This window comes from Peribacillus sp. NJ4, from assembly GCF_030348345.1.
In the GTDB taxonomy this organism is placed as follows: domain Bacteria; phylum Bacillota; class Bacilli; order Bacillales; family DSM-1321; genus Peribacillus.
Window position 1 is genome coordinate 4,693,085 of record NZ_JAUCFQ010000001.1, and the last position, 325,081, is coordinate 5,018,165.

General features: G+C 40.0%; 323 protein-coding genes, 2 pseudogenes, 6 riboswitches and 1 other annotated feature (1 of these 332 only partly in view). Of the genes and pseudogenes, 94 read left to right on the top strand and 231 right to left on the bottom strand.

Annotated features, from left to right (window positions below; genetic code table 11):
* The 7 genes from QUF94_RS23440 to QUF94_RS23470 form a co-directional block, all read right to left on the bottom strand.
* A protein-coding gene (locus QUF94_RS23440) for a hypothetical protein (protein ID WP_289317946.1) crosses the window boundary here: on the bottom strand, window positions 1-1,721 show its beginning. The gene continues 2,950 nt to the left of window position 1, outside the view; the window shows 1,721 of its 4,671 coding nt (coding positions 1-1,721); its start codon is at window positions 1,719-1,721; its stop codon lies beyond the left edge, outside the window.
* 173 nt (window positions 1,722-1,894) lie between these two features.
* Entirely contained in the window at window positions 1,895-3,100 is a 1,206-nt protein-coding gene (locus QUF94_RS23445) for an MFS transporter (protein ID WP_289317947.1), read from the bottom strand.
* Between the two features lie 409 nt (window positions 3,101-3,509).
* A complete protein-coding gene (locus QUF94_RS23450; RefSeq protein WP_289317948.1) occupies window positions 3,510-4,472 on the bottom strand; it encodes a sensor domain-containing diguanylate cyclase in 963 nt (320 codons plus the stop codon).
* A 259-nt stretch (window positions 4,473-4,731) separates the two neighbouring features.
* The gene (locus QUF94_RS23455) at window positions 4,732-4,890 is read right to left on the bottom strand and encodes a hypothetical protein (protein WP_289317949.1); all 159 of its coding nucleotides are present in this window, start codon (window positions 4,888-4,890) and stop codon (window positions 4,732-4,734) included.
* 9 nt (window positions 4,891-4,899) lie between these two features.
* Window positions 4,900-5,694, bottom strand: a complete 795-nt coding sequence (locus QUF94_RS23460; protein ID WP_289317950.1) for a DUF4097 family beta strand repeat-containing protein — start codon at window positions 5,692-5,694, stop codon at window positions 4,900-4,902.
* Entirely contained in the window at window positions 5,687-6,241 is a 555-nt protein-coding gene (locus tag QUF94_RS23465) for a DUF1700 domain-containing protein (RefSeq protein ID WP_289317951.1), read from the bottom strand. Before QUF94_RS23465 ends, QUF94_RS23460 begins: the two co-directional genes overlap by 8 nt.
* The gene (locus QUF94_RS23470) at window positions 6,238-6,558 is read right to left on the bottom strand and encodes a PadR family transcriptional regulator (protein WP_289317952.1); all 321 of its coding nucleotides are present in this window, start codon (window positions 6,556-6,558) and stop codon (window positions 6,238-6,240) included. The genes QUF94_RS23465 and QUF94_RS23470 overlap by 4 nt, the downstream gene beginning before the upstream one ends.
* A 233-nt stretch (window positions 6,559-6,791) precedes the next feature.
* On the opposite strand from QUF94_RS23470, the gene QUF94_RS23475 reads away from it, so the two are divergent.
* Both QUF94_RS23475 and QUF94_RS23480 read left to right on the top strand, forming a co-directional pair.
* Window positions 6,792-7,850, top strand: a complete 1,059-nt coding sequence (locus QUF94_RS23475) for a DUF2157 domain-containing protein (protein ID WP_289317953.1) — start codon at window positions 6,792-6,794, stop codon at window positions 7,848-7,850.
* The gene (locus QUF94_RS23480) at window positions 7,843-8,379 is read left to right on the top strand and encodes a GDYXXLXY domain-containing protein (protein WP_289317954.1); all 537 of its coding nucleotides are present in this window, start codon (window positions 7,843-7,845) and stop codon (window positions 8,377-8,379) included. The genes QUF94_RS23475 and QUF94_RS23480 overlap by 8 nt, the downstream gene beginning before the upstream one ends.
* Before the next feature lie 86 nt (window positions 8,380-8,465).
* Here QUF94_RS23480 and QUF94_RS23485 read toward each other — a convergent pair whose 3' ends face one another.
* The 3 genes from QUF94_RS23485 to QUF94_RS23495 form a co-directional block, all read right to left on the bottom strand.
* Window positions 8,466-8,945, bottom strand: a complete 480-nt coding sequence (locus QUF94_RS23485) for a C40 family peptidase (RefSeq protein WP_289317955.1) — start codon at window positions 8,943-8,945, stop codon at window positions 8,466-8,468.
* A gap of 199 nt (window positions 8,946-9,144) precedes the next feature.
* Window positions 9,145-9,417, bottom strand: coding sequence for a phage holin (locus tag QUF94_RS23490; protein ID WP_289317956.1), 273 nt, complete (start codon window positions 9,415-9,417; stop codon window positions 9,145-9,147).
* Between the two features lie 205 nt (window positions 9,418-9,622).
* On the bottom strand, window positions 9,623-9,961 hold the full coding sequence (locus QUF94_RS23495; protein ID WP_289317957.1) for an ATP-binding cassette domain-containing protein: 339 nt from the start codon (window positions 9,959-9,961) through the stop codon (window positions 9,623-9,625).
* A gap of 7 nt (window positions 9,962-9,968) precedes the next feature.
* Between QUF94_RS23495 and QUF94_RS23500 the strand changes: the two genes are divergently transcribed.
* A complete protein-coding gene (locus QUF94_RS23500; RefSeq protein WP_289317958.1) occupies window positions 9,969-10,181 on the top strand; it encodes a hypothetical protein in 213 nt (70 codons plus the stop codon).
* Between the two features lie 151 nt (window positions 10,182-10,332).
* Here the strand turns inward: QUF94_RS23500 and QUF94_RS23505 are convergent, their stop codons facing one another.
* Complete coding sequence (locus QUF94_RS23505) at window positions 10,333-11,502, bottom strand: LL-diaminopimelate aminotransferase (protein WP_289317959.1); 1,170 nt, start codon at window positions 11,500-11,502, stop codon at window positions 10,333-10,335.
* A 69-nt stretch (window positions 11,503-11,571) separates the two neighbouring features.
* The gene (locus QUF94_RS23510; RefSeq protein WP_289317960.1) at window positions 11,572-12,465 is read right to left on the bottom strand and encodes a TIGR01777 family oxidoreductase; all 894 of its coding nucleotides are present in this window, start codon (window positions 12,463-12,465) and stop codon (window positions 11,572-11,574) included.
* 559 nt (window positions 12,466-13,024) lie between these two features.
* Here QUF94_RS23510 and QUF94_RS23515 point away from each other — a divergent pair.
* Together QUF94_RS23515 and QUF94_RS23520 are read left to right on the top strand one after the other, a co-directional pair.
* On the top strand, window positions 13,025-13,438 hold the full coding sequence (locus QUF94_RS23515; protein ID WP_289317961.1) for a GNAT family N-acetyltransferase: 414 nt from the start codon (window positions 13,025-13,027) through the stop codon (window positions 13,436-13,438).
* A 579-nt stretch (window positions 13,439-14,017) separates the two neighbouring features.
* Entirely contained in the window at window positions 14,018-14,488 is a 471-nt protein-coding gene (locus QUF94_RS23520) for a DinB family protein (protein ID WP_289317962.1), read from the top strand.
* Between the two features lie 137 nt (window positions 14,489-14,625).
* On the opposite strand, the gene QUF94_RS23525 is transcribed toward QUF94_RS23520, so the two are convergent.
* Genes QUF94_RS23525 through QUF94_RS23545 form a run of 5 tightly spaced genes read right to left on the bottom strand, consistent with a single transcriptional unit; the run spans window position 14,626 to window position 20,245 of the window.
* Window positions 14,626-15,591, bottom strand: coding sequence for an ABC transporter ATP-binding protein (locus QUF94_RS23525; protein ID WP_289317963.1), 966 nt, complete (start codon window positions 15,589-15,591; stop codon window positions 14,626-14,628).
* The gene (locus QUF94_RS23530) at window positions 15,588-16,568 is read right to left on the bottom strand and encodes an ABC transporter ATP-binding protein (RefSeq protein ID WP_289317964.1); all 981 of its coding nucleotides are present in this window, start codon (window positions 16,566-16,568) and stop codon (window positions 15,588-15,590) included. Before QUF94_RS23530 ends, QUF94_RS23525 begins: the two co-directional genes overlap by 4 nt.
* Before the next feature lie 9 nt (window positions 16,569-16,577).
* Entirely contained in the window at window positions 16,578-17,501 is a 924-nt protein-coding gene (opp4C, locus tag QUF94_RS23535; protein WP_289317965.1) for an oligopeptide ABC transporter permease, read from the bottom strand.
* Between the two features lie 11 nt (window positions 17,502-17,512).
* A complete protein-coding gene (locus QUF94_RS23540; protein WP_289317966.1) occupies window positions 17,513-18,469 on the bottom strand; it encodes an ABC transporter permease in 957 nt (318 codons plus the stop codon).
* A gap of 57 nt (window positions 18,470-18,526) precedes the next feature.
* Window positions 18,527-20,245 (bottom strand): ABC transporter substrate-binding protein, encoded by a 1,719-nt coding sequence (locus QUF94_RS23545; RefSeq protein ID WP_289317967.1) that lies wholly within the window; start codon window positions 20,243-20,245, stop codon window positions 18,527-18,529.
* A gap of 323 nt (window positions 20,246-20,568) precedes the next feature.
* Between QUF94_RS23545 and QUF94_RS23550 the strand changes: the two genes are divergently transcribed.
* The 5 genes from QUF94_RS23550 (at window position 20,569) to QUF94_RS23570 (ending at window position 25,558) form a co-directional block, all read left to right on the top strand.
* Window positions 20,569-21,153 (top strand): YjgB family protein, encoded by a 585-nt coding sequence (locus QUF94_RS23550; protein ID WP_289317968.1) that lies wholly within the window; start codon window positions 20,569-20,571, stop codon window positions 21,151-21,153.
* A 231-nt stretch (window positions 21,154-21,384) separates the two neighbouring features.
* Window positions 21,385-22,974: a PHP domain-containing protein gene (locus QUF94_RS23555; protein ID WP_289317969.1), complete on the top strand. Its 1,590-nt coding sequence runs from the start codon at window positions 21,385-21,387 to the stop codon at window positions 22,972-22,974.
* A gap of 304 nt (window positions 22,975-23,278) precedes the next feature.
* Complete coding sequence (locus QUF94_RS23560) at window positions 23,279-24,103, top strand: amino acid ABC transporter substrate-binding protein (protein WP_289317970.1); 825 nt, start codon at window positions 23,279-23,281, stop codon at window positions 24,101-24,103.
* Window positions 24,087-24,791, top strand: coding sequence for an amino acid ABC transporter permease (locus QUF94_RS23565; protein WP_289317971.1), 705 nt, complete (start codon window positions 24,087-24,089; stop codon window positions 24,789-24,791). The genes QUF94_RS23560 and QUF94_RS23565 overlap by 17 nt, the downstream gene beginning before the upstream one ends.
* Window positions 24,792-24,820: 29 nt before the next feature.
* On the top strand, window positions 24,821-25,558 hold the full coding sequence (locus QUF94_RS23570) for an amino acid ABC transporter ATP-binding protein (RefSeq protein ID WP_289317972.1): 738 nt from the start codon (window positions 24,821-24,823) through the stop codon (window positions 25,556-25,558).
* Window positions 25,559-25,631: 73 nt separating this feature from the next.
* Here the strand turns inward: QUF94_RS23570 and QUF94_RS23575 are convergent, their stop codons facing one another.
* On the bottom strand, window positions 25,632-26,807 hold the full coding sequence (locus QUF94_RS23575; protein ID WP_289317973.1) for an MFS transporter: 1,176 nt from the start codon (window positions 26,805-26,807) through the stop codon (window positions 25,632-25,634).
* Window positions 26,808-27,196: 389 nt separating this feature from the next.
* On the opposite strand from QUF94_RS23575, the gene QUF94_RS23580 reads away from it, so the two are divergent.
* Together QUF94_RS23580 and QUF94_RS23585 are read left to right on the top strand one after the other, a co-directional pair.
* On the top strand, window positions 27,197-27,898 hold the full coding sequence (locus tag QUF94_RS23580; RefSeq protein ID WP_289317974.1) for a response regulator transcription factor: 702 nt from the start codon (window positions 27,197-27,199) through the stop codon (window positions 27,896-27,898).
* Window positions 27,899-27,904: 6 nt separating this feature from the next.
* The gene (locus QUF94_RS23585; RefSeq protein WP_289317975.1) at window positions 27,905-29,305 is read left to right on the top strand and encodes a sensor histidine kinase; all 1,401 of its coding nucleotides are present in this window, start codon (window positions 27,905-27,907) and stop codon (window positions 29,303-29,305) included.
* Between the two features lie 69 nt (window positions 29,306-29,374).
* Here the strand turns inward: QUF94_RS23585 and QUF94_RS23590 are convergent, their stop codons facing one another.
* The 5 genes from QUF94_RS23590 to QUF94_RS23610 all read right to left on the bottom strand — a co-directional run bounded on the left by QUF94_RS23590 (window position 29,375) and on the right by QUF94_RS23610 (window position 34,184).
* Window positions 29,375-29,728 carry a YxeA family protein gene (locus QUF94_RS23590; RefSeq protein WP_289317976.1) on the bottom strand — a complete coding sequence of 118 codons (354 nt, stop codon included), beginning with the start codon at window positions 29,726-29,728 and terminating at the stop codon, window positions 29,375-29,377.
* A gap of 5 nt (window positions 29,729-29,733) precedes the next feature.
* Window positions 29,734-31,653, bottom strand: a complete 1,920-nt coding sequence (locus QUF94_RS23595; protein WP_289317977.1) for an ABC transporter permease — start codon at window positions 31,651-31,653, stop codon at window positions 29,734-29,736.
* Window positions 31,640-32,407 (bottom strand): ABC transporter ATP-binding protein, encoded by a 768-nt coding sequence (locus tag QUF94_RS23600; RefSeq protein WP_289317978.1) that lies wholly within the window; start codon window positions 32,405-32,407, stop codon window positions 31,640-31,642. The genes QUF94_RS23595 and QUF94_RS23600 overlap by 14 nt, the downstream gene beginning before the upstream one ends.
* 197 nt (window positions 32,408-32,604) lie before the next feature.
* Window positions 32,605-32,895 (bottom strand): DUF3817 domain-containing protein, encoded by a 291-nt coding sequence (locus tag QUF94_RS23605; RefSeq protein WP_289317979.1) that lies wholly within the window; start codon window positions 32,893-32,895, stop codon window positions 32,605-32,607.
* 224 nt (window positions 32,896-33,119) lie between these two features.
* On the bottom strand, window positions 33,120-34,184 hold the full coding sequence (locus tag QUF94_RS23610) for a C45 family autoproteolytic acyltransferase/hydrolase (protein ID WP_289317980.1): 1,065 nt from the start codon (window positions 34,182-34,184) through the stop codon (window positions 33,120-33,122).
* 157 nt (window positions 34,185-34,341) lie between these two features.
* Between QUF94_RS23610 and QUF94_RS23615 the strand changes: the two genes are divergently transcribed.
* The gene (locus QUF94_RS23615; RefSeq protein ID WP_289317981.1) at window positions 34,342-35,733 is read left to right on the top strand and encodes a hypothetical protein; all 1,392 of its coding nucleotides are present in this window, start codon (window positions 34,342-34,344) and stop codon (window positions 35,731-35,733) included.
* A 195-nt stretch (window positions 35,734-35,928) separates the two neighbouring features.
* Here the strand turns inward: QUF94_RS23615 and QUF94_RS23620 are convergent, their stop codons facing one another.
* The 3 genes from QUF94_RS23620 to QUF94_RS23630 are packed head-to-tail and all read right to left on the bottom strand — an operon-like array spanning window position 35,929 to window position 37,855.
* The gene (locus QUF94_RS23620) at window positions 35,929-36,717 is read right to left on the bottom strand and encodes an ABC transporter permease (RefSeq protein WP_289317982.1); all 789 of its coding nucleotides are present in this window, start codon (window positions 36,715-36,717) and stop codon (window positions 35,929-35,931) included.
* On the bottom strand, window positions 36,714-37,619 hold the full coding sequence (locus QUF94_RS23625; protein WP_289317983.1) for an ABC transporter ATP-binding protein: 906 nt from the start codon (window positions 37,617-37,619) through the stop codon (window positions 36,714-36,716). Before QUF94_RS23625 ends, QUF94_RS23620 begins: the two co-directional genes overlap by 4 nt.
* Entirely contained in the window at window positions 37,616-37,855 is a 240-nt protein-coding gene (locus QUF94_RS23630; RefSeq protein ID WP_289317984.1) for a PLD nuclease N-terminal domain-containing protein, read from the bottom strand. Before QUF94_RS23630 ends, QUF94_RS23625 begins: the two co-directional genes overlap by 4 nt.
* Before the next feature lie 331 nt (window positions 37,856-38,186).
* Between QUF94_RS23630 and QUF94_RS23635 the strand changes: the two genes are divergently transcribed.
* Window positions 38,187-38,732: a helix-turn-helix domain-containing protein gene (locus QUF94_RS23635; protein ID WP_289317985.1), complete on the top strand. Its 546-nt coding sequence runs from the start codon at window positions 38,187-38,189 to the stop codon at window positions 38,730-38,732.
* Window positions 38,733-38,904: 172 nt separating this feature from the next.
* On the opposite strand, the gene QUF94_RS23640 is transcribed toward QUF94_RS23635, so the two are convergent.
* On the bottom strand, window positions 38,905-39,465 hold the full coding sequence (locus tag QUF94_RS23640) for a thioredoxin family protein (protein WP_289317986.1): 561 nt from the start codon (window positions 39,463-39,465) through the stop codon (window positions 38,905-38,907).
* A gap of 214 nt (window positions 39,466-39,679) precedes the next feature.
* Between QUF94_RS23640 and QUF94_RS23645 the strand changes: the two genes are divergently transcribed.
* Window positions 39,680-40,540 (top strand): GRP family sugar transporter, encoded by an 861-nt coding sequence (locus tag QUF94_RS23645; RefSeq protein WP_289317987.1) that lies wholly within the window; start codon window positions 39,680-39,682, stop codon window positions 40,538-40,540.
* Window positions 40,541-40,558: 18 nt separating this feature from the next.
* Window positions 40,559-41,344, top strand: coding sequence for a glucose-1-dehydrogenase (locus tag QUF94_RS23650; RefSeq protein ID WP_072272388.1), 786 nt, complete (start codon window positions 40,559-40,561; stop codon window positions 41,342-41,344).
* Between the two features lie 143 nt (window positions 41,345-41,487).
* On the opposite strand, the gene QUF94_RS23655 is transcribed toward QUF94_RS23650, so the two are convergent.
* The 17 genes from QUF94_RS23655 to QUF94_RS23735 form a co-directional block, all read right to left on the bottom strand.
* Complete coding sequence (locus QUF94_RS23655; protein WP_289317988.1) at window positions 41,488-42,840, bottom strand: LLM class flavin-dependent oxidoreductase; 1,353 nt, start codon at window positions 42,838-42,840, stop codon at window positions 41,488-41,490.
* A 16-nt stretch (window positions 42,841-42,856) separates the two neighbouring features.
* Window positions 42,857-43,708 carry a MetQ/NlpA family ABC transporter substrate-binding protein gene (locus QUF94_RS23660; protein WP_289318485.1) on the bottom strand — a complete coding sequence of 284 codons (852 nt, stop codon included), beginning with the start codon at window positions 43,706-43,708 and terminating at the stop codon, window positions 42,857-42,859.
* A 35-nt stretch (window positions 43,709-43,743) separates the two neighbouring features.
* Entirely contained in the window at window positions 43,744-44,394 is a 651-nt protein-coding gene (locus QUF94_RS23665) for a methionine ABC transporter permease (protein ID WP_289317989.1), read from the bottom strand.
* The gene (locus QUF94_RS23670; RefSeq protein ID WP_289317990.1) at window positions 44,336-45,415 is read right to left on the bottom strand and encodes a methionine ABC transporter ATP-binding protein; all 1,080 of its coding nucleotides are present in this window, start codon (window positions 45,413-45,415) and stop codon (window positions 44,336-44,338) included. The genes QUF94_RS23665 and QUF94_RS23670 overlap by 59 nt, the downstream gene beginning before the upstream one ends.
* A 45-nt stretch (window positions 45,416-45,460) precedes the next feature.
* Window positions 45,461-46,294: a MetQ/NlpA family ABC transporter substrate-binding protein gene (locus QUF94_RS23675; RefSeq protein WP_289317991.1), complete on the bottom strand. Its 834-nt coding sequence runs from the start codon at window positions 46,292-46,294 to the stop codon at window positions 45,461-45,463.
* A gap of 88 nt (window positions 46,295-46,382) precedes the next feature.
* On the bottom strand, window positions 46,383-47,387 hold the full coding sequence (locus QUF94_RS23680; protein WP_289317992.1) for an LLM class flavin-dependent oxidoreductase: 1,005 nt from the start codon (window positions 47,385-47,387) through the stop codon (window positions 46,383-46,385).
* A gap of 448 nt (window positions 47,388-47,835) precedes the next feature.
* Complete coding sequence (locus tag QUF94_RS23685; RefSeq protein WP_289317993.1) at window positions 47,836-48,978, bottom strand: amidohydrolase; 1,143 nt, start codon at window positions 48,976-48,978, stop codon at window positions 47,836-47,838.
* 14 nt (window positions 48,979-48,992) lie between these two features.
* Entirely contained in the window at window positions 48,993-49,502 is a 510-nt protein-coding gene (locus tag QUF94_RS23690) for a GNAT family N-acetyltransferase (protein WP_289317994.1), read from the bottom strand.
* A 23-nt stretch (window positions 49,503-49,525) separates the two neighbouring features.
* A complete protein-coding gene (locus tag QUF94_RS23695) occupies window positions 49,526-50,296 on the bottom strand; it encodes an amino acid ABC transporter ATP-binding protein (protein ID WP_289317995.1) in 771 nt (256 codons plus the stop codon).
* On the bottom strand, window positions 50,293-51,003 hold the full coding sequence (locus tag QUF94_RS23700) for an amino acid ABC transporter permease (protein ID WP_289317996.1): 711 nt from the start codon (window positions 51,001-51,003) through the stop codon (window positions 50,293-50,295). The genes QUF94_RS23695 and QUF94_RS23700 overlap by 4 nt, the downstream gene beginning before the upstream one ends.
* A 20-nt stretch (window positions 51,004-51,023) precedes the next feature.
* On the bottom strand, window positions 51,024-51,731 hold the full coding sequence (locus QUF94_RS23705) for an amino acid ABC transporter permease (protein ID WP_053344404.1): 708 nt from the start codon (window positions 51,729-51,731) through the stop codon (window positions 51,024-51,026).
* A 32-nt stretch (window positions 51,732-51,763) separates the two neighbouring features.
* The gene (locus tag QUF94_RS23710; protein WP_289317997.1) at window positions 51,764-52,588 is read right to left on the bottom strand and encodes an amino acid ABC transporter substrate-binding protein; all 825 of its coding nucleotides are present in this window, start codon (window positions 52,586-52,588) and stop codon (window positions 51,764-51,766) included.
* 20 nt (window positions 52,589-52,608) lie between these two features.
* Window positions 52,609-53,142 (bottom strand): GNAT family N-acetyltransferase, encoded by a 534-nt coding sequence (locus QUF94_RS23715; RefSeq protein ID WP_289317998.1) that lies wholly within the window; start codon window positions 53,140-53,142, stop codon window positions 52,609-52,611.
* Between the two features lie 202 nt (window positions 53,143-53,344).
* Window positions 53,345-53,605: a glutaredoxin family protein gene (locus QUF94_RS23720; RefSeq protein WP_289317999.1), complete on the bottom strand. Its 261-nt coding sequence runs from the start codon at window positions 53,603-53,605 to the stop codon at window positions 53,345-53,347.
* A 36-nt stretch (window positions 53,606-53,641) separates the two neighbouring features.
* Window positions 53,642-54,976 carry an LLM class flavin-dependent oxidoreductase gene (locus tag QUF94_RS23725; protein ID WP_289318000.1) on the bottom strand — a complete coding sequence of 445 codons (1,335 nt, stop codon included), beginning with the start codon at window positions 54,974-54,976 and terminating at the stop codon, window positions 53,642-53,644.
* 64 nt (window positions 54,977-55,040) lie between these two features.
* Complete coding sequence (locus QUF94_RS23730) at window positions 55,041-56,063, bottom strand: LLM class flavin-dependent oxidoreductase (protein ID WP_289318001.1); 1,023 nt, start codon at window positions 56,061-56,063, stop codon at window positions 55,041-55,043.
* Between the two features lie 142 nt (window positions 56,064-56,205).
* Window positions 56,206-57,117, bottom strand: coding sequence for a LysR family transcriptional regulator (locus tag QUF94_RS23735; protein WP_289318002.1), 912 nt, complete (start codon window positions 57,115-57,117; stop codon window positions 56,206-56,208).
* Window positions 57,118-57,606: 489 nt separating this feature from the next.
* On the opposite strand from QUF94_RS23735, the gene QUF94_RS23740 reads away from it, so the two are divergent.
* Entirely contained in the window at window positions 57,607-57,819 is a 213-nt protein-coding gene (locus QUF94_RS23740) for a hypothetical protein (protein ID WP_289318003.1), read from the top strand.
* A 168-nt stretch (window positions 57,820-57,987) separates the two neighbouring features.
* Here QUF94_RS23740 and QUF94_RS23745 read toward each other — a convergent pair whose 3' ends face one another.
* From QUF94_RS23745 to QUF94_RS23755, 3 genes are all read right to left on the bottom strand, one after another.
* The gene (locus QUF94_RS23745) at window positions 57,988-58,083 is read right to left on the bottom strand and encodes a BBE domain-containing protein (protein ID WP_289318486.1); all 96 of its coding nucleotides are present in this window, start codon (window positions 58,081-58,083) and stop codon (window positions 57,988-57,990) included.
* 92 nt (window positions 58,084-58,175) lie between these two features.
* A complete protein-coding gene (locus tag QUF94_RS23750) occupies window positions 58,176-58,346 on the bottom strand; it encodes a hypothetical protein (protein WP_289318004.1) in 171 nt (56 codons plus the stop codon).
* Window positions 58,347-58,423: 77 nt separating this feature from the next.
* A complete protein-coding gene (locus tag QUF94_RS23755) occupies window positions 58,424-59,812 on the bottom strand; it encodes an amino acid permease (RefSeq protein ID WP_289318005.1) in 1,389 nt (462 codons plus the stop codon).
* A gap of 529 nt (window positions 59,813-60,341) precedes the next feature.
* Window positions 60,342-60,420: riboswitch (glycine riboswitch) on the top strand.
* Between the two features lie 209 nt (window positions 60,421-60,629).
* Here QUF94_RS23755 and QUF94_RS23760 point away from each other — a divergent pair.
* From QUF94_RS23760 to QUF94_RS23775, 4 genes are all read left to right on the top strand, one after another.
* A complete protein-coding gene (locus tag QUF94_RS23760; protein ID WP_289318006.1) occupies window positions 60,630-61,970 on the top strand; it encodes an amino acid permease in 1,341 nt (446 codons plus the stop codon).
* A 290-nt stretch (window positions 61,971-62,260) separates the two neighbouring features.
* On the top strand, window positions 62,261-62,461 hold the full coding sequence (locus tag QUF94_RS23765; RefSeq protein WP_125161884.1) for a DUF3311 domain-containing protein: 201 nt from the start codon (window positions 62,261-62,263) through the stop codon (window positions 62,459-62,461).
* The gene (locus QUF94_RS23770; RefSeq protein ID WP_289318007.1) at window positions 62,458-63,936 is read left to right on the top strand and encodes a sodium:solute symporter family protein; all 1,479 of its coding nucleotides are present in this window, start codon (window positions 62,458-62,460) and stop codon (window positions 63,934-63,936) included. Before QUF94_RS23765 ends, QUF94_RS23770 begins: the two co-directional genes overlap by 4 nt.
* Window positions 63,937-64,338: 402 nt before the next feature.
* The gene (locus QUF94_RS23775; RefSeq protein WP_289318008.1) at window positions 64,339-64,521 is read left to right on the top strand and encodes a hypothetical protein; all 183 of its coding nucleotides are present in this window, start codon (window positions 64,339-64,341) and stop codon (window positions 64,519-64,521) included.
* A gap of 5 nt (window positions 64,522-64,526) precedes the next feature.
* On the opposite strand, the gene argH is transcribed toward QUF94_RS23775, so the two are convergent.
* The 5 genes from argH to QUF94_RS23800 are packed head-to-tail and all read right to left on the bottom strand — an operon-like array spanning window position 64,527 to window position 71,156.
* Window positions 64,527-66,011: an argininosuccinate lyase gene (gene argH, locus QUF94_RS23780; protein WP_289318009.1), complete on the bottom strand. Its 1,485-nt coding sequence runs from the start codon at window positions 66,009-66,011 to the stop codon at window positions 64,527-64,529.
* 15 nt (window positions 66,012-66,026) lie between these two features.
* On the bottom strand, window positions 66,027-67,715 hold the full coding sequence (locus QUF94_RS23785; RefSeq protein WP_289318010.1) for an ABC transporter permease: 1,689 nt from the start codon (window positions 67,713-67,715) through the stop codon (window positions 66,027-66,029).
* On the bottom strand, window positions 67,712-68,824 hold the full coding sequence (locus tag QUF94_RS23790; protein WP_289318011.1) for an ABC transporter ATP-binding protein: 1,113 nt from the start codon (window positions 68,822-68,824) through the stop codon (window positions 67,712-67,714). The genes QUF94_RS23785 and QUF94_RS23790 overlap by 4 nt, the downstream gene beginning before the upstream one ends.
* A gap of 14 nt (window positions 68,825-68,838) precedes the next feature.
* A complete protein-coding gene (locus QUF94_RS23795; protein WP_289318012.1) occupies window positions 68,839-69,930 on the bottom strand; it encodes an extracellular solute-binding protein in 1,092 nt (363 codons plus the stop codon).
* Window positions 69,927-71,156, bottom strand: a complete 1,230-nt coding sequence (locus QUF94_RS23800; RefSeq protein WP_289318013.1) for an ROK family transcriptional regulator — start codon at window positions 71,154-71,156, stop codon at window positions 69,927-69,929. Before QUF94_RS23800 ends, QUF94_RS23795 begins: the two co-directional genes overlap by 4 nt.
* A 268-nt stretch (window positions 71,157-71,424) precedes the next feature.
* Here QUF94_RS23800 and QUF94_RS23805 point away from each other — a divergent pair, with 268 nt between their 5' ends.
* Entirely contained in the window at window positions 71,425-73,932 is a 2,508-nt protein-coding gene (locus QUF94_RS23805; RefSeq protein ID WP_289318014.1) for an NEW3 domain-containing protein, read from the top strand.
* A gap of 219 nt (window positions 73,933-74,151) precedes the next feature.
* On the opposite strand, the gene QUF94_RS23810 is transcribed toward QUF94_RS23805, so the two are convergent.
* From QUF94_RS23810 to QUF94_RS23830, 5 genes are all read right to left on the bottom strand, one after another.
* The gene (locus QUF94_RS23810) at window positions 74,152-74,886 is read right to left on the bottom strand and encodes an amino acid ABC transporter ATP-binding protein (RefSeq protein ID WP_289318015.1); all 735 of its coding nucleotides are present in this window, start codon (window positions 74,884-74,886) and stop codon (window positions 74,152-74,154) included.
* The gene (locus QUF94_RS23815) at window positions 74,883-75,527 is read right to left on the bottom strand and encodes an amino acid ABC transporter permease (RefSeq protein WP_251431611.1); all 645 of its coding nucleotides are present in this window, start codon (window positions 75,525-75,527) and stop codon (window positions 74,883-74,885) included. The genes QUF94_RS23810 and QUF94_RS23815 overlap by 4 nt, the downstream gene beginning before the upstream one ends.
* A 57-nt stretch (window positions 75,528-75,584) precedes the next feature.
* The gene (locus QUF94_RS23820; RefSeq protein ID WP_289318016.1) at window positions 75,585-76,361 is read right to left on the bottom strand and encodes a transporter substrate-binding domain-containing protein; all 777 of its coding nucleotides are present in this window, start codon (window positions 76,359-76,361) and stop codon (window positions 75,585-75,587) included.
* A 1,112-nt stretch (window positions 76,362-77,473) separates the two neighbouring features.
* Window positions 77,474-77,902, bottom strand: a complete 429-nt coding sequence (locus QUF94_RS23825; RefSeq protein WP_289318017.1) for a VOC family protein — start codon at window positions 77,900-77,902, stop codon at window positions 77,474-77,476.
* Between the two features lie 216 nt (window positions 77,903-78,118).
* A complete protein-coding gene (locus QUF94_RS23830) occupies window positions 78,119-78,508 on the bottom strand; it encodes a VOC family protein (protein WP_289318487.1) in 390 nt (129 codons plus the stop codon).
* Between the two features lie 265 nt (window positions 78,509-78,773).
* On the opposite strand from QUF94_RS23830, the gene QUF94_RS23835 reads away from it, so the two are divergent.
* A complete protein-coding gene (locus tag QUF94_RS23835; RefSeq protein WP_289318018.1) occupies window positions 78,774-78,932 on the top strand; it encodes a hypothetical protein in 159 nt (52 codons plus the stop codon).
* A gap of 101 nt (window positions 78,933-79,033) precedes the next feature.
* Here the strand turns inward: QUF94_RS23835 and QUF94_RS23840 are convergent, their stop codons facing one another.
* From QUF94_RS23840 to QUF94_RS23885, 10 genes are all read right to left on the bottom strand, one after another.
* Window positions 79,034-79,378: a hypothetical protein gene (locus QUF94_RS23840; protein WP_289318019.1), complete on the bottom strand. Its 345-nt coding sequence runs from the start codon at window positions 79,376-79,378 to the stop codon at window positions 79,034-79,036.
* Between the two features lie 1,172 nt (window positions 79,379-80,550).
* A complete protein-coding gene (locus QUF94_RS23845) occupies window positions 80,551-80,757 on the bottom strand; it encodes a hypothetical protein (protein WP_289318020.1) in 207 nt (68 codons plus the stop codon).
* 48 nt (window positions 80,758-80,805) lie between these two features.
* Entirely contained in the window at window positions 80,806-81,009 is a 204-nt protein-coding gene (locus tag QUF94_RS23850) for a helix-turn-helix transcriptional regulator (protein WP_034306678.1), read from the bottom strand.
* 12 nt (window positions 81,010-81,021) lie between these two features.
* On the bottom strand, window positions 81,022-81,471 hold the full coding sequence (locus QUF94_RS23855) for a hypothetical protein (RefSeq protein WP_289318021.1): 450 nt from the start codon (window positions 81,469-81,471) through the stop codon (window positions 81,022-81,024).
* 238 nt (window positions 81,472-81,709) lie between these two features.
* Window positions 81,710-82,105 carry an NUDIX hydrolase gene (locus QUF94_RS23860; RefSeq protein WP_289318022.1) on the bottom strand — a complete coding sequence of 132 codons (396 nt, stop codon included), beginning with the start codon at window positions 82,103-82,105 and terminating at the stop codon, window positions 81,710-81,712.
* A gap of 353 nt (window positions 82,106-82,458) precedes the next feature.
* Window positions 82,459-83,457 (bottom strand): sensor histidine kinase, encoded by a 999-nt coding sequence (locus QUF94_RS23865; RefSeq protein WP_289318023.1) that lies wholly within the window; start codon window positions 83,455-83,457, stop codon window positions 82,459-82,461.
* Window positions 83,454-84,125, bottom strand: a complete 672-nt coding sequence (locus QUF94_RS23870; RefSeq protein ID WP_289318024.1) for a response regulator transcription factor — start codon at window positions 84,123-84,125, stop codon at window positions 83,454-83,456. Before QUF94_RS23870 ends, QUF94_RS23865 begins: the two co-directional genes overlap by 4 nt.
* A gap of 88 nt (window positions 84,126-84,213) precedes the next feature.
* Window positions 84,214-84,936 (bottom strand): amino acid ABC transporter ATP-binding protein, encoded by a 723-nt coding sequence (locus tag QUF94_RS23875; RefSeq protein ID WP_289318025.1) that lies wholly within the window; start codon window positions 84,934-84,936, stop codon window positions 84,214-84,216.
* A complete protein-coding gene (locus tag QUF94_RS23880; protein ID WP_289318026.1) occupies window positions 84,933-85,589 on the bottom strand; it encodes an amino acid ABC transporter permease in 657 nt (218 codons plus the stop codon). The genes QUF94_RS23875 and QUF94_RS23880 overlap by 4 nt, the downstream gene beginning before the upstream one ends.
* A 43-nt stretch (window positions 85,590-85,632) precedes the next feature.
* Entirely contained in the window at window positions 85,633-86,433 is an 801-nt protein-coding gene (locus QUF94_RS23885; RefSeq protein ID WP_289318027.1) for a transporter substrate-binding domain-containing protein, read from the bottom strand.
* A gap of 159 nt (window positions 86,434-86,592) precedes the next feature.
* Between QUF94_RS23885 and QUF94_RS23890 the strand changes: the two genes are divergently transcribed.
* From QUF94_RS23890 to QUF94_RS23900, 3 genes are all read left to right on the top strand, one after another.
* On the top strand, window positions 86,593-88,041 hold the full coding sequence (locus QUF94_RS23890) for an alanine/glycine:cation symporter family protein (protein ID WP_289318028.1): 1,449 nt from the start codon (window positions 86,593-86,595) through the stop codon (window positions 88,039-88,041).
* Window positions 88,042-88,148: 107 nt separating this feature from the next.
* Complete coding sequence (locus tag QUF94_RS23895) at window positions 88,149-88,928, top strand: gamma-glutamyl-gamma-aminobutyrate hydrolase family protein (RefSeq protein WP_289318029.1); 780 nt, start codon at window positions 88,149-88,151, stop codon at window positions 88,926-88,928.
* Window positions 88,929-89,140: 212 nt separating this feature from the next.
* Entirely contained in the window at window positions 89,141-89,401 is a 261-nt protein-coding gene (locus tag QUF94_RS23900) for a hypothetical protein (RefSeq protein WP_289318030.1), read from the top strand.
* Between the two features lie 250 nt (window positions 89,402-89,651).
* Here QUF94_RS23900 and QUF94_RS23905 read toward each other — a convergent pair whose 3' ends face one another.
* From QUF94_RS23905 to QUF94_RS24025, 25 genes are all read right to left on the bottom strand, one after another.
* Window positions 89,652-90,113 (bottom strand): DUF4179 domain-containing protein, encoded by a 462-nt coding sequence (locus tag QUF94_RS23905; protein WP_289318031.1) that lies wholly within the window; start codon window positions 90,111-90,113, stop codon window positions 89,652-89,654.
* Between the two features lie 161 nt (window positions 90,114-90,274).
* Window positions 90,275-90,892, bottom strand: a complete 618-nt coding sequence (locus QUF94_RS23910) for a hypothetical protein (protein WP_289318032.1) — start codon at window positions 90,890-90,892, stop codon at window positions 90,275-90,277.
* A gap of 181 nt (window positions 90,893-91,073) precedes the next feature.
* Window positions 91,074-91,577, bottom strand: a complete 504-nt coding sequence (locus tag QUF94_RS23915; protein ID WP_289318033.1) for a DUF2716 domain-containing protein — start codon at window positions 91,575-91,577, stop codon at window positions 91,074-91,076.
* Between the two features lie 1,132 nt (window positions 91,578-92,709).
* A complete protein-coding gene (locus tag QUF94_RS23920) occupies window positions 92,710-92,919 on the bottom strand; it encodes a hypothetical protein (protein ID WP_289318034.1) in 210 nt (69 codons plus the stop codon).
* A 328-nt stretch (window positions 92,920-93,247) separates the two neighbouring features.
* Window positions 93,248-94,753, bottom strand: a complete 1,506-nt coding sequence (locus tag QUF94_RS23925) for a malate:quinone oxidoreductase (RefSeq protein ID WP_289318035.1) — start codon at window positions 94,751-94,753, stop codon at window positions 93,248-93,250.
* An 809-nt stretch (window positions 94,754-95,562) separates the two neighbouring features.
* Window positions 95,563-95,952 carry a DUF192 domain-containing protein gene (locus QUF94_RS23930; RefSeq protein WP_289318036.1) on the bottom strand — a complete coding sequence of 130 codons (390 nt, stop codon included), beginning with the start codon at window positions 95,950-95,952 and terminating at the stop codon, window positions 95,563-95,565.
* 358 nt (window positions 95,953-96,310) lie between these two features.
* Window positions 96,311-96,592, bottom strand: coding sequence for a hypothetical protein (locus tag QUF94_RS23935; protein WP_289318037.1), 282 nt, complete (start codon window positions 96,590-96,592; stop codon window positions 96,311-96,313).
* Between the two features lie 338 nt (window positions 96,593-96,930).
* Window positions 96,931-97,368 carry a VOC family protein gene (locus QUF94_RS23940; RefSeq protein ID WP_289318038.1) on the bottom strand — a complete coding sequence of 146 codons (438 nt, stop codon included), beginning with the start codon at window positions 97,366-97,368 and terminating at the stop codon, window positions 96,931-96,933.
* A 425-nt stretch (window positions 97,369-97,793) separates the two neighbouring features.
* Window positions 97,794-98,663: a hypothetical protein gene (locus tag QUF94_RS23945; RefSeq protein ID WP_289318039.1), complete on the bottom strand. Its 870-nt coding sequence runs from the start codon at window positions 98,661-98,663 to the stop codon at window positions 97,794-97,796.
* A 152-nt stretch (window positions 98,664-98,815) separates the two neighbouring features.
* Window positions 98,816-98,965, bottom strand: a complete 150-nt coding sequence (locus tag QUF94_RS23950) for a hypothetical protein (RefSeq protein WP_162604545.1) — start codon at window positions 98,963-98,965, stop codon at window positions 98,816-98,818.
* A 491-nt stretch (window positions 98,966-99,456) separates the two neighbouring features.
* Window positions 99,457-100,731, bottom strand: coding sequence for an IS110 family RNA-guided transposase (locus tag QUF94_RS23955; RefSeq protein WP_289318040.1), 1,275 nt, complete (start codon window positions 100,729-100,731; stop codon window positions 99,457-99,459).
* Between the two features lie 238 nt (window positions 100,732-100,969).
* Window positions 100,970-101,695 (bottom strand): SAM-dependent methyltransferase, encoded by a 726-nt coding sequence (locus tag QUF94_RS23960; RefSeq protein ID WP_289318041.1) that lies wholly within the window; start codon window positions 101,693-101,695, stop codon window positions 100,970-100,972.
* Window positions 101,696-102,104: 409 nt separating this feature from the next.
* Complete coding sequence (locus tag QUF94_RS23965) at window positions 102,105-102,509, bottom strand: hypothetical protein (RefSeq protein WP_289318042.1); 405 nt, start codon at window positions 102,507-102,509, stop codon at window positions 102,105-102,107.
* A gap of 150 nt (window positions 102,510-102,659) precedes the next feature.
* Window positions 102,660-103,121: a GNAT family N-acetyltransferase gene (locus QUF94_RS23970; RefSeq protein ID WP_289318043.1), complete on the bottom strand. Its 462-nt coding sequence runs from the start codon at window positions 103,119-103,121 to the stop codon at window positions 102,660-102,662.
* Between the two features lie 118 nt (window positions 103,122-103,239).
* Window positions 103,240-103,866 (bottom strand): GyrI-like domain-containing protein, encoded by a 627-nt coding sequence (locus QUF94_RS23975; RefSeq protein ID WP_289318044.1) that lies wholly within the window; start codon window positions 103,864-103,866, stop codon window positions 103,240-103,242.
* A 581-nt stretch (window positions 103,867-104,447) separates the two neighbouring features.
* Window positions 104,448-105,245 (bottom strand): fumarylacetoacetate hydrolase family protein, encoded by a 798-nt coding sequence (locus tag QUF94_RS23980; RefSeq protein ID WP_289318045.1) that lies wholly within the window; start codon window positions 105,243-105,245, stop codon window positions 104,448-104,450.
* 329 nt (window positions 105,246-105,574) lie between these two features.
* Window positions 105,575-106,495, bottom strand: coding sequence for a type I pantothenate kinase (gene coaA, locus QUF94_RS23985; protein ID WP_289318046.1), 921 nt, complete (start codon window positions 106,493-106,495; stop codon window positions 105,575-105,577).
* A gap of 164 nt (window positions 106,496-106,659) precedes the next feature.
* Window positions 106,660-106,953 (bottom strand): RNA polymerase alpha subunit C-terminal domain-containing protein, encoded by a 294-nt coding sequence (locus QUF94_RS23990; RefSeq protein ID WP_289318047.1) that lies wholly within the window; start codon window positions 106,951-106,953, stop codon window positions 106,660-106,662.
* 303 nt (window positions 106,954-107,256) lie between these two features.
* Entirely contained in the window at window positions 107,257-107,691 is a 435-nt protein-coding gene (locus QUF94_RS23995; protein ID WP_289318048.1) for an alanyl-tRNA editing protein, read from the bottom strand.
* Between the two features lie 85 nt (window positions 107,692-107,776).
* Window positions 107,777-107,977 carry an alanine--tRNA ligase-related protein gene (locus tag QUF94_RS24000; RefSeq protein ID WP_289318049.1) on the bottom strand — a complete coding sequence of 67 codons (201 nt, stop codon included), beginning with the start codon at window positions 107,975-107,977 and terminating at the stop codon, window positions 107,777-107,779.
* Window positions 107,946-109,022 (bottom strand): threonine aldolase family protein, encoded by a 1,077-nt coding sequence (locus QUF94_RS24005; RefSeq protein ID WP_289318050.1) that lies wholly within the window; start codon window positions 109,020-109,022, stop codon window positions 107,946-107,948. Before QUF94_RS24005 ends, QUF94_RS24000 begins: the two co-directional genes overlap by 32 nt.
* A gap of 1 nt (window position 109,023) precedes the next feature.
* Window positions 109,024-109,467, bottom strand: coding sequence for a MarR family winged helix-turn-helix transcriptional regulator (locus QUF94_RS24010; protein WP_289318051.1), 444 nt, complete (start codon window positions 109,465-109,467; stop codon window positions 109,024-109,026).
* A 310-nt stretch (window positions 109,468-109,777) separates the two neighbouring features.
* Window positions 109,778-110,401, bottom strand: a complete 624-nt coding sequence (locus tag QUF94_RS24015) for an FMN-binding negative transcriptional regulator (RefSeq protein WP_289318052.1) — start codon at window positions 110,399-110,401, stop codon at window positions 109,778-109,780.
* A gap of 23 nt (window positions 110,402-110,424) precedes the next feature.
* Window positions 110,425-110,943 (bottom strand): spermidine/spermine N(1)-acetyltransferase, encoded by a 519-nt coding sequence (gene paiA / locus QUF94_RS24020; RefSeq protein ID WP_289318053.1) that lies wholly within the window; start codon window positions 110,941-110,943, stop codon window positions 110,425-110,427.
* 25 nt (window positions 110,944-110,968) lie between these two features.
* Complete coding sequence (locus QUF94_RS24025; protein ID WP_289318054.1) at window positions 110,969-111,421, bottom strand: MarR family winged helix-turn-helix transcriptional regulator; 453 nt, start codon at window positions 111,419-111,421, stop codon at window positions 110,969-110,971.
* Window positions 111,422-111,537: 116 nt separating this feature from the next.
* Here QUF94_RS24025 and QUF94_RS24030 point away from each other — a divergent pair, with 116 nt between their 5' ends.
* Window positions 111,538-112,182 (top strand): YczE/YyaS/YitT family protein, encoded by a 645-nt coding sequence (locus QUF94_RS24030; RefSeq protein WP_289318055.1) that lies wholly within the window; start codon window positions 111,538-111,540, stop codon window positions 112,180-112,182.
* A 110-nt stretch (window positions 112,183-112,292) separates the two neighbouring features.
* Here the strand turns inward: QUF94_RS24030 and QUF94_RS24035 are convergent, their stop codons facing one another.
* The 6 genes from QUF94_RS24035 to QUF94_RS24060 all read right to left on the bottom strand — a co-directional run bounded on the left by QUF94_RS24035 (window position 112,293) and on the right by QUF94_RS24060 (window position 115,381).
* Window positions 112,293-112,700 (bottom strand): YbaN family protein, encoded by a 408-nt coding sequence (locus QUF94_RS24035; RefSeq protein WP_289318056.1) that lies wholly within the window; start codon window positions 112,698-112,700, stop codon window positions 112,293-112,295.
* A 169-nt stretch (window positions 112,701-112,869) separates the two neighbouring features.
* The gene (locus QUF94_RS24040; protein ID WP_289318057.1) at window positions 112,870-113,358 is read right to left on the bottom strand and encodes a GNAT family N-acetyltransferase; all 489 of its coding nucleotides are present in this window, start codon (window positions 113,356-113,358) and stop codon (window positions 112,870-112,872) included.
* A 146-nt stretch (window positions 113,359-113,504) separates the two neighbouring features.
* On the bottom strand, window positions 113,505-113,960 hold the full coding sequence (locus tag QUF94_RS24045) for a PaaI family thioesterase (protein WP_483313672.1): 456 nt from the start codon (window positions 113,958-113,960) through the stop codon (window positions 113,505-113,507).
* A 92-nt stretch (window positions 113,961-114,052) separates the two neighbouring features.
* A complete protein-coding gene (locus QUF94_RS24050) occupies window positions 114,053-114,385 on the bottom strand; it encodes a branched-chain amino acid transporter permease (protein WP_289318059.1) in 333 nt (110 codons plus the stop codon).
* The gene (azlC, locus tag QUF94_RS24055) at window positions 114,382-115,095 is read right to left on the bottom strand and encodes an azaleucine resistance protein AzlC (protein WP_289318060.1); all 714 of its coding nucleotides are present in this window, start codon (window positions 115,093-115,095) and stop codon (window positions 114,382-114,384) included. Before azlC ends, QUF94_RS24050 begins: the two co-directional genes overlap by 4 nt.
* 97 nt (window positions 115,096-115,192) lie before the next feature.
* Window positions 115,193-115,381, bottom strand: coding sequence for a hypothetical protein (locus tag QUF94_RS24060; RefSeq protein ID WP_289318494.1), 189 nt, complete (start codon window positions 115,379-115,381; stop codon window positions 115,193-115,195).
* Here QUF94_RS24060 and QUF94_RS24065 point away from each other — a divergent pair.
* Both QUF94_RS24065 and QUF94_RS24070 read left to right on the top strand, forming a co-directional pair.
* Window positions 115,359-116,747, top strand: a complete 1,389-nt coding sequence (locus QUF94_RS24065) for an aminotransferase-like domain-containing protein (RefSeq protein ID WP_289318061.1) — start codon at window positions 115,359-115,361, stop codon at window positions 116,745-116,747. The two genes, QUF94_RS24060 and QUF94_RS24065, sit on opposite strands and share 23 nt — an antisense overlap.
* Window positions 116,748-117,146: 399 nt before the next feature.
* Window positions 117,147-117,863: a vanadium-dependent haloperoxidase gene (locus QUF94_RS24070; protein WP_289318062.1), complete on the top strand. Its 717-nt coding sequence runs from the start codon at window positions 117,147-117,149 to the stop codon at window positions 117,861-117,863.
* 74 nt (window positions 117,864-117,937) lie between these two features.
* Here the strand turns inward: QUF94_RS24070 and QUF94_RS24075 are convergent, their stop codons facing one another.
* The 4 genes from QUF94_RS24075 to QUF94_RS24090 all read right to left on the bottom strand — a co-directional run bounded on the left by QUF94_RS24075 (window position 117,938) and on the right by QUF94_RS24090 (window position 123,184).
* A complete protein-coding gene (locus QUF94_RS24075; protein ID WP_289318063.1) occupies window positions 117,938-118,846 on the bottom strand; it encodes a PhzF family isomerase in 909 nt (302 codons plus the stop codon).
* Window positions 118,847-119,209: 363 nt separating this feature from the next.
* Window positions 119,210-120,613, bottom strand: coding sequence for an amino acid permease (locus QUF94_RS24080; protein ID WP_289318064.1), 1,404 nt, complete (start codon window positions 120,611-120,613; stop codon window positions 119,210-119,212).
* A 390-nt stretch (window positions 120,614-121,003) separates the two neighbouring features.
* Window positions 121,004-121,963 carry an L-threonine 3-dehydrogenase gene (locus QUF94_RS24085; RefSeq protein ID WP_289318065.1) on the bottom strand — a complete coding sequence of 320 codons (960 nt, stop codon included), beginning with the start codon at window positions 121,961-121,963 and terminating at the stop codon, window positions 121,004-121,006.
* Window positions 121,964-121,993: 30 nt separating this feature from the next.
* Window positions 121,994-123,184 (bottom strand): glycine C-acetyltransferase, encoded by a 1,191-nt coding sequence (locus tag QUF94_RS24090; RefSeq protein WP_289318066.1) that lies wholly within the window; start codon window positions 123,182-123,184, stop codon window positions 121,994-121,996.
* Between the two features lie 377 nt (window positions 123,185-123,561).
* On the opposite strand from QUF94_RS24090, the gene QUF94_RS24095 reads away from it, so the two are divergent.
* Window positions 123,562-123,693: a hypothetical protein gene (locus QUF94_RS24095; RefSeq protein ID WP_289318067.1), complete on the top strand. Its 132-nt coding sequence runs from the start codon at window positions 123,562-123,564 to the stop codon at window positions 123,691-123,693.
* 680 nt (window positions 123,694-124,373) lie between these two features.
* Here QUF94_RS24095 and QUF94_RS24100 read toward each other — a convergent pair.
* The 5 genes from QUF94_RS24100 to QUF94_RS24120 form a co-directional block, all read right to left on the bottom strand.
* Window positions 124,374-124,895 carry a YehS family protein gene (locus QUF94_RS24100; protein WP_289318068.1) on the bottom strand — a complete coding sequence of 174 codons (522 nt, stop codon included), beginning with the start codon at window positions 124,893-124,895 and terminating at the stop codon, window positions 124,374-124,376.
* A gap of 117 nt (window positions 124,896-125,012) precedes the next feature.
* A complete protein-coding gene (gene rlmD, locus QUF94_RS24105) occupies window positions 125,013-126,398 on the bottom strand; it encodes a 23S rRNA (uracil(1939)-C(5))-methyltransferase RlmD (protein WP_289318069.1) in 1,386 nt (461 codons plus the stop codon).
* On the bottom strand, window positions 126,395-127,279 hold the full coding sequence (locus QUF94_RS24110) for a DNA-3-methyladenine glycosylase family protein (protein WP_289318070.1): 885 nt from the start codon (window positions 127,277-127,279) through the stop codon (window positions 126,395-126,397). Before QUF94_RS24110 ends, rlmD (QUF94_RS24105) begins: the two co-directional genes overlap by 4 nt.
* Window positions 127,280-127,401: 122 nt before the next feature.
* A complete protein-coding gene (pdaA, locus tag QUF94_RS24115) occupies window positions 127,402-128,187 on the bottom strand; it encodes a delta-lactam-biosynthetic de-N-acetylase (protein WP_421154455.1) in 786 nt (261 codons plus the stop codon).
* A gap of 211 nt (window positions 128,188-128,398) precedes the next feature.
* Window positions 128,399-128,584 carry a hypothetical protein gene (locus QUF94_RS24120; RefSeq protein WP_289318071.1) on the bottom strand — a complete coding sequence of 62 codons (186 nt, stop codon included), beginning with the start codon at window positions 128,582-128,584 and terminating at the stop codon, window positions 128,399-128,401.
* 111 nt (window positions 128,585-128,695) lie between these two features.
* Between QUF94_RS24120 and QUF94_RS24125 the strand changes: the two genes are divergently transcribed.
* Window positions 128,696-128,833: a hypothetical protein gene (locus QUF94_RS24125; protein WP_289318072.1), complete on the top strand. Its 138-nt coding sequence runs from the start codon at window positions 128,696-128,698 to the stop codon at window positions 128,831-128,833.
* A gap of 48 nt (window positions 128,834-128,881) precedes the next feature.
* Here the strand turns inward: QUF94_RS24125 and QUF94_RS24130 are convergent, their stop codons facing one another.
* Together QUF94_RS24130 and QUF94_RS24135 are read right to left on the bottom strand one after the other, a co-directional pair.
* Entirely contained in the window at window positions 128,882-130,450 is a 1,569-nt protein-coding gene (locus tag QUF94_RS24130) for a fumarate hydratase (RefSeq protein ID WP_289318073.1), read from the bottom strand.
* A gap of 320 nt (window positions 130,451-130,770) precedes the next feature.
* Window positions 130,771-130,956 (bottom strand): SE1561 family protein, encoded by a 186-nt coding sequence (locus QUF94_RS24135; RefSeq protein WP_089362622.1) that lies wholly within the window; start codon window positions 130,954-130,956, stop codon window positions 130,771-130,773.
* A 156-nt stretch (window positions 130,957-131,112) separates the two neighbouring features.
* Here QUF94_RS24135 and yfkAB point away from each other — a divergent pair, with 156 nt between their 5' ends.
* Complete coding sequence (yfkAB, locus tag QUF94_RS24140; protein ID WP_483313698.1) at window positions 131,113-132,234, top strand: radical SAM/CxCxxxxC motif protein YfkAB; 1,122 nt, start codon at window positions 131,113-131,115, stop codon at window positions 132,232-132,234.
* Window positions 132,235-132,269: 35 nt separating this feature from the next.
* Here the strand turns inward: yfkAB and QUF94_RS24145 are convergent, their stop codons facing one another.
* Together QUF94_RS24145 and cax are read right to left on the bottom strand one after the other, a co-directional pair.
* Window positions 132,270-133,082 (bottom strand): YfkD famly protein, encoded by an 813-nt coding sequence (locus tag QUF94_RS24145; RefSeq protein WP_289318075.1) that lies wholly within the window; start codon window positions 133,080-133,082, stop codon window positions 132,270-132,272.
* Between the two features lie 464 nt (window positions 133,083-133,546).
* The gene (gene cax, locus QUF94_RS24150; RefSeq protein WP_289318489.1) at window positions 133,547-134,605 is read right to left on the bottom strand and encodes a calcium/proton exchanger; all 1,059 of its coding nucleotides are present in this window, start codon (window positions 134,603-134,605) and stop codon (window positions 133,547-133,549) included.
* A gap of 189 nt (window positions 134,606-134,794) precedes the next feature.
* On the opposite strand from cax, the gene QUF94_RS24155 reads away from it, so the two are divergent.
* Together QUF94_RS24155 and QUF94_RS24160 are read left to right on the top strand one after the other, a co-directional pair.
* The gene (locus tag QUF94_RS24155; protein WP_289318076.1) at window positions 134,795-135,961 is read left to right on the top strand and encodes an MFS transporter; all 1,167 of its coding nucleotides are present in this window, start codon (window positions 134,795-134,797) and stop codon (window positions 135,959-135,961) included.
* Window positions 135,962-136,281: 320 nt separating this feature from the next.
* Entirely contained in the window at window positions 136,282-138,204 is a 1,923-nt protein-coding gene (locus QUF94_RS24160; protein ID WP_289318077.1) for a heavy metal translocating P-type ATPase, read from the top strand.
* Between the two features lie 231 nt (window positions 138,205-138,435).
* Here the strand turns inward: QUF94_RS24160 and QUF94_RS24165 are convergent, their stop codons facing one another.
* Both QUF94_RS24165 and QUF94_RS24170 read right to left on the bottom strand, forming a co-directional pair.
* The gene (locus QUF94_RS24165) at window positions 138,436-139,275 is read right to left on the bottom strand and encodes a YihY/virulence factor BrkB family protein (RefSeq protein ID WP_289318078.1); all 840 of its coding nucleotides are present in this window, start codon (window positions 139,273-139,275) and stop codon (window positions 138,436-138,438) included.
* Window positions 139,276-139,291: 16 nt separating this feature from the next.
* Window positions 139,292-139,690, bottom strand: coding sequence for a YtxH domain-containing protein (locus QUF94_RS24170; protein ID WP_289318079.1), 399 nt, complete (start codon window positions 139,688-139,690; stop codon window positions 139,292-139,294).
* Between the two features lie 230 nt (window positions 139,691-139,920).
* Here QUF94_RS24170 and QUF94_RS24175 point away from each other — a divergent pair, with 230 nt between their 5' ends.
* From QUF94_RS24175 to QUF94_RS24190, 4 genes are all read left to right on the top strand, one after another.
* Window positions 139,921-140,145, top strand: a complete 225-nt coding sequence (locus tag QUF94_RS24175; protein ID WP_289318080.1) for a DUF1128 domain-containing protein — start codon at window positions 139,921-139,923, stop codon at window positions 140,143-140,145.
* A 102-nt stretch (window positions 140,146-140,247) separates the two neighbouring features.
* Window positions 140,248-141,513, top strand: coding sequence for a molybdopterin molybdotransferase MoeA (locus QUF94_RS24180; protein WP_289318081.1), 1,266 nt, complete (start codon window positions 140,248-140,250; stop codon window positions 141,511-141,513).
* A complete protein-coding gene (mobB, locus tag QUF94_RS24185) occupies window positions 141,501-142,016 on the top strand; it encodes a molybdopterin-guanine dinucleotide biosynthesis protein B (RefSeq protein WP_289318082.1) in 516 nt (171 codons plus the stop codon). The genes QUF94_RS24180 and mobB overlap by 13 nt, the downstream gene beginning before the upstream one ends.
* Window positions 142,017-142,027: 11 nt before the next feature.
* Window positions 142,028-142,270, top strand: coding sequence for a DUF2164 domain-containing protein (locus QUF94_RS24190; RefSeq protein WP_289318083.1), 243 nt, complete (start codon window positions 142,028-142,030; stop codon window positions 142,268-142,270).
* Window positions 142,271-142,309: 39 nt separating this feature from the next.
* On the opposite strand, the gene map is transcribed toward QUF94_RS24190, so the two are convergent.
* The 5 genes from map to motA form a co-directional block, all read right to left on the bottom strand.
* Window positions 142,310-143,056: a type I methionyl aminopeptidase gene (gene map, locus QUF94_RS24195; protein ID WP_289318084.1), complete on the bottom strand. Its 747-nt coding sequence runs from the start codon at window positions 143,054-143,056 to the stop codon at window positions 142,310-142,312.
* 114 nt (window positions 143,057-143,170) lie between these two features.
* Window positions 143,171-143,686 carry a type 1 glutamine amidotransferase domain-containing protein gene (locus tag QUF94_RS24200; RefSeq protein WP_289318085.1) on the bottom strand — a complete coding sequence of 172 codons (516 nt, stop codon included), beginning with the start codon at window positions 143,684-143,686 and terminating at the stop codon, window positions 143,171-143,173.
* A 280-nt stretch (window positions 143,687-143,966) separates the two neighbouring features.
* Window positions 143,967-144,158 (bottom strand): late competence development ComFB family protein, encoded by a 192-nt coding sequence (locus tag QUF94_RS24205; protein ID WP_289318086.1) that lies wholly within the window; start codon window positions 144,156-144,158, stop codon window positions 143,967-143,969.
* Window positions 144,159-144,202: 44 nt separating this feature from the next.
* Entirely contained in the window at window positions 144,203-144,958 is a 756-nt protein-coding gene (motB, locus tag QUF94_RS24210) for a flagellar motor protein MotB (protein WP_289318087.1), read from the bottom strand.
* The gene (gene motA, locus QUF94_RS24215) at window positions 144,951-145,742 is read right to left on the bottom strand and encodes a flagellar motor stator protein MotA (RefSeq protein WP_289318088.1); all 792 of its coding nucleotides are present in this window, start codon (window positions 145,740-145,742) and stop codon (window positions 144,951-144,953) included. Before motA ends, motB begins: the two co-directional genes overlap by 8 nt.
* A 199-nt stretch (window positions 145,743-145,941) precedes the next feature.
* Here motA and QUF94_RS24220 point away from each other — a divergent pair, with 199 nt between their 5' ends.
* Genes QUF94_RS24220 through QUF94_RS24230 form a run of 3 tightly spaced genes read left to right on the top strand, consistent with a single transcriptional unit; the run spans window position 145,942 to window position 146,836 of the window.
* Window positions 145,942-146,427, top strand: coding sequence for a hypothetical protein (locus tag QUF94_RS24220; RefSeq protein ID WP_289318089.1), 486 nt, complete (start codon window positions 145,942-145,944; stop codon window positions 146,425-146,427).
* Complete coding sequence (locus QUF94_RS24225; protein ID WP_289318090.1) at window positions 146,424-146,573, top strand: hypothetical protein; 150 nt, start codon at window positions 146,424-146,426, stop codon at window positions 146,571-146,573. The genes QUF94_RS24220 and QUF94_RS24225 overlap by 4 nt, the downstream gene beginning before the upstream one ends.
* Window positions 146,570-146,836: a hypothetical protein gene (locus QUF94_RS24230; protein WP_289318091.1), complete on the top strand. Its 267-nt coding sequence runs from the start codon at window positions 146,570-146,572 to the stop codon at window positions 146,834-146,836. Before QUF94_RS24225 ends, QUF94_RS24230 begins: the two co-directional genes overlap by 4 nt.
* Here QUF94_RS24230 and QUF94_RS24235 read toward each other — a convergent pair.
* Window positions 146,781-147,878 (bottom strand): AbrB family transcriptional regulator, encoded by a 1,098-nt coding sequence (locus QUF94_RS24235; RefSeq protein ID WP_289318092.1) that lies wholly within the window; start codon window positions 147,876-147,878, stop codon window positions 146,781-146,783. The genes QUF94_RS24230 and QUF94_RS24235 overlap by 56 nt on opposite strands.
* A gap of 553 nt (window positions 147,879-148,431) precedes the next feature.
* On the opposite strand from QUF94_RS24235, the gene mreBH reads away from it, so the two are divergent.
* The 6 genes from mreBH (at window position 148,432) to QUF94_RS24265 (ending at window position 153,606) form a co-directional block, all read left to right on the top strand.
* Window positions 148,432-149,439 (top strand): rod-share determining protein MreBH, encoded by a 1,008-nt coding sequence (gene mreBH / locus QUF94_RS24240; protein ID WP_289318093.1) that lies wholly within the window; start codon window positions 148,432-148,434, stop codon window positions 149,437-149,439.
* A 273-nt stretch (window positions 149,440-149,712) separates the two neighbouring features.
* A complete protein-coding gene (locus QUF94_RS24245) occupies window positions 149,713-150,276 on the top strand; it encodes a tyrosine-type recombinase/integrase (protein ID WP_289318094.1) in 564 nt (187 codons plus the stop codon).
* A gap of 52 nt (window positions 150,277-150,328) precedes the next feature.
* Complete coding sequence (locus QUF94_RS24250; RefSeq protein ID WP_101224892.1) at window positions 150,329-150,826, top strand: cation:proton antiporter regulatory subunit; 498 nt, start codon at window positions 150,329-150,331, stop codon at window positions 150,824-150,826.
* Between the two features lie 6 nt (window positions 150,827-150,832).
* Window positions 150,833-152,059: a cation:proton antiporter gene (locus QUF94_RS24255; RefSeq protein WP_289318095.1), complete on the top strand. Its 1,227-nt coding sequence runs from the start codon at window positions 150,833-150,835 to the stop codon at window positions 152,057-152,059.
* A gap of 118 nt (window positions 152,060-152,177) precedes the next feature.
* Window positions 152,178-152,618, top strand: coding sequence for a hypothetical protein (locus tag QUF94_RS24260; protein WP_289318096.1), 441 nt, complete (start codon window positions 152,178-152,180; stop codon window positions 152,616-152,618).
* 121 nt (window positions 152,619-152,739) lie between these two features.
* Entirely contained in the window at window positions 152,740-153,606 is an 867-nt protein-coding gene (locus tag QUF94_RS24265) for a YihY/virulence factor BrkB family protein (RefSeq protein WP_289318097.1), read from the top strand.
* A 72-nt stretch (window positions 153,607-153,678) separates the two neighbouring features.
* On the opposite strand, the gene QUF94_RS24270 is transcribed toward QUF94_RS24265, so the two are convergent.
* Window positions 153,679-154,845: a DHH family phosphoesterase gene (locus QUF94_RS24270; protein WP_289318098.1), complete on the bottom strand. Its 1,167-nt coding sequence runs from the start codon at window positions 154,843-154,845 to the stop codon at window positions 153,679-153,681.
* 189 nt (window positions 154,846-155,034) lie between these two features.
* On the opposite strand from QUF94_RS24270, the gene QUF94_RS24275 reads away from it, so the two are divergent.
* Window positions 155,035-155,262, top strand: a complete 228-nt coding sequence (locus QUF94_RS24275) for a hypothetical protein (protein WP_289318099.1) — start codon at window positions 155,035-155,037, stop codon at window positions 155,260-155,262.
* A 139-nt stretch (window positions 155,263-155,401) separates the two neighbouring features.
* Here QUF94_RS24275 and ribH read toward each other — a convergent pair whose 3' ends face one another.
* The 5 genes and pseudogenes from ribH to QUF94_RS24300 all read right to left on the bottom strand — a co-directional run bounded on the left by ribH (window position 155,402) and on the right by QUF94_RS24300 (window position 158,658).
* Window positions 155,402-155,872, bottom strand: coding sequence for a 6,7-dimethyl-8-ribityllumazine synthase (ribH, locus tag QUF94_RS24280; RefSeq protein ID WP_289318100.1), 471 nt, complete (start codon window positions 155,870-155,872; stop codon window positions 155,402-155,404).
* 72 nt (window positions 155,873-155,944) lie between these two features.
* Window positions 155,945-156,583: pseudogene (ribB, locus tag QUF94_RS24285) on the bottom strand (3,4-dihydroxy-2-butanone-4-phosphate synthase); the annotation flags it as partial.
* 18 nt (window positions 156,584-156,601) lie between these two features.
* Window positions 156,602-157,240 carry a riboflavin synthase gene (ribE, locus tag QUF94_RS24290; RefSeq protein WP_289318101.1) on the bottom strand — a complete coding sequence of 213 codons (639 nt, stop codon included), beginning with the start codon at window positions 157,238-157,240 and terminating at the stop codon, window positions 156,602-156,604.
* Window positions 157,241-157,386: 146 nt separating this feature from the next.
* Window positions 157,387-157,517, bottom strand: a riboswitch (FMN riboswitch).
* A 554-nt stretch (window positions 157,518-158,071) separates the two neighbouring features.
* Window positions 158,072-158,245, bottom strand: a complete 174-nt coding sequence (locus tag QUF94_RS24295) for a hypothetical protein (RefSeq protein ID WP_289318102.1) — start codon at window positions 158,243-158,245, stop codon at window positions 158,072-158,074.
* Window positions 158,246-158,376: 131 nt separating this feature from the next.
* On the bottom strand, window positions 158,377-158,658 hold the full coding sequence (locus QUF94_RS24300) for a hypothetical protein (RefSeq protein WP_289318103.1): 282 nt from the start codon (window positions 158,656-158,658) through the stop codon (window positions 158,377-158,379).
* Window positions 158,659-159,572: 914 nt separating this feature from the next.
* Here QUF94_RS24300 and QUF94_RS24305 point away from each other — a divergent pair.
* The gene (locus tag QUF94_RS24305; protein ID WP_289318104.1) at window positions 159,573-160,301 is read left to right on the top strand and encodes a TspO/MBR family protein; all 729 of its coding nucleotides are present in this window, start codon (window positions 159,573-159,575) and stop codon (window positions 160,299-160,301) included.
* A gap of 17 nt (window positions 160,302-160,318) precedes the next feature.
* Here QUF94_RS24305 and megL read toward each other — a convergent pair whose 3' ends face one another.
* The gene (megL, locus tag QUF94_RS24310) at window positions 160,319-161,494 is read right to left on the bottom strand and encodes a methionine gamma-lyase (protein ID WP_289318105.1); all 1,176 of its coding nucleotides are present in this window, start codon (window positions 161,492-161,494) and stop codon (window positions 160,319-160,321) included.
* A 163-nt stretch (window positions 161,495-161,657) separates the two neighbouring features.
* Here megL and QUF94_RS24315 point away from each other — a divergent pair, with 163 nt between their 5' ends.
* Window positions 161,658-161,954: a hypothetical protein gene (locus tag QUF94_RS24315; protein WP_289318106.1), complete on the top strand. Its 297-nt coding sequence runs from the start codon at window positions 161,658-161,660 to the stop codon at window positions 161,952-161,954.
* Between the two features lie 246 nt (window positions 161,955-162,200).
* On the opposite strand, the gene QUF94_RS24320 is transcribed toward QUF94_RS24315, so the two are convergent.
* The 3 genes from QUF94_RS24320 to putP form a co-directional block, all read right to left on the bottom strand.
* Window positions 162,201-163,337, bottom strand: a complete 1,137-nt coding sequence (locus tag QUF94_RS24320) for a DEAD/DEAH box helicase (RefSeq protein WP_289318107.1) — start codon at window positions 163,335-163,337, stop codon at window positions 162,201-162,203.
* Window positions 163,338-163,384: 47 nt separating this feature from the next.
* Window positions 163,385-164,572, bottom strand: a complete 1,188-nt coding sequence (locus QUF94_RS24325; protein WP_289318108.1) for an ATP-binding protein — start codon at window positions 164,570-164,572, stop codon at window positions 163,385-163,387.
* Window positions 164,573-164,811: 239 nt separating this feature from the next.
* Entirely contained in the window at window positions 164,812-166,281 is a 1,470-nt protein-coding gene (gene putP, locus QUF94_RS24330; RefSeq protein WP_289318109.1) for a sodium/proline symporter PutP, read from the bottom strand.
* 157 nt (window positions 166,282-166,438) lie between these two features.
* Here putP and QUF94_RS24335 point away from each other — a divergent pair, with 157 nt between their 5' ends.
* On the top strand, window positions 166,439-168,499 hold the full coding sequence (locus tag QUF94_RS24335; protein ID WP_289318110.1) for a molybdopterin oxidoreductase family protein: 2,061 nt from the start codon (window positions 166,439-166,441) through the stop codon (window positions 168,497-168,499).
* Window positions 168,500-168,740: 241 nt separating this feature from the next.
* Here QUF94_RS24335 and QUF94_RS24340 read toward each other — a convergent pair whose 3' ends face one another.
* From QUF94_RS24340 to QUF94_RS24350, 3 genes are all read right to left on the bottom strand, one after another.
* Window positions 168,741-170,261, bottom strand: a complete 1,521-nt coding sequence (locus QUF94_RS24340; RefSeq protein ID WP_289318111.1) for an aldehyde dehydrogenase family protein — start codon at window positions 170,259-170,261, stop codon at window positions 168,741-168,743.
* 250 nt (window positions 170,262-170,511) lie between these two features.
* On the bottom strand, window positions 170,512-171,945 hold the full coding sequence (locus QUF94_RS24345; RefSeq protein WP_483313699.1) for an aldehyde dehydrogenase family protein: 1,434 nt from the start codon (window positions 171,943-171,945) through the stop codon (window positions 170,512-170,514).
* Window positions 171,946-171,963: 18 nt separating this feature from the next.
* Complete coding sequence (locus tag QUF94_RS24350) at window positions 171,964-173,289, bottom strand: aminotransferase family protein (RefSeq protein WP_289318113.1); 1,326 nt, start codon at window positions 173,287-173,289, stop codon at window positions 171,964-171,966.
* Window positions 173,290-173,665: 376 nt separating this feature from the next.
* Here QUF94_RS24350 and rpoN point away from each other — a divergent pair, with 376 nt between their 5' ends.
* Window positions 173,666-175,036, top strand: coding sequence for an RNA polymerase factor sigma-54 (gene rpoN / locus QUF94_RS24355; protein WP_289318114.1), 1,371 nt, complete (start codon window positions 173,666-173,668; stop codon window positions 175,034-175,036).
* Between the two features lie 278 nt (window positions 175,037-175,314).
* Here rpoN and bluB read toward each other — a convergent pair whose 3' ends face one another.
* Window positions 175,315-175,956, bottom strand: coding sequence for a 5,6-dimethylbenzimidazole synthase (gene bluB, locus QUF94_RS24360; protein WP_289318115.1), 642 nt, complete (start codon window positions 175,954-175,956; stop codon window positions 175,315-175,317).
* A gap of 222 nt (window positions 175,957-176,178) precedes the next feature.
* Window positions 176,179-176,466, bottom strand: a complete 288-nt coding sequence (locus QUF94_RS24365) for a nucleoside/nucleotide kinase family protein (protein WP_289318116.1) — start codon at window positions 176,464-176,466, stop codon at window positions 176,179-176,181.
* A 256-nt stretch (window positions 176,467-176,722) separates the two neighbouring features.
* Here QUF94_RS24365 and QUF94_RS24370 point away from each other — a divergent pair, with 256 nt between their 5' ends.
* A complete protein-coding gene (locus QUF94_RS24370; protein WP_289318117.1) occupies window positions 176,723-177,436 on the top strand; it encodes an HAD hydrolase-like protein in 714 nt (237 codons plus the stop codon).
* Here QUF94_RS24370 and dacB read toward each other — a convergent pair.
* The gene (gene dacB / locus QUF94_RS24375; RefSeq protein WP_483313673.1) at window positions 177,416-178,927 is read right to left on the bottom strand and encodes a D-alanyl-D-alanine carboxypeptidase/D-alanyl-D-alanine endopeptidase; all 1,512 of its coding nucleotides are present in this window, start codon (window positions 178,925-178,927) and stop codon (window positions 177,416-177,418) included. The two genes, QUF94_RS24370 and dacB, sit on opposite strands and share 21 nt — an antisense overlap.
* 225 nt (window positions 178,928-179,152) lie before the next feature.
* Between dacB and QUF94_RS24380 the strand changes: the two genes are divergently transcribed.
* The 3 genes from QUF94_RS24380 to QUF94_RS24390 all read left to right on the top strand — a co-directional run bounded on the left by QUF94_RS24380 (window position 179,153) and on the right by QUF94_RS24390 (window position 183,306).
* Complete coding sequence (locus QUF94_RS24380; protein ID WP_289318119.1) at window positions 179,153-179,647, top strand: PH domain-containing protein; 495 nt, start codon at window positions 179,153-179,155, stop codon at window positions 179,645-179,647.
* Window positions 179,648-179,649: 2 nt separating this feature from the next.
* Window positions 179,650-181,119, top strand: coding sequence for a PH domain-containing protein (locus QUF94_RS24385; protein ID WP_289318120.1), 1,470 nt, complete (start codon window positions 179,650-179,652; stop codon window positions 181,117-181,119).
* Window positions 181,120-181,314: 195 nt separating this feature from the next.
* On the top strand, window positions 181,315-183,306 hold the full coding sequence (locus QUF94_RS24390) for a methyl-accepting chemotaxis protein (protein WP_289318121.1): 1,992 nt from the start codon (window positions 181,315-181,317) through the stop codon (window positions 183,304-183,306).
* Window positions 183,307-183,355: 49 nt separating this feature from the next.
* On the opposite strand, the gene QUF94_RS24395 is transcribed toward QUF94_RS24390, so the two are convergent.
* Window positions 183,356-183,862: a general stress protein gene (locus QUF94_RS24395; RefSeq protein ID WP_289318122.1), complete on the bottom strand. Its 507-nt coding sequence runs from the start codon at window positions 183,860-183,862 to the stop codon at window positions 183,356-183,358.
* Window positions 183,863-184,025: 163 nt separating this feature from the next.
* Here QUF94_RS24395 and QUF94_RS24400 point away from each other — a divergent pair, with 163 nt between their 5' ends.
* The 5 genes from QUF94_RS24400 (at window position 184,026) to QUF94_RS24420 (ending at window position 190,236) form a co-directional block, all read left to right on the top strand.
* A complete protein-coding gene (locus QUF94_RS24400) occupies window positions 184,026-185,090 on the top strand; it encodes a M20 family metallopeptidase (protein WP_289318123.1) in 1,065 nt (354 codons plus the stop codon).
* 397 nt (window positions 185,091-185,487) lie between these two features.
* Complete coding sequence (locus QUF94_RS24405; protein ID WP_289318124.1) at window positions 185,488-186,042, top strand: 3D domain-containing protein; 555 nt, start codon at window positions 185,488-185,490, stop codon at window positions 186,040-186,042.
* 160 nt (window positions 186,043-186,202) lie between these two features.
* Window positions 186,203-187,114: a ketopantoate reductase family protein gene (locus QUF94_RS24410; RefSeq protein WP_289318125.1), complete on the top strand. Its 912-nt coding sequence runs from the start codon at window positions 186,203-186,205 to the stop codon at window positions 187,112-187,114.
* A 231-nt stretch (window positions 187,115-187,345) separates the two neighbouring features.
* Window positions 187,346-188,614, top strand: coding sequence for a dicarboxylate/amino acid:cation symporter (locus QUF94_RS24415; RefSeq protein WP_289318126.1), 1,269 nt, complete (start codon window positions 187,346-187,348; stop codon window positions 188,612-188,614).
* Between the two features lie 203 nt (window positions 188,615-188,817).
* Window positions 188,818-190,236: an NAD-dependent succinate-semialdehyde dehydrogenase gene (locus QUF94_RS24420; RefSeq protein WP_289318127.1), complete on the top strand. Its 1,419-nt coding sequence runs from the start codon at window positions 188,818-188,820 to the stop codon at window positions 190,234-190,236.
* Between the two features lie 69 nt (window positions 190,237-190,305).
* Here QUF94_RS24420 and QUF94_RS24425 read toward each other — a convergent pair whose 3' ends face one another.
* The 7 genes from QUF94_RS24425 to QUF94_RS24455 form a co-directional block, all read right to left on the bottom strand.
* On the bottom strand, window positions 190,306-191,412 hold the full coding sequence (locus tag QUF94_RS24425; RefSeq protein ID WP_289318128.1) for an AI-2E family transporter: 1,107 nt from the start codon (window positions 191,410-191,412) through the stop codon (window positions 190,306-190,308).
* Window positions 191,413-191,821: 409 nt separating this feature from the next.
* Window positions 191,822-193,348, bottom strand: a complete 1,527-nt coding sequence (locus QUF94_RS24430) for a succinyl-CoA:acetate CoA-transferase ScpC (protein WP_289318129.1) — start codon at window positions 193,346-193,348, stop codon at window positions 191,822-191,824.
* A 130-nt stretch (window positions 193,349-193,478) separates the two neighbouring features.
* Window positions 193,479-194,129: a LytTR family DNA-binding domain-containing protein gene (locus tag QUF94_RS24435; protein WP_289318130.1), complete on the bottom strand. Its 651-nt coding sequence runs from the start codon at window positions 194,127-194,129 to the stop codon at window positions 193,479-193,481.
* Between the two features lie 605 nt (window positions 194,130-194,734).
* Entirely contained in the window at window positions 194,735-195,097 is a 363-nt protein-coding gene (locus QUF94_RS24440) for a P-II family nitrogen regulator (protein ID WP_289318131.1), read from the bottom strand.
* 15 nt (window positions 195,098-195,112) lie between these two features.
* The gene (locus QUF94_RS24445) at window positions 195,113-196,327 is read right to left on the bottom strand and encodes an ammonium transporter (protein WP_289318132.1); all 1,215 of its coding nucleotides are present in this window, start codon (window positions 196,325-196,327) and stop codon (window positions 195,113-195,115) included.
* A gap of 294 nt (window positions 196,328-196,621) precedes the next feature.
* Window positions 196,622-196,825, bottom strand: coding sequence for a YbdD/YjiX family protein (locus tag QUF94_RS24450; RefSeq protein ID WP_289318133.1), 204 nt, complete (start codon window positions 196,823-196,825; stop codon window positions 196,622-196,624).
* A 13-nt stretch (window positions 196,826-196,838) separates the two neighbouring features.
* Complete coding sequence (locus tag QUF94_RS24455) at window positions 196,839-198,896, bottom strand: carbon starvation CstA family protein (RefSeq protein ID WP_289318134.1); 2,058 nt, start codon at window positions 198,894-198,896, stop codon at window positions 196,839-196,841.
* A 196-nt stretch (window positions 198,897-199,092) separates the two neighbouring features.
* On the opposite strand from QUF94_RS24455, the gene QUF94_RS28925 reads away from it, so the two are divergent.
* Window positions 199,093-199,179, top strand: a complete 87-nt coding sequence (locus tag QUF94_RS28925) for a MerR family transcriptional regulator (protein WP_353957819.1) — start codon at window positions 199,093-199,095, stop codon at window positions 199,177-199,179.
* A gap of 15 nt (window positions 199,180-199,194) precedes the next feature.
* Window positions 199,195-199,389: a hypothetical protein gene (locus QUF94_RS24460; RefSeq protein WP_289318135.1), complete on the top strand. Its 195-nt coding sequence runs from the start codon at window positions 199,195-199,197 to the stop codon at window positions 199,387-199,389.
* Between the two features lie 405 nt (window positions 199,390-199,794).
* Here the strand turns inward: QUF94_RS24460 and QUF94_RS24465 are convergent, their stop codons facing one another.
* Together QUF94_RS24465 and QUF94_RS24470 are read right to left on the bottom strand one after the other, a co-directional pair.
* Window positions 199,795-201,585: an ABC transporter ATP-binding protein gene (locus QUF94_RS24465; RefSeq protein WP_289318136.1), complete on the bottom strand. Its 1,791-nt coding sequence runs from the start codon at window positions 201,583-201,585 to the stop codon at window positions 199,795-199,797.
* A complete protein-coding gene (locus QUF94_RS24470) occupies window positions 201,560-203,308 on the bottom strand; it encodes an ABC transporter ATP-binding protein (protein ID WP_289318137.1) in 1,749 nt (582 codons plus the stop codon). Before QUF94_RS24470 ends, QUF94_RS24465 begins: the two co-directional genes overlap by 26 nt.
* 455 nt (window positions 203,309-203,763) lie before the next feature.
* On the opposite strand from QUF94_RS24470, the gene QUF94_RS24475 reads away from it, so the two are divergent.
* The gene (locus QUF94_RS24475; RefSeq protein WP_289318138.1) at window positions 203,764-204,324 is read left to right on the top strand and encodes a nitroreductase family protein; all 561 of its coding nucleotides are present in this window, start codon (window positions 203,764-203,766) and stop codon (window positions 204,322-204,324) included.
* A 445-nt stretch (window positions 204,325-204,769) separates the two neighbouring features.
* Here QUF94_RS24475 and QUF94_RS24480 read toward each other — a convergent pair whose 3' ends face one another.
* Entirely contained in the window at window positions 204,770-206,116 is a 1,347-nt protein-coding gene (locus tag QUF94_RS24480; RefSeq protein WP_289318139.1) for an aspartate kinase, read from the bottom strand.
* 199 nt (window positions 206,117-206,315) lie between these two features.
* Window positions 206,316-206,813, bottom strand: coding sequence for a preQ(1) synthase (queF, locus tag QUF94_RS24485; RefSeq protein ID WP_289318140.1), 498 nt, complete (start codon window positions 206,811-206,813; stop codon window positions 206,316-206,318).
* Window positions 206,814-206,919: 106 nt separating this feature from the next.
* A riboswitch (PreQ1 riboswitch) is annotated at window positions 206,920-206,965 on the bottom strand.
* A 151-nt stretch (window positions 206,966-207,116) separates the two neighbouring features.
* Here queF and QUF94_RS24490 point away from each other — a divergent pair.
* Complete coding sequence (locus QUF94_RS24490; RefSeq protein WP_289318141.1) at window positions 207,117-207,953, top strand: DMT family transporter; 837 nt, start codon at window positions 207,117-207,119, stop codon at window positions 207,951-207,953.
* Between the two features lie 227 nt (window positions 207,954-208,180).
* A complete protein-coding gene (locus QUF94_RS24495; protein WP_289318142.1) occupies window positions 208,181-208,315 on the top strand; it encodes a BA3454 family stress response protein in 135 nt (44 codons plus the stop codon).
* 657 nt (window positions 208,316-208,972) lie between these two features.
* On the opposite strand, the gene QUF94_RS24500 is transcribed toward QUF94_RS24495, so the two are convergent.
* From QUF94_RS24500 to QUF94_RS24535, 8 genes are all read right to left on the bottom strand, one after another.
* Window positions 208,973-209,416, bottom strand: a complete 444-nt coding sequence (locus tag QUF94_RS24500; protein ID WP_289318143.1) for a YfmQ family protein — start codon at window positions 209,414-209,416, stop codon at window positions 208,973-208,975.
* A gap of 329 nt (window positions 209,417-209,745) precedes the next feature.
* On the bottom strand, window positions 209,746-210,030 hold the full coding sequence (gene qoxD, locus QUF94_RS24505) for a cytochrome aa3 quinol oxidase subunit IV (RefSeq protein ID WP_289318144.1): 285 nt from the start codon (window positions 210,028-210,030) through the stop codon (window positions 209,746-209,748).
* A 1-nt stretch (window position 210,031) separates the two neighbouring features.
* Window positions 210,032-210,628 (bottom strand): cytochrome aa3 quinol oxidase subunit III, encoded by a 597-nt coding sequence (qoxC, locus tag QUF94_RS24510; RefSeq protein WP_289318145.1) that lies wholly within the window; start codon window positions 210,626-210,628, stop codon window positions 210,032-210,034.
* Window positions 210,628-212,574 carry a cytochrome aa3 quinol oxidase subunit I gene (gene qoxB / locus QUF94_RS24515; RefSeq protein ID WP_101224932.1) on the bottom strand — a complete coding sequence of 649 codons (1,947 nt, stop codon included), beginning with the start codon at window positions 212,572-212,574 and terminating at the stop codon, window positions 210,628-210,630. Before qoxB ends, qoxC begins: the two co-directional genes overlap by 1 nt.
* 73 nt (window positions 212,575-212,647) lie before the next feature.
* Window positions 212,648-213,580, bottom strand: coding sequence for a cytochrome aa3 quinol oxidase subunit II (gene qoxA, locus QUF94_RS24520; protein ID WP_289318146.1), 933 nt, complete (start codon window positions 213,578-213,580; stop codon window positions 212,648-212,650).
* 1,085 nt (window positions 213,581-214,665) lie between these two features.
* A complete protein-coding gene (locus QUF94_RS24525) occupies window positions 214,666-214,980 on the bottom strand; it encodes a hypothetical protein (RefSeq protein ID WP_289318147.1) in 315 nt (104 codons plus the stop codon).
* A gap of 268 nt (window positions 214,981-215,248) precedes the next feature.
* Complete coding sequence (locus tag QUF94_RS24530) at window positions 215,249-216,484, bottom strand: S1C family serine protease (protein ID WP_289318148.1); 1,236 nt, start codon at window positions 216,482-216,484, stop codon at window positions 215,249-215,251.
* Window positions 216,485-216,673: 189 nt separating this feature from the next.
* A complete protein-coding gene (locus QUF94_RS24535; RefSeq protein WP_289318149.1) occupies window positions 216,674-217,384 on the bottom strand; it encodes a hypothetical protein in 711 nt (236 codons plus the stop codon).
* Window positions 217,385-217,579: 195 nt separating this feature from the next.
* On the opposite strand from QUF94_RS24535, the gene QUF94_RS24540 reads away from it, so the two are divergent.
* Window positions 217,580-217,936 (top strand): hydrolase, encoded by a 357-nt coding sequence (locus QUF94_RS24540; protein ID WP_289318150.1) that lies wholly within the window; start codon window positions 217,580-217,582, stop codon window positions 217,934-217,936.
* 450 nt (window positions 217,937-218,386) lie between these two features.
* Here the strand turns inward: QUF94_RS24540 and hmpA are convergent, their stop codons facing one another.
* The 3 genes from hmpA to QUF94_RS24555 all read right to left on the bottom strand — a co-directional run bounded on the left by hmpA (window position 218,387) and on the right by QUF94_RS24555 (window position 221,573).
* Window positions 218,387-219,607: an NO-inducible flavohemoprotein gene (gene hmpA / locus QUF94_RS24545; RefSeq protein ID WP_289318151.1), complete on the bottom strand. Its 1,221-nt coding sequence runs from the start codon at window positions 219,605-219,607 to the stop codon at window positions 218,387-218,389.
* Between the two features lie 288 nt (window positions 219,608-219,895).
* The gene (locus QUF94_RS24550; protein WP_289318152.1) at window positions 219,896-220,879 is read right to left on the bottom strand and encodes a ketoacyl-ACP synthase III; all 984 of its coding nucleotides are present in this window, start codon (window positions 220,877-220,879) and stop codon (window positions 219,896-219,898) included.
* A 343-nt stretch (window positions 220,880-221,222) separates the two neighbouring features.
* Window positions 221,223-221,573: a winged helix-turn-helix transcriptional regulator gene (locus QUF94_RS24555; protein ID WP_289318153.1), complete on the bottom strand. Its 351-nt coding sequence runs from the start codon at window positions 221,571-221,573 to the stop codon at window positions 221,223-221,225.
* Between the two features lie 124 nt (window positions 221,574-221,697).
* Between QUF94_RS24555 and QUF94_RS24560 the strand changes: the two genes are divergently transcribed.
* Entirely contained in the window at window positions 221,698-222,321 is a 624-nt protein-coding gene (locus QUF94_RS24560; protein WP_251431985.1) for a nitroreductase family protein, read from the top strand.
* 178 nt (window positions 222,322-222,499) lie between these two features.
* On the opposite strand, the gene QUF94_RS24565 is transcribed toward QUF94_RS24560, so the two are convergent.
* From QUF94_RS24565 to QUF94_RS24585, 5 genes are all read right to left on the bottom strand, one after another.
* Window positions 222,500-223,504, bottom strand: coding sequence for an ABC transporter permease (locus QUF94_RS24565; protein ID WP_289318154.1), 1,005 nt, complete (start codon window positions 223,502-223,504; stop codon window positions 222,500-222,502).
* 1 nt (window position 223,505) lies between these two features.
* The gene (locus QUF94_RS24570; protein ID WP_289318155.1) at window positions 223,506-225,008 is read right to left on the bottom strand and encodes a sugar ABC transporter ATP-binding protein; all 1,503 of its coding nucleotides are present in this window, start codon (window positions 225,006-225,008) and stop codon (window positions 223,506-223,508) included.
* A 56-nt stretch (window positions 225,009-225,064) separates the two neighbouring features.
* Entirely contained in the window at window positions 225,065-226,177 is a 1,113-nt protein-coding gene (locus QUF94_RS24575; RefSeq protein ID WP_289318156.1) for a sugar ABC transporter substrate-binding protein, read from the bottom strand.
* A gap of 118 nt (window positions 226,178-226,295) precedes the next feature.
* Window positions 226,296-226,401: riboswitch (SAM riboswitch) on the bottom strand.
* A 97-nt stretch (window positions 226,402-226,498) separates the two neighbouring features.
* Window positions 226,499-229,264, bottom strand: coding sequence for a GTPase domain-containing protein (locus QUF94_RS24580; RefSeq protein WP_289318157.1), 2,766 nt, complete (start codon window positions 229,262-229,264; stop codon window positions 226,499-226,501).
* Window positions 229,265-229,740: 476 nt separating this feature from the next.
* Window positions 229,741-229,914, bottom strand: coding sequence for a hypothetical protein (locus QUF94_RS24585; RefSeq protein WP_164468807.1), 174 nt, complete (start codon window positions 229,912-229,914; stop codon window positions 229,741-229,743).
* Window positions 229,915-230,124: 210 nt separating this feature from the next.
* Window positions 230,125-230,373: a binding site (T-box leader), on the top strand.
* Window positions 230,374-230,471: 98 nt separating this feature from the next.
* Between QUF94_RS24585 and brnQ the strand changes: the two genes are divergently transcribed.
* The 6 genes from brnQ to QUF94_RS24615 all read left to right on the top strand — a co-directional run bounded on the left by brnQ (window position 230,472) and on the right by QUF94_RS24615 (window position 235,585).
* Window positions 230,472-231,803 (top strand): branched-chain amino acid transport system II carrier protein, encoded by a 1,332-nt coding sequence (brnQ, locus tag QUF94_RS24590; protein WP_289318158.1) that lies wholly within the window; start codon window positions 230,472-230,474, stop codon window positions 231,801-231,803.
* A 122-nt stretch (window positions 231,804-231,925) separates the two neighbouring features.
* The gene (locus tag QUF94_RS24595) at window positions 231,926-232,858 is read left to right on the top strand and encodes an aldo/keto reductase (protein ID WP_289318159.1); all 933 of its coding nucleotides are present in this window, start codon (window positions 231,926-231,928) and stop codon (window positions 232,856-232,858) included.
* Window positions 232,859-233,029: 171 nt separating this feature from the next.
* Window positions 233,030-233,929, top strand: coding sequence for a DMT family transporter (locus QUF94_RS24600; protein WP_289318160.1), 900 nt, complete (start codon window positions 233,030-233,032; stop codon window positions 233,927-233,929).
* 115 nt (window positions 233,930-234,044) lie between these two features.
* Window positions 234,045-234,752 (top strand): 23S rRNA pseudouridine(2604) synthase RluF, encoded by a 708-nt coding sequence (rluF, locus tag QUF94_RS24605; RefSeq protein WP_289318161.1) that lies wholly within the window; start codon window positions 234,045-234,047, stop codon window positions 234,750-234,752.
* 99 nt (window positions 234,753-234,851) lie between these two features.
* Window positions 234,852-235,124, top strand: a complete 273-nt coding sequence (locus tag QUF94_RS24610) for a hypothetical protein (protein WP_289318162.1) — start codon at window positions 234,852-234,854, stop codon at window positions 235,122-235,124.
* Complete coding sequence (locus tag QUF94_RS24615) at window positions 235,121-235,585, top strand: hypothetical protein (RefSeq protein ID WP_289318163.1); 465 nt, start codon at window positions 235,121-235,123, stop codon at window positions 235,583-235,585. Before QUF94_RS24610 ends, QUF94_RS24615 begins: the two co-directional genes overlap by 4 nt.
* Before the next feature lie 51 nt (window positions 235,586-235,636).
* On the opposite strand, the gene QUF94_RS24620 is transcribed toward QUF94_RS24615, so the two are convergent.
* From QUF94_RS24620 to QUF94_RS24665, 10 genes are all read right to left on the bottom strand, one after another.
* Window positions 235,637-236,605: a sugar phosphate isomerase/epimerase family protein gene (locus QUF94_RS24620; RefSeq protein ID WP_289318164.1), complete on the bottom strand. Its 969-nt coding sequence runs from the start codon at window positions 236,603-236,605 to the stop codon at window positions 235,637-235,639.
* Between the two features lie 21 nt (window positions 236,606-236,626).
* Window positions 236,627-237,667: a Gfo/Idh/MocA family protein gene (locus QUF94_RS24625; protein ID WP_061461353.1), complete on the bottom strand. Its 1,041-nt coding sequence runs from the start codon at window positions 237,665-237,667 to the stop codon at window positions 236,627-236,629.
* Window positions 237,668-237,684: 17 nt separating this feature from the next.
* A complete protein-coding gene (locus QUF94_RS24630) occupies window positions 237,685-238,707 on the bottom strand; it encodes a Gfo/Idh/MocA family protein (RefSeq protein ID WP_289318165.1) in 1,023 nt (340 codons plus the stop codon).
* Between the two features lie 18 nt (window positions 238,708-238,725).
* Window positions 238,726-239,448 (bottom strand): ThuA domain-containing protein, encoded by a 723-nt coding sequence (locus QUF94_RS24635; RefSeq protein WP_289318166.1) that lies wholly within the window; start codon window positions 239,446-239,448, stop codon window positions 238,726-238,728.
* A 235-nt stretch (window positions 239,449-239,683) separates the two neighbouring features.
* The gene (locus QUF94_RS24640) at window positions 239,684-240,718 is read right to left on the bottom strand and encodes a LacI family DNA-binding transcriptional regulator (protein WP_289318167.1); all 1,035 of its coding nucleotides are present in this window, start codon (window positions 240,716-240,718) and stop codon (window positions 239,684-239,686) included.
* Window positions 240,719-240,775: 57 nt separating this feature from the next.
* Window positions 240,776-241,594 (bottom strand): carbohydrate ABC transporter permease, encoded by an 819-nt coding sequence (locus QUF94_RS24645; protein ID WP_289318168.1) that lies wholly within the window; start codon window positions 241,592-241,594, stop codon window positions 240,776-240,778.
* Entirely contained in the window at window positions 241,594-242,454 is an 861-nt protein-coding gene (locus QUF94_RS24650; RefSeq protein ID WP_289318169.1) for a carbohydrate ABC transporter permease, read from the bottom strand. The genes QUF94_RS24645 and QUF94_RS24650 overlap by 1 nt, the downstream gene beginning before the upstream one ends.
* A 187-nt stretch (window positions 242,455-242,641) precedes the next feature.
* Window positions 242,642-243,931, bottom strand: a complete 1,290-nt coding sequence (locus tag QUF94_RS24655) for an ABC transporter substrate-binding protein (RefSeq protein WP_289318170.1) — start codon at window positions 243,929-243,931, stop codon at window positions 242,642-242,644.
* Window positions 243,932-244,291: 360 nt separating this feature from the next.
* Complete coding sequence (locus QUF94_RS24660; protein ID WP_289318171.1) at window positions 244,292-244,477, bottom strand: hypothetical protein; 186 nt, start codon at window positions 244,475-244,477, stop codon at window positions 244,292-244,294.
* A 169-nt stretch (window positions 244,478-244,646) separates the two neighbouring features.
* Window positions 244,647-245,486, bottom strand: a complete 840-nt coding sequence (locus QUF94_RS24665) for a YitT family protein (RefSeq protein WP_289318172.1) — start codon at window positions 245,484-245,486, stop codon at window positions 244,647-244,649.
* Window positions 245,487-246,021: 535 nt separating this feature from the next.
* Here QUF94_RS24665 and bioF point away from each other — a divergent pair.
* From bioF to bioC, 3 genes are read left to right on the top strand one after another with little or no spacing between them, the layout of a single operon-like run.
* A complete protein-coding gene (bioF, locus tag QUF94_RS24670; RefSeq protein ID WP_289318173.1) occupies window positions 246,022-247,218 on the top strand; it encodes an 8-amino-7-oxononanoate synthase in 1,197 nt (398 codons plus the stop codon).
* Window positions 247,215-247,961: an alpha/beta fold hydrolase gene (locus tag QUF94_RS24675; protein WP_289318174.1), complete on the top strand. Its 747-nt coding sequence runs from the start codon at window positions 247,215-247,217 to the stop codon at window positions 247,959-247,961. The genes bioF and QUF94_RS24675 overlap by 4 nt, the downstream gene beginning before the upstream one ends.
* A complete protein-coding gene (bioC, locus tag QUF94_RS24680; protein ID WP_289318175.1) occupies window positions 247,954-248,775 on the top strand; it encodes a malonyl-ACP O-methyltransferase BioC in 822 nt (273 codons plus the stop codon). The genes QUF94_RS24675 and bioC overlap by 8 nt, the downstream gene beginning before the upstream one ends.
* Before the next feature lie 220 nt (window positions 248,776-248,995).
* On the opposite strand, the gene QUF94_RS24685 is transcribed toward bioC, so the two are convergent.
* The 4 genes from QUF94_RS24685 to QUF94_RS24700 all read right to left on the bottom strand — a co-directional run bounded on the left by QUF94_RS24685 (window position 248,996) and on the right by QUF94_RS24700 (window position 252,971).
* Window positions 248,996-249,673, bottom strand: a complete 678-nt coding sequence (locus QUF94_RS24685) for an ABC transporter ATP-binding protein (protein WP_289318176.1) — start codon at window positions 249,671-249,673, stop codon at window positions 248,996-248,998.
* Window positions 249,670-250,776 (bottom strand): ABC transporter permease, encoded by a 1,107-nt coding sequence (locus tag QUF94_RS24690; RefSeq protein WP_289318177.1) that lies wholly within the window; start codon window positions 250,774-250,776, stop codon window positions 249,670-249,672. The genes QUF94_RS24685 and QUF94_RS24690 overlap by 4 nt, the downstream gene beginning before the upstream one ends.
* A 99-nt stretch (window positions 250,777-250,875) precedes the next feature.
* A complete protein-coding gene (locus QUF94_RS24695) occupies window positions 250,876-252,255 on the bottom strand; it encodes a sensor histidine kinase (protein ID WP_289318178.1) in 1,380 nt (459 codons plus the stop codon).
* On the bottom strand, window positions 252,252-252,971 hold the full coding sequence (locus tag QUF94_RS24700) for a response regulator transcription factor (protein WP_289318179.1): 720 nt from the start codon (window positions 252,969-252,971) through the stop codon (window positions 252,252-252,254). Before QUF94_RS24700 ends, QUF94_RS24695 begins: the two co-directional genes overlap by 4 nt.
* Before the next feature lie 335 nt (window positions 252,972-253,306).
* On the opposite strand from QUF94_RS24700, the gene QUF94_RS24705 reads away from it, so the two are divergent.
* Entirely contained in the window at window positions 253,307-254,284 is a 978-nt protein-coding gene (locus QUF94_RS24705) for a bile acid:sodium symporter family protein (protein ID WP_289318180.1), read from the top strand.
* A 293-nt stretch (window positions 254,285-254,577) separates the two neighbouring features.
* On the top strand, window positions 254,578-255,834 hold the full coding sequence (locus QUF94_RS24710) for a DUF445 domain-containing protein (protein WP_289318181.1): 1,257 nt from the start codon (window positions 254,578-254,580) through the stop codon (window positions 255,832-255,834).
* A 134-nt stretch (window positions 255,835-255,968) separates the two neighbouring features.
* Here the strand turns inward: QUF94_RS24710 and QUF94_RS24715 are convergent, their stop codons facing one another.
* From QUF94_RS24715 to QUF94_RS24760, 10 genes are all read right to left on the bottom strand, one after another.
* On the bottom strand, window positions 255,969-256,352 hold the full coding sequence (locus QUF94_RS24715) for a hypothetical protein (RefSeq protein ID WP_289318182.1): 384 nt from the start codon (window positions 256,350-256,352) through the stop codon (window positions 255,969-255,971).
* A 147-nt stretch (window positions 256,353-256,499) separates the two neighbouring features.
* A complete protein-coding gene (locus QUF94_RS24720; protein WP_289318183.1) occupies window positions 256,500-257,522 on the bottom strand; it encodes an ADP-ribosylglycohydrolase family protein in 1,023 nt (340 codons plus the stop codon).
* Window positions 257,523-258,141: 619 nt separating this feature from the next.
* A complete protein-coding gene (locus QUF94_RS24725) occupies window positions 258,142-258,561 on the bottom strand; it encodes a hypothetical protein (RefSeq protein ID WP_289318184.1) in 420 nt (139 codons plus the stop codon).
* Window positions 258,561-259,109, bottom strand: coding sequence for a hypothetical protein (locus QUF94_RS24730; RefSeq protein ID WP_289318185.1), 549 nt, complete (start codon window positions 259,107-259,109; stop codon window positions 258,561-258,563). Before QUF94_RS24730 ends, QUF94_RS24725 begins: the two co-directional genes overlap by 1 nt.
* Before the next feature lie 135 nt (window positions 259,110-259,244).
* The gene (locus QUF94_RS24735) at window positions 259,245-259,571 is read right to left on the bottom strand and encodes a hypothetical protein (protein ID WP_289318186.1); all 327 of its coding nucleotides are present in this window, start codon (window positions 259,569-259,571) and stop codon (window positions 259,245-259,247) included.
* A gap of 164 nt (window positions 259,572-259,735) precedes the next feature.
* On the bottom strand, window positions 259,736-260,065 hold the full coding sequence (locus QUF94_RS24740) for a hypothetical protein (protein WP_289318187.1): 330 nt from the start codon (window positions 260,063-260,065) through the stop codon (window positions 259,736-259,738).
* 20 nt (window positions 260,066-260,085) lie between these two features.
* Window positions 260,086-261,816: a ribonuclease YeeF family protein gene (locus QUF94_RS24745; protein ID WP_289318188.1), complete on the bottom strand. Its 1,731-nt coding sequence runs from the start codon at window positions 261,814-261,816 to the stop codon at window positions 260,086-260,088.
* Window positions 261,813-262,103, bottom strand: a complete 291-nt coding sequence (locus tag QUF94_RS24750) for a YwqI/YxiC family protein (protein ID WP_289318189.1) — start codon at window positions 262,101-262,103, stop codon at window positions 261,813-261,815. Before QUF94_RS24750 ends, QUF94_RS24745 begins: the two co-directional genes overlap by 4 nt.
* Window positions 262,103-262,528 (bottom strand): YwqH-like family protein, encoded by a 426-nt coding sequence (locus QUF94_RS24755; RefSeq protein ID WP_289318190.1) that lies wholly within the window; start codon window positions 262,526-262,528, stop codon window positions 262,103-262,105. The genes QUF94_RS24750 and QUF94_RS24755 overlap by 1 nt, the downstream gene beginning before the upstream one ends.
* Window positions 262,529-262,764: 236 nt before the next feature.
* Complete coding sequence (locus QUF94_RS24760; protein WP_289318191.1) at window positions 262,765-264,168, bottom strand: M28 family peptidase; 1,404 nt, start codon at window positions 264,166-264,168, stop codon at window positions 262,765-262,767.
* 272 nt (window positions 264,169-264,440) lie between these two features.
* On the opposite strand from QUF94_RS24760, the gene QUF94_RS24765 reads away from it, so the two are divergent.
* Genes QUF94_RS24765 through QUF94_RS24775 form a run of 3 tightly spaced genes read left to right on the top strand, consistent with a single transcriptional unit; the run spans window position 264,441 to window position 268,653 of the window.
* A complete protein-coding gene (locus QUF94_RS24765) occupies window positions 264,441-265,589 on the top strand; it encodes an iron-containing alcohol dehydrogenase (RefSeq protein ID WP_289318192.1) in 1,149 nt (382 codons plus the stop codon).
* Window positions 265,590-265,601: 12 nt separating this feature from the next.
* Window positions 265,602-267,218: a sensor histidine kinase gene (locus tag QUF94_RS24770; protein ID WP_289318193.1), complete on the top strand. Its 1,617-nt coding sequence runs from the start codon at window positions 265,602-265,604 to the stop codon at window positions 267,216-267,218.
* Between the two features lie 4 nt (window positions 267,219-267,222).
* Window positions 267,223-268,653: a sigma-54-dependent transcriptional regulator gene (locus tag QUF94_RS24775; protein ID WP_289318194.1), complete on the top strand. Its 1,431-nt coding sequence runs from the start codon at window positions 267,223-267,225 to the stop codon at window positions 268,651-268,653.
* A gap of 41 nt (window positions 268,654-268,694) precedes the next feature.
* On the opposite strand, the gene adhP is transcribed toward QUF94_RS24775, so the two are convergent.
* A complete protein-coding gene (gene adhP / locus QUF94_RS24780; RefSeq protein WP_289318490.1) occupies window positions 268,695-269,708 on the bottom strand; it encodes an alcohol dehydrogenase AdhP in 1,014 nt (337 codons plus the stop codon).
* 276 nt (window positions 269,709-269,984) lie between these two features.
* Here adhP and QUF94_RS24785 point away from each other — a divergent pair, with 276 nt between their 5' ends.
* Window positions 269,985-270,281 (top strand): DUF3892 domain-containing protein, encoded by a 297-nt coding sequence (locus tag QUF94_RS24785; RefSeq protein WP_289318195.1) that lies wholly within the window; start codon window positions 269,985-269,987, stop codon window positions 270,279-270,281.
* 84 nt (window positions 270,282-270,365) lie between these two features.
* Here the strand turns inward: QUF94_RS24785 and QUF94_RS24790 are convergent, their stop codons facing one another.
* Both QUF94_RS24790 and QUF94_RS24795 read right to left on the bottom strand, forming a co-directional pair.
* On the bottom strand, window positions 270,366-271,178 hold the full coding sequence (locus tag QUF94_RS24790; RefSeq protein ID WP_289318196.1) for a hypothetical protein: 813 nt from the start codon (window positions 271,176-271,178) through the stop codon (window positions 270,366-270,368).
* 142 nt (window positions 271,179-271,320) lie between these two features.
* Window positions 271,321-271,842, bottom strand: a complete 522-nt coding sequence (locus QUF94_RS24795; RefSeq protein ID WP_289318197.1) for a YbaK/EbsC family protein — start codon at window positions 271,840-271,842, stop codon at window positions 271,321-271,323.
* A 150-nt stretch (window positions 271,843-271,992) separates the two neighbouring features.
* A riboswitch (PreQ1 riboswitch) is annotated at window positions 271,993-272,037 on the top strand.
* Window positions 272,038-272,043: 6 nt separating this feature from the next.
* Here QUF94_RS24795 and QUF94_RS24800 point away from each other — a divergent pair.
* From QUF94_RS24800 to QUF94_RS24810, 3 genes are all read left to right on the top strand, one after another.
* A complete protein-coding gene (locus QUF94_RS24800; RefSeq protein ID WP_289318198.1) occupies window positions 272,044-272,529 on the top strand; it encodes a QueT transporter family protein in 486 nt (161 codons plus the stop codon).
* A gap of 120 nt (window positions 272,530-272,649) precedes the next feature.
* Window positions 272,650-273,306: a TVP38/TMEM64 family protein gene (locus tag QUF94_RS24805; RefSeq protein WP_289318199.1), complete on the top strand. Its 657-nt coding sequence runs from the start codon at window positions 272,650-272,652 to the stop codon at window positions 273,304-273,306.
* A gap of 116 nt (window positions 273,307-273,422) precedes the next feature.
* Window positions 273,423-275,048 (top strand): PAS domain-containing sensor histidine kinase, encoded by a 1,626-nt coding sequence (locus QUF94_RS24810; RefSeq protein ID WP_289318200.1) that lies wholly within the window; start codon window positions 273,423-273,425, stop codon window positions 275,046-275,048.
* A gap of 68 nt (window positions 275,049-275,116) precedes the next feature.
* Here the strand turns inward: QUF94_RS24810 and QUF94_RS24815 are convergent, their stop codons facing one another.
* Entirely contained in the window at window positions 275,117-276,562 is a 1,446-nt protein-coding gene (locus tag QUF94_RS24815) for a cadherin-like beta sandwich domain-containing protein (RefSeq protein ID WP_289318201.1), read from the bottom strand.
* Window positions 276,563-276,934: 372 nt separating this feature from the next.
* Here QUF94_RS24815 and QUF94_RS24820 point away from each other — a divergent pair, with 372 nt between their 5' ends.
* Window positions 276,935-278,512, top strand: a complete 1,578-nt coding sequence (locus tag QUF94_RS24820) for a copper resistance CopC/CopD family protein (RefSeq protein ID WP_289318202.1) — start codon at window positions 276,935-276,937, stop codon at window positions 278,510-278,512.
* Between the two features lie 18 nt (window positions 278,513-278,530).
* Window positions 278,531-279,193 (top strand): YcnI family copper-binding membrane protein, encoded by a 663-nt coding sequence (locus tag QUF94_RS24825; RefSeq protein ID WP_289318203.1) that lies wholly within the window; start codon window positions 278,531-278,533, stop codon window positions 279,191-279,193.
* 54 nt (window positions 279,194-279,247) lie between these two features.
* Here QUF94_RS24825 and QUF94_RS24830 read toward each other — a convergent pair whose 3' ends face one another.
* The 5 genes and pseudogenes from QUF94_RS24830 to QUF94_RS24850 form a co-directional block, all read right to left on the bottom strand.
* Window positions 279,248-280,246 (bottom strand): S8 family peptidase, encoded by a 999-nt coding sequence (locus tag QUF94_RS24830; RefSeq protein ID WP_289318204.1) that lies wholly within the window; start codon window positions 280,244-280,246, stop codon window positions 279,248-279,250.
* 330 nt (window positions 280,247-280,576) lie between these two features.
* Window positions 280,577-280,654, bottom strand: a pseudogene (locus QUF94_RS29145) (SEC-C metal-binding domain-containing protein); the annotation flags it as partial.
* A gap of 610 nt (window positions 280,655-281,264) precedes the next feature.
* Window positions 281,265-281,834 (bottom strand): nitroreductase family protein, encoded by a 570-nt coding sequence (locus tag QUF94_RS24840; RefSeq protein ID WP_289318205.1) that lies wholly within the window; start codon window positions 281,832-281,834, stop codon window positions 281,265-281,267.
* A gap of 11 nt (window positions 281,835-281,845) precedes the next feature.
* Window positions 281,846-283,018 (bottom strand): toxic anion resistance protein, encoded by a 1,173-nt coding sequence (locus tag QUF94_RS24845; RefSeq protein ID WP_089362531.1) that lies wholly within the window; start codon window positions 283,016-283,018, stop codon window positions 281,846-281,848.
* Entirely contained in the window at window positions 283,015-283,671 is a 657-nt protein-coding gene (locus tag QUF94_RS24850; RefSeq protein WP_289318206.1) for a 5-bromo-4-chloroindolyl phosphate hydrolysis family protein, read from the bottom strand. Before QUF94_RS24850 ends, QUF94_RS24845 begins: the two co-directional genes overlap by 4 nt.
* A 249-nt stretch (window positions 283,672-283,920) precedes the next feature.
* Between QUF94_RS24850 and QUF94_RS24855 the strand changes: the two genes are divergently transcribed.
* The gene (locus QUF94_RS24855; RefSeq protein WP_289318207.1) at window positions 283,921-284,358 is read left to right on the top strand and encodes a coiled-coil domain-containing protein; all 438 of its coding nucleotides are present in this window, start codon (window positions 283,921-283,923) and stop codon (window positions 284,356-284,358) included.
* 431 nt (window positions 284,359-284,789) lie between these two features.
* On the opposite strand, the gene QUF94_RS24860 is transcribed toward QUF94_RS24855, so the two are convergent.
* Genes QUF94_RS24860 through QUF94_RS24870 form a run of 3 tightly spaced genes read right to left on the bottom strand, consistent with a single transcriptional unit; the run spans window position 284,790 to window position 286,732 of the window.
* The gene (locus tag QUF94_RS24860) at window positions 284,790-285,017 is read right to left on the bottom strand and encodes a hypothetical protein (protein WP_289318208.1); all 228 of its coding nucleotides are present in this window, start codon (window positions 285,015-285,017) and stop codon (window positions 284,790-284,792) included.
* Between the two features lie 45 nt (window positions 285,018-285,062).
* Window positions 285,063-286,340: an ammonium transporter gene (locus QUF94_RS24865; RefSeq protein WP_289318209.1), complete on the bottom strand. Its 1,278-nt coding sequence runs from the start codon at window positions 286,338-286,340 to the stop codon at window positions 285,063-285,065.
* Entirely contained in the window at window positions 286,337-286,732 is a 396-nt protein-coding gene (locus tag QUF94_RS24870) for a hypothetical protein (RefSeq protein WP_289318210.1), read from the bottom strand. Before QUF94_RS24870 ends, QUF94_RS24865 begins: the two co-directional genes overlap by 4 nt.
* Before the next feature lie 312 nt (window positions 286,733-287,044).
* Here QUF94_RS24870 and QUF94_RS24875 point away from each other — a divergent pair, with 312 nt between their 5' ends.
* From QUF94_RS24875 to QUF94_RS24890, 4 genes are all read left to right on the top strand, one after another.
* Window positions 287,045-287,248: a DUF1657 domain-containing protein gene (locus QUF94_RS24875; protein WP_289318211.1), complete on the top strand. Its 204-nt coding sequence runs from the start codon at window positions 287,045-287,047 to the stop codon at window positions 287,246-287,248.
* Between the two features lie 170 nt (window positions 287,249-287,418).
* A complete protein-coding gene (gene spoVAD / locus QUF94_RS24880) occupies window positions 287,419-288,423 on the top strand; it encodes a stage V sporulation protein AD (RefSeq protein WP_289318212.1) in 1,005 nt (334 codons plus the stop codon).
* 215 nt (window positions 288,424-288,638) lie between these two features.
* Window positions 288,639-288,845, top strand: coding sequence for a DUF1657 domain-containing protein (locus QUF94_RS24885; RefSeq protein ID WP_289318213.1), 207 nt, complete (start codon window positions 288,639-288,641; stop codon window positions 288,843-288,845).
* A 30-nt stretch (window positions 288,846-288,875) separates the two neighbouring features.
* Complete coding sequence (locus tag QUF94_RS24890; protein WP_289318214.1) at window positions 288,876-289,736, top strand: DUF421 domain-containing protein; 861 nt, start codon at window positions 288,876-288,878, stop codon at window positions 289,734-289,736.
* Window positions 289,737-289,744: 8 nt separating this feature from the next.
* Here the strand turns inward: QUF94_RS24890 and QUF94_RS24895 are convergent, their stop codons facing one another.
* The 19 genes from QUF94_RS24895 to QUF94_RS24985 form a co-directional block, all read right to left on the bottom strand.
* On the bottom strand, window positions 289,745-290,293 hold the full coding sequence (locus QUF94_RS24895; RefSeq protein ID WP_289318215.1) for a YitT family protein: 549 nt from the start codon (window positions 290,291-290,293) through the stop codon (window positions 289,745-289,747).
* 471 nt (window positions 290,294-290,764) lie between these two features.
* On the bottom strand, window positions 290,765-292,135 hold the full coding sequence (gene rlmD / locus QUF94_RS24900; protein WP_289318216.1) for a 23S rRNA (uracil(1939)-C(5))-methyltransferase RlmD: 1,371 nt from the start codon (window positions 292,133-292,135) through the stop codon (window positions 290,765-290,767).
* Between the two features lie 230 nt (window positions 292,136-292,365).
* A complete protein-coding gene (locus QUF94_RS24905; RefSeq protein ID WP_289318217.1) occupies window positions 292,366-292,548 on the bottom strand; it encodes a hypothetical protein in 183 nt (60 codons plus the stop codon).
* Window positions 292,549-292,586: 38 nt separating this feature from the next.
* Window positions 292,587-293,162 carry a GNAT family N-acetyltransferase gene (locus tag QUF94_RS24910; protein ID WP_289318218.1) on the bottom strand — a complete coding sequence of 192 codons (576 nt, stop codon included), beginning with the start codon at window positions 293,160-293,162 and terminating at the stop codon, window positions 292,587-292,589.
* A 63-nt stretch (window positions 293,163-293,225) separates the two neighbouring features.
* Entirely contained in the window at window positions 293,226-294,140 is a 915-nt protein-coding gene (locus QUF94_RS24915; RefSeq protein ID WP_289318219.1) for a diacylglycerol kinase, read from the bottom strand.
* 181 nt (window positions 294,141-294,321) lie between these two features.
* Window positions 294,322-295,248 (bottom strand): LiaF transmembrane domain-containing protein, encoded by a 927-nt coding sequence (locus tag QUF94_RS24920; protein ID WP_289318220.1) that lies wholly within the window; start codon window positions 295,246-295,248, stop codon window positions 294,322-294,324.
* Complete coding sequence (locus QUF94_RS24925; protein ID WP_289318221.1) at window positions 295,245-296,315, bottom strand: hypothetical protein; 1,071 nt, start codon at window positions 296,313-296,315, stop codon at window positions 295,245-295,247. Before QUF94_RS24925 ends, QUF94_RS24920 begins: the two co-directional genes overlap by 4 nt.
* The gene (locus QUF94_RS24930) at window positions 296,308-296,775 is read right to left on the bottom strand and encodes a hypothetical protein (RefSeq protein ID WP_289318222.1); all 468 of its coding nucleotides are present in this window, start codon (window positions 296,773-296,775) and stop codon (window positions 296,308-296,310) included. Before QUF94_RS24930 ends, QUF94_RS24925 begins: the two co-directional genes overlap by 8 nt.
* Window positions 296,772-297,314 (bottom strand): RNA polymerase sigma factor, encoded by a 543-nt coding sequence (locus tag QUF94_RS24935; protein ID WP_289318223.1) that lies wholly within the window; start codon window positions 297,312-297,314, stop codon window positions 296,772-296,774. Before QUF94_RS24935 ends, QUF94_RS24930 begins: the two co-directional genes overlap by 4 nt.
* Before the next feature lie 165 nt (window positions 297,315-297,479).
* Entirely contained in the window at window positions 297,480-298,907 is a 1,428-nt protein-coding gene (gene gatB / locus QUF94_RS24940) for an Asp-tRNA(Asn)/Glu-tRNA(Gln) amidotransferase subunit GatB (protein ID WP_289318224.1), read from the bottom strand.
* Window positions 298,908-298,919: 12 nt separating this feature from the next.
* The gene (gene gatA / locus QUF94_RS24945; protein ID WP_289318225.1) at window positions 298,920-300,380 is read right to left on the bottom strand and encodes an Asp-tRNA(Asn)/Glu-tRNA(Gln) amidotransferase subunit GatA; all 1,461 of its coding nucleotides are present in this window, start codon (window positions 300,378-300,380) and stop codon (window positions 298,920-298,922) included.
* Window positions 300,381-300,392: 12 nt separating this feature from the next.
* Window positions 300,393-300,683 carry an Asp-tRNA(Asn)/Glu-tRNA(Gln) amidotransferase subunit GatC gene (gene gatC, locus QUF94_RS24950; protein ID WP_289318226.1) on the bottom strand — a complete coding sequence of 97 codons (291 nt, stop codon included), beginning with the start codon at window positions 300,681-300,683 and terminating at the stop codon, window positions 300,393-300,395.
* Between the two features lie 400 nt (window positions 300,684-301,083).
* Complete coding sequence (locus QUF94_RS24955) at window positions 301,084-302,253, bottom strand: CamS family sex pheromone protein (RefSeq protein WP_289318227.1); 1,170 nt, start codon at window positions 302,251-302,253, stop codon at window positions 301,084-301,086.
* Between the two features lie 11 nt (window positions 302,254-302,264).
* Window positions 302,265-304,271, bottom strand: coding sequence for an NAD-dependent DNA ligase LigA (gene ligA / locus QUF94_RS24960; RefSeq protein ID WP_289318228.1), 2,007 nt, complete (start codon window positions 304,269-304,271; stop codon window positions 302,265-302,267).
* Window positions 304,272-304,374: 103 nt separating this feature from the next.
* Window positions 304,375-306,621 (bottom strand): DNA helicase PcrA, encoded by a 2,247-nt coding sequence (pcrA, locus tag QUF94_RS24965; RefSeq protein ID WP_289318229.1) that lies wholly within the window; start codon window positions 306,619-306,621, stop codon window positions 304,375-304,377.
* A gap of 61 nt (window positions 306,622-306,682) precedes the next feature.
* On the bottom strand, window positions 306,683-307,366 hold the full coding sequence (gene pcrB, locus QUF94_RS24970; RefSeq protein WP_289318230.1) for a heptaprenylglyceryl phosphate synthase: 684 nt from the start codon (window positions 307,364-307,366) through the stop codon (window positions 306,683-306,685).
* A gap of 231 nt (window positions 307,367-307,597) precedes the next feature.
* Window positions 307,598-307,912: a YerC/YecD family TrpR-related protein gene (locus QUF94_RS24975; RefSeq protein WP_034306094.1), complete on the bottom strand. Its 315-nt coding sequence runs from the start codon at window positions 307,910-307,912 to the stop codon at window positions 307,598-307,600.
* Between the two features lie 26 nt (window positions 307,913-307,938).
* Window positions 307,939-308,976 (bottom strand): DUF3048 domain-containing protein, encoded by a 1,038-nt coding sequence (locus QUF94_RS24980; protein WP_289318231.1) that lies wholly within the window; start codon window positions 308,974-308,976, stop codon window positions 307,939-307,941.
* 43 nt (window positions 308,977-309,019) lie between these two features.
* Window positions 309,020-310,765 (bottom strand): adenine deaminase C-terminal domain-containing protein, encoded by a 1,746-nt coding sequence (locus QUF94_RS24985; protein ID WP_289318232.1) that lies wholly within the window; start codon window positions 310,763-310,765, stop codon window positions 309,020-309,022.
* A 146-nt stretch (window positions 310,766-310,911) separates the two neighbouring features.
* On the opposite strand from QUF94_RS24985, the gene QUF94_RS24990 reads away from it, so the two are divergent.
* Window positions 310,912-311,178, top strand: a complete 267-nt coding sequence (locus QUF94_RS24990) for a YgaP-like transmembrane domain (protein WP_289318233.1) — start codon at window positions 310,912-310,914, stop codon at window positions 311,176-311,178.
* A 49-nt stretch (window positions 311,179-311,227) separates the two neighbouring features.
* Here QUF94_RS24990 and purD read toward each other — a convergent pair whose 3' ends face one another.
* From purD to QUF94_RS25055, 13 genes are all read right to left on the bottom strand, one after another.
* On the bottom strand, window positions 311,228-312,502 hold the full coding sequence (purD, locus tag QUF94_RS24995) for a phosphoribosylamine--glycine ligase (protein ID WP_289318234.1): 1,275 nt from the start codon (window positions 312,500-312,502) through the stop codon (window positions 311,228-311,230).
* Window positions 312,503-312,520: 18 nt separating this feature from the next.
* Window positions 312,521-314,056, bottom strand: coding sequence for a bifunctional phosphoribosylaminoimidazolecarboxamide formyltransferase/IMP cyclohydrolase (gene purH / locus QUF94_RS25000; protein ID WP_289318235.1), 1,536 nt, complete (start codon window positions 314,054-314,056; stop codon window positions 312,521-312,523).
* Window positions 314,057-314,074: 18 nt separating this feature from the next.
* On the bottom strand, window positions 314,075-314,650 hold the full coding sequence (purN, locus tag QUF94_RS25005; protein WP_289318236.1) for a phosphoribosylglycinamide formyltransferase: 576 nt from the start codon (window positions 314,648-314,650) through the stop codon (window positions 314,075-314,077).
* Window positions 314,650-315,675 (bottom strand): phosphoribosylformylglycinamidine cyclo-ligase, encoded by a 1,026-nt coding sequence (gene purM, locus QUF94_RS25010; RefSeq protein WP_289318237.1) that lies wholly within the window; start codon window positions 315,673-315,675, stop codon window positions 314,650-314,652. Before purM ends, purN begins: the two co-directional genes overlap by 1 nt.
* A 42-nt stretch (window positions 315,676-315,717) precedes the next feature.
* Window positions 315,718-317,133, bottom strand: a complete 1,416-nt coding sequence (purF, locus tag QUF94_RS25015) for an amidophosphoribosyltransferase (protein WP_289318238.1) — start codon at window positions 317,131-317,133, stop codon at window positions 315,718-315,720.
* The gene (purL, locus tag QUF94_RS25020) at window positions 317,118-319,340 is read right to left on the bottom strand and encodes a phosphoribosylformylglycinamidine synthase subunit PurL (protein ID WP_289318239.1); all 2,223 of its coding nucleotides are present in this window, start codon (window positions 319,338-319,340) and stop codon (window positions 317,118-317,120) included. The genes purF and purL overlap by 16 nt, the downstream gene beginning before the upstream one ends.
* On the bottom strand, window positions 319,324-320,010 hold the full coding sequence (gene purQ / locus QUF94_RS25025) for a phosphoribosylformylglycinamidine synthase subunit PurQ (protein ID WP_289318240.1): 687 nt from the start codon (window positions 320,008-320,010) through the stop codon (window positions 319,324-319,326). The genes purL and purQ overlap by 17 nt, the downstream gene beginning before the upstream one ends.
* Entirely contained in the window at window positions 320,007-320,261 is a 255-nt protein-coding gene (gene purS, locus QUF94_RS25030) for a phosphoribosylformylglycinamidine synthase subunit PurS (protein ID WP_289318241.1), read from the bottom strand. The genes purQ and purS overlap by 4 nt, the downstream gene beginning before the upstream one ends.
* The gene (gene purC, locus QUF94_RS25035) at window positions 320,254-320,973 is read right to left on the bottom strand and encodes a phosphoribosylaminoimidazolesuccinocarboxamide synthase (protein WP_289318242.1); all 720 of its coding nucleotides are present in this window, start codon (window positions 320,971-320,973) and stop codon (window positions 320,254-320,256) included. The genes purS and purC overlap by 8 nt, the downstream gene beginning before the upstream one ends.
* Before the next feature lie 103 nt (window positions 320,974-321,076).
* Window positions 321,077-322,369, bottom strand: a complete 1,293-nt coding sequence (gene purB, locus QUF94_RS25040) for an adenylosuccinate lyase (protein WP_289318243.1) — start codon at window positions 322,367-322,369, stop codon at window positions 321,077-321,079.
* Window positions 322,366-323,526, bottom strand: a complete 1,161-nt coding sequence (gene purK / locus QUF94_RS25045) for a 5-(carboxyamino)imidazole ribonucleotide synthase (RefSeq protein ID WP_289318244.1) — start codon at window positions 323,524-323,526, stop codon at window positions 322,366-322,368. Before purK ends, purB begins: the two co-directional genes overlap by 4 nt.
* A complete protein-coding gene (gene purE / locus QUF94_RS25050; protein ID WP_289318245.1) occupies window positions 323,510-323,998 on the bottom strand; it encodes a 5-(carboxyamino)imidazole ribonucleotide mutase in 489 nt (162 codons plus the stop codon). Before purE ends, purK begins: the two co-directional genes overlap by 17 nt.
* Before the next feature lie 179 nt (window positions 323,999-324,177).
* Window positions 324,178-324,279: riboswitch (purine riboswitch) on the bottom strand.
* Window positions 324,280-324,353: 74 nt separating this feature from the next.
* Window positions 324,354-324,590, bottom strand: coding sequence for an NETI motif-containing protein (locus tag QUF94_RS25055; RefSeq protein ID WP_421154376.1), 237 nt, complete (start codon window positions 324,588-324,590; stop codon window positions 324,354-324,356).
* Window positions 324,591-325,081 lie beyond the last annotated feature (491 nt).

Here is a 325,081-nt window from a genome sequence, read left to right on the forward strand (position 1 = left end):
CTAACTGCAAGCCAATCCATTTCGCTGAATTTACTGGTCAGTATCACTAACATGGTCATTGGGGAGATAAGTAAGATACTCCGCTTAAACAGGCTGTACTTCGGGTGACTGTTATATAAATATAATCCAAGATATTGGATGACCTGAAGAACAAAAATCAGATTTAAACCGGTAGAAAAAGAGACTGGTAAAGCAAAGAAAAGGTATACGAACGCTAAGTTGAAAACAACAACAGCCGGGTACGTAAAGCTTGATTTTCTCGATTGAACGGAAACATAGACAAGCTGTGCGGATACTATCATGAGCGCGATGAATATTTGCGCATAGACTTCCTGGTACGCCATCGCGTTTATATATAAGAAAACGATCCCGCTCTCAATCAAACTTGTAAACATGAAATTCTTCGAAAGCTTAGTCATATTGAATTTGGCCAGATATTTTGAAAGAGCGGTAAAAATGATTGGTACAAGTGCAAAAGCAATGACCATGTATTCATTTAATAATGAATTAAAAACAAAATGGATATATCCATACGTAAAAACGGCACTAAAAGCCATTTCATAATATTTTTTTTGAAATTTTACGGCAAAAATTAAAAACAAAACAGAAAAGAACATCAACGTAAGTGAATACACCAAGTTACTAGAGAATAACGTCAAGATTACAAAGGCTTCAACGATGATCTTAAACTGGATGAATTGAAAAATGAATGGTTTGAATAACGTTAATGCTTTTTGATTTTTCAATTGCTCAATATTCCATAATAGAATTAAATTAAGAATGCCAATGGCCAAAAACATCCACTCGATAGTCGGCGTCACAAAAGCTAAACCGAAATAACAGGTAATGCCGAACGTGAATATGGAAATGAAAATGAATATTTTCGACTTAAAGTAGTGAGCAATCTTAAAATAAATGGCTAAGCAGAGTAATCCTCCAAGAAACCCCAGAAGCCCCCGCCCCCCACCATTGAGTGAAAGGTACTCTCCAAAAATCCGATAATATGAAGCTGATAAAATCGTAATCGGAATGAATAAACCCGCTAGCGTCAAGAATGCAAAAGCTGTCTGTTTAATTTTCAGCTTCGAAGCGATGAAGGCCATCCCCGCAAAAATGACGGAAACCATTCCTATGAAGAAAACTTTAAGGACCGCATTCAAATTCCCCCATGAAGAGGTTGCTAAAATCAATCCGCCGAACAGAAGTAATATGACCCCAGTAAGCAGGATGACAGAGATATTCCGTTCCCTGATTTGCTCAGGTGTTTTCTTCAGCTTTGCCTGTTTTACTGGTTTCTCCAGCTTGAATGCCTGCTGGTCAATAACCGGTTTCCTATCAGTGATCTCCTTGACAGGTTCAAGCCTATCCTCCAAAACGGATTCAATAGGATCATACCCGGCCTTCTCATTCTTCATTATCGATTCTTTCAATTTCCCAGATTCCCGTAATTTCAATGAAGATTCTTCAATCAGGCTATCTTGAACCTTCATCTCGGCACTTTCACCGATAATCGTTTCATGTGCTTGGATGGACTTCTTTTTTTCATACTCTAAGCGCTTTTGTTTATGGAGGGCTAATTGGAAATGCCGATTGTATGCCCTGCTAATCCGGATATATTCTGATTTAGGGATGAGCCGCCTTTCCCATAAAACATCCAGCTCTTCTTGGAAAATACGCTTCCTTCTTTCTAATGTCATTTCTTCCTTTGAAGAATCATTCATCCCAAGATTCCCCTTCCTTCAAATAGACCTTCTATCATCTTATGTATATTCTCTTTTCGATAATAACAAAGTTTTTCCATTTTTTAAATATTCAGGATGATACGTATATGAAACAACGAAGCCAGTGGTGTTCCTCCTGACTCATAAAAAAGAATGACTTCCATTGAAGCCATTCAGCGTCTTTGCATTGATTTTACTTTATCCTCGCTCCTGATAATGCATAAATAAACGATCATTGAAATGAAAATCGAGGCGGCTGCCGTGATATAGATGCTCCTATAGCCGAAGAGGAAGCCTATCTGCCCGAACACGATGGCACCTATGCCCACTCCAAGATCGAAAAATGAAAAGTATGTTGCATTCGCCATCGCCTTCCGATTAGGTGCCGTCTTTTCAATCGACCATGCCTGCAGCGCCGGCTGGACAGAACCGAATCCAAATCCATAAAGCACTGCCGCAATGTAAAGGACCGCTTCACTCGGCATCCACGCAAGCAGCAGCATCCCAGCCATGATGAGTACTGTTGAAGGCACGAATATGGCTCGATGTCCCCTTCGGTCATATAATCGACCCGCGAATAATCTCGTGACCATGAGGGCCATTGCATATACTAAAAAGTACCACTGAATCCCATCTACACCTTTTTCCGTTGTATACAGGGGAAGGAAGGTTGCAATTCCACCGAATGTAACGGAGATGAAGAAAATGAGCAAAGATGGCTTAAGGGCACTTTTTTCATATATGTCAAACCTTTTGGCTCTGACAGCCGCCGAAGAATCACATTCCACTTTTTGATACCGAATAAGTGATGCTGTAATGATGGCAAACAATCCTAATAATGAGCAGATTAAAAACAACTCTTGAAAAGGAAGGACCGTAACTAGAAAAAGACCCAATGATGGCCCGAATGCCAGTGCTAAGTTACCCGATAATCCGTAATACCCCATCCCCTCACCACGCCGTTTCGCAGGGATTATATCGGAAGCAATCGTTCCTGAAGCCGTTGAAGAAAATCCCCAGCCGACGCCCTGTACAATCCGCATCATGAATAACAAGCCGATGCTCCCCATAAAACCGAAGGAACCCACTGACAATGCGAAAATGGCTAACCCGATAAGAAAAACGATGCGTCTTCCCTTCGTCTCCAATAATCTGCCGGCAATTGGCCGAACAAGCAAGGCCGAAAAAGTGAAGATTCCAAGGACAGCCCCCACCAGGCGGTCGTCACCACCAAGCTGCTCAACAAACAGCGGGAGGGTCGGCATCGTCATTTGAAACCCCATGAAGATGCACATATTTGCCAAACAGATCATGATGAAATCACGTGTCCAGATTTTATCAGTCCCTCTTACCCGTTCATCCACTAAGGTTTCCCTCATATCCCTTCACCTTCCAATTAAAATAGTCATTGCCAGTTTACTAAAATTGGTTAAAATAAGCGAATGATTTATTTCGTGCACCTAAATATATATATATAAATAAAAGCCCAGTATGACACTGGACTCCCCCCTTTAACATTCATAATGAAAAGCTGACATAACCATTTCCGTCCACTTTCCTTCCGTATGCAAACTAACAATTTAGGTTCGCCTTGCTGTAATACATAATACCATTGCTTCTATTCATCATTCATACAGCGAAACGACTCCGAATCCTTTTAATTGAAACGAATCCCGCCAATCTAATTGAATTTCCTTAAATTCAAAATTCCATTAAACAACCCAGGAATCAACCACTCTGCTAGTGAGGAATGGTAGTATCGCCCTATCTTAGTGTATCCCATATCTTTCATCTACCCGCCCGAACGAGTTTCTGTTCTTTTCTTCGCCGTTTATCTTGATACATTTTTTGATCCGCTTCTTTGAATAAGCTATCCATATTCCCTTTGGAATGCGAACGGTAAGCATGCCCGATTGACATACTGATGTGAGGGCCTTTTTTTAGGGAGTTTTGCAGAAGGATTTCTTCCTTTAATAATTCACAAAGAGATTCTACTTCTCGCTTGCTTCTATCAATCAGCAGTATGGCAAACTCATCCCCTCCCACTCTTGATACAACAGCGATGTCCGAGAAAATCCGTTTCAATAGATTGGCCGCTTCTTTAATCAATTCGTCCCCTTTCTTATGGCCATACGTATCATTCATAAATTTCAGCTCATCTAAATCACACAAAATCATGGCAACCGGAGTGTCAAAATCCAGATTGGATTTCGCAGAAATATTATCGAAAAACTGTCGATTATGGATATTCGTTAATGGGTCATGGGACATTTGATACTCAATATCCTGTATGAATCTCACTCTTTCATCGATATTCCGAATGATTCCTTGAACGGCTACCAATCGCTCTTTTTCATATATTGGTGTAGCATATTCCTCGAACCACAAATAATTCCCCTCGATATCTCGCCAGCGCTGAATGACCGGCTTAGTATAATCAATCCCAACGTATATCTTTTCATTTAGGATTTCAAAGTCATCAGGATGAATCCTTTCAAAAGGCGAGGAAGGGTCATTGTATGCTTCTTCCAAGACACCTTGACCTAAAAGTGTATTGATGGATGGACTTAGATACCTGAACTTGGAACTTGGATTTGATTCGTAGCAGTAGATGATATCCTTAGAACTTTCCACTATATTAAAAACCTTTTTTTGCTCTTCGAATCCTTTCTTCAGATAGTCCTTTTCCCTTTTCTTGCGAGTGAAGATCGTACATTTAAATATATCTAATGACAATTTATTGAATTTCATTCTACAGCCCCCATACTTTTGAAGTCATTTTCCAAATTTTTTTCCTTACACTTGATGGCGGACTTACACGGTTCATTCGTTACTTTTAACATAATTATCCTTTATATATTATAATTCCAAAACATCTAAAAGGAAAAACTTTAAAAGTTTTTCCTTATTTCCTGAGAAAGGGGACCGCTTCTAGCAAATTACCCACGCTATGATAAACTGAAAAACGGAAGAAACACTAGCATCTTTTCTATTATTATTGGAAGCTCGTTTAATTCTCTCCAGCGCTTTGGTACTTTGTTCCAATAAATATTGACTTCTGTTTATGGTTCATTTCTAAATCGGCATCACCATAAGCCATAGGCTGTTCATGAAGATGAAATGGCCGCATAATTGAAAAAGCCGATCCCAATTGGATCGGCTTTTTCATGCTTCACGACTATTTCGTTACCTCGATTTTCCCATTATTCGTTTCCAATTTAATTAAGTTTTCGCCTTTTCCAATGACAGTATTGCCCTCATGCTTACCAAGGATATCTACTTTCCCATTGTCGACATGAACATCGAAAGTTGTATTTGTCGGTTCTTTCTCCGTTTTAATCATGATTTTACCATTATTACTTTCGAGGTCGATCTCCCTATCCAAGTCTTTCGTGACCAATGTGATTTTACCGTTATTCGATGACCCAACCAGTTTTCCCTCTACATTATTAAGATCTACTTTTCCGTTAGCAGATTTCACTTCAACTTTTTCAGTTATTATATCATTCAGTTCTACCCGGCCATTTTGAGATTTCACATTTAGATTTTCACTTTTCAATCCTGATATTTGCAATTTACCATTATCGGACTCGACGACAAAGGATTTATAAGATTTATCAGGTACAAATACTTTTAAATGTAAGGATTGTATATGAAAACCAAAGCTAAAGGTACTTCGGTCTTCTAATTTTACCGAAAGCTTCTTTCCTTCCACATCTGCAGTGAAATCCAACTTGGAAACATTCACCCCTTTTGAAACCAACTCAATCCGGGTCTCCCTATCCTTCGTTGGAATAATCTCTACAGCTGCATTGTCAGTGTCGATTTGAATGTCCGTCACGATCTCTGAAATCGTTTTTTCCTCTGTAGTCGCTTTCTTATCCGTCACTTGGGAAAACGTAAACAGACTTCCTATTACTCCAATCAATAACAATACAAGTGCAATGATTGATAATTTCTTAACATTAATCATTTTTCAAACCGCCTTTCACAAGGGAAGCGTTAAATTTTAAATAGCGAATGAACCCTTTGGTTAAAGCACTCGTAGCAACAAACATTCCCATGGCAATGAAAATGCCAATCCCGCTTAGTCCCAATGCGAAGAACAGGTCGAATAATTGAAAGTTACCTATCGCAAGGTTGAAAAGAGCGCCAAACGGAGCAAGAATGAACGCTATCGCCGATGTCCATCCTGCAATGACAACTCCGAGCAATGCTATAAAAGGTCCCAAAACGATCACTAAATTAAAGAATCCCAAACCAATGACTGCCCAAACTGCCCGCATTACATTACCGGCAGAAGTCGTTTGTTCGACCTGGCCAAGATGATAGGTTGCCATCAGCTCCTTGGAAATCTGTTTAGGATTCCCAAGGGATGTGGAGATTTCCTGCTCTGACTTCCCTTTTTCCATTCCAATTGCGAAATACTCTTCGTAATCTTGGAGGATATCTTCCCGTTCCTCTAAGGAAAGTCTGGTTAAAGAGGCATTCAATTGTTTTAAAAACTGTTCTTTATTCATTGGTTCACACCTTCCTTGATTAATTGGTTGACCCCATTGGAAAATTCATTCCATTCCATCAGCAGCTCTTGAAGGTATCTCCGGCCTTTGTCGGTTAACTTATAATACTTGCGCGGAGGACCTTCTGTTGATTCTTGCAAATAAGTCGTAAAATACTCTTCCTTCGTCAATCGTCGCAAAAGTGGATATACCGACCCTTCCGATATTTCAATTTGATCCGAAATCTTCTGTACAAGTTCATAACCATAACGATCCTGCTTATCCAATAAGACCAGGACACACAGTTCCAGGACACCCTTTTTAAATTGTACATTCATAGCCCCATCACTCCTTCCAAGAGTCTTTTAGTATAGTTCAATAAACAGTACTGAACACCGAACAATACATCATATGTAAATAATTTACCACATGGTATTGTTTATTGCAAGGTACTGAAAATATTTTTTTGGTCTTACATGCATTCCAATTAGGGTAGAAGAAAATTAACATTATATTCAAAGCTGCAAGAGAATACGATGTATAATAGTAAAATGTGGAAGGGGGAGTTACTTTGGCCAACAAAGAAATAACGAAAAAGCAATTCGAGTTTCTTGAACATGAATTTAATTACCTTGAAAAGGAAGGAGTCATCTCCCAGCAAGAGAAAGTGAGGATGTTAGGTGCCTATGATGTAAAAGGTAATTTGAGCTTCATCACTATTCTATTATCCATTGGGGCACTTCTTTTAGGTTTAGGCGTATTGACCTTCGTAGCCAGTAACTGGATCTATTTAAGTAAAGCGGTTAAATTCCTGCTTATCATAGCATGCCTCATCGGAGTGAACTTTGCTGGGGTGAAGGTACAGGTACGCTTTCCCAAAACGTCACGAAGTCTGCATTATGCAGGTATTCTGATTTTTGGTGCAGGAATTTTTCTAATCGAGCAGATGTTTAATATTACCATAAATTTCAACAGTTCCTTTTTATTATGGGCGATCGGAACGGTATTCATTGGATACTATTTAAAGGATGTCTTCATCCTCCTTTTTACATCTTTCCTGCTTTTCATTTATATTAACGGAAGTATATTCGTTGATGAAACGTCTTATCCGCTTGCCATTCTTATATTTCTACCGGCTTTATACATTTTGTTAAAGAAATTCGATTACCCTAAATATCTGACCTTTTTCACTAACGCTTTAGCCATAAATACAATTGCCTTATTTCTTATGGAATTCGTGCCGAAGCTTGATGTTGAAAATTCGAATACGATTGTGCTTTCCATTCTGTTTGTACTGGGAATCGTGCTTGCCTATATTCCTGTAAGAGCCAAATTACAAAACATCACCCACATACAAGGGCATATCTTACACGGTATTACGGCACTCTTCCTTACCTTTGATTTTTCTATCTGGTTCCCTTTAGCTTATTTCGTTTTTCTGCTTTATCTCATTCTAAAAGGCAGTTTGACCAGCATCGTGATAATATGTGCACTGATTTTCAGATATTACATCTACTCCTTTGACTTCCTGCCAAAATCGCTTACATTCATCATTGGAGGAATCATGCTTATCGGATTTGGCTTCTTCTTTGAAAATCAACGAAAAAAAGGAGGGGAACTCAATGAATAATCCATCATTCCGTCCACTCTTCATATTTTCCATTCCAGTCTTGATTCTGTTAGTCTTGGCGATTCCTCCGGTCTGGACAACAATGACTGGAGATGTAATCAAGATCAAAACAGCCCCGGTTGATCCGACTGACTTGTTTAGGGGAAGCTATGTGGCTTTGAAATACGAAATTGAATCCGTTAAGCCATCCCAAGTCGATGACTCGATTAAAACCGAGTTCAACACAAGGAATATGGGTGATTATAAAAAGGTATATGTACGTTTAAAACAAAACTCTGATGGACTATACGATGTTGATTACGTAACGAAAGAAAAACCCACCAAAGGCGTTTACCTAAAAGGGGAATTGGAAATCCCATATGAGCTGCAAAATCCGGAAACCCTTCAGATCAGATACGGTCTGGACAATTATTTCGCATCCGAAGAAAAGGCAAAGGAAATAGAGAAGGACGCATTGGCCAATCCTTCAGTGGCCGTGGTAAAGGTCCGTAATGGCAATGTTGTTTTAACGGATATCATCATTGAATGAATGACCCCGGATATGACTAGCAAAAAGAGCATCGGATTTTCGATGCCCTTTTTTTGCTCGACTTTTTTCATATGGACATCAGCTTGTTACTTAATGACTCGTTTTGCCCCTATATATTTTTCTTTCCAATACTTATCACTCATTTTGACCACCTTGACCCCTTTGGTTGTGGTCCCGACAAATGTACCATTTCCATAATAGATTCCTACAAAAGAGACCTGCCCTTTCTTACCTGTGGCATAGAAGACCAAATCACCCGCTTTTAAGTCTTTTTGTTGCAAAGCCTTTCCGATTTTATACTGTTCGGCACTCGTTCTTGGAATCTTCATTTCTGTCGCGGCATTTTTATATACATACTGGGTAAGACCGCTAGCATCAAATCCTTTTGGTGTCGTCCCCCCATATTTATATTTGCTCCCCACCTGCTTCTTTGCCAAAGCGGCAACTTCATCACCATAATTGATAGAGGCAGAAGCATTAGCCGGACTGAATATGAATGCCGCCATCAATACTCCGATTAAAACTATGGCTGCAAGCCATTTTGAAACTGGTAAACTATAACTCATCCTTTTTCCTCCCCAAACTGAAAATGAACCACAATTTTAAATGTATGTTGCCTTTCGGTTTTCAGACCAAAAATCATTTTTAATTCGTTCATCATAATCTTTGCCAAAAAAAAAAACAAATAACCAGATAACGCCGTTGGGTAGCTAATACGGTGTTATCTGGTATATTCTACTCTTCTATATGAAAGAATAGTGTCCATTACTTAGGATCCTTGTATTGTCGTGCATTCTCACTGTCACTTAGACCTTTAGTGGTATGATCGACCACACCGCCGACCCCAAAGAATGTAAGCGCTATGAAGTTAATGATGCCCAAAGCCCCGTTCAATGCATCATCAGTAATGGTAAAGCCTATAGGGGTAATGAAATTGTTTATGAACGCGGCAACCATCTGCGTCAATATTAAAAGCCCAGGAAGGAGTACCGTGAATATAAACGTCGGATTCTTAAAACGCACTCTCCAGTTGATCATTGCCTTTCCCCCTCTCTATCATATTAAATCCGCTTCATTGAAGATAGTTACGGACTTGCTATATATTATGCGGCTTGTCCTTTTTACGTTCGGATATTCCATTAATAATCTATCTCGCTAGTTTCCCATAAACATAAAAAAGCCCATCCGAGGATGGACCTTCTCTTAAACATAAAAGTAGTTTTAGAAAAAGCTAGAGAGCGCCTTACTTTAACAAGTAAGTAACAACCTCCTCAAGGTCTAAATACTCCTCAGCGTACCAGTTGATTCCTTCCTTCAGAAAATAAGCTTCTGCCTCTATAGGCGAATTGGAAGTCACAGTCCGCAAACCTTTTCTCTCAATCTCCCCCGGAATGAATACTGGCGGCAAATCCTCTGCCATCCAAAACCGTTTATACTGCTGAGCCAATTTATCCTTTTCGAATTCACCTATCATTTGCCCCCGGTTTATAAATATGAGGTAATCGGCAAGCCTGCGGATATCCTCCATTTGATGAGTGGAAATGAATACCGTCTTTTCTCCCCTTTCCATCCACTTAATCAAAAAGTCCGTGTACTTCCGTTTTGAGACGATATCCATATGTGCGGTCGGTTCATTGATCGGCGGTACATTATCCCATGAAGTCATTTTTGTTCAACGTTCGCAAATGCCTTTAATGATACTTGCTGCTATCTCTGCTGCATCAGCTAATTTCATTTTAAATAAAGTCACGAAAAAATATTTAAGCGGGAGAAAGCAAAAAGAAAGAACGTTCGATCCGTGATCGAGCGTTCTTTTATCCTGAACATATTTAATGAATGTAAATAAAACGATAGGCATGATAGATGCTTTTCATATTTGAATGAGAATAATTCCTTAGAGTTATTTGATACTCGAACCTTCACTTTTCCTTTCAAATGCTAGAATTGCCACACTCAATTCCCCTTCAAAAACCATCGAATCCGTTCAGCAGCTTCCGTCAATCTCTCAACCGGTTGGACCAAAGCCATCCGGACATACCCTTCACCCTGCTTCCCGAAAGCATCTCCGGGGACGACTGTAACCCCTGCTTTTTCGATCAATGCATAGGAAAAATCGCGTGATTTCCAACCAGCTGGAATTTGGGCCCAAATAAACATCGTGGCTGAGGTTTTCGGAACATGCCATCCCCCATCGGCAAGGCCTGATATCAAGGCATCTCGACGGGACTCGTATTCCTTAACCTGATCGGATAGCAGAGAAAGGTTGGAAGTAAGCGCCATTTCGGCAGCTTTTTGGATGGGATAAAAAACCCCATAATCGATGTGTGATTTCAAAGTTCCCAGAATGTTCAGCGCATCGCGATTGCCGACCGCATACCCAATGCGGCATCCGGCCATATTAAATGTTTTGGAAAGTGAATTAAATTCAATTCCCACTTCCTTGGCACCCGGAATGGACATAAAACTAATTTGTGGATGATTATCAAAAATTAACTCAGAATAAGCAAAATCGTGAACCACCAGGATCTCATTCTTTTCCGCAAACGATATGACTTCTGAAAAGAAAACTTCATCAGCAAGGGAGGTGACAGGATTTCCTGGATAACTGATGATCATCATTTTCGTTTTTTGCACTATTTCATCCGGAATTCCGTTGAGCTGGGGGAGGAATCCGTTCTCGGCAGTAAGCGGCATCGGATGAATGATTCCGCCGGCAAGCTCTACACTCGCTTCATAAATTGGATATCCCGGATCTGGCACCAGCACATAATCTCCCGGGTTTATCATCGCCGTTGCCAAGTGTGCAAGTCCATCCTGGGATCCCATCAGTTGAAGGACTTCTTTTTCTGCATCCAGCTCCACTCCATACCGCTGCCGATAAAAATAACGGACTGCTTCATGGAACTCAGGCGTACCTTTTAACGTATACCCGTAGGAATTTGGATTCTTCGCATATTTCACAAGCGTTTCCACTACAAAATCAGGCGGTGGTAAATCCGGACTTCCTACACTCAAATCGATAACATCCATCCCTCTTTTCATTGCTTCCTGCTTGCGGGTCGCCAATTCTGAAAATATCCCTGTTGTGAATCTTCCGACTTTTTCAGATGGAGTCATATTCATTTATGATTCCCCTCCATTATTGATCTTTTATCTATCATTATAGCAATCAATCTCCGGTATTTTATACCCTTAATTAGTGCTCATCAGTATCTGTTCAAGTGCTTCATCAAGATGATGGAATTTAAATGCATACCCTTCCTTTTCCAACCTCTTAGGTATGACCCAGCGGCTTTTTAATATCAATTCCGTTTCGGTCCCCATAAAGAAAGCCCCCATTTCAAGCATGGGTGTTGGGCATGGCATTCCTATCTTTTTATTCATGATTTTTCTCAAATGGGCCATTAATTCGCGATTTGTAACTGGATGCGGTGAAGAACAATTGAATACCCCGCTCAATTCCTCATTCTTTCTCAAAAAAAGGACAATATTAAATAAATCTTCTATATGTATCCAACTGAATTTCTGATTTCCTGATCCTTGATGGCCTCCCAGGCCGAATTTAACCAAATTCCTATAAGGGGTCATCACTCCCCCATCTCCCAATACAATGGCGATCCGTAAAGCAATTTGTCTCGTCTTGGGTAATTGGAAATCGAAAAATGAGCGCTCCCATGCTTTAGCTACATCAACGGAAAAGCCTGAACCGATCACACCATCCTCTTCCGTCATTGGTTTATCTTCGGCATGCCTGTATATCGTTGCCGTACTTGAGTTTATCCATAATGAAGGTGGATTTTCACATTGTTCGATCGCCTGTCCGAGCACTTCAGTCGTATCAGTTCGTGAATCCAATATTTCTTGCTTATTCTTGACATTATAGCGGCAATTGACCGTTTTTCCTGCTAAGTTGATTAACATATCCGAATTATCGATCGTTTCCCTTATTCCTTCTTTATCTTCCCAGCCAATATGAGGGGTTTGCCTGGAGATGATCCTTACCTCATACCCTAAATTCCTGAAATGCCTTTCAAAGTATTGACCGACAAAACCAGTCCCGCCCGCTAAAACCACTTTCTTCAGCATATACCCAACCCACTTTCTCTTATGAGTTAATAGTACGAATAATAACCAGTGATATCTTTTTTTGTGAATTAATTCACAAAGATTATACCATATTATTACATTGAATGGTAGCACGAATACATAACATACCGCTAAGCAATAATTGATGAACTTGTCCAAGCAAAAGGGAAAATTACACATAAATTAGTAATGTGGAAAATTATAAAACAAAGGGATGATTTCAGTGTCAAACAAAAAACTAAGAAGAACTGGCAATTCCGGAACTGGCAATAGCAGCCGTAGGACTGCCTTGAGAAGAGTCTTAGAAAATTTTTTAAACAATAATAGAGGTACTTCAATCAAGGAACCCACTTCTATCAAGGAACCTACTTCTATCAAGGAATTTGAAAGGAATTAGAAGGATGCTTTTTTGAAATTAACAGGGAATCCCTTTGGACTATTCTAAAGGGATTCCCTGTTAAAATACTGTTTTCTGACTTTTGGTTATGTATTTACATGTACCAGCTATATATTTCTAGTGAATAACTGTTATATCTAATAGAGATAAGGAGAAGTTATGATGTATTTTTTTCGAGACTGGAAACCTAAAAAAGATATAAAGAAATTAACGGATATTACAGTAAAAAATTTTCGGGTTTCGTCCGATAAAGTGAATGAAATTTTGCAAAAGTCACACAAGGTACTTGTGATTTGTAATGATAAAGGTAAAGTAGTGGGGTTTCTTTGTTATAATCTTTATTTATATAAAGTTGCTCATATTAATTATGTAGTCCTTGACAAGAAATATAGAGGAAAGGGAATTCTGCAATCCCTTTTACCAGAATTAGTTGCATATGTGAGAAAAAAAGGAATTCTTGTTTTGTCCGGTTTTGTGAACAAAAATAACCCTGAAGCATTGCAAAAGTTTAAAGGCCTTGGATTTAAACCGATTTTAATTTATCATGATGACATTCTAATACAATCCCTGATTTAAAAAGGCCTCCTGCCCCTTATAGCGTAAATAAGAAGAAAGATCGATTAAAATACATTCTGTTTTACCATTCATTAACTGGAATTCTCTGTCTGGTACTAATAATGAATTGAGGATTACCCCGAATATATGAATCTTGTGTTACTCCCTGCAATGAAAAACTACAGAAAGAAATCGCCTGTAAATTCTACATGGATTCATAGGCATTTTCCTTGTAATCTCTTCGACCATTTAATACCCAATCATGATCTGACCCTCACTAGGATGCTTCATTGAACTGCCCTTTTCTACATATAGTCACGTACAATTCAATTGAACGAAACAATCCGCCCGTATGTCCTACCTTGTCTTGATATTTGAGTTCCCCATTAAAAAGGTCGACCAGAAAAAACTGGTCAACCATATATACGATTATCTTAATTGAATAAAACAGGAACGGTGCTGTCCATATTAGAAGGAATACGCAATGATTTAATACCTCAACCATAATGTTAAATTTTTTCTATATTTTCAAAATCGACCCATAACTTCAGCACCCATTCGTGTATAGTGATTGTATAACTGCTTAAAGGGGAGATAATTATGAAATCGATAGAACTAATCATCTTAAATATGGAAGAGGTTAGAAGAAGAAACATTAAACTATGGACTTCAATACCTAAAGACACACTCCATTGGAAACCAGACGACAAGGCAATGAGCTGTTTAGAAATGGTTAGACATGTCCTTGATAGTGAGCATTACTATCATTTATCTATTAAAAATCACGGTAGCTTACCAGTTTATGAATCACCATTTGAAAAACAGCCACTTATCTCTGTGGAAGCGGAATTAAACTTTGCCGAACCTTACAGGCGTGATTTTTTGGAAACAATAGTATCCTTTAGCGAAGACGACTTATCCAATATTAAAATTGATCGCTCTAATGTAGGCTATATCAGGGATTTAGGAGACATGTTGCTAAGAATCGCTTATCATGAGTCTGTACATACTGGTCAATTATTGGACTATTTAAGAACTGCTGGAGTTCCTAGAATTAGCGTTTGGGATTAACAGCATCATCTTCAAAGGGTGTTTCACATGGTGAAGCACCCTTTTCCTTTTGTGAAAAATCATGATGTATGCTATCCAAATCTATAATCATTGTTATTCTTATATACATGTATAATAGTCTCGCAGTTCAACAGATTTCAAACATAATGACAGGCTGTGAAATGACCATTTCCGATATCCCGGTACTCCGGTACCCTTTCGGCGCAAAGCACTGTTGCCATCGGACAGCGAGTCCGAAACTTACATCCCGATGGCGGGTTCACCGGACTCGGGATGTCTCCTTTTAAAATGATCCGTTCACGCTTTACACGCGGATCAGGGATGGGAACGGCAGACAGGAGCGCTTTCGTATAGGGATGCAGCGGGTTATCAAAAAGTTCCTCTTTGGTTGCCAACTCAACAATATTCCCTAGATACATGATGGCTATTTTTGTGCACAAATGCTCCACCACACTCAAATCATGGGAAATGAACAAATAGGAAAGCCCGTTTTTCTTACGCAGCTCACTAAAAAGATTAATGATTTGAGCCTGGATGGATACGTCGAGGGCCGCAACAGGTTCATCCATAACAAGAAATTCGGGATTGAGGGCCATCGCCCTGGCAATGACAATCCTCTGCCGTTGCCCACCCGAAAACTCATGCGGATAGCGGTCCACATGATACGGAGAAAGGCCGCAAGTTTCCATGACCTGAAGCACCTTTTCCCTGACGTCCTTATTTGTGGCTAGGCCGTGTTCGACCATGGCTTCCCCGATTGCGTCCCCAACTCGTATACGGGGATTCAAGGAACTGAAAGGGTCCTGAAAAACAAGCTGCGTTTGAACCCTGAGGCGGCGCAGGTCTTTTTTATTCAAGCTGAACACATCTTCCCCTTTAAAATGCACTTCACCTTCCGTTTTGTCATGAAGTCTTAAAATTGTCTTTCCAATGGTTGATTTCCCGCTACCGGATTCACCGACTAAACCAAACACATCTCCTTTTTCAATGGTAAATGTGACACCGTCGACGGCTTTTACCGATTCATTCTTTTTACCGAAAATTCCTTTTGAGCTTGAGTAATATTTTTTTAAGTTTTTCACTTCCAATAATGCTTGACTCATGTAACGGCCTCCCCCTCAAATAAATGGCAGCTTACACTATGATTGTCGGAGGTTTCTTTCAGTTCAGGGTGCTTTTTCAAGCAAATATCCTTACGATGCTCGCAGCGATCGGCAAAATAGCAGGATTCCGACAGTTCAGCCAGGTTCGGAACTTGCCCCGCAATCGTAAATAGTGATTCCTTCCTTTCCCCAATGAGTGGCTTTGCTTTCAATAGTCCCTTTGTATAGGGATGCTGAGGATTTGTATACATCTCCATGACTGGTCCCCGCTCCACGATTTTCCCAGCATACATTACAATGACATAGTCTGCCATTTCCGCTACAACTCCAAGATCATGAGTAATTAGCAATATGGATGTATTGAATTCCTTTTTTATATCCCGCAATATATCTAAAATTTGGGCCTGGATGGTTACATCAAGAGCAGTCGTCGGTTCATCAGCTATGATGAGCCTTGGATTGCAGCTGATGGCAATGCCGATCATTATCCGTTGAAGCATCCCCCCGCTCAGTTCGTGAGGGTACATGCCGATTATTTTCTCGGAGTTTGGTATTCCAAGCAATGTTATGAGTTCCCGTGCCTTCTTATAAGCATCTTTCCTGCTTAGGAGCAAATGTTCCTGCAGTGGTTCGATCATCTGCTGACCAATCGTATAAACTGGGTTTAACGATGTCATCGGCTCTTGAAAGATCATTCCGATATCATTTCCGCGAAGGCGGTTTATTTCTTTTTTGTTCATTTGCAGCAGATTACGTCCGGCAAAATTCACTTCGCCTTTTTCAATTTTGCCGGACTCAGGAACCAACTGCATGATTGAAAGCGAAGTTATGCTTTTTCCGCAGCCGGATTCCCCAACGATACAAACGGTTTCCTGCTCGCCAATTGAAAAGCTGACGTTGTTCACTGCCTTTACAACGCCTTCTTCTGTATAAAAATTCGTTTCAAGGTTTTTCACTTCCAATAGAGCTTCACTCAAAACCAACACCTACCTTTTCATTTTCGGATCCAGCGCATCCCTCAACCCATCTCCTAGCAGATTAATGGACACCACTGTTAAAAAGATCGTTAATCCTGGCGGAATCCATAACCATGGGCGCTTACGGAAGTCCATATAATTATTGGCGGCATCCATCATATTTCCCCAAGAAGGGGTAGGTGGAACAACTCCCAATCCAAGAAAGCTCAACGCCGATTCACTGAGAATCGAACCAGCAACATTTAAGGTTGCCACAACAAGCAACAATGGTAGGGTATTCGGAATCAGATGATGGAAAATCTTCCGTCTGTCGCTTAATCCGAGAACTTCCGTTGCTTGCATGAAGGGTTGTTCCCTTAAGGACAAAATCTGCCCTCGCACAAGTCTTGCAAGAGCTGGCCAGCCGACAACACTTAGCATGATCATGATGATGTAAAGCCTGTATTCGGATGGAACCTTCCACTCTGATAGGATGGCCCCCATTATTAATAGAAGCGGCAATCCCGGAATGGACATTAATATATCCGCGAGACGCATGATGACCAAATCCACGACTCCTCGATAAAAGCCAGATATCGCACCAAGAAACGCTCCGATAGCAATGGATAGGAACATGGAAGCAAGACCTATCGTTAATGATATCTGTCCTGCCATCATCAGCCTTGTCAGTACGTCCCTTCCGTAATTGTCAGTACCAAGCCAATGTGAGGCACTTGGTGGCTGATTGGAATATGCGATGTCTGTCCTATCAAGAATATACGGCGAAAAATGCGGCCCGACAAAACTGAGCAAAAACATGAATATGAGGAAAAATAAGCTGACCATCGCCAATTTGTTCTTATTTAGACGGCGATAGGTCTGTTTCCATAATGAAGGGGATTTAACCTTCGCTGGCTTCTTCCCCTTTTGGATTAACGGTTTAGCAGTCTCCATTTTCACCCCTCCTATTTCAGCCTGATTCTAGGATCGACAGCTGCGTAAGTCACGTCGGCAAGAAAGTTGCCGATGATGGTAAGGCAGGAAAGAAACAGTGTGAATGCCATCAGGACAGGGTAATCACGGAAACTGACCGATTCCAATTGGATTCTTCCCACTCCTGGCCAATTGAAGATCTGTTCCATGATGATCGCACCGGAAAAAAGACCCGGCAATTCAAAGGCAAGGAGCGTAATAACTGGAAGGATGGCATTTTTAAGAGCATGTTTAAATATGACCACTCTCTCCTTTAACCCCTTTGCCCTAGCCGTCCGGATATAATCCTGCCTGATCACCTCAAGCATTCCGGTCCGGAAATAACGGGTAAGTGACCCGATGCCAAGCAGCGTTAATATGGTTACCGGCAAAATCATGTGCTTACCTACCTCCAGAATATAGGCAAAGCCAGTGCTGTTGCTTCCCGTATCTATCATGCCGCCGACCGGCAGGACTTTCAAATCCACACCGAACCATTTTATGAATAGCAGACTGATGAAAAATGAAGGGAAGGACATGGCGGCAAACACGAAAAACGTAACAAGTCCATCCAACAATGAATATTGCTTAATGGCCGAGAGAACGCCGGTCAGGAGAGCGATGGTCCACGTCAGGAACAACGCGAGCAGCGCCACTATAAAAGAGTTCCAAACATATTTGTTTAGCAACGAAGTTACACTTTCCTGATGTTTTAATGAGAAACCGAGATTCCCTTGAAACACATTCCCGAGCCACGTGAAATATCGCTGCAGCATAGGCTGGTCCAGTCCGTACAAAGCCTTCAGTTCCTGTGCCCTTTCGGGTGTGAGGCTTAAGTTTGAATCAATATAATCACCAGGAAGCATGGCAAATAAAAAGAAAATGATAAAAGACGTTCCAAACAAAATAACGATCATTTGTATAAATCTCTGCAGAACATATTGTTTCACCTGGTAATCCCCCTTTTGCAGATAAAATGCCTAGCTATGCGCCAGGCATTTTACATCTTACTTTTTAATTGAAATATTCGGTAAGCTCGATCCTATGCCCGTATAGTTGTCAGGAACCAATCCTTCGATTTGCCCGCTGATTGCTCTTGCACTCTGGCGGTAATGAATAAGGATATATGGAGGGTCCTGTGTAAACTCTTTATATAGTTCATGATACAGTTCTTTACGTTTATCGATATCAAGAGTACCTAAACCTTCTTGAATCAGTTGATCGACCTTAGGATTTGAATAACCCACATAGTTATTAGGGTTATTGGTTGCAAGGTCTTCCACTGTATCGCTCGGGTCAAGGATTTGTGATGTGGAGACCGCTGCAAAATCATAATCTTTTGCCGTTAGCTTCGATACAAGAGCATTAAAGTCCGTTACTTCCGGCTCGAATTTAATACCGATATCTGAGTAATTTTCTTTCGCGATCGGAATCACGGCATCCTCTGCATCTGCAGTTAGATAGCGGATTTTCAATTGTACGCCGTCTTTTTCACGGATACCGCTTTTACCGACCTTCCAGCCTGCTTTATCCAGGAGTTCTTTTGCTTTCCCGGCATCAAATGCATACTGTGTGACACCTTCATTGTTATAAGCCCATGAAACAGGGGAAACCGGAACATCTGCTACCTGTCCAAAGCCTTTAAATCGTACATCTACAATTTTCTGGCGGTCCATTCCATAAAGCAGTGCTTGGCGTACTGCTTTATCCTTAAATTGCGGTCGAGTATTATTTACATAAATCAAGCCATAATCGTTCACCGGAGCCACTTGCACATTGGCAAATTTCAAGCTCTCCAATTGCCCTACCGTATCATCATCAGCCGGAAAACCTGCATAATCAAGCTCACCAGTTTCAAACTGCTGAAGAGAAGTGGCTTTATCGATGATTTTGTAAATCAAGTTTTCCGTTTTAGGTTTCCCTTTGTAATAATTATCGTTGGCCGTGTAGCGTATTTCCTGTCCAGGTACATATTTAGAGAATACATATGGTCCCGCACCAAGTGGTTTCGAATACAACTCTTTTAAGTAATCCAACTTACCGTATTCGTAGTCTTTTCCGTAATATGCCTTAGAAAGCACCTGCCCTCCAAGAATTAATAATGCCTTCGCATTTACTTTTTCAGTCGCAATTTCTATCCTTTGTTCATCCAATACTTTGATGCCCTCTATCGATTCGGCTTTACCTTCTTTATACTCTTTACCGCCTTTAATAGCAGCAAGGGAAATGTCTTGGTACCCATTGTAAGAAGGATCATGAAGAAGTGTAAGTGTAAACGCAACATCATCTGCCGTCACAGGAGAACCATCGCTGAATTTAGCATTTTTCCTCAACTTGAAAGTATAGGTCATTTGATCTTTAGAAGTATCCCAACTCTCTGCAAGAACCGGAACCGGTTTTCCATCTTTATCAAGATCCACAAGCGGTGAGAAGATTGGCGTCGTTGCGTTGCCATCCCAGCCGTTTTCATAAAAATAAGGAAGGAACACCCCTCCTGGAGCTGAGATGCCAGCAACGAATGTATCTTTTCTTGCTTTGGTTTTACCAGGCAAAGCAGATAAGTCGGTTGCTTTATAACTTTTTTCTTCTGCCCTTTTCACAGTGACATTGTTTGTTTTTGGCACGCTTTCTTTTGTTTCATCATCCCCTGAACTGTTTAATGCACATGCTGATAAAAACAATAACAACACAATCAAGAGAATTAGACTGCTGATCCCCTTTTTCATTCCCCAACCCCCATTATTTTATTTTTCACAATCCCTGCCACTATGTATATATAGCGAAATCGGCTAACGAATTTAAAGCATATTATTCTGACAGGTTTTATGAGATTTATTTTGTTAGCTTACTTAAACTAGATAAATTTGTCAATATATAATTTTTATTACAATTAAAGGATAAAAAGGAATTCGCGCAATGTAATCCTGTACACTCTTTGTACCAAAAAACAAACAATCAACTGTAACTATGTGAACGGAAAAATGATCACCAAGAGAATGTTTCATGATTAGGAAATTGTGGAAAATAAATGATATAGGAGGGATAAGAAATGTTATCTAAAAAACCAGCGGTCAGAATGGTTAGCGCTGTTATTCTAACCAGTACTCTTTTAGGGGCGGGTGCTTCATTTTCAACAGAATCGATTGAGGCTGCTTCCACTATGGATTCCACTTCTGGCATACCTAAGGAACACGCTCTTACAACCTTACATGAAATCTACAACAAAGCTTTTTCAGGAGAGATGCCTTATATTGTCAAGGGTTTGACAATTAGTGAAAACACAAAAAAAGAAGTATATGATACATTTGGTTCCCCCCCAGAACCAGGTAACACCGATGAAACATTTGACTATTACCATGCAGAGATGGGACACCCAGGATTTGCATTTGCCTATAACGATGACAAGACCATCTTACAAATCCGATATTTTGGGACAAATGTAGAACGGGACCATAATCTAGGAAGCATCACACCTAAAGTTTTAGGGAAACAACTCGGCAGCGCTGACGAAATACGCCATATTTCCAGTACGAATGAAATCAACTATATTTACAAGACAGGAAATTATGAACTACAATTCATTGTCGGTGAAGATCAAACTGTAGATCATATCAATTTACTCGAAGCTAAATAATATTTACGGCAAAATAGTCGTTGCAGGTTGTAGAGAAGGAATATTTTCTCTACAGCCTTTTTGTTTCCAGTCTCTAACCTTCTATCACTTTCAACCTCCCAAAATACAGAATGGAATCCGAACCGATCGTTCCATTTACAAAAACCATACTCCCCCCAAACGAGCTCTTAATATTTTTACAATAAAATTAGCTTGTTCAATATTATTTCAATATTAGGAGATGTCGGAAAGATGATTAATAAGTTCAGGGCATTCACAGTATCGGTTCTAAGCATAGCCATCCTTTTTCAAGGTCTTCCCGCGGTTGCTGCAAAAGATTCAGAAGACAATCAACCTGGAGGCAGATGGATAAAGGGCGAATATCATGCCCATACCACTCAGTCAGATGATGCCGAGGGATCACAGAGCCTTGAAAGCTTGCTAAATAACGCATTTGAAAAGTACGGCATGGATTGGATGGGAATTTCCGACCACTTGAGGATGTCTTCAAGGGATGATGAGGGAAATTTGATTCCGGGCGGGCCGATACCGCTATCTCAGGGAATCATTCAATATCAAGCCCCGAAAATGGAACAACTTCAAAAAGAGGGAAAATTTAAAAATAAAGTCATCTTTTCAGGCTTTGAATGGGACATGCCTACATACGAGCATGTCGGCATAGGCATTTTGGGAGATCAGCCGGGATCACCTAAAAGTCTGAAAGCTGGCAATCAATTTGAATATCTGTTCACCAACCAGGATGAAAAGATGTTTGATCCTGTGGATGTAGCCGTCTGGAAAGCACAGGATCAAAGAGCCAATAAGACACCCGGGGATGCTCGAACGGCATTGGCATGGCTTGAGAAAAATTATAAGAATACAAGTTATGCCATATTGAACCATCCATCAAGAAAAAGGGTGTACAACATATCTGATTTTCGCGACTTCAACAATATCGCCCCGAATGTCATGTTCGGATTTGAAGGGATGCCAGGTAACCAGATGGAGCCAGATAGAGGCGGTTTAAATCTGACAACACCCGAAAATCGGACCTATGGCGGTTCCGATTACATGCTTGCTAAGGTAGGAGGTGCATGGGATGCGCTTCTTGGGGAAGGTCGTAAGTTCTGGACCTTTTCAAATTCGGACTCCCATTTTGAAATCAGTGAAAACCGGCTATACTCCAGCGGTTACTGGCCAGGAGAATATTCGAAGAATTATACATGGGTAAATGGTTCATCAATGCAATCCGTCCTTAATGGAATGCGATCCGGAAAATCCTTCTCCGTTTTTGGTGACTTGATCGATGCTCTTGATTTCCAAGCTAAAAACGGAAACAACAAGGCAGATATGGGCGGGGAACTTAAAGTGAAGGAAGGACAGGTGGTCAAGATTACCATCCGATTTAAGAGCCCCAAAAAGAACAACAACGGGGACCCCGTTAAGGTGGATCACGTGGATTTAATTTCCGGGGAAGTAACCGGAAAAGCAGTGCCTGGAACACCTGCTTATAATAAAGCTACCAATGATACGACAAAAGTGGTTAAACGCTTTACAAGTAAAGACTGGAAAACCGATGGCGACGGTTTTCATGCCATCACTTACAAAGTCAAAGCGAATAAGGATCAATATTTCCGTTTGCGAGGGACGAATCTAGGGGTAAATGTCACTGGAGAAACGATTGACGGTGAACCGCTGATTGATACAAAGACTGAAATCGAGGATAACGAAACGCGTTTTTCAGAAATAAACAAACGTAACTATAATGACCTTTGGTTCTATTCGAACCCCATTTTCGTCAGCGTAGAGGATAAAAATCATGATAAACACAAAGTTAATTAATATTCCGCAATAGTTCTGGACGGTCCAAAAAAAGCCCCTCATCCACTAAGCCAATAATCGATGTGGATGAGGGGCTTTTTGTCCCCTTAGATTCTTAATGATCCCTTCCCTTTCTTTAAAATCCTTCCTCGGATAACGATTATCTTTCTTTTAGTATTATTTCACTTCAATGCGTGAAAATCCGTATAATTCACCAAGTTTCATTAACACTAATCATATAAGTTATTTTCATTGACTTTTTTCCTTTTCTTGTATAGTATCACAGAGTATCAATCCCTATCAGATTACTAGGAGGTTTACCCAAATGAAAAAAATGGTTGCACTTTTATCGCTATTGTTAGCTTTCACGGTTGTACTTACCGCTTGTGGTACCAATACAAAAAATGAGGCAAACGATACCGACAATAAATCTTCTTCACAAGAAAATCTATATGATAAAGTTAAAAACGATGGCGTATTAACAGTTGGAACAGAAGGTACATACCCTCCTTTCACATTCCACGATGATTCAGATAAACTAACGGGGTTTGATGTTGAAATTGCTAAAGAAGTGGCAAAACGCCTTGGAGTTAAAGCTGAATTCAAGGAAACACAATGGGACGGCATGTTTGCAGGATTGGATGCTAAACGTTTTGATATGATCGCAAACCAAGTGGGCATCGATGAAGACCGTCAAAAAAAATATGATTTCTCTGACCCATATATTCAATCCGGAGCCGTATTGCTTGTACACAAAGACAATTCGGATATTAAATCCTTTGATGATTTGAAAGGTAAGACCTCTGCACAATCTTTAACGAGTAACTACAATGATCTAGCCAAATCACATGGTGCTGAAGTTACCGGTATTGAAGGATTTTCTCAATCTGTACAGCTTATTGGTTCTAAACGTGTAGATGCGACGATCAATGACAAATTGTCGTACCTTGATTATAAAAAGCAACACCCTGATGCACCTATCAAAGTCGCTGATGAGGAAGAAAGCGGAGTCGCCAGTGGTTTAATGTTCAGAAAAGACAGCGGCAAATTAGTGGAAGAAGTAAACAAAGCATTAAAAGCAATGAAAGACGACGGCACGTACGCAAAAATCTCGGATAAATGGTTTGGTGAAGATGTTTCTCCTAAGTAATATTTTCACCGACCCCGAGCGTATGGACCAGCTTGTTTCCATCGCTCAAACCTCCCTCTATCCGATGATAGAGGGAGCTATTCAATATACAATTCCACTAACGCTAATTTCATTTGTTCTCGGCCTTATTCTCGCTGTACTCACAGCATTAGCTAGATTATCTTCCATTAGGATCTTTCAAATAATTGCGCGAGTATATGTGTCAATCATCCGCGGGACACCATTACTTGTGCAATTATTTATCATTTTTTATGGACTTCCAAATTTAGGAGTAACCATCAGTCCTTTTATATCGGCTATTATCGGATTCTCATTAAGTGTTGGAGCATACGCTTCTGAAATTATAAGAGCGGCCATTTTATCCATACCTAAAGGACAATGGGAAGCGGGCTATTCGATCGGGATGTCATATACCCAAGCTTTAAAGCGGATCGTCTTGCCGCAAGCAGCGCGTGTATCCGTTCCCCCATTATCCAACACGTTCATTAGCCTTTTAAAAGATACATCGCTTGCATCACTCATTCTTGTAACGGAATTATTCCGTAAAGCTCAGGAGATCGCTGCAAAAAACTATGAATTTCTACTACTTTACATGGAAGCGGCTGCTTTATATTGGATTTTGTGTACCATTTTATCCTTCATTCAAGGAAGTTTAGAAGACAGACTTAATCGTTATGTAGCAAAATAAGAACCGCAGTAGTTAAAGGGGATTTTAAAATGATCAACATTAAGAATCTTCATAAATCGTTTGGTGACCTTGAAGTTTTAAAGGGCATCGATTTGGAAGTGGAGCAAGGTAAAGTCATTGTATTGATCGGTCCTTCGGGTTCAGGTAAAACAACCTTTCTTCGGTGTTTGAATCTCCTTGAGGTGCCAACGGACGGGACGATTGAAATCGACCAAACCGTAATGGACTTCAAAAAACCCGTTAGAAAAAAATCGATTACATCTTTTCGCGGCTTGACAGGGATGGTTTTCCAAAGCTATAACCTCTTCCCCCACAAAACAGCTGTGGAAAATGTAATGGAAGGCCCCATCATCGTAAAAAATATAGCCAAACATGAAGCGAAAGAAACGGCTGCTGCCCTGCTTACAAAAGTGGGCTTAGGTGAAAAAATCGATTTTTATCCTTTTCAATTGTCCGGCGGACAGCAGCAACGAGTCGGCATTGCAAGGGCGCTGGCCATGGAACCTAAGGTCATGCTATTCGATGAACCCACTTCCGCTCTAGATCCTGAACTAGTTGGAGACGTGTTACAGGTAATGAAAGACCTGGCGAAAGAAGAAGGCATGACAATGATCGTAGTAACCCATGAAATGCGTTTCGCCCGTGAGGTCGCCGACGAAGTCATTTTCATGGATGATGGAAAAATAATGGAACGGGGAACACCCGAACAAATTTTCACAAACCCTAAAGAAGCACGTACACGCAAGTTCCTCAATATGATTCAATAAAAAAACGATGCTTTTGCAAGCACCGTCCGTGGCCCCCCGTTTTTTGGAAAATGGGGGGTTTTTCTTCATTAGATTAATGAGAGGCTTGGACCTGTTTAGTCCTTGTCCGTGCATGGTAAAGCTGAAAAAGAATCAAAGCAAAAACGGAAAGGATCGCTCCAGATATAAATGGCAAATCTATTGAAATCGAAAATAACCAACCGCCTATCGGAGGGCCTGCAATCCTGCCGAACGAGTCGAAGGAAGAAAGCAGTCCAGTGACACTTCCATGCCCCGACATGGAACTTTTGGTCAGCAAGGCCGAAATTGCAGGTCGGATGAACCCATTACCAACTCCGAAAATCGTTAGGAAGACCGCAGATGTCCAGAAACTGGTAGAAAACAGGATGAGAATGAAACCAACTGCCGATACGATGATTCCTACTCGGATAACCGCGCCTTCCCCGTATTTCTTTGTCATCCTACCCACTAATCCACCTTGAACAATCGCACTGCCAAATCCCATGATCATAAAGATATAGCCTAATTGAACAAGAGTGATATCAGCTTTTTTTGCTGCAAAATAGGCAAAAGTCGTTTCGAGTCCCGCCATTGAAAGCGTGACGATCAATTGTAGGATGAACATGGTGGTAAGTGGCCCTTTAAAGGCTATCCACATGGACTCTTTATTTTTAGACTGTTGGGCCCTCTTTTCAACCGTATGTGATTCCTTCAGTATCGCAATCACTAAGATTAGTGTGATCAAAGAGGAAATTCCAGCAATGTAAAAAGGTAAATTCAAACTTGATTTGGAGAATATCCCGCCAATCGCCGGACCAAAGATGAACCCTAGCCCTGTAGCAGCACCGATGATTCCCATCCCTTTTCCTCGATCTTCCGGAGTCGTGATATCAGCCACATACGCCATTGCGGTTGGCATGTTTGCCGATGACAAAATCCCGCCAACGATCCTGGCTACAAATAATACCCATAAAGAATCTGCCGAGGCCATGATGAAAAATGAAAGGGCCAATCCAGCAATCCCGATTATCATGACAGGCTTACGTCCTATCCGATCAGATATACGTCCCCACATCGGGGCAAAAAATAATTGCATTAACGAATAAACAGCCATTAAAAGACCAAGCTCAGTAGGACTGCCGCCAACCTTTTCAGCGAGGAACGGAATGACGGGAATGATGATTCCAAATCCGACCATGACTAAAAACATCACTAAAAAAAGAACGGGTAACACCTTTTTTGTTTCCATTATTTTTTTCTCCTTTTATTCTTCCACATTCGTTGAGTACATTTTTTAGAAAGATTTTGTTTTAAAGTACAGGAACGAAGTCCTGAATCATAATACTTAGCATGAACTGCCTAGCAATACTTTAAACAGTTTATCATACAACCTTTACCAAATCAGTAGGAAGCGCCATCTTCTTTCTCCCCAAATGAAAAGAAACCTCCTAAACTAAATAAAGATCAGGCATCGGGGTCCCTGATCCTTACAGTACATTTTCATTTACGTGTTTCGTGAAACTTGTGGAATGGATGCCAAAATTCATTACTTATAAGAAATATCTTTCACTTTCCCTTATTTTTTGCTGAAGGGTACTCTATACTGTAGGGTATGATTGATGTTTGGGAGGTAGAAGAATGTCAAATGATCAGTGGATTTTAATTATTGACGATGAAGAAGATTTAGCACGTCTCATGGAGACAGTTTTACATAAGGAAGGTATTCCAAATATTATTACGGCAGGGACGATTGCGGATGGATGGGCAAAGTTTCAGGAATTCAATCCTGCACTAGTCTTGCTAGATATTATGCTGCCAGATGGTGAAGGATATGATTTATGCAAGCAAATTCGTGAAGTGTCCAATGTTCCGATTTTATTTTTGTCCGCAAAGGATGAGGAAATTGATAAGCTTCTAGGATTGGCAATAGGCGGGGATGATTATATTACCAAACCATTTAGTCCGAAAGAAGTTGCCTATCGAGTAAAGGCACAGCTGAGACGTGCTGGCTTTTCAGAGGACAAAGCGGCTCCGAAAAAATTGCAAGTTGGTCCTTTTGAGCTTAGTGCCAATGAAAATGAAGTGAAAAAGGATGGCAACACAATCGAGCTCACAGCTAAAGAAATCGGGCTGATGAGCTGTTTTATGCATCACCCGAATCAGATCTTGAGCAAGGAGACTTTGTTTGAACATGTGTGGGGTGATGATTTCTTTGGCTCTGATAATACAGTGATGGTACATATTCGCCGTTTACGCGAAAAAATCGAGGTGGATCCTTCAAAGCCTTTGTTTTTAATAACCGTTAAAGGGCTTGGTTATAAATTACAAACCAAGGGGTGAAACAAGATGAAGTGGAAATTGACACGGCGCTTTTTAGGATCCGTTGTGACAATAGTTGTAATCGTAGGGATTGTAAATACAATTTTACTCTTAAGCTTACTCTTTTATCGAGCCATGCATGACTTCGGGACTGAAGAAGTATCTGCAGAAAACTTTAGCAGAACATTTTCACAATATGTGGAATTAAAAGATAACAAACCTATGGTAAATGAAAAAGGGCTGAAAAAATTGCAGGACAATAACGCCTGGATACAATTTTTGAATAATAAGGGTGAACAAGTGGCAGCCTTTTATACACCGAAAAAATTGCCAACCGTGTATTCTCCAGTTGAAATCGTCCAAATGTATAAGTATAAAGAAATTGATGCAGAGACAACTGTTTTTGTTGGCGAAACCCATAATTTCAGCTATTTTGTAGGCGTTAAGGAACAGAAAATTGGCCGCTATGTAATAACCTATAATTATGCTAAAGTTTTTAAAAACTTTAACATCTTACTATTACTTTTTTTAATCGTGGATATCATTATTGCATTAGGCATTGGATTCCTGTTTGGTAAAAGATTAACGAGACCGCTAAACATATTAATAGAAGGAATTCAGCAGCTCCGGGAGAGGAGCTTTAAAAAGATGAGCATACCAAAAGGCGTTTATGAAGATGTATTTCGCAATATGAATGAACTGTCAGTAAAGCTAGATCAGTATGAGAAAGAACGTGATCTTCTCGACCAAATGCGTGAGGAATGGATTAGCAATGTTTCACATGACATGAAGACACCACTTGCTTCCATCCATGGGTATACAGAATTGATGAAAGACAACGCCACAGATTTAACACCACAGGAATTGTATGAGTTTTCATCTATTATTAATAGACAGTCCACTTATATGAAAGATTTGTTAGATGACCTAAATTTAACGATGCGTTTGCGGAATCAAAGACTCCCCTTACAATTTGAAGATGTAGAAATCGTGGGGTTTATACGGGAAATGACGATCGAGCTTTTAAATGATTCACAACTTGGTGATCGACAGGTTGAATTTGAGGCAAATGTGGACATGGCAAAACATAAAGTGGATAAAAAATTACTGAAGCGGGCGATTTTTAACTTTATCTACAACGCACTCGTGCACAATGAGGAAAATGTCATTGTGAAAATACAAATTGATGATATTCGTCTAGAATCGGAACTTCATACCAAAATTACCATTTCCGATAATGGCCGCGGTATTCCCTCCGAAGATTTAGAACAGGTTTTTGAACGATATTATCGAGGTACGAATACTGCAAGTACACATGGGACTGGACTAGGTATGGCCATTGCAAGAGACATCATTCTGGCTCATAATGGAAAACTTGATTTGACTAGCGTTGAAAATAAGGGAACCACCATTACTATCCTTATATAATGCACATTTTACTTAACAGGAAAAGGGCTGTACTCCTCTTACTTATTGGAGACAGCCCTACTTCCCTATTTATTTTGTTTGTGCCTTTTTTGGAATTTCCTCAAATTTAACTTCATCATATGACGAAACTTCATCACCATTTTTCACGTACATCTTCAAGTAAGCATCTTTCCGAAGATTTTTTTGTGCCGTGAATTCAAGCGGTATTGTTTCACCATCTGCATTCTTTGCGTCCAGTTTATAAGAATAATAGGTCATCACTGAACCATCATCAAGTTTTGTTTCATGTTTTACCCCATCCTCTATAACTTGCAAATAATAATTGCTGGCATTCATGCGGTTAAAGTCTATTTTTGTAAGCGCGAAGACTCCTGCCGCTCCCAGTATAAATAAAATACCAATTACCATAAGAAATTTCTTCATCTCGATCATCCTTCTGTTTTATTATTTTGTGTGATAATACGATTGTAGGAAGCTACCGTTAAGAAATAATACAGACCGTAGATAACCGTATAAACAATCATCCAGATCAACACAGGTTTTTCCAGGTCCATCATCAATAAGCCCGAGAAGGCTTTTAAAGCAACTGCACTGTGTAATAACCCCACTGCCAGTGGTACGAAAAAGATTACGAATACTTGTGATGCAATGGATTTCCGCATTTCTTTTGCGTTAACGCCCATTTTATGAAGCATATTGTATTGTGATTTATCTTCCTCTGCTTCAGTTAGAACTTTAAAGTAAATGATACTGCCTGTTGCAGCTAAAAAAACCAGACCAAGAAAACTTCCGATAAAGAGCAATGAGCCCACACCCTCGATACTTGTTTGGAAATCTTGAGGGGCACTGGAAAATAGCGCTTCTTCAGGTAATTGTTTTGCAATTTTTTCTGATAAATCCGTGGAAGCTTGTTCAACACTGATAACACGATATTTTAGGGATTCCCCTTCTTTTTGCAATGATTTAAATTGATCATTCGATACTATCACTGCAATGCCTGCTGTTCCGGCATTTAAAACTGTTTGTGTCTTAAAACTTTGGAATGTGATTGCCGTGTTGTTTTCTGTCGTGATGGTCTTGTCCTTATATATAGGTGAGAACCTTTTGTCATATCCAATATCCAAAATGACTGCATTGTCATTATTCACAAGCAGTGCTTCCTTGCTTTGAACTTGTGCTAATTTGTTATATGTTTTTTCGTCGATAACCGTGTAAATCCTTTTATCAGAGCTATCGAATGCTGATGGCATGTTTAATTCTTTCGTATTAAATGTGACAGATAGTGCTTCAATATTTTCATCATACTTTGTATCTGACAATACAGCGCTCACTTGTTGATCGCTTTTTGCATCCGTTAGCTGATACATGAAGGTATTCGGATCAACGGTCATAACTTGGTCATTTGCATTGTAATAAAGACCATAAACCGCACCGCCGGCCGTTACCGTTGTAGCACTTAACACCGCAATTACGGTCAATGTACGTGCATTACCCCGAATGCGATACAGCAGTTGCGAGATCGTCATTAAATGAAGGCCTTTCCATAGCCATTTTTCATTTTTCTTAATCACGGCTAACACAAAGCCTGTCACGCTATGAAACAAGAGAAACGTACCGACAATAACTGTTGTCAATATAATGAGTGCTGTCATTAAAAACCCGACCTTTTCCCACACTTTAGAAGTAAAAAGATCTTGCATCGCCAACCAATAACCCATGACAATCAGGAAAATTCCCAGAATGGCTACAATCATTGATGGCTTCGGGGCTGCTTCTCCTTTTTTCGATGCATGGAAGAGATCAATTAGTTTAAATTGATAAATTAAACGATAGCCCTGGAATGATGTCACCAAGAAAATAATAAGAAATACGAAAGAGGTGTTCAATGCTGCAGATCCCGAAAAAGTAAATGGTGCTATGACACCATAGCCCATTAAATAAATCAAAATCGTCATGAATCCTTTTGAACAAAGGAATCCAAGGAAAATCCCGACAACTAATGAAACCAAACCAAGCAATAGGTTTTCAAAGAAGAGCATAAAACCAATTTGACGATTACGTACGCCAAGCAATGCATATAATGCCACTTCTTTTTTACGTTTTTTCATAAAGAATGAATTTGAATAGGCAATGAAAATGGCAACGAAGAAAATCAGGATGACTGCCGCACCACTCATTAATGAACCTAATTTTTGTGATGAAGCCGTTTGTTCTGCAACTGTGTCGCTATATTTTAATGTTACAAATGTGAAGTAGATGATAATGCTAAAAACCATCGATGCGATATATAAAAAATATTGGGAGAGGTTTCGTGCAATATTTTTTCTCGCTAGACTAAATAACGTCATCTACCTCACCTCCAATTGTTGCAAGGACATCTAAAATCTCTTGGAAGAAAGCTTTACGTGTTTTGCCACGACGGTAAATTTCTGTTGAAAGCGTACCATCCTTAATGAAAATAATGCGCCTGCAGAAGCTTGCGGCATAAGCATCATGCGTCACCATCATGATGGTGGAATTATTATTTTCATTCAGTTCACTTAAACTTTCGAGCAGACCTGTCGCCGATTTTGAGTCAAGTGCACCTGTTGGCTCATCTGCCAGGATCAGTGCCGGCTCTGTCACCAGCGCTCTGGCTGCAGCTGTTCTTTGCTTCTGGCCACCGGAGATTTGGTATGGATATTTAGCTAATAAATCCTCAATCCCAAATACTTTTGCAATACGATTCACTAAGATGGTAATTTCTTTCGCTGGAATTTTCGCAATCGCCAGTGGTAATAATATATTTTCCTTCACAGTCAAAGAGTCGAGCAAATTGTAATCCTGGAAGATGAAACCGAGATTATCACGTCTGAAATCTGTTAAGTCAGCTCCCTTCATATCGTGAATGCTCGTATCATTCATATAAATTTTCCCTTCAGTTGGCGAGTCAATAGTTGCTAACATATTAAGCAACGTCGATTTCCCCGCCCCAGAAGGTCCCATGATCCCTACAAACTCTCCTGCATGAATATCAAAAGATATATTTTCCAACGCTGTGTAGGCAGCACTTGATTTACCATAAGTTTTTTTTATATTATCCACTTTTAATAATGGTTCCATTTGTTTCACCTCTTAATTTTGTTGATACTTATACTTTACATGCCCATCCTTACAGCATGGTTATGCCAACCTTACAGCAAGCTTAAATCCATAAAAAAAACGCCTTCTTTTGAAAAGAAGACGTTTTTTCATTATGAATTTTTCAAACACCATCAAAGGACTTAATAATTACGATATTAGAGCATGCCCCTTATCATTTAACTTTGCTTCAATAGCCTGCGATCGATTACAAAATTCCCAAACGGGATGAATGAAACGATGAAGATCAACGCCATTTTTAAAAAGGACCATTTTGATATAATGCTCACATAGAGCAGTAAAAGCCCAAACACGACAAATAAGAAACCATGGATGCTGCCCAAAATGAGTGTTGCTTCCCCAATATCCAATATGTACTTAATGGGCATACCAATGGCAAGCAATAGAACATATGAAATTCCCTCAATTATTGTAATAAACCGAAACCAACCAATAGCTGTCGAAAACATTCGCTCATCCCCTTATTCATTGTACAAGAACGACACACAAACAGACTTCCAGCTTCTTGTCCCCAATCCAAAATATGTTACTCTATCATATTATATTACTGGAAGATCCACTAATAAATAGTACCAGGAACCGTTTCCTAAAATTAAACTTGCAAAAGCCCAATCCAAGGATTGGGCCTGTTAACAACCTAAGGTTCAAATTTACTTAAAAGAATCCTGAACGCTCAATTCCGAAACCAATTCGCGCCCTCATCCATATGCACAAATGGAATATCCGTATCAATTACACCTTTGATTCGTTCTAACTTAACATCTTCCCCATCGAGCCATTTCGCAAAATCTATTGAAGTCGGCTCCTGGTTCCCTCCCAAAGCGATCCAAGCCTTCATCTCCTTAGGTAAATAAGCGGATGTATGAATCGTTCCCGCCCAGCTGCTATATAAATCCGAGAAGACGCCTTGATTGGTATCATTAAACAATCTATAAGCATCGTAGGCAGATGAAAGTTTCCCTTCATGATCTTGTATAATTTCCAATCGGCGTTTCGAATCGATAAGATGGTTACGATTTTCATGTTTCATGATTTCAAAATGATTGGTACAGGCATTTGACGTGCGCACCTCTACATTTCTCGGAGAGGTTTCCACAATATAGGTACTTCCGCTTTTATCATAGACGACGTAAGTGAAAGAATGACGATGCGGGATTTCTTTCAACATCGCGACCGCTTCCTGAACGTTCGCACAAGATTCAACAATCAGCCTGCCAATCATGCAACAAATGAACCCATCACCAGGGTTCTTGCGATTCATGAAGTTATAGCCTATCACCAAACCTTTTTCGTTCATTCCATCCATCCGGCCAGTCCCTCGCTGACTCGGGCCAATGCTGGAATACCCTCGATCGCTTGGCTGGAATAAGACATAGCGCCCTTCATATGTCTTTGGATGGTAATCATAATTGCGAATGAGATAATCATCGCCTGTCATGATGGAGCACCCCGACCGAACATAATCCAAACGGTATCCCCCGAACTCCTGACACACGCGTTCAATTGGCCATTTAAGCGCATCTTGCAACCCCAGTAATTCCTCCCAAACTCCAGGGGCGAATTGTGTAATCGCCTTCTTGACCTCTTCCTCTTCAACCGTAAACCGAGGCTGCCTGATCTCCCACTGATCTTCACGATTTTTTACCGTTAGTGAATCTTTTAATTCCTCCCCTTGCATGTATCCAAACTCATAATGTGTACCCCGAAATTGTATGACATCACTATATATTTGCTTCACGGCTTATCCCTCATTTACAGTAGTTACTATTCAAATTAAGAATACTTGAAGTAATATTGAAAATAAAGAAGATAAGCCTTTAAATTTATGATACAACTCACCACCCCGTACCTCCTTCATAATCTGTAACTAGGCATATATATGAGGGGGACGGATCATGGAGATGGAATTAACGGCACTCCATTGGATTTATGTTGTATTCATTGCATTGATAATCGGGTTTATGGTAAAACGTCGTGATACTACCCTCATCTGCATAATTGGTATTTTCCTTTTGGCTTTAGTGGCTACAGGCAGTTTAGCATCCTCCATAAGCGGGATATTCAACAGCTTCATTTTCGCAATCACGGAATTAATGTCCACGATATTAATCATTTCAATCATCGTTGCCATGAGCACGGTATTAACGAAGTCGGGCATTAATGATGTTATGATTGCACCGTTTGCGAAATTCATTAAAAATCCTACTCTTGCCTTTTGGGTAATCGGGATCGTCATGATGATCATATCCTGGTTTTTCTGGCCATCACCTGCCGTTGCCTTACTCGGGGCTGTTTTGCTCCCAGTTGCCTTACGGGCTGGTTTACCTGCGTTAGGCGTGGCGATGGCGATGAACCTTTTTGGTCACGGAATAGCATTATCAGGTGACTTCATCATTCAAGCTGCACCTAAACTAACTGCGGATGCCGCTTCGATACCAGTCGGTGATGTCATCGCTGCGAGTATTCCCCTTGTCATTACAATGGGGGTCGTTACCACCCTTTCCGCCTTTCTCCTTTTAAAGCGGGATATGAAGCTTGGAAGAATCAAGGCGGCGGATAATGAGGGAATCGTCCAAGATCAAACAATCAGTGAAGATTTGCTCACACTGGGACAAAAGAAGTTTTTTGCCGTTTTCATTCCGATCGCCTTTCTGTTGGATGTTGTGGCATTGTCGATTTTGAAGCTCCAGGGCGGAGATGCAACGGCGTTGGTTGGCGGTACAGCCGTTTTCATTTTGCTGATTTTATCCCTTGTCGCACATAAACAACAAGGACTTGAAAAATCAACGGCCTATTTAATTCAGGGTTTTCAATTTGGCTTTAAAGTATTCGGACCTGTTATTCCAATCGCTGCATTCTTCTATTTAGGTGATTCTGGATTCAATCAGATCATCGGTGACTATTTACCAAAAACATCCCTCGGCATCGTCAATGACCTCGGTGCCGCATTAGCGGCCTCCGTTCCTTTAACAAAAGAAATAGCCGCCGTCACATTAACGGGAATCGGTGCCATCACTGGGTTGGATGGATCGGGCTTCTCAGGCATTTCTTTAGCGGGATCGGTCGCCAAACTATTTGGAACGGCAATCGGAAGCGGAACCGCCACATTGACCGCACTTGGGCAAATAACCGCGATTTGGGTCGGCGGAGGTACCCTGATTCCATGGGCACTGATACCAGCCGCTGCAATTTGTAACGTGAGTCCCTTTGAACTTGCTCGCCGGAATTTGCTGCCGGTAACCATTGGTTTAACAGTCACTACGATAGTCGCGATGTTTCTCATTTAATGATTCTGTCCGATATGTATGGACTCACGGAACGGGTCTGAAATTTCCACATTCCCATATTTAAAAAGGACTGAATTAAAAATCAGTCCTTTTTCATTTCAATCGTCGATATAACTGTAGATTTCGTCGATATATTCCTATTTTCGGAGATATAACTGTAGATTTCGTCGATATATTTTTCCTTCATACCCTAACTTATTCGTTATGGAATTTCTTTTTTGAAATCCATATGTTCGTTACCAATATCGTTAGTGCCGTCAATTCAAGTGCCGCTAATGCACCCCAAATCGCCTGTGTATTAACGGTACCTAAAATCAATACTTCCATCGCATATTTACTCATGCTTGCTGGATTCACATTATCTATAACCGGGCTTAAACCAACTATCATTCTGCAGCCGAGAAGAAATACTATCGAAATTAATGCAATGATGCCCTGACTATTAAAAATGGTACTGATCATCGTCGTGAATGAAACGATAAATAGAATCCACAGCAGATAGAACAACAAAGCCATTATTAAATTCACAAAATCAACACTCGTAAACAAAAAAACTGCATACAGATATGAAACCAAGTATCCTAATGCTACACTGCAGGCAACAAATAGATAATTGGAAATGATTTTCCCACTTATATAAGATACAACCGTCACGGGCCTTGTAAGAATGAAAGCCAGCATCCCATTTGCTTTATCAGATTGTACGACACCCATCATGGAAACGATGATGATCATGACTCCGAGCTGATCAAATTGAGACCCTAATGTACTAGCAAGAACTTCGCCGCCTGTTTGGGCAGCCATGCTTGGATCAATGGTGATCCCTTGACCCCCACCCAGAGCTTCTAATATTGAAGGTAAATAATAGCTTACAACCGGTTGAGTTATCCCTAAAAATATAAATGCAAGTGGAAGCCAAATCACTTTAAATTCACGTACCATCTGAACAAATTCCTTTTTCGCTAAAACGGTAAAATTATTCATTCTTCTACCACCAATTTTAAAAATATCTCTTCCAATGTATCGTTATCTATTTCGAACCTTACAAGATCAACATTATGCTCCAGCGCATTCGCCAGTAACATATTCTTGTTTGACTCAATATTTTCCACTTCTATCTTCAATTTATTTCCCATTACCTCTACACTTTTTACAAAGTTCAAGCTTTTAACGTTTTCAATCCATTTTTGACTTTTAGAGGTTATGTCGACATTAATTTTGTTTCCGCTATTCCTGTTTAGTAATTCTGACATTGTTGTATCTTCAATTTTTTCACCACTCTTTATAATGACAAATCTCTCACATATTTCTTCTGCATCGCTTAATATATGTGTCGATAATAAAATTGTCGTATCTTTCTTTATTTCTTTTATTATATTTAACACTTCTCTCCGGCCGATTGGATCTAATGCCGAAACAGGTTCATCCATGACAATCAATGCTGGTTTATGTAACAACGCTTGTGCAATTCCAAGCCTCTGTTTCATACCTCCTGAAAAAGTTCTCACCTTTGAATTCTCTTCCCCGCTCAACCCCACTTTCGACATTATCTCTGGAATGCCCCTTAATAATTCTTCTTTTTTGATACCCGAGAGCTGCCCCATGAAAGTAAGGGTTTCTTTGGCAGTCATCCATTGAAAGAAGTTTGGGTATTGTGGTAAGTAGCCTATTTCCTTTTTCATTTTAGAAATTTTCTTACCATCAAGCAAAACTTTTCCCATACTTGGATCTATAATGTCTGCAATCACTTTTATTAGTGTCGATTTGCCAGCTCCATTTGGCCCTATCAATCCAACACATTCCCCTGATTGCAGTTCCATTGAAAAATTATTGACCGCTGTTTTTTCTTTGAATTTTTTTGTAACATTTTTAATTTCTAATTTCATATTCTCTCATTGTCCTTTCTACCAATAACGAAGTACAGAATTGGACCGATAGTATTTGCAAAAATAATGATGAGTGTCCACAATAAAACATTTTTCCTCGTCTTTCGATGTCGGTATAAATCAATTAATGATATAAGGACTAGAATCATCCCAATAGCAATTACCGGTAAAATAATTGGCAGAATAGACATGAAATCAATATCTTTCAATTCGTTCCATCCATAATGCAATTCCATATATACCACTCCTTTAATAACGAAATATTATTATCATTATCAGTAATGATAACATTAAGATTGGAATTTTTCACCTATTTTTTTCTTTATAAAATATTGTTTTAGTTTTTATTGTTATTTATAATGATAATATTATCAATATAAATAACAATGAAAATATAGTGATATTTATTAAGCTTTATTGTAGGTATTTTCAATTGTGAAGTAGTTAATATCTTCAGAAAAAATAGTTCGGTAATATTCTTGAACATGATTCAAACATTACAATATATGGCGAAATGAACTTATTATTCATGACTTATCCCGTCAAATTCTATGTAAGGAGAATAAAATGATTAATAAAGCTGAAATTTTAATGCATCCAGTAAGAATAAAGATTTCCCAAGCTTTAATGAGAAACAGGGAAAATGGGTTAACACCATTAGAAATGTTAAAAATCATTAAAGATGTGCCCCAAGCAACATTATATAGACATATACAGGTTTTGTTGGATTCAGGGGTCATTCGCATTGTTAAAGAGAAAAAAGTGAGATCCGTTTCGGAAAAATACTATGTGTTAAATGAAGAAGAAGCGCGAATTAGCGGGGAAGAATGGAAAAAATCTTCTAATGAGAAAAAACTGAACTTTTTTTCTTATTATCAATTATCCCTTATGACTCAATATCAAAACTATCTTTCTAAATTAGAAGAAAAAGACTGCTCAGAAGATGGTTCAACCTTTTCAATTTTAGAGCTAAAGCTTGATGATGAAAGTTTTGTTAACTTCCAAAATGAATTGAACGATTTAATGGTAAAATACTACAAAGCTACGAATCAAAGTTCTAAACAGGACTCCCCTATTCGAACCATCGGCGTTACGATTATTCCAGAATCATAAACAAATGAAAAAGGCTGTTCCGAAACCATGGTACCATGACCATAAGTCTCCTTATTTGGAACAGCTCCTTCATTATGGAAGAAACCCCTACATTTTTATTATCTGCTTGACGGCAATTATCAGGTCAAAAATGAATCTATCCGTTGGCAGCAGCAAGAGTCATCCTTAAAATTCAAATTTCCCCCATAGCTTCCTTGATACTGCTGTATACTTCGTCCCATAGCTGCTTTTCTTCGGAAAAAGCAGCTGTTATCTTTTTAATAACTTCTTTTTGCTCTGCCTCGAAACGTTCATCATCCTTGGCAGGCAGGTCAGACCTCAACTCCATTACATACTCTTGTACCTTTGGTGCACGAGGTCCCCAAACGGCTTTTTCTTCACCATTCTTATCAATGAATATAAAAATGGGAATCGCACGCGCCGTTCCATTCGTTAAGTATTGATCGATCAGCTCAAGATTTTGATCTCGTAAAACCATGCGAGTTTCAATATTAGCCGCTTCAGCTATATTCAACAGAATAGGTATATTCATCATCGCGTCTCCACACCAGTCTTCAGTGATGACAATGGCTCGAAGTTCCTTCGTAGTTAATTCATTAAAAAAGCCTTGGTCTTTTGCAGAAATGGAAAAACGCTCCTGAATCGATTGTAAGTTTTCTTTATGTACTTTCATCGAGGATATAAATTCTTTTGCAGGAATCCCCTTTTCAAACCATTCATTCAGTGTCGTCATATTATTGCTCCTAACTATTTTTAAGTTAAAAATACCATAAACCACTTATTATTTCATTGTTTCCACGCTGAAAAATCAATTAGAGCTAAAATTACAAATTGGTAAATTAAAACCATGTTTTCTTTCCCGTGTAAAGGGAAAACTCTAAATACAATCAATAGCTTACTAACTAACTATTTTATATTCATTAAAACGTTGTTTTCTAGTTTAGGAGATGAAATTTGTGGAAGGTTTTCTCTTTGCGCTACTCCCTGCATTGACATGGGGCAGCTTAGTGCTTGTTGCCGAAAAACTCGGAGGCAACTCTTATAATCAAACACTTGGCATTACAGTCGGTTCATTACTGTTCGCCATCGTGATGTCTTTCATCAATCCGCCGGAATGGAGCAGTACAGTATGGATCGTCGGCATCTTTTCCGGGATAGGCTGGGCATTCGGGCAATTATTTCAGTTCAATAGCGTCAAGGAAATCGGAGTGTCGAAAACCGTTCCAATCTCAACAGGACTGCAAATTCTAGGAAATACATTCTTTGCCGTTATCATTTTCAAGGAATGGAATGACAAGATTACAATCATCATCGGCATTGTTGCAATAATCTGTTTGATTACAGGTGTCTTGCTGACAAGCTACGGCGATGGTACTAACAAAAAAGAAGGAAGCATGAAAAAAGGGATTTTTTATCTTGCCATTTCAACGGTTGGTTATGTTACATATGTCATTGTAGTCAGATGGAATGAAGTTGACGGATGGTCGGCGATCCTGCCTCAAGCAATTGGCATGTTCCTAGCTGCCCAGCTCCTTTCCATCAAACATAAACCGTTTAATAAGTATGCCGGACGAAATATTCTAACCGGAATCATGTGGGCAATCGGCAATATCGGCCTCCTGCTCGCTAATCCAAAAGTGGGCGTCGCCATCGCATTTTCATTTTCCCAAATGGGAATCGTCATTTCCACTTTAGGCGGCATCTTTCTTTTAGGAGAGAAAAAGTCCAAAAAGCAAATGGCCTTCGTCATTATCGGATGTGCACTCGTAATAACTGGCGGAATCATGATTGGCTTTACAAAAGAATAGTCAAAGGAGCGATAAATGATGTATGAAGATTTAGAGAAAAAAGTAGTCGTGATCACTGGGGCGGCAAAAGGGTTAGGAAAAGCCATGGCCGAAAGGTTCGGTAAAGAAAAAGCACATGTAGTATTGAATTATCACACTGAAAATGGCGACCATAAGGAAATCATCAAGACGATTGAAGCTGCCGGCGGGAAAGCCGCAGCCATTCAAGGAGACGTTTCAAAGGAAGCGGATGTAAAGAAATTGCTTTCATTCGCTGTGGACACATTTGGTACAATCGACATCATGATCAACAATGCCGGTATTGAAAATGAAGTGCCAAGTGAAAAATTGACGCTTGAAGATTGGCAGAAAGTCATCGATGTAAATCTAACGGGTATGTTCCTGGCTAGCAGGGAAGCCATCAGTTATATGCTTGATCATGGTATTAAGGGAAATATCATTAACATGTCTTCCGTTCATGACCGGATTCCTTGGCCTCATTTTGTCCACTATGCAGCAAGTAAGGGTGGAGTGAAGATGATGACAGAAACCCTTGCACTTGAATATGCCCCTAAGGGGATTCGCATTAATAATATTTCTCCTGGCGCAATCGACACACCAATCAATGCCGAAAAGTTCAATGACCCAAAAGCTAAACAAGAAGTCATCAACCTGATTCCGATGGGATATATCGGAAAACCGGAACAAATTGCCGCTTGTGCTGCTTGGTTAGCTTCCGCTGAATCAAGCTACGTAACGGGCATGACCTTATATGCTGACGGCGGAATGACCAAATATCCAGGATTCCAAGCAGGAAAAGGCTGAACTTAACTTAGCTTATTAGCAAGAAACTTTTATGTATATGGATAGGAGAAAAGAGTGACTAGGATTTCTCCTATGTCCCTCATTCCTTTGTCCTCACCATATATATGAATTTAATGGCTTCTAATGAAAATGCGAGATAACCCTTATTCCAAATAATTTGCTATTTCTTCATTAACAAAGCGATTTTTTGGTTTCTTTAATCCAAGGTGATCACGGAGAGTGTCTCCTTCATAGTCCAAACGGAACAAACCCCTCTCCTGTAAAATTGGAACAACCTTCTCGACGAAATCCTCTAAGTCGCCTGGTAACAGTGGAAATTGAAGCATAAAGCCATCTGCAGCTTTTTCAGTAAACCATACCTCCATTTCATCAGCTACTTGTGTTGGTGTACCGACAAATCTATCTCGTCTGGCAGGACTGAAAAATCTCGCATATAATTCACCCACTTTTATGTCCTCTTCACCAATAATTTTCTTCATTTCATTAAAGTTACTTTGTATGCTATTTACTGATGGAAATTCAACATCCTTCGCTGGTGTATCTAAAGAATATTTTGAAAAATCTACGTTGCCCATATAACCAGAAACGAATTTCAAACTCTCATAAGGGTCGACGAGACTTTGGAGTTTATTGTATTTTTGAATGGCAATTTCCTCGGTTTCTCCGATAATAGGGGAAATGCCGTGAAGGATGTGGAGCTCTTCCACGCTTCTTCCAAAATCCATTAAAGACGATTTTAATTCTTGATAATATCGTTTGGATTCTTCAATGTTATCCCAATGGGTGAAAACGACTTCGGCTGTTCGAGCGGCTAACCGCTGCCCTGGTATAGACGCACCCGCTTGAATGATAACCGGCTGCCCCTGCGCCGAACGTGCAATATTCAACGGACCTTTTACCGAAAAATAGTTGCCTTTATACCGAAGCTCATGCACTTTATCAGGATTAAAAAATTGTCCCGTTTCTTTGTTATGCACAAACGCATCATCTTCCCACGAATCCCATAATCCTTGGACAACGTCGATGAACTCCTCCGCTCGTTCATAACGATGATCGTGTGCCCAATGTTTATCACGACTGAAATTCAAGGCCGTCTCTCCGGTCGCGTCAGCTGTAGTAACAACATTCCATCCCACCCGTCCGCCGCTTATATGGTCAACAGAAGCAAATTGGCGAGCGAGTACATATGGTTCACTGTACGTTGTAGAAGCTGTCGCCCCAATGCCGATTTTTTCTGTTGCTGCAGCTAATGCTGTAATTAGTACAATCGGATCAAATCGATTAAGTATTTGAGGATGCGATTCATGATTAATGGCCAAGCTATCTGCCACAAAGGCAAGGTCAAATTTCCCTTTTTCCGCAATTTTTGAGAGTCTTTGCAAAGCTTTCACATCAATACTTGCATTCGGATTTGATGCCGGATGCTGCCACGACGCAACATGCATACCTGTTCCAATCAAATAAGCAGCTAACTTCATCTTTCTGTCTTGAGCCATTCTAATCTCTCCTTCCTTATTTATTAGAATATAACTCCTTATAACTGCTCAATTTTTTCAAGGTAATGAATGTTGGAATATAGTTTCCATTGTAAGTTTCTTCAATAAATTTAGCCGTTTTCTCTGATTGATAGAGATCAACTAACTTTCGGTAAATTTCATTGTCTTGATCTTCACTCCTAGCCGCTATGATATTAATATAAGGCTTTGCAGTACTACTTTCATAAATAAGAGCATCTTTTAAATTTAGTCCCGCTTCTACCGCAACTCCATTATTAATCACCGAACCAGCTGTATCTTCCATCACACGTGGGGCACTGGCACCATCGACAGGAACAATTTTGATTTTCTTCGGATTTTCCTTTATTTTGTCCTGTCCACCATTCCCGTCAAAGTCATCCACAACCTTTAAGAGTTTTGCTTCTTGTAATAGCAATAAAGCTCTTCCCCAGTTAGCTTGGTCATTGGGCACAGCAATTTGTGCACCATTTGGGATCTCTTCCACCGATTTATATTTGCTTGAATACAAACCGAGAGGAGCAATAATTGTAGTCCCAATTGGAACGATGTCTGTATTATTTTTCGCATTAAATGAATCTAAATAGGCAACATGTTGAAAGGCGTTGATATCAATATCCCCTTCTGCCAGCGCTTCGTTCGGATCATAAGCCGATGAGAAATTAACAATTTCAATTTCCACCCCTTCTTTTTCAGCCTGTTCCTTTAAAAATTCCCATGTTCGAAGTTCAGAATTTCTAATCCCTACCTTCACTTTCGTTTGTTTCCCTCCTGCATTCGTTGAATCACTTGAGCAACCTGCCAATAACACCCCCAAGATAAGCAGTATAGGTAAAATACATTTTTTCATCATTCATTCCGCTCCCCCTCTGTAAACTACCGCCACTACACTCTTCTAATTTTCCGTTCGAATATATTTCCTAAACTTTGTACTCCCTGAACAACAATTACTAGAATTACAACGGTGACGAATATCGTAATAGTGCTAAAGCGTTGATAGCCATATGTTATCGCTACATCTCCAAGTCCACCGCCACCTATAGCTCCTGCCATTGCTGTAGCGCCCACTAAACCAATTGTTGCAGTTGTTATACTTAGAATTAATGACGCAAAAGCTTCAGGCATTAAAAACCTGAAAATAATTTGTAACGGCGTTGCTCCCATGGCTTTCGCGGCTTCAATAATGCCTTCATCCACTTCCAATAGCGAATTCTCCACAAGTCTTGAGATATATGGGCCAATATGAAGCACTAGTGGCACAATTGCTGCTGTCGTACCAATCGACGTACCAACAATTAGTCTTGTAAATGGAATAATCGCCACAAGCAAGATAATAAACGGAATCGATCGGAAAATGTTTACAATCGGATTCACTATAGAAAAAATAAATCTATTTTCATAAATATGACCTTTTCTTGTTACAACCAATAAAATGCCTAAGAATATTCCAATGATGCTTCCAAAAAAAAGTGAAATACTAACCATGTACAGCGTTTCCCACAAGGCCTTTAAAATGAGCTCTTGGCTTACTTCCATCCTTCGTCACCTCCTTCACTTTGACATTTTGATTCTTTATAAACTGTAATGCCCGATCAATTTCATCTTCATTTCCTATTATTTCAACAATTAAATTACCAAATGGGATGCCTTGTAACTCAGTAATATTGCCGAACAGAACGTTTATTTCCACATTAAACCTCTTCGCTGTTTTTGAAACGATAGGCTGCCCAGAGCTTAATCCCAAAAAATCAATTTTAAAAATTCGGCTGAAATAGGCATCCTCATTGAGCAATCCATAAACACTTGATGGCACTTCATCGCGAACAACCGATCGAATGAAGTTACGTGTTGTTTCTGTTCGCGGACGGGCAAAAATATCGATCACATTTCCTGATTCAATCACGCTCCCATCCTCCATCACTGCAACCCGATTACAAATTTCTTTAATCACTTCCATTTCGTGCGTGATAATTAGAATGGTAATTTTATATTCTTCATTTATCCGTTTCAACAGATTCAGGATTGATTTTGTTGTTTGTGGATCCAATGCCGATGTTGCTTCATCACATAATAGAATCGAAGGGTTTGTAGCCAAAGCACGGGCAATCCCGACACGCTGCTTTTGTCCACCTGAAAGTTGATTTGGATAGTTCATTGCTTTGTCTTCTAGACCAACAAAGCGGAGAATCTCATTTACTTGTTCTTCAATCTCTTTTTTCTTTTTTTTACTTAACAATAATGGCATCGCCACATTATCAAAGACTGTTTTTGAATTAAGTAAATTAAAATGCTGAAAAATCATGCCAATATTTTTCTTAGCTTCACGCAAATCTTTTTCAGACATCTTGGCAAGATTTTTTCCTTCTACAATCACTTCACCTGAAGTAGGATATTCCAGTAGATTCACAGTTCGGATGAGTGTACTTTTTCCGGCTCCACTAAAACCGATAACCCCGAATATATCCCCTTTTTCAACGGTTATATTAATCTCCTTTAACGCTTCAATTTTCTTCTCCCCGTCATCAAAAACTTTTGAAACCCGACGAAATTCTATCAAAGTGGCCACCTCCTCTTTTTAATTAGCTTGGTATAGAAGCCACCCTTAAAACGCGGGCACGACGGCTCCTTCATATTGATCTAAAATAAATTCTTTGACCTTTTCCGTCGTTAATGCATTCGTAAGCTTTTGGATCGCTTTATCGTCCTTATTGTCTGGACGAGCAACTAAAATGTTAACATATGGTGAATCCTTCCCTTCAATTATCAGTGCATCATCGAGAGGTTTTAACCCTCCTTCCAGAGCATAGTTTGTGTTAATGGCCGACGCTTCCACATCATCTAGCGAGTGAACTAAAAGGGGGGAATCGACTGGAATGAATTCTATTTTTTTAGCATTTTTTGTAATGTCCTCAATCGTATAATCACCTGACTTAGAAGCATCCAACTCAATGATATTATTTGCCGCAAAAAGCTGTAACGATCGCGAAAAGTTTACTGGATCTTTCGGTACGGCTACTTTCGCTCCGTCTGACAATTCACCTATAGACTTAATTTTTTTGGAATAGACACCAAATGGTTCAATATGTACACCCTTCACATTAACCAAATTCAGACCACTATCTTTATTTACTTGCTCTAAGTAAGGGGTATGTTGAAAGAAGTTTGCATCCAATTCTTTGTCTGCTGTTTGTTGATTCGTTTGAATACCATCCGTAGAAATCACTACATCCAGTTTCACGCCTTGTTTTTCTAAATCCGGTGCGATAAACTCTAAAATTTCTGCATGTGGTATTGAGGCTGCACTAATTTTCAAAGTCACTTCATCATCCTTGTCTCCTTTACTCTCCGATGATGTTTGCTCATTACTTCCACAAGCACCCAATATCAGCAATACTACTGTTAAAACCGTTACGGACAGCCATTTAATTTTCTTCAATGTTTCTCGCTCCTTTTTTTATCCTTTTATATTGGAATAACAAATATTTATCAGCTGCTTCATGCCCTCTGGATCTTTTCTTTTCCTTCTATATGATAGTCTCTTCCCCTAAGAGAAGCGGACTCAACAACTGAAAGGATTGGATCCGTTCTGCTTCTCTTCGAAGCGGTGTATGCAAAATAAATTCATCCACTTGAAAAACTTTCTGAAGTTCCTTTAAAATCCCGTTAACATATCCTGGAGTCCCAGCAATAACACTTGCGGTCTGCTCTTCTATTTCGTAAGCTTCACCAGCCTGCTTCTCAAATGACTCAGCCTGCTCACGTGATTGAACTGTCAGCGTCCGGCCACTTTGTAGATGAACTTTAAATAGTTTGTGTTCGCTTGCCAGCTCCACTGCTTTTTGTTGGGTAGGAGCTGCCACAACCGCTAATGATACGATAAAGCGACCTTCTGGGTACTTGCTTCGGTAAGCAGAGGACGCTTCATACAGCATGGTATCATCACTATTAATAAATCTGGCGAATACAAAATCCATTCCGAGATTGGCGGCTAGTTGAGCGCTGTCTGAACTTGCACCAAGCATAAAGGTTTCTGGCTTTTCAGGCGGTATCGGTGTTGCTTGAATACCAGAGAGTAAGTGATCATCATTGATTGAATTTTCGATTATCTTTTGCAATAAGGATGCACGTTCCCCAAAATCTTTTCCATCATTCACAGTTCCAAATTGTAACGCCTTTGTTGATAAAGGAAATCCACCTGGTGCTTTACCAATGCCAAGATCTACCCTGCCCGGGGCAAGAGTGGATAAAACATGAAAATTTTCAGCGACTTTATAAGGACTGTAGTGCTGAAGCATGACACCTCCCGAACCTACACGAATGGATGTGGTTTTCGATAATAAATAAGAAATTAATACTTCCGGTGAAGATCCAGCAACTTGTTCCATATGATGATGTTCCGATACCCAAAAACGGGTATATCCCCATTCTTCAGCTTTTTGAGCTAGGTTTACGGTTTGCTTAAGTGCATCAACTGCCGAATTCCCAGGAAAAATGGGGCTTTGATCTAATATTCCAAGCTTAAAACTCATATGACTTTCTCTCCAATCATTAATACCGAGTTAACAAATAGAATTAGTTGTTTTAATGTAATTGAAATTCATCCTAACATTGTAAACAAGCCCTTGACAACACCTTATTTGATAGAAAAATTTATTTAATTGATAAAAAAATTCTATCAATTATGAATTTGGAATGCCTTTGCCTAATAATTAACCACGCTCTCGCCTATCATGGTTTGAGATCTATTCTTCTTACCGCTATCAGAATAGGATTCATCAATGATAGGAAGAGAAAAGGAGAGAGGAGTCTATGAAAAGCTGGAATGAAAGAATGAAGAGTGGCTATGTATGGTAGGTAAAATGGGGGGAATGTTCGCATCATGACTATGCTTGAAATCAAGTTGGAACGAAACCTTTGGAATTATAACAACAAAGGTGCTAGGCACGAATTCGTGTCTGGCACCTTTGTCATTTATGTTTACCACTTACCATGGTTATATAATAAATCCTTGGCACTTTCAAATAAAAAATGAGCGGCTTTAATAATGGAATTTTCATCAACAGTAAAAGCTGGATGATGCCAATCTTCGTTTCCGTTTGTACCAAAAAAGGCAAAGGTACCGGGGATATGTTGAAGGTAATAAGCGAAATCTTCACCACCCATTGAAGGTTCTGGATTGATTACATGTAATGATTGCCCCAAAGCAGACCTGCGTGCCATCTCTGTGACAGCTGGATGATTATGTAGCGCGGGGGGCCCAGGAAACCAACCAATCGTAGCTTCCTGTGAAAAAGCAGCGGCGATATGATTCACAATCGAATAAAACTTATCCTTTATTTCTTCGCGAATTGTAGATTCAAAGGTTCGTATCGTTCCTTCTAGTGTGACGTCACCGGGAATCACATTCCAAGTGCTTCCCCCTGTTATTCTCGTTACACTCACCACAGCACTTTCTAGTGGGGATACATTCCGGCTGACGATAGTTTGAAGAGCCGTAATAAGCTGGGCCGCCGCTGCTATTGGATCCTTTCCACTATGAGGGATGGCCGCGTGACTCCCCTTACCTTGAAGAACAATTTGAAAACGGTCCACCGCCGCCATTAACGGACCTTCTTTTATCCCTATAGTCCCAACAGGTAAATTCGGTTTATTGTGCAGCCCAATTATGGCCGCTACATCGCCAATTTGACCATCTTTTATCACATGCGCCGCACCCCCACCTGATTCTTCTGCAGGTTGAAAAATCAATCGCACGGTACCATTCAGCTCTGATTGACATTCTTTTAAAAGGTAAGCAGCGCCAATAACGGCTGCGGTATGGAAATCATGGCCGCACGCATGCATTACTCCTTTTACTTTCGAAGCAAATGGAAGCCCAGTTTGTTCCTCAATCGGAAGAGCATCGATATCCGCTCTTATGGCTACGGTAAGTCCGGGTTTACCACCCTTTATATCCGCAAAAACACCTGTTTTCAATCCTGTATTACGGATCTCAATACCCTCTTCCCCGAGCCACTTTTGAATCGATTTTGTCGTTTCGAATTCTTCATTTGATAACTCCGGATATTGATGTAAATGGCGCCGTATCGATATTAAGCGCTTTTCCAGCTCTCGACTCATACAGTCGCCTCCTTCTATAAATCTAAGCGATAGCATTTTACCAAAATATCATGATTTTGAAATTCTTTCGTTCGATCCCGCTTAAAGCCAAACCATTCATATAGTTTAATGGCTTTATGCATCTTATCAGTAGAATGTAGATACAAACTGGACGCACCTTGCGATTTTGCATAATTTACACTAGCTTTTAATAATTCCTGTGCGATACCGCGTCCCCTTGATTCGGGATGAACGGCCAACAACCGAATGATTGGTGAAAAAATCCCAAGTTCCGGCTTTTCATATGCTTTTTCAGATGACTGAAAAAGCTGTAATGTACCAAGGATATCCTGATTGCACTTTGCAACCAACACCTTATCAACATGTGGATTATCCACCGAGGATTCAATATTATTTAAATAGCCTTCCCAAGCTTCCGGGTTCGAATATTCATGTTCATATTGTTGATAACTTTCTACCAATAAGCGGCGCACCGTCTCTTTATCTTCTTCAATCAATTCATCGACTACGATTGCATTAATCATACGTTCTCCTTTTTCCCCTTCCTTTAATTGACCTTTTCTTCTAAAAACGATAAGGAAAAATCTCTTGATATCCGGTTTAAAAATTGTCGTGTTCGATCTTTCTTTGGAGCATTGAAAATCTCCAATGGTGACCCTTCTTCTACAATGACCCCGCCATCCATGAATAGAACACGATCCGATACCTCTTTAGCAAAACTCATTTCATGGGTTACAATTACCATCGTGATGCCTTCCTGTGCAATTGCTTTTATGACAGAAAGCACCTCCCCAACCAACTCAGGGTCGAGTGCCGACGTTGGCTCGTCAAAAAGAATGACTTCCGGATTTAAAGCAAGTGCCCTAGCAATTCCAACACGTTGCTGTTGCCCTCCTGACAATTGTGAAGGGAAATGGTTATGCTTATCTCCTAAACCTACTTTTTCCAATAACAGCTCACTTTCCCGTTTCGCTTGAGCTTTCTTATATTTTCTTGTAACAATTAAGCCTTCCATTACATTTTCCAAAACAGTTTTATGAGCAAATAAGTTATAATGCTGAAAAACCATCGCAGATTGTCTTCTAAGGGACAAGATTTCCCTTTTTGTCGCCTTCTTAGACTTCACCTGTATATCTCCTACTTGAACCATTCCCTCATCTGGTTTTTCCAGAAAATTCAAGCATCTAAGCAAGGTTGTTTTCCCAGAACCACTTGGCCCAAGAATGGTAACTACTTCGCCCTTGGCTATTTTCAAATTAATACCTTTTAAAACGGTCTGCTGGTTAAATGATTTTTTTATATCTTTTAAATAAATCATTGTACTCCTCCTCGATTATAGGCAGTGGCCTTTTTCTCAATTAAAAACGAAAGACCTTCTGCAATGATTGTGAGACCCCAATAAATTAAACCAGCAGCGATAAAAGACTCCAAAAATTTCAAATTGGTGGATGCAACAATATTAGCTGCTCCTGTCATTTCTTTTTGCGATACAATGAAAGCTATGGATGACGTATGCAGAAATCCAATGAAAATATTCGTGAAATTCGGGATGGACTGAGCAATGGCCTGTGGCAAAACAATTCGCGTCATGGCTTGAAACGAATTCATACCCACGGAATAGGCTGCCTCCATTTGGCCATTGGAGACACTGATAATTCCCGATCTGAATATTTCTGATAAATAAGCACCCGCACTCAACGATAAGGCGGTTAAGACAAATAAAATAATCGGAATGGAATTAGATTGTATACCCAAATCAAATTTCTTAGAAATTTGATCGATTAATAATGGAAAACCGAAATAAATAAGCATTATATGCATGATAATCGGTGTTCCTCTAAAGAAGGAAACATAACCATTTGCAACTCTACATAGAAATTTCACTTTATATATCCTAATCAAGGCAACAGCGAGACCGATAATAAAACCTGCAAGAAGAGGAAGCATCGTTAAGATAAGTGTGATCGGAAGTGCTTTAATAATCTCCTTAAAAGCAGTCCAAATAAATAGAATATCAATCGTCAAGTCCTTCCCTCCTCCCTTTGTTATCCAGTAACAGACACATCAACAGTTTGATGCCGATTAATGCGGTTTTCATAAAGTCTGAATATTTTCTCAAACAATAGCACGACTGCATAATAGATAACAGCTAATGAGAGATAGACTTCGAGAGCATGTGCAGTTGCAGCAATTAATGTCTCTCCCCTACCCATCATATCCATTACGCCGATGGTAAAGGCAAGTGAGGTATCCTTCAAGGATCCGATAATAGAGTTTGCGATATTTGGAAAAGCAATCCGTATTGCCTGAGGAAGCACAATCCGAAAAAAACTTTGACTATTATTCATACCAACAGAATAGGCTGCTTCCGTTTGCCCATAATCGACAGCCTTAATCGCTCCTCGGAATATTTCTGCGAAATGCGCCCCATTACTTAATGCATAAGTAATAATGACAAAATACAGAGCATCCATTCTTGAAATATCAATATTAATGAATAAAAGGATTGCAGGCAGTCCATAAAAAACTAGAAATAATTGTATTAAAATAGGCGTTCCCCGAATGAATGAAATATACAAAATGACAAATTGATTCAAAACAGGGATACGAAATAATCTCAGGATGGCTGCCGCTATCCCGATGACCATTCCTAATAAAACGGATGCTGCCAGAATTTGCAATGTTACTCCAAGATAATATATTAACGTAGGAATGAAATCGACGATTAATGAAGGATCAAATGCTTTCCCCATGCTTTAGCACCTCCGCGCTTACTACTATCTAATTAAAATCCTACTGAATAGTCTGCGCCCAGCCACTTTTTACTTAGTTCGCTAACTACCCCATCTTTTTTCAGCTCCACAAGTGCTTCATCAATTCTCTTCTGTAAAGGCGTTTCGTCTTTTCTTAGCAAAAAGTATACTTTTGAATTAAGAAGTGGCTCACCCACAACCTTTTGCTGTGCATCTGCTTGTTTATTTAAGAAGTCGACTGCAAATGGTGTAGTTATGGTAGCATCCGCCCGACCGGTTTTGATTTGATTCTTCGTGTCATCTACGCCCTGGCCAGAATAGACAATTTCGATCCCGGCATTGTTTTGTTTATTATACTTTTCAAGAAAAACAGCAGAATTGCTCGTTGCACTCACGATCGCTTTTTTTCCTTTTAGATCTTTAATGGAGTGAATATCATTGTTGTCCTGATGAACTGTAACTTGAAGGGGAAAGACATTATATGGTTCTTTATTAAATAGAAATTTTTCTTTTCGTTCATCATTCACCTCCATTTGGTGAGCAACAAAATCTATTTTGTTCGTTTCTAAACTTAATAATAGATTAGAAAATTCCATCGTTTTAAATTCAAATTCATATTCTGGCAGCTTTTCATCGATTTGACGAACCAACTCGACATCATAACCTGTCAGCTTACCATTCTTATCCAAAAAGCAAATATTCGGGAATTGCGTCCCTGTTCCGACAATGATTTTCTGAACTTTATTATTTTTTGAATCTCCAGAACTTGATTTAGCAGTACTCGTTGTTTCTTTCGAAGAGCAAGCTCCCAAAAAAGTAAGTAGCAGTGCCATAACAATAAATATTGTTTTTTTCATCTCAAATTCCCCCGACGTTTTTAATTACTAACAATTGGTTCTTTATTTTCAATAATGCGATACAGCATTTCATCTAGAATTTTACGAAGATACACAATTTTTTCTCCATCGTGATCTCGTTCAGCAAAAATCTCATAGCCTCTTCTTTCATAAATCGAAACAAGCCAAGGATGACGATCAGCTGTCGCCAAATAGACGGCCGGCGCTTTCACCTGTTTCCGAAGTACATTTTCTTCCACCCAGGTTAACAAAGTTGAGCCTATACCTTTTTGTTTGTATAGGGGGTCAACTGCAAACCACCAAATGAATGGGTACGGACTGAAATGATCAGGATCATTCCATGGATGACGAACTGTCACAGTGGAAACAATTTGACCCTCCTGTTCTAAAACATAAGTGAGATTCCGCCTAATATTATTCGTCACTAGCTGCAAATCGGCTGTCGCAGCCAGAAAGTTAATATTCAATTCTCTAATTGGTTCATAAGCCCGAAGTGTGACGTTTAGCACTTCTGGAGCATCCTTTACAGTAGCAAGACGGATTAGCTGTGTCATGATTAACTCCCCGTTTCTATAACATATTATTTACACAAGAATAGTCGGATTTAAATCAGCTATTTTTCATTTATTCCTACTTTACTAACATCCTCCAGTTCTCAGGATTGAAGTATAAGTCAAAAAAACTGTCATGGTTGAAAATTCAACTTTTTAAATCAGCTATTTCTACTTATATACTCGGATTAACACGCGTCTTTTTTTATTGTAATCGTTCGAGTACTTCTTCAAGATAAGGTATGCCAATTTCCGTAACACTCTCATATACGTTACCTCGCCCAATTTCAATAATAGGCACATACCGAACACCATATTTGATTTCTAAAATATCTCGCCGTTCATCATGATTGGTAACATCCACCGTTTGATAAGCAATCTCCTTTTCTTTTAAGTATTGTTTAACTTCTTCGCAATAGTGACATCCTTGTTTTGACCAAACGACGACAGATAACGCTTCTTCCATTTCGTATTCCTCCTTATTTTTTAAATGATTCTTCAATTATTGATTAATCTTTTCTTTCGCATAACGATTTTCCGGGAATGGAAGCCCCAAGTTGCCTCTTAATGTTTCTGCTTCATATTCAGTACGATATATTCCCCTTTTCTGAAGTATAGGAATCACATAAGATACAAAATCACTTAAAGCATCTGGAACAATTGAAGTAAAGATAAACCCGTCCGCCCCCTTCTCTTCGAACCATCGCTGAATCAAATCCGCTACTTTCTCTGGAGTTCCAATAAAAGAAGTCCGAGGTGTAGTCTCCTTAAGTGCTACTTGACGGAGCGTTAACTGTTTCTCCTTGGCTTCCTCTTTAATCCGATCAGTCGTACTTCGGAAACTGTTTTTTCCGATGTCTCCGAGGTCTGGGAAAGGCGCATCCAGTTCATATTGAGAAAAATCATGATGATCGAAGTATCGTCCCAAATAGTCAAGCGCCTTATCTATAGATACTAGGTTAGCGAGTTCTTGATATTTGTACTCTGCCTCTTCCTCAGTTGCACCAATGATTGGCGCTATACCTGGCAGAATAACAATTTCATCAGGATTTCTCCCGAATGCAATAGCCCTGTTTTTTACATCTTGATAAAAATTCTTGGCATCTTCCAATGTTGGTTGGCCTGTAAAGATTGCATCCGCTTCTTTAGCCGCCAGATTTTTGCCAGCTTCTGATGAACCTGCTTGAAAAATGACAGGCCGCCCCTGTTTAGATCTAGCAATGTTGAGTGGTCCTTGCACGGAGAAAAATTCTCCTTTATGATTTAATTGATGTATTTTAGAAGGATCAAAAAACTCACCGGACTCTTTATCCCGAGTAAACGCGTCATCCTCCCATGAATCCCAAAGCCCTTTGGTAACTTGTATATATTCTGATGCTATCCGATAGCGTTTGGCATGATCAGGGTGTTCTTCGATCGTTTTGTTATAGTTCAAGGCGGTACTCTCAAGAGGTGTAGTAACAAGGTTCCATCCGCCACGACCATGACTAATGTGATCAAGTGAAGCAAATTGCCGAGCTACGGTAAATGGTTCACTGTATGAGGTGGAAACAGTTCCGACAAGCCCTATTCGTGATGTGAAAGCAGCAAGTGCGGATAAAATGGTAAGTGGCTCAAATCGATTTAAAAAATGCGGAATGGATTTCTCATTGATGAATAAACCGTCAGCAATGAAAAGTAAATCGAACTTTCCCTCTTCTGCCTTCTGGGCCTGCTCCTTATAAAATTCAAGACTAACACTGGCATCGGTTTGAATGTCAGGATGCCTCCAACCAGATATACTCCCTCCAACTCCATGAATAAGCGCTCCAAATTTCAACTTTCTCTGCTCAGACATCAATACTCCTCCTTTAATTAATCGGTTTTTAGCTTGCTGACTTCTACTTTCCTTAGATGACTTCTTAATTTTGCCTCACAAAGTTCTTTTCTCCAGGTAAGGCTAATTGAAGCGGACTCAACAATTGAAAAGATCGGAATCTTTCTGCTTCTTTTACTACCGGTGTATGTAGGATAAACTCATCTACCCCATATTTTTTATGTAAATTTGTTAGGACTTCCTTTACGTAAGAGGGAGTTCCAGCAATAATATTGGAATCTTGTTCTTCTATTTCGTAAGACTCCCCAGACTGCTTCCCGAATAATTCTGCTTGCACTAAGGTTTGGACCGTAACAGAACGACCGCTTTGGAGATGAACTTTCACTATCTTTTGGTCACCTGCTAGCTGTTCTGCTTCTTGTTGTGAAGGAGCAGCAATCACTGAAACTGATACCTTAAAGCTCCCAGTTGGATAGATACTTCGGTAAATGCGTACAGCATCTTCGAATACAGTCTCATTACTGTTGATAAATCGAGCAAATACATAAGCTATACCCAGATTGGCTGCTAGCCTGGCACTGTCAGCACTTGCACCAAGCAGAAACATTTTTGGCTTTTTTGAAGGGAGTGGCGTCGCCTGAATACCTGAAAGCGGGTGATTTTCATTAATCGAATTTTCAATTAATTTTTGTAAAAAAGATAACCGCTCTTCGAAATCTTTTCCATCATTAACTGTACCAAATTGTAGCGCCTTCGTTGATAAGGGGAGACCACCCGGTGCCTTTCCAATGCCAAGGTCAACTCTGCCAGGCGAAAGATTTGATAACACGTGAAAATTTTCCGCCACTTTATATGGACTATAATGCTGAAGCATAACACCTCCGGACCCTACCCTAATAGATTTTGTTTGGGCTAATAAATATGATACCAATACTTCCGGGGAAGATCCCGCTAGCTTTTCGGCATGATGATGTTCTGATACCCAGAAACGGGTATATCCCCACTCTTCTGCATGTCTCGCCAGCTTAATGGTTTGCTGTAGTGCATCAAAGGCTGAAGTTCCTGGAAATATCGGGCTCTGGTCTAAAATGCCAAGCTTATAACTCATATTCTCTCCTCCGCTTTAATTCAAAGTATACTGATATGAATAATAATAATTTAATAATTTTGATTTATCCTAACACCTAAAGCATGTTAATGGCAATGGTTTAACTAATAGGAAAAAATATTGCATTGATAGAAAATATCTATCAATTAGATTGTGTCTGTAATTGATGATGGTCTTGTTCAAATTTCCGAATTGATAAAAGAATGTCATTCCATAGTAAGGGTGCTTCCATCCCGTGATTTAAATGAGTCAGATAGATGTGCTGCTTTATCTTGATTAAATGTGACACATCAACTTCAACCAAAGTTCCCTGTTCTAACTCTTTTTTAATACATAAATACGGTAAAAATCCGATACAGCTTCTGCTAAGAATTAGCGATTTCGCCACTTCCAAGTGATCAACCTGAAATTCAATACGCGGCTCTACATTAGACACTTCAAAAATTTTATGAACGTGGTTCCAGTCAAACGCACCACACTCAAAAAATACCAACGGCTCCATTGCTAATACTTGCACCGTTAGCTCTGTTTCAACTTGAAATGGATGTCCTGGATACACTACTAAACGTATCGAATTATCAAGGGTCTTGTGATTTTGCAGACCACTATGTGTAACATCCTTCATAAATGCTATATCAACCCGTTTCTGAAGCAATTTATCAATTAATGCATCATTTGTTGCTGAAATAAATTTAAAGCGTAAATTAGGGTTTTCCTTTTTCCATAGAGGAAGAGCAAATGGAATAAAGTATTGCGATGTAATGATATTAGCCCCTATCGTTATTTCCTCCAGATCGCTTCCTGTTTTCAACTGTTTTTTCCCCTGTTGAAAGGTACGAATAATTTGTTCCGCAAATGGAATGAACGCTTTCCCTTTTTCGGTTAAAATAATCCCTCTCCCTTGCCTCTCAAATAGTACTGAATCGAGTTCACTCTCAAGCGTCTTAATTCTTGCCGAAACCGTCGGCTGTGATAAAAACAGTGCCTCTGCTGCTTTATGAAAATTATTAAAATGAACAACATACATAAAAGCTTCAATATGATCAATATTCATCTCCCCAACTCCTTTTTCCAAAATGAACGCAAAAAGCTCCTGTTCGCTTATCGCGATCAGGAGCTTTTGGTTGTCCAATCAGCTCATCTTTTATAATAATTCTTTCTCCGATTTTAATCTTATAAAACCAATAAGTAAAGTGCAATTTAATTAACTGAATAACCAACAAGTCACGATATATTTATTGCGATTTCATACAATATGATATTCAAGGAACATAATACTATTTATACAGATGAAAATTTAAGGATTCTAAGTAAATAAAACTAATAATTCCATTCTCTTTCTTCCCGTTTTTCAATCCTAAGGGTGTATCTTTTTTCCGGATTGCCGATAAATTTTGCATAGTTTATTTTAATTGTTTATCCCAATGGACTTGGCAGTTTCAGTCCTTCCTGTCTACGTTATATATTTTTTCTCCTTATAAAAAAGAAAAGAAAGGTCATCCTAATGGAGTAATTCAAATTATGACATAAGGAGAGAAACTACATGCCTCAACAACAAATTGATATCAATCAATTAAATCAAGCAAAAGCAAACGTTACCCTTACGCAAACCTTACTTTCACAAGCAATTGAAAAATCTTCTTCTGATCCAACTTTGGCACAAGAAGCCATTAAACAAGCTGCTCAAGAAATCGCACAAGCCCAACTTTCCGTAAATCAGGTTTACAGTGCAGTACAAGCTCCGCAAGCGGAATGATTTTGGGTATTATCTCGATTAATTGATTCAAAACAAGATGAAAGAGGCCTATATCCAAATTTAGGAATAGGCCTTTTTTTAACGAATGTTTTTGGTCCATCCAAGCTTTTTCACCCCCCCTTATTTAATGGGGGTATGCTTTGAGGGAACTTAAACGTATTGTATGGATCATACATACCTCGTTTTCACTTCTCGAAGCCGTTTGAATTTTTCTCCATAGTACGCAGTTGGCCAATCTTTGATGAGAGTATCCGGCCAATTCACGTAGTCACCGGTAGTAAATGGTGACAAGGCGTGCTTCAGGTCCTTGATCCACCGAATGTTTAGCCTCTCTTCGTCTGGATTGGTCCATGTAGCTAAATACTCCTGGACGATAATGGCATCGCGATAATAAAAAGCCGTTCATTTGGGTCCGCACGACCAGCGGCCCCTATGGATTGGTGCCAAATTGCTGCATTTTCATTTGGAGTATTTTCCAGAAAATGCTTCATCGCAGGTTCACTCGTGAATTCCAACAATTGATCCACAAAGGCAAAAAAAAAGCCCCTCTCAATCAAGAGAAGGGCTTTTTAAAAAGTATTTTAACGCTTTATGCTTTCGTACCTTATCCAGAAATCTCATCATCGGATTTAACATCCAATGGAGTTCGTTTATCCATTTTCAGCAGGTAATAACTTGCTACGACCAAGACTAGGAAAACGATCCCAACAATCAAGGAAATCCTGGTACTCGGATTGACCCACATACCAACCAGCACCATCAGTAAAAAGGCAATTGTCGCATAGTTACTGTAAGGGGCCAACGGCATTTTGAACGGATGTTTTTCCATTTCAACAGCATTTACCTTTCTGAATTTAAGCTCACTGATAAGTAAGACAAACCATGGAATCATCCCGGGTAAAACACTCGCACTGTACACATAAAGGAATAATTGCGGCGGTGCAAGGTAATTCAGGATAACCCCGATGCCCAATCCTAATAATACAGCGATCGTACAATATGCCGGCACTCCATTTTTAGATACTTTTGCAAAGATTTTAGGAGCTTGGCCATTCAATGCTAGAGTGTAAAGCATACGCCCTGCACTGAAAATCCCACTGTTGCATCCAGACATTGCGGCAGTGATTACGACAAAGTTAATGATGCCTGCCGCTGCAGTGATACCGATTTTAGCAAAGGTTGAAACGAATGGACTTCCGATGTCATCCAGTTTATCCCAAGGATAAACCGTCACGATGACGAAGATAGCGCCAATATAGAAAATTAAAATGCGCCATATGATTGATTTGATCGCTTTTGTTACGGTCTTTGTTGGATTTTTCGCTTCTCCGGCTGTGATGCCGATAAGCTCAACGCCTTGATAGGAAGCCACGACAAGGGAAAGCGCAAAGAAGAATCCTGTCCAACCTCCCGTAAAGAAGCCGCCATTTGCCCAAAGATTCGATAATCCAATCGCATCCCCCCCATTCCCTATTCCAAAGAAAATAAGGCCAAGACCGGCAATGATCATCAATATAATCGTAATTATTTTTATAAGCGCAAACCAAAACTCAAATTCCCCGAAAGATTTTACGGAAATGAGGTTGGCCGCCCCCAAGATGATCATGGCGACCACACCTGGTATCCAAGCTGGTAACTCCGGGAACCAATACTGCATATACATTCCAACGGCGATGATTTCGGACATTCCGACGATTACCCATTGAAACCAATTGCTCCAAGCAGTCATATAACCTGCCAAAGGATGTATATAGCTGCTCGCAAAGGTTGCAAAAGAACCTGTAGTCGGTTCTAAATATAGCATCTCCCCCATAGAGCGCATAATGAAAAATATAAATATACCTGCGATGGCATAAGCGAGCATTACAGAGGGCCCGGTCCATTTGATCGTGCTCGCCGATCCCATGAATAACCCAACCCCGATGGTTCCGCCCAAGGCTATCATTTGAATATGACGTGCCTCCAGCCCTCTCTTTAATTCCTTATTTGACATGTTTAACTCCCCCAGATGCAATATTAGCGGCAATGATATTAATATCCTTTCCACCAATCGACTCTCTATTATTATTGCGGTTAAAAATGCTTTATCCTAATCATTTGCATAACACTTTAATTTTGTTTTCTTATCTTATAATAGTAAATATTCTGTAAAAATACAAATGTATTTTTCAAATAAACAGTTGCCAAAAATATCTTGTTGATATTCCCAATCAAAAATTATCATTTTAAAAAAGTGATGATCAGTATTTTATAATAGTGATAGTACAAAAAGAGCAGGAAACAATCACTTCTGATCGGAGCCCATTCAAACCTTCGCAAGTGAATGTTTATAAAAATTTAAACCATTTCAAGAAGTGTTGTAAATGCAAAAATTTGTTGACCTCCGAAAAAATAAATGATAGAATTCCAATATTATTTTATAAGTATAATGAACGATTCAGCAGTGGAAGATTATCACTGACTGACATTTTCACACAACCGCATACAAGCAAGCGATGAACGCTATGGATGACACTATAGCAGGAGCAGCTTCTGGAGAGACTGTACAAGATGCAGCGCCGAAGGATTCACAATCTCAGGCAAAAGGACAGAAGAGTAACGAATGATAAATTGTTATTCTGAACCCTTTAAGAGATTGGTATTATCCAATCTCTTTTTTTATTGTCCACTTTGTGATTGGACGGAAACAACACTCGTGAAAAAAACCATTGGGAAATGCAAGCTGGGCGAAAAATCACGTCCCTCTCTCCAAGACCAAGCAGGTTTGAAATCATTCACTATCAAGACCATAAAAGACGGGGGCGTACGAATTGGCTAAACAGGAATTAAAAAGAGATTTAAAAAATCGTCATGTACAACTGATTGCAATAGGAGGAACCATTGGTACCGGTTTATTTTTAGGATCCGGAAAAGCCATACAATTGGCAGGTCCATCCATCATCTTCTCCTATCTGATAATAGGGATTGCTTTGTTTTTTGTGATGAGGGCCCTAGGCGAATTGCTCTTATCCAATGCAGGGTATACGTCATTCACTGAATTCGCAACCGAATATGTCGGTCCATGGGCTGGCTTCGTGACCGGTTGGACCTATTGGTTCTGTTGGATCATGACCGCAATGGCCGATATCATAGCTGTTGGTGTCTATATACAATACTGGTTCGATATCCCTCAATGGATTCCGGCTCTAATATGCCTGGTCATCCTGTTAGGATTGAACCTATTGACCGTTAAGTTATTTGGCGAATTGGAATTCTGGTTTGCCATCATTAAAGTAATCACAATCATCGCCTTGATCATCGTAGGTATCATCTTATTGATCATCGGCTTCAATACCAATACCGGAACGGTTTCCCTAACGAACCTATGGAACCATGGAGGCATGTTCCCTAATGGAATCTCCGGATTCCTATTATCTTTACAGTTGGTCGTCTTCTCCTTTGTAGGTGTCGAATTGGTCGGGGTTTCCGCAGCAGAAACGGCGAACCCGAGAAAGAACATTCCGTCTGCCATCAATAAAATACCTGTCCGGATTTTACTTTTCTATGTGGGTGCCATATTCGTCATTCTCTGCGTCAACCCATGGACTCAACTGGATTCCACGAGCAGCCCATTTGTAGAGGTCTTTGCGTTAATCGGCATTCCTGTAGCTGCCGGGATCATCAACTTCGTCGTTTTGACATCTGCTGCTTCTGCATGCAACAGCGGTTTATTTTCAACAAGCCGAATACTCTATACGTTAAGCAGGAATGACGAAGCCCCTGCCAAACTGAAAAAATTAAATAAACAGGCTGTTCCAAGCAATGCCTTGTTTACATCAACAATCGTTGTATCACTTGGGGCATTATTAAGCAAACTGATACCGGAACAGGCATTTACCGTTGTGACGACCATCAGTGCCATCTGTTTCATTTGGGTATGGAGCATAATCTTGATCTCCCATATCAAATATTCGAAAACAAGGCCTGACCTAAGAGCCGAATCAACTTTCAAGGCTCCTTTTACACCCTTTATCAATTACGTCATTTTAGGATTATTCCTGTTCATCCTTATCGTTATGCTATTCGCTGAAGCTACACGGCTATCACTGCTCATGACGCCAATCTGGTTCATACTCTTGGTGATACTATATAACTACCAGAAAAAAAGATAGAAAACGGATAAAGCCTTGAACTCAATATGAATTCAAGGCTTTATCCATTTCAACAAACACTTCAACTTTCCATCAGTGGACTCGGTTGCTAAAAATATATCAAGCAACCACATTAAATTTTATATCGAAATAGTGTAAGCTAATATATATCATCGGAACTTGTAAAAGAAGGGAAATCAATCATGTATGAATTTCCCTTCCCCGTTTGGTTCACCCATCCATCAGTGGTATTAAAGAAAAACCCCCATTGGTGGACGTTTCACTTTATTTAATACGGAGGGGTTTGTTTAATGAAGATTATATATATCCTTACTCTAGTTCCTTTCATAGGCATACTAGGATTTCTACCTTTTGTTAATAGAATAGAACCTTATGTATTAGGGATGCCTTTCAATATGTTCTGGATGGCTATGTGGGTGGTCCTTACCTCTGCCATCTTGGGCATCATGTATAAGCTGGATCCCAGGAATCGGGAAGGTGACCAGGAATGAATATTGCTCTCTTAATCATTTTAGCATTTTTACTTCTGTCGATATTTTTAGGCATTCGCTCTTCAAAAGGAAAAGATATGGACTTGGAACAATGGACGGTGGGCGGACGTGGTTTTGGTGCAATATTCGTCTTTCTGCTGATGGCTGGGGAAATCTATACGACCTTCTCCTTCCTTGGCGGCAGCGGCTGGGCTTATGGAAAGGGCGCACCCGCTCTATATGTTCTTATTTACATTACTTTGTCTTACGTATTATCCTATTGGCTCCTTCCGGAAATATGGAAATATGCCAAAGAAAATAAACTGATGTCTCAATCCGATTTCTTTGTAAGCAAATATAAGAGTCCTAGTTTAGGAATTTTGGCTGCGCTTGTCGGTGTGGTGTCGATGATTCCAGTGATCGTCGTGCAGCTGAAAGGTTTGGGGATCATTGTATCAGAAGCTTCTTATGGTGCCATCTCAATGTCTGCGGCGGTTTGGATGGGGGCGATCAGCCTTACCATTTATGTGATGATATCCGGTATACACGGTTCAGTTTGGACAGCAGTCATTAAAGATATCATGATGATTGCCATTATAGGATTCTTAGGGATTTATCTGCCCATTCATTACTTTGGTGGATTTCAGCCGATGTTTGAAGCGATTGATTCGGCAAAACCCGGTTTTCTAAAGTTCCCTGAGCAGGGACTTAGCGTATCATGGTTTATCTCCACGGTAATATTGCTCGTATTCGGTTTCTATATGTGGCCCCAAGTTTTCAGCGCTGTTTATTCAGCGCGCAGTGGGAAGGTATTTCGAAAAAATGCCATCATCAGCCCTTTATATACGCTCATGCTGTTATTCGTCTTTTTTGTAGGGTTTACAGCTATATTGAAAGTGCCTGGACTCGTTGGGGCAGATGCAGACCTCTCATTGCTGCGCCTTTCGATCGAGACCTTTGATCCATGGTTCATAGGCATAATCGGCGGAGCTGGATTGCTGACCGCATTGGTGCCTGGATCCATGCTTTTGATGAGCGTCGCTACACTGCTCGCGAAAAACGTTTATAAGGAATTCGCACCTACAGTATCCGATCGGCACGTTGTAAGATTGGCAAAGTTCCTTGTTCCCATCATTGCCCTTATAGCCGTCTACTTCACCTTAAACGGCGGCGAAACGATGTCGGCATTAATTCTCATGGGATACAGTCTCATTACACAGCTATTCCCTTCCCTTCTCTTTAGTCTGAAGAAGAATAATCCAATCAATAAATATGGCGCAATCGCCGGCATCGTCACTGGATTGGCCATCGTAATCTGCATTACACTCAGTCATTCAACAATAGGGACCTTGTTTCCATCCTTGCCACAAGCAGCAAAAGATTTGAATGTCGGAATCATCGCCTTGGCAATCAATTTCCTTGTGATGATAACAGTAAGTCTTGCTTTCAGGAAGCACGTGGTTCAGTTGGAACCTAAATCCGTTAACGATATATGAAGCGCTCATTTTTGGATAAAAAGTAAAGATGTGAAAGAACAATGGAAGGCTCAGTCAAAAGACTGAGCCTTCCATTATAATCGACATCCAAAGCATAATGTCCTTTTTCTCAAGATTGATTATAGGAAGTCTCATTTTAGACTACTACTCTTTTTTGTTTATAATCAAATCCCCTATTTTAACTAATAAATACAACGAAAAAATAATCATCAAGGTTCTGGCTACTACCAGACCATCAGTAGCTAAATCATATCCTTTAGGTATTAATAATTTAGGGTTAAAGCTAAAAGTAATCGATATTACGAAAGCTATTAAAATCAGGATGCAACCGAACTGAAGTCTATTTGACATTAACATTCCGCCTTATATTAGGTTCGCAGTTAGCAGATAAAATGCTTCGTATTGCTTCCAAGACAACAAAAAAATACTCGTTTCAGTAGATTCGGGCTTTTACTCGTGAGTTTCACGCATTTACTCGTGAATTTGGAGCAAATACTCGTGAGTTTTACGCTTTTACTCGTGAATTTGGAGCAAATACTCGTGAGTTCCATGCCCGTTAATAAAACTCATTTTCTTTTTTCCTGATAACTTCAGTAATCCACTAAAGCCTTCCTTCCATCATTCAATGCTTTGACCATTTCCTTATATTCCTGTAACTCTTGTTCCAGTTTTTGTTTTCTAGATACAATCATCCTCGAAACCTCTTTCGGGCTGGGCCCGCCTTGAATGCTTCTAATCTCCACAAAGTATTCGGGAGAGATTATTTTTTTCCATTCATCTTCTGCTATATTCACTGAAACGAATCCATTTATCATCTTGTTTATGTCTTGTGTGTCCCAATCATATAGCTCTTTCCCTTCACTTATCGACCGTTTTGCAATATGGCTGGCTATGGAATGGGCTTTTCTAAATGATATCTCGTAATCTCTTGATAGGGTATCCGCTAATTCAGTAACCGTTATACTAGATTTTGCTGCCATTTTCTTTGTATGTTCTTCATTCACTTTCAAAGTTGATATGACGGCATACATCAGTTTCATGACACGGCCCGCATTCGAAAAGGCTCGATATAAATGCGGCTGTAAATCATCTTCCGTATCGACGATATCACCAAATGGTGTGTTGTGGATCATGTTCATGGCAGCAAGTGCGTCACCATACGCACTGCTTGCAATCGAACGGGAATGTTCAATTGATACTGGGTTTCTTTTTTGCGGCATGATGCTGCTTACTTGTACATAAGGATCTGCCACATGAAATGTACCAAACTCCCTTGTCACATGCTGCAGGAAATCTTGAATCCACCTTCCAGTGTTGACCATGCACGTCATGATGGCAGTTGCGGTTTCCAATAAATAATCGGCCCCGCCTATCGAGTCATAGGAATTTTCAATAACCGAATCGAACCCAAGCAGTTCAGCGGTACGGTTCCGGCTGATTGGAAAACCGGTAGTCGTTAACGCAGCCGCGCCCAGAGGGGATTGGTTCACCGTTTCAAAGGCTGCCCATAACCGGCCAATATCCCTTTGGAGAACATCATAAATGGCTAAAAAGTAATGACCTAATGTAGTCGGCTGAGCCGGTTGGGTATGTGTGTAACCAGTAATATAAGTTTCTGTATGTTTTTCTGCCTGCACCAAGAATGCCTCACTCAATTGGTTTGCATATCCGATCAATTGGAGAAGATGACCTCTCAAAACTAGCCGGTACATCGCAACTCCCATATCATTACGGCTACGCCCGATATGAATTTTCCCTGCAAGCTCATGACCAATTTCCTCACCGACCTTTGCCTCCATCATGAAAAATAAGTCTTCGAATTGAGGCTGATAGGTCAGCTTGGTGAGATCTGTTTGGGCCACTTTCCGAATCCCATCCAGCATGGTTTTCGCCTCTTCTTCTTTAATGATCTTTTGTTCCGAAAGCATGATGACATGTGCTCGATGAATATCGAACATCACATGAAATAAGTAATCTCTTTGATCATTAAAAACTGGCATTAGAAGCTCTTCTGCATATGTTTTTCCAGGAAAAACACTACCTTCATTTTTGATAAATTCTTCAAGCTTACTCATCTTTGAACCTCCGATTTATAAAGCTTTTTCCGCTTTGATTCCAAAAAACTTGTTCGAAATAAAGAGAACGATAACAATAAGCGTGATTTGAATCATCCCATAGGCAGCTGCCTGCCCCATATTGAACATCCGAAGCTGATTCATGATTTCAATGGATATGGGTCTGTTTGAAATCGTATACAACAAGACTGAGGTTGGAAATTCTCCTACAGACTCGATGAATGCCAATAATGTCCCGGATAAAACACCAGGCATGATAATCGGTAAAATGACCTTTCTGAAGGTATAAAACCACTTTGCCCCCAAGTTTCTAGCCGCTTCCTCAATCGAGTCATCGAGCTGCTCCAGAACGGCGTTAGTCGAGCGGACAACGAGTGGAATATGTCTGATGAAATAGGCAAGGGGCAAAATCCAAAATGTTCCTACCAATATTTGACCGAAAGAAAAAACGCTAGGTTCATTGAATGCGAATATCAAGTTCATCCCAATGACCGTTGCAGGCAACGCCCAAGGAATCATGACTAGAATATCAACAAAGCTTTTCCCTAAGAATTTCCGTTTGACAAGAACATAGGACGCGATGACCCCAAACACCAGATTTGCCAGTGTGGCAATTACGGCCATCAGTAAACTATTCCGTAACGGTTTGAAGATATTGGGATCTTCAAACAATAGCCGGTAATTTTCCACATTAAATACTGTTGGGTACGTTTGGAATGTCCAGGTTCCATCCGGCACAAGTGAAAGCAATAGAATCGTAAAGTGCGGTAAAAGCAGAATAATTACGCCGATGATACCCGTTACGACCATCACCCATTTCATAAACGGATTTTCCACTTCATTCCTGTGTGCCCCAATTCCTTTGGAAGCCATGCGGTAATCTTTCCTATTCTGATACCAACGCATGAATAATAGAAATGAAATCGAAACAATGGATAGAATGACGGATTGAGTGGCGGCAATTTCCATATCACCATTAATCTTCGAAAAATAAATTTGCAAGCTCAATACCCTGTACCCCCCAGCCAATAAAAACGGGGCGCTGAATGAAGCCATCGATATCATGAAAACAAGTAAAGAGGCGGCCACGATGGCGGGTGTCAATAATGGAAATGTCACCTTCCAAAATACCTTGAATTTATTTGCGCCTAAGTTATAAGCTGCTTCTTCAAGGGACGGATCAATTTTATTGATTGCAGCGGATACGGTCATATAAAAATATACATACATCGTATAGGCATGCACGATCAGTATTCCCGATACCCCGCCAATTTTAAATGGAACTTTATCGAGACCGAACAGATCCTTGATGGCATTTGGGATTAATCCCGATTCTCCATATAAAAACATAAAGGCCATAACCCCTACCAACGACGGAAGGACAATCGGCAAAATCGCTACAGATGAAAAGAAGCTTCTCCCTGGAAAATCATAACGGTTAAAAATGATTGCGAGAGGAATGCCAATCAAGGCACTGACCAATACACTCAATACGGATATATAAACGGAATTCCATAGAGCCTCTAAGTTCGTTTTCGATTCCTGTACGAAGAAGTCCTGATAATTTCCGAGGGATATCGATCCGTCTTTTTGCAAACTTTCTATAAAGGTTCTCAATGATGGGTAGAGTACATAAGCTACAAGCACCAATACAACTGGAATAAGGAGCCAAATCGTCAATCTGGTGTCACGATTTTTAATCATGGTGCATCACCGCTAATGACAGGGAGAAGGCGCAGCTGTTTCTCAGGAAGTTGGACAAACACTTCCTTCCCTTGATAAAAGTATCCAAATTCATGAGTATTAAATACGTCCACCCTTAATAACACGTTTTGAACATCCACCATGACATTTACAACAGATCCAAAGAATTGGACGGAATGGATTTTACCTTTAAAGATATTCATTCCCTCTTCGGCCACATCCAGAATTCTGATTGCTTCAGGACGAATCGAAACAGCAAGGTCATTATCGGTCTGCAGAATTGAATTTCCTTCCCTATCTGGATTTTGCACATTGAATTTAAACGGTTGTTCACTGTTTTTAAGGGTAACCGCTATATTCTCTTGTTGAACGTTTTCCACATTAACGGGCAATAGATTAATCTCACCTATGAAACTCGCCACAAAGTCATTGGCCGGCTGATTATAAATTTCTGCCGGCGTCCCGACCTGGTGACATACACCATAATTGAACACAGCGATCCGATCACTCATGGATAATGCCTCAGCCTGATCATGTGTGACATAAATGGTGGTAATCTTATAATCACGCTGCAGTCTTAAGATTTCTACCCTCATTTCATCACGAAGCTTGGCATCCAGATTACTTAATGGCTCATCCAACAGCAATATTTCCGGTTCAATGACCAGTGCTCTCGCAAGGGCAACACGCTGCTGCTGTCCTCCGCTCAACTGGCTCACTTGACGACTCGAGTAGCTCTCCAGCCTGACTTTTTGGAGGGCATCCAGCACTCTCCTCTTTAAGTCAGCTGAAGAAACTTTTCTCACACGCAAACCAAATGCAACATTATCAAAAACAGTCATGTGGGGAAAGAGGGCATAGTTTTGAAATACCATGCCTGTATTTCTTTTCTCCGGAGGTACACGCGTCATATCTTTTTCGCCAAATCGGACGACACCTTTTGTTGGATAATAAAAACCGGCAATCATCCGAAGCGTTGTCGTTTTACCGCAGCCACTTGGACCAAGAAAGGTAAAAAACTCTCCTTCTTTGATTTCCAGATTTAAATGGTCAACAGCTATCGTTTTACCGAAGGCTTTTTGGACATTCTCCATTTTTATTGACGCCATCCAACGACACTTCCTTATTCTTTAATTTCTTTATCTCCACTTTTTATATTTTCGTCCCAATATTTCATCCACTCGTCACCATTTTCTTCGAATGCATTCCAATCGATATCCATGGCTTTAATTTCGGTTTCCGTGATCCATTCAGGTAAATCCTTCACATCACTTCTGGTCGGAATCCTGTAAAATTCTTCTGCCAAAGTTTTTGCGGCTTCTGGTGAATTGACAAACTCATAAAAGGCTTCAGCCGCTTTTGGATGCTTGGCACCTTCAACGATGGCGATACCTTCTGTCAATACGGGCGTTCCGCTTTCTGGAATGACGAACTCAAACGGATAATTTTTATTTTCTTTCAGCATGACAACATCCGGCATTGCCCAGACGGAAAGGGAGCCCTCACCTTTAGCTACCTTGTTATACATCATTTCCGGGTTCGCTGAATATTCCTTCGTGTTTTGGTCGAGCTTCTTTAACCAGTCATATCCTTCTTCGGGATCATTCGTATCCTTATACGTACGATAGATCATCGCAGAAAAAATTGTCCTCATCGTTCCGGAGGCCAACGGATAGCGGATGATGATTTCATCTTTCCATTTCGGATCAAGCAGCTCATCCCAATCTTTCGGCACTTCGTCTTTTGACAGTTCTTTGCTGTTATACATGATGACTTCCGGTGTCTGGCTCGTTCCCGTCCAATACCATTCCGGATCGTGGAATCCTTCTTCGAGACTATCGGAATAGGTAGGCTTATAAGCAGAAAGCAGTCCATCATCCTTTGCTTGATTGAAGTTCGTGGAAGGTGCTCCCCACCAAACGTCTGCCTGCGGATTATTTTTCTCTGATCGAACACGGTCAAGGATTTCCTGGGACCCCATATCAAGCCACTCAACATCAATACCATATTTATCTTCGAACTGCTTTTCGAACTTCGATAAAATATCTTTGCCATGCGGAGAGTAAACGACGATTTTATCTTCCAACTCACCTTTTTCTCCCTTGGAACCGCCAGACTCCGAATTCGTTTTCGTATCTGAACCATTACATCCTGAAATCAATAGTGCTGCCGATAAGACCAGAACTGAAACAAGCGACTTTTTCCTATATTTCATAAATAATCCCCCTCATCACGAAAATTCAAAATGCCATCATGTTCCCTTAAGAATAGGGAAACCGCCCCTAATACTCCTGCGTTTTCTCCCAATTGAGAAGTTTTCATTTCTACTGAACTTGGAAGATATCGATCAACGATCTCCCGAATTCTAGGTAAAATGTATTCAGATGAATTTAATACACCACCTCCTAAAATAATCACCTCTGGATTTAGCAAACTAGCCGCATTGACAATTCCGCAGGCTAAATGTTCGATGGCTTCATTAATGACGGCCATCGCTGTCGTGTCTCCTTTTTTTGCGGACAAAAAAGCATCTTCCCCCGAAAGTTCGGAAGATTGGGCCCGTTCGAATAAAAAATGATAAGGATCCTTGAGAACAGCTCTGGTAAATTGACCGCCAATCGATTTTCCACCTGCGACACTTTCCAAATAGCCGTATCTATGGAAAACCGGCTTGAATTCACGCTTCATATCCTCTTTATCCGTTACCATATATCCCATTTCCCCAGCTGCACTGGAAGCCCCTCGGTATAACTGATTATTCAAGATAATGCCGCTTCCTATCCCCGTGCCAACCGCAATGAACAGTAAATTCCGCTTATTTTGTGCATTACCCAGCCACTGTTCTCCAAGCGCAGCCGCGTTTACATCATTGTCGAGAAAAATGGGGAAATCAAAATACCTTTTCGCTTCGGCTATAAACGGATACTGTACCCACCCTAAACTCGGTGCCTCTATGACTAATCCGCTTGCCGTTTGCGTTATACCAGGAACCCCGACTCCCATCCCTAATATCCTGTCCTTTCCAATCTGCTTCTTTGCAAATAACCGTTCCGTTTCAATCGCCATTTGTTTAAGAAGACCTGAATGTAAATAAGTGCTTGTTGAAAAACTAGCTTCGGCAAGGATGTTGCCAATTAAATCACATAAAACGATTTTCACTTTCGTCCCGCCTATATCAACCCCTATGATATAGGCAGCCTTCTCATTGAAAAAGAGCTGGATAGGCCTCCTTCCACCTTGAGAAGAGGATTCTCCTATCCCTTTCTCAAATACCCATTTCTCCTGTATAAGTTCATCCACGGCCAGGGAAACGGTCGGTTTACTTAGCTTAAGCTTAACGGCGATTTCAGCTCTCGATATGGGTGAACATTCTTGGATGCATTGAATGATTCTTTTTTTATTAACGTATTTTTGATGACTGGGTGTTCTTTTAAAACTCATCACATCACGGCCTTACATCATTTAGTTAGTAAATCTTCCTAATTAAGTAAAAATATAACTTAAATACATTCTGCGCACAAGTTATTATTCTGAACATTTTAAATAGTCACCTTTTTATAGTTACTTCGAATTATTTACATTTATAACCATTAGTGCTATTTATTAGATAAGTTTTTTCATCTGGTTAGTTAGAAAATATTACTAACCTACATTTTTTTCTTCACAAAAGCTTGGGTATTTTATTAAGGTTGAAGGGGGTTAAAAGAAAATGAAAAAAGCTTTTTTATCGTTGCTTTCCCTTTTGCTAGTTCTTGCATCATTGCCGTTTGGAGGTTCCGCTGCAAATCCGGAGGAAGCCAAAGTTGAGCTATGGAATGCGGTCAAGCCACTCGAGACGACCGTGACATTCTTAAACAGCGGTGCCCATCCTGATGATGAGCGCAGTGACTTTCTAGCTTATCTATCGAGAGGGTTAGGGGTGAAGACATCCAGCCTGATTGCAAACCGGGGTGAAGGAGGTCAAAATGAAATTGGGGATGAACTGGACAATGCTCTTGGAATCATCCGTTCAAGGGAAATGATAGAAGCTGCAAAAATCACCGGAGTTAAGGCCTATCATCTAAGTGAAACAACCTCCGATCCCATCTATGATTTCGGATTCTCTAAAACACCAGAGGAAACTTTGGGAAAATGGGGCGAGGAACTCACGTATGAACGGCTTATCCGCTTTATTCGGACGTATCAGCCTGATATATTGATGCCATCCTTCCAAAATGATGATACCCAGCATGGACATCATCGAACAATGACAATCTTAAGCGAACGTGCCTTTAAGGATGCTGCTGATCCTACTGTTTTTCCAAAACAATTGAAACAAGGTCTATCGGTATGGCAAGTGAAAAAGTTATATTTACCTGTTTCCTCCGCAGATCAAGCAACCACTTCGATTGAAATCGGTAAATATGATCCAATATACGGTATGACTTACCCACAGCTTGGAGAACAATCCCGGTATCTGCATAAAAGCCAGGGCATGGGCTCTGATATCCCTGTAGCACCGCGCCAGGTCCATCTGGATTTGAAGCAAAGCGCCGTTGATACAAAAAGCCAGTCGGACCTGTTTGCAGGCATACCTTATGATTTTACTGAATGGGCTGAAAAACTCCCTCGCTCAGCATCAAAATTAAAAGGTGAATTTAAATATCTACAACGGAATTTAGATGCTGTTATTGAAGCTTATCCAAATGATAAACGGGTTTTTTCAACTTCCCAAACGGCTCTCGCCAATGTTCGTTCAATTACTGCGCAAATCAAAAAGGCAAAGCTAAGCCCTGCCATGAAAAACGACTTACTTCATAAGCTCTCATTAAAAGAAGAGCAAATACAAAACGTCAGTTATGTCTCTTCAGGACTGGATGTTCAAGCTAAAGCAGCGTCAATGATCCTTACAAAAGGCCAAAATACGAACGTAACCGTAACGGTGAGGAATAACGGGAAACAAACATTGAAAAAAGTCGCTGCTGCATTGAATGTACCTAAAGGATGGAAGGCTAAAACAAAAGCTAAAGATGTCAATCTAGCACCAAATAAATCAACGACAATAACGTACCAGGTCGAATTCCCTGAAGATGCAGCCTATTACCATGCTTATGATGATCCAACAATTACAACCAGCATTTCTTATAAATACGGCAGCACCAAAACCGCCATTAAGGAAGAATTGGATGGAACGATCGCTGTCCTTCCTGACGTTGGTCTTAACCTATCCCCTGAAGATATCGTGGTAAATACATCAGATGTAAAAGAAAAAATACCAGTGACCGTAACCTTGAAAAATTATACAAAAGGAAAAACAGCAGCAAAGGTCGCTTTAAAAATCCCTGAAAATTGGGAAGTTCATCCCAAAAAAGCCACCGTATCATTTAATGAAAAATCAGAAGAAAAACAAGTGAAATTCACTCTAACACCACCGAAGGCAATTCAAAATGGTGAATATCAGGTTAAGGCAGTTGCCACTGTCAACGGAAACACCTTTGATTCAACCATTCAGGAGATTTCCTATGACCATATCGGAACATTCTATTACCAATATCCAGCTGCAATCAATACCGTTGCTTTTGAGCTTTTGATGCCAGCTTCATTAAAAGTGGGTTACATTGAGAGTGGATTTGATAAAGTGGCAGATTACTTAAGTAACGCTGGCCTTAACATCACAAAGTTAACTGCGGCTGATTTAGCTGAAGGTGATTTAAGCCAATACGACACGATCGTTACAGGCATACGTGCCTATCTATCCAGGGAAGATCTAAAGGCAAATAACGCGCGCTTACTGGAATATGTGGAAAACGGCGGTCATCTCGTCGTTCAGTACCATAAACCGGGTGATGGATGGGATGCCCAGAAGACTGCCCCATATCCACTTACCCTCGGGAACCCTTCCATTCGCTGGCGGGTAACCGATGAAAATGCCACGGTCAACGTGTCTAAACCAGAATCAGCGCTTTTTAACTATCCAAATAAAATAACAACGGACGACTGGAACAATTGGGTTCAAGAAAGAGGATTGTACTTCCCAATGAAATGGGACGAACGGTTTGAAACATTCATTTCCATGGCTGATCCGAATGAAGAACCATTTGATGGCGGAATCCTCATGGCTAAATACGGTAAAGGCACCTACCTCTACACTAACCTGGTCCTATACAGGCAAATTCAAGGTCAGGTTCCGGGCGGATATCGAATCATGACGAACCTGATTAGTTACGGTTCCAAGTAAATAAAAAAGAAACCTATGCAGGTGTTGACTGCATAGGTTTCTTTTCTCATTTCTACTCTAAAAAAAAAGTTATGCACAAAGATAAGGGAAAGGCTTATGCGTTTGGGTTTCCCCTCATTTTCCGCATTCCTTTGTCCACACTTTATGCACAACTTCTTTCATAATCCAATTCAATGCCGGCAAATAATTTCTTACAGGCATTTCCACACTCGCATTCCTTTAAAGCACTTTACTCAAGAATGCCTTGGTTCTCTCGTGCTGAGGGTTACCGAATAGTTGATTCGGTTCATTTTCTTCGACAATATACCCTCCATCCATGAATATGACCCGGTCCCCGACTTCGCGGGCAAAGCCCATTTCATGCGTAACCACGACCATTGTCATGCCTTCTTTAGCAAGTTGTTTCATTACCTCTAAAACATCCCCGACCATTTCAGGGTCAAGTGCCGAAGTCGGTTCGTCAAATAGCATGATCTTCGGATTCATCGCTAATGCCCTTGCGATGGCAACCCGTTGCTTTTGCCCACCGGAAAGTTCCCCTGGATAGCTATTTGCTTTTTCCTTGAGACCAACCTTATCCAATAACTCAAGCGCTAATCTTCCCGCTTCCGCTTTATCGGTGGCACGAATTTTAATAGGGCCCAACGTTATGTTTTCCATCACCGTTTTATGAGGAAAAAGATTGAAATGTTGGAAAACCATTCCAACTTCTTGCCGAACCTTGTTAATATTGATTTTCCGTTTAGGGTCGGTTATATCATGTCCGTTAATGACCACCTCACCGCCCGTAACTTCCTCAAGGAGATTCAGGCAACGCAGGAATGTACTCTTTCCAGATCCGGAAGGGCCTATTACGCAAATTACTTCCTTTTCTTGCACTTCTGCATTAATATCTTTTAAAACCTCGACAGTTCCAAATGATTTTCTCAGGTTTTTTACAGTAATGATGCTCATCGAACTTGTACCCTCCTTTCAATGAAATTAGCAATAAGGGTTAACAAATAGATGATGATAAAGTAAATCACACCTACAGCCAGCCAAATCTTGAATGCTTCAAAGGTTGCCGAAGCTTGAATCTGACCTTGCTGAGTTAAATCCGCTATACCAATGACGGATAATAGAGAAGTATCTTTCAAGCTGATGATCGATTGGTTCGTAATGGTAGGGAGCATCCTTCTAAAGGCTTGCGGCAGCACGACATATCTCATTGTTTGAGTACCCGTGAACCCGATGGATCTTGCCGCTTCCGTTTGTCCTTTATCGATGGATTGTATCCCTGCCCTTATTATTTCAGCAAAATATGCCCCTGCATTGATTGCAACGGTAATAATTCCTGCTGTTGTACTGTTCAATGAAATCAAATTTAGTGAATTCACACCAAAATAGATAAAAAACAGCTGCACAATGAACGGTGTCCCCCGTATAGCATCCACATAAACCTTTGCAATCCAGTTCAAGATCTTGATCGGGGCAAGTCGCAGCAAAGCCACCACTAAACCAATCAAAAAACCTAGGATAATGGCAATCACAAAGATATAAAGTGTCACCTGAAGTCCTTTTAATAAAATAGGCAATGCCGCAACAATTATATCCATTCCTTTCACCCCTTTGAAAAAGAAAGCGCGCTTTATGCGCGCCTATTGATCATGAATCTATTCACCAAGATACGTTTTTATAATCTCATCATACGTGCCGTCTTTTTTAAGATTGGCAAGACCATCATTTATTTTCTTCAATAAATCCTTGTTTTGCCCCTTCAATACAGCAATCCCATACTGATCACCATTCAAACGGTCACCTACGATCTTCAACCCAAGATCTTTTTGGGCGATTGCATAGGAGATAACCGGGTAATCTTCTATTAGAGCATCCGCATTACCGTTGGCCACTTCCTGGAACATTGCTGGACTATCATTAAATTGAACAACTTTAATTCCTAGTTTCGTAGCATTATCCTGTGCATATTTAGCACCTGTTGTCCCTTTTTTCACTGCTATGGTCTTTCCTTTAAGATCTTTAACCGTTTTAGTACTTGTATTATCTTTTTTAACAACTATAGTTAATCCTGCATCAAAATACGGTGTTGAGAAATCTACTACCTTTTTTCTTTCCTCCGTAATACTCATTCCCGCAATGGCCACATCAAGCTGATTGGCTTGCATCGCTGGAATGATTCCACCGAAATCCATAGGAGACAATTTGATTTTAAAATCCTGGTCTTTCGCTATTGCATTGATTAACTCAATATCAATACCTTTATAGTCGTTCCCCTCTTTAAATTCAAAAGGAGGATAAGTTGTATCAACACCAACTTTATATACCTTTTCAGGTTTCTTTTCCTCACCTGCATTTTTTTCATCACTGGTTCCACAAGCCGAGATAAAGATAGATAAAATCAAAAACATACTAAGTAAACCAAGTTTCTTCATTCAAATCACTCCACTTCTTAGATTATACGTGATAATAAATAATTCTCCCTATAATATAGCATAAGAATAAAGTATTATAATATGAATTTTTAGAATAAATAATATTTTCTTTGAATAATATTTATGGATGTTTTTCCTAATATTGTTTAAGTGATGGTAAATATAAAATAAGTATGAAACTGCGTATTTGATCCTTTTCTATAAAAATGCCGAGCTGCTATCAAAAGGGACATTCAGGTATCCCTAATAGGACACACCCCATATGGACCAAGGACCGATAGGATTATCGGAAGCTTACACAACTGATAATCGATGCAACAGGTAGAAAAGATGCAGATAGCCATTCATCACCCGCTCTCGTAATTTTCACAGTTGGATATGAAGAAGTGAAAAACATTGCTTTAAGATCGAAAGGGCTGTCCCAATTTCGGCTGAATTCGACTTTTCCAGACAGACCTTTTTTAATGATATTTGAACAAATAAAAGAGACCACTTTATTTTGGTCTCATTTTTACAGCTTGTATAATAACGCATTCGGAAAACCCCCAATTATCAGAAGCCATCTTCCGCCACTAACATTGATGATTTCGCCCAATATGTAATTCGAAACATTGGATGAAAGAAAAGGTATGCTTTCAGCTATTTCAACTGGTTTTGCTATTCGTTTAAGGGTTACTCCATGATAGTTAATACCTCAGCCACTTGGAGTTCCTCGTAATGATGTTTTTTTACTTGGAATCCATTCTAATGAGTCAATAATGTATTGAATCAAATCATCATGTTTCACAACACTGCCGATGACACTGTTGTTTCTTTCTCTATACATCCAAAAATCCTTTATATCAGGTGTCTTGGGAATAAGATAAAACCATGATTCTGGCTCTTGTTTTCCGCCTTAAAATAAGTCTTCGTTAGGGTGATTTTAGGTTTTTGCATTCTTAAGGAACTATCCTGCCCTAATAGTGGACTATGAAAAAGCTGCCTTATAGACAGTTCTGATTTTAAGTTAACGTACCTGTTAGTTGAACAGCGTAATAGATTATTTAAAGTTCACGTTAATTCCCCAATTGTTGCTTTGAATCGCCTCTACCAATTAAGACAAAAAATTTTCTTTAATTATTTGAATAGCTACAAAGTTCAATCAAAGTTCCATCAGTTGATACGGGATTAACATAAATGAGCCTTCTTCCCCGTGTGTTTGTACGTAGTGTGTCCTCTAGAAAACGAACTCCATTTGTACTTGCCTCGAGTATTGCTCTGTCCAAATCGTCAACTCGATATGCAATATGATGTACCCCTTTTCCTCGTTGCTTTATAAACCGAGCCATTGGAGAGTTCTTGTTGGTTGGTGCCAATAATTCAATTACTTTATCATTAGTTCTGACAACAGCAACGTGTACTTCAACACCAGGTGTATCACTTGTATAACGGTCCTCTAATACTCCATTTAATACATTAAGATAAAAGGGAAGAGCATCATCAATACTTCTAACAGCAATTCCAACGTGATCTAAAACATATTCAAATTCAGTTCCTCCCAATTTAGTTCCTCCTTTCAGGATTACTATCTTTAATATGGCTAAGTCTACTTTTTTAAAAATTTTAATCCTCTATCATTATAGATTTGATTTTCATGGGTTCTACATTATTGGTTCCCATTATCCTTCATCCTAAAAAAAAGGCATTTTGTTCCACTATCCTGCCCCGTTACTTCAATAAGAAAAGACCCAGTAATGGCAGCCTTTATCTTAGCTTACTCATAGATTGTTTTGATTAACATTTAGTTCAATCAAATTACCGTCTGGGTCAGCACAGAAAATTTGTGCGAATCCACTTTTTCCGTATGGTTTTTCAAGGATTTCAACTTCATTCAGCTTTAACCATTTAAGAGTGTCATAGTAGTTATCGACTCTAAGTGCAAAGTGACCTTCTCTGCTGGATAAACTTTTATCCTTACGGATCGTCTGTGAAGAGGGATCGACTATCAAGTGTAGTTGATGTCCCTCTATTTCATACCAGGCACCTGGAAAATCAAAATCAGGACGCTGTATTTCTTTTAAACATAGAGTTTTACCATAAAATTCTTTTGCTCTTTCCAAATCTGTCACAGTAAGACTTACATGATGGAGGCATTTATATTTAATCAAAACCTTCACTTCTTTCATTTTATCTAATTTCCCCTTTATTTTATCACTACTTCAACTAAACTGTCCCTTTAGTTCCATAAAGAAAAAGCTGTCTTAAAGAAAGCTCAAATATCCAATTCACCAGGTCGACCAAGTGGTATCGTTTTGCTGTAATCTGATCCAAGGCCCTCTACTGTCACTCCACGTTTGAAAGCTACTGCTTCATTATAAGCATTGTTGTTAAACCTGTTTGTTGATTACTCCCTGCGCAACACCCACTACCCGGATGTTAATTGGAATTTATGGATTAGAAAAACATATGATAATAATTTTGAAAGAGTTGATGGAATTTGTTGTCGGACTGCTATCATTTGTTGGTGAAGTAATTTCGGCATGGGCTATAGCAGCTTGGAGTTATTCCCAAGAAAATTTGACAACAATTTGAGGCAATTTCTTTATTGAAAAACCTGCCCCGTTTGTTGCAAGGAAAAAGAGCTGCTAATCAGCTCCTGATAATAAAGTAAGCACCCTTTAGTGGAATAAACATTAATGATTTTTATTTCCATACATTCTCGCCATAGTTGAAGGTGAAAATTTAATGCTATATTTCGCTTCAAGTTCATTCTTTATTTTTCTTGTTAAATTCACCCCCTGTTTATTGTGTTCTTCTTCAAGTTCAATCCCATTGGGAAGCAATTTATCTTTATCCCAATCAATCCATTCACCATACATATTCACCCATTCAATCAATTCTCGTTTTAACTCATTTGAAATCGGAATGTCCTCTATATCAAAGTTACAACCACATTTATTGCACCATATAGGGTCCGCTCCAACATCTCCTTCAACTTTTAACACATACGTTTCCTTTTGTTCACAAAAACATTCCATATTATTTTCTGACTCCTCTACTACACGTTTTTATACTTTTTATTAAAGTAATCCACCTTTAAAAAAGGGGGGGCTTCAGTAACCTTTCTCATTAAATTAAAGCACCTGTTAGTTGCATAACTAAACCTTTTATACTTCCCATAAACCAATAGAAAACAAAAGGACCATAAGAAGGCACACTATAATATATATCGCCTTTCTTACCTTAAATGGTAGTGAAGTTATCAAAAGATAAACAAAATTACCGAAGATTCCTGCTCCGCTTACTACTTCACTCTGTTCTTTATCTTGCTCTTTAGTATATCGAATGGACAATATTAATCCTGTTAGAGATAAGAGAACAAGGAAGAGAAACCCTATATCTATGTTCAATTTAATTTTCCTCTCCTATTTTAGGTGGATCTCGTTACTTTATATGTATTTTTCACAACCACTTTTACAAGCTTCTGAATCTAATATATTATAACGCCTTGTTGAACAAACCTACCCCGTTACTTGAAGAAGAACATGTATATAAAACTACCACAGTGCACTTCCCAACAAAATCATGCCAATAAATCCATATACAACAGTAACTCCCAAACCATACAAAAATAAGTTATCCTTTTTAAATAGTCTGATCAGTTCAAAGAAAGAAATTACAATCCGTATAACCAACAACAGTCCAAATATACTTAAACATGACATTCCAATAGTCATTGGAATCTCTGTCACTAACCTCATACCATCTGACTTATCATTTGAGATTACCCCAATCCCCATTCCAATATAAATCCACAAAAATGACCTCTATATCAATGTAAAGAATAAAATGTAATACCGATGAACAGTAGGTGCCAAAGAAGAATCCACAGACGTTATCCATTTTATAAAATACTTGATACATAACCTACACGAAATAATAGGATGTAACCACGGAAATATAAAATCTGTTTCATCGTCCTTAACATAAGAATTCTTTCCAAATGTCATTTTAATTATATTTGATTCGTTTTTCTTCTTTTTCTTCCTTTTCATCTTCAACAACCAGTCTAATAGTCATAGTATAATTCGATAGTTGCAAAAAGAAAAAGCTGCCTTAGAGACAGCTCCGATCTTCAGCTAAAGAACCCATTTGTTTAAGTGATTTTATTCACAATATTTCAGTGTAAAAATAAAATTCTTATTTATTACTACTTTACAAAAAATGCAATAACCCCTAGGATTATGCACAAAATCCCACCCGAAAATTGTCCTAATCCTGATGCTTCTCCCATTAGTAATAAATTAAATATATTCTTACTTTTTTGATTTTTTCCGAATAAACCATCGTCAGTTTTCATACGATAAATCCCCCAAACTATTAAAACTGCCCCAAAAATAAATAATATAATCTGCATTTAAAATCCTCCGTTGTTTGTTTAATATGTGCATCTTTTTAAAATGGATTATTTGTCATCCTCATCAAAAATAAAAGTTTCTTCAATTGATAAATTAAAAACTGAAGCTATTTTATATGCAAGTAGCACAGATGGATTATACTGTTGTTTTTCTAATGAGATGATTGTTCTAGAAGATACACTTACTTTATCAGCTAATTCTTGTTGTGTTATTTCATGTTCTATTCGTAATTCTTTTACTCTATTTTTCATAAATCCCCCTAATTAAAGGACATGATTATAATATTTTCTAGCCCAAAATTCACTAATTATTAATGATACTAAGACAACAAACAATACAGTATTTGTTGCGATTACCACAAAATTAGTTAAAAACATAAGAATAAAGATTTCGTATATCAGAATTTGCAAAGAAAAGCGAGCAACTTTTCCATCAATTAAAGCGTCTCTTTCATCATATTCCTTTGCTAATTCCTTTTCTAGAGATTTATTCTTTCGGGATTTAATATAAGAAATTGTTGAGGAAACCAAGATTATTCCCCCTAAGAATAATATGAAATACCCAAAATTAAATCCTACTGATTTATCGAGAGTTATTTGAATGATTCCCAATACAATTATCAAGATTGAAACAAAAAAGCGCTGTATGAATAGATTTTTCAAACATACCTCTCCTAACCAATTTAAATTCTCCTGAAGTGAAGTTTGTTTCACGTGAAGTTCTCTTCACATGAAGTTAACTTCATGTTAATCATTCTCAAAGCAAAAGTCAATAAGTAAATGTTGATTATTAAAATCATTTTAGTTTTCATTGTGTTGAACTAACCTTCCCCGTTAGTTGCATAAAGAAAAAGCTGCCTTAAAGACAGCTCCGAACTTAAGCTAACGCACCTGTTAGTTCATTAAGAAAAAGAGATGCCAATGCAACACCCTTATTGAAGTAAAGTACCTGTTAGTTGAAGATAGATTGTACTTTTAAAGCAACTTCTTTCGGTTTAACGTCAAGGAGTGATAGTTTTTCTATATCTACCCATACTGGCAAATATGTACCTTTATCTCTATTTTCATAGGTGTATTCTTCACCTTGTCCAGTCCCAAAAGTTCCTTCGATAATTTCAGCTAAGAAAAAGTATTGTGTACCGTTAAACTCAACCTTTGCAAAGCACTCATTAACGTTGACTTTTACACCTAATTCCTCAAAGGCTTCTCTTTTTGCCCCTGTTTCAGGATTTTCACCTTCTTCAATTCCACCACCAGGAAAAACATAGTAAACAGAACCGTTTCTAATTCTTTTAATCAGGCCAACCTTGTTATTTTCTATAAGCACAACCGAACCTCTATCTCTCACACATTATCCTCCCTTATTGCATGCACTTTATTGAATTAACCTGCCCCGTTAGTTCCATAAGAAAAAGCTGCCTTATAGACAGCTCCGATCTTCAGCTAACGCACCCGTTAGTTCTTTAAGGCCTGATGACAGGGTTCTTGTCATAGACCGCAAAGTAAATTCCATTAAAAAGGAAAAATAGAGGCTGCTAAGAACCAACATTATTGTAAAGAGATTTGGTAATCGTTTTGGAAATGTTTTTTGGTAAACTTCAAGGCTGATTGTATCAATAACCATTAAAGTTTTACGATATCATTAACGTTTTCTTCATTTTTTGGGAAATTCGCGGGTATGGGATTGTATTCCCGTTTAAATTATTTTTTGTAGTCATTTGGTAGAATAATGCTAAACAGGACTTCGGAATCGGAATTTTTCGCTTCGATTTTTCCCCCGTGAAATTTGATTATTTTCTTTGTAATAAATAGACCAAGTCCGAATTTACCATCAGTACCCTTGTGAAAGTGCTTAAATAATTGATCCAATACTTCATTTTCAATTGGGGGGCCATCATTTGCAAATGTGATTTCTACATACCCATTTTCCTCATATTTTTGGTTGTTTACCGTTATAACTATTGATGAATGGGCATATCTTAAATTGTTTTCGAGAATATTTTCGAAAGCGACTGTTAATTCCTCCTGATCCCCATAAATCAATATATCTATCAAGCGAGCATCGATAATTACATCTTTTCGACTTAATGAAAATCTATCAATCAAATTCATCAGAATTGTCTTTATGTTGATAAACTCAAACTCATTTTTCCTTTCTAAAATATAATCCAGTCCTTTGAGATACAATAGCTTTTCTACCTTTTTTTCCAAATTGAAAGATTCTTTTATAATAACGGCTACTGTTTCTTCAAATGAATCGTTTAGGTAGATTCGGTCAGATAATGCTTGGGCATAGCTTTTAATGACCATGATAGGTGTTTTAAGGTCGTGTGAAACGTTTTGTAAAAACAGTTCTTCCTCCGTTTCCATCTTTTTAAGAGATCCCCTCATCATATTGACGGAAGAGGCCAATTGACCGAACTCGTCTCCCCTGTCTAAGTGGATGGGCTCTCCCCATTGTTTGTTTGCAATTTTCCGCACTCTATATTCCAAATAGCGTAGTGGTTCTGTAATTTTAATAGAAATAATCTTAGCAATACAGATGTTAACGATAGACAGAACAGCGAAAATGCGTGCTAAGTCTTTAAGCAAGTCTACCGATAAATATTGAACAAGCACTAAAGTAAAAATACAAATAATAAAAACAAGGAATGCTGTGATGGTAACCCAAATTTGGAACGCAAACGGCTTACTTTTCATCTTTCTACCAAACGGTATCCGGCTCCATAAACGGTTTCTATTGGCATGCCTGGAGTTTTCTTTCGGATACGGCGAATCGTATCATCGACGACACGGTCAGTTCCGTAGTAATTTTTGCCCCAAAGTCGGTCAAGAATTTGCTCCCTCGAAAATACGTGATTCGCATTATCAATAAAAAACAGCATTAATTGAAATTCCTTGCTTGACATTGGCAATTCTGTATCGTTATGGTAAATCGTGTGGCTTTCGCGATTAATAATGTAATCGTTGATTTTAATATGTTTTCCATGTTTTTGTTTATGACCATAGGTGTAATCGAGTAATTTTTTAACCTTTATAACTAATTCCCTTGGAAGGAAGGGTTTAGAAATATAATCATCGCAACCCAGTTCCAAGCCTACAACCCTATCAATATCTTGATTTTTGGCCGAAATAAATATGATTGGAACTTCCGGATGGATACCTTTAATTTTATTAAACAATGTATAGCCATTCGTATCAGGAAGCATAATATCCAAAATCCATAAATCAGGAGGTATATGGATTTTGCTTTCAGTGGATTGCCCGTCCAGAAACCCTTCTACTTTGTATCCCTCATTTTCCAAATATTTTTTTAAAATGAAATTCAGATCCTTGTTATCCTCAACTAAATAAACTGTGTTAGACACATATTTCTCCTCCCCTTTACATCTCTGTTTGCTCCCTAATTATAAAATAAACCTCTAAATTCGTGTCGAATTTAGAGGTTTGTTAGTTCTAAAGTACTTTTCTTAGGAATTCCTTTGTTCTTTCTTGTTTCGAATTTGAGAACAATTCCATTGGTTTTCCTTCTTCTAAAATATATCCACCATCCATAAATAAAATTCGATTTGCAACTTCCCTAGCAAAGCCCATTTCATGGGTAACGATAACCATCGTCATCCCTTCATTCGCTAGGTCTTTCATTACCTGTAATACTTCGCCAACCATTTCTGGATCAAGGGCAGATGTTGGTTCATCAAACAACATAATTTCTGGTTCCATCGCTAGTGCTCTCGCAATGGCCACCCTTTGTTGCTGTCCCCCAGAGAGATTGCGTGGGTATACATTCGCTTTTTCGTATAAACCAACCTTAGTAAGAAGTTCCATCCCCTTTTGCGCTGCTTCCGTTTTCGAGTACTTCTTTATTTTTTGCAGGGATAACGTGATATTCTCAAGTGCCGTTTTATGTGGAAATAAGTTAAATTGCTGAAACACCATTCCTACTTCTTGGCGTACCTTATCGATATCCACTTTCTTGTCCACTATGTTTGTGCCTTTAATCCATATCTCACCTGAAGTCGGCTCCTCTAATAAATTTAAACAGCGTAAAAAGGTAGATTTCCCCGACCCGGAAGGTCCTATAACACAGACAACTTCTTTCCGATGAATGTCCGCATCAATACTTTTCAATACTTCTAAATTACCAAATGATTTAACTAACCCTTTGACTTGAATCAAATTTCCACCAACCTCCTCTCAATCCAGTTAGAGATCTGGGTAAGTACATTAATAAGAATCCAATATAATACACCAACAGCAGCCAAGAATTCGAACGCTCTAAAATTCACGGCATATATATTCTGGGCTGAATATGTAAGCTCCATAATTCCGATTGTTGCAAGAAGAGAGGTATCTTTTATGCTAATAATGAATTGATTCACGAAAGCGGGTATCATCCGCCTTACGGCTTGTGGTAAGATGATATGCCGCATTGTTTGTCCAAGATTGAAGCCAAGGGCCCTTCCCGCTTCCATTTGCCCCCTATCTATGGACTCAATCCCTGTACGGAATATCTCGACTAAATATGCACCTGCATGTAAGCTAAGTACAAAAATACCGGCTTGAATGGGGCTAGTGGCACGGCCGAATAATATTGGGAACAATCCAAAATAGAAGAAAATAATTTGCACGTACAGAGGGGTTCCACGAATAATACTAACGTAAGCTTTGGCAATAGATTGTAAGTATTTATTAGGTGAAACCCTTAACATACCGAATAGAAGTCCCAAAGCGGTTGCAATTAAGAGAGATAACAAAGCCAATTCTATAGTCATCACTGCTCCTCGCAACAGAAGTGGCATCGATTCTCCAATCAATTTTAATGTTTCCAATAGCTACTTCCTCCTTTAAAAGAAATAAAACATTGTGTTTTTTTTAGTTAGAACCAAAGTATTTTTTATACATTTTGTCGTATTCGCCGTTACTTTTCATTTCCGCCAAATGTTTATTAAATTTATTAAGTAAATCCTCGTTATCCTTTGAAATAGCAATTCCATATTCCTCACCGGTCAATTTATCGCCAATCATTTTTAACTTATTCCCTGTTCCGGAATTCATTTTGTCCAAAACAAATGGAAGATCATTAACAAGTGCGTCAGAACCGCCAGCTTCAACGTCCATATATAGGGTAGGTTCATCTTCTAAAACTTTCACATTGAAATCGTACTTCTTAGCAAGCTCCTGTGCTTTTTGAAGGCCTGATGATCCTTGTTTAGCAACAATTGTTTTTCCCTTTAAATCTTCAAATGATTTGATAGAACTATCCTTCTTTGTAACAAGAACAAGGCCGGATTCAAAATAGGAATCTGTAAAGTTTGTTACTTTTCTTCGATCATCCCGAATGGTGATAGCTGCTGCAGCTCCATCTATTTGCTTTGCTTGAAGTGCCGGAATGATACCGTTAAATTTCATTTCCTTCCATTCCACTTGTAAATTTTCTTTTTTTGCGAGTGTTTCCACGATTTCAATATCAAACCCCACTAGCTTTCCATCCTTATCTTTTGCGGAGAAGGCACCGCCGTCGGGGGTTGTAGCAAATATTACTACATCTTTCTTACTTTCATTTTTGTCGGAGTTGCTATCCCCTGGTCCAGATGCGGTGGTGTTACTATTTCCGCAACCTACCAAACTAAATACCAATAATGCCAATGCAACAATGAATGAAAGCCTTTTCATTATTTACCCTCCCTAGAGAAATGTTTTTTTATTTATGGAAATATTATAAAAATAATGTAGAATAAATATCAAAATATTATGTGAAAATTCACTAATTATATTAATTGTGCATCCAATCAAACTTTTAGATAGTTGTTAAAATGAAAGGGCGAATTTTACATGAGCGAAAGAATAATAGATTACTTAGTAAATATCTTGTGGGACACCCCTTTAACTTTCGCCATAATCCTTACAGGGATTTACTTTACTATTGAAAATAGGTTCTTCCAAATCAACTATTTAATATACGCCTTTCGTAATCTTTTTACCGTTAATTTTTACATAAAGGCAGCAAAATATTTGAGGGAAAACAAGTCCTCCATTGGCGCCACAAGTATATCAATCGGTAGTACAGTCGGTATAGGGAGTATCGGTGGAGTTGCTACCGCTATAGCAATTGGCGGCCCCGGGGCTATATTTTGGATGTGGATTGCTGCATTTTTTGGAATGATCATTAAAACGGCGGAAGTGACACTTGCGGTGTATTATCGCAGTAAAGATAAAGGAGGTAATATATATGGGGGACCTACAGCTTATATCGAAAAAGGAATCGGAATAGAAATGAACTTCAGGAGTTGGCTTGTCCCGGTTGCTATATTTAGTATTGGAATAACTTCAACAATCTTTATTTCAAGCCAAAATTATATTGCATCTAAAGCTATAAGTTCAACATTTGGAATTAATATATTTATTGTTTCTATACTCTATTCAGCTGTTGTGTTTTTATTTATAAGGCGTAAAGCAGAAACTATAGGGAGACTTTTTATTTTTATTATTCCCGTTATAACGGGTGCTTATATCATTATCGGTTTGATCATCATGGTAGCTGATTTCCGTAATATTCCTTCTGCCATTGGATTGATTATAAATGATGCGTTTCATGGCACATCCGCCTTAGGTGGGTTTACAGGGGCAACACTATCCCAAGTTATTACAATGGGGGTTACACAGGCCGTTTACAGCAGTGAATTCGGTTGGGGAACCTCTCCAATTGTTCATTCGGTTGCAAAGATTAACCACCCCGTTAAACAGGGACTATGGGGTGGTTTTGAAGTTTTCTTTACAACCATTATCTGCAGTATAACTGCTTTTGTAATTATTCTGTCTGGAGAATGGACATCAGGCCAGTCTGGTCTAGTGCTGTCACTGAATTCATTCGAGTCGTTTTTTGGGGTTTTTGGGAGATATATTATTACAATCATTCTCTTCTTTTTTGCATTAACAACATCCATTGGCTGGTTCACTTACAATGAAATTATCTTCAGACATCTGTTTAGAAATCGCTCCTTGCTAAAAGGTAGATTAATAAATTGTTTAAAATTTCTTTACCCATTCCCTGAATTCCTGTTTGTTGTATATATAGCTGTTTTTCATTTATCCGAAAAATATGTTTGGTCACTGACGAACATTACAGTTGCATTTCCAACGTTTATTAACATTATTTCCATACTCATCCTAAGTAATCAGTTTAGGAAACTCGTTTTGGATTATAAAGCGAGATATTTAAAAATTGGGAAGGTAGATGCAGATATGCATTTATTTTATGAAGATAAAGAAAAAAAGGCGTAACATCATGTATGAATTATGTAAAAATTCACACATTTATTTGATTTTTCTTCTATATTCTTTTCTACAATGAAATATATAAGAATAAAGCAAAAGGAGAATCAAAATACATGAAGCCTCTGATTGGATTTACTATGAACTATGTTAGCGCTTTTGAAGAAAGAGAAATTAGATTTAAACCTTCACAGGATCATGTTATTTCTGACTTGGATTACCCGAGTTGTATCGTCAATGCCGGCGGGATTCCAATACCTATTTCTGTTATAGATGATGAAGGATACATGGATTCCATTCTAGATCGAATAGATGGCCTTGTGCTTACAGGGGGAAGTGATTTAAGCCCACAATTTTATGGACAACCATATAAAAAGGGGCTAGGGAACATTAACCCAATTAGGGACAGCTTTGAAATGAAGTTAGTTGAAAAAGCCATCAAAAAGCAGATGCCAATAATAGGCGTATGCCGAGGCCTTCAATTATTAAATGTATTTTTTGGCGGTACTTTGATTCAGGATATCGATGAAAATTTTAAGACAGACCTAAAACATGACGGCTATATGGGCCCTAAGTGGGGCATTGCCCATAACGTGAAGCTAGATAAAAATAAAGTGTTATATAAATGTTTCGGGAAAGAAGAAATAGAAGTCAACAGCTTTCACCACCAAATTATAGATACTCTTGGGTCCGGTTTTGAAGTTGCGGCAATGTCGGAAGACGGAATTATTGAGGGGATTGTCCATACAGAATATCCTTTTATCGTTGCTGTCCAATGGCATCCGGAAATGATGGCCGATGTCTACCAAGAGCAGCTAAAGCTCTTTCAGTTACTGATAAATTTTGTTAACGATAATCCACCAATTAAAAACAAGGATGTAATGGCAATAAATTAAGCTGGGTAATGTCATCTTCGATTAATTAAAGCGCTTATGGCAAAGGGAGAGCTGGTTAAATAAACTGGTAACTTTGTTAAGGACACTATAAAAGGAGATTGAGCAACTAGAAGGTGATTCCTGTATTGAGTGAATCCATTAAAAAACCCCATTTTTAAAAGAGGCGTACCACCAACATTTCGCGGGAAACATACGTTAAGGGGTAGCATCATATGCCCATCAAGCTAAGGGTTTATATCTTCCCCAAAGAACGAAATTTTGAACTTACTTTACAACAAAATGAAGCTTATTTTATCGTTTTGGGGTTAATCTGTTTTCTTAACTTGATGGGGTACGACCGAGATACCTGTAAAATTCTATCACAAGCATTAGGGACATTGCATGAAGCCTTGATGATACTGGTTTTTTGCCGATTTACCCAGCAATGGAGCATATGTCCACTAATTGACATTAGCGGACGTGAAGTAGCTTAAAATTGCCTTCTAATGTCCACTAAGGCAAGGAATTATGTCCAAAAATCATGTCCGCTAAGGTCTATGATAAGTTATTGCATGTATCTCGGTTGAACCCCAAATACCTTTACCATAATCCTGTGTTTATTTATTGATTATGTTTACTTTGCGGTCTAGAACAAGAACCCTGTCATCAAGCCTTTAAGACATACGAATTATTGTACATACTATCACCATAAAAATAGCCAGCTTTATATGCTGACATTAAAATTCACAAAGAAAAATTTATTGACCATTGTCCAAGTTGGTTTAATACTGCATCAAGATTAAATTTTACATCATAATTATTTGGCAATTCTTCTTCTGGAATAATTTCTATTACACCTCTATACTCATTCTTTCCTACCTTTTTAATGTTTACTCTGGAAACAGCATTAATTCGTTTCCCATTAATTAAAATGTCTGGATCAACAATCCTGTCTTTCGTTTCATCAAACTTAAGATTTTTTTCAGATTTTATATGATATTCAAGACCAATTCGTTCGTGCCCATCCTTTACAACATCACCAATTGTAAATGTTATACCATTATCAGAAACTGATTTATTTATAGGCTTTAATGCTCTTTCAATCTCGCGAGCCAATGTTTTATCATTTAAATTTGTAAAACAAAACATAAATATTGTTATTAAAGCTAAAATCGCTATTCCTATTCTAAAAGTTCTTTTGGACAAACTTGAACACTCCTTTTAGCATAGCTTTTTCTATAGCATTCTTTTTATACTTTTATTTTCTTATGGAACTAAAATGCCCCGTTAGTTGCATAAAGAAAAAGCTGCCTTATAGACAGCTCCTATCATCAGCTAACGCACCCGTTAGTCCAAGAACAAATAATTTATTCATATTCACATTTTGTCGGTTTAACAAATGATGGTAAGGTTTCACAAATAGTTTCATAAGTAGAGAAATCCGTGTTGTTTGAAAGTACAACAATACTATGTCCGTCATACCCTAACCAGAATACACTCATCTCTTTGTCGATTTTCACTACCACTGCTTCGCCAATCTTTCCTTCCCAATTACCTTGCCATTGACGTTCTTCTACCCGAAAAAAACCTGTATTTGTTGACCAAATAACTAAGTCATTACCACTGCCAATAGAAATAAAAATTGGAAAAATCTCGCGAAATTGATTTACATTTTTAATTTCAGTTACGGATACAGACAAATTAGGATTATTAGTTAAATATTTATAATCAATAATCCATTTTTGACATAATTCCTCGTAATCTTCTTTCCAGTATGAAGGAATTTCAGCACAAAAATATATTGGAAATGCTTTAATACTTTCCATCCATAAAGGTACAAAATTCACATCACATTCTGGCAGATAAAAACCGTCCATTGAAAATACATATAAGGGTTTTCCCTCGATGGCAAATGGAAAATGACCACCAGCATCAGGTTGGGAACTATAATAATATTTAGGAAAATATCCAATTTCTACTTCCATCTTAGCTTACCTCCGTCTATTCATATTATTCCTAATCATATACACTGAAGGTTGTATTGAAATGGTTATTTAACAGTTTCCTTCCTCCACTAAACTGCCCCGTTAGTGCCATAATAAAAAGCTGCCTTAAAGACAGCTCCGATCTTCAGCTAACGCACCCGTTAGTTCAACAAGGTTTACATTATCCCTGACGTAATATCTTTTGAAACATTCTTGGTTTATGTTTTTCAAAACCTTTTATCAATTCTTTTCCAAAAATAGTGATGGTTTCTTCCCAAGGGTGTCCTAATAATCCCCATTCAAAATTCTTATGAATAAAAAAGTAATAATCACCGTTTGGAAAAATAGGTACTGTCCATTCATCAAATTCAGTTTTCGGAAACTCCATACGGGGGTTTATCCAATAACCTGGATGTTGCCAATCTAAGGCATACATATATTCATTTTTCTGTGTGAGTTCTTGAAAAACAAGCAATGACTTATCCTCTAGATTATTGTAAATCTCATCATAAGTATCTGAATCTCCGGACCAATTTAAATACGGGGATACATCATATGTGATAAATGGATTTGGCACTTCAAAAGATGGGAACTTTGATATGCTTGGTTCAAAAGTAAATTCTTCATATATCCTATCCCATACCTCTTTATATTCTATTGTAGATAATTCAATCCAATTTTCCATTTGAATAGCCACCTTTACGATGCTTTTAATGAGGGTTATTATATCACTTCTTCTTCAACTACCCTGCCCCGATAGTTCCATAAAGAAAGAGCTGCCTTAAAGACAGCTCTAATCTTCAGCTAACGTACCCTTTTAGTTCTATAAAAATTTTAAACCAGTCTTTATATCCCGCAATGGTACAGATAACATTCTCCTTTAGCTAAAGCTTCTGACATTAAAATTATTTTTTCAAATTGTGTAATCACTTCATCTCGGTTGAAGACTAGTTATTTATAGTCCCCCTCCTGATTGTCAGCTTCGCAATAAACGAATTCTCCAGTGAGTTCAAATTTATCAGGTGCATTTTTAATTAGACTCTTCCATGACGAAAAAACACTTATTAAAGTATCAGAAGAGTGATTATCAAAAAGGGTTACTCCATGATAGTTAATACCATGGCCACTTGGAGTTCCTCGCAATAATGGGTTTTTACTTGGGATCCATTCTAATGAGTAATAATGTATTGAATCAAATCATCCTGTATTGCAATACTGTCGATGACACTGTTGTTTCTTTCTCTGTACATCCAAAAATTCTTTATATCAGTTGTCTTAGAAATAAGATAAAACTCATGATCCAAGCTCATGTTTTTCCTCCTTAAAAAGGTCCTCGTTAGGTCTTATAATAGCACTCCATTTTTACATCATGAGCTCTGTAACGGCACGCAAAGTTAAACTATAACTTTCACTTTTCTTTAACATTACATGTATGTAGGGCGACTGGATACTATGTGTATCCGGTTTTTTGTTATCGTACAATCATAATTCTTAAAGGGAAGAAAGTAGTCCTAGAATTTTGATAAAAAAAGAAGGATAGATCAGATGAATGATTTACCCTTCTTTTTCCAATAAAATTGATGATTAAATTGAGTTTTCGATACGTGATAAACGAAGTGATCGGCCATCTGCAGAGGTATTTCGAACCTATGTAATAGAAATATTTTAGTTTTTTCAGGGTTAACCCTGCTTCGTACCCTTTGGGCATGTAACTTAGAAATATAGTTTGACCGTGCTTCATACTTCATTAATGAACTAATAAAAATAGTGCCAACTTCTCTTTAAGAGAAATGGGCACTTCGTTTATTCGCTATACGTTATCGTGACGCTTTAGGCGGTTGGCACACGTCACATTTACGTTGGTTTTTATTTTTAAATTTCGTAAATGTTTTTTCAAAGTTGCTACCACATGTACATTTAAATAGTAACTTTTGAGAAAAACCGTGATATTCAGTCGTTAGCAACTTACTTTCCGAATTGTTCTCAACAAATTCTTTAATTTTGCCAATTGTCCATTGTTTATTCATTCTCTTACACCTCCATATTTTATCGCTATGCGGAGGCTTTTCTTGGCATCCGTTCAATTATAAGTAAAAGTAGTATTTATCTTAGGTTATCCATTATAACATGAGCTGGCACTCAATTAAACAGATAGAATGCATCTTATTAAACCAAACTACTTCGTAGGCGATAGACACTTACATTGTTTTATATTAATTTCATACTGGATCCAAATAGCAACCTTCCTTATCGAAGTAATGCCATCGGTTAATTGAATTAGGAAATTACTCTTTATGACAAAAAAAGAACCTTCAATCCATAGATAGATCAAAGGTTCCTGTGTAAAAATCAAAATCAACTATAAACTAACTCTTTTTTTTTACTTAGACCAAGCGTCTCTGCTGTTGAAGAATGAATTTCGTTCAGAAGCTCTGGATTTTCCATTAATGACTCGCCATAGGAAGGAATCATTTCTTTAATTTTTGGTTCCCACTCTTTCATACGTTGCGGGAAGCATTTATTAATTACCTCAAGCATAACGTGAACAGCTGTAGAAGCACCTGGAGAAGCACCTAGTAATGCTGCAATCGAGCCATCAGAGGCACTTACAACTTCCGTTCCAAATTGAAGCGTACCTTTGCCGCCTTCAGCAGTATCTTTGATTACTTGTACACGTTGGCCAGCTACTACTAAATCCCATTCCTCGGTCTTAGCATTCGGGATAAACTCACGTAGCTCTTCCATGCGCTGTTCCTTCGATAACATGACTTGCTGGATCAGGTATTTTGTCAATGACATTTCTTTTGCGCCTGCCGCCAACATAGTCAAGACATTATTCGGTTTTACGGAAGTTATTAAATCGAACATTGAACCTGTTTTTAAGAACTTCGGTGAGAATCCGGCAAATGGTCCAAATAGCAACGATTTTTCATTATTGATATATCGTGTATCAAGATGCGGAACAGACATTGGTGGAGCACCAACTTTAGCTTTTCCGTATACTTTTGCATGATGTTGTGCAACAACGTCCGGATTATTACACACCATGAAAAACCCGCTTACTGGGAATCCGCCAATGTGTTTCCCTTCAGGAATACCGGATTTTTGCAGTAAGTGCAGGCTTCCGCCCCCGCCTCCAATAAAGACGAATTTAGCAGTATGGTGTTCTACGCTACCGTTATCGACATTACGCACTTTTAATTCCCATGAGCCATCACTAGTACGTTTAAGATTATCAACACTATGTTTGTATTTGATATCGACGTTTTTAGTCTTTAAGTGGTCAAACATCATGCGTGTTAAAGCACCAAAGTTAACGTCTGTACCAGAGTCTATTTTCGTGGCCGCAATAGGTTCATTCGATAGGCGGTCTTGCATGATAAGCGGTATCCATTCCATCAGTTTGGCTGGGTCATCGGAATACTCCATACCTTTGAATAGAGGATTGTTTGATAGCGCTTTAAAGCGTTTCTTTAAAAACTCTACATTTTTATCCCCTTGTACCATACTCATATGAGGCAATGGCATGATAAAGTCTTGCGGATTATTAATCAGCTTACTGTTTACAAGATAAGACCAAAACTGCATTGAAACTTGGAACTGTTCATTAATATTGATAGCTTTGCTAATATCTATAGATCCGTCAGATTTTTCGGATGTATAGTTAAGCTCACACAGTGCAGAATGTCCCGTACCCGCATTATTCCATTCGTTAGAGCTTTCTTCTCCTGCGTTTGCGAGCTTCTCGAACACTTTGATTTCCCATTCCGGTGCTATTTCTTTCAGTAATGATCCCAAAGTCGCGCTCATGACTCCGCCACCAATTAAGATAACGTCTGTTTTATTCTGTATGTTGCTCATTATAACCTTCCTTATCCGCTATATTTGCAAAAAAGATGTAGGCGCTCCTGCTTAGGTCTCACAAAAAGCCAGACGCGACCTAGGAACACACCTTTTCTGTCTCATTATAACTATATCATAGTCTATTATAATTATTTATAGATTAAAGTATTCTACTATTACTTTTTGTTAAAATATTCTTTCTGTGAAAAAATGAACGTAAACTAATTGCCCCAATCGTAGCATAACAAATAAGTTGCTCCAGCAACCATCCTTATTGAAGTAAGAAACTGTTAGTGAAAATATATTAATATATCCGGAATCAGTAATGAAATAAACATAGATCGACAAAATCAAAGGTAAAGTAACCATTTCCCTAAATATGTGGTTTCAACACCAAAACCTCCATTTCAGTTCTTAAGGCTTGTCTAAATCTATTTTAGCCTATTTTCCAATTCTCCTGTATGGGAATTACTGGGAGTCGACCCATTGTGCAATCATTAAACTATCTGCCCCGTTAATTCTATAAGAAAAAGGCTGAGACAGCAACCTTCCTTATTAAAGTAAAGCGTCCATTACTTTAAGTACAAATCATCACAAACTCACAATTCAGTGAACCGGACTGCACCAATTACAATAAAAAAAACTGCCAAGATGACAGCTTCGGGTTTCTATAAAGAGTCCTTTGCGAAAAGGATCCGATCCAGCATCCATTTCACGTTTAAAGTTCGTCATAGGCAAATCCGCAGGAGCAACGATTTATCCCAAATAACAGGTGATAAGATGCGGGAAATTCCTGATTGACTCGTTGAACTGCATGTGCAAATTCATTACCAATCAAACTTTACATAATCCCCTTCTTTGATTTGATTCTTTTCAAACCATCCAAGATTCACTTCAATTGCATAATGATAAGAAAGTTCCGGATCATAGGTAGGACATATATCCACTTTACAAGGCTCCATATCAAGTATTTTTAGAATTTCCCCATCTGAATCAAGAAAAGCAATAGATAAAGGAATGAATGTGTTTTTCATCCAAAAGCCACCATATATTTTTTCCGAATACACAAATAACATCCCCTCATTTTCGGGTAATTTTCTAACAAACATTAAGCCCTTTTCTCTTTTTCTATGAGTATCTGCAACTTGAACGGTTAATCTAGTTTCCCTGTTACCACTGAGTATTTTTATCATTTTTGTTTTTATTCTATTTTTCATGTTCACTCACCTTCGATTAATATTAATAAGCAGGAAAGAAAATTGATGTCTTTTTAAAAGAAGTTCATGAGATTGAAATTTCCTTTTTTCGAAAAAACGTCTTTTCCCCTAATAATAAAAAGGAAGAAAGTTGGAGATAAAAACGAAAACAAGAAGAAAAAAATAACTAGGCAAGCTCCTTTTCACTTCTAATACTTATTCTCTGGTTCTAAATTTAATACTTTGTTTTCAATAATCAAAGCAACAATATATAAAAAGATTTGTTCAACTATCCTGCCGCTTTAGTTCAGTAAGAAAAAGCTGCCTTAAAAACAGACCCGATCTTCAGCTAACTCACCCGTTAGTTCTATAAAAAATGTTACGAATCACCGTATAAATGCAATACCAAGAATACTGCGAACCATATAACCGCAATACCAAAATCTAATAACATCTGCTTCTTATTTTCTTTTTTTAAAAAACATTCAAATCCATCTATTATTGAACCAATTCCTGATAAAAGAATTATATATTTTATGAAATTAAAATTAAAATCGTTAATTAAACTTAATATTAAAATTAAGCCCGTTGCTATTATCATTAAATATCTAATCAGTATAAATGGTTTAGTACTTTCTCTTTTTTCAAAAAACAATCCCATTACAAAACACCGCCTAATATAGCCTGCCTTGTTAGACAAATAAGGAACAGGCTACCGAAATAACCTTAGCTTGTTGAACTCCTCTATTACATTTAATCACTATAGTTTTATTATATCTCTTATGGAACTAACCTGCCCCGTTAGTGCCATAAGAAAAAGGCTGCCGCAGCAACCCCTGTTAATGAACTAACGCACCGTGTTAGTTCATTAAAAAAGCGATTCTTATTAAAGAATAGCGCCCGTTTGCGGAACAACTTTATCGACGTGATTACATATTTCACTGGCGGTACGTCAAAATCCATCAATTATTGGCCCAACAACTATTAATTACCCTTAATTTATTTGATTTGCTCAGCCAACTCTAAAATAATTCCCTCTGGTCCACGACAGTAGCATAACTTATAACTTTCTTCATAGTGTTGTATCTCACTAAAGATTTCCGTACCTTTCTTTTTCAATTTGGCAACAACAGCTTCAATATCTTCAACAGCAAATGCAATATGCGGGATACCCAGGGTATTTGCAAAAGGTTGCTGAATATCTTTTTCATCTGACGGCGTATAAAATTTAATTAGCTCTATCCATGCCTGACCGTCTGGCGTTCCCAATCCTACACATGCTACTTTAACGTCATTAAGCCCACTCATCTGATCCATCAACTCTCCTTCCAATTCCCATTCCCCTTGCACTTCAAGTCCAAAATCGAGAAAAAACTCTTTAGCAGCAGAGAGATCATTTACGATTACACCTACATGATCTATTCTGAGGATCTTCATATCTCATACCTCCTATGTTCCTGTTATTTTGCAATATCCTGTTTTCTTCATAAGTTTTTTTGAAGTTCTAATTCGCTAAAAACAGAAAATATCCTTCTTCAACAAACTGGCCCAATTGTTGAAGAAAGGTCAAAGAGCACTCTTCAACTATCCTGCCCCGTTAGCCATCCATGAATCGCAAAGAATGAAAATGGTTAGGAAGTGTCAATACTGATACTGACCTTAATCCAGTCAACCCTAATCCATAGACTAATTAATTAACGCTCTCCTCTTTTTTTAAAACGATTGAGCAGGGTCTTCTTAAGTATTGTCATTTTTCATTTTTAAAGAAACTTATTTTCATGGTAGTTCCTTAAAGAAAAAGCTGCCTTAAAGACGACCCGACCTTCAGCTAAGGTAACCGTTAGTTCATTAAGAATCGCAATTTACATAGAAGGAAGATACACTCTCCATTCTTTCCAAGCTTTAAGATAGCCACCCAAGTCATGCGGGTGAACTCTAATACAAACACCTATACGTGTGTATAATTGAAAAAGAACTTCATCCAAAAGCCTTTCTGTATTAAAGGGGACATCTTGAGTCAATAATGAGAAAGATTGCAATAGTGTCCTTAAATTTAAATTGTCTGGAGAAGAGCAAAATGCATAAGTAAAATCATAAATCTTTGGACCGATTAAAGGCGAAGGGTCTATAACCCCATTTAATTTATTGCCCATATATACAAAATTATGAACACCAGCATCTCCATGTAGGTAATACTTTTCTTCTTGATGTTCGTATGTTTTCAATTTATTAACCAATAACTCCACTTTTTTATGATCCTCACTTGGTAATAAATCGCCTATATCCTCTTTGGCAAATTCCAAACTACTTAGATTGAAGTCCGCCCATGAATTTCTATGTATTCCATTTACTCTTCCCCAGTTATCTTTGTTTACTTTTTTGTATTTATTTAATAGTTCCTTAATTAAAATAGTCATCCATTCTAATTTAGATCCTCGATTAAAATGAGTTTCTCCAGAAATATAGGAGTATACAATAAATTCTTTTTTCTCGTCTGTATAAAGTACATTAGGCAACAAATTTACATCTTTATAAGTAAGGAGAAAATCCTCTGTTGTAGCTATAATTTTAGGTTGGTCTATTTTTATTACATATTTCGGTATTTCATTATTATGTAGAGTATATAAAATTCCATTTGTAGTACCACTTTTTAATTTTGTGAAGTCTGTGTCATCACTTTTTATTATGCCTTGGTTTACAAGACTATAAATAATTTCATTTATTTTCTCCATTTATTTAGTCCTCTCGATTAATCTTGGTAAGTCTTTATAAATATGTAAATTCGCTCTTCTTATTGAACTAACCAGCCCCTTTAGTTGCATAAAGAAAAAGCTGCCTTAAAGACAGCTCCGATCTTCAGCTAACGCACCTGTTTGTTCAATAACTAATTAAATAATTTGAATGAACTAAACCCCATAACATAACCTCCACCAATACCAATCACCATGCCAAAAAGTGTCCATTGTGAAATGTAAATACCGAACATAAATAACAATAACCCCAATAATCCTAATAGACCCATTTTTTTATTCACTAAATTGTCTCCCATTTCCTCGCATATTCTTTCATGCACTACCTATCTCCAAATTATAACAGTTTCTTCTTGAACTCCCTCAGTTTAATACGATTTTCTCACAAATACTCGCTTATTCGCAGGATTTCATCACCATTGAATTTATGTTCACGGTTAAATGGAGTGATTTCAGGACATGAAAATTTCGTGAAGGCATAGTGAAATAAAGGAGTTGTACAACACTCCACATTTTACCATATAATGTACATTCTCCACGCCGCCCCTGGAGGCTTTCCCTCCCATGTCTCAACGGGTCAATTGCCCTATCATTCCTTCGTCATGCCTATCCAAGGGGTGGAGGCCAGTTATGCTATCCTGATGGGTCGGTGCCCTTTTGTTCAAGAAATCTGGTACTCCGTACATATTTGAAATCCTACGAATAAGCCAACATTCGTAAAAAGAAAAAGTCTATGAAAATTAGTTTTTGAAGGTTCCCTTCGAGAACCCTAAAACTACGCAACCAGTTCAGTTATAGGTTGAACTTTATCTGCACAATAAGACTCGTTTCTGCGTGCTATTCCAACAAATATCCTGGCTAGTTTACCTACCAATTTCATAATCGATTTCATTTTCTTCATTTTTTTCACCTTAACATTATGGGTATGAATGGCTCGAAATTCCGTGTTATTCATCACAAGGCTCATGGTGGCTAAGTAAAGGAAACGCCTTAGCCTGGATCGCCCTCGCTTAGAAATGACCATTTGGCCTTTCCACTTTCCAGAGCTTGCTTCAGCCAGATGCAACCCAGCGTGCCGAAGTAAAGAATTACCGTGTGAAAAACCACTTAGATCTCCTGCTTCACCTAATATTCCGGCTAAAGAAATTTCACTAATTCCCTTAATGGCAAGAAGCTTCTTGGCAAAAGGTATTTGTTTTAATACATCCTTAACCTCTTGTTCCACTCTTTCGAGTTGTAAGACTGCGAGGTCATACTCCTCTAATAATTGTTCCAAATGAAATTTATACGCTTCAAGTGCTTGTCTTGTGCCGACAGATTTCCTAGCTAACTGAAGAAGTAATTGAGCTTTCTTTAATCCAGGCTGCCTCTTCATTATTGATTTCCATCCTGAAACAACATCATGAGATTTCAGGGAACGCAGTTCCATTGGAGATGGAAATAAACGAAGTGTGGCGATAGCCCCTTTACCAGTAATGTCTTTAAATACTTGCCTGAGTTCGGGAAAGACAATATCCACCCAACGGTTTAATTGATTAATAGTGCTAACGAGTCGTTTAACTACCACATCACGGTTAGACATAAGGACCCTAAGTATTTCAAATGATTCTGAAGTGTTCCTGACAAAGGCGTAGTAACCGTTCTTCACCATATCAGCGATGACCAGGGCATCTTTCTTATCACTTTTGGACTGAGTATTATCACGGTTTTCTTTATTCCTTTTTACTAAGTGAGGGTTTACTGTTACTACCTCAATTCCTTGTTTAAAAAGCCATTTTGAAAGATTAATCCAGTAATGGCCTGTAGGTTCCATTCCCACAATGGCTGCATCCAGTTTATTTAATCTTTGAAGCTTATCCATCCATTTTAATAAACTAGCAAATCCATCTTCATTATTTTCAAATGCAAGTGGATCTCCGACTACAATTCCACGGAAATTCACTGCTCTAGCCACATGTAATTGTTGGGCAATATCCACTCCAACAACAAGGTGATTATCGGAAATTCTTTCTATTAGTTGATTTTGTTTATCTTGCATTTTAAACTTCATATTAGGGTTCCTCCTAAGGTTTTGAGTTAGAGTGGTTTCTTACTCATATCTTACTGAGGAGCCCTATTTTTTTCAAAGCTGAAAAATAATGAACTACAGGAATGCTATCCTGCCCCTTTATTCAGTAAGCAAAAAAAGCAACCAAATCGGCAGCTCTGGATCTTGAACTCCATAGTTGAAGTACATACCTTCACAATCATACAAATACCAAAAAGCATTTCTTCAAATGGGGAACTTTTCACTTTGCACAAACAATGAAACTATTTAATGAATGCCCATTTCCATTTGAAGTGTTCATCAATTCATAATAACTAGTTATTAACGGTTGTATCATGGAAGGAACTTTAATAAATTCTGCACGGATACTATTTGCATAACTTTTTTCCCATTGACCGTCTTGTAATAAGGTTGCATCGACTGTAAGTTGTTTTATCACTTCAAAATTTGCTTGCTGGAGTAGCTGGTGAATTTGAGTTTTATGAAACAAGTTTTGGATATTTCCTTCATTCTTTACGAAGTTTGAATATAAGGCTAGAATGGAAACCGCACAAAAATGGGAACGTTGCGTAATGTAGGTAAAGTCGAGGTCCCATTCTGCAAAACATATATGTTTTACCAATCCACTAATTTTTTTAAAGTAATTCAATAAATCTTCTGGTTGCTTGAAATACCATGAACAATGGGATAATACCGCCACATCAAATGTTATAGTTGGTTCAAAAAAATCAAAATCCATTTCAAAATGGAAGTCAATACGTTCACCTAATAGAGATTTCTTAATACGTTCTGTTGCTTGACCTAATGTTAATGGTGCCCCGTAATTGGGACTAGCAATATCTATTGCGACAACACATCCGTTTTCTCCTACTGCGTCTGCTATTGCAACTGTTGTATCCCCTTGACCACAACCTATTTCTAATACACGGATTCCTTTTTGAATCCCAAATGCTTCTACTAATTCCATACGGTGCTGCAACTGAACTTGTTGTATCAAATCATCTTAAAATAATTGATATTTCGATAAAAAAGATCTTGTTTTTTCGTTTAGTTGAAATGACTTCAAGTATAATTCACCCCACATTTATTGTGTTGGTTCATCAACAATGAAAAAGGCTGCCTCAGCAACCTCCCTTATTGAAGTAAAGCACCTATTAGTTCATTTAGAGACATAACTTTATATAATTAATAAATCACTTTAAACTATACCAAATTAATCAATTTATGTTAAATTTTTCTTTTTATAGACCTTTTTTAAAACATTAATGTTGATTTTTGCACAAATAAAGAAGACCTCTTATTGTGGTCTTCTTTTTTTAATTTTCTTGAATTAATGCACCTGTTAGTTCAACAAGAAAAGGATTTCATAGATTAGTTTAACCTGTTACCACGTTTATTTTTGGTTCTTCACAAGAAATAACATCAATCGTGTGATTTAAGCAGAGAAACTGATAATGAATGTAATTTTCAGAGGGACATATATCTTCTCGTTCATTCGTGGCTATTTTTATATAATCCAAGTACCTTGACTTGGTATATAACCGAAATAGCTCTCCCTTTGATATTTCAGAATTATCTATAGAATATGAAAAACATTCATCGATAACAGAATATGAAATATATGATTCAAATTCTAATTGCACCAAAGGTAAATCGATGTTGAACGTGCTTCTATTAATAAGCAATTGTAATGAATTTTCTTTGGATTCTATTATTTTTTCCAAATAACTATATCCTTTCTCTTGCATCAATTCATTAAAATCCACTTCATCATCACTCATTCCTTAATTTTACTATTTAAATTACACTTCATTTCCCAGTCGTCTTCTTCAAATAACCTGACCCTTTAGTTCCATCCATAAAGAAAAAACTGCCTTTAAGACAGCACTGATTTTATGCCAACGCAACTGGTAGTTCCTTAAGAAACATAGTTATTTTATAGGAAGAAACCACACATCTTCTTCTCCATAGACATCTCCTGTGGGAAGAAAGCCAAAACGTTTATATAATTCACGAGCATTTTCGTTATCTTTAAATACGGTTAGACGAATTTCTTTACAAATGGTAAACCTATTTGCTATCCAATGAACCATCTCAGACAGTGCCGCCCTACCATATCCTTTACCCTGATAACTCTCATCAATTATGAATCCGTTAATCCAATACATATTCGTCGTATTTTCATCGTAAGCATGCATGATAAAGCCGACCATTATCTCTTTGTCATATATGGCAAAGGGCAAATAAACAATGTTATCCCCGTCTGGTTTAATATAAACTTTGGCAAGTGAAACGGCTACTGGTGGTACAAAGTTATTTTGCTGTTTCTTAACTTTTAGTGCTAATGCCGCTTCCCAATTTTCTCTCGTAACACATTTCAAATGTACTTTCATAAATTTCACCTCTAATCATAGCTCCTGATAATGAAGCAAAGCCCCCCCCTTTACTTTAAGTACACTCCTTCACAATCTTTGCTATATTAATATGCACGTTAGGAGTAAAGAGAGTATGCTATTCTATTGGCTTAACCTTATATCTCAAAACAGTTTTTAAGTTTGCAGGTTCAACTTTTCTAAAATCTGAAAGATATATTTCTCTATGTTGTAATGAAGTTCTTTCAAGATTATTATTTTTTATGAATTCATTCATTAATTTAAAACTTTGAGGTTCATCATCATATGGGCCTACATGAAGCATTTGGACAGATAAACCATCTTGAAATGTACCGAATTTTACATCATTTAGAAATGGATGTGGTTTCTTTTTTTCTACATTTTCAAATACTCTCTCTACTATTTCTTTTGTTACAAAATCTGGTTGTCTAATCATGATAGTATATAATAATTCATCTTTATTTAATGTATCTAATTTCTTTCCCTCTTCTGTTAAATCCCATATTCCTTCTAATGGATATACAGTATATTCAAAATATCCATCTGGAGTGTATCCTTGCTTCGGCATCATTCTGACAGCATAAGCCAATGAATAAAGAACACCTATCTTTTCAGCGAATTCGTGTTCATTTGGATTTCCTTTTCCCTTTATCATAAAAAATTTCTGTTCTGGAATTGTTACAAGTTCAGATTTTTGTTTTGGGATATATAAATTCTTCTCTTGTTTTCTCCATTCGTATTTCATTAGTTTTTGTTCCCTTCTATATATTTTTTTATTATGTTTGATTACTACTTCAACGTCCTTCTAAATAAACCTTCTTCTTCAACAAACCTGCCCTTGTTAGTTCAATAAAAAAGCGATTCCTAATTAAAGAATCGCATCCTAAAAATTATATAAGAGAGTTATTGATCTTTTTTTAATCCTTTAATTGTTATATGAATCAAATATAACAATTACAAACATCCGAATGGCCATATCCCATATTCTTCACTAGGAAGATATTTATCTAATAAATCATTCAAAATAAGATATCCTATTATGATGAAGATTAGACCTGTTGTGAAAAATATTTAAGATGTTTTGATTTTTAATTTTTATTGAAATTCCTTGTTCCACAAAACTGCCCCGAAAGTTGCATAAAGAAAAAGCTGCCTTAGAGACAGCTTTGATCTTCGCTAATGCACCTGATTGTTTAATAAGACTTTGCACATGAGAGTCATCTTAATAACAAACAAAGCGAGATGATGCCCCTGTATAATTTAAATAAGTCGGCTCATCTATTTATGACTATTTTCTTTTTTGGTTATTAAGAATGCAGGCACGCCCTACTGGACACCATTACACAACCGACCGATATTCTCGACTTCAACAACGACCTCATCCCCCGACTTGATCGGGCAGCTGCCAGATGGTGAACCCGTGGCCAAAATGTCACCTGGCTCCAGAGTCATTACCTGCGAAAGCCAGCTGATTAAATACGGAATGCTTAGAGACATTTCATTGGTATTCCCGTCTTGGACAACGCGGCCGTTTAAAGTGGTCACAATCCGCAAATTGGTAGGATCTACCCCGGTAACGATGCACGGCCCCAAAGGTCCGAACGTATCAAATCCTTTGCCCCGAGTAAACTGTGGATCTTTTTTTGTAAGATCTCTTGCTGTGACGTCATTAAATATCGTGCAACCAAACACATAATCAAGCGCATCTTCTTCTTTAATGTTCTTTCCGCGCTTTCCAATGACCAGGGCCACTTCCCCTTCAAGCTCCACTTGGTTGGTTAGCTCGTTTGGAGGAAGTATAATATTCTCCTTGTCTGGAATAAGCGAAGATAATGGCTTTAAAAATAGAAATGGTTCTACAAGGTTTGCCTCTCCGCCCGTTTCCTTCGCATGACCTGCATATGTCCAACCGAAATTAACCACTTTAGAAGGTTTTACAGGTTCCAAAATTTTCACGTCACTATATTTCAGCTCTACCCCGTCATACTTTATTTCCTTGTTGACAAGTTCAGCAAAACTGCTAGACAGTTGTAATATCATCTCATCCTCAACAATACCGTAATGTATTTTGCCCTGTTGATTCTGATAGCGAACTATTTTTTGTGTTTTTTGTAGTACATGCATGATGAATAAACTCCTTTGATGAATAAGATATACTTACCTCAGATAATATAAAATTCGGCTCTCCTCTACTATAGTAACATGTCTGTTCTTTTACGTGAAAAAAGAGCTGCGTCGCAACTCCGTCTTCAACTTAAGCACCATTTACTTTAAGTACATTTCTTCACAATCTATATCTATATTTAATTAACACTATAGAGTATGTCAAGAAGAAGCTTGTTCCAGTAACTCTTCACAGTTATTTCGTATTTGTTCTTTAATTTATAGTTACGGTACAAATACCTGTTTCCTTATTCATTGATATAGCATCGACTTATTATTAACTAAAATTATCATTTTCGCAAATGTATATTTTCAACCTTATGATCTGATCCTTTTTTTAAAACTAGATTGGCCCGTCCTTTTGTCGGAAGTATATTTTCATGTAAATTTTTCAAATTAATTTCTTCCCAAATTTGAGTCGCTAAATTAATGGTATCTTCTTTAGACAAATTAGTGTAACGATGAAAGTACGATTCGGGCCTTTGGAACGCTGTCTTTTGAAGTAGAAGAAACCTTTCAACATACCACCGTTCAATGTCGGGTACGTCTGCATCAACATAGAGTGAAAAATCAAAAAGGTCACTGACGAATACTTGATTTTCTTTGTCAACTTGAAGAACATTAACACCTTCCACTATTAAAATATCTGGATTACAGATAGTCTGGATTTCATTTGGCAAAATATCGTACGTCAAATGTGAGTAGATTGGAACTTCCACTTTATTTTTTCCTGCTTTTACATCTCCGATAACATTAATTAGTTTTTGAGTATCATAACTTTCAGGAAACCCTTTTCGTTTCATCAGTCCTTTTTCTTCTAAGAAATCATTTGAGTACAAAAAACCATCTGTAGTGACAAGACCTACGTTTCTATGATTATCCCATCTAGATAATAATGTCTGAAGTAACCTTGCTGTCGTACTCTTTCCTACAGCAACACTCCCTGCAATTCCAATGATATACGGTACTTTTTTTGCATTAGTTTTTAGAAAGGAAGATGTAGCCGTGTTAAGCTGCTGAGAAGCTTCGACATATAAATTAATTAAACGGGTCAAGGGCAAATAAACCTCTTCCACTTCCTGAATGGATATTTCTTCATTTATTCCTTTTAAGTTATCCAATTCTTCTTCAGTTAAAGGAAGAGGAGTATGGTTTCGTAAAGATGCCCACTTTTTTCGATTGAATTCAAAATAGGGAGTATAGGAACTCATGATTTTTCATTACCTCACTTTTTAGAGTTTTAACAAGGAGGGTGTCCATAAAATTCAGGAATGATCGATGTTCCTAATCCCTTATTGACGTAATGCCCCTGTGACTTGAGGAAGAACTTGAAATATGCTCAAATGCATTCCTGTAAGTTTACTCATTCTTGTGTTTAATTTTTGAATGATAACCCATTTGTCTCCAAAGCAGCCCTTAGTTTTGGTAAAGAAGCTGGTCCCATACCGTGAAATTTCAATATCTCTTTTTCACTATATTTTGTTAGCTGTTGTAAAGAGGTTACCCCATTGTGTTCCAATGCTCGTCTGGCTGGTGCCGAGAGTAGTGAAAGAAATCCGTCTTCAGGTTTGCGTTCTTGCTCACAAACCGGGCAGGTCGGACAGTCGCTGGATTTATAGTATTTGTGTCCTTCGTCGCAAGTCCTTAAAGTTTTTTTTGAAATTGTCATTATTAATGTCTCCTTTTCTCTCAAGAAATTTCCCAGCCATACTTTCGTCAATCTGCTCCAATTTCCTTTTACTCTCGTCGGTTTAAGACCAAATTCTATTAAGAATAATTCTATTGCACAATTCATTCGTCACGAATTATATACTCTTTTTCATTTAGCTTATATATTAACAAACCATTCATTTTTATTAAACAGCTAACCTCTGCCACGACTTTTGCATAACCTTCATTATTAGATTGAGCACCAGTTAATGAAAATACCCTGTCCGGTGCTTAAAGATGTAAAAAGAAGGGATAGTGGAACTTAATCCAATAGTTTAATTTTAATCCTTTTTTTCGTGGGACCTTTTTGTTGAATCTTCATAATGGAAAAGTCTTTAATTTCATTTGTGTTGTTAACGTGGGTTCCGCCACATGCTTGCTCATCAATATCATTTATTTGAACGATTCGAATTTGGTTAAGAGAGGCTGGAAGTAAATTAATGACCGTTTTAATAAACCCTTCTTTTTGCTCTGCTTCAGTCCTGCTAATTGTTTTCGTGTAAACATTATGGGGGTGTGCCAGTATCTTCTTTATCGATTGTTCTAATGAATCAAATGGTATTTCTTCCATTATTTCAGGAGAAAAAGTCAGCTCTAATCTCGCATGATCTTTTTCAATTTGACTGCTTGTAGCTAAAGCATTGTAATGTTGAAATAAATAACCTGAAATGACATGCAATAATGTGTGGTACTTCATATTCTGAAACCGCCAGGACCAGTCAATTTACATCTCTACTGTTTGATTAATGTCCTGTAATGGACGTTCTAGTTCATGAATTATTTCACCATCTATTTTTTTTTACTGTTACTATTTTATAGGTTTCATCACCTTGTTTAATAACCCCTCGGTCACAAGGCTGCCCACCGCCACCAGGATAAAAAATCGTTTGATTAAACACAACAAATCGATCTTGTATGGAAACAATATTTGCCGAACATTCTTTTAGATAACTATTCTCTAAATATAACTCTATCGAGGCCATTTTTTTCTCCTTTAGTTGCCTTAATATCCTCTACCAGCATTTCAACATGTTCTTTTTTCGTAGCCCAACTAGTACAAAATCTCACAGCACTGTGTGTAGCATCGACTTTTTCCCAGAAGGAGAATGAATACTTTTTGCCTAATTCCAAAATTACATCTTCCGGCAAAATGGGAAACTGCTGATTCGATGTAGAATCATATCGTAATGAAAATCCATTTTCAACAAACGCTTCTCGAATCATGATTGACATTTCCACTGCATGATTAGAAATTTCATAGTATAAGCCATCTTCAAATAAGGTTTCAAACTGAATTCCCAAAAGTCTTCCTTTAGCCAGTAATCCTCCCTTTTGCTTGATGAAATATCGGAAATCCTTTTTCAGGGCATCATTCATGATGACTACCGCTTCACCAAACATTGCACCAATTTTCGTTCCCCCTATATAGAACACATCACAAAGCCTTGCAATATCCGCCAAGGTTAAATCGCTGTCTATTGAAGCCAAACCATACCCTAATCTAGCGCCATCCAATACCAATGGCAAACCACATTCCCGGCAAACTTTACTTAATGCTTCCAATTCGGCTTTACTATAAGTCGTTCCATTTTCTGTAGGGTTGGAAATATATACCAAGCCTGGCTGTACCATATGCTCATGAGTAACATCATTCCAGTGAGCATCATATAATTCTTTCACCTGATCAGCTTCAATTTTCCCATCATCACTCGGTAAAGTAAGTATTTTATGACCAGTGGCTTCAATTGCTCCTGTTTCATGTACTGCGATATGACCAGTAATTGCAGCCACTGCACCTTGATGCGGCCGCAAAATTGAAGCGATGATAGTTGTATTCGTTTGTGTTCCTCCTACTAAAAAGTGTATATCGGCATTCGCAGCATCACACTCTTTTCGAATGTAAGCTCTCGCTTTTTCACAGTGTTCATCCACTCCATACCCGGGTGTTTGTTCTTCATTGGTTTCTATTAATCGTTTCAGAATTCGCTTATGAGCACCTTCTGTATAATCATTTTCAAAACGTATCATCCTATACCCTCCCCAAACTATCCAATTTCTTCTGAATGAACATCATAGAAGCATGGATTTCTTTTATTTCATTTTGTGATAATCCTTGGAATAACCTCACTATTTGTTCATCGGATTTTTCATTAAGCTGGTTAAAAAGTGTCATCCCTTCAGGAGTCAACCGAATCAGGCTAGTTCTGTTATCCAAGGTCGAGTTTTCCTTCATAACCAGTCCATCTTTACTTAACTTGTTAATTATTCTGCTCATATAGCTGCGATCAATTTCCAGTTTATCAACTAAATTATTTGCTATACACTGCTCCATCAAACCGATTTCTAAAATTACCCGTGCCTCAGTGAAAGAATATCCGGTATCCAAAATATGCTTATCCAATACACCAAGTATATTCGTATAAAATCTATTGAATTGCCGTATATCAGCAATGGTATTTTTATTTATATTCATTATAGACATCCTTTTTAGTGGACTTTATCCACTAATACTTTAGTGTGATTAGTGGACTTTGTCAACTTTTTTCAATAAACTTTGAAGGATCAATCGATACCACTAGTTTGACCAATTTAAAAAATTCACTTTAGAGCTTGCAACACCTGCTGCAATCAAAAAAGGAGCTGCCGATAAGCAGCCCCAAACTAGTTGAACTAACGCACTCTTATATTAAGTAAAATTTTTCACAAATGAAGAGAAGTTGCCAATATGACAGCTCTGTTCCGTTCTTTAATTCTTGCATCTGAGGGTTGAATAAAAATTGGGCTTATATGTGATTTTTTAATCTCTTTTCCATCAGTTCTGCCATTTGTTTCGAATCTGGATTTCCTTCATTTTGTAATTTATCAATGATGTTAATATAATCCGTTTCATTTCGGTTCTGACTTAATTTATAAGCAGCCTGAATGTCTCCCACCTTAATCTTAAATCCAACTATGCCTTTCAGTTCACTTTCTAAGAGATGAGGAGAAAGTTTATCCCATAAAACAGGATTTTCACGATTTTCTTCATATTTTTCCAGCATTATTGTTAATTCTTCTATTAATTCATCTTTCCCTAAAATGCTTGCTTTACCATATACATGGACGGCTTGATAATTCCATGTTGGAACTTCTTCATGCCCATACCAAGAAGAAGAAATGTAAGCGTTCGGTCCCTGAAACATAACAAGCACATCTTCACAGGTTTCAAATGTTCTCCACTGAGGATTTCCATAAGCCATATGCCCAGTAATATAGTAATCATCACCTTTTTTATTTAACCCCAAAGGCAAATGAGTGGCAATCGGTTTCCCTTGTTCTGTTGTGACAATCGTGCCAAAAGAGTTTTTTTGAACAAAACCCCAAATTTCATCAACATTTTTGACCTTATAATATTTTGGAATATACATAATAATCCACCTTTCAAAAAAAGTTATGTGAGTGTTTTGGTCATTATAAGGTCCATTTGTTCTTCATCACCCATATAAAAGGAGTGGGCTCCAGTTTGAACAAACCCCAGTTTCTTATAAAAAGTGATAGCATTTTCATTTTTTTCCCATACACCTAGCCAAATTTTATTTTTTTTACCTTCCATCGCAATTTCAATAGCTTTATTTAGCAGATATTTTCCAAGCCCATGTTTTTGAAATTTTTTCTTTATATAAACCCTCTCGATTTCAAGTGATTCATCACCCATTTCTTCAGACTGAGCATTATCGGTATTGACCTTTAAATATCCAGCCACTTCATTATTAAAATAAACAAAATAGAATTGCGAAGAAATATTGGATAATTCATTTTCTAATTGTTTTAAGTTAAATGCCCTTTCCAAATAGGCATTCATATTTTCGGGTGAATTCTGATGCTTAAATGTCTCATTAAATGTTTCATAACTAATTACTTGAAGTTTGCGTGAATCTTCAAGGGTACATTTTTTTATATTTAAAGTCATTTAAATATGTCACTCCTTTATAGAATCAATAAGTTCTCTTGTTTCCCTTTTTTACAAATTCCCAGTCTTTTTCTATATTTTTTCTTACTCTTTGAAGAAGATTGAAAATGGTTTCGACTTCTCTTTCGGAAAATCCCTCTAATGCAACGATATTGGAATAATCATTTTCTCTTTTTATAAAAGGATAAACATTTTTCCCTTTCTCTGTTGGAGAGAGTTTTTTAATTTTTTTGTTATGTTTATCTTCTTTCTTTTCAATAAAGCCATCAATTTCAAGTTTTTTTATTGCACGAGCTGCTGTTGTTCGATCTACTTTTATCATCTCAGCTAACTTTTCTTGAATGATTCCCGGGTTTTCACATATTCGCACAAGGTACAAATACTGCCCTTTTGTAAGGTCATGCTCTTTAAATTCTATATTACTTATAGAATCCAATGCCCTTGCAATCATTCCTATTTCACGAAGAATTTCCTTCATAATTAACTCCTTAGTACATATTTTTGTTGCAAATGCAATAAAATAGGCATATATTAAATTTAACTTAATTTTGTTGCGTTTGCAACAAAAAAATAATGATAAAGGGGTCGAGTAAAGTGAAGTATATTTTTTATGTATTAGGAATTTTAATATTAACGCTTGGTATTTCTTTCACTATACAATCAGACCTTGGAACTTCCCCTTTTGATGCACTTTTAGTAGGACTGTCCATAAATGTGGGGCTTACTGTGGGTAGTTGGGAAATAATAATAGCATTAATATTGATATGTTGTAATTCATTTTTAAAAAGACAAAGACCAGAAGTTTTGGGGTTGTTAACAGCATTTATAACAGGTATTGGTATTGATACGTGGCTTTTTTTATTGCACAATTTGATAACACCTGAACTATGGTACAGCAAAGTTGTTTGTTTTGGAATCGGCTTAGTTTTTATAGGATTAGGAACTGCAACATATTTACACACAAATTTTGCACCGATTCCAGTTGACCGGTTAACATTAATCATACAAGAATTAACTAGAACAAATATATTTTTTTCGAGAACATTCATTTACCTCGTATTCTTGATAATGGCAATGATTTTAAATGGACCAATTGGCATTGGAACTTTATTAACCGTCTGTTTAGGGGGGCTAATACTTAATTACTTTATGTCATTTACTGAAAAAGTATTAGACCGGATATTAACACACTCTAGTACATCACCAAATTATGATAAAAATAAAAAGCATTCAATATAGAATGCTTTTTATTTTTCTTGTTCAACTATCCTGCCCCATTTTAGCTCCATAGAAAAAGAGCTGCCGCAGCAACTCTCTTGATGTAAGGACCCGTTACTTAAAGAGGATTTTCAAAAAGCGCTTTGTTTCTTACTTTTTCGGTCAATTGTCTTAATTTTTTTAATGAAATAATAATGTTTGTAGAGGGCGAGCACTACCAATAAGATTTTCACTAATAGGATGTCCACATAAAATACAGAAATTACGATGAAGAAGTCGGCAATTAAATTGATTCGGATTTTCTCTTTTCGAGTCATACCTTTTTTTTGCAGGAATGCTTCAACGTACTTTTCATATAATGAGGTGCTTTTGAACCAGTTTTCAATCGACTTGGAACTTTTAGCAAAGCAAAAAGCAGCAAATAAGTAAAACGGACCGCCCGGCAGAACTGGTAACACAGTCCCTGCAATACCAATCACAAGAGATATGAATCCAAGAAGAAAAAATAGGATACTTTTTACCTTTTTAATTGTAATCACCTTTTTATTTATATTCTATTCCCTTATAACGTAAAGAGGAAGTATAATTGATTCAAGTAACTTCCCTTTTTCTTCTTGAACTAACCTGCCGTTTGTTGCATAAAGAAAGAACTGACTTTAAAACAGCTCCGATCTTCAGCTAACGCACCCGATAGTTTAATAATCTCATTTAAATTCGGAAGGATTGAACCAAACATTCTTCATCATCGACAATTTTCTTTTTTTCTTCAAACTCTATATTCAGCGCACTAAAAACCCTTCTCCAAAATATAACAGCAGGAATATTCTTAGCTAATTCAACAATATAGTAACTACCCTTTTTTTGTTTAAACAATTCCTTTAATAATGAAATGGCAATACCTTTTCTTCTATATTTTTTCAACATAAAAATATCATTAATACTGTAATCACAGTCCTTTTTTAAAAATGGCCTTTCTAAAAGTAATAAAAACCCTACAATTGTCTTATCTTTTTTTAAAAAATATGGTGTTACCCCTTCTTCCTTCCAAATTAATTCAAATGAATCAAATTCAAATGAACCATCTGTTGATATGTCTAAACCATCGGTATACTCTGAAAGGTCATGTAAATAAAGGGAATATAAATTCTGAAGAATATGCTTTTCATCATTGGAAATGGGGTTTAATGAAACAGTCATTGTTATACCTCTTTTACAATTAATTAAATTCTCACTTAATTTATTACTACATGGATTTCATTTGTCCTTCTTGAACTAACGCCCCGATAGTTGCATAAAGAAAAAGCTGCCTTAAAGACAGCTCTGATCAATAACTATTAGACTACTTAATCTTGTTCATCAAGTTCAATAAAATAATGATCCTTACGATATGACACTGCCTCCATGGTTGCTATCAGGTTTTGCTCATGCAAAACGTCTATTCGATAAAATCCTGTCCGATAGTTTCGTTTAACTTCCGTTGCACGGGCTACTATCTTATCTCCGGGTTTAGCTGATTCAATAAACTGGATTGTTGTCGAGAGTCCTAAGGATGTTTTTCCATATGCATTACAGGCTACCGAAAAAGCATGATCTGCTAAAGCATAAATAACTGCCCCGTGTACAGTTCCATATGCATTTACCATATGGCTTTGCACTTCTAACGTTGCTTCTGCAGTACCTGCCTCGAATTTTGTTAACTGAATACCTAAAGACTGAGCATACGGATCGTTTTTTACTTGCTCATGAATTTGTTCATAGTGTTTTTCATAAATGTGATACTCATCCATTTTCTTTTTCACCATTACCTACCCCTTTGATTGAATATTTTACCCACCACCATTGAAATAAAAATGGAAATGCGAGATGAAACAAGTCAGTACCAATATGATTTTTAAAAAACCAATTGAACCAACATCATGTAGACAATCGTTCCCCCTGCTATGGAAAGGAGCATCATTTTCTTCCAAAAGTGAAGCAGGGCAACTACAGCCACCGCAATAAATTCAGGGATGCCGTGACTTCCGGATTGTATGCTCACATCCTTTAAACAATAAATGACCAAAAGCCCAATTACCGCGGATGGCAGTATTTTACCGAGATACTGAACATACTTCGGTGTGGGTTTACCGGATGGGAAAACGATGAATGGAAGAAACCTTGTAAGCATTGTGCCTAAAACAACCATCGCAATCGTAATGATTTGCTGTGTTAAATCCATTGTCATATGGTCTTGACCTCAACTTTCTCTAATGGCTTTCTAAGTAAGGTGAGTACCCCTAAAATTGCAAACATAGCAGGGATGATGAAATTGTTTCCACCAAAAATAATAAGGCAGACAGCTGACAGCCCAAGCCCTGCGAGAGCACTATGATGGTTTTTCTCTTTCATCCACTGTTCAATGAAAATTACCACAAAGAGAGCAGTCATAACAAAATCGAGTCCTTCTGTGTTGAACTTGACAAGTGATCCAAAAATGCCACCTATCGCTGCTCCTATGACCCAATAGACATGATTAAGCAGTGTTACAAATGTCATAAACCAGCCCTTGTCTACATTCTGCGGAACATCAACCGTACAATTGATGGAAAAAGACTCATCGCAAAGCCCATAAATCAGATACAGCTTTTTCTTCCCGGTCCCTCTATACTTATCAAGCATGGAAATGCCATAAAACAAATGTCGTGCATTCACCATTAAAGTTAGAAAAAGGGCGTTAATCGGATTGAATGCGACAAGCAATAAATTGGCTGCAATAAACTCCATTGATCCTGCAAATATTGTTAGACTCATCAAGATCGGGTAAATCGCACTGAAACCTAATGAATTCATATAGATTCCATAAGCTATTCCCAAAAATAAAAACCCTGCAAAAATGGGGACTGTATATGGAAAAGCCGAACGAAATGCCATCCATATTTGTTTTCTTTTTTTCATATGATCCACATCCTGAACTACTAATTTGATACTAAATTTAACATACAAAATCCATACAAAAAATAAGATAATTGTATGGATTACAATTATCTTCAAATTAATAAAAGCCCCCATCTTGATGAAATGGGGGCTTTATTTGTTCTACTTCTTCTTTATGCAATATGGGCTCTTCTAGATTCACATTTTTCAAACCATACATTTTATCATTATAATTCCGTACAATAATGATATTATTGTATGGAATACGATAGTAGAGGTGCAGTATGCCAGTAAATTCATTTGACAATTATCCAATGTCTTGGAAACCTGATAAGAAAGCATTAAAGCGTCCTTTTTATAAATCTCTTGCATCATTACTTGAACAAGATATAACAAATGGTTTTTTAGCACCTGGAACAAAGTTACCTCCGCAACGAGAATTGGCAGATTTTCTTGACTTAAACTTCACCACGATTACCCGTGCCTACAAAATATGCGAGGTAAAGGGATTAATATATGCCGTTACGGGAAGCGGAACCTTTGTAGCTCCTAATGCCACTCGTTCTATAACCATTTCCGCGGATAAAACGGCAAACAGCATTGATCTTGGTTTTGTGGCATCTTTTGAGCAAACCAATGATATTGTTACAGAAACTATTCAAAAAACGGTGAACAAAAGTTATTTGGAGCAGCTACTGAATTACAACGATCCGACTGGTATTCCACATCAAAAAACAGCAGCTATAAACTGGATGGAATCTTTCGGCATTCACGCGGATCAAGATCATATAGCAATCGTTTCAGGTGCCCAAAATGCATTGGCCATTGCCTTGGCTGCTTTGTTTGAGCCTGGCAATAGAATTGCAACAGACTTATACACATATTCAAACTTTATCGAGTTGGCAAAGATGTTCCATATTAAGTTAGTGCCCATTCCCGGAGACCAGTTTGGAATGCTGCCGGACGAACTTGAAAAGCAGTGTTGTCAAATAAATATTGACGGCATTTTTCTAATGCCCTCTTGCAACAATCCAACCACAATCATGATGTCAGATATTCGAAAGCAAGAATTGGCTGCGGTCATCCGCAAGCATCGTTTAATTTTGATTGAGGATGATATTCACGCATTTTTGACGGCAGGCATTATCTCCGATTACCGGCAGCCGATGTTCCATTTACTTCCAGGACAGAGCGTTTATATTTGTGGAACCTCTAAGTCAATATGTTCTGGATTAAGAGTTGCCTATATGGTCTATGGGGATGCATTTCGCGAGAAAATTCCCCAGGCCATTTTTAACATAAATGTAAAGACCTCTTCTTTTGATGCAGAGATTATCACAGAGCTTATCCTATCAGGAAAGGCTCATGAAATTGTTTCTCGAAAGAAACAGCTTGCACAAACTGCAAATGATATTTATTCGGAATATTTTCCTTTAAGAAAGGATGTTGGACATCCTCTCAGTCTTTATCGTTGGCTTCCAATTAAAGGACATAACGATGCGTTACAGCTGGAATCGGATTTGAAAAGGCGCGGTATTCGAGTTTTTCATTCCAATCGTTTTCAAAGCGGGCAGACCACCCCTGATATGTATTTGCGTATTGCACTTTCTTCTACAAACTCATTTGATGAGTTAAAAATAGGATTAGGAATATTAAAACAGTATCTCGACTGATGCATCAGTTTATAGCCGACACCAATATCCTGAAGGTGTCGGCTCTTCAATTATAAAAAATTGTCCTGAACTTAATAATCCTTTTTAATATGATTTTATTTATGAACCATTCTGCCCCGTTAGCTCCATAAGAAAAAGGCTGCCTCAGCAACCTTCCTTTTTAAAGCTTAGTGAAGGAAGAAAATTAATTGTAATAACGTATTAATCATTCAACCTTTTTTATCTTAGTAACAATTAAAATCCCATAAGAATCTTCAAATAACGGATCTATAACTGGTTGTCTTAATAAATATATGTTTTTGAAATTTTTCCCTAATAGATATGAGGGCAATAAATGCTCATATTTAATTACTCTTAATCATAAGGAACAAGGAGAACTTTTATTAAGGGGTGGTCTTTATGCCAACAAATTACAGAAGATGGACAGAGTATCCTTATGCAGGGGAGAGTATCCCACCTAAAGGTTCTCCAGAGGCAGGATTTGGGCCGATGTTTTTTATTTCAAGGGGAAGAGATAATGATTTCCTAGACCCTTTTCATCAACGTATTAATTGGAGAATTAAAAATCCTGAAGGTATTGATTGGGAAACTGAGTTATTGATTGTAGAGCAGACATTAAATTCATTGACTCCTCAGCAAATACATATCGCACAATATTGGGGAACAGGTGAATTAACCGAGAAAATCACCACCATAATTTTCAGGTTAGCTAAAAAGTATAAGCTGGGATCACCGAGTGTTGCCAGGGTGCAGGGATATTTCCACGCTGCTATGAATGATGCATTTGTTATAACCTGGTTTTTTAAATATCATTGGGATGTTGCACGTCCAAATCAATATGGCAGAAATCTTTCTACTGTATTGTTTACCCCTCGTTTTCCAGCTTATCCTTCTGCACACGCTACTGTGGCGGGATGTGCAGAGGCAATATTAAGTTATATTTTCCCTCGAGAGTCATTCGAAATAAAAAAAGTAATGGAAGAAAGTGCTCAATCCCGTTTGTACGCTGGCGTACATTTTAATGTCGATAACATTGAAGGCTTAAGTTTAGGCAGACAAATTGGAGAGGTAGTTGTAAGTTTATTAAGGACACAAAATCTAAATACGCTTCAATAATATTTATATGGTTCAGGTTAAATTAACCTGAACCATATAACAACTTCGATTTTAAGCTACTGCAGCTTGAATGGCTAATCAAGTAATAACTCGGACTTAAACACGATTACAGCATTTCCCGCAATCCTTACTTCCTCTGGCTCCTGATTACAAATTTTCACTTGAACATCAATGATACCCGCCCGTTTTATAGCTTCGCCCTGCACTGCTTTAAAACTGAATAAAGAATTATCATGTTTGACAAGTCCATGCTGTATTAAGTATGCGCCTAAAGGACCGTTCGCATTACCCGTAACAGGGTCTTCATTAATACCAATTGCAGGAGCAAACATTCTTCCATGAATTAAAATTTCCGAGTCGGGAGCATTCATCGTAAAAACATAGAAACCATTGCAATTAATTAATCCACTGACTTTTGTAAGTAGATCCATATTAGGGTTTAATTGGTGAAGAAGTTCCGAACTCTTAATTCCAATCATCACCTTGGAATGCCCGGTAGAAACGATTTGTACTGGACAATCTTCTAATAAATCATTTTCACTAATATTGAGAGCCGTTAATATGTTTTCCAAAGCTACACCATCAATCACCGTTTCAAAACTAATACTACCCTGCGTCATTATAATTTTGTAATCATTATCTTCATTAATCACATCGACTGGTAAAATGCCGGCACCGGTTTTATGATAAACTTTAACTGTATTTAAACTATTTTCAACTGCACGAGCATAGTGGGCCGCAATCGTCGCATGTCCACAGATGGGAACCTCATGTGTAGGCGTAAAAAAACGAATATGTACATCAGATTCACTATTGTCTGATCTAAAGATAAATGCCGTTTCCGAATTGTTAAGCTCTCTTGCAATCCTCTGCATCTCACCCGAAGATAAGCCATCTGCATTTGTTATTACACCAGCCGGATTACCTGATAATTTTTCTTTCGTAAATGAATCAATTTGATATAATCGGTATTTTCTTGCCATGTCATTTCCCACCTTTAATATCTTCAAATTCTTGTCCTTTCACTATCTTTAATTCTTATTATATTAAAAGTTCCCCCGTTGCTTCCATAAAATGCTTGATGGAGTTCAAACATGCAGCAACAATTACATCGGGATGTACCCTTTTGTCATAAAACAAATATCAAAACAGGAAAAAAAATGAAGACCATAACAAAATAAAGCTACGAATCTGTTTGTTTGATAAATAACCTAAAAAATCAAATTGGGTTAAGGACTAATTAATTAATCCATTAGAAAAGGGCTGCCGCAGCAACCCTCATTTTTTACTTTGATTTTCTTATCAATGCAACAAAACAAACTTCGCTTAGAAAAATCAAAAGTGAATTATAGGTTAATCACTTTATCTTCAGTCTGAGCATCTGTCTGAGCATCAGCTTGTCCACGTTTACCTATTCCAAAAGCGTAAAAACTAATTACAACGATACCTAGAAAACCTATTCCTACCATAAGCGACATCCGTGTGTCATCATTGAACCACATGCCGATTAACACCATAATCAAGAAAGCGATGGTCAGGTAGTTTGTAACAGGTGCAAATGGCATTTTGAATGGATGATTGTCCATCTCGGCTTTTTTTACTTTTCTGAATTTAATTTGGCTGATCAGAATGACAAACCACGGAATCATACCAGGAAGTACACTCGCACTGTATACATGTACGAATAAATTTTCTGGTGCAATATAACTCAAGACAACGCCAATAGCTAACCCGACTATCACTCCGAACGTACCGAATAATGGGACACCGCTATTAGATACTTTCGCAAAGAATTTTGGCGCTTGTCCATTCATACCTAATGTATAAAGCATACGGCCTGCACTGTAAATACCACTATTGCAGCCAGACATAGCAGCCGTGATTACGACAAAATTAATGATTCCAGCTGCTGCTGTAATACCAACTTTCGCAAAAGTCGCAACAAATGGGCTGCCGATCGTGCTTAATTGATCCCAAGGGTAAACGGTTACAATAATGAAAATCGCACCGATATAGAAGATTAAGATACGCCAAATGGTACTTTGAATCGCTTTAGTTATCGTGTTTTGCGGATCTTTTGCTTCACCAGCTGTAATCCCAATTAGTTCTACACCTTGATAAGCTGCAACGACTAATGAAAGAGCAAAGAAGAACCCTTTCCAACCGCCCGTAAACCATCCACCATGTTCCCAAAGATTCGATAACCCTAATGCTTCTCCTCCGTTACCGATGCCAAAGAAAATAAGTCCAAATCCTGCAACGATCATTAATATAATCGTTATGATTTTAATCAGTGCAAACCAAAATTCAATTTCACCAAAGGATTTAACGGAAATTAAGTTCGCTGCTCCAAGAATCACCATTGCGATTAAACCTGGTATCCACGCAGGAAGATCAGGGAACCAATACTGCATGTATGTCCCAACTGCAATTATTTCAGCCATCCCGACAATAACCCACTGGAACCAGTTACTCCATGCAGTCATATACCCTGCCAATGGATGAATGTACTTATAGCCAAATGTTGCAAACGAGCCTGTACTTGGTTCTAAATACAACATTTCCCCCATTGCACGCATAATTAAAAATATAAATAACCCTGAGATTGCATAAGCTAACATTACAGAAGGACCTGTCCATTGAATCGTGCTGGCTGAACCCATGAATAAACCAACACCAATCGTACCGCCCAAAGCGATCATCTGAATATGACGGCCTTTTAACTCCCTATTCAAATCTTTGTTTGCCATTCCATTTCCCCCTACACTACTAATAGTCGATTCTGATGCAAGATGTTTATTGCTCTCCCTATTTAGTACAGAAATGATATAGCAGGCTCCACTTTTCACTATCATAAAGCTGCCCCATAAAATCATTCTTCACTTCTAATTTAAGCAATCCTGACAGTTAATAAGATTCTTAAAAATTATAACGTAATTCCAGATCGTGGATTTCAAGTTAATGCTGTATCAAGTATCATAAGAAATTTGAAACCAAGCATTTAACCTAATCAACCCACTCGCATGGAAAGCGCTTACTTTTTATTGGTTTTAAAAGTGAAACCCTTTAACGTTATCTGAATATAGTAACTCGAATAAAAGAGTATTACAACTCTTTTATTCGGCTACTAGCAGATATATTTATGCGGTTACTAAAAGTGACCTTAATTTCAGCTTCACCAACATATCATTCGTCATTTTTTCCAAATCATAATCCGCCTTAAATCCCCACTCTTCTTTTGCACAGGTTGAATCTATTGTATTTGGCCAACTATCGGCAATCGATTGTCTTACTGGATCTACGTCATAATTCATGACAAATTCCGGAATATGCCTTTTTATCTCGGCTGCAATTTGCTCCGGATCAAAGCTCATTGCAGACACATTGAAAGAATTCCGATGTTTTAATTTTGAGGCATCGGCCTCCATTAGGTTAATGATGGCAGCTAAAGCGTCAGGCATATACATCATATCCATATACGTTCCCTTATCAATGTAAGAAGTATATCGCTTGTTTTTAATCGCTTCATAGTAAATTTCAACTGCATAATCGGTTGTTCCCCCGCCAGGAGGTGTAACATATGAAATCAATCCCGGGAATCGAAGACCCCTCGTATCAACCCCAAATTTATGATGGTAATAATCACATAATAACTCCCCTGATACCTTATTAACTCCGTACATCGTATTCGGTCGTTGAATGATGTCTTGCGGTGTCCAATCCTTAGGTGTGCTTGGACCAAACGCACCAATTGAACTCGGTGTAAATAATTGGCAATCAAGTTCCCGTGCCGATTCCAAAGCGTTGACCAATCCGCCCATGTTTAAATGCCAAGCTAAAAGAGGCTTCTTTTCAGCTGTTGCTGACAATAAAGCAGCTAAATGTATGATCGTATCCACTTCATGTTTTTTTGCCATATTAAACATCGCTTTTTCATCTGTAACATCTAAAGTCTCGAATGGACCTGATTGGACAACATCGCTGTCCGTTTTCCGAATATCTGTTGCAATGATATTGTCAGATCCATAAATCTCTCTCATTTTCAGCGTAAGTTCTGAACCTATTTGACCTAAAGCCCCCGTTACCAAGACCTTTTTCATCAAAATCCCTCCCCTTTTTCTCTCTTTCCCTTAAATGATCGACATCTCTTTTCCTACTTTTTCATAAATGGCTAGTGCACGATCCAGCATCTCTTTTGTATGAGCAGCTGTAGGCATATTCCTCACTCTTCCTGTTCCCTTTGGAACGGTAGGAAATACGATGGATTTAGCATACACGCCTTCTTCATTCAGTCTCTTACTGAATTGCTGCGTTTTTGCTTCATCTCCTATAATGCAAGGCGTAATCGGTGTTTCGCTCTCCCCGATATCAAACCCTAATTCTTTTAGACCCTTTTTCAAGTACTCGCTATTTTCCCACAGCTTATTTTGAAGATCTGAGCTATTCATCAAAATATCAATGGCTTCTATACTAGCTGCAACTGCTCCCGGTGTGACAGCAGTTGAAAATAAAAATGGACGGCTTCTCACTTTTAACCAATCAATTAAATCTTTCTTTCCTGCTACATAGCCACCTACAACACCTATCGCTTTGGATAAAGTTCCAATTTGGAAATCCACTCTATCCGATAACCCGAAGTGTTTTACCGTTCCAGCACCATTACCCAATACCCCTGAGCCATGTGCATCATCAACATAAGTAATTAAATCAAACTCTTCTGCAATCTCAACAATTTCAGGGAGCTTGGCAATATCCCCATCCATCGAGAAAACGCCATCAGTAATGATCATGACCTTGTTATACAATCCGGACTCTTTTGCTTGACGTGCTTTCGCTCGTAAATCGTCCATGTCCGAATGAATGAAGGGAATAATCTTTGCTTTGGATAATCGACATCCATCAATGATAGAAGCATGATTCAATTCATCCGAAAGAATGGCATCATGTTTATCCATCACTCCTGAAATCGCTGCCATATTACAATTGAAGCCCGATTGATAAGCAATCGCCGCTTCTGTATGTTTAAATTCAGCAAGCTTTTCTTCTAATTTGACATGAATATCCAATGTTCCGTTGATCGTACGAACGGCACCGGCTCCGACACCATATGTTTTCGTTGCTTCTATGCAAGCCTCTATCAATCGTCGATCTGTCGCTAAACCTAAATAGTTATTTGATGATAAATTAATTAACTCTCTGCCTGCAATGGTGATTACCGGACCGTTTGGACCTTCTACAGGATCAATAACGTTGTAAAGTCCTTTTTCTTTTAAATCTTCCAAATTTTCTTTCAAAAATTTATTTAATATTTCACTAGACATTTAATATACCCCCTCATTGATGGTTGGAATAAGTGCAGGATTATTATATGTTTTACCCCAATTTCAAGAATACTGAAATTTACTCTTTTTTCTAAAAATACATGTGTCCTCTCCATAAACACATAGGGAAGTAACCTAAATCCCTTTATACTAATAGTTATATCAATCATAATAATAGAAAATTTTAATGTTGTCCATATTGTGTGGACAAAAAAATCGGAATTTTTGTAGTTTTGTAAAAAAGTTCGCTCAAAAATGTGTTTAAATCGGGGTAAATTCGAAGAGAATATCATCATCAATTTTCCAAGTTAACCTATGTTTTATCTTCTGGTTTTTGGAGACCTTAACAAATGACCACAAATAAGGAGGGGTATATAGTGAAAACAGAAGATGAAAAAACCTCAGAAGGTTTAAATGAGATTTTTGAAATTATCAATGCAAAAGGTGACATAGGAGAATTAAAAGAAATCGTTCAAAAATCCGATGACCAAATAAATGAAGACAAGTAATCTAAGAGGATTTAATTATCCTCTTTTTTTATCGTTTTCCATGGTTCAAATGGACTGTTTGAGTCAAATACACAACAAAGGGTCCATTCAAACTTCCATTTAGTTCCATAAAAAAAGAGCTGATGATCAGCCCCTGAAAGTTGAGGTAAATTTCACGTAAAAGAAAATTAAAAAAGTTATGCACATTATCAGGAATTAGGATTTTTCCCATCTCCCACTTCCTTTATCCACACCTTATGCACAACTAAAATTGAAGCCAGTTCCTTTCTTTTATGCCGACTTCGAATTTACATTACGGGTTCATCTTTTTCATCTTGTTAAGTAAAGGACCATCTGAATTTTTGTTTTCCCCTATTACAAAATTCGTCATCTAATAGGTCAAATTAACCATAATGATTATTGGTTTTTTTAACAATAACTCATTCACAAAGTAAACTCCGTTTGGGATTTGATCCAATAACAACACCGATAAAGAAACATATATACCGCATGTCACTTGAAAGTATGAATGAGCAGAAGGTGCCTTAGGGACACCTTCTGTTTTTTTGCCATTTCACACTTTCTAATGTCTTCAATAAAATCAAACGAAAAGAAATAGACCCTGAAATCGGAAAAGTATTTTCCCGAAACCAGTGCCTAATATGATGTACATGATTAATATAGTTGCTATTTACTGAACCTTAACCCCTATATTTCAAAGCTAATCCTTTTAAGAAATTCCTGGCGTATCGATCTCCGCACTCTTTATAATTCCTATGGCCAATCTTTCTTAAAATAGCGCTTAATTCTCCTTTGGTTATCATGACTCCTGCTTCCTCCAAGATATCAATCATATCCTCACTGGTTAATGTCAATGCTATTTTCAGTTTCTTCAGAAGGATATTATTCACACTTTCCTTATTCTTTACAGCCGGTTCCTGGCTTTGGGGCTGACCGGGTTTTGGCTCTTGTCTCCCTCTTTTAAAAATGATCAAGCCATTTAAAAAGGACTCTAACATCATGTTATTGCAGTTTATCCCTTCTTCATCTTCATCTATATCATCGTCGTATTCATCATAGTAATCATCTTTTGGTTTTGTGAGCATCTGCATGACTTCTTCTCTTGTCACTTTAATGTCCCCAAGTTTAAATATCTCTACCATATCGTTATTTTTTATATCCAGCGCGTATCTTAATCGAATTAATATATCATGATTATGCATCCAAAAACCTCCTATGTATTTCTCAATTTTCACAGTACCTTCATTATTTCACAAATGGATGGAAATAAACGCAGATGAAAATCCGAGAACCTTTTACAGATTCCCGGATCCTTCTGCTTATTCTTTAATCAGCTTCAACGAGGTAACTACTTCAACATGACTCGTCTGCGGGAACATGTCCACCGGCTGCATGGTTTCAACGCTATATGAACTGCTTAGTTCTTGTAAGTCCTTCGCCAATGTGGATGGGTTACATGATACGTACACAATGGTTTTCGGTTTAACTTTCAAAATTGTTTGCAGTAGGGATTGATCACAGCCTAATCTTGGTGGATCGACGACGAGTACATCCGGTTTCCAGCCTTCTTTGGTCCAGCGTGGCAGGATATTCTCGGCTTTGCCTGTTTCATAGTATACATTGTTGCGATTATGTTTTTTGGCATTTTTCTTGGCGTCCTCAATGGATTCTTTAATGACGTCCATTCCTCGGACTTCTTTGGCATTTTCAGACAGCCATAGTCCAATGGTCCCTACGCCGCAATAAGCGTCAACGACTTTTTCCGTGCCGGTTAAAGCTGCTGCTTTTTTCACTTCATCATATAAGCGAACAGTTTGGACCGGGTTAAGCTGGAAGAATGTACGCGCTGATAGTTCATAAGATATGTCGCCCAATGTTTCGTTGATGACTTTTTCGCCTGCCAAATGAATCGTTTTTTCTCCAAAGATAAGTGAGGTGTTTTGGTTGTTGATGTTTTGAACGACCGATTTCACTTCTGGCAGTTGGTCACGAATTTGTTTAAGCAGCTGATCCTTTTGTGGAATTTCTTCCGCTCCTGTAACAAGGACAACCTGCACTTCACCTGTTTCAAAGCCTACCCGAGTAATGACCGTACGGATTACACCTTTTCTTTTTCTTTCGTTATAAATCGAGATATTCAGGTTCTTTAGTATCTTTTTCACCGTACGTGTTACTTTATTGGTTGCCTTATGCTGTACAAGGCAATTCGGGATATCGATCAGTGTATGGGAATTCAAACCATATAGACCAGCAATCAATTTGCCATCTTTTTGGCCTACTTGGTACTGACTTTTATTGCGATAATTCCAAGGATCTTCCATGCCGATCGTTTCTTTTACATTTAATGAAGAAACTGGGAATTCCGAATAACGTTCCATCGCTTGAATGACGATATCGCGTTTTTCTACAAGCTGCTGGTCATAGCTTAAATGCTGTAACTGACATCCGCCGCACTCTGCGTAAACCGGACATGGTGCTGCAATCCGGTGTGGCGATTCTTTCCGGATGGTTTTAATTTTCGCCTCGGTAAAGTTTGGCTGTACTTTTGTGACCAAAGCTACAACTTCTTCACCAGGTAATGCTCCAGGGACGAAGACGACTTTCTTTTTGAAATAACCGACTCCCTCTCCGTTAATGCCAAGCCGTTTAATGGTAAGGGGAAGGGTTTGATTCACTTCCAGTTTTGTATCTTGAATGTTTGTCATTTCTTTTCACTCCGTTTTTCGATGCTTCTCCACAAATAGAGGGAAGCGTAGCTTAGATATGGAGCCCAGTTCACACTATAGGATTCCATTTCTTCTTGGGTTGGCTTTTGCGGTAAGCCATATAATATTTTCAAGGCATTTTGAATGCCAATATCGGCTTTGGGAAATAGGTTCGGCCGGCCGAGTCCAAAAAGCAGGAAGTTTTCAGCCGTCCATCTACCGATACCGCGTATTTTTATTAGTGTATCCATAACCTCTTGATCGGATAGCTTATCCATTATACCAAGATTGAGTTGGCCCTGAATGATTTGCTCGGAAAGTCCGATGACGTATTCCGCTTTCCGGCCACTGAATTGAATGGCCCTTAATTGCTCAATTTGAAGTTGGGCGGTTGTTTCCGGTGTCGGATAAAACCAGGCACCTTCTATCTGGTAGCCGAATGTTTTAACGAATCGTTCCGTGAGCGTATGAGCAAAAGATAGGTTTAATTGCTGATGTATGATGCATTTGACGAGGCAACTGTAGTAATCGAAGTCCAAGACTATAGCTGTACCGCGGTGCTCCTCGAAGATTTCCCGCAAATCGGATTCCCGAAAATGCCGGGAAACGCCTTCTAATGGCTGATGCCAATGAAAAACCTTTTTTAACCTTTCGAGTGCTTTAAACTTGTCCTCTTCTGAATGACCTTTAATGATAAAAGATGGATCTTCGATATTTCCTATTGCCTGAACCTGCAAAACGATTGGTTCTTTTTCTATATATAGCGGAACTTTTACCGTCCTGTTAGAAAAATCAACTACCTGAAGTGGGTCTAACGATAATCGTTCGAGAACTAGATCGAAATTATAGGGTCCTTGAACCTGTAATTTTTCTGTCCACACAAGCGATCCATCCTTTAGCAGTTTTCCACGTATTATAGCATGTTTCCAGAAATATTACTTGAAATAGAGGAGAATGGATAAAAGCGGGACCTGAATCATCACTACAGGACCCGCTTTTAATTTTAATAAAGCATTCGGTTTGGAAATTGTTTCTCAATCATTAAATCATCAAGGCTGCTGAATGTGTATCCCTGTTTTTCAAGATCCGTCAGTATCGAGTCGAGTGCTTCCGCATTATCCCTCGATACTGTATGCAGTAATAATATCGCGCCGGGATGTATCTGCTTAAGCACCTCATCGTGTGCGAACGCGGCACCCTTTTGTTGATCGACAATCCAGTCTCTATATGCCAGTGACCAAAAGATGTGGTAATACCCTTCTCTTTTTGCGATTTTCATTGTTCTTTCATTAAATACCCCACGAGGCGGCCTTAAGTAATTCATTCCCTGTTGCCCGGTTAATTTTTCCGTCGCTTTTTTTACCCGCTCGAGCTCGGTGCGAATGACATCGTCCGTCACGCTGGTCATATCCGGATGGTTCCATGAATGGTTCCCCACGATATGCCCTTCATTGGCCATACGGATAACAAGCTCAGGCGCCGTTTTTAAATAATGACCCGTGACAAAAAAAGCTCCAGGAGCCTTATGTTTCTTCAGAACATCTAAAATCTGTGCCGTATAACCATTTTCATAACCGTTATCAAATGTTAAATAAACGTCTTTTTTCTTTGTATCCCCTTTATAAATCGCTTCATATTTAGGCAGCATTTCATTGAATTTTTTACCGGCATCGGCAGGTGTCCCATTTCTTCCTTTATTGAAACCCCAGTTATAGGATTCCGCAAAAGCTGGGCTTGCCAAAGAGCATATCAAGCATATAAAAGCGGACAAAATCACCATTTTTTTCATTGGAATATCCCCCATGTTCTTTTTTCTTAGTGTTTGGAACATAGAGATTTATATGCATGATATTGTGAAGGTCGAATTATCGAATTCTGGGTCGAATTTTTCTCGCTTTAGAACGATTTATCGAATTGTGGGACGAATCCTCTCAACAAAATCTTAATCCCACGCAAAAAAAGGCCTTTCCTCCGAAAAGGATTGGCCCCTTCATATTGGTTTATCCTTTAAATAACGCTTGTGCCGCCTTCCAAATAATGGCGATAGCGAAAATGAGAACTGTTACAATTCCGACTACGTCCAGGAATGTTTCAAGACCGGAGAAAATCGTGTTTGCTACAGGAAGTTTGATGAAAGCAAAACCGGTTAACATGGCGATAAAGAATAAGATGTAGCTATTCTGCATGAAAATCCCCCCTTTCTCTTCTAATGTATGTGCGACCGTTCCAAAAGATTGTACTTTTCTAAGGTAATTATCGCCTTTTTTTTCATATACATTTAGCAAGGGGGGAATGAAATGCTGGAATGGGTTATCACGTTAGGCTTTGTTGGTTGTCTTGGTTTAGGTGGTGGAGTGTTTATTCATTTTGTGAAAAGTGGATTGAATTTAGAGGATTCTTCGAGGGTCGATCCACTGCCGGAAATAGAAGAGTAAGATAGCAAAAGACGCTCAACCGATTGGCGAGCGTCTTTTGCCATACATTTATTTAAAAACTGGTTCTTTGAATTGTGCCAATTTTTCCAATGAAGATTGCTGAACATCTTTATGCAAGCTGTTTCCATGTGAATCCATGGTAACAACGGCTGTAAATCCTTCAACATTCAGATGCCACATTGCTTCTGGAATACCAAATTCAGTGAAGTTAACGCCTTCTACGGATTTGATGCAGTCTGCATAATATTGAGCAGCTCCGCCGATTGCGTTTAGATAAACGCCGCCGTGTTCACTTAGTGCCTCAAGTGTTTTTGGTCCCATTCCGCCTTTACCGATAACTGCACGGATGCCAAATCGTTTCATGATATCACCTTGGTAGGGTTCTTCACGAATACTTGTTGTTGGTCCCGCAGCCTTCACATGCCATTTACCTTCTTCGTCCTTCAGCATTACTGGTCCACAGTGATAGATGATTTGTCCATCCAGGTCGATTGGTGCAGGATTTTCAGATAAATGTTTGTGGATAGCGTCACGGCCCGTATACATTCTGCCGTTAATATGAACTACGTCACCAACTTTCAATTCACGGATTTGCTCTTCCGTGATAGGTGCTTGCAGGGTGATTTCACGGGAAGCTTCAACGTCGGATTCTACAGCGGCTGCCACTTCTTCCTTCGCTTCTTTTTCTGCTTCTAGAGCGAAGTCGATTTTCTCTCCTTCTTGATATAACCACTCATTGATTTCGCCTGTTTCCGGATTCACTTTCACTCCTAAACGGCGGAAAGCCCAGCAGTTATAAGCCACGGATACGAAAAAGCTTGCAGGAATACGGTGCATGACACCGATTTTACATCCAAGCAGTGTAGTTTCGCCGCCAAAGCCCATCGTGCCGATTCCCAATTCATTAGCTGTCTTCATGATGTAATCTTCAAGTTTACGAAGATCTTCATTCGGATTCACATCTTCATTACTGCGGAAAAGTTGAGCCTTAGCCAGATCATATCCGGATGAACGGTCCCCGCCGATACCAACGCCGATGAAGCCGGCACTGCAGCCTTGTCCTTGTGCTTGGTAAACAGAGTGAAGGACACATTTACGGATTCCGTCCAAGTCACGGCCCGCTTTCCCCAACCCTTCAAGCTCCATAGGAAGACTGTATTGGATGTTTTTGTTTTCACAGCCGCCGCCTTTTAAGATGAGACGAACATCAATGTAGTCTTTTTCCCATTGATCGAATTTCATGACAGGAAGACCTTCCCCAAGGTTATCCCCGCTATTTTCACCCGATAAAGAGTCAACGGCGTTCGGACGAAGTTTTCCGCCCTTTGTTGCTAAAATGATTGCATTTCGGATTGCTTCTTTTATTTCAAGTTGGTTCACGCCAACTGGAGTTTTTATTTTGAAAGTCGGCAGACCAGTATCCTGACAAATCGGTGATACATTGTCGTCAGCCATTGTAATATTATTCGTGATGGTGGCCAAGCTCAATGCAGAACGAGTACCTGCATTTTCACGTTGTTTTGCACTTTTGACCGCACGACGAACATCCTTTGGAAGATTCGTTGAAGTTTCAACGATAAGACTGTACATACTTTCTTGGAATTTTTGAATATCCAAATTTCTCTTCCCCCTCTTATTTCCCCTAGATTTAATCATTTCCCTGCTTCTCTATAAATAGCGATTGATACAACACCCGTTTTATTATACATCTAACATAATCTTTCGAAAACAAGTAATTATTTTTCTTAATGAAAAGCAAATTGGTGAGGAATCTTCAAAGCGCCAAGAATAGCCCATGACTAAATTTTTCATCACCAAACATTTCCTATTTGTTATGAACGCCATTCATCATTATTTATAAAAAAGGGATGACGCAGGTTGCACGTCATCCCTTCATGAATATTAACATTGAAAAAATCATACTATCGAAACAGATATTATTCTTCCCTGGTTTTGAATTGTTCAACTTTGCCTTCCAAATCATCTATCATGCCGATTAAGCGGTCTATATCTTCCAGTTCAGTATTTTCAGGTTCGATATGATCAAGAACCTCCATGAACATCGTTAGGCGTTCTTTTAAGTATGTTAATTGTTCGTTTTTACCTGTAATGGATTTTCCCATGAGGCACTCTCCTTCCATTCTTCTTTCATCGTAACGAAATCTGCTTGAAAGTGCAATGGCAAGCTATAAATGCAGCTCTCCGCCATTTGACAATTTTTGTCCCCATTGTTCATAATGGGTTAGTGCATTATTACGTAAGGAGTTTTAAACATGTCAATAATCAAGCAAGACCTTTTAACACCAATTACACCCAAGTATGATCCTTGGGAAGCATATATGGACGTTGAACAATATGGAAAGCTTAGCCTGACCAACGTAGAGTTCACAACCACCACACTTTGCAATATGCGTTGTGAGCATTGTGCTGTCGGTTACACACTTCAGCCCAAGGATCCCGATGCTCTGCCACTGGAATTACTGATTCAGCGCCTTGATGAGATTCCTTTGCTTCGCTCGTTCAGCATCACTGGCGGAGAACCGATGCTATCAAGAAAACAAGTGAAGAATTATGTTTTGCCTCTATTGAAATATGCCCGTAACCGCGGGGTCCGGACACAAATCAATTCCAATTTGACCCTTGACTTGGAACGGTATGAGGAAATCATTCCCTATTTGGATGTCCTGCACATTTCTCATAACTGGGGAACGATAGATGAATTCATTGATATCGGCTTCGCCATGATGGACCGAAAACCATCGCGGGAACAGCGAAAGAAATTATTTGATAAAATGATCGAAAATTCCCAGGCCCTGACAAAGGCTGGTGTGCTGGTTTCAGCAGAAACGATGCTTAATAAACGCACATTGCCGCATCTTGAACATATTCACAGACAGATCGTCGATGAAATGGGATGTCAAAGGCATGAAATTCATCCGATGTATCCAAGCGACTTCGCTTCGGCACTTGAAACGTTATCATTGGAGAATATGCGTGAAGCGATTCATCATTTGCTTGATATCCGTGATGAAAATGTATGGATGCTTTTCGGTACCCTGCCATTCTATCCTTGCAATAACGGTAAAGAGGATATTGAGCTGCTTCAACGCCTTTATGGTTCACATAAAGTGACTGTTCGAAATGACCCTGATGGACGTTCCCGGTTGAACGTCAATATTTTCACCGGGGAAGTTATAGTGACCGACTTCGGTGATGCACCTACATTGGGAAATATCATTGATCGGCCATTGACCGAATCGTATGACACATGGATGAATTCAAAACTGGCCAATGAATTGAACTGCCACTGCCCGGCAGTAAAATGTCTCGGCCCGAATGTTCTTGTCAAAAATGCCTACTATCCAAAGGAAGACTTCAGGATCAGGAAGTCAACCATATGAAGAAAAAACTCGCCAATCCGGCGAGTTTTTTCATTTTACCTGGGTTGCTGCGAGACTGTAAAGCTGAAGGAAACATGGTCCTGAACCGGTATCCAAGCCCCGATGCCTTGCGAAGTGATGTTCTTGATCGTAATGGTTCTTTTATTTCCTTTTAGGTTCAAATATACTTCCCCATATGTGACCTTGCCTTTTTCATTGACGGCAGAAGCATAACTGGATAAGTAACCAATCCTATTTGAAGCAACATTGTATACTTGATCTTTTTTCGTACCAGCTCCGATGATCGTTTCGAAAGCCAATGGCAAATTGGTTTTTTCCGTGGCTTTTAACAGCATCATCTTTTGAACATCCTCAGCCTTAGGGATTTTAGCGGTCAGACCGCCACTTACTGCCTTCTGACTTTCCTGGACGTAACGGATCCTGTATGGAACTTCACCGCCGCGATTATCATAGTAATTCATATTGATCTTTTGGTATTCCCAGTTTGGGGCCGTTTCCGAAGACTCATAATTCAATGCCCAATGGCCAAGGTAAATGGTCGCCCTGTATCCAAAAGCAAGCGGAGCCTTTGCAATTGCTGATTCATTCAACATATGAATGAGTTCTGGATTTTCAATCTTTATATCCGACGAATCAATCAATTGTTCGGCAAACTTACTCGGCTGCAACATTGGAAGATCCTGAGTCGGGTTCGGATACGTATTCTCCTTTGCAATATTCAATACGGAAGGTGGGATTTTCACCTTATTCGGAGTTGTTATATCTCCTGGTATATCTGCTGCAAAACCTACATTAGCCTGAATGAAGGCAAATAGGGTAAACATCGTAATAAGAATAATTCTTCTCATGCTGTCGCACTCCTTTTGAGGGGTTCAATCATTTGTTTATAGATTTTGTTTTTAGCCGACATTCTATACATTTCAATCTGATGTCGATTTTGTAATATATTTGTAAAGTTCAGAATATTTACTTTTCTGTTCAAATCGGTTATACTTAATTTACATTATAAAAAGGAGGCGAAATCGTTCATACCTATAAATCTTTCAGGAGGTATGCTTATCGAACAATCCACGACACCCTTTTAAAGGATGACAGAAAACGAATTCGCCTATACTTAAATCTGATGTAAAAGGATGGTGTGACACTCTAGAATATTTTCTCAACTTTTACAAAAGCATGATGAAAAATTTTGGATTAACTTATGGATGGTAATTTACTAATATAGAAATGACTCTGCTAAATCTAACCTGAGCAGAGTCATTTTTATTTTTATTTATAAAAAAGAGACCTTCCGCATCGGAAGGCCAGCATTCTATAATAAGTAAAATCCAATCCCCATAATGAAGTAAGCAGCCAATAGGGTAAGGCCTTCAAACCAGTTCGTTTCCCCGTCATTCGAAATCATGATCATCAGAAAGACTGCTGTAACCATTGATATCAGTTCTGGCCATGTAAAAACAAGCGGCATATGTGTTGGATACATTAACGAAATCAGCACGAGTACAGGAGCTACGAACATCGCAACTTGAAGTGTGGAACCAACGGCAATCTCCACAGCGACATCCATTTTATTTTTATAGGCCATTATGACGGCTGAAGCATGTTCTGCCGCGTTACCCACGATCGCAACGATAATGACTCCGATGAATAACTCCGTCCATCCGAAGGTTTCCCCCACTTCGCTGAACGTATGGACAAGTTTCTCCGATACGAACGCAACAGCCAATGTAGCGGCAGCAAGTATTATAATTGCCTTTTTCTTGCTCCACTCCGGTTCTTCCTCTTCATGTTCCTCGGTTTTCTCCGTATGCTGATATACCCCTCGGTGAGTAACCAATTTAAAGAATAATGCAGCAAGGTATAATAAGATCAAAATGATGGAAATTCCGACACTTAACGACATCGTGCTTGATTCACTCATGTTTTGTGTGAATACTTCCGGTATGACGAAGGCTACAATAACAGCAAAAATTAACAGGCCGGCATTATGCCTCGCATCGAATACATTAAATTTCTGCCGTTTGTATTTGGTCCCTCCGATAAAGAATGATAGTCCTGCCACCAACAATAAGTTTCCTAAAACGGAACCAGTCAAAGACGCCAATACGACACCCACTAGTCCCGCCTTTAATGAAAAGATGGATATGATCAATTCTACTGCATTACCAAAGGTTGCATTCAAAAGACCGCCAATCCTTGGTCCCATAACGATCGCTAAGCTTTCAGTCGCCCGGCCCATGAAGCCTGCAAGCGCGACGATTGTTAAGCAATATACTATGAACATGATTACACTCGGCCAATGCAATAATGACCCAATGACAGATAAGGGGACGCCTAACAGGACAAGCCCCAAAAATATTTTATTCACGATACTTCTCCTCACAATCATATAGTTCTTTTATGTAACAAAAACTATCATACATAATCTTCGGGCGATGACAAAGGAAAATTTTTATCATCGCTTCGCTTCTTGTCAATATTTACCCAAATTTCTATTGCTTAATCCTCTTACTAAGATGTAACATCAAAAAGGTATACATTTCTTAGGAGACATGACCTTATGAATAATAAACTGCTTTTAAGTGTTCTAATCATTATTGTCGGCATATCAGGGTTTTCTCAAGGGATGCTTCTGCCGATCATCGCCATCATTTTTGAAAATGACGGAATCAGCTCATCCTTAAACGGGTTCCATTCAGCCTCCCTTTATATTGGGATTCTGTTGATTTCTCCTTTTATGGAAGCGCCACTCCGTAAATACGGGTATAAGCCATTGATATTATTTGGCGGGATAACCGTCATTCTATCGCTTGCCTTATTCCCGGTTTGGAAATCATTCTGGTTTTGGTTCGTACTCCGTTTCTTCATTGGAATCGGCGATCATACACTCCACTTTGCTACCCAGACATGGATCACTGCTATTTCACCAATAGCAAAACGAGGAAGGAATCTTGCCATTTATGGACTTTTCTTCAGTCTTGGCTTCATGGTCGGACCGCTAATGACGAAGCTTCTCGAGATTAATCAGGCTTTGCCTTTCATCATGACATCCATACTTAGCTTTCTTACTTGGTTAACTGTTTTCCTTATTAGAAATGAGCTTCCTGAACAGGATGACTCTGAAAACACATCATTCCTCGGAACACTCAAAAGGTTTTCAAAGGTGAGCCGCATAGCTTGGGTCGCTTTTTTACTTCCGTTCACCTTTGGCGTGCTCGAAGCATCATTGAATAGCAACTTTCCAGTATTCGCTTTGCGCTCCGGAATCGATTTAACCGCAGTATCCATCATCATTCCGGCATTTTCTGCCGGGACCCTGCTTACACAAATTCCCCTGGGGATGATCAGTGACCGCTTTGGCCGGCGAAAGACCTTGTTGACGATTCTTTTTTCAGGCTTTGCCACATTCACTCTAGCAGGGATTTATTCCTATTCAGTTCTTGGCCTACTCATCTGCTTTATGATTGGCGGAATGATGGTCGGTTCGACTTTCTCGCTGGGTATCAGTTATATGGCAGATCTTTTGCCTCGAAACCTTTTACCCGCAGGAAATTTATTATGCAGCATTTTCTTTAGTCTCGGCAGCATCGGCGGTCCATTCTTTGGCGGCCTGGTCATTGAACACGTTCAGGGTGGGAATTTTTTCTACATGATCAGTATCATGCTTTTGCTTGTCTTCATTTCATTGGCCTTGTTTAAGGAGAAAATGCCTGCTTCAGTTATGTAGTATAGTTTATTATCTGGACAACTCCATTTATTATTCAATTTGCATGTTTAACAATTGTGCCTGTAAATGCACTTTATATTTTTTACTAGATTAGAATCATTCTTCTTTATTTCTGAATAGGATATGTGGTAATATAATATTAACAAAAGGGACATCACGTTAATAAACCTTTGAAAACATTGCTGTCATCGCAATTACGATGGCAGCTTTCATATTTTATCCAGAGAAATGACGTTGATTATCTTTCTCAATTAAGCATTAAACAAATGATAATCTATATCATTTACACAAAAATAGAGAAGAATGTGGGAGGGAATCTTATGACTACAGATACTAAACATTTAACCCAACCGGCTACATGCAAAACCTCTTGGTTGGAAAAAGCAAAACCTCATTTAGAACTTATTGCTGCCTTATTCAGCGGATTATTAATAGTTATGGGCTGGGCATTTTCAAAGAACGGAATGGAGTCCACTTCCATAGTCATATACTTAGCCTCTTTCCTGATTGGAGGATATGCCAAGGCAAAAGAAGGCATAGAAGATACGATCGCCGACCGGGAATTGAATGTTGAGATGCTGATGATTTTTGCCGCCATCGGTTCAGCGATCATCGGATACTGGACTGAAGGCGCCATATTGATTTTCATCTTCGCTTTAAGCGGTGCGCTTGAGACATACACGATGAATAAAAGCCATAAAGAAATTTCGGCACTTATGGACTTACAGCCTGAAGAAGCGTTACGCATCACTAACGGATATGAAGAAACCGTATCCGTTTCCCAGCTGCGTATCGGGGATCTGATTTTAGTGAAACCAGGTGAGCGAGTTCCTTCAGATGGAAAAATCACGGACGGCCGTACCAATATCGATGAAGCGGCAATAACTGGCGAATCCATGCCAGTCAGTAAATCATTGGATGATGAAGTATTTGCGGGAACGGTTAATCTCCGTGGAACGATTACCGTGGAAATTACCAAACCAGCAAATGAAACATTATTTCAAAAGATAATCACTCTCGTTCAATCCGCACAAAGCGAAAAGTCGCCCTCCCAGCTGTTCATTGAACAGTTTGAGGGGACTTATGTAAAAGTGGTATTGTCAGTTGTCGGCTTAATGATGTTCGTGCCCCATTTCTTATTGGGCTGGAGCTGGACCGAAACGTTCTACAGAGCAATGATCCTGCTCGTTGTCGCTTCTCCTTGTGCCCTTGTAGCCTCCATTATGCCAGCTACACTTTCTGCCATATCAAATGGTGCACGTCATGGCATTTTATTTAAAGGTGGCATACATCTTGAGAATCTAGGAAACCTGCAGGCGATTGCCTTAGATAAAACCGGAACATTAACAAAAGGAAAACCAGAGGTAACGGATGTCATTATCCGCGAAGATTTAAACGAAGAAGATTTCTTATTTCATATTGCATCTGTTGAAAATTATTCAAACCACCCTTTGGCAACATCGATCGTACGTTATGCTAAAACGAAATTGCAAAAGAAGGACATCATTAAACCGGATAACATGGAAGATATTTCAGGTAATGGGGTTCAAGCTTATTTCAATGGCGTGCTTTGGCAAGTTGGAAAAGCTGATTTCGTCGGTCGCAGTGAAGCTGAACGATTCCAAAATGGCATTGCGCTGACATTGGCTGAACAAGGTAAGACAATTGTTTTTGCAAAAGATGATCAAGGGATTGCCGGTATACTCACTTTGAAAGATGTCGTACGCGAAGAAACGATTGCTGCCATAGAAGCTTTGAAAAATGAGGGCATCCATACTGTCATGCTGACAGGCGATGGTGAAAAAACCGCTAAAGCAATTGCGTCGGAGAGTCACATTGATGCATATATTGCCGAATGCCTCCCTGAAACCAAAGTGAATGAAGTGAAAAAGCTGAAAGAACATTTTGGCACTGTAGCAATGGTTGGGGATGGCATCAATGATGCACCTGCACTAGCAACAGCTTCTGTTGGGATCGCAATGGGTGAAGGCACGGATGTTGCCTTGGAGACAGCGGATGTTGTTCTGATGAAGAATGACCTGCCACGTATCGCGGAAGCCGTCAAATTATCAAAGAAAATGAATCGAATCATCAAACAAAACGTCATTTTCTCGATTTCGGTCATCATGATCCTGATAGCATCTAATTTCCTTCAATTTCTGGACCTTCCATATGGCGTCATTGGCCATGAAGGAAGCACAATTCTCGTTATACTGAATAGCTTAAGACTTTTGAGAAACTAAACATGAAAAAGGAGCCCCTAAAGGCTCCCTTTTTTTATGTTCGTTTCATTTAGTGATATCCATTCTTACCGTTTGCAGAACCTGATGTTTTATGGTTCGAACCTTTTTTTCCTTTTTGCTTTGTGCTGCCATCCTTTTTACTCATGAATGAACTCCTCCTCTACAAAAGTTATCATTTCTTAAATAGTATCTGCAGAAGTAAAGTCCGCTACTACGGTAACTCCAGGAAGCTCATTCACATTCTGGATTTTCCTTTACACTTATTAGGGCATTTATTTCCCCGCCCAGTATGATGATTAGCCCCGATAAATAAAACCAGACCATTAATACGATTATTCCTCCAAGGCTTCCATAAGTCGCGGAATAATTAGCGAAGTTCTCCACATAAAAAGAAAACAAAAAGGAAACGATACTCCATCCTGCCGTTGCAAAGATAGAACCGGGCAATACTGTTATGCATTTCAGTCTTTTGTTTGGCGCAATCCAATAAAGGATTGTGAACACAATCAAAAATACCAGCGTACTGATCACCCAGCGCAGTTGATTCCAAATCGTTAGAAACTCATCGGATTGCCCAATCTCGGCAAATAGGAATACTCCGATTTGTTTTCCGAATATCGGAAGCAATAAAACGACAATAAAAACAAATATCATCGCTAAAGTGAGAAGAATCGACATTCCCCGGGAAATAAAGAAAGTTCGACTTTCTTTTACACCATATGCATGGTTAAATGCTTTAATGATTGCATTCATCCCATTTGATGCCGACCATATCGTCCCGATGACACCAAACGACAATAAAGTACCATTCGCTTCCATCACTTCCGATAGGTTAGCCTCAATGATATTCATCGAATCTTCAGGTGCATATGTACGGAGGGTATTTAAAATATCTTCCTGGGAAAATGGCAGATAGGCCAATAAAGTGAACAAAAAAATAAGTAACGGAAACAGGGAAAGTAAGAAGAAATAAGACAGCTGTGCGGCAAGTCCCGACACATCATCCATCTGTAACCGTTTTATGAAAGTCTTGAAGAATGAGCCTTTCATCCATTCTTTTTTATTGGCCATACCTCCACCTCATTTTTTAATTTAAGGAGACCCGTTCTTGTGGATCCTGAATTGAAGATGACTCTTCCTGCTCTGCAGCAAAGACTTCCTTCGTTTCCATCACCACTTGGGCAACTTGCGAAGGAATATCTTTCATTTCCTCCACCTTTTGGGAAATAAAGGATACATCATCGGAGATTTTTTCAACAGTGGAACGTACCTTAGATGATGTTTCACTTACTTGTGTAAGCACCCCATTGGGATTCTTCACGAATTCTTTTATATTACTCATGCAACTTTTGCTGTTTTCCAATACAGAATAACGTGTATTCTTATCAAAAAGGCTTACTGCAGCCCCTGCTAACGCCCCAATAAAGACCGCTTGCATAAATTTACTTTTCTTGGCACACTTATATTCTTCTCGAATGTTGCTCATATATTCTCCTCCTTCTCATATATTGGTTCATGGATAATGGTAGCTATCTCCATTATACAATGTTTAAAAAAGTTTTTTCCTATCTTTTCCCAAACTCTCTCACTTTAAAACGTGGAGATGACAAAGTGAATTGGGGATCAAGCTTCGTTTTCCACCCGAATATCCATTGACTTCTAGGGGTAATCATGCAAAGATGAAAATAATTTAGGAACGTAGAAAGGATGAGGAATATGGATTTAACACGAAACACAGCCGAAAGTGTAGAGTTTATGGTCGAAGCAATTAAGGATAAATTAAAAGTGATGAACTTCGGTGCAATCAAATCAACCCATTTTGATATCGAAATGTACGAAGAACTGCACGATATCTATATAATGGTGATGAAAAAAACGAATTTCAGTGTCCGTGAAATGGAAGCAATCGCCGAAGAACTTGGAAGACTGCGTAATAAGTAACATTTAAATCCTCCCATACGGTGAGGATTTTTTTCATTTTTTTAAAAATCCTGCTACATTTGATATAGAGATTATAGTTAAAAAAAGACAGGGGTTGTAAGCATGGTAGAAAGAAGAACGCCCATCAGTATTGCAGAAGCAGTGGAAAAAGTGATGAAGCATAAATTAAACGGACATATGGAACTGATTCCCCTCGAGGAAAGCCAAGACCGTTTTTTGGCTCAAGATATTACAGCTACAAATGATGTTCCGCATTTTAACCGCTCGCCATATGATGGATTCGCCCTCAGGTCCAAGGATACCGTTGACGGTTCCATAAATAACCCTCTCGAGTTCGAAGTGGTTGAAGAGTTGGCTGCTGGTATGGTATCGACTATTCCCGTACAAAAAAACCAAGTGGCAAGAATCATGACTGGAGCTCAGATGCCTGCTGAGTGTGATGCCGTAATCATGCTCGAGCTCACGAAGGAATTCGAAAAGGACGGAAAGAAGTACATATCATTTAAACGCTCACTAAAGGAAGGGGAAAACGTTTCTTTTCAAGGTGAGGACGCAAAGAAAGGGGATGTTCTTGTAAAAAAAGGAACAGCAATCAACCCAGGGATCATCGGCTTATTGGCAACATTCGGTTATGCTGAAGTCCCTGTTGCCAAGAAACCTGTCGTCGGATTATTCGCTACAGGTTCGGAACTACTTGATGTTAATGAACCCTTGCAGCCCGGTAAGATTCGCAACAGCAATTCACATGCCATCTCCGCCCAAATTCGGAGGGCTGGAGGAGAAGTCCGTTTTTATGGAAAACTTAAAGATGAACTCGAATTAAGCTACGAGGCCATTTCAACGGCCTTGGAGGAAGTCGATCTGCTAATCACAACGGGAGGCGTTTCCGTCGGTGATTTTGATCTTCTCCCAGATATTTATCAACAAATTGGAGCTGATGTCTTATTCAACAAAGTGGCCATGCGCCCGGGCAGCGTGACGACGGTAGCCGTATTTAATAACAAATTTTTATTCGGTTTATCCGGCAATCCATCCGCCAGTTATGTCGGCTTTGAACTATTTGCAAGACCGATCATCCGCACCATGCTGTTTTCGGAATATCCGCATTTACGAAAAGAGACGGCTCAATTGGCAGAAGATTTCTTAAAGCCCAATCCATTCTCACGTCTGCTTCGAACCCGATTATTTTACGAATCCGGCCAGTTAAAAGTAATTCCCAGCGGAGTTGATAAATCCAATATTACGACAAGCTTGGCAGGTGCCAATTCACTGACCGTCTTACCTGGGGGGACCCGTGGTTTTCAAACAGGAGATTTTGTGGACATCCTGCTTCTCGATGATCAAGAAGGATGCAAATGGCCTTGGTGAAGCCTTTTATTTTTCAGGTTGTTGGCTACCAAAATAGAGGAAAAACGACTTTCATAACGAATATTATCGAAAAGCTTCGCGCAGCAAAATTAGAGACAGCCGTTTTAAAACACCATGGACATGGCGGAAAACCAGATGTCACAGGCATGAAGGATTCCAATAAACACTTTCAGGCTGGAGCAGCCGCTTCACTTGTTGAAGGAGACGGGACAATAGAATTGCTCGGCAATTTCAAGGGGGGAGCCCCTATCACTGAGCTGATTCAATTATTGGGTCTATTCCTCCCCGATGTGATTTTAATTGAAGGTTATAAGCAAGAGGACTATCCTAAGGTCATTTTAATCAAAGAAGAAAGCGACCTCCTGTTATTGGAACGGCTTACTAATGTCAAAGCAGCCGTGGCTTGGCCCGAATGTCTGGAACGCACCAGGAATCATGCTTCAGTACCCGTCTTCCCTTTGAATTCGGATGATTTCATTCCATGGTTCTTAAAACAAATATGAAGGAGGGCACAATGTTCATTCAATTTCCCTTAGAGAAACGCCGAAAGATGATCGAAAGTATCCAAGAATATGTGTATCAGGAACATGGCAAGGAAATCGGTGAAATCGCTGCTGAAAATCACTTGCAATTCATTTTCGAAAACATTGCTCCCTTTATTTATAATGAAGGCATTAAAGATGCTAAAAAAGTGATTGAGGACAGATTAGGAAATATCGAAGAAGATTTGTATTCATTGGAACGACCGATTGATTAAGATGAAAAAACAGCATCATAATTGATGCTGTTTTTTCGTTCATTGTTCGGTCAGAATTAGCGGACCGTTCTTCGTGATGGCAATCGTATGCTCATATTGAGCCGAGTATTTCCCATCTGCGGTAGAAGCCGTCCATCCATTCGCATCCCGGCTGGCCTTGTATGTACCTACGTTGACCATTGGCTCGATAGTGAATACCATGCCTTCCTTAAGACGCGGACCTTTATTCGGCAGCCCATAATGCGGAACCTGCGGCTCTTCATGAATGACATTTCCTATCCCGTGTCCGATGAAATCACGAACGACCGAGAAGCCTTCAGCCTCGACATATGTTTGAATGGCATGACCAATATCACCAATCCGGTTGCCTTCCACACACACTTCAATCGCCTTATATAAAGATTCCTTCGTCACATTCACTAAATGTTCCGTTTCCTTTGAAACCTTACCTACCGTATACGTCCAAGCAGAGTCGGCAAGGGCTCCGTTATAATTGACGACCATGTCAATCGTTACGATATCTCCATTTTTCAAAGGGGTCTTTCGAGGGAAACCGTGACAGATTTCTTCATTTATGCTGGCACATGTCGCATACTCATATCCCTTGTAACCTTTTTGTTCCGGCTTCGCTCCATGTTTTTTTAAGAATCCTTCGACAAATTCTTCTATTTCCCATGTTGTCACACCAGGAACAATCAACTTTGCAATCTCCCTATGACAAGCTGCCAAAATTTTACCCGATTCATGCATCGCTTGAATTTCACGTGCAGACTTTAATACGATCAATCGTGACACTTCCTTTTTTTATTCGTCTCCTTTTATTTTACTGCAAAGATGGAAGTATATGAATCCTTTAAATCTCATTAAATAAAAAATCCCGGCAGCTGCCGGGATTTTTTATTATTTCAATAGATTAAGCGATTCCCGGTTAAATGCCGGAAGATCTTCTGGCGTCCTGCTGGTTACAAGCTGGTCGCCGCAAACTACAACCTCTTTGTCCAAATATGTGGCACCTGCATACTCCATATCGACTTTAATGGATGTATATCCTGTTGCGTGGCGTCCTTCAAGTGTTTTGGCTGTAATCAGCAACTGCGGTCCATGACAGATTGCAAATACAGGTTTTTTATCATCCATGAACGATTTGGCGAACGATACGAAGCGTTCGTCAGCACGTAGTTGATCAGGTGAGAACCCTCCGGGGATGAACAAAGCATCGAAATCCTCCGGTTTCACCGAATCGATGCTTTCATCAATCTTGACTCCTACTTCCCCTTGTTTTCCTTTAACGGTTTTCCCTTTTTCCATTTCAATCGTCGTTACAGTATGACCAGCTTCTTCAAATGCTTTTGCCGGTTCACTGTACTCCGAGTCCTCAAACATATTCGTTACAACACATGCGATATTTCTACCCATAAAAATTCATCTCCTCAATTTTTGATTGAATGAACCTATCTTTGTACTTTATTTATGTTCCCTACTGCACTATAAATAAAACACAATGTTCCCAAAACTATCACCTTTTGTATATGAGCGAAATCCCTTTCGGAGGTTGCTGCCCAAGTTTTAATATCAAAAAAAAGGGGTCCCTGACCTTTTATCTTTTCAAAAGCTGATCAATGTTTAGGATACTGGCCAACAACGTGTATGGCATTGATGATTCTTTTGTTGATCCATTTCCTGTTTTCTTCTATATTCAAATTTTCAAACATCCTTTTCCGCCCTCAGTGGTTACATAGTAATTAGGCAGGTTATTCAGTGATAATGTGATGATGTCATTTTTACATTTGCTGCACGAGCAAAATGTTTGGTATTCCATACCGGACATTAAAACCTGCACCCATGTCACAACGATCTCTTCCATCACATTTGTATATTCTCTATCCATAAATTCTCCTTCAAAAAGAAAAACCCGTCATTCCGGACAGGTTTTCACTCATTTATTGCAGTCCGTGGGACAATCAAGATTTCAACTCTCCGGTTTTCAGCTCTTCCTTTTTTTGTTTCATTAGAAGCGACCGGCTTGAATTCACCATGTCCTTTAGCACTGAACATTTCGGGATCTAACTCTTTATTTTCGAGAAGAAGTTTCATGAAATTCACGGATCGCATCACGCTCAGATCCCAGTTGGATTCATACTGATAATTTTTAATTGGAATATTATCGGTATGTCCGCTTACGATAATGTTTCTGGGTAAGTCCATGACCAGTAAATTTGAGATTTCCTTTGCGATTTTTTGGTTTTCACTTCTCACCTCAGCAACTCCCGATTCAAACAACACGTTCTCCCTAATTGAAATCAACATACCTTCATCCGTAAGGTTCGTTTCCAATCTATCCGTTAAACCATTCTTTTGGATATAGGCATTTACACGCTCCTGAACTTCCGTAAGTTCTTCTTGCTCGTTTTTCCCTAACTTCTTAAGATCTTCTGCCCCTGATCTTTGTTCTGGTGATGTCGGCTCATTGCTGGGGGAATCACTTGGGAAATCCATAAAACCCGTTCCGCTCGTAAATACCTGGTTAAATACATTGGACAACTGCTGGAACCTTACTCCATCAACCGAACTTGAAGCGAATAAGACGATAAAAAGCGCAAGAAGCAATGTTAAGATATCGGCATAGGGAACCAACCATGATTCATCGATATGCTCTTCATGCCTTTGTTTCCTTTTACGCCTAGCCATCTTCTCTCACATCGCCTTCTAACCACTTTTTACGATCTCCAGCAGGCAAATATGATGTTAATTTCTGTTCAATCGTTCTTGGCGCTTCCCCTTCGATGATCGATAAAATCCCTTCTATCATCATTTCTTTGATCCGGACTTCCTGCTGCGATTTCCGTTTGAGCTTATTGGCAAATGGATGCCATAACACATACCCTGTGTAAATCCCCATCAAGGTTGCGACAAAGGCGGCAGATATGGCATGTCCCAATGCCTCTGTGTCAGCCATATTGCCCAATGCTGCTATCAGCCCGATTACCGCACCCAATACGCCAAGTGTCGGTGCGTATGTTCCGGCTTGACTGAAAATCGCTGCCGCGCTTAGGTGACGCTCTTCCATCGCGTCTATTTCCTCTGCTAAAATATCACGAATATAATCGGCACTCTGACCTTCTACTGCAAGATTCAAGCCATTTTTCAAAAAAGCATTATCCACTTGGTCCGAAATGCTTTCCAATGCCAGTAAGCCTTCTTTCCTGGCAATGACCGCCCATTCCGAAAATGTTTTTATTAATTCTTCAGGCTTTGTCAATTTTTGTTCCAAGAATAAAATCTTGAAAATTTTAGGTAGTCGTTTTAATTCCGACAAAGGGAAAGCCGTTACGACAGCAGCTATCGTCCCTACAATAATGATCAGAATAGCCGCCGGGTTAATCAATGCTGTTACACTAACGCCTTTCAACACCATCCCGACTAAGATGGCCACAATACCAAGGACTACGCCCAAAACTGATGTTATATCCATAATACTCACCCATTCATTTAAAGTCTCGTCTCCTCCTTATATCGGATGAAGTTTAAAAAAAGTGAGGATTATTTTTCTATTCCATTTTAATATTCATTAAATCATCACAAAATCCACTCACTTTACTCCTTGCCAAGGGAGGAATTAAAAGCATATATCAACAGGTCGGGTAAAATTTCCGCCGGGAATGTAATTTCACTTGGGGTTTGGTGCTTTACTCGTGAGTTCCACGCTTTTACTCGTGAGTTTTGATGCTTTACTCGTGAGTTCCGGTGCTTTCCTCGTGAGTTTCGGTGCTTTCCTCGTGAGTTCCACGCTTTTACTCGTGAGTTTCGATGCTTTACTCGTGAGTTTTGGTGCTTTACTCGTGAGTTTTGGTGCTTTTACTCGTGAGTTCCACGCTTTACTCGTGAGTTTCGGTGCTTTACTCGTCAGTTTCACGCTTTTATTCGTGAGTTTCGGTGCTTTACTCGTGAGTTTCGATGCTTTACTCGTGAGTTCCACGCTTTTACTCGTGAGTTCCATGCTTTTACTCGTGAGTTCCACGCTTTTACTCGTGAGTTCCACGCTTTTACTCGTGAGTTTCGATGCTTTACTCGTGAGTTTCGGTGTTTTACTCGTGAGTTCCGGTGCTTTACTCGTGAGTTCCACGCTTTTACTCGTGAGTTCCACGCTTTACTCGTGAGTTTCGGTGCTTTACTCGTGAATTTCACGCTTTTACTCGTGAGTTCCACGCCTTTACTCGTGAGTTTCGGTGCTTTACTCGTGAGTTCCACGCTTTTACTCGTGAGTTCCACGCTTTTACTCGTGAGTTCCACGCTTTACTCGTGAGTTTCGGTGCTTTACTCGTGAATTTCACGCTTTTACTCGTAAGTTCCACGCTTTTACTCGTGAGTTCCACGCTTTTACTCGTGAGTTTCGGTGCTTTACTCGTGAGTTTCGATGCTTTACTCGTGAATTTCACGATTTTACTCGTAAGTTTCGAAATTTGGACATTGACCAGAGGTTTTTCCCTTATCAAAAAAAGGACAAAGCCTGTCAGCTTTGTCCTTGTTCCTGTTTCCCTCGGCTTCTTCCACCGAGCCATTTTATGATGGGCGATAAAAAAAATAAGATGAATAAAATCCTGAATAAATGAAAGCTTGTGACAACGGATAAATCCACATGCACAGACATGGCTGTGACTGCCATTTCGGCGACGCCGCCTGGCGCCATGCTCAAAAATAATTCGTTTGCCTGCAAGGATAGGACAGGAGCAAACTGAATGGAAAGATAATAGCAAAATCCAATTAACAGGATGTTACTGACGAATACTGCCCCGAACATCTTTCTGAAGAGTCGGGGATTATCGACCTTCAGTGTGTACCCTAAATGGGCGCCAATCAACAATTGTGACAAGTTCAACCAAAAGTCAGGAATTTGCGGGGCACCTGGGCCTACTAGATTAAATAAGGCTGCGGCCATGAGAGGTCCTAGTAAAAAAGGAAGCGGAAAATTGGCTTTCTTTGTGATTATGATGAATATTAGCAAGGTTGCCAACATCATGATGGCTAATACCCCATCATATTCAAATAAGAAAAACGGCCGCTCCGCTATAGCCATCACAGCTCCTGGTTCAACTGACATTACATGGGTCACAAGCCAAGGAACAATGGATATCACCAGGATGACACGAAGTGTTTGCATGAAACCTACAACCGTTTCATCACTATCCTTCATTTCCTCACTTAAGACCACCATCTGGGAAAGACCTCCCGGAAAACTGCCAAGCATGGATGTGCTCAGAGATAGGTCCATTCGTTTTCCGACAAACCAGCCAGTCAAAACTGTAAATAAAATGATTGCGATTGTCGTAAAAAGCATAACCGGCAAATATTCAATCATCTCATTTAACGATTGTTTAGTGAATGAACTGCCCAGTTGTAAACCAAGAATGACCAATCCTGTGCTTCTAAAGGTTTTAGACCATAACATGTACTTCCCTAACTTCACTTTCGCAATCATCACCACGAATAATGGTCCCAGCATCCATGGTAAGTATATTCCAAGGCAATCAAACGCATATCCACCCAGGAATGCCAAAAAAGATGTAAAAATGACTCTAAAACTCTTACTCTCGATTAAATTTGCACTCACAGAATTACCTTCTTTACCTAAGCGAATTTTCATCTATATCTTAACATAAAATAAGCTGATTCAAAGTTGCCTTACCTACTTGTTTTCGTTGAAGCGAGGAGTATTCATCACACTCTTAACCATATCAGTAACAAAATGATCGTCCGCCTATATAGACGAAGTTTATTCATCGACTCCTCGATTACCTACTGTCTTCCCTTCATTTTATTTGGATCGTCACAATGGCCTAGCTTTTAAAGCAGGCATTCAGCAAGGATAGGGATCCAAGCTTATGCGGGGACAATATTTCGCAACATCAAGCTTAGCTGTTTACAATAGGCAGAATGTTGGTGCCAGTAGCCATTTTGATGTCAGGATGGATTGGTCACAATACATTTCACGTTCTTGGCGTGCTCGCCATCGTCAGTGCATTTTTATATTTCATCATATATTCGCTCCATTAAAAGAAACAGCAATGCACTTCCACTATTTACTAGATTTCCCACCCCCACAAACTCGCTACAAAAGGTAGAATGAGTATATAGGGGTCAAACTCTTATGGAGGGGTGACTAAATGTTATCAAATACAGAAATAGGCATTGACTTAGGAACTGCAAATACGCTAGTTTACAGTAAAAATAAAGGAATCGTATTTAATGAGCCATCAGTGGTGGCCATTGATATAGAGACTAATAAAGTATTGGCAGTTGGTGTGGATGCAAAAAACATGATCGGGAAAACACCTGGAAATATCGTGGCAATCCGTCCACTTAAGGACGGTGTCATTGCGGATTTTGATGTAACGGCGCAAATGCTTCGGGAAATCATGAAAAAAGCAAGTAAGGCCCTAGGCTTTTCGATTCGAAAACCTAGTGTGGTGGTCTGTACACCATCAGGTTCCACATCAGTTGAGAGAAGGGCCATTCAGGATGCAGTAAAAAGCTGCGGAGCCAAACAGGTCCACCTTATCGAGGAACCAGTAGCAGCAGCAATAGGTGCAGGCCTGCCTGTCGAAGAGCCGGTTGCAAATGTCATCGTTGATATCGGCGGGGGCACGACTGAGGTCGCGATCATATCTTACGGCGGCGTCGTTTCTTGCAATTCGATAAGAATTGGCGGAGATCAATTGGATGAAGATATCAGCCAATATGTTAGAAAAAAACATAATGTGCTGATTGGGGAAAGAACAGCCGAGGAAATAAAAAAAGAAATCGGCTACGCACTAGTTGAACATCCCGTGATCACCATGGAAGTCAGGGGCCGCGATCTTGTAACGGGTCTTCCAAAGCCGATTACAATATCATCCACTGATATCCAGGAAGCCATCCAGGAATCGCTTCTTCATATATTGGAAGCAATAAGGGCCACTTTGGAAGATTGTCCACCTGAATTGAGCGGGGATATCGTCGATCAAGGTGTCATCTTATCCGGCGGGGGTGCACTTCTCAACGGGATACAAGAATGGTTGACGAATGAAATTGTCGTCCCAGTCAAACTTGCAGATAATCCGCTTGAATCAGTCGCCATCGGGACCGGACTTTCACTTGAGGTCATTCACAAATTACAAAAAGCCGTATACTAAAAAGATGAAGGAATCCCAACTTGGGGTTTCTTTTTTTTATCTATCCAGCCTTATGTTCCCAGGGTGCAAGAGCAATCTCCATGTTTTAAAGTTAAATAACTTCACTGATATATTTTACCTCGTTTGAGTAGAGAATAAGAAAAAGGGTTTTTACGTTCGACAGTATGCGTTGCTTTTTTGAAGAAGGATCATTCCTGCAGGACTAAACGCATGCAATGTTACATAAGTTGTGATATAGTATAATTATGTTACATTGGTAAGAGGAGAAGATTTATGGAATATGTAGAAGCCTTTAAGGATATCAATCAAATCAGCAAAATTAAAACCTATTTACGAGCGCACTCCAGTCGGGATTATTTATTGTTTGTACTCGGCATCAATACAGGTATGAAGATAAATGAAATGCTCGAAATAACCGTCGCCAACGTTCTTGATGAAACTGGAAAAATCAAGGAATTTTATGAGCAACGGATGGAAAATGATGAGGTCAACCAAATTTATTTGAACCTGAAAGTCCGTACCGCCTTACAAGAATACCTTAAAGGCTCGAAGGTTATCGAAGGTCAATTTTTATTTCTTTCCCCTAAGACAAAAAAGCCGATTACACGTCAACAGGCACACCGAATCATCCATGATGCTGTGGAAGGTGCAGGTCTGACAGGCAAATTCGGAGCAAGTTCGATGCGTAAAACTTTTGGCTACCATGCCTATAAACAAGGAGTGTCACTGGCCTTGATACAAAAGCATTACCATCATTCCAGTCCATCGGAGACATTAAAATACATCGGCATATCAAAGGAGAAGAAATTCAAGACGATTATTGACGTTAACTTATAAACTTTCTGCTATCTTCTATTAACTCTAACCAACATTTTAAGGAGGAATTCCAGTGAGAATTAGAGAAAGTGAACTTCCTGGTATTGGCCAAAAGTTCGAAATCATAACGAGAAATGATGAAAAGTTAGTAATTGTCATTCACGATGACGGCCGTCGGGAATTGTACCATTTTGATAATGAACATGAAGACGTCATATCGAGCATCACCCTTAACGATCAGGAATCCCGGCAAATGGCTTCCATCATAGGCGGCATGGTTTATAAACCACAAGCACTTGAAACGATTGAAATGTCATTGGGTGACTTAGTGATTGAATGGTTCAAAGTGGAACCAGGTTCTAAGGCCATCAATCAAACGATCGGTGCGATTGATATAAGGAGCAATTATAATGTAACCGTCATCGCCCATTCGAAAAAAGGAAAAAAACAACTGAATAATCCTGGTCCTGACTCTATCATCGAAACAGGCGATACCCTTGTGATATCTGGTGAAAGAAAAGATATCCGTAACCTGACAAGAGAATTATTGACCGACGAAAGGAGTGACTAAGCTCATATGGACCATTTAGTCTTTGAAGTGGGAACTGCCCTACTTCTAGTAGCATTAGCTGCTCTCGTTGCAGGTAAATTCAAAATCTCAAATGTTCCACTATTAATTATCATCGGGATGCTCGTTGGTCCCCATGCCCCACAATTCGGATTAATTGACCTGCGTTTCATTGAAAGTGATGAAATCATAGCGTTCCTCGGACGTGTCGGTATCTTATTCCTCCTGTTTTACTTAGGTCTGGAATTTTCCGTAAAAAAACTTATGAAGTCTGGGAAAAATATCGTGACAGGCGGAACGTATTACATTGTGATCAACGCCGGAATGGCCTTTGTATATGGTTTCCTGCTCGGACTTCCATTAAAAGAGGTTCTGATATTAACCGGGATCATCAGTTTTTCTTCAAGTGCTATTGTAGCAAAGGTACTTGTTGACCTTAAAAGGACCGGGAACAATGAAACGGAGCTAATCCTCGGCATCATCATGTTTGAAGATATCTTCCTCGCTGTTTATCTTTCAGTCGTATCCGGATTGGTATTAAGCTCCTCTGGTTCCATTTGGGGAACGTTACTTTCTACTTTAATCGCAATTGGGTATATGCTTGTATTTTTTGTTATCGCCCGGAAAGCATCTGGGATCCTTAACAAATTATTCAATATTACATCAGATGAGATTTTTATCATCGTCGTGTTTGCATTACTATTCTTTATTGCAGGTTTTTCGGAAACGATTCATGTTGCGGAAGCCATTGGTGCATTACTGCTCGGCCTAGTCTTTTCTGAGACGGAACATAGCGACAGGATTGAGAAACTTGTCATTCCCTTTAGGGACTTCTTCGGGGCCATATTCTTCTTCAGCTTTGGCTTGAGCATCGATCCGACGACCCTTGGCGGAGCTGTCTGGATGGTTCTTGGAGCCGTCATCATCACTATAATCGGTAACTTTGTCGCTGGTATGATTGCCGGACGCAAATCCGGTTTATCTCACAGAGCTTCCGCAAACATCGGTTTAACGATTGTTTCACGTGGCGAATTCTCCATCATTTTAGCCAACCTAGGCATTGCTGGCGGTTTAATGCCTATACTAACCCCGTTTGCGGCACTTTATGTTTTGACCTTAGCGATTCTTGGGCCGATCCTTACAAAAGAATCCAAACACATCTATAATATCCTAAATAAAGTCTTCAAATGGACCCCTCCGAAGGTTCAAAAGGAACAAGGAAAAGAAGTACAATAGACAAAAAGGCCAGACATGCTATCTGGCCTTTTTTCTGTTAACCTTTAATAGCCCACTTGGAATAACTTACATAATTCCCCTAACATTACTATAATTGTTATAAAAGGGGCGTGAAATAATGAGTGTTTCTTTAAAAAGAGCCATTAGATATTTAATCTGCCTAGTGGTAGTATTGGGCGTATTATTCATAGGCTTGAAGTACCAACAGCACCTATTTACAGTTAGTCGCGAAACTTACGAGATTAAGGGATACTTGCTGTTCGGATCTTCATTCCCGATTTTCCTGGGCATGGTACTCGCCATTCCCCGAATTCTGCAAAGTTTTTCTAACAAGGTGCATTGGAAAGTGAATTGGTTAAGGCTGATCATTCTTGGTTTACCATTCCTTTACCTCTCCATCATTCCGATTTTGTACTTTACTGGATTATTTAAAGATTTGCCTCTCTCCAAATTTGTTTTTGGTTACTTCGGAGAAAATGAATCAACCACATTAAATGCGATCATTGGAGTAATTGCAGGTTATATCATTGTCACAAGCTTATACAAGCGCGAGGATTAACATGAAAGGGACTTCTTTTTTGGGAAGCCCCTTTCAATTTCTTTTCATTTGAGGATTAACTTGCATGAACAGAGGGAAAAGAAGCAGATAACCTAAGTAACTATTCAGGAGTGATGCCCGGATGAATAAGTCGATAAAATTTTCAAAGAAACTGATTAAAGAAATAAAGGAGGATCGCGTGACGGGGCTGGCAGCTGAACAAGCTTATTACTATTTACTCGCCCTATTCCCTTTGCTCATTTTACTGCTGTCCATATTACCTTATCTGAATATTGATATTCAGACAGCACTGGACACGATAAAAACCTTCATGCCTGCGGAGACGATGGAAGTCATTGAGAAAAATATCATCAACATATTATCTGAGCGGAACGGCGGCTTACTGACTTTTGGTTTCCTTGGCACCATATGGTCCGCTTCAAATGGAATGAATGCGTTCATTCATTCCATGAATATCGCTTATGATGTTGAAGAAACAAGGAATTTCATTAAAGCCCGCTTCATCTCCATTGTATTGACATTAGGCTTGGTTGTCGCATTCATCGTCATGTTAGGTCTCCCCGTCTTCGGAAAAGTCATCATCGATTTACTACAGCAATTCATCCCGATCCCTGAAGAAATGCAAATTTTATTTAGCTTGTTACGGTGGGTTATCGCGGTTGTGGTCATCTCACTCGTCCTGACCTTTCTATATCGTTTTGCACCGAACAAAAGCTTTCCCATTAAACACGTCATCCCTGGGGCAGTGACCGCAACTGTACTTTGGCTGGGAATATCACTTGGATTTTCATTCTATATCAGTAACTTTGCCAACTATTCTTCCACTTATGGCAGTTTAGGAGGCGTCATCATCTTGATGCTCTGGCTATATTTGAGTGGTCTGATCTTTGTGATCGGCGGAGAAATCAATGCAATTCTTCATCGCCAATATACCATTCCAAAAAAACAGTCACGCACTATCGTACATCCTGTCCCGCTTAAAAGGTAAAAATCATGAATTTCGGAACTAGATGGAATTAATTCAAAAGCGGCTGTCCCATTCGGACAGCCGCTTTCCTATTCATCCTTTATTGACAAACTCTTCATATCTTTCATCATGGGCCAGCCATGCCGCGTATTTTCGCTTCATGTATTTTTCAGCTTCCCCAAATGTATCGAATGTTTTTTTCTGTTGTTTTCCGTTGATTTCAACAATCCATTCTTCTTCTTCATCTTCATAGATGAATATGTCCTTTTTATCTCTCGTTGAATATAGGCAACCCTCTGGGGATTCCTTTACATTCAATTGATTTTTATGTGCATCGCGTTTAAGGGGCTCGGCAAAGAATGTCTTTTCGACATATTGACTATAAGCCTTTTCGGACATGGTACAACCGGCGGCTTTTTGATGGCCGCCACCATCGTACTTTCCAGCAACCTCAGAAACATCTATGTCATCGTGGATTGTCCGGAAGCTGATTCTTTTACTCCCTACCATCAGGATGGCGATATAATCCAGATGCGAGAACTCTTTCGACAGTTCATTTCCCAATTCTGAGTGGTATGACTCTGCATGGACCACCCCAGCTGTATGGGGACCGACCGTAGCCTGATAAACTTCTCTTTTTTTCCTGTTTATGTACCGATCAACCCGACTCTCCTCAACATTCAGAAGCGTTTGCTCCACTTCGTCAAAAGTAAAACTTTCAGCCGTCGATAACTTATTTGCGATTTTCATTTCGAATTCCTCTATCGGAATCATGAAAAACAGGTCATTCAGCCGTTTTGCCGTTGAATTTTTATTGACTTCCCATTCCCACGTATCGTATTGACGGACCAATTCAACGAATTCAGCGATAATGCTTGAAGGTTCCAGAAATTTATTTTCAACAGCATACTGATAGAATAATGAAGTTGCTGCCGTCTGTTTACCGTCTTCCTGTTCGACAGTTACAGATGCCCAATCATGTTCATTCAAATGCAACGCTGACTTATGATGATCGATTAGCAGCGCTTTACCTCCATCTTCCACAAACTGAGTAATCATTTTTTCGTTATCTTCATCAACCGATAAATCAGTAACAATCAATGTATCTTCAATCTTAGCCTGTTCAAGAAATGCTCCTACATTCTGATTAAGGCGACCGATTGAATTATAACTAACAACTACTTCTTCTCCGAATGCCAGCTTAGCTACAATGCCGCAACCGACTCCATCTAAATCATTATGTGTAAAGAGATGGTACACACAAACCCCTCCTAATAACTAATAAATTTACTTTTCCCTAAAGACAGGAATTTCAATTGCAATCTTTACAATTGTAGCATAATCATATCCGCATAATTTACCATGCTTCCATTACGCGATGCTTTTGTTCGTTTTTTTTGAAAAGCCCACTTATGATTCTTTATTTTCCAGAATTTACACCAATATATAATGAAAACACATTACTTTGAAATCGTGGATTCCATGTACTCCCTTAAAACAGACAGGGGAGCACAACAAACCATAATGCTTTTAGACATCATGATCATGTATTCAATGATCACTTTATGCCTCATTCTATCCATTTTTCTAGGCACCCCACCAACAAGTGGCCCTTATGGCCATTTCAGGATTGTCCAAATAACAGGGGAAAATCTGAGGAAATCACAATTGCCTTAATTAATACAAAAAAAAAAACTAAAATAGCCGTCATGCCACAAATCACATTCAACAGAGCCTGAGTAACATAACCTAAAATCCATTACATCAAAAAAAAAGCCGCAGGAAATGTTAATCCCTGCGGACTCCTTATGTGAAATCACTGTTCTATCAATTTTCCAAGGTTGGCCATTTCAATGGCACTAACGGCAGCTTCATAGCCTTTGTTACCTGATTTAGTTCCGGCACGTTCAATGGCTTGTTCAATATTCTCAGTTGTCAACAATCCGAAGATAACCGGTACACCTGTGTCCAAGGAAACGGATGCCATGCCTTTAGCTGCTTCATTGCACACATAATCATAATGTGAAGTGGCACCCCTGATTACCGTTCCAAGACCGATTACCGCATCATATTTACCTGTATTCACAAGTTTCTTCGCAATTAACGGAAGTTCAAAAGCACCCGGGACCCATGCGATGTCAACATCATTCTCATCAACACCATGACGCTTAAGGCCATCCAATGCCCCTCCTAAAAGCTTGCTTGTGATAAACTCATTAAATCTTCCTACAACGATTCCTACTTTCAATCCTGATCCGATTAATTGTGCTTCAATAATTTTCCCCATGTCCAATTCCTCCTAATTATTATACAGATATCATTTTTTGTTCATATAAATGCGCTAAACTCCTTAAGCATTCGGGATGTTCAGTTCAAATTCCTGTTTCCCGATTGTATCACTTTGTTGAAGAAACCGAATCAAATCGGCTATCGTGATGAATTTCAGGTTGAATTTCTCAGCGATGACTTCCAAATCGGATACGCGTGCCATCGATCCATCTTCATTCATGATCTCGCAAATGACACCAGCTGGAGCGGCACCGCATAACTTTGCCAAATCCACCGAAGCTTCCGTATGTCCTGCCCTCCTCAGTACGCCGCCTTCTTTAGCGACTATCGGAAAAGTGTGACCAGGCCTTTGAAAATCTTCAGCGACCGAATCCTCTTTAAGAAGCTCAAGTATCGTCAATGACCGTTCAAAAGCACTGATTCCTGTGGAAGTGCTTTTATGATCGACACTAACAGTAAAAGCAGTACCATGATGATCGGTATTTTCTCCTACCATAGGATGCAGGTTCAATTTTCCTGCCAATTCTTCAGTAATGGTTGTACAAATCAAACCTCGTCCATGAGTCGCCATGAAATTAATCGCTTCCGGCGTCGCCTTTTCGGCCAACAAGACAAAATCCCCTTCATTTTCACGGTCTTCATCATCGGATACGATTACTATCTTGCCAGCTTTCAAATCTTCGATCGCTTCTTCAATTGTATGGAACATCATTACACCGCCCTTTTATTAGAATCCGTGCTCTGCCAAAAACTCTAAATTCAGCCCTGGTTTTGAATCACCAGTTTTCATTTGATGTATAATATATTTCCCTATCATGTCATTTTCGATGTTAACTATATCGCCAGCCGCTTTTTGCCCCAATACGGTGTCCTGATGAGTCAATGGAATCAGTGATACAGTCAAAAGGTTTCGTTCGATTCCAAATATCGTCAAGCTCGTTCCATCAATGGCTACAGATCCTTTTGGAATGCAAAAGGTACTGAGCCCTTCTTCCAATTGGATTACATAATATACGGCATTTTCTTTTCGTTCTTTTTTTATGATTGTTCCGGTTCCGTCGATATGACCTGAAACAAAATGACCGCCAAACCTTCCCTGTGCACTCATGGCTCGTTCGAGATTCACAGGTGATCCCAACTTTAACGTCCGGATCGAGGAAGCTTTGACCGTTTCCGGCATCACATCGACCGTAAACAAACTTTTCGTGAAGGACGTTACCGTTAAGCAGACCCCGTTGACTGAAATACTATCCCCCAGATGAACATCTTCAAGGATTTTTTCAGAACGAATCGACAGCTCCATACTGCTTTTCCCTTTTTTCAAGGAATGGACGGTACCGATATCCTCAATGATTCCCGTAAACATGTTTTTCCCCCTTTTATAAAATATAAAAAACCCCTTAGGAAGACCTAAGGAGTTAGCAGGAGAAATGAGTGAAAAAAACTGTATACCTAAAAAGCCCAATATTTTCTTTTTTGAAAAATTAGGCGTACGTATACACTTGGGTTCCACACGTCCTTCTCCCATCCAGACTGTACTGTCGGCTTTGGAATCTCACCAAATCCTGCCTTTATCAGGCTCGCGGGCTTAGAATTTCTTCATCACCGCCGGTTGGGATTTTCACCCGACCCCGAAGGACACTATCAACACATTGCTGCGCTTTCTAGTATTATGTTGTTATTTAAAAGCCTATGTAATAGGATTTTTACGGTTATGATATTTATCGAAATGTTTTATAGTCCTGTTGAATATTGTTCATTCCTTCCAAGTATCCTACCAAAAAACTACCACTGAATTGACTTTTAATTAATGACATATTACCACGACAAAATAAAAAGAACAAGGAATCAATCTCCTTGCCCTTCTCCATCAGGCCATTTTAAAAAAGTAATTTTGGATACTTTGTATATCCTTCCGTTTTTAACCACGTGTAAGGGAAGGTCCCTATTCCCTTTTTTATCCTTAGCAGGTACGTTTACATCCACTTCGACGTTTTACTCTACCTTTTGTTCTTGTTTAGATTCGCATTTGCATTTACTATGTCCGCAATCTTTACATTTTTTGTTTAAACCCAAGTCTCGAATATGTTAATGACTAGTTTATGTAAATGAATGAAAAGAGTTTGGACCACACAATGGATACTATAAAGACTTGGCCCATAAGCTCGGCCATACTAAAAATCAAGTTAGCTGCAAGTTATATGTGATGGACCATGTCTACATGTGTGATCCGTTTCATCCACCATTCCTGGCATAAATGATTGTCTCCTGCCAATACAACAGCACGGCACTTCTTCAAACCAGATGAGTTATAGAACTTCTTAGCTTCTTTATCACGTTTGTATTTATTGTAATAAGCCTGCTTACCCATACTATTTCCTCACCTTCTTTCTCCAAAATAAAAAGCACCCACAGAATGAGTGCAATATTTAAACTATTTAAATTCAATTAGTGCTTTGCAACTTACCATTAACTAAACTACTATATTGTATCGGAATGTACTTACCACCTGATTTTGATTTTACTATTCCATTCAAAATAATGCTTTTTACTCTCTTTTTTCTTGCAACAATCTTTTACCTTCTTACAACTGTGTTTCTCTTTTTTACAACACTTTTTCTCTTTTTTCTTGCAACAATGTTTTACCTTCTTACAACTGTGTTTCTCTTTTTTACAACACTTTTTCTCTTTTTTCTTGCAACAATCTTTTACCTTCTTACAACTGTGTTTCTCTTTTTTGTAACACTTTTTATCCTTTTTTTTCTTACAACCATGTTTTCCCATATAATCATCTCCATATCATGTATTGTTATATAATATGGATTTACTAAATTTACGCTTGTGCTTGTCCCCATTAATAAAAATATTGACATCTTCTTTCTCCAAGATAAAAAGCACCCAATTGAATAGATGATAATATAACTATACAATCGAATTCAGAGGGTTTTCTTATATATTATCTATAAAGATTTTCTTTAGGAATTTTGCTCTAATGATGGACAAAAATTTAGAGTATTCGAATCCGATTTCAGAACGGATGTTTGTATATTAAAAAACACTTATATTTATGGATGCTTAATGATTTCAAATTATCTATCCACGTTCTTTAAAATGAATCTCCCATAAGCCTGGTTATATCTAACATCTGTGATTTATCCTCATAGACCAATCTTTTATTTTCGTCTTCTAATTCTGTATTCAAACCAAAAATAACAGCCTTTATCAGTTATTACTTTCAGACAATAAAAAGTTAACTTCCCTACTTCTTCAGGTTGAACTTCTTGACGATTTACAAAGTCTTCATTAAGGCTTCTAGTTTATCATTAAAGCTAGCATTTCATGTGGAGTATACGATTCAATGCACCCTTCAATTGTGCCAACCTTTCCTACCAAACACGAAAATGGAACAAATAAAAACCGCCTCAAACCCTTTAAAACAAAGGTTTAGGCGGTTTATTTTTTTCTGTGGTATCTTACGATCCGAAGGACTAAATTAATATGAATTTTTGAATATTTTATCGCCATAAAGTGAATGTGAAATTTCTAAACTTAAATGGTTAATTAACTACGGGAAATCCCTTTCTATATGGAAAAATGAAATTCATTTCCGAGTACCCCCGATGTGCTCCAAAAAGATTAAACATGCTTAAATGGTGGAATAAGTTATAGGAGTCACAATTCATACAAGGAGGAAGCTCATGCTTATTGCCATCACCAATTTGATTTTCTTTCTATTCGTCGTAACAGTGAATTTTCTAGCCAATTTCCTGCCATTGAACGGCCAAACATCAGGAGAGGTCTCTGATAAATTGGATGTCCTTTTCACTCCTGCCGGTTATGTATTTTCCATATGGGGCTTTATCTACTTTCTGCTGGCCATTTGGGTAATCAGGCAGTTTTTAGGTAACCACCTTAACAGCCCTGTTTATAAGGCATCCTCCCCTTGGTTCGCTTTAAGCTGTGTACTGAATGGTTCCTGGCTTTTGGCTTGGCATTACGAACACTTTTTGTTATCCGTATTCATTATCATCGCTCTTTTGGCTACATTAATGGTCATTTATATAAGCATAAAAAAAGTGGAGCATACTGCTTTCGATCTATTTCCGTTTTCCGTTTATACAGGCTGGGTGAGTGTTGCTGCCATTGCTGACATTTCTTATTACCTTACCTATATTAAATGGGAAGGTTATGGGATTTCCAGTGTAGCTTGGACAATCATTTTGCTGATTGCAGCAACAATCCTGGCCTTTGTCTTTGCAGGTAAAAACCGGGATTGGTGCTATCCTCTCGTATTCGTTTGGGCGTTCATAGGCATCGGGATCCGAAATTGTGCCGCCTACCCGGTAACCTCAGACATTTCTTTTATTCTGGCTGCTCTCATCTTTATCGTGTCCATCACAATCTTCATCAAAAATAGAAGGAGCTGAAAAGGAAATATGGCTGCCTAAAATGCTTGCCGAAGATCATGCCATACGTCCTGCCAAGCTTCAAGGCCAACTGAGAGACGGACCAGTTGGTCACTGATGCCCATTTGTTCCCGCGAATCTTCAGGAATGGCAGAGTGCGTCATGGTGGCGGGATGCTGGATCAATGTTTCGGCATCCCCTAGACTGACGGCAATTTTGATAAGTTCCAATTTATTGAGGAATTCCTGCGCATCCTTTTTTGTGCCATGCAATTCGAAAGAGATAAGGCCGCCGCCATGTTTCATCTGTTTTTGCATTATATAATGATTCGGTGAGGCTTCATCACCTGGATAATATACCTTTTTCACCTTTGGATGTTTCTTAAGTTCTCGAAAGATCTCCATTGCATTGGCCGAGTGACGGTCCATCCTAACAGGCAATGTCTTTAACCCCCGCAATAGTAACCAGGCATCGAATGGTGAAATGATTCCACCGATATCCTTCTGTGTAGTTCCAGCTACCTTATTCATAAACTCCTTCTTGCCGACAACAAGGCCCGCAACGACATCCCCATGCCCGCAAAGATATTTCGTCGCACTATGAAGGACGATATCACATCCATATTCAAGCGGTCTCTGTAAGTAGGGAGTCGAAAACGTATTATCGACTACGACCGTTACATTATATTCCTTCGCTACTCTCACTACCATCTCTAAATCAATCATTTTCATCGTCGGATTGATTGGGGTTTCTACATATATGCAGGTCGTTTCCGGCCGAATCATTTTCCTTACCTGATCTTCTGTATCCATTTCACAAAAATCATGAGTGATTCGGTATTTATTTTTCATTAACTGCAGAAGCCCGAATGTACATCCATATAACCCCTGTGAACACAGGATGTGGTCATCCGTTTTAGTTAACGCAAAAAGCACTGCTGAAACCGCTGCCATACCCGAGCCGAAAGCAAGGCCAGCTTCCCCCCCTTCCAAAGCAGCAATCTTTTCTTCAAGCACTTGTACCGTGGGATTTCCAAGGCGTGAATAAATATATCCATCTTCTATACCGGCAAAACGCCGTTCCCCTTGCTCGGCCGTTTCGAAAGTGAATGTTGAGGTTTGGAATAAGGGTGTTGCCAAGCTTCCTAAATGCTTCTTCGAGTCATATCCTTCATGTATGACTGCCGTTTCAAACTTTTTATACTTCCCTGTCATATCGTCTCCTCCTAACCTATATCTATTGCTATCATATGTCAAAAATCCATATAAAGGAAGCGTTTTCATGCATGAATATCCCCATCAATAAACTCCAGAATTTAGTAAATATAATTTAATTTCACAATCTGAATTTATAGATAAAGATTTTGGCAGACACAAGATGAACAAATTCATTTTTGGTTTTCTGGTTATATTAACGACTGCTTTAATGGGGTTCTTCATTCGCTATAGGACAAATTGGCTTAGCGTACTTCACCCTAAGTTACTGGCAGGGTTTCGGTTCATCCTAGCAGGTTTCAGCATGGTCATAGTCGTTAAGCCCATCAAACGCCCGAGTATCATCTTTTTTCCAGACAGCTGGTGTCAGGGGATGCTTCTTTATAGGATTAAGGACCATTTTAGCCGGGGAATTGTCGATCTTGACATTCATGAACCCGTTATTCCTCTTGCTGGATGACCCTGTTCACTGGTACGTTGCAGTTGGAGGTTCACTCATTTTCATCGGCATATTTTTGGTTAACTGGGAATTCCACCATTTTAAGACAGCGAAAAGGTCATGTAGAGTGAATTCAATTGAGCATCTACTTAATTTTAGAGAAAAGGAGGAGTTTTAAGAATTGGTCGGATGGTATATGTTCCCTGCTTAAATCCTAATCGTGTTTGAAAAAAAAGAGACAGCCGCCACGGCCATCCCTTTTCTAAATCATTCATCGACTACGATGTTTCCACCATAGAAGGTTACTCTCGTTAATGGAATCTCCAGTTCACGAGCCATTTTTTTCAACTCTCGCTCTTCTCTTTCCGTTACGATTGAAATAACAGTGCCGTCTGCACCTGCACGCCCAGTTCTCCCTGATCTATGGATATATTGATCGATATTATCAGCCATATCAATATGAACGACCGCAGTAAGACCTTTAATATCAAGCCCCCTAGCCGCTACATCCGTTGCTATCAACATCGGGGATTTTCCGGAACGAAGCTTGCGCAGCGCTTTCTCCCGGTCGACTTTATTGGATTCACCGTGAAGCACGCCCATTTCAACACCTTTATAGCTCAGCTTTTCATGTAAGACGCTCAGTTCTGCTATATCATTCAGGAAGGCAAGGGCCTTCACATCTTTAAGTCTTGTGATTTTCTCAAGAATCTTGGATTTTTCCCGTCTCTCTACAACAAAGTACAGATGATCCACTTTGGATTCCATTTTTTCATGCTTATCGACCTTTATCATTTCGGGTTCATTCATGAATCCTCGGGCCGCTTTTTCCGTTTCCTCTGGCAGAGTTGCTGAAAATACCATTATTTGCCTGTCTTTGAGGGTTGTTTTGATAATATTATTGATCGTACCCATATGCTCTGGAGTGATCAATTGGTCACCTTCATCTAGTACAATCGTCTTAACTTCATGCATCTTCAATTTCTTTTGGGCAATCAATTCATAAATTCTACCCGGTGTTCCGGCAATTACCTGTGGATGCTTCTTCAGTTTGTCCAACTGCCTTTTCACATTAGCACCGCCGATGAATGCTGCACCCGTTATGCCGCTTCCCTCTGACCAAATGCGAATTTCTTCATTGATTTGCATGACCAGTTCTCGGGATGATGCCAAAATCAAAGCTTGCGGCGATTTTTTTTCAGGATCTACCTTTTCTAACAATGGCAGTAAATAAGCTAAAGTTTTTCCGGTTCCAGTCGGTGATTCAGCCATGATGTCTTTTCCCTCAACAATCACGGGAATCGCTTTAGTTTGAATCGGGGTAAGTTGTCCGAATCCGGACTTTTTCCAGACCTCTTGTATATATGGTTTTCTATCGTTCACTAATGCAGGTAATTCGCTCATATCGTTCTCCTTTAATATAAAACTTTTCCTATCTTTCATAGTACCACTTATTCTTGTCCAGTAGCCAACGGAATACGAATTGTAACCGTCGTCCCTTTGTTTATCTCACTTTCAAAATGCATTTCCCCGTCAAGCCGATGAACGACCTTCCGGCAAATTGCAAGTCCGATCCCTGTGCCCTTTTCCTTCGTCGAATAAAAAGGCTCACCAATCCTTTCAAGGCGCTCGGGCATCATTCCTATGCCATTATCACTCACGCTGACTACAGCTTGATCATCGAGGATTTGCAGCGACAGATCAATTTTCCCATTATCCTCAATCGCTTCAATGCTATTCTTGACAACATTGATTATCAACTGTTTAAGTTCAATTGAATCAGCCATAATATAAATCGGTTCAGCGGTTTTAACCCTAAACCCCATTTCGATATTATTCAAATTCGTCTCTGCTTGCATCAACGTGAATACCTGTTGTAAACTGTCGGCAAGATCTATCCTTCGGAATGCGACATCCTGTTTCTTTCCGAGAACCAACAGTTCACTTGAGATAATATTAATTCGGTCAATTTCCTTCAACATGATATCAGAATGCAGCGGGTTGACCTCCTGTGTCATGTCCATTAATTGTACGAATCCTTTTAAAGATGTCAGCGGATTTCTTATCTCATGTGCGACGGCAGCAGCCAGATGTCCGATTACAGATAGCTTTTCCGACATGATCATCAATTCCTCTTCGCGCCGCAATTCAGTAATATCCCTTACGATTGCATATACTCCAAGCATTTCCGCTTGAACGATGATCGGTAGAAAGGTTACACGGATTATCCGCTTTTCATCACTCTTATTCTGGATGGTCGTTTCGAATTTTACGGCTTCACCTTGAAGGGATTGTATAAAGAAAACAGATACTTTTTCCTTTTCATTCCAGTTGATGAGATGATTCGCATTCTTGCCTTTCAAATTGTCACTGTGATGACCTAACAGCTTTTCAGCTTCCGGGTTAATTGAAACGACATTTCCTTCGAGATTCAGTTCAAGGACACAATCCGGGTTATGCTTGAACAGCGACTGATACTGTTCATCCTTCAGATTGAATTCCTGTTGGGACCTCAACATTTTCCCCGTCCAATACCTGATTATGAAGTATAAGACAAGCCCGGTTATGAAAATGAACATCCATCCTTTGGAATGTTGAAACATTGCATATATCTGAACATCCGCCTTTGCCTGTGTCATAGAGATGTAATCCGTAACGATAATCCATAAGACCCCAATGATTATATATATAATAGCCACTTTACATGCAATTTTATGAGATTGGTTCATGTTTTATCCTTTGTAATGTTTTTTGGTTTATTATTCCCAAATCACTCAAAAAAAGCCCTCATGTTTTCCACATAAGGACTCTTTGGATATTGTACCATATCTATGGCGTTCATTGTTTTATATCTAAAAAACCAACTGGGTTTAAATGATCAAGAGAGGTTTTTGATGGCTTGATTGAATTCCTCTTCTATAACTTTTGAAGGCTTGGCCGATAGTAAGCTGAAAACAACGACCGCTATTGTTCCAGCGATGAAACCAGGAATGATTTCGTATACTTCAGCTAACTCTTCGATCATTTCCCAAACGATTACTGTTGAGGTACCGACAATCATTCCCGCCAGGGCTCCCCATTTCGTCATTCGCTTCCAGTACAGGCTTAACAAAATGACCGGACCGAAGGCCGCTCCAAAACCGGCCCATGCATAACCCACCAATTTAAGGATCGTACCACTTGGATTAAAAGCTAAAATGAGAGCGATGGCAGAAATAGCTAAAACGCCAAACCGGCCCACTAGCACTAATTCCTTATCCGATGCATTCGGCCGAATGAACTGCTTATAGAAATCATCCGTCAGGGCACTTGCAGAAACTAACAGCTGAGACGCAATCGTACTCATGACCGCTGCCAAAATCGCCGCCAACAAGAAGCCTGTAATTAAAGAAGGAAACAGTTCTTTAGCTAAAATGATGAAGACAGACTCTGCACTTTTTTCCCCTAAAGGACTGCTTGTCAGATTAAAATAAGCAATCCCTACCAATCCGGTGAACATCGCTCCCACGATAGCAAAAATCATCCAGCCCATACCGATTCGCCGTGCACTTTTCAATTCTTTAACAGATGAAACCGCCATGAATCGAACGATTATATGAGGCTGACCGAAATAACCAAGTCCCCATGCCAGGAGAGATATGATGCCAATGGTTGATGTTCCTTCGAAAGCATGCAATAAATTCGGGTTAATCGATTTTATTTCATTGAAGGTAGGATCCCAGCCACCAATATTTACAATCGTGACAACTGGTACTAGAATTAAGGCAATGAACATAATCGTACCTTGTACGAAGTCCGTCCAGCTAACAGCCAGGAATCCGCCAAATAATGTGTAAAGAATAACAACGCTCGCCGTCAGCCAGATGCCCCACCGGTAATCCAAATTGAAAGCGGAGCGGAAAAGCTCACCGCCTGCTACCATACCTGAAGAGGTGTAAAAGGTGAAGAAGATTAAAATGACCGATGCTGATACAACTTTCAAAATCCGTGATCCATCTTTAAACCGATTTCCCAAAAAGTCGGGAATCGTAATCGAATTGCCGGCCACTTCCGTATATGTCCGAAGTCTTGGTGCCACGAATAACCAGTTTAAATAAGAACCTGCACACAGGCCGATGACAATCCAGCCTGCACTTAACCCGCTTATGTACATTGCACCGGGAAGACCCATCAACAGCCAGCCGCTCATATCGGAAGCACCTGCACTCAATGCAGTTACAGCTGGTCCCAAGTTCCGGCCGCCAAGCATGTAATCCGTTAAGTTGGCCGTTCTCCGATAGGCCAAATAACCAATTAACAGCATGCCTGCCATGTATATTCCAATTGATATTATAATTCCATATTCCAAAAATGAATCCTCCTATTTATAGGTTAATTTTCATCTTGTAAGCTTATCAGAAAAAAAAACATATGTTAAGAAGTTCTTGCACCTATCAACGATTTCACTTTCAATATAATTAAGAAAATTCATTTTATTAGATTAAATTATTAGGAGGAATACGCCCATGCAATCCTATATCAATCAGCCAGATGGAGTCTTTCCCTCTGTTTGCTCTCTTGACTGTCCTGATCAATGCGGTCTACTGCTGCACAAAAAGGACGGGAAAATCATTAAAGTTCAAGGGGACCCTGATCATCCAGTCACCAAAGGGAATATTTGCAACAAGGTCCGGAACATGACTGCCCGCCTATATGACCCCAATCGCTTAAAGCAGCCATTAAAGCGCATCGGCCCGAAAGGAGAAGGGAAATTCGCTCCAATCAGCTGGGAAGAGGCCATTGACACAATTACTTCCAAATGGAATGATCTGCTCGAAATGCATGGTCCTGAAAGCATACTTCCCTACAGCTTTTATGGAAACATGGGTAACCTAAGCGCAGAGGGTATGGATCGCCGTTTTTTTCACAAACTCGGTGCAAGCATGCTTGAGCGTTCCATTTGTAACGCGGCCGGCTCAGTCGGATACAACTATACAATGGGTGGTTCTTTCGGCATCGACCCTGAAGAAACGATTCATACAAAGCTTTTCATCATGTGGGGCATTAATGCGGTGAGCACAAATATGCACCAAGTTACGCTTGCACAGCAAGCCCGAAAAAACGGGGCCAAAGTAGTTGTCATTGACGTACATAAAAACCAAACCGGTAAGTGGGCAGATTGGTTCATACCGATCCTGCCTGGTACCGATAGTGCCCTTGCCCTCGGTTTAATGCATATTCTATTTGCCGAGAATCTAGTCGATCAGCCTTTTCTTGATGAATACACAGTGGGTGCTGCTGAATTGCGCGAACACGTCCGCCAATATGACCCTGCAACCGTCTCCGCGATCACCGGCGTTCCAATGGATGACTTATATGAATTAGCCAGGATGTATGGCACTACCACTCCATCATTCGTCCGAATAGGCAATGGGCTGCAGCACCATGATAATGGCGGCATGGCAGTACGCACCATTGCCTGCCTGCCTGCACTTACCGGGCAATGGATGACGGAAGGCGGCGGGGCCATCAAAGGGAATTCAGGATATCTGGCTTTTAATACAAATGCCTTAAGACGTCCTGATTTATTGCATAATAAAGCTACTCGGACCATTAATATGAACCAAATCGGTCAAGCTCTATTGGAAAAAGAAAACCCGATTCGCTCCATGTTTGTATACGGCTCCAACCCAGCACTTGTCGCTCCGAATGCAAATAAGGTGCAGGAAGGTCTAATGCGGGAAGATCTATTCACAGTGGTCCATGATCTATTCTTGACCGAAACGGCCATGTTTGCTGACCTCGTCCTCCCTGCCACATCATCTTATGAAACGGAGGATTTTTATAATTCATACTGGCATAATTACGTCCAAATACAGAAACCTGTAGTCGATAAATATGGCGTGTCGAAATCGAATGTTGAATTGTTCAAACTTTTAGCTGATGGAATGGGTTTTGAGGAACAAGCTTTTAAAGATTCAGAAGAAGATATGATACGGCAGGCGCTTGATTTTCCCGATAATCCGCATTTGGATGGCATCACCTATGACTCCCTTTCAAGGAATCAATTTGTCAAAGCCAAGATGCACCGGATGTTCCCAGGCAAGCTACCGACACCAAGCGGTAAAATCGAACTTTATTCAGAACGGATGAAGCGCGATGGATATCAGCCTCTACCAACATATACACCAATCATAAAAGACAGCGAACTGCCATTTTTATTCATACCGGCACCTAATCATAACTTCTTGAATTCAACCTTTTCAAATAATGCCAAACATATCTCCTTGGAAAAGGAACCTAAGCTGCACATCAATGCAGCTGATGCCAAAACGTTAGGGATAGCTTCCGGAGATATGGTTAAAATCTGGAACGGCCGCGGTGAATGCTTGCTTACCGCCGCTCCCGGTGAAAATGTGTTACCCGGCGTACTTGTCAGCCAAGGCTTGTGGCAGAATGCACCTGAAACGAAACAACTCATCAATGCCCTTACTCCAGATCGCCTCTCAGATATGGGCAATGGCGCCGTTTTCTTTTCTGGACGGGTGGATCTTGAAAAAGTCCAACATAAGTCCACGAATCTATAAGTAATATAGGCGATTCTGGAGTTATATCGGCGATTTCCGGATGATATCAGCGATTCTGGATTATATCGTCCCATTTCCGAATTATTTCTGCGATTCTGGATTATATCGTCCCATTTCCAGATTATATCGGCGATTTCCGGAATATATCAGCGATTCTCGGATTATATCGGCGATTTCCGTTTTTTTGCATATCAACATAAAAAAGGCTGTTCCACAAGGAACAGCCTTTTCGTCTAGCTATTTACTCTTCATCAAACCAACCAGTTGGCTGAATATCCAAGTTGTTATTGATTTGCTTCACTTCCGTATATGCCTCATAACCGAAAGTGCCCAGTTCGCGTCCATTTCCACTTTGCTTGAATCCTCCCCAAGGAGCTTCATTATAAGTCGGGTGATATGAGTTTATCCACGTGATGCCGGCACGTACTTTTTTAATGACACGGTACGCTTTTGCGATATCATTCGTGAACACCGCTCCCGCTAAACCATATTTCGTATCATTGGCAAGTCGAAGAGCTTCCGCTTCATCCTTGAACTTTTGAACGACAAGCACCGGTCCAAAAATTTCTTCCTGTACAATCCGCATGTCCGGTGTCGTATCAACAAAAATAGTAGGTTCGACAAAGTAACCTTTATCCAAGCCTTCTTCTTTAATTCGGTTTCCACCGACGATTAATTTGGCTCCTTCTTCTTTTCCAATTTGGATATACGATAATATCTTGTTCATATGGGCCTCTGAAACGATAGGACCCATTTGGCTTTTTTCATCGGAACCTGAGCCTACTTTGATCTTTTTCGCCTTAGCAGTAAGGCTTGCAATGAACTGATCGTAAATGGACTCCTCCAAAAGTAACCGGGAGCCCGCTGAACAAACTTGTCCTTGATTACAGAAAATCCCGTAGAGAGCATAATCAACTGCAGTCTCGAAGTCAGAGTCCGCAAATACGATATTAGGCGATTTCCCACCGAGCTCCAATGTCACTTTCTTTAGGTTACCTAGTGAAGCCTCCATGATCTTACGTCCAGTTGCCGTTCCTCCCGTAAAGGCTACTTTATCTATTTCTTCATGTTCGGCAATGGCCTGTCCGACAACTGGCCCCGCTCCTAACACTAGGTTTGCGACACCTTTAGGCAATCCGATCTCATCCATGATTTCAAATAGTTTGACAGCTGTCACTGGTGTAACCTCCGATGGTTTGAACACAACGGAATTTCCTGCAGCCAGTGCCGGGGCCAGTTTCCAGGCTGACATCATTAGAGGGAAATTCCAAGGGACAATCTGCCCGCATACACCGATCGGTTCCCTTACGACCATCGCTTGCTGGCCATCAGGAACCTCATAAGTCTGACCTGTCGGTTTTGTAGCCAATCCTGCATAATATCTAAAACAGGCTGCTGAATCATCTATGTCATAACGAGCCTCACGCAATGGTTTCCCATTATCCAATGTTTCCAACGCAGCAAGTTCTTCAGCTTTTTCTTCTATTTTATCGGCAATTTTGAATAAAATGCGAGCTCGCTCCACTGCCGGAGTTCCCCACCATCCACCTTCATAGAAAGCATATTTCGCTGCCTCGACAGCTGCATCAACATCTTCCTGTGTGCCTTCTGCAGCTGTAGCAATAACTTCTCCCGTGGCCGGATTCAATACATCCCGCTTCTCACCTGAAGTCGAATTCACCCATTCCCCATTGATGTACATCTTTAAGTCCAGTGCTCCCGTTCCTTCTTTTTTCGTGTTATTTTGTAAAGTTTCCTGCATATATATTCCTCCTCGGTTTTAAGTTATCTACCTATATAAGATATGAGCAAGATTCATGCCAGTTTGAAATATTAGGGAAATCACATTTTCTTGCCCTTTCCTGTACCATTTAAATTCAATCGTGAATTCCCTATTCAATTCTGCATAAAACATTTACAACTTTCGCCCCAGCTCTTTTATAAATTCATAGAAAAATAGTAAAATCAGCAGCTCAAAAAAAGAGATGAGCAGCTGCTCATCTCTTAATACATTAATTTCGGTTAAAAATGACCAATTTCATTTCCGTCATCTCTTCAATGGCATATTTTAACCCTTCGCGGCCCGTCCCGCTTTTTTTGATTCCGCCATATGGCATGTTGTCGACACGGTAAGTTGGGATATCATTAATGATAACACCGCCGACTTCCAATTTTTCTGCGGCAGAAAGTGCCAAATTGATATTTTCTGTGTAAATCCCGGCCTGCAATCCGAATTCGGAATCATTGACCATATCAATCGCTTCCTCAACGGACGAAACTTTATTGATCAAAACAATGGGAGCAAAGACTTCCTGACAAGATACCTTAAGCCTTGCATCCACTTCCAGCAACACGGTAGGATGCAGGATATTCCCTTCAGATTTACCTCCTGCTGCAACAACCGCACCGTGTTGTTTAGCTTCACCAATCCAGTCCAGGCTTCGCTGTACATCGCCAGGGCTGATTAATGCCGAGATATCCACTGCGGGATCCATGGAATCACCAAGCTTCAAGTCCTTCGTTGCTTCAGTGAATTTTTTGACGAACTCATCATATATCTCTTCATGAACATATGCGCGCTGTAAGGAAATACAGACCTGCCCTTGGAAAGCGAATGCCGCCGATACACAGCGCTTGATGATTTTATCGATATTTATTCCTTTATCCACTATGACAGCTGCATTTGAACCAAGTTCAAGACTCACTTTCTTTAAACCTGCCTTATTACGAATCCCGATTCCTACAGCAGGACTTCCAGTGAATGAAATGCTCTTCACCCTTGAATCAGTGACTAATTTATCACCAATTACCGAACCGCTTCCGGTAACTAAATTAAACGCACCTGCCGGCAAATCCGTTTCGGCTAACAGCTCAGCAAGAAATAGCGAAGATAGCGGTGTTTGGCTCGCAGGTTTCAAGACAAGCGTATTTCCTGCAGCAATGGCCGGCCCTACTTTATGAGCAACAAGGTTCATCGGAAAATTAAAAGGCGTAATCGCACCCACAACTCCAATCGGCTCACGGACGGTGTAGCCAATCCTTCCTTCCCCGTCAGCTGTAGCATCCATCGTCAATGTTTCGCCATGAATCCTTTTTGCTTCCTCTGCTGCAAATTTATAAGTGGCGATCGTCCGGGTTACTTCCCCCATAGCCGTTTTAATCGGTTTCGCTGCCTCTTTAGCAATGATTTCAGCTGCTTCATCTTTTCGGCTTTCCAAAAGACTCGCAAGTTTTTCAAGTATGGCAGCCCGTTTATGGCTAGGTAAAGCAGCCATTGTTTTTCTAGCTTGATAGGCTGATTCTATCGCCGATTCGACATCTTCAAGGCTTGCTGAAGGAATCTCCGCAAGTACTTCCCCACTATAGGGAGACTTTAGTATCGTGAATTTTTCTGCTTCTTGCCATTTACCATTAATGAATAATTTCTTCTTCAGCGTTTCCGTCATGACCATCCTTTTCACCTCTTATAAAATTTCTTTTTCTACAGCAGTAAATGTCTTATCAAGGATTTCAATTATTCTTTCGACTTCCGATTTAGTAATGATTAAAGGCGGTGCGAATACGAGTGTATCTTGGTCAAACGTAACAGACCGACAAATCAAACCATTCTTTGCCGCTTCAGCAACCAGTCTTGGAGCAAGCTGTGTCTCAAAGCCTTCCCCTGTTTGTTTGTCCTTTACGATGGAGATGCCCCCAATTAGTCCAAGTGCCCTAACATCACCAACAATCGGGTGTTTGCTTTGAAGCTTCTTAAAGCCAGCAAGCAACTCTTCACCACGCTGTTTCGAGTTTTCTATCAGGTTTTCACGTTCAATTATTTCAATATTTTTCAAAGCAACCGCACAAGCCATAGGGTGACCACTGTATGTGTAGCCATGTAAAAGCGTGCCTTTTGAAAGGGCTATGAAGTCTTGATGCATCTTATCATTCAGGACGACCCCGCCTAACTGTGCATATCCGCTCGTAACACCTTTTGCAAAGCACATCATATCCGGTACAACGCCAAAGTGCTCAATTCCAAAATAAGTCCCTGTTCTACCGAAACCTGTAATGACTTCATCCGTCACCATTAAAATGCCGTATTCATTACAAATCTCCCTTACTTCCTTAAAATAGCCTTCAGGAGGAAGGTTCACGCCACCTGCTCCTTGAATCGGTTCAGCCATAAATGCCGCAATCGTTTCAGGTCCTTCCTGTACAATGACCTTACGCAACTCCTCAATGGAGGAACCTTCCACATGGTAAAAATCCGGTGCGGTTGAATTCGTGAAGTCCCGGAACGGTTTCAGACCAGTTGCACTTGTAGCTCCCATTGCCACTCCATGATAGGATTTCGAGCGGGAAATGATTTTTTGTCGATTAGGCTGCCCTTTCAAAATCCAGTAATGACGAGCTAGTTTGATGGCCGTATCATTCGACTCCGATCCACCTGAAGTGAAGAAAACTGCATTCAAATCCCCAGGAGCGATGGAAGCGATTTTGGCCGCTAACCGGATTGCCGGCTCATTGCTGAAAGTGGCGAAACTTGAGGTGAAAGCTAACTTCGCCATTTGTTCCTTCGCCACATCAGCCAACTCTTCTTGTCCATGGCCAATATTCACATTCCAAAGTGAAGCCATGCCATCAATGACAGTCCTGCCCTTGACATCCGTAAGATATATTCCCTTACCTTCAGTAAAAATGAAACTTGGACCATCTGTCTGCTGTTGTTCGATTGCCGTAGTAGGATGAATAAAATGCTTTTTATCCAAATCCATTAATTCCTGAATACCCGTCTTCTCTTTAATCATGTAAAAAACACCCTTCTCATGTAATGTATTTTTTTGCTAAACTATTTTATTTATATATATTTATAGATATAGCAAGATGCATGCCAAATTATATGAGCCTTATATTAAAGGTATTCAAGTTAAAATGATTCATAATCAAATCATTACGAGTGAATATCGATTCATATACAAATCACTCGATTCATATTCAAATCATTAAACCCCCATTCATTAGAAAAAGTACTAATTTACAGGCATTATGTTGAATTCCACCGTTAGATGTTACATAACCTTACATGCAATATTGAATTTTCGGAAGATTTGTATTATTATCGTGTTATTACTTTACATTCCTTTTTTGCCGCTAGGTTAATCTAAACGAAAGAAGTTGATATATATGCAGGCAGGTTTTGAACTGCTCCAAAAACAAACCATGAAATTATCATTAACTCCTGAATTACAGCAATCGATCAATATCCTTCAATATTCCACCTATGAACTATTAGATTTCCTACATCGACAGGCAAACGAAAATCCCGTACTCGAAATAAGCGAAACATTTAAAGAACCCCCCGGATCCTCTGAATCTTCCATTCGTACACATAAAATTAATTCTCAGTTACGGGGATCTTCCTCTAAAAGTAAAAGTTTCAACGGAGAAAATGATTACAACCCGATCAATAATTATTCCAGCAACACAGAAACACTGGAAAACCACTTATTGGAACAAATGAGTATGTTAAGGTCCTTGAAGGCCATCGAAAGGAAGATTCTCCAATTTTTTATTGGGAATTTAAATGAATATGGATACCTTGAATTGGATGGAAATTGGGCAGCCTCGCATTTTTCCGTGTCCGTGGAAGAAATAGAAGATATGATTCAAGTATTGCAATCCCTTGACCCCATTGGAGTCGGGGCAAAAGATTTGACCGATTGTTTACTCATTCAGCTGCGAGAGCATGAGGATTACAATGAATTGGCGTATAAGATCGTTAAAATGCACATAACGGATTTAGCAGAAAAACGCTACAGAAAAATTGCGGGCCTTTACAACGTGACCGTTCAGGAAGTACAAGAGGCCTCTGATTTCATCCGGACGTTAAACCCTCGTCCCGTCAGTCACTTTTCCAAAGATATGACTCATTACATCGTTCCGGACGTTTATGTGGAAAAAGAAAAAGAAGGGTTTCTGATAACGGTCAATGACAGCTACACACCTAAACTTTCCATCAATCCTTACTATAAGAACCACCTCGCTATGAATCCTGGTAATGAGGTAAAAGATTATGTTAAAGGTCACATAGATGATGCCCAATTACTATTAAAAGGGCTTGAACAAAGACAAATGACACTTTACAAAGTGACATCTGCAATAGTGGAGGAGCAACAAGAATTTTTCATAAAGGGAATCGCTGGTTTAAAACCTATGACACTGAAAGACATTTCGGAAAAACTCCAACTTCATGAATCAACAATCAGCAGGGCGACAAGCAATAAATATATTCAGACACCGCATGGCCTATTTAAATTAAGGAACTTCTTTACTAGAGGCTTAAACCGAGTGAACAGCCAAGCGACCGAATCCACTGCGACCATCAAAGAAAAAATAAAGGTCTTGATTGCCGATGAGGATAAGATAAAGCCTTTTTCAGATCAGAAACTTTGTCAGATATTCGAAAATGAAGGGACAAAAATTTCTCGCCGCACCATTGCTAAATACCGCGAAGACTTGGGTATACCGGGATCTTCCAAACGTCGCAGATTTTAAAATCAAAAAAACTAGCTATGACTCTTTCAAAAGATGCATCTTTTGGAAGAGTCTTTTTAAATGGATAGATGGGGAATTTTAAAAGACTCTTCCATACTTTCCGTTGATTCTGTTAAAGGTCTAGTGAATGCCACATAAACAAAAAACCCCTGAACCAGGGGCTCCATACACTTATTAATTCAAACTTTCCAAATACCTGTGTAACGGTTGTCTTAAGTCCTCTCCAATTCACTGAAAGAGGATTTAGTATCCTAATGTCATTCATTATTATTCGAGTTTTATTTATTACCCCATTTATCCTCGAAAATAAGTTCGTCCATTGGTCTTCTTTTTTCCCAATTGGCAAGTTCAAGAATGGGTTTATCCGGATATTGATCGGTATAGCCAATCGACATGAGTGCAATGGGTTCCACATGCGGCGGAATCTCCAAAATATCCCGAATATCACTTTTCTTATAAAAGCTTACCCATCCCATTGCCAATCCTTCCGCACAGGCAGCCAGCCACATATTTTGAATCGCACAGGCTGTAGATAGGATATCCGTTTCAGGAATGGAGTTCCTCCCCAAAACATGGGAGCCTCCCCGTGTCGGGTCACATGTTACACAAATGGTGTATGGTGCTTCTTTTAAACCTTCCACTTTCAAACTAAGAAACTTATTTTCTTTACCGCCTTCATAATGAATAGCGAGTGCCCGTCTTTCTTTATCCGCTGCCCATGCCAATCTGTTCTTGGTTTCCTGAGATGAAATTACAATGAAACTCCAAGGTTGCATGAATCCTACAGACGGCGCATGATGTGCAGCATCCAAAATTCTGCGGAGTACATCCTTTGAAATGGGCTTAGGCAAAAAACTCCTGATATCCCTTCGGTTATAAATGGCTTTATATACGGCAGCTTGTTCTTCATTAGTAAACATAGTTTCCCCCCATGATTCCGGTTCCCCAGAATTTTATCTAAAAATTCAATATGAATTTTACAGGTAAACCCTTACAATTAACAGTGACTTTCCAGATATCCCTGGATTCAGCTTGTTCCGTCCACCACAAGATTCACTCTTTCCTGAGGCCTTTGTTCGTCAACATAGCGATCTTCATGAACCATCCAGTTATTATTATCCTCCCACATTTGACGCGCATCTTCACCATCCCTCTAAAGGCCACGTAACACGGGGACATTCCACCCAAATCGTGAAATCATGGGACCCTTCCATTTCTTTACGCATAGAATACGTTCCTTCAATAATGACCCCAGCAGGAACCATATGCCATTCGGCCGTATTGTCCGTTTCCCACTCATACCTTTGATACCTTGCTTCTTTCCCCTCAGTAAGCGGTTTCAGGATTTGGTTAAAAAGCGGTCTCGAATCACAATTCGCACCAATCTGTTTTTGGGCTGGGGGCAGTTGGATCCTTTTCGATGATGGCAAATGAAAATCGTCTATATGAATGACCGCACTACCTCGACATTATGCTTGGAAACGGGAGGCGAGTGTACTTTTCCAGACCCACCCCGACCATCTATGGCCATTATATATGGAGATCGTGTTTTTTGAAATTTCGAGAACATCAGTTATAAGACTTTTAATCGTATACTATCCATTAAGTGTTGGAAAGGTCATTAGCATTCCTCCTATACTACTTATTTCATCGTCCTCCCTTATATCCCTTCCTTGAGAGGATAAAATGAAAAAAACTAAGAAGAAGGTGCAAGTATTGAATAACATCCAATTTGCCGCCATTTTCGATATGGACGGTACCTTGTTTCAAACTAACAAGATATTAGGTTCTTCACTTGAAAGAACATTTGAGATCCTTCGATCAGAAGGGAGCTGGATAGGAAATACCCCGCTTGCCACGTACCAAAGGATTATGGGCGTCCCACTAACAGTCGTTTGGGAAACTCTGTTACCAAAGCAACCCGCGCATATTCGCCAGCAAGCTGATCAACTTTTTTTAGAGTGTTTGATACAAGAAATCAAAGAAGGAAAAGGTTCGCTTTTCCCTCTCGTTATGGAGACTTTGTCAACGATCAAACAGCTTGGAATTTCCATTTTCATTGCTAGCAATGGTCTAGAAAAGTACTTGGAAGAAATTTGTTCTTATTTTGGGTTACATGAATTTATTACCGACATATATAGCGTGGAAAGGTCTTCGAAAGGATCGAAGACCGACTTGGTGCAAATGTTATTGAAAGACTATCGAATTGAAAACGCCATTCTGATTGGGGATCGAAAGTCCGACATCGAGGCAGCAAAGGAAAATGGCTTAACGGCTGTGGGCTGCCAATTCGGATTTGCCGAAGAAAATGAATTGGCTGATGCAGATCTGTTCATCGCAGATTTTCCTGAACTTCAAATATACCTTTCCAAATGGATACTAAAGGCCACTCCCCAATAGGTTTTCCTGTTCTGCAAGCATTACGGCTATCCTATCCTGGATTGCCGTGATGCCTTTTTCTTCAACAAAATTATTCACAATGATCGAAAATATGATTTTTTCCCCTCTTTTGGTCGTCACATAACCTGATAAGGAGCTCGTTCCTGAAATGGTCCCTGTTTTCGCTCGGACATTTCCAGCTGCATTTGTCCCTTTCATTCTTTTTCTTAGCGTACCGCCCACCATCCGATTTTCATCTCCCGCAATTGGCAATGCATTCAAGTAAGCAGGAAACCACGTTTTTTCCTGTACGGCATATAGCAGCTTAGTTATTTCATTCGCTGGAATCATATTGACTTGGGAAATGCCGGATCCATCACGCATTATGATCGTTTGCATATCGAGACCCATACCATTCATCAGATTTCGAGCAACCTTCAAACCATCTTTCCAGCTCCCCTCCCCTTCTGCTTCTTTGCCCATTTCTTTCACCAAAACCTCGGCATGGCCGTTATTGCTCAATTTCATGAAAGGTATAAGCAGTTGTGAAAGCGGCATGGACTGATGAGTGGCGATCAAGTCCGCCCCTACTGGCGTTTTCCCTTTTTTCCTTTCTCCCGACACTTTAATTCCATGTTTCCTCATTGATTTTTTAAATAAGCTCAGGGCATATTCTGTAGGATCTTTCACCGAGATCCACTCTTTGGTCACCCCGGCATGCTCGGGAATGGTCCCCGTCACAGTAACGACATCTGTGCCATGGGACCGTTCAACTTCAATTTCCTTATTGCCGTCTACAGATTCCGTTTTTGTTTTGTTGATGACCTTCACGTAATCCGTTTCCGGCTTCAGCTTCACCGTTGCCGTTTTACCAGGCTTTTCCCCGGGTGTTACCTCCACGATGATGGTGCCGGTATCATAGTCCTCATTAGGGGAAGCGGTTAAAGCTGAAACAGCTGCTCCGTAATATTCTTGTTCATCGCTCCAAACTAAGTCTTGGGAATAACGAACATCATCATACCAAGAATCATCACCTATAAGATTTCCATGAATGAGCTTAACTCGCCTTTGCTTCAGTGAAGCTGCCAGCTCATCAAAATCCTTTTCCAATAATGTGGGATCACCTTTTCCCTTCAGGTACACATCTCCCTGCAGAACATGGCCAACCTGCACTCCATTTATGTATAGTTCCGTTTGAAAAACATGATCTTCCCCTAATGTTTCCAAGGCTGCTGCTGAGGTCAAAAGCTTAAGGTTCGAAGCAGGCCGCAATCTTGTTTGCGCCCCTCGTTCATAAATCATTTCACCTGTTTTAGCTGAACGGATGGAAATTCCCGTTAACGCCCCTGCCAATCCTGGTGAATCATCCAATATTTGTTGGATTTTCTGTCCTAGGTTTCCATCATCATTCGCTGCCTGCATCGATTCTCCATTAAAAAAACAAATCAAAAACAGGAAGAATATAAAACCCAACTTCCTTTTATATGTCAAACCTATCACTCCCACTCTCATAACTCACCACTTCTATCTTGTCCATTTTACGGTCATATAAAAAGAAAAAATCCACTTGAACCTCCCTAGTTTATACATACTCATGAAACTGCAGGATTATTCGGCCCCATTCAATGGGATCCATTAGGCAATCCCGACTTCATGATTCATTTACATGTACGATTACAGGGAACTTTTTTGAATGATAATCCGTATAAGTATGAAGACATAGTAAGGAGTGAATATATGTATTCAAAGATACAGCCACCAACGAAGAAAATTTCCAAAGAATCCGTGAAGGTCTGGCGGATGACTGAAGCCATTACCAATCTCATTATCCTCACCGTCCTTGGCATCCTATTATATGTTGATGATCATTTCGCTTGGACAGAATGGATTGGATGGATTTTATACGGACTTATCACATTATCTTTTTTCCATGCAATCTGGTCCATCTTCATTGAACCGATCTTGTTGCAAAAGTATTGGCGTTACGACGTGAACGAAGAATTCATTCAAACAAAACGTGGAGCCTGGAGTGAAACGCATGAACTCATTCCGATGACGAAGGTTCAGTCCGTCAAATTGAACCAAGGCCCTTTTTTAAGAAAATACAACCTTTATTCACTAAGTATCGGAACAATGGGAAACTCTCATGACATTCCCGCCATCCCGAAGAAAGAGGCGTATGAATTAAGAGATAAAATTGCCCATTTCGCAAAAATAAAGGAAGTGGATTAACGATGGAAGAACATGCAAAACGATTACACCCTTTCAAAATCCCCTTCGAATTATGGAAATTGCTGAAAGGGAATGTATTTTTCATAATCATGCTTTATGTCCTGAACTTCGGTTCTGAAAAGATGTATATGAAGGTACTCCAAATCGGTTTTCTAGTTTATCTGATTTGGAAAGTCATTTCTGTCATCCTTAAATGGTTTACGTATAAATATCAAATAAAAGAAGGAACCATCTATATTACTTCAGGGCTTGTCTCGAAATCGTATCGAACGGTCCCGCTTCATAAAGTACAGAATGTTCAACAACGTACGACATTATTCCATAAGATTTTCCGCTTAACCTCATTAACATTCGAAACGGGGATGACTGGTGATCCGGGTACCGTGCCATTCGAGGTGATTTCCCGAAAAGAGGCAGAACGGCTAGAGGGGGAATATTCTTCAAAACAAGAACTTTCGGTTATCGAAGTGGATATTCACGAAGAACGAATTGCGGAGAATATGGAACCATTCAATGAAAAAACGATTCATTTCACATCCACCAAACAAGACGTTCTAAAGGCTTCCTTTACATCACTCAGCTTTTTGGCTCTTATCCCGATTGTGGCTACGTTATATAATACACTCGATGATTTTTTCAATTTGGAGAATGCAGAAGGTTTTTTTGCCAAGTTATTGGATACATGGTGGATCATAACCATCGTTCTTGTCTGTCTCATATGTGTAGCCGTTGCCTTCGGAATCGTTTCCACATTCGTTAAATATGGAAAATATGAAATTTCATCCGATCACGAGCGTATATATATCAAGAAAGGTGTACTGGACGAATCTGCTTTTTCCATTCAGAAAGAAAAAGTACAAGCTGTCGAAATCACCCAATCAATCATTAAAAGATTGTTAGGATTGGCAGAAGTGAAACTGATTAGCGCAGGAAGTACAGGTGATGAAGAACTGGAAACGAATACTCTATATCCTTTTTTATCCGTTGAACGGGCATATGGGATGGTAGAAGAGATTTTACCCGCTTACAAAGTGGAACGGTCAATGGAGTCGTTATCGAAGCAGGCCTTCAAAATCCGAATGCTGCGGCCCAGCTTTTTCTGGATTCTCACAACGGTGGCAATCTATTATTTCAAACCCTCCCTATGGTATATATCACTTATCCTACTCGTTCTCATTTATACATTGAGAATAATGGATTACAATAATAGCCGTTACTTGTTAAATGATGAGTTCATTCAGTTTAAATCCGGAAGTTTGGAAACATCACTATTCATTACCAAAAGAAGCAAGATCATTCAAATTGAGGTGGAACGTTCGAAGATGCAAAAGTTTTTCGGGCTTGCCTCAATTGAAACGATCAACCGCTCCAAGCCTGTACACCATACAAAGCTCCAAGATGTATCCGTTGAATATGCTGACGAATTTTACACATGGTATAAGGGCAGGACAAAAAATATCCAAGTCGAATAAGATTCAATGTTTGGAGAGTTGACTATTGCAGTCAGCTTTTTTTTCATCTTTTTCCACTCCCTTCCCACCTTCGACTTCACGACAAAATTAATATTGGAATTTTCTAACTTGTCACTTCAAAAAAGCGAAAGAAGACCGAAATATCAAATAGAAGCCAAAATTAATTAGAGGTATATAAGAAGGGGGATTGTCCATATGAGAAGACTGACAGACTGGTATTTTAATTCGCTAAAAAAACAAATATTGATTCCCTTTTTAGCTTTGATCATGATAAGCGGAATGGCCATCTCCTACATGAGCTATAAAAACAGCATCGATTTGACGACCCAGGAACTTACCGGAACGACTGAAGAACAAGTCAAGTCAATGAATGATTCTTTCGAAATCTTCTTTCAAAAAACGGAAAATCAATTGGATAGGATCGGAAAATATCCTATCATGAGTACTTATGATAAGAACCTCGAATCCATAATGGATGAATTTTCTTATACGCAATCCAGCAACTCTGAAATAAATGGTATATATCTCGGCACAGAGAAGGATGGAAAAGCATTTATATTCCCAAAAACTGAATTGCCGGCTGACTACGATCCAAGACAAAGGGATTGGTATCAATCCGCATTGAAACAAAAAAACAAGACCATTTGGACGGAACCTTATACCGATCAGGCTACGAATGAACTTGTCATTACGGCAGCAAAAGCCTTATATGATGGTAATGAATTAATAGGCGTGCTCGGTGTCGACATCTCGATCGATACTTTGGTCAAGATGGTTAATCAAACGAAATTCGGCGAAACGGGCTATACGGTTTTGCTGGATAAGAACGGGTCATTCGTTACGCATCCAGACAAGAAAAAAATTCAACAGGATATATCAAAGGAAAATATGTTCAAAAAAATGAAAAGTGAATCCGGATCAATGATCGAGGAATATGACGGGCAAAGTCGAATCATCGGATACGCTACCAATCCAAACACAGGATGGAGAATAGCAGGGCTAATGGATGAACATGAAGTGCTCGTCCGTGCAAGCCCGATGATAATCGATAATATCATCACACTGTTGATTGTCTTTACTCTGACTGCACTATCTGCCATCTTCATCACCCGTTCTTTAACGAATCCCATTAAAAAGCTGCAGGAATCCATACGGAAAATGGCTGACGGCGATTTCACATCCAAGAATTTCATTTCCAGGAAAGATGAGATTGGGCAGCTTGCAGAAGACACTAACTTAATGACCAGAAATATGAGCCATATGCTAGGGCAAGTTAACAACCTTTCCGATAAAGTATCAGATTCCTCCATGACGTTAGTGGCTAGTGCAGATGAGAATTCAGCTGCAGCTAACGAGGTGGCCATGACGATGGAACAAATAGCGGCGGGTGCCATCGACCAAATCGAAGTCGGGCAGAATAACGAAATCGCTGTAAAGCTATTGGCTGACAAAATCAATGATTTTGAAGCGCAAACGAGCAAAATGGCCACGGAATCCGAAAATATGTTCAAGGCTTCCGAAAACGGAATCACTCAAGTGCAAGGCCTAAAACAGCAATTCAATGAAACGTCCCTGATATCCAGTAAGATGAGTACGGCAGTCAAATCTTTGGATGCACGGTCCAATGATATTAGTGCGATCGTAAAGACCATAAGCGGAATTGCCGGACAGACTAATTTACTCGCCCTGAATGCTGCCATCGAAGCGGCCAGGGCTGGCGAGCACGGAAAAGGGTTTGCAGTTGTTGCCGATGAAGTGAAGAAATTGGCCGCACAGACGGAATACTCCCTGAAAGAAATCTCTGAAATCATTCAAGCCATGCAAAGCGACACAACCAATACCGTTCATTTGATTGACCAAGTCAATCAAAAAATCCACCATCAGGATACTTCTGTAACGGATACAGAAAATGCCTTCAGTCACATTGCGTCGATTATTGCGAACACATTCAGCAATTTTGACGAAATAAAAAAGATGATGAACGATATGGTATCGGAGGTCACACGGATGGCGAGTAACGCAGAACAATTAAACTCGATCAGTCAGGAAACTGCGGCAGGAACAGAAGAAGTATCTGCATCCGTAGAACAAACGAATGCTTCCATGGAACAATTAAATGCCCTGGCTAGTGAATTGGATGCCTTATCCCAGGAAATGCACAAAGAAATACGGAAATTCACATTTTAATCAAAAAAAGGACGGATCCTAAGGGATCCATCCTTTTTAAACTTACGATTTATAGAGGTCGTCTACTGTTCGTTAGCGTTTCGTCTGTTTCAGTAATTCCTGAGTAAGAAGAATTGGCTTTACTCGCATCCGAATCGACTAACACTAGCAGCTTGCCACTCTTTACATCCGCTTCATAACGATTCGCCTCTTCTTCAGGTATACCCATACCGATTAAGGTACCGGCCAATCCGCCTGTACCAGCACCTACAGCCGCCCCGGCTAATGTTGCAGCAAGCGGTCCAGCTGCCAGTACTGGTCCGATTCCCGGAATCGCCAACGCACCCACACCTGCTAATAATCCGGCAGCACCTCCCAAAATACCTCCGGTCGCCGCACCAGCTGCAAGCCCCTCTTCAACTTTTGTACCCGTTTCTTCATTCACTGACTTTAATTCTTCTTTATCTTTAGCTACCACTGAAATATCTTCACGATTATATCCTTGAGCCTGTAATGACTCAACAGCCTTAATGGCTTCTTCTCCAGTTTCATATACACCAATTATACGTTTATCCATATCTATCATCCTCCTTAAAGAATGTAAATTGTCGCTCCCCCTTTACATACCCCTGGGAATGAAAGGGCTAAACGTTATTTAACAGGAAAATATTTTTGAGTTAACCCATACTAAGAAAGGGTATATATAATAGTAGTATGCATATTTTTAGGAGGTTTTCTTTTTGCTTATCGAGTTACTTAAAGATTTAGTATCTATCGAAAGTTCATCGAAAGAAGGAGCTAACCAAGCAGTTGAATACTGTGCGAACTGGCTAAAAAATCAGGGACTTACCGTGAATGTGATCGTTAATAACGGTTATAAAATGCTTGTTAGCGAAATTGGCAGCGGAGATAAGACCGTTATTTGGAATGGCCATGTCGATGTTGTCAGCGGGACGCCGGATCAATTTTTCCCTGAGGTTCATGAAGGAAATTTATATGGACGCGGGACAGCCGACATGAAAGCTGGGGTTGCAGGGATGATGTGTGCATTTAACGAACTGAAGGATAAGGGCTTAGGTTTGAAAATCCAGCTGCAGATTGTATCAGATGAAGAAACTGGTGGGTTGAACTGTTCTGGATATTTAGCGAAACATGGTTATAGAGGGGATTTTGTAATCTGTGCTGAACCGACGCAATTGGGAATCGGACTTCAGGCAAAGGGTGCCCTTCGCCTCGATATTGAAGTATCCGGCAAATCCGCACACGGAAGCCGACCATGGGAAGGGGTGAATGCAATCGAAAAGGCATATGATCTCTATCAAAAAATAAAGGAACTTCCCTTCACCCGGGAACATACTCCCCTTTACTCTTCCCCCTCACTTAACCTAGCAAAAATAAAAGGCGGGGATGTCTATAATAAGGTACCGGATGCCTGTTTGCTCAGTCTAGATATCCGCTATCTCCCTACACAAACAATGGAAGATATCATTGCACAGATTGAAAGTGTGACAGGAAAGAATATCCACCTTAATATGTACAGTAAACCTGTAAAAACAGAAGAGTCAGACCCATTCATAACATTGCTTCGTCCGATTATCGAAAAGAACACCAATCGGGATGCAGTCATTTTTGGACAACACGGCTCCGCAGATACCGTATTTTTTGCTGCATATGATATCCCAGCCATTGAATTCGGACCAACAGGCGAGAACTGGCATGGAGATAGAGAATGCGTTAATCTTGAATCTGTAGCAGTATATCAAAAAATGCTAGTCGATTTCGCTTCTGAATTTGTATTATCGTAATCCATTTCATGAAAAAAGCCGACATTTATGTAATGTCGGCTTTTTTCCTGTTCTAAATATCCTCTCCTACTAAAATATACACACTTAATTGTCTATTATTGCGTTTGTTTTTTTACAAAATATACAGGACTATGAAACTAAGTATTACATATCCATATTCTTTCTAAATAAACAGGATATGCCATTATATCAACACTTTTTAACAATAAAACGCTTATACTGACATAATAAATAATATATTTACATTTAACAGATAAGTACTTTTGTCCTAGTTTATATTACATTTATTTTTCAGAGGAAACCGTTTTGTAACACAATTACTATTCCACCGAAACATTATTGTCACATAGACCTGTTATTCTAAGTCTACGATTTAAAACAAAGGAGACTATTCATTTTGAAAAAAATACTACTTCCACTATTCACTGCTTTCTTCCTGGTATTTAGTTTTTCCGGAGTTTCATCGGCTGCTACTACTACATACAAAGTTAAAAGCGGCGACACACTATGGGGTATCGCCAATAAACATAATATAACAGTCAATCAACTCAAAAGTTGGAACAACCTGAAAAAAGATAACATCCATCCAAAACAAGTATTAAAGGTCAAGAAAACATCGACCTCCGCTAAACCTAAAGCTAAAACGACATCATCAAAAAAATATAAAACGATCACGGTGAAGGCAACAGCTTACACAGCGAACTGTAAAGGTTGCAGCGGTATTACAGCATCGGGTCTTAACTTAAAGAAAAACCCTAACGTAAAAGCCATCTCAGTCGACCCTAAGGTCATTCCACTAGGAACGAAAGTTCATGTAGAAGGATACGGGGATGCCATTGCGGCTGATAAAGGCGGCGCAATCAAAGGGAATAAAATTGACGTCTTTTACTCTTCACACTCAAAAGCTATCAATTGGGGCAGAAAGACCGTTAAAGTTAAAATCTATAAATAATGAATGATAAGCACCAGCCTGAAACCTTTCAGGCTGGTCTTTTGTTTTTCCCCTTCTTACACACTCCCAAACATCAAGTTTACTTAAAACGATAACCATTTACTGAAAATTCCGCCAATGTTATGATTAGTATATCTTAATCAAAAGAGAGGTGTGCACATTGAATATTGTCATTATAGGGGCCGGAGCACTCGGCTCCTACTTTGGAGGCAGATTGCAACAGGCCGGGCAGCATGTCCAATACCTTGTCCGAAAAAACCGTGCCAAACAATTGAAAGAAAACGGGATCAGCATAACCAGCCCACATGGAAACTACCAATTTAACGACCTGCATATCACAGAAAATGTAAATGATATAGAAAAGGTCGACCTGGTGATTCTCGCCGTAAAAGGCCAGCATCTACAGGGCACTCTCACAGATTTAAAGGTACTTGTCGAAAAGGGCGCAAAGGTCCTTCCGCTTTTGAATGGATTGGAACATATCTCCATTCTACAGGACGAACTGGGTGATGAAGCCGTCATGGGAGGAAGCGCCTTCATCATTGCCACCCTTGATGAAAAAGGTCATGTCATTCACTCCAATGATAACCATGATTTAATCTACGGCCCGCTTCACCCTTCACAGAAAAAGATTTGTGATGATTTCGAACAGGCGGTCGGATCAGCTATCATGGAGGTAAGCAGAACGGAAAAGATATTAATCAGGATGTGGATCAAATACATGTTCATCACCGCTTTCTCTGGTGTAACAACCGCCACCAACCTCCCTATCGGCATGATACGGAGATTCCAGGAAACCAATGGATTGCTAGAAAAGGTCCTTGTTGAAATGAAAGAACTTGCTAACGCTTATGACGTCAGGATTACTGTACAGAATATTGCTCAGGCGTTGGAAAACATGGCAGGTTTACCGGATGAATCAACCTCTTCCATGCATCAGGACCGCCGGAAGGGCCAAATCCTCGAAGTGGAACATTTACAGGGCGGTGCACTGCGCCTTGCTGACAAGGTCGGTTTGGAACTTCCTGTGATTGGAACCCTTTATGCACTCATAAAACCATTTGAAAATTGATCTTTCCCAATACCGGCCTCCACCGGTATTTTTTTGTTGTAGCTTAGGCATAAATTCATTTTGAATCCTAACATCGCTTTTATTTCCTCCTATACCCATCATTTATTAGAAGTCCCCAAGACCAAAAAGACCAAAAAGAACAATATCACCAAAAGAATATTCTGACTCTTCATTCTGTTACACTATCAATAAGTTAAGAAAGCGCTATCATATGACAAAGGAGAATGCACCTTGAAAATATTAAAAAATCTTACAGTTCAGGTCATCATCGGTATCATTCTGGGTATAACAGTCGGTTTCTTCTTCCCTGCTTTCGGTGAACAACTGAAGATATTAGCTGATTTATTTATTAAAATGATTAAAATGGTCATCGCACCAATTATCTTCTTAACCGTCGTAATCGGAATTGGCGGTATGGGCGATATGAAAAAGGTTGGCCGCATCGGCGGAAAGGCCCTGCTCTATTTTGAAATCGTTACCACATTCGCACTTGCCATCGGAATCATCGTAGTCAATCTGTTGGGACCTGGTAAAGGTTTTAACATCGATTCAGTCGAAGGCGGAGATGTATCACAATATACAACAGCCGCTTCCGAAACGGAACATGGCGCAGTTGCCTTCATTTCGAATATCATTCCTGATAATGCCGTTGCCGCACTGGCTGGCGGAGACTTACTCCCCATTTTATTCTTTGCCGTATTATTCGGATTATCAATGGCAGCAATAGGACCGAAAGTGCAGCCAGTCGTTTCTTTCTTTCAGCATATTGCCGATATTTTCTTCGGCATCGTCGGCATGATCATGAAAGTATCTCCATTGGCGGCATTTGGAGCAATGGCTTATACAATCGGTAAGTTCGGTCTTGGCTCTTTAAGTTCGTTAGGACAATTGATGGGTAGCGTATATATCACAATGGCTCTATTCATCTTTCTTGTCCTTGGTACAATCGCAAAAATCTACGGCTTTAATATTTTTAAATTCATCGCTTATATAAAAGAAGAAATCCTATTAGTATTAGGTACATCTTCATCGGAATCCGCTCTACCAAGCGTAATGAAAAAACTAGAAAAATACGGTTGCTCAAAATCGGTAGTCGGTTTGGTTGTCCCAACTGGTTATTCTTTCAACCTTGATGGCACATCCATCTACTTATCCATGGCAGCGATTTTCATTGCCCAAGCCTATGGTGTCGATCTAAGCATCTGGCAGGAATTGACCCTTCTGGGGATCTTGATGTTAACATCCAAAGGCGCTGCTGGTGTGACGGGGTCCGGTTTCATTACACTTGCTGCCACATTAGCTGCCTTCCCAATGATTCCAGTTGAAGGAATGGCACTACTGCTGGGAGTCGACCGCTTCATGTCTGAAGCACGTGCAATCACTAATCTAATTGGTAACAGTGTTGCTACAGTGGTCATTTCTAAATCCGAAGGTGAATTCAATCCAAATCAAGCCATCTCGGGTGATATGGGTGAAGTGGCCGTCTCATCGGAAAAATAATCGAACCTTGAATGAAGAGGTGTGCAACTTGCACCTCTTTTTTTATTTTTTCCCTCTCCATCCTTCAATGAATCTCCGGGTTTCAAAAAATAGCCAGTCAAATAAATTTCAGAATCACCGAAAAGTGTTTATACTTTTATGTAACAGGTAAAAGTATAAAGTTTAGTAGTTTGATGGATTTAACCAAATTAGGAGGTTTTATCATGAAGGATTACGGATTATTTATTAACGGTGAGTGGTCGGATTATGGATTGGATAAAATTGAAGTGAAAAACCCGGCAACGGATGAAATAGTTGCCACCGTTCCTAAAGGTGGTGCAACTGAAGCAGCAAAGGCGGCAGATGCTGCTTATGATGCCTTCACGGATTGGGCAGCACTCTCAGTTTACGAACGTGCTGAACTAATTTGGAAATGGCATCGATTGATTGATGATAATAAAGAAGAACTAGCCAAAATCATGACTGAAGAACAAGGCAAGCCCTTTAAAGAGGCTCTTGGTGAAATGACATATGCAAATGGCTTTTTATCTTGGTTTGCCGAAGAAGGAAAACGGGTGTACGGAGAAACGATTCCCGCTTCCGTGTCCAATAAGCGGCTTTTCGTGACTAAACAGCCTGTCGGAGTTGTAGCTGTCATTACGCCTTGGAACTTTCCAGCAGCCATGATTACAAGAAAAGTGGCACCAGCCCTTGCCGTCGGCTGTACAGTCGTCATTAAACCTGCAAACCTAACTCCCATAACAGCGTTAAAAATGGCTGAATTAGCGGAAGAAGCTGGCATTCCGAAAGGAGTCATTAATGTTGTGACAGGAAAATCATCAGAAATCGGTGAAACTTGGCTTCAGGATACAAGGATCCGTAAATTGACGTTCACCGGTTCTACAGAAGTCGGTAAAACCCTAATGAGGGGCTCAGCTGACACGGTTAAGAAAATTTCTCTTGAACTCGGAGGTCACGCACCCGCAATCGTTCTTGAAGATGCCGACCTTAATAAAGCGGTTGATGGCATCATCAGTTCAAAATTCCGTAACGCTGGACAAACATGCGTCTGTTCAAATCGCATATATGTCCACGAAGCCATTCAAGAAGCCTTTATCGAAAAGCTCGTAGCCAAGGTCAAAGAACTAAAAGTAGGAAACGGAATGGAAGATGGCGTCGATATCGGTCCGCTTATAGATCAAGATGCAGTGGATAAAGTTCAAAAACAAATTGATGAAGCAATTAGCAGCGGAGCTAAGCTCGAAGCTGGCGGAAAATCGCTCGGCGGCCTTTTTCTTGAACCAACCGTACTGTCCAACATTGACGACAGCATGCTCTGCATGAAGGAAGAAACATTTGGTCCACTAGCTCCAATTGCCTCATTTAAGACTGATGAAGAGGCAATCAAAAGGGCAAATGACTCCATCTTTGGTTTGGCAGCTTACGTCTTCACTGAAAATATCACCAAAGGCATCAAATTCACCGAGGCACTTGAATTCGGTATTTTAGGCTTGAACGACGGGCTTCCTTCCGTGCCACAAGCTCCATTTGGCGGATTCAAGCAAAGCGGACTTGGCCGTGAAGGCGGACACCAAGGCATCGAAGAATTCCTGGAAGTTAAATATATTTCCTTGGGTTTGTAATCTATTTATTTGCTTTCGTTCCATAACTTAAGAAAACGGGCCCGACTCAAATGAGTCGGGCCCGTTTTTTCATTCCAATATATCTTCTTCCAGCTTTTCCTCTTTCCGGATCCTGATGAATTTTACGATATTCAATACAATCGTTTTAACAACGGAATAAGTTGGAACGGCCAAAATCATACCGATGATACCGGCAATGTTTCCCGCGACGAGCAATAGGATGATGATGGTAAGCGGATGTGTGTTCAATTTTTTCCCGATGACTAACGGTGAAATGAAATTACCATCAAGTTGCTGGATGACCGTTACAACAAGAATGACCAATAGTGCTTCGGTCGGTGAATGAATCAATGCCACAATGACCGCAGGAGCCGCTCCGATAAACGGGCCTACATATGGAATGATATTGGTCACAGCACCAATCAGCGCAAATAAGAACGCGTAAGGCAAACCAATGATTAGATATCCGATGAACGTTCCAATCCCGACAAACATGCAAACAAGCATTTGTCCTTGTATGTATGTAGTAAGCGTCCCACCAGTTTCCTGAAGTACTGTCAAAGCTGGTTTTCTATAGCGAACCGGTACGAATTTCATGATGGCGCTCGGTAGCTTATCCCCATCCTTCAACATATAGAATAGGATGAAAGGAACCGTTACGACCACTAATGTAATATTCGTCACTACGCTGAAAACAGAAGATAAACTGTTCGTTATATTACTAGGTAAATCAGTCAAATATTTCTGAAGCGAGTCTCCCACTTCTTTCAAGGGAACATAATCTTGTTCCATGGTCCACAAAAACCATTTTGACTTAGCTGAATCTTCAATGAACTTCCATGCTTGATTGAAATAATCAGGGAGGTTATTGAGTAAATCCGTAACCTGTTTCGAAAGTGACGGGCCAACCAGACCGACCAACAAACTAATCAATCCCAGGAAAAACACATACAGCAGTAATATCGCCAATCCCCTTGGCACTCTTCTTTTAACCATGAAATCAACAGTGGGGTTGAACAAAAAGTAGAGAAAACCTGAAATCAAGATGGGAAAGAACAATGTAGATGTAAAAATAACTATTGGTTCAAAAAGAAAAGAAATCTTTGTACCAACATAAAAAAGTAAAGACAATAGTAATAACTCTAACGTCCAAAAATGCAGTTTTGTCTTGAACAAATTATCTCCTCCACTATAACCATTCTATTTAACTCCCCATTTCTAAGGAAACAACATCTTAAATACGAAAAATCCTATGTATAATAATCTTTCATTGTTAGCAGTTTACCATATTTCTATAACTTGAATGAATAATTATATACAAAAACAATAGAAAAAACCCTAATGATACAGTTCCCTATCTTTTTGATGGTTAAGCTTCATTTTACACTTTAAATCAGTTATGTGTTGAAGGAAAAAGAACAAATTGGAAACATCATACAAATTACTTAGAAGAATAATCTACTTCCCTTTCAATATTCCATTCGAGTGACGAAAGTATCATTAGTTTCCACCCAGACATCAAAAGGGGCTTAGTGCAAGGCGAACACAAATAAAAAAACCCCGCTGAAGGGCGGGGTTTTGACTCTTATTTTTGATCTTGAAGCACTGTTTCAAGCATCGTACCGTTTTTAGCCAGGTTTGTATGCCATGAGAATGCTTTTTCAAGAATATGTGGAGTTTGATGTCCTCCAGTTTGCGCGACAGCTTCAGTGAAATATGCACGAAGCTGTGGACGGTAGTCAGGATGTGCACAGTTTTCGATGATTAGCTCTACGCGCTCTTTTGGTGCCAAACCACGTAAATCAGCGATCCCTTGCTCTGTCACTAATACATCCACATCATGTTCAGTATGATCCACATGAGAAACGAAAGGAACGATACTGGAAATGTTGCCGCCTTTTGCATATGATTTCGTAACGAAAATGCCTAGGCGTGAATTACGGGCAAAATCTCCTGATCCACCGATTCCATTCATCATTCTTGTCCCAGAAACATGTGTCGAGTTTACGTTACCGTAGATATCGCACTCTAACGCTGTATTGATTGAAATCAAACCAAGACGACGGATGATTTCAGGATGGTTAGATATTTCTTGTGGACGAAGAACTAGTTTATCACGGTATTTATCAAGCTCACCGTATACTTGTTTTCCTTTTTCTTCAGCTAATGTAATCGAACACCCTGAAGCGAATTTAACTTTTCCAGCATCGATTAAATCGAATACAGCATCTTGCAGTACTTCTGAATACACTTCCAATTCTTTAAATTCAGAATCAAGAAAGCCAGCGAATACTGCATTTGCCACGGAACCTACACCTGACTGAAGCGGAGCAAGGCTTTCAGTTAAACGGCCAGCCTTGATTTCTCCACGAAGGAAGTTTATGAGGTGGTTAGCGATCGTTGCAGTTTCTGCATCCGGCGGCACGATTGTAGAAGGTGCATCAAGATCTGTAGAAACGACGATCCCCATTACTTTTTCAGGGTCAACAGGAATTCCGATTGATCCCAGGCGATCGCTTACGCTAGTCATAGGAATCGGTTCGCGTTCCCCTTGTTTAGCTGGTGTATATATATCATGCATCCCTTCCAATCCTTCTGGATGGGACACGTTCATTTCAATGATTACATGTTTAGCTTCTTGAACGAATATGGCTGAGTTACCTACAGAAGTTGTCGGGATGATTAATCCTTCTTCCGTAATCGCCAATGCTTCGATGATAGCAATATCTATAGGTCCGACAATGCCTTGACGAACTTGTTCAGCTGTATGAGATAAATGCTGATCCACATAAGTGACTTCATCAGCATTGATTTTATTGCGAATGCCTTTATCCGCTTGGAACGGCAAACGTTTGTTTATGATACCGGCTTCCGCCATATGTTGGTCGACTTCCGGTCCTAATGAAGCACCAGTATAAACGTCAACTTTGAATTTTTCAGTTTTAGCCCTTTCAACTAGAGCCATCGGAATGACCTTAGCATCACCAGCACGGGTAAATCCACTCATACCGAGTTTCATCCCATCTTTAATCCAGGAAGCTGCTTCTTCCGCTGTAACTACTTTCCCCTTAAATTGTTCGTTGCGAATTTTTTTGAAAACGCTTTCGTTCATACAAAAGACCCCCATTTTCGCTTTTCTTACACTTAATTTTACCAATCCTGTGTAATTGTCACATTCATTTTCGAATGAAAAGCCTTAAATAGAGCATAAACCAGCATTTTGTTCACACTAAGGAGAAACACTAAAATCCCAAAGCTCTTCTAAATTGACTTGCATATGTTTGACTGACTTGAATTTTGGAATTGTCCTTCATTATTAGTAAAAATGTAGAATGAAAATCAGGAAGGATCTCTTGTATATAGTTGATATTGACGATGTACGAACGATGTACACGAATGAATAAATCATTAGGTAAAATGAATTCCAATTCACTTAGGTTCATTTTATGAAATCCACTCACGCGTTCGGACTGAATTTTAGTTTTCCTATTTTGAGCTTCCAAATACATAATTTGATCATATGGAAGCGGTATCCAGTGATCATCTATTTTAATGGTCAAGAATGATGTCGGTAAAATTAATGGCTTTGATGGCAAAATGGCTGTTACCGCGCCTAAAGGATTGCCCTCGTCCATGATAGGAACACTCAACCCATAGTAAGGTACACCAAACACATTACTTTCCACTTGCACGCCAATTTTTTTACGAACACTCAACGCTTTATATGTCGCCGTATTTTCACTAATTCGATCACCCGGTTTTATTCTAAGGTCAACTTGTTTGCTCGGTTGATAATAGATGTATTTTTCGGAATCAGCAACAGAAATTGAAGCATCCTTCGGTACAAACTCCCTGATGATATTTAAAACGGATTCGACCGTAAATTGATCCATTTCCCTTCACCTCTTAAAAGAACATATTAATAATTTCCCAAACAGGGCAATAGCAAAATAATTCATAGATTTTTGGAGCACTTACATTTTTTTGAATTTATTTTTTCGCAAAATAAAGAAAAAATGAATTAACTAAGCGAAAAGTGTCAAAAAAAGCAATAAAATTGGATTTAAATTAAAATTTATATCCTTATTCATTATAGTTGGAAACACCCCCGATTTCCATGGGGGATTCAAGAAAAAAGTTTCCTTATATAGCAAAATTCATTTTGAAGCTATAATTTTAAAGACCAATACTGAGGGCTTGGCATCAAAAGCATAAAGAAAGCCGTTCTCCTGCAGATAGGATAACGGCTGAAAGGTTATTTTTTTAAACGGGAATTTTGAAACGCGGATTTCATTCGAAGGGATAAAATTTCTTCTAGATTTTTCAGTGGTAATTCCAATAAAAAGGGTCGGTCATCAGGTTGATATAAATCCTCTGAAATGAGCGTATTAACGATCTTCTGTTTTTTTGCATTAACAATTCGGACCAGTCTCCCCATTTCCAGCTCCCTTTCTTTAATCTATTGGCTCCGGCACATTCCGTCGGAGTTATCACTGCATTAGATTTCACTCTTTAACGCGTCATGACCTTCTTTTCCGGTACGGATATTCACAACATTCGCCAATTCATAAATGAAGATTTTACCGTCACCCGGTTTACCGGTGCTTAAGAATTTTCTTGCTACATCCACAACATCCTGAACTGGCACTTCACACACGACGATTTCGATTTTCATCCGGTCATGCAATGACATTTCCCGGTTTCTGCCTCTATATGTTTCCACATAACTTTTCTGAAGACCCGTTCCTTTTACTTCCGATACAGTCATTCCGCTTACCCCTATTTTTGCAAGTTCCGCTTTGAAGTGTTCAAACTTGATAGGACGTGTAATGATTTCTATTTTCGTTAAAACCTCGGACATATGATCAACCCCCTTTTAAATTGATTCATGATAGGCCTTTTCTCCATGAAGTGTAAGATCAAGCCCCATTGACTCATCTTCCTCACTGACACGTAACGGAACGAACAGGTTAATGACTTTAGCAATGACATAAGTGACCACGGCAACGAAAATATAAGTCGCAACGATTGCTACAAGCTGCTTCCACAATAAGTTGAAATCTCCATAGAATAAACCATTTGCCCCGTTTTCGTTGACGGAAGTGGTCGCGAATAAGCCTGTAGCGATGCCACCCCATGTACCACCGATCCCATGTAATCCGAAAGCATCCAGAGCATCATCGTAACCCAGTTTATTCTTCAGGAAGAATACACCCCAGAAACATACAGCACCGCCGACGACCCCGATGATGATGGAAGAAGCGGTCGTTACGAATCCACAAGCAGGTGTAATCGCAACCAACCCTGAAATAGCTCCTGATACTGCACCAAGCAACGTTGCCTTCTTATTAGCCATATACTCGACGATCAGCCAGCCTATGATACCAGCTGCTGCTGCAACGGCTGTATTAACGAATACATTCATGGCCACTTCATTGATTGTCAGTGCGCTACCGACGTTGAAGCCATACCAACCGAACCAAATTAGTGATCCGCCAAGGAATGTTAAAGGAAGATTATGTGGCGCACTGTCCCCTGACTCTTTCCTTTTACCTAACATGATCGCTAATACCAGACCGGCAACCCCGGAAGATATATGAACAACGTTGCCGCCTGCAAAGTCAAGTGTACCCATCTCCGCTAACCAGCCCCCACCCCATACCCAATGAGCAACAGGAGCGTATACGAATAAAGACCAAAGGATCGTAAAAATCAAGAATGCAGAAAACTTCATCCGCTCGGCAATGCCACCTGCAATGATCGAGACAGTTAAAACGGCAAAAGTCATTTGGAATAACATGAATAAACTATGAGGAATTGTTTCGCTGTATGGACCAGGTTCGAAGCCTACATCTTTTAAACCAACCCAGTCAAGGCCGCCCAGGAGTGTATTTCCAGGTGAAAACGATAATGAATACCCAATCAGTACCCAAAGAATCGAAATGACTGCCAGCGGCATGTAACTATGCATCGCCGTATTCAGGACATTTTTACTTTTTACCATCCCTCCATAAAACAGGGCAATCCCTGGTGTCATTAGCCAAACCATCATCGTCGCCAAAAACATGAATACCGAATCTGCCATTTGCATATTGTTTTTCCCCCTTGTTTTTTGTATATGTTATGTTTATTAACGCTATTATGTTATGTTTTTTATCATATACTTAATTTTCTAATAATTCAACTGATTTTTTATATTTCACTAAAAAATGTAAGGTTATATAACATCTACCGTGAATAAAGAACCATAAAATTTCATTTTTTGGTACTTTTCAAGATTTTTTCAGTCCATCACCGTTACATTTCCCCCTCTACTTATGTCCGTTTCATAAGATTCAACTAAAAAAGGGCCCTCTTATTTGAGGGCCCTTCAAAATATATTCAGTTAACAGCAACGAGACACCTTGCCACCCTTTGCGTTATACCGTTCATCCTGGGCTTCGCAGAAAAATTCTTTCCTGGTTTTTACAGGATCATCAGGATGGTGCACGCTCATATATGCGACATAGGTATCATAACTTGGAACGCCGACAAGCAAACTGACGAATTGCTTTCTGTAGCTGAGAATCTTAACTAATCTTTTCAACATGGCCATTCCTCCCTTATGATGTCCTTCTTGATACATAAGGCGATTCATGTAAATCTATTTTCTGGTTCTTCAAGACTTTTATCCATAACCTAATGGCAGAAATCAGGACAGTGATCACAACGATCATGAAGATAGCACAAAGGGCTGCATCCACATAATCATTGACGATAACCCGTTTCATCTCGGCTAGATTTGCTGCCGGAGCAAGAACTTCCCCACTATCATAGGCCGCTTTAAATTTATCCTTATGCGCTAAAAAGCCTATCGCCGGGTTTTCGTGGAACAGCTTTTGCCATCCAGCTGTCATGGTCACTATCAATAAGAATGTAGTAGGAACGAGTGTGACCCATGTGTACGCTTTTTTGCCCATTTTGAAAAGGACTGTCGTCCCAAGCAGCAATGCAATGGCGGAAAGCATCTGATTCGCAATTCCAAACAATGGCCAAAGGGTATTGATCCCGCCAAGAGGATCTATGACCCCTTGATAAAGGAAGTATCCCCAACCGATTACACAAATGGCAGTTGCAATAATATTGGGCAGCCATTTATTCGTTTCGGCAAATGGCTTGTAAAAGGTGCCGATAATATCCTGTATCATAAAACGCCCTACCCTTGTTCCCGCATCAATGGTGGTCAATATGAACAATGCCTCGAACAGGATCGCAAAATGATACCAGAACGCCATCAGGGACGCTCCACCAATCACTTGCGAGAAGATATGGGCCATACCGATTGCAAAGGTTGGAGCCCCTCCAGTTCGGGATAGAATGGTCTCTTCCCCAACATCATCCGCAAGGCCGGTAATCATTTCTGGTGTCAAAATGAAACCCCAATCGGATATCGTAGCAGCCACTTGAGCCGGCTCCGTACCTATAACGGCCCCCGGGCTATTAATGGCAAAATAGATCCCTGGCGTCAGTACACAGGCTGCTATCATCGCCATGATGGCTACAAAAGATTCAGTCAACATCGCCCCGTACCCGATTGGGCGTGAATGGGATTCGCGTTCAATCATTTTAGGAGTTGTACCCGATGAAACGAGTGCATGGAATCCAGATACCGCTCCACAAGCGATCGTAATGAATAGGAACGGGAATAAATTTCCGGAAAATACGGGTCCTGTTCCATCAATGAATTGAGTGACGGCAGGCATTTCAAGGCTCGGCATGACTATAAAGATTCCAAGTGCAAGTCCGATGATCGTACCGATTTTCAAGAATGTGCTTAAGTAATCACGCGGTGCCAATAGCATCCATACCGGCAAAACGGAGGCAACGAATCCGTATACAATCAACATGATGGCGATCGTTTCCCCATTGAAAGTGAACATTGGCGCCAACGTAGCGCTTTCGGATACAAAGCGGCCGAAATATAACGCAAGCATCAATAGTACGATTCCAATAATCGATCCTTCACCAACCCGTCCCGGCCTTATATAGCGCATATAGATACCCATAAGGACTGCAATCGGTATGGTCGAGGCAATCGTGAACATCCCCCATGGACTGCCCACCAGAGCTTTAACGACAACCAGGGCAAGTACCGCTAATAAAATAATCATGATACCCAGGATACCGATCATTGCTATCAAACCTGTAATCGGACCAATTTCCTCTTTGATCATTTCTCCCAATGACTTGCCGTTACGGCGCATCGAACCAAAGAGAATGATGAAATCCTGAACGGCACCAGCTAATACAACTCCGACTACAAGCCAAAGTGTCCCTGGCAAATATCCCATCTGCGCTGCAAGGATGGGGCCTACAAGAGGGCCAGCTCCTGCAATTGCTGCAAAATGGTGGCCAAACAGCACCCATTTATTTGTAGGCACGTAGTCCTTCCCATCATTATTCGCTTCCGATGGAGTCTGGCGATTATCATCTAGCTCAAACACTTTCTGTGCAATGAATTTACTATAAAAGCGATAGGCAATTGAATAAACACAGAGTGCTGCAGTGACAATCCACATGGCATTGATGCTTTCCCCTCGGTTTAGCGCGACGACACCAAAACTCACCGCACCCACTGCTGATATGATCCCCCAAAGAATAACCGACTTAAGCGCTTTCATTTTTTCCATCTCCTCTCTATTAAACTAGTGATTAACATAAAAAAATCTTCATTTTACAGGGTGTTAGGGCTATATTCCGCCTCGTGACGTTAAATTTAAAGAATTTTATATATATTCTGAATTATATGTTATCATAAGGTTTTTTAGCAATAGTAATTTAGTCAATTTGTAAAGTATTTTCCATTATTTTGTCGATATTTACCTCTTTCCCCACAATGCAAATGGCCGCAGGTATTATACGGAAAAAGACCTGAAAAGGCTCGAGAAAATCTGTCTGCTCTAAAGCCTTTCGGTTTCTTTGGATGATATAAAAACCGTATTGGATAAAAAATCCTTCAAAGAATTGCTCCTCCATCAACAACAACCGACGATGGCGAGCATAGAGGAAGCGGAGAACACTCTTAATAACGTCCAAACCTTGTTAAACAACATAGAAGCCGAAGGTAGATTTCAATTGAGCGCTGCTTCTGGCGCTCATCAAAAGAAAATATAATCGTGATCGATACTTCAGCCAAGAAGAAATGAAAACACTGGACAAACTGCCTAAGATGAAAAAAACGACATTCAAACGAAACAATGGATCAACCTTGCCAAACGCATTGAGTTAACCATGAGAAAAGGGATTCTTGCTAATTCGGAGGAAGGAAGGCTGATCGCAAAAGATTGCCTGCATTTGTCCGAGTTGATTTTCGGAGGAAAAACGAACTAGAAGAAAAATTCTGGGAGATTCGTTAATCCCCGGTTGATTCATCTTCGGCAGGTTTGTACCCGATAAAGGCATAACTCCTCACATTTTTAGAAGGTGCATCTTTCAATGAGACGGAATGCAATCCCCAAGTTTAAGTTCGTGTTTTACAGGACAACACAAAAAATGTGCGCCTGACGGCACACATTTTTTTCATCCGGTCTGATTTTCCTTTAATGAACTGCGATAGAGATCGTAATAAAAACCCCTTTGCTTCAACAATTCATCATGTGATCCCTTTTCAATGACCTTTCCTTCATCAAGCACCAGGATTTGATCACTTTGCTGAATCGTATTCAATCGATGGGCAATGACAAAACTTGTCCTCCCCTCCATCAAACGGTGTAATGCTTCCTGGATTTTAAGCTCGGTAATCGTATCTATGCTACTTGTCGCTTCATCCAAAATCAATAGAACGGGATCAGCTAAAATAGCCCTGGCAATCGATAAAAGCTGGCGCTGTCCCTGACTGATTCCACCGCCATCCTGATTCAAGATGGTATCATATCGTTCTGGCAATTTCATGATAAAGGAATGGGCATTGGCAAGCTTGGCTGCATCCACCACTTCTTCATCTCCCGCCTCCAGTCGACCGTAGCGGATATTTTCACGAATCGTACCCTGAAATAAAAAGGAATCCTGTAAAACAAAACCCATATGCTTGCGGAGACTTGATCTCGTCACCTGCTGGATATTCTGTCCATCAATCAAGATCCGGCCGTTGTTGGGCTCGTAAAAACGGGCAAGAAGATTAATGATCGTTGTCTTACCTGCCCCAGTGGGACCTACAAGCGCGATAGTCTCCCCTTTTTCCGCATGAAAACTAACATCATATATCGTTTGGTCCTCATCATTGTATGAAAATGTAACACCCTCAAAGTCCACCTCACCACAGACATCCCGAAGTTCAGAGGCCTGTTTCTCATCCACTTCTTCTTCTTTTTCATCAAGTATGGTGAAAACCCGCTCAGCACCAGCAACAGCTGAGAGGAGTGTATTGAATTGATTAGCCAGGTCATTGAGCGGACGGGTGAATTGCCTTGAATACTCGGTGAAAATGACAATGACCCCGATGGAAACCGTGCCTATGCCACTCAACGCCAAAAACCCGCCTACTGCGGCAATTACCGTAAAACTTAAGTTGTTGAGTAAATTCATCAGTTTTGGAATCAGCCCGGAGTATGATTGTGATAGAAATCCGGCTTTCTTTAAGTTTTCACTCCGGGTGATAAAATCACGGATCACTTTATCTTCCTGTGAAAAAGCCTTTACAATCCGTTGTCCCGAAATCGTTTCTTCTATAAACCCATTCAGTTCTCCAAGGTTCTTCTGCTGTTCTTTAAAAAGCTTTCCCGTCCGGTTCGTTATCCACCTCAGCCCGAAGAACATAAGAGGAACGATGAATAAGGTTAAAACAGTCAATAGAGGGCTTAAATACAGCATCACTCCAATCGTCCCGACCAGTGTCAGCACACTTGAAAAAATCTGGATCACGGAACTATTCAAAGTGGAACTGACATTTTCTATATCATTCGTGACCCTACTCATCAATTCCCCATGCTGACGCCGGTCAAAAAAGGGAATGGATAACTGGTGAAGCTTCTTGAACAATTGATTGCGCATCGCATAAACCGTATCCTGCGCGATTCCGATCATCCAATAATTCTGAAGCCACATGGATAGGGAATAGAATAGATAGACTCCGAGAAGCCCGATAAGAAGGCTGAACAGCCCCTCGCTATCCTTTGTGACAATATAATCATCGATCGCCATCCCAACAAGAAAGGGGCCGAGCAATCCCAAAACGGAGCTTACCAGTACCATGAAAAGGACACAAAATAGCAGGCTTTTATTCGTTGCTAAGTAGGGGATGATCCTTTTTATCGTATTCCATGAATTGACCGGTTTTGACTTTGCCTTAACGGGAGATATTCTTGGACTCAAGAGAAACTCCCTCCTCCCCAAACTGCGAGTGAACGATTTTTCGATAAAGATCACTTGATTGAATCAAATCCTGATGTTTCCCTAGTGCAAGCACTTGACCATTTTCCAGTAACAAGATTTTGTCCGCCTCCATGGCTGTGCTGATTTTTTGTGTAATGATGAGCGTTGTGCATGTATAGGCCTTTAAAGCGATGAGTAATCTACTTTCCGTTTTCAAATCCAGCGCACTCGTACTATCATCCAGAAGGAGAATCTTCGGTTTGCGCACCAATGCTCTCGCAATCGATAACCGCTGTTTTTGCCCTCCGGACAGATTCACTCCTTTTTGCCCTAACTGCGTTTCATATTGTTTCGGGAGTTTCATTATGGTTTCATGAACCTGGGCATGCATGGCCGCTGCCTTGATTTCCTCCATCGATGCCCCTTCTTTTCCCCAGGCAACATTACTTTTTATGGTTCCTGAAAAAAGAAGGGCTTCCTGCGGTACATAGCCGATCCTTTTCCGCAGCGAATTCAAGGGAATATCTTTCACATCCTGGCCATCTATTTGAATGGAGCCGCTTTCAACTTCGTATAATCTCGGAATCAGCTGGAACAAGGATGTTTTCCCTGATCCCGTCGCTCCTATGATGGCAAGCGATTCTCCCGGATCGATAGAAAAGTTCAAGTTTTTCAATACCGGTGCATCGGTTCCAGGGTAGCGGAAAGATACATCCAGAAACTTTATGCCTCCCCCATTGACGGCCTCACTCTTGCTTTCCATCTTACCCTCATCAATATCTATCGGGGTTTCAAATATTTCCGTCACACGTTCCGCGGAAGCCTTTGCACGGGAAATGACCATGATCAGCCATGAAAAAACGGAAAGTGATGCCGCAATCCTTGTGGCATAGTTTACAATCGCCACAACTTCCCCTACCTGTATATCTCCCGTTGTAATAAATTCGCTTCCAAGCCAGAGAATGATCAGTATCGCCACATTCATGACCAGCATCAGTACAGGCATGGTCGTTTCAATTAAACGAAGGGAAGACACAGTCTTTCTTTTCAACTCGTCATTCGCATCGTCAAACCGTCCAATTTCATGCTCCTTACGAAGAAAGGCTTTGATCAAGCGCATGCCTATCAGGTTTTCCCTCATGACACCGTTGACATTATCGAGCTTTTTCTGTACGAGCTTAAATAGAATAGCCGCTCGTTTCATAACCCAGCCAAGGAAAAAAACAAGAACCGGAATCGAAATGACCAAAACAAGGGAGAGTTTAAAATCTACCGCAATGGCCATTATCGCCCCGCCGATTACGATCAATGGCGCCCTTGCCATGATACGCAGGCCCATAAAAACCGTATTTTGAAGTTGGGTCACATCATTCGTCATCCTTGTGATCAACGAGGAAGTCGGGATATTATTCAAATTCGCAAAAGAAAACGCCTGTATCTTACCAAAAAGGCTTTTCCTGACATCATGTCCAAAACTCTGACTTACATGTGATGCCGTAAAGGAATTAACGATCCCGCCAATAAATGAAAAAATGGAAAGTCCAACCATGACGCTTCCCCATTTAATCACCACCGATAAATCTTTCTGTAAAATGCCATCATCAATTATTTTTGCTATAAATAGAGGTTGTAACAGTTCTACACCGAGCTCGACAATCATTAAGATTAAAGCAAGAATGATCAAGAGCCAGTACGGCTTAAGAAATGAGGCCAGTTTTTTCATCTATGACACCCTTCGATTCTTCATATGTAGATAGCATCTTTTCATCCTTTCATTATACATTTTTATACAGATTTTTTAAAAGATTTTAACTGATTCAAAGGATTAGTAAATAACTTGATTTTTTTTTAATAAATACTCTTGACAAATAACAGGAAATAAGCGAAAATTCTAATTGATAATGATTTTCAATTTCATTATTGATCTCTGAAATTTGATAAGCAATTACGATAATCTCTTATCGTACCCTTTTGATATTGTACATAGATACAATGTCGCCCCGGCTTCTCTGTGCCTAGTAAAAATTATATGCTCATTAGCGAATGCAAGTCACTGGAATATTGCCCCCTCTTTATTCAAGTAATTTATTCACGTTGGAAGCATATTAGGCAGCCGGGGATTATTTTTTTTAAAAAAACTAATGAACTTACATATATGATTAAAGGAGCAGGATGATCATGAAACTTGAAGATATCATTAAAGAACGGCGCAGCATTAAGCGATTTAAGGACATTCCTGTTCCTATTGATACCATCCAATCATTATTGGAAACGTCGACATGGGCACCGAACCATAAAATGACCCAGCCTTGGCGCTTCGTCGTGGTACATGGCGAAAGCCGTTTAAAACTCGCAGAAGCAACCCGTGCTTTTATGGCAGGAAAAGAGAAGGACCCTGAAAAGAAAAACGCAGCCGGACAGCGAGGATATAATAAACTTATAGGTGTCCCGATGTTCATCGCAGTGATCATGGAAGAGAATCCGAATCCTATGACACGTGAAGAAGATTATGCAGCTACAAGTGCCTTGATCCAAAATTTCAGCCTGCTTGCCTGGGAACAAGGAATCGGGATGATATGGGAAACATACGGCATGATACACAGCATGGAGTTTCGTGAAGCTTTAGGCGTTAAACCTGGCGAGAAAATCGTAGGCAGCCTTCATGTTGGCTATCCCGACATGATCCCTTCCCCACGCCCCAGGAAAGAGATCGATCAACTCCTGACAATTATGGACTAACATAAAAGGAAAGCCTCCAATCTTGGAGGCTTTCCTTTTATATTTAGGGAATGAGGGCAAACGTTCAATCCATCTATCATAATCACTGAAAGATCCCTCCGGTGCATTTAATGAGGCATCCCGGCAACTACCCCTTTTTTCACCTTTAATCAATAAATTCGCTTCTTCTTCAAACCCAGCTATCAATCCATTCATCTATTCCTTTACTCTGCCCCCTCATCATGTTCGATCCGACACGTGCTTGAGGAAATCATGGCGCTGGCCGCGGCCCCTTAAAGGTTTCATTGATTTGCATCCGTTCTTCTTCCATTTGCTCATGCTGGTTCTTCAGCATCAAGAAACTTCTCCCTTATTGCGCCCACCATTTCTATCCCAATGAACAAAAGGGAATATCCCCGATAACCAAAAATCCTCCCTTTTCAAGGAGGTCTCTAATCTCTCATTCTCAAAAGAACTCGTGATATAATGCCTGAATTGCCGTCTCTTCGTTGTGCCCTTTCACACCGAACATCATGCTAACCTCCGAAGAGCCCTGATTGATCATTTCAATATTCACCTTTGCTTCGGCCAACGCTTTTGACGCTCTAGCCGTTGTACCTACATTATGACGCATTCCTTCACCTACAACCATGATTAAGGCAAGATCATGCTCCACATTCACTTCATCGGCATGAAGCTCTTTCTTGATTCGTGAAATGATTTTCTTCTCGGCTTCACCCTTCAACTGGTCCTGCCTTAGAATAAGCGTCACATCATCAATGCCTGATGGAATATGCTCATATGAAACTCCGTAATCTTCAAGGATATGCAGCAGTTTCCGACCAAAACCAACTTCCCGGTTCATCAAATATTTGCTAATGTAAATACTGCAAAACCCTTTATCACTTGCAATCCCAATAACCGGACCATTCGTATTATCCCGCGTGTTCACAATGCGGGTCCCTTGTGCCGTCGGATTGTTCGTATTTTGGATATGGACAGGTATTCCCGCACGGAATGCAGGAATCAGCGCTTCATCATGAAATACCGAAAAACCGGCATAAGACAGCTCCCTCATTTCACGATAGGTTAACTCCCGGATTCCCTTCGGATTGGAAACTACATTTGGATTCACCGCATAAACGGCATCCACGTCCGTAAAGTTCTCATACAAATCGGCTTTGACCCCATTTGCAAGAATCGAACCCGTAATATCGGAACCGCTTCTTGAGAAGGTTAAAACATCACCATCTAACGTATATCCGAAGAACCCTGGAAATACTACGATTCCAGGCTCTTCACGCAGATCATACAACCGATCATATGACTCTGGCTGAACCTGGGTAAATCCATCTACATCCGTAACGATCAAGCCAGCCTTCTTTGGATTTATATACTTTGCCTCTACCCCACGGCTTTGAAAATAACCTGCGACCAGCTTCGCATTATTATCTTCGCCACTGGCCTTTAAAGCATCCAAATAGCGCTTCTGGTTAGATTGGTCAGCATGCAACAGTGCTTTTAAATTTTCATGAATCCCTGTGATGACCTCCTCGGATATATCCAGCTCTTCAGCAATGCTCGCATAGCGGGATACCACGTCTTCGATCAAATGCTCCCCGTTATCGCCGCGCAGCTGCTGTTCCGCAGCCTCAATCAATAAATCCGTCACCTTTATATCATCGGAATTGCGTTTCCCTGGAGCCGAAACGACTACAAACTTCCTCTCTGGATCAGCAACCACAATTTCAAATACCTTTCTCAACTGTTCACCTGACGCAAGTGAACTTCCGCCAAACTTCGCAACTTTCATCTCGACATCCCCTATTTTAAATAATATTCTGTCAAAATCAACTCTCCCTATTATTACGTTTTTTCTCGAAACAATCAAGTAAAAATTCCACTATAGGAGGACATTTGTATTTTTAAAAAGGACAAAACAATGTGATTATTGAAAGGGAATAATAAAAGGCAAAAAAAGACAACGGCATAAGCCAGTTGTCTCTCCAATCTTAGCGATTATCCACAGTTTCAGGGTATAAATCATGATTCATCAAGCGGTAATCCGCCATTTCCTCATACTTCGTCCCTGGTTTCCCGTAGTTTGTGTATGGATCAATGGAAATCCCGCCCCTAGGCGTGAACTTGCCCCATACTTCAATATATTTCGGATCCATCAACTCGATTAAATCGTTCATGATGATATTCATGCAGTCTTCATGGAAATCACCATGATTACGGAAGCTGAATAAATAAAGTTTCAAAGACTTGCTTTCGACCATCTTCACACTGGGAATATAGCTGATGTAAATGGTTGCAAAGTCTGGCTGGCCGGTTATCGGACATAAGCTAGTGAATTCCGGGCAATTGAATTTGACGAAATAATCACGGTTAGGATGTTTGTTATCGAATGACTCAAGAATTTCAGGCGCATAGTCGAATGTATATTTTGTCCCTTGATTCCCAAGCAGTGTAATTTCCTTTAATTCTTCTTCTTTTCTTCCAGACATAAAAAGTCCTCCTCATCCACGTTTGTCAGGGGAGATTCATAAAATGGGCCTCTATATAACAAAAACCATATCTCATCAAAGATATGGTTGATTCGCGAAAAAAATCAAAGCCATAGTTTTTTTAAGAGGGTGATGCTATGAACCTCTCCCGTTTATCGGGAAATATTTTAAAATTGTCATAGTAAATATAGAAAAAAAAATCTAATCTGTCAATCATACTTTTTAATTTTAGTTTGATTCCCACATGTATTCGGCTTAAAATGTAGAAGAAGTTTATCCTACATGAAGGAAGAGATTTAAACAATGTGGATTTTTGCAGCACTCATCACCAGTTTATGTTTCGGAATCAATAACAGCATTTTTAAATGGAGTAGCGGAAAGGGTTACTCAAAGGTACATATTCAATTTTTCTTTTATTTTGTAGCTTTCATTTTGTCCATATTTTATGGAGTACTTATGGATGGTTTGAACCTGAACTTGCTGTCTATCATGCTTGGTGCAGCAATTGGTGTCCTGAACGCTAATGGTAATATCCAGATGGCAAGTGCCTTTGAAAAAGGGCCGGCAAGTTTAACATCACCATTAATCGCAGCGAATGCAATATTTCCCATCCTATGTGCTGCATTAATTTTTCATGAGCATATTTCTTCGCTGCAGTGGAGCGGAATCATCTGCATGCTGCTTGCAACCCTTGTCATTCAGTATACACCTAACGCCAAGGGCAACCACCAATATTTACCTTGGATGATGCACACATTATTTTCCATATTATCTTTTGGTGTACTCGGCATTCTGATGACGACATCAACACGGCTTCATTTAAACTCCCTCGACATCCTTGTATCAATGTATGGGGGCGGAACTCTTTATCTACTTTCAGTTCTATCCTTTAAGAAAGAAAAAATCAAGCTACAGGAAGTCAAAATTGGTTCCATCGTAGGTTTTTTAAGCATCATAGCCTATGGATGTTATTTCTATGCGTTGAATACCGGCATCGCAAGCATCATCTTCCCTGTCGTCAGCCTAAATTGTTTAGTTGTCGTTTTCGCAGGATGTTATTTATTCAAAGAAAAACTAAAATCCTATCAAATTGCCGGCGTTCTTGCAGCATTAATCGGTATTATCTTAACCAAAATATGAATATAGTTAATTTTAAAAAACAACCTGGCTGTAATAATCACACATGCCAGGTCGTCTTTATTTAGCGGTTCAAAAAAAAGTATTGACATCTCTCGCTAAATATCAGATAATTTTGAATATTAAATCTCAACTTTTGCTACTTCCGCAATGTTTGAAAAATCTCCTCCCACGGGTATAAAAGAAGTAGTACAACCATCCCATTTAATACTAGAAAGGAACGATGCATAATGTTAAAAGTTACAGTAACAGTTGATTTCCAAGGAAAATCTTATCAAACTAACGTCCTTACTAAACCGGGTACTAATCAAGAAGAAATTTTACAACAAGCCCTTCATCAAGTGGAAAAACAATGGAAAGCATAAAAAGGCAGGCATCGATTTAGATACCTGCTTTTTTTATTACCTTTTTAGATATAACTCACCAAAATCACTATGCACTTTGTTTTTATATTAATTAACATTTAAAACCCTTTTCAATCCTGATTTCTGTATTTCATTTGTATTATTCTCTAAAGAACCCTCGATAGCGATTTTCCCATATAATCCACATAATCGTTTTTTCTTGTGACAATAATTTTAAAACGTTTTTAACGTTACAACAATCAATTTGAATAACAAGTAATTTAGAAATTAAGACGATCTTTTTAAAGACCGCCTCAGTTTGTCGACAAAATGGGATACGGAATGGCCTAATCCCATATCCCTATCGCGATTACCGAGGGAATCATTACGATATTTTTAAAACAGACAGTGTATACTCCAGGATACTTTTCTCTTTAATATGGGATGAAACCTCACTGGATTGAAGAAATTTCACGACACTCCTGCCGAAAAACCAGCTTACCGAGTCACCAAAGACGCTTGCGGCGAGGTGGCTTTGCAGACAGTCGGCGGAAAGGGAGCGTCTGAAAACAACTGGAACCTTTTTTAAATAAAAAAACTGCAGGCAAACTCGCTTTTCTTTCGAGTTGCCTACAGTCTGAGATGTTCTTTTTTAAAGATTGCCATTTTTAATGTCTTTTAATTTAAACTTAATGGCATAGAGCGTTCTTGGAGGCTATCGGAAAGCAGACTATACGAAACTAATTTCTTCCTGTACTGCTTAACTACATCCACACGGTCGTTGTACATGTACACAAATAACCTAACATCTTTTTTACCTCTTTTAGTATCAATGACTAATGGAGTCCCACTGTTCTCTGGATGTAAAAACAATTGCTCATTACCAGGGAATATATGATTCTTTTTCAAAAATTTAGCCTTATTAAAATAATTAATAACTTTTATTTTATCTTCACTTTCCAAACGTCTTCCGTCAAAGGTTACGATTGCATTCTCGTCACTAAGTTCTGAATGTATTTTAAATTTGCTGATAATCCAATTCACTGCATCGGTTGGAAGGCAGGTAACTAATAATTTAAGCAAACTTAATAGAATTGTCAAAATCAAAACCGGCAATGTCATATTTCATCATCTCCGCTACGTCATATATTAATTTCTTATATAGATTATTATATCAAAGGATCAGATAGTTTTTCTTAGAAAATGTGTCTTTTATATTAACGTTTTACTTTAGTAAAACATCGCACTTAAACGCACGGGAGCGCTTCAAAAAGAGTAAATTTTGCCCTTATGAATATAATGTTCCGAAATGGTTATACTAAACAAAATGGTTTCATCCACACCCTTCTTAACAAATTTCTATGAACGAAGTGGTTAGAGTGGTATATGAATTTCTACTTATTAAATACAAAAAAGCTGGGCGTCTTCAAGACGCCCAGCTTTTCAATCGATTATTGATATCCCCAAATCATTGTTAGCATTGTACCGAAAATTGTAACCAATGCAACGAACAATCCGTAATAAACGTTTGTGTAAATCGATGCTTTATCTTCAGACTCACCTGCGTGCATGAACATAACCAATTGCAGTGCAGCTTGCATGAAAGCTGTAACAAGCAGGATGATCACACCCATTTTAAGTGAGAGATCAAACACAATAACTGATAGTGCGACCAAAGTCAGGACTAGTGAAAAGGCAAATCCCATAACTTGGCCCCGTGGGAATAATTCTTTCATATTACATCATTCCTTTCAGGTAGACGAAACTGAAGATGAAGATCCAGACAACGTCCAAGAAATGCCAGTAAAGTGAAAAGATGAAAGCCTTGTTTGTTGTTTCTGGAGTCATACCGCGCTTTTTAATCTGCATGACGATGAAGGTTCCCCAGAATAAACCAAGTGTAACGTGAGCTCCATGCGTACCTAGTAATGTAAACAAACTAGATAAGAAAGCACTTGTTTGAATGGTTGCTCCTTCATGTACATACTCCACGAATTCATAAATTTCGACTCCCAAGAAGCCTAAACCAAGAATAAGGGTGATAATGAAGAAACCAATCGTTGCTTTCTGCCTGCCAAGTCTCATTGCATTGATTCCAAGACCTATGGTAAAACTACTAGTTAAAAGAAAGATTGTTTGAAACATTAAGGTTGGGACTTTAAAAAGATGTTCCCCTGTTGGACCATTTCCAGTTCCATCAACTAATACAAAATAAGTGGCGAACAGTGTAGCGAAAAGAGCTATTTCTGCCCCAAGGAAAATCCAGAATCCAAAAATCTTTAAGCGATTTTCTTCCGTGCTATATTCTAGTGGCAGCGAGTTATCTATTTTCATTACTTAGCACCTCGCAATTTATTTTCAGTTTCTTCGATCTCTTCAACAGAGATATAACGTCCGTGATCTTTTTCGAATGAACGGTGAATCATACAAGCAAAGATACCGATCGTTGCAATGATTGCAATGATCCACATGCTGAATACCATTGCAAAGCCCCAAACGAAGAAGATACAGCTCATGATAAACGGCACGCCACTGTTATTTGGCATATGAATCTTTTCTACTTTACCACCAAATAATTTAAAGCCCTTTTTCTTAGAATCCCAGAATGCTTCTGTAGAATCAACTGTAGGCACAATTGCAAAGTTATATTCTGGAATTGGTGTATGGGTAGCCCACTCTAGAGAACGTGCATCCCATGGATCGTTTGAAATATTTCTTGATGCATAACGAGTGCTCCAATAGATATTGTACACAATAAGTGCAAAACCTATTGCTAAGCCAATTGCTCCAACGAAAGAAAGCATATTCAATGGACCATAGCCCGTTGATTCAGAGTACGTATACATACGACGTGCCTGCCCATCTAAACCAGTGATGAACATCGGGAAGAATGTTACATTAAAGCCGATTGTAATGAACCAGAACGACCATTTCCCAATTTTTTCGCTCAACATGAAGCCAAACATTTTTGGCCACCAGTACGTAAAACCAGCAAGTACGGCAAATACAGTACCAGGGATTAAAACGTAATGGAAGTGAGCTACTAAGAACATTGTATTGTGGTATTGGTAGTCAGCACTCGCCATTGCAAGCATAACCCCAGTTACCCCACCGAGAGTGAAAATCGGAATGAAAGCTAACGAGTATAACATTGGGACGGTAAAAACGATTTTACCTTTCCAAAGTGTGAACAACCAGTTGAAAATCTTAACACCGGTCGGAACGGCAATTGCCATTGTGGTAATCGAGAAGATACCATTAACCATTGCACCGTGACCCATTGTATAGAAATGGTGAGCCCATACAATGAAAGATAGAGTAGAAATAGCTACCATGGAGATAACCATCGAATTATATCCGTACAGGTTACGACGTGCAAATGTCGAAATGATTTCACTGTAAATACCGAAAGCTGGAAGTATTACTATATAAACTTCAGGATGTCCCCAAACCCAGAACAAGTTCGCCCAAAGCATATCGCTACCGCCATTGGCCATCGTAAAGAATTGAGTTCCGAATAGACGATCCATTGTCATCAACGCAAGTGCCACTGTCAATACAGGGAAAGCGAAAACGATAATGAAGTTTGTGATCAAGATAGACCATGTGAACATTGGCATTTTCATTAAGTTCATGCCAGGTGCTCTCATTTTCAAGATTGTTACGATAAAGTTGATACCAGTCAGTAATGTACCGATACCAGCTATTTGAATTGCAATCGCGTAATAGTTCGAACCAACTGATTCACTGAAATCATTACTTGCCAGCGGGAAGTAAGATGTCCAACCTGCATCAGGAGAACCACCAACTACGAAAGAGATGTTAAATAGCATTGCCCCCATGAAGAATAACCAGAAGCTGACTGCGTTTAGACGTGGGAATGCTACGTCACGCGCTCCAATTTGTAATGGTGTGACAATGTTCATTAACCCAATGATAAATGGCATAGCCATGAACAGGATCATGACAACCCCATGTGTTGTAAATACCTCATTATAATGCTGCCCATCCAAAAGACCGTTATCTGGAATAGCCGTTTGAGCACGCATCATGAGGGCATCAACGCCACCACGGAAGAGCATAAGCAGTGCTGCCAAGATGTACATGATACCAATACGTTTATGGTCAACCGTTGTTAACCACTCACGCCATAAGTAACCCCATTTTTTAAAATAGGTAATTCCGGCAACAACCGCAATCATGGTTAAGCCAATGGCAACCATGGATGCATAAATCGCAGGACTTGGATGAGGTACGGCAAATCGATCAAAGTAATCCATACTTTTGTGACTCCTTTCAGGAAAATATTCCTTATCTTGTAAACCTAGATGTTTTATCGAACGAAATTAATTCTTAGTGATCATGATTCATGTTGCTGTGTTCTGAATGTTCCTCGTGTGAATCCTTGGAATCACTTTCTTCAGTATCAGAAGATCCGTGGTTACCATGACCAGCATGTTCCCCTTCAGGAGCTGGAGAAAACTCTAAGTGAGTTCCAGTGTAAGTGGATTGTCCCACATGACCAGGTTCTAATAATTCATTGAATTTTTTCTCAGTAATCGGTTCAGCAGTAGCTTTAATTTCATCTACCCATTTATCGTATTCTTTTGCAGACAGTACATTAACGTTAAACGTTTGCTGAGCAAAACCTGAACCACTGAAGTTTGAATTTCGACCCATATACTCTCCTGGTACATCAGCTGCTAAGTGCAACGTATTAACCATGTTCGACATCGCGTATTTTTGTCCTCCAAGTTGTGGAATCCAGAAACTCGAGATTGGACCATATGAATAAAGTTTAAATTCAATTGGTCGGTTAGTCGGTAAAAACAGATAGTTAACTGTTTCGATATCTTCTTCCGGATAACTAAAATGCCACTTCCAGTTGGAAGATGAAGCGTAAATAATTAAAGGTTCTTGATCTCCGTATCCTTTAGGTGTTGCCTCAACTTCATTTGTTGTTTTAACAGTAACAACGGATAGGAAAGCGACGATTAAAATTGGGATCGCTACCCAAATTATTTCAAGAACCTTACTTCCTTCAATATGAGGTGGTTCATAATCATCACGCTGTTTGGAAGCACGATATTTCATTATCATGAAGATATACAGTACCATAACGACAAGGACGACAAAGGCCATTGTCCATATCGAAATCATAATAACATCTGCTTGTGTTGCAGCTACTGGCCCTTTAGGGTCCAAGACCATTAATGGGTTATCGCAACCGGTTAGCACAGTGGCAATTGTAAAAAGTATAGTTAATAGAGCCCATTTTATTTTCATAGTACTACCCCTTTCTTACATAATAAAATTCCTATTGGTAATTATTCGGACAAAGTGTTACCATGTTCACAAATCCCGACATACCAATATTAATCCCAAGTGTAAAAAAAGACAATATAAAGTGACATCTGTCACATAAAGTTCATTAAAGAGCAGTAAGAAGATGGTAAATGAACTGAAATGTTCGAAAATCTTCAGCAAATGAAATATAATAAATGTTTAATAACTTACCTACAGAAACTTCACTTATCAGTACAGGATTGCAGATAGAACTGATCCACTTTCCGTTTAATATTACTCTAATATAATGAAATAAAATTTTCACATTATATTCACCTCGTTTATTGCCTCAAGACTTATAAAGATTATGAATTATATTACCTATCCTGTTAATTAGGTATCTATCTTTGGAAAACATGATTTAAAGCGGATTTTTTTCACTCGGCCATGGAAGTTTTTAAATGGTAGCCGCATTGTACACGATCTTGCATCCATGCTTCAATACCCTAATGATCCAACACAGGTAAATATTATATATATATAAGGAAACAACGAGCGTGAAATGTAATTGGGTTCTTTCTCCTCGCAATACTTATTTTATTGCCCTGTCAGTATTCCTAAACAGCCGTTTAGCAGTAGTCGTGGGGTGAAGTAATTCAGGGATCAATCAACCTGTTGCAACTGTTCAAGTTTATCAGTCAGAGGACAGGCCAAAAACCATTTTTTAAAAAGTACATTTGGTGTTCAATCAATTCCACCTTTTGGAAACCCTTTACTCAATACCCCCATATTGATACGTGCTTCCCTTTTGTATCTTCAGGTAAAAACACATAAAAAAATCCACGAAAAAAGGACTTTTTAAAAGTGTCCTTTTCTCGTGGATATAGTTTAAAATTGAAGGTGAGAACTTCCTGGCGTGCAGGCAGTTTGGTTTGGATGTACAAGCAACACACGGAATGAAAGCGCATTCAATACTTGGGGTTAAATTGGCTAAGATTCTGCAAGCCAACGAACAACTCGTTTTGTTCATCCATACAAGTGAATCTGATGATAGAAAGCCAGTGTATTACGCTATATTCCTCGTTTTAGTTACTGAATTCTGTACTTCTTTTTGTTTGAGTTTTAGCCTTTGATTTCATTTTTATGATTTTAGTCGTTTCCGATTCAATTCTTTGGCCTTTATGTGTATTCATTACCATTTCTTCTGTCAGGACAAAAAATATACCAACTAGAAAAATGGCAGCTGCGCTTAGTGTGATGGCGATTCCAACAGCGGTAAATATATAATCCTTATTGTAATCGCTTACAAAAAAACTTAAAGCAAAAATAATAATTCCGATTACGCAACCTGTGCCCGATACCCATTTCACTGCATCCAACATCTTCTGATTAGCTTCCATAATTTCATCCCCTTTCTTTCTATTTTATGACATTTCACAAATTTGTCAAATCTTTTCTATTTTTTAACATATCTATAATGTAAACCTTGACAAATAGAAGACGCCGCTATTCACTTTTAGGTATTCGAGACTATATGAAAAATCTGATAAACAGTATAAATACACTATCATTTTTTCCGATATCAACACTTTCAATACTATTAAAAACTTTTTAACTACATTTTCAAATAAAAGACCCCTGATGATCAATCAGAGGCCTTCCTTCTATCTATGAGTTTTGCAAGGTTATCGTTACCGTTTTCTCTTCAGTCCCCCGATAGACTTTAACCTTTACTTTATCGCCGATTTTCTTATCTGTGTATAAAATTTTCCTTAATTCTTCTGTCGTTTTAATTTTCGTTCCATCAATCTCCACAATGATATCCTGCTGCTTAAGCCCTCCATTCGCCGCTGACGACCCCGCTTCTATACTCGTAACCATGACACCCGACTTTGCAGCTTCAGGAACATTTTGAAGATAATACTGTGGCAGTTCTTCTATGCTGGCCAAGCTTACTCCTAAATACGGTCGCGTGATTTTTCCGTTTTCAATCAGTTCCGTAACAATCGGAATCACATCATTACTTGGTATGGCAAACCCTAAGCCTTCCACACCGCTTTCGGAAATCTTCAAGCTGTTTATGCCGATCACTTCCCCAGCGGTGTTGATCAATGCGCCGCCGCTATTGCCAGGGTTGATCGCTGCATCTGTTTGAAGGACATCAAGTTCCCACTCCCCCTCCGATGTATCGACTGAAATGGAGCGTCCGGTAGCACTGACGATCCCTTGTGTAACGGAACGTGAAAAATCAAGTCCAAGAGGGTTACCGATCGCCAATACTTCTTCACCTGGACGCATGCTATCAGAATTCCCGAATTTAATTCCCTCAGGTGCTTTCGAGGCATCAATTGTCAAAACCGCTAGGTCCGTCAATGCATCAGCCCCGACAACCACTGCCGTTGCCTTTTTCCCATCATACAATGAAATTTCGACTTCCTTAGCTCCTTCAATAACGTGATTGTTCGTGATGATATAGGCCTTCCCATTAGCTTTTTTATAAATGACCCCTGAACCAGTGCCGCTCTCAACCGTTTCGCTCCCCGTGCTTTGCTGCTGGTATGGGTACCGGTTTTGAATCTCCTGTAAATTCACGACCCCTACTATCGATTTGGATGCTGATTCAACCATCTCTGCCCTATCATTAGAATCCGTACTAGTCGATAACTTTTCTGCCGTGACACTCCCATCCTTTTCACCGCTTTCCGTTTGCTCTACACCTGCCGTTTGACTTGACTCATTCACTGAACTTTTCCCTTGATCTATAAAGTCCCCGCCAAATAAAAATACAGTTGATGTAACCATAGAAGCAACCGTTCCGGAAACAAGGCCAGTTAGCCATATAGACTTGCCCTTTTTCCGTTCTGTCTTCACTCTGACTTGCTCATCGCCATTATTATTCTCCATCATTATCCCTCCTATGATTGTCCTTTACTTGGCTCAATCATAAACAGTAAATATTAAAAAATTCTTAAGAAATAAAGAATAAGGCCACCTTTTCACAAAAAAATTATCGAATCCAGCTATATGATATTTTGCAGTCCGACAAAATAAAAAGGCCTCCACAGGGGACCCTTTCAATTCGACATTATAGCCTTACATGACTTCATACACTTCTTTTGTCTTCTTATTCACACCATACCAGCCCCAAGTAGCTTTGTGGCCATTTTTCTGACTGCCTGCATCCACTTCGAACACTTGAAAAATGTAATCTCCCTTTTCGGCATCATGATCATATTCGATTTGCAAATGTGGAAAGTTTTTCATGTCCACGTAATCCTTCACTAGCTTCTCCGCCTGAGATTTACTTAAGGGACTAGCCGAATCCTTACTCCCTTCTTTGCTTTTTACCGATTCTACTTTTCCTTTTGAATCCGTTGCCGCCTTATCATCTACTTTGGATCCAATGGTCCCGTCCTCACTTGCTTCCTCCACCGGTTCCACTTCGTCATTTCCCTCTACTGTTTCTAACGTGGCGGAGTCTGATACCGGGTGCATTTCCACCGCCTTTAAAACCATTAGTTTCCCTTCCCGATATTTTGCTTTATATGCGGTTGCTTCTTTAAAATCTCTTTTTGCCGAATCAAAATCCTGTTCGTCGTATTTCTTCATTCCACTCGCCAGAAAACCTGAAAGATCCATTAACTCTCTTGCTTCCGGTGTTTCTGCTTCTTTATAAGCTAATTCAAATGCCTCGTGGGCTTCTAAATAATTTTCCTCATTCAACTGACTTTTCCCTAAATCCATATTGGAATCATAATTCCTTGTTACGCAGCCTGAAGCAATCAACACCATAAAAATAACCATGATTGACCTCTTCACAATATCACTCCTCAAAGTTACTCTTCCATATCATTCTATAAATCCATCTTAAACCATTTGATATGAAATTCGATACCTCTATTTCCTATCATTTTCATTAAGGAAATGTTTACTTTTATGATTAACTTTTTACAAATAGTGGTACAGAATAGATAAACGCTTGAAAGGATGATGAGCAGAATGATGCAGGAAAAACAGACCTATCATGTTGATTTGGTCAGCGGCGATGTACTCGGACAAAAACTTGAAGAGAACCCGAGCTTCACTGTACACGCAACTGATGAGGAACTTGCAGAATTGAAACAATGCTTGGAGGAACACCGGACTGATGACCTGGAGGCATATGCCCGTTCACATGTGCCATACCTTCTCTATCATCATGACCGGGCAAATGATAAATACGATGCAGCCATGAAAAAGCTTTATGCCCTCATTTATAAATTTGGCGATGAAACGGCGCGAAACCATATTGAAGAAATCGGCATATTGAAAGACAACAAATTCGAGGGAAATGAAGAAGTGCAAAAGTTCAAATAGAAAATGAACAGAACCTAAAATTCAAAGGTACCAAGGCCTTTGAAGGGGCAGATATCGCTTGGATTATTGGTTTAGTTGTTCCAGCTGTTATTTATTACTTCCCTATGAGAAAAAAGTTGAATATAGCTGAAAATGCAATAAACAAACAAGAGATCGGTTCCATAGAGAAAACAGACGCTTCCGAGAAATATGTTAAGTAAAGGTGCAGTTTTTTTAAATGAAAATTACATGCTGTTTTAGAGTACTTGTAAGGAAAAAACATAAATCTATTGTACAAGAAAGAAAGCATTTCAAACAAGCACTAGAAGAACATATCAAGGTAAAATTAAAAGGCATGAGCCCGGTAGATTTCCGGGTTCATGCCCTCAAGGCTGCCTAAGTAAATAAAGTGTCTAACTTTTTGGGTTCACTTCAATGAAAGATCCTTTTTTATCCACAAATATAGTTTACTTATTTTTCTCCTAAAATAGCGAGTGGACTAAATACTTCATAATGAATACGGTCTTTCGATACACTCCATTTATTTAGGGCCTCATTGATTGCTTCCATAAAAGGAATAGGTCCGCAGAAATAAAAATTAGCTTCTTTTGATGGAACGATAGATTGCAGGAAGTCTAAACCAACGTATCCTTCTTTATCAAAATGCCCAGAGGTTCGATCGGCTTCTGTTGGTGCACCATAGACTACAAATGATTTTATATGTTGATGTTCATTCACTATTTGTGGCAGATGATCTTTAAAAGCATGTGTTTGACTATTGCTTGTTGCATGGATGAACGTAACCTGACGTTGTGGTTGCTTTTCTATAATGGTATTTAACATGCTAAGCAAAGGTGTAATGCCAATACCGCCACTAATTAGAACAACGGGTAAATCGGTGTTATCCAGTTCGAAGTCACCTGCTGGAGCAGAAAATTGCAGCGTATCTCCAACTTGCAGCTGTCTATGTAAATAGTTAGATACAATTCCAGATGGAGCATCTCCATGGGCATCTTCACGTTTAACACTAATTCGGTAGTAATCCTTTCCAGGTGAATCCGAAAGACTGTAATGGCGTATGTGCGTATATTTCTCGCCAGGAATTTTAGCCTTAAGTGTTAGGTATTGCCCAGCATGGTAGGAGGCAATGGGTTTTCCGTCTGTAGGCTTTAGATAAAAGGAGGTTACCACATCACTTTCTTTTATCTTTTTATCGATATTGAAGCTTCGATATCCTTCCCATCCACCAGGCTGATGTTCTGTTTCCTCATAAAGGTTTTTTTCAATATCAATAAAGGCATCTGCAATATAGCCATAGGCCTTTCCCCATGCCTCTATGATTTCATCTGTGGCTGCGTCACCCAACACATCTTTAACTGCTTGAAGCAACGTTTCACCTACAACCGGATACTGTTCAGGCTTGACCCCTATGGCACGATGTTTCTCAGTAACTCTTTTAATTACAGGTTTTATCGCTTCAAGGTTCGTAATATGTTCACCTGCAGCATAGACAGCATATCCCAAGGCCTCTTGTTGAATTCCTCTTTTTTGGTTCGTTTGGTTAAAAAGGTTATACAAATCAGGAGCTTTTGAAAATAGTAATTCATAAAATCTCTTTCCTATTGGTTTACTATGTTCCTTGAGAACAGGTGCTGTTGACTGAACGATTTCTATGGTCTTAGCATCAAGCATGTTAAAATTTCCTCCTCAAATTTCAGGGATATATACTGTAAATAGCATTCCCACTAAGTATTGGAGTAAACATGATATTTTGGCCCTGTTCACTTATCACTAACAAACCCAAACTTCTTACTAAAGGCGGGCTTCCGCCCATTTGGAGATTTTGAACTCCCTTAAGATAATTCAAAGACACCATACCTATTAGTATGGTGTCTTTTGTTATTTTAGTATCCTTGATAACTTAAACTGACCCTTTATATCAATAAGAACAAAGCTGCTGATCAGTAGTAGAAAAAAGTGTTATAGGGTCCAATTGATAAGCAATCCTGCTTGTGCTAACCCACCACCGAAACCATATAATAAAATCTTCTCACCATTATTGAGCTTCCCTTCTCTTATTCCTATATCTAAAGCTAATGGTATTGTTGCTGAAGAAGTATTTCCATACTCCACTAAGCTATATAAAGTACGCTCAATTGGAAAGCCACTTCTATCACATATTGACTCAATCATTCTTAAATTTGCACTATGCGGAACAAACCAATCAACATCATTCAATTGAAATTCAGTATTTTTCATCACTGTTTGCATTCCTTTTGGAACAGTAGTAACAGCCCATTTATAAACTTCACGTCCATTTTGTACAAGGTTACCACTATTATTCAAGTCTTCACCATTTATACGTGTCGATAGGTTTGTACTATATAAATTTTTTCCGCCTTCTCCTTCCGAATATAAATGTGAAGAAATGAAACTTGGTTGTTGTTCATCATATTCTACAAGAACTGCTCCTCCACCATCTCCAAATAAAATACAAGTGGCTCGATCTTCATAGTCCATAATTTTAGATAAAGTATCAGCTCCAATAACAAGAACTTTCTTGTTTAAACCAGATGTTACTAATCCATTAGCTACATGCAACCCATAAGTAAATCCTGCACAAGCAGCGTTTAAATCAATAGCTCCAGTATTCTTAATACCTAGCTTTGCTTGGACTAAAGAAGCTACACTTGGCGTGTTGAAATCAGGTGTAAAGGTACAGACAATAATCATATCAACATCTTCGACAGATTTATCATACCGTTCCATTAAATCCTTTACAGCTTTATAACTTATATCACTAGTAAACTCTTCTTCATGTGCAATTCTTCGCTCTTTAATACCAGTACGTTTAACAATCCATTCATCATTGGTTTCAACCATCTTTTCTAAGTCCTTATTCGTTAACCTTTTTTCTGGAACATAAGAACCTATCGCAGTAATACGTGCTTTGGATTTGAACATAAAATAACCACCTCGTGTTTATGAATTGCATCATTTTTATAACTGATATTAATACCTGGTACTAATTATAAAGTAAAAAAAATCTTATGCAACTACCTGTTCCTTTAAAACCATAAGAAAAAGAGCTCGGCAAAACAACTACTTTAAAGTAAAGCACCTGTTAGTTTAATACAATCTCTAGAGAGACTGCCAAAAAGTTCATCTTCAAGACATTTCCTCTAATAACGTATTTCTTACAAATATACTAAAGCTTGAATAAATCCTGCTTCCCATCACTGATCTTGTCAAAAGAAAAGCCATACTCCTAGTTGAAGTAAGGCAACACACATCATGCAGTTCTTACTTATTTATGATGACGACAGATTTGTTCTTGTCTTTCGAGGTTTTGTTCGACTGCATATGTATTGCCCCATTCACACATTGTATTTAATACAGGTACAAAGGATTGACCTAACTCAGTTAAACTGTATTCTACCTTTGGTGGTACTACTTTATATACTTCTCTTCGGACAAGCCCATCTCTTTCCAACTGCTTTAATTGGTCGGTTAAGACTTTCTGGGTAATGGCCGGTATTAGAATATAAAACTCTTTCGTCCTCATTGGTTTTTGACTCAGAAAGAAGAGGATTAAGCATTTCCACTTTCCTCCTACAGTATTCATGAAAATATTTATTCCAGTATTTAGACTCTTCATTACTCATTCCCCCTGAATAGGCACATAAAGGTGGCTATGCCACTTTATTGTGCGTTATTTTCTACCACATCATGGTCCATTATACTCTGATTATGAAGCAAATATAACATTGGGAGTGAACACGATGAGTGTAAGAGAGATTATAGAAAAAAGACGTTCAGTAAGGCAGTATGATCCCCATTATAAAATTAGTCCAGAAACGTTGGCGACATTTATTGAAGGAGCCAGTAAATCGCCTAACGGAAACAATATTCAAGCAACACGATACCTGGTTATAGATGAACCATATTTAAAGAATTTGTTACTGCCCATTGCTTTTAATCAGCAACAGGTAATTGAAGCATCAGTACTGATTGTTATACTAGGTGATTATCAAGCATTTGAAAAAGAAAATATCATAATGATACATGAGGATGAGTTTCAAAAAGGTTATTTTGACGCATCAGTAAGAGATTATCTAACAAACGCGGCAATCAATTATTATCTAAATAAGTCAAAAGAAGATTTAAAGGTTGAATTAATAAGAGACGCAAGCCTGGCGTCAATGTCGTTAGTTTTATTAGCGAACGAGGCAGGTCTTGAAACCATTACAATGTCCGGGTATGATTCCGAACAATTAAAGTCAGCCTTAAAAATTTCTGATAGGTATTTAGATGTTATGCTTATTGCCATGGGGAAAGGAATTAAAGAAGGTCACAAAACAGTAAGACACGATGTTAACAAAGTCATTTATAAAAACAAAATATAGTGAGTGTAATTACTTTTTTAAAATTTGGATATTGGAAATTAGTGTGGAAAGAGGGCTAAAAAGACCCCTCTTCCCCTATCTTCTTATTCTTTCGTTAAAACTCACCACGAGTTTACCAGTCTCTTATATCATCTACATGCAACTTATCATATAGTCATATTAACGTGACGGATTCACTTTAGTGTTTTTGTTTGTAATAGGTTACCGCGAGCGCAAGGGCCAGCACTGTTCCTTTGACGATATCCATCGCATAATACGGAACTGACATCATGATCAGCCCATTTTGAAGGATTCCGATCAGGACTGCACCGACGAAGGTTCCAAAGGCATTCGGTTTTCCCGCTCCTAAAACGGAGGAACCAATGAAGGCTGCTGCAACGGCATCCATTAAATAAGGGGACCCTGAATTGATTTCCGATGTCATGACCCTTGAAGCAAGGACAATCCCCCCAATTGCAGCTAATAGAGCCGAAAGCAGATAGGCAAGAACTTTGTATTTATTAACCGATATCCCGGAAAGTCTTGCCGCTTCCTTATTTCCGCCAATAATGTACATATAACGACCATGCTTCGTATAAGTCAAAAAGATATGGGTCGCTATCACAATGGTTGCCATGATCAGGATTATCCATGGTACCTGGCCAATTTTGGCGAAAAGCGGGCTGATAAGACCTGTTGCGAAGGTCCCATCGGGCATGACCATATTTTGCGAAACCGTGGCCCCTTTTGTATAGGTAAGGGCAATTCCCTGGATAATGAACATGGTGGCCAATGTCATCAGCATGTCGGGAATTCTCAATTTAACGATCATGAACGAATTTAAAGCCCCTACGACAAGTGAGGCACCGATCGCAGCTAATATGGCGATAAATGTATCCTGCGAAAACCAGACAAACATTGATATGACGATGGCATTGGCCAATGATGCGACGGAACCGACGGAAAGGTCGAAGCCATCCACCGTAAGGGATATCGTAATGCCGATCGCAATGATGGTCACGATTGAAATGGAACGCAGGATGTTGATCAGATTAGTAGTTTGAATGAAAGATGGATTGGACACGGCAAAAATTCCAATCAGAATGATAATCGTCAATATTGTGCCGTATTTATAGAAAAAGTCGAATAGTTCCACCTTTTTCTTTGCTTTCGCTGTCTGTGTAACAGGAATGGGTACGCTCATCCTATTTTCCTCCTGTTGAATAGAATAGTAGTTCTTCTTCATTCGTTTTGTTCGTTTCGAATTCGATGACAGTGCTCCCGTCATATAACACATATGTCCGGTTGGTAATGCCAATGATTTCGGAAAGCTCGGATGAGGCATAAATGATCGCTTTTCCATTCCTCGCAAGCTTTGCAATCAATTCGAAAATATCCTTCTTGGCTCCAACATCGACCCCTTTCGTCGGTTCATCGAATATGTATACATCCGCATCGGCAATAAGCCATTTTCCAATGGCAACCTTTTGCTGGTTACCGCCTGAAAGGTTTTCGACCTTCACTTCCCCGGAAGGAGTTTTAATTCCGATACTGGCGATCATTTCTTTCGCCTTTTCCTTTTCCGCCTTACGATCCACGAAACCGAATGTTCTGCAGAATTTGCCGATACTGGCTGCAGTCAAGTTCGCCGCGACCGATTCCTGAACAAGGATCCCTTCTTTCCTGCGTTCCTCAGGTACAAGTGCCATGCCGCTTTTTACTGCATGGTGCGGTGATTTCAAAGAAAGCTTTCGGCCATTCAGGATGACCTCACCCGCTGTGATCGAAGTATGACCGAAAAGGGTTTTACACAGCTCCGTTTTCCCAGCCCCGACCAACCCTGCCAAGCCGATTATCTCTCCTGCTTTAATATGGAGACTAACATTTTTAACTTTCTCTGCATCTGACAATCCCTTCACTTCAAGAATAACGTCGCCAATCGAAGAATTCACTTCAGGGAACTGTTCCTCCATGGTTTTCCCGAGCATATTCTCTACCACTTCGTTACGGGTGATGTCTTCCATTTTTCGACAAGTGACACGCTCCCCATTCCTCATGACCGTAATTTCCTCACATATTTCAAAAATCTCGGGCAGACGATGTGAAATGAAAATGATTCCCACGCCTTTTTGCTTCAATTCATTTACAATTCGAAAAAGCTCTGTCGTCTCCGTATGACTTAACGGAGCAGTTGGTTCGTCGAGAATTAGGAATTTGCATTCTGTCGAAACGGCTCTTGCTATCAGGACCATCTGTTTTTCAGCCAAGGTAAGGTCTCTTACCAGCTTTTTCGAAGGGACACGAATTTTCATATCTTCAAGAATACAAGAAGCTTTATTGTGCAGCTCTTTCCATTGGACCATCTGTTTTTTTCCCATGTTTTGGACCATATCATTCAACATCACATTTTCCCCAACGGTTAAATAAGGGATGAGGGCCGTATCCACTTCCTGATAAACAATTTGAATGCCTTGTTCCTGCGCCTCTTTTGGTGAGCGGATATCCTGCTTCACCCCATCAATGACTATGTCACCTGAATAATGAACATGGGCTCCCGATAAAACTTTCATTAACGTCGATTTCCCTGCTCCATTAGCACCGACCAATGCGTGGGCTTTCCCTGATTGTACAGAAAAATCAACTTCACTAAGCGCCTTCACCCCCGGAAATTCAATCGAGATTTTCTTCATTTCTAGTTGCGTGCCCATGTCCATTCCCCCTTATTGAACAGACACTCCCTTCACTGGAAAGAGAGTGTCCCCTTTTACTTTTTGTAATGATCTTTCAAAACTTTCATCCAATCTTCTTCAAATTCCGCTGATACACCCCATCCTTCGACAATACCAGACAGATTTGCCATATTTACCGCTTCTTTTGAAGCCTGGATTTCCTTTTGTGAAATAAGTGAAGCCTCTAAGTCATAGGTTTGCGGCGTTTCTTCTCCCGCTAATTTTTTCGCCAATATCCTCATATTCACTGCACCGATCAACTTGGGATCGACTGCTGCCGTGTAGGACCATGAGCTGCCAGCTGATTGAATTTCCTGAAGGTCTGCATTCGACACATCAATTCCGTATATCTTCACTTCATCGCGTCCCGCTTCTTTAATTGCCCGGGCGGCACCGATAGCGAAGGCATCCCATGTTGCGAAAATGGCATCCAATTTACCTTTAGGGTATTTATTCAGCATTGCGGCTACAGCATTTTGTGTTTGAACCGAAGTATCTGCAGACGCCACTCCGAATCTTTCGACTTCTTTAATTCCAGGGTTTTCTTTTAATTTTTCCTGATAAACTGCATTTCTTCTCACCATTGGAGGGAAACCATCCACCCAAAGATACGCAATTGCCGCTTCACCTTTCTGTTCTTCTATCAGTTTATCAAGAGCCAGTGTTGCCAACGCTTCATCATCCTGTGATGTTAATGTTACGCCTTCTATTTTAGTTAGATCGCTTATTGAATCGAATGTAACAACGCTTTTGCCTGCATCAACCAACTTTTGAACGTCATTCACTGTTGCTGCATCATCACCATGGGAGATGATATAGCCGTCATAATCTTCCTGCAAAGCCTGTGCGATCGCATCATGAAATTTAGCCGTATCACCATTGGCTGTATATGTATCCACTTGAAACCCCAGTGCTTCTCCTTCTTCCTTCGCTCCTGCTAAGTATTGGGCCGTATGATCATCACCGCCAATTTTACGGATCACTTTGATTTTGGCTCCTTCCCCATTAGCAAATCTTTCCGGGACATTTTCAAATGATACTTTTTCTTCTTTCTTCGATTCTGTGGAACTCTGCCCAGTAGAGCAACCCGTTAAAAGCAAAGCCGAAGCCATGGCTGAAATGAATATCCCTTTAATAGACCTTCTCATCTTGTTCCCCTCCATATTTTCTTATTAGTCTTATCAGTTAAGTTGGTGTAAATCCCAAAATAAAAACCTCTCTATTAATATAGAGAGGTTTAATCAGCTGTTTTGCAGACTTATCCCTCTCTTATCTGTCAAAACATTTCTGTTTTGCAGGATTTAGCACCAATTCCTAATGGAACGGTTGCTGGGCATCTTAGGGCCAGTCCCTCCGCCACTCTTGATAAGAGAATATATTGTGTTACGTTTTTCGTAATTATCACTTTATAGGGATATAGTCGTAAAGTCAATAGTTTTTCGAATATTTAAAATGTTCCCCGTTATTTTTCATTTTCTTTGCAGCTGGGCTAGACGCTTTTTCTCGATTTTTTCAAGTCTCTCCAACTGACGTAATTTCACTTCGAACAAAGTGATCGGGTCACGGTAAACTTCCGGATTTTCTTTCATATGCTCCAATGCAGCCTGGTAGTCTTTGATTTCTGTCTGCGTTTGCTCTATCGTTTTTTGAAGTAAGGCAAAGGAACTGCGATAGAAAAGTGAGATGTCCCGATCCAAAGATTTTTCAAACAATCCAAATTGGGTAAGGAAACGTTCCGTGATCATTTCGGCAACATCCAGGTAATCTTCACTTTCCAGGTATTTCTTATAACGATTATACATATTGGCTTTATTTTGCGGTATCGCCCCAAACAGCTTCCCTGCTCCTTTAAGCAGCAATTGCGATGGAGTTCTGCGCAAAAGGATATTAACGTTTTCGATGCGGATACTGCTTGTCATCCGGTCGGCATCACGGCGCCAGTCATCCAATACCCTAAAGTCGCCTGCCAGCGTGATCCGTTCTTCTTTGTATAATTCATTGAAACCGGCACTCATTTCATCCATAAACTGCTGGCTTTGTGAGAACTCCATTTGGGAACTGGCAATCCAATCCTGAAGAGAACGGTAATATTGAGGCATGATCTTGTCAGAAATGAACGCTTGAATCCGCTCATTCATTTCCTGGTTTAACTGTACATGGACCTGACTGAAATCACTGCTTTCCGTTAACGATTTAGAGCAATCCCTCAGCAATTCAGGAATTTTAGAAGAAAGCTGACTTTTCACTTCATCCTTAAGCGAACGATAAGACCTTATGATATTTTCACTTTTTTCTTTTTCCAAATCCGCCAGTTGATTGACCGCACCATTCAGTTTGACCTCCATCTGTTCATTCCAAGAGATGGAATGCTCGCATTTCCGTTCATTGGCTGCCCGCTTTTCTAACAGATAAGATAAAGTTTTACGAATGAACGCTAGGATTTTTTCAGATCTTCTTTCTTTCCAATTATCATCTTGATAATTCGATTGAAGGAATGCTGAAAGGTCCTTCAACTGCTGCTTGCTGTCATAAAGTTTGGAGAAAGCGAATACTTTTGCATTCGGGAAATATGCATTCACTTTATCCCATGTTTCGTCTTCCATCCGGACTGCGACTTGATCACTATATATCGTATCCATTTTATTCAATAAGAAATGGATAGGCAGTTTCGGAGCCATCATTTGAATTTCCAATAATAGATCCCGTTCACTGCCGGTGAAAGGCGCCCTGGCATCAAGAACGAACATCAGGCCATCACTGCCATGTAAATAGCCTTGGAAATCGGATTCCACGCTTTTCTCCCCATTGAACCCCGGTGTATCCAATAATCGCAGACCATTATTTCTAAGGTAGTCACTGATAATCGTCACATCGACAATAGTCCCGCGCTGACGGCGTGTTTCATCCAATTCAGCCAGCTCCATGACCACTTTGCTATCTGTATCTGTAATCTCTAGGATTTCCAAATCATCCCCGTCTTTGACACTGACTAGGGATGAATGATCTTCGGCAGCAATGCTCTCGCCAACAATTGACTGAATGAAGGATGTCTTGCCATTTCCTGTACTTCCCACAAGAAGAAGATTGAAATTATTAGTATCCTTAAGCCCTTCGACCATCCATTTAAGCTTATTGCCCACCCTTAAATCATTCTCTTCAGCCCATTGGATAATAGAATTGAACAGTTTCTCTCCCGCTTCCAGTCCGCCTCCCAATTTAGGCGATTTTGCCAACAGGCTTTCTGCATCCTGAATGACAAGCGCATTAATCGTATCCGGGAAGATTTCATTCCAGGACAACGCGGATGCCGCTGCAAACAGCGAAAGCTCCCCATCTGCGATTTTCAGCCAGTTTTCCAGCAACCTTGGCACGACGGGGCTTAAATCTTTGATTAGGTGCGTTCCTTCTAATAGACCTGCATATGCATCCCTGTAATAGACGGAAAGCTCATCCCATACATCCCCTTGGTTTAATTCGATGGTATCTATCAAGTTATTAATCACTCTTAGCCATTCAAAATAAGAATCCGTATATTTATAATTTTTCCAAAGTGCAACCGTCACTTTTTCGAAGCGATCCTGGTCCAGTGTGTATAGCGAACCAAGGACAGTTGAAAAATAATCCGGATCCATCGATTGGGCAACACCCTGCTGGATATACGTTTTAAGCACATCGAACCAGCCCATTGATTCTGTCCGGATACTTTCATTTGCCGCTAATACCACTGCACTGTTCCAATCCTTTTGTTCTTCAAAAAAGGCGCGTGCTATTTCCGTGACATTCGGGTAGTCAGGTTGAAACTCGACTGCTTCTTTCACGACTTTGGAAGCCAAATCATTTCTAGATTCCACTATGTACAGGGAAAACAGTTGCAATAGAACCTCCGTTTTCAAAACTGCTTCATTCGTATCGACGGATTTATAAATATCCTCCGCGGTTGAATACATTTCCAGTTCAAAATAAGCATCGGCGATGTTTTTCTTCGCCCATGAACCAAGTTCACCTTCTATGTTTTCCCATTTGAAAATGGCTGCCTCATAGTCATGGTGCTGAAAGTATACTTCACCTTGAGCAAAGCGAATTGCGGTTAAATCCGCCCTTTCCTTTTTTTGTTCCACGAGAAACATTTCACCCAAAGCTTGAATGGGATGCTTCCTTGTATCCTCAATCATCGTTTCATAATATTTTTTCCCGATCAGCCGTTCGTCCATCTTTATTCCCCCGATATATTTCATATTTTCAATTAAAGGATAATCACCGATTTGATAAGCCTTCCAGAAGACCTTCCATGCAATTTTATAGGTTCCTTTAGTTAAAAAATTATTTACAAAACCTTAAAATATTATTTTAACAAAACAATATGGTAACAACATGTCACCACTCTTACAATTTTAAAACAGAAACAAGTGGAACTGTAATGATTTTAATAAACAGATACAGAGATGTCATTCCCATATTCGAGAAAAAATGTTTTTTTAGCCTTACCGACTTTTGAAAAAGTGGGCGAAGCATTCTTTTTACCACTGAATTACCAGGAGTCCAACCTTCAAACCACCTAATAAATGGTAAATATACGAAGCCACACTAGAACCTTTCACTCATTACTAAAATCCCATTTGAACGTTCATATAAAAAAGCAGTACCTTCATTCATGAAAGGTAACTGCTCTCTGATAAGCTCCGAACAGTCGTTGTCCTTTGACAAATTAGGATTATACCCCTGTACGCTTACGTTGGTTATTCGGCTTTTTGGTCAACTGGCTTTTAAGCTGTTTCGTTTTCTTCACAACGCCGGTTTCCAGTTTATCTTTACTTGAACCTGCTTGCTTTTGAGCCAGTTTTTGTTTGACTGCATCCGCCAGGCTTAACTTTTTATTTTCAGACATAATGTTGTCTCCTTTAGTGTTCTGCTTCTATTATAATATAGTTGCGGTTAGAAAGATAATAGGGAGTTATATCCGATTCTTTTTGCAAAAAATACCTCTGAATAAAGGAAGTTTCGCCAACGAGGGACTAATTTCCTGCTCCTTAAATAACGAAATGATGATAAATTATATTGACTTCATAATCAGAATTTGCTAAATTATCTTTATATTATAAAATCTATGAAGAGAAAGAGTAAGATGAGAACCCTGTTCCACAGAGAGTCGACATGTGGTGGAAGTCGATGTCCAAGGCCTATCCGAAAATCATCTCTGAGATGCAAAGCTGAAAATGCAGTAGGCTTTGACGGGTCTCCGCCGTTACAATGGATCACGTATGAATTCGTACGTTGACTGAGTGCCGCAGCTTCTTAATGAAGTGCGGAATATGGGTGGTAACGCGAGCACAAACTCGTCCCTGATTTTCAGGGGCGAGTTTTTTTATTTGCACAAAACACTTAAAACAGCCTTTATCAGGCCAGTCGGCGGAAGTCATCATTTTAAAAAAAGGAGAAATCACCATGAAAAAAACAGACACATTATTTATCGGCCTTATGCTTTTCTCAATGTTCTTCGGAGCGGGGAATCTTATATTCCCCCCATTTTTAGGTGCATCTTCGGGAACTTCTTTCTGGCCAGCCATTGCCGGCTTTGTCGTTACCGGAGTCGGACTGCCAATATTGGTGCTTCTGGCCGTCTCACTTGTTAAAGGCGGGGCACAAACAATCGGGGCACGTGTACATCCTCTATTCAGCACGTTGTTCATGGTAGTCATTTATTTAAGCATCGGGCCTTTTCTAGCCATTCCACGGAATGCGAATGTTGCCTATGAAATGGGCTTCAAGCCATATCTTGGCGACTCAATGAATCAATCACTATTCCTATTCATATTCACAACCCTATTTTTCATCATCGTTTATGCCATTTCATTGAATCCAGAAAAAATGGAAACCTTCATGGGACGCTGGATTACACCTGTTCTACTTTTGTCCATGGTCGTTCTCTGTGTAGTCGGGTTCGTAAAGCTTGATGCTCCATTCCAAGCCCCAACAGAAGCATATGCAGCAGGAGCATTTTCGAAAGGGTTCATTGAAGGCTACAACACGATGGATGCTCTAGCTGCCCTGGCTTTTGGGATCGTCATCCTTACTTCAATCCAACAAAGAGGGATTTCCGAACGAAAACAATTGACGAGATATACAGTAAAAGCGGGACTCATCGCCGGTGTATTGCTTTCTTTAGTCTATATCTCCTTAGGTGTAATGGGAGCACGCATGGCAGCGGATGGATCATTCGAAAACGGAACGGATATCCTTACTGTCGCATCCACCCTTTTACTTGGAACTGGCGGGAAGGTCCTTCTTGGCATCATTTTCACTTTAGCATGTTTCACCACCGTCGTCGGATTGACGACTGCTTGCGGACAGTATTTCTCGAAACTTTTTCCCAAGCTGAACTACAAAACCGTCATCCTGATCGTAACCATCGTCGGTTTCATCCTTTCTAACATGGGTCTGAATCAAATTTTGAAAGTATCGGTACCATTCCTTGTGATGGCTTATCCGTTAACGATCGTCCTGATTGCCCTGACATTCTTCAGCCGTCATTTCAAAAACCCTAAGAAAGTATATCGTAGTGCAATGACCTTCACAGGAGTTTTCGCCTTGATAGATGGACTGAATGCATTCGGATTACAATTAGGACCCGTGCAAACATTGAGTGATGTCCTTCCCCTTTCTGCCTACGGTATGGAATGGATCATCCCTGCTCTCGCCGGTACTGCCCTTGGCCTTCTGCTCAGTCAAACCGGACAGACAGCTCCAGCTGAGGAGTTGGAAATCGAAACATTATAATAATGAAGGAAGCAGATGATTTTACAGATCATCTGCTTATTTTTTGGACGCCCTGCATTGCATTATTTTGGAAACCGACATCCACTTTTTGTTATGATGGGATAAAGGAGATGATAAGTAATATGTCTAAACAAACCCGTATTGGTAAAACAGATCTGTATGTAAATCCGATTGGCCTTGGCACGAATGCCATTGGCGGACATAACCTATTCCCTAATCTAAGCGAGGATACAGGAAGGGATGTTTTGAGAACGGCATTGGAAGAGGGAATTAACTTTTGGGATACAGCTTACATTTACGGTCCTGAGCGTTCAGAAGAACTTATCGGTGAAATCCTTAAAGAGACCCGCAAACGCGAGGATATAGTCCTTGCCACTAAGGGGGCACATAAATTTGTCGATGGCAACATCGTCTTTGATAACTCCCCGGCTTTTCTGAAAAATGCCGTGGACTCGAGTCTAAAAAGGCTCCAAACAGATTACATCGACTTATACTATATCCATTTCCCTGATGAAGGTACTCCTAAAGATGAAGCAGTAGGTGCCTTAAAGGAATTGAAGGACGCAGGCAAAATCAAGTCCATCGGTGTCTCGAACTTTTCATTCGAACAATTGAAAGAAGCGAATAAAGACGGCTATGTCGATGTCCTGCAATCCGAGTACAATCTATTCAAACGGGAGGCGGAACAAGACTTACTGCCCTATACGGCCGAGAATAATATCTCCTTCATTCCTTATTTCCCCCTTGCTTCCGGTCTACTAGGCGGCAAATATAATCAGGAATCAACATTCGAGGACGGCCGGGCAAAAAGTCCGCTTTTCCAAGGACAAGCCTTTGTAAGCAATCTGCATAAAGTGGAAGAAGTACGGGCGATCGCCAACAGGAAGCATGCCGATGTCGCCGATGTGGTACTAGCTTGGTATTTAACTCGCCACTCGATAGATGTCCTGATTCCCGGAGCGAAAAAGCCAGAACAGGTGTCACGCAACTTACAAGCATTGGATGTCAGTCTAACCATGGATGAAATCGCCGAAATCAGTGCCATTTTCGCTTAATAAAAATAAGAAAAGGCTGTTCAGCTCAAGTTGAACGGCCTTTCTTCATTTTTCCTGCTCCTGTGGTCCATCCTTGTACAAAAATTGACTACTAGGCTCTCTATATTGCTTAGGTACTTCTGTTTTGTTATATTTTATGAATATTCCATCAATTGAGGAAGAGGCAGTCTAATGAAAAAATCTATTGTTATTTTATTTCTTATCTTAGCAAATTTGTTTTGGGCCGGTAATTACATTTTCGGAAAATACGTTGTGACCGAACTTTCCCCGATCCAACTAACATTTACACGATGGCTAATAGCCGTTTTCTTTTTGTTTCCTTTAGCCCAATGGATTGAAAAGCCAAACTGGAAGAGTGTATGGAAAGCCTGGAAATTACTATTAGTCATGGGTGTGCTCGGAATCATCAGTTATAATTTTTTCCTTTATTGGGCTCTGACCTATACAACTTCCATGAATGCAGCTCTTGTCAATTCAATTAACCCTGCCATAATTGTTCTTTTTTCGGCTTTGCTGTTAAAGGAGAAAATTTCATCCCACCATGCACTCGGACTTATCATATCTTTATTCGGCGTTTTATTGGTCTTGACAAAAGGACACCTTCTCGATATTTTCCAGCTCAATTACAATAAAGGCGACTTATTGATGATCTTAGCGATTCTCGTTTGGACCTTTTATTCAATAATCGGTAAAAATCTGAAAAACATACCGATCATCTCAGCCACTGCCGTTTCCGTATTTCTCGGATTGATTCTCGTCGCTCCACTCGCCATTGGCTCGGGAATGAACCTTGATTTAAGCAGTAAAGCCATCACGGGTCTCTTATATATTGGAATCTTCCCGTCTGTCGGTTCCTTTATTTTCTGGAATATTTCCCTTCGCCATATCAATGTCAGCCAGGCTGGAGTTTATTTAAATCTGATTGCTGTTTTTACCGCCATTCTTAGCCTGATTTTAGGGCAACCGATTACTATCGTCCAACTCCTGGGTGGTCTCCTTGTCTTCATTGGTGTCTACCTGACAAGTAAAAAGAAAAAGGAATATCCGGCCGCTGTCACAAGGCACATGTAAAAAATGTCCAGAAATCCAAATCAACGAACGCTTTCTTGTCTTTTCCCCTTGTCTACGCAGCATGATTTACGTTATCCTTTAAAGAAGAAAATCTGAATGTAAAGGTGTGCTTTAGTTGAGGATCAATAAATATATCAGTGAATCCGGAATTACCTCGAGACGAGGCGCAGATAAATGGATAGCCGAGGGCCGCGTGACGATTAATGGCACTGTTGCTGAGCTTGGCAGTCAAGCTGAACCCGGCGATGATGTTCGTGTAGATGGCAAGCCCATTAAAGTGGAACAGCAAAATGTCTATATTGCACTGAATAAACCGATAGGGATTACAAGTACGACGGAAAAACACATTAAAGGAAATATTGTTGATTTTGTAAATCATCCGCTTCGCATTTTTCATATCGGACGGCTGGACAAAGACTCAAGCGGTCTGATCCTGCTTACAAATGACGGAGACATTGTAAACGAAATCCTTCGTGCAGAAAACAAACATGAAAAAGAATATATCGTAACCGTGGATAAACCTCTTACCGCTTCCTTCATTCAAGATATGTCATCCGGAGTGGAGATTTTGGATACGAAAACACTTCCATGCAAGGTTGAACAGTTGACCAAATATACATTTAACATCACTTTGATGCAAGGACTGAACAGACAAATCCGCCGTATGTGCTCCGCACTAGGCTATGAAGTCCGTGATTTGCATCGAATCCGGATCATGAACATCCATTTGGACGGACTGGCGCTAGGACAATGGCGCGACCTGACCGAGGATGAATTGACAGAACTATTTAAGGAATTGGATTATACTCCAAGGCAGAGATGATAATTGAGATGCCCCCAGAATTCCGGGGGCATCATTTTTTTATTTTAGAAGAGTTTTCAGCAATAATTTGCTTTTTTTTCGTAGTTTTGCACTTTACTCGTGAGTTTTGCTGATTTACTCGTGAATTCCACGCTTTTTCTCGTGAGTTTCACGCTTTTACTCGTGAGTTCCACGCTTTTACTCATGAATTCCGCGCTTTTTCTCGTGAATTTTGCTGTTACTCGTGAGTTTCACGCTTTTACTCGTGAGTTTCACGCTTCTACTCGTGAATTCCACGCTTTTACTCGTGAGTTTCACGCTTTTACTCGTGAGTTCCACGCTATTACTCATGAATTCCGCGCTTTTTCTCGTGAATTTTGCTGTTACTCGTGAGTTTCACGCTTTTACTCGTGAATTCTTCGCTTTTACTCGTGAATTTCACGCTTTTACTCGTAAGTTTCACGCTTTTACTCGTGAATTCCACGCTTTTACTCGTAAGTTTCACGCTTTTACTCGTGAATTCCACGCTTTTACTCGTGAGTTTTGCTGTTACTCGTGAGTTTCACGCTTTTACTCGTGAATTCCACGCTGTTACTCGTGAGTTTCACGCTTTTACTCGTGAATTCCACGCTGTTACTCGTGAGTTTCACGCTTTTACTCGTGAATTCCACGCTGTTACTCGTGGGTTTCACGCTTTTACTCGTGAATTCCACGCTGTTACTCGTGAGTTTCACGCTTTTACTCGTGAATTCCACGCTGTTACTCGTGGGTTTCACGCTTTTACTCGTGAATTCCACGCTGTTACTCGTGAGTTTCACGCTTTTACTCGTGAAATTGCACTTTTTCACGAGTAAGGGTCAAAATAAAAAGCAACCTGCTATAGGCTGCTCGTTATCGGCTATAAATTATATCCACCATAAATCAGTTGGGCTTTCATTGATTAGAACAGTTTTAAGGTTGGATACCGCCCGTTGAAATCCTTCTTCTACAGACATCAGCGGATCTTCGTGTTCGATGCTGACGACGTAATCGTAACCGTATGTGCGAAGGGCGCTCATGATGTCGGACCACTCTTGCAGGCTGTGACCGCATCCTACAGAGCGAAAGTTCCAGGCACGGCTTTGGACATTACCATATGGCTGCATGTCGGTTAATCCATACATATTGATGTTATCCTGATCCAAGTATGTGTCTTTTGCATGGAAGTGGTAGATTGCTCCCGCTTTTCCTAGGATTTTGATGGCACCGACTGGCTCGATGCCCTGCCACCAAAGATGGCTTGGATCAAGGTTGGCGCCTATTGCATCCGATGTAGCTTCCCGCAGTTTTAACAAGGTGTAGGGGGTGTGAACGAGAAAGCCCCCATGCAGTTCAAGTCCGATTTTTATATTGTGTTCATCAGCAATGGCGGCTACTTTTTTCCAATAGGGGATCAATTTTTCTTCCCATTGCCATTTCAGCACATCTGTATATTCATTTGGCCATGGGGCGACAGGCCAGTTTGGATATTTAGCTCCTTCGTGATCACCGGCTGTACCAGAAAAGGTATTGACGACCGGGACGTTCAGTAAGGATGCAAGCTTGATTGTTTTAATCAGTGTTTCATCACTTTCTTTAGCGAATGCTTCATCTGGAGAGATTGGATTGCCGTGGCAGCTGAATGCACTGATCGTCAATCCTCTTGTTTGAACGGATTCCAAGTATTTTTGGCGCTTTTCTTCACTTTCCAGCAGTTCATCAAGTGGACAGTGGATATTGCCTGGATACCCGCCTGTACCGATTTCAACTGTTTTTAAACCGGAATCTGCCACATAATCAAGCATATCCTCGAATGATTTTTGAGCAAATAACACTGTAAAAACCCCTAATTTCACAAGCCCCACCTCACCTTTTCTTTAATTTATGCTCATGACCTTCCCACTTGCCGAGCTTTGATAAATGGCTTCGATTATTTTCGAAACTTTCATGGCTTCCGATGGTTTTACCAATGGTTCCACCAACCCTAGGCAGCTATCAATAAAGTTTTCTGCCTGCTGCAGGTCTGGTGTATCCTCCCCTGGCATCCATACTGCCTCACTATTCAAAAGCATGCCGTGCTTAGCCTGATTCAAGACTAGCGGGAACACATCAAGTCCGCCCTGCGTTCCGGATAAACTCAAAACAGTTGCTTCTTCACGGATATTCGCAGCCCAAGATGTTTCGAATAATAAAGATGCTCCGTTGGCAAATTTGATATATGCCGTGGCATGATCATCCACTTCAAATACCGAGGCATCGAAGTTCCCCCATAGATTGACCTGATCGACACCCTTACTGACATAATTATATGTCGAACCTACGATTTCAATCGGTTCTGGGTCATCCATCAGCCATAAAGCCAAATCAAGCAAATGGCAGCCGTAGTCGATTACGCTTCCCCCGCCTTGCAATTCCTTGCTTGTAAACACTCCCCAGCCAGGAACTTTGCGGCGTCTGATTGCCTGTACACGCGCTACATAAGGCTCACCGATTTCACCGGCCTGAATCATTTTCTTTGCAGCCTGGGCTTCCTTCATGAAGCGGTAATGATAGGCAGTCGATAACACTTTACCCGATATGTTTGCAGCCTCGGTTATTGCCTTACATTCCTCAGTAGTGATTGCCATTGGCTTTTCGCATAACACATGCACACCCGCTTGCAGAGCGGCAATGGAAATCTCCGCATGGAACTTGTTTGGCGTTGCAATCGTTACAGCATCCACTTCAGCAAACATTTCTTCATAATTGGTGAAAACTTTCTCGATATGAAATTCACGTGCAACTTCTCGCGCCTTCATTTCATCTATATCATGAATGGCGTATAAAACTACTTTATCTTGAAATTTTTGAAAAGCTGGGATATGCCTTTTTTGGGCAATTCCGCCAGCACCGATAATACCCATTTTTAATTTGTACATGATGACTATTAACCCCTTTATAAGCGGATGATTTTTCGGGATGCATTTGATTCCATCGCGCCAAGAATGACTTTTAATGATTTTAATCCTTCTACTCCTGTGACAAGAGGCTCCTCATTGTCCACCACACATTTTACAAAGTGGCTGATTACTTCGGAATCATTCTGTCCTTCAGAGTCATTTGTCTGGATGCTTCCCAATTGGATGGTTTCTGTCTTTCCATTATCATGATGGATGATCAGTGAGTATTTCGGATCGTCTTCAAGACGCAATACGGCTTTTTCCGCATAAATGACCGTCGCATTGTCTTCTTTTGCATAAGACCAGCTGGCGGTAAGAGTACCGATGATACCGCTCTCCGTCCGTAGGATACAGGCAGCACTGTCATCAACGTCTGTGTTTTTCTTGGCAGTCGTTTCCACAAAGGCTCCCACTTCAACAAATTCTTCTCCAAGGATATACCTTAATAAATCAGCTTTATGAACGCCTAAATCACCCATTGCACCAATGACTGCCTGATCCTTTTTAAAAAACCAGCTTTCCCGTCCGTCCACGCTCCATGTTTCTGGCCCGGAATGTCCAAAAGCCGTCCGGAAGCTATAGACCTTTCCAAGTTCACCACTCTCAATAAGCTGTTTCGCTTTTTGATGTGAGGGAACAAAACGCTGATTATGACCAATCATTAGTATTTTGCCGCTTTTAACTGCTGCTTCATTCATTTCTTCAGCGTCATTTAAAGAAGTGGCCATCGGTTTTTCACAAAGGACATGCTTACCTGCTTCCAAGGCCGCAACTGTGATGCGTGCATGCAGGTAATTCGGTGTACATACACTGATCGCTTCTATCTCCTCATTCTTCAAAAGTTCTATATAATCAGTATATGCTTGCGCGCCATACCTTTGTGCTGCTGCATTCGCCCGGTCTGGCACAATATCACAAACGGCAATGATTTCAGTTTCCTGATGTGCATCATACTCCGGAAAATGCCTATTTTTTGCGATACTCCCGCATCCAATGACCCCTACCTTCACTTTACCCATTCTGTTCTCTCCTTCACTTCAGCTCTTTGTCGAGATGGATTCCAACGGTTCGGCTTTCCCATAGTTCGTTACCATTCCAAATTCCGGCTTGACCCAATCAACGGCATTCTTAATTACCCGTTGAATCTCTGGATTATGGTAGGTCGGATATGTTTCATGACCTGGTCGGAAATAGAAAATCTTCCCTTTTCCCCGCTGATACGTGCAACCGCTTCTGAATATCTCCCCGCCTTCAAACCAACTGACGAATATTAATTGATCTGGTGCAGGAATATCAAAATGTTCCCCGTACATCTCTTCCTTCTCAAGCTCTATATATTCTCCGATTCCATCAACGATAGGATGACTGGGATCGACAACCCAAAGCCGTTCCCTTTCATCAGCCACCCGCCATTTCAAATCGCAAGTCGTGCCCATTAATCGTTTGAAGATTTTTGAGAAATGACCGGAATGGAGGACGATGAGACCCATTCCCTCGAGTACTCGCTTGTGAACCCTCGCAATGATTTCATCCTGGACTTCATCATGTGCAACATGCCCCCACCATAGAAGTACATCGGTTCGTTTCAGTGCTTCTTCGGTTAATCCATGCTCTTCTTCATCGAGAGTAGCCGTTCTCACCTCGACCTGCTCACTTTGCAAAAAGCCGGCAATTGCCCCGTGGATTCCATCTGGATATACTTCGGCTACTTCAGGCTTTGTTTTCTCGTGGCGAAACTCATTCCATACTAGGACTCTCAAACAATCTCCTCCATTCCATATTAATTTGTCGGCAACTTACTCTGCATGTTTAACTATTACCTCTTTATTCTTAACGCAAACGTTTGCGTTGGGCATGATCAAATCTCAGCCGGTTATAAGAACATACTTAATGACTCAAGAAAGTATGAATTTTCAAAAATAATAGTGATAATCTATATTGTAAATTTATGTTAGCAAAAATCAAGCTTTAATTGGTAAAACATTTCTACATTTTTCATTTAATTTCCTTTCCAGCTACAAAATGCGACTCCCGCTTTATGATTTTCGTAGGAATCCTAATGCTCTTTTCCATCATTTCGGGATTTGCAATAAGATCGAATACGCATTTTGCCGCCTCATACCCTAACTGATACGTATGGATATCAACCGTTGTCAGTGGAGTACTTAAAAATTCTATGAATTCTGAATGGTTAAAACAGACGACGCTAATTTGCTCTGGTACTTTCAAGTTCTTTTCAGCTAGCACTCCTAGCAAAAGAACACCCAATAAAAGATCCATAACCAAAAAAGCGGTTGGAGCCTCCCTCAATTCCAGCAATTCGTCAATAGCCTTTATTCCATCCGTTCGATTTAAAGGAATCAATTTGATATATTCCTGTGGCACATCCAACCCGGCCTGTTCCATCGCTTGTTGAAACCCTGCCATGCGGGCTTGAATCACCTCAAACTCTGGACTGCCTCCTAAAAAGGCGATTCGCTCATGCCCAAGACTGATCACAAACTCCGATACTTCCCTGGCTGCTTGAACATTATCATTATCAATGAATGTAATGCCGCTCATGTTCGTACTTGGCTTCCCTATCAAAACAAACGGGAAGCCCTGCTTTAATAAATATGGCACGACTTTATCGTCCTTTTTAGAGTATAAAACAATCATGCCATCAACTCTTCTGCCCTGAACCATTTTCACGACATCCTCAAAGATGGCATCCTCCGTCTCGCCGGTTGTCAGAGAAAGACTGTACCCCTCTTTATTACAGAAATCCCCAATGCCCCGAATCACTTCTGGAAAAAAGGGATTATAAAGTGATTCCCTTGCGGAACTTTTCATGACGATCCCAATGGCCTTAGTGGACTTCGTGACTAAGTTCCGGGCATTTTCATTCATATGATAGCCCATTTCCTTTAATACCTTGCGTACTTTACGCTTTGTCTTTTCACTGATTGTCGGGCTGTTATGGATTACACGCGATACCGTTGATGGAGCGACATTAGCCTTTTTGGCAACGTCCTTTATTGTAACAGACATATTCATCACCACTTCCCGTTCACCGCACATGGTTTAATATTCCCTATATTTAAATAGTTATTTAACGGCTCCATCTGCAATTCCTTTGATAATTTGCCTCTGAGCAAAAAAATACGCAATGATGACTGGAATGATGGATAAAGTAAGTCCAGCCAAGGCTAGATGCCATTGTTTCGTATATTGTCCGAAAAAGAAGAATAATTTAAGTGGGATGGTCTCAGATCCTGCGCCACCAATAACAAGGGAGGGCAACAAATAGTCATTCCATATCCAAATGACATTTAAGATCCCAACTGTAATGGACATCGGTTTTAATAATGGAAATATGATATGCCAAAATATTTGAAACCGGTTTGCACCATCAATTTTTGCAGCCTCATCAAGTGAGATGGGAATCCCTTTTAAAGTACCATGATATAGGAATATGGAAAGGCTGCAGCCAAAACCTAAATACATGAAAATCAGTCCTGCCTTGTTCAACATCCCAAACTGTCCGAATTGGGCAACAAGCGGTATCATCACAGACTGAAACGGAATCAACATGGCTGCTACAAACACAAAGAAAAGCAAGGAACTTATTTTACTTTTGTTACGGGAAAGCGCATATGCCGCCATCGCAGAAAAGATGATGATGATGACTACACTGACGCCCGATATCAATAAAGAATTGAATAAAGTCCGGAGGAAATCCAATTGTTCGAATGCTTGATAGAAGTTTTCGAATGTCCAGGTTTCAGGCAGTCCCAGTGTGTCGGCAAATATATCCCGCTTCATTTTAAAAGCATTGACAATCATTAAATAAAACGGAGTGAGCCATAATATGGCCAAAATGAATCCGACGAATCCAATCAGCCACAATTTCCATTTTTCCCTCATTACAGCTCAACCTCCCGTTTTTTATTGATATAGACTTGTGTCAGTGAAACTACCGCCACAATTACGAAGAAGATAACGGCCTTTGCCTGTGCATATGCCATATCATTTTCAGTGAAAGCGGATTTTACGATGTTCATCGCGACCATTTCGGTTGAATTATAGGGAGCCCCGTTCGTCAAAGAAAGATTTTGATCATAGATCTTGAACGAGTGGGACAAAGTCAAAAACAAGCTGACGGTAAAAGCAGGTGCCACAAGCGGAAAGGTAATATGGCGAAAACGCTGGAAGCTGTTAGCCCCATCAATTTTTGCCGCTTCGATCAAGTCTTCAGGAACAGCCTGCAGATATGCAATATAAATGATCATGATATATCCGGCCATTTGCCAAGACGTTAAAATGATCAATCCCCAAAAGCCTGTATCTGTTGTTGATAACCATCCATTAAATGCTTCGATCCCAGTCAGATCACCAATCGCACCGAAGACTTTAATGAAAATGAACTGCCAAATAAAACCGAGAATCAAGCCGCCAATTAAATTGGGCATGAAGAAAACTGTCCGCAGGATGTTGCTTGATTTAATTTTCGATGTCACGATTAGAGCCAAACTTAATCCGATGATATTGATTACCACGATTGCAGCTACGGAAAATTTAATGGTGAACCAAAATGTATCAAGGAACCCTTTATCAGTAAACAAGTCCATATAATTCTTTAGACCGATGAAATCTGGTGTCCCTAGACCGTTCCAATTCGTAAAGGAATAATAAAATCCGTAGATGAGTGGCACGATCACCACCAAAATGAGTGCAGCAAGAACAGGTGTTAAAAACAGCCAATATGCGGCATCCCGATTCCTCAACGAAACCGACCTCCTTGAAATGATTTAATAGATAACGGGTTTTAAATTATAGAAAAATCATCGATCATGACTAAGTTAGTGATGAAAATCTTGTTGCGGCAAATTCCCTTAGAGACTTTCTTGTAACAAGGAACAACCAATCGACACACTTTTTTCATGCCGATTGGTCATTTGCCTTTCCAAACACTTATTTGCTATGAATCTTCTCCCAATTTTCAATGTTCTGTTGTACAAATTCCTCCCACGTCAATTTACCAGTTACGTATTTTTGGACACTTGCACCAAGGTCATCATTCCAACCAACCGGATATCCATTGAACACCCAACCAATCGTATTTCCTTCTTGGGAGTATTTATAAATTTCTTTTGAAATTGGATCGGCTATTTTTTCTACATCATATCCTTCATAAGCAGGAATGAATTTAAAATCCTCCAAAACGGCTTTTTTCCCTTCTTCAGATGTATACATCCAGTCGAGGAACTTCTTCGCTTCTTCCTGCACCTTTTCATCCGATTTCTTGTTCACTGCCCAATAGTTCGGTACGCCGACTGGCATGCCCGCAGAGTCTCCATTAGGAATCGGAATGATGCCAATGCCTTTTTCCGCTAACTCAGGGTCCATATCATACACTGTGTTATATACCCAGTTACCTTGCTGAATGATTGCAACCTTTTCAAGTGAGAACAGCTCTTCCACTTGTTGGGAGTAATCGAGACTTGCTGTCGGCTGGACGGAATATTTATTTTGGATATCGACCATTTGTTTAAACTTGTCACCATCAGTAAATTTAACCGTTGAGGCCTTGCTTGCTTCCAACACATTCCCATCAAACTCCGGAGATAAGAATACATTGGATAAATGGTTTCCGGTCACCCACTTCTCTTTAACCGGATACGCGAAAACTGCATCGATTTTCAATTTATCTTTCTGTGAATCCATTTTCTTAACTGCCGCCTCCAGGGCTTCATAACTTGTAATTTCATCAGGATTAATTCCGGCTTCTTTAAATATCCGTTTGTTATAAATCAAGCCGTAACCTTCCTGGTTAAATGGAAGTCCGAGAACTTGCCCGTCCTCTTCCACGCCATCCAAAGTACCATCAAGTGCCGCTGCTGCAGCTTTCGTGTCCTTTAAATCTGTTAATCTATCTTTATATTGCTCGACATCTACCGGTCCGCCAATGTTAAAAACCGCTGGCTCCTCACCGGAAGCGAACTTTGCCGTAATGGCTGATTTATAATCATTTCCACCGCCAACTGTCGATACCTTGATCTTCACATCTGGATTTTCTTTTTCATATTGTTTTGCCAATGTCTCGAATTGCGACTTGAATTCTACCTTGAACTGAAATATATCCAGCGTCACTTTATCCTTAGAGTCGCTATTTCCGCCAGTAGATGAAGAGCATCCAGCCAAAATCACACTAAAAATTAATAAAACAGAAAAGATTCCCCCGTACCATTTTTTTTGCTTCATACCTACCGACTCTCCCTTTTTCATAAGATTCACGCAATTTTAAGAAAACGTTTGCATAAAATTGTAAAATAAAAGCCTTTAATTCTGCGATAATCATAGTCTATCGTACTTCTTTTACATCACCTCCTCACAAAATCCCTTTGCAAACGTTTACATTTATGGGCTTTATATTACCACCTAATTCCATACTTTACAATAAAATTGTAGTATATTGTAAAAAAAGGATGTTAAAAACCTTCTCAACCTAATTATATGATTCAGAAACCTTTGATTATTCCTTTATCCGATTATAAAATCTAATTTATTGTACGGGCCGTTTTCTAGTATACGAAAAAGGGAAACCCAACGGTTCCCCTCTTTTCACTTCAATACCATTTTCACATTGGAAGGACCATATTCATCCTTCAATTCATAATATTTATCGCTTGCTTGTCCAAATTCTTTAAACACACCACTAATGATCAATTCATTCGTTTCCTTATCAACGACACTGTACTTGATATTACTTTTCCCAAACTTTCTGTCATCCACTTTTAAAAGGATCATCTTGGACACCTCCACAATTAATGGCTGCACTCCTCAGGGTGTGTGGTTTCTTACTTACATAATATAACAAATTATTCAGAATTCACAGATTTTTTTACAGTACAAAATAAAAAAGCCTATTAGGCCTTTTCATTTCGAACTTACGATATCCTCCTTCTGCCAAATAGCTTCAGGACTTCGAAATATCCAGGAATCCTTCACCAAATACGTCCCGTACATCATGTATGGCTATAAAAGCATTGCTATCAGTTGACTGAACAATTCTCTTTAACTTGAGTACCTCTTGCTTACTTATAACGATATACAAAATATCCTTTGATTCTTTTGTATAGTATCCATGACCGCTAAAAACAGTGACCCCTCGGTCCATCAATTCTGTTACTTGCTTTGCAATCTGGTCCGCTTCTTTTGAAATGATGGTAATCGCTTTTTTCGGGTTCAATCCCTCAATGATGAATTCCATCGTTTTTGTACCAATATAAAGCATGAGAATAGTAAGCATCAGACCTTCTGCACCAATGATGAAATAAGATGAGAACGCAACGATTAAATCGAAAAACAGAAGTCCATAGCTTAAGCTCCACCCCAAATATTTATTCGTAATTCGGGCTAGGATCGTTGTACCGGCAGTTGTACCTCCAACACGAATGATTATGCCAATACCTGCTCCTGCAAAAACCCCGCCAAATATCGCATTGATGACCAATTCATCTGAAGATATACTCCAACTTTCGGTTAAATGGAGGAAAAGCGAATTAAATGCAACGGCAATAATTGTATATACCGTTGTCATTTTCGACAAATATTTATAACCGACAATGAGCAGGAAAGCGTTAATGATCAAACTTAACAGCCCTGGTGACCATTCAAAAAGATAAAATAAAATGATGGTTATCCCCGTGACTCCTCCCTCACCAAGTTCATTGGGAATAACGAAAAGATTTATTGCCAAAGCGAAAATAAAAGCTCCTATTAATATAAAGAAAACATCTAAAGAAATCTTTTTCATATTTAATACCTTCCTTTAAGTAATGGTTAATGTGAAAAGAGATAGGTTAATTTCACTGCTCTATAGTAACATGGATTGCCATTTAATCCTTCAAAGATTTGAAGGTTTAACAAAAAGACTACCTTGGAAGTTAAATTATCTTCACTGAACTTTCATTAAGCTCTTTTAGCCATTAGCTCAAAAAAGCTGCTGCCAAAGGAAAACGCAGCCAGTCATTGTGATTACCCAACCTGGATGCACCGATGATGGCCCTCATTTCTCCCTTCACATAGAGCAGTCATTATTCCGCCTTATTATTATCGACAAATGCTAGTTTACTCATCATCCGCCCCGCTTGGTTCAAATCACAAAATTACCAACCAGCATGTTGGTGATAGTTGTCTTCTTTCGCCTCTTGATATCTCCCTGATTTATGGATAATTAATTCATTATCCGGTTCCATTTCAAAGCTTGACAGTTTCATTGAGTCATGATTAGAATGTTTTATATGTTAACTAATAGATTATTTAGTTAACATATAAAAAGGAGAATGGCCATGCACAGTGAAAAACAATTATCTTGGGAAGAAAAAATAAAGAAAGAGCTTGCTTATTTAGAAGAGATATCACAAAAGCGTGAACTCGTAACAACGGAATTTGCCGAGCAGCCATGGCTTATGATCGACGGGTGCAGAATGCTAAATCTAGCTTCTAATAACTATTTAGGATATGCAGGAGATGAAAGGTTGAAAAAGGCCATGGTTGATGCCGTACATACATATGGTGCAGGAGCAACGGCTTCACGGTTAATTATTGGCAATCATCCTCTTTACGAGCAAGCAGAACAAGCTCTTGTCAATTGGAAGAAAGCAGAAGCAGGACTCATTATCAACAGTGGCTATAACGCAAACCTTGGAATTATCTCCGCCCTGGTGTCTCGTAACGATTTAATTTATAGCGATAAATTGAATCATGCAAGCATTGTCGATGGCACTCTTTTGAGCCGTGCGAAACATTTGCGATATCAGCATAATGATTTAGATCATTTAGAAGCATTATTGAAAAAGTCATCAATTGAAGCACGTAAATTAATCGTGACGGATACAATCTTCAGCATGGACGGTGACTTTGCTTACCTTGAGGACCTTGTTCGGTTAAAAGAACGTTATAATGCAATGTTAATGACTGATGAAGCACATGGAAGCGGCATCTACGGTAAGAACGGTGAAGGTTATGCCTGTCATCTCCATCTTCAAAAAAAAATAGATATCCAAATGGGTACTTTCAGCAAAGCGCTCGGTTCATTCGGAGCCTATGTTGTCGGGAAAAAATGGCTTATCGACTATTTAAAAAATCGCATGCGCGGATTCATTTATTCAACTGCACTTCCCCCTGCCATACTTGGTGCTATAAAAACAGCGATTGAACTTGTGCAAGAAGAGCCAGAGCGCCGCACACTACTCCAAATGAATTCGGAATACTTTAGAGAAAAACTCACATATTACGGGTTTAATATTTGTGGAAGTCAATCACAAATTGTTCCCATTGTCATCGGAGAAAACGAAAAAACGATGAAATTTGCCAAACGTTTGCGGAAAGAAGGAATTGCAGCTATCGCTGTCAGACCGCCGACCGTTCCTGAAAATGAGGCGAGAATCCGGTTTACCGTGACAGCTCTCCACGATAAAAAAGATCTTGAGTGGGCAGTTAAAAAAATTTCGATTATTGGAAAAGAAATGGGTGTTATTGAATGAAAATGCCGAATTTAGTCATGCTTCCAGGCTGGGGAATGGAAAAAGGGGCGTTTCAACCGTTAATTCAACCGCTGTCTGAAGTATTTAACCTTTCATTTATAGAATGGAGAGATATGAAAACACTAAATGACTTTGAAGAAAGAGTCATAGACACAATCGCATCCATCGATGGTCCAATTTATTTACTGAGCTGGTCATTAGGATCACTAATATCACTGGAACTTGCAAGTTCGTATCGAGAAAAAATAAAAGGTTTCATACTTTTTGGCGCAACAAGTCGGTTTACCACAGCAGAAAATTATTCATTTGGCTGGGATCGACTTATTGTCGAGCGCATGAAGAAACAACTACAGCGTAATAAAGAGAAGACTTTGACTTCCTTTTATGAAGCAATGTTTTCCGAAGCTGAAAAAGAAGAAGGTTTTTATCATCAATTCAACGCGACAATTCAACGTGAATTTCATGGAGATGAGGTGTTTTCGCTTTCTATAGGTTTGGATTATTTACTTCAGAAAGATGCTAGAGTAAATCTAGACAGGATTGAAACCCCCTTTTTATTGATTCATGGGAGGGAAGACAAAATTTGTCCACTCGGAGCCTCATCTTTCATTAAAGAAAATCTGGGTGGGAAATCAGAGTTTCATATTATGGAAGGTGCAGGTCATATTCCATTTTTCACAAAACCACAGGAATGTGTGCAGCATATCAAAACATTTATTCAAAAGGAGTACATTCATGATTGATAAACAATTGTTAAGTAAGCGGTTCAGTGAACACGCGAAAACATATGATGCGTACGCCAATGTTCAAAAAAACATGGCAAAACAATTAGTGGATTTGCTTCCTCAAAAAAACACCAATCATAAAATCAATATTCTTGAAATCGGCTGCGGCACTGGTTACTTAACCAGGTTACTAGTCCAAACATTCCCTAATGCCGCTATTACCGCTGTTGATTTAGCACCAGGAATGGTTGAAGTGGCAAAAGGAATGACAAAGGATGACCGTGTTACTTTTTTATGTGCTGATATCGAAGAAATGGCGCTTAATGAAAATTACGATATGATTATCTCTAATGCAACGTTTCAATGGCTGAATAATCTTCCTGCAACCCTTGAAAAACTGTGTACACGATTAACGGCTGAAGGGAGCCTGATATTTTCAACGTTTGGAATCGATACCTTTCAAGAGCTTCATAGGTCATATGAATATGCGAAAGAAAAGCTTCACCTTTCCATTGATAGTTCACCAGGCCAAATGTTTTATACTCTAGAAGAATTATCTCAAGTTTGTGAAGAAGCACTCCCCTTTTCACCAGCATTTCCAATCGAGATAACAAAAAAAGAAAAGCTTGAACTAGAGTACTTTCAGACAGTACGTGAATTTTTCACTTCAATTAAAAAGATTGGTGCAGCTAATAGCAACAAAGAAAACTACTGCCAGCGCCCTTCCTTTTTTCGAGAGTTAATCAGCATATACGACACAGAATACCGAGATGAATCAGGTGTGAAAGCAACCTATCACTGTTTGTTCTTTAAAATAAAAAAACATGATTAATCCGAAGATAACCATCTGAGATCCAAGCAAAATATAATACATAATTGCAGGCCGTTTATATAAAGTAACGACTAGTATTTCAACTGCTTACTGTCGATTAACTAGGTTCTAATTCAAGCGATTCAGGTCGCCGCCTCCCCTAATTCCTTTGGAGAAACGGCGGCCTATTTACCGCTTATTGTAATGACTCAACTCATGAGAGTGTGTTTTACGTATAACTTTATCCAAATACCTTGCCATCTGTAATATTGACCACTCGATCACATAAATCTAACATTCTTTCATCGTGCGTTACCATGATGGCCGCTTTATTTCTTGACTTCACCTCATGTGCAAGCATTTCAACAACATCCCTGCCTCTTTTGGAATCAAGACTTGCGGTTGGTTCATCCGCTAAAATGATTTCTGGATCATTCATCAGCGAACGGGCGATGGCTACACGCTGCCTCTCACCGCCCGACAGTTCTTCTGGCAAGTGACCTGCCCGATGTCCAAGTCCAAGGTGGCTAAGCAATTCGTCCGCTTTTTTCACAATTTTTTTATCCCGCTTGCCAATCAGTTCAGAAAGTAGCAGAAGCTGATCTCGTACGGTGAGATATGGCACAAGATTCGACGATTGGAATACAAATCCGATCTTTTCAAGGCGTACTCTAGTCAATTCCTTTGGGGATAATGTTGTAATATCCTCATCATTAAGCAGTAAGCGACCTTTGCTTGGGGAAAGTAACGCACCTGCTATTGAAAGAAAAGTACTTTTCCCTGAGCCTGAAGGACCCACGATGGCGACGAATTCCCCCGCTCTCACATTCAGGGAAATATTATCAAGGGCTGTCACCTTATTATCGCCTTCCCCATAAATCTTACTGACGTTTTCAAATAATAGCTTATCCCCCATCATGATACCCTCCCTATTGCTTCGATCGCATCTATCTTCGATACTCGGTATAGTGATAGCAGCGAACCCAATACGGATACAACCAAAAGTAACACGGAATATTTAATGACCAAATCTGTACTCAATTCAAATGGCACTCCTTCTGGCATGATTAAAGTGACGCCATATGTCAGTGCAACACTGATGGCTATACATGTCACGGCAAGCAGCATTACTTGACCAACGATACTTTTTGCCAGGTAGCCCGTATTGGCCCCGAGTGCTTTAAGGACTCCAAATTGATTCGTCTTCTGCAAGGTAATCACATAAAAGAATACAGCCAAAACGAAAGCTGCTATGACAAACAAGAAGGCAATCATCATCGTCAATGTACCCTGTTCCTCTTTGAAGCCTGGTATACTCTGAAGTGATTCTTCTTTCGAAATGAGCGTTACGCCTTCAGGCAATGATTCACGTACATTTCCTTCTGCCTTCGAATCCATTTTCACAGCTATTGTGCTGATTGAATCTTTCTCTTGATTTTTCAATGCAGGATTAATCTCCTGCCACCCCTTAACATTCATGTAAACTACCGGTGAATGGCTGTAAGATTGCTTTTCAGTAAAACCAACAATGGTGAAAACCTTACCTGATAGGTCATCTTTAAGTGAATCACCCAATTTATAACCCACTTCTTTTAAAGAACGATCTGCAACGACTTCACCTTGTTTCTTATTGTCATAGTTCGTTCCTTCTATGACCTTCGGTGCTAAAATTCCACTGGCATCGGTCGCAAAAATGGTGACATCCGTTTTCTCCGATGAGCCGATTTTATTCAATGTGATCATCATTTGCCCCAGACCTTCGGCTGCTTTAACATCCGACAAGGCACGGATTTCATCTAGCTTTTCCATGGATATGATGGATCGGTTCAATTTATTTTTAGACTCATGCTCCATAACGAAATAGTCGGCCTTCATGTTTTGTATGGATGAAGCATTATCTGAAGAAAGTCCATTAGCTAATCCTGAAATGATAAAGACAAGCAAAGCGACCAATACCATGATCAGTCCAATCAGCAGATAACGTAACTTTGAATGCTTTAGTTCACGTAATGCCAAAAACATCATTTCATCTCCCATTCCTTTTGTTTACCGATCAAGTCCTACCTGAATCGGTATGACCCGATTGTAAACAATCAATATGAATGGAAGATGAACAACTGATTACATAAGGGGCAACCGTATATAAAAAGTGGTCCCTTTACTAAGTTCGCTTTGAACTTCGATCGTTCCCCCATGAAGTTCAACCGTCTTCTTCGTAATCGAAAGTCCTAATCCGCTACTTGTTTCACTCCTGTTCCTCACTTTGTCGACTTTATAAAAGCGATCAAAGATAAAAGGGAGGTCTTCTACTGGAATTCCCATGCCCGTATCCGCGATCATCACTTCAACAGCACTGCCTATTCTTTTAATCCGAATATCGATCGAACTGCCGTTTTCCGAGTATTTAATGCTATTGGTTATCAAATTCGTCCATACTTGATTTAAAAGTTTCTCATCTGCAGAAATGAAGGTTGAAGGCAAATCCATTTCGATCACCATATCCTTTTCCCGCCAATTCCATTCAAGCATGAACAACACTTGCCGTATTTGCTGTGCTAAATCGAAATTGGACCGTTGCAGCGGATCTTCTTCTTTATCCAATGAAGCAAGCAGGAGCAGCTGTTTGCTTAACAACGACATGCGCCTGCTTTCTTTTTCAATAATGGACAAGTAATGATTTCTTCGTTCCTTTGTTAATTCTTCCGATTGGAGGGTTTGAGAAAAACCTTGGATGGATGCAAGCGGAGATTGGATTTCATGAGATACATTCGATACGAACTCCTGCCTCATATCATCTAACCGCTGTATGCTTTGAGTCATTTTCGAGAAATTTTGAGCCAAATCCCCAATTTCATCACTGCGGGTAACGTTCAATTCACTACTATAATCTCCATCGGCAATCCTCTTTGTAGCTTCCGTTAATTTCGTAATTGGCTTAACGATGAAACGCGTGTTAATGATCACAAATAAAAAGCTAAGAAGGAGCGTGAGAACAAGCAAAACTGCAAGAAAAAAGCGGAATTCACCAAACTGCAGCTCTATATTCGGCCTTACAAACAGTGCATGTTTTTCGCCATTCACGTTCAATGGGACCCCAATGCTATTAATCAATACATCTTCAAAAAATCCGGTAATAAATAACCCATTATTATAATTGGCTATCCCTTGATAGGTCTTCCCGTTCAAAACTCCGGAAATCGTATCTCGATCCAAATCAGTTTCCCGAAACGGCTCACCATATAAAGTTCCTTCACCCTGCTCATTAAATAGATACATTTGATAGTGCAATCCTGCAATATGATTTAAATACGCATCAATATCCTGATCAGGATTTTCCTCATATAAGGAGACGATATCACTTGCAACTTTCTTTATCTTCTCACCATTGTTGGGTTTTTGAACCTGATGATAATAGACATTGGAAATCAAAAAGGCGATGACACTGGCAAGCACCATGATCAAAATGGTTTGAATAACTATCCTGAAATAGAGTGTTTTCACTTCTTGTTGACCTCCAGTTTATAACCTAAACCACGGACTGTCGTTATAACAAAATCATCGGTCCGCCCGGCAAAACGTTCCCTTAACCGTTTAATATGGACATCAACCGTCCGATCATCCCCTTCAAAATCAGCACCCCACACCAATTCAATAAGCTGCTCACGCGTAAAGACCTGATCAGGAAAACTCCCCAGCTGAGCCAGCAGCTCAAATTCCTTAAGCGGTAGGAGCAGCGTACTCCCATTTAGTCGTACCTCATAACTTTTACGGTCAATGACCGTTTGATTCAATGAAATGGATTCAGAATTCACCATACGGTACCTTCGTAATAGCGCTTTTATCCGAAATAGAAGTTCCCGTGGCTCAAATGGCTTTACGAGGTAATCATCCGTACCCGCAAAGTACCCCTTTTCCTTATCGATAAGTTGATCTTTAGCTGTCAATAAAATGACCGGCAGATCATATTGATCCCGGATTTCCTTACAAAGATCCAGTCCGTTTTTAAACGGCATCATAATATCAACAACGGCCAGATGGATCCGTTCCTTCTCCAGTATCAAGGAAGCTTCATTCCCGTCCTTCGCTTCGAATACCATGTACCCTTCCTTTTCCAAGTGAAATTTAAGCAACTCCCGAATATGCCGATCATCATCCGCAATTAATATATGTATCAAATAAACCACATCTCCACTTCTTTTATAGCCCTGGCTAAACATACAATAGCAATAATTAAACCTGTAAAACAACAAATACTATTTCCTACTCTAGAAAACCGGTAACTACTTTCCATATCATTAGTATGCCAATAATTTGCACCTCTCTTATTTTTCAAAAAAAGAAAAAGGATAAAAGTGAACAGAATTTCTAAAACCTTTTTCTTTGTTAACAACCGCTAGAGAATTACAGTTCAAAAAAATCCCCTATATATATGTCTGTCCATAATGAAACAACCCTAAAGGCTGGTAGAAACGTATTGATTTCAGAAAAAAGGTTTAAAATATTCTGAATATAAACTATAATTGTTTTATTTTAAAACATCTAGGAGGTCACTATGGGAGTAGTAGAGAAAATCAGCGGATTTGCTGGTAAAACATTTACCTTATGGGTCATTATATTTGCAGTTATTGCGTATATCTTACCTAATCATTTTGTATGGATTGGAGACTATATTGTTCCATTATTAGGAATTGTCATGTTTGGCATGGGACTTACATTATCAACATCGGATTTTAAAGAAGTTTTCCGACGTCCGAAAGAAGTGGCACTAGGGGTAGCAGGACATTTTATCATTATGCCATTATTGGCATTTGTATTAGCAATAGGGTTCGATTTGCCCAAAGAAGTGGCTGTTGGAGTTATTTTGGTAGGATGCTGCCCTAGTGGAACAGCTTCAAATGTCATGGTGTTTCTTGCGAGAGGAAATGTTGCGCTTGCAGTTGCCATTGCTTCTGTTTCCACTATTCTAGCGCCAATCGTAACTCCCCTGCTTATTCTGCTCTTGGCAAGTAAATGGGTCAATATCAGTATTGGGTCATTATTCATTTCCATAATTCAAGTGGTGATTATCCCACTGATGCTTGGATTCATTGTTAAAAAGTTTTTCGGTAAACAGGCAGAGGCAGGTGCAAAGGCTTTACCTCTAGTATCTGTCATTTCCATCGTTCTGATCGTATCAGCCGTAGTAGCTGGCAGCCAAGCTCAGCTGGCTAAAACAGGTTTGCTTATATTTGCAGTAGTCGTTCTTCATAATGTTCTTGGTTTTTTACTCGGCTTTTTCTTTGCTCGTTTATGCGGGATGGATTTAGCTAAACAGAAAGCTGTTGCAATGGAGGTTGGTATGCAGAACTCTGGTTTGGGTGTAGCTATAGCAACAGCCCACTTCTCACCTTTGGCCGCTGTACCTAGTGCCATTTTCAGTGTTTGGCATAATATATCAGGTTCCGTTCTAGCCTATATCTTCAGTCGTATGAAAGATAAGAAAAATGTAGGGACCGTTAAAAATAATTCGATAAAAGCAGACGCATCATAATCTTTTGGAGATGAACCAAAAACTCTTTTCATTAAATGAATAAAAAAAGCCGATTGAATAAATCGGCTTTTTTTATTGTGAATCAACCATCCGCATCTTCGAAATTCAAAGGAAATATCAATGATTGTGGTCTTAATAAGTGATTTCCCCATTCCCCACTAAATGAACTTACTACCCTCGTTAGGAGTATTTTTTTGAACTACCTGCTATACTACTAGATAAAAGTAAGACATTAAACATATAGATGATTCGTTAATAGTAATTGAATTTCATTTTAAGGATGAGAGAATATAATGTCACCAAAAATAAAATCGTCAAGAAAAATAGCTAGATATTCACTAATTATCATGGGGGCGGGTTATATTGCAACCACTCCATTTCAAGGTTCATTGCCGTTGGATTTATTACATGGAGGGTTTGAGGCCGGTTTAGTTGGCGGATTGGCAGATTGGTTTGCAGTCACTGCATTATTCCGCCATCCGCTTGGATTACCAATCCCCCATACAGCGCTTTTGCCCAACAATCGTAAAAGAATGACAAATGCACTTGTTTCGATGTTAAAAAACGACTGGCTTTCTAAGGAAAGTATTCAGGACAAAGTAAAACATATTTCTTTTACTGAGAAATTAATCCCTATTTTAGTAAAAGAGATACAAAGTGATACTTTTAGAAAAGTCCTGATTAAACTTATCAAGCAAATGATTGGTTATATAGATATTGAAAAGATCACACCTTTCGTTGCAAAAAAAATTAAAGCATCACTTTCTAACATAGACATGAGTAAGGTTCTACATTTAGTAAGTTCACAGTTACTTAACGAAGAGTTTGATAAGAAGGCTTTGGATCATGTTTTGAAAAAAGCTGAAGATTGGTTAGGAAAAAAACAAACCAGTCACCGTCTTGGCACTGTTTCCATGGATGTACTCAGCAAGATTGAACTGGAAGGTATGCTTCAGTTTGCCGTTAAATCCATTCAAAGCCTACTTAACGAAGAGAAACTTGGGAATATCATACAAAACCTGTTATTAAGTGTCGTAAATAATTTACAAAACGAGGACGAACCAAATAGAGAGGCTTTAATCTTATATATCAGGAAAGAGATACAAGGCATTAATCATAACCGGGAACTGTTAGAAGGAGTTGAAAAATGGAAAAAACAACTTCTAACAAAATGGGAGCCTGAGGCGACAATAAAGGGAAGTCTACAACAAATTCAACAAGAAGCATTGGATTTCGTCGAAGATGAACATTTCATGGATACTTATCTGACTCCAATGATTCATCACGTACTGGACAACATAAAAGAAAATAGCACCCACATCGATCATTGGATACAGAAACAAATTACTGTTCTTATTGAAAATAATCATACGCAGATCGGCAATCTTGTACAAGAAAATTTAGATAAGCTAGATAACGAAACGCTAATTGATATGATGGAAAATGGTGTAGGAAAAGATTTACAGTGGATTCGTGTGAACGGAGCGGTCTGCGGTTTTATAATAGGACTTATCCTAACAGGTGCACAGGCTCTGCTTAGGCTATTATAATTCAGGCACCTTCGGCCGATTTGGTAACGGCAGTCTACTGTCGTTACCAAATCAACTGGGGCTGATTCGTTGCCTGTAGTTTGATACCCCCCAGTAAAAAGGCCCTTAATCTTAAGGGCTTTTCAGTGAGGAAATTAATCTAATGAATAGGGTTTCCTCTCCTCAATTATCTCCACTTCATCCCATTCCACATATTTGGAGTACATATATTTATCTGTACGTTCAAAACCCATCTTTTTAGCAATTTCAGTGTTTGTTGTATCCAACAATACTTTTCCAGTTTTTCTTTCTTCAGATGCTGGAAACATCTCACCCTTATATACAGCATAGGGATTAATAGAATATAATTCTTTAACTTCATTTACACCTACTATTTTCGTGTAAATATTATTTTTGTAATAAGTAAAGTCATTGTCCATTTTATCATTGCTAATTAATTCAATAGCTTCCACTGCATCAGATTCTATGAATCTATACTCTTTACCATTATAAATCGTATACTCACCTTTTCTTATCATTTTCCCACTCCATTATTTAATTTTCCATCACCAAAAATAAACTGCTTCGCTTCCCGTTTAACATAGCATAAACTTGACTCTTGACATAAAAAACCCCTATAAAAGTCTTTTATAGGGGTTTTTTTATGTTTATATGGGTGATTTACATCAATCCCCATACTCTTCTTTAATTGCTTTATCTGCACAAAAACTATGGAATTGCTTGATTAATTCATCAATATCTTCTTTTCTTGTGATTTTCTCAAGCCATTCTTTAGGAATGTCGTCCATTTTATAGTACATACCTGCCATTGTTCCCGTAATGGCACCTACTGTATCCGTATCATCCCCTAGATTCACTGCTTTTAAAACGGCATCGCTAAACGAATCTGATTGTCCTAAGCACCAAATGGCTGCTTCTAACGTATGAACGATATAACCATCTGACTGAATTTCTTCTTGTGGTAATGAAAAGAAATCTTTTTCAAAAATTCTTGAATAGGATTGCAGCTCTTTTTGGTATATATGGTCTTTATCAAAATTCTCATCAAAAAGTTCTTTTATTTCCCTTTTTGAAACTTCAGGAGAATTATTATAATAAAGTCTATGTAAAAACTCGACATAAATAATGGAACCTACCACAGAACGCGGATGAGAATGTGTAACTTCCGTATATTTTTTAATGGTTTGGATTTTTTCAATGAAATTAAAGTTATTAAAGAGGATAAATGCTACTGGAGCGATCCTCATCAACGCCCCATTCCCATTATCAAACATGGCATTTCCGCCACATTCTTGCGCCGGCGTTCCATTTTTAAACTTGATTATAGCTTCACTGGTCGTTCTGCCAATATCGAACATTTCATGATGTGGTGTCCAATAGCCAGATTCCATATACTGGACGAATTTTTGCATTAGCTCCGCTGAATCGCTTTCTTCAATCAAGTTTTCAATTAAACATAAAGTTAACGAAGTATCGTCCGACCAAGTGCCTGGGGGCTGATTATACGTTCCATATCCCGTTATATCATTAATAGCAAAAGTCCCTCTTTTTTTAAATTCAACTGGAACACCAAGCAGGTCTCCAACAATACCGCCATACAGACTTGGTAACATTCTTTTTTTTAGATTAAATCTCAAAAAACTTTTACTATCGTCTTCCCATCTGTCTACCATTCTTCTGCCTGTCATTCATTACACCTACTTTTTGTTTAAGTACTAGTTTGTCTGCCTTCTGTAATCTACTGATTTATTAAGGTAACACTTTGGTTTTATATACACTAATACCTATACTACAACCACTATAATGTTTTTCCATTTAGATACACAAAATCAGTTTGTATTTCCAAATTACCTGCTTACCATCATAGTTTTGATACAAAAAATTTATACTGTCCATTTCATTAAAAAACCTCGAATGGCTTTAGCCACTCAAGGTTTCATTTTATTCTAGCAAAATACAGTTTTTTTCTTTTTCAATAATCTTAACTATGTTACCACGGCATGCAATGGTTTTGGTGCTTTAGATGAGTAGTCTGGTTTTCAAATCAATTGGGTTATCTCCAATAATTCTACTTTCCTATTTTCCCATCGTTATTATATATATAAATTTGAAAATTCGTTCCTCATTACCCTTTTCGATAATTGGAAAACTTTGTCTTTCATCCACATTATACAATATCCAATTTCCATCTTCAAAGTAACAACCTGTTGAAATTGGTACATTAGTTTTTCTTCCAATAACAATATTGAGTTCTTGTAAATCTATACCTAACTCTTTTATCTTATTTTCAATTCACTTCGTGTCATTTTACCTTTGGAAATAAAGTATGCTGATTCCCGCATCACTGGACCGCGGATCATACCATTGGGTAATCTTACCCCATTCAAATACATTTTCAGACAATATTCCCTCAGGATAACCAATTTGCTCTGTAAGCCATTCGCCATGCTGAGATAGTTTTTCTTCATAGTCCCATTGGTTAATGGATGGATTATTTACTTTCAGATCAATCCCCCATATTAAATTATCTTTAAATGATAATCGGACATTAAAATATTTGCTACCTAATTTAGGTGTGTTTAAAAACCTTAAAGATTCATTATGACTATCAAGGATTATAGATTTAAACTTACTTGAAGATTCTTTTGTTTTTATATCAACTAATTTACAGTTAGGAAAAATAAAAACACCATCTATTTCTAACTCTCCCTTTTTCAGATTACTCATCACTTAATCCCCCCTCCACTTTCTTCTAATAATTTTACAGCTTTTTTAATTTGTAAAACTTCTTCTTCAGTTAATTTAAAATTTTTCAATTTGATAACATTTGGATCCTCTGCTATCTCTACAAAAGTCTTACTGATTGTTTCGTATATGTACTTACCACTTTCATCTTTTTGTTGTAACAATGTTGGATTAAATTCTATTCCATTTCCTCTTAATTTTTGCTTAGTTACATCGTCCAGTACAGGATTTACTTTTCCTTCTCTAAGTAGATCTTCAAAATCAGGTGTGAATATTTGCTCTAAACCGCCTGATCCAAATTGAGGATTCGCATCTGTCATACCTCTAGCTGATGGTAAATCATCCAGTAATTCGAACTCGATGACTTGAAATTTATAATCTCCCGTTCCATCATCAAATTCTCTAGGATTAACTTGAACACCTTGAAATAATTTTTTTGAATCTCCGTCTACGCTATCTAAAACCTCTTTTGTAAAACAATAACCTGTTGGTCTTGGATATCCAGCAAATAAGATTGTGCCTTTTTTCAAAATAATATCCTCATATGTATCTATACCAAAGTAAGGATGAGAACCTTGCCATAACCTTGCTCTCTGTGAAGGTTTAAGAATGGTCTTATTTTTTAAAGTAGCTTCCTCTATTACACTCCATTTTAAATTTTCCAGTTATCTTATCGTGATATTCGGCTTAACTTCCTTTAAAACTTTTTCAACAACATCTCCATCGAGCATAACCTTAGTTCCTATGGAATTTTGTTTCTTAATTACATACTTTAGTACGTCTTCAACAGGTTTTGGATTTGGATGTTTCGCTATTTCCTTAGCATATTTTCTTACTACTTTATTTCCCTTTAATAAGTCAGTAGTTTGATAGAGTGCATTCTTTGCCTGTAAATGATCCACATACTTAGCCGCACCTGCCACACCGCCGATGCCGAGTGCCATCAACAGCCCGTTCTGGCGCTGTTCCTCGGTTAGCTGGTTACCGAACATGTCTTTGCCGGTGACGGCTTCGCTGAGGCCGTTGGCTGCGAGGAGTCCGTATATCCCGTATTCGGTTTTCTGGAGGAGACAAAAGTCCTTCAGTCATTATTATAAAAGGACCTTAACAACTTATGTTAAGGTCCTTTTATTAGCAAAAAATACTTTTGATAAAATCAAAAGTCTTTTTTAAATTCTTTTAATAAAATATCTTTTATTTCATCTAATTCGTTATTAGCAACAATTCTCTTGTCATAGTTATCATGCCAAATAAAATAATCAGATAAACCCACTCTGGGTTTATTTATATCACGATAGATGCTACTCAATTCCATCATAGTTTTACGATATTGTTCTGATGATTCACAATCCAATAAGCAAGCATCAATCAACTCAATTGAGGCTTTAGCTTGACTTATTATAAATTCTAAATCATTCTTTTCCTTTGTCAATATTTTAACCAAACGAACATAAGCATCTTGAATAACTAATAATGTTTGCTCCAAGTTTATCCCCCATATTACAATTATTTTATTGGAATTTCATTAATCACTTCTAAATCCTTAATTTTCCATGGTTCTGACACAAAAATTTGATTTCCTCCACCTGAATAGATTCCAGCTTGATGGCCCGCTGGCCCCTCATATATAGTAGTTCCTTTAGGAATTTTCAGTGTATAAACACTATCTAGTGGCGATGAACCAGTTAGTGAACCTGTTTTTGGATCAATCCACTGTGCCTTTACAGCCAAATCAATTCTTCCTTCTATTCTAGTTGAAGGTTCCCTTGTAAAATATTGGCCTAAAGCATTTCTCCCACCACCGGCTTTTCCCGCTCTATATAAAATCAAATCTTGCTTAAGTACTTCCACATTATACTTTCCGCTTCTAAAGGTAGATGCAGCTCCCGGATTAATGTCTGCTAAAGGTCCTGGATTCTCTATCATATTATACTTATAGTTATCTCCAAGTCCGCCATGACCTGCTTTATCTAGTGATGTAATTGTTCCTCTATTTATTAATGCTGGATTCTTTGCCTGTAAATGATCCACATACTTAGCCGCACCTGCCACACCGCCGATGCCGAGTGCCATCAACAGCCCGTTCTGGCGCTGTTCCTCGGTTAGCTGGTTGCCGAACATGTCTTTGCCGGTGACGGCTTCGCCGAGGCCGTTGGCTGCGAGGAGTCCGTATATCCCGTATTCGGTTTTCTGGAGGAGGCTAAAGCCTTTTATCGTTTTATAGGCATCGAGCGCGTGGTTCGCCGCGTTGAGTCCTTTGGCCGTTTTGTATAGGGCGCTGCCGCCTTTGATGGCCCGGCCTGCCCAGCCGACGACGGGGATGAATCCAGCGGCTGCCATGGCGCCGGCGGCGATTCGTTCGGCATCGGAAAGCTTACGGCCCGTTACTGGATCGACTCCGGTTGAGGCCCTGATTGAATCATAATATCCCGTGAATTCCCCTGTAAAGGTTTTTGTGGTATCCCAGGCTTTTTCATACCATGGGCGGTTTTCGAGTTCTTCCATTTCACGTTCGATTTTCTGGGCCTCGGCTTGTTGCTTTTTGAAGGTCTGATAGTCTTTCATCTGACCGGCGACTTCATCCTTCACTTGATAGACGTCACTATTCTTGAATGCCGATTGGTTGAACGTCATCGGCGAAACGTTGCCGTCCTGTTTGGTGGCATCAAGCAAGGCGCGGAAGAGGCCAACGGCCACGTTTTCCTGCCCGACGGACACATCATATTCCTCGACCAATTGCCGGTCGACATTCTCGACCTTTGTCACGGTGTCATCCAGCCTTTGTCCGGCCAGTGTGATTTTTTCATTAAAGTCCTTTTGGTTGAACATATCAAGAGGCAGGATATCGTCAATGCTATTCAGAATCCTTTGGAGATCGTTCGCTTGTTCATCGACAAGCGACTTCGCTTGGTTAATGCCGGTCGAGACTTCGCCATCTAAAAAGGGAACCTCGACCACCGTATTTCCGGATAGGTCCGCCTCTTCCAGACTGGCTGGAATGCCATCCAAAAAACTGATCTGGGTAGTGAATAGTTCCATCCAGGCGTCGGCCACCTCGATTTGTGCTTCATAAAAGCTTTTGATGGCTGCGGCACCGGCCCCTTGAAACTCGTTATCCAGGCCGACGATGCCCTGAAATTCCTTTTTCAGGGCTGTGACTTCCTTCTTTAGTTCTTCATATTGCTTGGCCCGCGACTTGGTTGCGGCCGTCAATGTCTTGGCTTCATATATTTTCATCGCGGCTGATACCCATGTGAAGACGTATGGGCGATGGCTTCATCCTGTTCTTTCAATAAGTCAATGTTGGCACGGGTATCTTCCACATTTTTCTGGACGATTTTGATATATTGCTCGAAGACCTTCTCCAGGTTCGTTTCCCGGTCAATCCATTTCGAGGTGAATTCCAATTTATTGCTGCCAAGTTCGCCTGCCGGCAGATTTCCAAGCGTGACTGTACCAAGCGCCGTCTTCACCTGATCGACTTGCTTCATTACGGCAGGATGATTCAGTTTGATCGTCGTCATTAAAACAACCACCCTTTTAAATATGATATTTTACTTTCCAGTTGATCTATGACGGCTTCTCCTTTACCTAAAAGTACATCCGCTTCATGAGCTATGGTGCCTGCTGCACTCAGAGCCTTTTTCTCTATATTAAGCATCATGATTTTACCGTCGATTTTCTCTTGATAGTCGTCATAATCATCATGAATGATCGTTGACATTGCCTTGTATGCATCACTGCGGGCATCTTGAAAGCCTTCTGCTCGGTTTCCCGTCCAGCTTTTTGCCAAGTCTGGATTTTTAATTTTAGCAATTTCCCCCAGACAAGCGTTCTGTTCGTCTTTGATTTGTCTTTTTGCCTGCTCCAAACGATTAATTTTTTCATTCACATCGGACATTTTACTGGAGAGGGCAGAGTGAATTTCACTCAATGAATTTGCATACACTTAAAAAAATCACCTCAAACATACTATTCTCATTATGTAGACTGTCATATTTTTCATATTTTTTATTATAAGGATTATAGTCTTAGAGTTAAATAGGGATAAATAAGCTATTTATGCTAGGTGTTTAGGGAATTCATCCCATTCCGAACAATTACCGCTTAGACTTTTTACCTCTTCATTTCCATTTTCAAACATAAAAAGAGAGTGCAGGCTGCACCCTCTGACTATTTACTGCATTATTTGAATTCCTTTTCGTCAAATAAATGCGGAACTTTCACCTTTTTCCCTTTTTTATGATTGAGATCAGGTTTTTCAGTTTCGATTTTAGCTTGGTCATAGACAGCGGTGCCGACAATTTCAGCAACATCTTGAAGCTTTTCTTTTGAGATTTTATCAATGGTATCATCAGGAGTATGATACCAAGGTTCTGATGGACTATGGATGAATAATGCAGCGGGAATCCCAGCCTCTGAGAAAGATACATGGTCACTTCTACCGCCTTGTCCATATGGAGTCGGCTCGCCATTCAGTCTTGCACTTGATGCCTGAGCCAGCTCGGTTACAAGATTCATTTCTCCATCATTAGTTAAAATGACCAAATCTCCTGCGTCCCGGCTTCCTACCATATCCAGATTGAAGTTGGCAAGCGTCCGCTTGATATCATCATCAGAGAGATTGTCCACATAATGCTTCGAACCTAGAAGTCCATTTTCCTCGGCCCCAAAGGTGACGAAGCGAATTTCCGTATCTGTAGGAAGATTCTTCAGCACACGTGCAAGTTCAAGGGTGACGGATGTTCCTGATGCATCATCATTCGCTCCGGGTGCTCCAGCGACGGAATCATGATGTCCAGTAATATAAATGATATCGCTCTTTTTTGCTTTGATGTTCTTGGTTGCTTTTTTCGTTGCCACTACATTATAAGAGGTTTTCTCTCCGGTATAAGCTCCTTCAATTTTTAATGATGCTGTCAATTTAGCTCCAGCATTTAATTTCTCCAGCAGGGCTTCTCCATCCTTTTTGGTTATCGTGACAGATGGAATATACTTGTCATTAACCCCTCCGAGTGTCCCGTTTAATTCCCCATCGGCATTATTGAACAGGATGACTCCCGCTGCCCCTTTTTCTGCTGCATTCAATACTTTCTCTGCAAAAGTGAGGCTGCCTCTTTGTATAAGGGCAATCTTCCCTTTAACATCGGTTTCCTCAAGTTCTTCTTTCGTTCCTAAACCGGCGTATACCACTTCACCGGATAAATTCCCATTAACTGAATAAGTTAAATGGTTCGCTTGGATTTCCCCATCAATTCCAGCAACGGACAGCTTGACCAGATTTGGGTCTGTATAAGATAAAAAATTGAACTCTTCTATGTCGGCTTCATAGCCATAAGAATTGAATTGCTTTTTGATGAATTGGACGGCCTTATACTCAGAATCCGTACCGGCCACCCGAGGTGTTTGTGAGAGGTATTCAATATTCTTGTAGATTTTGTCGACATCAATTTTCTTAACGACTTTCTTGTCCGTGGATGGCGCCTGTTGCACCTGTGATGAATGCGGCGTCGCTAAAGCGGTAGTTGTCCCAGTTGTCCCGAGTGTCAATGCTGCGATTAATGTTATCGATAGAAATTGTTTTTTCATAGATTGCCTCCCAGTTTAATAGATTACCTCCATAATTTTACAATATATAGATAATACTAACTAGGTAGGTTTTTCCCTATTAATGCATGTCTAAAGTAACGAATTTACAAATTAAAGAAATAAGCAGGACATTTGACACGTGCCTAAAGTTCTCTACCATTTGATATTTTGTCATATTATATAAAAATACCTGGAATCCAAACAGGATTTTCGCTCTTTTTCGGGAAAATAATACAGAAGAGATTGAATTTTTACAGGGAGAAGGCGCAAAGATGTCGATAACTAAATTTGTGATGCCGGAAGTGATTTTTGGAAAAGGTTCGATTGAACAAGCCGGTGAGGCCTGCTTGCGGTTGGGTGCCAAAAAGGCGCTTATAGTCAGCGACTCTGGTGTGGCCAATGCTGGCTGGTTAGATAAAGTCATTAAATCCTGCCAAGATGCTGGTCTTGCTTTTGCTACCTTCATTGATATGACGACCAACCCGAAAGACAGGGAGATTGAAGCCGGCTGTTTGACATTTAATGAACAAGAATGCGATGCCATCATTGGTTTAGGAGGAGGCAGTGCTTTGGATGTCGCCAAAGGGGTAGCCCTTTTAGCTACGAATGGCGGCATCATCAGTGATTATGAAGGCGTTGATAAAGTTCACTCCCCCCTCCCACCCATGGTGATGATCATGACTACGGCCGGATCGGGATCAGAGGTCTCCCAGTTTTCGGTGATTGTCGATTCATTCCGCGAGAAAAAAATGACGATCATTTCAAAATCACTCGTCCCCGATATTGCAATAGTCGATCCCGGTACCTTAACCACCTTGGGTCCGGATTTGACCGCGGCTACGGGAATGGATGTTTTAACCCACGCCATTGAATCCTACGTTTCAATCGCTGCCACACCATTGACCGATGTCCAAGCTAAAAATGCGCTTTCCATCGTTTCCCGTCACTTACGCCCCTCTGTTGCATCCAGGCATAATGAGGAAGCAAAAAAAGCGATGGCGATGGCAAGCCTGCAGGCAGGACTAGCTTTTTCCAATGCCATTTTGGGAGCGGCCCATGCCATTTCACATGCCATCGGCGGCAAGTACCTCCTTCCGCATGGTGAAATCAATGCGATACTCCTTCCCCATGTCATGGAGTTCAATCGAATTGCCTCACCAAGGCGATTCAGTGAGATTGCAGACATCATGGGCATCGATACTCGTGCATTGACCGAGCAGCAAGCTGGAATGGCAGCCATTCACTTCGTAAGGGAATTATCCCAGGATATAGGGGCTCCCAAGAGTTTAAGTGATGTCGGCATTACAAAGGAAATGATAGATCCCATAGGGATGACTGCCCTTGAGGATGCCTGCATGATCACAAATCCTCGTGATATGTCATTAGAACAGATTAATCATCTGCTTCTTACAGCCCTATAAGAGGTGAAAAACATGAACAAACTTGAATTGATAGATTTAATGACAGGTGTAAAATCTTCAAAAAAAACGTATTACACGGAACTTAAGAAAACTGTGGATCAGCTGAAGAAGAAGAATATGCAGCTTGAAATTATGAATGACATCACTAAAAATATGAATATGGACATCGACATCCAAGAGATTCTCCGAAATGTTATTGCAAAGCTCAAGCAGCTAATTACCTTCGATGACAGTCACTTTGTCATATTGTATGAGGAAGAACCTGCCCTGCTTCACATCTGCCCCAATGGTCACTGCGAACTTGAAATTGATTCCAATAACCTGTTACACCCATTTCAGGATTTCTCGTCTGCTCTGAAAGACAAGCAGCCCATTCAGGTGGAAGTTAAACGGTTACCGGACTTCCCAGAAAAAGAACGACTATTATCCCTTGAGATCGAAGCACTTCTATTGGTTCCTTTGTACGGAAAAAGTAAAAAAATCGGAATTTGGACTTTCGGCAGGAAGAATAAGAAAAGATGGCATAAAGATGAACTGGATTTTCTTGAGCAACTATCAAATCAGCTTGCACTAACTTTGGAGAATGCCCAGCTGTATAAGGAAGTCCTTCATTCCAAGCAGGAGTGGGAGGATACGTTCAAGGCAGTTGAAGATATGATCATCGTTTTTGATCACAAAGGAACCGTCTATCAATCCAATGATTCTGCCAGGGACTTTTCCGACCTGGTTCCTTTAATTGAAAAATCCCAAAATCTGATTCAAGATACCTTTTCATTCAATAAGCCAGGATTTCAAGAAATACTCCTTCAGCATGATACCATCTTGGAAATGCATGCCTACCCGATTCAGAATAAGGAGCATCAAGTCTATGGGGTCATTGCTTATTATAAAAATGTCACCGAAAGAAGACAGATGGAGGTCCAGCTATTGCATGCCGGTAAACTTGGGGCGATCGGTGAAATGGCAGCAGGGATTGCCCATGAATTGAATAGCCCCTTAACGGCCATTCTTGGTAACTCCCAGATTTTATTACGGAAAACTCCCCATGACAATCTGGACTATATGCTTTTGAACGATATTAAGATTTGCGGGGACCGATGCAGGCAAATAGTGAAAAGCCTGCTTACCTTTTCGAGGCAGGATGAGTATAGATTCCACTATTACTCTATTAACGAAGCCATTCATCAGGTTCTGAACCTTTTGAAGTTTCAACTGGGGAAGAAGCAAATTTCCCTTCATCTTTCCCTTCAGGAAGACCTTCCTTTCATAAAGGGCAGCCAACCCCAAATAGAACAGATCATCATCAACTTGTTATTGAATGCCAAGGACGCATTGGATGAGTCCTCTCTATCGGAAAAATCGATTTCGATCACTACCTATTCAGAAGACAAGTTCATGGTGGTACAGGTGACTGATAATGGAACGGGGATTGAAAAAGAACGCCTTCCCTTCATATTCCATCCCTTTCATACGACTAAAGACCGTGAAAAAGGTACAGGTTTGGGGCTGTCCGTAAGCCTTGGCATCGCCAAAGACCATGGTGGCAAGATTGACGTTTTGAGCAAATCAGGACAAGGAAGCACTTTTTTCCTGAGGCTTCCCTTGCAAGCAGAAGAGGAAAGGCGATGATAAAGTGATCCATTTACTTGTGGTAGACGATGAGAAAGAAGTTGGGACTTTTCTATCCCGCCTTTTTACGATGAAAGGTTACCTCGTACAAGTTGTGAATAGCGGAAAGGATTTCCATGAAATCGATTGGAATCAGCAGCGTTTTGATGTAGCACTGATAGACCTGAAGCTTCCGGATTGTGATGGCCTTTCCCTCCTGCAACATCTAAAACAACTACAGCCGCGTTGCAAGGTACTGATCATGACCGGATACAGCACCGTCAAGACCGCTGTTGATGCAATGAAACTTGGCGCGAGTGATTATATGGAAAAACCCTTTGTGGATATTGAAGTATTGGAAAAGCAAATTGACAACCTATTGAATGAAAATGAAGATTTGAATCAACATTTCATCCATAAGCTAGCCGAGGAATCAGGATTGATTGTCGGTGAAAGTACTTTAATGAAGAGTTTGATTGAAACGGCATTCAAGGTTGCCCAAAAATCAGTCAATGTATTAATTGAAGGAGAAACCGGCAGCGGCAAAGAAGTGCTTTCACGTTTCATCCACATAGCCAGCCCCCGAAACCATGAACCTTTTATCGGCATCAATTGTGGAGCGATCTCTGAATCCCTGCTTGAAAGCGAATTATTCGGCCATGAAAAGGGGGCTTTCACCGGAGCTACCCAGTTGCGAAAGGGTTTTTTCGAAATTGCAGGGAATGGTACGCTTTTCCTTGATGAAATTGCGGATGCGAGTCCCGCCATTCAAGTCAAATTGCTACGAGTGTTGGAAACACGGGAATTCATGCGGGTTGGCAGCAGCGGGACATTACGGACGAATGCCCGGTTAGTGGCGGCTTCCAATGAAAACCTGCAACAGGCAGTGGACAAAAATAAATTCCGGGAAGACCTATTTTACCGACTGAACGTCGTGACTCTGGATATCCCGCCTTTGCGCAACCGAAAAGAGGATATTCCCTTGCTTGTCCGTCACTTGATTGAGAGAAATGGTCATGGAGATATCTCTTTTTCCAATGAAGCCATTGAAAAATTACAGCAATACAACTGGCCAGGCAACATACGCGAACTATCTAATGTGGTCATGCGCACGCTAACTCTTGCAGACAATAAGTCTGAAATAACAGCCAATGATATCTCGCTATCTAACAGCCAGGTCACTCCGAAGAAGAAAGAGCGTCCGAATGAGATTCAGACAACTGAAAACCTTCTTGAAGAGTGGCGAAAAAAGCTGGTGGCCGACTTTAATGAGAAAGATGAACTGATGCTTGAAGAAATCCTTACGGAAATCAAACAGCTTCAATCCACAATTGGAAAGGAACTCGTCATGCAGGCACTGCAAAAAACCTACGGCAACCGGAATGAAGCAGCCAAACGCTTGCAGATATCCATAAGGAAATTACGCTATATATTAAATGAGAAGAACCAGACATAAAAAAAGAGGGATGCCCCGTTCCAGGGCATCCTCCTCTGTTACTATTCTAGCGTCAATACGATGCGTCCATTGATTTCTCCCTTTTCCATCATTGAAAACACATCATTGATTTCATCAAGTTTCCTCGTCTCTATATTCGTTCTGACTTTACCCTCAGCCGCAAATTGAACAGCTTCCTGTAAATCTTTTCTCGTCCCGACGATTGACCCTTTTACAGTTACCCCATTTAGTACCGTATCAAAAATCGGGATTGGAAGTTCATCATTCGGCAATCCGACTACGACCAGTGTCCCGCCCCTCTTGACTGAACTGTAAGCCTGTTCGAATGCTTTTTTCGTAACCGCTACAGAAATGGCTGCCTGCACACCGCCAACTTTATCCTTAATGACTTGTACAGGATCAGTCTTAAGCCCATTAACCGTGAAATCCGCCCCCAGTTCCGCCGCCAGATCAAGCTTATCATCTTGAATATCGACAGCAATGACATTAAAGCCCATCGCTTTCGCGTATTGAAGGGCAACATGTCCCAATCCGCCAATTCCATAAACCGCTACCCAATCACCAGGTTTTGCTTCTGATACCTTAAGCGCTTTATAAGTCGTTACGCCTGCACAGAAAATCGGTGAAACTTCCGCAAAGTCAAGCCCTTCAGGAACCTTCACCACATATTTGGCAGGTGCTTTACAGTATTCCGCATACCCCCCGTCCACGGAGTAGCCTGCATTCAATTGATCCAAGCAAAGCGTTTCCCTTCCAGTCAAACAATACTCACAATCGCCACAGGCCGAGTAAAGCCATGGGATCCCAACGCGGTCACCGACTTTCAAGGAAGTTACGCCTTCTGCCACCTTTTCTATGATACCTACACCTTCATGTCCAGGGATAAGCGGAAGTTTAGGTTTAACCGGCCAATCGCCATGTACCGCATGTAAATCAGTATGACACACGCCACATGCTTTAATTTTCACTAATATCTCACCATATTCCAATTCCGGGATGGGTACTTCTTTAATCTCAAGTTTTTGGTTAAATTCATTGACTACCGCTGCTTTCATTGTCTTGACCTGTTGTTTTGCATTCAAAGTGCTTGCCCCTTGTTTTACATTCATGATTCATATTCCTCCCTTAATTAAGTGGATATTATTTCTTACTCCACTTATACAAGATGCAAGTGCCATGCCAATGCAAAAAGGCCAAGACGACAGCATCCAATTTAAAAAAGTGCCGAAAATTCGGCGCTTTTGGACGAATTAACGGCTCAAGTTGGACGAAATCCGGTTTGTATATTGCAGAAAAAATAGCTCACCCTATAAATGGGAGGTGTCCAAAACATGGACCAATTTGAAAAAGCTTATGAATCCTATAAACAGCAGGGAACACCGCAAGCAAACCAACTTGATTCAGCAGGAAAAGAAGAAATCATCGCCGTAAGGAAAAATGAAGAGGACAATATTATCGCCATCAAGACCAACTCCGGCCGCGAACTCGACTACCCCACTGCCCTTTCGGAAGCCAAAGCAGGCATCCTGGCCAACGTTGACGTCTTTCATAAATATGGACGTGATATATTGCGGAGTGAGCCTGATGGGATAAAAGAAAATAACCTGGATCAACTGCCGGAGTTTTGAGTTTTCGGGGAAACTGCCTGATATGGGCAGTTTTTTTCTGTCTGGAGTTAAACATTAAAAAGAACCAGCATGATAGCCGGATCCTTATTTTTCATACTGATAGTATTCAGAGATTTCGAGCAGTTGCCCACAGGACTCGACAACCTCAATGATTTCCATCCACGACATGTCCAGTCCCAGTTCATTTGCATGGGAAATCTTATCCCGTAATTTCCGGATGGCATTCGCATCCTTCTTCCCTTTACTTTTCGAAGGGATTTGGAAGAAGCACCTCAATTCTTCATCCTTATGTATGATATCGAATTTATCACTGATTTGCAGGCACTCTATTAAATTGATATCCTCATTTTTATCGATTCTCCTCCTATATAATTCGGTTGCCTTTTCTAAACGGTCTTCGCTGATCATTGGATGCCAGCTTCCGTCGCCGAATCTATCCATGATGATATCGCTCATCCTCATTTCCAATAAGGTAATGTATCCAAATATCAGCATCCTGATTGGAGGCTTTTGAAGGTCGGCATGGGTAATCAACTTTTTAATTGAATTATTCTCTAATACGAAGACCCTTGTTTTATTCTTGAAAATATGGAGCAGCTGGATCAAAGGCGTTGAATCCGAAACCATTTCCCTTGGTGAAAAGTTTCTCAAATATTCCGAAATGCTCCCTTCACCCAGTTCTTCCCTTTCGATATATCCGATGATTTCCCCTTGATCTTGCACTGCCAATATATCAAAATTCTTTTTTTCCAATGCTTTCCGAATATCCAGCGCCAGATCGTTTGTATGGCAAAACTCAAGCTCCTGGGCTATGCTCTTAACCGTGATATTTTCTTCATAAAGAGTTTTAAGACTAAGATAGCTGCTATTGCTTTTTCTTTGGCTTCCATTTAACATCTTTCACCCTCCGCTCAGGAACACTTTCTACACGATTTTCCGCTTTAAAATTATAGACCGCTAAAATGCATACGGCCCCCACAAATAAAGTCCACCCAAGTGGACTTTATCCCATTCATGTGGATCTTTTTGGTACCATTAATCAAAAGCCTTCCACTGCATTGCCTGCTGCCGTTTCCTCATTCCCCTCTTCATTCCAAGCCTTGCAAACATCCACCCAATCCTTTGCTCCTGAATATTCAAATAATTCCGCGGGTGTAAGTTCTATTGCAGAGTTCGTACTGCCGCATGCCGGGAACAATGACTCAAAGCGTTTCATCGATACATCAAGAAAAACAGCTAGATCGTTTGCCAGACCAAACGGACAAACTCCTCCGATGGCATGGCCGGTCTGCTCAAGCACTTCCTCGGGTGACAGCATCCGTGCCTTGAAACCGAACATCTGACGAAATTTCTTATTATCCACTTTTGCGTCCCCAGCCGCTACAACCAAAATCGCATCATCACCTTCCCCCCTAAAGGAAAGAGTCTTAGCGATCCTCGCTGGGATAACACCGATGGTTTCTGCAGCATCACTCACCGTAGCGCTCGATGTTTCGAACTCCATTACATCGCCTTCCCGATCCCATTGTTTAAAATGGCCTTTGACACTCGCGATAGACATATTATATTCACTCCTTTGAAGTACATATAAAAATAATATCATCCTTCATTGCCATAAATCAAAATCCTATGGATGCTTGTAATTAAAACCATTCTTTACAAATTGACGAAACAAGCTTACTTGGGATACTATTAATCATCGGGCAAACGCCTATACGTGGTTCGTAACCATCCCACGATAAAAAACTAGGGAGAGAGTAAAATGAATGTTCGTACACTCGTGATAAACGGGTTATTGGCTGCCTTGTATGTGGCGGTCTCATTGGTGTTTAAACCAATAGCTTTTGAGATGTTCCAATTTCGTGTACCGGAAATGTTGAACCATCTTATTGTATTCAATAAAAAATATATCTATGGTATTGTCGGCGGCGTCTTCATATCGAATCTGCTCTTTTCACCGATGGTTCCATATGATTTAATTTTTGGGGTGGGGCAATCCTTACTCGCCTTGCTGCTTGTCATTTTTGTTTCACGTTTCATAAAAGGCATTAAAGGGCGGATGATCGCCACGATCATCTTTTTCACGTTCACAATGTTTTTAATTGCCATTGAACTGAACCTTGCCTTTGGCTTACCATTCTGGTTAAGCTGGATGACCACGGCTGTCGGTGAATTCGTTGTCCTCTTGATTGGCGCGCCAATCATTTATGGAATGAACAAAAGAATTCAGTTTGAAAAGTGGCTTTAAAGGAATCTTCTCTTCGTGAACCCACTATAATGTAAAAGAGCTGTCTGCATCATGCGACAGCTCTTTTTTCACCAATTAACTTAAAAATGATAAACTATTAGTCAGAATGGTGGTGACCCTTTGAAAAAAGTCCTGACCTTAACAGGTCTACTGGTAATCGCATTATTTATTTTTTCAAATGCAGAATTATTTACTTTGATTTGGAAAAGTGACTTGGATTCAGTTATTAGCATATTGAAGGAAAACCTTTTGCTCACTTTTATTGTGACATTCGTATTGATGTTTGTCCAAAATTCATTTACACTCATCCCCTTAATTTTGCTCCTGACTATCAATGTCACGATATTCGGATTCATATATGGCTACCTATGGAGTTGGTTTACAAGTGTCGTTGCTTCAGGATTCATTTTTTATGCAGCAAGAAATTGGTTTCAGGAACTTCTCTTAAAGAAGATGGGTGAAAAATGGCAAAAAACTGTTGTGGAGCATGGCTTCATGTACGTGTTTACAGGCAGGATTTTCCCGCTTATCCCAACAAGTTTAATTAACTTGGCAGCTGGAGTCAGCACCGTCACTTTCAAGGATTTTTTATTAGCGACGGCACTTGGCAACCTGATATACTTCTTCTTCCTATCGCTAATTCCATATGGACTCCTATCTGTTGAAATGAACCAATACACGCTAGTTGCACTCGCACTCCTCTTCTTATTATTTTTCATTATCTATAAGCGTGCAAAAAAGAAAAAGAACCTAACCTTATTCAGAAAAAACAGGTGACCTACATTGGCCCCTGTTTTTTTATTTAGGATTCTGCATATATTTTTTTCCGATAGTTTGTTAAAATGTGTATGTAATTTTACCTTTGAAATGTCTTAAAATCAGGGAGAATCTCCATGTCCAAACGCTCCATCTTAGCAATATATATCCTATCCGGGATTCTTACACTAGTCGTGTTCGACTTTTTTTTAACTACAAATATCCATAACAAAGAGGTCTTCATTCAACTTCAGAGAGTGGAAGGCATTGTTTTCCTTTTATCAATAGGCTTGATCTTATATCTTTATTTAGCTAAAAGGGAAGAATTCAAACAATTAAAAGAAGCGGAACAACGCCGGCGCACACTCATCAATTCAATGGTGGATTTCGTTAACTTCAAGGATGGTGATGGCCGATGGCTTGAGTCCAATACCTTCGGGCTGCAATTATTTCAGTTGGAGCATGTAGACTATAAGGGAAAAAAAGACAGCGAGCTCGCAGAATACTCCGAATTTTATAAAGAGTCGTTGATCTACTGTGAAGGTTCCGATGAAGAAACGTGGGTAAAAGGGGAAATCACAAGGTGTGAGGAAATCATCCCTCTTCCCGACGGCAATCACAAGACCTTTGATACGATCAAAGTTCCCCTGTTCAATGAGGATGGTTCACGAAAAGGCTTAGTAGTCATCGGCAGGGATATTTCTGAAAGGGTTGTCGCTGAGAATCAATTATTCGATAGTGAACAACGCTATAAATCATTGTTTGAACACAACCCTTATCCGATGCTGATGCTTGATTTAAACGGAATGATCACGACCGTAAATCCTAGGTTTGAAACGGTAACAGGCTTTCAACAGGAAGAAATACATGGAGCCTCATTCATTAAATTGAACTTTTCAACAGAAGATGCGGAACTGATTCGTACATCTTGCCAATATGTCATCGAAAACCATAAGGGGATTAAGAAAGGGAAAGATATAGAATTCCTAACGAAGTACGGGAAGTCCATCTTACTTTCTTGTACGTTTGTCCCGATGATGGTTGGCGAGGATTTGGTCGGGATCATCACTTATGCTAAAGAAGTCACTCAAATTCGCGAAACCGAAGCACGCTTAAGAAGAACAGAAAAATTGTCGATAGTCGGCGAACTTGCCGCAAGTGTAGCCCACGAAGTACGAAACCCGTTGACTTCTTTAAAGGGTTTCGTCCAGCTACTTAAAAAGAGCGACCATCCCTATGAACAATACTACACGATTATGTTAAGTGAATTGGACCGGATCAATCTTATTGTAAGCGAGTTACTCGTTCTGGCAAAACCACAGGAACTCCCATTCAGCAAGCATCAAATCATCGAACTGATGAATGATGTCAAAACCTTGTTGAAACCAGAGGCGGACTCGTACCCCACCCAAATATCAATATCTGTAAAAAACGAAATACCGCTTCTATTATGTGAGGGAAACCAATTAAAACAAGTATTCATAAACATGCTCAAGAATTCAATGGAGGCATCCGCCGATCACATTTGGATTGATTTTGAGCGCAAGGACAATAACCTTTCCATTACCATCAAAGATAATGGAAGCGGAATAGAAAAAAAACGGTTAAAGCATCTTGGAGAACCTTTCTATTCCTCTAAAGAAAAAGGAACAGGGTTAGGATTGACAGTCAGTTGCCGAATCATTGAGGCGCATCGGGGAAAGGTCCGCTTTAACAGCGAACCAAACCATGGAACCGAGGTCCAAATCCTTTTGCCCATATGAATATAAATCGGAGGACAAGTCCTAATCTTGTCCTTTTTTTTGCGATTCAGAACCATCCCTTGATAAAATTAAAATAGAGAGGTGAAGAAATCCTTTATATTCCCAAAGAATGACACGGTCTCAACAGGCTGTTTCCCATTAACCTGGCCTCCTGTATTATTGGATGTATCGCTCAACGTCTTGCCAGCTGTACTCATTTGCGTTGCCTCAACTTCCGCCTCTTTTGTTTTGACATCATCCACGGTTTCTTCCTCATCCATTTCCACATCCATATCCTTTTCGAAAACAAGGACGTAAGTACGGCGCTCCCCATCCTTTGAAACAGTAACGGAAATGGCCGTCTTCGCTTTATCCTTGATCTTCACTTTTTTACTGCTCTCACCGTCATATTCAATCGTCGCTCCACTGGCATTTGTCGTTGCATACATTTCGACTGAAGAAACGTCATTATCGACCTCGATATGATAGGTATGCTCATTAGTATCAAAAGACTTGTTCCATACTCCGGATGATACAGTCAGATTGTTCAACACTGGTGCATTATTGCCTTCCTCGCCTAAAGAATCTGCTGACGCTACCTTCACTATAGAATCCGTTTTCGGTTTCTGTGTTGAAATACTTTCAAGTTGCTGTGCTTTCGGTACTTGGCTGACACCACTGGTTGGTTTTAGATTATTGGAGGATTCAGCTGATGTTAAAGATGATTTATTCCCCTTATCGGATGGAGGTTGAGCTTTACTTGTTTCTGTTGAAGGCTCCTTTTGTACTTCACCCTCTTTAGGGGCATCTTTCGATTCGGTTTCCTTGGCAGCTGCCCGTGTAATCGTAAGCGTATATGTTTTTTCATCTCCATTTTCTGCTGTAACGATAATCTTCACCGTTGTCTTACCGACTGGAAGGGTAACCTTTACACCGGCACTGGTTGCATTCTTTCCATTCACCTTTACAATTGCGGTACTGTCACTCAATGTCGGTGTTACTGTAACGGACTGGACTTCATTTCCAACAGAAGCATTATAAGCTGTCACTTTAGAATCGAATGTTAATGAGCCTTTTGATAATCCAATCGATGTTAAAAGGTTATCATCACTTTCAAGTTTTTCGACCTTGAGAGTATAGGCAACCGTTTCATTTTCCCCATCGCTGACAGTGATTTCAAACGTATTCATGCCAGTTTGAAGAGTTAAATCCTTCACTTTACCATCTGTCATTTTGATATCATTCACGTATATGGCTGCAGTCTCACTAGGACTTCCTGCAAGCAAGGTGATCTTTTCCACATCATTTCCCACTGCTGCACTATAGTCGTGTACACTTTCTGAAAATTTTTGATCCAGTGCTATACCCTCTATTTCTAGCCTTGAAAGACTATTTACCGTTTGTGCCTCTTCCTGCAGAACAGAAGGGCCCTCCGCAGCCTCTACCACGGGCATATAAGTGGATGCTCCCATCACCACAAGGGAACCAACCAAAATCACCTTCACACTTTTTTCTTTTAACCCCTTATTTAGCAAAGCCTATCCCCCCTATAATTCCTGTAAACATGATAGGGTCAGGTTACCAAATAAATCTTAATTATTTCTTAATGAGGTTTATAGCTTGTTTCTTTAGGTAACAACTTGTGCAAGGGGGTTACCAACCAATATTTCCCATCTATTGTTTTAATGGCTATAATGGTGGAAGCCAGACCAATCTAACCTTATGGTTATCACTTTTCTAGCGAACCTCTTAAACTGCCTTTAGATAACTAATTTATTTTCACTGTTTTTTCACATTTTCCTTTTATAATAAGCTTACATAACCTGATGAAAGGGTGATGGCACACCACGATGAAAAATTATTTATGGCTGGTATTCAGCCTATTCAGTTTGCTTTTATACCCAGCAATGGCTTCTGGTCATGCTACTGTAATAAGCTCTAATCCTAGCCCGAATGAAGCGTTGGATACTCTTCCTGAAAAGATCAGCATTCAATTCAGCGAGAATATACAACCAGCTTTCCATTCGCTTGAGGTATTCAGCCAAGATGGGGACAAAATTCAAATTCAAGACAGTACAATCTCGGAACAAAGTGAAAAAATACTGGAAGCTAAGTGGAAGGGCACTATCAATGAAGGGATTTACTACATTAAATGGAGAGTGGTCTCGAGTGATGGCCATCCCATTGAAGGAACCATTCCCTTTCAATTCGGAGATTCAGCTGGCCTTTCAGACCAAGACAATTCCGAAGTGAATGCAAGTTTTCCGAATTCCATCAATGTTATCCTGCAAAGTCTTCAATACATATGCTTCGCTGCCCTAACCGGAATCCTTTTTTTTAGATTATCGTTAATGAAGGATTCTCGACTTTTTGAAGCCAGCAGAAGAACCCGTCTATACCTTTGGCTTTCATATACAGGTTTAGCATTTTCCATCTTCTGCAGTCTGCCTTTAAAAGTTACGATTGATGCTGGCGTAGGTTGGACTGATGCATTTAAAGTGAATTATATGAAAGAAGTATTGAATGCTACAAACTTTGGAACCATCTGGATCATTGAAATTCTAATATTGCTCCTTCTATTTTTAGTGATTTATTTCATGCTCGAGAACTCCTTGAATAAATCACTACCTTACCTTTCTTTCATCATAATTGCCAGCTTGATGATTTGTAAGGCTTTCACTGGACATACAGCAGCCGTTCCTAATCAGGTTCTGGCCGTTTTGATGGATTTCCTTCATTTATTGTCCATGGCTTTATGGCTCGGCGGCCTTATGGCCTTATTGGTGATTTTGCCTGGGCTTGCTGATCGGCAGGCAGTCCAAGAAGATAAGAAAACATTTTACTGGTCGATCATTCAAAGGTTTTCCAAATGGGCATTTCTGTTTGTAATCATACTGATTGTTAGCGGGATATATAGCAGTTTACAGCATGTACCGACTATCCATTCATTGTTTAACACAACATATGGCCAATTGTTACTAGCGAAAATCGGTCTCATGTTAATCATGATCGTTTTAGGAGGCTTTCATTTTCTCAGAGGGAAAAAGCAAACGAAAAAACTTGGTTATAGTGTGGTAATGGAGTTTGGTTTAGGAATCATCATACTTCTCGTTGCAGCTCTATTGACAAATGTCCAAACTGCCATGTCTTCTCCCGGGCCAATAGAGAAAACGTTACAGACTGACGAAAATAATGAGGTCACATTAATGGTGACTCCCAATGAAGTCGGGGATAACCTGATTCAAGTAGATCTATCCAATGGTGGCAAGCCGATTGCTGAAATAGAACAGCTTACAATCACCATGCAGTCAGTCGATACGCCAGGCGGTGAAATAAAGCTGCAAATGCAGGAAAAAAATAAAGGTACATTTACATCAAAGTCAATATTAACCATGCCAGGAAAGTGGAATATCCATGTTCACGGATTAACTGAAAGCCTGGATTCAATCAATGCTGATTTTATAATATTCATAGGGAATTCATAACAGGAGGGATTTATACTAATGAAAAACATTTCAAAACTACTTATTTTTACATTTGCTGCATTATTCATTTTTTCCGGATCAGCATATGCTCACGTTACAGTCAAGCCTAGTTCATCTGCACCTGAGGCGTGGGAAACTTATACACTCAAAGTACCTGTAGAAAAAGAAACTGCCACTACAAAGGTAACCTTAAAAGTACCTGAAGGGGTTACCTTTGAAAGCTATCAGCCTGTACCAGGATGGAAAGTAACAACGGAAGGTGACAAAGATGGCCATGTAAAAACGGTAACTTGGGCAGCAACTGATGAAGGAATAGCTGCTGGACAATTCCAGCAATTCTCTTTCGTAGCACAAAATCCTAAAGAAGAAACGAAAGTTGCCTGGGATGCATTTCAATATTACGAAGATGGTGAAATTGTTGAATGGAGCGGTGATGAAGGCTCAGACCTACCGCATTCTGTAACGGAAATTACGGTTGCGCCCAAGGCTGATGCAGAACCTGCGGACCATGGTCACAAAGATGAAGCTGACACTAAAGATTCCACGACAACTGACAATTCAAAGGATTCAGCAACAACAGAAGGTGATAGCAATCAAACGCTAATCATCACTCTGGCTGTCATATCACTAATTCTTTCCATTGTAGCGCTTTTTGCAGCTCTAAGGAAAAACAAAAAATAATCATAACATTATGGAAGGTGCCCCATATTTCTCCCGGGGCACCTTTTTTAACTTCTAATATTCCATGACCACCGATTTACTCGGTAACTTAAGGTTTTCTGATTCTATGGTAATCTTAATCGATTTTTCAATTCTTTGTTCCCCTATCGTTAAGTTAAGCAGTCCATTTCCCTGTGCTTTTTTGCTGATTCCCAGATCTTCGGTATTTTTCACTAACTGTGCGTATAATTCCGCTTCGGTTAACTTACGGTCAAACTCCTTTTCAGCAATCACTTTCAAGAGAGCTGCTGCACCGCTTACATGAGGCGTAGCCATTGACGTTCCGCTCAGCCTCGCATACTTATTCCCTGGATACGTAGAGAGAATATCGACCCCTGGCGCCACCAAGTCAATTTCATCATTTGTATTTGAAAAATCCGCTAAATTCCTGCTTAAATCCACAGCTCCGACTTCCACTACTTCGGGATATGCTCCTGGATAATCCAATTCATCCGTTTCATGACGCCCATCTCCACTATTTCCAGCTGCGCAAACAACAAGGATATCGTTCTGAAGGGCCTTTTGAATGAGTTTATGTTCAGCCTCATCCGGAGGTCCGCCAAGTGAAAGAGAAATAACCGAAACCTTTTCTTCATTAGGTCCCCGCCAATTGATTGCATACTCTAGAGCTCCATTAATCCAATCTATATCGCCTTGTCCTTGACCATTTAGGGCCTTTAACGCTAATATGCTTGCTTTCGGAGCCACTCCCACTACACCAGCATTATTAATGGCAGCCAAAACCGTACCGCTCACATGTGTCCCATGTCCGTTATCATCTTGAAAATCCCCGGTATTGGTAAAATCCTTCCCACCGATGATTCTTTCTTTGAGGTCTGAATGCCCCTTATCAATGCCTGTATCGATGACGGCAATTACCACGCCCTCACCATAATTGCTTTTTTCCCAAATTGCCGGTGCTTTCACAAGCTCGACACCCTCAGGAATCTTCTCTTTGACCGTTTCCATTACTTCAAGAACTTTGTAAGGTATTAATCTTTTTTCTCTTGTCATTTGATTACCCCTTCCTTCGTTCATAAGTTAAACTGCCATCAGTGTAGGAATTTTCATCCCGTCTGGTTGCCGTCTACCGTTGAAAGAGATGAGATCAAAAAACTCTTCTCTCTTATATATACCAGATTTTTGAAAATAAAAAAGAAGTTTTCCGAAAATTCCGTCTAAATAACTACTTTTTATTTCTTTTTAAGTTATTATCTGGTACTCTTATTATAGAACAAACGTTCCTGTAATTCCACATTTTTTTAGTCATTACTCAATTTTTTTCCAAACAATTTATCGCAAATAAAAAAGAAGCGACTCCGAATCGAGTCAGCTTCCAAGATGTTAAGCTGCACCGCAGCATTTTTTGTATTTTTTCCCGCTTCCGCATGGGCAAGGTTCATTTCTGCCAATGACCGGTTCTGTATGAACATGCGGCATTTTAGCTGCCTTTGCACTTTCCATGATAATTTGCGTGCCTTTTTCCTTCATTTGCTGATACCGCTGTTTAAATAACTCCATTACATCTTTACTGTACTTTAATGTATCCTCCGCGATATCCATCGCCTTTTGTTTGGAAATATTATAATCCTCAAGGACAAATTGATTATCCCCGAAAGAAACCCTCACTCCAAAATGCTGTCCTGCCTGTTTATTGCCTTTAAGCTCCTCAACGAACTCAAGGTATACTTCCTGGCAATCACAAGTCTGATGCATGCAATAATAATCATATATCCAATACGATTTATCTTCGTACTTACTCTTTAAAGCAATTCCATCATCAACGCCAAAAACATCCAAATATTTTATCGCTTTTCCATCGAGTATCTCAAATGGATCAATCGTTCTCATCTATAGACACATCCTAATTCATCAAAATTTATTCTTCCTATGTATTGTACAACCTAATTCATCAATCGTCACTTGAAACGAAGCCTGACGAAGCCAAACCCCTTACATTAAAAGCCCAATTGAAGGCAATAAAAAAAGCTGCAGCAGTGTGTATGCACTGCTGCAGCTGCCCCTCAATCCTTCATCCGATCCATGTGGTCAATTCATCGATCGGTGTTTTCTTAGCAGGTTTCGGCTCCATGTCAGGATAACCCAAGTATATGAAAGCCAATACTTCTCCCTTAGAGGATAAATTGAAAAATTCACGGACCTTGTCATGATATGTTATTTTTCCCGTTCTCCATACTGCTCCCAGACCTAGGGAATGTGCTGCAAGAAGCATGTTTTGAATGGCACTGTTCACTGCCGCATATTCTTCTGCCACAAGGACATTATTCTTATCACTAGGCTCTATGCCCACTGCGATGATGACTGGAGCCCTTAAGGGATTCTTTTTTTGCCTTTCTATCTTGCTGATTAGACTTTCCGGGGTATCATCAGCATTTTCGATTCTTGTTATTTCTTCGAAGACCTGCCCAAGTTTATTTCTTCCTTCTCCTGTCAATACAAAAAAGCGCCAAGGCTCCGTTCGGTGATGATTAGGTGCATATGTTCCAGCTTCGATGATTTGCTCGATCATTTCTTTCGGTATCGGATCTTGCTTAACGATTCCAATGCTTCTTCTCGTTTTTATAGCCTCGATAGTTTCCACGTTATCTCCCCTTATCCCTTTATCTCCAATAGTTTCTGTTTCAGTTCATTTTCCATTGACGCCAATTCCTGCTCGGCTTGTCGGCGTTTATGCCTGCCTTCTTCCTGTATCCGCATGGTTTCCTCAAGCGTCGAAATCAAGTTGGCTTGAGTATTTTTTAATGTTTCGATATCGACAAGCCCCCGCTCATTTTCTTTAGCCGTCTCAATGGTATTCGTTTTCAGCATCTCAGAGTTCTTCAGTAACAAGTCATTTGTAGTCTTGGAAACCTGCTTTTGCGCTTCTACAGCATGCCTTTGCCTGATTAGCGTCAGTGCAATCGCAACCTGGTTTTTCCAAAGAGGAATGGCCGTCATGATCGAAGATTGTATTTTCTCGACTAGTGCCTGATTCGTGTTTTGAATCAGCCTGATTTGCGGTGCGCTTTGAATCGTGATTTCACGACTCAATTTCAAATCATGAAGCCTTTTATCCAACCGTTCAGCAAATTGGCGCATATCATTGACTTCTTGAAACTTCATTTGATCATTGCTTAATTCAGCTGACTTCCTTAGCTCCGGAATCGTTTTCTCATGGATTTCTTCGAGTTTTATTTCCCCTGCTGCAATATAGACATTCAACGCCTGAAAATATTCCTTATTCGTTTCATATAGCTTTTCAAGGATTACGATATCCGATAACAGGATATTCTTGCTCCGATCTAGTTTTACACTGATTCGATCAATCTGGGCCCCAGTTTTCTGATACTTGGAGAGCACCTCCTGTACAGATCCCGAGAGCTTCCCGAACATACGCGCAAAAAAAGAGGGCTTATCCGGTTTAAGCTCATCCGGGCTCAGCTCATTTAACTTCTTCATTAAATCACTGATAATGTTGCCTACTTCACCCACATCTTTTTTCTGGACATGCTCAAGCATGGAATTAGAAAAGGTCAGGAGTTTTGATTGGGCTGGTGTACCATAGGATATCATTGCCTGATGATTCGTTGGGTCGATTTGTTCGGCAAGCTGATAAGCCTTTGCCCTGTTCTCTTCAGGAATGACATCGATTAGTTTAACCGGTTTCGCTTCCTGGGAAGATACTTTCTCAAGCTCCTGCACCCCATCAAATGGATTGGCTAAAAGGTCATCGATCAAACTGGCATTATTCGTTTTATTCAACAGGTTTGGATCATTGTTATTCATTTTAACCTCCTGCTTTCATCAATTACTTGTGACTCTTTTCCAGTGTTAATGGATTGCTTAGCAACATCCAATTCGAAGTTAAGGTTATCGATATCATCGGCAATCACTTTATATAAATCTTTTTCTATCGTTTTAGTGAGTTCCTTTAAGGTTTTACGAGTTTCCGTTAAGGAAAGTTCGAGTTCCTTATTCTTTTTTGGCTGCTGTGATAAAAAAACATATTTCTCGGCGAGCTCCGTAGCCGAATCCAGATGCGAATAATAAAATTGCTCCGCATGGTAAAACCGCTTCGGTTCTTTTTTCGTCAGACTATATATTTTCCTGATCATTTTAATCATATCCTTCCTCTGTTTAAAAGAAGAGATATGCCTAACCGAGATTAGTGCCTTTTGCACCCGCCATATCTTTGGTTTTGCCTCAATTAAATTTTTCTTTATAAATTGGTATTCTTTTCTCGTCAATTCATGTTTTTTTAGGAATCGCGAGGAAAAATAAACGGAACTTAGCCAGTATGCAAGCGCCCCTCCTGCTAAAGATATGACAACAGACAGGACAAACGGTTGATTCAATACAAAATAGCTAATCAACCAAACCGGAAAAACCATTGGAAATGCAATCAATATCGGAACAATATCAGCAAGAAATCTATTCATTATCATTACACTCCTGACTTACACTCTTTTCTATATATACGGATTATCATTAAGATTGGTTTCAAGATGGATAAAAGAATTTCTCCTATCCTAAACGATATAGGAACCGGATGGTTTCTGCAAATTTATTGAAATTTTTTCTGTAAATTACCTCTTCTTCCCCTAATTATGGGCTAACGCCTAGTCACTTCACCGGAACTTACATAAGTTATTACGTATCCATCCCGATTTAAAAAAGGAGAGTTGACTATGAATTCATACGGATTTTATCCTTTTCCACAACAAAATGGAAATCATCAGTACTTTCAGTCTAATTATAACCCATATTTCCAACAGCCTGAACGATTTGAATATGTGCCACAGCAAGATTGGGACCTTCAGCAGGTTCAAGAGAATCCATATAGCCAGGTGCCCGACCAATTCGATGTTGAAAGGCAGCCTCAACAACTTGAAAGAAGAGTCCGGGAACTTGAGCGTCAAAACGAGCGTCAAACGAGGGAACTCAATCGGCAGAACCAAGAAATCACGCGGATAAATCGTGAAGTGAACCGCATTAACCAGGAAATCACCAGGCTAAGTCAAGCGGACCAGCGACATACGAATAGGTTAAACAGGCTTAATCAAAGACTCCGGGCCGTGGAAAGAAACCTAAACATCCCCTTCACCGCAACAGATGATGGTTTTTAATGAAAGAAATAGCTGGAGCTCATTATGGGCTCCAGCTTTTTTATTTTCCCATGCTTTTTTTGAGGTACTGATAGTCAGTACATGAGGTTTAATCAAACGATTGATTAAACCTTTAAAGGTTTACTAAAACCTTGTCCGCGTTACTTAAACTGATTAATCCATTTTAAAGGAACACCATTTCGGTTACAGAGCTTTACGATTTCTCTACTATCATGTGTAATATTATACACAATTGTTTTTAGCCCTTTAAATGTGAATCCTGCTATCTTCTTTAAAAAAGTAGTTACAATTACTGATACGCCGAATAAAAAAGAAAATTGGAGTCAGCCACATTCCCGCGGATTCCCTTAAATCGTTTAAAAGAAGATATTCCTTAATGGAAAAAAACAAAAAAAGAACAGGAGTCATGCCGCACTCCCGTTCTTTCTCATTTACAAAATTATTTGTTTCAACTTTTCGTTTCTTGATTCCTGTTCCTCCTGAGTAGACAAGTCATACTTCTTCAATAGATGAAAAAGTTCATTCAATGTTTCCTGCGAATTCGCTTTTTCCAGATAACGATCCAATGTTTGACTCAAAACCGTTGGTAAAAATGCCTTTTGACTCTCAAATTTCATCCTGACATCATGCTGCGAATGATTAAGATTGCATGTACCCATATAAAATTCACCTCTCACTTGATTCTACCATGAGTATTATTGACATTACCTTGTCAATTCTTCTTCCTGCTTATAGTAGTCCTCTACCTTGATGAACTCCGGCGAGGTATGTGTGGCCATTATGCCATGATAACTGATATCCAACCCGAGTTCTTCTTCTTCTTCAGTGGATCTTATAGGCAGCCAAACATTTATAACTTTAAAAACAAGCCATGTCAATGAAAAGCCCCAGATGCATAACACCACTAATCCTAATGTTTGAACTCCGAGCAAATGCCATCCCCCACCTGCAAACAATCCGTTTTCAGTGGAGAAAAGCCCTACTGCTATCGTACCCCACATGCCTGATGCCGCATGAACAGGAAAGGCGCCAACCGGATCATCGATTTTTCGGGCTTCCAACCAATTTGTCGCAGCTAACATAAGCATTCCAGAAACTGCTCCAATCAGTAACGCCGCCAGATCACTAACGAATGCACAGCCTGCTGTAATCCCGACAAGGCCTGCAAGTGAGCCATTGATGACGGAAGGTGCATCCGAACGACCATACCTAAATAGTGTATAAAGCAATGTCGCCGCCCCCCCTGATGCAGCTGAGAGCATCGTGACAATGGCAATATGGCCAATGCGTCCATCTGTAGCTTGCAAGGTGCTTCCTGCATTAAACCCAAACCAGCCAAACCATAAAAGGAATGCCCCAACAGATGCCAATGGGAGATTACTCGGCAGCGAAATGGAACTAGTCCCCCGTGAAGTGAATTTACCTGCTCTCGGCCCGATTACAATGGCAGCCGCAAGTGCAGAAAAACCGCCTAGCGCATGAATGACCGCCGACCCTGCGAAGTCCTGCATACCCAACTCGCTTAACCAGCCACCTCCCCATACCCAGTGACCGGCAATCGGATAGATGAATGCCGTCATCATTACGACAAAAATAAGGTACGCCCGAAAATTTATCCTTTCCGCAACTGCTCCCGAAACGATGGAAATAACGGCGATGACGAATGCGCCTTGAAATAACCAAAATGCATCCATGGAAATCGTAAGGTCGATGTGCGACAAATCACCTTTCAGCAGAAAGCCGCTTGCTCCGATAGTTCCAAATACATCCGTTCCGTACATTAATCCAAAACCAACGATGAAATAGCAAAGCGTTCCGATCGTAATATCGGCAAAAACCTTCATGATGATGTTCACATTATTCTTCGTACGGACGAACCCTGCCTCCAATAAGGCAAACCCGCCCTCCATTAAGAGAATCATGGCTGCTGTCAGAACCACCCAAACCGTATCCAAGCCAGCGTTTAACGTTTCTAGAGTCATCTTGGTGTTCCCTCCGCTTTCTGCCAGGCCATTATTTCTTTAATGATATCTGATGGCAAATTCATTTCCCGTTTTTCCGGTTCAGCTTCAAGTAAACCGATCACCTCATTTAAAAAAGTGACCTTCTTTTTTATTTTCTCGATTTGTTTATATCTATCTTTAACATTCACCAAATGCTCAACGGCCTGGTGATGACTTGGAGCACGCCCTGTAAAAAAACGTTTAAATGGTGATAGGGATTGATACCAAGCTTCCTCAGCTCTTCGTTTTTGCTCATATTTATGTATTTTACTTTTTATCGCTTCAATTTCCGATTCCTGTTTGCTTTTATGAAATAGCAGTCCTTTTATCACTTCTTCAGATGAAATTTCAAAAACAACTCTACTATACAAATCGTCCCTAATATAAATGTTATATCACCTCACGTAATCACGTTATGTTATCTATAATTATATTAATAATTCTGAATTCAGTCAATAATTAAACAATAAAAACGATTTGTACTACGAATAAATCCGATTTTAACTATACTTCTGCCTGTTCCCATTCCATTAATCAAACGTTTGATTAATGGAATGAGCTAGTTAAACTCTTGATTTGAAAAAGAATTTAATGCGCTTAATTTCCTAGATAAATTTGGAAGGTATAGATAATCATTTTTTCCTCACTCTAATAAGGCAGTTACAAACTAAGGAGGTTCATATATGACAGTAATAAGCGATGTCAAAACAACTATAGCAGGGCTGAAAAGCGCTCAAGCAAGCTTTGAAACCTTTGCCCTTTCCACAGATAATGAGCAAGCCAAACAACTATACCAACAAGCTGCCCAACAAACACAATCGATTGTGGACAGCATCACCCCTCGCATTGATGAGATTCAAAACGAGGAACCTCAATATAAACAATAATCATTCATATAAAAAAGGTTGGTTAAAGCAACCAGCCTTTTTTATATCTTTCAATCCATATGGGGAATAAAATTCCCCTTCCTTTTTCTATACCATCGTTTTTAAATGTTATTCCTTGTTTTTATCACAACACTGGTAATGACAATACTCATACAATGGGGTGGTTTATAATGCTTACGGGGCATCGCACATGGGTGTTTGATCAAAAGCCTGTCATCGTCTCCACAGGAACCGTTGGCGGTCCATTTGAAGCAGACGGTTTGCTTGCGGATGATTTCGATCTTCTCCATTCCGATTTATGGATAAATCAAGATACTTATGAAAAGGCACATAAAGTCTTATTGGAAGAAGCCAGTACAAAAGCAATCGAAAAGGCGGGTCTTCAAAAGGAACGGATTCAATTTTTCCTTGGAGGCGACCTTATCAATCAAATAACCCCTACGAGTTTTGCCTGCCGAACACTTGGAACACCATATCTCGGCTTATTTGGCGCTTGCTCCACCTCGATGGAGGGACTGGCTCTTGGTGCATACCTTGTCAATACCAAAGGGGCAGAATACTTATTGACAGGAGCATCCAGTCATAACGCTGCAGTAGAAAAGCAATTTCGCTACCCAACAGAATACGGAGGGCAAAAACCTCCAACAGCCCAATGGACCGTTACGGGGGCCGGCGTGGCTTTATTAAGCAGTGCCGGGGAAGGCCCAAGGGTCACTTCAGCTACGATAGGCCGTGTCATCGATATGGGATTGACTGATCCTTTCAATATGGGAGGCGCCATGGCCCCGGCCGCTGTGGATACGATTGAAGCCCATTTAAGAGAACGGAACCTCGATCCATCCTATTACGATTTAATAGTGACCGGGGATTTAGGAAAGATTGGACATGAAGTTTCTCTGGAATTATTTAAAAAACATGGTACTCCGATAAAAGAGGAGCAATATAAAGATTGCGGTTTAATGATTTACAGGGATGGTCAACCGGTCCTGTCAGGAGCAAGTGGCCCTGGATGTTCCGCAACCGTTGTTTATGGTCATTTATTAAATCGCATGAAAAAGGGAGAGATAAAACGATTGCTCGTCGTGGCTACCGGTGCTTTGTTATCTCCCCTATCCTTTCAACAAAGTGAGACGATTCCATGCATTGCCCATGCCGTATCGATTGAATATGAGTGAACGAAAAACATGATCTACTAAGGTTTGTGGTTCCAAACACAAGACTGCTCATACTGGATGAACACTCGTGGCTGCTAAGGTTGTTTCGGTAGCTTTAGCGGATACGGAAAGGCATGGATTGTTCCTGGCATGTTTGAAGTAACCATGCCGGGATAAACAGCCTAGGAGTGTTCCAAGCCATTATTTTTAGACCTAAAGGATAAGGAGGATGCTGCATGACGATAGCTTCTGATGTAAAACAATGTGTCTCTAGCCTGAAAGGAGTTGAAGCAGGCTTATCCAGCTTAGCACTCCGGACTCAAGATGAAGAATCTAAACGCATCTTGCATGAAACGATGCTGGTGGTGAATGAAGTTATGAAGGATGTAAAGAAGCGCGTGGGCGAGTTAGAACGGGAAGAACCACAATATAAAGGTTTTTAAAAACAATAATCAAGCAGGAGGTGTTTGGTAATGCCGGATTGGATAGAAATTCTTTTGCGTTCATTATTCTTTTTAATTGTTCTTTTTTTAATCACAAAAGTGTTAGGAAAAAAACAATTGTCCCAGCTCTCCTTTTTTGAATATGTAACGGGTATAACCATCGGTAATGTTGGGGCAGAATTAGCTACGAAAGTGGAGGGCAATATTATACATGGCTTACTGTCCATTCTCGTTTTTGCCATAGCACCCTTCATTGCAGGATTAATATCCCTAAAAAGTAAAACTTTTCGTGATCTTGTGGAAGGAAAAGCATCGGTTTTCATCAAAGATGGGAAAGTCATGGAAGATAATTTAAAAAAAGAGAAATATACCATTGATGAATTGTTAGGGTTGCTCCGTAAAAAGGATGTCTTCGATATCTCTGAAGTTGAGTTTGCCTTATTGGAAGCCAACGGGGATTTTTCCGTAATGTTAAAAAAGCAAAATCAACCTGTAACACCTAAGGACCTTAACCTGTCAGTGGCTGCAGTAAAGGAGCCACAAACCATCATTATGGACGGCAGCATACTCGATGAACCACTTTCCACGATTGGACTGAACCGAAATTGGCTTCATACTGAACTGGATAAGTTAGGGGTAATCCTCGAGAATGTTTTTCTTGGTCAAGCCAATTCTAACGGAGAATTAACTGTGGACCTTTTTGATGATAAACTTAAAGTTCCTTCTCCTCAAGAAAAACCTCTTATGCTCGCGACCTTGAAAAAATGCCAAGCGGACTTAGAGTTGTTTGCACTTGGAACTGAATCAAAGGAAGCTAAAGAGATGTATAGCAAAAATAGCGAAAAGTTGCAAAAGGCAATAGATGACGTAGCCCATATCTTACGGAACTGATTATATATTCATTTCCTCACTTTCATAAGCGAAGTGATCAGTCCAATGATGACGATCGTCACACATGAAAAAAGAAAAATTTCGATACCTAAAGTGAATGCTGCAGCTGAAATGATGAGTGTATCTATGATGATAATGGCCAAAGCAATATCTATGTAGGAAGATTTGGAGATGATTTTGGCTAACATATCCGTTCCACCGCTGCTTGTCTCATATCGAAGCATGAGCCCTATGCCCATCCCAATGATGGCTCCGCCAATCAAAGAGCTAGTTAGTATCGAAAGGGAAAAGACTTTTCTCAATGGATTTAGCCAATCCATAAAAAGGGATGTCAAAAGTAAACCGTGAATGCTGCTATAGAAAAAGGACCTTTCATAGTACCAGGCATATAAAAATATAGGAATACTTAGGATCAACATGGATAGCCCTGTTTGAAAACCAAAGAAATAATGAAGAATGAGTGCAATTCCAATAACGCCGCCATCTATTAAATGATGAGGCACTAAAAAACCATTGATTCCAATAGCCACCAAAAAGCTACCAACAATTACAGCCACTGCTTTTTGAAAATTAATAAAATCACCTTACCTCCCAATCATATATTCCTTAATATATGTCCAAGTCAGAGCGTCAAGAATATACATGCAAAAAAAAAATCCCCCTCACTTTACTTCAATTTAACTACGTGAAAAAGGTCCCGGTCATTTAGACCGAGACCTACAGTTTGTAGACAAGGGGTTCGGAAAACATATCTTTCATTATTCCCGAACAAACTGACCCAAAGCAACACCTTCTACTCCTCAGGAACGGATTCTATCTAAACGTTATTACAAAGTTGATTGGAGAGAAAGGTGCGAGACTCCTACGGGAAAAGCGCGTCTAGGGAGACACAGGCGGAAAGCAAGTGCCTGGAGCGGAAAGCAACGTCCAAATTGTACAAGCCCTAAAAAAACTGTAGGCAAACTCGATTTTCATTGAGTTTGCCTACAGTCTAAAGGGCCCGGTCATTTAGACCGGGCCCCATTTCCTTATTTCAACTCTAATAACACTACATTTTCAACATGTGTCGTCATTGGGAACATATCGACAGGTTGGATATCAACTGCTTTATATCCGCCTTCTTCCAAGATATGAAGATCACGTGCTAGAGTGCCTGGGTTGCATGATACGTATACGACTTTGTTAGGTTTCATCTCGATGATCGTATTCAGAAGGGATTCCTCACAACCTTTGCGAGGCGGATCCACTACGATGACATCCGCAGTGTTGCCCTTTTGATACCATTCAGCAATCACGTTACCTGCATCGCCAACAATGAATTCGGCATTTGAAATTTCATTCAATTCAGCGTTGCGGCGTGCGTCTTCTATCGCTTCTTCCACTACTTCGACACCGATAACTTTTTTCGCTTTTTTAGCTAAGAATAAAGATATGGTTCCAATGCCGCAATAGGCATCTATCACCGTCTCTTCACCCGTTAGCCCTGCATAGTCAAGGGCTTTATCATAAAGGACTTTCGTTTGGTCTGGATTGATTTGGTAGAAGGATTTTGCTGAAATCGCAAATTTCACATCACCGATCATATCATGAATCACTTCGTCGCCCCACAGTAAAGTCATTTTATCGCCTAAGATAACGTTCGTTTTCTTGGAATTCACGTTTTGAACAATGGATTTCACTTGTGGAAGACGTTCAACGATTTCCTTAACGATGGTTTCGATGAAAGGGATACTATTCGTTCTTGTAACGAGAACAATCATCAATTCACCTGTTTGCTTGCCATAACGGGCCATGATGTGCCGCAATACACCTTTATGTGCCTCTTCATTGTAAGCAGGGATACCAAGTTTACTGAAGATCTCTTTAACAACTTGAACGGCTTCACTGATCACTTCATTTTGGATTATGCTTTCTTTCGTTTCAACAATTTCATGTGTCCGCGGTTTGAAGAATCCTGCTATTAACTTGCCATCCTTTTCACCAACAGGCACTTGCGCTTTATTGCGATAATGGGTTGGATTCTCCATCCCGATGATCGGGTGAACCTTTACATCCTCAAGCTTCCCGATGCGTGTCATCACTTCACGTACTTGCTTTTCCTTGAATTTCAACTGTCCTTCATAGCTCATATGCTGCAGCTGACAACCACCGTATTTATGGAAATCTTCAGTCGTGACCTCAACCCGGTATGGACTATTTTCTATAATTTCCATCAAGCGTCCGAAGCCATACCCTTTATTAGCCTTCATCACTTTAATTTTTGCCTTTTCACCAGGAAGGGCGTTCTGAACAAAGATCGGGTAGCCATCAACTTTAGCCACTCCAGCTCCTTCATGTGTTAAATCTTCAAATAAAACCTCTATAATATCATTTTTAGCAACTGGTGCTGTTTTTTTCATATCATCTTCTCTTTTCTTTTTTATGCTAGCCTGTATTTTACCACAATCGAGGCCTCGCCACAAAACCACTCACCAATTTACATTAGTTTTCATAAAATATAGTGGAAGGAATTATTGATTTTTCATAGTTCCATGTATAAAAGTTCAATAAAAAAAGAAAAATAAGGAAAAATAGAAGAGGTGAGGAAATGGGTTTATTTAACTCTATATCAGCCTGGAACGCAACAAGGTTAGAAAAACATCGAGCAAGTATGGAGGAAAAAGGCCTCTGTCCCGATTGTTACGGACGAGGATATAGCTCCTTCGTACCTACGGAATATCATTTTTCCGATATACACGACTGTCCCGGCTGTAATGGTACCGGTGATTACTCTGATTGGGCCGCCATGAATGGGCAGCAAATGTAATCGCATACAGTACCAAATTTCAAATCAATAAAAAGGACCCCCTGTTAAACAGGAGGTTCTTCTATTTCCTTTACCATATAGCCAAATTCATGGCCGCCAATCGTAATGGTTTTCATTTCTTTATAACCTAATCTGCTATAGAGACGATTTGCCCCTTCATTTTCATTTTCAACGACTAAAGAAACCCTTGGATATCCCTTATGTCTAGCGTATCCCTCAACATATTGAATCAGTGCACTACCAATTCCTTTTCCTTGAAAATCCGGGTCAACGCATAATGTATCCAAATAAAAGTCTTTCATTTCCGCTTCTTTATCGAGCGTAACGCTTGGGTCTTTCATTTTCATCCTTAATTGTTTCACTATCGGTTCATCCAAGCTTTCTGCATCCTTACCATGGTAAGCAATGATCAATCCAGATACTTGTCCATCATGTTCACTTACGAACGTATTTTCAAAACTGATCCGATTTCCACTTTTTCTGAACAACTCGGCCAGAACGGTAAGGATTCTTTCTTCTTCCGTTTCACCTGTCAAAACCTCTGCAATTTCCTTAATCGCTAACCGGGTCAAAACGGCTGCCTTGTCCGCATCTTCCGGTGTCGCTTTCCTGATATACATGTTTATACATACTCCTTGATCTATTAAAATGAAAAGGCCACCAGATTCAGTGGCCTTTTCACCCTATTTATTTGCCGGATCGTCCGGCAGTATTCCTTGTGGGATGAATACATCAAAATGGCGGTACTGATTTACGAATTCAGCTGGGGCCATCCCGCCAAATTCCCCATCCAAATTAAGCATCATGTCATTTTTGGCCTGTACTTTAATCCGATTGGCTTTTACATAAATGACGTTTTTATCATGGATATGTTCACCGCGCATTGCCAATGTTGCGACACGGACAATATCAGCGAGGTTGGCCTTTTTCAAAATAAGCAACGTGAACATACCATCATTCAGAGAGGCGTCAGGAGCCAGTTTCTCGAAGCCGCCGACCGAATTCGTGTTAGCCACCAAGAAAAGCATGATCTCCCCTTCAAAAAGCTTCCCATCATATTCAATTGAAACTTCCGTCGGCTTAATTGAAGGAAGCATTTCAATTCCTTTAATATAGTACGCTAGCTGACCAAGCATGGTTTTCAGTTTGATCGGCACGTCATAGGTCAATTCGGTCAATCTGCCCCCGCCAGCAATATTGATGAAATACTTATCGTTCATTTTCCCAATATCGACCGGCATCGTATGCCCACCGGCAATAATTTCGGCTGCCCCTTCAATTGACTTCGGTAAATGCAGCGCCCGCGCGAAATCATTGGTCGTTCCCGTCGGAATGATTCCTAGTTTCGGACGTTTCTCTGCAGTGGCCAGTCCATTAACAACCTCATAAATCGTACCGTCGCCCCCTGCTGCAATAACTATATCATAGCCGCGTTCAATCGCTATCTTAGCCGCTTTCGTTGCATCCCCAGCACCGGTCGTCGCATGTGCAGAAGCTTCATAACCAGCTTCTTCAAGTTTTGCTAGCACACCTGGCAGGCTCTTCTTAATGGCTTCCCGGCCCGAAGTCGGGTTGTAAATCAACCTTGCTCTTTTCATTTCCCATCATCCTTATACATATTGATTCCATAATTTACATCTTAATCCTTCGTTGCATGAAAAGCAATATTCGAAAAAAAGAGGACCGTATTTCGGTCCATATCTTTTATGCACTTTACAAGAAAACTTATCAGGGAAATTATAATGCTTTTTACAATTTTATTCTAGTAAATGATTTCAATCATGGATATTGTACATTCACGTTAAATGTATCGGTAACGGTTAAAGTATGATTCCCTTTACCGGTATTGAATATCCCATTCTTTTTTACAATGCCATCATCACTTGTTTCTTCTTTCACTTCAGTCATCTTCCAGCTATTCTCAGGGCCTTCCAGTTCCTCGACCCCTCTGGCATCTATCTTGATATCGCTATTATCCTGAAGGAATACACTAAGATTCCCACTATCCTTCACACTCCAATCATTCAATAGCTTTCTAGGCTTCAAGACAAGATCGGTACTTTGTCCATCTATTTCCAATGCCAACTCAGCAGGGATTATAAGAGTGGCCTTAAGATTCATCCTACCACTGTCCAAAATTCCATTTTGAATCGGCAAATCCTTGAAGCTTATGTAAAGTGTATCACCATTTCTCTCAACCATTAGATAATCTTCCGCCTTCTTCAACACAGAATCAGCATCTTCCATTACCCGCTCACCATATGTTCCAAAAATGGATACTTCCCCATCCTTGCCACTTTCAATCGTCAATGGGTATGAGCCAGAATCCAGAACAACTCTCTGTATGTCTTTCCCGGCCTTTTCATTGAAACCAGGCAAATTGACCGTTTTTTCTTCACTATTCACGGCAGCCCTAACTTGATCCATCAATCCGCTTGATGTTAGCAGAATTAAAACGATCCCTGTCGTTCCTAGCAATCCTACGAAAAGAATGCTAAGAATATCATACTTTACAAAAGAACTTTCTTTTCTGGAAAAATAAATATAGAAGAGAATCTCCACACCCAAGATAATGAACAGCAACGGCCACCAAGATAGCATAATCGTCGTCAAATTCATATCCGTAATTTGAGAAACCAGTAAAACCAAACCCAAACCAACCAGGGAGATACCCATTGAAATCGTTCCGACTCTCCATGTTCTCATTTTGTCTCCTCCTTGACTCTCCCTTTTTTACTTCCCGACAGCAATTTGATTCCCCCACCTATAAGAAGGATGCACACCAGTCCTTTTTGAAAATAATCTCTAAACCAATATTCCAAGTTACTTCCAATCCATTCATCTAAATGAGGTGCAATTGCAGGGATGATTATATTACTAGCCAAGAAATAGATTCCAAGCCCCACCAACCCAAATCCTACCCATTTTTGGTGATTGACTATTCCAGAAATGATGGGCGTATCTTCAACAGGACCCTCTTCCATTTTCGAGGCTTTTTGCAATCCATCAAAAAAACTATAAAACCAGATGATCGGAATTAGGAAAAAGAAGAAACCTAAACGAAGTAAATCCAAAATGTAAATGGCGAATAAAAAGCCAGCCATCAATTGAATCCCACGTTTTTGCAGCCCCAAATATAAGTGACCTGCTCCAGGAAAAATGGCGAATAAAGTCGCGACCGATTTACTCTTTTTCCCGGATTCCCGCCTCTCCTCGAAATCTTCCAAAACGGTCCGATCGATAAGCTCCTCCCCTCTTTGCTTTTTATTCAGCTGTTGAACGGAATCAAAAAAACTGTAAATCCAGATAACAGGCAATAGTGCCATGAATATTAACAGACCTTCCATATGTGTCATCACACTAATGAATACCACCATAATGCCAAGGCCTAAAAAGCCGATCAAAAAAATGAGTCCCCGATTCATGAGGCCCAACTGAAAATGCCCTAATCCTGGAACGAATGAAAGGATGATTACATAGAATCTTTCCGCTTCCGGCTGATCTACCATCCCCTCTAAATTCTCTTCACTTTTAGGATTCCTCAGTGAGGTGACCACCAAATCAAATATACTGATGAAATAAAACACCATTCCAATAATGGAAAAAGCCAGAAACTCATCCGCTTGACTGATCAATGAAAGAAAAAGACCTCCAAGTCCCAGTCCAGCTGCGGCAAGAAAATAAAATAAACCTTTATATTTCCTTCCTAGGTAAAAATGTCCAAAACCTGGCAGAAACGATAATAAAAAAGCTAATACCGGACTTTTATTCATTTCTAAACCCCTCCTTATTTTTCTTTTCGATTGTGTCCATCCAATTAAATGTTTTATCAATAAGCCCTTCGGTTAAGGACTGAGTTTCCTTTACACTGCTGGATTCCACAGAATCCACGTATTCTGTCAATGATTGAAATACTCCGCCTGCCATTAATAGGATCGTAAACCCGGCCGCGATCAGATAATGTCTCGTGATGGTCCGAAGGGATTTCTCTTGTCGGAGTTGCTTAGCCTCTTCAATAGACCCGCCTTTCAATCTGCTAATCGAGTCCATGACAGGACCTGCAATATCAAATCCTTCAATGTCCAGTCTGGATTCTTCTTTTTCCATCGCTTCCATATAGGCGGATAAACACTTGTCACAGGAGTATAGATGATTTTCATATTCAATTTTTAGAGCCTCTGGTATTTCATCTGCCAAATATGCAACCCATTCTGCTTCTGGAACATGATTCATGAAAAATCCTCCTCTTTCCAATGTTTTCTCATCCAATTTCTTGCCCGATATAGCTTTACCTCCACAGATTTCACTTGAATCTGCTGTTCCTCTGCAATTTGCTTGAATGTCTTTTCCTTTATGTAATAGCCATATACAACGTCCCGGTATCCCTCTGGAAGGTCATTCAGCTTCCTTAATACTTGCTTTCGCCTTTCATTCCGAAAAAATACTGCCTCGACATCATCAGTTAAGCCCAAATTAGCTTCCGATGAATGTTCGTCCTGCAATTCTTCCTTTTGGCGTTCCCTCTTTCTCTTTAAATCGATTGCATGATTGACAGCAATTCGGGTAATCCAAGTCTTGAAACCTTGGTTCTTATATTGAGGAAGAGAAGTATAGATTTTGATAAAGACTTCCTGGGTAACATCTTCTGCATCCTTTTGATTCCGCAAGACGGAATAGACGGTTCTATAAATCGTCTGTTTATAAGTTTCAATTATTATTCGGAATGCATGATCATTCCCAGCCCTTACCTTCTCAACTAACTCATCGGTCACTTCTCTTCCTCCTTTCCTGTTAAACATTCATGTAATAGACGACACAAAAAGGAGTTACCCCTACAGATAACTCAAAAAAAATCAAAAATTAGTTTCCTTTTTCTCAATAAACTCTTTCCTTAATCAAGAGAAAACCGTACCACTTTAAAAGTGATACGGTTAATATTAACGTTTATTGATTTCTTCCACCAAAATTTTATTAACAAGCTGCGGATTGGCTTGTCCTTTTGTCGCTTTCATAATCTGTCCGACAAGGAAGCCGATTGCTTTTTGTTTACCGGCTTTAAAATCTTCAATTGATTGCGGATTATTATTCAATGCTTCTTCAACTGCTGTACGCAACGCGCCTTCATCGGAAATTTGGACTAGTCCCTTCTCCTTGACGATCGTTTCAGCGTCTCCACCGTTTTCAATCAATTCTTTGAAAACTTTTTTAGCTATTTTAGAAGAAATCGTACCATCTTCGATCAGCTTGATCATTCCAGCCAACGATTCGGCAGTCAATTTGACTTCATGCAGCTCTTTTCCTTCTGCATTCAAGAAAGCAGAAACCTCACCCATGATCCAGTTAGATGCTAGTTTCGCATCCGCACCTGAAGCCACTGTCGCTTCAAAGAAATCAGCACTTTCCTTCGTTACCGTTAAAACGGCTGCATCATATTCCGGTAAGCCAAATTCTTCGACATAGCGTTTTTTCCGGGCATCCGGAAGTTCTGGAATCTCGGCAGCGATGCGTGCTTTCCATTCTTCATCGATATGGATTGTCAATAAGTCCGGCTCTGGGAAGTAACGGTAATCATCGGAACCTTCTTTAATTCGCATTAGTACCGTTCTGCCTGTAGCTTCATCGAACCGGCGAGTTTCCTGTTCGATTACGCCGCCTTCATTCAAGATTTCCGCTTGTCGGATTTCTTCATGCTCCAACCCTTTGCGAACGAAGTTGAATGAGTTCAAGTTTTTCAATTCGGTCTTCGTACCGAATTCTTTTTGGCCGACAGGTTTCAAGGAAATGTTAGCATCACAGCGAAGTGAGCCTTCTTCCATTTTACAATCGGAAACGCCTGTGTACTGAATGATGGATTTCAACTTTTCCAAATAAGCATATGCTTCTTCTGGGGAAGTGATATCCGGCTCGGATACGATTTCAACAAGTGGCGTACCTTGGCGGTTATAATCACAAAGAGAATAGTTCCCTTTATGTGTCAGCTTTCCAGCATCCTCTTCCATATGAATGCGGGTAATGCCAATCTTCTTTTTCTTGCCACCGACTTCGATTTCAATCCAGCCATGCTCACCGATCGGTTGATCGAACTGTGAAATTTGGTATGCTTTAGGATTGTCCGGGTAAAAATAGTTTTTCCGGTCGAATTTCGTAATTTCAGCCACTTCGCAATTTAGGGCAATTGCAGCCTTCATTGCAAAATCAACAGCCTTTTTATTGACGACAGGCAATACGCCTGGGTAGCCTAGGTCAATTACAGTCGTGTTACTATTTGGAGCGGCACCAAAATGATTTGGGCTCGCAGAGAAAATTTTAGAATCCGTTTTTAATTCTACGTGTACTTCTAGACCAATCACCGTTTCAAAGTCCATTTATTTCACCCCTTACAGCTTAGGAAATTGTTTATGAAAATCTGTTGCTTGCTCAAAAGCGTGAGCTGCGCGGTAAATAGTGCTTTCATCAAAATGCTTTCCAATCATTTGCAGTCCAAGCGGAAGCCCATTCGCTGCGAATCCACATGGCACGGATATACCTGGTACACCAGCAAGATTGACTGGAATCGTTAAGATATCATTCGCGTACATCGTTAATGGATCGGCGACTTTTTCACCAATTTTAAATGCAGGCGTAGGTGTAGTCGGCCCGACGATGACATCATATTTTTCAAAGACATCTTCAAAGTCTTTTTTGATTAAAGTACGGACTTTTTGAGCCTTTTTATAATAAGCATCATAATAACCTGAACTTAAGGAGAAAGTTCCAAGCATGATACGGCGTTTCACTTCGTCACCGAATCCTTCTGCACGAGTTTGCTTATACATTTCTATAAGAGTTTCTGCATTATCTGTACGATGTCCGTAACGCACACCGTCAAAACGCGAAAGGTTAGCCGAAGCTTCCGATGAAGATAGCAGATAATAGGCAGCTAAGGCATATTTGGAATGCGGCAAGGATACCTCTTCCCATTCAGCTCCAAGTCCTTCTAATACTTTTAAAGCTTCAAGAACGGAATTACGTGCCTCTTCGCCAACACCTTCACCAAGATATTCTTTAGGCACAGCTATTTTCAATCCTCTAACATCGCCTGTTAACGAATTCACAAAATTCGGCACATCAACGTTTGCAGAAGTCGAATCCATTGGATCTACTCCTGAGATCGCTTCAAGCAAATAGGCATTATCTTCGACCGTTCTTGTAATCGGACCGATTTGGTCCAATGAAGAAGCAAACGCTACAAGTCCGAAACGGGAAACCCGTCCATATGTAGGTTTTAAGCCGACAACACCACAATATGCCGCTGGTTGGCGGATCGATCCACCCGTATCGGAACCTAAAGAGAAGAGGACTTCTCCTGAAGCGACAGATGCAGCCGAACCACCTGAAGAACCGCCTGGTACATAATCCGTATTCCACGGGTTGCGTGTCGCCTGAAATGCAGAGTTCTCATTTGATGAACCCATCGCGAATTCATCCATATTCAATTTCCCGATCGTCACCGTTTCTGCCTGCTGCAGCTTTTGAACGACGGTTGCATCATAAATCGGATCAAAGTTCTCCAAGATTTTGCTTGCACAAGTCGTTCGTAAATTTTTAGTGACAATATTATCCTTCACTCCGATTGGCATACCAAATAAAGCGCCTTCGTTCTCGCCTTTTACCAATTGATCATCCAATCGTTTTGCTTGATTGCGGGCGTTTTCTTCATCAAGTGTCAAAAATGCCTTCACCTTGTCCTCTACCTGTCCAATGCGCTCATACGATTCGTTTACAAGATCAGTGACACTGATCTCTTTCTTATGTAAGCGTTCATGAAGCTCAGAAACCTTTTGTTCGAACAACGACATCATTGTCCCCCCTTATTCAATTATAGATGGTACACGGATATATCCTTCTTTGCTATCCGGTGCATTTTTAACTACTTCTTCTACTGGCAATCCTGGTTTTGCGACATCTTCGCGCATAACATTTTTCATATCCAAAACGTGAGAAGTCGGGTTTACTTGATCCGTATCAAGCTCATTCAACTGCTCCGCAAATGAAATCATTTGGTCAAGCTGATGTTGAAACTGTTGTGCTTCATCTTCCGTAATTGCCAAACGAGCCAAATGGGCAACGTGTTTAACTTGTTCCATAGAAATACGTGACATTCTCTTCACCTCCGAAAAAATATCCAAATCGACTGAATTTCGTCGCTATTCTCCATAAAATCATCGTTTAAATCATATCAAACTATTACACAGTAAAGCAACTAGAGATACCATGTCGAAATTCAATTATTTCTCAAGGAAAAAGAGATATTTTCCGGGAAATATGGGAAAGTTGTCAGAATTTCCGGGGAAATGACAAGAAAGCCTTTAATATTCGACATATGTTCCCCTTTTTAAGCATTCACTTTCTCTTTTGGAAGGGTTTACTTTCTACTATATGTGTCTGTTCCTGCTTAAAGGTTATTTTGAAATTCACCTTATCTCCGTAAGAATAACTTATGAAAAGTGGATTTCAGAGATTGTCCCAAAAAAAGATGAAGCCGTTAAGCTCCATCTTTTTTCATTCATATATATGCACGGTAGGTTCGTCCTGATTTGCTTCTCGGACAATGAGAGCTTCAGGTCCATTTACAGAGGTAATGGATACTTGTACGGCAATATAGTTAGGGAAACGCTCCATTACAAGCCCAGCAACATATTGGGTAAAGCCAATCGCTTCCGAGTTCCCATAAAATTGAATGGGGATATCGATGTTCAGACTTTGTAATTGATCATCCATATAGAACGCCCTGCCAATGACTCCGTTAAAGTTAGGGAAAAATTCTTCGACATCTTCTTTAAAGTTCGTGAAAGTATTGACGTCATCACGGTATTTTTTTTCAGCACCAGCAGAAGGAAATAGGAAATACTCTTCGTCCAAGTTCGTCCACTTTCCAATATTGTCAGAGTTTTTATCAATATTCGTATAGGAAATGAAATTCCCAGGAACTACTGAGGATTTTTCATTTTGCTCGAATAAGGCAATCGTAATCGGAACATTTTTCAGTTTGTCCATTTTACGCAGCCTCTTTAAGACTTCTGCAGCAATTTTCTCCCCTTCTTGCTTTAACTTTTTACTATCGATTTTCTTTTCATAGGTGGCACCGTATGCCTCTTTTTGATAGTAATGCACTGAATTCAACGCAAGACCTATTACAACCCCGCCTAGGCTCACTGAATTATCTTTTGTTTTGACTAAGTAATTATGTTCTAAAATATGAGCAAGATAGATTGGATTTTCTTCATTCCGCTTATCAATGTCACCTTTACCTGGATCAACCGGATTCAAGCCAACATTGTCTGAAGCTTTCATCTTTTTTTCTTTCAACTGACTATTGGTATATTTTCTGTTCAGCCAGGAAGATATTTTGGAACTATCAAGCGTTTGCCCCTCTTGAAATAGGTATTCTTCCGGGTCGAATTGGGTTTGGGCCAACCGCATCAATCCATTTTCGAATTCTTCAATATCATATCGGGTATTTAGATTAGATACGACCAAACCGCGTGCTTTTGATGGTTCAAACGGTAGGATCGTTTGATAATATTCTTCCGAAATTTTGTACTTCGGAATAATTGCCGTCTCTTTTTTGTCTTTGGAGTCTTGAACTACCTCTTGCTTATCCTCAAAACTAGGCGCACAACCAGCAAGAAGCAGTATAAGAATCATCCCCAAAATAGAGTGTTTCCTCATAGCTACACCTCTTATTTTTTTAGTTCCTCAATCAGTCTCTCTTCATCCCATACCATGACGCCCAGGCTTTCCGCTTTTTCCAGTTTGGAACCGGCATCTTCGCCAGCTACGACCAAATCGGTTTTCTTGCTGACACTTCCAGCAACGTTAGCTCCCAGCGCCTCTAATTTTTCTTTTGCTTCATTACGTGTTAGCTGATGCAATTTACCCGTTAAAACGACTGTTTTACCGGCAAAAACGGAATCGATTTCTTCAATGGAAACAGCCCTTGGCCCTTTAAAAGTAAGATTCACACCGGCTGCCTCCAACTCATTCAGTAACGCATGAACTTCTTCCAATTCAAAATAAGCTACGATGGAATCCGCCATCTTTTCCCCTATTTCATTAATGGACGTTAGTTCTTCACGGCTCGCCTCGCTTAAGGCTTCCATTGTCCCGAACTCCCGCGCAAGTGTTTTGGCGGCTTTCGAACCGACATGGCGAATGCCTAGCCCGAATAGTAATTTTTCCAATGAATTGGTTTTCGAAGCTTCGATTGCTTGAAGGAGTTTATTGACTGATTTATCCCCCATCCTTTCCAATGCAATCAGTTGATCGTATGTAAGCTTATAAATATCAGCCACATCTTGTATGAGTTCTTCTTTAAACAACAAGCTAATCACTTTTTCACCGAGACTGTCTATGTTCATTGCTGTCCGGGATACAAAATGAATCAAGCCTTCCCGTATTTGTGCAGGACACTTCGGGTTGATGCACCGTAAGGCAACCTCCCCGTCCAGCCGAACGAGTTCGCTGCTGCATTCCGGGCACTCAGTCGGCATCTGAAACTCGACTTCTTCCCCTGTACGGCGCTCTGCCAGTACATTGACCACCTCTGGAATGATATCGCCCGCTTTTTTCACGACCACTTGATCTCCGATCCTTATGTCTTTTTCACGGATTAAGTCTTCGTTATGAAGTGAAGCTCGCTGCACAGTCGTACCAGCTACACGAACAGGATCCAAAACGGCAGTTGGGGTCAATACACCCGTACGGCCAACATTCAGCTCGATATCCCGTAGGGTTGTAATGACTTCTTCAGCCGGGAATTTATAAGCAATTGCCCAACGCGGACTTTTTGCGGTAAAACCTAATTCATCCTGCTGTTCAAGGGAATCCACCTTTACTACAATCCCATCAATATCATAGGCTAAGTTCGGACGTTGTTCCGTCCATTCTACTATATAGGCTAGTACTTCCTCTATATTCGAGCATGTTTTTCTTTCCCGGTTCGTCTTAAAGCCAAGTCTATCCAACAAATCCAGACCCTCACTGTGGGAGCGGACCCCGGTTTCTCCTACATCGGCAATCGCATAAAGGAAAATATCCAAGTTCCGTTTAGCAGCAAGTTTCGGGTCAAGCTGCCTTAACGAGCCAGCAGCTGCATTCCGTGGGTTTGCAAATGGTTCCTCCCCACGTTCTTCCTTAGCCTCATTCAAAGATTCAAACGATTTTTTTGGCATGAATGCCTCACCGCGCACTTCTATCGCAACCGGCTCCCGCACCTTCAATGGAATCGACTTGATCGTTTTCAGGTTAGCTGTAATATCTTCACCGATCGTTCCATCTCCACGGGTTGCCCCTCGTACGAAATATCCATTCTCATATTGAAGTGTGACGGCTAGTCCGTCAATTTTCAATTCACATACATAGGAGAAATCGTCACCAACAGATTGTCTGACCTTTCTGTCGAAATCCCGTAAGTCACTTTCATTGAAAGCATTGCCTAAACTAAGCATCGGCGTGGTATGCTCTACTTTTTCAAACATATCCAAAATGGCCCCACCGACCCGTTGTGTCGGAGAGTCAGCCGTTTGCAGCTCCGGAAATTTTTCCTCATACTCAATAAGTTCACGGAGTAGCCGATCATATTCAGCATCAGGTACTAATGGCTGGTCCATCACATAATATTCATAGCTGTATTGGTTCAATAAAGTTTGCAGTTCTAGAACTTTCTTCTCTGCAGCTTGTAAGTCCATACGTTCAATCCTTTCTAAAGAAGACTCCACCGCACTTCTTATAGAAGAGCGGTGTCTAAAGTCAGATATCCCTATTCTTTACCAGTAGAAGCATATTAATAGCTTAAGCTTTTTCAACCGGTGCAAATTTCGCCAGTAGGCGCTTGATGCCGATTGGACTTGGAAAAGCAATATCCAATTCCTTCCCTTCGCCTTCCCCTTTTACGCTCACCACGGTTCCTATCCCCCATTTTTTATGGGATGCACGGTCACCGACAGCCCAGCCAATCTCTTCACCGCCCGTTGCGGATGGTGCAGAAACAGCTCTTCCAAAGGCAGGAACTTTTCTTGTGGAAGCTGTTGAAGGAGATCCAGTTCTCGAAGAACTGAAAGGTGTTTGCCTAGCTCTAGGAGCCGGTTTCGGTTTTAGATCTTCAAGAAGCTCCTCTGGTATTTCACTGATGAACCGTGAAACTGGGTTCATACTCGTCCGTCCATACAATGTCCGCATTTGGGCATTGCTTATGAATAGCTCATTTTCAGCCCTTGTAATTCCCACATAAGCCAGACGGCGTTCTTCTTCCATCTCCTCTTCATCCATGAGCGAGCGGCTGTGAGGGAAAACCCCTTCTTCAAGGCCCAATAAAAAGACCACCGGATATTCCAGTCCCTTCGCGGAATGCAGCGTCATCAACGTTACCGTATTTGTAGCTTCTTCGGAATTCTCATCAAGTTGGTCTATATCGGCAACCAACGCCAGGTCAGTTAAAAAACCAACCAATGACTTGTCCTCGCTGTTACTTTCGAATGCCTTCGTTACAGATAAAAACTCATCTATATTTTCAAGCCTGCTTTGTGATTCAATCGTTTTTTCTGCCTGCAGCATCTCACGGTAACCGGTTTTCTTAATGACTTCCTCCACCAGTTCCGTCACGGATAGGTACTCCTGCTGATTTGTATAGTTAGTGATCAGCGTATGGAATTCCCTTGCCGCTTTGGTAGCCTTACCGCTTATCCCTACCATTTCCACGGATTCAAGTGCTTTATAAATGGAAACATCATATTGATCTGCATAATCTGCCACTTTGTCCATTGAAGTTGCGCCAATTCCGCGTTTTGGTACATTGATTACACGGCGAAGGCTGATGTCATCATCAGGATTCGCAATAAGGCGCAGATAGGCAAGTAAATCCTTAATCTCTTTACGGTCATAGAACTTAGTGCCCCCGACTATTGCGTAGTTTATATTGGATTTAAGCAGAACTTCCTCCATGACACGTGATTGTGCATTTGTTCTATACAGAATTGCTATATCGGAATATTTCCTGCTGCCGGCCTGAGCTAACTCATTTATCTTTCCGGCTACAAATTGCGCTTCCCCTTGTTCATTGTCTGCACGGTAATAGAATATCTTATTACCATCTGCATTCTCGGTCCAAAGATTTTTCGGCTTTCGGTTTTGATTGTTATCGATGACCTTATTCGCCGCTTCTAGAATCTTTTTCGTCGAGCGGTAATTCTGTTCAAGGAAAATCATGTTGGCATTCGGGTAATCTTTTTCAAATGAAAGGATATTCGCAATATCCGCACCGCGCCAGCGATAGATCGATTGATCGGAATCCCCGACAACACAAAGATTACGGAAGCGTGAAGCCAGTAGTTTAACAAGCATATATTGAGCCCTGTTCGTATCTTGGTACTCATCGACATGAATGTATTGAAATTTGCGCTGGTAGTATTCAAGCACTTCCGGTACCAGTTGGAACAATTGAATCGTCATCATGATCAAATCATCGAAATCGAGCGCTGAATTTTTCCGTAACCGCTTTTGGTATTCCGTATAAACATCGGCAGTTACTTTAGTGAAGTAATCAGACGCCGTCTTCAGGTACTCTTCCGGCCCGACCAATTCATTTTTAGCTGAACTGATGCTACCCAAAATGGCACGGTAATCATATTTCTTCGTATCCATATTGCGATCTTTCATAATTTGTTTAATGACCGATTGCTGATCAGTCGTATCCAATATCGAGAAGTTCCTATTAAAACCGATACGATCGATATCCCTTCGTAAAATGCGGACACACATCGAGTGGAAAGTCGAAATCCAGATATCTTCGGACGCACCGCCAAGTATGGCACGGATCCTCTCCTTCATTTCACGTGCAGCTTTGTTGGTGAACGTGATTGCAAGGATATTCCAAGGTGCTATTTCCTTCTCGACCATCAAGTAAGCTATTCGGTGAGTCAGCACACGCGTCTTTCCACTTCCTGCCCCAGCCATGATTAAAAGTGGACCATCAGTTGATTTAACTGCTTTTTGTTGCTGTTCATTCAAACCTATTAGTAATTTTTCCGCTAAATATTGCATTATCACACCACCTATACGAACATTCGTTTCTGTTTTAGTATACTATATTTATTCCAAGTTTTCATTTAACTGCCGTAACTGTTGCTAGTGCCACTTTCAAATCTTCATAAATTACATTTCCGACAACGATAACATCCGCAATCTTAGACATCTCTTTGGCCTGTTCAACCGATTTAATCCCACCGCCATAGAATAATACTGTATTCTCCAGACTCTCTTTGGCCGCTTCCACCATCTGAACATCGCCATAATCACCGCTGTATTCCAGATAAAAAATCGGCAGGTTGAACATCTTTTCCGCCATCATCGCGTATGCTCCCACATCATCCATATCCAAATCGGTATTGGCTTTCGTCAATTGGGCCGCCTTGCACTCAGGATTCAGGATACAGTACCCTTCAACGAAAATTTCATCCCAATTCAAAAGGTATCCGTATTCTTTGACTGCTTGCTGATGCAGTTTCATCATCCAATCCGGGTTGGTGCTATTCAGGACACTCGGAATGAAATATAAATCAAACCCTGGCGTCACCGTTTCAACTGAAGAAATCTCCATTACACATGGGACGGTATATCGTCTGACCCGTGCCATTAAATGAAGCACATTCTCAAGCGTGATTCCATCCGTTCCCCCGACCATGATTGCATCAGTACCCGATTCACAGACTTTTTCAAGGGCTTCATCACTTATTTCTTTATTTGGATCGAGTTTGAAAACATGTTTCCACTCGCGAAAATCGTACATATTAATCCTCCATTCACACTTCCCATTAACCATTATAGCATTAAGATTTTTCATTAAAAATGAGAAGTATTGATAAAATGTTTACCAAATGGAACCCCCTGAATCTAAAATCCAATATAACATGGATATGGCTGAAAGACAGCCGACAAAGAAAGCGCTAAACTCAAAATAAAAAGCCGGGAAATGAATTCCTCGGCTTTTTCTAATTCACCATATAAAAAATCTAAAGCATTAAGATTCAGTTGTTTCCTCAACGTTATCCTTAATCCGGTTAAGAGCCATTGAATAAGCGTCATTTCCGTAATTCAAGCAGCGTTTCACCCTGGAAATCGTAGCCGTACTTGCACCCGTTTCCGTTTCGATTTTATGATAGGTCTTACCTTCTTCAAGCATCCGGGCTACTTCAAGACGCTGTGCTAATGATGAAATTTCATTAACTGTGCATAAATCATCAAAAAATCGATAGCATTCGTCCAAATCACGCAAGGAAAGGATCGACTTAAACAGCTGATCCGTTTCTTTTCCCCTTAACTTATCAATTTGCATGTTACTCCCCCTCAATTTCATGGGTATCAAAATGTGACGTCTCCTACTAAACCAGGTTCATTCGGAATAATATTGACCCAAGTTTTCCCTGGAATCAACCCTACTTCTTTATCGTTTTTCACTGGTGTAATCCGACCATCCTTATTAACCCATTCTACTTCATTCGCTTTTCCTTTTTGAAGTAAATAACCTTTCCCACCACTTTTCAAGTCGATTGTACGACGTCCTTTTTCGTCAATCACTTGATGAGTGGCCTCAATGATCAATATATTATCCAGTAAAATCGGTTTATTCGATTTATGTTCGACTGTTTGCTCACCATTCGAATAACGTTTATATTTCTCTTCCGTGGCTTCGTATTCATACTTTACATCATACTCGTCTGATCCGTAGGATATCTCGGTTTTCACTGCCGGTTCCCCTTGAAGGCCAGCCGCCTCTTCCTTTGTAAGGAAAGCATAAGGCTCCGGTGCACCATTCATCTCAAAGCCCTTATCCTTCGCGCCTTTTTGGATATCCTCAAAAGAGATGTAGGAATTATGCGGTGCTTTTCGATCTGCCGAACGTTGAAACAAAGTACCATCATAATATAATCCGTTCAAGTTATCAATATACCCTTTGTCCAGCATGGTCTTTGCCTCGGGGCTATACCCATGACACACATAGATGCAATCCATGCCTTTAGCCAATTCGATATAATAGTCCCTTGCACTCCGAATCGGACCGATTTGGCTTGGCATTTCACTTTGGAAGATAGCTAAAAATCTGGTTATGTCACCTTCTGCGAGCATTTCATAGACGATATCGGCTTCTGAGAGGCCCGATTGCGGGCGTGCTTTTGGATGATTATTAATCATCACTGCTACAGCCCTTTGCTCACTGACTTCTTCGGTGGCTATACCTGTAAGTGGAAACTCATTGGAAGGTTCATTTTTCACATCTGTATTTTTGATGACAGCCTGATCTTTCGGTTTACTGTCATCCGATGCAGGATCTTCTTTCGTCGAACAGCCTGCCAGCAGTAAAATAGAAATAACGATGAAAAGAATTCTCTTAAAATTCATCTTTCCACTCCTCTGATTTATTAGCCATTTCTTCTCTTATATTTTAACGCATTATAGTGGGAAAGAGTATAGTTTTATTCATAACATCATACACTCCCCGCTGGGTCAGCCTTATATATGGCAGATGGGTTGTCGAAAAGAATGAAAGGGTATACACAGGATCGGCGAAGCGATAACCTCTGTCACGCAGCAAATTTTTCAATTCATTTTCCTCTTCTATCAGTTCAGGAACCTCCTTGGTGGACATGACCCCCTTTAATTTCAGAGGAAGTTCATGGATCACCTTTCCGTGTTCCGTTAAAATGATTCCACCGCCAATCTCCTTCAGCCGGTTAAATGCCAAATGCATATCCTGTTTCCTTTTACCAATCAGTATGATATCACCGGTATTCGTATAAGAGCCGGCAAAGCCACACAACTTATCCGCAAACCCTTTTAATATCGTATTGATGCGCCATTTACCTTCCCGATCGATAAGCATGAAAAAGCATTCATCATCCTCAAAGTTCAGCTCTTCATGCCCAACATCATTGGAAAGGGAGTAAGGTTTAGTAATTACATTATTGACCAATTCAATTCCAAACGGCATGGAAAATTCAAAATCTTCCTTTAAACTAAGATCCCAGTCAAGATCAAGTGGTTTAAAATCGAAATCACTCCATTCGATTTCCTGTGAATCGGGTATGATTTCACCATCCCTTTTCACCCATTTCCCTTTTGCCATTACCGACACCGGTAAGGGTTCCTTTACATCGGTCAGGAAGTTAATGTTCGCTACCCTTCCAGTGGCAATATTGCCATGAAGGTATTCAATATTATAATAGCGTGCGATGTTTATAGTTGCCATATTGTAAGCATCGATGACCGGAACGCCATGCTCTATCGCTATTTTGATCAAGCAGTCTATGAAACCACCTTCATAAAAGGACGGCGGCGAACCATCTGTCGTATAAAAGAATTTGTCATAATGATCGATGCCCAGTTCATGGATTTCCTGTATCATCTTTGGAAGATCCGGCCGGATCGAAGAATGTCTTAGCGAGACATAATAGCCCTGTAACAAGCGCGACATGACTTCATCACCTGTCATTGCCTCATGATCACAATCGGCGCCGAACAGTGTCATTTTTGCTAAAGTCTTCTCTGAAGCACCTGGAAAGTGTCCTTCAATTTTCTTCCTCATTCGCTTTGCTTCCTGAATCCAGTGCAGCATCATGTCATCCCCATCGAGAAGCTTCGGCCATCCAGTTAGTTCCCCACCCTGTAATACGGCATCATGCTCCAGCCAGGATTTTACGGCCCCATGCGAAAATACCATATCTTCATCAATCAACTCCGTTTGTCCGTCAAAACGGCTCCACCAATACATTGTTACAGGAATGTTACGTAATTCTTTCAAAAGAGAAAACGCTTTCTTTTTATCTAACTGCAATAGAAACGGCAAGTTATCATTGATCAATGTCGTTGTGCCAAAATGAGATGCATAACGTGAAAAAGAAAGGGGATTATATAATTGAGAAGGATGTGAATGCGGCTCAATATAACCCGGGACTAAGTACTGGTTTGTGCAGTCAACCATTTCACAGCGGTCTATATTATCAGGAAGCTTTTCGCCAACATATACGATGCGATCATCATATATCCATATATTCGCTTTCACCCATTTTCGTAAAGCCTGATTTAAATATGTCGTATTTTTAAGCAGAATGTGTGGTGCCCTATTGCCATCCAGCACATCTATATGTTCTCTTAGATGTTTATTTTTCCATCTATAGCGCTGTTCAAGCATAAACATTCCCCCATAATTTTATAGAAACAGATGTATGAAAAAAACCATTTTCAATCCAATTTTATTTCATAGTAACATACTTGCCTCATTAGAACAGTAATGTTATCCAGAATATTGTTAAATTTTTGTGAAGGGATGGACTTAATATGAATTTTAAACAAAATATCAGTATAATAAATGCCTTAATGCGAATTACCTGTGGTTTTACCTTTCTAACATGGGCAACGGCTAAAATGGTAAAAAAACCCTGGAAAAATCAATCTTATATAATAGTGGTCATGCTTTCTGCCATGAAAATTGGCGAAGGCATTCTCCGCTATTGTCCTGTCGTCGATGCAATGGAAAACGGGCAAAGCTTTATGAAAAACGAATCAAAACAGGAAAATGAATCCAGACAATCTGATTCATATTAAGTTTTTTCTAAAGAAGAAGCTGACTCCGCTTAGAGTCAGCTTCTTTATATTATGATGAAAAATTGTATTTTATTGCACGGTATCCAATATCCGTTCGCCAGAATAAGCCATCTTTCTCAATATGCCCTAACTCTTTATATACTTCAGCTTGGGCAGAGGCCAAATCTTTCCCTTTTGCAGCAACCAGAAGTACACGTCCGCCATTCGAGATGAAATTCCCCTCACTATTGAGAGCCGTTCCAGCGTGATAAACATGGGCATCCGGATCAATCTTTTCCAAGCCTTTAATGATGGAACCCTTTTTATAATCCCCTGGATATCCATCAGCTGCGACGACCACTCCAAGAACGGCTTCTTCATGCCACTCAAGTTGTAAATCCTCTCCAGAAAGAACCGCTTCAAGCGTATCTACGAAATCTGTTTTCAGGCGTGGTAAAACAACTTGCGTTTCCGGATCGCCAAAACGTGCATTGAACTCAATTACTTTCGTACCTTTTTCAGTAGCGATCAACCCGGCATATAATATCCCTGTAAAACGCCGATTTTCCGAAATCATCGCATTTACTGTAGGCTGAAGAATTGTTTCGACTGCGGTCTGAATCATTTCATCGGAAATTTGCGGTACCGGTGAATATGCACCCATTCCACCTGTGTTCGGGCCCTGATCTCCATCAAAAACTCGCTTGTGATCTTGAGCTATGACCATCGGATACACTTTTTCCCCATTCACGAATGCCATCAATGAAAATTCCTCGCCATCGAGAAATTCCTCAATAACGACTTTGGCAGAAGCTTCGCCGAACTTTGCTCCGACTAGCATGTCATGGATGGCATCTAACGCCTCTTCCATCGTCATCGCAACTACGACACCTTTTCCTGCAGCCAATCCATCCGCTTTTATGACGATGGGGGCACCCATTTTTTCAATATATGCCTTTGCTGAATCATAATCAGAAAATGTTTCGTATTCCGCTGTCGGAATGCTGTAGTTCTTCATTAAATCTTTAGCAAAGGATTTACTTCCCTCAATGACTGCAGCACGGCCATTAGGGCCAAACACCTGTAAGCCTGCCTCCGTAAAGTCATCAGCAAGTCCATTCAACAATGGGGTTTCGGGCCCAATCACCGTTAATGAAACTGCATTCTTCTTGGCAAAGGCAACCAATTCCTCATGATTGTTTTCATCAATTGGAACAAGAGTCGCAACATCGATCATTCCTGGATTTCCCGGTGCTGCAAAAACTGTCCCCACCCGTTTACTTTCAAATAGTTTGCGGGCAATGGCATGCTCCCTGCCGCCCCGGCCAATTACTAGTACATTCATTATCGCACCTCATTTTGATTAATGTTTAAAGTGACGAATTCCTGTAAATACCATGGCAATTCCATATTCATCAGCTTTCTTGATTGAATCCTGATCTTTTACAGATCCACCAGGCTGAATGATTGCCGTGACGCCCGCTTTCGCTGCCGCTTCTACGGTATCATCCATTGGGAAGAAGGCATCTGATGCCAACGCACTTCCTGTCGCTCTTTCCCCAGCTTGTTCCAGAGCAATTTTTGCAGCTCCCACACGGTTCATCTGCCCCGCGCCAACACCTAATGTCATTTGACCGTTACTTACCACTATTGCATTCGACTTAACATGCTTCACGATTTTCCAGCCAAGTTCCAAGGCTTTCCACTCTTCAGGAGTAGGCTCACGTTTCGTTGCCACTTTTACCTCTGCATCCTTTAAGCTATGTGCATCCCGATCTTGAATAAGTAATCCGCCTTCAATGGAAGTCAATTTACGTTCAGGTTTTTTAACCGCGTCGAAATCGATCGTTAATAAACGAAGGTTTTTCTTGCTTGTTAATACTTCCACTGCCTCATCCGTAAACCCAGGAGCAATGATGATTTCAAGGAAAATTTCATGAAGCCTTTCCGCAGTCGCCTTATCAACTTCACGGTTCAAAGCAATGATTCCGCCAAAAATGGAAGTGGCATCTGCCTCATAAGCTTTTTCATATGCTTCTAAAATGGTCACCCCGACACCGACGCCGCAAGGATTCATATGTTTGACAGCTACAGCAGCCGGCTCATTGAATTCTTTAACGATTTGAAGTGCTGCATCAGCGTCATTAATGTTGTTGTATGAAAGTTCTTTTCCATGTAATTGCTTCGCTTCAGCAATTGAGAAGACGGAACCAAGCGGTTTTTTATAGAATGCTGCTTTTTGATGTGGATTTTCCCCATAACGAAGCGACTGTTTCAATTCATAGGTAACAGTCAATGATTCAGGGTTTTCTTCATCGGCAAGCTCTGTCATATACTCCGAAATAACAGCATCATATGCTGCTGTATGGCGGAAGACTTTTGCAGCCAGGCGGCGATTCGTGGTTTTAGATACTCCGCCGTTTTGTTTCAGCTCAGCCAATACGGTAGGATAATCTTCGGAATCAACGATAACAGTTACATATGCGTGGTTTTTAGCAGAAGAACGAAGCATAGTCGGTCCACCGATATCGATGTTTTCAATAGCATCTTCCACAGTGACTTCCGGTTTGGAAATAGTGGCTTGGAAAGGATATAGGTTTACACAGACAAGTTGAATGGGTTCAATATTATGCTCTGCAAGCTGTGCTGCGTGATCCTTGTCATCATGTTTTGCCAACACTGCTCCATGGACATTTGGGTGAAGCGTTTTAACACGTCCATCCAATATTTCCGGGAAACCGGTGACATCACTGATTCCAATTACATCAACGCCATTATCCTGCAGCGTTTTTTTGGTACCGCCTGTAGAAATAATTTCAAAACCTGCCTCAATTAAACCTTGAGCAAATTCTACGATCCCTGTTTTATCCGATACACTGATTAAAGCACGTTTCTTCATGTTATGTTGGTCCCTCCATTAAGTAAGTTTCTTGTGGCATAGCTCCTGCAAAACTGACGGATACATGTCATGCTCCATTTCCTGAATCCTTTTTTGAAGGATGTCTTTCGTATCCCCCTCAAGAATTGGCACTGCCTTTTGGGCAATGATCGGTCCTGTGTCCATTCCATCATCAACAAAATGAATCGTTACCCCCGTTACCTTCACTCCGGCATCAAAAGCCTGGCCAATTGCATCCTTGCCTGGAAAACTAGGCAAAAGTGAAGGGTGGATGTTCACAATCCTCTGTGAAAACTTTTGTAATAATGTCGGACCAATCAAACGCATATAACCAGCCAGAATGATAAATTCTATCTCGTGCTGGCGCAGTTTCTCCAGGATTTCCGATTCATACTCAGTCTTGTTAGAGTAATTCTTAGCTGAAAAGGAGAAAGACTCAATATTCTCAAGATTAGCTCTCTCAAGCACATATGCGTCTTCACGATCGCAAACGACAAGACAGATTTCCGCCTCCAACTTTCCACTTTTTATTGCGTCAGCAATCGATTGGAAATTACTACCGTTACCTGATGCAAAGACAGCAAGGCGCTTCATTATTTAAACGACACTCCATTTCCATCCACAATCGTTCCAATAACCGATGCTTCTTCACCGCAAGACCGTAGATGGGATAGTACATCGGATGCCACTTCTTTTTTCACGACAGCAGTCATTCCAATACCCATATTGAAAATATTGAACATTTCCTCTTTTACAAGGTTCCCTTTTTCTTCAAGGAATGAGAATATAGATGGAATTTCCCAGCTTCCAAGCTCGATCTCAACACCGCATCCTTCAGGTAGAATACGCGGTATATTTTCGATGAACCCGCCACCCGTGATATGGGCAAGACCATTAACATCAAATTTTTCCAATGTCGATAAAACGGACTTCACATAGATTTTTGTCGGTTTTAATAATTCCTCGCCCAACTTGCAATCCAATTCCGGTACGAAGTCATGAAGCCCCATACCCGAGTCTTCAAGAAGGATTTTACGAACAAGTGAATATCCATTACTGTGGATGCCGCTCGAAGCAAGTCCAATAACGACATCACCCGCCGAGATTGCCTCACCCGTAATTAGACGGGATTTTTCAACTGCACCTACAGTAAAACCTGCCACATCGTATTCTTCCGTTTCGTACATGCCTGGCATTTCAGCCGTTTCTCCACCGATTAAAGCACAGCCCGCTTGCTCACAGCCATCTGCAATTCCTTTGACGATCATTTCAATTCGTTCTGGATCTGCTTTACCACATGCAATATAATCTAAAAAGTATAAAGGTGCAGCACCTTGAACGACAACATCATTGACGCACATCGCTACACAATCCACTCCAATTGTATCGTGCTTATCCATCATGATTGCCAACAATAGTTTCGTACCCACTCCATCCGTACCTGAAATGAGCACAGGTTCTTTAAGGTTCAAGGAAGATAAATCAAACATGCCCCCGAAACCGCCCAGACCATTCATTACTTCTGGACGAAATGTGCGTTTTACATGTTTTTTCATTCGATTTACCGCTTCATAACCAGCCTCAATATCAACACCAGCCTGCTTATATGCATTAGCCATTTGAAATCCTCCTCCGAAAATCAATCATCATTGCCGACTTGATTAACATTTTGTTTTTTCTCGTTCGTGCTCAAAAATTTCAGTCGGATAATTTCCGGTGAAACAAGCTAGGCATGAACCGCGCGTTTCTCCAGGAAACGGTCGTCCAATTGCTTCGACCATACCTTCGACGCTTAAAAAAGTTAAGGAATCAGCTTCAATGATTTCTCTTATTTCCTCCACCGATTTAGAGCTAGCAATCAGTTCTTCCTTTTTAGACGTGTCTATGCCATAAAAACATGGATTCTTGATCGGTGGTGAGCTGATTACAACATGCACTTCTTTGGCTCCAGCATCTTTTAACATGCGGACAATCCTTCTGCTTGTTGTCCCACGGACGATTGAATCATCAACCATTATGACCCGCTTACCTTCCACGACCCCTCTTACAGGTGAAAGTTTCATCTTCACGCCTTGTTCACGCAGACTCTGTGATGGCTGAATGAACGTCCGTCCAACATACCTATTTTTTATCAAGCCCATTTCATAGGGAATGCCGGCCGCTTCAGCATAGCCTATCGCAGCCGAAATGCTGGAATCGGGTACACCTGTAACTACATCCGCTTCAATTTTGGTTTCCAGTGCCATTTGCTTGCCAAGGTTTTTTCTTGCCGTATGAACATTGATTCCATCAATGTTGCTATCCGGACGGGAGAAATACACATATTCCATCGTGCACATTGCCTGTTGACTGGAAAGCGAGAAGTACTCGGATGTGATTCCCTCATCATTAATGACAACGAGTTCACCCGGCTCAATATCGCGGATGAATTCTGCACCTACAATATCAAGGGCACATGTTTCTGATGCGGCGAAATATGCATCGCCTATTTTCCCCAAGGAAAGTGGACGGAAGCCATGCGGATCCCTTGCCATGATCATTTGGTTTTCTGTCATGATGACAAAGGCGTAAGCTCCCTTCAGCATGCTTAAACTGTTCTTCACGGAATCTCTGACATCCGAGTAGCCGGACCGTTTAATAAGATGGGCCAGAACTTCCGTATCCGATGTCGTTTGAAAAATGCTTCCCTGTCCTTCAAGCTGTGCTTTTAACTGATGGGCGTTGACTATATTCCCATTATGAGCAAGCGCCAGCCCTCCTGTATGTGAATTGAACAAGAAAGGCTGAACATTTTGATACCCGCCGCCGCCTGCCGTTGTATAACGGACATGGCCGATTGCAGCTTTTCCTGAACCGGAAAGTGACTGCATTTTTTCGGCCGTGAATATCTCTGTGACAAGACCTTCACCCTTGGAGATGGACATCTGCTCACCGTCAGTAACGACGATGCCAGCTCCCTCTTGACCACGATGTTGTAAGCTATGCAAACCGTAGTAAGCCAGCTGTGCTGCATCGGGATGTCCCCAGACTCCAACAACACCACACTCTTCGTTTAGGCTTCTTATTTCAGCAAGCATGGTATGGCTCCCTTCCAAGCTGTTTGTAAATCTTCAACGTCCGCTTCCAATACTTTGCTATCACTGTCTGTTGCCACGAATAATTTATTATCTCCCGTTACTGATCCAATGCATTTCGCATCTTCAACTAGCGCTTCGAATGCCGTTTTGTTTTCAGGCTTGATGGATAGTAGGAATCGAGATTGCGTTTCACTGAATAATTCCGATACCGGTTCGCCGGCTACATTCACTTTTGCCCCAAGCTTGCTAGCCCCGAATAAAGATTCAGCTAAAGCCACTGCCAAACCGCCTTCCGAAAGGTCATGGGCTGATGCAACAAGTCCTTTTTGGATTGCAGTGAGGATTTGCTGCTGACGTTTTTGTTCAACGGCCAAATCAAGTTCCGGTGCGCGTCCGAAGATTTTACCTTCGAGCATTTTTTGTAATTCACTGCCTCCAAATTCAACTTTCGCTTCGCCTACCACATAAATCAAATCGGCTTCACTTTTAAACGTTTGTGTAGTGATGTGCTGAAGGTCATTGATAAGACCAACCATCCCAACCACCGGTGTCGGATAAATCGCTTCACCGTTCGTTTCATTGTATAGCGAGACATTTCCACCAATTACAGGAGTGCTTAAGCTTCTGCATGCTTCACTCATACCGTCTGCCGCTTTTTCCAATTGCCAAAATATTTCAGGTTTTTCTGGATTCCCAAAATTCAAGCAATCCGTAATCGCTAAAGGTTCCGCACCCGAGCAAATAATGTTACGGGCTGCTTCAGCGACTGCGATTTTACCTCCCGTTTCCGGATCTAAATAAATAAAGCGGGAGTTGCAATCCGTCGTCATGGCAAGGGCCTTATTTGTGCCCCGGACACGTACCACCGCCGCATCAGATCCAGGTGAGACGACTGTATTCGTACGGACCATGTAATCATATTGGTCGTAGACCCATTCCTTACTCGAAATCGTCGGTTGCTTCAATAGTGATACCAGTGTTTCTTTATAATCTTCAATGACTGGCACTTCAGCCGTCATGCTTTGGAAATCGCGGAAATATTGCGGTTCTGCAGATGGCTTATGATAAATCGGAGCTTCTTCAGCCAATGCATCAACCGGAACCTCTGCAACGATTTCACCTTGATGCGATAATGTTAGATTTTTGTCATCCGTTACTACACCAACGGAAACAGCCTCTAAATCATATTTCGTAAACAAGTCAACGATTTCTTGTTCACGTCCTTTAGTGACAACGATCAGCATCCGTTCTTGTGATTCAGAAAGCATCATTTCATAAGCAGTCATTCCAGTTTCACGCTGCGGTACCAAATCAAGGTTCATTTTAATGCCTGAGCCCGCTTTACTTGCCATCTCGGCAGATGAGCTTGTAAGACCCGCTGCTCCCATATCCTGAATGCCAACAAGGGCATCATTTTGAATCAATTCAAGGCATGCTTCCAAAAGCAGTTTCTCCATGAATGGATCTCCCACTTGGACGGCAGGTCGTTTTTCTTCTGAAGACTCTGACAGCTCTTCAGATGCAAATGTTGCTCCATGAATACCATCGCGTCCTGTTTTGGCTCCCACATACATGACTGTGTTACCTACTCCATGAGCCTGGCCTTTTTTAATGTCTTTATGATCGATCAAGCCGACACACATCGCATTTACCAGAGGGTTCCCTTCATAAGAAGGGTCGAATTGAATTTCGCCTCCGACAGTCGGTATTCCGATACAATTGCCGTATCCAGCAATCCCGGCAACCACTTCTTTAAATAAATATTTAACGCGATCATTGTCTAACTCACCAAAACGAAGCGAATTCAGCATCGCAATCGGACGAGCACCCATGGAAAAGACATCACGGATAATTCCTCCGACACCAGTAGCGGCACCTTGGTAAGGTTCGATAGCAGATGGGTGGTTATGACTTTCAATTTTAAAAACGACAGCCTGATCGTCACCGATATCAACGATACCAGCTCCTTCACCAGGACCTTGAAGAACTTTCTCCCCAGTTATCGGGAATTTTTTTAAGATGGGTTTTGAATTTTTGTAGGAACAATGCTCTGACCACATTACAGAAAACAATCCAGTTTCCGTATAATTAGGCAGTCTGCCTAAGATTTTCTCAACCATTGCAAATTCTTCATCGGACAGTCCCATACTTGCGTACAATCGCTCCGATTTAATTTTTTCCGGACTTGGTTCAAGCTGTAATAACATGTGATTCCCTCCAGTTTTTTACGATGGATTGAAAAATCTTTAAGCCGTCTTTACTGCCAAGCAGTGAATCAACAGCACGTTCGGGATGAGGCATCATACCGAGGACATTTCCTTGTTCATTTGTAATTCCCGCTATTTGTTCCAAGCTTCCGTTTGGATTTTCACCATCATAAGTGAATAAGATGCGGTTATTTCGTTTTAATTCAGCCAATGTTTCATTATCACAGTAATAATTCCCTTCACCATGGGCAACCGGGATCGTAATCGTTTCATTTACTTCATAACCTGTCGTGAACATCGATTGATTATTTGCAACCTTTAATCCTACATTGCGGCAAATGAATTTCAAGCCTTCATTACGGCGCATCGCTCCAGGTAAAAGTCCTGCTTCAAGTAAAATCTGAAAACCATTGCATACACCCAAAACAGGCTTTCCTGCTTGTGCAGCTTTTACAACTTCGGCCATTACATTCGAAAATCGGGCAATCGCTCCAGAGCGTAAATAGTCTCCATAAGAGAAACCTCCAGGAAGGAGAATTCCATCATACTGATCTAGATTGTCTGTGGAATGCCAAACATACTCCACTTCTTCCCCTAGTGCATCCTTGATCGCATGGTACATATCGACATCACAATTGGAACCAGGGAAAACTATGACAGCAAATTTCATTTGGTGATAACCTCCTCAACATCATAACGGTAAGCTTCAATTACCGTATTGGCCAATAGTTTTTCACACATTTCCTTCACAAGTTGATCTAAATCACGATCCGTATCCTTAATTGTAAGTTCAATGTATTTCCCCACTCGAACATCACTGACTTCGTTATAAGTCAAACTATGAAGTGATTGTTGCACTGCTGCTCCCTGTGGATCTAGTACACTTTCGCGTAGTGTGATATATACTTTAACCTTATACATGTTGAGTGCCCTCCAACTTTGCTAGTATTTTTTCGTAAGCATCTGTTAAACTGCCTAAATCACGGCGGAATACATCTTTGTCTAACTTTTCGTTCGTGTTAATATCCCATAATCGGCAGGTATCAGGTGAAATTTCATCTGCCAGCAGAATGTCTCCATTCGGGGTCTTACCGAACTCTAATTTGAAATCAATCAATTTAATGTCCAATTCTTTAAAGAAGGAAGTTAAGACGATACTGATTTCTTGTGCCTTTTCTTTTAAAATGGCTACATCTTCCTTGCTTGCAAGTTCCAATTCTTCAATATGGTCTTCCGTTAACAGAGGATCGCCGAGCTCGTCGTCTTTATAGTAAAACTCAATCAGCGTTTTCTTGAGCGGCTGGCCTTCTTCAATGCCAGTTCTTTTAGAAAAACTGCCGGCAGCCGTATTTCTGACAACGACTTCAAGTGGGATGATAGATACCTTCTTGACTAACTGCTCCCGGTCGGAAAGCATTTCAATAAAATGGGAAGGGATATTTTCTTGGGCAAGCTTTGAAAATAGTAAGCTAGTAATTTGATTATTCAACTTACCTTTTCCGGCAATCTCTGATTTCTTCTCACCATTAAACGCTGTTGCCGAATCCTTGTATTCCACCCATACTATTTCACTGTTGTCCGTTGCAAAAATCTGTTTCGCTTTTCCTTCATACAACAATTCTCGTTTTTCCATCTGTCCAGACCCCCACATTGTGAATATTACGAATCTTCCTGTCATTGATCAGGCTTGGCAAACATATCACCTTTTAGAGGTGCCATGTTTGCCGCCTTCATTTTTATAAACCTAAACGATCAAAGATTACATCAACATTTTTCAGGTGATGTGTAGGATCGAAACAATCATCAAGTTCTTCTTTCGTAAGCAAGCTTGTGATTTTATCATCCTTTTCGATCAGGCTTCTGAATGGAACCTGAAGCTCCCATGCTTCCATCGCCTTCGGCTGAACCGTATCATAAGCTTCTTCACGGACAAGTCCTTTATCGATAAGGGAAAGCAGCACACGTTGGGAGAAAATCAATCCCAGCGTACGGTCCATATTGCGTTTCATGTTTTCTGGATAAACGGTCAAGTTCTTAACTATGTTGCTGAAACGGTTCAGCATGTAGTTTAAAGCGATCGTTGCATCCGGTAAGATGATGCGCTCAGCAGAAGAATGCGAAATGTCACGTTCATGCCATAACGGCACATTCTCAAAAGCTGTCATCATGTAACCGCGGATTACACGAGCCATTCCCGTCATATTTTCAGAACCGATTGGATTCCGTTTATGAGGCATTGCCGAAGAGCCCTTTTGTCCTTTTGCAAAGAATTCTTCCACTTCACGTGTTTCACTTTTTTGCAAGCCGCGAATTTCCACTGCGAACTTTTCAATTGATGTCGCAATTAAAGCCAAAGTGCTCATATAATGTGCGTGACGATCGCGCTGCAATGTTTGTGTTGAAATTGGTGCTGCTTCAAGGCCAAGCTTTTCACAAACGAATTTTTCAACGAACGGGTCGATGTTTGCGTACGTTCCGACAGCTCCAGAGATTTTCCCAACCTCTATGTTCTTTCTGGCTTCATCAAAACGTTCGACATTGCGTTTCATTTCTTGATACCAAAGTGCCAGTTTCAATCCAAAAGTAGTCGGTTCCGCGTGAACTCCATGTGTACGTCCCATTTGTACCGTATATTTATGTTCTTTCGCTTTATTTTTCAGAATCTCAACGAAGTTATTTAAATCCTTGGAAAGGATATCATTCGCTTGCTTAATCACATATGAAAGAGCTGTATCGACAACATCAGTTGAGGTCAATCCGTAATGAACCCATTTCCGTTCTTCACCCAACGTTTCAGATACCGCACGTGTAAAAGCAACAACATCGTGTCGTGTATCTTTTTCGATTTCATTGATACGCTCCACATCGAACGTAGCATTTTCACGAAGAAGCTTCACATCTTCTTTTGGAATGACACCTAGTTCAGACCATGCTTCACAAGCTAAGATTTCAACTTCCAACCACGCATTAAAGCGGTTCTTTTCTGTCCAAATGTTTCCCATCTCTGGGCGGGTATAACGTTCAATCATTTTACTTCCTCCGTTTCAACCTGTTGATTCCATATTTTGCTTCGATCACTTTCCAAAAGAGCTTCCTCAATCGTTGGACGTAAAATATTAACATGACCCATTTTCCGCTTAACCTTGGCTTCTTTCTTACCGTAAAGGTGAACCTTCCAATCTGAAAGCGTCGGAATTTCATCCATTAAGGGTCCGATATGCTCACCAAGGATGTTTATCATTACCACAGGCTTCAATAACGCCGTATTTCCGAGCGGCCAATTGCAGACAGCCCTTATATGCTGTTCGAACTGTGAAGTCTCACATGCTTCCATTGTATAATGCCCTGAGTTATGAGGTCTTGGCGCTAATTCATTAATGATGATCTCATCCTGAGCGGTTAAAAACATCTCTACAGCCAATGTCCCCACTAAATCAAGTTTCTCTGCAAGCTGCAAAGCTTCATTAATAGCCTTCCGTTCAGCTTGTTGACTAATACGGGCGGGAACAATACTTTTATGAAGAATGTTTTCGATATGAATGTTTTCCGCTATCGGAAAATGACTTGCCTCGCCATTTGCCTTACGCGTCACGATGATGGAGATTTCTTTTACGAAAGGAATCCAGGCTTCCAGCACACATATACCTGTTTTGAGCAGGGATTCAGCCTTTTTGATATCGGCTTCTTCCTTAATGACCAACTGCCCTTTTCCATCATAACCGCCCCGCGTCGTTTTTAACACACTAGGGAACCCTAATTTCTCTATATGAAGGTAAATTTCTGAAATATCCTGTATTTCCCGATATGGAGCAACAGTAGCTCCTGCATCAGATATCGCTTTTTTTTCAGTTAGTCTATCCTGTGTCAGCTTTAATAATTCTGAGCCCTGTGGTAGAAAAGCATGTTGCTTTAACCAATCCAGGGCTTCTGAACTGATATTTTCAAACTCATAGGTTATTACGTCACTGACCTTAGCTAACCTTTTCAATGCTTCGATATCATCATAAGCACCAATGATTTCAATATCCGCCACTTGCGCACATGGACCTTCTGCAGTCGGCTCAAGGACCGCTATCTTAAAGCCCGATGCCTTAGCCGATAAGGCCATCATCCTTCCCAATTGCCCACCGCCGATAATTCCAATGGTCTGTCCCGGTAAAATGATTGTATTATTTAAGTTGTTCACTGCTCTGTAACACCTTTTCTCTGGTTTCGTCTCGTAAAGCCACTAACCTATCAGCAATGTCAGAATCGAAAGCTGCTAATATTTGGGCCGCAAACAAACCGGCATTGACTGCGCCCGCTTTTCCGATCGCAACCGTTGCAACCGGTACGCCACCAGGCATTTGAACAATCGATAATAACGAATCCATCCCATTTAATGCCTTCGATTGTATTGGCACGCCTATCACAGGGACAATGGTCTTGGCTGCTGTCATACCTGGAAGATGTGCCGCCCCGCCCGCTCCGGCAATAATCACTTTAATGTCTCTCTCTTTTGCACTCTCTGCATATTCAAATAGTAAATCCGGCGTCCTGTGGGCGGAAACGACTCTTTTTTCATAGGGAATCTCAAGCTGTTCCAATGATTCACAAGCGTATTTCATCGTTTCCCAATCCGAGACACTTCCCATAATAACCCCAACTTGCGGTTTCATATCATCTTTCCCTCCAACACTCATATTAAGGCGTCCCGAGTATCCAGATGGACGCTTATCATTATCTATAACATGTAAAATATAAAAAACCGGACAGGTTGCTTCCTCATCGAGAAAGCAACCTGTCCGGAAAAGAAAGCCCTTTTGAAAAATACAAAAAGACTTGGCTAGTTTCCGAATTAGTCAGATGCTTTTCTCATAGTCCGATGATTTACGGTCATCAGGTAGAAACTTTTGGGCCATATCCCCATGATTATATGAGATGTATTAATGTAACTTCATCTTACCTTCCGGACATTTTAATGTCAAGTTAAAATCGAATATTTTTACATGATATGAATAAATCGTTCGTGTTTTACTCAATTAATTTTGCTTCGAATACAATTTTTCGATCAACTGGCACATATTGGACTTTACCATTCTCGATTCTCTCGGCAAAGATGGGTTCTTCCGTTCGCCTTACAGGAAAGTATCCTGCTGCTTTAATTCGATCTAAACATGCATCGATTGTCTCGCCCTCGATAACTTCAAACTTTTCCTTACTCTTTTTACTCACAATACCGATCCCTTCCATAATTCTATTTGGCTTCATTTCGCTTAGTATCCAACTTACATTATTATCATTAATAAATTCTTCCTAGTATAATGAAAAGAACCAATAAAGACAAGAAATTCATTTTTCAAAAAATCCATTCCAGTATAAAAATCCGTTCTATTGTAAAGGCACCTACCCTCATGAATTTACATACCTTCAATATCCTAACCTTTCTCCCTTTCGAATTACTAAAGCCTGAATCAAGAAATTAACCTCTGCTCCTTGATTGGTACATAATCGTATCTTGCTCTCATGAATTATTTCAATTCACTTGGGCCGTATAAATAAACGGCAGTTTGAATTTGAGGGAATTGACGATAGGACGGATTAATTAGGTTTTGGTCGAATTAGATAGGCTGCGGCTCGAATTATTTCCTTCTAGGTCAAATTAGATAGGAAACAGGTCGAATTGAAGGCAAATTCTTCTCCAATTCGACCTGAAATATGGGAATTTCTTAAAAAACGATTTCCATTCAAATCATTGAGAC

Bases quoted from the DNA above. Each gene is read 5' to 3' on its own strand.
- QUF94_RS24450 (WP_289318133.1), bottom strand. From the start codon at position 196,825: ATGTTGAAAAGATTAGTTAAGATTCTCAGCTACAGAAAGCAATTCGTC.
- QUF94_RS24070 (WP_289318062.1), top strand. From the start codon at position 117,147: ATGCCAACAAATTACAGAAGATGGACAGAGTATCCTTATGCAGGGGAG.
- QUF94_RS23605 (WP_289317979.1), bottom strand. From the start codon at position 32,895: ATGTTTTCGACAGCTATTGGTTGGTTTCGGTTTATTACAATAATTGAG.
- QUF94_RS24305 (WP_289318104.1), top strand. From the start codon at position 159,573: ATGCTTATTGCCATCACCAATTTGATTTTCTTTCTATTCGTCGTAACA.
- adhP (WP_289318490.1), bottom strand. From the start codon at position 269,708: ATGAAAGCAGCGGTAGTCAATGAATTTAACCAAAAACTTGAGATTAAA.
- megL (WP_289318105.1), bottom strand. From the start codon at position 161,494: ATGACAGGGAAGTATAAAAAGTTTGAAACGGCAGTCATACATGAAGGA.
- QUF94_RS24860 (WP_289318208.1), bottom strand. From the start codon at position 285,017: ATGGGTACATGCAATCTTAATCATTCGCAGCATGATGTCAGGATGAAA.
- QUF94_RS24395 (WP_289318122.1), bottom strand. From the start codon at position 183,862: ATGGATAAACGTATAATTGGTGTATATGAAACTGGAGAAGAAGCCATT.
- QUF94_RS23820 (WP_289318016.1), bottom strand. From the start codon at position 76,361: ATGAAGAAACTTGGTTTACTTAGTATGTTTTTGATTTTATCTATCTTT.
- QUF94_RS23520 (WP_289317962.1), top strand. From the start codon at position 14,018: ATGAAATCGATAGAACTAATCATCTTAAATATGGAAGAGGTTAGAAGA.
- QUF94_RS23995 (WP_289318048.1), bottom strand. From the start codon at position 107,691: ATGAAGTACCACACATTATTGCATGTCATTTCAGGTTATTTATTTCAA.
- QUF94_RS23815 (WP_251431611.1), bottom strand. From the start codon at position 75,527: ATGGATATAATTGTTGCGGCATTGCCTATTTTATTAAAAGGACTTCAG.
- QUF94_RS24050 (WP_289318059.1), bottom strand. From the start codon at position 114,385: ATGACAATGGATTTAACACAGCAAATCATTACGATTGCGATGGTTGTT.
- QUF94_RS23660 (WP_289318485.1), bottom strand. From the start codon at position 43,708: ATGAAAAAATGTATTTTACCTATACTGCTTATCTTGGGGGTGTTATTG.
- QUF94_RS24910 (WP_289318218.1), bottom strand. From the start codon at position 293,162: ATGTATATCAGGAAAGCGACACCGGAAGATGCGGACAAGGCAGCCGTT.
- QUF94_RS24905 (WP_289318217.1), bottom strand. From the start codon at position 292,548: ATGCGATTACATTTGCTGCCCATTCATGGCGGCCCAATCAGAGTAATC.
- QUF94_RS24985 (WP_289318232.1), bottom strand. From the start codon at position 310,765: ATGCTTGAACAGCGCTATAGATGGAAAAATAAACATCTAAGAGAACAT.
- QUF94_RS24825 (WP_289318203.1), top strand. From the start codon at position 278,531: ATGAAAAACATTTCAAAACTACTTATTTTTACATTTGCTGCATTATTC.
- purF (WP_289318238.1), bottom strand. From the start codon at position 317,133: ATGCTTGCTGAAATAAGAAGCCTAAACGAAGAGTGTGGTGTTGTTGGA.
- QUF94_RS24455 (WP_289318134.1), bottom strand. From the start codon at position 198,896: ATGAAAGCGCTTAAGTCGGTTATTCTTTGGGGGATCATATCAGCAGTG.
- QUF94_RS24165 (WP_289318078.1), bottom strand. From the start codon at position 139,275: ATGGCCAATAAAAAAGAATGGATGAAAGGCTCATTCTTCAAGACTTTC.
- QUF94_RS23485 (WP_289317955.1), bottom strand. From the start codon at position 8,945: ATGAGTTATAGTTTACCAGTTTCAAAATGGCTTGCAGCCATAGTTTTA.
- purQ (WP_289318240.1), bottom strand. From the start codon at position 320,010: ATGAAATTTGCTGTCATAGTTTTCCCTGGTTCCAATTGTGATGTCGAT.
- purE (WP_289318245.1), bottom strand. From the start codon at position 323,998: ATGAAACCGCAAGTTGGGGTTATTATGGGAAGTGTCTCGGATTGGGAA.
- QUF94_RS24170 (WP_289318079.1), bottom strand. From the start codon at position 139,690: ATGAGCAACATTCGAGAAGAATATAAGTGTGCCAAGAAAAGTAAATTT.
- QUF94_RS23800 (WP_289318013.1), bottom strand. From the start codon at position 71,156: ATGAGTTTTAAAAGAACACCCAGTCATCAAAAATACGTTAATAAAAAA.
- QUF94_RS23895 (WP_289318029.1), top strand. From the start codon at position 88,149: ATGAAGCCTCTGATTGGATTTACTATGAACTATGTTAGCGCTTTTGAA.
- QUF94_RS24640 (WP_289318167.1), bottom strand. From the start codon at position 240,718: ATGTCTGTTACAATAAAGGACGTTGCCAAAAAGGCTAATGTCGCTCCA.
- QUF94_RS23490 (WP_289317956.1), bottom strand. From the start codon at position 9,417: ATGATCAACTGGAGAGTGCGTTTTAAGAATCCGACGTTTATATTCACG.
- QUF94_RS24600 (WP_289318160.1), top strand. From the start codon at position 233,030: ATGAAAAAATCTATTGTTATTTTATTTCTTATCTTAGCAAATTTGTTT.
- QUF94_RS23710 (WP_289317997.1), bottom strand. From the start codon at position 52,588: ATGAAAAAAACAATATTTATTGTTATGGCACTGCTACTTACTTTTTTG.
- QUF94_RS24040 (WP_289318057.1), bottom strand. From the start codon at position 113,358: ATGACTGTTTCATTAAACCCCATTTCCAATGATGAAAAGCATATTCTT.
- QUF94_RS24295 (WP_289318102.1), bottom strand. From the start codon at position 158,245: ATGGGTAAGCAGGCTTATTACAATAAATACAAACGTGATAAAGAAGCT.
- QUF94_RS24470 (WP_289318137.1), bottom strand. From the start codon at position 203,308: ATGAAAAAACTGGCCTCATTTCTTAAGCCGTACTGGCTCTTGATCATT.
- QUF94_RS23900 (WP_289318030.1), top strand. From the start codon at position 89,141: ATGCCCATCAAGCTAAGGGTTTATATCTTCCCCAAAGAACGAAATTTT.
- QUF94_RS24200 (WP_289318085.1), bottom strand. From the start codon at position 143,686: ATGGGTAGAAATATCGCATGTGTTGTAACGAATATGTTTGAGGACTCG.
- ribH (WP_289318100.1), bottom strand. From the start codon at position 155,872: ATGGGGAAAATTATTGAAGCACAATTAATCGGATCAGGATTGAAAGTA.
- QUF94_RS24385 (WP_289318120.1), top strand. From the start codon at position 179,650: ATGGAAGAACATGCAAAACGATTACACCCTTTCAAAATCCCCTTCGAA.
- QUF94_RS23795 (WP_289318012.1), bottom strand. From the start codon at position 69,930: ATGAAATATAGGAAAAAGTCGCTTGTTTCAGTTCTGGTCTTATCGGCA.
- QUF94_RS24430 (WP_289318129.1), bottom strand. From the start codon at position 193,348: ATGAACGAAAGCGTTTTCAAAAAAATTCGCAACGAACAATTTAAGGGG.
- QUF94_RS24745 (WP_289318188.1), bottom strand. From the start codon at position 261,816: ATGAAAATATATGAAGCCAAGACATTGACGGCCGCAACCAAGTCGCGG.
- qoxA (WP_289318146.1), bottom strand. From the start codon at position 213,580: ATGAAAATAAAATGGGCTCTATTAACTATACTTTTTACAATTGCCACT.
- QUF94_RS24735 (WP_289318186.1), bottom strand. From the start codon at position 259,571: ATGTTCGGTAACCAGCTAACCGAGGAACAGCGCCAGAACGGGCTGTTG.
- QUF94_RS24645 (WP_289318168.1), bottom strand. From the start codon at position 241,594: ATGAGGGAAAAATGGAAATTGTGGCTGATTGGATTCGTCGGATTCATT.
- gatB (WP_289318224.1), bottom strand. From the start codon at position 298,907: ATGGACTTTGAAACGGTGATTGGTCTAGAAGTACACGTAGAATTAAAA.
- qoxD (WP_289318144.1), bottom strand. From the start codon at position 210,030: ATGAAAGAATTATTCCCACGGGGCCAAGTTATGGGATTTGCCTTTTCA.
- QUF94_RS23560 (WP_289317970.1), top strand. From the start codon at position 23,279: ATGAAAAAAATGGTTGCACTTTTATCGCTATTGTTAGCTTTCACGGTT.
- QUF94_RS23965 (WP_289318042.1), bottom strand. From the start codon at position 102,509: ATGAGTGATGATGAAGTGGATTTTAATGAATTGATGCAAGAGAAAGGA.
- QUF94_RS23735 (WP_289318002.1), bottom strand. From the start codon at position 57,117: ATGAATATTGATCATATTGAAGCTTTTATGTATGTTGTTCATTTTAAT.
- QUF94_RS24080 (WP_289318064.1), bottom strand. From the start codon at position 120,613: ATGGCAAACAAAGATTTGAATAGGGAGTTAAAAGGCCGTCATATTCAG.
- QUF94_RS24205 (WP_289318086.1), bottom strand. From the start codon at position 144,158: ATGGATAGAGAATATACAAATGTGATGGAAGAGATCGTTGTGACATGG.
- QUF94_RS24930 (WP_289318222.1), bottom strand. From the start codon at position 296,775: ATGAATCATGTTCCAGAAGCAGAATGGGTTGCATATTTGGCAGATGAA.
- QUF94_RS23480 (WP_289317954.1), top strand. From the start codon at position 7,843: ATGAATAATCCATCATTCCGTCCACTCTTCATATTTTCCATTCCAGTC.
- QUF94_RS23455 (WP_289317949.1), bottom strand. From the start codon at position 4,890: ATGAAAAAGCCGATCCAATTGGGATCGGCTTTTTCAATTATGCGGCCA.
- QUF94_RS23770 (WP_289318007.1), top strand. From the start codon at position 62,458: ATGAATATTGCTCTCTTAATCATTTTAGCATTTTTACTTCTGTCGATA.
- QUF94_RS23585 (WP_289317975.1), top strand. From the start codon at position 27,905: ATGAAGTGGAAATTGACACGGCGCTTTTTAGGATCCGTTGTGACAATA.
- QUF94_RS24585 (WP_164468807.1), bottom strand. From the start codon at position 229,914: ATGTCTGAAAATAAAAAGTTAAGCCTGGCGGATGCAGTCAAACAAAAA.
- QUF94_RS23740 (WP_289318003.1), top strand. From the start codon at position 57,607: ATGCCTCAACAACAAATTGATATCAATCAATTAAATCAAGCAAAAGCA.
- QUF94_RS24440 (WP_289318131.1), bottom strand. From the start codon at position 195,097: ATGTCCGAGGTTTTAACGAAAATAGAAATCATTACACGTCCTATCAAG.
- QUF94_RS23845 (WP_289318020.1), bottom strand. From the start codon at position 80,757: ATGCAGATTATATTATTTATTTTTGGGGCAGTTTTAATAGTTTGGGGG.
- QUF94_RS23645 (WP_289317987.1), top strand. From the start codon at position 39,680: ATGAAATTTGTGGAAGGTTTTCTCTTTGCGCTACTCCCTGCATTGACA.
- QUF94_RS24265 (WP_289318097.1), top strand. From the start codon at position 152,740: ATGAATAAGTCGATAAAATTTTCAAAGAAACTGATTAAAGAAATAAAG.
- QUF94_RS24915 (WP_289318219.1), bottom strand. From the start codon at position 294,140: ATGAAAAGAGCAAGGTTGATTTACAACCCGACTTCGGGCCGGGAAGCC.
- QUF94_RS23835 (WP_289318018.1), top strand. From the start codon at position 78,774: ATGTTAATTGGAATTTATGGATTAGAAAAACATATGATAATAATTTTG.
- QUF94_RS23580 (WP_289317974.1), top strand. From the start codon at position 27,197: ATGTCAAATGATCAGTGGATTTTAATTATTGACGATGAAGAAGATTTA.
- QUF94_RS24655 (WP_289318170.1), bottom strand. From the start codon at position 243,931: ATGAAGCAAAAAAAATGGTACGGGGGAATCTTTTCTGTTTTATTAATT.
- QUF94_RS23465 (WP_289317951.1), bottom strand. From the start codon at position 6,241: ATGAATAAAGAACAGTTTTTAAAACAATTGAATGCCTCTTTAACCAGA.
- QUF94_RS23545 (WP_289317967.1), bottom strand. From the start codon at position 20,245: ATGAAAAAGGGGATCAGCAGTCTAATTCTCTTGATTGTGTTGTTATTG.
- hmpA (WP_289318151.1), bottom strand. From the start codon at position 219,607: ATGCTTGATGCTAAGACCATAGAAATCGTTCAGTCAACAGCACCTGTT.
- rpoN (WP_289318114.1), top strand. From the start codon at position 173,666: ATGCAGGCAGGTTTTGAACTGCTCCAAAAACAAACCATGAAATTATCA.
- QUF94_RS23555 (WP_289317969.1), top strand. From the start codon at position 21,385: ATGATTAATAAGTTCAGGGCATTCACAGTATCGGTTCTAAGCATAGCC.
- QUF94_RS24075 (WP_289318063.1), bottom strand. From the start codon at position 118,846: ATGGCAAGAAAATACCGATTATATCAAATTGATTCATTTACGAAAGAA.
- QUF94_RS23640 (WP_289317986.1), bottom strand. From the start codon at position 39,465: ATGACGACACTGAATGAATGGTTTGAAAAGGGGATTCCTGCAAAAGAA.
- gatA (WP_289318225.1), bottom strand. From the start codon at position 300,380: ATGTCGTTGTTCGAACAAAAGGTTTCTGAGCTTCATGAACGCTTACAT.
- dacB (WP_483313673.1), bottom strand. From the start codon at position 178,927: ATGAGAGTGGGAGTGATAGGTTTGACATATAAAAGGAAGTTGGGTTTT.
- QUF94_RS23625 (WP_289317983.1), bottom strand. From the start codon at position 37,619: ATGAAATTAGAAATTAAAAATGTTACAAAAAAATTCAAAGAAAAAACA.
- QUF94_RS24160 (WP_289318077.1), top strand. From the start codon at position 136,282: ATGACTACAGATACTAAACATTTAACCCAACCGGCTACATGCAAAACC.
- QUF94_RS23980 (WP_289318045.1), bottom strand. From the start codon at position 105,245: ATGCATGTACTACAAAAAACACAAAAAATAGTTCGCTATCAGAATCAA.
- QUF94_RS24580 (WP_289318157.1), bottom strand. From the start codon at position 229,264: ATGAAATATATCGGGGGAATAAAGATGGACGAACGGCTGATCGGGAAA.
- QUF94_RS24925 (WP_289318221.1), bottom strand. From the start codon at position 296,315: ATGAATAAAAGTCCGGTATTAGCTTTTTTATTATCGTTTCTGCCAGGT.
- QUF94_RS24275 (WP_289318099.1), top strand. From the start codon at position 155,035: ATGAAAACACATTACTTTGAAATCGTGGATTCCATGTACTCCCTTAAA.
- QUF94_RS23450 (WP_289317948.1), bottom strand. From the start codon at position 4,472: ATGAAATTCAATAAATTGTCATTAGATATATTTAAATGTACGATCTTC.
- QUF94_RS23730 (WP_289318001.1), bottom strand. From the start codon at position 56,063: ATGAGTTATAAGCTTGGCATTTTAGACCAGAGCCCGATATTTCCAGGA.
- spoVAD (WP_289318212.1), top strand. From the start codon at position 287,419: ATGCTTACGGGGCATCGCACATGGGTGTTTGATCAAAAGCCTGTCATC.
- QUF94_RS23890 (WP_289318028.1), top strand. From the start codon at position 86,593: ATGAGCGAAAGAATAATAGATTACTTAGTAAATATCTTGTGGGACACC.
- QUF94_RS23990 (WP_289318047.1), bottom strand. From the start codon at position 106,953: ATGACAATTTCAAAAAAAACTTTAAGGACTTGCGACGAAGGACACAAA.
- ligA (WP_289318228.1), bottom strand. From the start codon at position 304,271: ATGGACTTACAAGCTGCAGAGAAGAAAGTTCTAGAACTGCAAACTTTA.
- motB (WP_289318087.1), bottom strand. From the start codon at position 144,958: ATGGCTAGGCGTAAAAGGAAACAAAGGCATGAAGAGCATATCGATGAA.
- QUF94_RS23925 (WP_289318035.1), bottom strand. From the start codon at position 94,753: ATGAGCAACATACAGAATAAAACAGACGTTATCTTAATTGGTGGCGGA.
- QUF94_RS24530 (WP_289318148.1), bottom strand. From the start codon at position 216,484: ATGGAGAATAATAATGGCGATGAGCAAGTCAGAGTGAAGACAGAACGG.
- QUF94_RS24865 (WP_289318209.1), bottom strand. From the start codon at position 286,340: ATGACTCTAGAAACGTTAAACGCTGGCTTGGATACGGTTTGGGTGGTT.
- QUF94_RS24145 (WP_289318075.1), bottom strand. From the start codon at position 133,082: ATGAGAAGAATTATTCTTATTACGATGTTTACCCTATTTGCCTTCATT.
- QUF94_RS24820 (WP_289318202.1), top strand. From the start codon at position 276,935: ATGGCTTCTGGTCATGCTACTGTAATAAGCTCTAATCCTAGCCCGAAT.
- QUF94_RS24090 (WP_289318066.1), bottom strand. From the start codon at position 123,184: ATGTCTAGTGAAATATTAAATAAATTTTTGAAAGAAAATTTGGAAGAT.
- QUF94_RS24380 (WP_289318119.1), top strand. From the start codon at position 179,153: ATGTATTCAAAGATACAGCCACCAACGAAGAAAATTTCCAAAGAATCC.
- QUF94_RS24010 (WP_289318051.1), bottom strand. From the start codon at position 109,467: ATGAATATAAATAAAAATACCATTGCTGATATACGGCAATTCAATAGA.
- QUF94_RS23460 (WP_289317950.1), bottom strand. From the start codon at position 5,694: ATGATTAATGTTAAGAAATTATCAATCATTGCACTTGTATTGTTATTG.
- QUF94_RS24765 (WP_289318192.1), top strand. From the start codon at position 264,441: ATGTCGATAACTAAATTTGTGATGCCGGAAGTGATTTTTGGAAAAGGT.
- QUF94_RS24135 (WP_089362622.1), bottom strand. From the start codon at position 130,956: ATGGGAAAATCCATTACAGGTAAAAACGAACAATTAACATACTTAAAA.
- QUF94_RS24665 (WP_289318172.1), bottom strand. From the start codon at position 245,486: ATGAAAAAGATTTCTTTAGATGTTTTCTTTATATTAATAGGAGCTTTT.
- QUF94_RS23685 (WP_289317993.1), bottom strand. From the start codon at position 48,978: ATGAGTCGAGAGCTGGAAAAGCGCTTAATATCGATACGGCGCCATTTA.
- QUF94_RS23615 (WP_289317981.1), top strand. From the start codon at position 34,342: ATGGAGATGGAATTAACGGCACTCCATTGGATTTATGTTGTATTCATT.
- QUF94_RS23810 (WP_289318015.1), bottom strand. From the start codon at position 74,886: ATGAGCATCATTACTGTAAAAAACCTGAGAAAATCATTTGGAACTGTC.
- gatC (WP_289318226.1), bottom strand. From the start codon at position 300,683: ATGTCACGTATTTCTATGGAACAAGTTAAACACGTTGCCCATTTGGCT.
- QUF94_RS24875 (WP_289318211.1), top strand. From the start codon at position 287,045: ATGACAGTAATAAGCGATGTCAAAACAACTATAGCAGGGCTGAAAAGC.
- QUF94_RS23885 (WP_289318027.1), bottom strand. From the start codon at position 86,433: ATGAAAAGGCTTTCATTCATTGTTGCATTGGCATTATTGGTATTTAGT.
- QUF94_RS24335 (WP_289318110.1), top strand. From the start codon at position 166,439: ATGCAATCCTATATCAATCAGCCAGATGGAGTCTTTCCCTCTGTTTGC.
- brnQ (WP_289318158.1), top strand. From the start codon at position 230,472: ATGAAAAAAACAGACACATTATTTATCGGCCTTATGCTTTTCTCAATG.
- QUF94_RS23510 (WP_289317960.1), bottom strand. From the start codon at position 12,465: ATGCTGAAGAAAGTGGTTTTAGCGGGCGGGACTGGTTTTGTCGGTCAA.
- QUF94_RS24550 (WP_289318152.1), bottom strand. From the start codon at position 220,879: ATGTTCAAATCCAAAGCACGTATTACTGCGATAGGTTCTTATGTTCCA.
- purC (WP_289318242.1), bottom strand. From the start codon at position 320,973: ATGGAAAAACGAGAATTGTTGTATGAAGGAAAAGCGAAACAGATTTTT.
- ribE (WP_289318101.1), bottom strand. From the start codon at position 157,240: ATGTTTACGGGAATCATTGAGGATATCGGTACCGTCCATTCCTTGAAA.
- QUF94_RS24575 (WP_289318156.1), bottom strand. From the start codon at position 226,177: ATGAGAAGGTCTATTAAAGGGATATTCATTTCAGCCATGGCTTCGGCT.
- purB (WP_289318243.1), bottom strand. From the start codon at position 322,369: ATGATTGAACGTTATACCCGCCCAGAGATGGGAAACATTTGGACAGAA.
- QUF94_RS24975 (WP_034306094.1), bottom strand. From the start codon at position 307,912: ATGCAAATTGATAAGTTAAGGGGAAAAGAAACGGATCAGCTGTTTAAG.
- QUF94_RS24480 (WP_289318139.1), bottom strand. From the start codon at position 206,116: ATGAAAGTTGCGAAGTTTGGCGGAAGTTCACTTGCGTCAGGTGAACAG.
- QUF94_RS23915 (WP_289318033.1), bottom strand. From the start codon at position 91,577: ATGGAAAATTGGATTGAATTATCTACAATAGAATATAAAGAGGTATGG.
- QUF94_RS24785 (WP_289318195.1), top strand. From the start codon at position 269,985: ATGGACCAATTTGAAAAAGCTTATGAATCCTATAAACAGCAGGGAACA.
- QUF94_RS23595 (WP_289317977.1), bottom strand. From the start codon at position 31,653: ATGACGTTATTTAGTCTAGCGAGAAAAAATATTGCACGAAACCTCTCC.
- pdaA (WP_421154455.1), bottom strand. From the start codon at position 128,187: ATGAAAAAAATGGTGATTTTGTCCGCTTTTATATGCTTGATATGCTCT.
- QUF94_RS24725 (WP_289318184.1), bottom strand. From the start codon at position 258,561: ATGAGTAATCTGAAAAAGGGAGAGTTAGAAATAGATGGTGTTTTTATT.
- azlC (WP_289318060.1), bottom strand. From the start codon at position 115,095: ATGAAAAAAAGAAAACAAATATGGATGGCATTTCGTTCGGCTTTTCCA.
- QUF94_RS24065 (WP_289318061.1), top strand. From the start codon at position 115,359: ATGCCAGTAAATTCATTTGACAATTATCCAATGTCTTGGAAACCTGAT.
- paiA (WP_289318053.1), bottom strand. From the start codon at position 110,943: ATGACTTTAAATATAAAAAAATGTACCCTTGAAGATTCACGCAAACTT.
- QUF94_RS23515 (WP_289317961.1), top strand. From the start codon at position 13,025: ATGTATTTTTTTCGAGACTGGAAACCTAAAAAAGATATAAAGAAATTA.
- QUF94_RS24435 (WP_289318130.1), bottom strand. From the start codon at position 194,129: ATGGATCAATTTACGGTCGAATCCGTTTTAAATATCATCAGGGAGTTT.
- QUF94_RS24535 (WP_289318149.1), bottom strand. From the start codon at position 217,384: ATGGTTATTTTTATGGTGTTGATTGCTTCAGGCTGCGTAACAAGGAAT.
- QUF94_RS24005 (WP_289318050.1), bottom strand. From the start codon at position 109,022: ATGATACGTTTTGAAAATGATTATACAGAAGGTGCTCATAAGCGAATT.
- QUF94_RS24790 (WP_289318196.1), bottom strand. From the start codon at position 271,178: ATGTTAAATGGAAGCCAAAGAAAAAGCAATAGCAGCTATCTTAGTCTT.
- QUF94_RS24120 (WP_289318071.1), bottom strand. From the start codon at position 128,584: ATGCAGAATAGCTACATCTTATTCTTTATCGCCATGTTAACCGGTTTT.
- QUF94_RS24705 (WP_289318180.1), top strand. From the start codon at position 253,307: ATGGGAGTAGTAGAGAAAATCAGCGGATTTGCTGGTAAAACATTTACC.
- QUF94_RS24175 (WP_289318080.1), top strand. From the start codon at position 139,921: ATGGATTTAACACGAAACACAGCCGAAAGTGTAGAGTTTATGGTCGAA.
- QUF94_RS24390 (WP_289318121.1), top strand. From the start codon at position 181,315: ATGAGAAGACTGACAGACTGGTATTTTAATTCGCTAAAAAAACAAATA.
- QUF94_RS23910 (WP_289318032.1), bottom strand. From the start codon at position 90,892: ATGGAAGTAGAAATTGGATATTTTCCTAAATATTATTATAGTTCCCAA.
- coaA (WP_289318046.1), bottom strand. From the start codon at position 106,495: ATGAGTTCCTATACTCCCTATTTTGAATTCAATCGAAAAAAGTGGGCA.
- QUF94_RS23945 (WP_289318039.1), bottom strand. From the start codon at position 98,663: ATGGAGAAAATAAATGAAATTATTTATAGTCTTGTAAACCAAGGCATA.
- rlmD (WP_289318069.1), bottom strand. From the start codon at position 126,398: ATGACAAACATTCAAGATACAAAACTGGAAGTGAATCAAACCCTTCCC.
- bioF (WP_289318173.1), top strand. From the start codon at position 246,022: ATGCACAGTGAAAAACAATTATCTTGGGAAGAAAAAATAAAGAAAGAG.
- QUF94_RS23970 (WP_289318043.1), bottom strand. From the start codon at position 103,121: ATGAAAGTACATTTGAAATGTGTTACGAGAGAAAATTGGGAAGCGGCA.
- QUF94_RS24370 (WP_289318117.1), top strand. From the start codon at position 176,723: ATGAAAAAAACTAAGAAGAAGGTGCAAGTATTGAATAACATCCAATTT.
- QUF94_RS23725 (WP_289318000.1), bottom strand. From the start codon at position 54,976: ATGTCTGAGCAGAGAAAGTTGAAATTTGGAGCGCTTATTCATGGAGTT.
- purS (WP_289318241.1), bottom strand. From the start codon at position 320,261: ATGTATAAGGTTAAAGTATATATCACACTACGCGAAAGTGTACTAGAT.
- QUF94_RS24955 (WP_289318227.1), bottom strand. From the start codon at position 302,253: ATGAGGAAACACTCTATTTTGGGGATGATTCTTATACTGCTTCTTGCT.
- QUF94_RS24850 (WP_289318206.1), bottom strand. From the start codon at position 283,671: ATGAATAGATTTCTTGCTGATATTGTTCCGATATTGATTGCATTTCCA.
- QUF94_RS24760 (WP_289318191.1), bottom strand. From the start codon at position 264,168: ATGAAAAAACAATTTCTATCGATAACATTAATCGCAGCATTGACACTC.
- QUF94_RS23470 (WP_289317952.1), bottom strand. From the start codon at position 6,558: ATGAATGTACAATTTAAAAAGGGTGTCCTGGAACTGTGTGTCCTGGTC.
- QUF94_RS24885 (WP_289318213.1), top strand. From the start codon at position 288,639: ATGACGATAGCTTCTGATGTAAAACAATGTGTCTCTAGCCTGAAAGGA.
- QUF94_RS24630 (WP_289318165.1), bottom strand. From the start codon at position 238,707: ATGGGTAAAGTGAAGGTAGGGGTCATTGGATGCGGGAGTATCGCAAAA.
- QUF94_RS24255 (WP_289318095.1), top strand. From the start codon at position 150,833: ATGGACCATTTAGTCTTTGAAGTGGGAACTGCCCTACTTCTAGTAGCA.
- purN (WP_289318236.1), bottom strand. From the start codon at position 314,650: ATGAAGCGCCTTGCTGTCTTTGCATCAGGTAACGGTAGTAATTTCCAA.
- QUF94_RS23570 (WP_289317972.1), top strand. From the start codon at position 24,821: ATGATCAACATTAAGAATCTTCATAAATCGTTTGGTGACCTTGAAGTT.
- QUF94_RS23600 (WP_289317978.1), bottom strand. From the start codon at position 32,407: ATGGAACCATTATTAAAAGTGGATAATATAAAAAAAACTTATGGTAAA.
- QUF94_RS24325 (WP_289318108.1), bottom strand. From the start codon at position 164,572: ATGACACAGGCAAAGGCGGATGTTCAGATATATGCAATGTTTCAACAT.
- rlmD (WP_289318216.1), bottom strand. From the start codon at position 292,135: ATGAAAAAAACAGCACCAGTTGCTAAAAATGATATTATAGAGGTTTTA.
- QUF94_RS24525 (WP_289318147.1), bottom strand. From the start codon at position 214,980: ATGGAAGCTAATCAGAAGATGTTGGATGCAGTGAAATGGGTATCGGGC.
- QUF94_RS24315 (WP_289318106.1), top strand. From the start codon at position 161,658: ATGAACAAATTCATTTTTGGTTTTCTGGTTATATTAACGACTGCTTTA.
- QUF94_RS24845 (WP_089362531.1), bottom strand. From the start codon at position 283,018: ATGAATAACAATGATCCAAACCTGTTGAATAAAACGAATAATGCCAGT.
- QUF94_RS24625 (WP_061461353.1), bottom strand. From the start codon at position 237,667: ATGTACAAATTAAAAATGGGTATTATCGGTGCTGGCGGAATTGCCCAA.
- QUF94_RS24750 (WP_289318189.1), bottom strand. From the start codon at position 262,103: ATGACGACGATCAAACTGAATCATCCTGCCGTAATGAAGCAAGTCGAT.
- QUF94_RS23680 (WP_289317992.1), bottom strand. From the start codon at position 47,387: ATGAGTTTTAAGCTTGGAATATTAGATCAAAGCCCCATTTTTCCTGGG.
- QUF94_RS24495 (WP_289318142.1), top strand. From the start codon at position 208,181: ATGTTAAAAGTTACAGTAACAGTTGATTTCCAAGGAAAATCTTATCAA.
- QUF94_RS24800 (WP_289318198.1), top strand. From the start codon at position 272,044: ATGAATGTTCGTACACTCGTGATAAACGGGTTATTGGCTGCCTTGTAT.
- QUF94_RS24990 (WP_289318233.1), top strand. From the start codon at position 310,912: ATGAATTTTAAACAAAATATCAGTATAATAAATGCCTTAATGCGAATT.
- QUF94_RS24700 (WP_289318179.1), bottom strand. From the start codon at position 252,971: ATGTTTAGCCAGGGCTATAAAAGAAGTGGAGATGTGGTTTATTTGATA.
- QUF94_RS24190 (WP_289318083.1), top strand. From the start codon at position 142,028: ATGTTCATTCAATTTCCCTTAGAGAAACGCCGAAAGATGATCGAAAGT.
- purL (WP_289318239.1), bottom strand. From the start codon at position 319,340: ATGTTATTACAGCTTGAACCAAGTCCGGAAAAAATTAAATCGGAGCGA.
- QUF94_RS24475 (WP_289318138.1), top strand. From the start codon at position 203,764: ATGAAACTTGAAGATATCATTAAAGAACGGCGCAGCATTAAGCGATTT.
- QUF94_RS23755 (WP_289318005.1), bottom strand. From the start codon at position 59,812: ATGTCAAATAAGGAATTAAAGAGAGGGCTGGAGGCACGTCATATTCAA.
- QUF94_RS23920 (WP_289318034.1), bottom strand. From the start codon at position 92,919: ATGAATAAACAATGGACAATTGGCAAAATTAAAGAATTTGTTGAGAAC.
- purD (WP_289318234.1), bottom strand. From the start codon at position 312,502: ATGAATGTACTAGTAATTGGCCGGGGCGGCAGGGAGCATGCCATTGCC.
- QUF94_RS24890 (WP_289318214.1), top strand. From the start codon at position 288,876: ATGCCGGATTGGATAGAAATTCTTTTGCGTTCATTATTCTTTTTAATT.
- QUF94_RS24720 (WP_289318183.1), bottom strand. From the start codon at position 257,522: ATGACAGGCAGAAGAATGGTAGACAGATGGGAAGACGATAGTAAAAGT.
- QUF94_RS24830 (WP_289318204.1), bottom strand. From the start codon at position 280,246: ATGACAAGAGAAAAAAGATTAATACCTTACAAAGTTCTTGAAGTAATG.
- QUF94_RS23720 (WP_289317999.1), bottom strand. From the start codon at position 53,605: ATGGAAGAAGCGTTATCTGTCGTCGTTTGGTCAAAACAAGGATGTCAC.
- QUF94_RS24570 (WP_289318155.1), bottom strand. From the start codon at position 225,008: ATGGGCACGCAACTAGAAATGAAGAAAATCTCGATTGAATTTCCGGGG.
- QUF94_RS24155 (WP_289318076.1), top strand. From the start codon at position 134,795: ATGAATAATAAACTGCTTTTAAGTGTTCTAATCATTATTGTCGGCATA.
- QUF94_RS24245 (WP_289318094.1), top strand. From the start codon at position 149,713: ATGGAATATGTAGAAGCCTTTAAGGATATCAATCAAATCAGCAAAATT.
- QUF94_RS24855 (WP_289318207.1), top strand. From the start codon at position 283,921: ATGAATTCATACGGATTTTATCCTTTTCCACAACAAAATGGAAATCAT.
- QUF94_RS23565 (WP_289317971.1), top strand. From the start codon at position 24,087: ATGTTTCTCCTAAGTAATATTTTCACCGACCCCGAGCGTATGGACCAG.
- QUF94_RS23865 (WP_289318023.1), bottom strand. From the start codon at position 83,457: ATGAAAAGTAAGCCGTTTGCGTTCCAAATTTGGGTTACCATCACAGCA.
- pcrB (WP_289318230.1), bottom strand. From the start codon at position 307,366: ATGTACGATTTTCGCGAGTGGAAACATGTTTTCAAACTCGATCCAAAT.
- argH (WP_289318009.1), bottom strand. From the start codon at position 66,011: ATGAGTAAGCTTGAAGAATTTATCAAAAATGAAGGTAGTGTTTTTCCT.
- opp4C (WP_289317965.1), bottom strand. From the start codon at position 17,501: ATGGAGACTGCTAAACCGTTAATCCAAAAGGGGAAGAAGCCAGCGAAG.
- QUF94_RS23975 (WP_289318044.1), bottom strand. From the start codon at position 103,866: ATGAAATACGAATGGAGAAAACAAGAGAAGAATTTATATATCCCAAAA.
- QUF94_RS24320 (WP_289318107.1), bottom strand. From the start codon at position 163,337: ATGAGCGAATTACCTGCATTAGTGAACGATAGAAAACCATATATACAA.
- QUF94_RS24345 (WP_483313699.1), bottom strand. From the start codon at position 171,945: ATGACGGAAACGCTGAAGAAGAAATTATTCATTAATGGTAAATGGCAA.
- purM (WP_289318237.1), bottom strand. From the start codon at position 315,675: ATGGCTAATGCATATAAGCAGGCTGGTGTTGATATTGAGGCTGGTTAT.
- QUF94_RS24595 (WP_289318159.1), top strand. From the start codon at position 231,926: ATGTCTAAACAAACCCGTATTGGTAAAACAGATCTGTATGTAAATCCG.
- QUF94_RS24710 (WP_289318181.1), top strand. From the start codon at position 254,578: ATGTCACCAAAAATAAAATCGTCAAGAAAAATAGCTAGATATTCACTA.
- QUF94_RS24025 (WP_289318054.1), bottom strand. From the start codon at position 111,421: ATGAAGGAAATTCTTCGTGAAATAGGAATGATTGCAAGGGCATTGGAT.
- qoxB (WP_101224932.1), bottom strand. From the start codon at position 212,574: ATGGATTACTTTGATCGATTTGCCGTACCTCATCCAAGTCCTGCGATT.
- QUF94_RS23690 (WP_289317994.1), bottom strand. From the start codon at position 49,502: ATGATTAATGCAATCGTAGTCGATGAATTGATTGAAGAAGATAAAGAG.
- QUF94_RS23635 (WP_289317985.1), top strand. From the start codon at position 38,187: ATGATTAATAAAGCTGAAATTTTAATGCATCCAGTAAGAATAAAGATT.
- qoxC (WP_289318145.1), bottom strand. From the start codon at position 210,628: ATGAAAATAGATAACTCGCTGCCACTAGAATATAGCACGGAAGAAAAT.
- QUF94_RS23785 (WP_289318010.1), bottom strand. From the start codon at position 67,715: ATGATTAAAAATCGTGACACCAGATTGACGATTTGGCTCCTTATTCCA.
- mreBH (WP_289318093.1), top strand. From the start codon at position 148,432: ATGTTATCAAATACAGAAATAGGCATTGACTTAGGAACTGCAAATACG.
- QUF94_RS23630 (WP_289317984.1), bottom strand. From the start codon at position 37,855: ATGGAATTGCATTATGGATGGAACGAATTGAAAGATATTGATTTCATG.
- bioC (WP_289318175.1), top strand. From the start codon at position 247,954: ATGATTGATAAACAATTGTTAAGTAAGCGGTTCAGTGAACACGCGAAA.
- QUF94_RS24445 (WP_289318132.1), bottom strand. From the start codon at position 196,327: ATGCAAATGGCAGATTCGGTATTCATGTTTTTGGCGACGATGATGGTT.
- QUF94_RS24560 (WP_251431985.1), top strand. From the start codon at position 221,698: ATGAGTGTAAGAGAGATTATAGAAAAAAGACGTTCAGTAAGGCAGTAT.
- QUF94_RS24125 (WP_289318072.1), top strand. From the start codon at position 128,696: ATGCTGGAATGGGTTATCACGTTAGGCTTTGTTGGTTGTCTTGGTTTA.
- QUF94_RS24340 (WP_289318111.1), bottom strand. From the start codon at position 170,261: ATGCAGGAAACTTTACAAAATAACACGAAAAAAGAAGGAACGGGAGCA.
- QUF94_RS24420 (WP_289318127.1), top strand. From the start codon at position 188,818: ATGAAGGATTACGGATTATTTATTAACGGTGAGTGGTCGGATTATGGA.
- QUF94_RS24770 (WP_289318193.1), top strand. From the start codon at position 265,602: ATGAACAAACTTGAATTGATAGATTTAATGACAGGTGTAAAATCTTCA.
- QUF94_RS24500 (WP_289318143.1), bottom strand. From the start codon at position 209,416: ATGACATTGCCGGTTTTGATTTTGACAATTCTATTAAGTTTGCTTAAA.
- QUF94_RS23940 (WP_289318038.1), bottom strand. From the start codon at position 97,368: ATGAAGATCCTCAGAATAGATCATGTAGGTGTAATCGTAAATGATCTC.
- QUF94_RS23935 (WP_289318037.1), bottom strand. From the start codon at position 96,592: ATGGGATTGTTTTTTGAAAAAAGAGAAAGTACTAAACCATTTATACTG.
- QUF94_RS24675 (WP_289318174.1), top strand. From the start codon at position 247,215: ATGAAAATGCCGAATTTAGTCATGCTTCCAGGCTGGGGAATGGAAAAA.
- pcrA (WP_289318229.1), bottom strand. From the start codon at position 306,621: ATGCAATATTTAGCGGAAAAATTACTAATAGGTTTGAATGAACAGCAA.
- QUF94_RS23550 (WP_289317968.1), top strand. From the start codon at position 20,569: ATGTTATCTAAAAAACCAGCGGTCAGAATGGTTAGCGCTGTTATTCTA.
- QUF94_RS23620 (WP_289317982.1), bottom strand. From the start codon at position 36,717: ATGAATAATTTTACCGTTTTAGCGAAAAAGGAATTTGTTCAGATGGTA.
- bluB (WP_289318115.1), bottom strand. From the start codon at position 175,956: ATGTTTACTAATGAAGAACAAGCTGCCGTATATAAAGCCATTTATAAC.
- QUF94_RS24685 (WP_289318176.1), bottom strand. From the start codon at position 249,673: ATGATGGGGGATAAGCTATTATTTGAAAACGTCAGTAAGATTTATGGG.
- QUF94_RS23705 (WP_053344404.1), bottom strand. From the start codon at position 51,731: ATGGGGAAAGCATTTGATCCTTCATTAATCGTCGATTTCATTCCTACG.
- QUF94_RS24015 (WP_289318052.1), bottom strand. From the start codon at position 110,401: ATGTATATTCCAAAATATTATAAGGTCAAAAATGTTGATGAAATTTGG.
- QUF94_RS23850 (WP_034306678.1), bottom strand. From the start codon at position 81,009: ATGAAAAATAGAGTAAAAGAATTACGAATAGAACATGAAATAACACAA.
- QUF94_RS23765 (WP_125161884.1), top strand. From the start codon at position 62,261: ATGAAGATTATATATATCCTTACTCTAGTTCCTTTCATAGGCATACTA.
- QUF94_RS23445 (WP_289317947.1), bottom strand. From the start codon at position 3,100: ATGAGGGAAACCTTAGTGGATGAACGGGTAAGAGGGACTGATAAAATC.
- QUF94_RS24660 (WP_289318171.1), bottom strand. From the start codon at position 244,477: ATGATCCTTTTAAAAGTGGATGACAGAAAGTTTGGGAAAAGTAATATC.
- motA (WP_289318088.1), bottom strand. From the start codon at position 145,742: ATGGATATAACATCAGTTTTGGGCGTAGTCCTTGGTATTGTGGCCATC.
- QUF94_RS24260 (WP_289318096.1), top strand. From the start codon at position 152,178: ATGAGTGTTTCTTTAAAAAGAGCCATTAGATATTTAATCTGCCTAGTG.
- QUF94_RS25055 (WP_421154376.1), bottom strand. From the start codon at position 324,590: ATGAAGCCAAATAGAATTATGGAAGGGATCGGTATTGTGAGTAAAAAG.
- QUF94_RS23575 (WP_289317973.1), bottom strand. From the start codon at position 26,807: ATGGAAACAAAAAAGGTGTTACCCGTTCTTTTTTTAGTGATGTTTTTA.
- QUF94_RS23930 (WP_289318036.1), bottom strand. From the start codon at position 95,952: ATGAAAAATAGAATAAAAACAAAAATGATAAAAATACTCAGTGGTAAC.
- QUF94_RS24350 (WP_289318113.1), bottom strand. From the start codon at position 173,289: ATGATTAAAGAGAAGACGGGTATTCAGGAATTAATGGATTTGGATAAA.
- QUF94_RS23665 (WP_289317989.1), bottom strand. From the start codon at position 44,394: ATGGAAGTAAGCCAAGAGCTCATTTTAAAGGCCTTGTGGGAAACGCTG.
- QUF94_RS23655 (WP_289317988.1), bottom strand. From the start codon at position 42,840: ATGGCTCAAGACAGAAAGATGAAGTTAGCTGCTTATTTGATTGGAACA.
- QUF94_RS24795 (WP_289318197.1), bottom strand. From the start codon at position 271,842: ATGTCTATCGCGAGTGTCAAAGGCCATTTTAAACAATGGGATCGGGAA.
- QUF94_RS24490 (WP_289318141.1), top strand. From the start codon at position 207,117: ATGTGGATTTTTGCAGCACTCATCACCAGTTTATGTTTCGGAATCAAT.
- QUF94_RS24180 (WP_289318081.1), top strand. From the start codon at position 140,248: ATGGTAGAAAGAAGAACGCCCATCAGTATTGCAGAAGCAGTGGAAAAA.
- QUF94_RS23525 (WP_289317963.1), bottom strand. From the start codon at position 15,591: ATGAGTCAAGCATTATTGGAAGTGAAAAACTTAAAAAAATATTACTCA.
- QUF94_RS23695 (WP_289317995.1), bottom strand. From the start codon at position 50,296: ATGATTTATTTAAAAGATATAAAAAAATCATTTAACCAGCAGACCGTT.
- mobB (WP_289318082.1), top strand. From the start codon at position 141,501: ATGGCCTTGGTGAAGCCTTTTATTTTTCAGGTTGTTGGCTACCAAAAT.
- QUF94_RS23715 (WP_289317998.1), bottom strand. From the start codon at position 53,142: ATGACACAGCTAATCCGTCTTGCTACTGTAAAGGATGCTCCAGAAGTG.
- QUF94_RS24565 (WP_289318154.1), bottom strand. From the start codon at position 223,504: ATGAGCGTACCCATTCCTGTTACACAGACAGCGAAAGCAAAGAAAAAG.
- QUF94_RS24085 (WP_289318065.1), bottom strand. From the start codon at position 121,963: ATGAAAAAGGTCTTGGTAACGGGGGCTTTAGGTCAAATAGGTTCAGAA.
- QUF94_RS24980 (WP_289318231.1), bottom strand. From the start codon at position 308,976: ATGAATTTTAAGAGAATTCTTTTCATCGTTATTTCTATTTTACTGCTG.
- QUF94_RS23955 (WP_289318040.1), bottom strand. From the start codon at position 100,731: ATGAAGTTTAAAATGCAAGATAAACAAAATCAACTAATAGAAAGAATT.
- purH (WP_289318235.1), bottom strand. From the start codon at position 314,056: ATGAAGAAACGTGCTTTAATCAGTGTATCGGATAAAACAGGGATCGTA.
- QUF94_RS23805 (WP_289318014.1), top strand. From the start codon at position 71,425: ATGAAAAAAGCTTTTTTATCGTTGCTTTCCCTTTTGCTAGTTCTTGCA.
- QUF94_RS23650 (WP_072272388.1), top strand. From the start codon at position 40,559: ATGTATGAAGATTTAGAGAAAAAAGTAGTCGTGATCACTGGGGCGGCA.
- QUF94_RS24100 (WP_289318068.1), bottom strand. From the start codon at position 124,895: ATGCATAATCATGATATATTAATTCGATTAAGATACGCGCTGGATATA.
- QUF94_RS23960 (WP_289318041.1), bottom strand. From the start codon at position 101,695: ATGGAATTAGTAGAAGCATTTGGGATTCAAAAAGGAATCCGTGTATTA.
- QUF94_RS23840 (WP_289318019.1), bottom strand. From the start codon at position 79,378: ATGGAATGTTTTTGTGAACAAAAGGAAACGTATGTGTTAAAAGTTGAA.
- queF (WP_289318140.1), bottom strand. From the start codon at position 206,813: ATGTCTGGAAGAAAAGAAGAAGAATTAAAGGAAATTACACTGCTTGGG.
- QUF94_RS24715 (WP_289318182.1), bottom strand. From the start codon at position 256,352: ATGATAAGAAAAGGTGAGTATACGATTTATAATGGTAAAGAGTATAGA.
- QUF94_RS24000 (WP_289318049.1), bottom strand. From the start codon at position 107,977: ATGGCCTCGATAGAGTTATATTTAGAGAATAGTTATCTAAAAGAATGT.
- QUF94_RS23590 (WP_289317976.1), bottom strand. From the start codon at position 29,728: ATGAAGAAATTTCTTATGGTAATTGGTATTTTATTTATACTGGGAGCG.
- QUF94_RS24690 (WP_289318177.1), bottom strand. From the start codon at position 250,776: ATGTTTTTGGCATTACGTGAACTAAAGCATTCAAAGTTACGTTATCTG.
- QUF94_RS24300 (WP_289318103.1), bottom strand. From the start codon at position 158,658: ATGGGAAAACATGGTTGTAAGAAAAAAAAGGATAAAAAGTGTTACAAA.
- QUF94_RS24810 (WP_289318200.1), top strand. From the start codon at position 273,423: ATGTCCAAACGCTCCATCTTAGCAATATATATCCTATCCGGGATTCTT.
- QUF94_RS24540 (WP_289318150.1), top strand. From the start codon at position 217,580: ATGATGCAGGAAAAACAGACCTATCATGTTGATTTGGTCAGCGGCGAT.
- QUF94_RS24920 (WP_289318220.1), bottom strand. From the start codon at position 295,248: ATGAGAACATGGAGAGTCGGAACGATTTCAATGGGTATCTCCCTGGTT.
- QUF94_RS23790 (WP_289318011.1), bottom strand. From the start codon at position 68,824: ATGGCGTCAATAAAAATGGAGAATGTCCAAAAAGCCTTCGGTAAAACG.
- QUF94_RS24555 (WP_289318153.1), bottom strand. From the start codon at position 221,573: ATGAAGAGTCTAAATACTGGAATAAATATTTTCATGAATACTGTAGGA.
- QUF94_RS23505 (WP_289317959.1), bottom strand. From the start codon at position 11,502: ATGAATATGACTCCATCTGAAAAAGTCGGAAGATTCACAACAGGGATA.